The organism is Streptomyces deccanensis (assembly GCF_022385335.1).
Classification (GTDB): domain Bacteria; phylum Actinomycetota; class Actinomycetes; order Streptomycetales; family Streptomycetaceae; genus Streptomyces; species Streptomyces deccanensis.
This window is the reverse complement of sequence record NZ_CP092431.1, coordinates 6,634,920-7,096,292: the sequence shown is the minus strand read 5'-3', so window position 1 is coordinate 7,096,292 and position 461,373 is coordinate 6,634,920. Positions and strand designations below refer to the sequence as shown.

General features: G+C 70.8%; 397 protein-coding genes, 3 tRNA genes, 6 pseudogenes and 1 riboswitch (2 of these 407 running past the window's edge). Of the genes and pseudogenes, 188 read left to right on the top strand and 218 right to left on the bottom strand.

All coding sequences use genetic code 11. The annotated features are described in order from the left end of the window. The 3 genes from L3078_RS31650 to L3078_RS31640 all read left to right on the top strand — a co-directional run. On the top strand, positions 1-1,756 hold the 3' portion of the coding sequence (locus L3078_RS31650) for a M4 family metallopeptidase (protein WP_239757361.1). It extends 311 nt beyond the left edge of the window; 1,756 of the gene's 2,067 nt are visible here — the last part of the coding sequence; its start codon lies beyond the left edge, outside the window; the stop codon is at positions 1,754-1,756. A 239-nt stretch (positions 1,757-1,995) separates the two neighbouring features. Then, positions 1,996-3,666, top strand: coding sequence for a M4 family metallopeptidase (locus tag L3078_RS31645; protein WP_239757360.1), 1,671 nt, complete (start codon positions 1,996-1,998; stop codon positions 3,664-3,666). Positions 3,667-3,734: 68 nt separating this feature from the next. Continuing rightward, complete coding sequence (locus tag L3078_RS31640) at positions 3,735-4,271, top strand: DUF1990 family protein (RefSeq protein ID WP_239757359.1); 537 nt, start codon at positions 3,735-3,737, stop codon at positions 4,269-4,271. Positions 4,272-4,314: 43 nt separating this feature from the next. On the opposite strand, the gene L3078_RS31635 is transcribed toward L3078_RS31640, so the two are convergent. Together L3078_RS31635 and L3078_RS31630 are read right to left on the bottom strand one after the other, a co-directional pair. After that, the gene (locus tag L3078_RS31635) at positions 4,315-4,896 is read right to left on the bottom strand and encodes a dihydrofolate reductase family protein (RefSeq protein ID WP_239757358.1); all 582 of its coding nucleotides are present in this window, start codon (positions 4,894-4,896) and stop codon (positions 4,315-4,317) included. A 166-nt stretch (positions 4,897-5,062) separates the two neighbouring features. Further along, positions 5,063-7,699, bottom strand: coding sequence for a glycosyltransferase family 1 protein (locus L3078_RS31630; RefSeq protein ID WP_239757357.1), 2,637 nt, complete (start codon positions 7,697-7,699; stop codon positions 5,063-5,065). A gap of 345 nt (positions 7,700-8,044) precedes the next feature. Between L3078_RS31630 and L3078_RS31625 the strand changes: the two genes are divergently transcribed. From L3078_RS31625 to glgB, 5 genes are all read left to right on the top strand, one after another. Further along, the gene (locus L3078_RS31625; RefSeq protein ID WP_239757356.1) at positions 8,045-9,256 is read left to right on the top strand and encodes a S8 family peptidase; all 1,212 of its coding nucleotides are present in this window, start codon (positions 8,045-8,047) and stop codon (positions 9,254-9,256) included. Positions 9,257-9,485: 229 nt separating this feature from the next. After that, positions 9,486-11,624, top strand: a complete 2,139-nt coding sequence (locus L3078_RS31620) for an alpha-1,4-glucan--maltose-1-phosphate maltosyltransferase (RefSeq protein ID WP_239757355.1) — start codon at positions 9,486-9,488, stop codon at positions 11,622-11,624. After that, the gene (treS, locus tag L3078_RS31615; RefSeq protein WP_239757354.1) at positions 11,621-13,321 is read left to right on the top strand and encodes a maltose alpha-D-glucosyltransferase; all 1,701 of its coding nucleotides are present in this window, start codon (positions 11,621-11,623) and stop codon (positions 13,319-13,321) included. Before L3078_RS31620 ends, treS begins: the two co-directional genes overlap by 4 nt. A gap of 96 nt (positions 13,322-13,417) precedes the next feature. Beyond that, a complete protein-coding gene (locus L3078_RS31610) occupies positions 13,418-14,905 on the top strand; it encodes a maltokinase N-terminal cap-like domain-containing protein (RefSeq protein ID WP_239757353.1) in 1,488 nt (495 codons plus the stop codon). A 28-nt stretch (positions 14,906-14,933) separates the two neighbouring features. Further along, on the top strand, positions 14,934-18,134 hold the full coding sequence (gene glgB, locus L3078_RS31605; RefSeq protein WP_239757352.1) for a 1,4-alpha-glucan branching enzyme: 3,201 nt from the start codon (positions 14,934-14,936) through the stop codon (positions 18,132-18,134). Positions 18,135-18,427: 293 nt separating this feature from the next. Here glgB and L3078_RS31600 read toward each other — a convergent pair whose 3' ends face one another. The 5 genes from L3078_RS31600 to L3078_RS31580 form a co-directional block, all read right to left on the bottom strand. Further along, positions 18,428-19,849, bottom strand: a complete 1,422-nt coding sequence (locus L3078_RS31600) for a cytochrome P450 (RefSeq protein ID WP_239757351.1) — start codon at positions 19,847-19,849, stop codon at positions 18,428-18,430. Positions 19,850-19,992: 143 nt separating this feature from the next. Further along, positions 19,993-22,236 (bottom strand): HelD family protein, encoded by a 2,244-nt coding sequence (locus L3078_RS31595; RefSeq protein ID WP_239757350.1) that lies wholly within the window; start codon positions 22,234-22,236, stop codon positions 19,993-19,995. Positions 22,237-22,427: 191 nt separating this feature from the next. Beyond that, positions 22,428-22,742: a thioredoxin family protein gene (locus L3078_RS31590; RefSeq protein WP_239757349.1), complete on the bottom strand. Its 315-nt coding sequence runs from the start codon at positions 22,740-22,742 to the stop codon at positions 22,428-22,430. 14 nt (positions 22,743-22,756) lie between these two features. Further along, positions 22,757-23,185, bottom strand: a complete 429-nt coding sequence (locus L3078_RS31585; RefSeq protein WP_239757348.1) for a MerR family transcriptional regulator — start codon at positions 23,183-23,185, stop codon at positions 22,757-22,759. A 245-nt stretch (positions 23,186-23,430) separates the two neighbouring features. After that, entirely contained in the window at positions 23,431-24,813 is a 1,383-nt protein-coding gene (locus tag L3078_RS31580; RefSeq protein ID WP_239757347.1) for a cation:dicarboxylate symporter family transporter, read from the bottom strand. A 436-nt stretch (positions 24,814-25,249) separates the two neighbouring features. Here L3078_RS31580 and L3078_RS31575 point away from each other — a divergent pair, with 436 nt between their 5' ends. From L3078_RS31575 to L3078_RS31555, 5 genes are all read left to right on the top strand, one after another. Further along, the gene (locus L3078_RS31575; protein WP_239757346.1) at positions 25,250-26,971 is read left to right on the top strand and encodes a sensor histidine kinase; all 1,722 of its coding nucleotides are present in this window, start codon (positions 25,250-25,252) and stop codon (positions 26,969-26,971) included. Next, entirely contained in the window at positions 26,968-27,657 is a 690-nt protein-coding gene (locus L3078_RS31570; protein WP_239757345.1) for a response regulator, read from the top strand. Before L3078_RS31575 ends, L3078_RS31570 begins: the two co-directional genes overlap by 4 nt. A 111-nt stretch (positions 27,658-27,768) precedes the next feature. Then, complete coding sequence (locus L3078_RS31565) at positions 27,769-29,178, top strand: extracellular solute-binding protein (RefSeq protein ID WP_420864124.1); 1,410 nt, start codon at positions 27,769-27,771, stop codon at positions 29,176-29,178. A gap of 10 nt (positions 29,179-29,188) precedes the next feature. After that, a complete protein-coding gene (locus tag L3078_RS31560; protein ID WP_239757343.1) occupies positions 29,189-30,130 on the top strand; it encodes a carbohydrate ABC transporter permease in 942 nt (313 codons plus the stop codon). 5 nt (positions 30,131-30,135) lie between these two features. After that, positions 30,136-30,960 carry a carbohydrate ABC transporter permease gene (locus L3078_RS31555; protein WP_239757342.1) on the top strand — a complete coding sequence of 275 codons (825 nt, stop codon included), beginning with the start codon at positions 30,136-30,138 and terminating at the stop codon, positions 30,958-30,960. Here L3078_RS31555 and L3078_RS31550 read toward each other — a convergent pair. Next, positions 30,950-31,366 (bottom strand): Rid family hydrolase, encoded by a 417-nt coding sequence (locus tag L3078_RS31550; RefSeq protein ID WP_239757341.1) that lies wholly within the window; start codon positions 31,364-31,366, stop codon positions 30,950-30,952. The genes L3078_RS31555 and L3078_RS31550 overlap by 11 nt on opposite strands. 145 nt (positions 31,367-31,511) lie before the next feature. Further along, complete coding sequence (locus tag L3078_RS31545) at positions 31,512-31,961, bottom strand: PPOX class F420-dependent oxidoreductase (protein WP_239757340.1); 450 nt, start codon at positions 31,959-31,961, stop codon at positions 31,512-31,514. A 155-nt stretch (positions 31,962-32,116) separates the two neighbouring features. Here L3078_RS31545 and L3078_RS31540 point away from each other — a divergent pair, with 155 nt between their 5' ends. After that, a complete protein-coding gene (locus L3078_RS31540; protein WP_239757339.1) occupies positions 32,117-32,893 on the top strand; it encodes a helix-turn-helix domain-containing protein in 777 nt (258 codons plus the stop codon). A gap of 23 nt (positions 32,894-32,916) precedes the next feature. On the opposite strand, the gene L3078_RS31535 is transcribed toward L3078_RS31540, so the two are convergent. Then, complete coding sequence (locus L3078_RS31535; protein ID WP_239757338.1) at positions 32,917-33,942, bottom strand: ATP-dependent 6-phosphofructokinase; 1,026 nt, start codon at positions 33,940-33,942, stop codon at positions 32,917-32,919. A 273-nt stretch (positions 33,943-34,215) separates the two neighbouring features. On the opposite strand from L3078_RS31535, the gene pta reads away from it, so the two are divergent. The 3 genes from pta (at position 34,216) to pyk (ending at position 39,116) form a co-directional block, all read left to right on the top strand. Next, positions 34,216-36,309 carry a phosphate acetyltransferase gene (gene pta, locus L3078_RS31530; protein ID WP_239757337.1) on the top strand — a complete coding sequence of 698 codons (2,094 nt, stop codon included), beginning with the start codon at positions 34,216-34,218 and terminating at the stop codon, positions 36,307-36,309. Positions 36,310-36,338: 29 nt separating this feature from the next. Continuing rightward, complete coding sequence (locus L3078_RS31525) at positions 36,339-37,550, top strand: acetate kinase (RefSeq protein ID WP_239757336.1); 1,212 nt, start codon at positions 36,339-36,341, stop codon at positions 37,548-37,550. 135 nt (positions 37,551-37,685) lie between these two features. Then, positions 37,686-39,116, top strand: coding sequence for a pyruvate kinase (gene pyk / locus L3078_RS31520; RefSeq protein WP_239757335.1), 1,431 nt, complete (start codon positions 37,686-37,688; stop codon positions 39,114-39,116). A 127-nt stretch (positions 39,117-39,243) separates the two neighbouring features. Here pyk and L3078_RS31515 read toward each other — a convergent pair whose 3' ends face one another. The 4 genes from L3078_RS31515 to L3078_RS31500 all read right to left on the bottom strand — a co-directional run bounded on the left by L3078_RS31515 (position 39,244) and on the right by L3078_RS31500 (position 43,698). After that, positions 39,244-40,668, bottom strand: a complete 1,425-nt coding sequence (locus L3078_RS31515) for a hypothetical protein (protein ID WP_239757334.1) — start codon at positions 40,666-40,668, stop codon at positions 39,244-39,246. Then, on the bottom strand, positions 40,658-41,281 hold the full coding sequence (locus tag L3078_RS31510) for a DUF6114 domain-containing protein (protein ID WP_239757333.1): 624 nt from the start codon (positions 41,279-41,281) through the stop codon (positions 40,658-40,660). The genes L3078_RS31515 and L3078_RS31510 overlap by 11 nt, the downstream gene beginning before the upstream one ends. 166 nt (positions 41,282-41,447) lie before the next feature. Continuing rightward, positions 41,448-42,083, bottom strand: a complete 636-nt coding sequence (locus L3078_RS31505; protein ID WP_239757332.1) for a DUF6230 family protein — start codon at positions 42,081-42,083, stop codon at positions 41,448-41,450. A gap of 637 nt (positions 42,084-42,720) precedes the next feature. Continuing rightward, positions 42,721-43,698, bottom strand: coding sequence for a tetratricopeptide repeat protein (locus L3078_RS31500; RefSeq protein ID WP_239757331.1), 978 nt, complete (start codon positions 43,696-43,698; stop codon positions 42,721-42,723). Between the two features lie 188 nt (positions 43,699-43,886). Here L3078_RS31500 and L3078_RS31495 point away from each other — a divergent pair, with 188 nt between their 5' ends. Then, positions 43,887-44,510 (top strand): TetR/AcrR family transcriptional regulator, encoded by a 624-nt coding sequence (locus L3078_RS31495; protein WP_239757330.1) that lies wholly within the window; start codon positions 43,887-43,889, stop codon positions 44,508-44,510. A 96-nt stretch (positions 44,511-44,606) separates the two neighbouring features. On the opposite strand, the gene L3078_RS31490 is transcribed toward L3078_RS31495, so the two are convergent. The 8 genes from L3078_RS31490 to L3078_RS31455 all read right to left on the bottom strand — a co-directional run bounded on the left by L3078_RS31490 (position 44,607) and on the right by L3078_RS31455 (position 50,360). Beyond that, entirely contained in the window at positions 44,607-46,307 is a 1,701-nt protein-coding gene (locus L3078_RS31490; RefSeq protein WP_239757329.1) for a coenzyme B12-dependent isobutyryl-CoA mutase large subunit, read from the bottom strand. 72 nt (positions 46,308-46,379) lie between these two features. Beyond that, entirely contained in the window at positions 46,380-46,718 is a 339-nt protein-coding gene (locus L3078_RS31485; protein ID WP_239757328.1) for a DUF3817 domain-containing protein, read from the bottom strand. Positions 46,719-46,773: 55 nt separating this feature from the next. Next, positions 46,774-47,283: a MarR family winged helix-turn-helix transcriptional regulator gene (locus L3078_RS31480; RefSeq protein WP_055713502.1), complete on the bottom strand. Its 510-nt coding sequence runs from the start codon at positions 47,281-47,283 to the stop codon at positions 46,774-46,776. A gap of 136 nt (positions 47,284-47,419) precedes the next feature. Beyond that, entirely contained in the window at positions 47,420-48,052 is a 633-nt protein-coding gene (locus L3078_RS31475) for a TetR/AcrR family transcriptional regulator (protein WP_239757327.1), read from the bottom strand. After that, positions 48,049-48,705 carry a DUF4166 domain-containing protein gene (locus tag L3078_RS31470; RefSeq protein ID WP_239760536.1) on the bottom strand — a complete coding sequence of 219 codons (657 nt, stop codon included), beginning with the start codon at positions 48,703-48,705 and terminating at the stop codon, positions 48,049-48,051. The genes L3078_RS31475 and L3078_RS31470 overlap by 4 nt, the downstream gene beginning before the upstream one ends. 98 nt (positions 48,706-48,803) lie before the next feature. Beyond that, complete coding sequence (locus tag L3078_RS31465; protein ID WP_239757326.1) at positions 48,804-49,559, bottom strand: hypothetical protein; 756 nt, start codon at positions 49,557-49,559, stop codon at positions 48,804-48,806. A 166-nt stretch (positions 49,560-49,725) separates the two neighbouring features. Continuing rightward, complete coding sequence (locus L3078_RS31460) at positions 49,726-50,019, bottom strand: MTH1187 family thiamine-binding protein (protein WP_239757325.1); 294 nt, start codon at positions 50,017-50,019, stop codon at positions 49,726-49,728. Continuing rightward, a complete protein-coding gene (locus tag L3078_RS31455) occupies positions 50,016-50,360 on the bottom strand; it encodes a DUF3817 domain-containing protein (protein WP_239757324.1) in 345 nt (114 codons plus the stop codon). Before L3078_RS31455 ends, L3078_RS31460 begins: the two co-directional genes overlap by 4 nt. Positions 50,361-50,538: 178 nt before the next feature. On the opposite strand from L3078_RS31455, the gene L3078_RS31450 reads away from it, so the two are divergent. The 4 genes from L3078_RS31450 (at position 50,539) to L3078_RS31435 (ending at position 53,236) form a co-directional block, all read left to right on the top strand. Continuing rightward, a complete protein-coding gene (locus L3078_RS31450) occupies positions 50,539-51,171 on the top strand; it encodes an AIM24 family protein (RefSeq protein WP_239760535.1) in 633 nt (210 codons plus the stop codon). Position 51,172: 1 nt separating this feature from the next. Then, the gene (locus tag L3078_RS31445; protein ID WP_033529327.1) at positions 51,173-51,823 is read left to right on the top strand and encodes an AIM24 family protein; all 651 of its coding nucleotides are present in this window, start codon (positions 51,173-51,175) and stop codon (positions 51,821-51,823) included. Positions 51,824-51,825: 2 nt separating this feature from the next. Continuing rightward, positions 51,826-52,623: an AIM24 family protein gene (locus tag L3078_RS31440; RefSeq protein ID WP_239760534.1), complete on the top strand. Its 798-nt coding sequence runs from the start codon at positions 51,826-51,828 to the stop codon at positions 52,621-52,623. Between the two features lie 136 nt (positions 52,624-52,759). Beyond that, entirely contained in the window at positions 52,760-53,236 is a 477-nt protein-coding gene (locus tag L3078_RS31435; protein WP_045558902.1) for a MarR family winged helix-turn-helix transcriptional regulator, read from the top strand. Between the two features lie 120 nt (positions 53,237-53,356). Here the strand turns inward: L3078_RS31435 and L3078_RS31430 are convergent, their stop codons facing one another. Together L3078_RS31430 and L3078_RS31425 are read right to left on the bottom strand one after the other, a co-directional pair. Beyond that, positions 53,357-54,784, bottom strand: coding sequence for a sensor histidine kinase (locus tag L3078_RS31430; protein ID WP_239757323.1), 1,428 nt, complete (start codon positions 54,782-54,784; stop codon positions 53,357-53,359). Continuing rightward, positions 54,781-55,449: a response regulator transcription factor gene (locus L3078_RS31425; protein WP_239757322.1), complete on the bottom strand. Its 669-nt coding sequence runs from the start codon at positions 55,447-55,449 to the stop codon at positions 54,781-54,783. Before L3078_RS31425 ends, L3078_RS31430 begins: the two co-directional genes overlap by 4 nt. 182 nt (positions 55,450-55,631) lie before the next feature. Between L3078_RS31425 and L3078_RS31420 the strand changes: the two genes are divergently transcribed. Continuing rightward, a complete protein-coding gene (locus tag L3078_RS31420) occupies positions 55,632-56,348 on the top strand; it encodes a PepSY domain-containing protein (RefSeq protein WP_239757321.1) in 717 nt (238 codons plus the stop codon). Between the two features lie 206 nt (positions 56,349-56,554). Here the strand turns inward: L3078_RS31420 and L3078_RS31415 are convergent, their stop codons facing one another. From L3078_RS31415 to L3078_RS31405, 3 genes are all read right to left on the bottom strand, one after another. After that, a complete protein-coding gene (locus L3078_RS31415; protein ID WP_239757320.1) occupies positions 56,555-57,832 on the bottom strand; it encodes an MFS transporter in 1,278 nt (425 codons plus the stop codon). Positions 57,833-58,119: 287 nt separating this feature from the next. Continuing rightward, positions 58,120-59,076: a methylmalonyl Co-A mutase-associated GTPase MeaB gene (gene meaB / locus L3078_RS31410; protein WP_239757319.1), complete on the bottom strand. Its 957-nt coding sequence runs from the start codon at positions 59,074-59,076 to the stop codon at positions 58,120-58,122. Positions 59,077-59,138: 62 nt separating this feature from the next. Beyond that, positions 59,139-60,341: an acetyl-CoA C-acetyltransferase gene (locus tag L3078_RS31405; RefSeq protein ID WP_239757318.1), complete on the bottom strand. Its 1,203-nt coding sequence runs from the start codon at positions 60,339-60,341 to the stop codon at positions 59,139-59,141. Positions 60,342-60,489: 148 nt separating this feature from the next. On the opposite strand from L3078_RS31405, the gene mce reads away from it, so the two are divergent. The 7 genes from mce (at position 60,490) to L3078_RS31370 (ending at position 70,496) form a co-directional block, all read left to right on the top strand. Further along, positions 60,490-60,930: a methylmalonyl-CoA epimerase gene (mce, locus tag L3078_RS31400; RefSeq protein ID WP_239757317.1), complete on the top strand. Its 441-nt coding sequence runs from the start codon at positions 60,490-60,492 to the stop codon at positions 60,928-60,930. A gap of 275 nt (positions 60,931-61,205) precedes the next feature. Next, the gene (scy, locus tag L3078_RS31395) at positions 61,206-65,057 is read left to right on the top strand and encodes a polarized growth protein Scy (protein WP_239757316.1); all 3,852 of its coding nucleotides are present in this window, start codon (positions 61,206-61,208) and stop codon (positions 65,055-65,057) included. A gap of 257 nt (positions 65,058-65,314) precedes the next feature. Further along, positions 65,315-66,253 (top strand): coiled-coil domain-containing protein, encoded by a 939-nt coding sequence (locus tag L3078_RS31390; protein WP_013000631.1) that lies wholly within the window; start codon positions 65,315-65,317, stop codon positions 66,251-66,253. A 180-nt stretch (positions 66,254-66,433) separates the two neighbouring features. Continuing rightward, entirely contained in the window at positions 66,434-67,408 is a 975-nt protein-coding gene (locus L3078_RS31385) for an ATP-binding cassette domain-containing protein (protein WP_239757315.1), read from the top strand. Beyond that, positions 67,405-68,175, top strand: coding sequence for an ABC transporter permease (locus L3078_RS31380; RefSeq protein WP_239757314.1), 771 nt, complete (start codon positions 67,405-67,407; stop codon positions 68,173-68,175). Before L3078_RS31385 ends, L3078_RS31380 begins: the two co-directional genes overlap by 4 nt. A gap of 180 nt (positions 68,176-68,355) precedes the next feature. Further along, on the top strand, positions 68,356-69,633 hold the full coding sequence (locus L3078_RS31375; protein ID WP_239757313.1) for an ABC transporter ATP-binding protein: 1,278 nt from the start codon (positions 68,356-68,358) through the stop codon (positions 69,631-69,633). After that, positions 69,630-70,496: an ABC transporter permease subunit gene (locus tag L3078_RS31370; protein WP_239757312.1), complete on the top strand. Its 867-nt coding sequence runs from the start codon at positions 69,630-69,632 to the stop codon at positions 70,494-70,496. Before L3078_RS31375 ends, L3078_RS31370 begins: the two co-directional genes overlap by 4 nt. 31 nt (positions 70,497-70,527) lie before the next feature. On the opposite strand, the gene L3078_RS31365 is transcribed toward L3078_RS31370, so the two are convergent. Beyond that, positions 70,528-70,878 (bottom strand): ATP/GTP-binding protein, encoded by a 351-nt coding sequence (locus L3078_RS31365; RefSeq protein ID WP_239757311.1) that lies wholly within the window; start codon positions 70,876-70,878, stop codon positions 70,528-70,530. 221 nt (positions 70,879-71,099) lie between these two features. Between L3078_RS31365 and L3078_RS31360 the strand changes: the two genes are divergently transcribed. Further along, positions 71,100-72,128 carry an LLM class flavin-dependent oxidoreductase gene (locus tag L3078_RS31360; RefSeq protein WP_239757310.1) on the top strand — a complete coding sequence of 343 codons (1,029 nt, stop codon included), beginning with the start codon at positions 71,100-71,102 and terminating at the stop codon, positions 72,126-72,128. Between the two features lie 97 nt (positions 72,129-72,225). Here the strand turns inward: L3078_RS31360 and L3078_RS31355 are convergent, their stop codons facing one another. Further along, positions 72,226-72,618 (bottom strand): SCO5389 family protein, encoded by a 393-nt coding sequence (locus L3078_RS31355; protein ID WP_005480204.1) that lies wholly within the window; start codon positions 72,616-72,618, stop codon positions 72,226-72,228. 395 nt (positions 72,619-73,013) lie between these two features. Between L3078_RS31355 and nucS the strand changes: the two genes are divergently transcribed. Then, positions 73,014-73,685, top strand: coding sequence for an endonuclease NucS (gene nucS / locus L3078_RS31350; RefSeq protein ID WP_239757309.1), 672 nt, complete (start codon positions 73,014-73,016; stop codon positions 73,683-73,685). Between the two features lie 195 nt (positions 73,686-73,880). On the opposite strand, the gene L3078_RS31345 is transcribed toward nucS, so the two are convergent. Next, entirely contained in the window at positions 73,881-74,504 is a 624-nt protein-coding gene (locus L3078_RS31345) for a MerR family transcriptional regulator (protein WP_239757308.1), read from the bottom strand. A gap of 90 nt (positions 74,505-74,594) precedes the next feature. On the opposite strand from L3078_RS31345, the gene L3078_RS31340 reads away from it, so the two are divergent. Together L3078_RS31340 and L3078_RS31335 are read left to right on the top strand one after the other, a co-directional pair. Next, positions 74,595-74,996 (top strand): DUF3291 domain-containing protein, encoded by a 402-nt coding sequence (locus tag L3078_RS31340; RefSeq protein WP_239757307.1) that lies wholly within the window; start codon positions 74,595-74,597, stop codon positions 74,994-74,996. Between the two features lie 56 nt (positions 74,997-75,052). Further along, a complete protein-coding gene (locus L3078_RS31335; RefSeq protein WP_239757306.1) occupies positions 75,053-76,510 on the top strand; it encodes an MFS transporter in 1,458 nt (485 codons plus the stop codon). Between the two features lie 71 nt (positions 76,511-76,581). Here the strand turns inward: L3078_RS31335 and L3078_RS31330 are convergent, their stop codons facing one another. The 4 genes from L3078_RS31330 to L3078_RS31315 all read right to left on the bottom strand — a co-directional run bounded on the left by L3078_RS31330 (position 76,582) and on the right by L3078_RS31315 (position 81,650). Next, positions 76,582-79,233 carry a PT domain-containing protein gene (locus L3078_RS31330; protein WP_239757305.1) on the bottom strand — a complete coding sequence of 884 codons (2,652 nt, stop codon included), beginning with the start codon at positions 79,231-79,233 and terminating at the stop codon, positions 76,582-76,584. Positions 79,234-79,508: 275 nt separating this feature from the next. Beyond that, positions 79,509-79,832 (bottom strand): STAS domain-containing protein, encoded by a 324-nt coding sequence (locus tag L3078_RS31325; protein WP_005480213.1) that lies wholly within the window; start codon positions 79,830-79,832, stop codon positions 79,509-79,511. 198 nt (positions 79,833-80,030) lie between these two features. Then, positions 80,031-80,879: a 3-hydroxyacyl-CoA dehydrogenase family protein gene (locus L3078_RS31320; RefSeq protein ID WP_239757304.1), complete on the bottom strand. Its 849-nt coding sequence runs from the start codon at positions 80,877-80,879 to the stop codon at positions 80,031-80,033. Between the two features lie 129 nt (positions 80,880-81,008). Beyond that, positions 81,009-81,650, bottom strand: a complete 642-nt coding sequence (locus L3078_RS31315; protein WP_239757303.1) for a TetR/AcrR family transcriptional regulator — start codon at positions 81,648-81,650, stop codon at positions 81,009-81,011. 101 nt (positions 81,651-81,751) lie between these two features. Between L3078_RS31315 and L3078_RS31310 the strand changes: the two genes are divergently transcribed. Genes L3078_RS31310 through L3078_RS31300 form a run of 3 tightly spaced genes read left to right on the top strand, consistent with a single transcriptional unit; the run spans position 81,752 to position 83,889 of the window. Continuing rightward, a complete protein-coding gene (locus L3078_RS31310) occupies positions 81,752-82,534 on the top strand; it encodes an ABC transporter ATP-binding protein (RefSeq protein WP_239757302.1) in 783 nt (260 codons plus the stop codon). A 19-nt stretch (positions 82,535-82,553) separates the two neighbouring features. Then, positions 82,554-83,303 (top strand): ABC transporter permease, encoded by a 750-nt coding sequence (locus L3078_RS31305; RefSeq protein WP_239757301.1) that lies wholly within the window; start codon positions 82,554-82,556, stop codon positions 83,301-83,303. A 13-nt stretch (positions 83,304-83,316) separates the two neighbouring features. Then, positions 83,317-83,889 (top strand): cob(I)yrinic acid a,c-diamide adenosyltransferase, encoded by a 573-nt coding sequence (locus tag L3078_RS31300; RefSeq protein WP_239757300.1) that lies wholly within the window; start codon positions 83,317-83,319, stop codon positions 83,887-83,889. Between the two features lie 16 nt (positions 83,890-83,905). Here L3078_RS31300 and L3078_RS31295 read toward each other — a convergent pair whose 3' ends face one another. Together L3078_RS31295 and L3078_RS31290 are read right to left on the bottom strand one after the other, a co-directional pair. Further along, positions 83,906-84,121, bottom strand: coding sequence for a DUF5708 family protein (locus tag L3078_RS31295; protein ID WP_239757299.1), 216 nt, complete (start codon positions 84,119-84,121; stop codon positions 83,906-83,908). Beyond that, complete coding sequence (locus tag L3078_RS31290; RefSeq protein ID WP_239757298.1) at positions 84,118-84,708, bottom strand: hypothetical protein; 591 nt, start codon at positions 84,706-84,708, stop codon at positions 84,118-84,120. The genes L3078_RS31295 and L3078_RS31290 overlap by 4 nt, the downstream gene beginning before the upstream one ends. 153 nt (positions 84,709-84,861) lie before the next feature. Here L3078_RS31290 and L3078_RS31285 point away from each other — a divergent pair, with 153 nt between their 5' ends. The 3 genes from L3078_RS31285 (at position 84,862) to L3078_RS31275 (ending at position 88,661) form a co-directional block, all read left to right on the top strand. Then, positions 84,862-86,049: a sensor histidine kinase gene (locus L3078_RS31285; protein WP_239757297.1), complete on the top strand. Its 1,188-nt coding sequence runs from the start codon at positions 84,862-84,864 to the stop codon at positions 86,047-86,049. Beyond that, positions 86,046-86,687 carry a response regulator gene (locus L3078_RS31280; protein ID WP_239757296.1) on the top strand — a complete coding sequence of 214 codons (642 nt, stop codon included), beginning with the start codon at positions 86,046-86,048 and terminating at the stop codon, positions 86,685-86,687. Before L3078_RS31285 ends, L3078_RS31280 begins: the two co-directional genes overlap by 4 nt. A 150-nt stretch (positions 86,688-86,837) precedes the next feature. After that, positions 86,838-88,661, top strand: a complete 1,824-nt coding sequence (locus tag L3078_RS31275; protein WP_239757295.1) for a glycoside hydrolase family 18 chitinase — start codon at positions 86,838-86,840, stop codon at positions 88,659-88,661. A 77-nt stretch (positions 88,662-88,738) separates the two neighbouring features. On the opposite strand, the gene L3078_RS31270 is transcribed toward L3078_RS31275, so the two are convergent. The 26 genes from L3078_RS31270 to L3078_RS31145 all read right to left on the bottom strand — a co-directional run bounded on the left by L3078_RS31270 (position 88,739) and on the right by L3078_RS31145 (position 117,762). Further along, positions 88,739-89,191, bottom strand: coding sequence for a DUF2550 domain-containing protein (locus L3078_RS31270; protein WP_239757294.1), 453 nt, complete (start codon positions 89,189-89,191; stop codon positions 88,739-88,741). A 133-nt stretch (positions 89,192-89,324) separates the two neighbouring features. Next, positions 89,325-89,699 (bottom strand): F0F1 ATP synthase subunit epsilon, encoded by a 375-nt coding sequence (locus L3078_RS31265; protein WP_239757293.1) that lies wholly within the window; start codon positions 89,697-89,699, stop codon positions 89,325-89,327. A gap of 130 nt (positions 89,700-89,829) precedes the next feature. Next, positions 89,830-91,266, bottom strand: a complete 1,437-nt coding sequence (gene atpD / locus L3078_RS31260; RefSeq protein ID WP_239757292.1) for a F0F1 ATP synthase subunit beta — start codon at positions 91,264-91,266, stop codon at positions 89,830-89,832. Beyond that, positions 91,266-92,180 carry a F0F1 ATP synthase subunit gamma gene (locus L3078_RS31255; protein WP_239757291.1) on the bottom strand — a complete coding sequence of 305 codons (915 nt, stop codon included), beginning with the start codon at positions 92,178-92,180 and terminating at the stop codon, positions 91,266-91,268. The genes atpD and L3078_RS31255 overlap by 1 nt, the downstream gene beginning before the upstream one ends. Positions 92,181-92,201: 21 nt before the next feature. After that, positions 92,202-93,797, bottom strand: coding sequence for a F0F1 ATP synthase subunit alpha (gene atpA, locus L3078_RS31250; RefSeq protein WP_215449029.1), 1,596 nt, complete (start codon positions 93,795-93,797; stop codon positions 92,202-92,204). 134 nt (positions 93,798-93,931) lie between these two features. Then, positions 93,932-94,747, bottom strand: a complete 816-nt coding sequence (locus L3078_RS31245; RefSeq protein ID WP_239757290.1) for a F0F1 ATP synthase subunit delta — start codon at positions 94,745-94,747, stop codon at positions 93,932-93,934. Then, positions 94,744-95,292 carry a F0F1 ATP synthase subunit B gene (locus L3078_RS31240; protein WP_239757289.1) on the bottom strand — a complete coding sequence of 183 codons (549 nt, stop codon included), beginning with the start codon at positions 95,290-95,292 and terminating at the stop codon, positions 94,744-94,746. The genes L3078_RS31245 and L3078_RS31240 overlap by 4 nt, the downstream gene beginning before the upstream one ends. A gap of 40 nt (positions 95,293-95,332) precedes the next feature. Continuing rightward, the gene (gene atpE, locus L3078_RS31235; RefSeq protein ID WP_143636214.1) at positions 95,333-95,566 is read right to left on the bottom strand and encodes an ATP synthase F0 subunit C; all 234 of its coding nucleotides are present in this window, start codon (positions 95,564-95,566) and stop codon (positions 95,333-95,335) included. 76 nt (positions 95,567-95,642) lie between these two features. Further along, positions 95,643-96,413 carry a F0F1 ATP synthase subunit A gene (atpB, locus tag L3078_RS31230; RefSeq protein WP_184903689.1) on the bottom strand — a complete coding sequence of 257 codons (771 nt, stop codon included), beginning with the start codon at positions 96,411-96,413 and terminating at the stop codon, positions 95,643-95,645. Positions 96,414-96,686: 273 nt separating this feature from the next. Beyond that, on the bottom strand, positions 96,687-97,124 hold the full coding sequence (locus L3078_RS31225; protein WP_239757288.1) for a Cg1360 family ATP-synthase-associated protein: 438 nt from the start codon (positions 97,122-97,124) through the stop codon (positions 96,687-96,689). A 433-nt stretch (positions 97,125-97,557) separates the two neighbouring features. After that, a complete protein-coding gene (locus L3078_RS31220; RefSeq protein WP_239757287.1) occupies positions 97,558-98,841 on the bottom strand; it encodes an MraY family glycosyltransferase in 1,284 nt (427 codons plus the stop codon). A 141-nt stretch (positions 98,842-98,982) separates the two neighbouring features. Continuing rightward, a complete protein-coding gene (locus L3078_RS31215) occupies positions 98,983-100,221 on the bottom strand; it encodes a serine hydroxymethyltransferase (protein WP_239757286.1) in 1,239 nt (412 codons plus the stop codon). Positions 100,222-100,412: 191 nt separating this feature from the next. Then, entirely contained in the window at positions 100,413-101,084 is a 672-nt protein-coding gene (locus tag L3078_RS31210) for an arsenate reductase/protein-tyrosine-phosphatase family protein (RefSeq protein ID WP_033526518.1), read from the bottom strand. Further along, positions 101,081-101,728, bottom strand: coding sequence for an L-threonylcarbamoyladenylate synthase (locus L3078_RS31205; protein ID WP_033526519.1), 648 nt, complete (start codon positions 101,726-101,728; stop codon positions 101,081-101,083). The genes L3078_RS31210 and L3078_RS31205 overlap by 4 nt, the downstream gene beginning before the upstream one ends. Before the next feature lie 68 nt (positions 101,729-101,796). Further along, a complete protein-coding gene (gene prmC, locus L3078_RS31200; RefSeq protein WP_045558937.1) occupies positions 101,797-102,642 on the bottom strand; it encodes a peptide chain release factor N(5)-glutamine methyltransferase in 846 nt (281 codons plus the stop codon). 40 nt (positions 102,643-102,682) lie between these two features. Continuing rightward, complete coding sequence (gene prfA, locus L3078_RS31195) at positions 102,683-103,759, bottom strand: peptide chain release factor 1 (RefSeq protein ID WP_239757285.1); 1,077 nt, start codon at positions 103,757-103,759, stop codon at positions 102,683-102,685. A 102-nt stretch (positions 103,760-103,861) separates the two neighbouring features. After that, positions 103,862-104,083 carry a 50S ribosomal protein L31 gene (gene rpmE, locus L3078_RS31190; RefSeq protein ID WP_028804216.1) on the bottom strand — a complete coding sequence of 74 codons (222 nt, stop codon included), beginning with the start codon at positions 104,081-104,083 and terminating at the stop codon, positions 103,862-103,864. Positions 104,084-104,439: 356 nt separating this feature from the next. After that, on the bottom strand, positions 104,440-105,603 hold the full coding sequence (locus L3078_RS31185) for an LCP family protein (protein ID WP_239757284.1): 1,164 nt from the start codon (positions 105,601-105,603) through the stop codon (positions 104,440-104,442). Positions 105,604-105,825: 222 nt separating this feature from the next. After that, positions 105,826-107,595 (bottom strand): trypsin-like serine protease, encoded by a 1,770-nt coding sequence (locus L3078_RS31180; RefSeq protein WP_239757283.1) that lies wholly within the window; start codon positions 107,593-107,595, stop codon positions 105,826-105,828. Positions 107,596-107,749: 154 nt separating this feature from the next. Beyond that, positions 107,750-109,792 carry a transcription termination factor Rho gene (rho, locus tag L3078_RS31175; RefSeq protein ID WP_239757282.1) on the bottom strand — a complete coding sequence of 681 codons (2,043 nt, stop codon included), beginning with the start codon at positions 109,790-109,792 and terminating at the stop codon, positions 107,750-107,752. 407 nt (positions 109,793-110,199) lie between these two features. Further along, a complete protein-coding gene (gene thrB / locus L3078_RS31170; RefSeq protein ID WP_239757281.1) occupies positions 110,200-111,153 on the bottom strand; it encodes a homoserine kinase in 954 nt (317 codons plus the stop codon). A 335-nt stretch (positions 111,154-111,488) separates the two neighbouring features. Continuing rightward, positions 111,489-112,547, bottom strand: coding sequence for a threonine synthase (gene thrC / locus L3078_RS31165; protein ID WP_239757280.1), 1,059 nt, complete (start codon positions 112,545-112,547; stop codon positions 111,489-111,491). 6 nt (positions 112,548-112,553) lie between these two features. Continuing rightward, positions 112,554-113,846: a homoserine dehydrogenase gene (locus tag L3078_RS31160; protein WP_033526526.1), complete on the bottom strand. Its 1,293-nt coding sequence runs from the start codon at positions 113,844-113,846 to the stop codon at positions 112,554-112,556. A 163-nt stretch (positions 113,847-114,009) separates the two neighbouring features. Beyond that, positions 114,010-115,401, bottom strand: coding sequence for a diaminopimelate decarboxylase (lysA, locus tag L3078_RS31155; protein ID WP_239757279.1), 1,392 nt, complete (start codon positions 115,399-115,401; stop codon positions 114,010-114,012). 363 nt (positions 115,402-115,764) lie between these two features. Then, complete coding sequence (gene nrtL / locus L3078_RS31150; protein WP_239757278.1) at positions 115,765-117,018, bottom strand: ArgS-related anticodon-binding protein NrtL; 1,254 nt, start codon at positions 117,016-117,018, stop codon at positions 115,765-115,767. A gap of 207 nt (positions 117,019-117,225) precedes the next feature. Continuing rightward, positions 117,226-117,762 carry a response regulator gene (locus tag L3078_RS31145; protein WP_239757277.1) on the bottom strand — a complete coding sequence of 179 codons (537 nt, stop codon included), beginning with the start codon at positions 117,760-117,762 and terminating at the stop codon, positions 117,226-117,228. A gap of 172 nt (positions 117,763-117,934) precedes the next feature. Between L3078_RS31145 and L3078_RS31140 the strand changes: the two genes are divergently transcribed. Continuing rightward, positions 117,935-118,006: transfer RNA gene (locus tag L3078_RS31140), tRNA-Arg, on the top strand. A 151-nt stretch (positions 118,007-118,157) separates the two neighbouring features. Here the strand turns inward: L3078_RS31140 and L3078_RS31135 are convergent. Further along, positions 118,158-121,067 (bottom strand): N-6 DNA methylase, encoded by a 2,910-nt coding sequence (locus L3078_RS31135; RefSeq protein WP_239757276.1) that lies wholly within the window; start codon positions 121,065-121,067, stop codon positions 118,158-118,160. A gap of 147 nt (positions 121,068-121,214) precedes the next feature. On the opposite strand from L3078_RS31135, the gene L3078_RS31130 reads away from it, so the two are divergent. Beyond that, positions 121,215-122,579 carry a hypothetical protein gene (locus L3078_RS31130; RefSeq protein WP_239757275.1) on the top strand — a complete coding sequence of 455 codons (1,365 nt, stop codon included), beginning with the start codon at positions 121,215-121,217 and terminating at the stop codon, positions 122,577-122,579. Between the two features lie 40 nt (positions 122,580-122,619). Here the strand turns inward: L3078_RS31130 and L3078_RS31125 are convergent, their stop codons facing one another. Beyond that, positions 122,620-122,967 carry a hypothetical protein gene (locus L3078_RS31125; protein WP_239757274.1) on the bottom strand — a complete coding sequence of 116 codons (348 nt, stop codon included), beginning with the start codon at positions 122,965-122,967 and terminating at the stop codon, positions 122,620-122,622. A 625-nt stretch (positions 122,968-123,592) separates the two neighbouring features. Then, positions 123,593-124,258, bottom strand: coding sequence for a TetR/AcrR family transcriptional regulator (locus L3078_RS31120; protein ID WP_239757273.1), 666 nt, complete (start codon positions 124,256-124,258; stop codon positions 123,593-123,595). A gap of 128 nt (positions 124,259-124,386) precedes the next feature. On the opposite strand from L3078_RS31120, the pseudogene L3078_RS44800 reads away from it, so the two are divergent. The 3 genes and pseudogenes from L3078_RS44800 to L3078_RS31095 all read left to right on the top strand — a co-directional run bounded on the left by L3078_RS44800 (position 124,387) and on the right by L3078_RS31095 (position 127,981). After that, positions 124,387-126,048 (top strand): annotated as a pseudogene (locus L3078_RS44800) (bifunctional 3-(3-hydroxy-phenyl)propionate/3-hydroxycinnamic acid hydroxylase). 8 nt (positions 126,049-126,056) lie between these two features. After that, a complete protein-coding gene (locus tag L3078_RS31100) occupies positions 126,057-126,935 on the top strand; it encodes an alpha/beta fold hydrolase (protein ID WP_239757271.1) in 879 nt (292 codons plus the stop codon). Next, positions 126,932-127,981 carry a VOC family protein gene (locus tag L3078_RS31095; protein WP_239757270.1) on the top strand — a complete coding sequence of 350 codons (1,050 nt, stop codon included), beginning with the start codon at positions 126,932-126,934 and terminating at the stop codon, positions 127,979-127,981. Before L3078_RS31100 ends, L3078_RS31095 begins: the two co-directional genes overlap by 4 nt. A gap of 51 nt (positions 127,982-128,032) precedes the next feature. On the opposite strand, the gene L3078_RS31090 is transcribed toward L3078_RS31095, so the two are convergent. After that, a complete protein-coding gene (locus L3078_RS31090) occupies positions 128,033-131,134 on the bottom strand; it encodes a SpoIIE family protein phosphatase (RefSeq protein WP_239757269.1) in 3,102 nt (1,033 codons plus the stop codon). Positions 131,135-131,764: 630 nt separating this feature from the next. Here L3078_RS31090 and L3078_RS31085 point away from each other — a divergent pair. Continuing rightward, positions 131,765-132,928, top strand: a complete 1,164-nt coding sequence (locus tag L3078_RS31085; protein ID WP_420864123.1) for a lysylphosphatidylglycerol synthase transmembrane domain-containing protein — start codon at positions 131,765-131,767, stop codon at positions 132,926-132,928. A gap of 975 nt (positions 132,929-133,903) precedes the next feature. Next, positions 133,904-135,169: a beta-ketoacyl-[acyl-carrier-protein] synthase family protein gene (locus tag L3078_RS31075; RefSeq protein ID WP_239757267.1), complete on the top strand. Its 1,266-nt coding sequence runs from the start codon at positions 133,904-133,906 to the stop codon at positions 135,167-135,169. A 586-nt stretch (positions 135,170-135,755) separates the two neighbouring features. On the opposite strand, the gene ku is transcribed toward L3078_RS31075, so the two are convergent. After that, complete coding sequence (gene ku / locus L3078_RS31070; protein WP_468163123.1) at positions 135,756-136,835, bottom strand: non-homologous end joining protein Ku; 1,080 nt, start codon at positions 136,833-136,835, stop codon at positions 135,756-135,758. A 200-nt stretch (positions 136,836-137,035) separates the two neighbouring features. Here ku and L3078_RS31065 point away from each other — a divergent pair, with 200 nt between their 5' ends. From L3078_RS31065 to ligD, 3 genes are all read left to right on the top strand, one after another. Beyond that, positions 137,036-137,443 carry a VOC family protein gene (locus L3078_RS31065; protein WP_239757265.1) on the top strand — a complete coding sequence of 136 codons (408 nt, stop codon included), beginning with the start codon at positions 137,036-137,038 and terminating at the stop codon, positions 137,441-137,443. Between the two features lie 155 nt (positions 137,444-137,598). Further along, positions 137,599-140,004 carry an ATP-binding cassette domain-containing protein gene (locus L3078_RS31060; protein ID WP_239757264.1) on the top strand — a complete coding sequence of 802 codons (2,406 nt, stop codon included), beginning with the start codon at positions 137,599-137,601 and terminating at the stop codon, positions 140,002-140,004. A 153-nt stretch (positions 140,005-140,157) separates the two neighbouring features. Then, on the top strand, positions 140,158-141,039 hold the full coding sequence (ligD, locus tag L3078_RS31055; protein ID WP_239757263.1) for a non-homologous end-joining DNA ligase: 882 nt from the start codon (positions 140,158-140,160) through the stop codon (positions 141,037-141,039). Positions 141,040-141,123: 84 nt separating this feature from the next. On the opposite strand, the gene L3078_RS31050 is transcribed toward ligD, so the two are convergent. Then, positions 141,124-141,927: a nuclease-related domain-containing protein gene (locus tag L3078_RS31050; protein WP_239757262.1), complete on the bottom strand. Its 804-nt coding sequence runs from the start codon at positions 141,925-141,927 to the stop codon at positions 141,124-141,126. Between the two features lie 140 nt (positions 141,928-142,067). Here L3078_RS31050 and L3078_RS31045 point away from each other — a divergent pair, with 140 nt between their 5' ends. From L3078_RS31045 to L3078_RS31015, 7 genes are all read left to right on the top strand, one after another. Beyond that, a complete protein-coding gene (locus tag L3078_RS31045; RefSeq protein WP_239757261.1) occupies positions 142,068-142,586 on the top strand; it encodes a protein-tyrosine phosphatase family protein in 519 nt (172 codons plus the stop codon). Between the two features lie 95 nt (positions 142,587-142,681). Then, the gene (locus L3078_RS31040) at positions 142,682-143,524 is read left to right on the top strand and encodes a hypothetical protein (protein WP_239757260.1); all 843 of its coding nucleotides are present in this window, start codon (positions 142,682-142,684) and stop codon (positions 143,522-143,524) included. 131 nt (positions 143,525-143,655) lie between these two features. Continuing rightward, positions 143,656-144,834, top strand: coding sequence for a sensor histidine kinase (locus tag L3078_RS31035; protein ID WP_239757259.1), 1,179 nt, complete (start codon positions 143,656-143,658; stop codon positions 144,832-144,834). A gap of 156 nt (positions 144,835-144,990) precedes the next feature. Next, positions 144,991-145,350 carry an SH3 domain-containing protein gene (locus tag L3078_RS31030; protein WP_239757258.1) on the top strand — a complete coding sequence of 120 codons (360 nt, stop codon included), beginning with the start codon at positions 144,991-144,993 and terminating at the stop codon, positions 145,348-145,350. Positions 145,351-145,404: 54 nt separating this feature from the next. Beyond that, positions 145,405-146,832, top strand: a complete 1,428-nt coding sequence (locus L3078_RS31025) for an FtsW/RodA/SpoVE family cell cycle protein (protein WP_239757257.1) — start codon at positions 145,405-145,407, stop codon at positions 146,830-146,832. Continuing rightward, positions 146,829-148,298 (top strand): penicillin-binding transpeptidase domain-containing protein, encoded by a 1,470-nt coding sequence (locus tag L3078_RS31020; protein WP_239757256.1) that lies wholly within the window; start codon positions 146,829-146,831, stop codon positions 148,296-148,298. Before L3078_RS31025 ends, L3078_RS31020 begins: the two co-directional genes overlap by 4 nt. Positions 148,299-148,407: 109 nt before the next feature. Continuing rightward, positions 148,408-148,941 carry a DUF3291 domain-containing protein gene (locus tag L3078_RS31015; protein ID WP_239757255.1) on the top strand — a complete coding sequence of 178 codons (534 nt, stop codon included), beginning with the start codon at positions 148,408-148,410 and terminating at the stop codon, positions 148,939-148,941. Here L3078_RS31015 and L3078_RS31010 read toward each other — a convergent pair. Further along, positions 148,934-149,650 carry a hypothetical protein gene (locus L3078_RS31010; protein WP_239757254.1) on the bottom strand — a complete coding sequence of 239 codons (717 nt, stop codon included), beginning with the start codon at positions 149,648-149,650 and terminating at the stop codon, positions 148,934-148,936. The two genes, L3078_RS31015 and L3078_RS31010, sit on opposite strands and share 8 nt — an antisense overlap. Before the next feature lie 263 nt (positions 149,651-149,913). On the opposite strand from L3078_RS31010, the gene L3078_RS31005 reads away from it, so the two are divergent. The 4 genes from L3078_RS31005 (at position 149,914) to L3078_RS30990 (ending at position 153,132) form a co-directional block, all read left to right on the top strand. Beyond that, positions 149,914-150,870, top strand: a complete 957-nt coding sequence (locus tag L3078_RS31005; protein ID WP_239757253.1) for an AurF N-oxygenase family protein — start codon at positions 149,914-149,916, stop codon at positions 150,868-150,870. A 282-nt stretch (positions 150,871-151,152) separates the two neighbouring features. Further along, positions 151,153-151,878, top strand: a complete 726-nt coding sequence (locus L3078_RS31000) for a TetR/AcrR family transcriptional regulator (RefSeq protein WP_239757252.1) — start codon at positions 151,153-151,155, stop codon at positions 151,876-151,878. Positions 151,879-151,902: 24 nt separating this feature from the next. After that, positions 151,903-152,244, top strand: a complete 342-nt coding sequence (locus L3078_RS30995; protein WP_239757251.1) for a hypothetical protein — start codon at positions 151,903-151,905, stop codon at positions 152,242-152,244. Positions 152,245-152,346: 102 nt separating this feature from the next. Next, positions 152,347-153,132, top strand: coding sequence for a hypothetical protein (locus L3078_RS30990; protein WP_338059537.1), 786 nt, complete (start codon positions 152,347-152,349; stop codon positions 153,130-153,132). Positions 153,133-153,142: 10 nt separating this feature from the next. Here L3078_RS30990 and L3078_RS30985 read toward each other — a convergent pair whose 3' ends face one another. The 5 genes from L3078_RS30985 to L3078_RS30965 all read right to left on the bottom strand — a co-directional run bounded on the left by L3078_RS30985 (position 153,143) and on the right by L3078_RS30965 (position 159,097). Further along, positions 153,143-154,378 carry a styrene monooxygenase/indole monooxygenase family protein gene (locus tag L3078_RS30985; protein ID WP_239757250.1) on the bottom strand — a complete coding sequence of 412 codons (1,236 nt, stop codon included), beginning with the start codon at positions 154,376-154,378 and terminating at the stop codon, positions 153,143-153,145. Between the two features lie 52 nt (positions 154,379-154,430). Further along, on the bottom strand, positions 154,431-155,045 hold the full coding sequence (locus L3078_RS30980) for a GTP-binding protein (RefSeq protein WP_239760532.1): 615 nt from the start codon (positions 155,043-155,045) through the stop codon (positions 154,431-154,433). 127 nt (positions 155,046-155,172) lie between these two features. Further along, positions 155,173-155,667, bottom strand: coding sequence for a DUF742 domain-containing protein (locus L3078_RS30975; RefSeq protein WP_239757249.1), 495 nt, complete (start codon positions 155,665-155,667; stop codon positions 155,173-155,175). Beyond that, on the bottom strand, positions 155,664-156,185 hold the full coding sequence (locus tag L3078_RS30970) for a roadblock/LC7 domain-containing protein (protein WP_239757248.1): 522 nt from the start codon (positions 156,183-156,185) through the stop codon (positions 155,664-155,666). Before L3078_RS30970 ends, L3078_RS30975 begins: the two co-directional genes overlap by 4 nt. Continuing rightward, positions 156,182-159,097, bottom strand: coding sequence for a sensor histidine kinase (locus L3078_RS30965; RefSeq protein WP_420864122.1), 2,916 nt, complete (start codon positions 159,095-159,097; stop codon positions 156,182-156,184). Before L3078_RS30965 ends, L3078_RS30970 begins: the two co-directional genes overlap by 4 nt. Before the next feature lie 365 nt (positions 159,098-159,462). On the opposite strand from L3078_RS30965, the gene L3078_RS30960 reads away from it, so the two are divergent. After that, the gene (locus L3078_RS30960; protein ID WP_239757246.1) at positions 159,463-160,248 is read left to right on the top strand and encodes a protein phosphatase 2C domain-containing protein; all 786 of its coding nucleotides are present in this window, start codon (positions 159,463-159,465) and stop codon (positions 160,246-160,248) included. 17 nt (positions 160,249-160,265) lie between these two features. On the opposite strand, the gene L3078_RS30955 is transcribed toward L3078_RS30960, so the two are convergent. Next, complete coding sequence (locus L3078_RS30955; RefSeq protein ID WP_239757245.1) at positions 160,266-160,742, bottom strand: MarR family winged helix-turn-helix transcriptional regulator; 477 nt, start codon at positions 160,740-160,742, stop codon at positions 160,266-160,268. Positions 160,743-161,039: 297 nt separating this feature from the next. Continuing rightward, positions 161,040-163,442: an endopeptidase La gene (gene lon, locus L3078_RS30950; protein ID WP_239757243.1), complete on the bottom strand. Its 2,403-nt coding sequence runs from the start codon at positions 163,440-163,442 to the stop codon at positions 161,040-161,042. Positions 163,443-163,641: 199 nt separating this feature from the next. On the opposite strand from lon, the gene L3078_RS30945 reads away from it, so the two are divergent. From L3078_RS30945 to L3078_RS30920, 6 genes are all read left to right on the top strand, one after another. After that, complete coding sequence (locus L3078_RS30945) at positions 163,642-164,403, top strand: TnsA-like heteromeric transposase endonuclease subunit (protein WP_239757242.1); 762 nt, start codon at positions 163,642-163,644, stop codon at positions 164,401-164,403. Next, positions 164,400-166,427 carry a Mu transposase C-terminal domain-containing protein gene (locus L3078_RS30940; protein ID WP_338059536.1) on the top strand — a complete coding sequence of 676 codons (2,028 nt, stop codon included), beginning with the start codon at positions 164,400-164,402 and terminating at the stop codon, positions 166,425-166,427. The genes L3078_RS30945 and L3078_RS30940 overlap by 4 nt, the downstream gene beginning before the upstream one ends. After that, entirely contained in the window at positions 166,424-167,512 is a 1,089-nt protein-coding gene (locus L3078_RS30935; RefSeq protein ID WP_239757241.1) for a TniB family NTP-binding protein, read from the top strand. The genes L3078_RS30940 and L3078_RS30935 overlap by 4 nt, the downstream gene beginning before the upstream one ends. Continuing rightward, complete coding sequence (locus tag L3078_RS30930) at positions 167,512-168,579, top strand: hypothetical protein (protein ID WP_239757239.1); 1,068 nt, start codon at positions 167,512-167,514, stop codon at positions 168,577-168,579. Before L3078_RS30935 ends, L3078_RS30930 begins: the two co-directional genes overlap by 1 nt. A 238-nt stretch (positions 168,580-168,817) precedes the next feature. Next, on the top strand, positions 168,818-169,726 hold the full coding sequence (locus L3078_RS30925) for an aminoglycoside phosphotransferase family protein (protein ID WP_239757238.1): 909 nt from the start codon (positions 168,818-168,820) through the stop codon (positions 169,724-169,726). Positions 169,727-169,951: 225 nt separating this feature from the next. Continuing rightward, complete coding sequence (locus tag L3078_RS30920; protein WP_239757237.1) at positions 169,952-170,602, top strand: GNAT family N-acetyltransferase; 651 nt, start codon at positions 169,952-169,954, stop codon at positions 170,600-170,602. On the opposite strand, the gene L3078_RS30915 is transcribed toward L3078_RS30920, so the two are convergent. Then, positions 170,543-171,412 (bottom strand): rhomboid-like protein, encoded by an 870-nt coding sequence (locus L3078_RS30915; RefSeq protein ID WP_338059535.1) that lies wholly within the window; start codon positions 171,410-171,412, stop codon positions 170,543-170,545. The genes L3078_RS30920 and L3078_RS30915 overlap by 60 nt on opposite strands. Positions 171,413-171,927: 515 nt before the next feature. Here L3078_RS30915 and L3078_RS30910 point away from each other — a divergent pair. The 6 genes from L3078_RS30910 to L3078_RS30885 all read left to right on the top strand — a co-directional run bounded on the left by L3078_RS30910 (position 171,928) and on the right by L3078_RS30885 (position 181,368). Further along, complete coding sequence (locus L3078_RS30910; protein WP_239757236.1) at positions 171,928-173,514, top strand: glycoside hydrolase family 3 protein; 1,587 nt, start codon at positions 171,928-171,930, stop codon at positions 173,512-173,514. A gap of 159 nt (positions 173,515-173,673) precedes the next feature. Beyond that, positions 173,674-174,366 (top strand): spermine/spermidine synthase domain-containing protein, encoded by a 693-nt coding sequence (locus L3078_RS30905; RefSeq protein WP_239757234.1) that lies wholly within the window; start codon positions 173,674-173,676, stop codon positions 174,364-174,366. 131 nt (positions 174,367-174,497) lie between these two features. Beyond that, positions 174,498-175,235 carry a response regulator transcription factor gene (locus L3078_RS30900; RefSeq protein ID WP_239757232.1) on the top strand — a complete coding sequence of 246 codons (738 nt, stop codon included), beginning with the start codon at positions 174,498-174,500 and terminating at the stop codon, positions 175,233-175,235. 84 nt (positions 175,236-175,319) lie between these two features. Further along, positions 175,320-176,474, top strand: a complete 1,155-nt coding sequence (locus L3078_RS30895) for a HAMP domain-containing sensor histidine kinase (protein WP_239757231.1) — start codon at positions 175,320-175,322, stop codon at positions 176,472-176,474. Between the two features lie 827 nt (positions 176,475-177,301). Next, positions 177,302-181,099 carry a multifunctional oxoglutarate decarboxylase/oxoglutarate dehydrogenase thiamine pyrophosphate-binding subunit/dihydrolipoyllysine-residue succinyltransferase subunit gene (locus tag L3078_RS30890; protein WP_239757229.1) on the top strand — a complete coding sequence of 1,266 codons (3,798 nt, stop codon included), beginning with the start codon at positions 177,302-177,304 and terminating at the stop codon, positions 181,097-181,099. Between the two features lie 86 nt (positions 181,100-181,185). Further along, positions 181,186-181,368 (top strand): DUF6104 family protein, encoded by a 183-nt coding sequence (locus L3078_RS30885; protein WP_003961784.1) that lies wholly within the window; start codon positions 181,186-181,188, stop codon positions 181,366-181,368. Positions 181,369-181,418: 50 nt separating this feature from the next. Here L3078_RS30885 and L3078_RS30880 read toward each other — a convergent pair whose 3' ends face one another. Then, positions 181,419-182,270, bottom strand: coding sequence for a hypothetical protein (locus L3078_RS30880; RefSeq protein ID WP_239757227.1), 852 nt, complete (start codon positions 182,268-182,270; stop codon positions 181,419-181,421). Between the two features lie 170 nt (positions 182,271-182,440). On the opposite strand from L3078_RS30880, the pseudogene L3078_RS30875 reads away from it, so the two are divergent. Together L3078_RS30875 and L3078_RS30865 are read left to right on the top strand one after the other, a co-directional pair. Then, a pseudogene (locus L3078_RS30875) lies at positions 182,441-183,447 on the top strand (DUF4097 family beta strand repeat-containing protein). After that, complete coding sequence (locus tag L3078_RS30865) at positions 183,447-184,490, top strand: PadR family transcriptional regulator (RefSeq protein ID WP_239757224.1); 1,044 nt, start codon at positions 183,447-183,449, stop codon at positions 184,488-184,490. Before L3078_RS30875 ends, L3078_RS30865 begins: the two are co-directional and overlap by 1 nt. A 29-nt stretch (positions 184,491-184,519) precedes the next feature. Here L3078_RS30865 and L3078_RS30860 read toward each other — a convergent pair whose 3' ends face one another. The 4 genes from L3078_RS30860 to L3078_RS30845 all read right to left on the bottom strand — a co-directional run bounded on the left by L3078_RS30860 (position 184,520) and on the right by L3078_RS30845 (position 187,914). Beyond that, entirely contained in the window at positions 184,520-185,092 is a 573-nt protein-coding gene (locus L3078_RS30860) for a Clp protease N-terminal domain-containing protein (RefSeq protein ID WP_239757222.1), read from the bottom strand. Continuing rightward, positions 185,092-185,301, bottom strand: coding sequence for a helix-turn-helix domain-containing protein (locus L3078_RS30855; protein ID WP_239757221.1), 210 nt, complete (start codon positions 185,299-185,301; stop codon positions 185,092-185,094). The genes L3078_RS30860 and L3078_RS30855 overlap by 1 nt, the downstream gene beginning before the upstream one ends. Positions 185,302-185,410: 109 nt before the next feature. Then, complete coding sequence (locus tag L3078_RS30850; protein WP_239757219.1) at positions 185,411-186,376, bottom strand: zinc-binding dehydrogenase; 966 nt, start codon at positions 186,374-186,376, stop codon at positions 185,411-185,413. A 296-nt stretch (positions 186,377-186,672) separates the two neighbouring features. After that, complete coding sequence (locus tag L3078_RS30845; protein ID WP_184899317.1) at positions 186,673-187,914, bottom strand: NAD(P)-dependent malic enzyme; 1,242 nt, start codon at positions 187,912-187,914, stop codon at positions 186,673-186,675. 609 nt (positions 187,915-188,523) lie between these two features. Between L3078_RS30845 and L3078_RS30840 the strand changes: the two genes are divergently transcribed. The 3 genes from L3078_RS30840 to L3078_RS30830 are packed head-to-tail and all read left to right on the top strand — an operon-like array spanning position 188,524 to position 191,232. After that, positions 188,524-189,486, top strand: coding sequence for an ABC transporter substrate-binding protein (locus L3078_RS30840; RefSeq protein WP_239757217.1), 963 nt, complete (start codon positions 188,524-188,526; stop codon positions 189,484-189,486). Between the two features lie 46 nt (positions 189,487-189,532). After that, positions 189,533-190,474 (top strand): amino acid ABC transporter permease, encoded by a 942-nt coding sequence (locus L3078_RS30835; protein WP_239757215.1) that lies wholly within the window; start codon positions 189,533-189,535, stop codon positions 190,472-190,474. Further along, entirely contained in the window at positions 190,471-191,232 is a 762-nt protein-coding gene (locus L3078_RS30830; protein WP_275593181.1) for an amino acid ABC transporter ATP-binding protein, read from the top strand. The genes L3078_RS30835 and L3078_RS30830 overlap by 4 nt, the downstream gene beginning before the upstream one ends. A gap of 128 nt (positions 191,233-191,360) precedes the next feature. Here the strand turns inward: L3078_RS30830 and L3078_RS30825 are convergent, their stop codons facing one another. Continuing rightward, positions 191,361-192,119: a class I SAM-dependent methyltransferase gene (locus L3078_RS30825; RefSeq protein ID WP_239757212.1), complete on the bottom strand. Its 759-nt coding sequence runs from the start codon at positions 192,117-192,119 to the stop codon at positions 191,361-191,363. Between the two features lie 125 nt (positions 192,120-192,244). Here L3078_RS30825 and L3078_RS30820 point away from each other — a divergent pair, with 125 nt between their 5' ends. Next, positions 192,245-192,874, top strand: coding sequence for a CGNR zinc finger domain-containing protein (locus tag L3078_RS30820; RefSeq protein WP_239757211.1), 630 nt, complete (start codon positions 192,245-192,247; stop codon positions 192,872-192,874). On the opposite strand, the gene sodX is transcribed toward L3078_RS30820, so the two are convergent. Further along, positions 192,778-193,212, bottom strand: coding sequence for a nickel-type superoxide dismutase maturation protease (sodX, locus tag L3078_RS30815; protein WP_239757209.1), 435 nt, complete (start codon positions 193,210-193,212; stop codon positions 192,778-192,780). The two genes, L3078_RS30820 and sodX, sit on opposite strands and share 97 nt — an antisense overlap. A 156-nt stretch (positions 193,213-193,368) precedes the next feature. Here sodX and sodN point away from each other — a divergent pair, with 156 nt between their 5' ends. Continuing rightward, on the top strand, positions 193,369-193,764 hold the full coding sequence (gene sodN / locus L3078_RS30810) for a superoxide dismutase, Ni (RefSeq protein WP_031140564.1): 396 nt from the start codon (positions 193,369-193,371) through the stop codon (positions 193,762-193,764). A gap of 112 nt (positions 193,765-193,876) precedes the next feature. Here sodN and L3078_RS30805 read toward each other — a convergent pair whose 3' ends face one another. Further along, on the bottom strand, positions 193,877-195,250 hold the full coding sequence (locus L3078_RS30805) for a glycoside hydrolase family protein (RefSeq protein WP_239757207.1): 1,374 nt from the start codon (positions 195,248-195,250) through the stop codon (positions 193,877-193,879). A 183-nt stretch (positions 195,251-195,433) separates the two neighbouring features. Here L3078_RS30805 and L3078_RS30800 point away from each other — a divergent pair, with 183 nt between their 5' ends. From L3078_RS30800 to L3078_RS30770, 7 genes are all read left to right on the top strand, one after another. After that, positions 195,434-196,456 carry a LacI family DNA-binding transcriptional regulator gene (locus tag L3078_RS30800; protein ID WP_239757205.1) on the top strand — a complete coding sequence of 341 codons (1,023 nt, stop codon included), beginning with the start codon at positions 195,434-195,436 and terminating at the stop codon, positions 196,454-196,456. A 68-nt stretch (positions 196,457-196,524) separates the two neighbouring features. Beyond that, on the top strand, positions 196,525-197,880 hold the full coding sequence (locus L3078_RS30795) for an ABC transporter substrate-binding protein (protein ID WP_239757203.1): 1,356 nt from the start codon (positions 196,525-196,527) through the stop codon (positions 197,878-197,880). Between the two features lie 124 nt (positions 197,881-198,004). After that, the gene (locus tag L3078_RS30790) at positions 198,005-198,991 is read left to right on the top strand and encodes a carbohydrate ABC transporter permease (protein WP_192333028.1); all 987 of its coding nucleotides are present in this window, start codon (positions 198,005-198,007) and stop codon (positions 198,989-198,991) included. Between the two features lie 2 nt (positions 198,992-198,993). Next, entirely contained in the window at positions 198,994-199,884 is an 891-nt protein-coding gene (locus tag L3078_RS30785; protein WP_239757201.1) for a carbohydrate ABC transporter permease, read from the top strand. A 34-nt stretch (positions 199,885-199,918) separates the two neighbouring features. Beyond that, on the top strand, positions 199,919-200,344 hold the full coding sequence (locus L3078_RS30780; RefSeq protein WP_239757199.1) for a helix-turn-helix transcriptional regulator: 426 nt from the start codon (positions 199,919-199,921) through the stop codon (positions 200,342-200,344). A 44-nt stretch (positions 200,345-200,388) separates the two neighbouring features. Then, positions 200,389-200,844 carry a VOC family protein gene (locus tag L3078_RS30775; protein WP_239757197.1) on the top strand — a complete coding sequence of 152 codons (456 nt, stop codon included), beginning with the start codon at positions 200,389-200,391 and terminating at the stop codon, positions 200,842-200,844. 159 nt (positions 200,845-201,003) lie between these two features. Then, positions 201,004-201,798, top strand: a complete 795-nt coding sequence (locus L3078_RS30770) for a VOC family protein (protein ID WP_239760528.1) — start codon at positions 201,004-201,006, stop codon at positions 201,796-201,798. An 86-nt stretch (positions 201,799-201,884) separates the two neighbouring features. Here L3078_RS30770 and L3078_RS30765 read toward each other — a convergent pair whose 3' ends face one another. The 3 genes from L3078_RS30765 to L3078_RS30755 all read right to left on the bottom strand — a co-directional run bounded on the left by L3078_RS30765 (position 201,885) and on the right by L3078_RS30755 (position 203,461). Next, entirely contained in the window at positions 201,885-202,298 is a 414-nt protein-coding gene (locus L3078_RS30765; protein ID WP_239757195.1) for a YciI family protein, read from the bottom strand. Positions 202,299-202,366: 68 nt separating this feature from the next. Next, positions 202,367-202,753: a hypothetical protein gene (locus L3078_RS44660; protein WP_275593242.1), complete on the bottom strand. Its 387-nt coding sequence runs from the start codon at positions 202,751-202,753 to the stop codon at positions 202,367-202,369. 123 nt (positions 202,754-202,876) lie between these two features. Further along, a complete protein-coding gene (locus L3078_RS30755) occupies positions 202,877-203,461 on the bottom strand; it encodes a dihydrofolate reductase family protein (RefSeq protein ID WP_239757193.1) in 585 nt (194 codons plus the stop codon). Positions 203,462-203,600: 139 nt separating this feature from the next. Between L3078_RS30755 and L3078_RS30750 the strand changes: the two genes are divergently transcribed. Beyond that, positions 203,601-204,185: a TetR/AcrR family transcriptional regulator gene (locus L3078_RS30750; RefSeq protein ID WP_239757191.1), complete on the top strand. Its 585-nt coding sequence runs from the start codon at positions 203,601-203,603 to the stop codon at positions 204,183-204,185. A gap of 205 nt (positions 204,186-204,390) precedes the next feature. Here the strand turns inward: L3078_RS30750 and L3078_RS30745 are convergent, their stop codons facing one another. Continuing rightward, positions 204,391-205,644, bottom strand: a complete 1,254-nt coding sequence (locus L3078_RS30745; protein ID WP_239757190.1) for a family 2 encapsulin nanocompartment cargo protein polyprenyl transferase — start codon at positions 205,642-205,644, stop codon at positions 204,391-204,393. Between the two features lie 111 nt (positions 205,645-205,755). Next, positions 205,756-207,162 carry a family 2B encapsulin nanocompartment shell protein gene (locus L3078_RS30740; RefSeq protein ID WP_239757188.1) on the bottom strand — a complete coding sequence of 469 codons (1,407 nt, stop codon included), beginning with the start codon at positions 207,160-207,162 and terminating at the stop codon, positions 205,756-205,758. A 300-nt stretch (positions 207,163-207,462) separates the two neighbouring features. On the opposite strand from L3078_RS30740, the gene L3078_RS30735 reads away from it, so the two are divergent. Both L3078_RS30735 and L3078_RS30730 read left to right on the top strand, forming a co-directional pair. After that, the gene (locus L3078_RS30735; RefSeq protein WP_239757186.1) at positions 207,463-208,065 is read left to right on the top strand and encodes an N-acetylmuramoyl-L-alanine amidase; all 603 of its coding nucleotides are present in this window, start codon (positions 207,463-207,465) and stop codon (positions 208,063-208,065) included. Between the two features lie 90 nt (positions 208,066-208,155). Next, the gene (locus L3078_RS30730) at positions 208,156-209,151 is read left to right on the top strand and encodes a 1-aminocyclopropane-1-carboxylate deaminase/D-cysteine desulfhydrase (RefSeq protein ID WP_420864121.1); all 996 of its coding nucleotides are present in this window, start codon (positions 208,156-208,158) and stop codon (positions 209,149-209,151) included. Here L3078_RS30730 and L3078_RS30725 read toward each other — a convergent pair. Beyond that, entirely contained in the window at positions 209,148-210,743 is a 1,596-nt protein-coding gene (locus L3078_RS30725) for a Na+/H+ antiporter (RefSeq protein WP_239757184.1), read from the bottom strand. The genes L3078_RS30730 and L3078_RS30725 overlap by 4 nt on opposite strands. A gap of 59 nt (positions 210,744-210,802) precedes the next feature. Between L3078_RS30725 and L3078_RS30720 the strand changes: the two genes are divergently transcribed. From L3078_RS30720 to L3078_RS30710, 3 genes are all read left to right on the top strand, one after another. Continuing rightward, the gene (locus L3078_RS30720) at positions 210,803-211,063 is read left to right on the top strand and encodes a UBP-type zinc finger domain-containing protein (RefSeq protein ID WP_045559016.1); all 261 of its coding nucleotides are present in this window, start codon (positions 210,803-210,805) and stop codon (positions 211,061-211,063) included. A gap of 316 nt (positions 211,064-211,379) precedes the next feature. Then, complete coding sequence (locus L3078_RS30715) at positions 211,380-211,793, top strand: ATP-binding protein (RefSeq protein ID WP_033525425.1); 414 nt, start codon at positions 211,380-211,382, stop codon at positions 211,791-211,793. Further along, entirely contained in the window at positions 211,790-212,935 is a 1,146-nt protein-coding gene (locus tag L3078_RS30710; protein ID WP_239757182.1) for a SigB/SigF/SigG family RNA polymerase sigma factor, read from the top strand. The genes L3078_RS30715 and L3078_RS30710 overlap by 4 nt, the downstream gene beginning before the upstream one ends. Before the next feature lie 267 nt (positions 212,936-213,202). Here the strand turns inward: L3078_RS30710 and L3078_RS30705 are convergent, their stop codons facing one another. Then, a complete protein-coding gene (locus L3078_RS30705) occupies positions 213,203-213,655 on the bottom strand; it encodes a hypothetical protein (protein ID WP_239757180.1) in 453 nt (150 codons plus the stop codon). Between the two features lie 197 nt (positions 213,656-213,852). Here L3078_RS30705 and L3078_RS30700 point away from each other — a divergent pair, with 197 nt between their 5' ends. After that, complete coding sequence (locus tag L3078_RS30700) at positions 213,853-214,824, top strand: diacylglycerol/lipid kinase family protein (protein WP_239760526.1); 972 nt, start codon at positions 213,853-213,855, stop codon at positions 214,822-214,824. Between the two features lie 319 nt (positions 214,825-215,143). Continuing rightward, positions 215,144-215,401 carry a WhiB family transcriptional regulator gene (locus L3078_RS30695; protein ID WP_003992873.1) on the top strand — a complete coding sequence of 86 codons (258 nt, stop codon included), beginning with the start codon at positions 215,144-215,146 and terminating at the stop codon, positions 215,399-215,401. 162 nt (positions 215,402-215,563) lie between these two features. On the opposite strand, the gene L3078_RS30690 is transcribed toward L3078_RS30695, so the two are convergent. Continuing rightward, positions 215,564-217,030, bottom strand: coding sequence for a sensor histidine kinase (locus tag L3078_RS30690; RefSeq protein ID WP_239760525.1), 1,467 nt, complete (start codon positions 217,028-217,030; stop codon positions 215,564-215,566). 569 nt (positions 217,031-217,599) lie between these two features. On the opposite strand from L3078_RS30690, the gene nagB reads away from it, so the two are divergent. Further along, entirely contained in the window at positions 217,600-218,385 is a 786-nt protein-coding gene (nagB, locus tag L3078_RS30685) for a glucosamine-6-phosphate deaminase (protein WP_239757178.1), read from the top strand. A 160-nt stretch (positions 218,386-218,545) separates the two neighbouring features. Here the strand turns inward: nagB and L3078_RS30680 are convergent, their stop codons facing one another. The 4 genes from L3078_RS30680 to L3078_RS30665 all read right to left on the bottom strand — a co-directional run bounded on the left by L3078_RS30680 (position 218,546) and on the right by L3078_RS30665 (position 223,461). Beyond that, positions 218,546-220,099 (bottom strand): glycoside hydrolase family 3 protein, encoded by a 1,554-nt coding sequence (locus L3078_RS30680; RefSeq protein WP_239757176.1) that lies wholly within the window; start codon positions 220,097-220,099, stop codon positions 218,546-218,548. An 8-nt stretch (positions 220,100-220,107) separates the two neighbouring features. Next, positions 220,108-220,950 carry a carbohydrate ABC transporter permease gene (locus L3078_RS30675; protein ID WP_239757174.1) on the bottom strand — a complete coding sequence of 281 codons (843 nt, stop codon included), beginning with the start codon at positions 220,948-220,950 and terminating at the stop codon, positions 220,108-220,110. Continuing rightward, on the bottom strand, positions 220,947-221,939 hold the full coding sequence (locus L3078_RS30670) for a carbohydrate ABC transporter permease (RefSeq protein WP_239757172.1): 993 nt from the start codon (positions 221,937-221,939) through the stop codon (positions 220,947-220,949). The genes L3078_RS30675 and L3078_RS30670 overlap by 4 nt, the downstream gene beginning before the upstream one ends. Before the next feature lie 241 nt (positions 221,940-222,180). Then, positions 222,181-223,461, bottom strand: coding sequence for an extracellular solute-binding protein (locus L3078_RS30665; protein ID WP_239757170.1), 1,281 nt, complete (start codon positions 223,459-223,461; stop codon positions 222,181-222,183). 368 nt (positions 223,462-223,829) lie between these two features. Between L3078_RS30665 and L3078_RS30660 the strand changes: the two genes are divergently transcribed. From L3078_RS30660 to L3078_RS30630, 7 genes are all read left to right on the top strand, one after another. Beyond that, positions 223,830-224,594 carry a GntR family transcriptional regulator gene (locus tag L3078_RS30660; protein WP_033525434.1) on the top strand — a complete coding sequence of 255 codons (765 nt, stop codon included), beginning with the start codon at positions 223,830-223,832 and terminating at the stop codon, positions 224,592-224,594. A gap of 146 nt (positions 224,595-224,740) precedes the next feature. Then, positions 224,741-225,019 carry a DUF3311 domain-containing protein gene (locus L3078_RS30655; protein ID WP_239757168.1) on the top strand — a complete coding sequence of 93 codons (279 nt, stop codon included), beginning with the start codon at positions 224,741-224,743 and terminating at the stop codon, positions 225,017-225,019. Continuing rightward, positions 225,016-226,644, top strand: a complete 1,629-nt coding sequence (gene mctP / locus L3078_RS30650) for a monocarboxylate uptake permease MctP (RefSeq protein ID WP_239757166.1) — start codon at positions 225,016-225,018, stop codon at positions 226,642-226,644. Before L3078_RS30655 ends, mctP begins: the two co-directional genes overlap by 4 nt. Positions 226,645-226,909: 265 nt before the next feature. After that, entirely contained in the window at positions 226,910-227,896 is a 987-nt protein-coding gene (locus L3078_RS30645; RefSeq protein ID WP_239757164.1) for a nucleoside hydrolase, read from the top strand. A gap of 82 nt (positions 227,897-227,978) precedes the next feature. Next, positions 227,979-228,485, top strand: a complete 507-nt coding sequence (locus tag L3078_RS30640; protein ID WP_239757162.1) for a GNAT family N-acetyltransferase — start codon at positions 227,979-227,981, stop codon at positions 228,483-228,485. 63 nt (positions 228,486-228,548) lie between these two features. Continuing rightward, positions 228,549-228,684, top strand: a riboswitch (cobalamin riboswitch). Between the two features lie 124 nt (positions 228,685-228,808). Further along, the gene (locus tag L3078_RS30635; RefSeq protein ID WP_239757160.1) at positions 228,809-231,292 is read left to right on the top strand and encodes a ribonucleoside-diphosphate reductase subunit alpha; all 2,484 of its coding nucleotides are present in this window, start codon (positions 228,809-228,811) and stop codon (positions 231,290-231,292) included. Then, positions 231,292-232,302, top strand: coding sequence for a ribonucleotide-diphosphate reductase subunit beta (locus tag L3078_RS30630; protein ID WP_239757157.1), 1,011 nt, complete (start codon positions 231,292-231,294; stop codon positions 232,300-232,302). The genes L3078_RS30635 and L3078_RS30630 overlap by 1 nt, the downstream gene beginning before the upstream one ends. Positions 232,303-232,326: 24 nt before the next feature. On the opposite strand, the gene L3078_RS30625 is transcribed toward L3078_RS30630, so the two are convergent. Then, positions 232,327-232,500, bottom strand: a complete 174-nt coding sequence (locus tag L3078_RS30625; RefSeq protein ID WP_239757156.1) for a hypothetical protein — start codon at positions 232,498-232,500, stop codon at positions 232,327-232,329. Positions 232,501-232,593: 93 nt separating this feature from the next. Here L3078_RS30625 and L3078_RS30620 point away from each other — a divergent pair, with 93 nt between their 5' ends. Next, a complete protein-coding gene (locus tag L3078_RS30620; RefSeq protein WP_239757154.1) occupies positions 232,594-233,556 on the top strand; it encodes a GlxA family transcriptional regulator in 963 nt (320 codons plus the stop codon). 18 nt (positions 233,557-233,574) lie between these two features. Here L3078_RS30620 and def read toward each other — a convergent pair whose 3' ends face one another. From def to L3078_RS30580, 8 genes and pseudogenes are all read right to left on the bottom strand, one after another. Continuing rightward, positions 233,575-234,225, bottom strand: coding sequence for a peptide deformylase (gene def / locus L3078_RS30615; RefSeq protein ID WP_239757153.1), 651 nt, complete (start codon positions 234,223-234,225; stop codon positions 233,575-233,577). Positions 234,226-234,364: 139 nt separating this feature from the next. Next, positions 234,365-235,372 (bottom strand): tetratricopeptide repeat protein, encoded by a 1,008-nt coding sequence (locus L3078_RS30610; protein WP_239757151.1) that lies wholly within the window; start codon positions 235,370-235,372, stop codon positions 234,365-234,367. A gap of 127 nt (positions 235,373-235,499) precedes the next feature. Then, positions 235,500-236,624: pseudogene (locus L3078_RS30605) on the bottom strand (HD-GYP domain-containing protein); the annotation flags it as partial. Positions 236,625-236,903: 279 nt separating this feature from the next. After that, positions 236,904-238,133, bottom strand: coding sequence for an HD-GYP domain-containing protein (locus L3078_RS30600; RefSeq protein WP_239757149.1), 1,230 nt, complete (start codon positions 238,131-238,133; stop codon positions 236,904-236,906). A 224-nt stretch (positions 238,134-238,357) separates the two neighbouring features. Further along, positions 238,358-238,747: a roadblock/LC7 domain-containing protein gene (locus tag L3078_RS30595; protein WP_239757147.1), complete on the bottom strand. Its 390-nt coding sequence runs from the start codon at positions 238,745-238,747 to the stop codon at positions 238,358-238,360. 84 nt (positions 238,748-238,831) lie between these two features. Beyond that, positions 238,832-239,389 (bottom strand): hypothetical protein, encoded by a 558-nt coding sequence (locus tag L3078_RS30590; RefSeq protein WP_239757146.1) that lies wholly within the window; start codon positions 239,387-239,389, stop codon positions 238,832-238,834. Then, positions 239,389-240,225, bottom strand: coding sequence for a hypothetical protein (locus L3078_RS30585; RefSeq protein ID WP_239757144.1), 837 nt, complete (start codon positions 240,223-240,225; stop codon positions 239,389-239,391). Before L3078_RS30585 ends, L3078_RS30590 begins: the two co-directional genes overlap by 1 nt. Continuing rightward, entirely contained in the window at positions 240,222-240,563 is a 342-nt protein-coding gene (locus tag L3078_RS30580) for a hypothetical protein (RefSeq protein ID WP_239760524.1), read from the bottom strand. Before L3078_RS30580 ends, L3078_RS30585 begins: the two co-directional genes overlap by 4 nt. A gap of 194 nt (positions 240,564-240,757) precedes the next feature. On the opposite strand from L3078_RS30580, the gene L3078_RS30575 reads away from it, so the two are divergent. Continuing rightward, entirely contained in the window at positions 240,758-241,123 is a 366-nt protein-coding gene (locus L3078_RS30575) for a hypothetical protein (protein WP_239757142.1), read from the top strand. Between the two features lie 98 nt (positions 241,124-241,221). On the opposite strand, the gene rsrA is transcribed toward L3078_RS30575, so the two are convergent. The 4 genes from rsrA to L3078_RS30555 all read right to left on the bottom strand — a co-directional run bounded on the left by rsrA (position 241,222) and on the right by L3078_RS30555 (position 243,934). Then, the gene (gene rsrA / locus L3078_RS30570; RefSeq protein ID WP_033525449.1) at positions 241,222-241,533 is read right to left on the bottom strand and encodes a mycothiol system anti-sigma-R factor; all 312 of its coding nucleotides are present in this window, start codon (positions 241,531-241,533) and stop codon (positions 241,222-241,224) included. Further along, a complete protein-coding gene (gene sigR / locus L3078_RS30565; protein ID WP_045559042.1) occupies positions 241,530-242,201 on the bottom strand; it encodes an RNA polymerase sigma factor SigR in 672 nt (223 codons plus the stop codon). The genes rsrA and sigR overlap by 4 nt, the downstream gene beginning before the upstream one ends. Positions 242,202-242,469: 268 nt before the next feature. Beyond that, entirely contained in the window at positions 242,470-243,117 is a 648-nt protein-coding gene (locus L3078_RS30560) for an alpha/beta hydrolase family protein (RefSeq protein ID WP_239757139.1), read from the bottom strand. Position 243,118: 1 nt separating this feature from the next. Beyond that, positions 243,119-243,934, bottom strand: a complete 816-nt coding sequence (locus L3078_RS30555; RefSeq protein ID WP_239757137.1) for an SOS response-associated peptidase — start codon at positions 243,932-243,934, stop codon at positions 243,119-243,121. A 103-nt stretch (positions 243,935-244,037) separates the two neighbouring features. Between L3078_RS30555 and L3078_RS30550 the strand changes: the two genes are divergently transcribed. The 4 genes from L3078_RS30550 to L3078_RS30535 all read left to right on the top strand — a co-directional run bounded on the left by L3078_RS30550 (position 244,038) and on the right by L3078_RS30535 (position 247,725). Next, complete coding sequence (locus L3078_RS30550) at positions 244,038-244,760, top strand: M50 family metallopeptidase (RefSeq protein ID WP_239757135.1); 723 nt, start codon at positions 244,038-244,040, stop codon at positions 244,758-244,760. Between the two features lie 130 nt (positions 244,761-244,890). Beyond that, positions 244,891-246,231 carry a 3-phosphoshikimate 1-carboxyvinyltransferase gene (aroA, locus tag L3078_RS30545; protein WP_239757133.1) on the top strand — a complete coding sequence of 447 codons (1,341 nt, stop codon included), beginning with the start codon at positions 244,891-244,893 and terminating at the stop codon, positions 246,229-246,231. A 16-nt stretch (positions 246,232-246,247) separates the two neighbouring features. After that, positions 246,248-247,261 (top strand): ribosome small subunit-dependent GTPase A, encoded by a 1,014-nt coding sequence (gene rsgA / locus L3078_RS30540; protein ID WP_239757132.1) that lies wholly within the window; start codon positions 246,248-246,250, stop codon positions 247,259-247,261. Between the two features lie 140 nt (positions 247,262-247,401). Further along, positions 247,402-247,725, top strand: a complete 324-nt coding sequence (locus tag L3078_RS30535; RefSeq protein ID WP_239757131.1) for a DMT family transporter — start codon at positions 247,402-247,404, stop codon at positions 247,723-247,725. Between the two features lie 31 nt (positions 247,726-247,756). On the opposite strand, the gene L3078_RS30530 is transcribed toward L3078_RS30535, so the two are convergent. After that, positions 247,757-248,374, bottom strand: a complete 618-nt coding sequence (locus tag L3078_RS30530; RefSeq protein WP_239760523.1) for a TetR/AcrR family transcriptional regulator — start codon at positions 248,372-248,374, stop codon at positions 247,757-247,759. Positions 248,375-248,682: 308 nt separating this feature from the next. Between L3078_RS30530 and hisN the strand changes: the two genes are divergently transcribed. The 3 genes from hisN to L3078_RS30515 all read left to right on the top strand — a co-directional run bounded on the left by hisN (position 248,683) and on the right by L3078_RS30515 (position 250,605). Then, positions 248,683-249,483: a histidinol-phosphatase gene (gene hisN, locus L3078_RS30525; RefSeq protein WP_239757130.1), complete on the top strand. Its 801-nt coding sequence runs from the start codon at positions 248,683-248,685 to the stop codon at positions 249,481-249,483. A gap of 152 nt (positions 249,484-249,635) precedes the next feature. Continuing rightward, positions 249,636-250,028 (top strand): CBS domain-containing protein, encoded by a 393-nt coding sequence (locus tag L3078_RS30520; protein ID WP_239757128.1) that lies wholly within the window; start codon positions 249,636-249,638, stop codon positions 250,026-250,028. A 160-nt stretch (positions 250,029-250,188) separates the two neighbouring features. Continuing rightward, complete coding sequence (locus L3078_RS30515; protein ID WP_239757127.1) at positions 250,189-250,605, top strand: Fur family transcriptional regulator; 417 nt, start codon at positions 250,189-250,191, stop codon at positions 250,603-250,605. 115 nt (positions 250,606-250,720) lie between these two features. Here the strand turns inward: L3078_RS30515 and L3078_RS30510 are convergent. From L3078_RS30510 to L3078_RS30495, 4 genes are all read right to left on the bottom strand, one after another. Further along, positions 250,721-250,794: transfer RNA gene (locus L3078_RS30510), tRNA-Met, on the bottom strand. A 233-nt stretch (positions 250,795-251,027) separates the two neighbouring features. Continuing rightward, positions 251,028-253,061: a tetratricopeptide repeat protein gene (locus tag L3078_RS30505; RefSeq protein ID WP_239757126.1), complete on the bottom strand. Its 2,034-nt coding sequence runs from the start codon at positions 253,059-253,061 to the stop codon at positions 251,028-251,030. Between the two features lie 171 nt (positions 253,062-253,232). Then, positions 253,233-253,306, bottom strand: a tRNA-Met gene (locus L3078_RS30500). 44 nt (positions 253,307-253,350) lie between these two features. Beyond that, positions 253,351-256,284, bottom strand: coding sequence for a UPF0182 family membrane protein (locus L3078_RS30495; RefSeq protein WP_239760522.1), 2,934 nt, complete (start codon positions 256,282-256,284; stop codon positions 253,351-253,353). Positions 256,285-256,447: 163 nt separating this feature from the next. Between L3078_RS30495 and L3078_RS30490 the strand changes: the two genes are divergently transcribed. Then, entirely contained in the window at positions 256,448-256,990 is a 543-nt protein-coding gene (locus tag L3078_RS30490) for a PPA1309 family protein (protein ID WP_239757124.1), read from the top strand. Between the two features lie 108 nt (positions 256,991-257,098). On the opposite strand, the gene L3078_RS30485 is transcribed toward L3078_RS30490, so the two are convergent. The 4 genes from L3078_RS30485 to L3078_RS30470 form a co-directional block, all read right to left on the bottom strand. After that, positions 257,099-258,196: a YlbL family protein gene (locus L3078_RS30485; RefSeq protein ID WP_239757123.1), complete on the bottom strand. Its 1,098-nt coding sequence runs from the start codon at positions 258,194-258,196 to the stop codon at positions 257,099-257,101. A gap of 70 nt (positions 258,197-258,266) precedes the next feature. Then, positions 258,267-258,431 carry a hypothetical protein gene (locus tag L3078_RS30480; protein WP_220646633.1) on the bottom strand — a complete coding sequence of 55 codons (165 nt, stop codon included), beginning with the start codon at positions 258,429-258,431 and terminating at the stop codon, positions 258,267-258,269. A gap of 130 nt (positions 258,432-258,561) precedes the next feature. Continuing rightward, entirely contained in the window at positions 258,562-259,023 is a 462-nt protein-coding gene (locus L3078_RS30475) for a molybdenum cofactor biosynthesis protein MoaE (protein WP_239757122.1), read from the bottom strand. Positions 259,024-259,069: 46 nt separating this feature from the next. Continuing rightward, entirely contained in the window at positions 259,070-260,182 is a 1,113-nt protein-coding gene (locus tag L3078_RS30470) for an SDR family oxidoreductase (protein ID WP_239757121.1), read from the bottom strand. Positions 260,183-260,372: 190 nt separating this feature from the next. Here L3078_RS30470 and L3078_RS30465 point away from each other — a divergent pair, with 190 nt between their 5' ends. Further along, positions 260,373-261,818, top strand: a complete 1,446-nt coding sequence (locus L3078_RS30465) for a zinc-dependent metalloprotease (protein ID WP_239757119.1) — start codon at positions 260,373-260,375, stop codon at positions 261,816-261,818. Beyond that, a complete protein-coding gene (locus tag L3078_RS30460) occupies positions 261,815-262,330 on the top strand; it encodes an NUDIX hydrolase (RefSeq protein WP_239757117.1) in 516 nt (171 codons plus the stop codon). The genes L3078_RS30465 and L3078_RS30460 overlap by 4 nt, the downstream gene beginning before the upstream one ends. Before the next feature lie 175 nt (positions 262,331-262,505). On the opposite strand, the gene L3078_RS30455 is transcribed toward L3078_RS30460, so the two are convergent. The 4 genes from L3078_RS30455 to L3078_RS30440 form a co-directional block, all read right to left on the bottom strand. Continuing rightward, complete coding sequence (locus L3078_RS30455; protein WP_239757116.1) at positions 262,506-263,258, bottom strand: AIM24 family protein; 753 nt, start codon at positions 263,256-263,258, stop codon at positions 262,506-262,508. A gap of 27 nt (positions 263,259-263,285) precedes the next feature. Beyond that, complete coding sequence (locus tag L3078_RS30450; RefSeq protein WP_239757115.1) at positions 263,286-263,963, bottom strand: AIM24 family protein; 678 nt, start codon at positions 263,961-263,963, stop codon at positions 263,286-263,288. Between the two features lie 8 nt (positions 263,964-263,971). After that, entirely contained in the window at positions 263,972-265,579 is a 1,608-nt protein-coding gene (locus L3078_RS30445; RefSeq protein WP_239757113.1) for a TerD family protein, read from the bottom strand. A 253-nt stretch (positions 265,580-265,832) separates the two neighbouring features. After that, a complete protein-coding gene (locus L3078_RS30440) occupies positions 265,833-266,429 on the bottom strand; it encodes a M48 metallopeptidase family protein (protein WP_239757111.1) in 597 nt (198 codons plus the stop codon). A gap of 218 nt (positions 266,430-266,647) precedes the next feature. Between L3078_RS30440 and L3078_RS30435 the strand changes: the two genes are divergently transcribed. Together L3078_RS30435 and L3078_RS30430 are read left to right on the top strand one after the other, a co-directional pair. Next, complete coding sequence (locus tag L3078_RS30435; protein ID WP_239757110.1) at positions 266,648-267,913, top strand: TOMM precursor leader peptide-binding protein; 1,266 nt, start codon at positions 266,648-266,650, stop codon at positions 267,911-267,913. Next, entirely contained in the window at positions 267,906-269,261 is a 1,356-nt protein-coding gene (locus L3078_RS30430) for an ABC1 kinase family protein (protein WP_239757108.1), read from the top strand. The genes L3078_RS30435 and L3078_RS30430 overlap by 8 nt, the downstream gene beginning before the upstream one ends. Positions 269,262-269,308: 47 nt before the next feature. Here the strand turns inward: L3078_RS30430 and L3078_RS30425 are convergent, their stop codons facing one another. The 5 genes from L3078_RS30425 to L3078_RS30405 all read right to left on the bottom strand — a co-directional run bounded on the left by L3078_RS30425 (position 269,309) and on the right by L3078_RS30405 (position 273,236). After that, on the bottom strand, positions 269,309-269,518 hold the full coding sequence (locus L3078_RS30425; RefSeq protein ID WP_239757106.1) for a hypothetical protein: 210 nt from the start codon (positions 269,516-269,518) through the stop codon (positions 269,309-269,311). A gap of 145 nt (positions 269,519-269,663) precedes the next feature. Further along, positions 269,664-269,987 carry a hypothetical protein gene (locus L3078_RS30420; protein WP_045559068.1) on the bottom strand — a complete coding sequence of 108 codons (324 nt, stop codon included), beginning with the start codon at positions 269,985-269,987 and terminating at the stop codon, positions 269,664-269,666. Beyond that, positions 269,984-270,352, bottom strand: a complete 369-nt coding sequence (locus L3078_RS30415) for a WhiB family transcriptional regulator (protein ID WP_005480495.1) — start codon at positions 270,350-270,352, stop codon at positions 269,984-269,986. The genes L3078_RS30420 and L3078_RS30415 overlap by 4 nt, the downstream gene beginning before the upstream one ends. A gap of 173 nt (positions 270,353-270,525) precedes the next feature. Further along, entirely contained in the window at positions 270,526-270,849 is a 324-nt protein-coding gene (locus L3078_RS30410; protein ID WP_239757104.1) for a hypothetical protein, read from the bottom strand. A gap of 164 nt (positions 270,850-271,013) precedes the next feature. Further along, positions 271,014-273,236 carry an ATP-dependent DNA helicase UvrD2 gene (locus L3078_RS30405; RefSeq protein WP_239757103.1) on the bottom strand — a complete coding sequence of 741 codons (2,223 nt, stop codon included), beginning with the start codon at positions 273,234-273,236 and terminating at the stop codon, positions 271,014-271,016. 215 nt (positions 273,237-273,451) lie between these two features. Between L3078_RS30405 and L3078_RS30400 the strand changes: the two genes are divergently transcribed. Continuing rightward, a complete protein-coding gene (locus L3078_RS30400; protein ID WP_045559070.1) occupies positions 273,452-273,694 on the top strand; it encodes a mycoredoxin in 243 nt (80 codons plus the stop codon). 13 nt (positions 273,695-273,707) lie between these two features. On the opposite strand, the gene nudC is transcribed toward L3078_RS30400, so the two are convergent. The 5 genes from nudC to L3078_RS30375 form a co-directional block, all read right to left on the bottom strand. Continuing rightward, positions 273,708-274,655, bottom strand: a complete 948-nt coding sequence (nudC, locus tag L3078_RS30395) for an NAD(+) diphosphatase (protein WP_239757102.1) — start codon at positions 274,653-274,655, stop codon at positions 273,708-273,710. Between the two features lie 95 nt (positions 274,656-274,750). Further along, the gene (locus L3078_RS30390; protein ID WP_239757101.1) at positions 274,751-276,163 is read right to left on the bottom strand and encodes a dipeptidase; all 1,413 of its coding nucleotides are present in this window, start codon (positions 276,161-276,163) and stop codon (positions 274,751-274,753) included. A 10-nt stretch (positions 276,164-276,173) separates the two neighbouring features. Further along, positions 276,174-279,647, bottom strand: a complete 3,474-nt coding sequence (locus L3078_RS30385; protein ID WP_239757099.1) for an ATP-dependent DNA helicase — start codon at positions 279,645-279,647, stop codon at positions 276,174-276,176. Positions 279,648-279,705: 58 nt separating this feature from the next. Next, positions 279,706-283,044, bottom strand: coding sequence for an ATP-dependent helicase (locus L3078_RS30380; RefSeq protein WP_239757097.1), 3,339 nt, complete (start codon positions 283,042-283,044; stop codon positions 279,706-279,708). Positions 283,045-283,355: 311 nt separating this feature from the next. Continuing rightward, positions 283,356-283,721, bottom strand: a complete 366-nt coding sequence (locus L3078_RS30375; RefSeq protein WP_338059534.1) for an MGMT family protein — start codon at positions 283,719-283,721, stop codon at positions 283,356-283,358. A gap of 185 nt (positions 283,722-283,906) precedes the next feature. Between L3078_RS30375 and L3078_RS30370 the strand changes: the two genes are divergently transcribed. The 3 genes from L3078_RS30370 to L3078_RS30360 all read left to right on the top strand — a co-directional run bounded on the left by L3078_RS30370 (position 283,907) and on the right by L3078_RS30360 (position 290,070). Beyond that, on the top strand, positions 283,907-286,744 hold the full coding sequence (locus L3078_RS30370; protein ID WP_239757094.1) for a lysylphosphatidylglycerol synthase transmembrane domain-containing protein: 2,838 nt from the start codon (positions 283,907-283,909) through the stop codon (positions 286,742-286,744). Positions 286,745-286,872: 128 nt separating this feature from the next. Continuing rightward, a complete protein-coding gene (locus tag L3078_RS30365; RefSeq protein ID WP_239757092.1) occupies positions 286,873-288,423 on the top strand; it encodes an alpha/beta hydrolase in 1,551 nt (516 codons plus the stop codon). Between the two features lie 120 nt (positions 288,424-288,543). After that, positions 288,544-290,070, top strand: a complete 1,527-nt coding sequence (locus L3078_RS30360) for an alpha/beta hydrolase (protein WP_239757090.1) — start codon at positions 288,544-288,546, stop codon at positions 290,068-290,070. 113 nt (positions 290,071-290,183) lie between these two features. On the opposite strand, the gene moeZ is transcribed toward L3078_RS30360, so the two are convergent. The 7 genes from moeZ to L3078_RS30325 all read right to left on the bottom strand — a co-directional run bounded on the left by moeZ (position 290,184) and on the right by L3078_RS30325 (position 299,981). After that, the gene (gene moeZ / locus L3078_RS30355; protein WP_239757089.1) at positions 290,184-291,362 is read right to left on the bottom strand and encodes an adenylyltransferase/sulfurtransferase MoeZ; all 1,179 of its coding nucleotides are present in this window, start codon (positions 291,360-291,362) and stop codon (positions 290,184-290,186) included. 63 nt (positions 291,363-291,425) lie between these two features. Then, entirely contained in the window at positions 291,426-292,175 is a 750-nt protein-coding gene (locus L3078_RS30350) for a spherulation-specific family 4 protein (RefSeq protein WP_239757088.1), read from the bottom strand. Then, positions 292,163-293,122 carry an NAD-dependent epimerase/dehydratase family protein gene (locus L3078_RS30345; RefSeq protein ID WP_215448875.1) on the bottom strand — a complete coding sequence of 320 codons (960 nt, stop codon included), beginning with the start codon at positions 293,120-293,122 and terminating at the stop codon, positions 292,163-292,165. The genes L3078_RS30350 and L3078_RS30345 overlap by 13 nt, the downstream gene beginning before the upstream one ends. 198 nt (positions 293,123-293,320) lie before the next feature. After that, positions 293,321-294,568, bottom strand: coding sequence for a hypothetical protein (locus tag L3078_RS30340; protein WP_239757087.1), 1,248 nt, complete (start codon positions 294,566-294,568; stop codon positions 293,321-293,323). Further along, a complete protein-coding gene (locus L3078_RS30335; RefSeq protein WP_239757086.1) occupies positions 294,565-296,820 on the bottom strand; it encodes a DUF3492 domain-containing protein in 2,256 nt (751 codons plus the stop codon). Before L3078_RS30335 ends, L3078_RS30340 begins: the two co-directional genes overlap by 4 nt. Positions 296,821-297,033: 213 nt before the next feature. Further along, on the bottom strand, positions 297,034-298,797 hold the full coding sequence (locus L3078_RS30330) for a DUF3152 domain-containing protein (RefSeq protein WP_239757085.1): 1,764 nt from the start codon (positions 298,795-298,797) through the stop codon (positions 297,034-297,036). 8 nt (positions 298,798-298,805) lie between these two features. After that, on the bottom strand, positions 298,806-299,981 hold the full coding sequence (locus L3078_RS30325) for an alpha/beta fold hydrolase (protein ID WP_239757084.1): 1,176 nt from the start codon (positions 299,979-299,981) through the stop codon (positions 298,806-298,808). Between the two features lie 324 nt (positions 299,982-300,305). Here L3078_RS30325 and L3078_RS30320 point away from each other — a divergent pair, with 324 nt between their 5' ends. The 4 genes from L3078_RS30320 to L3078_RS30305 all read left to right on the top strand — a co-directional run bounded on the left by L3078_RS30320 (position 300,306) and on the right by L3078_RS30305 (position 302,242). Next, entirely contained in the window at positions 300,306-300,524 is a 219-nt protein-coding gene (locus L3078_RS30320; protein WP_239757083.1) for a hypothetical protein, read from the top strand. Between the two features lie 201 nt (positions 300,525-300,725). After that, positions 300,726-301,367, top strand: coding sequence for a TetR/AcrR family transcriptional regulator (locus L3078_RS30315; protein WP_045559253.1), 642 nt, complete (start codon positions 300,726-300,728; stop codon positions 301,365-301,367). A 165-nt stretch (positions 301,368-301,532) separates the two neighbouring features. Beyond that, positions 301,533-301,760 (top strand): DUF3107 domain-containing protein, encoded by a 228-nt coding sequence (locus tag L3078_RS30310; RefSeq protein WP_200305861.1) that lies wholly within the window; start codon positions 301,533-301,535, stop codon positions 301,758-301,760. A 209-nt stretch (positions 301,761-301,969) separates the two neighbouring features. After that, positions 301,970-302,242, top strand: a complete 273-nt coding sequence (locus L3078_RS30305) for a hypothetical protein (RefSeq protein WP_239757082.1) — start codon at positions 301,970-301,972, stop codon at positions 302,240-302,242. A 128-nt stretch (positions 302,243-302,370) separates the two neighbouring features. Here the strand turns inward: L3078_RS30305 and L3078_RS30300 are convergent, their stop codons facing one another. Beyond that, the gene (locus tag L3078_RS30300) at positions 302,371-303,147 is read right to left on the bottom strand and encodes a ferritin-like fold-containing protein (protein ID WP_391805067.1); all 777 of its coding nucleotides are present in this window, start codon (positions 303,145-303,147) and stop codon (positions 302,371-302,373) included. A gap of 318 nt (positions 303,148-303,465) precedes the next feature. Here L3078_RS30300 and L3078_RS30295 point away from each other — a divergent pair, with 318 nt between their 5' ends. Then, the gene (locus tag L3078_RS30295; RefSeq protein WP_239757080.1) at positions 303,466-306,108 is read left to right on the top strand and encodes a DEAD/DEAH box helicase; all 2,643 of its coding nucleotides are present in this window, start codon (positions 303,466-303,468) and stop codon (positions 306,106-306,108) included. 337 nt (positions 306,109-306,445) lie between these two features. After that, entirely contained in the window at positions 306,446-307,321 is an 876-nt protein-coding gene (locus tag L3078_RS30290) for an alpha/beta fold hydrolase (protein WP_239757079.1), read from the top strand. Between the two features lie 32 nt (positions 307,322-307,353). Here the strand turns inward: L3078_RS30290 and L3078_RS30285 are convergent, their stop codons facing one another. Further along, positions 307,354-308,259, bottom strand: coding sequence for an NYN domain-containing protein (locus L3078_RS30285; protein WP_239757078.1), 906 nt, complete (start codon positions 308,257-308,259; stop codon positions 307,354-307,356). 236 nt (positions 308,260-308,495) lie between these two features. Here L3078_RS30285 and L3078_RS30280 point away from each other — a divergent pair, with 236 nt between their 5' ends. Beyond that, positions 308,496-308,648, top strand: a complete 153-nt coding sequence (locus L3078_RS30280; protein ID WP_086755393.1) for a hypothetical protein — start codon at positions 308,496-308,498, stop codon at positions 308,646-308,648. Positions 308,649-308,743: 95 nt separating this feature from the next. Here the strand turns inward: L3078_RS30280 and L3078_RS30275 are convergent, their stop codons facing one another. The 4 genes from L3078_RS30275 to L3078_RS30260 all read right to left on the bottom strand — a co-directional run bounded on the left by L3078_RS30275 (position 308,744) and on the right by L3078_RS30260 (position 312,036). Further along, positions 308,744-309,349, bottom strand: a complete 606-nt coding sequence (locus L3078_RS30275) for a MarC family protein (protein ID WP_239757077.1) — start codon at positions 309,347-309,349, stop codon at positions 308,744-308,746. 175 nt (positions 309,350-309,524) lie between these two features. Further along, entirely contained in the window at positions 309,525-310,382 is an 858-nt protein-coding gene (locus L3078_RS30270; RefSeq protein WP_239757076.1) for a PHP domain-containing protein, read from the bottom strand. Positions 310,383-310,557: 175 nt separating this feature from the next. Further along, a complete protein-coding gene (locus L3078_RS30265) occupies positions 310,558-311,199 on the bottom strand; it encodes a DUF6758 family protein (protein WP_033525501.1) in 642 nt (213 codons plus the stop codon). A gap of 252 nt (positions 311,200-311,451) precedes the next feature. Beyond that, positions 311,452-312,036 (bottom strand): suppressor of fused domain protein, encoded by a 585-nt coding sequence (locus L3078_RS30260; protein ID WP_239757075.1) that lies wholly within the window; start codon positions 312,034-312,036, stop codon positions 311,452-311,454. A 534-nt stretch (positions 312,037-312,570) separates the two neighbouring features. Between L3078_RS30260 and L3078_RS30255 the strand changes: the two genes are divergently transcribed. Together L3078_RS30255 and L3078_RS30250 are read left to right on the top strand one after the other, a co-directional pair. Continuing rightward, positions 312,571-313,695 (top strand): magnesium and cobalt transport protein CorA, encoded by a 1,125-nt coding sequence (locus tag L3078_RS30255; protein ID WP_239757073.1) that lies wholly within the window; start codon positions 312,571-312,573, stop codon positions 313,693-313,695. 13 nt (positions 313,696-313,708) lie between these two features. Beyond that, positions 313,709-314,266, top strand: a complete 558-nt coding sequence (locus L3078_RS30250; RefSeq protein ID WP_239757072.1) for a hypothetical protein — start codon at positions 313,709-313,711, stop codon at positions 314,264-314,266. 48 nt (positions 314,267-314,314) lie between these two features. Here L3078_RS30250 and L3078_RS30245 read toward each other — a convergent pair whose 3' ends face one another. Further along, positions 314,315-315,070: a hypothetical protein gene (locus L3078_RS30245; protein ID WP_239757070.1), complete on the bottom strand. Its 756-nt coding sequence runs from the start codon at positions 315,068-315,070 to the stop codon at positions 314,315-314,317. Between the two features lie 176 nt (positions 315,071-315,246). On the opposite strand from L3078_RS30245, the gene L3078_RS30240 reads away from it, so the two are divergent. From L3078_RS30240 to L3078_RS30230, 3 genes are all read left to right on the top strand, one after another. Then, entirely contained in the window at positions 315,247-316,554 is a 1,308-nt protein-coding gene (locus L3078_RS30240) for a magnesium transporter MgtE N-terminal domain-containing protein (RefSeq protein ID WP_239757068.1), read from the top strand. 142 nt (positions 316,555-316,696) lie between these two features. After that, on the top strand, positions 316,697-317,308 hold the full coding sequence (locus L3078_RS30235; protein WP_239760521.1) for a DUF1003 domain-containing protein: 612 nt from the start codon (positions 316,697-316,699) through the stop codon (positions 317,306-317,308). 43 nt (positions 317,309-317,351) lie between these two features. After that, a complete protein-coding gene (locus L3078_RS30230; protein WP_239757066.1) occupies positions 317,352-318,485 on the top strand; it encodes an Mrp/NBP35 family ATP-binding protein in 1,134 nt (377 codons plus the stop codon). A 144-nt stretch (positions 318,486-318,629) separates the two neighbouring features. On the opposite strand, the gene L3078_RS30225 is transcribed toward L3078_RS30230, so the two are convergent. The 5 genes from L3078_RS30225 to sigE all read right to left on the bottom strand — a co-directional run bounded on the left by L3078_RS30225 (position 318,630) and on the right by sigE (position 324,682). Beyond that, a complete protein-coding gene (locus L3078_RS30225) occupies positions 318,630-319,301 on the bottom strand; it encodes a hypothetical protein (protein ID WP_239757065.1) in 672 nt (223 codons plus the stop codon). A gap of 237 nt (positions 319,302-319,538) precedes the next feature. Beyond that, positions 319,539-319,973, bottom strand: coding sequence for a sec-independent translocase (locus L3078_RS30220; protein WP_239757064.1), 435 nt, complete (start codon positions 319,971-319,973; stop codon positions 319,539-319,541). 234 nt (positions 319,974-320,207) lie between these two features. Then, positions 320,208-322,610: a S1C family serine protease gene (locus L3078_RS30215; RefSeq protein WP_239757063.1), complete on the bottom strand. Its 2,403-nt coding sequence runs from the start codon at positions 322,608-322,610 to the stop codon at positions 320,208-320,210. A 147-nt stretch (positions 322,611-322,757) separates the two neighbouring features. After that, a complete protein-coding gene (locus L3078_RS30210) occupies positions 322,758-323,969 on the bottom strand; it encodes an anti-sigma factor family protein (RefSeq protein WP_239757062.1) in 1,212 nt (403 codons plus the stop codon). After that, a complete protein-coding gene (sigE, locus tag L3078_RS30205; protein ID WP_239757061.1) occupies positions 323,966-324,682 on the bottom strand; it encodes an RNA polymerase sigma factor SigE in 717 nt (238 codons plus the stop codon). Before sigE ends, L3078_RS30210 begins: the two co-directional genes overlap by 4 nt. A 270-nt stretch (positions 324,683-324,952) precedes the next feature. On the opposite strand from sigE, the gene L3078_RS30200 reads away from it, so the two are divergent. Further along, positions 324,953-325,654, top strand: a complete 702-nt coding sequence (locus L3078_RS30200; protein WP_275593229.1) for an O-methyltransferase — start codon at positions 324,953-324,955, stop codon at positions 325,652-325,654. A gap of 129 nt (positions 325,655-325,783) precedes the next feature. Here L3078_RS30200 and L3078_RS30195 read toward each other — a convergent pair whose 3' ends face one another. Further along, positions 325,784-325,951 (bottom strand): DUF3117 domain-containing protein, encoded by a 168-nt coding sequence (locus L3078_RS30195; protein WP_003966491.1) that lies wholly within the window; start codon positions 325,949-325,951, stop codon positions 325,784-325,786. Between the two features lie 378 nt (positions 325,952-326,329). Here L3078_RS30195 and chcB point away from each other — a divergent pair, with 378 nt between their 5' ends. Then, positions 326,330-327,121 carry a 2-cyclohexenylcarbonyl CoA isomerase gene (gene chcB / locus L3078_RS30190; protein WP_239757060.1) on the top strand — a complete coding sequence of 264 codons (792 nt, stop codon included), beginning with the start codon at positions 326,330-326,332 and terminating at the stop codon, positions 327,119-327,121. A 172-nt stretch (positions 327,122-327,293) separates the two neighbouring features. Here the strand turns inward: chcB and L3078_RS30185 are convergent, their stop codons facing one another. Together L3078_RS30185 and L3078_RS30180 are read right to left on the bottom strand one after the other, a co-directional pair. Then, a complete protein-coding gene (locus L3078_RS30185) occupies positions 327,294-327,884 on the bottom strand; it encodes a DNA-3-methyladenine glycosylase I (protein ID WP_239757059.1) in 591 nt (196 codons plus the stop codon). Continuing rightward, a complete protein-coding gene (locus tag L3078_RS30180) occupies positions 327,881-328,231 on the bottom strand; it encodes a DivIVA domain-containing protein (RefSeq protein ID WP_239757058.1) in 351 nt (116 codons plus the stop codon). The genes L3078_RS30185 and L3078_RS30180 overlap by 4 nt, the downstream gene beginning before the upstream one ends. A 119-nt stretch (positions 328,232-328,350) precedes the next feature. On the opposite strand from L3078_RS30180, the gene folP reads away from it, so the two are divergent. Next, the gene (gene folP / locus L3078_RS30175; RefSeq protein WP_239757057.1) at positions 328,351-329,211 is read left to right on the top strand and encodes a dihydropteroate synthase; all 861 of its coding nucleotides are present in this window, start codon (positions 328,351-328,353) and stop codon (positions 329,209-329,211) included. Positions 329,212-329,359: 148 nt separating this feature from the next. Here folP and L3078_RS30170 read toward each other — a convergent pair whose 3' ends face one another. Beyond that, positions 329,360-330,118: an LOG family protein gene (locus L3078_RS30170; protein WP_239757056.1), complete on the bottom strand. Its 759-nt coding sequence runs from the start codon at positions 330,116-330,118 to the stop codon at positions 329,360-329,362. A gap of 104 nt (positions 330,119-330,222) precedes the next feature. Next, a complete protein-coding gene (gene dapE, locus L3078_RS30165; RefSeq protein WP_239757055.1) occupies positions 330,223-331,302 on the bottom strand; it encodes a succinyl-diaminopimelate desuccinylase in 1,080 nt (359 codons plus the stop codon). 130 nt (positions 331,303-331,432) lie between these two features. Between dapE and L3078_RS30160 the strand changes: the two genes are divergently transcribed. Together L3078_RS30160 and L3078_RS30155 are read left to right on the top strand one after the other, a co-directional pair. Then, the gene (locus L3078_RS30160; protein WP_420864119.1) at positions 331,433-332,443 is read left to right on the top strand and encodes a heavy metal transporter; all 1,011 of its coding nucleotides are present in this window, start codon (positions 331,433-331,435) and stop codon (positions 332,441-332,443) included. A 326-nt stretch (positions 332,444-332,769) separates the two neighbouring features. Beyond that, complete coding sequence (locus tag L3078_RS30155; protein WP_239757053.1) at positions 332,770-333,183, top strand: ATP-binding protein; 414 nt, start codon at positions 332,770-332,772, stop codon at positions 333,181-333,183. A 75-nt stretch (positions 333,184-333,258) separates the two neighbouring features. Here L3078_RS30155 and L3078_RS30150 read toward each other — a convergent pair whose 3' ends face one another. Both L3078_RS30150 and fdxA read right to left on the bottom strand, forming a co-directional pair. Next, positions 333,259-334,359, bottom strand: coding sequence for a bifunctional succinyldiaminopimelate transaminase/glutamate-prephenate aminotransferase (locus L3078_RS30150; protein ID WP_239757052.1), 1,101 nt, complete (start codon positions 334,357-334,359; stop codon positions 333,259-333,261). A gap of 132 nt (positions 334,360-334,491) precedes the next feature. Next, positions 334,492-334,809, bottom strand: coding sequence for a ferredoxin (fdxA, locus tag L3078_RS30145; protein ID WP_005480604.1), 318 nt, complete (start codon positions 334,807-334,809; stop codon positions 334,492-334,494). A 140-nt stretch (positions 334,810-334,949) separates the two neighbouring features. On the opposite strand from fdxA, the gene L3078_RS30140 reads away from it, so the two are divergent. Together L3078_RS30140 and L3078_RS30135 are read left to right on the top strand one after the other, a co-directional pair. Further along, positions 334,950-335,990: a GNAT family N-acetyltransferase gene (locus L3078_RS30140; RefSeq protein WP_239757051.1), complete on the top strand. Its 1,041-nt coding sequence runs from the start codon at positions 334,950-334,952 to the stop codon at positions 335,988-335,990. 17 nt (positions 335,991-336,007) lie between these two features. Beyond that, on the top strand, positions 336,008-336,859 hold the full coding sequence (locus tag L3078_RS30135; RefSeq protein ID WP_239757050.1) for a transglutaminase-like and tetratricopeptide repeat-containing protein: 852 nt from the start codon (positions 336,008-336,010) through the stop codon (positions 336,857-336,859). Between the two features lie 150 nt (positions 336,860-337,009). Here L3078_RS30135 and L3078_RS30130 read toward each other — a convergent pair whose 3' ends face one another. From L3078_RS30130 to L3078_RS30095, 8 genes are all read right to left on the bottom strand, one after another. Continuing rightward, a complete protein-coding gene (locus tag L3078_RS30130; RefSeq protein WP_239757049.1) occupies positions 337,010-337,624 on the bottom strand; it encodes a response regulator transcription factor in 615 nt (204 codons plus the stop codon). Beyond that, positions 337,621-338,790, bottom strand: coding sequence for a sensor histidine kinase (locus tag L3078_RS30125; protein ID WP_239757048.1), 1,170 nt, complete (start codon positions 338,788-338,790; stop codon positions 337,621-337,623). Before L3078_RS30125 ends, L3078_RS30130 begins: the two co-directional genes overlap by 4 nt. Further along, positions 338,787-339,527 (bottom strand): ABC transporter permease, encoded by a 741-nt coding sequence (locus L3078_RS30120; protein WP_239757047.1) that lies wholly within the window; start codon positions 339,525-339,527, stop codon positions 338,787-338,789. Before L3078_RS30120 ends, L3078_RS30125 begins: the two co-directional genes overlap by 4 nt. After that, the gene (locus L3078_RS30115; RefSeq protein ID WP_239757046.1) at positions 339,524-340,468 is read right to left on the bottom strand and encodes an ABC transporter ATP-binding protein; all 945 of its coding nucleotides are present in this window, start codon (positions 340,466-340,468) and stop codon (positions 339,524-339,526) included. Before L3078_RS30115 ends, L3078_RS30120 begins: the two co-directional genes overlap by 4 nt. A 165-nt stretch (positions 340,469-340,633) precedes the next feature. Continuing rightward, a complete protein-coding gene (locus tag L3078_RS30110; protein ID WP_420864118.1) occupies positions 340,634-342,832 on the bottom strand; it encodes a hypothetical protein in 2,199 nt (732 codons plus the stop codon). A gap of 160 nt (positions 342,833-342,992) precedes the next feature. After that, the gene (locus L3078_RS30105; RefSeq protein ID WP_239757044.1) at positions 342,993-343,424 is read right to left on the bottom strand and encodes a DUF6113 family protein; all 432 of its coding nucleotides are present in this window, start codon (positions 343,422-343,424) and stop codon (positions 342,993-342,995) included. Positions 343,425-343,488: 64 nt separating this feature from the next. Continuing rightward, entirely contained in the window at positions 343,489-344,421 is a 933-nt protein-coding gene (gene mshB / locus L3078_RS30100) for an N-acetyl-1-D-myo-inositol-2-amino-2-deoxy-alpha-D-glucopyranoside deacetylase (RefSeq protein ID WP_239757043.1), read from the bottom strand. 127 nt (positions 344,422-344,548) lie between these two features. After that, positions 344,549-344,743, bottom strand: a complete 195-nt coding sequence (locus tag L3078_RS30095; protein WP_005480627.1) for a hypothetical protein — start codon at positions 344,741-344,743, stop codon at positions 344,549-344,551. A gap of 225 nt (positions 344,744-344,968) precedes the next feature. Here L3078_RS30095 and L3078_RS30090 point away from each other — a divergent pair, with 225 nt between their 5' ends. Then, positions 344,969-347,086, top strand: a complete 2,118-nt coding sequence (locus L3078_RS30090; RefSeq protein WP_239757042.1) for a S9 family peptidase — start codon at positions 344,969-344,971, stop codon at positions 347,084-347,086. A gap of 159 nt (positions 347,087-347,245) precedes the next feature. Here L3078_RS30090 and L3078_RS30085 read toward each other — a convergent pair whose 3' ends face one another. From L3078_RS30085 to L3078_RS30065, 5 genes are read right to left on the bottom strand one after another with little or no spacing between them, the layout of a single operon-like run. After that, positions 347,246-348,367 (bottom strand): ABC transporter ATP-binding protein, encoded by a 1,122-nt coding sequence (locus L3078_RS30085; RefSeq protein ID WP_239757041.1) that lies wholly within the window; start codon positions 348,365-348,367, stop codon positions 347,246-347,248. Then, a complete protein-coding gene (locus L3078_RS30080; RefSeq protein ID WP_239757040.1) occupies positions 348,324-349,343 on the bottom strand; it encodes an ABC transporter ATP-binding protein in 1,020 nt (339 codons plus the stop codon). The genes L3078_RS30085 and L3078_RS30080 overlap by 44 nt, the downstream gene beginning before the upstream one ends. A 9-nt stretch (positions 349,344-349,352) precedes the next feature. After that, positions 349,353-350,366 carry an ABC transporter permease gene (locus L3078_RS30075; RefSeq protein WP_239757039.1) on the bottom strand — a complete coding sequence of 338 codons (1,014 nt, stop codon included), beginning with the start codon at positions 350,364-350,366 and terminating at the stop codon, positions 349,353-349,355. After that, entirely contained in the window at positions 350,359-351,282 is a 924-nt protein-coding gene (locus tag L3078_RS30070) for an ABC transporter permease (protein WP_239757038.1), read from the bottom strand. Before L3078_RS30070 ends, L3078_RS30075 begins: the two co-directional genes overlap by 8 nt. 6 nt (positions 351,283-351,288) lie before the next feature. Next, positions 351,289-352,932 carry a peptide ABC transporter substrate-binding protein gene (locus tag L3078_RS30065; protein ID WP_239757037.1) on the bottom strand — a complete coding sequence of 548 codons (1,644 nt, stop codon included), beginning with the start codon at positions 352,930-352,932 and terminating at the stop codon, positions 351,289-351,291. Positions 352,933-353,295: 363 nt separating this feature from the next. On the opposite strand from L3078_RS30065, the gene L3078_RS30060 reads away from it, so the two are divergent. The 3 genes from L3078_RS30060 (at position 353,296) to L3078_RS30050 (ending at position 357,159) form a co-directional block, all read left to right on the top strand. Next, positions 353,296-354,300: an ABC transporter permease gene (locus L3078_RS30060; protein WP_239757036.1), complete on the top strand. Its 1,005-nt coding sequence runs from the start codon at positions 353,296-353,298 to the stop codon at positions 354,298-354,300. 61 nt (positions 354,301-354,361) lie between these two features. Beyond that, entirely contained in the window at positions 354,362-356,152 is a 1,791-nt protein-coding gene (locus tag L3078_RS30055) for an ABC transporter substrate-binding protein (RefSeq protein WP_239757035.1), read from the top strand. Between the two features lie 23 nt (positions 356,153-356,175). Further along, positions 356,176-357,159 carry an ABC transporter permease gene (locus L3078_RS30050; protein ID WP_239757034.1) on the top strand — a complete coding sequence of 328 codons (984 nt, stop codon included), beginning with the start codon at positions 356,176-356,178 and terminating at the stop codon, positions 357,157-357,159. 231 nt (positions 357,160-357,390) lie between these two features. Here the strand turns inward: L3078_RS30050 and L3078_RS44980 are convergent, their stop codons facing one another. Next, a complete protein-coding gene (locus L3078_RS44980) occupies positions 357,391-357,579 on the bottom strand; it encodes a VOC family protein (protein ID WP_420864193.1) in 189 nt (62 codons plus the stop codon). 72 nt (positions 357,580-357,651) lie between these two features. Then, a pseudogene (locus tag L3078_RS44975) lies at positions 357,652-357,757 on the bottom strand (VOC family protein); the annotation flags it as partial. 348 nt (positions 357,758-358,105) lie between these two features. Between L3078_RS44975 and L3078_RS30040 the strand changes: the two are divergent. Continuing rightward, a complete protein-coding gene (locus L3078_RS30040; protein WP_239757033.1) occupies positions 358,106-358,495 on the top strand; it encodes a hypothetical protein in 390 nt (129 codons plus the stop codon). A 607-nt stretch (positions 358,496-359,102) separates the two neighbouring features. After that, positions 359,103-359,657 (top strand): hypothetical protein, encoded by a 555-nt coding sequence (locus tag L3078_RS30035; RefSeq protein WP_239757032.1) that lies wholly within the window; start codon positions 359,103-359,105, stop codon positions 359,655-359,657. 198 nt (positions 359,658-359,855) lie between these two features. On the opposite strand, the gene L3078_RS30030 is transcribed toward L3078_RS30035, so the two are convergent. The 7 genes from L3078_RS30030 to L3078_RS30000 all read right to left on the bottom strand — a co-directional run bounded on the left by L3078_RS30030 (position 359,856) and on the right by L3078_RS30000 (position 370,958). Continuing rightward, positions 359,856-360,992: an ABC transporter ATP-binding protein gene (locus tag L3078_RS30030; protein WP_239757031.1), complete on the bottom strand. Its 1,137-nt coding sequence runs from the start codon at positions 360,990-360,992 to the stop codon at positions 359,856-359,858. 14 nt (positions 360,993-361,006) lie between these two features. After that, positions 361,007-362,068 (bottom strand): ABC transporter ATP-binding protein, encoded by a 1,062-nt coding sequence (locus tag L3078_RS30025; RefSeq protein ID WP_239757030.1) that lies wholly within the window; start codon positions 362,066-362,068, stop codon positions 361,007-361,009. A 15-nt stretch (positions 362,069-362,083) separates the two neighbouring features. Continuing rightward, on the bottom strand, positions 362,084-363,061 hold the full coding sequence (locus L3078_RS30020) for an ABC transporter permease (protein ID WP_239757029.1): 978 nt from the start codon (positions 363,059-363,061) through the stop codon (positions 362,084-362,086). A 98-nt stretch (positions 363,062-363,159) separates the two neighbouring features. Further along, entirely contained in the window at positions 363,160-364,965 is a 1,806-nt protein-coding gene (locus L3078_RS30015) for an ABC transporter substrate-binding protein (protein ID WP_239757028.1), read from the bottom strand. Positions 364,966-365,067: 102 nt separating this feature from the next. Beyond that, positions 365,068-366,111, bottom strand: a complete 1,044-nt coding sequence (locus L3078_RS30010) for an ABC transporter permease (protein ID WP_239757027.1) — start codon at positions 366,109-366,111, stop codon at positions 365,068-365,070. A gap of 464 nt (positions 366,112-366,575) precedes the next feature. Beyond that, positions 366,576-368,483, bottom strand: a complete 1,908-nt coding sequence (gene typA, locus L3078_RS30005; protein ID WP_239757026.1) for a translational GTPase TypA — start codon at positions 368,481-368,483, stop codon at positions 366,576-366,578. A 264-nt stretch (positions 368,484-368,747) separates the two neighbouring features. Then, positions 368,748-370,958 (bottom strand): ABC transporter family substrate-binding protein, encoded by a 2,211-nt coding sequence (locus L3078_RS30000; protein ID WP_239757025.1) that lies wholly within the window; start codon positions 370,956-370,958, stop codon positions 368,748-368,750. Between the two features lie 488 nt (positions 370,959-371,446). Here L3078_RS30000 and L3078_RS29995 point away from each other — a divergent pair, with 488 nt between their 5' ends. The 5 genes from L3078_RS29995 (at position 371,447) to L3078_RS29975 (ending at position 377,506) form a co-directional block, all read left to right on the top strand. Next, the gene (locus L3078_RS29995) at positions 371,447-371,737 is read left to right on the top strand and encodes a hypothetical protein (protein ID WP_239757024.1); all 291 of its coding nucleotides are present in this window, start codon (positions 371,447-371,449) and stop codon (positions 371,735-371,737) included. Between the two features lie 50 nt (positions 371,738-371,787). Further along, entirely contained in the window at positions 371,788-372,624 is an 837-nt protein-coding gene (locus L3078_RS29990; RefSeq protein WP_239757023.1) for a hypothetical protein, read from the top strand. Further along, positions 372,624-374,564, top strand: coding sequence for a fumarate reductase/succinate dehydrogenase flavoprotein subunit (locus tag L3078_RS29985; RefSeq protein WP_239757022.1), 1,941 nt, complete (start codon positions 372,624-372,626; stop codon positions 374,562-374,564). Before L3078_RS29990 ends, L3078_RS29985 begins: the two co-directional genes overlap by 1 nt. A gap of 22 nt (positions 374,565-374,586) precedes the next feature. Further along, positions 374,587-375,363, top strand: coding sequence for a succinate dehydrogenase/fumarate reductase iron-sulfur subunit (locus L3078_RS29980; protein WP_239757021.1), 777 nt, complete (start codon positions 374,587-374,589; stop codon positions 375,361-375,363). A gap of 163 nt (positions 375,364-375,526) precedes the next feature. Then, a complete protein-coding gene (locus tag L3078_RS29975; protein WP_239757020.1) occupies positions 375,527-377,506 on the top strand; it encodes a hypothetical protein in 1,980 nt (659 codons plus the stop codon). Between the two features lie 24 nt (positions 377,507-377,530). Here the strand turns inward: L3078_RS29975 and L3078_RS29970 are convergent, their stop codons facing one another. From L3078_RS29970 to L3078_RS29945, 6 genes are all read right to left on the bottom strand, one after another. Next, a complete protein-coding gene (locus L3078_RS29970) occupies positions 377,531-380,344 on the bottom strand; it encodes a SpoIIE family protein phosphatase (RefSeq protein ID WP_420864117.1) in 2,814 nt (937 codons plus the stop codon). 274 nt (positions 380,345-380,618) lie between these two features. Next, on the bottom strand, positions 380,619-381,026 hold the full coding sequence (locus tag L3078_RS29965) for an ATP-binding protein (RefSeq protein WP_239757018.1): 408 nt from the start codon (positions 381,024-381,026) through the stop codon (positions 380,619-380,621). A gap of 298 nt (positions 381,027-381,324) precedes the next feature. Then, the gene (locus L3078_RS29960; RefSeq protein WP_239757017.1) at positions 381,325-381,732 is read right to left on the bottom strand and encodes a (deoxy)nucleoside triphosphate pyrophosphohydrolase; all 408 of its coding nucleotides are present in this window, start codon (positions 381,730-381,732) and stop codon (positions 381,325-381,327) included. Between the two features lie 45 nt (positions 381,733-381,777). Further along, positions 381,778-381,978 (bottom strand): SPOR domain-containing protein, encoded by a 201-nt coding sequence (locus L3078_RS29955; RefSeq protein WP_239757016.1) that lies wholly within the window; start codon positions 381,976-381,978, stop codon positions 381,778-381,780. 454 nt (positions 381,979-382,432) lie between these two features. Beyond that, a complete protein-coding gene (locus L3078_RS29950; RefSeq protein ID WP_239757015.1) occupies positions 382,433-383,185 on the bottom strand; it encodes a GntR family transcriptional regulator in 753 nt (250 codons plus the stop codon). A 146-nt stretch (positions 383,186-383,331) separates the two neighbouring features. Beyond that, positions 383,332-384,573, bottom strand: a complete 1,242-nt coding sequence (locus L3078_RS29945; protein ID WP_239757014.1) for a DUF4190 domain-containing protein — start codon at positions 384,571-384,573, stop codon at positions 383,332-383,334. Positions 384,574-384,854: 281 nt separating this feature from the next. On the opposite strand from L3078_RS29945, the gene L3078_RS29940 reads away from it, so the two are divergent. Then, a complete protein-coding gene (locus L3078_RS29940) occupies positions 384,855-385,961 on the top strand; it encodes a threonine synthase (RefSeq protein WP_239757013.1) in 1,107 nt (368 codons plus the stop codon). Between the two features lie 36 nt (positions 385,962-385,997). On the opposite strand, the gene L3078_RS29935 is transcribed toward L3078_RS29940, so the two are convergent. Then, positions 385,998-386,171: a hypothetical protein gene (locus L3078_RS29935; protein ID WP_239757012.1), complete on the bottom strand. Its 174-nt coding sequence runs from the start codon at positions 386,169-386,171 to the stop codon at positions 385,998-386,000. 267 nt (positions 386,172-386,438) lie between these two features. Here L3078_RS29935 and fxsA point away from each other — a divergent pair, with 267 nt between their 5' ends. The 6 genes and pseudogenes from fxsA to L3078_RS29900 all read left to right on the top strand — a co-directional run bounded on the left by fxsA (position 386,439) and on the right by L3078_RS29900 (position 395,749). Continuing rightward, positions 386,439-386,609, top strand: a complete 171-nt coding sequence (gene fxsA / locus L3078_RS29930; protein ID WP_063774451.1) for an FxSxx-COOH cyclophane-containing RiPP peptide — start codon at positions 386,439-386,441, stop codon at positions 386,607-386,609. 160 nt (positions 386,610-386,769) lie between these two features. Then, entirely contained in the window at positions 386,770-388,071 is a 1,302-nt protein-coding gene (locus tag L3078_RS29925; RefSeq protein WP_275593180.1) for a TIR-like protein FxsC, read from the top strand. Further along, on the top strand, positions 388,061-392,032 hold the full coding sequence (gene fxsT / locus L3078_RS29920) for an FxSxx-COOH system tetratricopeptide repeat protein (RefSeq protein ID WP_239757010.1): 3,972 nt from the start codon (positions 388,061-388,063) through the stop codon (positions 392,030-392,032). The genes L3078_RS29925 and fxsT overlap by 11 nt, the downstream gene beginning before the upstream one ends. 91 nt (positions 392,033-392,123) lie before the next feature. After that, entirely contained in the window at positions 392,124-393,386 is a 1,263-nt protein-coding gene (locus L3078_RS29915; protein ID WP_239757009.1) for an FxsB family cyclophane-forming radical SAM/SPASM peptide maturase, read from the top strand. After that, positions 393,383-395,158 carry an AAC(3) family N-acetyltransferase gene (locus L3078_RS44795; protein WP_338059532.1) on the top strand — a complete coding sequence of 592 codons (1,776 nt, stop codon included), beginning with the start codon at positions 393,383-393,385 and terminating at the stop codon, positions 395,156-395,158. Before L3078_RS29915 ends, L3078_RS44795 begins: the two co-directional genes overlap by 4 nt. A 9-nt stretch (positions 395,159-395,167) precedes the next feature. After that, positions 395,168-395,749 (top strand): annotated as a pseudogene (locus tag L3078_RS29900) (Uma2 family endonuclease). A gap of 112 nt (positions 395,750-395,861) precedes the next feature. On the opposite strand, the gene ychF reads toward L3078_RS29900, so the two are convergent. After that, positions 395,862-396,950 carry a redox-regulated ATPase YchF gene (ychF, locus tag L3078_RS29895; protein ID WP_093791646.1) on the bottom strand — a complete coding sequence of 363 codons (1,089 nt, stop codon included), beginning with the start codon at positions 396,948-396,950 and terminating at the stop codon, positions 395,862-395,864. Positions 396,951-397,353: 403 nt separating this feature from the next. On the opposite strand from ychF, the gene L3078_RS29890 reads away from it, so the two are divergent. Continuing rightward, positions 397,354-397,953 (top strand): DUF6542 domain-containing protein, encoded by a 600-nt coding sequence (locus L3078_RS29890; protein ID WP_239757008.1) that lies wholly within the window; start codon positions 397,354-397,356, stop codon positions 397,951-397,953. Positions 397,954-398,166: 213 nt separating this feature from the next. Here L3078_RS29890 and ppgK read toward each other — a convergent pair whose 3' ends face one another. Then, positions 398,167-398,913 (bottom strand): polyphosphate--glucose phosphotransferase, encoded by a 747-nt coding sequence (gene ppgK / locus L3078_RS29885; RefSeq protein WP_239757007.1) that lies wholly within the window; start codon positions 398,911-398,913, stop codon positions 398,167-398,169. A 140-nt stretch (positions 398,914-399,053) separates the two neighbouring features. Beyond that, positions 399,054-400,064, bottom strand: a complete 1,011-nt coding sequence (locus L3078_RS29880; RefSeq protein ID WP_239757006.1) for a 4-hydroxy-3-methylbut-2-enyl diphosphate reductase — start codon at positions 400,062-400,064, stop codon at positions 399,054-399,056. Between the two features lie 305 nt (positions 400,065-400,369). On the opposite strand from L3078_RS29880, the gene xseA reads away from it, so the two are divergent. The 3 genes from xseA (at position 400,370) to L3078_RS29865 (ending at position 402,668) form a co-directional block, all read left to right on the top strand. Then, on the top strand, positions 400,370-401,620 hold the full coding sequence (gene xseA, locus L3078_RS29875) for an exodeoxyribonuclease VII large subunit (protein ID WP_239757005.1): 1,251 nt from the start codon (positions 400,370-400,372) through the stop codon (positions 401,618-401,620). Between the two features lie 10 nt (positions 401,621-401,630). Then, positions 401,631-401,906: an exodeoxyribonuclease VII small subunit gene (locus tag L3078_RS29870; protein WP_239757004.1), complete on the top strand. Its 276-nt coding sequence runs from the start codon at positions 401,631-401,633 to the stop codon at positions 401,904-401,906. A 171-nt stretch (positions 401,907-402,077) separates the two neighbouring features. Continuing rightward, complete coding sequence (locus L3078_RS29865) at positions 402,078-402,668, top strand: malonic semialdehyde reductase (RefSeq protein ID WP_239757003.1); 591 nt, start codon at positions 402,078-402,080, stop codon at positions 402,666-402,668. Between the two features lie 73 nt (positions 402,669-402,741). On the opposite strand, the gene L3078_RS29860 is transcribed toward L3078_RS29865, so the two are convergent. Continuing rightward, positions 402,742-403,260, bottom strand: a complete 519-nt coding sequence (locus L3078_RS29860; protein ID WP_239757002.1) for a DUF4245 domain-containing protein — start codon at positions 403,258-403,260, stop codon at positions 402,742-402,744. Positions 403,261-403,385: 125 nt separating this feature from the next. On the opposite strand from L3078_RS29860, the gene glpX reads away from it, so the two are divergent. Next, a complete protein-coding gene (gene glpX / locus L3078_RS29855) occupies positions 403,386-404,420 on the top strand; it encodes a class II fructose-bisphosphatase (RefSeq protein ID WP_239757001.1) in 1,035 nt (344 codons plus the stop codon). 106 nt (positions 404,421-404,526) lie between these two features. Here the strand turns inward: glpX and L3078_RS29850 are convergent, their stop codons facing one another. Next, positions 404,527-404,904, bottom strand: coding sequence for a WhiB family transcriptional regulator (locus L3078_RS29850; protein ID WP_086758788.1), 378 nt, complete (start codon positions 404,902-404,904; stop codon positions 404,527-404,529). A gap of 174 nt (positions 404,905-405,078) precedes the next feature. After that, positions 405,079-405,801: a DUF1707 SHOCT-like domain-containing protein gene (locus L3078_RS29845; RefSeq protein WP_239757000.1), complete on the bottom strand. Its 723-nt coding sequence runs from the start codon at positions 405,799-405,801 to the stop codon at positions 405,079-405,081. Between the two features lie 189 nt (positions 405,802-405,990). On the opposite strand from L3078_RS29845, the gene L3078_RS29840 reads away from it, so the two are divergent. From L3078_RS29840 to L3078_RS29825, 4 genes are all read left to right on the top strand, one after another. Further along, positions 405,991-407,658 (top strand): fumarate hydratase, encoded by a 1,668-nt coding sequence (locus L3078_RS29840; protein ID WP_239756999.1) that lies wholly within the window; start codon positions 405,991-405,993, stop codon positions 407,656-407,658. Between the two features lie 127 nt (positions 407,659-407,785). Next, the gene (locus tag L3078_RS29835; protein ID WP_239756998.1) at positions 407,786-409,171 is read left to right on the top strand and encodes a class II fumarate hydratase; all 1,386 of its coding nucleotides are present in this window, start codon (positions 407,786-407,788) and stop codon (positions 409,169-409,171) included. A gap of 114 nt (positions 409,172-409,285) precedes the next feature. Beyond that, entirely contained in the window at positions 409,286-409,978 is a 693-nt protein-coding gene (gene fomD / locus L3078_RS29830) for a cytidylyl-2-hydroxypropylphosphonate hydrolase (protein WP_239756997.1), read from the top strand. A gap of 343 nt (positions 409,979-410,321) precedes the next feature. Continuing rightward, entirely contained in the window at positions 410,322-412,478 is a 2,157-nt protein-coding gene (locus tag L3078_RS29825) for an ATP-binding SpoIIE family protein phosphatase (protein ID WP_239756996.1), read from the top strand. Between the two features lie 175 nt (positions 412,479-412,653). Here L3078_RS29825 and L3078_RS29820 read toward each other — a convergent pair whose 3' ends face one another. Next, complete coding sequence (locus L3078_RS29820) at positions 412,654-415,035, bottom strand: transglycosylase domain-containing protein (protein ID WP_239760518.1); 2,382 nt, start codon at positions 415,033-415,035, stop codon at positions 412,654-412,656. 334 nt (positions 415,036-415,369) lie between these two features. On the opposite strand from L3078_RS29820, the gene L3078_RS29815 reads away from it, so the two are divergent. The 9 genes from L3078_RS29815 to L3078_RS29775 all read left to right on the top strand — a co-directional run bounded on the left by L3078_RS29815 (position 415,370) and on the right by L3078_RS29775 (position 426,237). After that, entirely contained in the window at positions 415,370-415,894 is a 525-nt protein-coding gene (locus tag L3078_RS29815) for a PadR family transcriptional regulator (protein ID WP_033531809.1), read from the top strand. A 5-nt stretch (positions 415,895-415,899) separates the two neighbouring features. After that, positions 415,900-416,604 carry an ABC transporter ATP-binding protein gene (locus tag L3078_RS29810; protein ID WP_239760517.1) on the top strand — a complete coding sequence of 235 codons (705 nt, stop codon included), beginning with the start codon at positions 415,900-415,902 and terminating at the stop codon, positions 416,602-416,604. Further along, complete coding sequence (locus tag L3078_RS29805; protein WP_239756995.1) at positions 416,601-418,961, top strand: ABC transporter permease; 2,361 nt, start codon at positions 416,601-416,603, stop codon at positions 418,959-418,961. The genes L3078_RS29810 and L3078_RS29805 overlap by 4 nt, the downstream gene beginning before the upstream one ends. A gap of 74 nt (positions 418,962-419,035) precedes the next feature. Beyond that, positions 419,036-419,569 carry an alkylhydroperoxidase, AhpD family gene (gene ahpD / locus L3078_RS29800; protein WP_239756994.1) on the top strand — a complete coding sequence of 178 codons (534 nt, stop codon included), beginning with the start codon at positions 419,036-419,038 and terminating at the stop codon, positions 419,567-419,569. Positions 419,570-419,737: 168 nt separating this feature from the next. Further along, the gene (locus tag L3078_RS29795; protein WP_239756993.1) at positions 419,738-420,532 is read left to right on the top strand and encodes a class I SAM-dependent methyltransferase; all 795 of its coding nucleotides are present in this window, start codon (positions 419,738-419,740) and stop codon (positions 420,530-420,532) included. 614 nt (positions 420,533-421,146) lie between these two features. After that, positions 421,147-421,920: an isoprenyl transferase gene (locus tag L3078_RS29790; protein ID WP_239756992.1), complete on the top strand. Its 774-nt coding sequence runs from the start codon at positions 421,147-421,149 to the stop codon at positions 421,918-421,920. 326 nt (positions 421,921-422,246) lie between these two features. Beyond that, positions 422,247-423,572 carry a PhoH family protein gene (locus L3078_RS29785; protein ID WP_239756991.1) on the top strand — a complete coding sequence of 442 codons (1,326 nt, stop codon included), beginning with the start codon at positions 422,247-422,249 and terminating at the stop codon, positions 423,570-423,572. Positions 423,573-423,987: 415 nt separating this feature from the next. Further along, complete coding sequence (locus tag L3078_RS29780; protein WP_420864116.1) at positions 423,988-424,692, top strand: aggregation-promoting factor C-terminal-like domain-containing protein; 705 nt, start codon at positions 423,988-423,990, stop codon at positions 424,690-424,692. Between the two features lie 165 nt (positions 424,693-424,857). Then, positions 424,858-426,237, top strand: a complete 1,380-nt coding sequence (locus tag L3078_RS29775) for an AI-2E family transporter (protein ID WP_239756989.1) — start codon at positions 424,858-424,860, stop codon at positions 426,235-426,237. On the opposite strand, the gene L3078_RS29770 is transcribed toward L3078_RS29775, so the two are convergent. After that, positions 426,234-426,815 (bottom strand): dihydrofolate reductase family protein, encoded by a 582-nt coding sequence (locus L3078_RS29770; RefSeq protein WP_239760516.1) that lies wholly within the window; start codon positions 426,813-426,815, stop codon positions 426,234-426,236. The genes L3078_RS29775 and L3078_RS29770 overlap by 4 nt on opposite strands. Before the next feature lie 198 nt (positions 426,816-427,013). Here L3078_RS29770 and L3078_RS29765 point away from each other — a divergent pair, with 198 nt between their 5' ends. After that, positions 427,014-428,117, top strand: coding sequence for a HEAT repeat domain-containing protein (locus tag L3078_RS29765; protein WP_239756988.1), 1,104 nt, complete (start codon positions 427,014-427,016; stop codon positions 428,115-428,117). An 18-nt stretch (positions 428,118-428,135) separates the two neighbouring features. Here the strand turns inward: L3078_RS29765 and L3078_RS29760 are convergent, their stop codons facing one another. From L3078_RS29760 to L3078_RS29700, 13 genes are all read right to left on the bottom strand, one after another. Then, positions 428,136-428,798, bottom strand: coding sequence for an OmpA family protein (locus L3078_RS29760; RefSeq protein ID WP_239756987.1), 663 nt, complete (start codon positions 428,796-428,798; stop codon positions 428,136-428,138). A 2-nt stretch (positions 428,799-428,800) separates the two neighbouring features. After that, positions 428,801-429,394, bottom strand: a complete 594-nt coding sequence (locus L3078_RS29755) for a hypothetical protein (protein WP_239756986.1) — start codon at positions 429,392-429,394, stop codon at positions 428,801-428,803. A gap of 15 nt (positions 429,395-429,409) precedes the next feature. After that, entirely contained in the window at positions 429,410-430,027 is a 618-nt protein-coding gene (locus L3078_RS29750; protein ID WP_275593228.1) for a pilus assembly protein TadG-related protein, read from the bottom strand. Continuing rightward, on the bottom strand, positions 430,024-430,233 hold the full coding sequence (locus L3078_RS29745) for a hypothetical protein (protein WP_239756984.1): 210 nt from the start codon (positions 430,231-430,233) through the stop codon (positions 430,024-430,026). Before L3078_RS29745 ends, L3078_RS29750 begins: the two co-directional genes overlap by 4 nt. Positions 430,234-430,338: 105 nt before the next feature. Then, positions 430,339-431,109 carry a response regulator transcription factor gene (locus L3078_RS29740; RefSeq protein WP_239756983.1) on the bottom strand — a complete coding sequence of 257 codons (771 nt, stop codon included), beginning with the start codon at positions 431,107-431,109 and terminating at the stop codon, positions 430,339-430,341. Further along, entirely contained in the window at positions 431,102-432,421 is a 1,320-nt protein-coding gene (locus L3078_RS29735) for a sensor histidine kinase (RefSeq protein ID WP_239756982.1), read from the bottom strand. The genes L3078_RS29740 and L3078_RS29735 overlap by 8 nt, the downstream gene beginning before the upstream one ends. Continuing rightward, complete coding sequence (locus L3078_RS29730; protein ID WP_239756981.1) at positions 432,421-433,467, bottom strand: DUF5936 domain-containing protein; 1,047 nt, start codon at positions 433,465-433,467, stop codon at positions 432,421-432,423. Before L3078_RS29730 ends, L3078_RS29735 begins: the two co-directional genes overlap by 1 nt. A 10-nt stretch (positions 433,468-433,477) precedes the next feature. Then, complete coding sequence (locus L3078_RS29725; RefSeq protein ID WP_239756980.1) at positions 433,478-434,434, bottom strand: type II secretion system F family protein; 957 nt, start codon at positions 434,432-434,434, stop codon at positions 433,478-433,480. A gap of 29 nt (positions 434,435-434,463) precedes the next feature. Continuing rightward, a complete protein-coding gene (locus tag L3078_RS29720; protein WP_239756979.1) occupies positions 434,464-435,804 on the bottom strand; it encodes a TadA family conjugal transfer-associated ATPase in 1,341 nt (446 codons plus the stop codon). A gap of 98 nt (positions 435,805-435,902) precedes the next feature. After that, a complete protein-coding gene (locus tag L3078_RS29715) occupies positions 435,903-436,181 on the bottom strand; it encodes a hypothetical protein (protein ID WP_239756978.1) in 279 nt (92 codons plus the stop codon). Positions 436,182-436,605: 424 nt separating this feature from the next. Further along, the gene (locus tag L3078_RS29710) at positions 436,606-438,222 is read right to left on the bottom strand and encodes a CpaE/TadZ family protein (RefSeq protein WP_239756977.1); all 1,617 of its coding nucleotides are present in this window, start codon (positions 438,220-438,222) and stop codon (positions 436,606-436,608) included. 130 nt (positions 438,223-438,352) lie between these two features. Continuing rightward, a complete protein-coding gene (cpaB, locus tag L3078_RS29705) occupies positions 438,353-439,069 on the bottom strand; it encodes a Flp pilus assembly protein CpaB (protein WP_239756976.1) in 717 nt (238 codons plus the stop codon). Next, a complete protein-coding gene (locus L3078_RS29700) occupies positions 439,069-439,980 on the bottom strand; it encodes a hypothetical protein (RefSeq protein ID WP_239760515.1) in 912 nt (303 codons plus the stop codon). Before L3078_RS29700 ends, cpaB begins: the two co-directional genes overlap by 1 nt. A gap of 323 nt (positions 439,981-440,303) precedes the next feature. Here L3078_RS29700 and L3078_RS29695 point away from each other — a divergent pair, with 323 nt between their 5' ends. From L3078_RS29695 to L3078_RS29680, 4 genes are all read left to right on the top strand, one after another. Beyond that, a complete protein-coding gene (locus L3078_RS29695; protein WP_239756975.1) occupies positions 440,304-442,025 on the top strand; it encodes a chitinase in 1,722 nt (573 codons plus the stop codon). Between the two features lie 90 nt (positions 442,026-442,115). Continuing rightward, entirely contained in the window at positions 442,116-442,820 is a 705-nt protein-coding gene (locus L3078_RS29690) for an RNA polymerase sigma factor (RefSeq protein WP_239756974.1), read from the top strand. Continuing rightward, positions 442,817-443,839 carry a CU044_5270 family protein gene (locus L3078_RS29685; protein ID WP_239756973.1) on the top strand — a complete coding sequence of 341 codons (1,023 nt, stop codon included), beginning with the start codon at positions 442,817-442,819 and terminating at the stop codon, positions 443,837-443,839. Before L3078_RS29690 ends, L3078_RS29685 begins: the two co-directional genes overlap by 4 nt. Before the next feature lie 293 nt (positions 443,840-444,132). Then, the gene (locus L3078_RS29680; protein WP_239756972.1) at positions 444,133-445,272 is read left to right on the top strand and encodes an epoxide hydrolase family protein; all 1,140 of its coding nucleotides are present in this window, start codon (positions 444,133-444,135) and stop codon (positions 445,270-445,272) included. Here the strand turns inward: L3078_RS29680 and L3078_RS29675 are convergent. Then, positions 445,269-445,778, bottom strand: coding sequence for a hypothetical protein (locus tag L3078_RS29675; protein WP_239756971.1), 510 nt, complete (start codon positions 445,776-445,778; stop codon positions 445,269-445,271). The two genes, L3078_RS29680 and L3078_RS29675, sit on opposite strands and share 4 nt — an antisense overlap. Before the next feature lie 135 nt (positions 445,779-445,913). Between L3078_RS29675 and L3078_RS29670 the strand changes: the two genes are divergently transcribed. Both L3078_RS29670 and L3078_RS29665 read left to right on the top strand, forming a co-directional pair. Beyond that, positions 445,914-446,423: a SigE family RNA polymerase sigma factor gene (locus tag L3078_RS29670; protein ID WP_239756970.1), complete on the top strand. Its 510-nt coding sequence runs from the start codon at positions 445,914-445,916 to the stop codon at positions 446,421-446,423. A 54-nt stretch (positions 446,424-446,477) separates the two neighbouring features. Beyond that, on the top strand, positions 446,478-447,794 hold the full coding sequence (locus L3078_RS29665; protein ID WP_239756969.1) for a hypothetical protein: 1,317 nt from the start codon (positions 446,478-446,480) through the stop codon (positions 447,792-447,794). Positions 447,795-447,804: 10 nt separating this feature from the next. On the opposite strand, the gene L3078_RS29660 is transcribed toward L3078_RS29665, so the two are convergent. Then, the gene (locus tag L3078_RS29660; RefSeq protein WP_239756968.1) at positions 447,805-449,127 is read right to left on the bottom strand and encodes an Nramp family divalent metal transporter; all 1,323 of its coding nucleotides are present in this window, start codon (positions 449,125-449,127) and stop codon (positions 447,805-447,807) included. Between the two features lie 196 nt (positions 449,128-449,323). Further along, complete coding sequence (locus L3078_RS29655) at positions 449,324-449,788, bottom strand: ATP-binding protein (RefSeq protein WP_239756967.1); 465 nt, start codon at positions 449,786-449,788, stop codon at positions 449,324-449,326. Between the two features lie 384 nt (positions 449,789-450,172). Here L3078_RS29655 and L3078_RS29650 point away from each other — a divergent pair, with 384 nt between their 5' ends. Beyond that, positions 450,173-451,546, top strand: coding sequence for a M14 family metallopeptidase (locus tag L3078_RS29650; protein ID WP_239756966.1), 1,374 nt, complete (start codon positions 450,173-450,175; stop codon positions 451,544-451,546). A gap of 100 nt (positions 451,547-451,646) precedes the next feature. Here the strand turns inward: L3078_RS29650 and L3078_RS29645 are convergent, their stop codons facing one another. The 4 genes and pseudogenes from L3078_RS29645 to L3078_RS29630 all read right to left on the bottom strand — a co-directional run. Further along, a complete protein-coding gene (locus L3078_RS29645) occupies positions 451,647-452,261 on the bottom strand; it encodes a hypothetical protein (protein ID WP_239756965.1) in 615 nt (204 codons plus the stop codon). A 147-nt stretch (positions 452,262-452,408) separates the two neighbouring features. Further along, a complete protein-coding gene (locus L3078_RS29640; RefSeq protein ID WP_239756964.1) occupies positions 452,409-452,819 on the bottom strand; it encodes a RidA family protein in 411 nt (136 codons plus the stop codon). Between the two features lie 16 nt (positions 452,820-452,835). Next, entirely contained in the window at positions 452,836-453,597 is a 762-nt protein-coding gene (locus L3078_RS29635; protein ID WP_239756963.1) for an IclR family transcriptional regulator, read from the bottom strand. Beyond that, positions 453,597-454,863, bottom strand: a pseudogene (locus tag L3078_RS29630) (sugar kinase); the annotation flags it as partial. The gene L3078_RS29635 and the pseudogene L3078_RS29630, both read right to left, overlap by 1 nt. A 142-nt stretch (positions 454,864-455,005) precedes the next feature. Here L3078_RS29630 and L3078_RS29625 point away from each other — a divergent pair. Together L3078_RS29625 and L3078_RS29620 are read left to right on the top strand one after the other, a co-directional pair. Next, the gene (locus L3078_RS29625; RefSeq protein WP_239756962.1) at positions 455,006-456,295 is read left to right on the top strand and encodes an amino acid deaminase; all 1,290 of its coding nucleotides are present in this window, start codon (positions 455,006-455,008) and stop codon (positions 456,293-456,295) included. Between the two features lie 53 nt (positions 456,296-456,348). Beyond that, entirely contained in the window at positions 456,349-457,974 is a 1,626-nt protein-coding gene (locus L3078_RS29620; RefSeq protein ID WP_239760514.1) for an N-acyl-D-amino-acid deacylase family protein, read from the top strand. Positions 457,975-458,091: 117 nt separating this feature from the next. On the opposite strand, the gene L3078_RS29615 is transcribed toward L3078_RS29620, so the two are convergent. After that, positions 458,092-459,015, bottom strand: a complete 924-nt coding sequence (locus tag L3078_RS29615; RefSeq protein WP_239756961.1) for a trypsin-like serine peptidase — start codon at positions 459,013-459,015, stop codon at positions 458,092-458,094. 350 nt (positions 459,016-459,365) lie between these two features. Then, positions 459,366-460,268 (bottom strand): hypothetical protein, encoded by a 903-nt coding sequence (locus L3078_RS29610; protein WP_239756960.1) that lies wholly within the window; start codon positions 460,266-460,268, stop codon positions 459,366-459,368. Between the two features lie 247 nt (positions 460,269-460,515). Between L3078_RS29610 and L3078_RS29605 the strand changes: the two genes are divergently transcribed. Next, positions 460,516-461,373, top strand: partial view of a pyridoxal phosphate-dependent aminotransferase gene (locus L3078_RS29605; protein WP_239756959.1) — the 5' portion only. Its footprint extends 354 nt past the window's final position; the window shows 858 of its 1,212 coding nt (coding positions 1-858); the start codon lies at positions 460,516-460,518; the stop codon falls past the right edge of the window.

Below are 461,373 nucleotides of genomic sequence, written 5' to 3'. Positions count from 1 at the left end.
GGTCAAGGACCGCGACGGCACCGTGCACACCCGGTACGAGCGGACGTACGACGGCCTCCCGGTCCTCGGCGGCGACCTGGTCGTCGAGACCACGAAGGCGGGCGAGACCGAGGACGTCGTCAAGGCCACCAAGGCGAAGATCGCCGTCCCGTCGCTGACGCCGACCGTCAGCAGGGCCAAGGCCGAGAAGCAGGCGCTCGGCGCCGCGAAGGCCGAGGATGCCAAGAGCCCGGACATCAACCGGGCGCCCCGCAAGGTCGTCTGGGCCGCGAGCGGCAAGCCCGTCCTCGCCTACGAGACGGTCGTCGGCGGCTTCCAGCACGACGGCACCCCGCAGGAGCTGCACGTCATCACGGACGCCACCAGCGGCGCCAAGCTGTACGAGTGGGAGGCCGTCGAGACCGGCACCGGCAACACGGTCTACAGCGGCCAGGTGACCCTCGGCACCACGCAGTCCGGTTCGACGTACAACCTGACCGACGGCGCGCGCGGCAACCACAAGACGAACAACCTCAACCGCGGCACGTCCGGCGCCGGGACCCTGTTCTCCGGCCCCGACGACGTGTGGGGCAACGGCACCCCGTCGAACCTGGAGTCGGCCGCCGCCGACGCCCACTACGGCGCGGCGCTGACCTGGGACTACTACAAGAACGTGCACGGCCGCAGCGGCATCCGGGGTGACGGCGTCGGCGCCTACTCGCGTGTGCACTACGGCAACAACTACGTCAACGCGTTCTGGCAGGACACCTGCTTCTGCATGACGTACGGCGACGGCTCGGGCAACGCCAACCCGCTGACCTCGATCGACGTGGCCGCGCACGAGATGACCCACGGCCTCACCTCCAACACCGCCGGTCTGAACTACAGCGGCGAGTCCGGCGGTCTGAACGAGGCCACCTCGGACATCTTCGGCTCCACGGTCGAGTTCTTCGCGGCGAACTCCTCCGACGTCGGTGACTACCTCATCGGCGAGGAGATCAACATCAACGGCGACGGCACGCCGCTGCGTTACATGGACCGGCCGAGCAAGGACGGCTCGTCGAAGGACGCCTGGTACTCGGGCATCGGCTCGATCGACGTGCACTACTCCTCGGGCCCCGCGAACCACTTCTTCTACCTGCTCTCCGAGGGCAGCGGCGCCAAGACCATCAACGGCGTCAGCTACAACTCGCCCACCTCGGACAACCTGCCGGTGACCGGCATCGGCCGGGACAAGGCGGAGAAGATCTGGTTCCGCGCGCTGACCACCAAGTTCACCTCGACCACCAACTACGCGGGCGCCCGCACCGGGACCCTGGCTGCGGCCGGTGAGCTGTACGGCACCACGTCCGCGGAGTACACGGCCGTGGCCAACGCGTGGGCGGGCGTCAACGTGGGCACCCGGCCCGGCGGTGGCGGGGGCGGCGGTACGTCGTTCGAGTCCACGACCGACGTATCGATTCCGGACAACGGGGCGGCGGTCACCTCGCCGGTCACCGTCTCCGGCCGGACCGGAAACGCACCCTCCAACCTCGCGGTCGCCGTGGACATCGTCCACACCTACATCGGTGACCTCCAGGTCCAGCTGGTCGCCCCCGACGGCACGGCGTACACGCTGAAGGCGTACGGCACCGGCGGCAGCACGGACAACATCAACACCACGTACACCGTGAACGCCTCCTCCGAAGTCGCCAACGGGGTCTGGCAGTTGAGGGTCCAGGACAACGCGGCCCGGGACACCGGGTACATCAACAGCTGGAAGCTGACGTTCCCGTAGGTCGGACCGGGCGCACGGGCGGGTCACCCCCGCGCACGCGCCTGTCGTTCCTCGTAGGCGCCGCCCCGGTGGGTCGATTCCCGCCGGGGCGGCGCCCGTTCACGTTCCCGCAACATTCACCGGACAGTTGACTTTCGGCCAACATCATCACCCCCTCCTGACATGAACACGACTCAGGTGTCACTCTTCCTCCACCCGCCGCACCAGCACCCCAGCACTCCCCCACATAAGGAGCTCGTGTGACTCCCCGACGTCCTCTCTACGCGCGTCACAAGCGCACCACGCTCGCCATCGCGACCGCCGTCGCCGCCGGCGCGCTCCTCACCACCGGCCTGACCTCCGGTGCCACCGCCCAGCCCGCGCCGGTCGCCGACAAGGCCAAGCCGGCCGGAGCCCCGGTCCTGCTGACCCCCGCCGCGCGCACCGCCCTGATCAAGAAGGCGGACGCGGCCACGGCCGAGACCGCCGACGAGATAGGCCTGGGCGCCAAGGAGGAACTGGTCGTCCGTGACGTCCTCAAGGACGCGGACGGCACGGTCCACACGCGCTACGAGCGCACCTACGGCGGCCTCCCGGTCCTCGGCGGCGACCTCGTCGTCCACGAGTCCAAGGCCGGCGACATCAAGAGCGTCAGCAAGGCGACCACCGCCTCCGTCAAGGTCGCCGACCTGACCGCGGACGTCACCAAGGCCACCGCCGAGAAGCAGGCGCTGAAGGCCGCCAAGGCCGAGGGCTCCACCAAGACGGCGGCCGACAAGGCCCCGCGCAAGGTCGTCTGGGCCGCGAGCGGCAAGCCCGCCCTCGCCTACGAGACGGTCGTCGGCGGCTTCCAGCACGACGGCACCCCGCAGGAGCTGCACGTCGTCACCGACGCGGAGACCGGCAAGAAGCTGTACGAGTGGGAGGCCGTCCAGACCGGCAGCGGCAACAGCCAGTACAACGGCCAGGTCACCATCGGCACCTCGCTGTCCGGCTCGACGTACCAGCTGAACGACGCCTCGCGCGGCGCCCACAAGACGTACAACAAGGCCCGCGCCACGTCCTCCTCGGCCGGCACGCTCTTCACCGACGCGGACGACGTCTGGGGCACCGGCACCGCCACCAGCTCCTCCACCGACCAGAACGCCGCCGTGGACGCCCACTACGGCGCCCAGGTCACCTGGGACTTCTACAAGAACGTCCTCGGCCGCAACGGCATCAGGAACAACGGCGTCGCCGCGTACTCCCGGGTCCACTACGGCAACGCGTACGTCAACGCCTTCTGGTCCGACAGCTGCTTCTGCATGACGTACGGCGACGGCGCGGGCAACACCAAGCCGCTCACCTCGCTGGACGTGGCCGGGCACGAGATGACCCACGGCCTCACCTCGAACACCGCCGGTCTGAACTACAGCGGTGAGTCCGGCGGCCTGAACGAGGCCACCTCGGACATCCTCGGCACTGCGGTCGAGTTCTACGCCGCCAACGCCAAGGACCCGGGCGACTACCTGATCGGCGAGAAGGTCGACATCCGCGGCAACGGCACCCCGCTGCGCTACATGGACCAGCCGAGCAAGGACGGCTCGTCGGCCAACTACTGGTCGTCGTCGCTCGGCAGCCTGGACGTGCACTACTCGTCGGGCCCGGCGAACCACTTCTTCTACCTCCTCTCGGAGGGCAGCGGCGCCAAGACGATCAACGGGGTCTCGTACAACTCCCCGACCTCCAACGGCGCCACGATCACCGGCATCGGCCGCGCCAAGGCCGTCCAGATCTGGTACAAGGCCCTCACGACGTACATGACGTCGACGACCAACTACAAGGGCGCCCGCACGGCGACCCTGAACGCGGCGTCCTCGCTCTACGGCGCGAGCAGCGCGGAGTACGCGGCGGTGAACGCGGCGTGGGCCGCGGTCAACGTCACCGCGTGACACACGGCTGACCCAGGGGCGGTACCCGGCGAGAAGGCGACTCCGGGTGCCGCCCTAGTCTGTGCGCCATGCCCGAAACCACCGGCCCGCTCCCCGAGGGCCCCTTCACCTACGAGGCCGTCGGCGCGACCCGCGAGGGCCACTGCCCGCCCGACTTCAGCCCTCTCCACGTCCGCTCGCGCATAGGCGAGGGCACGGACGTGTTCGAGCGCGCCGCGCACGCCGTCCGCACGTGGGAGATGCACCGCGCGCTGGGCGTCGGCATACGCGCCTCGGCCCCGGAGGCGGCCCCCGGCGTCGACGTGACGGTCACCCTGGGCGGCGTGATCAAGGCCCCCTGCCGCGTGGTGTGGACGGTCGACGAGCCCCGCCGCAAGGGCTGGGCCTACGGCACGCTCCCGGGCCACCCCGAATGCGGCGAGGAGTCCTTCGTGGTCGACCGCACGGGCGACGGCACGGTCTGGCTCACGGTCACGGCCTTCAGCCGCGGCGCGAAGTGGTACGCCCGCGCGGGCGGCGCGGCGACGAGGGGATTGCAGCACGCGTACGCCCGCCGGTGCGGGGTGGTGCTGCGGAGGCTGGCGGGGGACCCGAAGGGAGCGTGACCCGGTACGGCGGTCCGTGCGTCACCGCCGACGCCCGGACCGGTCAACGGCGCACCCGGTAGCGCAGGTGCAGCACCCGGTCGCCCTGGATCACCTCGTCCGGGTCCTCCAGCAGGTGCTGCGCGTGGACCGACCCGAAGTAGCGCTTGCCTGAGCCGAGGACCACGGGGACGACGTCCATGCGCACCTCGTCGACCAGGCCCGCGGCGAGCACCTGGCCACCGACGTCGCCGGCGGCGACCTCGACCACGCGGTCGCCCGCGAGCTCCTGTGCCTTGGCCACGGCCGCCTCGACGCCGTCGACGAAGTGGAACGGCGCTCCGGGGTCCCAGCCCTCGGGTTCCGGCCGGTGTGTCACGACGACCACGTGGTCGATCCCGCCCGGAGGCTTCCCGTCCCAGCCGTCCGTCAGGTCGAAGACGTGGCGGCCGACGACGGTCACCCCGATCTGGTCCCAGTACGGCCGGGTGTAGTCGTAGGACGTCCGCGACACCTTCAGCGCGCCGCTCTCGTCCAGGGGGACGTCACCGCTGGACAACCAGTCGAACAGCGGTCCGGGCTGGTCGTTCTCGTCCGCGACGAAGCCGTCCACCGACACCGAGCTGTACATGACCACCTTGCCCACGGGGCGCTCCTCTGCTGTGCGGTGCGGTGCCCCCCAAATTAGCGTCTCGTGCCCTGTCGCCGTCGACGGCGCGTCTCAGTCGCGTGGCCGCTGGGCAGCGGGCGAGGTGGGCCGTGCACCCCGCCCCGCAGCGGGCGGAGTGGGCCGTGCACCCCGCCCGCCCACGTCACCGCATCAACACCCCCGCCCCCTCCCCCAGCTCCTCCGAAGGCACCACCACCAGGCCCAGTTCGGCGGAGGAGGCGAGGAGGCGGTGGGTGGGGAGGATGCGGACCGTGTAGCCGAAGGAGCCCGTGCGGTCCAGGGAGAGCGGGCCCTCGTAGATCCAGCGGCCCTCGTCGTCGGGACCGCTCGCCGGCTTCAGCGGGACGCAGGTCGCGTCCGTGATGCGGTCCTCGCCGTCCACCCGGCCGGAGACGGCCTGGACCTCGACGTCGTCCGGGACCAGCTCGCCCAGGCCGACCCGGACGCGCAGCACCAGCGTCGCGCCCAGCTCGGCGGCCGTGCTGAGCGGGGCCGCCGAGGTCTCCACATGGTCCACGCTCACCCGGTGCCAGGCGCCCCGCACCCGTGCCTTCCACTCGGCCAGTTCGCGCGCCGTGTCCGGGGCGAGGGCGCGGTGGGCGCGGGCGGCCGGCGTGTAGAGGCGGTCGACGTACTCCCGCACCATGCGGCCCGCCAGCACCTTCGGCCCCAGATGCGTGAGCGTCTCGCGGACCATCTCGATCCAGCGGTCGGGCAGACCGCCCTGCCCGCGCTCGTAGAAGCGGGGGGCCACCCGGCGCTCCAGCAGGTCGTAGAGCGCCGCCGCCTCCACGTCGTCCCGGCGGTCCTGGTCCTCGTCGGACGCCGTGCCGTCCGCCGTCGGGATCGCCCAGCCGAAGTCGGGCCGGAACCATTCGTCCCACCAGCCGTCCAGGACGGACAGATTGAGACAGCCGTTCAGCGCCGCCTTCATCCCGCTCGTCCCGCACGCCTCCAGCGGGCGCAGCGGGTTGTTCAGCCACACGTCGCAGCCCGGGTACAGCTTCTGCGCCATCGCCATGCCGTAGTCGGGCAGGAACACGATCCGGTGGCGGACGCGTGGGTCGTCCGCGAACCGCACCAGCTCCTGGATCAGGCGCTTCCCGCCGTCGTCCGCCGGGTGCGCCTTGCCCGCGATCACGATCTGGATCGGGCGCTCCGGGTGGAGCAGCAGGTCCATCAGGCGGTCCTGGTCGCGCAGCATCAGCGTCAGACGCTTGTACGAGGGGACGCGGCGGGCGAAGCCGATCGTCAGGACGTCCGGGTCCAGCACGCCCTCGATCCAGCCCAGTTCGGCCGTGCCGGCGCCGCGCTGCCGCCAGGAGGCGTACAGGCGTTCCCGTACCTCGACGACGAGTTGTTCCCGCAGGTCGCGGCGCAGGTCCCAGATGTCCTGGTCGGGGATGTCGCCGACGGCGTCCCAGCGTTCGGAGCCGCCGACCGACATGGCGTCCTCGGTCCGTTCGGCGCCGATCTGCCGGGCGCCGAGCCGGAAGACCTCCGGGGCCACCCAGGTCGGTGCGTGCACCCCGTTGGTCACCGAGGTGATCGGGACCTCGTCCGGGTCGAAGCCCGGCCACAGGCCGGAGAACATCTCCCGGCTGACCTGCCCATGCAGCAGCGAGACCCCGTTGGCGCGCTGGGCGAGCCTGAGCCCCATCACCGCCATGTTGAAGACGTTCGGGTCGCCGCCCGGGTAGGTCTCCATGCCGAGCCCCAGGATGCGGCCCACGTCGATGCGCGGGAGTTCGGCGTCGGGCCCGAAGTGGCGGGCGACCAGCTCACGGTCGAATCGGTCGATGCCGGCCGGGACGGGTGTGTGCGTGGTGAAGACCGTGCCGGAGCGGACCGCCTCCAGACCGGCGTCGAAGTCGAGCCCCTCGTCGCCGAGTTCCGCGATGCGTTCCAGGCCGAGGAACCCGGCGTGGCCCTCGTTGGTGTGGAAGACCTCGGGCCCGGCGTGGCCGGTGAGCCGGCAGTACGTGCGTACGGCCCGGACACCCCCTATGCCGAGCAGCATCTCCTGGAGGAGCCGGTGTTCGCTGCCGCCGCCGTACAGCCGGTCGGTCACCCCGCGTTCGCCGAGGTCGTTCTCCTCGACGTCCGAGTCGAGCAGCAGGAGCGGCACCCGGCCCACCTGGGCCTGCCAGATCCGGGCGTGCAGCCGGCGGCCGCCGGGGAGCGCCAGGCCGACCTGCGCCTGGCTGCCGTCGGCCTCCAGGAGCGGCACCAGCGGCAGTTCGTTGGGGTCGAGCACGGGATAGTGCTCCTGCTGCCAGCCGTCCCGGGACAGGGACTGCCGGAAGTAGCCGTGCCGGTAGAGCAGGCCGACGCCGATCAGCGGGACCCCGAGGTCGCTGGCGGCCTTCAGATGGTCGCCGGCGAGGATGCCGAGGCCGCCGGAGTACTGCGGCAGCGCGGCCGTGATGCCGAACTCGGGCGAGAAGTAGGCGATGGCGGCAGGGAGTTCGGAGTTCTGCGCCTGCCCCTGGTACCAGCGGTCGCCGGTGACGTAGTCGCGCAGGTCGTCGGCGGCGGCGGTCAGCCGGCGCAGGAAGCGGCGGTCCTCGGCGAGTTCGGCCAGGCGCCGGACGGAGACGGAGCCGAGGAGCCGGACGGGGTCGCCGCCGGACGCCGCCCAGCGCTCGGGGTCGACCGACTGGAAGAGGTCACGGGTCTCCGGGTGCCAGGACCAGCGCAGATTGCGCGCCAGTTCGCTGAGCGGGTGGAGGGCTTCGGGCAGGACGGGTCGGACGGTGAATCTGCGGATGGCCTTCACAGAGGATTCCACCTTCGCGCAAGGACGTACGGGCCGGGGGACGCACTCCGCTGTGCGCCGTTCGTCACCCCCCGACGGTAGCGGCGCGGGGGCCGTGGCAACTACGGCGCGTCCCTCCGTATGCAATTACGGCGCATCCGTACCCCGGCCGCCCGGCGGGGCAGTCCGCTCCAGGCCGTTCAGTCCTGAATTCGCCGCAACCCGGCACCGACGTTCACCTGTACCCCACGGGTGATATTGGCCGATTCCACCCCTCTGCGCGGCCTTGTGGTGCTTCACCCCGCACGAGAGGCTTCCGGTGAACCCCGGTGTGGGAGCGCCGGGTCGAGGAGGGGGTTCTCAGACATGCACCAGCTGTCAGAGGCGAGAAACATGCGTGCGCGCCGGGCGGGCGGGTTCACGGCGGTGATGACGGCCGCGGTGCTTTCGGCCATCGCCCTGCCCGCGCACGCCGCACCGGAGGGGTTCGTCCACGGAGCCGGTGGCCCCGGTTCCGTCAACGGCAGTTACATCGTCACCCTCAAACCGGGAACGAAGGCCCCGTCGACGGCGGGACGGGGCATAGCGTCGAAGTACGGGGCGAAAATACGCCACATGTACGACGCCGCCCTGAACGGCTACTCCGTGACGGTCGGTGAGAAACAGGCCAGGCGGCTCGCGGCGGACTCCCGCGTGGCGTCGGTCGTCCAGGACACGAAGGTCACCCACGACGGCCGCCGGACCGACCCGCCCTCCTGGGGCCTGGACCGCGTCGACCAGCCCGCCCTGCCGCTCGACAGGAGCTACACCTGGCCGGCGTCGGCGGGCCGGGGCGTCACCGTCTACGTGATCGACACCGGGATCCGGATCACCCACAAGGACTTCGGCGGACGGGCGGCCAACGGCTGGGACTTCGTGCAGAACGACCGGACCGCGCAGGACGGCAACGGCCACGGCACCCATGTCGCGGGCATCGTCGCCGGCACCGCGTACGGGGTCGCCAAGAAGGCGAAGGTCGTCGCCGTACGGGTGCTCGACGACGCGGGCGCGGGAACGACGGCCCAGGTCATCGCGGGTGTCGACTGGGTCACCGAGCACGCGCGGAAACCGGCCGTGGCCAATATGAGCCTCAGCGGGCTCGGCAACGCGCAACTCGACGCGGCCGTCCGCAACTCCATAGCCTCCGGGGTCACCTACACGGTGGCCGCGGGCAACGACGGGCGCGCCGCGGGTCTCTCCTCGCCCGCCCGCGTCAAGCAGGCGATCACGGTCGGCGCCACCGACCGCAAGGACGTCCGCGCCGACTTCTCCAACTGGGGCCCGAGCCTGGACCTGTTCGCCCCCGGGAAGTCCATCACCTCGGCCTCCCACCGGAGCGACACCGCGAAGGCGACCCACTCCGGTACGTCCATGGCGGCACCGCACGCCGCGGGCGCGGCGGCCCTGTATCTGGCCGACCGTCCACGGGCCGCTCCGGCGGAGGTGGCCGGGGCGTTGGTCAAGCGTGCGGTTTCGGGCAAGGTCAAGGACAGATATCCGGGTTCCCCGAACAGGCTTCTGCTCGTCGACCATCCGTAGCGGCCCGTAACACCACAGGTGAACGGCTCTTTACCCAGAGCGACTACAGTGACCGGCCTCGACCCCTACGGACGAGGCCGGTCTTGTGTGTAGACATACGCGTGAGTAGTTAACAAAGTGCCGGAATGCCCACCCGCACTGTGTGGGAAGGCTCCACCGGTACGTCCCGCTGGCCCCACCTCCCCACACCCTCATCCGCCCACCCACGTTGACGCGGACAGGAGCGGTCATGCCCGCCACGCACCACTCGTCACCACCCCCGACGACCAGCACCACCCCCGCACCACCCGACAGCACCGCCGCACGCCCCGCACGCCGGGCGCACACCGGCCCGCCCGCGCCGACCTCGGCGCCCCCGACACCCCCGAAGGCTCCGGGCGCTCCCACGATCGGACGGATACCGGTCCTCGATGTGCGGCCGACCGTCCATCACGGCCGCCGACCGGCGAAGGCCGTCGTGGGCGAGGCCTTCGAGGTCTCGGCCGTCGTCATCCGGGAGGGCCACGACGCGGTCGCCGCCAATGTCGTGCTCCGGGATCCGGAGGGCCGCCCGGCCAAGTGGACCCCGATGCGCGAACTCGCCCCCGGCACCGACCGCTGGGGCGCCACCGTCTCCGTACCGAGCGAGGGCCTGTGGTCCTACGCCGTGGAGGGCTGGGACGACCCGGTCACCACCTGGCGGCACCACGCCCGGATCAAGGTCCCGGCCGGTATCGACACCGAGCTGGTGCTGGAGGAGGGCGCTCGTCTCCACGAACGCGCCGCCGCCGGGGTGCCCGAGGGCAAGAGCGGGCGAGGCACGCTCCTCGCCGCCGTGGACGCCCTCCGGGACACCGCCCGCCCCGTCTCGGCCCGCCTCGCGGCGGCGTTGGCGCCGGAGGTCGAGGAGGTCCTGACCCGCCATCCCCTGCGGGAGCTGGTCACCTCCTCCGAGCCGCTGCCCCTGCTGGTGGAACGCGAACGGGCCCTGTTCGGCTCCTGGTACGAGTTCTTCCCCCGCTCCGAGGGCACCCCCGAGCAGCCCCACGGAACCTTCCGCACCGCCGCCCGCCGCCTGCCGGCCATCGCCGCCATGGGCTTCGACGTCGTCTACCTCCCCCCGATCCACCCCATCGGGACCACCTTCCGCAAGGGCCGCAACAACACGCTCTCCCCGACACCGGACGACGTGGGCGTGCCCTGGGCGATCGGCTCCCCCGAGGGCGGCCACGACACCGTCCACCCGGATCTGGGCACGATCGACGACTTCGACTTCTTCGTCGCCGAGGCCCGCGCCCACGGCCTGGAGATCGCCCTCGACTTCGCCCTGCAGTGCTCCCCCGACCACCCCTGGGTGCACAAACACCCCGAGTGGTTCCACCACCGCCCCGACGGCACCATCGCCTACGCCGAGAACCCGCCCAAGAAGTACCAGGACATCTACCCCATCGCCTTCGACGCCGACCTGCCCGGCCTGATCGCCGAGACCACCCGCGTCCTGCGCCACTGGATGGACCACGGGGTACGGATCTTCCGCGTCGACAACCCCCACACCAAACCGGTGTTCTTCTGGGAACAGGTCATCGCCGACATCAACGCGACCGACCCCGACGTCATCTTCCTCGCCGAGGCCTTCACCCGCCCCGCGATGATGCACACCCTGGCCGCCACCGGCTTCCAGCAGTCCTACACCTACTTCACCTGGCGCACCACCAAAGCCGAACTCACCGACTACGCCACCGAACTCGCCGGTGAGGCAGCCGCCTACATGCGGCCCAACTTCTTCGTCAACACCCCCGACATCCTCCACGCCTTCCTCCAGGAAGGCGGCCGCCCCGCCTTCGAACTCCGCGCCGTCCTCGCCGCCACCCTCTCCCCCACCTGGGGCGTCTACTCCGGCTACGAACTCTGCGAGAACACCCCCCTCAAACCCGGCAGCGAGGAATACCTCGACTCCGAGAAGTACCAACTCCGCCCCCGCGACTGGGACGCCGCCGAACGCGACGGCCGCACCATCGCCCCCCTGCTCGGCAAGCTCAACGAGATCAGGCGTCGGAGCCCGGCGTTGCGTCAGTTGCGGGATCTGCACTTCCACGACGCCGACCAGGAAGCGGTGATCATCTACTCGAAGCACGCGGGCTCGAACACGGTTCTGGTGGTGGTCAACCTCGACCCCCACCACACCCAGGAGGCCACGGTCTCGTTGGACATGCCGCGACTCGGCCTGGACTGGCATGAGTCCGTGCTGGTGCGCGACGAGCTCACCGGCGAGGTCTACACCTGGGGCAGGAACAACTACGTACGCCTGGAACCGGGCCGCACGCCCGCCCACGTACTGACCGTCCTGCGACCGTCCAACCCGCAGATCGGGGGGTCACCCACACAATGATCGTCAACGAGCCCGTTCCGGACACCTTCGAGGACACGCCGCAGAAGGACCGGGACCCGGACTGGTTCAAACGCGCCGTCTTCTACGAGGTCCTCGTCCGCTCCTTCCAGGACAGCAACGGCGACGGCATCGGCGACCTCAAGGGCCTGACCGCCAAACTCGACTACCTGCAGTGGCTCGGCATCGACTGCATCTGGCTCCCGCCCTTCTTCAAATCGCCCCTCCGCGACGGCGGATACGACGTCTCCGACTACACCGCCGTCCTCCCCGAATTCGGCGACCTCGCCGACTTCGTCGAATTCGTCGACGCCGCCCACCAACGCGGCATGCGCGTCATCATCGACTTCGTCATGAACCACACCAGCGACCAGCACCCGTGGTTCCAGGAATCGAGGAAAGACCCCGACGGACCCTACGGCGACTACTACGTCTGGGCCGACGACGACAAGCAGTTCCAGGACGCGCGGATCATCTTCGTCGACACCGAAGCCTCCAACTGGACCTTCGACCCCGTCCGCAAGCAGTACTTCTGGCACCGCTTCTTCTCCCACCAGCCCGACCTCAACTACGAGAACCCGGCCGTGCAGGAGGAGATGATCTCGGCGCTGCGGTTCTGGCTGGACCTGGGCATCGACGGGTTCCGGCTGGACGCGGTGCCGTACCTGTACCAGCAGGAGGGCACCAACTGCGAAAACCTTCCCGCAACCCATGACTTCCTCAAGCGGGTTCGGAAGGAGATCGACGCGCACTACCCCGACACGGTCATCCTCGCGGAGGCCAATCAGTGGCCGGAGGACGTCGTCGACTACTTCGGCGACTTCGCCAGCGGCGGCGACGAATGCCACATGGCGTTCCACTTCCCGGTGATGCCGAGGATCTTCATGGCCGTCCGGCGGGAATCCCGTTACCCGGTCTCGGAAATCCTCGCGAAGACCCCGGCCATCCCCGCGAACTGCCAGTGGGGCATCTTCCTGCGGAACCACGACGAGCTCACCCTCGAAATGGTCACCGACGAAGAACGCGACTACATGTACGCGGAGTACGCCAAGGACCCGCGCATGCGCGCCAACATCGGCATCCGCCGGCGCCTGGCCCCGCTCCTGGACAACGACCGCAACCAGATCGAGCTGTTCACCGCTCTGCTGCTGTCCCTGCCGGGCTCGCCGATCCTCTACTACGGCGACGAGATCGGCATGGGCGACAACATCTGGCTCGGCGACCGCGACGCCGTCCGCACCCCGATGCAGTGGACCCCCGACCGCAACGCCGGCTTCTCGTCCTGCGATCCGGGGCGGCTGTCGCTGCCGACGATCATGGACCCGGTCTACGGCTACCAGGTCACCAACGTCGAGGCGTCGATGTCGTCGCCGGCCTCGCTGCTGCACTGGACCCGCCGGATGATCGAGATCCGCAAGCAGAACCCGGCGTTCGGCCTCGGCACCTACACCGAACTCCCCTCGTCCAACCCGTCCGTGCTCGCCTACCTGCGCGAACACGGGGACGACCTGGTGCTGTGCGTGAACAACTTCTCCCGTTTCGCCCAGCCCACGGAGCTCGATCTGCGCGCCTACGAGGGACGCCACCCCGTCGAGCTCATCGGCGGCGTCCGTTTCCCGGCCATCGGCGAACTTCCCTACCTTCTCACCCTCGCGGGCCACGGCTTCTACTGGTTCCGCCTACGGAAGGACGCCGTGTAAGCCCGACCGGAACCCTGGGGCGGGCCGGTTTCCCCCGGCCCGCCCGGGGCACGCAGACAGGAACACCCCCGCCTCCCGGGGAAAGGACGCGATTCCATGTCGGAAGCCGCTTCGCACTCCACCGCGACAAGTCCTGCACCACCGCCCGTCGCACCACCGACAGCCGGGCTGCTCACCTCGCTGGAGCCGCTGCTGCGCGAGTGGCTGCCACGGCAGCGCTGGTTCGCGGGGAAAGGGCGGCCCGTCACCGGGTTCAGCCTGGTGGCGGCGACGGAACTGCTGCCGGTGGGCACCACCACGGCCGGAGGGCCACAGGGGGCCGGCGGGTCCAAGGCCGGGCTGCTGCACCTCCTCGTCCGCGCGCATCAGCCGCTGGTGCCGTCCCAGGGGGCCCCGGCCCACCCCGGCGACTGCTACCAACTGCTGCTCGGCGTGCGCGAGACACTGCCGCCCCGGCTGGCGCCCGCGCTGATCGGGCACGTCGAGGAAGGACCACTGGCCGGGCGGACGGTGTACGAGGGGCTGCACGACCCGCGTCTCGCCGATGTCCTCCTGGAGGCGCTGCGCTCGCAGGCACGTGTCGGGGAGCTGCGCTGCGAGCGGGACATGCGGTGCGACATTCCCGAGGGTCTGGTGCCGCGCCTGGCCACCGCCGAGCAGTCCAACTCCTCGCTCGTCTACGGCGATACGTTCATCCTCAAGCTGTTCCGCAGGGTCGTACCCGGGGCCAACCCCGATCTCGAACTGCCCCTGACGCTGTCCCGCGAGAACTGCCCCCGGGTGCCGGCGCCGGTGGCCTGGATGGTGGCGGACCTTGGCCGCGCCGGTGACCCCGACGGCCATCACGTCCTCGGCGTCCTGCAACCGTTCCTGCACGGCGCGGCGGACGGCTGGGAACTGGCGCTGAGCATGCTGGCCAAGGGCGAGGACTTCACCGCCGAGGCGCGGGCGCTGGGGCGGGCGACCGCCGAGGTGCACACCGCGCTGACCCGCGCCCTGCCCACGGCCACCCTGGGCCGGCCCCAACTGGAGGCGCTGGTCGAGGGGATGACCGAGCGCCTGGAGGCCGCCGCGCAGGCCGTACCCGCGCTGCGGCCGTACGCACCCGGACTGCACACCGCCTTCGAGGCGCTGTCCGACCTGGCGGGCGAGGGGCGCACCTGGACGGCCCAGCGCATCCACGGCGACCTGCACCTCGGGCAGTGTCTGCGCTCGCCCTCCGGGGAGTGGTCGCTCATAGATTTCGAGGGCGAGCCGTCGAAGCCGCTGGCCGAGCGGCGGATGCCGCAGCCCGTCGCCCGTGACATCGCCGGCATGCTCCGCTCCTTCGACTACGCCGCGCACTCCCTCCAGCCCCCGGCCGCCGACTGGGCGACCGCCTGCCGGGCCGCGTACTGCTCCGGGTACGCGGACGTGGCGGGGGTCGATCCACGGACCGATCCCGTGCTGCTGCGCGCGTACGAGACCGACAAGGCCGTGTACGAGGTCCTCTACGAGGCCCGTCACCGACCCGACTGGCTCCCGGTACCCCTGGCCGCCGTCCGTCGGCTGGCCACGGACCCCTGCACCGACACCACCCCCTGACACCACCCCTCCCGAGGAGACCGTCCCTGTGACTCCCCGCCCGCCGTCCGACGACAGCACGCAGCCCCCCGACACCGGGGCCGAGGTACCGGCCCCGGTGAAGAAGACGGCCACGACCACGAAGAAGCCGGCCGCGAAGAAGACGACGGCCACGAAGGAGGCCGTCGCGAAGAAGGCGACGGCGAAGAAGACGGCGACGAGGAAGACGACGGCGAAGAGCACGACCGGGGCGGTCACGGCCGAGGCGGCGACGGGGGCGGCGGAGCCCGTGGCGAAGAAAGCCGTGGCGAAGAAAGCCGCGGTGAAGAAGGCGACGGCGAAGACGACCGTGGCGAAGAAGGCCGTGGCCAAGAAGGCTGACGCGGCGAAGAGCGTCGCGGAAAAGGCCGTCGCGAAGAAGGCCGTCGCGAAGAAGGCCGCCAGCAAGACGGCGGTCGGGGAGAAGGCACCGGCCGGGGAGAAGGCGGCGGCCAAGAAGACAACGACCAAGAAGGCCGCGCCCAAGAAATCCACGGCCGGGCGAGCCGTGGCCGCCGAACCCGTCGCGACGGGACCCGTGGCCGCCGAAGCGGGCAGCGCGCGAGCCGCGACCGCCGAAGGTGTCGCCGAGACGGCCGCCGTCAAGAAAGCCGTGGCCAAGAAAGCGGTCACGAAGAAGACGGTCGCGAAGAAGGCTGTTGCGAAGACAGCTGTCGCGAAGACCACCGTCGCGAAGAAGGCCGGCGCGAAGACCGCTGTCGCGAAGACGGCCGCAGCCAAGAAGGGCTCCGCCGGGAAAGCGCCCGCGCGGAAGGCCGTGGCGGCGCCCGAGACGGCCAGGTCCGAGACGGCCAGGTCCGAGTCGGGCGGGTCCGAGGCGGCCGTCGCCGTGTCGGTGCTGGCCGGATCGTCCACCGCTCCCGAGCCGACCGTCCCCCACCAGGCCACCCCGGAGGCGTCCGGACCCGACCCGGTGGTCCCCAGGCAGTCCACGTCCGAGCCGGTGCCCGGCGAACCCCCGGCTGCCGCACCGGGCGACCCCCAGCCCGCCCAGCCCGCCTTCTCCCCCGCGATGGACGGCGGTGACCGGGAGCGGTTGGTGGCCGGTACGCATCACGAGCCGCACGCGGTGCTCGGAGCGCATCCGGCGCCCGGTGGTGTGGTGTTCCGGGCGTTCCGGCCGTACGCGCTCGCGGTGAGCGTGGTGGTGGGATCGCTGCGGGCGGAGCTGCACGACGACGGGGGCGGCTTCTTCTCGGCGCTGCTGCCGCTGCGGGACGTTCCGGAGGGCTACCGGCTGCTGGTGTCGTACGAGGGGACGGAGCAGGAGACCGAGGACGCGTACCGTTTCCTGCCCGCGATCGGTGAGCTGGACCTGTATCTCATCGGTGAGGGGCGGCACGAGCAGCTGTGGCGTGCGCTCGGCGCCGAGCCGATGACCCACCAGGGCGTCACCGGCACCCGCTTCACGGTGTGGGCCCCGAACGCGCGCGGCGTGCGCGTCGCCGGGACCTTCAACTTCTGGGACGGCACGGGCTTCCCGATGCGTGCGCTGGGCTCCTCGGGTGTGTGGGAGCTGTTCGTGCCCGGGATCGGCGAGGGCGAGCTGTACAAGTTCGAGATCACTCGGCCGGACGGTTCGAGGACGTTCCGGGCCGACCCGATGGCCCGTCGTACGGAGGTCCCGCCCGCCACCTCGTCCGTCGTGCACACGTCGCACTACGAGTGGGGCGACGAGGAGTGGCTCGCGAAGCGCGCCGAGACCCCGGCGCACGAGGCGCCGTTCTCGGTCTACGAGGTCCATCTGCCGTCCTGGCGACCGGGACTGACGTACCGCCAACTCGCCGACCAGCTACCGGCGTACGTCTCCGACCTCGGCTTCACACACGTCGAACTGCTGCCGGTCGCCGAGCATCCCTTCGGCGGCTCGTGGGGCTACCAGGTCACCGGGTTCTACGCGCCGACGGCCCGCCTCGGCACCCCGGACGACTTCAAGTACCTGATCGACGCCCTGCACCGGGCGGGCATCGGGGTGCTGATGGACTGGGTGCCGGCGCACTTCCCGCGTGACGACTGGGCGTTGGCGGAGTTCGACGGGCGTCCGCTGTACGAGCACCAGGACCCGGCGCGGGCGGCGCACCCCGACTGGGGGACGCTGGAGTTCGACTACGGGCGGCGCGAGGTGCGCAACTTCCTGGTGGCGAACGCCGTCCACTGGTGCGAGGAGTACCACATCGACGGGCTGCGGGTGGATGCCGTCGCGTCGATGCTGTACCTCGACTACTCGCGCGAGCCGGGCCAGTGGACGCCGAACGAGCACGGCGGCCGGGAGAACCTGGACGCGGTCGCCTTCCTCCAGGAGATGAACGCCACCGTGTACCGGCGGGTGCCGGGTGTCGTGACGATCGCGGAGGAGTCCACGGCCTGGGACGGTGTCACGCGGGCCACCCACCACACCGGGCCGGGCGGCTTCGGCGGGCTCGGCTTCGGCCTGAAGTGGAACATGGGCTGGATGCACGACTCCCTGGGCTACATGTCCAAGGACCCGATCCACCGCAAGCACCACCACCACGAGATGACGTTCTCGATGGTGTACGCGTACAGCGAGAACTACGTCCTGCCGATCTCGCACGACGAGGTCGTGCACGGCAAGGGGTCGCTGGTGTCGAAGATGCCGGGCGACTGGTGGCAGCAGCGGGCCAACCACCGCGCGTACCTGGGCTTCATGTGGGCCCATCCGGGCAAGCAACTCCTCTTCATGGGGCAGGAGTTCGCCCAGGGCGCGGAGTGGTCGGAGGCGCACGGGCCGGACTGGTGGCTGCTCGACCCCGCGTACGGCGCGGAGGCGGACCACCGGGGGGTGCGGGACCTCGTCCGCGACCTCAACACGGTCTACCGCGACACGCCGGCCCTCTGGGAGCAGGACACGCGGCCGGCGGGCTTCTCCTGGATCACGGGGGACTCGGCGGACGACAACGTCCTGGCGTTCCTGCGGTTCGCGGACGACGGCAGTCCGCTGCTGGCGGTCTCCAACTTCTCACCGGTGGTACGGCAGGACTACCGGCTGGGGGTTCCCGAGGATGTGCCGGCGTGGCGGGAGGTGCTGAACACGGATGCGGGGGTGTACGGCGGGACGGATGTGACGGCGTCCGACCCGGTGAAGCCGGAGCCCCACCCCTGGCACGGCCGACCGGCCAGCATCCGCGTCACACTCCCCCCACTGACCACCCTCTGGCTCCGCCCAGCCTGACTTTCCTCGCCCCCGCCGCCCCTACCCGTCCCATCCCCAAGGGGCTGCGCCCCTTTGACCCCCTGGGGTGTGTTGTCGGGTGCGGGCCGGTGGGGCTTCTCGCGCAGTTCCCCGCGCCCCTGAAAGGCCTCCGGCCTTTCGGGCCTGAAAAGCACGGGGCGCAGCCCCTGCTTTTCAGGGGCGCGGGGAACTGCGCGACCAGCCCCCACCGGACGGACGTTTGGGGGTCGAAGGGGCGCAGCCCCTGGGGATGGGACGGGTAGGGGCGGCGGGGGCGAGAGAACTGTCCGGGCTCAGCCGGGCCTTCTGCGGTTCGACATCATCCGTCGCAGGAGCCCCATCAGCCCATGGCTCTCACCCCGCCGCACCTCCACCTCGACATCCTCACCCCGCGGCGCGACAGGCACCCCCACCGACCGCCCCCGCACCGAACTGTGCCCCGCCAACTCATAACGCACCGGCAGCAGCTTCAACCCCCGCACCACCGGGCCCGACCGCCAGGGCAACTGGTCCGGCGGCAGGGTGAGTTCCGCCCGGCTGAAGTGGTCGAAGATCCGCCCCACCGCGGTCGTGACGATCGTCCCCGCCAGTTCCCGCGCGGCACTGGGACACTGATGCGGCCCGGCCCCCCACGCCAGATGCGCCCGCGTGCTGACGGTGGAGTCGACGAGGTGCGAGGACCCGATCTTCAGCAGATCCTGGTGCGCGGCGGCGACGGACGGCGACACGATGTCCCCGGCCCGGACCAGGAAGTTCCCGAGCCGCACATCACGCGCCGCGAACCGGAAGCACAGGTTGGCCGTCGGCGGATTCGCCAGCGCGGCCCGGTTCACGGTCTCCCCGAGCTGCCCGTCGGACAGGCTCCGCCGCACGGTCGCGTTCCCCCGCAGCACCTCGAGGAGCGTGTTGCAGACCATGTTCCCGGTGATGTCGTTGAGATAGACCGCGTTCATGAACAGCTCGCGGCCGAGCTGCTCGTCGCTGAGCGACGGGTCGGCCAGCAGCATGTAGGAGGTGAGGTCCTCCCCGGGCCGGGACCGCCGGTGCGCGGCGAGCCGCGTCATCGCCCCCAGCGCCCGCCCGGTCGCCGGCCCCGCGTCCGGCCCGCCGTCCAGCATCCGCCACAAGTCCATGACCATCTCGTCGCCGAGTTCGACGGGGCACCCGAACAGCTTGGTCGTCACCATCAGCAGCAGCGGCCGCGTGTACTGCGCCGCGAGGTCGGCGAACCCGGTGGTCCCGGACTCGGCGGCGAGCAGGGCGATCAGTTCGTCGGCGTACTGCGCGACGGCCGCCCGCAGCTCCCAGCCCTCGGGCGAGTGCCCGTCCTGGAAGGGCCGCATCGCCGAGTGGTAGCTCAGCCGTGCGTGCCGGTGCTCCTCGTCGTCGAAGAACATGGTCTGGCGGACCTCGTAACCGGCGAGCAGCGGCCAGTCCTTCGGCAGCCGCCCCTGCGCCCGCGCCCGCCAGTGCCGTACGTCGCGCCGCCACACACTCTCGTTGCGCAGGACCTCCAGCACCTCGCGGTAGTCGAGAACCAGCCAGGCCGGCACTCCCATCAGCCCCACCGGTGCCACCGGCCCGTACGTGGTCCGCAGTCGCTCGTAGACGCTGCCCGGGTCCCGGTCGAACTCCGAGGTCAGCAGGGGCTCCACGGGGAGCGATTCCAGGCCGGGGCCGCCGGTCGGAGCGGCCGCGAACGGATGTGTTTCCATGCCGACACGCATACCGTATGAACCGTGCACAAGCAGTGACGATGACGGGAACTGTTACGGCTTGGTGATCCCTGATGCACGGGTGGTGACGGTGGCGGGGGTGCGGCCTGGTGGGTACCCGGCAGGCCGCACCCCGTCCCACTTCAGGCCGGGTCCGACAACTCCCGCAGCGCCGAGGGCAGTTCCTCCGCGTGGACGACACCGAGTGCCTGCGTCGCCCGGGTCAGCGCCACGTACAGATCGCTCGTGCCGAACCTCCCGGGCTCCACGACGAGGACGGAGTCGAACTCCAGGCCCTTGGCCTGCCGCGGGTCGAGGAGGACGACGGCGCGGGTCAGGTCGGGCTCCGCGCCCGCCGTGACGCCGTCCAGCCGGGCCGCCAGCGCCCGGTGCAGCTCGCGCGGCGCGACGACCGCGAGGCGCCCCTCGGCGGGGGTGAGTTCGGCGACGGCCTTGGCCACCTCGGCGGGCAGTTCGCCCGCCGCCGCGCGGCGCGCCCAGGGCCGTACACCCGTGGACCGTACGGAGCTCGGCGGTTCGAAGTCCGGCCGCTCGGCGCGGACGACACCGGCCGCGACCGCCATGATCTCGGCGGGCGTGCGGTAGTTGACGCCGAGCCGGGTGTGCTCCCAGCGGTCCTGGACGTACGGGGCGAGGATGTCGGCCCAGGAGCCGACGCCCGCGGCCTCGGCCGTCTGGGCCGGGTCGCCGACCAGGGTCATGGAGCGGGTCGGCGAGCGGCGCATCAGCAGCCGCCAGGCCATCGGCGACAGCTCCTGCGCCTCGTCGACGATGATGTGCCCGAACGCCCAGGTCCGGTCGGCCGCAGCCCGCTCGGCCGCGCTGCGGTGGTCGTCCTCCTCGTGCCGCTCGGCGAACCGTTCGGCGTCGATGATGTCGTGCGCGGACAGCACCTCCGAGCCGTCGGGGTCGCTGTCCTCCTTGTCCTCGAACTCGTACGTCCGGGACGCGTAGGACACCTCCAGCACGCCCTGCGCGTACGCGATCTGGGACTCCCGCTCGCGCTCGGCGCGGGCCCGCGCGAGCCGGTCGTCCTCGCCCAGCAGTTCGGCGGCCTCGTCGAGCAGCGGCACGTCGGCGACGGTCCACGCGCGTGTGACGGGACGGCGTACGGCGTCGGCGTCCTCCTTCGGCAGATACGCGTCCGGCTCGGCGAGGAAGTCGGCGATCAGCCGGCGCGGGGTGATGCGGGGCCACAGCCGGCCGATGGCGGACCAGACCTCGGGGTTCTCGGCCAGCTCGTCGCGGATCTGGGTGATGTCACTGGCGTCGAGGAGGTTGGAGCCGTCGTACGGGTCGGTGCCGATGCGTTCGGCGACCATCTCGGTGAGGGTGTTGAGGATGTAGCCCTCGAAGTGCTCACGGGCCACGTTGTGCGGAAGCTTCGCCTCTCGGGTGCGCTCGCGGGCGACCCGTACGAGGTCGTCGTCGAGCATGAGGATCTCGCGGTCGTGCTCGATGGCGATCACCGGGTCGGGCAGCGCCTGCCGGTCCCGTACGACGGCCGCGAGGACGTCGGCCATGGCGGCGCTCCCCTTGACCCGGGCGGCCGCCGGGGTGTCGGTGGCGGTGGCCCGTACGCCGGGGAACAGTTCGCCGACGGTGGCCAGCAGCACGCCCGTCTCGCCCAGCGACGGCAGCACCTCGCCGATGTAGCCGAGGAAGGCCGGGTTGGGGCCGACGACGAGGACGGCGCGTTTGGCGAGGAGTTCGCGCTGCTCGTAGAGGAGGTAGGCGGCCCGGTGCAGGGCGACGGCGGTCTTGCCGGTGCCGGGGCCGCCCTCCACGACCATCACGCCCTGGTGCGGGGCGCGGATGACGCGGTCCTGCTCGGCCTGGATGGTCTGCACGATGTCGCCCATGCGGCCGGTGCGGGCGGAGTTGAGGGCGGCCAGCAGGACGGCGTCGCCGGTCGGGTCCTCGTAGCCGGTGCGGGTCTCGTCGCCGAGGTCGAGGATCTCGTCGTGCAGGGCGGTCACCTTGCGGCCCTCGGTGGTGAGGTGCCTGCGGCGGCGCAGCCCCATCGGGGTGTGGCCGGTGGCGAGGTAGAAGGGCCGGGCGACGTCGGCGCGCCAGTCGATCAGGATCGGGGTGCGCTCGGTGTCGTCCTCGCGCAGCCCGATGCGGCCGATGTGGTGGACGGTGCCGTCGGCGAGGTCGAGCCGGCCGAAGCAGAGCGAACCGTCGACGGCGTTCAGCGCGGCCAGCAGCCCCGAGCGCTCGGCGACCAGGATGTCCCGCTCCAGACGGGCCTGCATGGGGGTGTTGCCCTGGGCGAGCGCGTCCGTGACGGATCCCTCGGTCTCACCGCGCAGGGCGTCCACCCGGGCGTACAGCCCGTCGATGAATTCCTGCTCACGCCGCAATTCATCGTGTGAATCATGCGAAAAGCCGGTGTTTGACAATTCCACTCCCGCCCGGATATACTGTGCTCACTGAGCTTCTTTGCGACATCATCCCGTTGAAGTCGCGAACCATTAAATATACGCAGGAAAAACCCCCGAGCGCAATTGCTCGGGGGTTTTTCCTATTCGCGATCCCTTCGACGCCCCTGAGATCAGAGCACGTCGTCCAGTTCCTCCAGCAGCCGCCGCTTCGGCCGCGCGCCGACCATGGCCTTCAGCGGCTCACCGCCCTTGAACACCATGAACGTCGGCATCGAGAGCACCTTGTACGCGTTCGTGGTCTCCGGATTGGTGTCCACGTCCAGCTGCACCACCTTCAGCCGCTCGCCCTCCTCCGCCGCGAGCGCGCTCAGCACCGGCCCCATCTGCCGGCACGGCGGACACCAGTCGGCCGTGAACTCCACCAGCACCGGCAGCTCCGCCCCGATCACCTCCGCCGCGAAGTCCGCGTCCGTCACCTCTGCCACCCCGGCCGCCCTGATCACAGCTCTCCGCCTCCCAGTTCGCACACGGGCTCCGGACCCCCCGGAACCTCCGCCTCGGTTGCCAGCCGCTCCCGGGCCCGCTCGGCCCGCGCCAACTGCTCACCGACCGATGCCCGCACCGCCGCCAACTCACCGATCAGCGCGTCGAGTTCGTCGAGCTTCCGCCGGTAGACCGCCAGCGACGCCGGGCACGAGTCGCCCTCCGGGTGCCCCGCCCGCAGACACTCCACGAACGGCCGGGTCTCCTCCAGGTCGAACCCGAAGTCCTGCAAGGTCCGGATCTGCCGCAGCAGCCGCAGATCCGCCTCGTCGTACGTCCGGTACCCGTTGCCCGTCCGCCGCGCGGGCAACAGCCCCCGCGCCTCGTAGTACCGCAACGCCCGTGTCGTCGTCCCGGCCCGTTCCGCCAGCTCCCCGATGCGCATGAGAAGACGGTATTCCTTGACGCCGACGTCAACGCCAACGCGCCCCCTCAGGGGGCGCGGGGAACTGCGCGAGAAGCCCCACCGGCGGAGAGCGGACAGCGACGCGAAAAGCCGAGTGGCCAGGTCTATAGGGGGAGGACCTGGCCACTCGGTGTTCTTGGAGTTGTTCAGTTGTTCCGCCTGGTGACCGTACGACCGGGTCTACGGGGGAGGACCCGGCCGTACGGAGCTGTGGGGGCGGAGCCTCACGCCTTGGCGAGTTCCTTCTCACCCTCCGGCTCGGCGGGGGTGGCCGCCGGCGCAGACCCGTGGCCGTCGTCCAGCAGCGTCGCCTCGTCGAACGGCGCCTGCCCGGCGAGGACCTCGTTCACGCGCTCCTTGTCGATCTCCTTGGTCCAGGTGCCGATGAGGACCGTGGCGACCGCGTTGCCCGCGAAGTTCGTCAGGGCGCGGGCCTCGCTCATGAAGCGGTCGATACCGACGATGAGGCCGATGCCGTCCACCAGGGCCGGCTTGTGCGACTGCAGACCACCCGCGAGGGTCGCCAGACCCGCACCGGTGACACCCGCCGCGCCCTTGGAGGCGACCAGCAGGAAGAGCAGCAGCGGGATCTGCTCGCCGACCGACATCGGCGTACCCATGGCGTCGGCGATGAACAGGGACGCCATGGTCATGTAGATCATGGTGCCGTCGAGGTTGAAGGAGTAGCCGGTCGGGACGGTGATGCCGACGACGGGCTTGCTGACACCCAGGTGCTCCATCTTCGCGATGAGGCGCGGCAGCGCGGACTCGGAGGAGGAGGTGGACAGGATCAGCAGGAACTCACGGCCCAGGTACTTGAAGAGCGTGAAGATGTTCATGCCCGCGACGGCCTTCAGCAGCAAGCCGAGCACGATGAAGACGAAGAGGAAGCAGGTGATGTAGAAGCCGATCATCAGCACGGCGAGGCTCTTGAGGGCGTCGAGGCCCGCGGAACCGGTCACGGCCGCGATGGCGCCGAAGGCACCGATCGGGGCGGCCCACATCACCATGGCGAGAATGCGGAAGACGAGGCGCTGGATGTGCTCGACACCGCGCAGGATCGGCTGACCGGCGTCACCCATGGCCTGGAGCGCGAAGCCCGCGAAGAGGGCGACGAGCAGCGTCTGGAGGACCTCGCCGCCGGTGAAGGCGGAGACGATCGTGGTCGGGATGATGCCGAGCAGGAACTCGGTGGTGTCCTTGGCCTCGGCCGACACCTGCGCCTGACCGGTCTCCTTGATCGCGTCGGTGACCGCGAGGCCGGTGCCCGGCTCGACGATGTTGCCGACGACGAGACCGATACCGAGGGCGACGAGCGACATCACCGTGAAGTAGGCGAGGGCGATACCGCCGACGGCGCCGACCTTCGCGGCCTTCCGTACGGAGCCGATGCCCAGCACGATCGTGCAGAAGATGATCGGCGAGATCATCATCTTGATCAGGTTCACGAAGCCGGTGCCGATGGGCTTCAGCTCGACGGCGAAGTCGGGGGCGATGAGACCCACGGCGATGCCGAGGGCCACGGCCACGATCACGGCGATGTACAGGTAGTGGGTGCGGTCCCGCTTGGCGGGTGCGCTAGGTGCCGTATGGGTGGTGCTGGCCACGGCTGCCCTCCTCGTCGACGACGTCGTCGGCTCGCTGTTCCGGCGTGCGGCTCACGTCCGGGGGAATGCGGGAGACGGTCTCCCTGGGTGGGAACCGGCGGGTTCCCGGGTGGGAGACCGGCTCCCTGGTGTCGGGAGCCGGCGGGCTCCCGGAACCGGTAGCTGGGGGACTGCCGGTGGTGCGGGAGCGGGGCTCCCGGGGGGTGTGGGAGCCGGGGCTCCCGGCGGTGGAAGCCGGCGGGCTTCCGGCGCCGGGGGCTTGGGGGCCTCCGGCGGTGGGAGCTGGGGGGCTCCCGGGGCGGGGAGACTGGCTCCCGGCGGCTCTGTCGCGTCCATGTGCTGGACGAGTCGATGCAGTGACTATCTCCCTCCCTGTGAGGGCGGTCACCCTTCCGTTCATTTAGTTCACGCCTACACGTCGATGCAGACTGTTGGCATGCGCGTCCCGTCCCGTCTCCGTCCCCGTAGCCTGGCCGGTCAGCTCTTCGCCGTTCAGGCGGTGCTGATCGCGGCCGTCGTGGCCGGATACGCGCTGTTCACGTACGTCAGCGACCGCTCCCAGGCGGAGGAGGCGGGGCGCCGTCAGGCCATGGCCGTGGCGGCCACGGTGGCCGACGCCCCCTCGGTACGGGCGGCGATCCACACGTCCGATCCGACCGAGCGGCTCCAGCCGTACGCGACGCAGGTGCAGCGGCACGCGGGCGTCGACTTCGTCACGATCATGACCCGGGACGGCATCCGCTGGACGCACCCCGACCCCGACCGGATAGGCGAGCACTTCCTCGGCCACATAGAGAAGGCGCAGAACGGCGAGTCGTTCACCGAGACCTACACCGGCACCCTCGGCCCGTCGGTCCGCGCGGTCGTCCCGATCATGGAGGACGACGAGGTCATCGGCCTGGTCAGCGCCGGCATCCGGGTCCAGGCGATCAGCGACCGCGTGCAGGAGCAGGTGACGGCCCTCGTCGGTGTGGCCGCAGGCGCCCTGGCCCTCGGCGGCCTCGGCACCTATGTCGTCAACGCCCGTCTGCGCCGCCACACGCACAACATGAACGCGGCCGAGCTGAGCAACATGCACGACTACCACCAGGCCGCCCTGCACGCCGTGCGCGAGGGTCTGCTGATGCTCGACGGGCAGTACCGGGTGGCCCTCATCAACGACGGGGCGCGGGAGCTGCTGGGGGTGACGGACGACGTGGTCGGCCGCTCGGTGGCGGACCTGGGGCTGCCGGCCCCGCTGACGGGCGCCCTGCTCTCCTCCGAGCCCCGGGTCGACGAGGTGCTCCTCACCGACGAACGGGTGCTGGTCGTGAACACCTCGCCGGTGTCGGGCGGGCAGCGCCGGGGCGCGGTGGTCACCCTGCGGGACGTGACCGAACTGCAGTCCCTGACGGGCGAGCTGGACTCCGAGCGCGGCTTCACCCAGGCGCTGCGTTCCCAGGCGCACGAGGCCGCCAACCGCCTCCACACGGTCGTCTCGCTCATCGAGCTGGGCCGCTCGGACGAGGCGATCGACTTCGCGACGGCGGAACTGGAGCTGGCGCAGGCGCTGACGGACCAGGTGGTGGCGGCGGTCAGCGAACCGGTGCTCGCCGCCCTGCTGCTGGGCAAGGCGGCCCAGGCGAACGAACGGGGCGTGGAGCTGGTGGTCTCCGAGGACAGCCGCATCGACGACGGTCTCCTCCCGGAGTCGCTCCCCGCGCGTGACCTGGTCACGGTCCTGGGCAACCTCATCGACAACGCGGTGGACGCGGCACAGGGGTCGGTGGGGGCCAGGGTGACGGTGACGGCGTACACGGACGACGAGGCCGACGCGGAAGGGCCGACGGACGGGTCCGTGCTGGTGCTGAGGGTGTCGGACACCGGTGCCGGCGTCGACCCCGCCCTCGCGGAGGCCGTCTTCGAGCGCGGCTTCTCCACGAAACCCTCCGGCCCCGGCGGCCGCGGCCTCGGTCTGGCCCTCGTACGGCAGACCGCGCGTCGTCACGAGGGCACGCTGACGGTGTCGGAGGCGGCCGGCGGCGGGGCCCAGTTCGAGGTACGGCTGCCGCTGGGCACGAGCGGTACCCACAGGCCGGGGCGAGCCGCGCAGGCCGCACCGACCGCACAGGCTGTCCGGGCCCCTCGGGCCACTGTGGCTGGAGGCGACGACGTATGACGAAGGCCGGGTCCGACCCCATCAGAGTCCTGGTCGTCGAGGACGACCCCGTGGCGGCCGACGCGCACATGATGTACGTCGGCCGCGTGCCCGGCTTCACGGCGGTCGGCAAGGCCCACACGGGCGCGGAGGCGCGGCGCGCGCTGGACCGTACGCCGGTGGACCTGCTGCTGCTGGACCTCCACCTGCCGGACGTGCACGGTCTGCAGCTGGCCCGTTCGCTCCGTGCGGCCGGCTATCACGCGGACGTGATAGCGGTGACGTCGGCGAGGGACCTGACGGTGGTCAGGGAGGGCGTCTCGCTGGGCGTGGTCCAGTACGTCCTGAAACCCTTCACGTTCGCGACCCTCCGGGACCGTCTCGTCCGCTACGCCGAGTTCCACGCGGCGGCGGGCGAGGCGAGCGGCCAGGACGAGGTGGACCGGGCGCTCGCGACCCTGCGGGCCCCGGGCCCGGCGGCGCTCCCGAAGGGGCTGAGCGCCCCGACCCTGGAGCGGGTGACGGTGGCCCTGCGGGACGCGGGCGAGGGCCTGACGGCGGCCGGGGTGGCGGAGGCGGTCGGCATCTCACGCATCACGGCCCGGCGATACCTGGAGCACCTCGTGGACGCGGGCCGGGCAGCACGAAGCCCGCAGTACGGTCAGGTGGGGCGGCCGGAGCTGCAGTACCGGTGGGTGAAGGGGTAGCCGCGGATGCCTTGCGGCGAACCGGTGCAGACGCATTGACCTGACTAGACCACTCCCCTTACCGTCACCGGGCACCACCCAAGGCCACAGCGACGTAGCCAGCAGGAGGTCGTGCCCGTGCGCCCCACCGCACCCAGTTCCCGCCGATCCCCCCTCCGCCTCCTCCTCACCGCCGCCCTGGCGGTCACCGCGCCGGGCGCCCTCGCCGCCTGCGGCAGCGGCTCCGGCAGCGACCCGGACACGGTGGAGGTCTCCTACAAACAGTCCACGGACAACCAGGTCCGGGTGATGGACACCTTCCTCGCCGACGTCAAGAAGCAGTTCGAGAAGGCGCATCCGGGCAAGAAGGTGAAGCTCGTCCCGATCAAGGCCCCGGATTCGGAGTACTACACCAAGGTGCAGCAGATGCTGCGCTCGCCGAAGACGGCACCGGATCTGGTCTACGAGGACACCTTCCTCATCAACTCGGACATCACCAGCGGCTATCTGAAGCCCCTGGACGACTACCTGGCCGGCTGGAAGGACTGGGACCAGTTCATCGACACGGCCAAGACGGCGGCGAAGGCCGAGGACGGGAAGACGTACGGCGTTCCGGACGGCACCGACACGCGGGGCCTGTGGTTCGACAAGGCGATCTTCGAGAAGGCGGGTCTGCCGGCGGACTGGCAGCCGAAGACGTGGGCCGACGTGCTCGACGCGGCCCGCACCATCAAGCGGAAGGTCCCGGACGTCATTCCGCTGAACGTCTACACGGGCAAACCGGCCGGCGAGGCCGCGACCATGCAGGGCTTCGAAATGCTGCTCTACGGCACGGAGGGCGCCACGCGTGGGGGCGCCGACCCGCTGTACGACGAGAAGTCGAAGAAATGGAAGGCGGGAACGCAGGGTTTCAAGGACGCCCTCGCCTTCGTGGAGACCGTCTACAAGGAGAAACTCGGCCCGGAGGTCTCCGACGCCCTCGACCCCAACATCTCGACCCGCGTACGCGGCGAACTCCTCCCCGAAGGCAGACTGGGCATCAACCTGGACGGCTCCTGGCTCCCCCAGGACTGGCTGCCCGGCAGCGGACACGCTTGGCCGGAATGGTCGGAGAAACTCGGCCTCGCCCACATGCCCACCCAGAACGGCCAGGCCCCCGGAAAGGTGAGCATGTCCGGCGGCTGGACGTGGGCCATTCCCGACAAGGCCGGCAACCCCGATCTCGCTTTCGAGTTCATCAAGACGATGCAGTCGAAGGCGAACGCGCAGAAGTGGTACATCGCCAATTCCGGCATCGCCGTCCGCGAGGACGTGGCCGCCGACCCCGCCTACGCGGAGGCGCAGCCCGGCATCAAGTTCTTCACCGACCTGGTGTCCAGCACGCACTACCGCCCGGCGTACCCGGCGTATCCGAAGGTCTCCACGGCCATCCAGGAGGCGATGGAGTCGGTGACGACGGGCGACGCGTCGGTGGCGGAGGCGGCGAAGAACTACGACGAGGAGCTGAGGACGGCGACGGACGATCAGGTGATCGAAGAGTGAGCGGCCTCGCATGACGGGGCCGGCAGGTACGAGGGCGACGGCTACGGCCCCGAAGCCGGCGGCAGCGAAGGCGGCGCCCGGACCGCCCCACCCCACCGTCCGCGCCCTCACCCGAGCCCTCCCCCTCACCCCCGCCACCGTCCTCCTGCTCCTCTTCCTCGCCGGCCCGATCGCCTACTGCGCCTACATCGCCTTCACCGACCTCCAACTCACCGGCCAGGCCGAGGACTCCTTCATCGGCTTCGAGAACTTCCGTACGGCGTTCGGGGACGAGGCGTTCCTCAACGCGGTCTGGCTGACCCTGGTCTTCACGGTCGTCTCGGCGCTGCTGGGCCAGAACACGCTGGGCCTCGCGCTGGCGGCGCTGATGCGGCGTGCGTCGAAACCCGTCCGCACGCTGGTCGGGGGAATCGTCGTCACGGCGTGGGTCCTCCCGGAGGTCGTGGCCGGGTTCCTCCTCTACGCCTTCTTCCGCCGCGAAGGCACGCTGAACGCCGTCCTGGACTGGCTCCATCTCCCCACCCAGAACTGGCTGTACACGCTCCCGATCCTGGCGGTGTCGTTCGCGAACGTCTGGCGGGGGACGGCGTTCTCCATGCTGGTGTACTCGGCGGCCCTGAACGAGATCCCGAAGGAGATCACGGAGGCGGCGGAGATGGACGGCGCGGGTGGCTGGCGCCGTATGTGGCACATCACGCTCCCGATGATCCGCCGCTCGATCGGCACGAACCTGATGCTGATCACCCTCCAGACCCTGTCGGTCTTCGGCCTGATCTGGGTGATGACGCGAGGCGGCCCGGGCGGCAAGAGCCAGACGCTCCCCCTCTTCATGTACGAGGAGGCGTTCCAGAAGAGCATGATCGGCTACGGCACGGCGGTGGCGCTGTTGTTGCTGGTGGTGGGTTCGCTGTTCTCGGTGATCTATCTGCGGCTGCTGCGGACGGAGGTGTGAGTGCCGTGCCCGCTGTGAACACCCGACGACTGGCGGCCGACGCGGGACTGCTCGTCATCGCGGCGGCCTTCGTCCTCCCGCTGGCGTGGGTGATCCTCTCCTCGGTGGACCCGAAGGCGGACCTGACGGTGAAGGTCCCGGACGGGGTGACGCTGGATAACTTCGACGCGGTCCTGACCCCGGAGATCACGTTCACCCCTCTGCTGAACAGCCTGCTGCTGTGCGGCGGAGGGACAGCGCTCACCGTGGTGTGCGCGGCCCTGGCGGCGTACCCGCTCTCCCGCTTCCGCTCCCGCCTGAACCGCCCGTTCCTCCTGACGATCCTGTTCGCGACGAGCCTCCCGATCACGGCGATCATGGTCCCCGTCTACGCACTCTTCGTGCAGGTGAATCTGATCGACACCGTGCAGGGCACGATCTTCTTCTTCGCGGCCTCCCAACTCCCCTTCGCCATCTGGCTGATGAAGAACTTCATGGACGGCGTACCGAAGGAGCTGGAGGAGGCGGCGTGGACGGACGGCGCGTCGTCGCTCCAGTCCCTGCTGCGGGTCGTACTGCCGCTCATGGGACCGGGCGTCGCGGTGGTGACCGTCTTCTCGTTCGTGATGATGTGGGGCAACTTCTTCGTCCCGTTCATGCTGCTGCTCACCCCGGAGCAGATGCCGGCCGCGGTGAGCATCAACGAGTTCTTCGGGAACCGGGGGACGGTCGTCTACGGGCAACTGGCGGCGTTCTCGGTGATCTATTCCACGCCGGTGATCTTGTTGTATGTGGGGGTGGCCAGGCGGTTGGGCGGGGGGTTCGCTCTGGGTGGGGCGGTCAAGGGGTGAGGCCGGGCCGCACGTCGAGACGTACGAGCGCGCCTATCTCCACGAGTTGGTCGGGCAGGGCCAGGTCCGAGACACCCATGACCGTGCTGGTGGGCCGGTGCTCCCCGAAGTACTCGGCGTGGAGGCGTGCCGTCGTGTCGAAGTTCTCCCGCAGGTTCCTCACCAGGACCGTGGTCTCCACGATCTGGCCGCGCTCGGCCCCGAACTCCTTCAGCACCAGGTCCAGGTTCTCCAGTGTGGTGCGGACCTGCAGTTCGAAGTCGCCCGCGCCCACGAAGGTGCCGTCACGGTCATGCGAGAGCTGTCCTGACACATGAACCGTGTCACCGACCTGGACGGCCTGGCTGTACCCGTAGATCGACTCCCACGGCACACCGAAGCCGTATGCCTTCGCCTGCGAACCCATGACTCACTCCTTGCGACAGTGCGAGCCCGTCGGTCGTGGACAGGCCCCTTGCACGCAGAAGTTACGGGTCCACAGGGACGGCGCTGGTCCGGGAGCGACATGAAAGTGTTCTCCGCGTGCAGAGTTCGCGCGCACGCGGCGGGTCTCACCCCTCGGGCAACACCCCGGCCCGGAACGGCTCCACCCCCACCACCCGCCGTACCCGCACCGGCTCGATCAGGATCATCAGGCGGCGCTCCCCGGGCAGGAGCCACGGATAGCGGTCCTCCCCGATGTACTTCCGCGTCAGGCGGTCCATCGCGCGCTCCGCCTCCTCGCCCTCCACGAAGCGGACGACGCGGCCGCGGATCTCGGCGCGGTCGTAGGGGTTCTCCGGGTCGATGTGGGACAGGGAAACGCCCGGGTTGCGGCGCAGGTTCTCCTCCTTCACCCGGCCCACCGAGGTGTTGACCATGACGTACTCGACCCCGCCGTCCTCCTCGATGTCCACCCACATGGGTGACACCTGAGGCGCGCCGTCCGGTCCCACCGTCGCCAAGTGCCAGAAGTTCGGCGCCAGTAGGCGCTCGCGTATGTGCCCGTCCAGCTTCGTCATGGCGTCATCCCTACCCACGCCCGTCCGGACATCCGCCCGCACGCCCCTCTGATCCCAGGAGTCACAGGCCTCTCACCAACCGTAGTTTCCTACAATCCGTGTTTGTGGCCGAACAGCCCGTAGTCACCGCAGCCCGAGGCCCCTACGTTGTGCGCGTGCACCGACGCTCAGCCCATGAACGGCAGCCCCAGCACCCGTACCCACAGCCGCACGCACAGGCGCGCCCGGCCCCCCAGGCCACCGCCCCCGCCCCGCCCTTCAACGCCCCCGCAGCCCGGAGACTCCGCGCGGCGCTGGGCATGGAGCCCGTCCACGTCGCCCACGGGCTGCGCTCCTCGTACGGCCTCCCGTACGTCACCCCGGACCTGGTCGCCGCCTGGGAGCGCGGCGCCGTCTCCCCCACCGGCCCCGAACTCACCGCGCTCGCGGGGGTGTTGTGGTGCTCGGCCGGTGAACTCATCAGCTCCCCCAGGACCTTGCGTGAGCACCGCATGGCCCGGGGCGTCGCTCCCGAGGACGTCGCCCGCGCGGTCGGCCTCGAACTCTCCTCGTACCTGCGGATGGAGGAGACCGGGGAGTGGCGCGGCACCGACCGTCAGGCGGCCGCCCTCGCCACCCTGCTCGATCTGACGCTGCCCGAACTCACCACCGTGACCGGGCGCGAGACCAAGCTCGGGGAACTGCTCCGGGGCGCGGTCACCACCCGCTGGCAGGCCCACGTACGACCGGTCGCGAAACTGCTCGCCCTCGATCGGCAGCTTCTGGAGGACGTCCTCCAGGAGCTGCACACCGACTACCGGGGTCTGATGACCGCCACCCTCACCTGGGCCAACGGCACAGCCGCGACCGACTCGGGCGACGCCGGCCGTGACTTCCTGGACGGGATCGTCGACCACTTCTGGTCACTGGTCGGGCGAACGGCCCCCTACTGACCCACCCCCGACCGACAGGAGCCCTAGAACACCGACTCCGCCTCGTCCATCCGGTCCTTCGGCACCGTCTTGAGCTCGGTCACCGCCTCCGCCAGCGGCACCATCACCACCTCGGTGCCGCGCAGGGCGGTCATCCGGCCGTAGTCGGCCCGGTGCGCGGCCTCCACCGCGTGCCAGCCGAAGCGCGTGGCGAGCACCCTGTCGTACGCGGTCGGGGTGCCGCCGCGCTGGACATGGCCGAGAATGACCGGCTTGGCCTCCTTGCCGAGGCGGCGCTCCAGCTCGTACGCCAGGGCCGTGCCGATGCCCTGGAAGCGCTCGTGGCCGAACTGGTCGATCTCGCCGTGGCCGTAGTCCATGGAGCCCTCGGCCGGGTGCGCGCCCTCGGCGACGCAGATGACGGCGAACTTCTTGCCGCGCGAGAAGCGCTCCTCCACCATCTTCACCAGGTCGGCGGGGTCGAAGGCCCGCTCCGGCAGACAGATGCCGTGCGCGCCCGCCGCCATGCCGGACTCCAGCGCGATCCAGCCCGCGTGCCGGCCCATGACCTCGACGACCATCACCCGCTGATGGGACTCGGCGGTCGTCTTGAGGCGGTCCATCGCCTCCGTGGCGACCCCGACGGCCGTGTCGAAGCCGAAGGTGCGGTCGGTCGAGGAGATGTCGTTGTCGATGGTCTTCGGGACGCCGACCACCGGCAGACCCGCGTCCGACAGCATCCGGGCCGCCGTCAGCGTGCCCTCGCCGCCGATCGGGATCAGTACGTCGATTCCGAACTGGTGAGCCATGTCCTGCGCGTTCTCGCAGGCCTCGCGGAGGCGGTCGCGCTGGAGGCGGGAGGAGCCGAGAATGGTGCCGCCACGGGCCAGGATGCCGCTGACGGACTCCAGGTCGAGGGTGCGGTAGCGGCCGTCCAGGAGGCCCGCGTAGCCGTCCTCGAAGCCGATGACCTCGTCGCCGTACTGGGCGACCGCTCGGTGCACGACCGACCGGATCACTGCGTTCAGGCCCGGACAGTCGCCGCCTGCGGTGAGAACTCCGATACGCATCGTGCTGTGTCTCCTGATCGTCCTGATCGTCCTGCTCGTGCCGGTGATTATGGGTGATTGCTGGTACTTGTGAGCCAGTCCGATTGTTTCACGGCCGACCGGGGGTCGCCGCGCCCGTCCGGCCCCACCCGGCACCCCTCCCCGCTGATGGGCGCCTTATCCATGGTCAGGGGTATTGTCAAGAGGGTTTCCGTCCGCCGTGACGGTGATTCCGCCCCTCCCCTGCCGAATCAGTCGAACCACATGAAGTCGAACCAGAAACGGAGTGCACACGTGACGCGCAGCGTGTACGTGACCGGGATCGATCGCGGCGACGGCCGCCAGGTCGTGGAGCTGGGGGTGATGGAGCTCCTGACCCGCCAGGTCGACCGGGTGGGGGTGTTCCGGCCGCTGCTGCACCACGGACCGGACCGGCTGTTCGACCTGCTGCGCGCCCGCTACCGGCTCACCCAGGACCCGGCGACCGTGTACGGCATGGACTACCACGAGGCGTCCACCCTCCAGGCCGAGCACGGCACGGACGAGCTGGTCTCCGCGCTCGTCGACCGGTTCCACACGGTCGCCCGGGAGTACGACGTCGTCCTCGTCCTGGGGACCGACTTCGCCGACACCCAGTTCCCGGACGAGCTGTCGCTCAACGCCCGGCTCGCCAACGAGTTCGGCGCGTCCGTCATCCCGGTGGTCGGCGGGCGGAAGCAGACCGCCGAGTCGGTCGCCGCCGAGACGCACAACGCCTACCGCGCGTACGAGGGCCTCGGCTGTGACGTGCTCGCCATGGTCGTCAACCGGGTCGCGCCCGCCGACCGTACGGAGATAGCCGAACGGCTCGGCGACTCCCGGCTGCCGCTGCCCGTGCCCTGCTACGTCCTGCCCGACGAGCCCGCGCTCTCCGCGCCGACAGTCGCCCAGATCACCCACGCGCTCGGCGGCAAGGTCCTCCTCGGCGACGACTCGGGTCTCGCGCGCGACGCGCTGAACTTCGTCTTCGGCGGGGCCATGCTGCCGAACTTCCTCAACGCCCTGACGCCGGGCTGTCTGGTCGTCACCCCCGGCGACCGCGCGGACCTCGTCATCGGCTCCCTCGCCGCGCACAGCGCCGGCACCCCGCCGATCGCGGGCCTGCTGCTCACCCTCGACGAGCGGCCCAGCGACGAGATCCTCACCCTCGCGGCCCGGCTCGCCCCCGGCACTCCGGTCGTCGCCGTGGAGTCCGGCTCCTTCCTCACCGCCTCCGAACTGTTCTCCATGGAGGGCAAGTTGAGCGCGGTGACCCCGCGCAAGGCGGAGACCGCGCTCGGGCTGTTCGAGCGGCACGTCGACACCGCCGAGCTGCGGAGCCGGGTCTCGGCGCCGAGCAGCGACCGGGTCACGCCGATGATGTTCGAGCACACCCTCCTCGAACAGGCCCGCTCCGAGCGGCGCCGGGTCGTGCTCCCCGAGGGCACGGAGGAGCGCGTCCTGCACGCGGCCGAGGTGATCCTCCGCCGCAACGTCTGCGACCTCACCCTCCTCGGCCCCGTCGAGCAGATCCGCAAGAAGGCCGCCGACCTGGGCATCGACCTCGGCGACAGCATGCTGGTGGACCCGGCGACCTCCACGTGGCGGGACTCCTTCGCGGAGAAGTACGCCCAGTTCCGCGCCCACAAGAACGTCAGCATGGAGCTGGCGTACGACGTGGTGTCCGACGTGAACTACTTCGGCACCCTCATGGTCCAGGAGGGGCTGGCGGACGGGATGGTCTCGGGGTCGGTGCACTCCACCGCCGCCACCATCCGCCCCGCCTTCGAGATCATCAAGACCAAGCCGGACGCCGACATCGTCTCGTCCGTCTTCTTCATGTGCCTCGCCGACAAGGTGCTGGTGTACGGCGACTGCGCGGTCAACCCCGACCCGAACGCCGAGCAGCTCGCCGACATCGCGATCCAGTCCGCCGCCACCGCGCAGCGGTTCGGGGTGGAGCCGCGGATCGCGATGCTGTCGTACTCGACGGGGACGTCCGGGTCGGGCGCCGACGTCGACAAGGTGCGGGAGGCGACGGAGATCGTGCGCTCGCGGCGGCCCGATCTGCTGATCGAGGGCCCGATCCAGTACGACGCGGCGGTGGAGCCGAGTGTCGCGGCGACCAAGCTGCCGGACTCCGAAGTCGCGGGCCAGGCAACGGTGTTGATCTTCCCTGACCTCAACACCGGCAACAACACCTACAAGGCCGTGCAGCGGTCGGCGGGCGCGCTCGCGGTCGGGCCGGTCCTCCAGGGGCTGCGCAAGCCGGTCAACGACCTGTCCCGGGGCGCGCTGGTCCAGGACATCGTCACCACGGTCGCCATCACGGCGATCCAGGCCCAGACCCCCGCGACTCCGGCCCAGTGACCCTCACCGACGACAGAAAGCGCAGCCCCGTGACCGCCACCCGCGTCCTCGTCCTCAACTCCGGCTCCTCCTCGGTGAAGTACCAACTGCTCGACATGCGCGACAGCAGCCGTCTCGCCATGGGCCTGGTGGAGCGCATCGGTGAGGAGACCTCCCGGCTGAAGCACAGCCCGCTCGTCGCAGGGGGAGCCGCCCGCGAGCGCACCGAGCCGATCGCCGACCACGAGGCCGCCCTGAAGGCCGTCGCCGAGGAGCTGGCCGAGGACGGCCTCGGCCTCGACTCCCCCGAACTGGCCGCCATCGGGCACCGCGTGGTGCACGGCGGGCAGAGCTTCACCGAGCCCACCGTGATCGACAGCGCCGTGCTCGCGGAGATCGAGCGCCTGATCCCCGTGGCACCGCTGCACAACCCGGCCAACCTGACCGGGATCCGGACCGCCCAGGCGCTGCGCCCCGATCTGCCGCAGGTGGCGGTGTTCGACACGGCGTTCCACACCACCATGCCGGAGTCGGCCGCCCGCTACGCCATCGACGTCGAGACGGCCGACGCGCACCGCGTCCGCCGCTACGGCTTCCACGGCACCTCGCACGCGTACGTGTCCCGGGCGACGGCCGAACTGCTGGGCAAGGACCCGTCCGAGGTGAACGTCATCGTGCTGCACCTCGGCAACGGGGCGTCGGCCTCGGCGGTCGAGGGCGGCCGGTGCGTGGACACCTCCATGGGGCTGACGCCTTTGGAGGGGCTCGTGATGGGTACGCGGTCCGGAGACCTGGACCCGGCTGTCATCTTTCATTTGATGCGCGTTGGCGGAATGTCCACGGACGAGATCGACACTCTCCTCAACAAGAAGAGCGGTCTGATCGGGCTGTGCGGCGACAACGACATGCGGGAAATCCGCCGGCGAATCGACGAGGGCGACGAACGGGCGAAGCTGGCCTTCGACATCTACATTCACCGGTTGAAGAAGTACATCGGCGCTTACTACGCGGTGCTCGGCCGGGTGGACGCGGTCGCGTTCACCGCGGGTGTCGGCGAGAACGCGGCGCCGGTGCGGGAGGCCGCCGTGGCGGGCCTGGAGGGGCTGGGCCTGGCCGTGGACGGCGACCTCAACGCCGTACGGGGCGACGCGCCGCGGCTGATCTCGCCGGCCGGTACGCGGGTCGCGGTCGCGGTGGTCCCGACGGACGAGGAACTGGAGATCGCGGCACAGACGTACGCCCTGGTCGGAAAGAACATCTGAGCTTCGAAAAGAACAACTGAGCGCCACCGAGCAATACACGCCGGTAACACGACTGAGCGCATAGCCGCCCACATGAATTGCAGCATTCCGCCAGACGGAATATTCCGGAGCGAAACAAACCGATAGGATCGTCCCATGCGCCGTTCGAAAATCGTCTGTACTCTCGGCCCCGCGGTCGACTCCCACGAGCAACTGGTCGCCCTCATCGAGGCCGGCATGAACGTGGCCCGTTTCAATTTCAGCCACGGCAGTCACGCCGAGCACCAGGGCCGCTACGACCGGGTCCGGGCCGCCGCCGCCGAGACCGGTGTGGCCATCGGTGTGCTCGCCGACCTCCAGGGCCCGAAGATCCGTCTGGAGACCTTCGCCGAGGGTCCGGTGGAGCTGGTGCGCGGTGACGAGTTCACCATCACCGCCGAGGACGTGCCGGGCGACAAGCAGATCTGCGGTACGACGTACAAGGGGCTGCCCGGGGACGTCTCCCCCGGCGACCAGGTCCTCATCAACGACGGCAACGTCGAGCTGAAGGTCATCGAGGTCGACGGCCCGCGCGTGCGGACCGAGGTCGTCGAGGGCGGTGTCATCTCCGACCACAAGGGCATCAACCTGCCCGGCGCGGCCGTCAACGTGCCCGCGCTGTCCGAGAAGGACGTCGAGGACCTGCGGTTCGCGCTGCGGATGGGCTGCGACCTGGTGGCGCTGTCGTTCGTGCGGGACGCGAGCGACGTGCGGGACGTCCACAAGGTGATGGACGAGGTGGGCCGCCGGGTCCCCGTCATCGCCAAGGTGGAGAAGCCGCAGGCGGTGGAGAACATGGAGGACGTCGTGATGGCGTTCGACGGCGTGATGGTCGCCCGTGGCGACCTGGCCGTCGAGTACCCGCTCGAGAAGGTCCCCATGGTGCAGAAGCGGCTCATCGAGCTGTGCCGCCGCAACGCCAAGCCGGTGATCGTGGCGACCCAGATGATGGAGTCGATGATCACCAACTCCCGCCCCACGCGCGCCGAGGCCTCCGACGTGGCCAACGCGATCCTGGACGGCGCGGACGCGGTCATGCTGTCGGCGGAGTCCAGCGTGGGCGCGTACCCGCTGGAGACGGTCCGGACGATGTCGAAGATCGTCACGGCGGCCGAGGAGGAGCTGCTCTCCAAGGGCCTCCAGCCGCTGGTGCCGGGCAAGAAGCCGCGCACGCAGGGTGGTTCGATCGCCCGTGCCGCCTGCGAGATCGCCGACTTCCTCGGCGGCCGGGCCCTGGTGGCGTTCACGCAGTCGGGTGACACCGCCCGCCGGCTCTCGCGCTATCGCGCCTCGCAGCCGATCATCGCGTACACCACCGACGAGTCCACCCGTAACCAGCTGGCGCTCAGCTGGGGTGTCGAGTCGCACGTCGTGCCGTTCGTGAACAGCACCGACGAGATGGTCGACCTGGTCGACCACGAGATGGTCAAGCTCAACCGTTTCAACGAGGGTGACATCGCGGTCATCACCGCCGGCTCTCCCCCCGGTGTCCCGGGCACCACCAACATGGTCCGGGTCCACCACCTGGGCGGCGGCGCCCGCGACTGACGCGGCCGTCACCGTCGTACGACATCACTGAGGGCGCCTCCTGGGAACAGGGGGCGCCCTCAGTGCTGTGCGGCTCCCGGACGGGTCCTGGGGGCCCGGTTTCCCGGGCCACGAAGTGACCGGCTGCTCAGTCGGTCGTGAACTGGTGCATGCCGGGCACGGTGAGCGTTCCGCCGAACTGGCCCGCCTGGACGACCTTCACCTTGGTGAAGTAGATCAGCGGGATGTTCAGCGGCGGCGGGTGCTTGGGGTCGAAGGTCACCGGGATCAGACCGAGCAGGTTGCCGGAGATGCTCTCGGTGTACATGATCGTCTTGCCCTCGCGGATCGTGGACGTCGTGCCCTTGCCGGCCTGCACGTGGTAGGTCACGCCTGCCTGCTTGTCCTCGACCGTCTGGTGGAGGTCGCCGATGTCGGTGCCGTCGGAGATGACGTACTTCAGCACCTCCTTGACCGAGCCGTCGGCGGTCTTCACCTTGACGATGCCCTTGTAGTCGGCGCCCTTCAGCAGCAGCGAGCTGGCGTTCAGGTACCAGGGGTCGTTCGGCAGCGGCGGGATGCCCTTCTCGACGCCGCTCTCGTCGTCCGTGGCGACCGGGCAGCCCTCCGCGTCCGTGCTCTCGCTCGGCGAGGGGCTCGGCGTGGCGGTCGCGTCGTCCGTGGCGTCGTCGGTGGCGTCCTCGGCCTTCTTGTCGGCGTCGTCCGCGCTGTCCGTGACGTCCTTCGCCGCGTCCTCGACCTTGTCGGAGGCGTTGTCGGCGGTGTCCTGGGCGTCCTTGCCGGCGTCCGAGCCCGTGTCGTCCTTCTCGCCCTCGTCGGAGCCGGAGGCGTCGTCCGAGGGGGAGGGCGAGGGGGACGGGCTGGTGGACGTGGACGGAGTGGTGGTCTCCGTCTCCTTGTCGTCCGGCGTGAACAGGTCCTCGATCGCGGTGCCGATGTCCTCCAGCACGTTGCCGCCGCTGTCGGTCTCGGAGGTGTCGGCCGAGGGAGCCTCGCCGGAACCGGCCGTGTCGGTCGCGGACTTGTCGCTGTCGTCCGTCGACGACTCGTCCGAAGCGGAGCCGTCCTTGTCGTCGGAACCTGAATCCGACGACGCGGAGTCGTCCGTGGTCGTGTCGTCGGCGGCCGAGTCGCCGGAGGAGTTGCTGTCGTCGGCGGAGTCGTCGCCCGCGGACGTGTCGTCGCCCTCGTCCGTCGACGTGCCCTCGTCCGTGGAGTCGGTGCTCTCCTCGGCGGACGGCGTCGGCGTCGGGGTCGGCGTGGCGGAGGCGTCGGTGCCTTCCTCGGCGGCCTCCAGGGCCTCCACGCAGTCCTTGTACTCGTCGGCCGTCAGAGACAGCTTCGTCGGGTCGTCGGCGCGGGCGAGCGTCAGCGTGGGCGTGAAGCCCATGCCCATGAGGACCGCCGTCGGCATCGCCGCCAGGGCTATCGCCTTGCCCGCCGGCACGTTCAGCCGGGTGAGAAGGGGCTTCTTGGGCGCCGCGTGCCGCGGTCCGGATCTCGCACGGGACTCTCCCACCGAAGTCCCGTGGGTCACCTCGTCAGCCGGCACTGTGCCTCCCGTTCGTCCCGTTCGTGGGGGTGGTACCTGTCAGGTCGTCGCCCTCGCCGTTCGGCGCCCCGCTCACCGAACCCGCACCCGCGGGCTCCGGGGCGTCGCCCTTGTGCAGGGGGACCGCACCTTGCTGTGCCGTGTTCTCGGGGGCCGTGTCCTGCGGCACCGGCGTCCGCGACGGGGTCTTGTAGGTGGACGGCACCGCCGCCTCCTCGTGACCGGGGGCCCAGGCGATGGCCAGCGCACCGCCGATCAGGGAGAGCAGGAAGCCGACACCGAAGCCACCGAGGTTGGAGACCGGGATGGACACGAGCGCCAGGAGGATCGCCGCCGTACCGGCGAAGGTGCGTACGTGCCGCTGGAACCAGAGGCTGACCCCCAGCACCACCAGCAGCACGCCGATGATGAGGGAACCCGCGCCGCCCGTCGTCGACATGGCGAGCGTGAGGTGACCGATCTGGAGGTTCGCGTACGGCAGGTACATGATCGGGAAACCGCCGAGCAGGACCAACAGGCCCGCCCAGAAGGGACGAGAGCCCCTCCAGTCGCTAAAGCGCCGCCGAAAGGCGCGGAGATAGTCTTCGTTCTGCCCCGTTGACTCGGCGCTCATGGACAACAGCTCCCTGGAACGGTGTTGCTGTGAGAAGTTCACGTACGACACGTACGAAGCGGCCGTACGGAAATTCAGGTACGGAGGTCGCGTGCGCGGTGGAGCGCACGACGGGAGGGACGGGCGGGCGAAGAAGCGGACGCCCCCTCACCCGCCCAGGGAGTGCCTAGTAGCACTCCACGACGCCCTTGTGGAGGGACATCTTGAGGTTGCTCAGCTTGAAGGTTCCGGCAGTGGTCGCCCACGCCGTCTGCTTCACGTCGCTCAGCGAGGCCGAGTCGGCCTGCTGGGCGAACCCGTAGGGGTTGGCCTGCTCCTTGCCGCCCTTCATGCCCGGACCCTTGGTGGCGTCCTTGGCGGCCACACCGATGTCGATGCCACGGAAGGTGGCGTCACCCTCGAGTTCTTCGACGTCGATGTAGAGGTTCTCGGCCTCGACCTTCTTGCCACCGGTGCCGGCGGTCAGCTTGAGGCTGACGCTACCGAGAATCGGGACACCGGGGGTGACGACCGACTGGCACATGTTGGTGATGGTCGCGGACTTGAACGCCGAAACGGCGACGGGGTGAACCGTCTTCTCGCCCTTGAGGGTGTAACCCTCGTCGAGCGCTCCGTACTGCGAGAAGCCCGTGCCGTCGAGCTGGCCCGCCGTCACCTTGAACGACTGACCCGACACACTGAACGACGCGGCGAGAGCACCCTGCGCGAGGGCGACACCTATCGCTGCCGTGGCGGCGACGCTGGGCACCATGACCACAGCGAACCGCTTCCATCTGGTCCCGCCACGCACCTGGGACTCCATATTTCCTCCTTCTCGGACGTACATCTCCTGACACCGGCTCGCCCCTTGGCGGCGGCTCGGCCGGACAGGGATGGGAGAAGTGCTACGTCCTCGGGAAGGAGAGCGCCCGCGCTCGGTGGCGCGAAAAGCGCCCGAATCACCGGCGATCACCCCCGAGCGACAACCACTGGTCGCGCCTGACACGCATCACGCACAACCTGCTGGACAGGCTCCGCGGTTGGCGGAGACCCCCCTGCCCAAGAGCCGGCGCCACTGTCGCCCGCTCTACTCGGTGGGGACCCAGAAAACCCGATGACCCGACTGGCTGGCGGGGTAGGGGACAGGACCGAGCGTCGCCGATCGTGGTGCATTCTCGCCGCCCCCGCAAGGGGGGTCGTTACTGGCTAGTAACGGACGGATAACCGAACAACGACCCATCGGCATCGGCCAGCGACCCTGGGTGGCGCCCAGTGAGGCGACACATGGGGGAACAGTCGGACAGAGTCCGACAGAACGACGACTTTCTCTTACTGCCAGTAACAGCGGCCGCGATTACCAAGATTTGGTAAAACGCGGCCGCGGTGTCGCTGTGTCGCCAAATCTCTCACTCGCGCACCACCCGTCCCGGCACTCCGGGACGGGTGCGCTCACGAACCCGTCAGAACAGGGCCCGCGCCAGCGAACGACGCGCCGCGGCCACCCGCGGGTCGTCGCCGCCGACCACCTCGAAGAGCTCCAGCAGCCGCAGCCGTACGGCGTCCCGGTCGTCACCGGCCGTGCGCCGCACCGTGTCGATGAGTCGCCCGAACGCGTCCTCCACATGTCCGCCGACGAGGTCGAGGTCCGCCGCCGCGATCTGCGCCTGCGCGTCGCCCGGGTTCTCGGCGGCCGCCTTGCGCACGTCCTGCGGGTCGACGCCCTGCACCCGCTGGAGCAACTCGGCCTGGGCGAGGCCCAGTTTGGCCTCGGTGTTGCCCGGGTCGTCGCTCAGCACGTTCTTGTAGGCCTGCACCGCGCCGCCGAAGTCGCCCGCGTCCAGGGCCCGTACGGCGGCTTCGAGCAGGTGGTCGTAGGGGCCGGCCGGGATCTGCGGGGCCGCCTCGACGGGGGCGCCGGGTGCGGCGTCCGGGTCCACCACCAGGCCGGTGAGCCCGAAGCGCTCCTCGGCGACCTGGACGAGCTGGTCGAGGGTCGCGCGGATCTGCTGCTCGGGGGCGGCGCCCTGGAAGAGGGGCAGGGCCTGACCGGCGACGACGGCGAACACGGCCGGGATCCCCTGGATCCCGAACTGCTGCATCAACATCTGGTTGGCGTCGACATCGATCTTCGCGAGGACGAACTTGCCGTTGTACTCGACGGCGAGGCGCTCCAGCACCGGGCTGAGCTGCTTGCAGGGCTGGCACCACTCGGCCCAGAAGTCGATGACGACGGGGACTTCGGTGGACCGCTGCAGGACCTCACTCTCGAACCCGGCCTCATCGACGTCGATGACCAGGTCGGCCGGGGAGACCGCCCCTCCGCCGCCCTGCCGGGCCGCTTCGGCGCGCGCCTGCTCCGCCTTCGCCTTGGCCTCCTGGGCCGCCTTCACCGCGGCGAGGTCGACGACTCCGCTCATGGACATGTTCCGTGGCTGCATGAGTACATCCTCCCCCTTCCGAGCACGCAGGTGAAAAGCGTCCCGAGGCCGGCGTCCGCCCCGGCTTACGCTACGACTCGTAGCGTAACGGCCCCGGCGACTCTCCTGCACCCCTCATTACCCACTCCGCAGTGATCTGCCTCACGACGGCGGGGAGTACTTCGACAACGGCCGGATATGGTCGGCGGATGCAGAGCCGCAGCCCCGCCGCCCGCGCCACGGGCGGCCGTCCGCGCAGCGCCGCCGCGGACGCCGCGATCCTGGCCGCGACCCGTGCGGCGCTGGTCGAGCTGGGCTGGTCGAAGCTGACCCTGGGCGACGTGGCCGGCCGGGCCGGTGTCGCGAAGACGACCCTGTACCGCCGCTGGGCGGGCAAGAACGAACTCGTCGTGGACGCGGTGGCGGAACTCTTCGACGAGCTCCGCCTCCCGGACCGGGGCAGCCTGGCGGCCGACATCGAGGGCGTGGTGCTCCAGTTCGCGGCGATCCTGGCCCGCCCGGAGGCCAAGAGCGGCCTCATGGCCGTCGTCGCCGAGTCGACCCACGACGACGCCCTGCGCGAACGCATCCGCGACTCCATCGTCGACCGCCAGAAACGCCTGGTCCTGGAGGGCCGCGCCCGCGCCCAGGCCCGCGGCGAACTCCCCCCGGAACCCGACCCCACCACGGCGACCCGCACCGTCGACCTCATCTTCGACGTGGTCGCGGGCGCGGTGGTCCACCGCACCCTGGTCAGCGCGGAACCGGCGGACGAAACCTGGGCCAAGGCCTTCACGACCCTCTTGCTGCACGGCCTGAGGGGCGTTTCATGAACCGCGCCCCGTAAGGGACGCGGGGAACCGCGCGAGAAGCCCCCGCCCACCCGCACTCGACGACGGCCTCCCCCGCCCCGCCGGAGGCAACCGCGCCTAGAACCCCGCCGGCTCCGTATACACCCCCCACTCCTCCCGCAGCACCCCGCAGATCTCCCCGAGCGTCGCCTCGGCCCGCACCGCGTCGAGCATCGGCCCGATCATGTTGGCCCCACCCCGCGCCGCCGCGAGCATCGCGTCGAGCGCGGTCCGCACCGCCGCGTCGTCCCGCGCCCCCTTCCGCCCCGCGAGCACCCGCACCTGCTCCCGCTCCACCTCGTGGCTGACCCGCAGGATCTCCAGGTCCCCGGTCACCGACCCATGGTGGACGTTGACCCCGACGACTCGCTTCTCCCCCTTCTCCAGGGCCTGTTGGTACCGGAAGGCGGACTCCGCGATCTCCCCGGTGAACCACCCGTCCTCGATCCCCCGCAGGATCCCGGACGTGATCGGCCCGATCGGATGCACCCCGTCCGGATGCGCCCGCAGCCCCCGCTCCTTGATCTGGTCGAAGATCTTCTCGGCGTCGGCCTCGATACGGTCCGTCAGCTGCTCGACGTACCACGAACCGCCCAGCGGATCGGCGACGTTGGCGACCCCGGTCTCCTCCATCAGCACCTGCTGCGTCCGCAGCGCGATCTCCGCCGCCTGCTCGGACGGCAGCGCCAGCGTCTCGTCCAACGCGTTGGTGTGCAGCGAGTTGGTCCCGCCGAGCACCGCCGACAGCGCCTCCACCGCCGTACGCACCACGTTGTTGTACGGCTGCTGCGCGGTCAGCGAGACCCCGGCGGTCTGGGTGTGGAACCGCAGCCACTGGGCCTTCTCCGTCCGCGCCCCGTACACGTCGCGCATCCACCGCGCCCAGATCCGGCGCGCCGCGCGGAACTTGGCGATCTCCTCGAAGAAGTCGACGTGCGCGTCGAAGAAGAAGGACAGCCCGGGCGCGAACACGTCGACGTCCAGCCCCCGGCTGAGCCCCAGCTCCACGTACCCGAACCCGTCCGCGAGCGTGTACGCCAGCTCCTGCGCGGCCGTGGCCCCGGCCTCACGGATGTGGTAGCCGGAGACGGACAGCGGCTTGTACGCCGGGATCTCGGCGGCGCAGTGCTCCATCAGGTCCCCGATGAGCCGCAGATGCGGCTCGGGCTGGAAGAGCCACTCCTTCTGCGCGATGTACTCCTTGAAGATGTCGGTCTGGAGCGTGCCGTTGAGCACCCCCGGGTCGACGCCCTGCCGCTCGGCGGCGACGAGGTACATACAGAAGACGGGGACGGCGGGCCCGCTGATCGTCATGGACGTGGTGACGTCGCCCAGCGGGATGTCCTGGAACAACACCTCCATGTCGGCGGCGGAGTCGATCGCGACCCCGCAGTGCCCCACCTCACCGAGCGAGCGCGGGTCGTCGGAGTCCCGCCCCATCAGGGTCGGCATGTCGAACGCGACGGACAGTCCTCCGCCCCCGTTGGCGAGGATCGTCTTGTAGCGCTCGTTCGTCTGCTCGGCGTTCCCGAAGCCCGCGAACTGGCGGATCGTCCATGTCCGCCCCCGGTAGCCGGTCGGATACAGCCCGCGGGTGAAGGGGTACTCCCCCGGCCAGCCGATCCGCTCGAAGCCCTCGTACACGTCGCCCGGCCGGGGCCCGTACACGGGCTCCACCGGATCCCCGGAGAGCGTCGTGAAGTCGGCCTCCCGCTTCCGCGCGGAGTCGTAACGGTCCTGCCAGCGGCGGCGGCCCTCTTCGATGGCGTCAGCGTCCATACCACCAATTTACTAGGACGTCCTAGTAAATGTCGACGACAGACCGCCGTAGGCGTCCGCACGGCGGTGAAATTACGCCTTGGCGGTCGCGACCGAGCTGTCCTCGATCTTCGCTTCCAGCTCGCGGCTGACCTTGCGCTCCACGAAGAAGGCGGCCGTCGGGATCGTGCCCGCCAGCAGCACCCAGATCTGCTTCTTGACCGGCCACTTCGCCTTGGAGCCGAGATCGAAGGCGAAGACCAGGTACAGGACGTACAGCCAGCCGTGCGCGAGGCTGACGACGTACGTGAAGTCCGCGGCCCCGTCCAGTTCGAGCACGTACTTGCCGATCATGCCCAGGGTCAGCAGTACCAGCAGCACACCGGTGACATAGGCCAGGACGCGGTAGCGGGTCAGCACGCTCTTTTTCATAGCACGAGCGTAGCCACAGGTCGGGCACGATCTTCGAGCACCCCCGGCCGCCGGCTCAGCTCTCCTCGAAGTCCCCCGCCGCCACCCGCAGCGGCCTGAGCATCGCGAAGATCTCCGCGCACTCCTCGGCGTCGTAGGCGCCGAGGCCGAAGTCCATGGCCATGAGGTCACGGGTGGCGGCGTCGCAGACCTCGCGGCCCTTGTCGGTGATGGAGGCGAGGGTGCCGCGGCCGTCGTTGGGGTTGGGGCGCTTGTCGACCAGACCGGACTTCACCAGACGGTCGACGGTGTTCGTCACGGAGGTGGGGTGCACCATGAGCCGCTCACCGATCTTGGACATCGGCAGCTCGCCCTTCTGCGAGAAGGTGAGCAGCACGAGGGCCTCGTAGCGCGCGAACGTCAGCCCGTACGGTTTGACCACCGCGTCGACCTCCGCCAGCAGGATCTGCTGGGCACGCATGATCGACGTGATCGCGGCCATGGACGGCACGTTCCCCCAGCGCTGCTTCCAGTGCTCGTCGGCGCGCGAGATGGGATCGAAGGAGAGGCTGAGCGGCTTCGGCACGCCCCAGACCTTACCGGCCGGTCACATGCCGGTCAGCCCCGTCTCGCCTTTCGGTCGCCGTCCACCACCACAGGGGCGCGGGGAACTGCGCGAACGGGGTTCGGGGCGGAGCCCCGCCCCGCACCCGAACCCGACCTCACCGCCCCGCCGCCTTCCGCAACTGATGCCGCACCGCCCGCTGTGCCACAGCCCCGAGCCCGTCCAACGCGGCGACAAGCCCCGCCAACTGCTCCAGCGCCCCGAGCGCCTCCCCCGCCCCCTCCGGATCCACCCCCTCGTACAGCTCCAGCCCCACGAACGAAGCCGCCACGGCCCGAGCCAGCCCCCCCGCGTCGACGAACTCCCCGAGCGGCGAGCCCGCGAGGACCCGCCGCAACACCCCCTCCACCTCCGCGATCCACAGGTCCAGCCCCGCCGCCGTCGCCGGCGCCAGCCGCGCCTGGGTCTGCGCCCCCGCCAGCAACTGGCCCAGCACGGCCACATGCCCCGCCGCCCGCTCCTCCACATGCATCTCCCGCCCGAAGGCCAGCAGTTCGGAGAGCGACCCGATCGCCGCCATCCGCTCCCGATGGCGGGCGACCCGCTGCTCCGCCCCGTACCGGCAGGCGGCCGCGAGGAGTTCGTCCACGGACCCGAAGTGGTAGAAGACGAGCGCCTGGTTCACCCCGGCGGTCGCGGCGATCGAACGGGCGGACGTCTTGGCGATCCCCTGCTCGACGAGCGTCCGCAGCGCGCCCTCCAGCAGCTTCGTCCGGGTCTCCGCGCTCACGCCCGCGCCTCCTCACGGACCGGCCGCAGCCCGGGCCGCACCCCGCACACCCGGACGTCCTGGTAGGTCGCGGTGAAGGAGCCCTCGTAACCGAAGAGCGGCCCGACGTACCGGTTCACCACCCGCACCTGGATCCGGAAACGCCCGGTCCGCTCGTCGAACCGCTCCCGCACCTCCGCGTCACCGCCGATGAGCCCGGGGACACGGACGTCGACCGGCCCCTCACGGAAGCGGTGCTCGCCGGAGCGGATCAGCAGCGACCCGTCGGGCTCCGCACGGAAGTGCAGGTCGCTGGCGAGGTGCTGGTGGGTGCCGAGGTAGTCGAGGACGCGGTCGCCCTTGGGGCTCAGCACCATCTGGGCGTCGAACCGGCGGGACCGGCCGGGCAGGTCGAAGGTACGCACGAACGTCACCGTCTCACGGCCGAAACCGTCGGCGTACGGCACGTTCTCGATGGTGAAGGGGACATCGCGCCCCTCACGCGGGACGAGGATGTTCCGGGTGCCCCCGAGCGCGAGGAACGGTTTCACCAGGCCCCGCCCGTGCCAGACGCGGTCCATCACACCCCGGCCCGTGCACGCCTGCCCACTCGCCAGTCCGACCGAGAAGCGCCGGCGCAGCTCGGGATGGAGCCGGTCGAAGTCCGCGCCCATGACCGTACGGAAGATCGAGGCCGGGGAGGGCGGCGCGGGAGAGGGGGACGGCGCGGAAGGGGACGGGCCGGGCCCCGGAGTCGTGGCATCCATGCCGGTCATCCCTTCAGGGTCGCGAGCAGCCGGGGCGCACGCGCGCGTGCGGGCGCGGTCCGCAGGCAGCGGCGGGCGGACGGGGTGCCGGGCAGGGGCGGTACGAGCAGGGCGGCCAGGACCGCCGACACGGCCAGGACCGGCGTCGCGAACAGCGCGAGCGGCGCGAGCTGCGCCGGCACGCCCGCCGGGTCCGCGAGCGCCCCGCACACGAGCCCGGCGCAGGCGGCCACGATCGTCAGCCCGCGCACGCCCGCCTCGGCGAGCCAGCGCCGCAGGGCCCGTTCGGGAGTGATGTCCCGCTCCAACCACAGGCGGAGGCGGTCGAAGGACCAGGCGGTGGCCCAGCCCATGAGCGGGCGGAACAGCGCCCGGTCGGCGAGGGTGCCCGGGCGGCCCCAGCGGGGGCGGTAGTCGTAGCCGGTGAGGAAGCGGACGCCCTCGCCGTCCGGGACGTAGCGCCAGTAGCCGCTGCCCTCGGCGATCAGGGAGAGCGGGTGCGGCGAGGCGAACCGCAGCGCCGAGGTGCGGGTGCCGTCCGGGCGCTCCTTCTCCCCTGCCGAGACGCCGGTCCCGGCGACCGTCAGGCCCGGGAGCACGCGGGTGGCGTACCGGAAGCGCTGCGGCTCGCCCTCCGCGTGCGGGAGGTAGTCGATCTCGGTGAAGCGCAGGTCCCAGCGCTGATGGAGGGCGGGGTCCTGGGTGCGGGCCCACACCTCCTCCAGATCCGCCCGTACGCGTGTCTCGATGTAGAGCCCCATCCTCGTTCCCCCAGGTCATGCGGTCCGTCAGCAATTTTTGAGCGACTGCTCAATGCGCTGGGCACGACCGTACTCCGATTTGAGCGATCGCTCAAACAGCTCGGCATGAGAAAACCCCGGCCCACAAAGGACCGGGGTTCTCCGTCGTCGACCGTACGACCGACGACTACTCGGACAGGTGACGCTCCACCGTCTCCACCTTGGACGTGAGACCGTCCGTGACGCCGGGGCGGATGTCGGCCTTGAGGACGAGGGAGACACGGGGCGCGCGCTCCTCGACGGCGGCGACGGCGCGGCGTACGACCTCCATGACCTCGGCCCACTCCCCCTCGATCGAGGTGAACATGGCGTCGGTCCGGTTCGGCAGCCCCGATTCACGGACGACCCGTACGGCGTCGGCGACGTACTCCCCCACGTCCTCGCCGACGCCGAGGGGGGTCACGGAGAAGGCGACGATCACGCGTTCACGACCCCTTCCTTGCGGGCGCGGCCGGCGATGACCGCGTCCTCGGCCTCGCGGCGCAGCTTGCGCTCGGCGAAGAAGCCGCCGGCGGGCAGGACGGCCAGGGCGAAGTAGAGCGCGGCGGTCTTCAGCGACCACTTCGTACGGTTCCAGGCGTCGGCCCAGAAGATCAGGTACAGGATGAAGAGGATGGCGTGGACCCAGCCCATGACGGGCACCGCGTTGAACTCCGTGGTCCGCTTCAGCACCGAGCAGACGAGCAGCAGCAGGAAGGAGACGGCCTCGGGGGCGGAGACGAGGCGCAGGCGGCGGAGGGCGGAGACGGTCTTTATGTCCACGGGTCACCTTCGGTGGGGTCTGTTTTTCGGTGGGGTCTGTTTGTGAACAGATGCACAAGCGCGGTCCCATTCTGACATCCGTCGCTCCCGGGACGTCCCCTAGGGTCCCTTCGGGTCGAGATCCCCCTCTGGGCCCTGTCCTGTCCGGCCATCGGCCGGTTAACGTCACCCCGTGGCAATGTTCCGACTTCAAGGCAGCAAAGTGCTGGCCGTCGACATGACCGGGGACGCCGTGAAGGCGAAGAACGGCTCGATGGTCGCCTACGACGGTCAGATGTCGTTCAAGAAACTGAGCGGCGGTGGTGAGGGCCTGCGGGGGATGGTGACGCGGCGGCTCACGGGTGAGCAGATGACGTTGATGGAGGTGACCGGGCAAGGGACCTGCTGGTTCGCGGACCGGGCCTCCGAGATCAACCTCGTGAATCTTCAGGGGGACAAGCTGTTCGTGGAGTCGAGCAATCTGCTCGCGACGGACTCCGGGCTGCGGACGGGCACGAGCTTCACGGGGCTGCGCGGCGCCTCGCAGGGCAACGGCCTGTTCACCACGACGATCGAGGGCCACGGTCAGGCGGCGATCATGTCCGACGGTCCGGCGGTGGTGCTGCGGGTGAGCCACCAGTACCCGCTGACGGTGGACCCGGGGGCGTACATCGCGCACCAGGGCAACCTCCAGCAGTCCTTCCAGTCCGGTGTGACGTTCCGCACGTTCATGGGCGAGGGCGGCGGCGAGGCCTTCCAGATCCGCTTCGAGGGCGACGGACTGGTCTACGTCCAGCCCAGCGAGCGCAACACGGTGGCGGGGGATGTCTGACATGGCCTTCCGTGAGATCAACTCGAAGATGATCGAGGCGACGGTGATGCCGGGCCAGCGGCTGTTCAGCCAGCGCGGCGCGATGCTCGCCTACAAGGGCGAGGTGTCGTTCACCCCCAACATGCAGGGCGGTCAGGGCGGTATCGCCTCGATGATCGGCCGTCGGGTGGCGGGCGAGGCGACGCCGCTGATGACCGTCGAGGGCAGCGGCACCGTCCTGTTCGGGCACGGCGGTCACCACATCCAGGTGATCAACCTGACCGGCGAGACGCTCTACGTCGAGGCCGACCGGCTGCTGGCCTTCGACGGCACCCTCCAGCAGGGCACGATGTTCATGGGCTCGCAGGGCGGCGTCATGGGCATGGTCCGGGGCCAGGTGACGGGCCAGGGCCTGTTCACCACCACCCTCAAGGGCCACGGCGCCGTCGCCGTCATGGCGCACGGCGGAGTGATCGAGGTCCCGATCACCCCCCAGCGCCCGGTCCATGTCGACCCGCAGGCGTACGTGGCGCACCACGGCGACGTACGCAACAAGCTCTCCACCGCGCTCGGCTGGCGCGACATGGTGGGCCGGGGCTCCGGCGAGGCGTTCCAGCTGGAGCTGAGCGGCAGTGGTGCGGTGTACGTCCAGGCCTCGGAGGAGAAGCTGTGAGCATGTACGGGGCCCCGGTCGCCGGTCCGACCGTCCACGACCCGATGACGCTGCCGTCCGACGACAACGTCAACAACTACACCTTCTGCGTGGAGCTCAAGGGGAGCCAGTGGTTCCTGCAGAAGGGCAAGATGATCGCCTACTACGGGCAGATGGAGTTCAACGGCATCGGGCACGGCGGACTCGACCGTCTCGTCCGCTCCTCGTTCCATTCGCCTCTGCACGCGAGCGACTGGGTGGTGGCCCAGGGCTCGGGCAAGATGCTCCTCGCCGACCGGGCCTTCGACGTCAATTCGTATGACTTGGAGGACGGCAACCTCACCATTCGCTCGGGCAACCTCCTCGCTTTTCAGCCAAGTCTCGCGCTGAAGCAGTCGATCGTCCCGGGCTTCCTGACCCTCATCGGCACGGGCAAGTTCGTGGCGGCCTCCAACGGCCCGGTGGTGTTCATGGAGCCCCCCATCCGGGTCGACCCGCAGGCCCTGGTCGGGTGGGCCGACTGCCCCTCGCCGTGCCACCACTACGACCACGGCTACATGACCGGTCTCATGGGCGGTCTACGTGCGATGACGGGGCTCGGCGGGGCCTCCGGCGAGGAGCACCAGTTCGAGTTCGTCGGGGCGGGCACGGTGCTGCTCCAGTCCTCCGAGACGCTGATGGCCGAGCAGGCCACGGGGATGGTCCCGCACGAGCCGGGCGTACCCGGCGGCGGTGGGGTACCCGGGCATCACGGACAGCCGGCGGGGGCACCGCGCCTTCCCGGACAGCTGGGGGACCTCCAGCGTCGCTTCGGGCTGTGAGCGGTAGTCTGCGGAGTGTGACATCGAACGTGTGCGCGTTGTCATGCTCCAACCCGTAAGACCCGACCTGTCCGTACGAGTGACACCACCGAACCCTCACTAGTTCGCCTTTCAACATTTTAGGTAGACTTCATTCATGGAGACCGAAACGGCCACGCGCTGGCTGACCGATGCGGAGCAGTGCGCCTGGCGCACCCATCTGGACGTCAACAGGCTGCTGACGCACCAGCTCGAAAGGGATCTGCAGCCGTTCGGCCTGACAATGAACGACTACGAGATCCTGGTGAACCTCTCCGAGTCGGAGGGGCGGCGGATGCGGATGAGCGACCTCGCCGCCGCCACGCTCCAGTCCAAGAGCCGTCTCTCGCACCAGATCACCCGGATGGAGAACGCCGACCTGGTGCGCCGGGAGAACTGCGAGTCCGACCGGCGCGGGCTGTTCGCCGTGCTCACGGAGCACGGCATGGCGACGATGCAGCGGGTGGCGCCGCATCATGTCGCGTCCGTGCGGCGGCACTTCATCGATCTGCTGTCGGAGGAGGCGATGGAGGAGCTGCACAAGTCGCTGGTGCCGATCGCGGAGCACCTCCGGAGCCACCGGGGTAAGCCGTAGCGCTCCGCTCGGGGGCCCGTTGAGCGCCGGGGGGCTGCGGGTCGAGTGTCGGCCGCGGGTTCGTCGTGGCTGGTCGCGCAGTTCCCCGCGCCCCTGGGTGACCGGCGGCCCCGAGGCGCCCTAGCTCTCCCGGGGCAGCCGGAGTTCGAAAAGGGCTCCGCCGCCCGGGGCGTCTGCCACTGTCAGGGTGCCGCCGTGGCGGGTCGCGATGTCTCTGGCGATCGCGAGGCCCAGGCCGGCGCCGCCGTCGTCCCTCGCGCGGGACTCGTCCAGGCGGACGAAGCGTTCGAAGACGCGTTCGCGATCGGCCGGCGGGACGCCCGCGCCGTCGTCCACGACCTGGAGGACCGCCCAGTCGGGCGTGGTGCGCAGCGTGACGGCGACACGGTCCCGGGCGTGGCGGGCGGCGTTGTCCAGGAGGTTGCCGAGGACGCGGCAGATCTGGTTGCGCGAGCCGCGCAGCTCCACGGAGTCCACGCCGTCCAGCGTCACGCCCTCCCGGGACGCCACCTCCTCCCGTACCACCCTCGCCAGGTCGAAGCGCGCGTCCGGCGGCGGCCGCTCCCCCGCGTCCAGCCGGGCGAGCAGCAGCAGGTCGGCGGCGAGGCTCTGCAGCCGCACGGTGTCCTCGACCGCCCCGTCCAGGTCCAGCAACTCCGGGTGCGCGGCGCCCACTTCCAGCTGGGTGCGCAGCGAGGCGATGGGGCTGCGCAGTTCGTGCGAGGCGTCCGCGACGAACGCGCGCTGCCGCTCCACCGAGGCCTCCAGCGCGGCCAGCGTCTCGTTGGTGGTGCGCGCGAGCCGGGCGACCTCGTCGTGCGTGTCCGGCTCGGGGACGCGTCGGGAGAGGTCCTCGGACGCGGTGATCGCCGCCATCTCCGAACGGATGCCCTCGACGGGGCGCAGTGCTCGGCGGGTGACGACGTACGTCACCCCACTCACCGTCAGCAGCAGCAACGGCAGCCCGATGAGCATCGTCGTCAGCGCGGTGCCGACGGCATCCTCCTCGGTGGAGAGCGGGGCACCCGCGTAGACGGTGAGGGGCACGCCCGCCGGCGTGACCACGTCGACCCCGGCGAACCGGTAGTCCGCCGTGACCCCTTCGACGGTCGCGGAACCCTCGCCGTACCAGGTCTCGTCGGCGACCTCGCCCGCCTTGAGGCTGCCCCCGTCCTCGGCGTCCTGGTCGCCTTCCGCCCGGTCGTCGGCGTCGTCGTTGGTCTCGGAGTTCAGCCGGTCCGAGTCGATGGCGGTCACGTCCATGCCCTCGACGTCCTCGCCGACCGCGACGGGCTTCTCGTTCCGGTCCAGGACCTCGACCGGGTTCTCGTCGCCGTCCGGCAGCCTCAACTCGGCGTAGGCGAACCCGTTCGCCAGCGCGGAGGCCGCGTTGCGGGCCACGGAGTCGGCCTCCGCGTCCGCCTTGTCGGTGAGGGTGAACCGCAGTGACAGCAGCACGGCGGCCCCGGCGGCGACCAGCGCCACGGCGACGACGACGGTCGCGGCGAGGGTCGCCCGGGCCCGTACCGAGCCGAGACGGCGCTTCATGAGCGGCCCTCCAGTCTGTAGCCGGCCCCGCGGACGGTCTTGATGAGCGGGGAGCCGAGCTTGCGGCGCAGCGCGCTGATGTAGACCTCGACGATGTTCGGGTCGCCGTCGTAGGCGAAGTCCCAGACGTGCTCCAGGATGTCGGCCTTGGAGACGACCTCACCGGCTCTCAGGACGAGTTGCTCCAGGACGGAGAACTCCTTGGTGGTGAGAGTGATCTCGTCGTCGGCGAGGAACACGCGCCGGGCGGCCGTGTCGACCTTCAGCTCGCCGACCTCGTGCACGGGCGAGGCGCCGCCCGAGGGGCCGCGCCGCCGCAGCAGCGCCTTCACCCGGGCGACGAGGACGACGTACGAGAACGGCTTGGTCAGATAGTCGTCGGCGCCCGTGTCGAGGCCCTCGGCCTCGTCGTACTCGCCGTCCTTGGCCGTGAGCATCAGGATCGGCACGTCGTGGCCGGCGGCCCGCAGGGCGGCGCAGACGCGGTAGCCGTTCATGCCGGGCAGCATGATGTCGAGGATCACGAGGTCGTACGACCCCTCGCTCGCCCGGTGCAGTCCGTCGATCCCGTCGTGGACGACGTCCACGGCGTACCCCTCGGCCGTCAGGCCCTTGGCCAGCGACACCGCGAGCCGCTTCTCATCTTCCACGATCAACAGGCGCATGCGTTCAGCTTGGCAAACCGAACCTGAAGCGGTCTTCAGGGGGCTTCAGGTCCGCTTCAGCGTCGGTCGGCCAGATTGGTCCACGTCGAAAGCAGACGAGGCGGATAAGCCGGACAAGCCCCGCTGCGACCGGCGACAACATCCGTTACTGGTCGCAGCCAGTCGCATTCTGGAGGAACCTCATGAAGCGCAACATCGTCATCGCCACCATCACGGCCGTCGCCCTGATCGGCGGCGGCACCGCGACCGCCATCGCGGTCTCGGGTGACGACGAGGCGCCGGCGAAGAAGACCGTGTCGGTGTCGAACGACGACAACGACCGCGACGACGCCAACGACGTGAACGACGACTCCGACGACACCGCCCAGGACAAGGCGGACGACAAGGCCGAGGACCAGGCCGCCCGCGACACGGACCAGGACGCCGACGACAAGGCCGAGAACGCGGCCGAGGCGAAGGCCGGTCAGGTCACGGCCGCCGACGCGATCGCCACCGCGCTGAAGGCCAAGGCCGGTACGGCCGTCTCCGCCGACCTCGACGACGAGGGCACGAACCTGGTGTGGGACGTCGACGTCCTGACCGCCGGTGACAAGTGGTTCAGCGTCCAGGTCGACCCGAGCACCGGCAAGGTCCTCGGCACGCACGCCGACCGCGACGACGACGGTGACGACGCCGCCGAGACCGCGCAGATCCGGGCCGCGCTGAAGGGCAGCTCCGTGACCGCCGCCGAGGCCGCCGAGGCCGCCGCCGGCAAGGGCACCGTGACCTCCGTGGACCTCGACGAGGAGAGCGCCGACCAGGCCTGGGAGGTCGACACCACCGCTGCCGACGGCACCGGCAGCGACTGGAGGGTGAACCCCGACTCCGGCAAGCTGACCGCCGACCGCACGGAGGACTGACCTCCCGCGGTCTCCGCGAACCACCGGGAGGACGGACCCGGCCGACCCCCTCGGCCGGCAGCCACCTCCAGGAGGACCGGCGCTCTCCCCCCACACCACGGGAGCCCGACCCCCTCCTTCCACACCGGGAAGCCCGCCACCTCGCTCCCCCCAGAGGCACGCGGCCTTCCTCACCCCCAGGTAGGGGCACCCGGCACCGGGTGCCCCTACCGCCGTTCGCGCGGTCGGCTCACCTCACGGCCTGCCTCCCCTCCGGCTGCTGCCTCCGGGGCCGCCGCACGGCCCCGTCGGCTCCCCAGCCCCACGACGACCGCCGCGAGCAGCGCCGCGCCCCCCGCCAGGGCGAAACCGAGGGCGGGGGAGAACCTGGTGACCAACAGCCCCGAGGCGGCCGCTCCCGTCGAGATCCCCGCGTTGACGGCCGTGTTGACCCAGGCGCCGGACCGGGTGCGGGCGGTGGGCGGGGCGGAGGCGTCGGCGACGAGGTACGCGGTGGTGAGGGCCGGGGCGACGAAGGCACCGGCGCAGACCACCACGCCGGTGAGGACGGCGAGGTCCGGGGCGAGCCCGGCACCGGCGAGGGCGAGGCCCAGCCCCGCCGTCAGCAGCGCCAGCCGGACGCGGGCGCCGGAGCGCCAGCCGACCGCGCCGTACAGCAGCCCGCCCACCGCGCTCCCGGCGGACAGCGCGGCGAAGATCCAGGCCACCACGTCGTCCCCGTGGCCCCGCTGTTCGGCGAAGGCCAGCACCAGCAGGTCGAGCGCGCCGAGCGACAGCCCGACGCCACCGGCCGCGACGACCGGCGGCACGATCCCGGCGACGCCCCACGAACCCCGTCGGCCCCCGGGCTCCTTCTGGACCGTGCTCCGCCCCGGCACGCGCGCCACGGCCGGGGAGGCGACGAACCCGAAGGTCCCGGCCACCACCAGCACGGCACCCAGGGCCACGGCGGCGGCCGGAGCGGCGATCTGCACGACCCCGCCCACCAGCAACGGCCCCGACACGAACAGCAGTTCCTCCGCGACCCCGTCGAGGCTGTACGCGCGCGGCAGCAGCCCCCGGTCCGCGGCGAGGTCGCTCCACACCGTGCGCATCGTCGGCCCGAGCGGAGGCGTACAGGCACCGGCCGCCACCGCGACCGCGCCCAGCAGGAGGGGCGGGGCGCCCGGCCGCCAGGTCGACACCGCCAACAGCCCGAGCAGCACGGCGTAGAGCGAGGCCATCGGTGGCAGCGCCCGGCGGGGGCCGTACCGGTCGACGAGCGCCGCCCTCGCGGGCGACAGGAGGACACTGGTGGCCCCGAACAGGGCCATGACCGTGCCGGCGACGGCGTACGAGCCCGTCGCCCGGGTCACGGCGAGCAGCACGGCGACCGGCACCATGCCGTAGGAGAGCCGGCCGACGAGTGCGGCGGCGAAGGTGCGGCGGGCGTACGGGAGGCGGAGCACCGCCGTGTACGACGGCCGCGGGGAGGTCGCGGACATGCGAAAGGTTCCTCACCGGGAGGCGTGAAAGGGACACCGATGCCCGCACGACGACGGCACGTCGCCTGCGGGGGGCGTCTCTACGCAAGGTGAGTGAACACGCGGCCAAGCTAGCAGCTCGGGGGTGTGGGGGCGCCCCTGGAAGGCCTGCGGCCATTCCATAGGGGCGCGGGGAACTGAGCGAACGGGGTCCGGGGCGGAGCCCCGAGTCTTTGACGCGGGGGTCGTAGGGGCGCGCAGCCCCTGGGATGGGACGGGTAGGGGCGGCGGGGGCGAAAAACCCTTGGTCAGCCCTCCGTCAGGCCGGCCACCAGTTCATCCGCCGCCCGATACGGATCCAGCTCGCCCGTCACGATGCGCTCGGCCAGGGCATCCAGCCGACGGTCACCGTGCAGGTCCCCGATCCGCTCCCGCAGCGCGGTCATCGCGATCGCTTCCACCTCACGCGCCGCACGCGACCGGCGTCGCTCCGCGAGAACCCCCCGCTCCTCCATCCACGCCCGGTGCTTCTCCAGCGCCTCCACGACCTCGTCGACCCCCTCGGCCCGCGCCGCGACCGTCTTGACGATCGGCGGGCGCCAGTCGCCGGGTCCCCGGGACTCGCCCAGCCCGAGCATGTGGTTCAGCTCGCGCGCGGTCGCGTCCGCGCCGTCCCGGTCGGCCTTGTTGACGACGTAGACGTCGCCGATCTCCAGGATCCCGGCCTTGGCCGCCTGGATGCCGTCCCCCATGCCGGGGGCGAGGAGCACCACGGACGTGTCGGCCTGGGAGGCGATCTCCACCTCGGACTGGCCGACCCCGACCGTCTCGACGAGGATCACGTCGCAGCCCGCCGCGTCCAGGACCCGGATCGCCTGTGGGGCGGCCCAGGCGAGGCCGCCCAGATGACCACGGGTCGCCATCGAACGGATGTACACGCCGGGGTCGGAGGCGTGGTCCGACATCCGCACCCGGTCGCCGAGCAGCGCGCCACCGCTGAAGGGCGAGGACGGGTCGACCGCCAGCACCCCGACCCGCTTCCCGGCTCTGCGGTACGCGGTCACCAGCGCCGACGTGGACGTGGACTTGCCCACGCCGGGCGAGCCGGTGAGACCCACGACGTACGCCCCGCCCGTGAGCGATGCCAGCGCGGCCATGACCTCGCGCAGCTGCGGGGACGCCCCCTCCACCAGGGAGATCAGCCGGGCGACGGCCCGGGGCCGCCCTTCCCTGGCCTGTGCCACCAGCGTGGGGACGTCCTGCATCACAGCTCCGATCCGAATGCCGGGAAGACGGGTGACCTCGTACGCGAGGACACCGACGGGCCTCAGGCCTTGGGTACCCGCACGATCAGCGCGTCACCCTGACCACCGCCACCGCACAGCGCGGCCGCGCCGACACCGCCGCCGCGCCGCTTCAGTTCCAGGGCGAGGTGGAGGACGAGCCGGGCGCCGGACATGCCGATGGGGTGCCCGAGAGCGATCGCACCACCGTTGACGTTCACCTTTTCCGGGGACACGCCGAGGTCCTTCATTGACTGCACGGCGACCGCGGCGAAGGCCTCGTTGATCTCGATGAGGTCCAGGTCCGCCACCTCCAGCCCGTCCTTCTTCAGGGCGTGCTGGATCGCGTTCGACGGCTGGGACTGGAGCGAGTTGTCCGGCCCGGCCACGTTCCCGTGGGCGCCGATCTCGGCGAGCCAGGTGAGGCCCAGCTCCTGCGCCTTGGCCTTGCTCATGACGACCACGGCCGCGGCGCCGTCGGAGATCTGCGAGGCGGACCCGGCCGTGATGGTGCCGTCCTTGGCGAAGGCCGGGCGCAGCTTGCCCAGCGACTCGGCGGTCGTCTCGCCCCGGATGCCCTCGTCCTGGCTGAAGACGACCGGCTCGCCCTTGCGCTGCGGGATCTCCACCGGGGTGATCTCGGCGTCGAAGAGGCCGTTCTTCTGCGCGGCGGCGGCGCGCTGGTGGGACAGCGCGGCGATCTCGTCCTGCTCGGGGCGGAGGATGCCGAGGCGGGTGTTGTGCTTCTCCGTCGACTCGCCCATGGCGATGTTCTCGAAGGAGTCCGTGAGCCCGTCGTGCGCCATCGCGTCGAGCATCTGGATCGCCCCGTACTTGTAGCCCTCGCGGGACTTCGGGAGCAGGTGGGGGGCGTTGGTCATGGACTCCTGGCCGCCCGCCACGATCACGTCGAACTCGCCGGCGCGGATCAGCTGGTCGGCGAGCGCGATGGCGTCGAGGCCGGACAGACACACCTTGTTGATCGTGAGCGCGGGCACGTTCATGGGGATGCCGGCCTTCACCGCGGCCTGGCGTGCCGGGATCTGCCCCGCCCCGGCCTGGAGCACCTGACCCATGATCACGTACTGGACCTGGTCGCCACCGATCCCCGCACGGTCGAGGGCGGCCTTGATCGCGAAGCCGCCGAGGTCGGCTCCGGAGAAGGACTTGAGCGAACCGAGCAACCGTCCCATGGGCGTCCGGGCGCCCGCGACGATCACCGATGTATTGCCGTTCGAACCAGACATGAGGTGCGATCCCCTTCCAGCTTTGCAAGCCGAGGAGTGAACGAGGGTTTACTTCGAATGTACTGAGTGGCACTCCGTGCCGTCATCGGGCTGTCGGTGTGATCGCGCGCACGTTGCGTAACCGTCGCGGGAGCGCTGCACTGACACCATGCTGACGCGAATCGACCACATCGGAATCGCCTGTTTCGATCTCGACGCCACCGTCGAGTTCTACCGGGCCACGTACGGCTTCGAGGTGTTCCACTCCGAGGTCAACGAGGAGCAGGGCGTGCGTGAGGCCATGCTCAAGATCAACAGCACGGACGACGGCGGCGCCTCCTACCTGCAGCTTCTGGAGCCGACCCGGGAGGACTCCACCGTCGCGAAGTGGCTGGCCAAGAACGGCGAGGGGGTCCACCACATCGCCTTCGGTACGGCGGACGTCGACGGCGAGGCGGCCGCGATCAAGGACAAGGGCGTACGCGTCCTGTACGAGGAGCCGCGAGTCGGTTCCATGGGGTCACGGATCACGTTCCTGCACCCCAAGGATTGTCATGGCGTACTGACAGAACTGGTCACTTCGGCGCCAGTTGAGTCACCTGAGCACTGACCCCCGTACATATGGGCCGGTAGGGTTGGGGTCGGCCGTCGCCTTCGCGGGGACGGCCCGGGTCCTGCCGCCTTCCGAGGAGCGGGATCCAAGGGCGCCGCGGAGATCCATCAGCGGCCGCCCGAGGGCCGGGGTCCAGGTTTCGGGGGACGAGGGTGAGGGCGGCAGCCCGTGCTCCGCCGTTGATCTGACACCATTCCCCGGGGGCACCGTTCGGCGGTTGGACGGAGCTCGTTTGCCAGAGGTTGCGACCAGGGGACGGATGGGACCGCGCAGTGCGGGGCTACGAACGCCAGGAGCGAGAGCCGGCGGCTGACGTCGACCACCTCTCTCGGTTCGAGGCCGAGATGGAGCGGCTGAAGACCGAGCGGGAAAAGGCGATCCAGCACGCCGAGGACCTCGGCTACCAGGTCGAGGTGCTGCGCGCCAAGCTGCACGAGGCGCGCCGCACCCTCATGTCCCGGCCCGCCTACGACAGCGGCGGCGACCTCGGGTACCAGGCCGAGCAGATGCTCCGCCAGGCACAGATGCAGGCCGACCAGCTGCGCGCGGACGCCGAGCGGGAGCTGAGCCAGGCCCGGGCGCAGACACAGCGGATCCTCCAGGAGCACGCCGAGCAGGCCGCGCGGCTCCAGGCGGAGCTGCACCAGGAGGCGGTCACCCGCCGCCAGCAGCTCGACCAGGAACTCTCCGAGCGCCGCCAGACGGTCGAGTCGCACGTCAACGAGAACGTGGCGTGGGCCGAGCAGCTGCGCGCCCGCAGCGAGTCCCAGGCCCGCCGACTCGTCGACGAGTCGCGCGCGGAGGCCGAGCAGGCGCTGGCCGCCGCCCGCGCCGAGGCCGAGCGGCTCGCCACCGAGGCCCGCCAGCGGCTCCAGAGCGACTCGGAGGCCGCTCGCAGCGAGGCCGACCAGATCCTGCGCCGGGCCCGCGCCGAGGCCGAGCGGCTGCTGAACGCGGCGTCCACGCAGGCCCAGGAGGCCACCGAGCACGCCGAGCAGCTGCGCACCTCCACCGCCACCGAGTCGGACTCCGCGCGCCGCCAGGCCGCCGAGCTGAGCCGGACCGCCGAGCAGCGCATGGCGGAGGCGGAGGCGGCGCTGCGCGAGGCGCGCGCCGAGGCCGAGAAACTGGTCACGGAGGCCAAGGAGAACGCGGCCAAGGTCGTCACCGCCGCCGAGACGACCAACGAGCAGCGCACCCGTACGGCCAAGGAGCAGGTCGCCCGGCTGGTCGAGGAGGCCACCAAGGAGGCCGAGGCCACCAAGGCATCCGCCGAAGAGGTCGTCGCGGACGCCAGGGCCGAGGCGGAGAAGCTGCTCGCCGAGGCCGCCGAGAAGGCCCGCTCGATCACCGCGGAGGAGTCCGCCTCCCAGCTCGCCAAGACGGCCAAGACCGCCGAGGACGTGCTGAACAAGGCGTCCGAGGAGGCCCGCAACACCACCAAGGCCGCCGCCGAGGAGGCCGAGCGCATCCGCGCCGAGGCCGAGGCGGAGGCGGACCGGCTGCGCGCCGAGGCCCACGACCTCGCCGAACAGCTCAAGGGTTCGGCGAAGGACGACACCAAGGAGTACCGCGCCAAGACCGTCGAGCTGCAGGAGGAGGCGCGCCGGCTGCGCGGCGAGGCCGAGCAGCTGCGCTCCGACGCGGTCGCCGAGGGCGAGCGGATCCGCTCCGAGGCCCGGCGTGAGGCCGTCCAGCAGATCGAGGAGGCGGCCAAGACCGCCGAGGAGCTGCTCGCCAAGGCCCGCACGGACGCCGACGAGCTGCGGCAGACGGCCACCGCGGACAGCGAGAAGGTCCGTACCGAGGCCATCGAACGTGCTTCGACGCTGCGCCGTCAGGCCGAGGAGACGCTGGAGCGGACCCGCAAGGAGGCCGAGCGGCTGCGCGCCGAGGCCGAGGAGCAGTCCGAGGAGCTGAAGGCCGAGGCCGAGCGGGCCGCCCGTGAGCTGCGCGAGGAGACCGAGCGCGGCGTCGAGACCCGCAAGGCGGAGGCGGCCGAGGAGCTGACCCGGCTGCAGGGCGAGGCCGAGGCGCGGCTGGCCTCCGCCGAGGAGGCGCTCACCGACGCCCGCGCCGATGCCGAGCGGATCCGCCGCGAGGCCGGCGAGGAGAGCGACCGGCTGCGCTCCGAGGCCGCCGAGCGCATCCGTACGCTCCAGGCGCAGGCCGAGGCCGAGATCGAGCGGCTGCGCGACGAGGCCGCGTCCGACGCGTCCGCGTCCCGCGCCGAGGGCGAGGCCGTCGCCGTACGGCTGCGGTCGGAGGCCGCGTCCGAGGCCGAGCGGCTGAAGTCCGAGGCGCAGGACACCGCCGACCGGGTACGGGCGGAGGCGCAGGCCGCGGCCGAGCGGCTCGCCACGGAGGCCTCGGAGACGCTGGCCGCCGCGCAGGAGGAAGCCGCCCGGCGCCGCCGCGAGGCCGAGGAACTGCTCGGCGCGGCCCGGCAGGAGGCCGACCAGGAGCGGCTGCGGGCCCGCGAGCAGAGCGAGGAACTGCTGGCCTCGGCGCGCAAACGCGTCGAGGAGGCCCAGGCCGAGGCCGTACGGCTGGTCGAGGAGGCCGAGCGGCGCGCCATGGAGATGGTGTCTGCCGCCGAACAGCACGCCCAGCAGGTGCGGGACTCCGTCGCCGGGCTGCACGAGCAGGCCCAGGAGGAGATCGCCGGGCTGCGCAACACGGCCGAGCACGTGGCGGACCGGATGCGCCGCGAGGCCGAGGAGGAGTCGGACCGGGTCCGCGCCGACGCCTACGCGGAGCGGGAGCGGGCCACCGAGGACGCCAACCGGGTGCGCCGCGAGGCTCGGGAGGAGTCGGAGGCCGCCAAGTCGCTCGCCGAGCGCACGGTCGCGGAGGCCATCGCCGAGGCCGAGCGGGTGCGTTCGGATGCCTCCGAGCACGCCCAGCGGGTCCGTACGGAGGCCTCCGACACCGTCGCGCGGGCCGACCAGGACGCCTCGCGCACCCGTGCCGAGGCCCGTGAGGACGCCAACCGCATCCGTTCGGACGCGGCGACCCAGGCCGACACCCTGATCACCGAGGTGACGGCCGAGGCGGAGCGGCTGACCCGGGAGACCAACGAGGAGGCCGAGCGGGTCCGGGCAGAGTCCGTCGCCAAGGCCGACCGGCTGATCGGCGAGGCCACCGACGAGGCCGAGCGGCTGCGGGCCGAGGCCGCCGAGACGGTGGGCTCCGCACAACAGCACGCCGAGCGGGTCCGGGCCGACGCCGAGCGCGCGCGGGCCGAGGCGGAGGCCGAGGCCGACCGGCTCATGGCGCACGCCCGCGAGGAGGCCGACAACACCCTCGACCAGGCCCGCAAGGACGCCAACAAGCGGCGTTCCGAGGCCGCCGAGCAGGTCGACAAGCTCATCTCGGAGACGGCGGCCGAGGCCGACAAGCTGCTCACCGAGGCGCAGACGCAGGCCCTGCAGACCACCGCGGACGCCGAGGGGCAGGCCGACTCCATGGTCGGCGCGGCCCGCAAGGAGGCCGAGCGGCTGGTCGCCGAGGCGACCGTCGAGGGCAACTCCACGGTGGAGAAGGCCCGTACGGACGCCGACGAGCTGCTCATCGGCGCGCGCCGCGACGCGACCGCCATAAGGGAGCGGGCCGAGGAGCTGCGTGACCGGATCACGGCCGAGATCGAGGCGCTGCACACGCGGGCCCGCCGCGAGGCCGCCGAGACGATGAAATCCACCGGTGACCGCTGCGACGCGCTCATCAAGGCCGCCGAGGAGCAGTTGGAGAAGGCGACGGCGAAGGCCAAGGAGATCGTTTCCGAGGCGAACTCCGAGGCCGGCAAGGTGCGTATCGCCGCGGTGAAGAAGGCCGAGGGTCTGCTGAAGGAGGCCGAGCAGAAGAAGTCCACGCTCGTCCGCGAGGCCGAGGAGCTGAAGGCCGAGGCGATCCGTGAGGCCCGCCGCACGGTCGAGGAGGGCAAGCGCGAGCTGGAGGTGCTGGTCCGCCGCCGCGAGGACATCAATGCGGAGATCTCCCGTGTCCAGGACGTCCTGGTCGCGTTGGAGTCTTTTGAGGCCCCGTCGAGCGGCAAGGACGGTGGAGTCAAGACGGGCGCCGCGGCGGGTGCGACCCGTTCGGGTGGCAAGTCGTCAGACGGCTAGCGGTGCCGGGGTGTTGCGGGTATCTTCCCGCCCCGCCCTGGCTCTACGGACATCAATTTGTGCTCGTTCTGTGCTTGCCATCTGTGCCGTCTGTGCTTTCAGGGCCTTTACGCAAAGTTTCTGGCAAGTATTCCGATGGTCGGCCACTCAAAAGGGGTGTCATTCTCCAGATCAAACGTGCATCTGCTCGATGACACGCCGCTTCGCCCCCTAGGATTCCACCTATCACCTCACCGGTCTCATTCGACAGGAACCCCATGAGCGACACTTCCCCCTACGGCTTCGAGCTTGTGCGGCGTGGATACGACCGCGCTCAGGTGGACGAACGTATCTCCAAGCTCGTCTCCGACCGTGACTCCGCTCTCGCCCGCATCACCGCCCTGGAGAAGCGCATCGAGGAGCTCCACCTCGAGACGCAGAACGCCCAGGCCGCGGTGACCGACGCCGAGCCGTCCTACGCCGGTCTCGGCGCGCGCGTCGAGAAGATCCTCCGCCTCGCCGAGGAGGAGGCGAAGGACCTGCGCGAGGAGGCCCGCCGCGCCGCCGAGCAGCACCGTGAGCTCGCCGAGTCGGCGGCCCAGCAGGTGCGCAACGACGCGGAGTCCTTCTCCGCGGAGCGCAAGGCCAAGGCCGAGGACGAGGGCGTCCGGATCGTCGAGAAGGCCAAGAGCGACGCGTCGCAGCTGCGTGCCGAGGCGCAGAAGGACGCGCAGTCCAAGCGCGAGGAGGCGGACGCCCTCTTCGAGGAGACCCGTGCGAAGGCCGCGCAGGCCGCCGCCGACTTCGAGACGAACCTCGCCAAGCGTCGCGAGCAGTCCGAGCGCGACCTGGCCTCGCGTCAGCAGAAGGCGGAGAAGCGTCTCGCGGAGATCGAGCACCGCGCGGAGCAGCTCCGCCTGGAGGCCGAGAAGCTGCGCACCGACGCCGAGCGCCGCGCCCGCCAGACGGTGGAGACCGCGCAGCGTCAGGCCGAGGACATCGTCGCGGACGCGAACGCCAAGGCGGACCGGATCCGTTCGGAATCCGAGCGCGAGCTGGCGGCGCTCACCAACCGTCGCGACTCGATCAACGCCCAGCTGACGAACGTGCGCGAGATGCTGGCGACCCTCACGGGTGCGGCGGTCGCCGCCGCGGGCACGCCGGTCACCGACGACGAGCCGATCTCCCGCGGGGTTCCGGCGCAGCAGTCCCGGTAACACGGTCACCTGCCGTCCCACCGGCCGAGGCACCACGGGCCCGCGTCTCCCCTCCGGGGGGCGCGGGCTTCGGCGTTCCGGTGTAGCTGCGGTCGCGCAGTTCCCGCGCCCCTGAAAAGCGGGGCGGCGGTCACCAGTGCTCCGGTGGCAGGGCCCCCGGCACCGTTTTAGCGTGGCCGCATGATCGAGCTCGACGGGCTGACCAAGCGGTATGGCGAGAAGGTCGCGGTGAACAATCTGACTTTCGCCGTGCGGCCCGGGATCGTGACCGGTTTTCTCGGACCCAACGGAGCCGGGAAATCGACGACGATGCGCATGATCCTGGGGCTGGACCGCCCGACGGCGGGGGACGTCCGGATCGACGGCACGCACTACGACCGCCTGAGGGACCCGCTGACGTACATCGGCGCGCTGCTGGACGCCAAGGCGATGCACGGCGGCCGCAGCGCCTTCAATCACCTGCTGTGCCTCGCGCAGAGCAACGGCATCCCCCGGGCCCGGGTGCACGAGGTGCTGGACACGGTCGGACTGACGTCGGTCGCGCGGAAGAAGGCGAAGGGGTTCTCGCTCGGCATGGGTCAGCGGCTCGGCATCGCCGGCGCGCTGCTCGGCGATCCGCGGATCCTGATGTTCGACGAGCCCGTCAACGGCCTCGACCCCGAGGGCATCCACTGGATCCGGAACCTGATGAAGTCCCTCGCCGCCCAGGGCAGGACCGTGTTCGTGTCGTCGCACCTGATGAGCGAGATGGCGCTGACCGCCGACCACCTCGTGGTGATCGGACAGGGACGGCTCCTCGCCGACACCTCGATGGCACAGTTCATCCAGCGGAACTCACGGTCGTACGTACGGATCCGCACCCCCCAGCGGGAACAGCTGCTCGACGCGCTGCACGCCGTCGGGGTGCTGGTCGAGGAGGCGGGTGACGGGGCGCTGGAGGTGGACGGCGGGAAACCGGAGCAGATCGGCGAGCTGGCCGCCGAGCACCGGATCGTGCTGCACGAGCTGAGTCCCCAACAGGCGTCGCTGGAGGAGGCGTTCATGCGGCTGACCGCCGAGTCGGTGGAGTACCACGCGCACGACGGCACCCCGGTGGTGAGCCCGCCCCCGGCGCCCGCCTGGGGCGCCGGCTGGAAGCGGGAGGGCCGGCCGTGACCGCGGCCCAGGTCGTCCGCTCGGAGTGGACCAAGATCCGTTCGGTGGCGTCCACGGTGTGGACGCTGTCGCTGGCCGGGATCGTCACGATCGCGCTCGGCGTGCTGATCTCGCTGCTGTCGAAGAACGAGTTCGACAGTCTGAGCCGCGACGACCGGCTCTCGTTCGACCCGACGTTCATCAGTTTCGCGGGGATGACCCTCGGCCAGCTGGCGATGATCGTGTTCGGGGTGCTGGTGGTGTCGAACGAGTACAGCACCGGCATGATCCGGACCTCGCTGGCCGCCGTGCCGCAGCGCGGCACGTTCCTCTTCAGCAAGATCGCGGTGGCCACCGCCCTCTCCTTCGCGGTGGGGCTCGTGACCAGCTTCGTGACGTTCTTCCTGGGGCAGGCGATGCTCGGCTCGCACCGGGCCGAGATCGGCGATCCGGGTGTGCTGCGGGCGGTCTTCGGCGGCGGGCTCTACATGACCCTGATCGCGATGTTCTCGATGGGCGTCGCGGCGATGCTGCGCAGCCCGATGCTGTCGCTGGGCATCCTGATGCCGTTCTTCTTCCTGATCTCCAACATCCTGGGCAACGTCGCCGCCACCGAGAAGGTCGGCCGCTACCTCCCCGACCAGGCCGGCAGCAAGATCATGCAGGTGGTCACCCCGGTCGACGACGACACGCCGTACGGGCCCTGGGGCGGTCTCGGCATCATGGCGCTGTGGGTGGCGGCGGCCCTGCTCGTCGGCTATGTGTCGCTCAAGAGGCGCGACGCGTGAGCAGGTCCTGACCAGCGGTTACGTACATGCCAAAACAACCGGCCGGTGACCTGCGCGGTTTTACTTCCTCTTGGCCGGAACCGTCAGCGCCCCGATAAGCTCCTAATCCTTACGGGGGCGTGCGCCCCGACGTCCTGAGACGATTCCGAGACGTCACGAACCGTTCGATGGGTGCGGAGCATGATCGAGGCAGTCGGCCTGACGAAGCGCTATGGCGCCAAGACGGCCGTGTACAACCTTTCCTTCCAGGTGCGGCCGGGGGCCGTCACCGGCTTCCTGGGCCCCAACGGCTCGGGCAAGTCGACGACGATGCGCATGATCCTGGGCCTGGACAATCCCACCTCCGGGCAGGTGACGATCGGCGGCTATCCGTACCGCAAGCTGCCGAACGCGGCCCGTCAGGTCGGTGCGCTGCTCGACGCCAAGGCGGTGCACGGCGGCCGGCACGCCCGCAACCACCTGCTGTCCCTGGCCCAGCTGTCGGGCATCCCAGCCCGCCGAGTGGATGAGGTGCTCGGGGTCGTCGGCCTCCAGGACGTCGCCAAGAAACGCTCCAAGGGCTTCTCGCTCGGCATGGGCCAGCGGCTCGGCATCGCCGCCGCCCTGCTCGGCGACCCCCAGGTGCTGCTCTTCGACGAGCCGGTCAACGGCCTCGACCCCGAGGGCATCCTCTGGGTCCGCAACCTGATGAAGGCGCTGGCCGCCGAGGGCCGTACCGTCTTCGTCTCCTCGCACCTGATGAGCGAGATGGCGGTGACCGCCGACCACCTCATCGTGATCGGTCGCGGGCAGCTGCTCTCCGACATGAGCATCAAGGACTTCATCTCGGCGAACTCCGCCGACTTCGCGCGCGTACGGACGCCGGACAGCGAGCCGCAGCAGCGCGAGAAGCTGTCGGCGGCGCTGACCGAGGCGGGGGGCCAGGTGCTGCCCGAGCAGGACGGGGCACTGCGTGTCATGGGTCTGCCGCTCCCCCGGATCAGCGACCTCGCGCACGGCGCCGACGTACGGCTGTGGGAACTGTCGCCGCACCAGGCCTCGTTGGAGGAGGCGTACATGCGGATGACGCAGGGCGCCGTCGACTACCGCTCGACGACCGACCAGAAGGCCGGTCTCCAGCAGCCCCTGCCGCCCGGCGCGCAGCCGCCGATGCCGGTGCCCGGACAGGGGCAGCCGGGCTGGTACGCCCCGCCGGCACCGCAGCAGGGCGGCCAGCCGTACGCACCGCAGGGCCACCCGGCACCGCAGGGCCAGCCGTCGGCCGGTCCGTACGGCGCTCCGGCTCCCACGGCGCCCGCTCCGGCGCCCGCGCAGCCCCAGGCGAACCCGTACGCCCAGTCCGCGCCCCCGTCCGCGCCCCCGGCGCCCGCGCAGCCCGCCGCCGCGCCGGCCCCCTCCCCCGCACCCGCGGCCCCCGCGCCCGCCGCCGACCTGACGAAGTCCGAGGACGCCCGATGAGCACGCCCCAGCCGCCCGTCACGCAGCAGCCGCCCGCCCCCAACTGGCAGGGCGCGCCGGGCACTTCGTACACCTCGCCGATCCCGGTCGTGCGCACCCACCTCGGGCACGCGCTCTCGTCCGAGTGGACGAAGATCAAGTCGGTCCGTTCGACGATGTGGACGCTGGGTGTCTTCGTCGTCCTGGTGATCGGCCTCGGTCTGCTCTTCGCCCTGATCGCCTCCTCCACGGACATGAACCTGGAGGGCGAGTCCCCGCTCGGTCTCGGCCTGTTCGGACTGATGATCGGCAGCGTCTGCGTCATCACGCTCGGGGTGCTGACCACCGCGTCCGAGTACGGCACGGGAATGATCCGGACCACGATGACGGCCTGCCCGAGCCGTGGCCGGGTGCTGCTCGCGAAGGCCATCGTGTTCTTCGCCCTCACCTTCACGGTCACCCTGGTCACCACCGCGTTCGTCGGCTTCGCCCAGGTGGCGATCCTGGAGGGCAACGGCGTGCTGAACCCCGACGGCGAGGAGTGGTTCAAGGCCACCGTCGGCGTGAGCCTCTTCCTCGCGCTCTTCGGGCTGCTGTCGCTGCTGATGGGCTCACTGATCCGGCACTCCGCCGGTGCGATCACCATCATGCTCGGCGTCTTCCTCGCGCCGCTGGTCATCGCGATCTTCATGTTCTCGGAGTCGCTGAAGGACGTGCAGGAGTTCCTGCTGGAGTACTCGATCCCGAGTCAGCTGAGCGTCTTCTACGGCGCGGAGCTCAGCCAGACCGGCCCGTCGGGCTGGGACCCGCTGTGGATCATGCTCGGTCTGGTGGCGGCCGCGTTCGTCGGCGCGTACGCCCTGCTGGAGAAGCGGGACGTCTGACCGGGGACTACGACCGAGGGTCCGCGAGGTGTCAGAACCTCGGCGCGTTACGGGACCGCTGCACCCGCGAGGTGCGGCGGTCCTTCGCGTTCCAGCAGGCCTTGTGCCAGTGCCGGCGCTCGTCGACGCCCGAGTGCTCGGGCCAGGCGACGACGTGCGGCACCCCGGAGGGGATCATCTGGTCGCAGCCGGGGCAGCGGTAGGTCTTGCCGGCCGCGCTCGCGCCCGCCACATGGCGCACGCTCCACTCCTCGCCCCGCCAGGGCTCGCTGGTCTGCCAGCCGCCGTACCGGTCCGACCGGTCCTCGTCCGCGCTGCGGCCTGACGGACCCGACGGGCCCGACGCACCAGAGTCCTTGGGGCGGTTGCGACGCGGGGACACGGAACACCTCACGGGGCTATACAGGGAGCAGGGTTGGCATCCAGCCTACGCGGGCCCGGTGGGGGTATGCGTACGTGACCAATCCCCTCAGAACGCCCTCCGCCCGGCCCATTCTGCAGACAATCCGCAAATCTCGTCGCCAGGCCGTGTCTTCGGCACGTGTCACGGGGTTATGCCGGTGGGGGAGCTCCCGAGTCGGAGCCGAGGAAGCAGGAAGAGCGATGCACGTAGGAACATTTGTACTGGGCGCCCAGTTCCCCGGCCAGGGCCAGGGGGAGGCGCTCCATCGGGCGGTGCGGACCGCCGAAGTGGCGGACGAGGCAGGGCTGGACGCGGTCTGGCTGGCCGAGCACCACTTCGTGCCGTACGGCACCTGCCCGTCGGCGATCACCCTCGCCGCGTTACTGCTGGGCCGCACCCGGCGTATCCGGGTCGGCACGGCGGTCAGCGTGCTGCCCACCGTCCACCCCGTGGCCCTGGGCGAACAGGCCGCGCTGCTGCATGTGACCTCCGGCGGACGCTTCTCCCTGGGCGTCGGGCGCGGCGGGCCGTGGGTCGATCTGGAGGTCTTCGGCTCCGGGCTGGAGGCGTACGAGAAGGGCTTCCCGGAATCACTCGATCTGCTCATGCGCTGGCTGCGGGAGCCCACGGTCTCGGCGTCGGGGGAACGATTCAGCTTCCGTGAGGTGCCCGTCGTCCCGAGGCCCGCGGAGGACCTGGACGAGACACCGGGTCCGGAGGTCGTCGTCGCCTGCACCTCGCCGACGAGTGTGAAGCTGGCCGCCGAGCGCGGGCTCTCGATGCTCCTCGGCATGCATGTGGGCGACGAGGAGAAGGCCGAGATGGTCGCGCTGTGGCGCACCTGCGCCCGGGCGGCGGGCCGTTCGCCGGAGGAGATCTCCGGCGCGGCCCATGTCTCGGCCGGCGTCTGCCAGATCGCGGACCGGCGCACCGACGCCGTGGAGGCGCTCACCAAGGCGATGCCGGGCTGGCTGAAGCAGGGGCTCGACGCGCATGTGACCGTCGACGGCCGCGCCCGCGCCATGCGGGACCCGTTGGCCTACACCGAACTGCTCTGCGGGCTGCACCCGGTGGGGACGCCGCGGCTGTGCGCCGACCGGCTCGCGGCGACCAGCGAACGGACGGGCATCTCCCGGTTCGCCCTGCTCGTCGAGGGCTCCGGCGATCTGGCGGCGACGGAGGAGAACGTACGGCGACTCGGTGCCGAGGTGCTGCCTCACCTCGGCTGAGCCACTGCGACTGCGCTTACGACTGCGGGGAGCTTGCCGCCCCGGTTACCGATGCACCTCCCGCGATGGGAGCGGCAAGCTGTGGCGCTTCATGCCCTCAGCAGTCCCGGAGTTCCGGGGACTGGTTGAGGAGTTGACCGCGGATCGAGGTGAAGCGGGCCAGCCTGTCGTCCACGGACGGGTCCAGTGGGAACACCGCCACCCGGTGGCAGTTCTGGAAGGCCAGCCGTACACCGAAGTGCCGCTGAAGCGCGCCGCGAATCGCGTCACTGGCGAGCGCGCGGAGCAGTTGCCCGCGCGCCTGCTCGTCCGGCGGGGGCGTCTGGTTGTCGGCGAACTCTCCGCCGTCGACCTTCAGCTGGGCCACCAGAGAGCTGATCATCTCCCACGCGTAAGGCAGGGAGGTCCGGACGCAGTCGACGAAGGCGGCTTCGTCGACCTCGCCTCGCTCGGCCTGTTCGAGTAGGGCCGGTGAGACGTCGAGCGACATGGGTTCTCCTCTCGCACCCCCACAACAACAGGGGTTGACGGACAGGGGCGGAGATCGGGTCGGCGAACACGCAGAGTGCACGCTTCGCGACCTCCAGTTTCTACCGTAAGCAACCGAAGGTGACCGCACCAGGAGATTGCGCGCACCGACAGGGCCTGTGACGCACACAATCAGCCAATGCCGAACAGGAGTTGACAGCGGCACATGCCGGGGGACGACGAAGGCCCACGTGAGGGGCGGGAGAGCGTGACGGAGGGCGACAGTCGGCGGGCGGGTTCGGCGGTGTCGTCGAACGGTGCCCGGGGAGGAGCGACGGCGGCGGAGCGGGCTCCGGTGAAGGCTGTCGCGGCGGTCGAATCGCGCGCACCCGTCGGCGTCGAGTAGCGTTGCCGACCATGCGTCTCGTCATTGCCCGCTGCTCCGTCGACTACGCGGGCCGGCTCACCGCCCATCTCCCCTCGGCCCCTCGCCTGATCCTGGTGAAGGCGGACGGCAGCGTCTCGATCCACGCGGACGACCGGGCCTACAAGCCCCTCAACTGGATGTCGCCGCCCTGCACGCTGAAGGAGGGTTCCGGGGACGAGGAGGGCGTCTGGACCGTCATCAACAAGGCGGGCGAGAAGCTCATCATCACGATGGAGGAGGTCCTCCACGACTCCTCGCACGAGCTGGGTGTCGACCCGGGGCTGATCAAGGACGGCGTGGAGGCGCACCTGCAGGAGCTGCTCGCCGACCGCATCGAGACCCTGGGCGAGGGCTACACCCTCATCCGCCGCGAGTACATGACCGCGATCGGCCCCGTCGACATCCTGTGCCGGGACGCCGACGGCGCGACCGTCGCGGTGGAGATCAAGCGGCGGGGCGAGATCGACGGCGTCGAGCAACTCACGCGCTATCTGGAGCTGTTGAACCGCGACCCGCATCTCGCGCCGGTCCGCGGCATCTTCGCCGCCCAGGAGATCAAGCCCCAGGCCCGGGTCCTCGCCACCGACCGCGGCATCGGCTGCGCGGTCCTCGACTACGACGCCCTGCGCGGCATCGAGGACGACAAGCTGCGCCTGTTCTAGCCGCACCCCCTCCCGTGCCCGCGAATCGACCCGCGGGCGCGGGAGTGGCCCCTGCCGCATGGCCTCACTCGGATGAAATCGCCGGGTCCCACGGGGCACCGATCGCCGGGCGATCCCCGCCGCCGCACCGGAACCGGATCCCAGGTCGACCGGTTCACGAACTGCCGCAGGTTCTGCTCGCCGCCTAACGGAGTCCTACTGGTCCCCGGCGTACCGGCGTGCCGACTCGTTCTCCTGGGCCATGCGCCTGAGCGCCAGCAGCGCGGGCTCCAGGAGGACGGTCAGCAGGAGGGCGCGCTCGGCGGCCTCCAACGAGTCCTCGATCCCCTCCAGTTGGTCGAGGTCGAGGGTCGCGGTGCGCTCCGCGAGGCGGGCGTACGGCAGCAGCACCTGCCAGTCGAGCGGGGCGCCGAGGGTCCGCAGCGTGGTCAGGGTCTCGGCCAGCGCCACGCGCGCGGGTGCCGACTCGTGCACGTTCCACCCCAGCTCCTCGACCAGGGCGTCCACCTTCCCCGTCTCCGAGGGCGCCTCGGCGGCCTCCTCGGTGAGCCGGATGGCCCCCAGGGCGAGGCCCAGCTGCAGATGGGTGTCGCCGGCGTGCTCCGCCAGCGCGCCCAGCAGCTCCCGGGTGGTGCTGACGGACAGCCCTCGGACGCCGATCAGCGCACGGATCAGCCGGAGCCTGCGCACATGGCTCTCGTCGTACTCGGCCTGCGTCGCCGAGATCTGCCGTCCGGCCGGGAGCAGCCCCTCGCGGAGGTAGTACTTGATCGTCGCGACGGAGACATCGCTGCGGCGGCTCAGCTCGGAGATGCGCATCGGTCGCCCCCAGCACTAGAAGTTGGATACCTTCACTGTCTAACATAGATAGTGAAGGTATCCAACATCTCCTCGGAGAGGGCCACAGTCATGCCCACCCTGCGCTGGACCACGGTCAGCACCCCCGCACCGGACACCGAGGCGTTCGTCATGGCCTCGCGCTTGGAGGTCCGCTCGCTCAAGGACGTACCGCGGTTCTTCCTCCAGTCCCTGTCCGCGTGGAAGCAGGTCTCCGGCGCGCCCGGGGCCTACGGCGCCTCACTGATCGCCGAGCCCCTGAAGCGCACCTTCTGGACCCTGTCGGCGTGGGAGGACAAGGAGGCGCTGTACACGTACGCGAGGACCGAACCGCACCGGTCGATCATGAACGGCCTGCGGCCCACGATGAAGGACTCGGTCTTCACCTTCTGGCAGGTCCCCTCGGCCGATCTGCCCATCGCCTGGCCTGACGCCCGGCGCCGCCTCGCCGAGCAGGCGCAGAGCACCTCCTGATCCCCCGGCCGCGCCTTCCGCGCCTTCCGCCGCCTTCCGCCAGAGGAGACCCCACCATGACGTTGTCCGGAGAGAACGCCGTTCTCGACAGTCCCGCCCCGGAGCCGGCCGCCCCCGGCGAGCGGCGCGTCCCCCTGTGGCTCGCCGTCGTCGCGTGCAGCCTGCCCATGTTCATGGTCGCGCTCGACAACCTCGTCGTCTCCACGGCCCTGCACACCCTGGCCGTCGACCTGGAGGCGAACACCCAGCAGCTCCAGTGGTTCGTCAACGCCTACGTCCTCAGCTTCGCCTGTCTGTTGATGACCGGCGCGGCACTCGGGGACCGCTTCGGGCGCCGCATGGTCTTCGTCGTCGGCGTCGTCGTGTTCACGCTGGCCTCCATAGGCTGCGGCCTGTCCGACACCAGCGCCCAGCTGATCACCTTCCGCACGCTCCAGGGCTTCGGCGCGGCCGCCGTCATGCCGCTGTCGCTGACCCTGTTGTCCCAGGCGGTCCCCGAGCGCCTGCGCGGAATGGCGCTCGGCATCTGGTCCGGGGTGAGCGGCCTGGCCGTGGCCATGGGCCCCGTGGTGGGCGGCGCGGTGGTCGACGGCCTCGACTGGCGGTGGATCTTCTGGATCAACGTGCCGGTGTGCGTGATCGCCGTCCCCCTGGTCCTGATGGCCCTGCGGGAGAGCTCCCTGCCCGGCGCGCGCCTCGACCTGGTCGGCATGCTGCTGGCGGCGGCCGGGCTGTGCGCCGCGGTGTGGGCGATCGTGCACGGCGAACCCGACGGCTGGGCCTCGGCGAAGGTCCTGGGCGCGTTCCTCGGCGGCACCGTGCTGCTGGTCGCCTTCGTCGCCTGGGAGGCCCGGTCCCCCGAACCCATGCTGCCGCTGTCCTTCTACCGGGTACGCGCCTTCACGCTCACCAACGTCGTCTCGGCGACCATGTACTTCGGCGTGTTCGGCTCCCTGTTCCTGCTGGCCCAATACCTCCAGCTCGTGCCGCCGCGCACCCCGCTGGAGGCCGGCGTCCGCACCCTCGCCTGGACCCTGATGCCGATGTTCGTCGCCCCCGTCGCCGGGCTCCTCACCGACAAGGTCGGCGGCGGCCGTCTGATGGCGCTCGGCCTGTTCCTCCAGGGCGTGGGGCTCGGCTGGATCAACCTGGTCGCCGGCACCGACACGCCCTACTCCGCCCTCGTCGGCCCGATGATCGTGGCGGGCATCGGCATGGGCTTCGTCTTCGCCCCCACGGCCGCGGTGGTCCTGGGGTCGGTCGCCAAGGAGCACGCGGGCAAGGCGTCCGGCGCCAACACCACCGTCCGCGAGATCGGCGGCGCGCTCGGCATCGCCGTGCTCAGCACCGTGTTCGTGGCCTACGGCAGCACGCGGAGCCCTCAGGAGTTCGTCGACGGTCTGCGGCCTGCGGTGTGGGTCGGCGTCGCGGTGGTGCTCGCCGGCGCCCTGTGCGCGCTCGCCATTCCCCGCCACCCGCGCCCGGCGACGACGACCGCGCCCGACGGCGACTGAACCGGCCCCGCGAGGCGCGGTGGCCGCCTCCATGGGCGGCCACCGTACGCGGGACCCGCGGCCCGCCGCCGTCAGGCCACGGCGTCGGCCGGAGGCTCGGGCTCGGTCGCCGAGGCGGTCGTCGCCGTCGGGGCGGTGGCGGTGTCGGTGGTGCCGGGGGGCGGCGGGTCGTCGGTCGGATCGCCGGTCGGGTCGTCGGTCGGATCGCCGGTCGGGTCGTCCGTCGGATCGCCGGTCGGGTCGTCCGTCGGATCGCCGGTCGGGTCGTCCGTCGGATCACCGGTCGGGTCGTCCGTCGGCGTCGGCTTCGGGGACGTCTTCGACGGCGACGGCGACGGCTTGTCCGACGCCCCCGTCGTACCGCTGGGGTCGTCCGACGGCTCCGCCGTGTCGGTCGGCGTCGGGTCGTCCGATGTGCCGTAGGTGCCGTCGGGGCCCGGGTCGGTCGGTTCGGGCAGGGTGCCCGGGGTGTCGTTCTCGTCGCCCGCCTTGGGGCGGTCCGCGACGAGGCCGCCGTCGTCGACGCCCTCGCTGGCGGAGGGGTTGACGCCGACCCGCTCGGCCGGGGTGTCGCCGTTGCGGTCGGAGGTGGCGCCGAGGGTGACGACGGTGCCCAGGACGGCGGCGAGGAGCGCACCCGCCCCCGCCGCGACCAGGTTGCGCCGGGCGCCGCCGACCAGGCTCTTGAGGCTGCTCAGCCGGTGCGCGGGCGACCTGGAGCCGACCCGCTGGGTGACGAGCGTCGTCTCCTTGGCCGCCGGCGTCGGGGAGACCCCGCCGCTTCCGGCCACCCCCCACGCCCCCGAGCCGGTCACCGCTCCGAAGCCGGTCCCGTTCGAACCCGTCGCCCCGGATCCGGCACCGCCGAGGCCCGTCGCCCCGAGGCCGACGCCGGCCGAGGTGGCCGACGGGTACGCGGACGGCACGCCTCCGGGCGGCGAGGCCGACTCCTCGTGACGGGCGTCCGGCACCTCCTCCCCCGCCGCCGTGCGCCCGCCGGGCGGAGTCGCCCCGGAGCGGTCGGCGACCAGGGCGAGGGCCCGGCGTCCGGCGACGGTGCCGCGCTTGTCGGCGAGGACGTTGCGCAGGCCGATGGAGGCCTCCAGCTCCGCCCGGGCCCGCTCCAACTGCCCGGAGCAGAGCGCGAGGACGCCCAGCTCATGGTGGAAGTAGGCCTGTTCGCCGGTCTCGCCGGCGAGACCGGCCGCCTCGGCACCGGCCCGCAGCGCACGCTCCCACGCGTTCCAGCGCAGCCCGGCGGCGAACGCGGGCGCCGCCTGCCGGGCCAGCACCACGGCGGCGCTCTCCTCGTCCTCGCCGGGCGGTGTCGTCGCGGGCACGAGCGCGGTGAGGGCGGCCAGGACGGCGTCCGCCTCGGCCGAGACCCGCTCGGGGGTGACCGAGGGGTGCCCGGCCCACCAGGCGTAGTGCTGGGCGGCGGTGTGGGCGCGCGCCTCGGTGTCGTCGGCGTACCCGGCGGCCTCCAGCTGGGTCCGCACCCCGGCGGCGAGCCGGTAGCGGGAGCCGACAGGTGTCACCAGGGCGCAGCCGACCAGCTCGCCGAGGGCGGCGTCGGCGTGGGTGTCTCCCACCAGGGCGGGCAGGTGCGCCTGGTGCGGGATCTCCCCGCCGAGCGCGACGGCGAACCTGAGGGTCTCGCGGGCGGAGGCGCTCAGCCGGGAGGCGAGCAGCGCGGCGGGCGCGGCCCCCTCGGCGAGCGACGGCAGGGGCAGGTCGGGACCGTCCGGGACGGCGTCGAAGGGCGCGTCGACGGGCGGCGCCTCCTGGAAGACCCCGAACTCGTCGACGGCCTCCGCGCCCGCCCGCAGCCGGTCCCGCTGCCTGAGCAGCGCACCGGCCTGGGTGAAGCGCAGCGGCAGTCCCTCGGACTCGAACCAGAGGTCACCGGCCCAGTTCGCCTCGTCCTCGGTGAGCGGCCGCCCGACGACACGCTCCAGGAGCTCCTCGCTGCCGGCCCGGTCGAAGCCGCCGAGGACGATCTCCTCCAGGGGTGCGTCGGCGGACGGCAGGGGGGTGTCGTGGGTGGCGCCGATCAGGAAGGCGCACTCGGGGGTGGCGTCGAGCAGTTCGTCGAGCGCGATCCCGCCGAACTCCAGGTCGTCCAGGACGACGACCGCGCCGATGTCCCGCACGATGTCGAGGATCTGCTGCCGGGCGGGCCGGAACAGCGGTGTGCTGTACACGGCTGCGAACAGTTCGTACAGCAGGTCGTCGACCGTGCGCCGGAAGCCGCTCAGCCGGACGACGCCGTCGGGGGCGAGATCCGCGCAGTCCTCGGCGACCGCGTCGAGGAGGGTGGTGCGACCGGAACCGGGTGCTCCGGTGAGGCGCACGGAGCGGCCGCGCGCGAGCAGCCGTACGAGGCGTGCTCTCTCCTCGTCGCGCTGGAGCAGCGGCAGTCGGGGCAGCGAGGGGCCCGGGGGCACCGGCGGCCGGGCGGCGCGGTCGATGGCGTCGCGCTCGGCGGGTGTGTGCTTGACGGGCTGACCAGGCGCTTCGTGCGGTGGGCAGTTCTCTATCTCGCTGCCGTCGACGGGGTTGACGGTGAGCAGGAAGTCGCCCGAGACGAGCTGGACGGTGCGGGCGAGCGCCGGGGCGTGCCGGTCGAAGTCCTGCGTCAGCGCGTCCCGTGGCGGACGCTTGCTCTGCGCCTGTGCGTCGTCATGGCCGTACTCTTCGGGTCCCCGGTTGTTCGGGTCCATCGGTCCTAGCCCCCCAAAAGCGTCTCGTGTGCTGGAGCCCCTCCCGGCCGTGTCGCACACCGCGCTGTCGCTTCTGGTCCGGAACCCGCTCGAGGGTAGCTGGCAGCGGGCAGCCGAACCCTAAACCTTCGCACAGTATCTCCGACAGTCCGGGGTCCCGCGCCGTCCGAGACATCACAGTCTCGTGAGGATTGCGAACGTGGTGCGTTTCGCCCACATGGTCCCCACGGGTGCCCCGCACACACAGAGCCATACGTACGGGCCCGTACACGCGTTCACACTCTGGGCAATGACTCCAGACCGATTCCGCCCTCGATCGCGAGGATCCGGTGCAGCCGGGTGGCCACGAGCAGCCGCTGCATCTGCGGTGGCACCTCGCGCAGCACCAGCCGCCGTCCGCACCGTCCCGCCCGCCGGTGGGCTCCCATGATCACCCCGAGTCCGGTGGCGTCCCAGGAGTCCAGCTCTGACAGGTCGAGCACCAGGTCGCCGGCTCCGTCGTCGACGGCCGAGTGCAGGACCGTACGGGCGTCCGCCGCGCTGCGTACGTCGAGGCGGCCCCCGACGACCAGCTCGGCGTGGTCGCCCCTGATGTACATAAGCGCTCCCGTGAGTGCGTCTCGTACTCCGTGATCTGAGTGATGCAACGTCTGACGGTGTTCGACACCGCCAGGTTGCCGTCTGTGAGCGAACCGATACCGAATTCACCTCAAGGGGTGAGGCCGGAGAGGCTCATGCGTTCACATGCGTGGGAGGGGCCGCCCGTGACACGCGCGCCGGCGTCAGCCGGGTCCGCGTCAGTAGGTGTAGAAGCCCTGCCCGCTCTTGCGGCCGATGTCACCGGCGTCCACCATCCGGCGCATCAGCTCCGGAGGGGCGAACTTCTCGTCCTGCGACTCGGTGTAGATGTTGCTCGTGGCGTGCAGCAGGATGTCGACGCCCGTCAGATCGGCCGTGGCCAGCGGCCCCATCGCGTGGCCGAAGCCCAACTTGCAGGCGAGGTCGATGTCCTCGGCGGTGGCGACGCCCGACTCGTACAGCTTCGCCGCCTCGACGACGAGGGCGGAGATGAGACGGGTCGTCACGAAGCCGGCGACGTCCCGGTTGACGACGATGCAGGTCTTGCCGACCGACTCGGCGAACTCCCGTGCGGCGGCGAGCGTCTCGTCGCTCGTCTTGTAGCCGCGCACCAGTTCGCAGAGCTGCATCATCGGCACCGGCGAGAAGAAGTGGACGCCTACGACCCGCTCGGGACGCTCGGTGGCCGCCGCGATCTTGGTGATCGGGATGGCGGAGGTGTTGGAGGCGAGCACGGCGTCCTCGCGGACGATCTTGTCGAGCGCCCGGAAGATCTCGTGCTTGACCTCCAGCTTCTCGAAGACGGCCTCGACGACGATGTCCGCGTCGGCGGCGGCGTCGAGGTCGGTGGTGGCGGTGATCCGCCCCAGCGCCGCCTCGGCGTCCTCGGCCGCCAGCTTGCCCTTGCTCACGAACTTGTCGTACGACGCCCTGATGCCGCCGATGCCACGGTCGAGCGCCTCGTCGGTGACGTCACGCAGGACGACGTCCCAGCCCGCCTGAGCGGACACCTGGGCGATCCCGGACCCCATGAGTCCGGCTCCGATCACGGCGAGCTTCCGTGCCACTGTGCGACTCCCCTGGTACGCGCTGTCGATGACTGACCTCTCGGCCGGACACTAGCGCTCGTGAGGGGCTGTGTGACCGCTTAGTAACGCGAGTCACGTCTCAAAGGACGGACATCACACCGGCAGCACTCACTCGAAGGGTCGTACGGCGTAGTTGAGCACCTTCTCGCTCAACAGCCCCTCCATGCCGTCCAGAAGAAGAAGCACCTCTCGTGACACTTCGCCCGGATTGCGCCCGTCGAGCATCTCGCGCCCGATGACGGCCATCACCGTCTGGTGGACCCAGTTGATCTGACCCGCGATCAGGGTGGGCAGCGGGTCGTCGGGGGCCGCGCCGGTCTCCTCCCGGAGGGCCGCCTCCAGGTTGTCCTGGACCTCCTGCTGGATGCTCCACAGCCGGGACCGCAGCGCGGGCGCCTCGTGGATGGCCTTCATGAAGCGGTCGTAGCCCTCCATCAGACCGACACGCGGCGAGACCGCCTCGACCTCGGCACGCAACTCGCGCAGCACCGCGGCGACCGCCGACTCACCCCGATCGCGACGACGCACCCAGCGGGCGAGCCGGTCGACGATGCCCGCGCTGCGGTCGAAGAAGAGGTCCTCCTTCGCGGGGAAGTAGTTGTAGACCGTGTTCACGGAGACGTCGGCGGCCTCTGCCACCTCCGCGATGGTGACGGTCACGAAGCCGTGCTCCAGGAACAGCCCGGTGGCGATGTCCGAGATCCGCTGCCTCGTCTCGCGCTTCTTGCGCTCCCTGAGCCCCTCTGCCATGGGCACATCGTAGGTCGCCCCGCCGGGCGACGACGTTTCCCTGGTGCCACTGAAAACTTGGTGGCATTGCAAATTTTCAGTGACTCTGTTTTTGTGGGGTCATGCCCATCATCAGTGCGGCCGGACTGAGCCGTACCTTCCAGACGAAACGCGGCCCCGTCGAAGCCGTGCGCGGAATCGACCTGACCGTGCGCCCCGGCGAGATCCTCGGCCTCCTCGGCCCGAACGGCGCGGGCAAGACGACGACCCTGCGCATGCTCACCACCCTGCTGCCCCCGACCGGCGGCGCGGCCACGGTCGCGGGCCACGACCTGGCGACCGACCCCTCCGGAGTGCGCCGGGCCTGCGGCTATGTGGCGCAGTCGGGCGGGGTGGACCCACAGGTCACCGTGCGGGAGGAACTGGTCACCCAGGGACGGCTCTACCGCCTGACGAAGAGCCAGGCCACCGAGCGAGCCGAGGAGTTGGCGCGAGAGCTGGACCTCACCGAGCTGCTGGAGCGCAAGTGCGCCACGCTCTCCGGCGGTCAGCGGCGCCGTCTCGACATCGCGATGGCGCTCACCCACCGGCCCCGAGTCCTCTTCCTGGACGAGCCGACGACCGGACTCGACCCGGCGAGCCGCGCCGACCTATGGGAGTTGGTCCGCCGGCTCCGCGACGAGCACGGCACCACGGTCTTCCTGACGACGCACTACCTCGACGAGGCGGACGCCCTCGCCGACCGGATCGTCGTCGTCGACCAGGGCCGGGTCGTGGCGGACGACACCCCGAGCGCGCTCAAGCTGAAGCACGGCGGCTCGATCGACGCCACGCTCCAGGACACCTTCCTGGCCATCACCGGGCGCGGCCCCTCCCCCGCCGACACCACCCCCGTAGCCGTCTAGAACCGGTCCGAGGACTCCCATGCTTCTTCACGACACCGCGCTGATCTTCGGGCGGTACGCCCGCCAGACCCTGCGCTCCCGCTTCGCGATGCTGTTCGGCGTACTGATGCCGCTGCTGTATCTGCTCTTCTTCGGCCCGCTGCTCACCGAGGTGCCGCTCGGCTCACGGGGCAGCTCCTGGCAGGTGCTGGTGCCCGGCCTGCTGCTGCAACTGGGCCTGTTCGGGGCCTCGTTCGCGGGCTTCATGGTCATCCTGGAGAAGCAGACCGGGGTGATCGAACGCATGCGCGTCACCCCGGTGAGCCGGCTCGCCCTGCTGCTGGGCCGGGTGCTGCGCGACGCGGCGGTCTTCGTCTTCCAGGCGGTGTTGCTGGTCCTCGTCGCTCTCGTCATGGGACTACGGGCACCCCTCGCCGGCGTCCTGATCGGCTTCGCCTTCGTGGCCGCGCTGACCGTCTCGCTCGCCTCGCTGTCGTACGCGCTCGCCATGAAGGCGCGTTCCCAGCACGAGTTCGGCCCGGCGGTCAACGCGCTGACCATGCCGTCGATGCTCCTGTCGGGTCTGATGCTCCCGATGTCGCTGGCCCCCGGCTGGCTGGACGTCCTGTCCCACTTCGTACCGTTCCGCTATCTGGTGGACGCGATGCGGGACGCGTACGTCGGCGCGTACGCCACCTCGGCCATGCTGTACGGCGTTCTGGTGGCCGTCGGGCTCACGGCCGTCTCCGTGACGGTGGGCACACGGGTCTTCCGGACGGCCGGGGCGTAACTACGCTGGTCGCATGGTCAATCTGACGCGCATCTACACCAGGACCGGCGACCAGGGCACCACCAACCTCGGCGACATGAGCCGGGTGCCCAAGACCGATCCGCGGATCTCGGCGTACGCGGACGCCAACGAGGCCAACGCGGCGATCGGCACGGCGATCGCGCTGGGCGGACTGGACGAGGAGATCGTCAAGGTCCTCGTGCGGGTGCAGAACGATCTGTTCGACGTGGGCGCCGACCTCTCCACCCCCGTCGTCGAGAACCCCGAGTTCCCGCCCCTGCGGGTCGAGCAGTTCTACATCGACAAGCTGGAGGCCGACTGCGACCGCTTCAACGGGGAGCTGGAGAAGCTGCGCTCCTTCATCCTGCCCGGCGGCACCCCCGGCGCGGCCCTGCTGCACCAGGCCTGCACGGTGGTCCGGCGGGCCGAGCGCTCGACCTGGGCCGCCCTGGAGACCCACGCCGACGGGATGAACCCCCTCACCGCGACCTACCTCAACCGCCTCTCCGACCTCCTGTTCATCCTCGCGAGGACGGCGAACAAGGAGGTCGGAGACGTGCTGTGGGTGCCGGGCGGGGAGCGGTAGCCGCCCCCTCCACGGTCTAGGACCGCGTCCCGCGAGCCCGCTGGTAGAGGCCCGTGGCGATGAGGACGCCCCCCACGCACATCATCACCACGCCGACCTTGGTCAAGGTGACGACCGGGACCTCCACCCCCTCGGTGAAGAGCCACAGCACCAGGCCGATCACGAGGGTGGCGGCCCCTTCCACCAGGTTCCGTGTCGCCCGGCCGACCGTCCCGTCCATCGCGGCGCTCATCGTCCGATCCTCTCCTTCGCGTACCCGGAGTCCCGGTCCCCGCCCTTCGGGGCCTCCGGCTCCTTCTTCGGCCAGATCGTGTAGGCGAGGGCGACCAGACCGTGGATGCCGGCGGCCCGGAGGGCCACCCACTGGAACGACCTCAGCGAATCGACGTTCCCGTCGTCGCCGACGTACCAGACGGCCAGCTGGAGCAGGGCCAGGGCGATCCCCATCGCCACCAGCGTCCGCGTCCACAGCCTGCCCTCGTGGCGGGCCCGGGCCAGGCCGTACTTCGGCGGGCCCTGCGGCTTGGGCCCGCCGGCCAGGCGGTGGGCCGCGTGACCGTCCAGCCACGTGATCATGTAGTGGCCGTAGCCGACGGTGAAGCCGATGTAGAGCGCGGCCACCCCGTGCTCCCAGCTCGGCTCGGCGCCGTTCTTCAGGTCGATCGCGGTCACGACGAACAGCACCAGCTCCAGCACGGGCTCGCAGAGCAGCAGCACGACACTGGCCCGGCGCTTGTTCAGTAGGTAGCGGACGGCCAGGGCCAGTGCCAGCAGGACCCAGAAACCGACTTCGCAGGCGATGATCAACGCGACGATCACGACTCGCTCCTCTCGTTCACCCTTCCAGGCTCCCGGCGAGCGACCCCCGATACGTCGTCGGCGGTGACGAAGTGCCGGTACATCGAAAGATGCAGTCCAGGACCGTTCCCGGGCACCAGGCGCCGGACCCCCGTCCCGTGTTGGATGGAGGGCATGGCCGTCACACCGCCCCGCCCGCACCGGATGGACCTGTGCATCGCCGCCGCCGGACTCCTCGGCGGCCTGCTGCTGTGGGTCTTGGGCCTCGACACCCGCACACCCCGCGACGGCATCGTGGTGTTCGAGAGCCACTGGTGGGTCCTGCCGCCCCTGGTCGTGACGGCGGGCTGCGAGGCGCTGCGCCGCGTCATGCCCCGCACGGCCCTGATCGTCGGATGGGCCGCGCTGACCCTGGACACCATGACCCAGGGCAGCCTGATCACGGTCCTGATGTTCACCGACCTGGTCTACGCGGCCGTCCTGTACGGCCCGCCCGCCACGGCCCGCCGGGTGCCCTGGATCGCCGGGCTGGTGACCGTCGCCTTCACCGTGGTCCCGCTGACGGCCTTCCGGGATCCGGAGGCGCTGCTGATCGGCGTGGTGGTCGGCCTGGTCTCCCTGATGCCCGCCGGCACCGGCTGGATCGTGCGCAACCACCGTGACGCCGCCGAGGCGGCCCGGCTGCGCGCGGAACAGACGGCCCTGCTGGCGGAGATGGACCGGGCCCAGGCCGTCGTGTCCGAACGGGCGCGCATGGCGCGGGAGTTGCACGACATGGTCGCCAACCACCTCTCGGCGATCGCGATCCACTCCACGGCCGCGCTGTCCCTCGACGACCCGGACACCTCCAAGGAGGCCCTCGGGGTCATCCGCGAGAACAGCGTGGCGGGGCTGGCGGAGATGCGCCGGCTGATCGGCATCCTGCGGGATTCGAGCGACGACACCGAACCGTCCGTCGCACCCACACTCGACGGCCTCGAATCCCTCGTCGCGGGCGCCCGCACCAACGGTCTCGACGTCACCCTGGACGCCGACCACGCCGAGACCCTCCCCGCCCCCGTCGAGCTGGCGGCCTACCGCATCGTCCAGGAGTCGCTCACCAACGCGCTCAAGCACGCCGCCCCCGGCCGGGTCACCGTCGCGCTGCGCCGGGCGAACGGCTCCCTCGACATCGCCGTGACCAGCCCGTACGGCGATCGCGACGGCCCGAGCGCCCCCGGTTCCGGCGCCGGTCTGGTCGGGATGCGGGAGCGGGTGGCCCTGCTGGGCGGCACCTTCGAGGCGGGTCCCGAGAGCGCGCGGCACGGCAAGATCTGGAGCGTACGCGCCGCGCTCCCCGTCACCGAAGGAGAACCCGCATGATCCGTGTGCTCGTCGCCGAGGACCAGTCCGCCGTACGGGCCGGGCTGGTGCTCATCCTGCGCAGCGCGCCGGACATCGAGGTGGTCGGGGAGGCGGCGGACGGCGAGCGGGCGGTCGCGCTGGCGCGGGAGCTGCGGCCGGACCTGGTGCTGATGGACGTGCAGATGCCACGCCTGGACGGGGTGTCGGCGACCCGGCAGGTGGTCGCCGAAGGGCTGGCCGACGTCCTCGTCCTCACCACCTTCGACCTCGACGAGTACGTGTTCGGGGCACTGCGGGCCGGCGCCTCCGGGTTCCTGCTGAAGAACACGGAGGCGAGGGACCTCATCGAGGCGGTACGGACGGTGGGGCGCGGCGAGGGTCTGATCGCCCCGGCCGTCACCCGACGGCTGATCGCGGAGTTCGCCGCCAAGCCCGTACGGGAGCCCGCGGTCGATCCGTCCGTCCTCGACTCCCTCACCCGGCGGGAGCGGGAAGTCCTCTCCTGTCTGGGCGAGGGCCTGTCGAACGCGGAGATCGCCGGTCGCCTGGACATGGCGGAGGCGACGGTGAAGACGCACGTCAGCCGTCTGCTGGGGAAGCTCGACCTGCGCAGCAGGGTGCAAGCGGCCGTGCTGGCACAGGAGTTGCGGGTCTGACCTCGACACGGCCCGCCAGGAGACCCGGCCGGGGTGCCAGGCGTGAGCGCACTGGTCCAGACCCATTGACCTATGGTCCAGACCTTTCTATTCTCAGCCACACTGCGCCACGTCATGCTCATGATCAAGACACCCCACAAGGAGGCGCACATGCGCTTCAGGCACAGAGCCATAGCGGGTCTCGCGACCCTCCTCCTCCCCCTCGCCGGCCTGGTCGGTCTCGCCACCCCCGCGCAGGCGGCCACGGAAGCGACCGCCACCTACGCCAAGCCCCAGGACTGGGGTTCCGGTTTCGAAGGCAAGTGGACGGTGAAGAACACCGGCACCACGACCATCAGCTCCTGGACCGTCGAGTGGGACTTCCCCTCCGGCACGACGGTCACCTCCGCCTGGGACGCGGACGTCACCTCCTCCGGCACCCACTGGACCGCCAAGAACAAGTCCTGGAACGGCACCCTCGCCCCCGGCGCCTCCGTCTCCTTCGGTTTCAACGGGAGCGGCTCAGGCTCCCCGGCCAACTGCAAGCTCAACGGCGCGAGTTGCGACGGCGGCCCCAGCGTCCCCGGCGACGCGGCACCCTCCGCCCCCGGCACCCCGACCACCTCGGACGTCACCGACACCTCGGTGAAGCTGAGCTGGCGCGCCGCCACCGACGACAAGGGCGTCAAGAACTACGACGTCCTGCGCGGCGGCACCAAGGTCGCCACCGTCACCGGCACCACCTACACCGACACCGGCCTGAGCGCCGGCACCGACTACTCGTACACCGTCCAGGCCCGTGACACCGCCGACCAGACCGGCCCGGTCAGCGGCGCGGCGGCCGTCCGGACCACCGGCGGCGGCACGAACCCGAACCCGGGCTCGAAGATCAACCTCGGCTACTTCACCGAGTGGGGCGTCTACGGCCGCAACTACCACGTGAAGAACCTGGTCACCTCGGGCTCCGCCGCCAAGATCACCCACATCAACTACGCGTTCGGCAACGTCAAGAACGGCCAGTGCACGGTCGACGACACCTACGCCGCCTACGACAAGGCGTACACCGCCGACCAGTCCGTCAGCGGCACCGCCGACACCTGGGACCAGCCGCTGCGCGGCAACTTCAACCAGCTCCGCCAGCTCAAGGCCAAGTACCCGCACATCAAGGTGCTGTACTCCTTCGGCGGCTGGACCTACTCCGGCGGCTTCGGCCAGGCCGCGCAGAACCCGGCCGCGTTCGCCAAGTCCTGCAAGGCCGTGGTCGAGGACCCGCGCTGGGCGGACGTCTTCGACGGCATCGACATCGACTGGGAGTACCCGAACGCCTGCGGGCTGACCTGCGACACCTCGGGCCCGGCGGCCTTCAGGAACCTCTCCCAGGCACTGCGTGCCGAGTTCGGCGCGAACTACCTGGTCACCGCCGCCATCACCGCCGACGGCTCCTCCGGCGGCAAGATCGACGCGGCCGACTACGGCGGCGCCGCCCAGTACCTCGACTGGTACAACGTGATGACGTACGACTACTTCGGCGCCTTCGACAAGGACGGCCCGACCGCCCCGCACTCCCCACTGACCTCGTACTCGGGGATCCCGCAGGCCGGCTTCAACTCCGCCGACGCCATCGCCAAGCTGAAGTCGAAGGGCGTCCCGTCCGCCAAGCTGCTGCTCGGCATCGGCTTCTACGGCCGCGGCTGGACCGGTGTCACCCAGTCCGCCCCCGGCGGCACGGCGACCGGCGCGGCCCCCGGCACCTACGAGGCGGGCATCGAGGACTACAAGATCCTGAAGAACTCCTGCCCGGCCACCGGCACGATCGCCGGCACGGCCTACGCCCACTGCGGCAGCAACTGGTGGAGCTACGACACCCCGTCCACCATCGCCGGAAAGATGACCTGGGCGAAGAACCAGGGCCTGGGCGGCGCCTTCTTCTGGGAGTTCAGCGGAGACACGACCAACGGAGAGCTGGTGAACGCGATCAGCAACGGGCTCAAGTAGTACCGAGCAGTACTAGGCCACATTGACGCTCCCCCAGACTTCGTCCGGGGGGACCCCCACCCAGCGAGTGAAAGTGGCTACGCCACATTCACTCGCTGTCCGGGCGGGGCTGCCTCCAGCCACGCGAGGAAACCGGTCAGCGCGTCCTCGCTCATCGCCAGCTCCAGCCGGGTCCCGCGGTGCAGACACGCGAGGATCACGGCGTCGGAGAGGAGCGCCAGCTCCTCCTCGCCCTCGGGGGTGCGACGCCCGGCCACCTCGATCGAGGCACGCTCCAGGACGCGGCGGGGGCGGGGCGAGTACGAGAAGACGCGGTACCACTCGATGCGGTCGCCGTTGTAGCGGGCGACGCCGTACCCCCAGCCCTTGCCGCTCTCGTCGCTGCCGGGTTTCTCCGGCGCGTCCCAGCGGAGGCTGCAGTCGAAGGTGCCCCCGGAGCGCTGGATGAGGCGTCGGCGCAGTCCGAAGACGAAGAGCCCGACCACCACGAGCGCGATCACCGAACCGCACACAGTCAGAGCGAGGACCATCGACACCGACCTCCTCGTCTCCTAGGTAACGAAACGTAAAAAACACCCATATTCGCCTCAGCCGCGGCTGGGTCGGGATGAGGACATCCAGACCCAGCCGCGGCTGAGGTACAGCATCACACGGCGTCTGCGCTCAGCGCGCACCCGCCGTACGCAGTCGTACATCCGCGCGGCGCTCGGCGGCGGCATCGCCCTCCGCCTTCGCGCGCTCCAGCTCCTGCTGGGCGCCCTGGACGTCGATCTCGTCGGCCAGCTCGGCGACCTCGGCCAGCAGGGACAGCTTGTTGTCCGCGAACGAGATGAAACCGCCGTGCACAGCGACGACGACGGTGCCGCCCTCACTCGTACGGATGGTCACCGGGCCCGACTCCAGCACACCGAGCAGCGGCTGGTGACCGGGCATGACGCCGATGTCGCCGGACGTGGTCCGCGCGACGACCAGGGTGGCCTGGCCCGACCAGACCTCTCGGTCGGCCGCGACCAGCGCGACGTGCAGCTCAGCAGCCAAGGTGGCTCCTCGGGTCACCACCCGGCGCCTCGGCCGGGTGTTGGGTCAATTCTAGAGGGAGTACAGAGGGGGGCGGGACGCACCCCATGAGGTGTGGCCTCGCCCCCCACTGATCACGATGTGCCTGACGTCAGCTGACGCCGAGCTCCTTCGCGTTCTTCTTCAGGTCCTCGATACCACCGCACATGAAGAACGCCTGCTCCGGGAAGTGGTCGTACTCACCGTCGATGATCGCGTTGAACGCGGCGATCGACTCGTCCAGCGGCACGTCCGACCCGTCGACGCCGGTGAACTGCTTGGCGACGTGGGTGTTCTGGGACAGGAAGCGCTCCACGCGACGGGCACGGTGGACGACGAGCTTGTCCTCCTCGCCGAGCTCGTCGATACCGAGGATCGCGATGATGTCCTGGAGGTCCTTGTACTTCTGCAGGACCGACTTCACGCGCATCGCGGCGTTGTAGTGGTCCGCCGCGATGTAGCGCGGGTCCAGGATGCGGGACGTGGAGTCCAGCGGGTCCACGGCCGGGTAGATGCCCTTCTCCGAGATCGGACGGGAGAGAACCGTCGTCGCGTCGAGGTGGGCGAAGGTGGTGGCCGGGGCCGGGTCGGTCAGGTCGTCCGCGGGGACGTAGATCGCCTGCATCGAGGTGATCGAGTGACCACGGGTCGAGGTGATGCGCTCCTGGAGGAGACCCATCTCGTCGGCCAGGTTCGGCTGGTAACCCACCGCGGAGGGCATACGGCCGAGCAGGGTCGACACCTCGGAACCGGCCTGGGTGAAGCGGAAGATGTTGTCGATGAAGAACAGCACGTCCTGCTTCTGCACATCGCGGAAGTACTCCGCCATGGTCAGACCGGCGAGGGCCACGCGCAGACGGGTGCCCGGCGGCTCGTCCATCTGGCCGAAGACCAGCGCGGTCTTGTCGATGACGCCGGACTCCGACATCTCCTCGATGAGGTCGTTGCCCTCACGGGTGCGCTCACCGACACCGGCGAACACGGAGACACCGTCGTGGTTGTTGGCGACGCGGTAGATCATCTCCTGGATGAGCACCGTCTTGCCGACACCGGCACCACCGAACAGACCGATCTTTCCACCCTTGACGTACGGGGTGAGAAGGTCGATGACCTTGACGCCGGTCTCGAACATCTCGGTCTTCGACTCGAGCTCGTCGAAGTTCGGGGCCTGGCGGTGGATGCCCCAGCGCTCGCCCGTGTACTGCTCGTCGACGTTCAGCACCTCACCGAGGGTGTTGAACACCTTGCCCTTGGTGAAGTCGCCGACCGGCACGGTGATGGAGGCACCGGTGTCGGTGACCGGGGCCTGGCGGACCAGACCGTCGGTGGGCTGCATGGAGATGGTGCGGACCAGGCCGTCACCCAGGTGCTGGGCGACCTCCAGGGTCAGCGTCTTCAGCTCGCCGGCGTTGGCCGGGTCGGCCACCTCGACGTGAAGGGCGTTGTAGATCTCCGGCATCGCGTCGACGGGGAACTCCACGTCGACGACCGGGCCGATGACCCGGGCGACGCGGCCCGTGGCAACGGCCGTCTCAGAAGTCGTCGTCATTACTTGTCACTCCCCGCGGTCGCGTCGGAAAGGGCTGCGGAGCCACCGACGATCTCGCTGATTTCCTGGGTGATTTCGGCCTGGCGGGCCGCGTTGGCAAGGCGGGAGAGCGTGTTGATCAGCTCGCCCGCGTTGTCGGTCGCCGACTTCATCGCGCGGCGGGTGGCGGCGTGCTTGGAGGCAGCCGACTGCAGCAGCGCGTTGTAGATGCGGCTCTCGACGTAGCGCGGCAGCAGGGCGTCGAGGACGTCCTCCGCCGACGGCTCGAAGTCGTACAGCGGGAGGATCTCGCCCTTGGGCGCCTCCTCCGCGACCTCTTCGAGGCTGAGCGGCAGCAGACGCGCGTCGAGCGCCTGCTGCGTCATCATCGAGACGAACTCGGTGTAGACGATGTGGAGCTCGTCCACGCCGCCGTCCGCCGTCTCCTTCTCGATGGCCTCGATCAGCGGGCCCGCGACCTTCTTGGCGTCCGCGTACGTGGGCTCGTCGGTGAAGCCGGTCCACTGCTCCACGACCTTGCGCTCGCGGAAGTTGTAGTGGGCGACACCGCGGCGGCCGACGATGTACGTGTCGACCTGCTTGCCCTCGGCCTCGAGGCGTGCCGTCAACTTCTCCGCCGCCTTGATGGCGTTGGAGTTGAAGGCACCGGCGAGACCGCGGTCACTCGTCAGCAGCAGCACTGCGGAACGCGTGACCTGCTCGGCCTGCGTGGTCAGCGGGTGCTTGGTGTTCGAACCAGTGCCCACCGCCGTGACCGCGCGGGTGAGCTCGGTCGCGTAGGGCGTGGAGGCCGCCACCTTGCGCTGCGCCTTGACGACGCGCGAGGCGGCGATCATCTCCATCGCCTTGGTGATCTTCTTGGTCGCGGTGACGGATCGGATGCGACGCTTGTAGACCCGGAGCTGAGCTCCCATGAGTCAGGTCCCTTCCTTACGTCACTTGGAGACGTTGACGGCCGGAGCGTCCTCGCCGAGCAGCTTGCCGTCCGCGGTCTCGAACTGCTTCTTGAAGTCGGCGATCGCGTCCGCGACAGCGGTCAGCGTGTCGTCCGAGAGCTTGCCGCCCTCCTTGATGGAGGTCATGAGGCCCTGCTCCTTGCGGTGCAGGTACTCCAGCAGCTCCTTCTCGAAGCGGCGGATGTCGGCGACCGGCACGTCGTCCATCTTGCCGGTGGTGCCGGCCCACACGGAGACGACCTGGTCCTCGGTGGACATCGGCTCGTACTGGGCCTGCTTCAGCAGCTCGACCATGCGCTGACCGCGCTCCAGCTGCGCCTTGGACGCGGCGTCCAGGTCGGAACCGAAGGCGGCGAACGCCTCCAGCTCACGGAACTGGGCGAGGTCCACGCGCAGACGGCCGGAGACCTGCTTCATCGCCTTGTGCTGGGCGGAGCCACCGACACGGGAGACGGAGATACCCACGTTCAGCGCGGGGCGCTGACCGGCGTTGAAGAGGTCCGACTCCAGGAAGCACTGGCCGTCGGTGATGGAGATGACGTTGGTCGGGATGAACGCCGAGACGTCGTTGGCCTTCGTCTCGACGATCGGCAGACCGGTCATCGAGCCCGCGCCCAGCTCGTCGGAGAGCTTCGCGCAGCGCTCCAGCAGACGGGAGTGCAGGTAGAAGACGTCACCCGGGTAGGCCTCACGGCCCGGCGGGCGGCGCAGCAGCAGGGACACGGCGCGGTAGGCGTCGGCCTGCTTCGAGAGGTCGTCGAAGATGATGAGGACGTGCTTGCCCTCGTACATCCACTGCTGACCGATGGCCGAACCGGTGTAGGGCGCCAGGTACTTGAAGCCGGCCGGGTCGGACGCCGGGGCGGCGACGATGGTCGTGTACTCCAGCGCGCCGTTCTCCTCCAGCGCGCGGCGGACCGACGCGATGGTCGAGCCCTTCTGGCCGATGGCGACGTAGACGCAGCGGACCTGCTTCTTCGGGTCGCCCGAGCGCCAGTTGTCGCGCTGGTTGATGATCGTGTCGACGGCCAGGGCGGTCTTGCCGGTCTGGCGGTCACCGATGATCAGCTGACGCTGACCACGGCCGATCGGGGTCATCGCGTCGACGGCCTTGTAGCCGGTCTCCATCGGCTCATGCACCGACTTACGGGCCATGACGCCCGGGGCCTGCAGCTCCAGGGCACGACGACCGCTGGTCTCGATCTCGCCGAGGCCGTCGATCGGGTTGCCGAGCGGGTCGACGACGCGGCCGAGGTAGCCCTCGCCCACCGCGACCGACAGGACCTCGCCGGTACGGGTAACCGGCTGACCCTCCTCGATGCCGCTGAACTCACCGAGGACGATGGCGCCGATCTCGCGCTCTTCCAGGTTGAGCGCGAGGCCGAGGGTGCCGTCCTCGAACTTCAGCAGTTCGTTGGCCATGGCCGAGGGAAGACCCTCGACCTTCGCGATGCCGTCGCCGGCAAGGGTGACCGTACCGACCTCCTCGCGCGAGGCCGCGTCCGGCTTGTACGACTGGACGAAGTTCTCCAGCGCGTCCCGGATCTCCTCCGGCCGGATCGTGAGCTCCGCCATCTGGGTTCCCTGCTCTCCTTGTTGGGCCCGAAGTTTCACTTGGGGGGATGGGGACTCCCCCCTGAAAGAGGTGAATCCTCTGCACGGCCCAACCGGGCCGCAGACATACGTACGTACTGCTATGAAGTTGGGTACTAGCTCGCCAGGCGGCGGGCGGCGTCCTCGAGTCGGTCCGCGATCGAACCGTTGATGATCTCGTCACCGACCTGCACCCGGATCCCGCCGAGGACACCGGGGTCCACGTCGAGGTTGAGGTGCATCGGGCGGCCGTAGAGCTTCGCCAGGGCGGCGCCGAGGCGTCGCTTCTGCGGGTCGCTCAGCGGGACCGCCGAGGTGACGACGGCGACCATGCGGTCCCGGCGCTCGGCGGCGAGCTTGGACAGGGACTCGAGTCCCCCCTCCAGGCTACGTCCACGCGGTGCGGTCACGAGGCGCGTCACCAGACGCTCGGTGGTGGCCTTGGCGCGGCCGCCGAGCAGGCTGCTCAGCAGCGCGCCCTTGGCCTGGCCACCCGCGGCACGGTCGGTCAGCGCGGACCGCAGCTCGGTGTTCGAGGCGACGATCCGGCCGAAGCGGAACAGCTCGTCCTCGACGTCGTCGAGCGTGGCCGACTGCTGCGCGGCCGTGAGGTCGGCGACGTCGGCCAGCTGCTCCAGCGCGTCCACCAGGTCGCGGGGCTGCGACCACCGGGAGCGCACCAGACCGGACACCAGGTCGACGGTGGTCGTACCGACCTGACCGCCGAGGATGCGGCCCACCAGCTCGGCCTTGGCCTCGCCGGACTGCGCCGGGTCGGTGAGGACCCGACGCAGCGACACCTCGCGGTGGAGCAGAGCGGTGACGGCGGCCAGCTCGTCGGCGAGCCGCGCCGCGTCCACGGACGTGGAGTCCGTCAGCGCGTCGAGGCGCTCACGTGCGGCTGCCAGGGCCTCGCGGCTCGCTCCGTTCATCGCGTGGCCTCGGCCTTCTCCTCGAGGTCGTCGAGGAAGCGGTCGATCACACGGCTCTGCCGGGCGTGGTCCTCCAGGGACTCACCGACGAGCTTGCCGGCCAGGTCGGTGGCGAGCTTGCCCACGTCCTGGCGCAGCGCCGAAGCGGCGGCCTTGCGGTCGGCCTCGAGCTGCGAGTGACCGGCGGCGATGATCTCCTCGCGCTGCCGCTGGCCCTCGGCCCGCATTTCGGCGATGAGCTCGGCGCCCTGCTCCTGCGCCTCCTGGCGCAGCCGCGCGGCCTCGTGCCGAGCCTCGGCGAGCTGGGCCTTGTACTGCTCCAGCACGCTCTGGGCCTCGACCTTCATGCGGTCGGCCTCTTCGATACCGCCCTCGATCGCGTCGCGGCGCTCTTCCAGAACCTTGTTGATGTTCGGAAGCGCCTTCTTCCAGAAGAAGAAGAACACGATGGCGAAGGCGATGGCGCCCACGAGCAGCTCGGGGCCCGGCGGGACGAGCGGGTTCTGCTCTTCCCCGGCCGCCAGCTGTACCAGGTTGGCGATCACATCAGTGCCTTTCGTTGAAAGGTTTGCTCGTCAGGGTTCGTCAGTTGTAGACGAACGGCATGACGATGCCGATGAGGGCGAGCGCCTCACAGAAGGCGAAGCCGAGGATCTGGTTGGCACGGATCAGGCCGGCGGCCTCGGGCTGGCGGGCCAGGGCCTGGGTGCCGTTGCCGAAGATGATGCCGACGCCGACGCCGGGGCCGATGGCGGCGAGGCCGTAGCCGATGGAACCGATGTTGCCTTCGACAGCGGCGAGGGTCTCAAGGGCAGCCATGCTGATTCTTCCTTCTCTTTCATGGACCGGCGGTGGTTGGCCACCGGACGTTCTGGGGGCGGGTGGAGCGCGTGACTCAGTGGTGCTCGGCGAGCGCGCCCTGGATGTAGGAGCAGGCGAGGAGCACGAAGACGTACGCCTGGACAGCCTGCACGAAGAGCTCGAAGAGGATCATGACGATGGTCATGATGAAGGAGACACCGGCCGCCGGGATCATCCAGCTGTTCAGCAGGTACCAGGAGGCGACGGTGAACATGACCAGCATCAGGTGGCCGGCGAACATGTTGGCGAACAGTCGCACCGCGTGCGTGAACGGGCGGACCAGCAGGTTCGAGAAGAACTCGATGATCACGACGAGCGGCAGCACCGGGCCGAGCGACTTGTCGTAGCCGGTGACGTTCTTGAAGAAGCCGACGAAGCCGTGCTTCTTGAAGGTCAGCGAGACCCAGACCACGTAGACGACCAGGGCGAGGACCATCGGGTAGGCGATGATCGACGACACCGGGAACTGGGCCAGCGGGATCACGGACCAGATGTTCATGATCCAGATGAAGAAGAACAGCGAGACCATCAGCGGGACGTACTTCTCGCCCTCCTTCCGGCCCAGCGTCTCGTAGACGATGCCGCGGCGTACGAAGTCGTAGCCCGCCTCGCCGATCATCTGCAGCTTGCCCGGGACGACCTTCGCCTTGCCGAAGGCGAGGGTGAAGAACGTGATCACCAGGAGAGTGGTGACGAGGGCGAGCAGCATCACCTTGTTGAACTCGAACCCGCCGACCGTGGCGATCGGCTTGAAGAGGAACGAGTGCAGGCCCGGAGCCGGGAAGCCACAGCCGTTGTCGGACATGATCCGACAGCTCCAGTCAAAGGCGAGCTGGGTCTGGTCAGCACTCACCACGGGCTCCTTCGGCGTGACGCATGGGTACGGCAACCTCGTTGTGTCGGCGCGGCGCGCAGCCGCGGGTCGGCACTGGACTGGTGTTACGGATGTGGGGGCGGCTGGGGGGCATCAAGCCTCGCGATTGAGCAGGCGTCAGCTCAGATGCCCGCGCCCGCGATGCCGCAGTTGGCACCGGACGATAGCAGGAGTTCGCACACGCCCTTATCCCGGCCCTACTCCTCACGACGAGTGCCCCGATTTTTCGGGCTTGTTGCCCGCCGGCGCATCGGGTTCGACATAGAGGATCTTGGCCTTCATGTGAGCACGTGTCTGTGCGGCGATCCACACGAGCGTGGTGCCGACCAGCGTGAACGCGAAGGCCCGAGGGTGGAACAGCGTGGTGTCCTTGAACGCGGACAGAAAGATGAACAACAGCAGAATCTGCGCCGCGTAAAGCATCAGGCCCATCATCTGGAACAGATGAGGAAGCGATTTGGCAGTGCGCTGCAGAACGTAGAGCCCGATTCCCATGAAGAGGATCGTGATCACCGCCGCCACGACGGCGCCGAGAGCCCCCTTGCCTCCGACGACGACACCGCTGACGACAGCGGCGATCGCGCCGGCGGCTGCCGTGGGTACGGCGGCCTGAAGGAGGGTCCGGACGTCATTGGACGGCATGGCGGCAACTCCGCTTGCTAAGGGGGCAGGGTGTCGTCATGGACGAGCGTAGACCCCGGGGGCGAGCGAGAATCTCGCGCCAACGGACCGTCGCAGTGCGGTCCTTCGACTCTGTCCCGGGTTCTCGTGAACCGTATCACAAACTATTTGATGAGGTCTTTACCTGAATGCTGTGCCAGGTGTCACACATGAGAGTGAAGCCGCCCGTCTGTGCAAAATCCTCGCCGACTTGTCTGGTATAAGGCCGGTTTGCTCCGTCACGCACTCGCATGGCATCGGCAAAGTGTTAGTCAGATTCTTACCTTGCCGTCAGCGCGACGCCCGCGCCCTCCGCCCGCACGACGGACGGCCGGAGGCCGTGTGCGAGGTACCGCACACGGCCTCCGGCCGGTTCTGCGAGCAGGGCGACGAGGGCCCGGCGCCGGGCCCTCCCTCAGCGGCGCGCGCCCGCCGGGCTGCGTTCCGCTTCGTGCGTACGGCCACCGATCGCCGTGGCCCCGTTGAGGGACGGCGTCCAGTCCGGGACCGGGTCCGGCGCGGCCGCCGGGACCGGGCGCCGGCGGTAGCGGGGCGGGACGAAGCTCTGCGCCCAGCGCGGCGCGCGGGGGGTGAAGCGCGGCAGCAGCAGGAGGAAGAGCCCGACCCCGCTGAGCATGGCGATGGCGAGGACGATCCACATGGACGCCGAGTTCACCGTGTAGGCGAGGGTGCCGAAGGCGATCACCGCGGACCAGAAATACATGATCAGCACGGCCCGGCTGTGCGAGTGCCCGACCTCCAGCAGCCGGTGGTGCAGATGCCCCCGGTCCGCGGCGAACGGCGACTGGCCCCGCCAGGTGCGGCGCACGATCGCGAGGATCAGGTCGGCCGCCGGGATCGCGAGAATGCTCAGCGGCATCAACAGCGGGATGTAGACCGGCACCATCGAGTAGACCGTGCTGCGTTCCGAGCCGTACAGGTTCATCACGTCCGGGTCGACCTGCCCGGTGATGGAGATCGCGCCGGCCGCCAGCACCAGGCCGATCATCATCGACCCGGAGTCGCCCATGAAGATCCGCGCGGGGTGCATGTTGTGCGGCAGGAAGCCCAGGCACATGCCCATCAGGACGGCCGCGAAGAGGGTGGCGGGGGCCGCGGCCTCGATGCCGTAGCTGTACCAGAGGCGGTAGGCGTACATGAAGAACGCGGCGGAGGCGATGCAGACCATGCCGGCCGCGAGACCGTCGAGGCCGTCGACGAAGTTGACCGCGTTGATGGTGATGACGACCAGGGCGACCGTCAGCAGGGTGCCCTGCCACTGGGTCAGTGCGACGATCCCCACACTGGGGATGGGCAGCCACAGGATCGTCAGACCCTGCATGACCATCACGCCGGCGGCGATCATCTGGCCGCCGAGCTTGATCAGGGCGTCGATCTCGAACTTGTCGTCCAGGACGCCGATCAGCCAGATCAGCGCGGCGCCGGAGAGCAGGGCTCGCGGTTCGTTGGACTCGGCGAAGACCTGGCTGAGGTTGGTCAGATGGTCGGCGACCAGCAGACCGGCGCACAGCCCGAAGAACATCGCGATGCCGCCGAGCCGGGGCGTCGGTTCACGGTGGACGTCGCGCGCACGAACCGCCGGCATGGCTCCGGCCACGATCGCGAACTTCCGTACCGGCCCTGTCAGCAGGTACGTCACCGCGGCCGTGATGCAGAGCGTCAGGAGGTATTCACGCACGGGCTTCCCCACAGGTCTCGCTGGCCATCACAGCCTCACACCCTAGCGATGCGCGCGACGGTGCACGCATACGGTGGAGGACATCCGGGTAGCGACGATGGTTGCACGTGATGCTGTGCCTGGTGGTGCGTCTACCCCACCTCAGCGCGGATACGGCGGAAATCTTCCGGCCAGGTCCCGTACTTCTTCACGCGTCCGCTTGCCGTCGCCGCCGTCCCTGAGGGCCCCCGCGAACAGCACCGCGAGCCGCGCCATCTCCGCCTCGCCCATGCCCTGGGTGGTGAGCGCGGCCGTGCCGAGCCGCAGGCCACGGGCGTCCGAGTGCGGGAGCGCGCAGCAGTCCAGGACCACCCCGGCCGCCGCGAGCCGCCCCCTGGCCGTACGGCCGTCGACGCCCAGTGGCGCGGGATCGACGGTCAGCAGGTGGGTGTCGGTGCCGCCGGTGACGACCACCAGCCCCTCCTCGGCCAGCCCCCGGGCCAGGACGCGGGCGTTCGCGACCACCTGATGGGCGTACGCGGTGAACGCCGGGGTTGCCGCCTCCCCGAACGCGACGGCCTTCGCGGCGATGGTGTGCATCTGCGCGCCGCCCTGGGTGAACGGGAACACCGCCCGGTCCACCCGCTCGGCCAGCTCGCTCCCGCACAGCAGCATCCCGCCGCGCGGCCCCCGCAGCACCTTGTGCGTGGTGGCGCACACGATGTCGGCGTACGGCACCGGATTGGGCGCCGCTCCCCCGGCGACCAGCCCGATCGGATGGGCCGCGTCGGCGATGAGATAGGCGCCCACCTCGTCGGCGACCTCGCGGAAGAAGGCGTAGTCGATGTGGCGGGGATAGGAGATCGACCCGCACACGATGGCCTTGGGGCGGTGCGTACGGGCCAGGGTGCGCACCTGCTCGCGGTCGATCAGCCCCGACTCGGCCTCGACCCCGTATCCGACGAAGTCGAACCAGCGGCCGGAGAAGTTGGCGGGTGAGCCGTGCGTGAGGTGCCCTCCGAAGTGCAGGCCCATGGCGAGGACGGTGTCGCCGGGGCGCAGCAGGGCGGCGTACGCGGCCAGCACGGCCGAAGAGCCGGAGTGCGACTGCACGTTGGCGTGTTCGGCCCCGAAGAGCGCCTTGGCCCGCTCCACGGCGAGCCGCTCGGCGACGTCCACCATCTCGCAGCCGCCGTGGTACCGGGCGCCGGGGTAGCCCTCCGCGTACTTGTTGGCGAGCGGCGACCCCAGCGCGGCCAGCACGGCGGGCGAGGTGAAGTTCTCGGCGGCGACGAGCTGCAGCGTCGTCGCCTGCCGATCGAACTCACCGAGCAGGATGTCGGCCAGCTCAGGGTCCTGCCGCCGCAGGACATCGGCCTCTAGAACAGGGGTGACCGACATGATGGACTCCGGGGCGACGTGTTGTGGAGCGGCTCGCCTCCGGGGCACCTCAGTCGGTGTCGACAGCTCGACCGTGCTCAGCCCTTCGGGCCTCCGCGCGCTCGACCTCTCGACACCGACGCGCCCCTTCGGCTCACTCGCTGTGATGACGTACGGCCAATGTAGACCCACGGGTCCGCACGCGCCCGGTGTCAGGCCCTCGCGGGCACCCCGGTCAGCGCCGTCACCACCGGATCGAGCGCCTGGTGTATCTCGTCGCCCACCGACCGGAAGAAGGGCAGCGGGGCGCCGTACGGGTCGTAGACCTCGTCGGCCTCGGCGGTCGGGGCCAGGAGCCACCCGCGTAGAGCCGCGGCGGCGCGGACCAGGGCTCTCGCGCGGACGACCATGCCCTCCTCCAGAGGAGGCAGCGTGGTGGGGTCGATCGCGCGGACGAGCCGGGTGAACTCCTTCAGCGTGAAGGTGCGCAGCCCCGCGGAGTGCCCCATGGAGATGACCTGCGCCCGGTGGTCACGCGTGGCCGTCAGCACCAGGTCGGCCCTGATGACGTGCTCGTCCAGCAGCTCACGCCCGGTGAAGCCGGAGGCGTCCGCGCCGAAGTCCGCGAGGACCGCCTCCGCGTTCGCCTCCATCGGCGCCCCCTCGTGCCCCCACGTCCCCGCGCTCTCGACGATCAGCCCGCCCCACAGCGGGTCCCCGAGCCGGTCCGCCAGGGCGTGCCGGGTCAGCCGCTCGGTGATCGGCGAGCGGCACACGTTGCCGGTGCTGACGTGGAGGATGCGGAAGGTGTCCCGCGGCAGTCCCGTGAAGGTCCGCGTCTCTTCCCCGTCCCATATGCCACGCCCCGCGTCAGGGGCCGTCAATTCGCCACCTCAAGGTCGGGTACGACCTTGCGGAGTTCCTCTGCCGACAGGGCCCCGGCGCGCAGCAGCACCGGCACCTTGCCCGTGACGTCGACGATGGAGGACGGCTCGTTGCCGGGGGTGGGGCCGCCGTCGAGGTAGACGGAGACGGAGTCGCCGAGCATCGCCTCGGCGGCGTCGCAGTTCTCCGGCGCCGGGTGCCCGGTCAGGTTGGCCGAGGAGACCGCCATGGGGCCGACCTCGGTGAGCAGCTCGATGGCGACCGGGTGCAGCGGCATGCGCACGGCGACGGTGCCCCGGGTGTCGCCGAGGTCCCACTGCAGCGACGGCTGGTGCTTGGCGACGAGCGTGAGCGCGCCCGGCCAGAACGCGTCGACGAGCTCCCAGGCCATCTCGGAGAAGTCCGTGACCAGGCCGTGCAGGGTGTTCGGGGAGCCGATGAGCACGGGCGTGGGCATGTTGCGGCCCCGACCCTTGGCCTCCAGCAGGTCGGCCACGGCCTCCGACGTGAACGCGTCCGCGCCGATGCCGTACACGGTGTCCGTCGGCAGCACCACGAGCTCGCCCCGGCGAATGGCGGACGCGGCCTCGCGCAGACCGGTGGCGCGGTCGGTCGCGTCGTTGGTGTCGTATCGCCGTGCCATTTAGCGGGCCTCCTCGTACACGTACTGCTGGGGGGTTGTCGTCGGGCGCGTGCTCAGGTCCGTGCTCATCAGGGCAGCGCCTTGCGGGCGGTCGCGAACCGCGGCCGGTTGTTGAGGTCCGGGTGGTCGGCCGCGTCGGCCCAGCCCCGTTCCTCGGTGAAGATCCAGGGCACCTGGCCGCCCTGGGTGTCGGCGTGCTCGATGACGACGACACCCCCCGGGCGCAGGAGCCGGTGTGCGGTGCGTTCCAGGCCGCGGATCAGATCCAGGCCGTCCTCCCCTGAGAACAGGGCGAGTTGGGGATCGTAGTCGCGGGCCTCGGGCGCCACGTACTCCCACTCGGTGAGCGGGATGTACGGCGGGTTGGAGACGACCAGGTCGACCTGGCCGTCGAGGTCGCGGAAGGCGTCCAGGGCGTTGCCCTGGCGCAGGTCGACGCGGGAGCCCGCCATGTTCTTGCGGGTCCATGTCAGGGCGTCCTCGGACAGCTCCACGGCGTGCACGCGCGAACGCGGCACCTCCTGGGCGAGGGCGAGGGCGATGGCTCCGGAGCCGGTGCACAGGTCGACGATGAGCGGCTCGACGACGTCCATCGCGCGGACGGCGTCTATGGCCCACCCGACGACGGACTCGGTCTCGGGCCGGGGCACGAACACCCCGGGGCCGACCTGAAGTTCGAGGTAGCGGAAGTAGGCCCGCCCGGTGATGTGCTGCAGCGGCTCACGCTGCTCGCGCCGGGCGATGACCTCCCAGTATCGGGCGTCGAAGTCGGAGTCCTTGACGGTGTGCAGCTCGCCCCGCTTGACGCCGTGCACGAACGCGGCGAGCTCCTCCGCGTCGTTGCGCGGCGAGGGCACGCCGGCGTCGGCCAGGCGCTGGGTGGCCTGGGCCACTTCCGCGAGCAGCAGGTTCACGCAAGTCCTCCGGTCGTACTCGTCGTACCTCGTACGTGCCTTACGCGGCTGCCAGCTTCGCGGCCGAGTCCGCGTCGACGCAGGCCTGGATCACCGCGTCGAGTTCTCCGTCCAGGACCTGGTCCAGGTTGTAGGCCTTGAAGCCGACGCGGTGGTCCGAGATGCGGTTCTCCGGGAAGTTGTACGTTCGGATCTTCTCGGAGCGGTCGACGGTACGGACCTGGCTGCGGCGGGCGTCGGCGGCTTCCTTCTCCGCCTCCTCCTGTGCCGCGGCGAGCAGCCTGGAGCGCAGGATACGCATCGCCTGCTCCTTGTTCTGCAGCTGGCTCTTCTCGTTCTGGCAGGAGGCGACGACTCCGGTGGGAATGTGCGTGATGCGCACGGCGGAGTCGGTGGTGTTGACGGACTGGCCGCCGGGTCCGGAGGAGCGGTAGACGTCGATCCGCAGGTCGTTCATGTTGATCTCGACGTCGACCTCCTCGGCCTCGGGCGTGACCAGCACACCGGCGGCGGAGGTGTGGATACGGCCCTGCGACTCGGTGGCCGGCACGCGCTGGACGCGGTGCACCCCGCCCTCGTACTTCAGCCGGGCCCAGACGCCCTGGCCGGGCTCGGTGGCGCCCTGGCCGCCCTTGGTCTTCACGGCGACCTGGACGTCCTTGTAGCCGCCGAGCTCGGACTCGGTGGAGTCGATGATCTCGGTCTTCCAGCCGACGCGCTCGGCGTACCTGAGGTACATCCGGAGCAGGTCGCCGGCGAAGAGGGCGGACTCGTCGCCGCCCGCGCCGGCCTTGATCTCCAGGATGACGTCCTTGTCGTCGGAGGGGTCCCGGGGCACGAGCAGCAGCCGCAGCTTCTCGGTCAGCTCCTCGCGCTGCTTCTCCAGCTCCTTGACCTCGGCGGCGAAGTCCGGGTCGTCGGCGGCGAATTCGCGGGCCGTGTCGATGTCGTCGCCGGTCTGCTTCCAGGAGCGGTACGTGCCGACGATCGGGGTCAGCTCCGCGTAGCGCTTGTTCAGCTTGCGCGCGTTGGCCTGGTCCGCGTGGACCGACGGGTCGGCGAGCTTCTTCTCCAGGTCGGCGTGTTCCCCGACCAGTTCCTCGACCGCCTCGAACATCTCTCCGGCTCCCTGTACGACGTTGTGAATGGGCTGCACCACCGCAAAGCGCCGGTCCCGACGCCCCCGATGGGGGCGCCGCGGACCGGCGCTGGGGGCTCGCTACTTCTTGGCAGCGGCAGCCTTGCCGAAGCGGGCCTCGAAGCGGGCCACACGGCCACCGGTGTCGAGGATCTTCTGCTTGCCCGTGTAGAACGGGTGGCACTCGGAGCAGACCTCGGCACGGATGGTGCCGCTCTCGATCGTGCTGCGGGTGGTGAACGACGCGCCACAGGTGCAGCTGACCTGCGTCTCGACGTACTCGGGGTGGATGTCGCGCTTCAAGGTGTCTCCTAGTTTCGGGAGGGCGCCGGGTCGCTGCCGCGGGATGCGAGAGCGTGAACCGGAGCCGACGTACCAGTCTGCCATTCACTGGCGTCATCTCCCAAAACCAGAGACCCCCGCCAGCTATTCCCCCACCCCACCCAGGGCTCCCAGCTGCGGGCAGTCGTGCCGCTGGGGCGATGGGGGTACCTCCCGCTCGAGCGAAGCCGAGAGTGGGGGAGGGTGGGCGCAGGCGGCGCCCTGTCAGCGCCGGTAAGCGCGTCCCACGCGGGTCGGCACGCGCCACGGGGTGCCACGTCGTCGCCGTACGCGGCCGCTCCGCCGTCGGGGCCGGTCGCGCAGTTCCCCGCGCCCCTTCAGGTGCCGGCGGTCACAACGCCCCCTGCGGCCCCCGTCGCCGTCCCCTTCGTCGCCGACTTCGGGATCGGCTTGTCGGCCTTCAGCGCCGCCCACACCCGCTTCGACTTCGCCTCGTCCACCAGCACCCGGTTCGGGTCGGCGGAGTCGTACTGCACCGGCATCGTGACCATGGTCATGTTCTTGGAGCCGATGCCCTTGAGTCCGTTCGCGAAGGACGCGAGGTCCTTGACCGTCTTCAGCTCGGAGTCCGTGGTGACGGCGTCGGTCGCGGACTCGGCGAGGTCGTAGATCTTCTTGGGGTTGCTGAAGATCCCGACCGACTCGACCTGCTCGATCAGCGCCTTGATGAACGCCTGCTGGAGCTGGATGCGCCCGAGATCGGACCCGTCCCCCACCCCGTGCCGCGTCCGGACCAGCCCGAGCGCCTGCTTGCCCGTGAGCGTGTGCTCCCCGGCCTTCAGGTCCAGATGGCTGTCGGGGTCCTTGATGTCCTTCGTGGTGGTGATGGGCACCCCACCGAGGACGTTGATCAGCTTCTCGAAGCCCGCGAAGTCGACCTCGATGTAGTGGTCCATCCGGATCCCGGTCATGGACTCGACGGTCTTCACCGCACACGCGGCACCCCCCGTGGAGTACGCCGAGTTGAACATCGCGTACGAGGCCGCCCGGTGCGTCTCGCCCTTCGCGTCGGTGCACTCGGGCCGCTCGACGAGGGTGTCCCGGGGTATGGAGACCACGCTGGCCCGCTTGTGGCCCTCGTAGACGTGCACGACCATCGCCGTGTCGGAGCGGGCGCTGCCGTCGTCGACACCGCCGCCGAGCTTCTTGTTGCTGCCCGCGCGGGTGTCGGAGCCGAGGACCAGGATGTCCTGGGAGCCGTTGTCGACGTCGAGGGGCCGGTCGGTGCCGAGGGCCTGGTTGATGTCGACGCTCTTGAGGTTGCCGTTGAGCTTGAAGTACAGGTAGCCGATCCCGGTGCCGCCGAGCACCAGGACACCCGCGGCGGTCCACACGACGGCGAGCGCCGCTCTGCTGTGCCCGTCGCGGGGCTTGCGGCGGCGGCCCTTGGCGCCGCGGTGACGCGGGCCGGTGGTGCCGGTGGTGCCCGTGGTGCCGGTCTTCCCCGGTATGCCGGCGTCCGGCGTGCTCTCGGCGGACATCTGCTCCTCTTCTCTCTCCGGTCGGTTACCCCCTGCGCTCAGGAGCAGGCCTGTCGGGTCGGACGCGGCCATGACGCTTTTCTCGGCGCTCCGTGGCCGCTCCGCCCGGTCAGACGGGATATGCCGGGAAAGGGTTGCACAACGAACGGTGCCCATCGCGCAAAGCGCGATGGGCACCGTGTGTGACGGATGAGTCCGGCGGGACCGGGCTCACCTGGTGTTTCAGCCGAGCAGGTCGTACTGGGCGTAGCTGGTCCCGACCGAGACCCGTGTGCTGAAGATCTCGCTCGTGGCCTTGCCGGTGCCCTTGTAGAGGTACAGCGTGCCGGCCGGCGTACGGGCCAGCAGGTCCGCCTTGCCGTCGCCGCTCACGTCACCGGGAGTGATGAGCGTGTTGTAGGCGCTCCAGTCCGAGCGGACCTTGATCCGGGTGGCGAACGCGCCCGTGCCCGACTTGCCGGTGCCCTTGTAGAGGTACACGTCCGAGCCGGTCTTGGTGCGCGCGATCAGGTCGGCCTTGCCGTCGCCGGTGAAGTCGCCGTGACCGAGGACCGCGTTGTACGTGTTCCAGCCCGTGCCGACCTTGACGCGGGTCGAGAACGTCCCGTTGCCCTTGCCCGGGTAGATCCACAGGGCGCCCGCCGAGTCGACCGAGAGCAGGTCGGGCAGGGCGTCGCCGGTGACGTCGCCGGGAGTGATGATCCGGGTGCGGGTGGCCCAGTTGTCGAAGATCTGCGTGGTCGTCCAGCTGCTGGACGAGGGCACGTACCGCCGCCAGAAGACGTCACCGTCGGAGGAGCGGCGCAGGACGAAGTCCTGGTAGCCGTCCCGGTTCAGGTCGGTCTGCTGGAGCAGGTTGTAGCCCTTCCAGCTGCCCTCGGCGGTCAGGGCCTTGCGGTCGCCGAGCGCGGAGCCCGTGGAGGCGCGGACGTAACCCGTGCCGGTCTCCTTGTTGCGCAGGAAGACGTCGGCCTTGCCGTCCCGGGTGATGGCGGCGTCGTCGACCCGCGGCTGGGTCGCGCCGACGTAGGTGCTGACCTTGGCGAAGACCGGGTAGGCGTCAGGCCACACGCAGTCCTCGACGCCCCATGAGACGACGCCGACGACCTTGCCGCCCACGACGAGCGGGCCACCGGAGTCACCGTTGCAGGTGGCGGTGGTCGTGGCGTCGGTGCCGCCGGACGGCTTGCCGGCGCAGACCATGTGCCCCTTGACGAAGTAGGGGCTCCAGGTGTTCGCGCAGGTCGTGTCGCTGACGATCGGCAGCGTGGCCGTCTTCAGCGTCTGCGAGATGTCCTGGGTCTTGGAGCTGGTGCGGCCCCAGCCATAGGCCCTCGCGCTGGTGCCCGCCGTGTACGAGGCCGTGTCGGTCGACGTCGTCATCTTGATCGGCGAGGCCTTGACGGGCTCCCTCAGTGTGAGTACCGCGATGTCATTGTCGATCTTGGCCTCGTTGTACGAGGTGTGGTTCCACTGGCGCGACAGCTTGGTGACCGTGCCGCCGTGGTAGTCCATGTGGCTCAGGCTGCCGTCATCGTTGTAGACGGCTGTGCGCAGTTGATCGGTGCCCGTGACGACCTCGCCGTACTTGGCCCAGTCGTAGTAGTTCTTGTCGACGCAGTGCGCCGCGGTGAGGATCTTCGTCGGTGAGACGACCGAACCTCCGCAGAAGAAGCCGAAGTCCTGGACGGTGTCGTAGTACCAGAGCTGGGCCATGTACGGCGCCGAGGCGATCGTGGTCTCGGAACCGCCGATGATCTGAGCCTCCCGGTTCGGTGTCTCCGATCTCCCGCTCGCGTCCGAACCGGCACTCGCCGACGGCCCCGGCTCCGGCGTCCTGCCGACGGTGTCGTCCGCCGCCATGGCCTTCGCGATCCGTACATCCACCGCGTCCGCCGTGGACGAGTCGGCGCCGCTGGCCGCACTCGCGGACGACACCAGCAGCGCCCCGGTTATCGCCGCAGCAACGGCTCCGGACAAGGGTCTAGCCACTCAATTCCCCCCTGGGAGTGCAATGGTTGAGCATGCTTGATCAGAACGTGAAGAACCTGATCGTGGAAGACCGTGATCGTACACGTGTCGCCTACAGAAAACTGGGGCCACCCTCACCAAGAGGGTGGCCCCAGCGCTGTCAGAGGTACGAGACCTAGTCGCCGTTACCGGGCATCGGCGTCGTCTTCTGGATCTGCAGCAGGAACTCGCCGTTCGACTTCGTCTGCTTCATCTTGTCGAGGAGCAGTTCGATCGCCTGCTGGGAGTCGAGCGCGTGCAGCACCCGGCGCAGCTTCCAGGTGATGGCGAGCTCGTCGCTGCCGAGCAGGATCTCTTCCTTACGGGTACCGGACGCGTCCACGTCCACCGCCGGGAAGATGCGCTTGTCGGCGAGCTTCCGGTCGAGCTTCAGCTCGGCGTTGCCCGTGCCCTTGAACTCCTCGAAGATCACCTCGTCCATGCGGGACCCGGTGTCCACCAGGGCGGTGGCGAGGATGGTCAGCGAGCCGCCGTCCTCGATGTTGCGGGCCGCACCGAAGAAGCGCTTCGGCGGGTACAGGGCGGTCGAGTCGACACCACCGGACAGGATGCGGCCGGAGGCCGGCGCCGCCAGGTTGTAGGCACGGCCCAGACGCGTGATGGAGTCCAGCAGGACGACCACGTCGTGGCCCAGCTCGACGAGGCGCTTGGCACGCTCGATGGCGAGCTCGGCGACCGTCGTGTGGTCCTCGGCCGGGCGGTCGAAGGTCGAGGAGATGACCTCGCCCTTCACCGACCGCTGCATGTCGGTGACCTCTTCCGGACGCTCGTCTACGAGGACGACCATCAGGTGGCACTCGGGGTTGTTGTGCGTGATCGCGTTGGCGATCGCCTGCATGATCATGGTCTTGCCGGTCTTCGGCGGGGCCACGATCAGACCGCGCTGGCCCTTACCGATCGGCGCGACGAGGTCGATGATGCGGGTGGTGAGCACGCCCGGGTCGGTCTCCAGACGGAGCCGGTCCTGCGGGTACAGCGGCGTCAGCTTGTTGAACTCCGGGCGGCCACGGCCGTGTTCGGGCGCCATGCCGTTGGTGGAGTCGAGGCGGACGAGCGCGTTGAACTTCTCGCGGCGCTCGCCGTCCTTGGGCTGACGCACGGCACCGGTGACGTGGTCGCCCTTGCGCAGGCCGTTCTTGCGGACCTGGGCGAGCGACACGTACACGTCGTTCGGACCGGGCAGGTAGCCCGAGGTACGGATGAACGCGTAGTTGTCGAGGATGTCCAGGATGCCCGCGACGGGGATCAGGACGTCGTCGTCGGCGAGCTGCGGCTCGGGGGCGCCGATCTCGTCACGGCCGCGACGGCCACGACGGTCGCGGTAGCGGCCGCGACGGCCACGGCGTCCGCCGTCGAAGTCGTCGTCGTCCTGCGGGCCGTTGTCACGCTGACGGTCCTGGCGACCGCCGCCCTGCTGCTGGCCCTGCTGGCCGCGGTCGCGCTGCGGCTGGCCGCCGCCGCCCTGCTGCTCGTCGCCCTTGCCGCGGCGGCCGCGGTCGCCGCGCTCACCGCGGTCCCCACGCTCGCCCCGGTCACGGCCGCGCTCACGGCGGCCCTGACGGCCCTCGCCGCCCTGGTCACCGGCGTCGGCCCTGGTCTCGGCCTGCGCGGCCGGGGTCTCGGCCTGCGGCTCGCTCTTGGCCTCGGCGGCGACCGTCTCGGGGCTGCCCGCGTCTGCGGTGGCCCGGCGCCGACGGCGCTCGGTGGGCGCCTCGTCGCCACCGGCCGGCTGGCCGGGGATCTCGATCTGCTGCTGGGCCACGGCCTTCTCGGCCTTCTCGGCGGGCGCCGCGGCCTTCTTGGCGGTGGCCTTCTCGGCGGTGGCCTTCTCGGCCGGGGCGGCGTCGTCGCCCGTGCGCGCCTTCGAGGTGGCGCGGCGCTTCGGCTTGGTCTCGGCGGCGGCCTCGGCCTTCGCCGGGGCACCCCCTCCCGCCTGCGCCTCCTTGATGACCTCGATCAGCTGGCTCTTGCGCATCCGCGCGGTGCCCCTGATGCCGAGGCCGGATGCGACCTGCTGCAGCTCGGCCAGCACCATGCCCTCGAGGCCGGTGCCACGGCGCCGCCGGGAGCCGGCACCGCTGGCAGGCGCGGCGTCCGTGGCGGGCGCGGCAGCGGTGTCCTCGACACGTGCGCCCATCAGATCGGTGGTGTCGCTCACGAAGGGTCCTTCCCTGGAGCGGACGTCGGCCTTCTGGCTCGGCGACCGTTTGTGCTGTCCGGCTTCGGTCCTGTTCGTGTGGACCGTGCCGGGGCGGTGGTCCGCCAAAGGCGGCGGAGGGGAATTTCTGGTGATTCGGCGCTTTCCGGGCCGTGGCACTGAGTGTCTGTGTCACGCGGCTCGGCGATGCGCCGGTTCCGGAGCCTGCTCGGCAGACCGCTCAGTGCCTGCGTACGGCGTACAGCTTGACGTACGAAGCACAGTGCGGCTTGGGAGACTCCCGGAAGAATGGTTGTCCCGGACGGGGACGATAAGCACCTCGCCATGGCTGGGGCAGGTGCAGACTTGAGGTTAACACTACCGGATCCAACAAACATTCCCCCTCTCGAAATCCGGCAACCGAACGCCTAGTCGTCGCCGCTGTCGGCGCCGGGTTCGGCGACGGTGGTGGTGAGCGGCAGGACGCACGCCCCTCGGGCGTCGAGGTCCAGCCGGTTGGCGGCCCATCCCGCACCCGCGAGATCGGCCACCTTGTCGGCGCTGGCCTCGTCGGCCAGGGCCAGGACCGTGGGTCCGGCGCCGGAGATGACCGCCGGGACGCCGTCGGCCCGCAGTCGCTCGACCAGGGCCGCGCTCTCCGGCATGGCGGGCGCCCGGTACTCCTGGTGCAGCCGGTCCTCGGTGGCGGGCAGCAGCAGCTCGGGGCGCCTGGTCAGGGCTTCCACGAGGAGGGCGGCCCGGCCCGCGTTGGTGGCTGCGTCGACGTGCGGGACGTTGCGCGGGAGCAGTCCGCGCGCCGTCTCCGTCAGAACCGGCTTCCCGGGGACGAAAACCACCGGAACGATGGAATCCGCGGGGTCCATCCTGATCGCCCGCGCGGCGCCGCCCTCCATCCAGGAGAGCGTGAAACCACCGAGGAGGCAGGCCGCGACGTTGTCGGGGTGGCCCTCGATCTCCGTGGCCAGTTCGAGCAGCGCGGCGTCGTCGAGCCGGTTGTCGCCGCCTATGGTCACGGCGCGGGCGGCGACGATGCCGGCACAGATGGCGGCGGAGGAGGAGCCGAGGCCGCGGCCGTGCGGGATGCGGTTGGCGCAGACGATCTCCAGGCCCCGGGGCTGGCCGCCCAGCAGGTCGAAGGCGGTGCGCAGGGAGCGGACGAGCAGATGCCGCTCGTCGCGCGGGAGCGTCTCGCTGCCTTCCCCCGCGATGTCGACGTGCAGGCCGGAGTCGGCCACCCGGACGACCACGTCGTCGTAGAGCCCCAGCGACAGTCCGAGGGCGTCGAAGCCCGGACCGAGATTGGCGCTGGTGGCGGGGACGCGCACCCGTACGGCGGCGGCGCGGAACGCTGGACCGGCCATCGCTCGATGACTCTCCTTGAGCTGCGAGATTGACGATTGTCGAATGACATTCGATTGACGTTCGACAGGTACCTGAAACCCGGCGGCCGCCGACGACGGCACGGCGCCGCGCCCTTGCGGGGCATATGCAGCGGGCGGGTTCACCACAGCCTATCGAAGGAAGGTTCTGTGGCGACATAGGGCGCACAGGAGGCGCACGATGCGTGTCGTAAGCCCCCTGTGCACCCCCTGTCGGGTCCTGTCAGGGTTATCCCCCGAGAATCCCCGTCTACGCGCGGCTCTCAGGTCTTTTCGAACGGCTGGGCGAGAGGATACGCGAGCGCCCGTGGCTGTGGTTACGCGAGACCGAGGCGCTCGGCCGCCGTCGCCGCGTCCACCGGGACCGTGACGGGCTGCGGGGCGCCCGCGACGGCCCAGTCCGGGTCCTTGAGGCCGTTGCCGGTGACCGTGCAGACGATGGTCTGGCCCGGATCGACCTTGCCGGCCTCGGCGGCCTTCAGCAGACCGGCCACGGAGGCGGCGGAGGCGGGCTCCACGAAGACACCCTCCTGAGCCGCCAACAGCCGGTAGGCGCGCAGGATCTCACGGTCCGTCACCTCGTCGATGGCACCGCCCGACTCGTCCCGCGCGGCCAGGGCGTACTGCCAGGAGGCGGGGTTGCCGATGCGGATCGCGGTGGCGATCGTCGACGGGTCCTTGACGACCTCGCCGCGCACGATCGGCGCGGAGCCGGAGGCCTGGAAGCCCCACATACGGGGCGTCCTGGCGGCGATCCCGTCGGCGGCATACTCCTTGTAGCCCTTCCAGTAGGCCGTGATGTTGCCCGCGTTGCCGACCGGCAGGACGTGGATGTCGGGCGCGTCGCCGAGCATGTCCACGATCTCGAACGCGGCGGTCTTCTGGCCCTCGATGCGCACCGGGTTCACCGAATTGACCAGCGCCACCGGGTAGTTGTCGCTCAGTTCACGCGCGAGGGTGAGGCAGTCGTCGAAGTTGCCGTCGACCTGGAGGATCTTCGCGCCGTGCACCAGGGCCTGGCCCATCTTGCCCAGCGCGATCTTGCCCTGCGGGACGAGCACGGCCGAGACCATGCCCGCGCGGACGGCGTAGGCGGCCGCGGAGGCAGAGGTGTTGCCCGTGGAGGCACAGATGACGGCCTTCGCGCCCTCTTCCTTCGCCCGGGTGATGGCCATGGTCATCCCGCGGTCCTTGAAGGACCCGGTGGGGTTCGCGCCCTCCACCTTGAGGTGGACCTCGCAGCCCGTGCGCTCGGAGAGCACCTGCGCGGGGACGAGGGGCGTGCCGCCCTCCCGGAGCGTCACGACCGGCGTGCTGTCGGAGACGGGCAGCCGGTCCCGGTACTCCTCGATGATTCCGCGCCACTGGTGGGTCATTGCTGGTTACTCTCCTTCAACCCGCATGATGCTGGCGACACCCCGCACGGTGTCGAGGTTGCGCAGCGCCTCGACGGTCCCGGTGAGGGAGGCGTCGGAGGCGCGGTGGGTGACGACGACGAGAGAGGCCTCGCCGTCCTTGCCCTGCTGCCGAACCGTATCGATCGACACTCCGTGCTCCGCGAACACGGTCGCCACCTGGGCGAGAACACCCGGTTTGTCGGCGACGTCGAGGCTGATGTGGTAGCGCGTGACGACCTCGCCCATGGGCGAGACCGGCAGGGCGGCGTAGGCGGACTCACCGGGTCCGGTGGACCCCGCGAGCCGGTTGCGGCACACGGCCACGAGGTCCCCGAGCACGGCGGAGGCGGTGGGGGCACCGCCCGCGCCCGGCCCGTAGAACATCAGCTGACCGGCGGCGTCCGACTCCACGAACACGGCGTTGTAGGCGCCGCGCACCGAGGCGAGGGGGTGGGTCAGCGGGATCATCGCGGGGTGCACGCGCGCGGTGACGGACCCGCCGTCCGCGGCCCGCTCGCAGATGGCGAGGAGCTTGATGGTGCAGCCCATGTTCTTGGCGGAGGCGAAGTCGGCCGCCGTCACCTCGGTCATTCCCTCGCGGTACACGTCGTCGAGGCGTACGCGCGAGTGGAAGGCGATACCGGCGAGGATCGCGGCCTTGGCGGCGGCGTCGAACCCCTCGACGTCGGCGGTCGGGTCGGCCTCCGCGTACCCGAGAGCGGTTGCCTCGTCGAGGGCCTCCTGATAACCCGCCCCCGTGGTGTCCATCTTGTCGAGGATGAAGTTGGTCGTCCCGTTGACGATGCCCATCACCCGGTTGATCTTGTCGCCGGCGAGGGACTCGCGCAGCGGCCGGATCAGCGGGATGGCACCGGCCACGGCGGCCTCGTAGTAGAGGTCCGCGTCGTGGTCCCCGGCGGCGGCGTGCAGGGCGGCGCCGTCCTGGGCGAGGAGGGCCTTGTTGGCGGAGACGACGGACGCGCCGTACTCGAACGCGGTGGTGATGAGGGAGCGTGCGGGCTCGATACCGCCGATGACCTCGACGACGACGTCGATGTCCCCGCGTTTGACGAGCGCGGTGGCGTCGGTGGTGACGAGGGCGGGGTCGATGCCCTCACGGACCCGGGAGGGCCGCCGTACGGCCACCCCCGCGAGCTCGACCGGGGCGCCGATGCGCGCGGCGAGGTCGTCGGCGTGCGTCGTCATGATGCGCGCCACCTCTGAGCCGACAACCCCACAGCCCAGCAGCGCCACCTTCAGCGGACGCGTACGCATCATCCGACCTCGTTTCCTCACATACCGACATACCGAACACGGTGGGACCAGTCTCACTCACCGGACGGGAGTTTCTATCCCCGGTCCGGATCGTGAGACATCTATTTCATTTTCACCGGGCCGAAAGACGAAGATCTTCCGGCCCGTGATTCCGGGAGCCGCAGCCTCAGCCGACGTCGAGCCGGAGAAGATCATCCTCCGTCTCACGGCGGACGATGACGCGGGCCTCTCCATCATTGACGGCGACGACCGGCGGGCGCAGGACGTGGTTGTAATTGCTCGCCATGGAACGGCAGTACGCACCGGTGGCCGGTACGGCGATCAGGTCACCCGGTGCCAGGTCCGCCGGCAGGAACGCGTCCTTCACCACGATGTCACCGCTCTCGCAGTGCTTGCCGACCACACGAGCGAGCATGGGCTCGGCGTCGGAGGTACGGGACACCAGCGCGACGCTGTACTCGGCGTCGTACAACGCGGTCCTGATGTTGTCCGACATGCCCCCGTCGACGGAGACGTACGTCCGCAGCCCGTCCAGCGGCTTGATGGTGCCGACCTCGTAGAGCGTGAAGGCGGTCGGGCCGACGATGGCGCGCCCGGGCTCGACGGAGATCCGGGGCGCGCGCAGCTTCGCGGCCTCGCACTCCCGGTTGACGATCTCGGTGAGCGCCTTGGCGATCTCGTGCGGCTCGCGGGGGTCGTCGTCGCTGGTGTAGGCGATGCCGAGACCGCCACCGAGGTCGATCTCGGGCAGTTCGACGCCGTGCTCGTCACGGATGTCCTTGAGCAGCCCGACGACGCGGTGGGCGGCGACCTCGAACCCGGAGGTGTCGAAGATCTGCGATCCGATGTGGCTGTGGATCCCGATCAGTTCGAGCCCGTCGAGCTTGAGCGCCCGCCGTACGGCCTCGGCGGCCTGCCCCCCGGCCAGCGGGATCCCGAACTTCTGGTCCTCGTGGGCGGTGGCGATGAACTCGTGGGTGTGGGCCTCGACGCCGACGGTGACACGGATCTGCACCCGCTGCCGCGTGCCGAGGGACTGGGCGATGTGCGCGACCCGCACGATCTCCTGGAACGAGTCGAGCACGATCCGCCCGACGCCGGCCTCGACGGCCCGGCGGATCTCGTCCTCGGACTTGTTGTTGCCGTGGAAGGCGATGCGGTCGGCGGGCATACCGGCGGAGAGCGCGGTCGCGAGTTCGCCGCCGGAGCAGACGTCGAGGTTGAGCCCCTCCTCGTGCAGCCAGCGCACGATGGCACGGGACAGGAACGCCTTGCCTGCGTAGAACACGTCGGCGTCCTGCCCGAACGCGGTGCGCCAGGCGCGCGCCCGCGCGCGGAAGTCGGCCTCGTCGACGAAGTACGCGGGCGTGCCGAACTCCTCCGCGAGCGCCTTCACATCGATCCCACCGACGCTGACGACCCCGTCGGCGCCACGGGTGACGGTCTGCGCCCACACCTTCGGGTCCAGCGTGTTCAGGTCGGCGGGCGGAGCGGAGTAGTGCCCCTCGGGCAACACGTCGGCGTGACGGGGCCCGGCGGGGTGTGCGGAACGGCTCATGTCTGTAGGGCTTTCTGTGTGCTCTCTGGGCGGGGGCGCGGGGGCTTCGGCGGGTGGGGCGGGGCGGGGCGGAACGGGGGGCGGGGGCAGGCGCTGGGCTGGAGGTTGGAGGTTGGAGGTTGGGGGCTGGAGGTTGGGGGCAGGGGCGGGGCTTCGGCTGAGCTTCTGGTGGGCTTCGGCTTCTGGTCGGCTTCGGCTTCGGCCCGGCTGCGGCTCGGCTTCTGGTGACCGTGGCTGAGGGCTGGGCTTCGGCTATGTGCTGCCGACTGACTGTCTGCTCAAGGCCTTGTTGCTCTCGCTTGCTGCTCCGTGCTTCCTGCTTCCTGCATCTCCGCTCTGGGGGCTTGGGCTCCGCGGGGTTGCTCAGAGGTATTCGGGTGCGTCGATGCCGAGCAGGGACAGGCCGCCGGCCAGCACCGTCCCGGCGGCTTCGGCAAGAGCCAGCCGGGCCCGGTGGGCGGCCGAGGGTTTCTCGTCGCCGCGCGGCAGCACCGTGTGCTGGAAGGCGAGCAGGGCGTCGGCGAGGACGACCAGGTGCCGGGCGAGGCGATCGGGAGCGTGGTGCGTGGCCGCTCGGGCGAGGGCGGAGGGGTACTCGGTGAGGGCGCTGACGAGGGGGGTGGTCACGTCGGGGGTGGCGACGGCGGTGGGGGGCGCGGGCGTGGCGTCGGGGGTGGTGACGGCGACGGCCGGGCGAGAGGTGGGCAGCGTGTCGGGGGTGTCGAGGTCGCCCGGGGTGCCGGTGAAACCGAGGGCCGCGGCGTTACGGGTGAGTGCGCGGGCTCGGGCGTGGGCGTAACGGACACGGAAGAGGGGGTTGGCCGCCCGCTGCACGAGGAGGTCCGCCGTGATCCGGGGCCGGTCGTGAGCGGCCGGGTGCAGCAGGGCCCAGCGGAGGGCGTCGGGGCCGAGGGGGGTGGGGTCCTCGGGGGCGGGGACGGGGCGGAGGTCGATGGGGGTGGTCGCCGGTTCGTCGGGAGAGACGTGCTCGCAGACCTCCTCCGACTCTGCCCGAGTCGCCGTCCCCGCCCTTGCTCCCGCCGTTGCCCCTGCCTCTTCGTCTGGCTCTGGGGTGACATGGGGCCGGACGTGGTGGACCTCGACTCGACCGCCTTGGCTGCCGACGATCCGTGTGAGCGCGTCGGCGACGACCTCGGCGCGGATGTCGTACGGGATACGCAGCCGGACGACGTGCCCGGCGAGGGCGTCGCTGTGGCCGTAAGGGAGCGGGGCGAGACCTTGACCGGGTTGGCTGACATGGCCGGATTGGCTGACATGGCCGGGTTGGGTGCCGTGGTCTCGCTGGATCCGGCGGACCAGGGCGGTGACGGCGGCCCGGTCGAGGTGGATGTTGAGGAAGCCGGGGCCGGTGATCTCGACGGCGGCGACGCCCTCGGTGCGGCTGAGGTGGGGGCGCAGTATCTCGGCGACCTGCAGCGGGGGGCGACCGGCGGGCCGGGCCAGCTGCAGGGCGATGTTCGTCGCGTAGTCCCCGCGTCCGCCGGGCCCGGGCGGGGTGACGACGGCGCGTGCGGGCACGGCCACACTCAGCTCCCCCTCGTCCACAGCACGACGCACCGCGCGCAGCACGGTACGGGAGAGCTCGACGGGGGTCACGGGGACAAGCGTATGGGAGGAGGGGGGTGGGTATGCGAGCCGGTTTACCTCGGGGTCCGCGATGTGGACGGGGTGGCGGGGGCGGGACGGCAGGCCGCCGGGCCCGGAGGCCGAGAGATCCCCGAACCACTCCCCCTCTCATCCCCGCGCCCTAGAACCTTCGAATCCCCGAACCCTCGAACCCTCGAACCCTCGAACCCTCGAAGGTCAACTTGCGGGTCGGCCGGCACGCTCCGCGTGCTCGGGGTGATCGCTGCCGCTGGCCGGGGCACCGCCGGAGGCAGCAGTGCCGTTGCTGCCATGGGCGGCGGTGGCGATGGGACTGTCGCCGCCGATCCCGTCAGGCGAGGTCTCCCCGCTCCCCGAACGCGATCGCTCGACCAACTGCCGTACCAGAGAAACGAGTTCGCTCGGCTCGAAGGGCTTGGCAAGAAACGCGTCGACGCCGACATCGAGCCCGGCCTCGACCTCGTACTGGGTACAGGCACTGACGATGGCGAGCGGAAGACGCCGTGTGCGCGGGTCGTCGCGGAGCTGGGCGGCGGTACGGAGACCATCGAGCCGAGGCATCGCGACGTCGAGGGTGATGAGGTCGGGCCGCACCTGATGAACGACGTCCAGGCACTCGGCACCATCGGCCGCGGTCACCACCTCGAAGCCCTCCAGCTCGAGGTTGACCCTGATCAGCTGCCGGATGACCTTGTTGTCGTCCACAACAAGCACCCGGCCGGACGCGCCTGGCACAACTCGAGAGTAGGTCGGCGCCCACCGCCGCGTCCGGGTTTTCCCGACTTCCACCCCCTGCGGGGGTCTCCGGCTGCTCAACCCCGCCCCCACCCCCGCAAAACCCGTTCATGATCTCCCTCGGAGAGCTGGTAGGGTTCTACCCGTCGCCGCCACACAAGGCGCCCGACACGCCCCCGTAGCTCAGGGGATAGAGCAACGGCCTCCGGAGCCGTGTGCGCAGGTTCGAATCCTGCCGGGGGCACCTTGCACGAGGTGTCCGAAGACCCCGTCGTCAGCGAGATCGCTGAGGTCGGGGTCTTTTTGTGTGGCGCTTGGGTCTTGTGTGCAGCTGATGCCGGGGGCGAGCGCGGGTCGTCGATTGGTTTTGGTGTTCGCCGGTGCGGTCGCGTACTTCAGGCTTCGGTCCATGGGCGTAGCGATGCATAGACGCTGTCGCTGTCGAGTTCGTGTCCTCGGTCGAGGCTCTTCAGCAGGGCGGTCGAGGCGGTGAGGCGGTCCGGGTAGTAGAGCTCGGGGGTCAGGCAGGTGGGGCAGTCTTCGAGAAGACAAAAGGGCGAGAGCTGTATTGGTTCGTCCTGCTGGGTCAGCATGTAGAGGCTGCCGTCGGCCAGCGGGACGTCGGTCTGGAATGAGATCGGTTCGAAGTCAGGGTGATCACCGGTCAGCACAAGTCCAGAGACCTCGAACCTTCCCAGTTCAGGCAGCCAGCGAAGCCTGTCCGTGTGCACCCACCGGGAACGCGCCAAAAAGGTGCACCAGGAGAGGCCGCTGAACATGAGCCGCTCGATCTCTTCCAGGCTCCTCTCGAACTCAGCCCGAGTACGAGGGCCCGACCCATGCCTTATCTTGTTCCGCAGGGCCACGAGTTTGTCGAGGTCTGCCATCAGCCCCTTCTTCCCCTTCTTCAGGGCAGTGGCCTCGGCCAGCCCTGAAGCTGGATCACCTGTTTCCCTGGAATCCGCGCCTACGGCTCGGATTACCGCTACCCAGTGCCCCAGCGAAACGCCACCGCCTGCCACCGCCTTCCTCCACTGAACGATCTCGGGAAGTTCCTGGCGCCCTCGGTTCGCCGCGATGGCGTGGGCGATGATTCCGAGAGAAAGGATCAGAGATTCCACACATTGGAGGGCGGCCTCATGCTTCTCCGCAGGTGATGTACTGTGCTGGAACTTCCGTACAGCACGGGCGATACCGTAGGGGTAGTCTTGGAACAACCGGTACCGCTCATTCTGTTTACGCAAGTTCTGTGCGATGAGCGAACTCAGGTCGGCTGCTTCACTCAGCCTGGTGCGGCGTGCGCTACTCGTTCCCTTTTCGAAGATTGCTAGGCGCGCATCCCGAAGCCGTTTCTGGATCTTCTGTGCTTCAGCTTCCCCCTCGGCAAGCCTGGATAGGAAGGTACGGATCTCCTCTGCGTCACCCTCGCATTTAGGAATCCGTACATTCCCGAGATCAAGGCGCCTAATGCGTGGCATGACATCGTACAAGCGAAATTGCTGCTCCGCTTGCGGGCTTGCCAGGTAGGCGGTCAGGTACTCGGAAGGGACTGGGTTCTGAATCGGCCTGATGACAATCAGGCCCTGGCCTGGCTGTACGCCGTCGTATGCTGATGGGAGCAGTGACCAGTGACGTGTGCCGGCCAGGTCACGGCCGACGATGTCCCCCTCCCGCAGCCGGATTCGGGGCTCACGTTGGTTGCCGCGCACCGGCAGCATGTCGACGGGGAGCAGTTGTACGTCTAGCAGGGAAGGTGGCAGTACTCGTCGGTCGGCAGTCGCATCACTCGGGTGCTCCGCCGGTTCGATCTCCTTGCGCGGAACCGATCCTCCGTAGATCTCAGTGAAGTCCCCGAGTCGCACCCATTCCTGAGCCACTGTCTTGGCCTCATGGACTTTTCGATAGTGGGTCAGGGAGAGGTTGTATCCCTCCTTTGCAATCTCGGCCTTCGAGATCAGAAAACTCTGTTCACTGCGCTTGCGTGCACGTTCGCTCGTACCACGTGACAGCCAGCGCTTCACCACATCGGGCAGATTGTTCTTGGCGTGATCAGCCTGATGGAGCCGCGCGCTCGGCAAGGCCCCCAATTTTTCGGGCGGGAGGAGCGGAGCGCGCCGGTCGTCAAGGCTCCATCCATCTGCCGTGACGTCGTAGAACCAAACGCTGTCCGCGCTTCGGTCGTTCGCCTTCGTCAAGAAAAGGATGGACGTGGAGATTCCCGCATATGGCTTGAAAACACCGGCGGGAAGCTTCACCACTCCATCCAGTCTGTTGTCCTCGACCAGGGTTCTGCGCAGTTCTTTGTGCGCGTTGGTCGAGCCGAAGAGGACACCATCGGGGACGATGACGGCGGCTCGGCCCCCGTGCTTCATCAGCTTCAGCGTCAGGGCGACGAACAGCAGCTCCGACTTCTTCGTGTGGATCACGCGCCGCAGGTCATCGGCTGTGGATTCGTAATCAAGGCTGCCGGCGAATGGCGGATTGGTGAGCACCAACGAATAGCGCTCCGCTTCCGCACCCAGGTCTTGTCCCAGTGAATCGCGGTACCGGATATCCGGGCTGCTGACTCCATGGAGCCACATGTTCATCGATCCGATCCGCAGCATCGTGCTGTCGAAGTCGAATCCGTGGAACGTAGTGCCGGCACCGGGGTCGTGTCGTGCTTGCTCCCGCACTTCCACGAGCGCGGAAGATGACCGACCAATGTAGTCGGCGGCCGCGACAAGGAATCCGGCTGTCCCGCAGGCCGGGTCGCAGATGTTCTCCCCGGCTTCGGGTGCCGTCATCTCAATGATCAGCTGGATGACGTGCCTAGGGGTTCGGAACTGCCCATTGTGGGCCGCCGTCGCCACCTTGCTCAGCAGGTGCTCGTAGAAGTCACCACCGAGGACCGCACCGTCGACCGGAACGTCCTCCAGCAGGTCCACCACCTTTGCGAGCAGCCCCGGCGTCGTGATGGTGAAGCGCGCGTCGGTGAAGTGCGCGCCGAGACCGGACTTCGGGCCGTCGAACGAACGGAGCAGAGGGAAGATCTCGTCACGCACCGCGGCGAACATGTGTTGCGGTGGCTGGGTCACCAGATACGACCAGCGCAGTCGCTCATCGAGTAGTGCGGCGGTCACGGGATTCGACTGAACCTCGTCGGCAGTTGGTTGGCGTGGTGGAGAGGCGTATCGGGCGTCGAGTATCCGAAGGAACAGCAGATACGTGAGTTGTTCGACTATCTCCAGCGGGTTCGACACGCCTCCGGACCAGAAGGCGTCCCACAACCGGGCGGTCTTGCTTTGGAGTTCGCTCTGCAGCACGGTGTGAGGCTATCCGAACGGGTCGTCGGAGCAAGGCAGTCCGCCGTGCGCGGCTGCCGCCCAACCGGCCACGATAGCCTGCGCCGTGGCTGTGTCACCTCGGCTGTCAGGTGTGGCAGATGACGACCCAGCGCTGGAAGGGGAAACGTGGGACACCGCAACGCTCCGGAACACCGCGAAGGGGCCACGGTCCGTCATGCCGAGCACATCACTACCGGCACACCACCGGTCGACGAAGTAACCGGAGCGCGTCAGGAACTCACCGTCGTCCTGCCCATACGGCTACTGCGCGTCCCTGAGTGGCCGCAGGGTCCCATCCCGTTCGAGGTGGGTGGCCGCCGTACCGATACCCGGACCCGCTCCAGCTACTTCGCGCCCGCCTCCGCACGCGCGCTCTACGGGGCGCCCGGGCGGCCCTGCCGTTGGCATCTGGCGCTCGATGTCAAGCACGATGGAATGCATCTGCTCGGCGTGGAGGTGCTCCGGGCAGCCACCGTCCGCAATCCTCAACACGCCCTCGCTGTACTGCACTTCACCGTGGACCGCCCCCTTATGCCCGTGCTGCGTGCCATCGCCGGGCGCTTGTCGGACGACGCCGACGGGCCCCTTTCCGGTCCCTTCGACCCAACCCGGCTGCTTACCGGGGTCGCCGAGACACGCGACCCCGGCGCGTCGCCGGCCACGGTCCGGCCGTACACCGTCGCCTTCCTGAGCCCTGCTGCCCACCACTCCCCCGCCCTGCGGGACGGTCTCGAAGGGGAGCTACCGGCCACCGCTGATCGCTGGCTCTGGCAACTGGCTTCACGCTCCACCCCGGAGGATTTCCCGCTACCCCCCGAGACCGTGGGCAACCTCCTCCAGGACACGGTCAGGATCTCCGCAGACTGGAGCGCCCTCGTGCTCCGTGAAGGCACTGCCTTTCTCGGCCACCGGGCGGACACAGGAGACACTGACTTCTTCGCTTTCGGTGCGCTGCACTGCCGGACCGTCTACCTCGACGCGCTCCTTCTGGGCGCGCTGCAACGTGATCACATCGATGAACTCACCGACGAGCTCTCCGAGACCTTCACCGCCCCGCGGCTGGCCCGCCGTGTCTCCACGCTGGAGAGGAGCATCGCTGTCTTTCGCAGCACCTATTGGCGCCAGCACCTCACCGCCCACGGCACGGCCAACGATCTGCTCCTCGCCTTTCAGAACCAGTACCGGCTGCCTGCCCGTTTCGACCAGATCCTCGCTGAAGCTGCTGACTACAGCAGGCTGATCCAGACACAGGAGAGTCAGCAGATCAGCGGGGCTCTCGGCGTTCTCACGATTCTCGGCCTGCCCCTCGGGACGGCTCTCGGCATCCTTCAGGTCCTCGGCGACGATTCCGTCGCGCACCTCTGTATCGCGCTGGCCATGTCCATCGCCGTCACGGGGGCCATACTCACCACGAGATACGGGCGCCTGGTGCTGTCGTCGTTGCGCGGCGGGCGGGGTGGACGCGGCGGGCGCGGCAGGGTGGAGCGCTAGGTCGGTATGTCCTGGGAAGTGGCAGACGGCTTCGCCCAGATCAGGTCGGGTCGGGTCGGGTCAGGTCGGGCCTGCGGGCCGGTGGGGTGATGACGTAGAGATCGAGGATGGGAGGCATGGGGGTGATGCCTGGGCCGCCGGACTGGACCCAGGTGACTATGTCTTCGGTGGCGTCGGGGTCGTTGACCAGGCCCAGCCAGACGGGGCGGGCGCCTGCGGCTCGGCCGGCTGCGGAGGGTTGGACCACGATCACGTTGGCCTGGTCGCAGGCGTCCAGGCAGGTGGAGATGCGGGTGGGGACGAGGGACTGGAGGCGGGTGGTCTGGGCCTCGTGGTCTACGCCGGGAAGTTTGGGGGTGCCGCAGCAGCAGTCTCTGCAGACTGTCACTCGGCAGGGGGTGGGGCCCGAGTTCAGCCGGTCTGTGGTCACCGTGGTGTCGGGTGAATGGTGGGGGGCGTCGTCATCCGGTGCCTCATGTGCTTCGTGCGGTTGGGTCTGCTCGTCGGCTGGGTGAACTGGGCTATTCCCCGGCGAGTTTACTCAACCCCGCCGCCCCTACCCGTCCCGCCACCAGGGGCTCCGCCCCTTCGGCGTTCGGCCATCGGGCCCGGCCACCGCCGCCCGCCACCGGCCCCGGTTGTAGCGTTCGCCCGGGGTGGGACGGGTGGTTCGCGGAGGGCGGGCTCGTCGTGGTTTGTCGCACAATTCCCCGCGCCCCTGGGGCGGGCTCGTGCCTCGCCTCTCCCGCAGGCTTCCAGTCTCGGATGCGGTTCTCGACGATCTGCAAGGCCGGGGCCGCCGCCTCCGTGGCCGCGAGGATCTCAGGGACCGTCACGCCTGGGCCGTGCCGGGGGTGGGAGAGGCGGAAGAGGATCTCAGGTTCCATGTGCGGGGCGCAGTAGCGGGCAGCTCGGACCCGGGGTGCCGTCCTCGTGGAGTATGTCGTTGAGGAGGTGGCCGTAGTCCCTCTCGTCCACACATAAAAGCCTCCGCATCGCGGCTGCCGTCAGGCCTACCTTGTGCCGGGCCCTGCCTCGCCGCTCCCGCCGACCACCGCCCCATCCCTCATGCTCAGCGCCGCCTCGTAGAGCAAGCGGGCGTGTAGTTCGAACAGGGCGGTGAGGTCTACCTCGGGGCCGTGGATCTCTCGTTGGATGAAGAGGCCGTCGGCGCCGGCTACGGCGTATGTGGTGAGGGTGCGGACCGCATCGTCGTGCAGGGTCGGGAAGAGGTCGTGGATGACGGCCGTGATTCTGCGGCTCGCGATGTCGCGGACCTGGAGGAAGACCGTGCGGCCGCGCGGCTCCGTGGGGCGGTGTTCCAGGGCGAGCATGAGGCCGAGGCGGAGGAAGTCCGGGGCGTCCATGAGGGACTTGGCCACGGCGTCCGCCATCAGGGTGGCGCGCTCCAGCGGGGTGCCCGCCTCCTCGCCCGGCAGTTCCACGGCGGCGAGCCAGCTTTCGAAGCTGCGCTCGATCACCGCGGCGATCAGGTCGTCCTTGTCCTTGAAGTGCCAGTAGATGGAGCTGGCGGGCAGCCCGCACTTGGCGCTGACCGCCGCGATCGACGTGCCCTCGTACCCGCGTTCACCGGCGATCTCCACGGTGGCGTCGAGGATGCGCTGGCGTGACTCCACCCCGTTGGCTCGCTTCTTGCGTGCGGGCTGCGGCCTGGTCATCGGGTGCGGCCTTCCTGTCGCGCTCATCACTTGCCCCACTTCTACACCCACCTTACCGTAGCGATTATTCCAATTGTAGTGATCGATACAGCAAGAGCCGCAGCACCGGACTGACAGTGAGGTGACCCGTGAGTGCGATCAGCGCCGAGGGTGGAGTCCAGGACAGGGCGGACAGCTCGTACGACGTCGCCGTCATCGGGTACGGGCCCACCGGGGTGACCGCCGCCAACCTGCTCGGGTCTATGGGGCTGCGCGTGGTCGTCGTGGAGCGGGACGCCGAGGTCTACGCGCGGGCCCGGGCGATCTCCACGGACGAGGAGGTCATGCGGATCTGGCAGCGGATCGGGCTGGCCGAGCGGCTGAAGCGGGACATGCTCGCCGAGCGGCCGTTGGACTTCGTGGACGCGCGCGGCCGTACCTTCTTCAGCGCCTCCCCTGTGCCGCGCGGTCACGGTCATCCGCCGCAGATGTTCCTCTACCAGCCGGCGCTGGAGCAGGTTCTGAGGGAGGGCGTGGACCGGTACCCCCATGTCGAGGTCCTGTTGCGGCACGAGTGCCTGCGGCTGCGTCAGGACGCGGACGGGGTCGAGTTGACGGTGGTCGGCACCGCCGACGACTCCGTGCGCCGGGTGCGTGCCTCGTACGTGATCGCCGCCGACGGGGGGGTCCAGCCTCAGTCGGGCCCAGCTGAACATCGGCTACGAGGGGCGGACGTACGAGGACCGCTGGGTGGTCATCGACACCAGGATGCTGAAGCCGTGGCCGGACCACGACAGACTGCGGTTCCGCTGCGATCCGGCCCGGCCGGCCGTGGACTGTCCGACGCCGCTCGGGCACCACCGCTGGGAGTTCCCGATCCTGCCGGGCGACGACGAGACGTACCTGGTCACCGATGAGGCGATCCGGTCCATGGTGGGCGCGTACAGGATCGGGCCCGACCAGATCGAGATCCTCCGGGCGACCGTCTACAGCCACCATGTGCGCTTCGCCGCCCGGTTCCGGTCCGGGCGGGTGTTCCTCGCCGGGGACGCCGCCCACGCCATGCCGCCGTGGATCGGGCAGGGCATGGCCGCGGGCGTGCGGGACGCGGCCAACCTCTGCTGGAAACTCGACGCCGTACTGCGGGGCGAACTGCCCGACTCGGTGCTCGACTCGTACGAGACCGAGCGCAAGCCGCACGTCGAGGAGGTCACCGGGCGGGCGGTGTTCGTCGGGCGGATCATCACCGAGCGCCGGTCGGCCGTCACCCGCGTCCGGAACACTGCCGCGCGCGCCCTCGGCCGTGTACCGGGGTTCGCCGACTGGCTGCAGGGCTCCCACTGGATCCCCGTCGCCCACTACGCCGACGGACTGCGAGCCCGGCCGCGCGCCAAGGCGTCCGGGCACCAGATACCCAGCCGTGGGTGACCGGGCCGGACGGCACGCGCGTACGACTGGACGATCTGCTCGGCGGGCGCTGGCTGGTGCTGCACGCCGGGGCGGCCCGGCCGCAGCCCGCGTGGGAGCGGGCCGGGGTCCCCTCGCTCGTCGTCACACCCGCCGGGTCCGCGCCGGCCGAGGGCACGGTCGTCGACAGCGACGGTGTGTTGCGGGCCTGGCTGGCCCGGCACCGGGCAACGAGTGTCGCGCTGCGGCCGGACGCGTACGTCTACGCCGCCGCCGCGACGGGGCGTCGACTCCCGCCGCCGCCCACCAGGTTCGTTCTGCGACCCCGGCCAGGGCCAGGGCCAGGGCCCGGGGTGAGCGAGGTCGCCGCCGGATCTTCCGCCGTCCCTCTGAAGCACGCGTGAGGAGCGTCATGACTTTATCGACCCGACTGCCCGGGATGCGCGAGTCGTTGTTCGACGTCGCCGGGAAGCCGATCTTCGTCTCGGAGGCGGGTGCTCCCGACGCGACGCCCGTCCTGTTGCTGCACGGGGGCGGGCCCGGTGCCTCCGGGGTCTCCAACTACACCCGAAATATCGGGGAGTTGGCCCAGGAGTACCGGGTCATCGTGCCCGACCTGCCCGGTTACGGCCGGAGCGGCAAGGGCATCGACGCGGCCGACCCGTTCGGGCATCTGGCCGACCACATCTGCGGGGCCATGGACGTCCTCGGGCTCGAACGCGCCCACCTGGTCGGCAACTCCTACGGCGGTGCCTGCGCCCTGCGCCTCGCCCTCGACACCCCGGACCGTGTGGACCGCATGGTCCTGATGGGGCCCGGCGGCGACGGCACGACCCGCGCGCTGCCGACGCCGGGCCTCAACAGCCTGCTGAACTACTACGGCGGCGACGGGCCCTCCCGGCTGAAGCTGGAGAGGTTCATCCGCGACCATCTGGTCTTCAACGCGGCCGAGGTGCCGGACTCGGTGATCGACGCCCGGTACGAGGCGAGCATCGACCCCGAGGTTCTGGCGGCCCCGCCGCTGCGCCGCCCGTCGGGGCCGAACGCGCTGCGCACGCTGTGGCGGATGGACTTCACCCGTGACGACCGGCTGCGTCGGCTGCCCGTGCCCACGCTGGTGCTCTGGGGCGCCGCCGACAAGGTCAACCGGCCGTCCGGCGGGCGGATGCTGGCCGAGCGCATGCCCAACTGCGATCTGTACCTGGTGGCCAACACCGGGCACTGGGTGCAGTGGGAGCGCGCCGAGCTGTTCAACGCGCTGTGCGCGGACTTCCTGGCGGGCCGACGATGAGCGTCGCGGCGCCGAACGGCGGATCACCAGGGAGCGGGGCGCCGTACGCCGCTTCGGTCTTCGGGGCCGTGCACCTCGGGTACCTGGTCGTCGAGACCGAGCGGTTCGCCGACTGGCGGCGGTTCGGCACCGACACGATCGGGATGCACCGGGACGAGCTCGACAGCGGGCTGATGCGGTTCCGGCTGGACGACCACGCCTGCCGGTTCCTGCTGCGGCGGGGCCCGGCGGAGGACGTCGTCGCCATCGGCTGGCACCTCGACGACCACGCCACGTTCGAGCGGATCGAGGCGCGGGTGCGCGCGCACGGCGTACCCGTCCGGGTGGGGACCGCCGAGGAGGCGGCGCTGCGCGGGGTGGAACGGCTGCTGCGGTTCCCCGGTCCCAAGAGGATCACCCAGGAGATCTACACGACGCCGGTCATCTCCGACGAGCCGTTGCGAATGCTCGCCTCCGGGTTCGTCACGGGTGAGTCGGGAATGGGGCACGTGGCGATCACGTCCGCCAGGCCGGCGCGGCTGCGGGGCTACTTCGACACGGTCTTCGACGCGCGGCTGACCGACTACATCGACGAGACCATCAGCGGCGTCAAGTTCAAGATTCGCTTCCTGCGGGTGAACGAACGCCACCACTCGATCGCGATCGCCGCCGTGCGCGGGCTGCCCGTCGACCCCGTCCGCACCCGGGTCCAGCACCTCAACGTGCAGGTGGAGAGCCTCGACGACGTCGCCCGCAGCTATCAGCGGGTGTGTGAACTCGGCTTCGACATGGCCCTGTCGGTCGGCCGGCACACCAACGACAGGGAGCTGTCGTACTACGCCCGTACACCGTCGGGCTTCGAGTGGGAGGTGGGCTGGAACCCGATCGTCGTCGACGAGTCCACCTGGGAGCCCAGCACCCACCAGGGCATCAGTGTCTGGGGGCACCGGCCGGTCGGGCGGACGATCGTCGACAAGCTCGAACAGTTCCGGCTGGGCGCGCGGTCGCTGGCGCGGGTGGAGAGCACCGTGCCCGCGCTGAGCGGGGCGGGCGTCCCGGACGACTGAGTCGCCGCGTCGGATCGCCGCGTCGAGTCGAGTCGCCGCGTCGAGTCGCCGTCACGGTCGGGGCAGGGGCTGTTCGGTCCAGATGGTCTTGCCGTCGGGGGTGTAGCGCGTGCCCCAGCGTTCGGTGAGCTGGGCCACGAGGAAGAGGCCCCGGCCGCCCTCGTCCTCGGTGCGGGCGCGGCGCAGCCGGGGTGAGGTGCCGCTGCCGTCGTAGACCTCGCAGATCAGCGCGCGGTCGCGCAGCAGCCGGAGCTGGACCGGGCCGGTGGCGTGGCGGATGGCGTTGGTGACGAGTTCGCTGGCCACCAGCTCGGTGGTGAAGGCCAGGTCGTCCAGGCCCCAGGCGGCGAGCTGCCCGGTGACGGCCTCCCGGGCGCGGGAGACGACCGCCGGGTCGCTGGGCAGGTCCCACTGGGCGACCCGCTCCGGGCCCAGCGTGTTCGTGCGGGCGACGAGGAGGGCCACGTCGTCGCAGGGCCGGGCCGGGAGCAGGGCGTCGAGAACCGCCTCGCAGGTGTCCTCGGGGGCGCGGTCGGGGCGGGCCAGGACGGTACGGAGCCGGTCGAGGCCGGTGTCGATGTCGCGGTGCCGGTCCTCGACCAGGCCGTCGGTGTAGAGGACCAGCTGACTGCCCTCGGCCAGTTCGAGTTCGGCGGTCTCGAAGGGCATGCCGCCGAGGCCCAGCGGGGGCCCCGAGGGCAGGTCGACGAAGTCCACCGTCCCGTCCGGGGCGACGACCGCCGGCAGCGGGTGCCCGGCGCGGGCGAGCGTGCAGCGCCGGGACACCGGGTCGTAGACGGCGTACAGACAGGTCGCGCCGACGATGCCGGAGTCCTCGTGGGTGTTCTCCACCGCCCAGCCCTCGCCCCGGTCGAGGCGGCCGACGAGGTCGTCGAGGTGGGTGAGCAGTTCGTCCGGGGGCAGATCGAGGGCGCAGAAGTTGTGGACGGCGGTGCGCAGTCGGCCCATGGTCGCGGCGGCGTGCAGGCCGTGGCCGACGACGTCCCCGACGACGAGGGCGACGCGGGCGCCGGAGAGCGGGACGACGTCGAACCAGTCGCCGCCGACGCCCGCCTGGGCGGGGAGGTAGCGGTAGGCGACCTCGACCGCGCTCTGGTCGGGGCGGCCGCGCGGCAGCAGGCTGCGTTGCAGGGCGAGGGCGGTGTTGTGCTCGCGGGTGTAGCGGCGGGCGTTGTCGATGCAGATCGCCGCGCGGCCGACCAGTTCCTGGGCCAGGGACAAGTCGTCGTCCTCGAACGGGGCGGGCTGCTCGGAGCGGTAGAAGCTGACGACGCCGAGGGTCGCGCCGCGTGCGCGCAGCGGCACGGTGATCAGGGAGTGGATGCCTGCGGCGAGGGCGCGCTCCAGCCGGGCCGGGTCCTGGGCGAGCCAGCCGCCCGCCTCCGCGAGGACGGGTTCCAGCACCGAGCGGCCGGTCTCCCAGCTGCGGGCCTGCGGGGTGGAGGGGACGTAGCGCACCGGGTCGCCGACCCCGTACAGGTGCGACTCCTCGTGTACGGCGCTCAGCGCGACCCTGCGCAGCCGGGTGCCGGGGCCGAGGGGCTCCGGCTCGTCGCCGAGCAGGACGGAGACGGGGAGGTCCACGGCCGCGAAGTCGGCGAAGCGGGGGACGGCCACGTCGGCCAGTTCCTCCGCCGTGCGGGTGACGTCGAGCGTGGTGCCGATGCGGACTCCGGCGTCGTGCAGCAGCTCCAGCCGGCGGCGCGCGAGTACGGCGAGCCGGCCGACCCCGGGTTCGCCGATGAGCAGCAGCCGGGAGTCGGGGGCGGGGTCGAGGGAGGAAACAGGGGTGGGGGTGGAGGTGGGGGTGGGGGTGAGGCGCGAGGGGGCTTGTGGGGTCGGCGTCGGGGTCGTTTGTGGGGTCGTTTGTGGTGTGGGTGGTGGCGTGCGTGTCGGGCGGGGGCGGAGGGGTGTGGGGGCGCGGGGGCGAAGGAGGACGGTCGGGGGTGGAGGGGCGGTGGTGGGTCGGGGGGTGGGGCGAGGGGACGGCTGTTGTCCGGTGGGAGGGCCCGGGGGTGAGGGGGGCGCGGGTGCCGTCCCGGTCGCGACTCGGAGTGGACGCGGTGGCGTCGGGGGCTGCGCCGGCGGGGCTTCGGGGGGCGTGGTCAGTCGCGTGTGGCGGAGCTGGGGGCCGCCCAGGACGCGGGCCTCGACGACGACGCCGGTCTCGCCCGACTCGCTCATGATCGGGCGGCGCAGGAGGGTGGCGACGCGGTTGCCGGAGAGGGTGACCTCGTCGAGGGTGCGGTGGGGCGAGGCGATGAGTTCCTCGGCCTTCTCCCGGAGGAGGGCCAGGTCGACGCGCCCGAGGGTCTCGGCGTACCGGCCGTCGTCGCCCCACGCCGAGGGTGGGCGCCCGGGTTGGCGGGGCCAGATGTCCGTTCCTGTGACCGCTGCTCCACCGGAAACCGCACCCGCGCCCGCACCCGGCACTGGGCCTGGGCCTGGGCCTGCGGCGGCGCGGGCGGCCCGGCGGTAGGCGGCCAGGAGTGCCCGTTCGCGTTCCGTGGCCTGTTCCAGGAGAGCGGCCTCGATGTCGTGGGCGGCCTCTCGGACGAGCCGCAGCATGGCGGGGTCGCCGTCGTCGCGCAGACAGGTGAGGTCGAGGACGGCCTCGACGCGGCCGCTGAGCGGGTTGCGGACGGGGGCACCCGCGCAGGCGAACGGGGAGAGGCAGTCGGCGAAGTGTTCCCGGCCGAGGACGAGGACGGGTTGCCGCTCGGCGAGCGCGGTGCCCACGCCGTTGGTGCCCGCGGCGGCCTCGGAGGCGCAGAAGCCGGGGGCGAAGTTCACCTCGTCGAGACGGGTGAGGAGCTGTCGGTCGCCGCCGTGCCGCTGGACCATGCGGGCCTGTCCGTCGCAGAGCACGACGGTCATGCTGACGTTCGCGAGGGAGGTGGTGAGCTGGGTGAGCACCGGGTCGGCGGCGCGCAGGAAGGGGTCCTCCATGGCGAGGTCGGGCACGAAGGGGATCAGCAGCCGGTGGGGTTCGAGGCCGGCGGAACGGCAGCGCTTCCAGGAGTCGAGCACCGGGTCGCGGACGTCGGAGTCGACGTGCGCCCCCGCGAGGAAACGTTCATGGGCATCGACGAGACCGCCGATGTCGTCCCAGGAGACGGACAACGGGCTCACTTCCCTCACCCGCGCACGACCCGCCGCACCCCACCACCGGACGCACCCACGGGCCGCCTGCCAGGCGCTACAACCCTAGACCTTGGGTGACGCATATCACAATGGAGGCCGGTTGGGTAGGCCGCGGTCGGAGCGACGGAGCGCGTCCGGCTGGGGATGAAGCCGCGCGGGAGGTGGGGTGAGGGCGGCGCCCGGTGAGGGTGGGGACGCCGGGCCTTGAGTCGTGGGGGCCGGTGCGTTGGTTTTCTCGGTCTGCGGGCGGTTGCCGAAGGCGAGCGCGGGGCCCTGCGACGGGGGGTCTGGGAGTGACTTGTGTCTCATGTGGGGTGGTGGGGTTCGGGCCGGTCCGGACGGCGGAGTCGCTGTTGGGAAGCGGTGTCGTCGTTCTGGCGGTGGCAGGAGTTCGGGCGGTGCATACCGGGGAGTCATTTGGGGTGGGAACGGTCCTGGGGTTCCCTTCGTTCTTGACTTGCCCTGCCTCCGTCGGTGCGGTCCCCCGCCGTACCGACGCGACGCGGAAGGACGACGTGCCCTTTGTTCCCGCTCCCGCTCGACGCGCCGCCCCCCTCGGGGCCCACCCCGTCCCCGGTCCCCGACCCCCTCAACCTGATACCCAGCCCGGCTCGCCCCGTGGACCTCACCCGGGTCCCGAGTCACGCCACGCCCACGGCTGACGACCGCACGGTTCCCACGAACTCCACGAACCCCACAACCCCCACGAACGCGACGGCGCCCACCGCCCCGCCGTGCGATGCCCCCTGCGACCCCTCCCCCGCCCAGCCCACCGCCTGCCGACCGACCGGGATCGTCGCGCTGCTCCCCGGCAGGGTCCGGGCGCTGCTACCCGCCCGGTCCGCCGCCAATGGCCGACGGCTGCGGTTGGCCCTCACGCTGATGCCGTTGGTGCTGCTCGGCGCCTGGGCGGCGTTCGACTGGCGGACCGTGCACGGCGGGGCGGTCCGGCTGGCCTCGGCCGATCCGCGGTGGCTGCTGGCCGGGGTGTTCTTCACCGCCCTGTGCTCGGTGGCCTCCGCTTGCGTACGGCAGGGGGCGGTGCCGGAACGGCTGCCGCCGGGCCAGTTGCTGGCGACGCAGTTCGCGGCCGGGGCCGCGGGGCACGCGCTGCCGGGCAACATAGGCGCCCACGCCGTCGTCCTGCGCTTCCTGCGCCGCCGGGGCATCCCGCTCGCCCGGGCCACGTCGTCCCTCGCGCTGTACTCCGCGGTCAAACCCGTGGCCAAGACCCTGGTGATCGTCGCCTTCGTCGTCGCCTTCCCGGGCACGCTCCGCCTGACCGAACTCCTTCCGAAGGGCGAGACGCTCGCCCTGGTCGGTGCGATCACCGGCGTCAGCCTCGCGGCCGTGGTCACACTGATCACGACCGTACGGCCGTTGCGGCGTCCGTTGATCGGAGGGCTGCGTTCCGCTCTCACGGACACGCGGATCGTGCACAGCCGTCCCGTTCGCGCGCTCGCCCTGTGGGGCGGGGCCGCGGCCTTCCCGCTGTGCCAGGGGGCCGTGCTCGCCTCGGTCGGTTCCTCGCTCGGGCTGCCCGTCTCCTGGCCGCAGATGCTCTTCGCCTACCTCGTCGCCAGTACGGCCGCCGGGGCCGTGCCCGCGCCGGGGGGCCTCGGTCCGATGGACGCGGCGCTCGTCTTCACCCTGGTCGCGTTCGGCGCGCCGGCGACCCTCGCCACCACCACGGTCATCGGCTACCGCGTCCTCACCGTCTGGCTGCCCCTGCTGCCGGGCACGCTTGTCCTGTCGGCGTTGGTACGGGCGAAGGTGCTCTGAGGGCAGCGCGGGGGGCGCGCAGCGGGGGGCGGCGGGGGCTGGGCGCTCGTCGGGTGGGTAGTGGGCGGCTGGCGTGCGCGTACGAGGGCCGGGTGGTCGTCGGGTTGCGGGGCCCCCGGCGGCGGTGGCGGTGGCGGTGGCGGTGGCGGTGGCCATGACGGGATGCCGACAATCAGCCGCCGCTGCAGGGTGGCGCCGGGCGGTGGGGCACGGGGTGGAGTCGTGGGCCTCGGGGTCGTGGGTCCGGGAGGCCCGGGAGGCCGGGAGGCCCGGGAGGCCAGCAGACCGGGTGCCTGGACCCTGGGGGCCGGCAGGCCGGGTGCCGGGTGCCTGGAGCCTGGGGGCCGGGGGCCTGGGGGCCGTGAGCCGGGGGCTGTGAAGCTGAGGCCTGGGGGCCGTGAGCCGGCGCGGCCATGAGCCGGGGCTGGGGCCTGGCGGCCATGAGCCGTGGGCCTGGGGGCCGTGGGCCTGGGGGCCGGGGCCCGGGGACCGTGGGCCCGGGGGTGCTGCGCGGGATGAGTTGGCGGGATGGGCTTGTGGGGCACCCTCCGCGCCGCGCCCCTCCTCGCGCCTCCTGCGACGCCCCTCACGTACCGCCACGTGACGCCTCACCGCAGTCCTCGTGCGATGCCTCGCGCGCCGCCTTCGTGGACGCCCCGCGCGCCGCCCCCCGTGCGTGCCTCACGCGCCGCGCCCCGTGCGTGCCTCACGCGCCGCCCCCCCGTGCGTGCCTCACGCGCCGCCCCCCCGTGGGTGCCCCGCGCGCCGCCCCCGTGAGTGCCCCGCGCGCAGTCCCTCGTGGGTGCCCCGCCGCCGCCCCTCGTGGGTGCCCCGCCGCCCCCCTCGTGCGTGCTTCGCGCGAACGCTCATGTGGCGGCTCGCGTGTCGCGGTTGTGGGGGGTGCAGTGAGCAGTTGAAGGGGGAACTATCTCTGGGCAGGAGGATCGGGCGGGGTTGGCAGGTCGGGGAGGGCGTGTGTCGTATTCGGTGGGGCGTCGGGTGGTTGTCACGGGGCTGGGGGCCGTCACCCCGCTCGGGGTGGGCGTCGGTGAGCTGTGGCAGGGGCTGTTGGACGGGCGTTGCGGGATACGGGAGTTGGACGGGGAGGAGTTCGCGGAGTTACCCGTGCGGGTCGCGGGGACGGTGCCGGTGGACCCCGCCGAGCTGCTCCCCCGGCCCCGGGCCCGGCGCATGAACCGGGCCGCGCGGTTCGCCGTACTCGCGGCGCGGGAGGCGTGGCGGGACGGGGGCTTCCCGCCCGGCGGTACCGCGGACAGCGGCCTCGACGCGGGGCGGGTCGGTGTGTCCGCCGGGGCGATCCTCGGTGACGCCTCGGTGCTCGTCGCCGGCGACCGGCAGTTACGGGACCGGGGGCCGCGCGGTGTCTCCCCGCTCACGACGCCGATGTGCGTGCCCTCGCAGGCAGCCTCGCAGATCTCGCTGGACCTCGGTATCACCGGGGAGGCGCGGACCGTCACCAGTGCGTGTGCCTCCGGGACCGAGGCGATCGGGCAGGCGGTCGACCGGATCCGGTACGGGCGGGTGGACGTGGCGCTCGCGGGCGGGGCCGAGGCGGTGGTGACCCCGGCGATCATGGCGTCCTTCGCGGCGATGCGGGCGCTGTCGCGGCACGGGCTGGACGAGGGTGGCACGAGTCCGTCCCGGCCGTTCGCGAAGGACCGGGACGGGTTCGTGAACGGCGAAGGGGCGGGGTTCCTGCTGCTGGAGGCGGAGGACCACGCCCGGGCTCGTGGGGCCCGGGTCTACTGCGAGGCGGCGGGGTGGGGGCTGTCCGCCGACGCGCATCACATGGCGGCGCCCGATCCGTCGGGCTCGGGGGTGGCGCTCGCGCTGCGGCGGGCGCTCGCGGACGCGGCGGCGTCCCCCACGGACGTGGTCCACGTCAACGCGCACGCCACGGCCACGGTCGACGGTGACCTCGCGGAGGCGAACGCGCTGACGGCGGTGCTGTCGGGGCGGCGGGTGCCGGTGACGGCGCTCAAGGGGCACCTCGGGCATCTTCAGGGGGCGGCCGGGGCGGTGGAGGCCCTTGCCACCGCGCTCACGCTCCATCACGGGCTCATCCCGCCGACCATCGGCTGCGCCGACCAGGACCGCGCCATCACCCTCGACCTCGTCACCGCCGCGCCGCGCCCCCTCCCACCCGACGGCGACCTCGCCCTCACCAACTCCTTCGGCTTCGGCGGCCACAACGCGGTCCTGGCCCTACGCCGCACGTGACCCTCCGGGCCGGCCAGCCGAAAAGGCGCCGTTGCGGCGGAGTTGGGGATCGGCAGAGTACGGGCTCCGCAGGGTACGAGCCGACAGAGGGAGGGGTGGGCTGGGCTGGGTACGGGCTCGGCAGAGGGACAGCGCGGCGGGGTATGGGCTCGACGAGTGCGGGACCGGCAGTGCGCAGGCTCTGCGGAGAGAGGGCTTGGCGGAGACAGAGCGCGGCGGGAACAGGGCTCGGAGGAGTCCAGGCTTGGCCAGAGGCAGGACTCGGCGAGGGCGGAGGAGGGGGCGCGGCGGAGGGCGGGCTCGGCAGAGGCAGGGCTCGGCAGAGGGCGGACTCAGCAGAGGGCGGGGTCGTCAGAGAGAGCTCGGCGGGGGTCAGGGCTCGACAGCGGGCGGGCTCGACAGAGGCAGCAGCGGAACCGAGGGCCGACGGGCGGCAGCCGAACCGACGGCCAGAGCCAGGGGCAGCGGAACCGAAGGCCGACAGGCGGCAACCGAACCGACGGCCAGAGCCAAGAGCAGCCCTACCCCTGGCGGAGTCCGGGAATTGGTGGTGGCCCGCTGTGGTGTGGGGCGGCCTTCGTGGTGGTCACGCCGAGCGTTTGCGGGTGGTTGTTTTCTTTGCCGGGGTTTTCTTCGCCGGGGTCTTCGCCGTCGACGACTTCGCCGACGCCGTGGATTTCGTGGTCGTCGATTTCGTCGTCGTCGCCGTCTTTCTGGGCGGCGTCTGCTTCTTCGTCGCCGCCTTCTTCGCCGGCTGTGCCGAGGTCGTGGACGTCGACTTCTTGGGCGCGGCGGCCGTCTTCCTGGTTGAGGCGGTGGACTTCTTGCCGGGCGCCCCTTTGGGCGTGGGCCGGGACGCGAGGTGGGTGACGTCGGCGTCGGCGTCCTCGCCCCGCGACTCCTTGGCCTCGCGCACGCTCTTCTCCAGCGCGGCCATGAGGTCGAGCACCTTGCCCTCCGCGGCCGGCATCGGAACGCTCGGCGGCTCCTCGCCGGAGGCCTTCGCCGCGATCATTTCCTCGACCGCCTCGCGGTAGTCGTCGTGGAGGGACTCCAGGTCGACCTCCCCGAGCGTGTCCATGAGGGCGTCCGCCAGGTCGAGTTCCTTGTCGCGGACGGTGACGCTCGCATCGGGGGCGACCCCCTCGGTCGTACGGATCTCGTCGGGCCAGAGCAGACCGTGCATGGCCAGCACGTCGTCCACCACCCGGAGCATCCCCAGCCGCTCGCGCCCCCGGAGCGCGAACTTGCAGATGGCGACCTTTCCGCTGCGCTTGAGCGCCTCGCGGAGGAGGGTGTACGGCTTGGCCGCGGGGACCCCGTTCGCCGCGAGGTAGTACGCGGCGTCCACCTGGAGCGGGTCGACGTTCTCGGCCGGTACGAAGCCCTCGATCTCGATCGTCTTGGCCGTGGGGATGGGCAGCGACGCGAGGTCCTCGTCCGTGATCGGGATCATCGTGCCGTCCGCGTCCTCGTACGCCTTGCCGATCTCCCCCTGCGTCACCTCCCGGTCCTCCAGCTCGCAGACCTTGCGGTAACGGATGCGGCCGCCGTCCTCCAGGTGGACCTGGCGGAAGGAGACGGAGTGGCTCTCGGTCGCGTTCACCAGCTTGATCGGGATGCTGACCAGGCCGAAGGAGATGGCGCCGTTCCAGATGGATCGCACGGGCAGCACGCACCTTTCGGGTCCCTGCTTCCGGTTTGTCCACACCGTAACGCCGACCCGCCGCCCTTGCCCGTCGACCGCCGGGGCACCCCCTCCGCCCCGGCCCACCACCGGCACGGCGGGCCCGGCCACCGATGAGGTCCCGCACCGGTCAGGATTCGAGAAGCGCGGGCGGGTGGGGCGCGCCTAGCGTGAAGGCCATGGACCTCACCATCAACGCGAGCTTCCTCCCGCACGACGACCCGGACGCCTCCCTCGCCTTCTACCGCGACGTCCTCGGCTTCGAGGTGCGCAACGACGGCGGGTACGACGGCATGCGCTGGATCACGGTCGGACCGGTCGGTCAGCCCGACACGTCCATCGTCCTGGAGCCCCCGGCGGTCGACCCGTCCGTCGACGAGGACGAGCGGCGCATGATCGTCGAGATGATGGCCAAGGGGACGTACGCGCGGGTCCTCCTCGCCACCGCCGACCTCGACGGCACCTTCGAGCGGTTGGAGGCGGGCGGCGCCGAGATCGTCCAGGAGCCGATGAAGCAGCCGTACGGTGTCCGCGACTTCGCCGTCCGCGATCCTGCGGGCAACCTGATCCGTGTCCACGAGGTCTGAGATCCGAGGACGGCCGTGCGACCTCGTCCCGTAGTCGTAGTCGTAGTCGTAGTCGTACGAAGAGGCAGCCGTTTCCGGCGGAGCGGAACCGGACGGGCGATTCCGGCGAGGACCGTGACCTTGGATGCGGCCCCGCCCGAACAGATGGAGGAACGATGACGAAGGCCACGAGGGCGCGGACGCAGGCGCAGGCGCAGGCTCCCGGGCCGCACGCCGCCGACAGCCATGATCTGATCCGTGTGCACGGGGCGCGGGAGAACAATCTCAAGGACGTCAGCATCGAGATCCCGAAGCGCCGGCTGACGGTGTTCACGGGGGTCTCCGGCTCGGGGAAGAGCTCCCTGGTGTTCGACACGATCGCCGCCGAGTCGCAGCGGCTGATCAACGAGACGTACAGCGCCTTCCTCCAGGGCTTCATGCCGAACCTGGCCCGGCCCGAGGTGGACGTGCTGGACGGGCTGACCACCGCGATCACCGTGGACCAGCAGCGGATGGGGTCCGATCCGCGCTCCACCGTCGGCACCGCCACCGACGCCAACGCGATGCTGCGCATCCTCTTCAGCCGGCTCGGCAGCCCGCACATCGGCCCACCCGGCGCGTTCTCCTTCAATGTCGCCTCGGTCTCGGCGAGCGGCGGTCTCACGGTCGACCGGGGCGCCGACAAGACCAAGACCGAGAAGGTGACGTTCAGCCGCACCGGCGGGATGTGCACGCACTGCGAGGGCCGGGGCACGGTCTCCGACATCGACCTCACCCAGCTGTTCGACGACACGAAGTCGCTGTCCGAGGACCCGTTCACCATCCCCACCTACACGGGGGACGGGTGGGTCGTGCGGGTCATCGCCGAGTCGGGGTTCTTCGACAAGGAGAAGCCGATCCGGGAGTACACCAAGAAGGAGCGGCACGACTTCCTGTACCGCGAGCCGACCAAGGTGAAGGTCAACGGCGTCAACCTCACCTACGAGGGCCTGATCCCGAAGATCCAGAAGTCGTTCCTCTCCAAGGACCGCGAGTCGATGCAGCCGCACATCCGCGCCTTCGTGGACCGGGCGGTCACCTTCGCCGTGTGTCCCGACTGCGACGGCACGCGGCTGAGCGAGCTGGCCCGCTCCTCACGGATCAAGGGGCTCAACATCGCGGAAGCCTGCGCGATGGAGATCCGCGACCTCGCCGAATGGGCGCGTGGGATCGAGGACGCGTCGGTGGCGCCGCTGCTCGCCAAGCTCCACTACACGCTCGACTCGTTCGTCGAGATCGGCCTCGGCTATCTGTCGCTCGACCGGGCCTCCGGCACGCTCTCCGGCGGTGAGGCACAGCGGACGAAGATGATCCGCCATCTCGGTTCCTCGCTCACCGACGTGACGTACGTCTTCGACGAGCCGACCATCGGTCTGCACCCGCACGACATCGAGCGCATGAACAACCTGCTGCTGCGGCTGCGCGACAAGGGGAACACGGTGCTCGTCGTGGAGCACAAGCCGGAGACGATCGCCATCGCCGACCATGTCGTGGACCTCGGCCCCGGCGCCGGTACGGCGGGCGGCACGGTCTGCTTCGAGGGCACCCTGGAGGGGCTGCGGGCGAGCGACACCGTCACCGGACGTCACCTCGGCGACCGGGCCGCGCTGAAGGAGTCGGTGCGCAAGCCCACGGGCGCGCTGGAGATCCGCGGCGCCTCGGCGAACAACCTCCAGAACGTGGACGTCGACATCCCGCTCGGTGTGCTCACCGTCGTCACCGGGGTCGCCGGTTCCGGGAAGAGCTCGCTCGTGCACGGTTCGATCCCGGCCGAGGAGGGCGTGGTGTCGGTCGACCAGACCCCGATCCGCGGCTCCCGGCGCAGCAACCCGGCGACGTACACCGGACTCGCCGACCCGATCCGCAAGGCCTTCGCCAAGGCCAACGGGGTCAAGCCGGCGCTGTTCAGCGCCAACTCCGAAGGTGCCTGCCCGACCTGCAACGGCGCCGGTGTCATCTACACCGACCTGGCGATCATGCAGAGCGTCGCCACCACGTGCGAGGAGTGCGAGGGGAAGCGGTTCGAGGCGTCGGTGCTGGAGTACCGCTTCGGCGGCCGGGACATCAGCGAGGTGCTCGCGATGTCGGTGACCGAGGCGGAGGCGTTCTTCGGCGAGGGTGAGGCGCGTACTCCGGCCGCCCACCGGATCGTCGAACGGATGGCGGACGTCGGGCTCGGCTACCTCACCCTCGGCCAGCCGCTCACCACGCTCTCCGGCGGTGAGCGCCAGCGGCTGAAGCTGGCCACCCACATGGGCGACAAGGGCGGGGTCTACGTCCTCGACGAGCCGACCACCGGCCTCCACCTCGCCGATGTGGAGCAACTGCTCGGGCTGCTCGACCGGCTGGTCGACGCCGGCAAGTCGGTGATCGTCATCGAGCACCACCAGGCGGTCATGGCGCACGCCGACTGGATCATCGACCTCGGCCCCGGCGCCGGTCACGACGGCGGCCGGATCGTCTTCGAGGGCACCCCGGCCGACCTGGTCGCGGCCCGCTCCACCCTCACGGGCGAGCACCTGGCGGCGTACGTGGGGGCGTGACCGCGCGGTTCCCCGCGCCCCACGGGGCGCAGCCCCTGAAAAGCAGGGGCTGCGCCCCTTGCTTTTCCGGCCCGCGGGGACTGCCGCGCACCCCCATCACCCCTTTCGCACCTTTCGCCCCCTTCGCCAATGAATCATGGGATTCTGGGTCCCATGACACCCATCACCGAGGTGGAGGGCCACAGGGTCGCCCTCTCCAATCTGGAGAAGGTCCTCCACCCGGCGACGGGCTTCACCAAGGGTGAGTTGCTGCACTACTACGCCACGACGGCGGACGCCCTGCTGCCGCACCTGCGTGACCGCCCGATCTCCTTCCTCCGCTACCCGGACGGGCCGGGCGGCCAGGTCTTCTTCACCAAGAACGTGCCGCCGGGCACCCCGGACTGGGTCGCCACGGCCGAGGTGCGGCGGATGGAAGGGCCGGCCCGGATGGTGCTGGTGCAGGACCTGGCGAGCCTGATGTGGGCCTCGAACCTCGTCGCCGAGTTCCACACACCGCAGTGGACCGTCCGCACCTCCGACGAGGCCGACCGGCTGGTGTTCGACCTGGACCCGGGGTCGCCCGCGACCGTCGTCGAGTGCTGCGAGGTGGCGTGCTGGCTGCGGGAGCGGCTCGCGGCGGACGGGATCGAGGTGTACGCGAAGACGTCCGGGTCGAAGGGGCTGCATCTGCTGGCGGCGGTGCGCGGGGCGTCCTCGGAGCGGGTGTCGGAGTACGCCAAGGACATCGCGGTCGAGGCGGAGCGGGCGATGCCCCGCCGGGTCGTGCACCGGATGACCCGCAGCCTGCGTCCCGGCAAGGTCTTCGTCGACTGGAGCCAGAACGCCGCCCGCAAGACCACGGCCGCGCCGTACACCCTGCGGGCCCGCCCCGAGCCGACCGTCTCCGCGCCGGTGACCTGGACCGAGGTCGAGGAGTGCGGCGCCCCCGAGCTGCTGTCCTTCCGCGCCCCGGACATGGCCCCCCGGCTGCAGGACTACGGCGACCTGCTGGCACCCCTCCTGGACCCGAAGGCCGCGCACGCCCTGCCCTGACGAGGCCGCACCCGCACCCGCACCCCGCCGACGGCCTACACCCGCGGTGGCCTACACCCCGCCGACGGTCACACCCTCGGCCGTCTACACCCGCGCCCACGTCCGCCGGTCGCGGGCCATCGCGTGCAGTCCCTCCACGTCCGCCGGTTTCAGGACCCCACCGGCGCGGGCGAGTTCCGGCAGGTCCGTGTCGCGCAGGACGCGTACCTCCCGCAGCGGGGTGGTGACCGCGACGGCGGACGGTTCGGCGAGGGCGAGGACCGGGCGGACCTCGGCGGTGAGGGCGTAGGAGGCGCGGTCGGCGTCGGCGCGCAGTCCGCGCAGCAGCGCGCGGGGCTCGTGCCGGCCCACGGCGACCATCGGGTCCGTGACGACGACGCGCTGCCTGCGGGCGTGGACGGAGCGGACGCAGAACACGCCCCCGGGGCCGACGACGAGGTGGTGGATGCGGTCGCCGCCGGGCAGCGGCACGGAGTGCAGGGTGTGCCAGCCGGCGCCCTCCAGCCGGTCCAGCGCGTCGCCGACCGTCCGCTCGGCGGCCAGGGCCCGGCGGCGCGGGTCGGGCCGCAGCCGGTGCGTCGGGCCGGGGACACGGTCGAGGGAGATCAGCAGGGCCTCGCCGGGCCGGTTCGGGGCGAGGTCGTCGTCCGGGGGGAGGCTCAGCCGGGCCAGTTCGGCGGGGGTCGGCACGGGCGGCGGTCCCACGGTGAGCGGGCCGGTGACGAAGGGGCCGAGGACGGCCAGCACGTCCTCTCTCAGCTCCTCGCTGAGGAGGTTCACCCGGCCCGTCTCACGGTCGTACCAGGCGACGTTCCTCCCGTCGGTCCGGCACACGTACAGGCGACGCTGTCCGTGACGCCAGGTCGGTATGACGCGCAGTCCGCTCATGCACCATCACCCCACGTCCATGGGAACAGGCGGGGTGCTCCATCGGCAAGAACCCGGCTACCTTTGAGGTGACGACCCGTCGTCGAGGGCCTGGTCGCGGAGACCCGTCGGAAGGGCCCTGAGGCCCGGGGGAGGCGCTGTTGCGGACGCGCAAGCAACCCGATGTCCCGGCTCCGCGGGAACCGTGGAGCGAGATCGTGCCCGGGCTGTGGATGGGCGGGCACGAGTTCGCGGGGCCGGCCGGTACCGGGGGCGTCGAATTCGCGGTCGTGCGCGACGAGTTCGACCTGGTGCTGACCCTGCTGCGGCTGCCCGGGCACGGACCGGACGACGGCGTCGAGCACCACGTGTGGCCGATCCCGGACGGGCCGCTGGACGGTACGCAGTTGGCCGGTGTGATGCGGCTGGCGCAGGCGGCGTGCGACGCGCTGGAGGACGGCAAACGGGTCCTCGTCCGCTGCTACAGCGGCTACAACCGCTCCGGTCTGGTCGTGGCGCACGCGCTGATCCGCGACGGGCACTCCGCCGAGGAGGCGATCCGGCTGATCCGCACCCGCCGCTCGCCGTGGGCACTGCACAACGAGCTGTTCGTGGAGTACCTGCGCACGGGGTTGGCGACGGTCCGGCTGCTGGAGGAACTGGAGGAGCCGGCCGAGTAGCACGACGTACGCGACCGAGCCGTCACGAAAAAGTACTTCCGCACGAATTAGGGTGTACGGGACCACACCCCCCTCACCCGTGCACCAGGAGTCCCGTGTCCCCCAGCCGCCCCGCGCGCGCTGCCGCCGGTGCCGTCGCCGCCGTGGCCGCCGTCCTGCTGCTGGGCGGCTGCGGCGACTCCGGGGGCCTGGTGAGCGCGGGCACGACCCCCACCGCGAGCGGCCCGACCCGGCTGTGGCCCGGGGAGCCGCCCGCCTCCTCCCCCGCCTACGACTACGGCGAGGCCGAGACGGAGGTGGTCAGGGGCGTCGAGGCCCCCGGCGAGGACATCCACGAGGTGGACCCGCTGGCCGTCGTCCGCGCCGAGATCGCCGCGCACCCCGAGGTGTACTCCGGGCCAGGGGCCGTCTACGGGGGAACGACCGCGCGCATGGCCGACTGCGGACAGGGCGACAACGGCGAGAAGGGCGGCAAGGGCGAGAAGGGCGGAACGGACGCCGGCCGAGCCGGGTGTCCCGTCCTCAAGGCGTACTACCGGGACCTCACCGGCGACGGGCGCGACGACATGGTGCTCGGCTTCCGGCTGCTGCCCGGCAACCAGACGGCGGTGCGGATGTACACCTTCCGGGCGGACCGGCTGGTGCAGGTGCTGGCCAGCGACGACGCCGTGCTCGCGGTCGAGCTGGCCGGCCGTACCGTGATCATCCGCTCCCCCGCGGGCATCGTCGGCTACGAGTACCGCACCCAGTGGACCTGGGACCAGGACCAGTTGGCGATGCTGCTCACGCGGGACGAGATCCTGCGCGTGGGCGGATCGGCGAAGCCGTCCCGGTCCCCGTCGGCCTCGCCCTCCCTCTCAGCCTCGCCCTCGGTATCGCCCTCCCGCTCCTCCTCGTCCGTCCCGCCCTCCGCCTCGTCGTCGGTGAGGCCGGGGTGAGCGCCACGAGACCCGCGGGGCCCGCGAGAACGACGAGACCCGCGGGACCCGCGAGGCCCGGGCGGAAACGGTTCGGCCCGCCGCGTTGGACCTCCTCGCTCACCTGGAAGGCGCTGGCCTTCATCACGGTCATGTGCTGTGGGCTGGCCGCGCTGCTCGGCGCCCTCGTGCATGTCTCCGTCACCAACCGGACCGTGAGCGACGCCCGTTCCCGCGCCCTCGTCCGGCTCGACGAGGCGGCCGAGGCGTACGAGGCCGGGAACCGCCTCCCGCCCGATTCCGGGGTCGATCCGCGCGGCCTGCCGAGGGAGCTGCGTGAGCTGGCGGTGAGCGGGCGGCGCGGCACGATGGTCGGGGTCGTCTCCGGGGTGCCCTCGATGTGGGCCGCCGCCCCCGCCGACGGCCGCGCCCTCGCCGTACGGATCGACTACGCGCAGAGCGCGGCCACCATCGAGAACCTGGACCGGGCCATCCTGGGCTCCTCGGCGCTGGCGATCGGGGTGACCCTGGCCATCGGCGCGCTGGGCGTCAGCGGGGTCACCCGACGGCTGCGCACGACGTCCCAGGTGGCCCGGCGGATCAGCGCGGGCGACCTGGACGCGCGGGTCGGCGATCCCCGTACGACGGACCCGGCGCGGTACCGCGACGAGGTGGCCGCGGTGGCCGCCGCGCTCGACACCATGGCGTCCACGCTGCAGCGGAAGCTGGTCGGCGAGCAGCGGTTCACGGCGGACGTCGCGCACGAGCTGCGTACGCCGTTGACCGGACTGCACGCGGCGGCGGAACTGCTGCCGGAGGGGCGGCCGACGGAGCTGGTGCGGGACCGGGTCGCCGCGCTGCGGACGCTGACCGAGGATCTGCTGGAGATCTCGCGGCTGGACGCGGGGAGCGAGCGGCTGGACCTGGACGCGATCCGGCTCGGGCTGCTGGCGGAGCGGGTGGCCGCGCACGCGAGCGGCGACACGGAGGTGCGGATCGTCGAGGACGCGTGGGTGGAGACGGACCGGCGGCGGCTGGAGCGGGTGGTGGGGAACCTGGTGGCCAACGCGCACAAGCACGGGGCGCCGCCGGTGGTGGTGACCGTGGAAGGTGCCGTGGTGAGCGTGCGGGATCACGGGAACGGGTTCCCGGAGTACCTGTTGACCGAGGGGCCGCAGCGGTTTCGTACGGAGGGTTCCAGCAAGGGGCACGGGCTGGGGTTGACCATCGCCGTGGGGCAGGCGGAGGTGTTGGGGGCTCGGTTGGGATTTGAAAACGCTCCCGACGGGGGTGCGTTGGTCGTTCTGCGACTGCCTGTCAGTGGGGGTTGATCGCGCCCACGCGTCGGAGCCGCACATCAGACGCAGCCCCGCGCCCCTGACGGGGCGCGCTGCTCTGATGGCCCATTGGAGAAGGCGCCCCGTCCTCCCTCCTCCTAGCGTGGCGAATAGTCAGACTCGCCCCCTTTTCTTCTGGAGGAGCTTCAGATGTCCCTGCGGATTCTGCTCATGCGGTTCGGTATAGCGGCTGCCGGTGGCGCCCTCGTGGCGTTCGCGGCCACGACTCCCGCTCTCGGTGCCGGCGCGGAGGACCCCCGGGAGAGCAAGCAGATCGTCAACGGTGAGGTCGTCGCCCGCACCGGTCTCGTGCTGCGCAGCGCGCCGACCCGTGGAGGTTCGGTCATCCGGGTCGCGCACTACGGCGAGATCGTCAAGATCTACTGCCGGGCCGAGGGCCAGAGCGTCGACGGCAACCGGCAGTGGTACCTGCTCGTCGACGGCACCTGGGCCTGGGGCTCGGCCCGCTTCATCGCCCCCTTCAAGGCGCCCCGCTGGTGCGACGCCTGAGCGACAAACCGCGCAAGTCATCCCTGAAGGGTCCCATTTAGGTAAGTTCCGGGCATGACCACCAAGGCCGGAAGGACCCTGGCGGCGGATCCCCCGGATCCGTCCCCGCCGCCCGCCGTACGCCTGCTCCGGCGCCGAGGCGTCGAGTTCACCCTCACCGTCGTGGCCGTCCTGCTCTCCGTGTACGGCTACTGCGCTGTGGGTCTGGCCAAGAACGGCACCGTCCCGCCCGGCGCCGCCGACTACGGCGCCGGGCTCGGCGTGCTCGCGCTGCTGGCCCATCTGGTGGTCAGGCTGCGGGCGCCGTACGCCGATCCGCTGCTGCTGCCGATCGCGGTGCTCCTCAACGGGCTGGGTCTGGTGCTGATCCACCGGCTCGATCTGGAGACCCCGGCCGACCAGGCGGCGCCCGCGCAGCTGAACTGGTCGACGCTCGGGGTGGCGCTGTTCATCACCGTCGTGGCACTGCTGCGCGACCACCGGGTGCTCCAGCGGTACGCGTACGTCTCGGTGGTGGCCGCGCTCGCGCTGCTGGCGCTGCCGATCCTCTTCCCGCCGGTCAACGGGGCCCGGATCTGGGTACGGATCGCCGGGTTCTCCATCCAGCCGGGCGAGTTCGCCAAGGTGCTGCTCGCGCTGTTCTTCGCCAGCTACCTCGCGGCGAACCGTAACGCGCTGGCGTACGCCGGACGTCAGATCTGGCGCTTCAAGCGCCTGCAACTGCCCACCGGGCGGGTCCTCGGCCCGATCGTCACCATCTGGCTGCTGAGCGTCGGCGTCCTGGTCCTGGAACGGGACCTGGGCACCTCCCTGCTGTTCTTCGGTCTGTTCGTGATCATGCTGTACGTCGCCACGGGCCGCACCGGCTGGATCGCGGTGGGGCTGCTGCTGGCGTGCGTGGGCGCGGTCGCCGTCGGCTGGCTGGAACCGCACGTCCACAGCCGCGTCGAGGACTGGCTGCACCCGTTCGCGTCGATCGAGGCGGGGCAGGGTGCCAACCAACTCGCCCAGTCCCTCTTCGCGTTCGCCGCCGGCGGGCTGCTCGGCACCGGGCTCGGCCTCGGCCACTCCATCCTGATCGGCTTCGCCGCCAAGTCCGACTTCATCCTGGCCACGGCGGGCGAGGAGCTGGGCCTGGCCGGACTCTCCGCGATCTTCCTGCTCTACGCCCTGCTGGTGGAGCGCGGCTACCGGGCCGGTCTCGCCCTGCGGGACCCCTTCGGGCGGCTCCTGGCCACCGGCCTCGCCTCGATCGTCGCCCTCCAGGTCTTCGTCATCGCCGGCGGAGTCATGGGCCTCATCCCGCTGACCGGCATGGCGATGCCCTTCCTCGCCCAGGGCGGCTCGTCCGTCGTCACCAACTGGGTCATCGTGGCGCTGCTGATCCGGCTCAGCGACTCCTCCCGGAGGCAGTACGCCCCCGGACCGCCGCCCGAGAGCCCGCAGGGCCGGGGGGCGCGTGGGGAGGGCCGGGGCGCATGACCACATACATCCGCCGGGCCGCCGCCCTGTGCGCCCTGCTGCTGCTCGCCCTCCTCGCCAACGCCACCCGCGTCCAGGTCCTGCAGTCCCGGGCCTACGACGACAACCCCGCCAACCGCCGCCCGGAGATCGCCCGTTGGGGCCAGCCGCGCGGGGACATCGTGGTCGGGGGGCGCCCGGTCACCGGCTCGAAGGACACCGGGGAGCAGCTGCGCTACGAACGGACGTACCGGGACGGCCCGTTGTACGCGCCGGTCACGGGCTTCGCCTCGCAGGTGTACGGGACGACGTTCCTGGAGCACGCGGAGGACTCCCTGCTCGACGGCAGCGACCCGATGCTGTCCTTCCTCCCGCTGTGGAACGACATCACCCGCGACCGGAACGCGGGCGGCGCGGTCGTCACCACGATCCAGGAGGCGGCGCAGCGGGCGGCGTACCTGGGGCTCGGCACCCGCCGGGGCGCGGTCGTCGCGCTCGAACCGGCCACCGGACGCGTCCTGGCACTGGTCTCCCGGCCGTCGTACGACCCCGGAGCGCTCTCCGGCAACGGGCGCGAGGCGGCCGAGGCGTGGGCGCGGCTGAACGGGGACGCGAGCAGGCCGATGCTCAACCGGGCGGTGCGGCAGACCTATCCGCCGGGCTCGACGTTCAAGGTGGTGACGGCGGCCGCCGCGCTGGACACCGGGGTGGTCGAGGACCTCGACGCCCCGACCCGCTCCCCCGACCCGTACACCCTGCCGGGCACCACGACGTCCCTCGCCAACGAGGTCGAGGGCTGTGAGAACGCCTCGCTGCGCTATGCCTTCGAGTGGTCCTGCAACACGGTCTTCGCGAAGCTGGGCGTGGACGTCGGGCTCGACGCCATGACGGACACCGCCCGCGCCTTCGGTTTCAACGACTCCGGTCTGCGGATCCCCTTCTCGGTCGCCCCCAGCACCTTCGACACCGAGATGGACCGGGCCCAGCTCGCCCTCTCCTCCATCGGCCAGTACGACACCCGGGCCACGCCCCTGCAGATGGCGCTCGTCACGGCGGCCGTCGCGGGCGGCGGCTCGGTGCGGTCGCCGTACCTGGTCGAACGCACCACCACGGCGAGCGGCCGCACGGTCACCGGCTCGGGCACGCGCACCCTGCGCCAGGCCATGGCCCCCACCACCGCGCGCCGGCTGCGCGACCTCATGCGCGGCGTCGTCGAGGACGGCACCGGCGCCAACGCCGCCCTACGCCACGCCACCGTCGGCGGCAAGACCGGCACCGCCCAGCACGGCATGGGCAACTCCGGCACGCCCTTCGCCTGGTTCATCGGCTGGGCCCAGGCCGACGACGCGATCGAACCGCAGGTGGCCGTCGCGGTGGTGGTGGAGGACGCGGAGGCGGTACGGGGCGACATCAGCGGGGGTGGGGACGCGGCACCGATCGCGCGGGAGGTGATGCGGGCGGTGCTCAAGGCCTCCGACGCCCCGTGAGGGGTGCGGGGGACCGCGCGAGAAGTCACCGGCGCGCGCGGCCCGCACCACGCCCACCATCCGAGATAAGCGATGTCGTCCCGGCCCCCACCCGGCCTACCGTTCGCCCATGACGACCGCCGCGTACGAACTCGCCCAGGTGAACATCGCCCGCCTCCAAGCCCCGCTGGATTCGCCCCAGTTGAAGGACTTCGTCGACGCCCTCGACCCGGTGAACGCGGTCGCGGACCGCTCCCCCGGTTTCGTCTGGCGCCTGCAGAGCGACTCCGGCAACGCGACCGACATCCCCGTCCTCGGCGACGAGTGGCTGATCATCAACATGTCGGTGTGGCGGGACACCGACGCCCTGACCGCCTTCATGTACCAGGGGCAGCACCGGGAGTTGCTGTCCCGCAGGCGGGAGTGGTTCGAGCGGCTGAGCGAGGCGGCGACCGCCCTGTGGTGGGTCCCGGCCGGCCACCACCCCACCGTGGCCGAGGCGGAGGAACGGATCCACCACCTCCGCGCCCACGGCCCGACCCCGTACGCCTTCACCTTGCGCACGTCGTTCCCGGCTGCACCGGCTGCACCGGAGGGGCCGACGGAACCGGCTGGGCCGGAGGGGCCGGCGGAGCCCGCCGCGCCGGACGCGGTCCTCAGCTGATCGGCTGCCGGAGTTCGGAGCGGACCTGGAGGGTGCGCTCCGCGAAGGCCTCCACGTCCACCTCCGAGGCGTCCTGTCCGACGCTCTCCACGCTGAGCTCCGCGACGGACGCCCCGGTGTTGCCGTCGGCCCAGGCGCACATCGGGTACGTGATCTCGCTGCCCGCCTGGTTCTGGGTGACGACCTGGCAGCTGATGGTGAGCTCGGAGTCGCCCGGGGTGTAGTCCTCGGGCGGCACGACCACCTTGATGGAGCTGACCCCGGCCGCGCCCTTCAGCATGTTGTCGCGGGCCGCGTCGGTGTTCTTGAACCGGCCGTACATGCCCGACACGATCAGGGCGCCCTCGGTCCCCTCTTTCGCGGGCGCGTACTGCGCGACGGCGGCCGTGACGTCACGGGCGTCGAAGGCACCGTCCGCCTCTTCCTCCACCTGGCGCCCCTCGGAGTCGGAGAGGTCCTGGGCCAGCTTGTACTCACCGTCGAGGACGGTCTCGGGCAGGGCCAGCTTGTACTCGGCCTCCGGGAAACCGCCGGTGCTCTGCGTCCCGACGACCCACAGGCCCACGGACCCCAGCACCACGAGCCCGACGACCCCGCCGACGATCCCGAGTATCAGCCCCACCCGGCTCTTCGGCGGCGGTGGGGGCTGCCACCCGGCGGGGTGGGGCGCGCCGTACGGCTGCGCCTGCGGCGGGTACTGCTGCGGCATGTGCGGCTGCTGACCGTACGGCTGCGGCTGGGGCTGTGGTTGCGGATGCGGCGGGTACGGCTGCTGGCCGTACGGCCCCTGGTGCGGCGGCTGCTGACCGTAGGGCCCTTGGGGTGATGGAGGCATGGACACGCCAGCACGCTACTGCACAAGTCGTGCGCGAAGGATTGACGGCCTTGCTGACAAGTAGTCTCATAAGCGGTGACCGTGGGTAACTCACACCGGTGACGCCCTGCAATCCCGTACGAGGAGCTGCGACAGCCATGACTACGGTGACCTCGCTGGATTCGACGAACCCCGAGTCGGAGGCGGAGGCGCTGCGCGACGCGCTCGGTCTCCTGAAGGACCGGGAACAGGTGGCCGAGCGGCTGCTCGTCTCCTCCGCGAAGCACTCCTTCGACCCGGACAAGGAGCTGGACTGGGACGCCCCGTTCGAGGACGGGAAGTGGTTCTGGCCGCCGGAGCTGGTGTCCCTGTACGGGACGCCGATGTGGCGGAGGATGTCGGAGGAGCAGCGCATCGCGCTGTCCCGGCACGAGGCCGCGGCGCTGGCCTCCCTCGGCATCTGGTTCGAGATCATCCTCATGCAGCTGCTCGTCCGGCACATCTACGACCGGGCCGCGACCAGCGCGCACGTGCGCTACGCGCTCACCGAGATCGAGGACGAGTGCCGGCACTCGAAGATGTTCGCCCGGCTGATCAGCAAGAGCGGCACCCCGCACTATCCGGTGAGCCGGCTGCACCAGAACCTGGGCCGCGTCTTCAAGACGATCTCGACGACGCCGGGCTCCTTCACGGCGACGCTGCTCGGTGAGGAGATCCTCGACTGGATGCAGCGGCTGACCTTCCCCGACGAGCGGGTCCAGCCGCTGGTGCGGGGCGTGACCCGGATCCATGTGGTCGAGGAGGCGCGGCACGTCCGCTACGCCCGGGAGGAACTGCGCCGCCAGATGGTGACCGCTCCGCGGCTGTCCCGGAGCTTCACCCGCGTCACGTCCGGCGAGTTCGCCCGCGTCTTCTCCGTCGCCTTCATCAACCCCGAGGTCTACGCGAACGTCGGCCTCGATCAGCGGGCGGCTGTCGCCCAGGTGCGGGCGAGTGAGCACCGTCGCGACATCATGCAGACCGGGGCGAACCGCCTGACGGACTTCCTGGACGACATCGGGGTGCTGCGGGGTGTGGGGCGGCGGATGTGGCGGTCTTCGGGGCTGCTTCGGTAGGGGTTGGGCGCCTCATGACTCGGGGGTTCGGGTGCGTGGGCGAGTGCGGCTCCGGTGGGGCGTCTCGCGCAGTTCCCCGCGCCCCTAAAAGCATCAGGCCCCTGCGGGCCTGAAAGGCGACGGGGCCGCGGGATGAAAAGCAGGGGGCGCAGCCCCTGCTTTTCAGGGGCGCGGGGAACTGCGCGAGCAACCACGAACCACCCGCACCCGCCGACGAACCCGCACCCCCACCCCCTGACGCGATCTCGGCACCCGCCACCCACCCCCGACTACTCTGCGGGTATGACGTCCGACGCCCCCACCCGCGCATACCGTCGGCTCAGTGTCGAAGAGCGGCGCAGCCAGTTGCTGGACGCGGCCCTGGAGCTGTTCGCGCACAACACCCCCGAGGACGTCTCCCTCGACGACGTCGCCGAGGCGGCCGGCGTCTCCCGCCCCCTCGTCTACCGCTACTTCCCCGGCGGCAAGCAGCAGCTCTACGAGGCCGCCCTGCGCACCGCCGCCGAGGAGCTGGAGCACTGCTTCGACGAGCCCGCCGAGGGCCCCCTCACCCGCCGCCTGGCCCGCGCCCTCGACCGGTACCTGGCCTTCGTGGACACCCACGACACCGGCTTCAGCGCCCTGCTCCAGGGCGGCAGCGTCGTGGAGACCTCGCGGGCGACGGCCATCGTGGACGGGGTCCGGCGGGCCGCCGCCGACCACATCCTGCGGCACTTGGAGGTGGCCGAGCCGAGCCTGAGGCTGCGGATGACCGTCCGTATGTGGATCACCTCCGTCGAGGCCGCCTCCCTCATCTGGCTCGACGAGGGCAAGCGGCCCGACGTCGGCGAGCTGCGGGACTGGCTCGTCGAGCAGTTCGTCGCCTGTCTCACCGCCACCGCCGGCCGCGACCCGCAGACCGCCGCCGTCGTACGGCACGCCCTCACCGTGGAGACCTCCGACGGCGCCGTGGGCGCCCTCGCCCGCCGCGTCCTGCCCCTCGTCGGCGACGCCGGTCACCTGCTGTGACGCCGGTCCTGTGACACTGGTCCCGTGAAGAGCCAAGACACCCCCTTCGTGGGCGGCCCCCTCGACGGACGCGTCCTGCCCGTGCTGCTCGGGATCACCGGGCACCCCCCGAAGACGTACCGGGTCCCGGTGCCCGACGCCGCCGGCGGCCCGCCGACGGTGCTGGTCTACCGCCGGGTCGACGCCGGCCGGGGCGGCTTGCTGCACCAGCTGTGGAAGTACGAGTACGCCCCGGACGCGGACCCCCGGCGCCGCCTGAAGTGGCCCTGGTCCAAGCCGGACGCCCCGGCGGGTTCCGGTGCCCCGGACACCGGGGACGGGCAACCCGCCACGCCGCCCGCGCGGCCGCGCCCCACCGACGAGTGACACCCCGGCACCGAACGGTCCACCCGGCGCGCGCCCGTCTTTCCCTCCCCCGATCCTGCCGGTGCGAGGTGGACGGCCCACCTGAGCACCGGAGGTGATGACGTGTCAGCAAGGCTTCTCCGCCTGGTCGGTACGGCGACGGTCACGGCTCTCACGGCCGGCGCCCTGCTCACCACCGCCCCCACGCCGGTCATGGCCGCGCCCGAACCCCCCGCCACCGGCTCAGCCGCCGAGGCCCCCTCCCCCGAGGACCGCTCGGTCGCCGATCTCCTCACCGACCTGCGACGGCTCCACCGCGAGGCCGAGAAGGCCGCCGAGGCCTACGGCAGGACCGGCCAGGAACTGAGGCGGCAGCGCGCCGAGGTGGCGCTGCTCGACCATCGTCTCGCGGTGGCCCGCCTCTCCCTCCACGACAGCCGGGGCGCGGCCGGCCGGCTGGCCCGGCAGCAGTACCAGAACAGCAGCACCGCGCTCTCCCCCTACGTACGGCTGCTGATGAGCCGGGACCCGCACCGGGCGCTGGAGCAGAACCATGTGATCGGGCAGGTGGCCCGGGAGCGGGCCGAGACGGTCGAGCGCCTGGTAGGCAGCGAACAGGACACCGACGCCCTGGCCCGCAGGGCCCGTGTGGCCCTGGACCGCCAACTCACCCTCGCCGAACAGCACAGGAGAAACCACGACACCGCCTCCGACCGCCTGGCCGAGATCGCGGAACTCCTCGCCTCCCTGACCCCGGACCAACTCGCCGCCGTCAAGGAATCGGAGGACACCGCCAAGGCCGCATCGTCGAAGCTGCCGGGCCCGCAAGCCTTTCAGGGGCGCGGGGAACCGCGCGAGAAGCCCCCCACACCCGCACCCGCCGACGAACCCCGCGCCCCCACCCAGTAGGCGCCCGGCCCTAACCCCCCGCGACTTCCGCAAGATACGCCCGGGTCTTCTCCGCGTCGTAGAAGTACCCCTCGAAATCCGCCGGATCGTCAAACCCGTTGGCGAATCGATCCGCCACCACCGGCAACCCCTCGGCCGCCCCCACCAGCTCCAGCACATGCTCGGCCGGCGGAGCCAACATCGTGTTGGTCCACTTGGTGACCGGCCCCGCGATCCGCCAGAACCGCTCGAACGTCCGCCGCATCCACGCCTCGTCGAACTCCCCGTCCCCGTGGTCGAGGATCGCCGCGAGGTACACGGCCGCGCACTTGGTCGCCGAGTTCGCCCCCTGCCCGGTGAGCGGGTCGTTGGCCACGACGACGTCCCCGGCGCCCAGCACCAGGCCACCGCTCGGGAGTTGCCCGACGGGGTGCCGTACGACCGGGGTGTAGCGGCCGGTCAGCGCGGCCCCCGGGTCCGTCACCTCGACGTCCGTGGCGCGCGCGTACTCCCAGGGCGTGTACCGCTGCATGAGGTCCAGGGTCAGCGCGAGCTGCTCCTCCGCGTCCCGGACGCCCCCGAAGACGTCGAGCGGCCCGCCGGGCAGGCCCAGCCAGAAGAGGGCGTCGGCGCGGCCCGAGGTGGTGAGGACGGGCTGGACGATGAGTTCGCCGACGCCGGGCACGAGGTTGCAGCGGGCCGCGTCGAACTCCGGGTGTTCGGGGCGCGGGCCCAGTCCGTGCACGTACACCGCGGCGAGCGCGCGCTGCGGTTCGGTGTAGGGCGAGCGGGCGGCGTCGCGGCGGAACATCCGCACCAGTTCGCCCTTGCCCGCGGTGACGAGCACCAGGTCGTACACGCGGGAGAAGTAGTCCAGGTCGGAGACCGCGGCGCCGTGGATGACCAGCTGGCCGCCCCGCCGGGAGAACGTCTCCAGCCAGCCGGCCATCTTCACCCGCTGGTCCACGGCCTGTGCGTATCCGCGCAGCCGGCCGACCCAGTCGACGGCGCGCTCCCCGTCCGGGCCGGCGACGGAGACTCCGACGCCCTCGATCCTCGGGGCCTGGGACTCCCAGAAGTTGAGGTCGAGGTCGCGCTCGTGGCGCAGGGCCGAGTCGAACATGCACTGGGTGGACATGATCCGGCCGGCGCGTATCTCGTCCGGGGTGCGATTGGACATCAGTGTGACCTCGTACCCGTGCGACTGGAGCCCGAGGGCCAGTTGCAGCCCGGACTGGCCGGCTCCGACGACGAGAATCTTCCGCATCCGGACAGGTCTCCTGGTTCGTCCGTGGCGTCCCGTGGCGTCCCGCCGGGGACTATTCGGGGCTGAGGGATATCGCGTGGGCGCACAGCGCCAGCAGGGTCTCCATCGCGGAGGCCCGCTTGCGCGCGTCCATGATCATGACAGGTACATGGTCGGGCACGGTCAGCGCGTCCCGTACGTCCTCGGGCTCGTACCGCACACTGCCGTCGAACGCGTTGACCGCGACGATGTACGGCAGGCCGCAGCTCTCGAAGTAGTCGAGCGCGGGGAAGCAGTCGCCGAGGCGGCGGGTGTCGGCGAGGACCACCGCGCCGATCGCGCCGCGCACCATGTCGTCCCACATGAACCAGAACCGCTCCTGCCCGGGTGTGCCGAACAGGTAGAGGACGAGGTCGTCGTCGAGGGTGATGCGGCCGTAGTCCATGGCCACGGTGGTGGTCAGCTTGTCGGGCGTCGCGGAGAGGTCGTCCGTGCCGGCGCTGGCCTCGGTCATCAGCGCCTCGGTCCTGAGCGGGGTGATCTCGGAGACCGCGCCGACGAAGGTGGTCTTGCCGACGCCGAAGCCGCCCGCCACCACGATCTTCGTGGCGATGGGGGCCCGGCTCAGATCGGACTGCCAGGGTTTCAGCTCCTCGTCGGTCTCCGCGCCGGGCGGCGCGGGATCCACGTCGGCGCCGGGCGCGGTGACGTCGAGACGAGGGGCGTGCGCGTCGACATGGACGCGGGGGGCGTCGTCCTTGACGCCCGGGGTGACGCCGGCCGAGGCGTCGGGGTCGACGCCGGCCGAGGCGGCGTCAGAGACGGCGGAGTCCACTCAGCACCCTTTCCAGCAGAGCGCGGTCCGGCTGTCCCGGTCCGTGACCTGTTCCGTACACACGGATCTTTCCCTGGTCCGCGAGATCGCTGAGGAGGACGCGGACCACACCGAGCGGCATCTTCAGCAGCGCGGCGATCTCCGCCACCGTCCGCATACGGCGGCAGAGTTCGACGATGGCCCGCATCTCGGGCATCACCTTGGTGTTGAGTGAACCATTCGGCAACTCGCGCCGCTCGGCCGGGGCTTCGAGTACGGCGACGAAGGTCTCCACGTGCAGGACGTGGCCGAAGCGGGTGCGGCCGCCGGTGAGCGAGTAGGGGCGTACGCGGGCGGGTTTGCGGTCGCCGCCGCGCACGGGGAGCTTCTTGGCCCCCTTCGTGCTCCTGGTGCCCGTCGCGCCCTTCGTCGCGGGCGGCCGCTTCGCCCGGCCGGGCTCGTGGGCCCGCGCCCTGTTCTGCCTGGGGCCGCTCATCGACGGCTCCCGGCCGCCTCGGTCTCCCTCGGGGACTCGGCCTCCAGGGACTTGCGCAGCTCGCTGCGGAGTTCCGGGGTGAGCACATGGCCGGCGCGGCCGACGAAGAGCGCCATGTGGTACGCCACCACGCTCATGTCGCAGTCCGGGGAGCCGTGCACCCCGAGCAGCGAGCCGTCGCTGATCGACATGACGAAGAGGCTGCCCTCGTCCATCGCGACCATCGTCTGCTTGACCCCGCCGAACTCCATCAGCTTGGCGGCGCCGATGGTGAGGCTGCCGATGCCGGAGACGATGGTGGCCAGGTCGGCGGCGGAGCCCCGGGGGCCCTGCGCGCGCTCTACACGGGCCTCGCGGGCCGCGGCGTTCCTGCCGGGGTCGGAGGAGAGCAGCAGCAGTCCGTCGGAGGAGACCACCGCGACCGACAGCAGCCCCGGCACCTCCTCCACCAGGTTGGTCAGGAGCCAGTGCAGGTTGCGGGCTTCACTGCTCAGTCCGAAGGTCATGGGCGCGGTCAACTGCTTTCCTCCTCGGAAGTGCCCCCCGTGGTGTCAACTGCCTCTGTCCGGTACTCGTGCGGCACGGGCATCCGTGTCTCACCCGACTGCTCGGCGATCTCCGCCTCGACGTCGCGCCGCCCCTCCCTGGCCCCCTGGTGGAACCCGCCGAGCCGACGGCGCAGTTCCTCGGCGTTCACGCCGCCGACCCTCGGCCGGGGCGTCGTGGGCGCCGGCGCGGTGATCCTGGGCGTGCGCTTGGGCAGGCCCTTGTCGGTGAGGCGCGGGGTCGCGTCGCCCCGTGGCCCCTCCGTCCCGGCCCGTGCCCCCTCGGTCGCGCGCGCCGAGTTCCCCTCGTCGGCGGCCCGCTCGTGGGTGTCGGGTTCGCCCGTGTACCGGGCGTCCCCGTCCGGGTCCGCGTCGGTGTCGGGACCCGCGTCGTGGGCGACGTCCTCGTCGCTCTCCTCGTCGGCGCCCTTCCCCGGGGCCACCGGAGCGAAGAGCTCCATCGTCGTCTCGGACACGGACTCGGCCCGGGACGCGGGTCCGGTTCCGGTGTCGGGACCGGGTTCGGCCTCGGGTGCGTCGTCTTCCGGTACGACGCTCCCGGCGGCCTCCGCGGCGTCGGCGGCCGTCCCCACGGCCTCCCTCGCCCGGAGTGCCCGCTCGGCCGCCTCGATGAGCGGGTCGCCGTCGCCCTCGGGCTCGCGTACGGCGACGGATCGGCCGGGCAGGACGTTGGAGTTGGCCTCGGCGTCGGCGCCCGGCAGCGAGAACTGGGGCGTGACGGAGACCGGTGTGCCCACGGGCACGGCGGGCGTGGGGGCCAGCAGCGCCTGGGGCAGGACGACCACGGCGGCGGTGCCGCCCGAGCCGTGCGGCTGGAGCCGGACGGGGGTGCCGAGCCGGTGGGCGAGGCGGGCCACGACGTACAGGCCGAGGCCGAGGCCCTCGCCGTCCTCCTGCTCGTAGGGCGCCTCGGGGTCGAAGTCGGTGAGGCGGGAGTTGAGCCGGGCGAGCCGCTCGGGGGCGACGCCGATCCCGCCGTCCTGGACGGAGAGGGTGATCTCGCCGTTCTCCATCAGCCAGCCGGTGACCTCGACGGACATCTCCGGCGGCGAGAACGACGTGCCGTTCTCCAGGAGTTCGGCGAGGAGGTGGCTGAGGTCGTCGGCGGCGAACCCGGCGACGTGCGCGCCGGGCGGCAGCGCGGCGATGCGGACGCGTTCGTAGCGCTCGATCTCGCTGACCGCGGCGCGGACGACGTCGACGAGCGGCACGGGCCCGGCGTGGTGCTGGACGTGCTCGTGGCCGGCCAGGACGAGGAGGTTCTCGCTGTGGCGGCGCATGACGGTGGCGAAGTGGTCGAGCTTGAAGAGGGTGGCGAGCCGGTCGGGGTCCTGCTCGCGCTCCTCCAGCGACTCGATGACGGCGAGCTGCCGCTCGACGAGGCCGAGGGTGCGCAGCGCGAGGTTGACGAAGGTGGCGTGGACGCTGTGCTGGACCTTCGTCAGATGGGCCGTCGCCTCGGCGAGTTCGGCACGCAGCCGGTCGCGGTCGTCGGCCATGGTCTGGCGCTGGCCGATGAGGTGCTTGCGGTCGCCCTCCAGGGGCGCGAGCCGCTCGTGCAGCGCGAGGGCGTGCGCGTGGAGCGCGTTGACCGAGCGCACGACCTGGGCGAACTCGTCGTTGCGGCCGGTGAACTTGACCGGTTCCTCGTTCGCCGGGTCGCCGGCGACCCGGGCGGAGCCGATGCGCACCACCGCGAGCGGGCGGGTGAGGGAGCGGGCCATGCCGGTGGCGACACCGACGGCCAGGAGCATCAGGGCGCCGAGGACGGCGACGCGGATCTCCAGCGCGGTGACGTCCTCGTCGCGCAGCTGGGCGAGGTCCTTGGTGCGCCGGTCGTAGAGGGAGGACTCGGCGCCCCGCATCAGGTCCACGCGGGCGGAGAGGGCCGCGCCGACCTTCTCGGCGCTGGTGCCGGCCTCGCTGTCGGAGAGCGTGGGCTGGTCGGTGAGGTCGGCCAGGTACTTGTCGGCGGTGTCGGCCTCGGGGCCGGTGACCGTGGCGTCGTAGGAGGAGCGTCCGGCGGCGGGCGCGGTCTCGCGGAAGTGGGCGAGGGCGGCGTCGGAACGGACGCGGGCCTGCTGGGCGACGGCGGTGAGGGCGTCGCGCTGCTTCGCGTCGGCGGCCGAGGCGCCGGTCCTGGTGGTGGGCAGCCCGGTGGTGGGGTCGATGACCGTCTGGGTGGTCGTCGGGACGCTGAGCGCGGCGACGAGCAGCCCTCGGGCGGCGGCGGCCTGCTGGACGGCGGTGTCGAGTTCGGCGAGCGCGTAGGCGCCGCCGCCCGCGCGCGGCGGCAGTTCGGCGGCCAGTTCCTCGGCGAGGGCGTGGAGCTCGGTGACGACGGCGGTGTACGCCGTGTGCGCCTCCAGAGCGGTGCTCTTCCCGGAGAGCGCGGATTCCCGTACGCCGGCGATGGACTCGATGTCCTCGCGCAGAGCGGCGGAGATGTCGGAGTCGGCGCTCAGCTCCTCGGCCTGGGTGTCGACGCGGTCACCGCGCTGCTCGCTGGGCGCGGCCGACTTGGGGCGCCCGGCGGCGATGTACGCGGTGACCTCGTCCCGCTCGTCCGCGAGGGCGTGCGCGAGGGTGAGCGCCTCCTGGGTCTGCTCGGCGAGCGTGACCAGGCGCTGGGTGTCGTGCAGTTGCTCCGAGGCGGCGAGGATCGAGGGCGCCCCGGCGCCCGCTATGGCGGCGGCCACGACGGCCACGGCGACGATGAGCCGGTTGCGTACGTGCGCCTTCCGCCCGGTGCCGACGGCGGGGGCCTGCGCCGTCCCCTGCTGGTTCGGGGAGGCCGCGGAGGCCTTCGAAGCTGCCTGCTTGCCTGCGCGCCGAGGCCGCGTCTTCTGCACCGGTGCTCGCATTCCTGACTCGTGTACCCATTAGCCCGGGTGACGATCCGTCAACTCGTCAAATACGGCCGTCCCCCCGGTACGGCTCCCGACCCTCCCAGTGCCGGTGGGCAGTGGTCCCGCATCATCAGTCCCGCCACCCGAAGGAGTGAACATCCCCGGGGAGTTGGCGGGCAAGTTCCTCCGGCCCGTGCCGATGCCCCCTGTGACGGGCCGGTTGGACGTCGGCGACGTGCTTTGACAGTATTCGCCGCCGCGCTTCACCGCTCACGATCATTCCATGCCATACCCGGCGGCCCGTCTGGAGGGTCCGGGTCGTACGGCGACCGTTGTCGGTCTTTCACGGATCTTGTGGCGGGCTCGTGCAGACTGGCCGAATGCGCACGGAACTCGTCTCGGAACCCGGCGATCCCCTTCGCCCCAACGAGGACTTCGCGTCCGTGGCCCTGCCCGCGGGGGGACAGGGCGGCGCCCTCGTCGTCCTCGACGGCGTGACTCCGCCGCCCGACGGCTACGGCTGTCGACATTCGGTCGCATGGTTCACCTCCCGCCTCGGCGGCACCCTGACCGAACTGTCCGTTTCGGAGCGGGATTCACCGTTGCCCGACGTGCTCTCACAGGCCATTTCCCGTACCGCCCGGGCCCACGTCCAAACCTGTGACCTTTCTCACCCACGGACCCCACAGGCCACAGTGGCCCTCGCCCGCTGGTCGCAAGCGGCCGTGGAGTACCTGGTGTTGTCGGACTCGGCCCTGCTGTTCGAGCGGCCGGACGGCGCGGTGGAGGCCGTCCTCGACGACCGTCTCTCCCTGCTGCCCCGGGAGTCCTTGGCGTCGGCCGCGATCGTCGACTCGACGGTGCGGAACAAGGAGGGCGGATTCTGGACGGCCGCCGCGGATCCCGCCGTGGCCGCGCGGGCGGTCACGGGAACGGTCCCCCGCGAGGAGGTCCGCTCGCTGGTCGCGTTGACGGACGGGGCGGGCCGCTGGGTGGAGACGTTCCGCGAGGGCGACTGGGCGGACTGCCTCACCCTCGTCCGGAAGACGGGGGCACGGGGGCTGGTGCAGCGCGTGCGGGAACTGGAAGCCACCGATGTGGAGCGGGAGTTCCTGGGCCGCGCCAAGACGCACGACGACGCGAGCGTGGTGTTCGTGGAGTGGTGAGCGGCCCCGGTCGGGTCTCAGCCCTCGACGCCCCGGTTCAGCTGGTGCAGCAGGCGCGCGAGTTGGGCCACCTCGTCCCGGTCCCAGTCGGCTAGCTGCCGCACGTAGGCGACGCGGCGGGCGTCCCGGACCGCCCGGAAACGCGCCCGGCCCTCCTCCGTGAGGTGCACGAGCCAGGCACGCCCGTCGGCGGGGTCGGGTTCGCGGGCGATGAGACCGAGGTGCTCCAGGGCGCGGAGCTGACGGGACATGGTGGCCTTGCCGACGCCGATGTAGGCGGCGAGTTCGGTGGCACGCAGCCGGCCGGTCTCGTCGAGGCGGGCGAGGAGGCCGTAGGCGGCGGACTCCAGGTCGGGGTGGACGGCCCTGGCCATCTCCCCGGACTTGGCCCGGGCGCGCCGCAACAGGACCGTCAACTCGCGCTCCAGCGCCAGGAACGCCTGGTCCATGCCGGCCGCGACGCCGCCGTCGCCGTTTCCGCCCTCGTCGTGCACGTCAGCGCTCCTGCTTTCCGATTCCGGTACCCGCCGGTCAGTATTTCGCAGGCGGAAGCGGTCGGTGACCGCCACGTGGGGAAAAGGGCCGGGTCGGGTGCGTTGTCGGGTGCGGGTGGGTGGGGGCTGGTCGCGCAGTTCCCCGCGCCCCTGAAAAGCAGGGGCTGCGCCCCGTGCTTTTCATCGAAGGGCCGAAGGCTCCTTCAGGGGCGCGGGGAACTGCGCGAGAAGCCCCACCCACCGGCACCCGACCACTCACTCGCACGCGCCCCCACCCGCGGCCCCCAAGTGGAACGCTCACGCAGCCACGGGCACCCCGACCTCCGCCGGCGCCAGCGCCAGCTCCAGCACCTGCCGGACATCGGTGACCGCGTGGACGTCCAGCTTCTCCAGCACCTCCGCCGGCACATCGTCGAGGTCCGCCTCGTTCCGCTTGGGAATGACGACGGTGGTGACACCGGCCCGGTGCGCGGCGAGCAGCTTCTGCTTCACCCCGCCGATCGGCAGCACCCGCCCGGTCAGCGAGACCTCACCCGTCATCGCCACGTCCGTACGGACCAGCCGCCCGGACAGCAGCGAGGCGAGGGCCGTCGTCATGGTGACGCCGGCGCTGGGGCCGTCCTTGGGGACCGCGCCCGCCGGGAAGTGGATGTGCACGCCCCGGTCCTTCAGGTCGGCGACGGGCAGCTCCAGCTCCGCGCCGTGCGAGCGCAGGAAGGAGAGCGCGATCTGCGCGGACTCCTTCATCACGTCACCGAGCTGACCGGTGAGGGTCAGCCCCGCCGCGCCCGTCTCCGGGTCGGCCAGCGACGCCTCGACGTACAGCACGTCGCCGCCCGCGCCGGTGACCGCGAGCCCGGTGGCGACACCGGGCACCGCCGTACGCCGCTCCGCCGGGTCCTGGGCGGACTCGGGCACGTGGTGCGGCCGGCCGATGAGCCCGCGCAGCTCCCCGTCGGTGACGGTGAACGGCAGCTCCCGCTGACCCAGTTCGTGCTGGGCGGCGACCTTGCGCAGCAGCCGCGCCACGGACCGCTCCAGGTTCCGTACGCCCGCCTCGCGCGTGTACTCACCGGCGAGCTTGCGCAGCGCGCTCTCGTCGAGGACGACCTCGTCGGCGTCGAGTCCGGCCCGCTCCAGCTGGCGGGGCAGCAGGTGGTCCCGGGCGATGACGACCTTCTCGTCCTCCGTGTACCCGTCGAGCCGGACGAGTTCCATCCGGTCGAGCAGGGCCTCGGGGATCGACTCCAGCACGTTGGCGGTGGCGAGGAAGACGACGTCGCTCAGGTCCAGCTCGACCTCCAGGTAGTGGTCCCGGAAGGTGTGGTTCTGCGCGGGGTCGAGGACTTCGAGCAGCGCGGCCGCCGGGTCGCCCCGGAAGTCGGAGCCCACCTTGTCGATCTCGTCGAGCAGGACGACCGGGTTCATGGACCCGGCTTCCTTGATGGCGCGGACGATCCGTCCGGGGAGCGCGCCGACGTACGTACGCCGGTGCCCGCGGATCTCCGCCTCGTCCCGCACACCGCCGAGCGCGACCCGGACGAACTTGCGCCCCATGGCGTGCGCGACGGACTCGCCGAGGCTGGTCTTGCCGACGCCGGGCGGCCCGACGAGCGCGAGCACGGCACCGCCGCGCCGCCCGCCGACGACACCGAGGCCCCGGTCGGCCCGACGCTTGCGCACCGCGAGGTACTCGGTGATGCGTTCCTTGACGTCCTCCAGCCCGGCGTGCTCGGCGTCGAGGACGCCCTTCGCGCCCTGGATGTCGTACGCGTCCTCGGTCCGCTCGTTCCACGGCAGTTCGAGGACGGTGTCGAGCCAGGTGCGGATCCAGCCGCCCTCGGGCGACTGGTCGCTGGACCGCTCCAGCTTGTCGACCTCCTTGAGCGCGGCCTCCCGGACCGCCTCCGGCAGGTCGGCGGCCTCGACGCGCGCCCGGTAGTCGTCGGACTCCTCGCCGTCCTTCTCGCCGTTGAGCTCGCGCAGTTCCTTGCGGACGGCTTCGAGCTGACGCCGCAGCAGGAACTCGCGCTGCTGCTTGTCGACGCCCTCCTGGACGTCCTTGGCGATGGTCTCGGCCACGTCCTGCTCGGCGAGGTGGTCGCGCAGCAGCTGGGTGGCGAGCTTCAGCCGGGCGACGGCGTCGGCGGTCTCCAGGAGCTGAATCTTCTGTTCGGTGGTGAGGAAGGGCGAGTAGCCGGAGTTGTCGGCGAGCGCGGAGACGTCGTCGATGGCCTGCACCCGGTCCACGACCTGCCAGGCGCCGCGCTTGCGCAGCCAGCTGGTGGCAAGGGCCTTGTACTCCTTGACGAGTTCGACGACCTGCCCGGGCAGCGGCTCCGGCACGCTGTCGTCGACGCGGGTCCCCTCGACCCACAGGGCGGCACCGGGCCCGGTGGTCCCGGCGCCGATCCGCACGCGCCCTATGGCGCGGATCAGCGCTCCCGGATCCCCGTCCGCCAGCCGTCCGACCTGCTCGACGGTCCCGAGCACGCCGGTGCTCGCGTAGGCCCCGTCGATCCGCGGCACCAGCAGCACCTTCGGCTTCCCGGGTTCGGCGCGCGCGGCCGCCTGCGCGGCCTCCACCGCGGCGCGTACGTCGGTGTCGTTGAGGTCCAGCGGCACCACCATCCCCGGCAGCACGACCTCCTCGTCGAGCGGCAGCACGGGCAGGGTGAGCGGTGCGGACGTCGATGCCATGATCTCTCCCTCGGCAGTCAAGTTGAGCTATGCCGACTCAATGCACATGAGCCGACGAATGTTCCCCGAGGCGGCATCCGTTCGCTGTGGGCGATCACGATGTCCTGTGACGTGGATCTCTTCGTTTTGCAGCTTCAGGTTTCGTCCGGTCTTTCGCTTTGCAGAGTGACCTTTCGTCGCGGGCTCGGGTTAGTGAGTCGTGGCAGGTTCGTTAGGGGTACTGCCGGGCGGGGTCTCCGGGCCGCCGGCGGAGGGGTTCGAGGTCGCGTACGCCGAGCGGGACGGGTCTGAGTTCCGTCGCCCGCTGGTGGATGCCTGGGCGGTGCGGTTCGAGGATGTCGTGCCGGTACGCGCGTTCAAGTCGTACAAGGGTCAGCGGCATCTGCCGGGCCTGTGGTGGTCGTCCACGGTGGGCGGGCACATCGGGTACGAGTCCTGGCTGGAGCGCGATCATGTGATGCTGCTGGACTTCGACCCGTCGGTGGTGGGGATCTCGTCTCAGCCGTTCTGGCTGTTCTGGCGTTCGGACGCGGGGAAAAGCGTCTCGCATGCGCCGGACTATTTCGCCCGCCGCGAGAGCGGCACGGCGGTGGTGGTCGACTGCCGTCCGGCGGATCGGCGCAAGCCGCGGGATGTGGCGAAGTTCGAGGCGACGCAGACGGCCTGCGCTCAGCTGGGGTGGGAGTTCCGGCTAGTGGGGGCGCCGGACGTGATCGTGGTGCGCAATGTGCGCTGGCTGGCGGGCTACCGCCACCCTCGGCACCGGCTGGAGCCCGTGGCCTCCGAGCTGCTGACGGCCTTCGCCGAGCCACAGCCGCTGCTGGAAGGGGCCCTAGCGGTGGGGGATCCGATCCGGGTTCTCCCCGTGCTGTTCCACCTGCTGTGGTCGCACGAGCTGACGGCGGATGTGTCGGTGCCGCTGCATGCCCTCTCGCTGGTGTCAGCGGGGGTGCGGCGGTGACGGCCGGGCCGGGCAAGCCGGTGCTGCGGCCTGGCGACTGGGTCACCTACGACGACGGGGATCACCAGGTGGTGGCGCTCGCCGGCACGTCGGTGCGGCTGCGGTCTGCGACGGGGGCGGAATCGGTGGTGCTGGCGTCGCACCTGATGGCGGCGCCGGACTTCACCGTCACCGGCACGGAGCCGCTGCCCGCGGTGGAGCCGTCCGCGTTGCTTGCAACGCTGCCGGAGCCGGTGCGGGAGGCGGCACGCGAGTGGGAACGGCACATGGTGGAGGTCGAGACCGGGCTGCTGCCCGGCACCGTGCCGGGCACGCCGCCGCGCCCCGGCTATGACCCGGCTGCCTTCTCGCTGATGGAGCGGATGGCCGCGAAGGCGCGAGAGCTGGGGGTGACCGTTCGAACCGTGCAGAGCCGACGGTCGCGCTACGTCCGGCAGGGGGTCTGGGGGCTGGTGGACCAGCGGGCGACGCAGACCTGGGAGGCGACGGGGCGGGCGGACGCCCGGCTGGTCGCGGCCGTCCAAGAGGCCCTGGAAGCGGAGACGCACGCCTCGACAGGGACCCGGTCGCGGCTGATCCGCCGGGTGGTCAAGCTGGTGGAGGCCACCCACGGCGAAGGGGTGGTGCCACTGCCGAGTCAGCGGACCTTCTACAAGCTGATCGACGTTCTCTCCGCGGGGAGGCACACCTTTGGTTCGGCCGTCACGCGGCGGCAGACGGCGAACCGACCCGAAGGCCCGTTCACCCCGACGTTCGCGGACCGTCCCGGGGAACAAGTACAGATCGACTCCACCCCCTTGGATGTGATGGTGGTGCTCGATTCAGGGCTGACAGCCCGCGCGGATCTGACGATCGCGGTCGACGTCGCGACGCGGACGATCTGCGCCGCGGTACTGCGGCCGGTGGGCACCAAGGCGGTGGACGCCTCGCTGTTGCTGGCCCGGATGCTGGTGCCCGAGCCCATGCGGCCCGGCTGGCCCGCCTCGCTGCGGATGGCGGCATCGCGGATGCCGCACCTGCGGCTGCTCGACGTGGACGCGCGGATGGAACAGGCCGCGGCGAAACCGGTGATCGTGCCGGACACCGTCGTCATCGACGGCGGCAAGGTGTTCATCTCCGACACCTTCGTACGGGCCTGCGACCGGCTCGGCATCTCGGTGCAGAGAGCACGTCCGCGCACGCCCACCGACAAGGCCATCGTGGAGGCGACGTTCTCCGCGATCAACACGCTGTTCGTCCAGCACCTTCCCGCCTACACCGGGCGGGAGGTTTCTCGCCGCGGCGAACGGATCGAGGACCGGGCCGTCTGGACGGTCCCCGAACTCCAGGACCTGCTGGACGAGTGGCTGCTGGCCGGGTGGCAAGCCAGAGCGCACGATGCTCTGCGCGACCCGTTCCGCCCGAAGAAGGCGATGTCGCCGAACGACAAGTACACCTCCCTGGTCGCGGCCTGCGGCTACCTGCCGCTGGTCCTGCGCGGTGAGGACTACCTGGAACTGCTGCCGGTGACCTGGCGGGCCGTCAACGGCTACGGCATCCGGATCAACTACCGCACCTACGACAGCGCCGAGTTGGGGCCTCTGCGGCGCCAGCACTCCGGGCATGCGGCCAAGCGCGGTCTCTGGGAGATCCACTACGACCCCTACGACCTGTCCCAGGTATTCGTACGCACCCAGCGGGGCTGGGTCACCGTCCCCTGGGTGCATCTTCCGCTGGTGAACGCGCCGTTCGCGGACTTCACCTGGCAGCACGCCCGTCGGCTGGCCGCCGAGGCCGGACTGGACGACACCAATGAAGCGGCGGTCGCCCGGGTCCTGGACGAGTTGCTGACCCGCGCCGAGGACGGCCCGGACACCCGCACTGCGAAGGTCGTCGGCCGCACACGCGTCGCAGCCGCCTCTCACCGGCCGCCCTCACCACGCGCCGCCCCGGAACCAGCCCCGCCCGACTCCAGCACCGAACCGGACGAGGTGATCCCGTTCGGTGTCTTCGACGCCCACGCAGAAGCCGAAAGGTGGCTATGACCAGGCCCTCCCGCACCTCGTTCGTCCCGCAGCAGGCCACGGGGCAGGAGCCACCGCCGGACAGCCCGCTGACCACGAAGGAGGGATGGCGTCGCTTCGTCGAGCACGAACCGTCCCCGCCCCCGCTGCTGACCGCAGCCCAACAGGCCGCCCTGTCCCAGAAGGAGAACCTGCACCACGACGACGTGCGCCGGAACTACCACGGCGACCTGCCGCTGGTGAACACCCCGACCATCCAGAAGGTCATCGCCACCTCACGGCTCCTGGTCCAGCTCAACCGGCAGCAGATCTCCGCCCGTCGGGGCGTCATCATCAGCGGCGCCTCCGGCACAGGGAAGACCACCGCCCTCTCCCAACTCGGGCGGGCCCACGAGATCGCGGTCCGCAAGCGCCACCCACGCGACCGAGCCCGGCTCCCGGTCGTCTATGTCACCGTCCCGCCGGCCGCCACACCGAAGATGCTCGCCATGGAGTTCGCCCGGTTCTTCGGCCTGGACTTCCCCACCCGCTTCAACATCACCGACGTCGTCAACGCGGTCTGCGCGACCGGCGCTCACGTCCATGTCGACCTGGTCCTGGTCGACGAGCTGCACAACCTGAACCTCGCCACCCGCACCGGCGCCGAAGCCTCCGACCAGCTGAAGTACTTCGCCGAACGGCTGCCCGCGACCTTCGCCTACGCGGGCATCGACGTCGAGGACCAGGGCCTGTTCGCCGGCACCCGCGGCCGCCAGATCGCCGGACGGTTCACCGTCATCCCCGCCGCCCCGTTCTCCTATGCCTCCAGGACGGACCAGGAAGCATGGCAGTCCCTGGTCGGCACCCTGGAGTCCATGCTCCGGCTGCACCACCACCAGCCCGGAACGCTGACCGGTCTGGGCGAGTACCTCTACCACCGCTCCGGCGGCATGATCGGCAGCCTGTCGCAGCTCGTCCGGGGCGCCGCCGTACTCGCCATCGAGGACGGCAGCGAACGCATCACAGAAGAGCTTCTGGAGACAGTCCCGGTGGACTACGCCGCCGAACGCTCCCAAGCCCTCACAGCCCCGGAGAAACCCCGCTCCCGCCGGAGGCGCATCGCCTGATGCTCCTTCCCCGACTGCCCGACCCCGTCCCGCCCGCACAGCACGAGATCGCCGCCTCCTACATCGGCCGTCTGGCCCGCCTCCACGGTCTCGACATCAACGCCCTCTGGCGGTGCGTCACCGAACGCGAAGCCTCCGGCGGCATGCGCCGCGTCGTCGTCCCCGAACGCCTCGCCGCCATCACCGGCCGGACCGTCCATTCCCTCGCCGGAGCTCTGCCCGAACTACGAACCCCACAGCCCGACTGGGCCATGTTCCGCCACCAGCCGCAACCCGGCTGCCACCACTGCAACGCCAAACACCCCGGCGGCGATGTCACCAGGATCCTGCCGCACCACCGCTACGTCTGCACTCGACACCGGCTATGGCTCTGCCCGTCCGACGCCGACGGACACACCACCCCCCTCGACGCCCTCCCGGAAATCGTCCAGGCACAACGCAGACACCTGCGCATCCTCCAGCGCCGCGGCTGGTCCGTCACCTATGACGCCGTCCTCACCGCCATACTCATCTGCGGCCAGCTCTGGTCCCTCCCGGAAAACGAGAACGGCGAAGCGTGGCACGACTGGATCCGCCGGGCCAACATCCTCATCCCGCCCGGCACAGCCGAAGCGACTTTCTCCGTCGCACGCCTCTGCGCCGCGGTCTATCCCGAAGCCGTCGCACTGGCCTCGCTCTTCGCATCGCCCTACTGGAGACAACAAGCACAGCGAACGGTCTGGGACCGCCGCCCTTTCAACGCCGAGATCGCCCGACGGCTACGACACCCCCTCTACGGCCAACACGAAAACGACCCCATCAGCCACTGGGCCAACATGACGGCCAAGCGCCCACCACTTGCTCCGATCCGTGTCCACGACCAGAGACATCACCTCCGGAAACCAGCCCAGCGCACGGCAACCCAACGCGCACAGCAACGCCATGCCCACGCCTTCAATCCATCCCACCGAGCCGGAGAGGCACTCGTCGCGCACCGCCACCTCGCCACCGTGTTCCGGCGCGCGTGGCACCCCTTCCGAACCCACACCCTTCTCCCGAACGGAGACAGCTACTACAAGCTCTCCTGATGACCGTCCCAGCAGTGATGTCGAGTTGCGGATACGCGCTGTCGCACGAACTCAATCGGAGGGCGTGACCGGGGACCGCATGCCGAGCCACTGCTCGGCATCCCCGGCCTGGTTCGAATCCGGCTCGTCCGCGACAGTCCTGTCGTTTGCCACCTTCGGCGTCCTTGTTTCGGCGAACCTCCTGCCTTGCTCAGAAAGTCACTGGCCTCCCGTTGCCTCTTGCGGTGAGATTTCCGACGTGACACTTCACGAAGATGAGATCCCAGTCGACGAGACGCTAGTCCGGGCACTACTGAAGGCAGAACGCCCAGAGTGGGCTGACCTGCCGTTGTCGCCCGCAGGCGCGGGCACGGACAACACCATGTATCGGCTGGGCGATGACCTGCTCGTGCGACTGCCACGAACTGTCGAGAAGGGGCAGTCTTTGCGAAAAGAGCAGGAATGGCTTCCTCGCTTAGCACCCTTCCTGGCATGTCCGATTCCCGAGCCCATCCACGCTGGGACGCCCACCGACGTCTTCCCGCTCGTCTGGTCGGTCTACCGCTGGATTGACGGTGACGAGGCTGGCCAGGACACCGTCCAGGACTGGGCCGCCTTCGGAGTCGACCTAGCGGCGGTCGTGAGGGCACTCCACAGCATCGACCTCATGGGAGCAACTCGCGCAGATGACCTCAGCTGGTACCGCGGAGGCAGCTTGGGGCCGTGCAGCCAGTGGATCGCCAAGTGTCTCGATGATTGCCGAACCACAGTGGGTTCTGAACTCGACATCGACTCCCTAGAACAGATGTGGCGAGCCGCGCTCACACTGCCCGAGCCTTCCAGACCTCACGTGTGGCTCCACGGCGACCTCAAGCCGACCAACCTTTTGGTCCGGGAAGGCAAGCTCCACGCAGTCATCGACTTCGGCGGACTCTCGATCGGCTTTCCCGACGCCGAGCACTCCACACTCTGGGATCTGCCGCCACAAGCACGACAGGCCTACCGGGACACCTTGAACCTTGACGATGCGACCTGGGCCCGCGCCCGCGCCTGGGCGATCGCGGTGGGCGTCAGCGGCATCTCCTACTACTGGCGCACCTTCCCCACCTTCGTCGCCGAGTGCCGAGCACGTCTTCGGGCAATCATCATCGACGCCGCAGCGAGTTGAGCGGCTTCCCATCTCAAAAACGCAAGGTTGATCTGCACAACTCCTGCGTCGGCCGCGCAGACAAAACCTTCATCCCGCTGGCCACGGCCACCTCCACATGCAGCCTCTTGCGGCACCGGACAACGGCCGTCCGCAGGCGGCCGAACGGGAGGCCCCGCCGCACACCCACCCTTACGTAATACCCTTATCGCTATCTCAGCCATTACAAGGATCGCGGGGGTCGGCGTGGACGGAATCGTGCGGGCGTGGGTCGACGGATGGGTCGTCTCGCGGGGAGCCGCGCCTCCGGTGGTCGAGCCGTGGGGCTTCACCATCGACATGGGCCTGGCCCATCACGTCACCCGTCACGTCTTCGCGGCGACGAACGACGACGTGGAGGAGAGGGCGGTACGGAAGGTGGCGGACTCTGTCACAGGCGTCGGCACCTGGCTCAAGGTCTTCGCGGACCCGTCGGTGGTGACCTCATGGCTCGGCGAGGGCTGGTGGATCGACCCCGACCCCGGCTACCTCATGTCCGTACGCCTGGGCCCCCACGAGCCCCCGGCCGCCGTGCCCGACGGCTACCGGCTGCGCACCTGGTCGCGCGGTGGCGTGACCCGGGTGATGGTCGCGGCGCCGGACGGTTCCCTGGCGGCCCGCGGCCAGATCACCCCGACCGGCGCGACAGCGGTCGTCGACCAGATAGAGACCTCCCCGGACCACCGCCGCCGCGGCCTCGGCACCCTCGTCATGCGCACCCTCGCCCGGGCCGCCCTCGAACAGGGCGCGGAGACCGGCGTCCTGGCCGGCACCCCGGACGGCCGGGCCCTGTACGAGTCACTGGGCTGGACGGTGCGGGCCCCACTGACCAGCGCGAAGTTCACCGGCCGGCCCTGAGTCACGGCACTCGAGCCGCCACCGCCGCACCACCGGCCACATCGCCACCCCGATCGCCAGGGACAGCAGATGCCCCCAGTTGGTCATCGGGTCCGCGAAGGTGAGCAGGTCGTCCACCAGCATCCCGCCGAAGCCCAGCAGCAGCGGCCACCGCGACCACGGCGGCAAGAGGCCCGCCAACGCGCCCGCGCTCGCGGCCACTCCGAAGCTGATGCCGTAGTCGAGGCGGTGGAGAGAGCTGTCGGGGAGGTGGCCGGCCAGGACGGCGAAGCCCACCGGGACCTCCGTGGCGAGGGTGGCGAGGACATGGCCCAGCAGGAACACACCGGCCGTGCGCCATCCGCCGATCCGGCGTTCCAGCGCGGTCAGCACCAGCAGGAAGGCGAGGGCGTACAGCGAGCCGACCCCGCCGGCGACCCACAGCGCGCTCGCGAGCAGCACCGCCACCGGCATCCGGACCAGATGCGCCACATCCGTACTGGAGCCCTGGTGCAGGGCGTGCACCAGGGCCGGGTCGGCGTACTCGGCGACGAGGGAAGTCACCACGAGGACGGTGGCGTAGAAGAAGGTGAAGGGCGTGCCGACGGGGGTGGGGAGCAGCCGCCAGGCGCGGGGGAACGGCGTGCGCGCCCGGGGTTCCGCCGCGCACGCCCCAGGGCCCACCAGGTCCGCCCCGAGATCCGTGGCCTCCGCCGGCGCCCGCTCCGGCGCCCCGCCGAGTGCCGCGCCAGGCTGCCGCGGGATGCCGTCGAGGACGGGCCTCGCGGCCTCCACAGTCTCGGCGGCGTCCACAGTCTCGGCGGCATCCAAGGTGAGGCGCTCCTTCCGTTTCCCCTCACCCTCGACGCCCCGGAACGCCCTTGTCTGTGACCCCCGCCACCCGGAGCGCGATTCACAGCAAGCCGACAGCTCCGGCTCCCGGACCTTCCGTCGGTCGGGGCGCCCACCACCTCGGCGTACCGCTCGACGAAGTACGCGTGGGCGGCGATCTGTGCCAACGAGGAGGCGTGGAAGCCCCGCTGGGCGAAGTGCTCGACAGCCGTGGCGAGAACGCGCAGCCGCCGCTCGTCCCCGGCGACGTACGCACCCCGCACGCCTGAGCCCCCCGGCTCACGCCCACACCACGCGACCTCAAGAGCCCTGCGCGAACCGGCGGTTACACGAGTCAACCGCCCCTTCTTTCAAGCCATGTGCCGCGTGAGAGTGGCCACTTGTCCAAAACCTGGTACCCACTCGGCTTTGCTGCTTCCCTGAACTGGCCGCTCCCTGAACGGGCCCGCACGGCAACGCCGCCGCCCTCGTCCCCCTCCCCCAGGAACTGCCGGATGCCCACAGCCCCGTACCGCGACCCGAGCCGCCCCGTCGACGAACGGGTGGAGGACCTCCTGGCCCGGATGACCCTCGCGGAGAAGGCGGGTCAGCTCTTCCACACGAGGGTGACGATGAACGGCGACGGGACGCTCGCCGAGACGACCGACGGGCCGTTCCCCCGGCAGGGCACCACGGAACTGGTCGTGGACGGCCGTCTGACCCACTTCGACCTCGTGGGCCGGTACGGGATTCGGGAGACGGCGGAATGGGTCAACCGGCTCCAGGCCCTCGCGGCCGACACCCGACTGGGCATCCCGGTCACCCTCTCCACCGACCCGCGCCACTCGTACACCGACAACCCGGGCACCGCGTTCGGCTCCGGCGCATCCTTCACCTCCGGCGCCTCCTTCGGCTCCGGCGTCTTCTCGGCCTGGCCCGAGCCCCTGGGCCTGGCCGCGATCGGCGACCCGGACCTGGTGGAGAAGTTCGGCGACACCGTCCGCCGCGAGTACCTCGCCGTCGGCTTCCGCGTCGCCCTGCACCCGCAGATCGACCTCAGCGCCGAGCCGGGCCAAGCCCGCCGGGCCGGCACCTTCGGTTCGTCCGCCGAGGTCGCGAGCACGCTGGTCAGGGCGTACGTACGCGGCCTCCAGGGGCCCCGGCTCGGCCCGCGTTCGGTCGCCGCCATGGTCAAGCACTCCCCCGGCGGCACCACGCACGACCACCGTCCCGCGCCCTTACGGGCGGCCGTCGAGGCCGGATGCGCGCAACTGATGCCGCCCACCGACATGCCGCGCGAACGCCTCGGCTTCGACGGCGTCGTCCGCACCGACTGGGGCCTGCTCACCGACACGCCCACCAACGGCGAACCGCACGTGACCCACGCCACCGTCACCGCACGCGCCGCGAAGGCCCTGGACGCGGGTGCCGACCAGTTCGGCGGCGAACAGTGCCCGGAGGTGATCGTCGAACTGGTCCGCTCCGGCCGGATCACTCAGGAGCGCGTCGACGCCTCCGTCCGCCGCCTCCTGCGCGAGAAGTTCGTCCTCGGCCTCTTCGAGCGGCGGTACGTCGACCCGGACCGCGCCGAGGAGACCGTCGGCGCCGCTGAGTTCACCGCCCTCGGCGAGGCCGCCCAGCGCCGCTCGCTCACCGTCCTGACGAACCACTCCCTCCTCCCGCTCACCGACCGCCCGAACCTGTACGTCGAGGGAGTGGCCGCGCAGACGGCGTCCCTGTACGGCAATGTCGTGGCCGACCCGGCCCACGCGGACGTGGCCGTACTGCGGCTGCGCACGCCCCACGCGGCGCGGCTGACGGAGATCCTGGCGCTGCTGACGGCCGTGCCCACCCTGGTCTGCGTCAACCTGGAACGGCCCGCCGTACTCCCGGAGATCGCCGCGAAGGCCGCCGCACTCGTCGTCGACTACGGGGCCTCGGACACGGCCCTGCTCGACGTGGCCTTCGGCCGGGCCCGCGCGGAGGGCCGACTGCCCCTCGCCCTCCCGCGTTCCACGCCCGCGTCCGAGGCGTCCCGCCCGGACGCCCCCAACGACCCCGAGGCCCCGGTCTTCCCGTACGGCCACGGCCTGTCGCTCTGAAGTCCGCGCGGCACTCCGAAGTCCACGCAGCACTATGAAATGCGCCCGACGCTTTGAAGTCCGCCCGGTGCTCTGGCGTCCCGCCCACCACGTCCGAAGTCCCGCCCGACGCGCCGAAATTCGGCCGCCCGCGCGCCACGGACACGTAAGGATGGGTGGATGCCCATCACCGACGAACCCGAAGTCATCGACCGGCGCGAGGGCCCCTACGGCGAAGTGGTGCTGCGGCGGCACGGAGAGCTGTTGCAGATCATCGCCAACGGGTGCTTCCTGATGGACACCTCGGACGGCCGCTCGGAACGGCGGCTGGTCGACGCCGCCCTGGACATCCTGGACGCCCTGCATCCCGTGGACGGCCGTTCTCGGCCAAGTGTGCTCATCGGGGGTCTGGGCGTCGGCTTCTCCCTCGCCCACGCCGCCGCGGACCCGCGCTGGGGTCCGATCACAGTTGTCGAACGCGAACCCTCCGTCATCGCCTGGCACCGCGCCGGACCGTTGGCCGAGGTGTCCGCCGGGGCCCTCGCCGACCCCCGTACGGAGATCGTGGAAGCCGATCTCGTCGAGTACGTCAATGAGACTTCCGCCACGTTCGACGCGCTCTGCCTGGACATCGACAACGGCCCTGACTGGACCGTCTCCGAGAGCAACGACAGCCTCTACTCGCCGACCGGACTGGCAAGCTGCGCAAGGGTGTTGAGGCCAGGTGGGGTGCTTGCCGTGTGGTCGGCCCAACCATCTGCGGAATTCGAGGAAACCTTGGGGAATGCCGGGTTCCAACAGGTGCGTACCGAAGAGATCCCGGTTGCCCGAGGAGTTCCGGACGTGGTGCACCTCGCGGTCCGACCTGGATAGCCCTGGTGCGGTGACTGCCCGTACCCTGCTTGCCTGACGCCGATCATTCAAGCGTCAATCGCAGTCATGCGCAGCCATGCGTAGTCAAGGGATCACCCCACGGATTCCGGAAAGCAACACAGGGGCGGGCGATGGAGCAGACACACACCACCCACAACAGCGCCACGGCGACGCCGGGCGCACAGCGCCGCGTGCTCGTGGTCGAGGACGACCCGACGATCGTCGACGCCATCGCGGCCCGCCTGCGCGCCGAGGGTTTCGTCGTGCAGACCGCGTCCGACGGACCGGCCGCGGTGGACACGGCGGAGGCCTGGCAGCCCGACCTGCTGATCCTCGACATCATGCTGCCCGGCTTCGACGGCCTGGAGGTGTGCAGGCGCGTCCAGGCCCAGCGGCCCGTCCCGGTGCTGATGCTCACCGCCCGGGACGACGAGACGGACATGCTGGTCGGGCTCGGCGTCGGCGCCGACGACTACATGACCAAGCCGTTCTCCATGCGTGAGCTGGCCGCGCGCGTGCACGTCCTGCTGCGCCGCGTCGAGCGGGCCGCGCTGGCCGCCACGACGCCCCGCTCGGGCATCCTGCGCCTCGGCGAACTGGAGATCGACCACGCGCAGCGCCGTGTTCGGGTGCGCAGCGAGGACGTGCACCTCACGCCCACCGAGTTCGACCTGCTCGTATGTCTCGCGAACACCCCGCGTGCCGTACTCTCGCGCGAGCAGCTGCTCGCCGAGGTGTGGGACTGGGCGGACGCGTCCGGGACGCGGACCGTGGACAGCCACATCAAGGCGCTGCGGCGGAAGATCGGCGCGGAGCGGATCCGCACGGTGCACGGTGTGGGGTACGCCCTGGAGACCCCGAATCCCTGACCCCGTGCCCGCACCGCGTGCGCGACAGGATCCACACAGGCACGCAGGTACGTCGGTACGTAGGCACAGGGGGCTGGTGGCGTGATGAGCGGAGTCGGTGACCCGAGGTCCCGGGACCGGGGTATCGGTGGCGCGCAGTCGCGGAAGGGCGCGGGCCCGCTCGGCGGGGTGCGCCCCTTCTCGATCAAGACGAAGCTGGGCGCGCTCGTCGTCATCTCGGTCCTGATCACCACCGGTCTGTCGATGATCGCGGTGCACACCAAGACGGAGCTGCGCTTCATCACGGTGTTCTCGATGATCGCCACACTCCTGATAACGCAGTTCGTGGCGCATTCACTCACCGCGCCCCTGGACGAGATGAACGCGGTCGCCCGCTCCATCTCGCGCGGCGACTACACCCGCCGGGTCAGCGAGAACCGCCGGGACGAGCTGGGCGACCTCGCCCACACGATCAATCTCATGGCGGACGAGCTGGAGGCCCAGGACCGCCAGCGCAAGGAGCTCGTGGCGAACGTCTCCCACGAGCTGCGTACGCCCATCGCGGGCCTGCGCGCGGTCCTGGAGAACATCGTCGACGGCGTCACCCAGGCCGATCCCGAGACGATGCGTACGGCCTTGAAGCAGACCGAGCGCCTGGGGCGTCTGGTGGAGACCCTCCTCGACCTCTCCCGCCTGGACAACGGCGTCGTCCCGCTGCGCCGGCGCCGCTTCGAGGTCTGGCCGTACCTCTCGGGCGTCCTCAAGGAGGCCCAGATGGTCTCCTCGGCCCGCGGCGGCGTCGCCTCGGACTCGGGCAAGCACACGCGGACGGACGTGCACCTGCACCTGGACGTGCACCCGCCGGAGCTGACGGCGAACGCCGACCCGGAACGCATCCACCAGGTCGTCGCCAACCTCATCGACAACGCGGTCAAGCACAGCCCGGCGCACGGCCGCGTCACGGTGAAGGCCCGGCGGGGGCCCGCCCCGGAGTCACTGGAGCTGGAGGTCCTGGACGAGGGCCCCGGCATCCCCGAATCCGAGTGGCACCGCGTCTTCGAACGCTTCAACCGGGGCGCGGTGAGCTCCCCCCACGGCCCAGGCAGCGACGGCGGCACGGGCCTTGGCCTCGCCATCGCCCGCTGGGCGGTCGACCTCCACGGCGGCCGCATCGGAGTGGCCGAATCCCCCAAGGGCTGCCGAATCCAGGTAGCCCTCCCAGGCATCCCCCCCAAACCCCAGGGCCCAGCCACCACCTAGCCCCCCGGGCCGGGACCCCGCGTTCACCAGGGCCACAACGGCCCCACAGCCACCCCAGGCCACGTCGAGCCGCCCCCTCCCAGAGCCCGAAAGCCCCGCTCACCAGAGGCACGCCCCCGCCCTGCACGCTTCCCAGCGCCGACTGACCGCCCGCTTCCAGGCGCCGGGTGCCCGCAGGCTTTCAGGGCCGGCTGACTGATGCTTCCATGCGCCGGCTGACCGCAGACTTTCAGGCGCCGGCTGACCGCCCGCTTTCAGGCGCCGGGTGCCCGCAGGCTTTTAGGGGCGCGGGGAACTGCGCGAGCAACCCCCACCCACCCGCACCCGACCACTCACCTCACCCACCCCCACACCCAGGGGGGTCTGGGGGCGCAGCCCCCAGGGACAGGATGGGACGGGTAGGGGCGGCGGGGGCGGAAAAATCCCCCGATACCCACATCCCACCTGGCTGAATCCCCCCACCATTGCTAGATATCGCTCATCCTCCCGGGGCTTACATCTTCCCCAAGTTGACGTAAAGTTCGAACCGGAGCCACAAGATCCATGGCAGATCCGCCCAGCCGGACACGTGTGATCAGGTGCGTTCGAGCAGAGGGCCGCGTACACATCCCCGCAGGCCCCACCCGACGCATGCCCGGCCCCCACCCCCCACCCCCGTTCCAGACCGGAACCACGCTTGTTTCCCGCCATTTCCACCCCCGAAACACGCATTCCGATGTGACTTACGCGACGAAGAGCGGACTCGGCCTGACCTTCCCGGCCACGGGGGCGTAGCCTTGATTCCCGCTGTCCATCACCTTGTGAAGCGGAAGAGGGCGGTTGCCGCCGTGTCGCCACAGTCCCCCAGTAACTCGAGCATCTCGACCGACGCAGACCAAGCGGGTAAGAACCCCGCCGCGGCCTTCGGTCCGAACGAGTGGCTCGTCGACGAGATCTATCAGCAGTACCTCCAGGACCCGAATTCGGTAGACCGAGCCTGGTGGGACTTCTTCGCCGACTACAAGCCAGGCGCAGCTGCCGCCTCGGCTCCGGCGAGCTCTGCGGCCACGGGGCCCGCAGCGACCACCACACCCGCGGCCCCCGCCGCCCCGGCCCAGGCCGCACCCGCCGCCCCGGCCGCCCCCGCCCCGGCTGCCCCGAAGCCCGCCGCCGCCCAGGCCCCGGCCCCCGCGAAGCCCGCGGCCGCCGCGCCCGCGCCGGCCAAGCCGAAGGCCGCCGCCCCCGCGAAGCAGGCCGCGCCCGCCGCTGCCGCCGCCGAGGGCCCGGAGCTGATCACCCTGCGCGGCCCGGCCGCCGCGGTCGCGAAGAACATGAACGCCTCCCTGGAGCTGCCCACGGCCACGTCCGTGCGCGCCGTCCCGGTGAAGCTGCTGTTCGACAACCGCATCGTCATCAACAACCACCTGAAGCGCGCTCGGGGCGGGAAGATCTCCTTCACGCACCTGATCGGCTACGCGATGGTGCAGGCCATCAAGACGATGCCGTCGATGAACTGGCACTACGCGGAGAAGGACGGGAAGCCCACCCTCGTCAAGCCGCCGCACGTCAACTTCGGCCTCGCCATCGACCTGGTGAAGCCCAACGGCGACCGCCAGCTGGTCGTCGCGGGCATCAAGAAGGCCGAGACGCTGAACTTCTTCGAGTTCTGGCAGGCCTACGAGGACATCGTCCGCCGCGCCCGTGACGGCAAGCTGACGATGGACGACTTCACCGGTGTCACGGTCTCCCTGACCAACCCCGGCGGCCTCGGCACCGTCCACTCGGTCCCGCGTCTGATGCCCGGTCAGTCGGTCATCATGGGCGTCGGCTCCATGGACTACCCGGCCGAGTTCCAGGGCACGTCCCAGGACACCCTCAACAAGCTCGGTATCTCGAAGGTCATGACCCTGACCTCGACGTACGACCACCGGGTCATCCAGGGCGCCGCCTCCGGCGAGTTCCTGCGGATCGTCGCGAACTTCCTCCTCGGCGAGGGCGGTTTCTACGACGACATCTTCGAGGCCCTGCGCATCCCCTACGAGCCGGTCCGCTGGCTCAAGGACATCGACGCGTCGCACGACGACGACGTCACCAAGGCCGCCCGCGTCTTCGAGCTGATCCACTCCTACCGGGTCCGCGGCCACGTCATGGCCGACACCGACCCGCTGGAGTACCGCCAGCGCAAGCACCCCGACCTGGACATCACCGAGCACGGGCTCACCCTGTGGGACCTGGAGCGCGAGTTCGCGGTCGGCGGCTTCTCGGGCAAGTCCCTGATGAAGCTCCGCGACATCCTCGGCGTCCTGCGCGACTCGTACTGCCGCACGACCGGCATCGAGTTCATGCACATCCAGGACCCGAAGCAGCGCCGCTGGATCCAGGACCGCATCGAGCGCCCGCACACCAAGCCGGAGCGCGAGGAGCAGCTGCGCATCCTGCGCCGGCTGAACGCGGCGGAGGCCTTCGAGACCTTCCTGCAGACCAAGTACGTCGGCCAGAAGCGCTTCTCCCTCGAGGGCGGCGAGTCGGTCATCCCGCTGCTCGACGCGGTCATCGACTCGGCGGCGGAGTCCCGGCTCGACGAGGTCGTCATCGGCATGGCCCACCGCGGCCGGCTGAACGTCCTGGCGAACATCGTCGGCAAGTCGTACGCGCAGATCTTCCGCGAGTTCGAGGGCAACCTCGACCCGAAGTCGATGCACGGCTCCGGCGACGTGAAGTACCACCTGGGCGCCGAGGGCACCTTCACGGGCCTCGACGGCGAGCAGATCAAGGTCAGCCTGGTCGCGAACCCCTCGCACCTGGAGGCCGTGGACCCGGTCCTGGAGGGCGTCGCGCGCGCCAAGCAGGACATCATCAACAAGGGCGGCACGGACTTCACGGTCCTGCCGGTGGCCCTCCACGGCGACGCGGCCTTCGCGGGCCAGGGCGTGGTGGCCGAGACCCTGAACATGTCGCAGCTGCGCGGCTACCGCACCGGCGGCACGGTCCACATCGTCATCAACAACCAGGTCGGCTTCACCGCGGCCCCCGAGTCCTCGCGTTCCTCGATGTACGCGACGGACGTGGCCCGCATGATCGAGGCCCCGATCTTCCACGTGAACGGCGACGACCCGGAGGCCGTGGTCCGCGTCGCGCGGCTCGCCTTCGAGTTCCGTCAGGCGTTCAACAAGGACGTGGTGATCGACCTCATCTGCTACCGCCGCCGCGGTCACAACGAGTCGGACAACCCGGCCTTCACCCAGCCGCTGATGTACGACCTGATCGACAAGAAGCGCTCGGTGCGCAAGCTCTACACCGAGTCCCTCATCGGTCGCGGCGACATCACCCTGGAAGAGGCCGAGCAGGCGCTGCAGGACTACCAGGGCCAGCTGGAGAAGGTCTTCACGGAGGTCCGCGAGGCCACCTCGCAGCCGGTGTCGGGCGAGATCCACGACCCGCAGGACGGCTTCCCGGTCGCGGTGAACACCGCGATCACGGCGGAGACCGTCAAGCGCATCGCCGAGTCCCAGGTCAACGTCCCGGACCACATCACCGCCCACCCGCGTCTGCTGCCGCAGTTGCAGCGCCGGGCGGCCATGGTCGAGGACGGCACGATCGACTGGGGCATGGGCGAGACCCTCGCGGTCGGCTCCCTCCTCCTGGAGGGCACCCCGGTCCGGCTCGCCGGCCAGGACTCGCAGCGCGGCACCTTCGGCCAGCGTCACGCGGTCATCATCGACCGCGAGACGGGCGAGGAGTTCACGCCGCTGATGTACCTCTCCGAGGACCAGGCGCGGCTGAACGTCTACAACTCCCTGCTCTCCGAGTACGCGGCGATGGGCTTCGAGTACGGCTACTCGCTCGCCCGTCCCGAGTCCCTGGTGATGTGGGAGGCCCAGTTCGGCGACTTCGTCAACGGCGCCCAGACGGTCGTGGACGAGTTCATCTCCTCGGCGGAGCAGAAGTGGGGCCAGACGTCCGGCGTCACCCTGCTGCTCCCGCACGGCTACGAGGGCCAGGGCCCGGACCACTCGTCCGCCCGCCCGGAGCGCTTCCTCCAGATGTGCGCGCAGAACAACATGACGGTCGCCATGCCGACCCTGCCGTCGAACTACTTCCACCTCCTGCGGTGGCAGGTGCACAACCCGCACCACAAGCCGCTGGTCGTCTTCACCCCGAAGTCGATGCTGCGCCTGAAGGCCGCCGCGTCGAAGGCGGAGGAGTTCACGAGCGGCGAGTTCCGCCCGGTCATCGGCGACAGCTCGGTCGACCCGAACGCGGTCAAGAAGGTCGTCTTCTGCGCCGGCAAGGTCTACTACGACCTGGAGGCCGAGCGGCAGAAGCGCGGCGTCACGGACACGGCGATCATCCGCATCGAGCGCCTCTACCCCCTCCCCGGGGCCGAGGTCCAGGCGGAGGTCAACAAGTACCCGAACGCCGAGAAGTACCTGTGGGCCCAGGAGGAGCCGGCGAACCAGGGTGCCTGGCCGTTCATCGCCCTCAACCTGATCGACCACCTCGACCTCGCGGTCGGCGCGGACGTCCCCCACGGCGAGCGTCTGCGGCGCATCTCCCGGCCGCACGGGTCCTCCCCGGCGGTCGGCTCGGCCAAGCGCCACCAGGCCGAGCAGGAGCAGTTGGTGCGTGAGGTGTTCGAGGCGTAACAGCGCCCGAAGACCGCACACCACCGGGCCGTACCCCCTCGTCGGGGGGTGCGGCCCGGCCGTTTTCCCGCACTTATCCTTGACCCATGTACTTCACGGACCGTGGCATCGAGGAACTGGAGAAGCGGCGTGGCGAGGAGGAGGTCACGTTCGAGTGGCTCGCCGAGCAGCTGCGGACCTTCGTGGACCTGAATCCGGACTTCGAGGTGCCGGTGGAGCGCCTCGCCACGTGGCTGGCGCGGCTGGACGACGAGGACGAGGACGAGTAGCCGTTCCTCCGACGGGCGCGGCGCGACCGGCATCCGTCGCGTGGCCTGGCTCAGTCGCGCGGGTGGGCCAGGTCGTAGAGCAGGCCGAGGGTGCCGTGGGCGATCAGGAGGCCGCCGGCGACGAGCCAGCCGGGGCTGCGGCGGTGCAGGCCCCAGCCGGTGAGCGGGAGGCCCGCGAGGAGTTGGGCGGTGGCCAGGGCGCGTGCCCTGGGCGTGCCCGCCCAGGGCAGCCACGGGCCCAGGCGGCCGCGTTCGAGGGCGTCGAGCTCCGTGCGGACGGCCCCGCGCCAGCCGGTCCACTCGATGCGCTGGACACCGGGCTGGACACGGGCGACCTCACGGAGCCGGTCGGCCGGTTCGCCCGGGGTGAGGCCCGCGGGGAGTGAGACTCCCGCGCGGGCGAGGACGGCGAGCAGACCCAGCAGGCGGGCACGGACGTCGGCGGCCGGGTCGGGCTTGGTGAGGTCGTCCAGGGACTCCGCGTCCAGGACCGGGTCGAGCCCCAGCCGGGCGGCGAAGGTGCGCATCGCCTCGTCCTCACCGGCCGGGGTGCCGTTCGCGAGCCATACGTAGCCGACGGTGCGGCGGAATCCGGCGGCGAGGGTGTACCCGCCGCGGTCGGCGTCCCACCACAGGGCGAGGACGGGCCACGGGACGCCCACGGCCAGGGCCGTCGCCCAGCCGGTGAGGACCCGGTCGACCAGCTCCCCGCCGTGCGACCAGGGCTTTCCCTCCGGTACGAGCGCCGTCCACTCCGGGCCGGCGGGGACGAGCAGCATGCGTTCGCGCAGCAGCTGGGCGACGGGGGCGACGGAGTCGGGATCCGCCCGGCAGAGCAGGAGCGCGCCGGGTGCGGGGGCGGGCCGGGGGTCACGGGATCCCGGGGAGCGTTCCGTCGACATGCCTCCACGCTAGGCCGATTTGCCCAGGAACATCCCTGCGGGATCACCAGAACGGGTGTCTTGACTTTCCGACACCGCGATATATCGTGAATTACGTGAGACGCGATAGTGCGCGTCTGGCGTGTTCTGATGTGTTCTGTTGTGTCGGGTCTGTCGAGGAGGTCAGCACCATGTCCGAGTGGTCCGTCGCCGAGCCGCGAAAGCTCACGTTCGACGAGCCGGTGACGGCACTGCACGTGCGCGTCGTCAACGGAACGGTGAACGTCGTGGGCACCGACGAGGGTTCCGCCCGTCTGGAGGTGGCGGACGTCGAGGGCCCACCGCTGACGGTGACGCAGAAGGACGGCACCCTGACCGTGGCCTACGACGACCTGCCGTGGAAGGGCTTCCTGAAGTGGCTCGACCGCAAGGGCTGGCGGCGCAACGTCCTGGTGTCGCTCGCCGTGCCCACGGGCACCCGGGTCGAGGTGGGCGTGGTGGGTGCCACGGCCGTCGTGTCCGGGCTGGGCGGGCGTACGGAGGTGAAGGGCGTCTCGGGCGACACCACGCTGGTGGGCCTGTCGGGCCCCGTGCGCGCCACGACGGTCTCGGGCAGCGTGGAGGCGCAGGCCCTCACGGGTGATCTACGGCTCAGCTCCGTCTCCGGCGACCTGACGGTCATAGAGGGCTCCTGCCCCACCGTGAAGGCCGACTCGGTGAGCGGCGCCATCATCCTCGACCTCGACCCCACGGGCGGCCCCACCGACATCGGCCTCAGCAGTGTCTCCGGCGAGATCGCCATCCGCCTCCCCCACCCCGCCGACGCCGAGGTCGAGGCCAACACGGCCAGCGGCACCATCTCCAACGCCTTCGACGATCTCCGTGTCAGCGGCCCCTGGGGTGCCCACAAGGTCACCGGCCGCCTCGGCCCGGGCAACGGCCGCCTCAAGGCCACGACGATCTCCGGCTCCATCGCCCTCCTGCGCAGGCCACCGTCGGAGGACGAGCCGTGGGACGATCTCGACTCCCCCGACGCGGCCGGAACGACCCCCACCCGACCCCTGCCCCGAACCCTGACCCGCCCGCCGACACGACCGACGACTCGACCGCCGACGCGACCGACGGCACGACCGCCGAGAGGACCGCTGACGCGACCGACGGCACGACCTCACGCACGACCGACAAGAAGGTGCTCTAATGCCTCCCGTCTTCGCCCACGGACGCCTGCGGCTGTATCTGCTGAAGCTGCTGGACGAGGCGCCGCGCCACGGCTACGAGGTGATCCGACTGCTGGAGGAGCGCTTCCAGGGCCTGTACGCGCCCTCGGCCGGCACCGTCTACCCCCGCCTGGCCAAGCTGGAGGCCGAGGGCCTGGTCACCCACACCACCGAGGGCGGCCGCAAGGTCTACGCGATCACCGACGCGGGCCGCGCCGAACTGGCCGATCGCAGCGGAGAGTTGGCCGATCTGGAGCTGGAGATCCGGGAGTCGGTCGCGGAGCTGGCCGCCGAGATCCGGGCCGACGTCCGGGGCGCGGCGGGCGACCTGCGCCGTGAGATGCGGGCGGCGGCCTCCGAGGCCCGCAGGGGCGGCGGGGAGGGGCCCCCGCCCGGGGCGTCCGGGGAGTACGCCGACAACGAGTCCTGGCGGGCCGCGAAGGAGGAGATGCGCCGCGTCAAGCAGGAGTGGAAGGAGCAGGCCCGGCGCGCGAAGGACGAGAGCCGACGGGCCCGAGAGGAGGCCCAGCGCGCCCGCCGCCAGGCCAAGGAGGCCCAGGAGCACGCCCGCACCCAGGCCCAGGAGGAGTTGCAGCGCATCGCCAAGCGGGTCCAGGACCACGTCCAGGACCACTTCACCCGGGGCGACTGGCCGACAGGCGTGCGTGAGGGCCTGACCGAGCTGGCCAAGGAGTTCGGCGAGTTCGGGAAGGACTTCGGAAAGGAGTTCGGCAAGGACTTCGGCTTCGGACGGACGGCGACCACCCCCGCCGGCGGCGGAGAGCCCGAGTACTCGACCACCCCCGAGGACTTCCCGGCCGACTACGAGCCCGCCTGGGTGCACGAGACGCCCACCGGCGATCCGTCCCGCGACCTCGACCGTCTCCTGGACCGCTTCCGCGACGACATCCGCGACGCGGCCCGCGACCACGGCGTGACGGAGGACCAACTCCGTGACGCCCGCCGCCACCTGTCGACGGCGGCGGCACACATCGGGGCGATACTGCGAGCACCCCGGGGGTGAACCGGTGAGCCGCGAGCGGGCGCAGGCCCTCAGCCCGCTTTGGCCTCCCCCACCCCATAGAGAACCCGCTCCAGCGCCTCGTACGTCACCCCATGGTCCGCGAGGACCTCGGCCGGGACCCCAGGGCGGGTGGTCAGCGCGAGCAGTAGGTGTTCGTCGCCTATGCGGCGGTCGCGGTGGGCGTGGGCGGTGCGGAGGGAGCGGGTGAGGACGTCCTTGGCCTCGCGGGTGAAGGGACGATGCCCCGACGACCGACGCCGCCGACCCGCCCCGCCCGACTCCAACGCTCCCACCCCGTGGGCCCCTTCGACGCGGGAGAGGATCTGCGAGAGGTCGATGCCGAGGTCGGCGAGGGCGTCCGTGTCCGCACGGGAGAGGCCGCCCCGGCGGCGGGCCTCGGCCAGGGCACGCGCGACGGAGTCACGGCGTTCACCCTCAGGGAGCCCGAGCGCGCCCAGGGCGAACGAGGCACGACTGGCCTTCCTGTCCAGCAGGGAGAGCAGCAGATGCTCCTCGGTCACCTCCCCCGCACGGGCACGTTCGGCCTGCTCGACCGCGCCCAGGACCACAGCCCGCGCATCCTTCGTGAACCGCTCGAACATCAATGCCTCCCGTGCTTCTTGTGGACGGCCTGCCTGCTGACACCGAGTTCCGCGGCGATCTCCTGCCACGACCAGCCCTGATTGCGCGCGCTGCGCACCTGTACCGACTCCAACTGCTCCAGCAGCCTCCGCAGCGCGGCGACGGCCCGCAGTCCGATCCGGGGGTCACGGTCGCCCGCGCGCTCGGCGAGATCCGTTGCTTCGGTCATGCTGTCAACTTACGTTGACATGACCGGCCGTGTCAACCCTGGTTGACATGGCGACGGCCGGCCCGGGGATCCGGGCCGGCCGTCGCCACACCGAGAGAAAGGGAAGCCGTCAGGGGCTGGTGAGCACGATCTTGCCGAACTGGTCGCCTGCCGCGAGGCGTTCGAAGCCCTCGCGGGCACGGTCCAGGGGCAGCACCTCGTCGATGACGGGGCGGACACCGGTCGTGGCGCAGAAGGACAGGAGGTCCTCCAACTCGTCCTTGGTCCCCATGGTGGAGCCGACGACCTTGAGTTCGAGGAAGAAGATGCGGGTCAGTTCGGCGTGGGAGGGCCGGTCGCCGCTGGTGGCGCCCGAGATGACGAGACTGCCGCCGGGACGCAGGGACTTCACCGAGTGGGACCAGGTGGCGGCTCCGACGGTCTCGATGACCGCGTCCACGCGCTGCGGGAGCCGGGCCCCGGACTCCAGCGCCTCCACGGCACCGAGTTCCAGGGCCCGCTTGCGCTTGGCCTCGTCCCGGCTGGTGGCGAAGACCCGCAGGCCCGCCGCCTTGCCGAGCACGATCGCGGCGGTGGCGACACCGCCGCCGGCGCCCTGGACGAGAACGGAGTCGCCGGGTCGCACCCCGGCGTTGGTGAAGAGCATGCGGTAGGCCGTCAGCCAGGCGGTGGGCAGGCAGGCGGCCTCTTCGAAGGAGAGTTCGGCGGGCTTGGGGAGGACGTTCCAGGTGGGGACGGAGACGAGTTCGGCGAAGGTGCCCTGGTAGCGCTCGGTGAGGATCGAGCGGGGCTCGTCCGGGCCGACGCCGTGGCCGGACTGGCCGATCACCGAGTGCAGGACGACCTCGTTGCCGTCCTCGTCGACACCGGCGGCGTCACAGCCGAGGATCATGGGCAGCTTGTCCTCCGCGAGGCCGACCCCGCGCAGGGACCACAGGTCGTGGTGGTTCAGCGAGGCGGCCTTCACCTTGACGGTCGTCCAGCCGGGCCTCGATTCCGGCGCGGGCCGGTCGCCCAACTCCAGTCCGTTCAGCGGTTGGTCACGGTCGATGCGGGCGGCATAGGCAGCGAACATGCGCCTGACCATAGGACGATGCCGGACCCGATGGAACCGAGGACCACTGTGACACGCGTCCCGTCCCACGTCGGCCTCAGCGCCGTCGGCGAGTGCGGGTGGGTGGGGGCTTCTCGCGCCGCCCCTGCTTTTTTCGCCCTGAAATGGCCGTAGGCCTTTCAGGGGCGCGGGGAACTGCGCGACCAGCCCCCACCGGACGGACGCTGGGGGTCAAAGGGGCGCAGCCCCTTGAGGATGGGACGGGTAGGGGCGGCGGGGGCGAACCCCTCCCGGGCGCACCCCCACCACCCCACACCTCACCGCCGAGCCACACCCTCCGCCCGAGCCGCCGCAGCAACCGCCGCAGTAACAGCAGGCGCAACCCGCTCATCGAACGGCGACGGAATCACATAGTCCGCCGCAAGATCGTCACCCACGACCGAAGCCAACGCCTCCGCCGCCGCGATCTTCATCCCCTCGGTGATCCGCGAGGCCCGCACCTGAAGCGCCCCCGCGAAGATCCCCGGGAAGGCGAGAACGTTGTTGATCTGGTTCGGGTAGTCGGAGCGCCCGGTGGCGACGACCGCCGCGTACTTGTGGGCGACGTCCGGATGCACCTCGGGGTTGGGGTTGGCCATGGCGAACACGAACGCGTTCTCCGCCATGGAGGCCACCGCCTCCTCCGGGACCGTACCGCCGGAGACGCCGATGAAGACGTCCGCGCCCGCGAGGGCGTCCTCCAGAGAGCCCGACAGCCCGGCCCGGTTGGTGAGTTCGGCGAGCTCCCGCTTGACCGGCGTGAGGTCCTCGCGGTCCACGGAGACGATGCCCTTGCGGTCGGCGACCGCGACGTCGCCGAGCCCGGCCTCCAGCAGCATCTTGGCGATGGCGACACCCGCCGCACCCGCACCGGAGATGACGGCGCGCAGGTCGCCGAGCCCACGGCCGGTCAGCCGGGCGGCGTTCCGCAGCGCCGCCAGCGTCACGACCGCCGTGCCGTGCTGGTCGTCGTGGAAGACCGGGATGTCCAGGCGCTCCTGGAGCCGCTTCTCGATCTCGAAGCAGCGGGGCGCGGAGATGTCCTCCAGGTTCACGCCGCCGAAGGAGGGCGCGAGGCGGACCACGGTCTCGATGATCTCGTCGACGTCCGTGCAGGCGAGCGCGATCGGCACCGCGTCGACGCCGCCGAACTGCTTGAACAGGATCGCCTTGCCCTCCATCACGGGGAGGGAGGCCTCGGGGCCGATGTCGCCGAGGCCGAGGACCGCCGTACCGTCCGTCACGACGGCGACGACCGACGACTTCCAGGTGTAGTCGTTGACCAGGTCGGGCTGCTCGGCGATGGCGGTGCACACCCGCGCGACGCCGGGCGTGTAGGCGAGGGACAGGTCGTCCTTGTCCCGGATCGGCACGGTGGCCTGCACGGCCATCTTGCCGCCACGGTGCAGGGCGAACGCGGGGTCGAAGGAGTCGAGGGAATTGAGGGGCTCCCCGCCGCCTTCCTGGCCCGTACTGCCGTCGCCGTTGTCGGTGCGAGGATTGACAATCTCCGCTGCCACTTTGTGTACCCCTTAGGTCTGCATGGTTTGAGGGTGACCGCTCCCGGTTCGGAGGCGGGCGGGCACCGCGTAAGGCCCAGGTCACCGGTACGTACGGCGACGCCTGCGGGCTCAGACGCGACGGGCGCGCCGCACACGCGCCCTGGGCCCCGGATGAGGGGTGTAAGGAACCTTCTTACCGGACGGACGGCGCCGACGACGAGTCCATACGTCTTCATACCTCGAAGGTCACAACTCGAAGGTCATTTGAAGACGATCATGGTTGGTTCGACTCATCGACGGATGACAGGACAAGTCGGGCCACATCACGACAAGTCCTGTACAGCCACGTGTGCGGAGTTCGCAGCCGACCGCATCCTGAGATGCACCGAAGATCTTCCGGTCGGAAGAGGGGAATCCCGCACATGGTCCGGTGTGATCACCAGGTCCGCAGCGGTTCGTAGGTCATTCGGGGGTCACCCGTTATCCGATTTTGACATGGCTGGTCATCTGATTGCACATGCCCGAATGGCAAGATGCCGTAATCACACGAGGTCGCCACACTCGAAGACGCGTGTTAATCGTCGACCTGTCGGCAACTCCACACCACCCCCGCCGGAGGAACCCACCATGACCGCAAGCACCACCCGTCGTACGACCGGCCTGCGTTCCCGTACAGCCGCGGTCGGAGCGATCGCGGTCGCGGGCGCCCTGCTGCTCACCGCCTGCGGTGACCAGACCAAGAAGGAGGGCGGCTCGGAGAGCGCCTCCACCAGCGCGGCGCCGCTGGCGGACAAGCTCCCCGCCGCCGTACGGGACAAGGGCGTCATCAACGTCGGTTCCGACATCGCGTACGCCCCGGTCGAGTACAAGGACGAGTCCGGCAAGGTCGTCGGCATCGACCTCGACATCGCCGCGGCGATGGGCAAGCAGCTCGGTGTGGACTTCAAGTTCCAGAACGCCACCTTCGACACCCTCATCGGTGGTCTGGCCGCCAAGCGGTACGACATCGCGATGTCGGCGATGACCGACACCAAGGACCGCCAGGAGGGCATCGACGCCGACACCGGCAAGAAGGTCGGCGCCGGCGTGGACTTCGTCGACTACTTCACCGCGGGTGTCTCGCTCTACACCAACAAGGGCGACGACCAGGGCATCAAGACCTGGGACGACCTCTGTGGCAAGACGATCGCCGTGCAGCGCAACACGTTCTCGCACGACCTCGCCAAGGACCAGGCGAAGAAGTGCAAGGACGACAAGAAGAAGGCCCTCAAGATCGAGGACTTCGCCACCAACCCCGAGGCCGAGACCCGGATGCGCTCCAAGGGCGCGGACGTCGTCTCCGCCGACTACCCGGTGGCCGCGTACTCGGTGAAGACCTCGGGCGGCGGCGACTACTTCCAGATCGTCGGCGACCAGGTCGAGGCCGGCCCCTACGGCATCGCCGTCGCCAAGGACAACACCGAGCTGCGTGACGCGCTGCAGGCCGCCGTCCAGGCCATCATCGACAACGGCGAGTACGAGAAGATCATCAAGAAGTGGGGCGTCGAGGACGGCGCCGTCACCGAGGCCAAGATCAACGGCGGCTCCTGATCACAGCGGCTCCTGATTCTCGGCTCGGTTCTGAAAGGCTCCACCCGTGACTGTTGACGTCAGCAAGACGGACGGTCCCTCGGACACGCCCCCCGCCGGCCCGGAGGCCCTCAAGGCCGTTCCGGTCCGGCACCCGGGGCGCTATGTGTCCGCGGCCATCGCACTCGCCCTCCTCGGTTCGATCGTCTACGCGTTCGCGCAGGCCAAGAAGATCAACTGGGGTGCGGTCCCCGACTACTTCTTCGACGACCGCATCATCGAAGGCGTCCTGAACACCCTGCTGCTCACCGTGCTGTCCATGGTGATCGGCATCGTCGGCGGCATCCTGCTCGCCGTGATGCGGCTGTCCAAGAACCCGGTGACCTCGTCGGTGGCGTGGTTCTACATCTGGTTCTTCCGCGGCACGCCGGTCCTGGTCCAGCTCTTCGTCTGGTTCAACCTGGGCCTGGTCTTCGAGTACATCAACCTCGGGCCGATCTACAAGGACTACTGGTCGTCCTTCATGACGCCGCTGCTGACGGCGCTGCTCGGCCTCGGCCTCAACGAGGCCGCGTACATGGCGGAGATCTGCCGCGCCGGTCTGCTCTCGGTGGACGAGGGCCAGACCGAGGCGTCGCACGCGCTCGGCATGAGCCACGCCAAGACGCTGCGGCGGATCGTGATCCCGCAGGCGATGCGCGTGATCGTGCCGCCCACGGGCAACGAGGTCATCAACATGCTGAAGACCACGTCGCTCGTCTCGACGGTGCAGTACGTGGATCTGCTCAAGGCGGCCCAGGACATCGGCCAGGGCTCCGGTTCCACGGTGGAGATGCTGTTCCTCGCCGCCGCCTGGTACCTGATCCTGACCAGCATCTTCAGCGTCGGGCAGTACTACCTGGAGCGGTACTACGCGAAGGGGTCCTCCCGGTCCCTGCCGCCGACACCGATCCAGCGTTTCAAGACGGCCGTGCTGCCGGTGCGCCGTCCGAAGGGAGTCTCGGCATGACCGCCATGGTGAAGGCCGAGGGCATCCACAAGTCGTTCGGCCCCGTCGAGGTCCTCAAGGGCATCGATCTGGAGGTGCAGACGGGCGAGGTGTTCTGCCTCATCGGTCCGTCCGGCTCCGGCAAGTCGACCTTCCTCAGGTGCATCAACCACCTCGAGAAGATCAACGCCGGCCGGCTGTACGTCGACGGCGAGCTGGTCGGCTACCGCCAGAAGGGCGACAAGCTGTACGAGCTCAAGGACAGCGAGGTCGCCCTCAAGCGCCGTGACATCGGCATGGTGTTCCAGCGCTTCAACCTGTTCCCGCACATGACGGCCGCGGAGAACGTCATGGAGGCGCCGATCCAGGTCAAGGGCGTCAGCAGGGCCCAGGCCCGTGAGCGCGCCCATGAACTGCTGGAGCGTGTCGGCCTCGGCGACAAGGCGGGCAACTACCCCTCGCAGCTCTCCGGCGGTCAGCAGCAGCGGGTGGCCATCGCCCGTGCCCTGGCCATGGAGCCGAAGCTGATGCTCTTCGACGAGCCGACCTCGGCGCTCGACCCGGAGCTGGTGGGCGACGTCCTCGACGTCATGCGCGACCTGGCCGAGTCCGGGATGACGATGGTCGTCGTCACCCACGAGATGGGCTTCGCCCGTGAGGTCGGCGACAGCCTGGTCTTCATGGACGGCGGTGTGGTGGTCGAGTCCGGCAACCCCCGTGACGTGCTGACGAACCCGCAGGAAGAGCGGACGCAGTCGTTCCTGTCCAAGGTCCTCTGACCGACCGGACACACGAGCGGACGAGGGGCGGTACGGGCATCCCGTACCGCCCCTCACTCGTGTCACGGGCCGCCCTTCACTCGTGTCGCGGGCCGGCCCTCACTCATGTCACGGGCCGGCCGGCTCCGTCACTTCACCGCCAGCACCATCGAGTCCGAGGGCGAGCACCACACCGCGCGCGCCTCGGCGAAGCCCTGCTCGCGCAGGACCCGGGCGTGCCAGTCGACGCTCTGGAAGTCGCCGTCGGCGTGCTCGCCGTAGATCTCGAAACGGCGGGCCGTCGGCGCGGCGAGCACGGGGTCCTGGGCGGCCAGCTGCCACCATGCGGCCCAGTCGACGACACCGTCCGCCTTGGCTTGTTCCATACCCGCGTGCCGGTGCGCGCGCTCCGCCGCGTTGATCCGGGGCGTCGACTCGTCGATCATGTGGTCCGCGTTCATGAAGACACCGCCGTCGCGGAGGAGTTCCGCGACCTGACCGTAGAGGGCGGCGAGGGGTTCGCTGTGCAGCCAGTGCAGGGCCGTGGCCGTCAGGACGGCGTCGTACGAGTCGTACGGCAGCCGGGTCGGCCAGTCGGGGTCGGTGAGGTCGGCGGTGACGAAGGTGACCCGCCGGTCGCCCTCGAACGTGCCCTCGGCGATGGCGAGGAGGGCCGGGTCGAGGTCCACGCCGGTGCTGACGGCCTTCGGGAACCGCGCGAAGAGCCTGGACGTGATGGAACCCGTACCGCAGGCGAGGTCGAGGACGCGGGGCTCGGGGCCGGTGAAGGCCTCGACCATGTCGAGCATCACCCGGAACCGCTCCTCACGGTCCGGCAGATACAGCTCCTGCTGCCGGTCCCAGCTCTCCTGCCAGGCCTGCCAGTCGGTTCCGGCCGTGGTGGTCATGAGGTCCCCTTCCTCGGTGTACCGCTTGTACCGCTTCTTCCGGCCACTACGTAATACCCTGTAAGTACGAGCAGCCATTACTTGACCCGCACGACGACATTAGAGCGCCCCCGTAAGGACTACAAGTGGAACTGGCCCATTACTCGGATTACGCCGTACGCCTCGTCAACACCGAGGAGCCGGCCCGGGGCAAGGACACGCTCACCTCGGTCGAGGCCGTCCGCGATCTCTTCGGGCCCAGCCGGCAGGCGGCGCGGCGGGCGACGGACGCCGACGTCACCCGGTTCCGGTCGGTGCGGGCCCGGCTGCGCTCGGTCTTCGAGGCGGCGAACGACGGCGACGAGACCCTCGCGGTGGACCTGCTGAACTCGTTGCTGCTCGAGTTCCCGGTGAGCCCGCAGATCTCGGGGCACGACTTCCGGGCCGACGACGGGAGCCCGCTGTGGCACATGCACCTGGCGGACCACCCGTCCAACGCGACGGCGGGCTACGCCGCCATCGCCGCGATGGGCCTGGCCTTCCACCTCACCGAGTACGGCGTGGACCGGCTCGGCCTGTGCGAGGCCGCACCCTGCCGCAACGCCTACCTCGACACCTCCACCAACCGCTCCCGGCGCTACTGCTCGGACCGCTGCGCGACCCGCGCCAACGTGGCGGCCTACCGGGCCCGCAAACGCCTGGAGGCGGACCGGTCGCCGAACACGGGCCGGGCCGCCGAGAACGCCCAGCGGGCGAGCGCGAACGGCGAACGCTGACCGTCGGGCCTGGGCCGGTACCGGAACCGCACCTTCCCCAGCACCAGTTCGTCGGGGACGACCCCGTAGTCCGTGCTGTCCCCGCCCGCGTACGCGTTGTCCCCGAGCACCCACCAACCGTCGTCGCGCCGCTCGGCGATCCGTTTCACGACGAGCAGGTCCTGCTGGAAGGGGTGGCGCAGCACGAGCACGTCACCGACCCCCAGGCGTGCCCCGTAGTGAACGAGCAGCTGGTCCCCGTGGCGCAGGGTGGGAACCATGGACGGCCCCGTGACCTCGGCCACCCCGAAGGGCAGGAGGGCCCTGCCCCGCTCGCTCTCCTGCGACGGCTCCTGCATCACCCGGCACCTCCCCGGTCCGTTCCTCTCCAGTGCTCCACCAGTCCCAGTCAGACCCCGGACTTTTGTCCTAAGCCCATGGGGGCACTCGCGAAAACCTCTCTCGCAGGGAGTAATCTCCCATCTGAGAAGACGATCACGAGGAAGGAATGCTCCATGCTTTCCCGCCTGTTTGCCCCCAAGGTCAAGGTCAGCGCCCACTGCGACCTGCCCTGCGGTGTGTACGACCCGGCCCAGGCCCGCATCGAGGCGGAGTCGGTGAAGGCCGTGCAGGAGAAGATGGCCGCCAACGACGACCCGCACTTCCAGGCTCGCGCGACCGTCATCAAGGAGCAGCGCGCCGAGCTCGCCAAGCACCATGTGTCGGTCCTCTGGAGCGACTACTTCAAGCCCCCGCACTTCGAGAAGTACCCGGAGCTGCACCAGCTGGTCAACGACACCCTCAAGGCCCTCTCGGCCGCCAAGGGCTCGACCGACCCGGCGACGGGCCAGAAGGCTCTGGACTACATCGCCCAGATCGACAAGATCTTCTGGGAGACCAAGAAGGCCTGACCCCGGCCTCTCTCGTCCGCACCCGGTCCGCATACCGCCGTCACGAACGACGGTGTGACGGGCCGGGTGCGGTCGTGTTCGGGGCCTGTACGGGGCGTTCTCCCGGCCGGGGTCAGGGAGTCGGGTCGGGGCCGGGCCAGATCGCCGAGGCGTCGTCGCGGTCCGGGTTCGGGAGGCGGAGGGGGCGGACGGGGACGGGGGCGGTGTGGTCGTCGGTGGTGACCGTCCAGGGGGCGGGGCGGCCGGAGTAGCAGAGCGTGGTCAGGACGAAGACGCCGTCCGCGTAGACCTCGACGTACTCGCCGACCGTCAGGATGCGCAGTGACGTGGGGGGTTCACGCAGGACCGTCTCGGCGAGCGGGGCGCCGGCCGGGCCCGTGACGCGGACGTTCTTGCCGTCGCAGGTGACCGTGAGGGCGGGGCGGGAGGGGTCGGCCGCCTCGGTCCGGTCGGCCGCCTCGGTGCGCAGGGTGACTTCGACGGGGCGGTCGCCGAGGGCGATGTCGCCGACCGCGTGGAGCGCGGGGGCCGTCGTCGGGTCGCCGAGCCAGGCGTCGAGGCCGGGCCACCAGGCCAGGTGGGGGGCCGCATCCGCCCCCACGACCAGGGACTTGGGCTGGGCGAGCATGCCCCGGCAGGGGTCGCCGGCGTCGGTGAGGCCGACCCGGCGGGGGGTCGTGTGCAGGACGACTCGGGCGCCGTCGGGGTCGGCTATGACGCGGGGGGCGTACGCCCCCGTGGGCCCGAGTTGGCCGTGCCGCGTCCAGGGGCCGCGCAGGCGGGGGGCCGTCCACGCGTCGAAGCCGCGCGTCGCGCCGATGGAGCCGAGGAGGAGCCAGGTGCCGTCGTCGAGGCGTTCCAGGACCGGGCACTCCAACTCGTTCACGTCGCCCGGGGAGATCAACGGCGGGTGGACCGTCCAGTGTTCGAGGTCCGGGGAGGTGGCCCAGGCCACGCAGCCGCTGGCCTCCACGGGGAGCGAGGCGTCGCTCGCGCAGATCACCATGACCCAGCCCTCGCCCTCGTCGTCGGGGACGACGAACGGGTCGCGCCAGCCCATGCGGTCGGCCGTGCGGTACCAGCGGGCGTCGGCCTCGACGACCGGTCCGGTGCCGTGGCGCCGCCAGCCCGTGCCGTCCGTACGGTCGGAGAGCGCGAGGCCGACGGACTGGAGGGGCCAGCCCTCGGGCGTCAGCCCGCTCACCCCCGTGTAGAACATCGCGCTTCCGGTGCCGTGGCGGACGGGATGCATCGTCCACACCGCCTGCTGGTCGAAGCGGCCGGGCAGACCGTTGCCGAAGGCGGTGCCCTCGGGTCGCCAGCCGACCAGGTCGACCGAGGTGGCCCGACCGTAGGAGGTCTCCATCCGCAGATGGTCGAACTCGGCGGTCCAGGGCCCCTGGAGATGCAGCACCGTGTAGGTGCCGTCGTCCTCGCGGAGCAGGGCGAAGTCGTTCACGCAGAGGCCGGGCGGGGCGTATCGCATGCGCAGCAGTCCTGTCGGCTCGTAGCGCCCAAACGCGTGCGCTGACCATGGATCGGATCGGTATCGCTTGAGAATCAGCGCAAGTAAAACTGAACGCAAACGCTTGCGCAACAGGGAGGCCGGGTTTACGGTCACGTCACCCCCAGACACACACCGACGTGAATCCGACGGGAGAAATCCGCCGTGACGGTCAGCATCACCGATGTCGCCCGCGCCGCCGGCGTCTCGGCGTCCACCGTGTCCCGCGCGCTGCGGGGCAGGCCGGGCGTCTCGGACGAGGTACGCACCCAGATCGCGGCCGTCGCCGCACAACTCGGCTACACCGCGTCCCGTTCGGCGTCCAGCCTCGCCAGTGGCCGCACGTACACGATCGGGGTCGTCGCCCCGTACATCGGCCGCTGGTTCTTCGGGACCGTGCTGGACGCCGCCGAGCAGGTGTTCAGCGCCGCCGGGTACGACGTGCTGCTCTACAACCTGGGCTCGGCGGAGGCGCGCAAGCGGTTCTTCACCAAGCTCCCGGTGCGCAAGCGGGTCGACGCGGTGCTGTCGCTGCTCATCCCCGACGAGGACGAGTCCGCCGCGCTGCGCTCCCTCGGGGTACCGCTGGCCTCCACGGTCGGCGGCGCCCGGCCCGGCTTCACGGTGGTCGGCATCGACGACCGGGCGGGCGCGGAGAGCGCCGTACGGCATCTGGTGAACCTCGGCCACCGCCGGATCGGCATGATCTCCGGGGCCAGCGGGCCGCTGCACTGGACCACCCCCGTCGACCGTCGCGCCGCCTATCTGCACGTCCTCGCCGAGGCCGGGATCGAGCACGATCCGGCACTGGTGGCGGACGGCGACTACACGGTGGACGGCGGCGAGCGGGCGATGACCGAGTTGCTGGCGGCGTCCCGGCCGCCGACCGCCGTGTTCGCCCAGTCCGACGAGATGGCGATGGGCGCGTTGCGCGCGCTCAGACGGCATCGGCTCCGGGTGCCGGAGGACGTGTCCGTGGTCGGCTTCGACGATCACGAACTCGCCGATGTGGTCGGGCTGACCACTGTCGCCCAGCCGGTCGCCGGGCAGGGCGCGGAGGCCGCCCGGCTGCTGCTGCGGCAACTGGACGAGCCCGACACCGAACAGCCGCCCGGCCGGGTGGAGATGCCCATCCGGCTCGTCCTGCGCGAGACGACGGCGCCGCCGCGCCCGCGCGGGCCCCAGTGACTTCCCCTACGCCCCCACCTCCCGAATTCCCCGCCCTCGCACCCTCATCCCGCACGGAGGCACACACCATGAACCCGACCACCAGCTCGACCAGCAGAAGGTTCCGCCGCACCGCCCGCACGGGACTGGCCCTGGTCCTCCCCCTGGCGGCGCTGGCCGCCTGCGGCGGGGGCGGTGGGGGCGACACGTCCGCCGAGGCCGGCAGCGGTGAGGGGACGATCAGCGTCTGGGCCCACCAGGGTCAGAAGAGCGAGTCCGAGGCGCTGCAGAACGCGGTGAAGTCGTTCAACTCCTCGCAGAAGAAGGTCAAGGTCGAGCTGAAGCTGATACCGGAGACCGACTACACCAAGACGATCACCGCGACGGACGCCGGCGAACTGCCGGACGTCATGGAGTTCGACGGCCCGACGATGGCGAACTTCGTCTACAACAAGAAGCTCGCCCCGATCGACGACCACGTCTCCGCCAAGACGCTCGCCAACGCCACCGACGCGAGCAAGGCGCAGGGCGAGATCGACGGCAAGCACTACGGCCTCGGCATGTTCGACTCCGGGCTCGGCATGTACGGCAGCAAGAAGCTGCTGGACGCGGCCGGGGTGACGTACCCGAAGAGCCTGGACGAAGCCTGGACCGCGAAGGAGTTCGACGCCGCGCTCAAGGCGCTCAAGGCGAAGGACTCCGACGGCAAGGTCATCGACCTCCAGGAGGGCAACGGCTACGCCAACGAGTGGGGGACCTACGGCTTCGCCCCGATCGTCTGGTCGGCCGGCGGCTCCCTGCTCAAGGACGGCAAGGCGGAGGGCGCCCTCGACACCCCTGAGGTGGTGTCGGCCATGAAGACCTTCCAGTCCTGGAAGGCCGTGACGGACGCCAACACCGACGGCAACGCCTTCGCCAAGGGCCGGGTCGCCCTGAGCTGGGTCGGGCACTGGATGTACCCCGCCTACAGCGAGGCGCTCGGTGACGACCTGGTCGTGCTGCCGCTGCCCGACTTCGGCGACGGCCCGAAGACCGGCCAGGGCTCCTGGGCCTGGGGTGTCGGCGCGAACAGCAAGAACGCCAAGGCCGCCGGCACCTTCCTGGACTTCCTGCTCGACGACACCAACGTCGGCGCCATGACGCAGGCCAACGGCGCTCCGCCGGCCACCAAGTCCGCGCTCGCCGCGAGCCCCCTCTACCAGCAGGGCGGCCCGCTCCAGCTCTTCGCCGACCAGCTCGCCAAGCCCTGCGGCGACAGTGAGATCAGCGCGTCGTGCGTCGCCGTCACCCGTCCGGTGACCGCCGGATACCCCGTGGTGACCGCGAAGTTCAGCGAGGCCGTCAACTCGATCTACGGCGGCGCCGACCCCAAGGAGGCCCTGGCGAAGGCCGCCCGCGCCATCGACCGGGACTTCTCGGACAACGCCGGCTACGAGATCCCGTAGCCACGCGCCCCGTCGGCCGCATCGCACCCATCGGTCCAGTCGAACTCAACGGGTTCAGCCGAACCCATCGGCCGGGGCGGGCGCACTCCGTGTCCGTCCGCCCCTCCGGGAAGAGGACCCCTCCGTGAAAACCGTGGAACCCGCGCCCGCGGCGGCCCCAGGCCGGCAGCAGGCCTCACCCCCCGGCACACCGGCACGACGGCCGTCACGCCGCGACCGCGCATGGCTGCACGGACTGCTCATGTCCGCCCCCGCCGTCGCCGGACTGATCGCCTTCGTCGGCATCCCCTTCTGCTACGCCGTGGTGCTCTCCTTCTACAACGTGCGCCTCGGCTCCCCGCTGGAGCCCACCTTCTTCGGGGTCGAGCAGTACCGGCGGCTGTTCACCGACCCCGACCTCTCCGGCCCGTTCCTGCGGGCGCTGCTCAACAACCTGACCTTCGCCGTGGTCGTCGTCCCCCTCCAGACCGGCCTCGCGCTGGGCCTGGCGATCCTGCTGAACCGCAAGCTGAAGGCGATCGGGATCTTCCGGTCGGTGTTCTTCATGCCGGTCGTCTTCCCGATGGCCCTGGTCGCGGTGATCTGGCGGCTGATCCTCGCCCGCAGCGACCAGGGCATGCTCAACTCGGCGCTGGACGCGGTGAGCCTCGGCAACTGGGGCGCGTTCGACTGGCTCGGCGACGGCCTGACCGCGATGGCCTCGATCATCGTCCTGTCCGTCTGGCAGGGCGTGGGTTTCCAGATGGTCATCCTGCTCGCCGGGCTCCAGCAGATCCCGGGCGAGCTCTACGAGGCCGCCCAGCTCGACCGGGCCACGCCCTGGCAGCAGTTCCGGCACGTCACCCTGCCCGGCATCCGCTCCACGCTCGTCTTCGTCGTGATGCTCACCTCGGTGCTGTCCTTCCGCGTCTTCGACCAGGTGTACGTCCTGGTCAAGGGCGGTGGGCTCGACGAGGACGCGGCCCGCACGGTGATGTACCAGGCCGTCACCACCGCCTTCGACCAGAACAACATCGGCCAGGCGTCCGCGATCACCGTCGTGTTCTTCCTGATCGTCGTCGCCCTGACCCTGATCCAGCGCCGCGTCGTCCGGCCCGACAACGAGGACTGAGCATGACCACGACCACGAGTACGCACCCGGGTGTGGGCGGGAGCGCGGGTGGCGGCCTGTCCCGGGGACCACTGCGCCGCTTCCTCGACTACGCCGTCCTCTCGGTCCTGGCGTTCGTCTTCGCGCTGCCCGTCCTCTATCTCCTCCTCGGCAGCCTCAAGCCGTCCGACGAGGTCCTGAACGGGCTGTCCGGCTTCCTCCCCACCCATCTGTCCTTCGACAACTACGCCGCCGTCCTCGACAGCCTGAACTCCGACAGCACGGGCCACTTCTGGCAGTTCATGGGCGTCTCGCTGCTGCTCGCCTTCGTGGTGGTGACGGGCGGCCTGTTCGTCAACTCGATGGCGGCGTACGGGCTCTCGCGACTGAGGTGGCGGGGCCGGGAGGCCGTCTTCACCCTGGTCCTGCTGCTGATGCTGGTGCCGTTCGAGTCGGTGGCCGTGCCGCTGTTCTACATGTTCAACGACCAGCGGAACACGCTCTTCATCCAGGCGCTCCCCTTCGTCGCCAACGCCTTCTCGGTCTACCAGTTCCACACGTTCTTCCGCTCGATCCCGCCGAGCATCGAGGAGGCGGCCCGGCTCGACGGCGCCGGCCCCTGGCGCACCTTCTTCGCGATCATCGTCCCGATGTCGAAGCCGGCCTTCGCCTCGGTCGCCATCCTGACCTTCCTCACCCAGTGGGGATCGTTCCTCTGGCCGGTGCTGATGGTCTCCGACCCGTCGGTGCGTCCGCTGCCGCTGGAGATGAGCGTCTTCCAGGGGCAGCAGCCCCCGGACTGGGGCCAGATCCTCGCCTTCGGCGTCCTCCTCGTCCTGCCCGTGCTGATCGTCTTCGCCTTCTTCCAGCGATGGTTCGTCCAGGGGGTGGCCAGCTCGGCGGTGAAGGGGTGACGCGGTTGTCAGTGGCGGGTGCGATGCTGTGGGAATGAACCGGGACGATCTGGTGCGGCTGCGGCGGGCGCGGGACCGCATGGACCGCGAGTACGCCGAGCCGCTGGACGTGACCGCGCTCGCCCGCACCGCGCTGATGTCCCCCGGACACTTCCAGCGCAGCTTCCGCGCGGCCTTCGGCGAGACCCCGTACGGCTATCTCATGACCCGCCGGATAGAGCGCGCCAAGGCGTTGCTGCGCCGCGGCGACCTCACGGTGACCGAGGTGTGCATGGCCGTGGGGTGTACGTCGCTGGGCTCCTTCAGCTCCCGCTTCACAGAGCTGGTCGGCGAGACCCCGAGCGCCTACCGGGCCCGCTCGCACGAGGAGGGCGCGGCCATCCCCGCGTGCGTGGCGAAGCGCCTGACCCGACCGACCCGACACCGCATACGCACGGCGGAACCGGGCGAACCGTCCTAGGCCGCGCCCGGACGGGACCGTGCGGAGCGACCTAGTGTGAGGACATGGCTACGAACGATCCGAACACCGCGCACGGCCTCCCCGCCCCGGACGTGAAGCTCGCCCAGTGCTTCCTCGCCGTGGACGACCATGACAAGGCGCTCGCCTTCTACCGCGACGTCCTGGGCATGGAGGTCCGCGGTGACGTGGGCTTCGAGGGCATGCGCTGGGTCACCGTGGGCTCCCCGCTCCAGCCGGACGTGGAGATCGTCCTGGAGCCGCCCGCCGCCGATCCCGACATCTCCCCCGCCGACCGCGAGACCATCGCCACCCTTCTCGCCAAGGGCGTCCTGCGGGGCGTCAACTTCGCCACCAGCGACTGCGACGCCCTCTACGCCCGCGTCGAAGCCTCCGGTGCCGACGTCCTCCAAGCCCCCACGGACCAGCCGTACGGCGTCCGCGACTGCGCGTTCCGCGACCCGGCGGGCAACATGCTGCGCTTCATGCAGCGCCGGGACTGATCATCCGGGTGCCGCGGCGGCGGCCCGGCCCACGGAAACGGCGTTGCGCGGAACGGGACGGCAAGGGACCGTACGAGTCGTTCAGCCGTGGGGCTGGACCGTACGACGAGGAGCGGCGCTGTGGGTGGAGCGGGCGGTAACGGCGGCGGGGGCGAAGGCCTGGACGGCGGCGCGGAGGGCGGGGCGGGCGAGACGGGTGGGCCGATTTCCGGTGGGCCGATTCGGTGGACGTACGCCTTCGTCGACCGGCCGGCGGCCGAGTTCGCGCGGGCCTGCGCCTTCTGGACGGCGGTCACGGCGACGCGGCTGTCCGCGCCGCGCGGCGATCAGGGCGAGTTCGTCACCTTGCTGCCGGAGAACGGCGACGCGTGCGTGAAGGCGCAGGGCGTCAGGTCGGGTGACGGCGGCGCTCACCTGGATCTCGTGGTGGAGGACGTCCACGCGCTCGTCGACCGGGCGGTCCGGCTCGGCGCGGAGGTCGTCGCCCCGCACGACGGCTGGGCGGTGCTGCGCTCACCCGCCGGGCAGCTCTTCTGCGCGGTGCCGTGGCAGGGAGAGGCCGAGCGGCCGCCGGTGGTCGACGGGAGCCGGCTGGACCAGGTGTGCCTCGACGTGCCACCGGCCGCCTTCGAAGGGGAGGTCACCTTCTGGGCGACCCTGACGGGGTGGGACTCCCGTCCGGGTTCCCGCCCGGAGTTCCACGTACTGCGGCCGCCGGCCGGTCTCCCCCTCCGCATCCTCCTCCAGCGCCTCGACACCCCGCGCCCGGCATCCGCCCACCTCGACTTCGCCTGCGCCGACATCGACGCCACGCGAACAAACCACGAATCGTCCGGCGCCACCTGCGTGTCCCACCAGCCGCACTGGACCGTGATGCGCGACCCGGCGGGCGGCCTGTACTGCCTGACGGGCCGGTCCCCGGAGACAGGCGGGCTGCCTCCGACGGCGGGCTGAGGCCGGGGCCCCGGGAGGAGGACGGGTGAGCCCGCGACGGGCCAGCCGTCCAAGACACGCGCCGGCCGTCCGCGTAACCCACCGGCTCAGATGTCCTCGGCCCCTTCCAGCACCGGGCGGATGACCACCGGGTACTCCTTGAGCCCTTCGGGGCCGGGGCACTGGGCGACGCGGGCCGCGATCTCGGTGACCCGGTCCAGGTCGGCACAGTCCAGGAGCCAGTAGCCGGCGAGCAGTTCAGCGGTGTCCGGGTAGGGCCCGTCCTTGATCACCGGTTTGCCGTCGGCGTCCGCCGTGACGAACCGGGTGCTCGCCGGCTCGGCCAGCCCCTGCCCGTCGAGCATCTCCCCGGTCTCGGTGAGGTCGTCGTTGATGGCGCTCATATAGGCGTACATGGCCCGCAACTGCTCCTGCGTCCAGGCCGGAGAGTCCTCGGAGGCCTTGCCCCGCATGCCCTCGTAGTCCGCCTGCGTGCCCTGGACCATCATCAGGAACTTCATGAGTCCGCTCCTTCGTCTGCCGCGGGTCCGAGCCGCGGGCCGAGCCGGTGCGACCCCGGCAGGCCCGGTCAGGCCTTCTCCTCGGTCCTCGCCTCGGCCGGAGCCGGCTCCGTCACCTCGGGAGACGCGACCACCGCCTCGGCCTCGCCCGGGGGCGCCTCATGACCGGAGCGACCGCCGTGACCAGCAGGGGCGGTATGGGCGGCAGGGGCGGTACGACTGCCGTGACCGCCGTGCGCACCATGGCTCCCGTGCGTCCGCCGGGCCACCGCCCGGGGCTTCTCCGCGGCGGCCTCCGCGGCCTCGTCGGCCTCGTCGACGTACGCCGCACACTCGTGATTCCTGCACGGACCCGGACTCCATACGGGTACCCACGCGCCCAGCGTCTTGTGTCGCCGTACGACCGTGGCCACAGGCTGTCCGCAGACCGGGCAGACATGCTCGTCGATGCCCATGCCCTCAGGGTAGAACCGACTCCGTCGGTGCGCTCCCCGCCGTACACCGACAATCTCCGACGCTCGAACGGCGCCCGGCACGGGCCCTTGGCACTCTCGGCACGGGCGCTCGGCGCTCGGCGCTCAGCGCTTCCTGCTGTACTTCCGCACGACGACCCCGTTGTCGAAGCCGCGCACCTCGTCGAGCGTGAACTCGGTGAGGGCGAATCCGGAGCCGAACATCGGCATGCCGCTGCCCTGCACGACCGGGTACGTCTTGATGATCAGCTCGTCGATCTCGTCGACCAGCTCTCCCGCGATCACCGAGCCGCCGCACAGGTAGATGCCGAGATCGCTGTCCTCCGCCTTGAGTTCGCGGACCTTGCCGACCAGGTCGTCGGAGATGATCTCGACGCTCGGGTCGGGCGACTCCTTCAGCGTGCGCGAGGCGACGTACTGGCGCAGATGGGTGTACGGGCTGGTGATGCCCTCCTTCAGCGCCACGTCGTAGCTGGCACGGCCCTGGATGATCGTGTCGTAGTCCTTGTTGGGCAGACCATCGGTGCCGATGAGCCGACGGACATGGACCGGGTTGGTGTCCGGGAACTCCGCGATGGCGTACTCGGCGTACTCACCCACGACGTAGGGATACATGTACGACGCGTCACCGTTCGGATCTCCGATGAACCCGTCGATCGAACACGCGATGAGGTACGTGAGCTTGCGCAAAACAGTCTCTTTTCGTCGTCGGTCAGGCAAGTCGCGTCAGAGCCGACGGCAGCCATTCGACGCCGCATCCCCCGCAACCACGTCAGTTATAGTACTTCACCTGTAGTGGTTGCAAGGGATTAAGCACTGAGGAGCCCGGATGGTCAGGAACTCCGAGCGCAGAGGCGCTCTGTTGGACGCGGCGGTGGCGGTGCTGGCGCGGGAGGGGGCACGCGGACTGACGTTCCGCGCGGTGGACGCCGAGGCCGGCGTCCCGGTGGGCACCGCGTCGAACTACTTCGCCGACCGCGACGCCCTGCTCCACCAGATCGACGCGCGGCTGAAGGAACGCCTGGCCCCCGACCCGGCCGTGGTCGAGGAGCTGCTCGCCTCGCCGAAGGACCGGACCCTGGTCGAGGCCTTCATGCGCGATCTGCTGGCCCGCGTCACCGGGGACCGCACCGGCTACCTCGCCCACCTCGAACTACGCCTCGAGGCCACCCGCCGCCCGGCCCTGTACGCCTCGTACACCGAGTCGGTGCGCGGCGAGCTGGACTTCGGCATGCGGTTCCACCGCGAGGCGGGCCTCCCCGGCGGCGACGAGACCGTCATGGTGCTCTACCTGGCCATGCAGGGCCTCCTGCTCGAGCACCTGACCTTGCCGGACGTCCTCGACGGCGCCCTTCCCGGCGTCACCGCCCCCGAGGGCCTGATGGAACGCGTCGTGCGGACGATCGTCCCGTAAAGAAGAACGGGACGGGCGAGGGCAGCAGTCTGCGGACGGCAGACGGCAGACGGCTGGGGCGACGAACCGGCGGGCCCCGCACACCGTGGGGATGTGCGGGACCCGCCGACCACCCGAAGGCGGCGGCACCGCGCGGGGTCAGGTCCGCACGGCACGACACCTCCGGAGCATCAACCACCCCTCGAATCCCACCTCGCACCCCACCTCAGCTGCTGCGGCGCGTCACGAACTCGGCGAGCGCGAGGAGCCCGCCGGCCGACTCCGGGTCCGGGACCGCGCGAGAGAGTGCGTGCATGGCCCTGGCCATGCGATCGGCGGCCTGGATCTGCGCCCAGTCCCGCCCCCCGGCCCGCTCGACGGCCGAGGCCGTGCGCTCCAGGTCCCCCTCCGCGTACGGCAGTCCGTACAGCTCGGCGAGTTCGTCGGCCTCGGGGGTGCCGGAGGCGAGCGCGGCGACCACCGGGAGGGACTTCTTGCGCACCATGAGGTCCGCTCCGGCCGGCTTGCCGGTGTGGCTCGGGTCGCCCCAGATCCCGATCACGTCGTCGATGAGCTGGAAGGCCAGCCCCGCCTCCCGCCCGAACGCGTCGAGAGCCTCGACGTCCTCGTCACCGGCGCCCGCGTACAACGCGCCCACCGCGCAGGCGCAGCCGAGCAGCGCACCGGTCTTGGCCTCGGCCATGACGAGCACCTCGTCGAGAGTGACCTCCTCCGGCCGGCGGCCCTCCATCTCTGTGTCGGTGTGCTGGCCCGCGCACAGTTCGACGACACAGGCCGCGAGGCGGGCGGAAGCGGCGGCCGACGCCGGATGCGGGTCCTCGGCCAGCAGTCGTTGGGCCAGGGCCTGGAGCGCGTCCCCGGCCAGGATCGCGTCGGGAATCCCGAACACCGTCCACGCGGTGGCCCGGTGTCTGCGTGTGGTGTCCCGGTCCATCACGTCGTCGTGCAGCAGTGTGAAGTTGTGCACCAGCTCCACCGCCGCGGCGGCCCGCACGGCGGTGGACTCGCGCCCGCCGAGCGCGGAGACGGCGGCCAGGACCAGCGCCGGGCGTATCGCCTTGCCGGCGTTCCCCGTGACCGGGGTGCCGCCCGCGTCCTCCCAGCCGAAGTGGTACCGCGCGACACGGCGCATCGAACCGGGTAACGACCCGACGGCCCGGCGCAGTTCGGGATCGACCGACCTCCGCGCCTGTTCCAGAATCCCCGCCGCCTCGTGTCCTTCGAGGCCGCTCACCGAACCGGCCCGGCCGACCGACCCACCGACATCGGCGCTCAAGTCCAAGCCCAAGTCCAGGCCCAAACCCGCACCCGCACCCGCACCGGACTCGGTCTTCTCCGGTTCCGGTTTCGCGTCCCCGTCCGGCTCCAGAACTCCCCTCCGATTCCGCTCGACGACCCCCGCCGGCCTCGGGACCCCGCCGACGGGGCTCCGCTCGGTCTCCGTCACGAACTCACCCATGGGGTCGCCTCGTCGACGCCGCGGACGGTGGCGGTTCCTCGGTGGGTGGGCGCGTGCCCGCGAGGTGTCCCCGCCCCGTCGGGCAGGGACACGGCGTCCGGTCGGACAGGGTCACCGCCAGCGGCCGATCTCGACGTTCTCCAGCACGCCGAGCGCGTCGGGGACCAGGACCGCGGCCGAGTAGTAGGCCGTCACGAGGTACTTGATGATCGCCTGTTCGTTGATGCCCATGAACCGCACGGACAGGCTGGGCTCGATCTCGTCGGGGATGCTCGCGGCCCGCAGGCCGATGACACCCTGGTCCTCCTCGCCGGTACGCATGGCGATGATCGACGTGGTCCTGGCCTCGGTCACCGGGATCTTGTTGCACGGGTAGATCGGCACACCGCGCCAGGTGGGGATGCGGTTGCCCGCGATGTCGACGGTCTCGGGTACCAGTCCGCGCTTGTTCAGCTCGCGGCCGAACGCGGAGATCGCGCGCGGGTGGGCGAGCAGCAGCTTGGTGCCCCGGCGCCGGCAGAGCAGCTCGTCCAGGTCGTCCGGGCTGGGCACGCCGTCGTGCGGCTGGAGGCGCTGGTCGTACTCGCAGTTGTGGAGGAGGCCGAACTCCCGGTTGTTGATGAGCTCGTGCTCCTGGCGCTCCTTCAACGCCTCGACCGTCAGCCTGATCTGCTGCTCGGTCTGGTTCATCGGCTGGTTGTAGAGGTCGGCCACGCGCGTGTGGATGCGCAGGACGGTCTGGGCGACGCTGAGTTCGTACTCGCGCGGCGCGGCCTCGTAGTCGACGAAGGTGTGCGGGATGTCCGGCTCACCGCTGTGGCCGGCGGCGAGGTCGATCTCCTTCTCGCCGTACTTGTTGGTGCGCTGCGACGGGATCGAGCGCTGTTCCTGCAGGTGCTCGCTCAGGGTCTCGGCGCGCTCTGCGAGTTGCTCGACGGCCTGACGCGGCAGGACGAGCACCGTGCACGCGGTGACCGCGCGGGCCGTGTACTCCCAGATCGCGTCGGGGTCGAGCAGGGCCTGCTCGCCGAAGTAGGCGCCGTCGGCCAGTACGCCGAGGACCGCGTCGTCGCCGTAGGGGCCGGTGCCGATCTTCTCGACCTTGCCGTGCGCGAGCAGGAACACCTCTTCCGCCTGGCTGCCGAACTCGGCCAGCACGTCACCGGGGGCGAACTCCCGCTGCTCGCACCGCTGGGCCAGCTCGCCCAGGACGTCGATGTCCTCGTAGGTCCGCAGGGCGGGCAGTTCGCCCAGTTCCGCGGGGATGACGGCGACCCGGTCGCCGGTCTTCACAAAGGTGACGCGGCCGTCCCCGACCGCGTAGGTGAGCCGCCTGTTCACCCGGTACGTACCGCCCTGCACGTTCACCCAGGGCAGGGTGCGCAGCAGCCAGCGCGAGCTGATCTCCTGCATCTGGGGCGTGGACTTGGTGGTGGTGGCCAGGTTCCGGGCAGCGGCCGTGCCGAGACTCTGCTGCGGCCTGTCCTGCTGCGAGCGAACCTCTTCGCCTACCGACATGCGGATTCCCCTCCGGGTATGCACTGACAGCACTGATCGCGGTCACCGATCTCGCGACCCACCCTTGCATCACGGAGCGTGCTGGTGCTATTACCCGAAAGAGCGGGAATGGATCTTCGCAGACTGGGCATGTCCGCTGTTTCTGTCGACCCCTCGCATCCCCGTACGAGCCCCGGCTGAATCTGTCCGGATCCATCCGCGCGCCCCCTCGTCCGCCTCGCCCGCACCGCGAGTTGGGGTACACACCGCGTACGAGGCGGTCACGACCAGCGGCCGTCGCACGGCACGAAGGAGTCGGCCATGGCCCCACCCATGTCCGCGAGCAGGTTTCTCACCGTCCTGAAGAACGAGGGCGTCCGGGTCGTCGAGGTCGGCGACTGGGAACATCACAACCGCAACCATGTGGGCCCCTGGGGGCCCGTCCACGGTGTGATGATCCACCACACCGTCACCTCCGGGAGCGAACGCACCGTGCGTATCTGCCGCAACGGGTACGAGGGGCTGCCGGGCCCGTTGTGCCACGGCGTGATCACCAAAGACGGCCGGGTGCACCTCGTCGGCTACGGCCGGGCCAACCACGCCGGCCTGGGCGACGACGACGTGCTGCGGGCCGTGATCGCCGAGCGGTCGCTGCCCGCGGACAACGAGGCCAACACGGACGGCAACCGCCATTTCTACGGCTTCGAGTGCGAGAACCTCGGCGACGGCGAGGATCCCTGGCCGACGGCGCAGCTCGAGGCCATCGAGCGGGTCTCCGCCGCCGTCTGCCGTCATCACGGCTGGAACCAGCGGTCCGTCATCGGGCACCTCGAATGGCAGCCCGGGAAGGTCGACCCCCGGGGCTTCACCATGGCCGGCATGAGAGAACGCGTCCGGGACCGCCTGAAATCCCGGACCGCCTGAACCGGGACCGCCTGAAACAGGACCGCCACAAACAGGACCCGGCGGCGGGCGCGTCCGACACCCACCGGTCATGTGTCCGACAATGGGCACGTGACCGGCCAGCCCTCCGCCCCGGACGACCCCACCGTCCGGGACAGCTTCTCCGCCCCCGACGACCCCACCTCCGCCCTGAACCCCCGGCTGCCGTCCCCTCTCCAGGAGGTCGCGGACGAGCGCTTCGCGCGCCACGGCCTCCGGCTGTTGCTCAAGCGCGACGACCTGATCCACCCGCGGCTCGTCGGCAACAAGTGGCGCAAACTGGTCCCGAACCTGCGCGCGGCGGCGGGCCGCCCGCTGCTCACCTTCGGCGGCGCCTACTCGAACCATCTGCGCGCCACGGCCGCCGCGGGCCACCTCCTGGGCCTGCCCACCATCGGCGTGGTGCGCGGTCAGGAACTGGCCGACCGCCCCCTCAACCCGTCGCTGGCCCGTTGCACGGCGGACGGCATGCGGCTCCACTTCGTCGACAGGTCGACGTATCGCCACAAGTCCGACCCGGCCACCCTCGCAGCCGTCCTCGGCGCGGCCGACGCGGAGGACGCGTTCGTGGTCCCCGAGGGAGGCAGCAACTACCTCGCCGTGCGCGGCTGCCAGGACCTCGGCGCCGAAATGCGCGGCCGCGCCGACGTGGTGGCCCTCGCCTGCGGCACCGGCGGCACCCTCGCCGGACTCGCCGCCGGGCTGGCCCCCGACCAGCGCGCCCTCGGCATTCCGGTTCTCAAGGGCGGCTTCCTCGAAGAGGAGCTACGCCAGCTTCAGGACAAGGCCTTCGGCGGCCCTCGCGGCAACTGGAGTCTCGACGACCGCTTCCACTTCGGGGGTTACGCCCGGACCACACCCGAACTGGACGCCTTCGCGGACGACTTCGAGATCCGCCACTCCCTCCCGGTGGAACGTCTCTATGTCGCCAAGTTGCTCTACGGACTTGTCACCCTCGCCGCGGAGGGCGCCTTCCCGCGCGGAACGACGGTCGCCGCGGTGATCACCGGCCGCCCGTTCCCGGAGCGCGCGGCGCAAAGCGATCCAGGCCGGGCCGACCCGGTCTAGGAGGCCTCCCGGTAGACCGCCGCCTCCTCCAGGTCCAGCCTCCGCAGCAGTGTGCGCAGCATCTCGTCGTCGATGTACCTGCCGTCCCGGAGCTTGACGAAGACCGCGCGTTCGGCGCCGATCATCTCGCGGGAGAGGCGGCTGTAGGTGTCGTCGGCGCTCTCCCCGGTCACCGGGTTCACGGCGCCGAGCCGCTCCCAGACGGCGTTGCGGCGCCGCTCCAGGACCGTGCGGAGGCGGTCGACGAGCGGGGGCGGCAGCTCGTTGCTCTCGTTCGCGAGGAGTTCGTCCAGCCGGGCCTCGGCCGCTCGGGACGCCTGGGCCTGGGCGTTGGCCTCGGCGAGGGTCTCGGCCTGCTGGTCGCGCCCCGGCAGCTTCAGGAAGCGGATCAGCGGCGGCAGGGTGAGCCCCTGGATGACGAGCGTCCCGATGACCGTCGTGAAGGTCAGGAAGAGGATCAGGTTCCGCTCGGGGAAGTCCTCCCCGCCGTGCACGGTGAGCGGGATCGAGAAGGCGATGGCCAGCGAGACGACGCCGCGCATGCCGGCCCAGGCGACGACGAACGGGCCCCTCCAGGTGGGGTCGGGTTCCCGTTCCCGGATGCGTCGCGACAGTATCCGCGGCAGAAAAGTCGCCGGGTAGACCCAGACGAACCGGGACACCACCACCACGAGGAAGACGACCACGGCGTACCAGGTGGCGCGGACCCCCTCGTACTCGCCGAGTCCTTCGAGGACGACCGGGAGCTGGAGTCCGATGAGAGCGAACACGGCGGATTCCAGCAGGAAGGCGACCATCTTCCAGACGGCCTCCTCCTGGAGGCGGGTGGCGAAGTCGACCTGCCAGTTGCGGTGGCCGAGATAGAGGCCGACGACGACCACGGCGAGCACACCGGAGGCGTGCACCCACTCGGCGAGCCCGTAGGCGACGAACGGGATCAGCAGCGAGAGGGTGTTCTGCAGCAGCGCCTCCTTGAGGTGCGTGCGCAGCCAGTGGATGGGCACCATCAGCAGCAGGCCCACCGCGACGCCGCCGACCGCCGCCACCAGGAACTCCACGATTCCGCCGGTCCAGCTCGCGCCCTCGCCGACGGTGGCGGCGAGGGCCACCCGGTAGGCGGTGATCGCGGTCGCGTCGTTCACCAGGGACTCGCCCTGCAGGATCGTGGTGATCCGCGACGGCAACCCAACCCGCCGGGCGACCGCCGTGGCCGCGACCGCGTCCGGCGGTGCCACCACCGCGCCGAGCACCAGCGCGGCGGTCAACGGCATCCCCGGCACGATCACGTACGCGGCCCAGCCCACGGCCAGGGTCGCGAAGAGGACATAACCGACGGACAGCAGCGCCACGGGCCGCAGTTGGGCCCGCAGGTCGAGGTAGGAGCTGTCGCTTGCGGCGGTGTAGAGCAGCGGGGGCAGGATCAGCGGCAGGACGATCTCGGGGTCGAGTTCGTAGTGCGGCACGCCGGGCAGGTACGACACCGCGAGCCCCGCCGCGACCAGTAGCAGCGGGGCGGGCACCGGCGTACGCCGGGCGGCCCCGGCGACCGTCGCACTCCCTGCGACCAGCAACAGCAAGGGCAAAAAGTGCATCGCTTCCGCCGCCTTCGTTTCCGCGCGATGTTCCGCGCGCCCGTCGTAACCTGGCAATCATGAAACAGTGCACGCACACGGACGCGCTGCCGCACCCCGAGCCCGAACCGCTGAGCGACACCTGCCCGGAGTGCCTGGCCGCCGGGAGCCACCCGGTGCAGTTGCGGATGTGCCTGGAGTGCGGGCACGTGGGGTGCTGCGACTCCTCGCCGATGCGCCACGCCACCGAGCACCACAAGGAGAGCGGCCATCCCATCATGCGAACGTTCGAGGCCGGCGAGACCTGGCGCTGGTGCTTCGTGGACCATGTACTCGTTTGACGAACACGGCCGAGACGTCGTACGACGGAACCATGTCACCCCGTGACACGTCGACGTACTCGTGTGACACGGTTCGGCGGTCCGGCGCCTGGGTACGTCAATCCGGCGCGCGCTCTTCCTATTTGAGGCCCGCAGACCTCTAGCCACCGAGCGTATTCATAGGCTTACTATGAGTGACAGCATGGGGTGGGGTCCTCAGGACCCCGAGGACACGGCGCTCGGTAGCGCGATAGCGTCACCGCTGAACCACGTAGCGCGTTACCCCGGGGGGCGACCCTCGGCCCCCGAAAAAGCTTGTACCACCTTGGAGGTGAGGGTGTCCCAGATCGCAGGCGAGCCCGGGACCCAGGACTTCGTGGAAGTCCGGCTGCCGGCCGCGGGTGCCTACCTGTCGGTGCTGCGTACGGCGACGGCCGGCCTCGCGGCCCGTTTGGACTTCACCCTCGACGAGATCGAGGACCTGCGCATCGCGGTCGACGAGGCCTGCGCGATCCTGCTTCAGCAGGCCGTGCCCGGCTCGGTGCTCAGCTGTGTCTTCCGTCTGGTCGACGATTCGCTGGAGGTCACGGTCTCGGCCCCCACCACGGACGGCCACGCCCCCTCGCGCGACACCTTCGCCTGGACCGTGCTGTCGGCCCTGGCGGGCAAGGTCTCCTCCGCGGTGGCCGACGACAAAACCGTTTCGATCAGCCTCTACAAACAGCGCGGCGCGGGACCCGGGCCGGCGTGAGGAACGGGGACGGGCCGGTGCGGGACGAAGAACGCGGCACACGGGAACTGCCCGCGGAGGATGACGGCGGTCCGAGTGGGCCGGCGCATCTGGCGGACGGCGTCGACGGCATCCCCGAGCAGGCCCGGCCGCACCCGGAGGACGAGTCCTCGGCGGCCGGAGCGTCTCGGTGGACGGAGCCGTCCGACGACGAGGCGCCCTCCGACGGGCAACGGGATCCGGAGGGTGCCCCACGGAGCACCACGTCCTCACGAGGGCGGACTGGGGCCTCCCCCGCCCGAGCACAGTCGAGGGCTGGGGGAACGGTGACGGCGGGCGGGACTATGAGCGAGCACGAGCGACACGACGAGGCGAGCGCGCAGAGCGTGCGAAGCGCACAGCACGACCCTCACGACCGCAGCGGGGCGCGCGCGCTGTTCGTCGAGCTGCGCGCCCTGCCGGACGGCAGTGCCGAGTACGCGGAGCTGCGCAACCGGCTCGTCCGGATGCACCTGCCGCTCGTGGAGCACCTCGCGCGCCGGTTCCGCAACCGCGGCGAGCCGCTGGACGACCTGACCCAGGTCGCCACCATCGGCCTGATCAAGTCGGTGGACCGCTTCGACCCGGACCGCGGCGTGGAGTTCTCCACGTACGCGACACCGACGGTCGTCGGCGAGATCAAGCGGCACTTCCGCGACAAGGGCTGGGCGGTGCGGGTGCCGCGTCGGCTGCAGGAGCTGCGGCTCTCGCTGACCACGGCGACGGCCGAGCTGTCGCAGCAGCACGGGCGCTCCCCGACGGTGCACGAGCTGGCCGAGAAGCTGGCCATCTCCGAGGAGGAGGTCCTGGAGGGCCTGGAGTCGGCCAACGCGTACTCCACGCTGTCCCTGGACGTCCCCGACACCGACGACGAGTCCCCGGCCGTGGCGGACACGCTCGGCGCGGAGGACGAGGCGCTGGAGGGGGTCGAGTACCGGGAGTCCCTGAAGCCGCTGCTGGAGGATCTGCCGCCGCGCGAGAAGCGCATCCTGTTGCTGCGGTTCTTCGGCAACATGACCCAGTCGCAGATCGCCCAGGAGGTCGGCATCTCCCAGATGCACGTCTCCCGGCTCCTGGCGAGGACCCTGGCTCAGCTGCGGGAGAAGCTGCTGGTCGAGGAGTAGCGGCGAGCGGCCGGGAGCGACGGAGAAGACGGCAAGGGCCGAGCACGGGCACGCACGAGCGAGGACCGCACCGACACCCGACCGTGCCTCCGCCCGACCGTGCCGCCGCCTCGACCGCACCGGACGAACCGCTCCCGCCCCGCGAACAGCGCGCACCTCGGCGGCACGCATGATCGGATACACCCCGAGGTGCTGTCGGCCTCACCGGCCACGCCGCCACGGGCGGGAGACGGCTTCAGGAAGGCACGACCCGTCCAGCGACCCCCGTTACGCCTTCGGCTCCTGCGTGCGGCCCGGGCCCTGGATGCCGAGGGCCTGAGTCGTGGCGGGGTTGATCAGCAGGATCAGGGCGGTCGCCGCGACCACGGCGAGCGCGATGCCCGCCGGGATCGCCACGCTGTCGGCGCGCAGTAGGTTGTAGGCCACCGGCAGCGCCATGATCTGGGTGATGACGGCGGGCCCCCGGCTCCAGCTCCGCCGCAGCAGGAGCCCGCGCGCGGCGATCAGCGGCAGCAGGGCCAGCGCGATCAGGGTGATGCCGCCGGTGACGCCGGTGCTCAGGTCGTCCGAGTCGCCGGTGAGGCCGACGACCAGCATGGCGCCGCCGCCCACCAGCAGGGCCACCCCCTCCAGCGCGGCCAGCGCGGCGGCGGCGGTCAGCCGTCCGGGGCGGGGCTCGGCGTCGGGGGTGTCCGGCGTGGGGGTCTGCTCAGGGCTCACCCCTGAAGGGTAGCCCTCGCCCCGTCGCCCGCTCCGCCCCTGGTGTCCGGCACGTACCCGGCCGTCACCGCGCCCCCGTCGTCCGGCACGTACCCCGGGTACGCGCGCCCCCACGTGCTCATCGTCACTACCCGATCTCCCCCTTGATCCGCACCTCGGTATGGGCCGGGTACCACCCAGTAGGTACCCTGCAACTCATGCGTGCACTTCTCGTGGTCAACCCGGCGGCAACCACCACAAGCGCACGTACGCGCGATGTGCTCATCCACGCTCTCGCGAGCGAGATGAAGCTGGAGGCGGTGACCACCGAGTACCGGGGTCACGCCCGGGACCTCGCCCGCCAGGCCGCGGAGGGCAAGGGCGACATCGAACTGGTCGTCGCGCTCGGCGGCGACGGCACGGTCAACGAGGTCGTCAACGGCCTGCTGCACCACGGCCCCGACCCCGACCGTCTTCCCCGTCTCGCCGTGGTCCCCGGCGGCTCCACCAATGTCTTCGCCCGCGCCCTGGGCCTGCCCAACGACGCCGTGGAGGCGACCGGCGTCCTGCTCGACGCCCTGCGCGAGAGCCGCGAGCGCACGGTCGGCCTGGGCATGGCCTCGGGCACCCCGGGCACGGAGGACGAGGCGGTGCCGTCGCGCTGGTTCACGTTCTGCGCCGGCCTCGGATTCGACGCGGGCGTGATCGGCCGGGTCGAGCAACAGCGGGAACGCGGGCGGAAATCCACACACGCCCTTTACCTGCGTCAGGCTTTCCGGCAGTTTTTGGAAGAGCCTCACCGCAGACTCGGCACGATCACTTTGGAGCGGGCCGGCGAGGACCCGATTTCCGATCTTGTGCTGTCCATAGTCTGCAACACGTCGCCGTGGACGTTTCTGGGTAATCGCCCGGTGTACGCGTCACCTAAGGCCTCGTTCGATACGGGTCTCGACGTGCTCGGTCTCAGCCGTATGTCGACGCCCGCGCTCGCCCGATATGGCACACAGTTGCTCACTTCGTCCCCCGAGCGGGGACCCCAGGGCAAGCACGCCACCACCCTGCACGATCTGACCGACTTCACCTTGCATTCGAAGGCCCCCCTCCCCCTCCAGATGGACGGCGACCACCTCGGACTGCGAACGAGCGTGACGTTCACAGGCGTACGCCGTGCACTGCGTGTGATTGTGTGAGCGGAACGGGCAAAAGTCCTTCCACTCGAACGTTTAGGCCAGGGTCCACCCCATGGAAGTACGGCTGTGACACAGTCGACACCGAGGAATCAAAAAAAACTTTCCGGAAGGGGTTGTATCCGCCGCTGAGGTTTGCGAGTCTCTACGTGGCGCTCGGGACAGCCCGCAACACCGGCTCAAGCAAGCGCCAGAACCCCTCCTCAATCCACAGGACCACACCAGTCCGTCTGGTGATCGGCCCTTCACTTGTTGAGGGATTCGTGAAAGCGTTCACATTCACAAGCTAACGTGCATGTAATACCAAGGAGAGGTAGCAGCCATGGACTGGCGTCACAACGCCGTTTGCCGCGAGGAAGACCCCGAGCTCTTCTTCCCCATCGGCAACACCGGTCCTGCGCTGCTGCAGATCGAGGAAGCCAAGGCTGTCTGCCGTCGCTGCCCGGTTATCGAGCAGTGTCTGCAGTGGGCGCTTGAGTCCGGCCAGGACTCCGGCGTCTGGGGTGGTCTCAGCGAGGACGAGCGCCGCGCCATGAAGCGCCGCGCCGCCCGCAACCGGGCCCGTCAGGCATCCGCCTGACATCCCACCCAGCAATAGCCTGAGCTTGGCGGCGCGCACAGCGAGTGCGCTTCTCCCGCCCCCGAGCCGCAGCGCGCAGTATCCCCGGTGCGCTTAATCAGCCACTTGCCCGAGCCCCGGACCACTCGATGGTCCGGGGATCGGTGCTGTTTGCGGTACGACCTACTTCTGGGCGCGCACCGGGATGTCCAGGATCACCTGGGTGCCCTGCTCCGGTGCCGGGACCATGTCGAAGGTGCCGCCCAACTCCCCCTCCACCAGCGTCCGTACGATCTGCAGGCCGAGGTTGCCGGAGCGGTGCGGGTCGAAGCCCTCGGGGAGGCCGACGCCGTCGTCCTGGACGGTGACGAGCAGCCGGGTGTCCTTGGAGCTGCCACCGCGGACCGCCGAGACCTCGACCGTGCCGGTGTCACCCTCGCGGAAGCCGTGTTCGAGAGCGTTCTGCAGGATCTCGGTCAGGACCATGGACAGCGGGGTGGCGACCTCCGCGTCCAGGATGCCGAAGCGCCCGGTGCGCCGGCCCGTGACCTTGCCCGGTGAGATCTCGGCGACCATCGCGAGCACCCGGTCGGCGATCTCGTCGAACTCCACCCGCTCGTCCAGATTCTGGGACAGCGTCTCATGCACGATGGCGATCGACCCGACCCGTCGTACGGCCTCTTCGAGGGCCTCCCGGCCGCGCTCGGACTCGATGCGCCGGGCCTGGAGACGCAACAGGGCGGCCACGGTCTGGAGGTTGTTCTTCACCCGGTGGTGGATCTCCCGGATGGTCGCGTCCTTGGTGATCAACTCGCGCTCGCGGCGCCGCAGTTCGGTCACGTCCCGCAGCAGCACCAGCGAACCGATGCGCGGGCCCTTGGGCTTGAGGGGGATCGCGCGGAACTGGATGACCCCCTCGCTGGACTCGATCTCGAACTCGCGCGGCGCCCACCCGCTCGCCACCTTGGCGAGCGCCTCGTCCACCGGGCCCCGGGAGGGGGCGAGTTCGGCGGTCGTCCGGCCGAGGTGGCAGCCGACCAGGTCGGCGGCGAGGCCGAGGCGGTGGTAGGCGGAGAGGGCGTTCGGGGAGGCGTACTGGACGATGCCGTCGGCGTCGAGCCTGATCAGCCCGTCGCCGACGCGCGGTGAGGCGTCCATGTCGACCTGCTGGTCGGGGAACGGGAACGCGCCCGCGGCGATCATCTGGGCCAGGTCGGACGCGCTCTGGAGATACGTCAGCTCCAGCCGGCTCGGGGTCCGCACGGTCAGCAGATTGGTGTTGCGCGCGATGACACCGAGGACGCGCCCCTCCCTGCGCACGGGGATGGACTCGACCCGTACGGGCACCTCCTCGCGCCACTCCGGATCGCCCTCGCGCACGATCCGGCCCTCGTCGTGCGCGGCGTCGAGCAGGGGTCGGCGGCCGCGCGGAACCAGGTGGCCGACCATGTCGTCCTGGTACGAGGTGGGGCCGGTGTTGGGGCGCATCTGGGCCACGGAGACATACCGGGTGCCGTCGCGGGTGGGGACCCAGAGGACCAGGTCGGCGAAGGAGAGGTCGGACAGCAACTGCCACTCCGACACCAGCAGATGCAGCCACTCCAGATCGGAGTCGCTGAGGGCGGTGTGCTGGCGGACGAGTTCGTTCATGGAGGGCACATGTGCGAGCGTACCTGGCGGTACGGACATGACTGGAAACAGCTGCTCGGGCGGCCGGTACGGGCCCGGAAACACCCGCGGGCCGCGGCGCCTGAGAGGGACCCTCAACCCTCCCGGCACCGCAGCCCGGAGCAACATCGGCCGCGGGGTGTGCGGTCCCGTTCGGCCGAAGGATGAGGATCCGGAGCAGTCAGGGCAGAGAGCCCGGGTCCTCGGTCCGCCTTCCTGTGCGGGGAAGACGGAGGCTTGTCGTCGCAGGCGATCTCCGGCGGTGGGCCGCTGATCGATCGCATGCTCTACCACGCATTGTTGACTAGACCACTGCGTGTGTCCATGCGTTGGCGGATGTTTGTTGTTGTTCCCTTGTCCGTCACTTCCGGACGGTCCACTCGCAGCGTAGCCCTCTTCGGCCCGGGGCGGGGCGGAACGCCGGTCGATCGGCCCCTGTGGAGAAGGAGCCACCCCTGCTAGATTGGTCTACACCACATGAAGGAACTTGACCCCGCGGGTTCCGGTCGAGTCCTCTTGAGTCCTTACTTTCCAGATCGGCAGGCCCAAGCGTGGAAGTTGTCATCGTTCCGGATGCCAAGGCGGGTGGCGAGCTCATAGCCGAGGCGATGGCGGAGTTGCTCCGACGGAAGCCCGAGGCGTTGCTCGGGGTGGCCACGGGGTCGACCCCGCTGCCCATCTACGAGGCGCTGGCGCGGAAGGTGCGCTCGGGCTCCGTGGACGTCTCCCGGGCGCGCGTCGCCCAGCTCGACGAGTACGTGGGGCTGCCGGCCGACCATCCCGAGTCGTACCGCTCGGTGCTGCGGCGGGAGGTGCTGGAGCCGCTGGGGCTCGGGATGGACGCGTTCATGGGGCCCGACGGCACCGCCGAGGACGTGGCGGGGGCGAGCGAGGCGTACGACAGGGCGCTGGCCGAGGCGGGGGGTGTGGATCTGCAGGTGCTCGGCATAGGCACCGACGGGCACATCGGGTTCAACGAACCGTGCTCGTCGCTCGCCTCCCGGACGCGGATCAAGACCCTCACCGAGCAGACCCGGATCGACAACGCGCGGTTCTTCGACGGCGACATCGACCAGGTCCCGCACCACGTCATCACCCAGGGCATCGGGACGATCCTGGAGGCCCGTCACCTGGTGCTGCTCGCCACGGGCGAGGGCAAGGCGGACGCCGTCGCGGCGACCGTGGAGGGGCCGGTGGCGGCGGTGTGCCCCGCGTCGGCGTTGCAGCTCCACCGCCACGCGACCGTCGTGGTGGACGAGGGCGCCGCGTCGAAGCTGAAGCTGGCGGACTACTTCCGGCACACGTACGACAACAAGCCTGACTGGCAGGGGATCTAGGTTAGGGAAACCAGCCAGTGGATCCGGCAGGGGATCCGGCAGGCGGAAGATGTGCGTAGGCGCCACGGCCCGGTGAGGAGGGCTGTGGCGCCTACGTGCGTGCGGGGGTGGGTGCTCGTCGCCGTACCCGTGGCTTCGGGGTTTCCGCCGAGGCCCGCCGCTAACGTACGCCCGCGATGATCTCCGCCGCCGCTCTGCCGCAGACCCTCGCCGCGCCGTGGGTGGCGATGTGGAGGGCGGCTCGGGGCGGGGACTGGGGGACGCCCATCTCGACGACGACGGTGTCGGGGCGGGTGCTGAGGAGGACGTCGAGGGCGGCGGTCATCCACGGGTGGCGGTGTTCGTCGCGGACGACGGCGACGATACGGCGGGTGCCGGCGACCGCCAGGGCGGAGGCACCGGCGCTGTCACCCGCGAAGGTGCCGGTCTCGGTGCCGGGCAGGAGGCGGGCCAGTTCCGCGCCGACTCCCCAGGGGGTCTCGTCGCCCACCGCGATGTTCGCCACCGGGGTGAAGGCCGCGACGTAGACGGGTTGGGTGGGCGGGTCGTAGGACTCCGTGAAGGTCGTCGTCAGGGCGCGGCGGGCCGCCACGAGCCCGATGTCCCCGCCGGTTCCACCGCTGCCGGTTTCCCCGAGAGGCCCGTGCGTGGTCCCGTCGACGCCTTCCGCTCCCCCCGCTGCCGAGCGGGTCCACCGTGCCAGTGCCCGGACCCGGTTCGCGGCGTCCGCCAGGCGTTCCTCGGGGAGCTCGCCGGTGCGGACGGCGGCGACGAGGGCGTCGCGGAGGCGGCGGACGGTGTCGTCGTCGGCGAGGCCGCCTCCGACACAGATCGCGTCGGCGCCGGCGGCGAGGGCGAGGACGCTGCCGTGTTCGATGCCGTAGGTGCCGGCGATGGCCTGCATCTCCATGCCGTCGGTGACGATGAGGCCGTCGTAGCCCAGGTCGTCGCGGAGGAGGCCGGTGAGGATGCCGCGGGACAACGTTGCCGGGAGGTCGGGGTCCAGGGCCGGGACCAGGATGTGGGCGCTCATCATGGCGCGCGACCCGGCGGCGATGGCGGCCCGGAAGGGGGCCAGGTCCCGGGTGTCCACGAGCGAGCGGTCCGCGTCGATACGGGGCAGGGAGAGGTGGGAGTCGACGGCGGTGTCGCCGTGGCCCGGGAAGTGCTTGGTGCAGGCGGCGACCCCGGCGGCCTGGAGGCCGGTGACGTAGGCGGCCGTGTGGCGGGCGACCAGTTCGGGGTCGGCGCCGAAGGAGCGGACCCCGATGACGGGGTTGGACGGGTTGGCGTTCACGTCGGCCGACGGGGCCCAGTTGAAGGTGACGCCGCACTCCGCCAGGCGGCGGCCCAGGGCGAACGCGACCTGCCGGGTGAGGTCCACGTCGTCGACCGCGCCCAGGGCGTGGTTGCCCGGGAAGGAGGAGCCGGTGCGGACCTCCAGGCGGGTGACGTCGCCGCCCTCCTCGTCGATCGCGACCAGGACGTCCTCGTGCTCGGCGCGCAGCTGGGCGGTGAGAGCGGCCAGCTGATCGGGAGAGGCGATGTTGCGGCCGAAGAGGCCGACGGAGGCGAGTCCCTCGCCGAGGCGGCGGAGCAGCCAGTCGGGGGCGGTGGTGCCCGTGAAGCCGGGCTGGAGGACCGTCAGGGCGTCCCGCGTGAGGCTGTCCTGGCCGGACGGGGAACCGGGCGAGCCGGTGGCGAATGTCGTCATCAGGGTGGTTATCCCTTCACGGCGCCCGCGGTGAGGCCCGCGGCCATCTTGCGCTGGACGAGGAGGAAGAGGACGACGATCGGCACGGCCATCATGGTGGAACCGGCCATCATCGGGGCGTATTCGGTGCCGTGCTTGGTGGTGAAGTTGCCGAGCCAGACGGTCGCGGTCTGGTTCTGCTGGCTCATCAGCATCAGGGCGTACAGGTACTCGTTCCAGGCCTGGATGAAGCCGTAGACCGAGGTCGCCACCATGCCCGGGGCGAGGAGCGGGAACACCACGCGGAGGAAGGCGGTGGTGCGGGAGCAGCCGTCGACCATCGCCGCCTCCTCCAGTTCGCGCGGGATGTTGACGATGAAGCCGCGCAGGGTCCACACGGTGAACGGGAGGATGAAGGTCAGATACGTGATGATCAGGCCGGTCAGACGGTCGTACTGACCGAGGTCGTTCAGGAGCAGGAAGACCGGGATGATCATGGCGACCAGCGGGACCATCTGCACCGCCAGGATGCCGACGATGACGATCTTCCGGCCGCGGAAGGCGAAGCGGGAGATGGCCAGGGCGGCCAGCATGCCGACGACGACGCCGATCAGGACGACCGTGAGGGACACGACGAAGCTGCGGCCGACCGGGCCCCAGAAGTCGGCGATGTCCAGCGCGCGGCCGAAGTTGGAGAAGGTGATCGACGTCGGCAGCAGGCTCGGGTCCGGGTCGATGGCGTCCTTCGCCGGTTTGAACGCCGTGTTCAGCATCCAGTAGACGGGGAAGCCGGCCGTGACGAAGACGAACAGACCGAGGAGGTTCCAGCCGAGCTTGGACTTCCGGGGGCCCGGGACGGTGGCGGTACTCATTCGACCTCTCCGATCTTCAGCATCTGACGCATGTAGACGCCGATCACGCCGAGCAGCAGCAGCACGGTGAGCAGGGCGATCGCCGAGCCCTGCGCGTAGTCGTTGACCACGAACGCCTTGTCGTACGAGTAGGTCGTGAGCAGCTGGAACTCGGCCTCCGGGTGGCCGTTGCGCATCACGAAGACCTGAGGGAAGACGCCCATGTCCCAGATGACGGAGAGGGTCGTGAGCATCACGATGATGGGCTTGAGGATGGGGAGGGTGACATAGCGGAAGACGCCCCAGGCGCCGGCGCCGTCGAGGCGGGCGGCTTCCTCCAACTCCTTGGGGACCTGGGTGAGTCCGGCGCTGAGGGTGATGACGACGAACGGCACCGCGCCCCAGACGACCAGCAGCGTGATGACGGCCAGTCCCTCGGGTCCGCTGGCGAACCAGTTGTGGCCGATCATGTCGACGCCGGGGAGTTTGCTGAGGAGCGCGTTGAAGATGCCGTAGTCGGAGTCGAAGAGCCACTTGAAGACGGTGGTGGCCACGATGATCGGCATGCCCCAACTCGCCACGAGCGCGATGTTGACGAGTGTCTTCACCCAGCCGGAGACCCGCTGGAGCAGCAGGGCGATCGCCATGCCGATGACCATCGTGAAGACGACGCAGGCGGCGGCGAAGACGACGGTCCGGACGACGACCGCCCAGAACTCGCTGTCGCCCAGCACCTTGGCGAAGTTGTCGAAGCCGACCGACTCCGCCGGCTTGAACCCCCACAGCTGGGACTGGCCGAACTCCTGGAAGGAGAGGGTGCCGAGACGGACGAGCGGGTAGCCGAGGACGACGGCGAGGATCAGCAGACAGGGGGCCAGCAGGGCCCAGGGCACGGCGGCTCCGCCGGACGTCCGCTTCCTGGCGGGACGTTCCGGCGCCGCCGACGGTGGCGGAGGCCCGGGCCGCGCGGGCGGCACCTTCGCGGGGGCTGTCGTGTCTGCGGCACTCATCGCGCGCTCCTAAGCAGATGAAGGAGGGGCCGGCAGCAGCGCCCCCGAAGGGGCGCGGGAACTGCGCGACCAGCCACGACGCACCGGCACCGAACCCGACACCTCATCGCGGCACTTACGTCAATCGACCACCGGCCGGCCCTCCGGCACCGCCGGCCGGACCCGGGGCCCCACCGGTCGAGCCGATGCGGCACCCCGGTCGGGCCCGGCCACCACGGCCGGGCCCGACCGGCAGGTCACCTCACTCGTTGTTGATGACCTTGTCGATCTCGGCGTCAGCCGTCTTCGCGGCCTCCTCGACCGACTGCTTGCCGGTGCCGATGGACTGCAGCATCGTCTGGAGGATCTGCGCCTTCTCGACCTGGCCCCAGCCCGGTGCCATCGGCACGAACCAGTTGGACTCGGCCGCGGTGGCCGGGACCGCTGTCGCCGGGTCGTCCTTCAGCGTGGCGAGGTCGGTCTTGTTGTTGGGCAGGTTGCCCTTCTCCATCAGCCCCTTCTGTCCGGCGGGCCCGGTGAAGGCGTTGATCCACTCGGCTGCGACGGTCTGCGCGTCGGACTTCACCGGGACGGCGAGGTCGCTGCCGCCGAGGAAGACGGGCAGGTTCTTGCCGGACGGGCCGGGCATCACGAAGTTCTCGACGTTGCCCGCGAGTTTGCCGGTCTTGTCGTTCTCCTTGGCGGCGGCGGTCGCGCCCTCCCAGGCGGGGGCGAAGATCATGCCGGACTTGCCCTGGCCGTAGACGATGTAGCGGTCGGACTCGTCCTTGGTCTTGTCGCCGTGCATGTACGTGTCGACGACGTTCTTGAACTCGTTCAGGCCCTTGATGGACTCCGGGGAGGAGAGGTTGGCCTTCCACTTTCCGCCGGACTCGACGGCTATGGAGCCGCCGGCGTCGTAGACGAAGGACATGGCCGCGTACCAGTCGCGGGTGGGCTGGTACCAGGCGCTGAACTTGTCGCCCTGCTTCTTCTGGACCTTGTCGAGGGCGGCGGTGAGCTCGTCGTACGTCTTCGGCGGGGTCTTGACGCCCGCGGCGGCGAAGACGTCCTTGCGCCAGTTGGCGACGCGGCCACCGGCGTAGTACGGGACGCCGTAGGTCTTGCCCTCGTAGGTGACGGAGGCCTTCAGGCCGTCCAGCCAGGCGTCCGCGTTGTCGAACTTCGCCTGGTCGAGGGGGGCGAAGGCACCCTTGACCATGTAGGCGAGCATCTCCGTGTTGCCCATCTCGACCACGTCGGGGGCCTTGTCGGTGGCGAGGACGGCGTCGAGCTTGGCGTTCTTGTCGGGCCAGCCGTAGTACTCGTGCGTGATCGTGATGCCGGGGTGCTTCTTCTCGATCGCCGCGTCGGCGGCCTTGACCAGTTCCGGCCAGTTGTTCTGCGCGTCGACCGTGAGCCAGACGGTCAGCTCCTTGGTGTCCGCCCCCGTGTCCGAGCTCTTGTCCTCGCCGCCCCCGCACGCCGCGATGGAGACCATCATGCCCGCGACACAGATCGCGGTCGTCAGCTTCCTCTTCACGCCACCCTCCTCAGGGATGCCATTGCTCAGGGATGCCACAAACCCCCCTGCTCCCCGCGGTGACAGACGTACCGCCCATGGGGCCAGGACCTGGACCAATGGTGTAGACCAGTACGCCGGAGCTTGGCTCAGACCATTCGCCGTGTCAAGGGTGCTCGAACCCCCTCCCACCAGCCGTTATGCGACCTACATATGCAGGAACCTTTATGTAATAAGCCAGCGAAAACCGCGCGACTGAGCCACACTCTTCGGGTAGACCACTGCGCCGTTCCCAGGTGGACCACCGGAGACCCCTCCGTGGACTAGACCAGCGGGGCCTGTGCGGGTATACAGAGGGATCACGCCACGAGGAGCCGGGAAGGCGGAGCATGAGCACCGACGTCAGCAGTGCGGAGAACGAGAACGGGGCGACGGTCCGTACCGCACGCGTGCCCAAGTACTACCGCCTGAAGAAGCACCTGCTCGACATGACCGAGACGCTTCCGCCCGGCACCCCGGTACCGCCCGAGCGCACCCTCGCCGCCGAGTTCGACACCTCACGGACCACCGTGCGCCAGGCGCTGCAGGAGCTGGTGGTCGAGGGGCGGCTGGAGCGGATCCAGGGCAAGGGCACGTTCGTGGCCAAGCCGAAGGTCTCCCAGGCGCTGCAACTCACCTCGTACACCGAGGACATGCGCGCCCAGGGGCTGGAACCCACGTCCCAGCTGCTGGACATCGGCTACATCACGGCCGACGACACGCTCGCGGGCCAGCTCGACATCACCGCCGGCGGCCGGGTGCTGCGCATCGAGCGCCTCCGCATGGCGAACGGCGAGCCGATGGCGATCGAGACGACCCATCTGAGCGCCAAGCGCTTCCCGGCCCTGCGCAGGTCGTTGGTGAAGTACACCTCCCTCTACACGGCGCTCGCCGAGGTGTACGACGTCCGGCTCGCCGAGGCCGAGGAGACCATCGAGACCTCGCTGGCCACTCCGCGCGAGGCCGGTCTGCTGGGCACGGACGTGGGCCTGCCGATGCTGATGCTCTCCCGCCACTCGCTGGACAAGGACGGTCAGCCGGTGGAGTGGGTGCGGTCCGTGTACCGGGGCGACCGGTACAAGTTCGTGGCCCGGCTCAAGCGGCCACAGGACTGAGCCACCTGGCGCCAGGTGCGCTCATACCCGCCACTCCACACAACCTCCGCATCCGATATCCGGACTGGGGGTTCCGTACGACGGAACGCGTCCCTTAGATTTCCTGCGCGCTCAGCAGGTGACCAGGCGAGGGGACGGAGTCGGACATGTCAGAAGCACCCGAAGTGAGACCACCGGGGGCCCCGGTGGTGACACCTGTCAGGGTGGTCATCGCCGTGTGTCTGATCGCCCCGTTCGTGGCGATGCTCTGGGTCGGCTCGTACGCCAAGACGGACCCGGCGTTCATCGGCATCCCCTTCTTCTACTGGTACCAGATGGCCTGGGTGCTCATCTCCACCGCGCTGACCGGCACCGCGTACGTCCTGTGGCGGCGTGACCAGCGCGCCCGCAGGTCCGAGACACAGGGCGGGGGTGCCGCGAAGTGAAGGACGGCGTGAACGGCGTGGCACTCGCCGTCTTCATCTTCTTCTTCCTGGCCGTCACGGTCATGGGCTTCCTGGCCGCGCGCTGGCGCAAGGCCGAGAACGAGCACAGCCTCGACGAATGGGGCCTCGGCGGCCGGTCGTTCGGCACCTGGATCACCTGGTTCCTGCTGGGCGGCGACCTCTACACGGCGTACACCTTCGTGGCGGTCCCGGCGGCGATCTACGCGGCGGGCGCGGCGGGCTTCTTCGCGGTGCCGTACACGATCCTCGTGTACCCGCTGATCTTCACGTTCCTGCCCCGCCTGTGGTCGGTCTCCCACAAGCACGGCTACGTGACGACCTCGGACTTCGTCCGCGGCCGCTTCGGCTCGAAGGGCCTGTCGCTGGCGGTCGCGCTGACCGGCATCCTCGCGACGATGCCGTACATCGCCCTGCAACTCGTGGGCATCCAGGCCGTCCTGGACGTGATGGGCGTCGGCGGCGGTGAGGACACCAACTGGTTCATCAAGGACCTGCCGCTGCTGATCGCGTTCGGTGTCCTGGCGGCCTACACCTACTCCTCCGGCCTGCGGGCCCCCGCGCTGATCGCGTTCGTGAAGGACACCCTGATCTACATCGTCATCGCGGTGGCGATCATCTACATCCCGATCAAGCTCGGCGGCTTCGACGACATCTTCGCCAAGGCGGGCGAGGCCTACAGCCAGACCAACCCGGCGACGGACAAGCCGCGCGGCGCGCTCGTCCCGGGCGACGCCAACCAGTGGACGTACGCGACACTGGCCCTCGGCTCGGCGCTGGCGCTCTTCATGTACCCGCACTCGATCACGGCGACGCTGTCGTCCAAGAGCCGTGAGGTCATCCGCCGCAACACCACGATCCTGCCGCTGTACTCCCTGATGCTGGGCCTGCTGGCCCTGCTGGGGTTCATGGCGATCGCGGCCGGGGTCCAGGTGCAGAACGGCCAACTCGCGATCCCGCAGCTGTTCGAGACGATGTTCCCGGACTGGTTCGCGGGTGTGGCCTTCGCGGCCATCGGCATCGGCGCCCTGGTCCCGGCGGCGATCATGTCCATCGCGGCGGCGAACCTCTTCACCCGCAACATCTACAAGGACTTCATCAAGCCGGACGCCACGCCCGCGCAGGAGACCAAGGTCTCCAAGCTGGTGTCCCTGCTGGTGAAGGTGGGTGCGCTGGCCTTCGTGCTCACCATGGACAAGACGGTCGCCATCAACTTCCAGCTCCTGGGCGGCATCTGGATCCTCCAGACCTTCCCGGCCCTGGTCGGCGGCCTGTTCACCCGCTGGTTCCACCGCTGGGCCCTCATCGCGGGCTGGGCGGTCGGCATGCTGTACGGGACGATCGCCGCGTACGGGGTGGCCTCGCCGACCCAGAAGCACTTCGGCGGCTCGTCCGCCGAGATCCCCGGCATCGGCGAGATCGGCTACATCGGCCTGACGGCCTTCGTCCTCAACGTCGTGGTCACGGTGATCCTCACCTTCGTCCTACGGGCCGCGAAGGCTCCCGACGGCATCGACGAGACCAGGCCCCAGGACTACACGGCGGACGCGGGCGACCCGGGCGTCCAGGTCGAACTGCCTCCGGCGACGGCGGGCTCGAGCCACTAGGCGTGGCCTCCGGCCGACCCCGCGTCCGGTGCGTTGTCGGGTGCGGGTGGGTGGGGGCTGGTCGCGCAGTTCCCCGCGCCCCTGAAAGGCCTACGGCCTTTCGGCCCGAAAAAGCACGGGGCGCAGCCCCTGCTTTTTCAGGGGCGCGGGGAACTGCGCGAGAAGCCCCACCGGACGGACGCATGGGGGTCAAAGGGGCGCAGCCCCTGGAGGATGGGACGGGTAGGGGCGGCGGGGGCGCAAAACACCCGGCTACGCTGAAGCGGTGACCCGCCCCCCGATCGTCCTGGACAGCGACCCCGGCATCGACGACGCCGTAGCCCTCCAGTACCTCCTGGGCACCGACCTGTGGGATTTCAAGGCATACACCTCCGTCGGCGGCAACCTCCCCGCCGAGGCGACCTACACCAACGCCCGAGCCCTGGCCAGAGCCCTCCGCATCGACCCCCACGTCCCGGTCCACAGAGGCGCCGGCCGCCCCCTCTCCCGCCTCCCCTACCGCGAGGCATCCGCCTTCCACGGCCCCGCGGGCCTCGGCGGCGAAACCCTCCCCGACTCGACGGCCCCCCACCCCACGGAGTCGTCCGCCCAGGCCCTGCTCCGCCTGTCGAGGGAGTACGAGGGCGAGCTGACGGTCTGCGCCACCGGCCCCCTCACCAACGTGGCCATCGCCCTGCTGGAGGACCCGCACTTCGCCCACCGCGTCCGCAGGTTCGTGTTCATGGGCGGCGCCGCCCAGGTCCCTGGCAACTTCACCCCCGTCGCCGAGTTCAACATCTGGGCAGACCCGGACGCCGCCGAGATCGTCCTCTCCTCCGGCATCCCGTTCACCATGGTCGACCTGGACGCCTCGCACCGCTGGCTCTTCCGCCCCGAGGACCTCGCCGCGCTGGAGGCCGCGGGCCCCGGCACCGCCCTCGCCGCGCGGCTGATGCGGACCTACATGGACGCCTACACCCGCCACGGCGGGGACGGCACCTGTCCGCTGCACGATCCGCTGGCCGTGGGCGTGTGCGGTGACGAGGCGTTCGTCGAGGTGGCCGAGGGTGCCGTCGTCGTGGAGTGCGCGAGCGAACTCACGCGCGGCCAGACCGTGTTCGTGCCGGCCGCCGCCCGGCGCGTCTACTACTCCGAGTCCCCTGCCCTGACCGCCCGTCTGCGCGCCACCGGCCGCGTCGCGCTCGGGCCGGGCACCCGCGACTTCAGCTCGGACTTCGTGACGACGCTGCCCAGGTGGCCTGCGACGGCCTGACAAAATCCGATAGTCCGACGGACGGCGGCCCCTGTGGAAAACCGCCGACCCGCGCAGCCGCCCCTCGTGCACACTGCGACGCATGGACATCACGATCAGGCCGGCGGCTCCCGACGAGTACGCCGCGCTCGGCGAGATCACCGCCCAGGCCTACCTCGGAGACGGACTGCTGGACTTCGGGGAGAGCGACCGGTACCTCGACGAGCTGCGGGACGTGGCGAAGCGGGCGGCCGAGGCCGAGGTGCTCGTCGCGGTCGCGGACGGGCAGGTGCTGGGCGGGGTGACCTTCGTCCCCGCGGGCGGGCCCATGGCCGACATCGCCCGCGCGGGGGAGGCCGAGATACGGATGCTCGCGGTGTCCCCGGAAGCCCGAGGGCGGGGTGTCGGCGAGGCACTCGTGCGGGCCTGCCTGGAGCGTGCCCGCGCCGTCGAGGGCTGTGTGCGCGTCGTTCTGTCGACCCAGCGGAGCATGCACGCGGCCCATCGCATCTACGGACGGCTGGGCTTCACTCGCACACCTGAGCGCGACTGGAACCCCCTCCCCGACCTTCTCGACATCACGCTGATCACCTATGAGTTGACGCTCTGACACCCTGCGAAACCGAACGCGACACAACATGTGGGGGTGACACCGCGCCCCGGCACTAGATGTATGCTCATGCTCGCTGTCGCCGCAGGGGAATCCGGTGTGAATCCGGAGCTGTCCCGCAACGGTGTACTCGCGTGCATTCATCGCCATATGTGCACGCCTGTTCAGTCCGAACACCTGCCGACAGTGCGCCCGGCCGTCCGGTCCGGGTGCCGTGACGTCCGGGCCTCGTGGAATGGGCCGGTGGACGCGACGCTCCCGTGCGCTCGTGTGCTGCCGCCTGCCCTCCGCAGGGCCCCCAGCCGAGCGAGGGAGAGCCCCACGTGACCATCGCGCCAGCCGATCCGGTGTCGGCCGATCCGGTTTCAGCCGACCTGGCTTCAGCCGAGCCGGTGCCCGTCGACCCGGTGTCAGCCGACCCGGCGTCGGAGACCGACGGTCCCGGTACCGCGTTGCTGCGGACCCTGACCGAGCTGACCGCCGACCTCCCCGACGCCGATCCCGGCCGGGTCGCCGCCGCCGCGCTGCGCGGCCGGTCGGTGCGCGCGTCCTCCGCCGAGATGGTCGCGGAGCTGCGTGAGCTGGCCACGGAGGCCGCCGCGGGCCTCATCGCCGAGGACCCCGCCTATTCGAGACTGGCCGCCCGGCTGCTGGCCGTCGACATCCGTGCCGAGGCGGCCTCGCAGGGTGTCACGACGTTCACCGAGTCCATCGCCGTCGGCCACCGGGAGGGCCTCGTCGCCGACCGTACGGCCGCGTTCGTCCGCGCCCACGCCGAGCGTCTCGACGCCCTGATCGACCCGGCCGGAGACGACCGCTTCGGCTACTTCGGTCTGCGCACCCTGCACAGCCGCTACCTGCTCCGGCACCCCCTCACCCGCAAGGTCGTCGAGACCCCCCAGCACTTCATGCTGCGGGTCGCCGCCGGCCTGGCCGAGGACACGGGAGCCGACACGGAGGCGGGCCTGCGCGCCCTCGACGAAGTCGCCGCGCTCTACGGGCTCATGAGCCGCCTCGACTACCTCCCTTCCTCCCCCACGCTCTTCAACTCCGGTACGCGACACCCCCAGATGTCGTCCTGCTACCTCCTCGACTCCCCGCTGGACGAGCTCGACTCCCTCTACGACCGCTACCACCAGGTGGCCCGCCTCTCGAAGCACGCCGGTGGCATCGGTCTGTCGTACTCCCGCATCCGTTCGCGCGGTTCGCTGATCCGGGGCACCAACGGCCACTCCAACGGCATCGTGCCGTTCCTGAAGACGCTGGACGCCTCGGTCGCCGCCGTGAACCAGGGCGGCCGGCGCAAGGGCGCGGCCGCGGTCTACCTGGAGACCTGGCACTCCGACATCGAGGAGTTCCTGGAGCTGCGCGACAACACCGGCGAGGATGCCCGGCGTACGCACAACCTGAACCTGGCGCACTGGATCCCGGACGAGTTCATGCGCCGGGTCGCCGCCGACGAGCAGTGGTCGCTGTTCTCCCCGTCCGACGTGCCCGAGCTGGTCGACCTGTGGGGCGCGGAGTTCGAGGCCGCGTACCGCAAGGCGGAGGCGGACGGCCTGGCGAGGAAGACGATCGCGGCCCGTGACCTGTACGGCCGGATGATGCGCACCCTCGCACAGACCGGCAACGGCTGGATGACCTTCAAGGACGCCGCCAACCGCACGGCGAACCAGACGGCCGAGCCGGGCCATGTGGTCCACTCCTCCAACCTCTGCACGGAGATCCTGGAGGTCACGAACGACGGGGAGACGGCCGTCTGCAACCTGGGCTCGGTGAACCTGGGCGCGTTCGTCGACCGGGCGACGGGCGACATGGACTGGGCGCGGCTGGACGCGACCGTCCGCACCGCCGTCACCTTCCTCGACCGCGTGGTCGACATCAACTTCTACCCGACCGAGCAGGCGGGCCGCTCCAACGCCAAGTGGCGTCCGGTCGGGCTCGGCGCGATGGGTCTCCAGGACGTCTTCTTCCAGCTGCGGCTGCCCTTCGACTCCCCCGAGGCGAAGGCGCTCTCCACCCGGATCGCCGAGCGGATCATGCTCGCCGCGTACGAGGCATCCGCCGATCTCGCCGAGCGGTCCGGCCCGCTGCCGGCCTGGGAGAAGACCCGTACGGCACGCGGGGTGCTGCACCCCGACCACTACGACGTCGAGACCACCTGGCCGGAGCGCTGGGCGGCCCTGCGTGAGCGCGTCGCGACGACGGGCCTGCGCAACTCCCTGCTCCTCGCCATCGCGCCGACGGCCACCATCGCCTCGATCGCCGGGGTGTACGAGTGCATCGAGCCGCAGGTGTCGAACCTGTTCAAGCGCGAGACGCTGTCCGGTGAGTTCCTCCAGGTCAACTCGTACCTGGTGAAGGACCTGAAGGAGCTGGGCGTCTGGGACGCGCGCACCCGTGAGGCGCTGCGCGAGTCGAACGGCTCGGTGCAGGACTTCGCGTGGATCCCGGCCGACGTCCGGGCGCTGTACCGCACGGCCTGGGAGATCCCGCAGCGCGGTCTGATCGACATGGCCGCCGCCCGCACGCCGTATCTGGACCAGTCGCAGTCGCTCAACCTCTTCCTGGAGACGCCGACCATCGGCAAGCTCTCCTCGATGTACGCGTACGCCTGGAAGTCGGGCCTGAAGACCACGTACTACCTGCGCTCCCGCCCGGCGACCCGCATCGCCCGCGCGGCACAGGGCCAGACGCAGGCCCAGGCGCAGCAGCCCGAGAAGACCATCCCCGTCCAGCAGTCGGCCGACCCGGACGCCGTCGCCTGCTCTCTTGAGAACCCCGAGTCCTGCGAGGCCTGCCAGTGATGTCCAGCAACCAGAATCTCCTCGACCCCGGCTTCGAGCTGACGCTCCGCCCGATGCGCTACCCGGACTTCTACGAGCGCTACCGGGACGCGATCAAGAACACCTGGACCGTCGAGGAGGTCGACCTCCACTCGGACGTCTCCGACCTCGCGAAGCTCTCCCCGGCCGAGCAGCACCTGATCGGCCGTCTGGTCGCGTTCTTCGCGACGGGCGACTCGATCGTGGCGAACAACCTCGTGCTGACCCTCTACAAGCACATCAACTCCCCGGAGGCCCGGCTCTATCTGAGCCGCCAGCTCTTCGAGGAGGCCGTGCACGTCCAGTTCTATCTGACGCTCCTGGACACCTACCTCCCCGACCCGGAGGACCGGTCGGCGGCCTTCGCGGCCGTGGAGAACATCCCCTCCATCCGGGAGAAGGCGGAGTTCTGCTTCCGATGGATGGACTCGGTCGAGAAGCTGGACCGGCTGGAGTCCCGGGCGGACCGCCGCCGATTCCTGCTCAACCTGATCTGCTTCGCGGCGTGCATCGAGGGCCTCTTCTTCTACGGCGCCTTCGCGTACGTCTACTGGTTCCGCAGCCGGGGCCTGCTGCACGGCCTGGCGACCGGCACCAACTGGGTGTTCCGCGACGAGACGATGCACATGTCCTTCGCCTTCGAGGTCGTGGACACCGTCCGCAAGGAGGAGCCGGAGCTCTTCGACGACGAGCTCCAGCAGCAGGTCACGGACATGCTGAGGGAGGCGGTCGAGGCCGAGCTGCAGTTCGGGCGCGACCTGTGCGGTGACGGTCTGCCGGGCATGAACACCGAGTCGATGCGGCAGTACCTGGAGTGCGTGGCCGACCAGCGGCTCACGCGCCTCGGCTTCGCGCCGGTGTACGGCTCGGAGAACCCCTTCTCCTTCATGGAGTTGCAGGGCGTGCAGGAGCTGACCAACTTCTTCGAGCGGCGTCCGTCCGCGTACCAGGTCGCGGTGGAGGGCACCGTCGACCTGGACGAGGACTTCTAGGGGGTCCTCGGAACTCCTGGGCGGTCAGGCGGGGCGGGCGACGTGGTGCGACGCCCGCCGCGCCTCCGCCGCCCGCTGGAGCTGCCGGTCGACGCGCCGGTCGTGCACGGCGCCGATGATCGCGGGCAGTACCACCAGGGCGAGGAGTCCGAGGACGGCCAGTGTTCCGATGAGTCCTTGCAGCTGTGTCGTATCCATGGACACCACTGTCGCGCCGAACACTCCTGACAAACAGTGGCAGGACTGCCGCACCCCCTCGAATTCCTGCCACTCCCGAGGCACACTGGCAGCATGCTGAAGAACGTGGCCGCCATCCTCATGGAGGGCGTGCATCCTTTCGAACTGGGCGTCGTCTGCGAGGTCTTCGGCCTCGACCGCAGCGACGAGGGCCTGCCGGTGTACGACTTCGCGGTCGCGTCGGCGGAGGGCCCGACCCTGCGGACGCACGCGGGCTTCACCGTCTCCACGGAGCACGGCCTGGACCGGCTGGAAGAGGCCGACCTGGTGGTCGTACCGGCGGGCGACAGCTATGTGCACCGGATCTACCCGGCCGAGCTGCTGGACGCGCTCCGCCGGGCCGCCGACCGGGGCGCCCGGGTGCTGAGCGTGTGCTCGGGCGTCTTCGTGCTCGGCGCGGCCGGACTGCTGGACGGCCGGCCCTGCACGGTCCACTGGCGGCACGCCGAGGAGCTGGCCCGGCAGTATCCGCGCGCGGTGGTCGAGCCGGACATGCTGTACGTGGACGCGGACCCGGTGATCACCTCGGCGGGCACGGCGGCCGGTATCGACGCCTGTCTGCACATCGTCCGCAAGGAGCAGGGGCCGGAGGTGGCGAACAGGATCGCCCGGCGCATGGTGGTACCACCGCACCGCGACGGCGGCCAGGCCCAGTTCATCGAGCGGCCGCTGCCGCGCTCACAGTGCGACACGGTCGGCGAGGTGCTCGTGTGGATGGAGCGGCATCTCGACGAGGAGGTCACCGTCGAACAGCTCGCCGCCCGCGCGCACATGTCCCCGCGCACCTTCGCGCGCCGCTTCCAGCAGGAGACCGGGACCACCCCGTACCGCTGGATCCTGCGCCAACGGGTGCTGCTGGCCCAGCGGTTGCTGGAGGCGACGGACGAGACGGTGGACGCCATCGCCTGGCGCACCGGCTTCGGCACCGCCGCCGCCCTGCGTCATCAGTTCGTCCGGTCCCTGGGCACGACGCCGCAGGCCTACCGCCGCACGTTCCGAGGCCCGGAGGCCGCCTGAGGGCGACGCCGGACCGGCTCAGTCGTTGGCGACCACGGGGTAGCGGGGCTCGTTCTCGGCCATCTGCCGCAGCGCGTCCTTGCGGTCACGCTTGGAGAGCCGGTCGATGTAGAGGTAGCCGTACAGGTGGTCGGTCTCGTGCTGCAGGCAGCGCGCGAAGTAGCCGGTGCCGCGCACCTTGATCGGGTTGCCCTTCTCGTCCTGCCCGGTGACCTCGGCGTAGTCGGGGCGGGCGAGCGGCATGTACGCCGTCGGCACGGACAGGCAGCCCTCGTTGCTGTCGTCCAACCGGCGCTTCTCGGCGGGCAGTTCGACCAGCTTCGGGTTGCAGACGACACCGGTGTGGCGCTTGCCCTCGTCGTCCGGGCAGTCGTACACGAACACCTTCAGATCGACGCCGACCTGGTTCGCGGCCAGGCCCACGCCCTCCGCCGTGCGCTGGCTGGCGAACATGTCGTCCACCAGCTTGGCCAGCTCGTCGCCGAACTCCGTGACGTCCTTGCACTCCTTGTGCAGCACCGGGTTCCCGACCACGGTGATCGGCAACGACGTGCCGCGCTCGCGGTAGGCCTGCTCGCGCTCCTCGCAGTCCTCCGTGTCGATGACGAACCCCTCGTCATCGACGGGGAGCACGCCCACGTGCTGCTGATCGGTGTCCTGCTGGGCCATGACAGACGTACGCCTTCCTCAAAACAACAAGCGATGAAGTTGCTGATACAGGGTACGGGGACCGCGCCCCGTCAGGGGCGCGGGGAACCGCGCGAGCAACCACCCCGAGCCCGCGGCCGAGAGCCGGACCACACGCCCCCTAGCAAACCTCTTCCAGATCCCGCCAGTCACGAGAATCCGGACTGTCGGCGACCCACCCGTCCAGCAACCCCCGCACCAGCGAGGCCGGCGCGGCGATGCCGCACTCCCGCTCCGGCGCCCACAACTGCCCGTCCGTCACGTGCTGCAACGGCCCGGGATGCCCCGGCTCGCTGTGATCGTGCGGGTCGAGATGCTCCCCGTCCCCCTCGTCGGACGGCATACGCGACTCCGAGCACAGCCGGCACAGCAAGCGCACCGAGGACGACCAGTCCTCCGCCGCGAACCCCGCGTCCGCCGCGAGCCGCTCCAGCGCGTCCCGGTCCGCCTCGGTCGCGGCCTCCAGCAGCACCACCCAGGTCGGGACGGGGGACGGCGCCCACAACTCGATCTCGTCGAACACCGGATACGCGTGCCCCGCAGCCGTGGTCCGCTCCCCGTGCGGCACCCCGTCGTGCAGGACGACCTCGCCCCAGCGCCGCCCGGAGGACGGCAGCGGGATGGAGAGCACCTCGATGCGGGCGGGGTCGAGCCGCCGCCCCCACACGACCTCGGCCTCACCCTCGGGCGAGAGCCGTACGGCCGCGCTGCCGAGGTCCATGCCCACCGGCTCCCCGGAGTCTCCGGGTCCGCTTCCGGGTTTCGGCCGGGACGCGCCCCCGGGCACCCGCAGCCCGTACGCCTGCCAGGCCCGGCGGGCCAGCGGCCAGTCCTGGAGGGCCGTGGCGGCGATGCCCACGTTCCACCAGTCGGGCGCGCCGGTCTCGCGGTCGAGCAGCGCGACGGCCCGCAGACCGGCCGCTCTCGCCTGTTCCCAGTCGTGCCGGAACTTGTGGAGCAGGGCCAGGTTGAACCAGGACTCGGACAGCCACGGCTCCAGGTCCGCGGCACGTGTCAGCAGCGCCCCCGCGTCCTCGTACCGACCGTCGCCGATCAGCGTGAACGCACGATCGGTGGCCTGCCGCCAAGAGGCGGAGGGCCGATGCCGTCCCTTGCCGAAGATCCTCACGATTCCCGCCTGCCAGTTACGGTTCCCGCCTGCCAGTTCCGTCGGAGTGGGCTGGCCGTCGCCCCCGGTACACCCTCTCCCTCGCATCCAACCACGACCGGATGGAGAGGCGCTCATTACCCATGGGTTACCCCACCGCGGGCAAGGTCAGACAGTCTCTCGACAGTACCCGCGCGAGCGACTCCACCACCTCCGGGTGATAGTCCCGAGCCGTGCCCAGCCGTAGTTCCTCCAGCGCCCTGAGCGTTCCTTCGGGCCCTGCTTCCCTGACCTTCTCCTCGTATGCGTTCACAGTCCGCACGATTCGCGCGCCGACCGGCTGTTCACGGTACGGATCCGCCTGCCGCTCCACCAGCACAGCGACGTCGGCGTCCACTCCGGTCTGCCGTACGACGGCGCCGCCCAGCAGCGCGATACGGCGCTGCTCGGCCACCGGGAGCCCGGCGGTGGCCCCGGCGGGGACGGGGTCGACGAGGCTGAGCTGCCCGATGTCGTGCATCAGGGCCGCGTACTCGACGACGGTCAGCTGGGATTCGCGGAGCCCCAGCTCACGGCCCACCTCGCGGCTCAACAGGGCCACCCTCCGGGCATGCCCGGCCGGGGTGTGGCCGGCGATCTCCGTGGCGCGGGCGAGCGAGGCGATGGTCTGCCGGTAGGTGGTCCGGACGAGGGCGTATCGCCGGAACGACAGCTGGGTGAGGAGCAGCGGCAGCGAGAAGACCGGCAGCGCCCACAGTCCGGCGACACCGACCGCGAGGGCCATGACGGCTCCCGTCGCGCACACCGCCGACCCTATTCCGGCCAGCGCCCGCAGCTCGTCCCCGAGGAGCGGGCCGAACGGCCACCGGGTCCGTGCGTGCGCCATGGCCGCCGCCAGCACCGCGTCGCACAGCGCGGTCAGGACGAGCAGCGCGACGAGCAGCAGGGCGTACGAGGGGCCGCTCCACTCCGTCGGCAGGCCCCGGTGGCGCAGCGATTGGAAGCAGAGGGCGGCGAAGGCGACGGTGAGGACGCGTCGGGTGAGGTGATCGACGGTCGAACCGCGCCCCTTGGCCACATGCGGCACACATCCCAGCAGCGCGGCCCCGACGACGACGGCGACGACCTGGAGCACCCCGTGCCCCGTCGGCACCCCGCCGTTCTCCCCCAGCAGCGCGTAGGCCAGCGCCCCGGCCGCGCCGAGCGGTGCCACGTCACGCCCTTCCGCCCCACGCCACCGCGACAGCTCCCCCACGCTCACGAGCACCCCGAACGGCGACGGGGCGGGCCCGGCGGTAGGAGCGGGTGGAGGTCATGGCGCCGAAGGCGACCGCGACGATCCGGGCGAACTCGGGGATCTGCCCGCCGACCAGCCCGTAGGGGTTGCCAACTGCTCGCCGAGGAGCGTACGCGAAGGCGTTTAGCTCGATCGTGTGATGGTCGGCTTGCGGGCTTGCGGCGTCCTGGGCCGTTCAGGCTACGGTGACCGTGCGATCTGGGACGCCGGGTGTGGTGTCAGCGTGCGGGGCCCCTGCTCCACCGGAGAGATGGTTCAGGGCCTCCTCGTCGCCTCTGGCTGCACCCATATGGCCAGGTCGTGAGGGAACTGGCCTCCCGGGATCGGACCACGTACAGGATGCGTGTCGCTGCCCCGGGGTCGAGTACGCCGGGGACCAGCTCGCCCAAGACCGTTCGGGGCGCGCGGCTGAGTAGGCTCACTCCTACGCAGTCCACAGGAACGGTACCCGCTGCCGTCCAGCCGCTCGTGGTGGTGCAGCACCGCCGCCCGGGCCTCCCCGAGGAAGGAGATCCCGCGCACCATCTCGTGGCCGTACTCGGGATGCAGTTCGACGACCCGTCGCTCCTCGGGCGTCAGCGGCCCGTCCTTGCGCAGCAGCCGCGTGGGCACCCCCAGCTTCCCCACGTCGTGCAGGATCCCGGCGAAGCGGAGGGCCTCGGCCCGTTCGTCGTCCATGCCCAGTTCCCGCGCGATCAGCAGGGACGCCTGCCCGACCCGCTCGCTGTGCCCGCGCGTGTACCCGTCCTTGATGTCGACGGCCTGGACGAGCGCGCGGATCGTCGCCCGGTGCGCCGCCCGCTCCCGGTGGTACTGCGCGAACACCCAGCAGGACACGTACATCGGCAGCAGCACGAGCAGCGCGGCGACGGGCCCGTGCGGGCTGCGCCACAGCACGGCCATCATCAGCCCGGCGAGCCCGTGCACGATGACGGGCGCCAGCGACCGCCAGAAGAGCCCGCGCCAGGCGGCACGTGCGGGCACCCGTTCGGCGAGCGCCAGGATCCCGCCGTCGAGCAGCGTGAGCACCGCGCAGAACACCACCGCCGCGGCCCCGGCGGGCAGCAGCGCGTACGGGAAGTCGGGGCCGGCGACCGCGTCCCGGCCGCCGAGCGCCGCGTGCGCGTGCGCCGCGGCCCACACCGCGAGCATCAGCCGGCCCGCCCGCCAGATCCGCCGCAGCCCTCGCGGCCGCTGCTCGACCCGGGAGACCAACGCGCCCGGCACCGCCACGAGCGCGGCGGCGGGCACCGGCAGCAGAAAGGCCCCGGCGAGGAGGACGGGGAAGAAGGTGCCCATGCCCTGGGGCGCGCGGTGGCCCATGAAGGGGCAGCGGGTGATCTGCTCGCACGCGGCGTACAGCCCGGCGAGCAGGGCCACCGCACCCCACGGGACGTGGCTGCCCGGCAGGGCCGCGAGACAGGCCAGGGCGCCGAGGACGACACAGGCGACGTACACACGTGCCCCTGTCGGCACCGACCCCATGGCACCCTCCCGAGTTCAGGCTCCGGAGCCTAGGACGGGCCGGAACGGGAGGGGACGGCTACGGACGAATCCATCGCGCCACGACGGCCGGATTAACCCCTTCGAGTGAAGTGACACTCTCGGGTCGACCCGGCCCGAGCGGGGAACCGTCGGAGCCTCGACCGACCCACAGAGCCTCCCTCAGCCCCGGGGGCGACGGCCTGTGCCGTCACCGAGCCTCCCCGTCAGTGCGCCACATCCGCCGCGAGCACCTTGTTGAGCTGCTCCACGGTCGCCGGGGACTCACGTTGGAAGGCGGCGAGGTCGAGGCCGTCGTCGCCCATGACCGTCAACAGCGTGCGCTCGCCCACGGCGACGACGATGACGTGCCCCGCACCGCACCGGACGACGACCTCGCGGAGTGCTCCGGCCCCGGACTGGTCGGCCATGCGACGGCTGACGCCGAGGGTGGCCGCGGCGAGGGCGGCGACGGACTCGGGGTGGACCTTGTCGACGTCGGCGACGACGAGGAGCCCGTCCACGGTGGACAGGACGCTCTCGGCGACGCCCATCACCCTGTCACGCAGCGAGGCCAGGATCCCGGTCAGCGATTCGGTCGATGCGTGTGCGGTCATGGGCACGTGCTCCTTGGTCCATACGTCTGCGGTGGGTGTGCGGTCCGAGCGGCAGGGGGTGCCTGCGGGACGTCCCGACGCCCGCTACTCGGGCAGGTGCCGGTCGGACTCGGGGAGAGCCCGCAGCCCGCGGCGGACACGCCGCAGCATTTCGACGGAGGGTTGGTCGGCGAGCAGTTCCTCGGCCGACAGCAGGGACATGGGCGGGAACGGGGACGGCACGGGCGGGTTGTCCGACGTGTCGTCACCGGCGTCTGCGGGAGGACGCGACGCGCCCCGCACGGGTAACGGTGGCGGCTTCGCGGCGACCTCACCGGGCTCGGCGCGCGACGGCCGTTCCACGGCCGGGGCATCGTTCTCGGCGAGCGGTGCCGATCCGTCCGCCGTCCCCCCGGACGGTGGCGCTTCGGCGGATGTGCCGTCACCGGGCTCGGTGGACGGCGGTCGGGCGGTGTTCGTGGGGACGGGCGCGGCGGACGGCGGTCGGGCGGTGTTCGTGGGGACGGGCGCGGCGGACGGCGGGGCTTCGGCGGGCGGGACCGGGTGGTCGTCCGCGGGCGCTCTGGGCCCCGGACGCCGTCGGAGGCGGGCGACCTTGCTGCGTATACGGCGTTTGCGGGCCGGGTCCTTGTGGGGGCTCACTACCCGCCCTTCGCTCCGAGGTCTCCGGTGGGAGAGCCTCCACCGGGCCTGCGTCTCGGCAGGGGACCGGCTCTCGGTGACGGTTCGTCCGGTGCCGGCTGCCCCTGGGGGACGCGGGGCGCCGTGCTGGGCCGGCTGTCGGGGGCCGGCCTGGTCTCCCAGTGGACGGCCCGGCGCGCTTCCAGCCGGACGAGGTCCAGCATCACCGCGTACAGGCCGCGCCCCCGGGCGAAGGCGATGTCCCGTGGGGTACGGCGGCCGTTGGCGCTCTCGACGACGTCCCGGTGACGTCGGGTCAGCCGCCCGTCGGACTCCGGGGTGTCACGATCGCCGACCGGTCGGGGCCGGACCCGGGCCAGTTCGCCCGCGGGACCCCAGAGCCGGGTCAGCAGCGCCATGCGGCGGGTGGTCTCCTCGGCCAGCGGTCGCGGCTCGACTCCCGGCCGGGCCAGCAGGGTGGGCCGGCGTTCGGTCAGTTCCCAGCCGCCGGGCGGGCTGAGCGCCATCGCGAAGGCCCCGTCGAACACGGCCGCCGTGCAGACGACCTCCAGTTCGGCGGCGCCGATCAGTCCGGCGCCGATCAGGTGCGGAGCGAGCCGGTCCGCGTCGGGTTCCGCCGCGCAGGCCGCCAGCCAGGCGTCGTCGTCGATCCGGCCGGAGGCGAGCAGCGTGGACGTCGCGGTCGGCGCGCCCGGTGTCTCGATCGCGCCGATCAGCCCGTCCCGCAGGTGAATCGTGCCACCGGGGGACCCGGAGACCCGTACCGTGCCGGTGTAGCCCTCCTGGTGCAGTGCCTGCAGCAGGGCGGGGACGTTGCGTGCCGAGGGAGTCTTCACGCCAGCACCTCGCGTGCCCGGTCGCCGAGGCTGCGCAGGGCCAGCGCCACGTTAGCCCGGTCACGGTCGAGCCCGGCCGCGAGCAGCAGCGGGTCACCGGCCGACCGGTCCACCGAGAGCAGCACATGATGGCGTCGTCTGCTGGTCATGACCACGCTCTCCAACTCGCCCTCGGCCCCGGCCGCGCCGAGCCGATCGGAGATGAGCGTGGCGAGATCCGAGCCCTCCGCCCCGGTCCCCGCCTGGGCGGCGTCGCCGGCGACGGCGTAGGTGAGGCCCGTGACCGCGTCGATCAGGGCGAGGCCGGTGACGCCGGGAGAGTCGAGAAGCCGGTCCAGGGAGGCCTGGAGCGCGGGCTTCCTTTCCTCAAGTCCCCCCATTCGCCCTCCACGTTGACGCGCCGCACAGTACTTTGAACGCCAACTTCCGTAACACACAGAAAAGTTGATGTTTGTGACCGGTGGGTCACTCGCGTCGATCGTAGTTGGCCGGACAGTGACCGGTCAGCAGCACTGAGGAATTGGGGCAGCGAATGAACATCGAGACGGCGCTCAAGGAAGCCATGGCCCTCGACGGCGCGGTCGGTGTCGCGCTCGTCGACTACGAGAGCGGTATGTCACTCGGCACCCTCGGTGGCGGGCAGCACCTCGACCTCGAACTCGCGGCGGCCGGCAACACCGAGGTGGTGCGCTCCAAGATGCGCACCCTGGCCTCGCTGGACATGGACGACGTGATCGAGGACATCCTGATCACCCTGGGCCGGCAGTACCACCTGATCCGCCCGCTGAGCAGCAGCAAGGGATCGCTCTTCCTCTACCTGGCGCTGGACCGCTCGCGCAGCAACCTGGCGCTCGCGCGGCACGGCCTGAAGCGCATCGAGAACGGCCTGGAGGTCTGAGCCCGTTCCACCCCGTTCCACCACCGCGCGCCGCACATGACTGAGCCCGTTCCGAGGGCGGCCGGACGGCCACTGCCGGAACGGGCTCAGAAGAAGGTTCAGCTCTCCTGCGGTGTGACCGGCGAGGCCGTCACATCATGCTCGGGAACGGTCTGTCCCGATCGGATCAGATCGATCCTGCCCATCACCTTGGCGCGCAGATCCGTGGGCACGTCGTCCTGCCCGCAGCACCGCTTCACCAGCTTCTTGACGGCCTGTTCGAGCCCGTACTTCTCCAGACAGGGCGAGCACTCCTCGAAGTGGTGCTCGAACTTGGTGCAGTCGGAGTCGGGCATCTCCCGGTCGAGGAACTCGTAGAGATGATCGAGGATCTCGCTGCAATCCGTCTCATGCGGCTCTCCGCAGCTCATGAGCCCGAGCCTTTCGCTTCGTTCGACTCCCCGGCCCCGGCCGGAACCAGCCCACGGTCACGGGCGTAGTCCTCGAGCATGCCGCGCAGTTGACGGCGACCCCGGTGCAGCCGGGACATCACCGTGCCGATGGGTGTCCCCATGATGTCGGCGATCTCCTTGTACGCAAAGCCCTCGACATCGGCGAGATAGACCGCGATGCGGAACTCCTCGGGGATCGCCTGCAGCGCCGCCTTCACGTCCGAGTCGGGCAGGTGGTCGAGCGCCTGCGACTCGGCGGAGCGCAGCCCGGTCGACATGTGCGACTCGGCGCGCGCCAGCTGCCAGTCCTCGATCTCCTCGGCCGCGCTGCGCTGGGGTTCGCGCTGCTTCTTGCGGTACGAGTTGATGAAGGTGTTCGTGAGGATGCGGTACAGCCAGGCCTTCAGGTTGGTGCCCTCACGGAACTGGTGGAAGGACGCGTACGCCTTCGCGTACGTCTCCTGCACCAGGTCCTCGGCATCGGCCGGGTTGCGCGTCATGCGCAGCGCGGCCGAGTACATCTGGTCGAGGAATTCCAGAGCGTCCCGCTCGAACCGGGCGCTGCGCTCCGCGGCGGTCTCGGTGCCCTCGGGCTGCTCCGCCTGGCCCCGTTCGGTCCCTGCGTCGGTCCCAGTGACCGGACCCACCTCCTCCAGCGTCTGTGCGATACCGAAACCGGTACCACCAGAATCGGAGGATAGACGACGATCCATGCCCGCCGCCGCCCGAACAGGGCCGCTCTTGGCCGCGTGCAGCACCGTCCAGTCCAGGTCAGCGCGGCTGCTGCGGCTCGGGCAATAGGTCGAACCCATGCGGCGGACTTCCTCTCCTACGGCGGTCAGCACGGTCTTTCGCGCTGTCTGATCCGCACAACCAAGGCCCGTCGCTCCGCATTCCCGGACACCGCCGGACGGGTCAGCGAAGTGACGCGATCCACTCCACGACACCGTCGGTGATCACGGTCAGCGCCTCGTCCTGCCCGAGGGGCGCCCGCTTCGGCACGGCGAACCCGTGATCGCCGTAGGGCACCTCCACGAGCCCGTACGTCCCCTCCGGGAACTCCTCCGGCCTCCCGAACGGATCGTTGCCGCCCTGGACGACGAGGGTGGGCACCCCGGCCCCGAGCAGTTCGTCGGCCCGGGACTTGTCCGGCTTCCCCGGCGGATGCAACGGGAAGCTCAGCGCCAGCACGGCCGCCGCGCCCAGCTCCGCCGCCGTACGACAGGCGACCCGGGCACCGGCGCTGCGGCCGCCCGCGATCACCGGCGGTCCCGGCTTCGCCAGCGCGGGCCACAGGCCCCGCCAGCCCACGTCCAGCGTCTTCGGCGCGGGCGCGAGCTTCTTCCCGGCCACCCGCCACGGCTGCTCCACCAGGGCGACGGTCACACCGTGCGCAGAAAGCACGGCGGCGAGGGCCCGCAGATCACGGGCCTCGATGCCGCCGCCGGCCCCATGGCTGACGGCGAGGACGAATTCCGGCGCCTCGGCCTCGTACCAGCTGACGCGGCCCGTGCCGGCCTCGGTGTCGATCTCTTCCGTCGCTGCTGCCTCGATCTCGGTCACGTCAGAAGAGTGTGCCCTCCTCGGGCCCCTCCAGCTCCTTCAGCAGCTCCGGACCGTTGTTGCGGACGTTGCTGACGGCCGTGGTGACGGGGTAGGCGCGCATCAGCCCGGCGGGCGGCGGTGCGAGCAGCCCGCGCAGGTCGTCGAGGTCCGTACGCGCCGGATCGAGCCAGCTGTCCCAGCGGTCCGGCGTCAGCATCAGCGGCATCCGGGGATGGATCTCGGCCAAGGCGTGCGGGCCGTCCTCCGGCGCGACCGCCAGCGGGGTGGTCTCGGCCTCCGTCGTGATCACCGAGCAGGTCGCCCACCAGGCTCCCGGATGGTCGTCCGGCAGCGTCCGGTCCCGCCAGAACTCGTACAGCCCGGCCATCGCGAAGACGGAGCCGTCGGCCGGGAGCACGAAGTAGGGCTGCTTGCGCGGCCGCTTCTTCTTCCCCTCGACCTCCAGCTCCCGCTCCCCCGTGCCGGTGACCCACTCGAAATAGCCGTCGGCGGGCAGGATGCACCGCCGGGTGGCGAAGGCACGGCGGTACGACGGCTTCTCGTGCACGGTCTCCGCGCGGGCGTTGATCATCCGCGCCGCGCCCTCGGGGTTCTTGGACCAGGAGGGGACCAGCCCCCACTTCAGCTTCCGCAGCTGGCGAACCGGCCGCTTGTCGTCGGCGTCCTTCAAAGGACGGTCGAGGACCGCGTAGACCTCCTTGGTGGGAGCCACGTTGTAATCCGGCTCAAGGGTTTCCTCCGGCTCCCACTTCTCGATCTCAAAGATTCCTGCGAGATCCTCGGGCCCACGACTCGACGCATACCGTCCGCACATAAGTGCCACACTGCCAGGCCCACCCGTCACCCGACCACCGCCCCCAACGACGGCGCTCCGCGCCGGCCCTGTGGATCGCCACCCCGAGGAGCCACCGCAGAACATGGAAAGCACCGCAGCCACCTCGCTGGCCAGCCTGTGGGACGAAGTCTTCGGCACCCAGCCCGACCCCGACCTGTGGGTCGTCATAGCCACCGCGGTCGCCGCGCTCGCCGCGATCGTCCCGCACGGCGTCTGGCGGCTCTCGCGCAACGCCATCACCATCGCGCACGAGGGCGGGCACGGACTGATCGCGCTGCTCACCGGCCGCACCCTCACCGGCATCCGACTGCACTCCGACACCAGCGGCCTCACGGTCAGCCGCGGCAAGCCCACCGGCATCGGCATGATCCTCACCGCCGCCGCCGGCTACACGGCTCCCCCGCTGCTCGGCCTCGGCGGCGCCGCCCTCCTCGGCTCCGGCCGCATCACTCTGCTCCTCTGGCTCGCCACGATCCTGCTGATCGCCATGCTGGTCATGATCCGCAACGCCTACGGCGCCCTGACGGTCCTCGTCACCGGCGGCACCTTCGTCGTCGTCTCCTGGCTGGCGGGCCCCCAGGTCCAGGCCGCCTTCGCCTACGCGGTCGTCTGGTTCCTGCTGCTGGGGGGCGTCCGCCCGGCCTTCGAACTCCAGGCGAAGCGCCGCCGAGGAGGCGCCGGCGACTCCGACGCCGACCAGCTCTCCCGGCTGACCCACCTCCCGGCGACGGTCTGGCTGGTGATGTTCCACGTGGTGTCGCTGTGCGCGTTGATGGGCGGTGGCCGCTGGCTGCTGAACCTCTGAGCACCTGGGAGCCGAGGTCGGGGCGTTCCCAGGAGGCGCCGGGGAACCGCGCGAGAACCCCCGCCGGACCGCCGCCGCCCACGGCGATCACGAGGCACCCCCGCGGGCGAACCCCTACTAAAGTGGCCGCATGGCCCTGAACGCACAGCCCGCCCTCTGGCCCGCCCCCACCGCGAGCGGAGCCGTCGACGCGACGGTCCACGTCCCGGGGTCCAAATCGGTCACCAACCGCGCCCTCGTCCTCGCCGCCCTCGCGAGCGAGCCGGGCTGGCTGCGCCGCCCCCTCCGCTCCCGCGACACCCTCCTGATGGCGGGCGCCCTGCGCGCGATGGGCGTCGGCATCGAGGAGACCGTCTCCTCCAGCTCCGCCGCCACGGACGCCTCCGCCGGCTCCGGCGAGGCCTGGCGCGTCCTGCCCACCGGGCTGCACGGCCCGGCCACGGTCGACGTCGGCAACGCGGGCACGGTCATGCGCTTCCTCCCCCCGGTGGCGGCGCTGGCTGACGGCCCCGTCCGCTTCGACGGCGACCCCCGCTCCTACGAGCGCCCCCTGAACGGCGTGATCGACGCCCTGCGCGTCCTCGGCGCCCGCATCGACGACGACGGCCGGGGGGCGCTCCCCCTGACCGTCCACGGCGGCGGCGCCCTGGACGGCGGCCCGGTGGCGATCGACGCGTCCTCGTCCTCGCAGTTCGTGAGCGCCCTTCTGCTCTCGGCCCCCCGCTTCAACCAGGGCGTCGAGGTCCGCCACACGGGTGCGACCCTGCCCTCGCTCCCCCACATCCGGATGACCGTGGACATGCTGCGCTCGGTGGGCGCGCAGGTGGACACCCCGGAGTCGGGGGGCGAGCCGAACGTCTGGCGGGTCACACCGGGCGCTCTGCTGGGCCGCGACCTGACGATCGAGCCGGACCTCTCCAACGCGCAGCCGTTCCTGGCGGCGGCCCTGGTGACCGGCGGCAAGGTCGTCGTCCCCGACTGGCCCGCGCGCACCACGCAGCCCGGTGACCAGCTCCGCGAGATCTTCACGGAGATGGGCGGCATCTGCGAACTGACCGAGTACGGACTGGTGTTCACCGGTTCAGGCGCGATCCACGGCATCGACGTGGACCTGAGCGAGGTGGGCGAACTGACCCCGGGCATCGCGGCGGTCGCCGCCCTCGCCGACTCCCCCTCCACACTGCGCGGCGTCGCCCACCTCCGCCTCCACGAGACGGACCGCCTGGCCGCGCTCACCAAGGAGATCAACGAACTCGGCGGTGACGTCACCGAGACCGCCGACGGCCTCCACATCCGCCCGCGCCCGCTGCACGGCGGCGTCTTCCACACCTACGACGACCACCGCATGGCCACCGCCGGTGCGATCATCGGCCTGGCCGTGGAGGGTGTGCGGATCGAGAACGTGGCGACGACGGCCAAGACGCTGCCGGACTTCCCCGACATGTGGGCCGGGATGCTGGGGAAGAACTGACGGGCGGACCGGGATCATGCGCCGTTACGGCAAGCACACCGACGAGGACGACATCCGCAGCCGCCCGAACCGCAAGGGCAACCGTCCCCGTACGCACATCCGCCCGAAGCACGAGGACGCCGCCGAGGGCATGGTCCTCACCGTCGACCGCGGCCGGCTGACCTGTCTGGTCGAGGACCGTGTGGTGATGGCGATGAAGGCCCGTGAACTGGGCCGGAAGGCGGCCGTCGTCGGCGACACCGTGGCCCTCGTGGGCGACCTCTCCGGCAAGAAGGACACCCTCGCGCGGATCGTCCGCATCGCCGACCGTACGTCGGTGCTGCGCCGCACCGCCGACGACGACGACCCGTACGAACGCGTCGTCGTCGCCAACGCCGACCAACTCGCCATCGTCACCGCCCTCGCCGACCCCGAACCCCGCCCCCGCCTGATCGACCGCTGCCTCGTTGCGGCCTACGACGGCGGCCTGGAGCCCCTCCTCGTCCTCACGAAGTCGGACCTGGCCTCCGCCGACAAGCTCCTGGAGCTCTACGGCGACATCGACATCCCGTACGTCGTGACGAGCCGCGAGGAGCTGGAGACGGGAGGCGCCGCCGACCGCGTCCGCGCACACCTGGCCGGCAAGGTCACGGCGTTCGTGGGCCACTCGGGCGTCGGCAAGACGACCTTGGTGAACGCCCTGGTCCCCGAGGACCGCCGCCGCACGACGGGCCATGTCAACGCGGTGACGGGCCGGGGCAGGCACACCACGACCTCCGCGCTCGCCCTCCCCCTCGCGGACTCGGACGGCGGCTGGGTCGTGGACACCCCCGGCGTGCGCTCCTTCGGCCTCGCGCACATCGATCCGTCCCGGGTGATCAACGCCTTCCCGGACCTGGTCCCGGGCACGGAGGGCTGCCCCCGCGCGTGCGGCCACGACGAGCAGGACTGCGCCCTGGACCAGTGGGTGGCGGACGGGCACGCGGACCCGGCCCGGCTCTACTCCCTGCGCAGGCTCCTCGCGACACGCGAACGGCGGGAAGGCGACTGACCTCCGCACTGACCTCCGCGTTGTTTGCGCCCCCGCCCACCCGGTAAGTGCATAATCGCACCGAGTCGGACCCAGACCAGACGAGATCAGCCGAGAACAGACGAAGCGGTCACGGAACGTGGGACACGGGAGGACGAGACATGGCGTGGCTGCTGGTGGTCGTGGCGGGGCTTCTGGAGACCGGATTCGCCGTCTGTCTGAAACTCTCGCACGGCTTCACCAGACTCTGGCCCACGGTCGCCTTCTGCGTCTTCGCCCTCGGCAGCTTCGGCCTGCTGACCCTCTCCCTGAAGAAGCTCGACGTCGGCCCCGCCTACGCCGTCTGGACGGGCATCGGCGCGGCCGGCACCGCGATCTACGGGATGATCTTCCTCGGCGACATCGTGTCGACCTTGAAGATCGTCTCGATCACCCTGGTGATCGTGGGCGTCGTGGGACTCCAACTGTCGGGCTCGGCCCACTAGTTCGGTCCGCGTGTCGCTTCCGGCGCGGCGGCTAGCCGAGGGTCCGGCTGAGCTGACGGGGCAGCGCCGTCCGTACGAGATCCGTGACCCCGCCCTCGGCCGGGGGCGCCGCCACGCACGAGAGGGCGAGCCGTACCGCGAGTTCGCAGGAGCGGGCGAGTTCCGCCGTGTCCGACTTGGGGGTGCCGGGCGCGGACAGCACGGCCACGGCCCGCTCGCGCACCAGGGCCACGAAGTCGGCGGGCGCGGGCAGCGGTCCGTCCGCGCGGCGCTGTGCGGGCACCGCGGAGGAGGAGCGCACGGCGGCGAGCGGCGGTGCCGGCAGACGCTCGCTCCAGCAGCCGGTGAGCATGGCGCGAATCAGCGCGTTGTTGCGGGAGGCCGCCACGGTCCACTCGGCGGTCGCGGCCAACCGGTCCCGGGAGTCCACGGGGGTGGCCAGCGCCCGCTCGACGCCCGCCAGATAGCCGTCCGCTTCCCTGCGGACCAGGGCTCTGGCGAGCCCGTCCTTGCTGCCGAACTCGTTGTACAGCGTCTGACGTGACACTCCGGCCACCGCCGCCACGTCCACCATGCGCACGGCGGACCACGGCCGACGCACCAACGCCTTGTAAGCGGCGTCCAACAAGTTTTCCCGCGCTGCAGGCATCATCGCCTCCCTAAAAGCGAGCGGGCGGCTCTGGCCCTCAGATTTGACGCGCATCAGGTCACTGTCAAGGGTTCACGGCGCTCCCCAGGGGCGCACACCGGCCAACGTGCGCGGCCCCTCGCCGGGCACGTGGTGACAGCCCCAACTCGTGTGCCCAGCACCACGATCCCCATACGTACCGCCCGGCGCGGCTGGGGGCGTCCGTACCGTCGCCCCGCCCCTCCACCCGGCCTGCGGCGCCCTGGGCACCCCGCCTACCCCCGGCCCCCTATGGCAACGCACCGACCTCGGCGGATACCGTTCGCCACATGGCCGATTACCTCGACGACCTCCGCCTCGCCCACGTCCTCGCGGACGCCGCCGACGCGACCACCATGTCCCGCTTCAAGGCCCTGGACCTGAAGGTCGAGACGAAGCCCGACATGACCCCGGTGAGCGAGGCCGACAGGGCCGCCGAGGAACTCATCCGCGGTCAACTCCAGCGCGCCCGCCCCCGGGACGCCATCCTCGGCGAGGAGTACGGAGTCGAGGGCACCGGCCCCCGCCGCTGGGTCGTCGACCCCATCGACGGCACCAAGAACTACGTCCGGGGCGTCCCCGTCTGGGCCACCCTGATCTCCCTCATGGAGGCGGCGGAGGGCGGCTATCAGCCCGTCGTCGGCGTGGTCTCCGCCCCCGCGCTCGGCCGCCGCTGGTGGGCCGCGAAGGGCCACGGCGCCTTCACCGGCCGCAGCCTCAGCTCGGCCTCCCGCCTGCACGTCTCCCGCGTCGCCGATCTGTCGGACGCCTCCTTCGCGTACTCCTCCCTCAGTGGCTGGGAGGAGCGCGGGCACCTGGGCGGCTTCCTGGACCTGACCCGCGAGGTGTGGCGCACCCGCGCGTACGGCGATTTCTGGCCGTACATGATGGTCGCCGAGGGCTCCGTGGACATCTGCGCCGAACCCGAGCTGTCCCTCTGGGACATGGCCGCCAACGCGATCATCGTCACGGAGGCGGGCGGCAGCTTCACCGGCCTCGACGGCCGCCCCGGCCCGCACAGCGGCAACGCGGCAGCCTCGAACGGCCTGCTCCACGACGAGCTCCTGGGCTATCTGAGCCAGCGCTACTGAGCCCTGGAGTGATCCGGAGCGCCCCGAACTGACCACGCACGCCCTCTTGTTGACCTCCGCTTTGCCTGCCACATTGAGAGTCCCCCCACTTGTGAACTTGTGAATCCTTGAACAATCGGTTCAGCGGATTCCCTAGGAGGTGGCTGAACTCCATGCTCGTCCGCGACGCCATGAGCACAGTGGTCCTCACCATCGGCCCCGATCACACCCTCCGCCAGGCCGCCGCCCTGATGGCGGCTCGCCGGATCGGCGCGGCCGTGGTCCTCGACCCGGACGCCGGCGGACTCGGCATCCTGACCGAACGAGACGTCCTCATCTCCGTCGGCCTGGGCCAGAGCCCCGACGCCGAGCGCGCCCACGCCCACACCACCACCGACGTCGTGTTCGCCACGCCGTCCTGGACCCTGGAGGAGGCGGCCCGCGCCATGGCGCACGGGGGCTTCCGCCATCTGATCGTCCTCGAGCAGGGCGCCCCCATCGGCATCGTCTCGGTCCGCGACATCATCCGCTGCTGGGCACCCGCCCGACAGCACGCACCGGCATAGTCCACGGCCCCGGACGCACGACCGGGCCGGGAGTCTCCCCGGAGACCCCGGCCCGCCCCCACGGCAGCGGCGAGCCACCTTGGACACAATCCAAGTCAAGTCACGATCCAAAGTCACACCCGTTCGGAATCTGTTTCCGCCTGCTGTTACGCTGACCGGTATGAGTGACCTTCTGGAGCGGCTGCGCGGACGCGGATGGCGTATGACCGCGCAGCGGCGCGTCGTGGCCGAGGTCCTCGACGGCGAACACGTCCATCTGACGGCCGACGAGGTGCACGCACGCGCTGTCGCCAAGCTGCCCGAGATCTCCCGGGCGACCGTCTACAACACCCTGGGTGAGCTGGTCTCCCTCGGTGAGGTGCTGGAGGTCGCCACGGACCGGCGCGCCAAGCGGTACGACCCGAACGCGCACCGTCCGCACCACCACCTGGTCTGCGCCCGGTGCGGCACGATCCGCGACGTCCACCCGACCGGCAACCCGCTGGCCGACCTCCCCACCTCCGAGCGCTTCGGCTTCACCGTCTCGGACGTGGAGGTCACCTACCGGGGCGTCTGCCCGACCTGCACCAAGGCGTAGCCCCACCACCGCACGACGAAGCCCCCGGCTGTACGACGCCGGGGGCTCTTCTGCACGCGTGCACGAAAACACCGATGGCCCGGAACCCAACTGGTTCCGAGCCATCGGCCTTCAGTAGCGGGGACAGGATTTGAACCTGCGACCTCTGGGTTATGAGCCCAGCGAGCTACCGAGCTGCTCCACCCCGCGTCGATGAACAGAACACTACGTCACCCCGACCGACCAGAGCAAATCCATTACCCCGGCCCTCTGACCAGCACCGCTGCCCATCCACAGCCTGCGGGCAGTCGTGCCGCGGGGCGGCACGGGTGGGCGCAGCGGCACCCCGCAAGCGCGGGCGAGCGAAACCCCGCCTGCCCGGCACCCACCCCCGGGCACCCTCGCAGCCCCGGGCCCACGCACCCACTCCGACGTCACACGCCCTACGCCGACAGCTCGTCCCGCAACGCGTCCCGCAACCGCGCCGCCCGCTCGGCCACCTCCGCCGGCCCGAGCGCCACGGCCCGGTCGGCCCACCGCTTCCCCTCCACCAGCTCGCCCCGACGCGCGTAGACGAGGGCGAGCCGCAACGCCGCCCGCCCATGCCCCGCGTCGGCGGCACGAGCCCACCACACCGCGGCCTCCGGCTCGCTGCCCTCCCGAGCCAGCAGCAGCCCCAGATTGAACGCCCCGTTCCGCGACCCGGACTCCGCCGCGACCCGGTACCACCGCGCGGCCTCGACCACGTCACCCCGCCCGGCCGCGAGCATGCCGACCCGCACCTGCGCCCGCCGGTGCCCCTGCGACGCGGCCCGCTCGTACCACTCCTCGCACTCGTTCTTCTCCCGCACCGGCTCCCCCAGCTCATGCGCGGGCGCGGGCGGACGGCGCGCGTCGAGCACGGCGGCCAGCCGGTACGCGGCCTCCGCGCTGCCCCCGCCGGCGGCGCACCGCAGATGCCGCTCGGCGGCCCGCTCGTCGCCGTCCCGCAGCCGCGCTATGGCGACCTGGAGCGCCGCCTCGGTGTGCCCGGCGGCAGCCGCCCGCTCGTACCAGACCAGCGCCGTCGCGTCGTCGCCCCGCCCGGCGAACAGGATGCCCAGGTTGAAGGCGGCGTCGACGCTCCCGGCCTCCGCGGCCTTGGAGAACCACGGCTCCGCACCGGACGCGTCGCCGACCTGGAGCAGCAGGATGGCCAGCGCGTTCGCCGCCTCCCGGTGCCCGGCGTACGCGGCGCGCCGGTACCACTGCTCGGCCTGCGCGGTCCGCCCCTGCTCGGCGCAGAGCAGCCCGAGGTTGTACGCGCCGTTGACGTCCCCGGCGTCCATCGCGGCCCGGTACCAGCGCTCGGCGGTCTGCGTCTCGCCGCGCTCGGCGTGCAGCGCGCCCAGCGCGTTCGCCGCGTTGCCGTCGCCGTCCTGGGCGGCCCGCAGCCACCACACGGCCGCGCTCTCCGTGTCGCCCGCGTCCCGCAGGAGGAACCCGAGCGCGCACGCGGCGCGCGGCTCGCCGTCCTTGGCGGAGGTCAGGTACCAGCGGCCGGCCTCCTTGAGCTCCCCGCGTCGCTCCAGGATCGCCCCGAGGTGCAGCGCGGCCCGCCGGTGCCCGCGCGCGGCGGCCTGCCGGTACCACTGCTCGGCCTCTTCGGCGGCACCCGCCCCGACACCGTTGTCAGCACCACGCTCCCCCGCGCCCACGGCGGAGACGTTGTCCCGCACGGCAGAGCGCCCGTCACGCGCGACGGCCCGCCCGTCCCGCACGGGAGCTCGGCCCTCGCGGCCGCCGCTCCCGATCTCGAGCGCTGCGCGCGCGATCCTCCGCCCCTCGCGCACGGCGACGCGCTCCTCCTGCTCCGCGCGCTGGTCGAGCGTCCGTGCGAGCCGGTACGCGGCCTCGCGGTGCCCGCGCTCGGCGGCCACTCTCATCCACCGCTCGGCGGCGGCGTCGCTGCGGTGCTCCAGCAGGTCCGCGAGGGCGTACGCGCCCAGGGCGTGCCCCTGCTCGGCGGACTGGCGCAGCCAGTACTCGGCGGCCGGCTCGTCCCCGCGCTCGCGGTGGTGCCGGCCGAGCGCGTGCGCGGCCGCGGCGGAACCGGCGACGGCCGCGACCCGCCACCAGCCGGCGGCCTCGTCGGCGTACCCACGCTGGTGCAGCAGGACACCCAGGTTGTTGGCGGCCGCGCGGTCCCCGGCCGCGGTGGCAGCCCGCAGACAGGGCTCGGCTCCGTCGAGGTCGCCGCGGCGCAGCAGCATGGCGCCGAGCACGCTCATCGCCTCGGTGTCGCCGGCCTCTGCGGCGAGCCGCTGACGCGCCTCCTCGACGGCGTCCGCCGTCTCGTCCTCGTCCGCCGCGCGCACGGACTCGACCGACGAGGCGGACTCGGCGGGCACCACGAAGTCGGCAGGCAGCGCAATGTCGGCAGGCTGCGCAAACCGCCCTGTCTCCAACAGAGTTGCCTTGTCCCCCATAACGTCCATCGTCGCACCACCTGCAACCTGGGTACACCTGGTATACCGCAGCCATTGAGGTCACTACAGCGTTTTGTCGACATGCCCACAGAGCGACAAGTCAAACACAGATGTGTCGACCCTCCCAGGCAACACGTCGAAGGCCCGGATCCTTTGGAGGATCCGGGCCTTCAACTTCAGTAGCGGGGACAGGATTTGAACCTGCGACCTCTGGGTTATGAGCCCAGCGAGCTACCGAGCTGCTCCACCCCGCGCCGTTGCGTTGCAACCGTACCACGGCGCGGGACGGAGCCTTGCATCAGCCGCTTCCGGAGCCTCCGTCGCCGCTCTGGTCGCTCTCCTCACTGCCGCTGCCGCCGGTCCCGTCGGCCTTGGACTGCGCGTCCTCGGCCCGCTTCAGCGCGTCCTCCAGGTCCTGTTGGGCCCGGCCGTACGCCTCCCAGTCGCCGTCCTTGAGTGCCTGCTGGCCCTCGTCGAACGCCTTCTGGGCTTCCTGCAGGGCCTGTTGGACCGTCGGATCACCGGACGTCGGTGGCTCGTCGGTGCCCTCGTCGGGGTCGTCCGGCGGTGGCTCGGTTGGCGCGCCCTCGGTCTCGAACACCTTGTTGAGCGCCTCGTCGAGGGTGTCCTCGAACGCCGTGTTGCCGCCGTAGGTGACCAAAACCTTGCGCAGCAGCGGGTACTTGAGCCCGCCGCCTCGCACATAGACGGGTTCCACATAGAGCAGGCCGCCGTCGAGCGGGACCGTCAGGAGGTTGCCGTACTCGACCTGTGAGTCACCTCTCTTGAGGAGGCTGATCGTCTCGGCGATGTCCTGTTCGGAGTTGAACTGGCTCTGGACCTGTTTCGGTCCGTCGATCGGTTCGCTGGTCGGCAGTTTCAGAATTCTGATCTTGCCGTAGTCCTTGGTGCCCGCTTCGGCGTTGACCGCCACGAAGGCACTGAGGTTGTCCCGGCCGTTCGGCGTGAGTGTCGTCGTCAGCGAGAACGCCTGTTCCGACTGGCCCGGCAGCTTCATGCTCAGGTAGTACGGCGGCACCGCGTTGCCCGAGGTGTTGGTCGGGTCGTCCGGGACCTGCCACACCTCGCTGCCGCTGAGGAACGTCTCGGCGTCCTTCACGTGGTAGCGGGTCAGCAGTTCGCGCTGCACCTTGAACAGGTCCTGCGGGTACCGCAGATGGGCCAGCAGCGAGTCGGAGATGTCGTCCTTCGGCTCGACCGTGCCCGGGAACGCCTTCATCCAGGTCTTCAGGACCGGGTCCTGGGTGTCCCACTGGTAGAGCTTGACCTGACCCGTGTACGCGTCGACGGTCGCCTTCACCGAGTTGCGGATGTAGTTGACCTGGTTCTGCTGGGCCACCACCGCGCGCTGGCTGTTGTCCGCGGTCAACGAGTCGGCCGTGGTGTCGCCCAGGGTTGTGCGGGAGGCGTACGGGTAGCCGTTGGTGGTGGTGTACGCGTCGACGATCCACTGGATCTTGCCGTCGACGACGGCCGGGTAGGCGTCGCCGTCGATGGTCAGCCACGGGGCGACCGCCTCGACGCGCTCCTTGGGCGTGCGGTTGTACAGGATCCGCGAACCCTCGCCGATGGCGCCGGAGTAGAGGATCTGCGGCTCGTTGAACGCCACCGCGTACGCGGCCCGGTTGACCGGGCTGGAGAGGTTGACCCCGCTGTTGCCCTTGTAGCTGGTGGTCTTCTCACCGCTGTCGTCGGAGTAGTCGATCTCGTCCTGGGGACCGCCGACGATCGAGTACTGGGTGGTCTTCTCGCCGTAGTAGACCCGCTGCTGGTACTCGCCCAGGTCGCCCTTGGACGGCAGGTCCGACTCGGTGAACACCGGACGGCCGCCGGAGGTGGCCTCGGTGCCCTTGGCGGCGACCACGCCGTAGCCGTGGGTGTAGCGGAAGTGGTCGTTGATCCAGTTGTTCTTCGGGATACCGGCGAGGTTCAGCTCGCGCAGACCGATGACCGTGTCCTGCTCCGCGCCGTCCTCATTGCTGTACCGGTCGACGTCCAGGTTCGTGGGGAACGCGTAGTAGTTCCGCATCTGCTGGAGCTGCTGGAACGTCGGCGAGACGATGTTCGGGTCGAGCATGCGGATGCTGGCCGTGGTGTCGGCGTCCTTGCGGAGCTTGGCCTTGTCCGTGGTGTCGCTCACACCCGAGTACTCCTCGACGTCGGTCCCGTCGATGCCGTAGGCCTGCCGGGTCGCCGCCAGGTTCTTCTCGACGTACGGCGCTTCCTTGGCCTGCTCGTTCGGCTGGACCTGGAACTTCTGCACGATGGCCGGGTACAGCCCGCCGATGAGGATGGCGGAGAGGACCATCAGACCGAAGCCGATGACCGGCAGCTGCCAGGTGCGCCGCCAGATGGTGGCGAAGAAGAGCAGCGCGCAGATCACGGCGATGCAGAACAGGATCGTCTTGGCCGGCAGGTACGCGTTCGCGTCGACGTACCTCAGGCCCGTCCAGTTGCCCGTCGCCTTGAAGTCGCTGGACTTCACGGCGAGCCCGTACCGGTCGAGCCAGTAGGCGACCGCCTTCAGGGCGACGAAGATGCCGAGGAGCACCGACAGGTGCCCGGTGGCCGCGGCGGTGGCGCGCGCGCCCGGGGAGGTGACCCTGAGGCCGCCGTACAGGTAGTGCGTGAGCGCGGCGGCGATCACCGAGAGCACGGCCGCGGCGAAGCCGAAGCCGAGCAGGAAGCGGTACCAGGGCAGGTCGAAGGCGTAGAAGGAGACGTCCAGGTGGAACTGGGGGTCCTTCTGCCCGAACGACACCCCGTTCACCCACATCAGCCAGGTGCGCCACTGCCCGGAGGCGGAGGCGCCGGCGATGAGGCCCACCAGGGAGGTGATCCCGAGGAGCAGCCACTTCTTGTAGGGCGCGATGCCCATGCGGTACCTGTCGAGGCTCTGCTGCTCCATCGACATCGCGCTCAGCGGCGGCCGCAGCCGGTGCGCCAGCCAGATGTTGAAGCCGACCGAGGCCGACATCAGCAGACCGAAGACGAAGAAGAGCCCGATCTTCGTCCACAGCGTGGTGGTGAAGACGGACGAGTACTTCACCGACCGGTACCAGAGCCAGTCCGTCCAGAACCCCGCGAACATGACGAACGCCATGCCGAGGACGGCAAGGACGCCCAGCGTCATGAGCAGGGTCCGGACCCGTCGGGACGGTCGGCCCACTCTGATCCGCGGCCCCGTCGGGCCTCCGCCGCGGTCCGGCATCTGGAAAGCCAAGGTGCGCACCTCGAAGTTCGCTGTCGATACGTCAGGCCCGCGTCTACGGACCCTCCAGCGGGCCCCGTGATCGTAGGGGCCTCACCTATGCAACTTACTCACGCTTTACTCGGTTCCCGCTTCCGGGAACGAACGAGGCAGGATTGTGACCATGTCCAACACTCCCATGGCAGCGAACCCCCTCACCCGGGCGGTGCTCGAGATCGACGAGTACGCCTCGGGCCTCGGCTGGGACCAGCCCGCTCGCCTCTTCGCCCTCGTGGATACCGCGCGTCTGCGGGCCCAGGAACCCGCGCTCGCGGACCAGCTCGGTCTTCAGGACGCGCCCGAGGCCGCCGGTCTCACCCCGATCGAGCAGGACGAGATCCCCGCCGGCAAGGCGCTGGACGAGTTCCTCGGCACCATCGCCTGGCCCGACGCGGTGGTCGGGTGCGCGTTGACCGTGGAGCGGCTGATGCTGCCGCCGTCCGCCGAGGCGTCCGTCCCGGAGAACCTCGACGGGGCCCGTCTCACCAAGTGGGTCGCCTCCCACCCGGACCGCCAGGAGGTCCGGATGACGGTCGCGGTGCTGCGCGACGGCTCCCGCGACGCTGCCCTGCGGCTGCGCGAGAAGGACACCCCGACGGAGGTCCTCACCGGCCCCGAACTGGTCCCGGGCCTGGCGGAAGCCCTCTCCGCGACCTTCGTGGACTGACCACCGTGGACTGACCTTCGGATCCACGACGATCCGATCTACGACTCTGGGGGCGCTCTCCGACCAGGAGGGCGCCCCCACGCGCGCGTGCGCCGTCCCTCGCTCCTGTCAGCCCTTGGTGGTGCACTCCGGCAGGTCGGCCGTGTCGCCGGAGCGGATGTCCTTCAGGGCCCCGAGCGCGTCCTCGATGGTGTCGACCTTGACGAGGGTGAGGCCGTCGGGGGTGTCCTTGGCGGCCGCGGCACAGTTGTCCTTGGGCGTCAGGAAGTACTCGGCGCCCTTGTCCCGCGCGCCGACCGTCTTCATCTCGATCCCGCCGATGGGGCCGACCTTGCCCTCGTCGTCGATCGTGCCGGTGCCGGCCACGAACGTGCCGCCCGTCAGATTGCCCGGCGTCAGCTTGTCGTAGATACCGAGGGCGAACATCAGTCCGGCGCTCGGGCCGCCGACGTCGGCGAGCTTGATGTCGATGGTGAACGGGAAGGTGTGGTCGGTCCCGGCGGAGATCCCGACGATCGCCCGCTCCTCGCCCGTGTCGTCGGACTTGGCCGTGGTGATCGTGACCTTCTCGGTCTCGGTCGCCGTCCGGTTCGCCTTCTCCGCGGCGGCCTGCGCCTTGGCGGGCACGATGACGAACTCGACGTCCTCGCCCGGCTTGTGCTTGGTGACCAGCTTCGCGACGTCCTCGGGCGCCTTGACCGCCGCGCCGTCGACGGACTTGATCACGTCACCGGCGTGCAGCTTTCCCTCGGCCGGCGAGTCCTTGAGGACGGTGGAGACGATCACCCAGGACTTCACCGGGATGTCCAGTTCCTTGAGGGCGGCGACCTTGGCGCTCTCCTGGGACTGGCTGAACTCCTCGGCGTTCTCCTGGGTCGACTGCTCCTCCGTCTTGCCGTCCGGGTAGAGCGTGTCGTGCGGGACGACCTTGTTGTCGTGGGCCAGCCAGCCGTACACGGCCTCGACGAGGTTCATCCTGTAGTCGGCGCTGGTCACCCGGACCGTGGTCATGTTCAGGTGACCGGTCGTCGCGTACGTCTTGCGTCCCGAGATCTGCAGCACCGGCTCGCCGTCGTGCTCCCCGAGCGTGTTCACCGTCGGCCCCGGTGACATCTCCGAATAGGGCACGGGAATGATCACTCCCGCGCACAGGAGCGCGATGAGCATCAGGGTGGAGGCGAGCATCGTCGCGGTGCGGCGTGGCATGGAACGACAGTACGGGACAGGCCTGTCACTGCACCGTCGGGGCCGTCCGTCCGGGGCGACGGCGGGGGCGTCAGCCGCCTGTGTGGGACCGCTCCATGGCCTCGCGGAAACGCGAGTATCCCGCGAGTTCGGAGCCGTCCTCGATGCTCCTGCGGTTCCGGCTGGCCCAGCCACCCCACAGTCCGGCACCGATCGCGGCCACCAGTGGAATCAGCAACCAGGCGAGCGCCGCCATTCCGGCCTCCCAACCCCTATGAAGTAACCACAACTGACTGATCAGCAGATTATCCGTCCGTCCCGTCAACGCTCTCGCCGGGGGGCGGGTTACGCAACCGGAACGCGCACGGGCGCATTCCGGTCACGACCTAGCAGGCGCCGACCCATTCCTCCGTACCGTCGGAGAACCTCTGGTGCTTCCAGATGGGCACCTCGTGCTTGAGATCGTCGATCAGTTTCCGGCACGCCTCGAAGGCCTCGCCCCGGTGCGGACAGGAGACGGCCACGACCACGGCCAGGTCCCCGACCTTCAGATTGCCCACCCGGTGCACGGCCGCGAGCGCCCGGACCGGGTAGTCGGCGACCACCTTCTCCGCGATTCGCCGCATCTCGGCCTCGGCCGTGGGGTGACACGAATAGCCGAGCTCGTCGACATCGGCTCCCCCGTCGTGGTTCCGCACAGTCCCGACGAACAGCGCGGTCCCCCCGGCCGCGTCGTCCCCGACGGCCCGGAACACCTCGTCGAGGGAGAGCGCCGTCTCCCGGATCCCGATCAGCTTGATGGGCTCCGCGGCCCCCCGCTCACCAGGGTGATCATCATTCACAGCCATACCCCCATCGTGCCTCACCGGCGCCCCGCACCAGCCGGGGCACCCGTCACCGTCTGCCCCGAGCCTTCCGCGCCCGCCGCACCAGCGCCGCCGTACCCAGCAGCGCGACCGTCGCGCCGGCGGCGCCCGCGGCCGTCGCGTCCTTGCGACCCAGCCGACGTCCGGCCACGGTGTGCCGTCCGGCGACCTCCTCCAGCAGCTCCGCGAGCACTTCCTCGTTCGTCCACAGCGGCCGCCACCCGGCGTCGTGCAACCGGCTGCCGCTCACGACCCACGGGTACATCGTGTACGCCAGGTCCCCCGCCGGGGACGGCGTGAGCCCGATCCGGTGCAGCCGGGCGGCGGCGCCGAGCGCGACCGCGGAGGGCAGCTCCATGCGCCGGATCCCGCTGAGCTCCTCGACCTCCTCCTGCTCCAGCCACCCCTCGCATCCGACGGCCAGCTCCCCGTCGACCTTCTCCAGCACGGCGTACTCCAGCGCCCCGCAGAGATCCTCGACGTGACAGAACTGCCAGGCGGGCCGCGAACCGGCCACCACCAGCAGCCGAGGCGACTCGAAGTACCTGGTCAGCGCAGTGTCCGTGCCCCCGACGAGCGTCGCGGGGCGGACGACGGTGACATTGAGGCCCGGATGGGCGCGCGGCGCGCGGCGCGCGAGCCGCTCGATCTCCAGCAGGTCGCCGACCCCCGTCGCCTCGGCGGTCGCCCGCAGCTCGGCGTCCTCCGAGAGCGGCAGCTCGTTGTCGGGCAGCGCCCCGTAGACCATCGCCGACGTGCACAGCACGACCCGGTGCACCCCGGCGGCGGCGGCGGCCGTGAGCACGGTCTGCGTCCCGCGCACGTTGTACGCGCTGCGGGCCGCCGAGTCCGTGCCCAGGTCGAGGTCGACGGCGAGGTGCACCACCACGTCGGCCCCGCGCAGCTTCTCGGCGATCGCCGGGTCACGCACGTCCAGGATGTGCCACTGCGCGGCCGCGCACTCGCCGCGCCGCTCGTCGATGGCGATGACCTGCCGGATCTCGTCGGACTCGGCGAGCCGCTCGGTGAGCAGCGCTCCTACGCCGGACGCGGCACCGGTGACCGCGACGACGGGCCCGCGCACGGCGGGACTGGTTGAGTGGTTTCGCGCTGCGCGAACCTGCGGATCTGGGGAACTCACCGGGCGTCTCCAGCGGTTGTCTTCAGTACGAACGCGGGTGACGCGTACGTACCAGGTGGCATCCATCCTGCCGCAGGCCTTCGGTCGGCGGAGCACCGAGGCCTTAACCCGCCGTGGTGTCTACGCTGGGTGGTGTTCGGGCAGCCGTGCCGTCGGAGAAAACCGATGGCCCTATCAGCCGAGGAATCCCGTGAGTGACACCCCATTCGGATTCGGCCTTCCGCCGGAGGAGCCGGACGACGGCGACGAGGGCAAGAAGAAGGACCAGCAGAGCGGTGGTGGTCAGGGCCCGGCCAACCCGTTCGGTTTCGGGTTCCCCGGGGCCGGGGGCCCCGGCGGCGACAATCCGTTCGCCGCGATGTTCGGTTCCATGAACCCCACCGACCTGGGCGCCGCCTTCCAGCAGCTGGGCCAGATGCTCTCGTACGAGGGCGGCCCAGTGAACTGGGACATGGCCAAGCAGATCGCCCGCCAGACGGTCGCCCAGGGGACCGCCGACGGCACGAAGGACGAGAGCGTCGGCCCCGCCGAGCGCACCGCCGTCCAGGAGGCCGTCCGCCTGGCCGACCTGTGGCTGGACGACGCGACGTCCCTGCCGTCCGGCGCGGGCTCCGCCGTGGCGTGGAGCCGCGCGGAGTGGGTGGAGGCCACCCTGCCCGCCTGGAAGGAACTGGTCGATCCGGTGGCCGAGCGGGTCGGCGGCGCCATGGGCGACATCCTGCCGGAGGAGATGCAGGCCATGGCCGGCCCGCTGATCGGCATGATGAAGTCGATGGGCGGCGCCATGTTCGGTCAGCAGATCGGGCAGGCCGTGGGCGTGCTCGCGGGCGAGGTCGTCGGATCCACCGACGTCGGCCTGCCGCTCGGACCGGCCGGCAAGGCCGCGCTGCTGCCGCTGAACGTGGACGCGTTCGGCAAGGACCTCGGCGTCGGCAAGGACGAGGTGCGGCTCTACCTGGCCTTGCGCGAGGCCGCCCACCAGCGCCTCTTCGCGCATGTGCCGTGGCTGCGCTCGCACCTGTTCGGCGCTGTCGAGGGCTACGCGCGCGGGATCAAGGTCGACACGGCCAAGCTGGAGGACGTGGTCGGCCAGTTCGACCCGCAGAACCCCGAGGAACTGCAGCAGGCGCTCCAGCAGGGCATGTTCCAGCCGGAGGACACCCCGGCGCAGAAGGCTGCCCTGGCCCGGCTGGAGACCGCTCTGGCGCTGGTGGAGGGCTGGGTGGACGCGGTGGTGCACGCGGCCGCGAAGCCGCGCCTGTCGTCGGCGGACGCCCTCCGGGAGACCCTGCGCCGCCGCCGTGCCACCGGCGGCCCGGCCGAGCAGACCTTCGCCACGCTGATCGGTCTGGAACTGCGCCCCCGCCGTCTGCGCGACGCCTCCCGCCTGTGGGCGTCCCTCACGGACGCACGCGGGGTCGACGGCCGCGACGCCCTGTGGGCCCACCCCGACATGCTGCCCACCGCCTCCGACCTGGACGACCCGGACGGCTTCGTCCACCGCGAGCAGCTGGACTTCTCCGAGCTGGACAAGATGCTCGGCGAGGCCGCGGGCGGATCCACCGAGAAGCCGGACCTCAAGAAGCCGGACCTGGACAAGCCCGACCTGGACAAGAAGGACGACGACACCGAGTGAGCCTGCACGACGACGCGGTCCTCGTACTGAAGAGCTACGAGGACCAGGCCGAGCTGCGCCAGGCGTACCTCGAGCATCTCGCGGCCCACCCGGACGGCATGTGGAAGGCGTGCGGCGCCGGGCACATCACGGCGAGCGGCCTCGTGATCGACCCCGAGCGTGGCCGGGTGCTGCTCACCCTCCACAGGAAGTTGCGCATGTGGCTGCAGATGGGCGGCCACTGCGAGCCCGGGGACAGCACCCTCGCGGACTCCGCGCTGCGTGAGGCCACGGAGGAGTCCGGCATCGCGGGCCTGTCGCTCCTGCCGGGCGGCCCGGTCCGCCTCGACCGCCACCACACCCCGTGCGCCTGGCACCTGGACGTCCAGTACGCGGCCCTCGCCCCGGCCGACGCGGTGGAAGCGATCAGCGACGAGTCCCTCGACCTGCGCTGGTTCGCCTACGACGAGGTGCCGACCGTGGCCGACGAGTCGGTCGTGCGCCTGCTGGAGGCCACCCGGGCGCGGCTCTGACCTCGCTCTTTCGCATGGCGTGGGCGGCCCGTCGGCATGAGACCGCCGGGCGGTGGGCATGCCCCCGCCGGGGGCACGAACGCGGTAAGGGGCGTCCGCAAGGCGGAACGCCCCTTACATATGGGCCCACTCACCGATGAGCACAGGTCACCGCTCGCTCATCGGGAACCCGTGATCAGTTGCGGCTGCCCCCGAGGGAGTTCCCGCTCAGTCCGCCCGCGCCCATGCCGAACTGTCCGAGCACCCCGGACGTACGCAGGTGCTGCGGCGGAAGCAGCTCGCTCGGCTGCACCAGAACATGCCCCTGGCCACCGAAGTGCATCTCCCAGCCCTCGCCGGTCGATCCCCTGCGGCGCCACACAGCGGACGTGGAGGTCGGCGCCTGGAGCTGTGTACGCAGCGAGGTCGACCAGGCGATGACGGCGTCCGAGTCGACACAGATGTTCTTCTCGGGCGTCACCTCCAGGGCGAGCGGCTCACCCGAGGTCATCAGGACGACCTTGCCGCCACCGGACAGCTCCAGGTTGTACGCCCCCGCCGAGGCCACCTCGACGGCGCTGTCCACGGCGACGATGCCGACGTTCAGCGAGCCGTCGAAGGCGAGGACGGCGGAGGAGTCGACGGTGATGCCCCTGCCGACCTCCATGATGTGCAGGTACTGCGCGAAGTTGGCGAGATACACGATCCCGTTGCCCTTGCAGCGCATGAGTTCGAGCCGCTCACCGGTCATCCGCTCGGCGTTGCGCCAGCTGCGGTTGCGGTACTGGCTGTCGAACTCGATCTGCCCCTCGAAGGCGACCATGGCGCCCTGACGGGCCAGGACGGGGCTGCTGCCCATGGTGACGTCTGTCTTGAGCAGCTGCGGGTTCTGCAGTGTGTAGCGCTCGGTGTGGTTCACCGGGATGTGCGCGAAGAGTGTGCTGTGCATGATGTGGTGTTCTCCCCTCAGCCCCGGTCAGCCACGGATCTTGAAACGGTCGCCGGTGTCCTCGCTGGGCTGGACGACCACGAAGCCCTGCCCCTTGAACCCGATCTGGAAGGCCTCGCCGCTGCCCCGGCCGATGAGCGCGCCGGCCTTGATGGTGCGACGGGCTTTCATGTCGAGGCCGTCGGTCCAGGCGATCAGCGCGTCCGGGTCGACGTAGGTCTCCCGTTCGGCGCAGTCGAGGGAGATCGGCACGCCCCGGCTGACCAGGGCGACCCATCCGGTGCCCCGGATCACGAGGTTGGTGAGGCCGGAGCCGGAGAGCTTGGCGAGGCCCTTGACCGGCTCGATGGAGAGCTGGAGGGAGGCGTCGCAGGCCAGCAGGGTCGGGCCGTTGACCGACAGCGCCTCGTTGTTCAGGTGGAGGATGAGGACGTCGCCGCCGTAGTCGGCGAGGTACAGGTCCCCGTCGCCCCGGCAGAGCATCAGCTTGCCGCCCTCTCCGGTGACCATCTCCTCCGCGCTGCGCCGCAGCGTGGCGGGCGGGCCGTCGAACTGTACGTAGCCGTCGTACGCGATCATCGAGCCGGCCTTGGCCAGGAGGTCCTGGCCGGTGACCATGGTGACCTTGAGCGTCTTGGAGCTGTGCACGCTCATACGGACGCCGGTGGAGGCGGAGCGGTGCGCGTTGAGTGTCTGGAGGTCCATGCTCTGCCTCACACCTCGAAGGGCTGGACGACGACGAAGTTGCCGGGGGCGCCGCGGAACTGGAGGTTGATGGCCTCCTGGGTCTGCCGGGCGTATCCGGAGCGGCGCAGCCTGAGCGAGGTCGTGGTGACGGCCTGTGCGCCGGCGGACCAGGCGATGACGGCGTTGCCGTCGACGTAGGTGGCCGGGCCGACGGGCAGCACGACGGGAACCCCGCGCGTCTTGACGACGACCGCTCCCGTACCGGAGAAGAGCATGCTGAACAGGCCGCCACCGGGCAGGCCGGCGCCCTCGATACGGCGGATCTCGGTGTCCAGGGACTCGTCGAAGGCGAGGACGCCGCGTGCGCTGGTGTAGAGCTGCTCGTTCTCCAGACGGATGACGAAGAGACGGCTGCCCTCGTCGGCGAGGAACACCTCACCGTCTCCGGAACACCGCATCAGGGCCATGCCCTGGCCGGTGAGCTGGCCCGTCAACTTGCCGAGCAGTCCGGAACCCTTGTGGGCGAAGTCGATGTCGCCCTGGTAGGCGACCATGCTGCCCTGCTTGGCGAGGATGTTGGCGCCCTTGGTGAGCGTCGCCCGCACCATCTGCGGGTTCTGCTCGGTCCAGCGGTCCCCGACGGGGGCCTCGGAGTACTTCGTCAGGACGACCCGCAGCCCTGCCTCCGGCGGCACCGGCGCGAGCTGTGTGCCGCCGCCGAAGGGCTGCGCCTGGCCGGGGAAGGCACCGGGGGCGCCCGGAGGCGTGAACGGGCCGCCTTGCGGAGCCGCACCCGGAGGGGTGAAGGGACCGCCCTGCGGCGGGGCACCGGGAGGAGTGAAGGGTCCGCCCTGCGGCGGAGCGCCGGGCGGGGTGAAGGGCCCGCCCTGAGGTGCGGGGGCGGCCGGGGGCGGCACGGTGCCGCCGGGCGGCGTGTTCAGGGGCGCGGCGATCGTGGGAGCGGCGTGCACGGAGGGCGAGGGCGCCGGGGGCGCGAACGGCTGAGCGGGCGCCGGGGCGGCGGGAGCCGCGGGGGCCCCGAACGCGGGCGGGGCGAAGCCGGGCGCGGCGTCGGCCTGCGGCTGCTGCGGGGCCGCCGGCTGCTCCTCGGCGACCTCGCCGCCGAAGTTCTTCAGCAGCGCGTCGAGGCCTCCGTCGAAGCCCTGTCCGACGGCCGCGAACCGCCATACGTCCTTCAGGTAGAAGTCGCCCAGCATCACGGCGCGCTCGGTGGAGAACTCCGAGCCGTCGAACGGATACCTGGCCACCTCCTCGCCGCCCGCGACGATACGGACGTAACCGGGGGCGATCTGCGACATCTGCCCGTTGCCGTCGATCGTCGCCGTGAAGGACAGCTTCTGGATCTGCGGCGGGATCTTGTCGAGGGTGACGCGGAAGGACTCGGTGTCACCCGACTGGGCGCCCAGGAGCTGGATCGACTCCTCGGGGGTCTTCGGCTGGTTGAAGAAGACGAAGTAGCGGTCGTCCGAGAGCCGTTCGTCGGCGTCCAGTCCGAAGCAACTGATGTCGAAGGTCAGCCCGGGGCCGGAGATCTGTACGCCTACGTACAGATCCGTACCCGCGGTGAGGTCACTGATCTTGGCCTTGTGGCCGCGTTGGAATTCCCTGGCCATGCGTAACGACCGTCCCCCATCCCGAAAGTGCGTGCGCCTGCGAGTGCGTCGCGCCAGGCTAACCGCAAAGTCCTGAGGCGTACGAGGCTGGTACAGAGACGGTACAAAAGCGCGACTTCGGTCACCGTTCCCACAAACGCACACGCGCGCGTGAAGCGCCCGTTTCTCGGCACTCACGCCCGGGGCACCGGCCGGGCGGCGCCTTCCGGTCGCAGGTCGCGGGCCGTTTCCCGGCGACCGGCCACGCGAGGTGTCACTCGTCCCGCGCGATGGGCAGGTGGGGCAGCCGGTCGGCGGCGACCACCCCTTCGAGGTAGCCGCGAGCACGCTCGGTGCGCGGATAGGCGTCCAGCAGCTGCCAGAAGCGGGGACCGTGACCGGGTACGAGCAGGTGTGCGAGTTCGTGGAGGAGGACGTAGTCGACGACGTACTCGGGCATGCCCTGCAGCCGGTGCGAGAGGCGGATGCTGCCCTCGGCCGGGGTGCACGAGCCCCAGCGGGTGTTCTGATTGGTGACCCAGCGCACGGAGGTGGGCCGGGCGCGACCACCGAAGTACTGGTCCGAGAGCCGGGCGGCCCGCTCTGCCAGCTCGGTGTCGCCGAGGCGGCGTTTGCTCTCCTGCGCGGCCAGCTTGTCGAGCATGACGGTCACCCAGCGCTGCTCCTCCGCCTCGGACATCCGAGCGGGAATGAGCACGACGGTGCGATCGCCCTCGCGGTACGCGGAGACCGTTCTGCGCCGTCGCGCGCTCCTGCGGACCTCGATCGCGCTCGCCCCCGAGCCGCTCGGCGGCTGGCTCGTCGTGCTGCGCGGTGGCTTTGCGGCGCGGTGCAGTGGGTCGGCGGGCACGCCCCGACGTTACCCGCTGCACACGGGGGAAGTCCCGCCTCCGGGACGGTTCGATATCGATCCGCACTCCGAGCGCCTGATTTGTACGACGAATGCCGCCGCCTGTGGACAACTCTCGACAGAGTTCGTCGCTGTCCGTGCATGCTGGCACTCGTCGGCGGACCAGGCACTCGCACCGTCGGCGGACGAGACCGATCTCTGGCTACGGGGGGCCGAGCATGCATCCGATGGTGAAGCCCGCGCTACGGCGCGGCTGGCGGGATCTCAACACCGTGCAGTTCGGTCTGGCACCGGCGCACGCCATGGTGCTGGGCCCGATGGACATGGCGACAGGCAGTTTTCTCGCCCTGCTCGACGGCACGCGCGGGTTGCCGCTCCTGCGCGAGGAGGGGCGCCGGATGGGCCTGCCGGACGGTCATGTGGACGGGCTGGTGGACCGTCTGTCCCGGTCCGGCCTGCTGGACGACGCCACGGGCGGCGGTCCGGCCGCCGACGAGCTGCGCGCCAAATCGGCGGTCCTGGACCGGCTGCGTCCCGACGCCGCCACGCTCTCACTGATCGCCCCCGAGCCCGGGGACGCCATGAGTCGTCTGGCCGCGCGCCGGTCACTGAGAGTGCAGGTGCGCGGCGCGGGGCGCGTGGGGTCGGTGCTCGCGTCCCTGTTGTCGGGCGCAGGGGTCGGCGAGGTCGACGTCCGCGATGTCGGCCGGGTCGCGCCGGGCGACGTGGCGCCGGGTGGGCTGCCGGCCGAAGCGATCGGTGAGCGCAGGGACTCGGCGGCCCGGCGTGCGGCTCGCCACGCGGCACCCGATCGCCCGCCCCGACGTCGCCGCGGCTCCCGGCCACCGGCGGCTCCGCCCGGGGATCTGTCGGTGGACCGTCTCCGCGAGGAGGCCGGCTTCTCGCTGGTGATCCTCGCCTCTCGCGACGGGGCCGACGTCCACGCTCCACGGCCTCTGGCCGCCGAGCCGCTCATCGCTTCGGGCACGCCCCACCTCTATGCGGGCGTGGTCGAGGGGACGGGCGTGGTCGGCCCTCTGGTCCTGCCGGGTGAGACGGGTTGCGCGGGCTGCCTGGAACAGAGCCGTACCGACCGCGACGAGACGTGGCCCCGGCTGGTCGCACAGTGGAGGTCCGGACGCCCGCACCAGGTGGAGGCGTGCGACCTGGCCCTGGCCACGACCGTCGCCGGACTGGCCGCGGCGCACGCGCTCGCCTTCCTCGACGGGCGGACGCCGTCCAGCGCGGGCGCCCGCTGGGAGGTCTCGGTACCGGGGCTCGACTGGCACTCGCGTCCGGTGTGGCCCCACCCTGCGTGTTCCTGCTTGGCCGCTGAAAAAGGGGCCGCCGGGAAAGGTAACGGGGAACACACCCCAAAGGAGGGGGAGGCGCACGAGACAATGGCGGGGCATCAGCGGTCAACGAGGTTGTCCCGCAAGGCACACGCGGCACGGCCTGCTGAGAGTTGGAGGGCGCATGTCTGATCTTCCCCGGAAGGCGGTCACCCGGACCGCCAAGCTCGCCGCGCTTCCGCTCGGCATCGCAGGCCGGGCCACCTGGGGACTCGGCAAGCGGATCGTCGGCGAATCGGCGGAGCTCGTGGGCCGTGAACTCCAGCAGCGCACGGCGGAGCAGCTGTTCAAGGTCCTGGGCGAGCTGAAGGGTGGCGCGATGAAGTTCGGGCAAGCCCTGTCCGTCTTCGAGTCGGCGCTTCCCGAGGAGGTCGCGGGCCCCTACCGCGCGGCTCTGACGAAGCTCCAGGACGCGGCACCCCCGATGCCGACGCGCACGGTGCACGCCGTGCTGGAGGAGCGCATCGGAGCGGACTGGCAGGAGCTGTTCCTCGAGTTCGAGGACAAGCCGGCGGCTGCTGCCTCGATCGGCCAGGTGCACCGGGCGGTGTGGCACGACGGCCGAGAGGTCGCGGTCAAGGTGCAGTATCCGGGGGCGGGCGAGGCCCTCCTCTCCGACCTCGGTCAACTCAGCCGGTTCGCCCGTCTGTTGGGCCCGCTGATCCCGGGGATGGACATCAAGCCGCTCATCGCGGAGCTGCGGGACCGTGTCTCCGAGGAGCTCGACTACGGGCTGGAGGCTCAGGCCCAGCAGGCGCACGCGGAGGAGTTCGCGGGCGACCCGGACGTGGTGGTCCCGGCCGTGGTGCACCAGTGCGAGCAGGTGCTGGTGACCGAGTGGATGGAGGGCACCCCTCTCTCCGAGGTGATCACCGACGGCTCACAGGAGCAGCGCGACCGGGCGGGCCAGCTGCTGACCCGGTTCCTGTTCTCGGGTCCGGCCCGCACCGGCCTCCTGCACGCCGACCCGCATCCGGGGAACTTCCGCCTCCTGCCCGACGAGAAGAGCGGTTGGCGCCTCGGCGTCCTCGACTTCGGCACGGTGGACCGACTGCCGGGCGGCCTGCCGACCCCGATCGGCGAGGCCCTGCGGCTGACCATCGAGGGCGAGGCCGAGGCGGTCTACGAAATGCTTCGTACGGAGGGTTTCGTGAAGGAGTCGATAGACCTGGACCCGGACGCCGTCCTCGACTACCTGCACCCCATCATCGAGCCGGTCCGGGCGGACGAGTTCACCTTCGCCCGCGGTTGGATGCGCAGCCAGGCCGCCAGGATCGCCGACCCGCGTTCCCCCGCCCACCAGTTGGGCAAGCAGCTCAACCTGCCCCCGTCCTACCTCCTCATCCACCGGGTGACCCTGAGCACCATCGGCGTCCTGTGCCAACTCGGCGCGACGGTCCGTATGCGCGACGAGCTGGAGGAGTGGCTACCGGGTTTCCTGTACGAAGAGGAGGAGGGCGAGTCGGCCGCGGAGGCGTAGCGGGTTCGGCCGGGGCGGGTTCGGTGAGGGGGTTCGGCGAGGGTGGTTCACCACCAGGCCGAGTCCAACCTGCCCTCGATCGCGCGCAGATTCTGCCTGGCGCAGGTCTCGCAGAAGTAGTGCCGAGCGCCGTTCTCCACGGAACAGATCCACAGAGGTCGAGGGGCCTCGGCGGTGATGCCGCAGCGGGCGCACACGAGGGTCTGGGGTTCCGCGGCGGGGCCGCCCTGGTCATTGTCCCCGGAAAGACTCGTCACCCGGCGACGATATCGCCGCCCTCGGCGGATCCGTGGGCACAACGCACCGCGGGGGCCGGTCCCTTCGGACCGGCCCCCGCGGGAGCCACTGCTGGTGATGGTGACAGCCTGTCAAGGCCGGATCATGCCGGTCGCCGCGTGGCGGCTACTGCATGACCGCCATGGCGAGCGCACGGCGGGCGCGCAGCGAGGCGCGCTCGGCCCTGCGCTGCATCCGCTGAGCGACCGCCAGGCGCATGGCCCGGCGTTCCTGCTCAGCCTGGTGCAGGCGCTCGTGCATATGCGCACGAGCCAGGGCTTCTGGCATGAGATGCATTTCTCGGGTCCTGTTCTGACGCGAGGCGTTCGCGCCGGTGGTGGTGAAATCAGGTGTCGCGGAGCCTGCGGGCTCGCTCGTGGACGGCTTCATCGGGGCCTGCTTCTTGGGGTCGTGCGTGAGAGGGCGGTCGATCGTTCCGGTGATGTTCATGCCGTGACCGGGTTCTTGCGCGGGCGACCACGAGGCCGCTTGCGGGCCACGACAACACCCTGGACGAAGAGCTCGCCACCCCAGACGCCCCAGGGCTCACGCCGCTCCTTGGCGCCGGCGAGGCAGGCCTCCATCAGCGGGCAGGTGCGGCAGAGGGACTTGGCGTACTCGACATCGGCCGGCGACTCGGCGAAGAAGACCTCCGGGTCGTAGGAGCGGCAGGGGACGGGTACGCCGAGGTTCTCGATGGCGTCGTCGAGCGCGGTGAGCGCGGTGAGCGGGGTCAAGGTGGAGTCCTCCGTGAGGCCGGGCGGGGGGATCGTTTCGGAAGGCGGTACGGACGGGGCGTGCGCTTCGAGTTGCACGGTTCGTCTTCCTCGTCTGGTCGTTCCGGCCTGTTGGCCGGTGGCGGCTGGTACCGGGTTCTTTTCTTGTCCCGAGGCCCCTTCGCTCTGTAGTCCCCGGTCGGGGACAAACAGAAGGGCCGCGGATCCCGGATGGGGTTCCGCGGCCCTGAAGGCGCCGGCCTGATCGTCGATCAGGCTGGATCACTCCAGGGTTCAGGCCCACGGAAGGCCCACATCCAGTGGTGCTGCGTCGTCTGCTTCCGGAATCCGGCACCGGCCGCCGCGAAGACATAGGCCTGGGCCTGTGCCTCTACTGCTGCTTCCAGTGCCTTGGTCGGTCGCTCATTGCGCTCACGGACGGGGAGACCCGTCAGAGACACGGAGGACGCCGGACGGCCGCCACTGATGGCGGACAGACCGGTGCCCAGGTTCGAGACGCCGAGCATGCACAGGGAGACGGCCGAGCGATCGGTCATTTTGACCGTGCTGATGTAGCTGGTGTTGATGCTGATCACTGGACTCGCCTCCTCTCGGCGTCTTGGGGGACCGGCGCGAACCAATCCGACGGATATGAAGTACATCACGAAACCAGGGCCTTCGAGAAGGCCGCTGCTCTCGTGCCTAAGAACCTATGGGGATTGCTGGGGCATGCGCAAACTATTTTTTCGACGAGTTCGCATCAGTCGTTCCCGTCCTTGAGCTCAGGCTCCCGACCTGCGCAGATGTCGAGAACATCGGCGCCGTACCGCTGCAGCTTGCGGGCTCGGACGCCCGGGATGCGACCCAGTTCAACCGGAGTGCTCGGCCCCGCTTCCGCGATCGCCATCAGGGTCCGGTCCGTGAAGACACAGAAGTCGGGTTGGCCACTGCGCTGCGCCTGGACCGCGCGCCACTCCCGCAAACGCTCGTAGAGGCCCTCGTCCATGTCGGAGGGGCAGTCCTCGCAGCGCATCAGCTTCATCTCGCCGGCGTCCCGCAGGGTGCGCCCGCAGACACGACAGCGCGCCGGGGTGCGGCTGGTGCGGCGTGGTGCCCCCTCTGTGCCGCTGCCCGCGAGGTCGCCCGTCCGACGGCCCGGGGAGCCCGGTTCGACGCCTCCCGAGCCACCTGTGCCGGTGCGGCCCACGGTGGCGGTGGATCCTGGACGCAGGCCGTTGAGGAATCTGCTGGGGCGGCGGTTGGGGCGGCTGCCGGGTGAGCGGGACAGGGACCAGGAGACGGAGAGCTGTTCGCGCGCGCGGGTCACGCCCACGTAGAGGAGGCGTCGCTCCTCCTCGATCTGTTCGTCCGTTCTCGCGTAGGTGATCGGCATCATGCCCTCGGCGACCCCGACGAGGAAGACGACGTCCCACTCCAGGCCCTTCGCGGAGTGCAGCGAGGCGAGGGTGACGCCCTGCACGGTCGGGGCGTGCTGGGCGCCTGCCCGTTCGTCGAGTTCCGCGACCAGGTCGCCGAGCGTGGCGTCGGGCTTGGCGGCGGCGAAGTCGTGGGCCAGGTTCACCAGGGCCGCCAGCGACTCCCAGCGTTCCCTGACCGCTCCGGAGCCGGCCGGTGGCTCGCCGGTCCAGCCCTCGCCGGACAGCACGGCCCGTACCTGTGAGGGCAGGTCGACGGCCTCCTCGAGGAGGGTGTCGTTGCCCCCGAACCGCGCGGCCGCCCTCAGCGCGGCCCCCGCCTTGCGCACCTCGGGCCGGTCGAAGAACCGTTCCGCGCCGCGCAGCTGGTACGGCACTCCGGCGTCCGCGAGGGCCTGCTCGTAGGTCTCGGACTGGGAGTTGGTGCGGAACAGGATGGCGATCTCGCTCGCGGGAACTCCGGAGGCGATGAGGTCGCGGATGCGGCGGGCGGCCCCCTCGGCCTCGGCGGGCTCGTCCGCGTACTCGGTGTACCGGGGTTCGGGGCCCGGGGGGCGCTGGGAGATCAGTTCCAGGCGGTGATCGGCGGCGCGGCCGCGGGCCTGGGAGAGCAGGCCGTTGGCGAGGTGGACCACCTGCGGGGTGGAGCGGTAGTCGCGGACGAGCTTGACGACGGTGGCCCCGGGGTGGCGGTGGCGGAAGTCGAGCAGATGGTCGGGAGTTGCGCCGGTGAACGAATAGATCGTCTGGCTGGCGTCGCCCACGACGCACAGGTCGTCACGGTCGCCGAGCCACAGTTCCAGCAGGCGCTGCTGGAGGGGGCTGACGTCCTGGTACTCGTCGACCACGAAGTGCTGGTACTGGGAGCGGACCTGTTCGGCGATGTCGTGGCGGTCCTGGAGGATACCGACCGTGAGCAGGAGGACGTCCTCGAAGTCGATGACGACCCGCTCACGCTTCAGGTCCTCGTACGTGGCGTAGATCTTGGCGATCTCCGCGGGGTCACGGGGGGCCTCGCGGCCGTGCTTGGCCGTCGCGGCAGCGTAGTCGGCGGGGACGGTGCGGGTGACCTTGGACCACTCGATCTCGGCGGCCGCGTCGCGCAGTTCGTTGCGATCGAGACGGATGCGGCAGGCCGCGGCGGCGTCCGCGACGAGCTGGATCTTGCGGTCGACGATGCGAGGCATGCCACCGCCGACGGCTTTCGGCCAGAAGTACTGCAGTTGCCGCAGTGCGGCCGAGTGGAAGGTCCGGGCCTGGACTCCGGCGGCGCCGAGCTGGCGGAGGCGGCCCCGCATCTCTCCGGCGGCGCGATTGGTGAAGGTGACGGCCAGCACGCTGGCGGGCTGGAGCATTCCGGCCCGCACTCCGTAGGCGATGCGGTGGGTGATCGCCCGGGTCTTGCCCGTACCGGCGCCGGCCAGCACGCACACCGGGCCGTGCAGGGCGGTGGCGACCGCGCGCTGCTCGGGGTCGAGCCCTTCGAGCACCGCGTCGGCCGAGTCGGGGACCCGCGGGAAGAGGGTGGAATGCGTTGCTGCTGTCACACGGCCATGCTGCCAGGTCGCCGGAGACTGCCGAGCAAGTTGTCCACAGGCAGGCCCTCGCAGTCGTACTAATGCGGCAGGCGCCCTAAGTTCCGTGCGTCGGCGCGGGGGCAGCGGTGGTGTCCGCCACCCGTATAGGGGAATGGCGGGCCCGTCGCGTACGTTCCACTCACTGCGACCACGCACCCCTCAGACCGTGAAGGAGCGCCAGGGACATGCCGGGCACTGTGACGATGTACAGCACTACGTGGTGTGGCTACTGCCGTCGGCTGAAGAGCCAGATGGACCGCGAGGGCATCACGTACAACGAGATCAACATCGAGCAGGACCCGGAGTCCGCCGCGTTCGTGGAGAAGGCGAACGGTGGGAACCAGACGGTCCCCACCGTTCTCTTCCCGGACGGTTCGACGCTCACGAACCCTTCGCTGGCGCAGGTCAAGCAGAAGATCGGCGCGTGACCTCGGACAGGCGCTAGCCGATGTGACCTCGTGTCGGCAGGGGCTTGCCGTACCAGAGTTCGATCAGTCGGGCCGCGATCGAGATGCCGTAGGGAGGCAGCACCTCCCCGGACTCGAACGCGGCCCGCAGTTCTTCGCGGGAGAACCAGCGGGCCTCGTGTATCTCGTCACCGTCGACGTCCACGGTGGTGGAGGTGGCCCGGGCCATGAATCCCAGCATCAGGCTGGAGGGAAAGGGCCAGGGCTGGCTGGCGATGTACTCGACCTGGCCGACGGTGATGCCGACCTCTTCCTGGACCTCGCGCCGCACGGACTGCTCGATGGACTCGCCGGGCTCGACGAAGCCCGCGAGGGTGGAGAACCGCCCCTCGGGCCAGTGCACCTGGCGGCCGAGCAGGATGCGGTCCTCGTCGTCCGTGACCGCCATGATCACCGCCGGGTCGGTGCGCGGGTAGTGCTCGGCACCGCAGGCCGGGCAGCGCCGGATGTGACCGGCCGCCGCGATGACGGTGCGCTCGCCGCAACGGGAGCAGAAGCGGTGGGTCCGCTGCCAGTTCTCCAGGCCGACCGCGTGCACCATGAGGCCCGTGTCACGCGGCGAGAGCAGCATGCCTGCCTCACGCAGCCCGGCCGGGCGGGCCGACTGGTCCATGCGGCCGGGCAGCGCGTCCTTCTGGAGTGCGAAATAGCTCACACCGTCGGCGTCGGTGCCCAGGAAGTAGCGGTGTGCCTCGGTCAGCGGGGCCTCGAAGGAGGGCGTCATGACGAGTTCGGTGGTGCCGTCCGGGGTCTCGTCGATGAGGACCTGACCGCCGGAGACCACGAAGCAGCGGGTCGTGGGGTGGCTCCAGGCCGCCGCGAGCCAGGCCTCGTCGAGCCGGTGGTGGGCGGCCCGGTCGATGCCGCTGGGAGCGGTGAGCGCGATGGGGCGGTCGGCGGTGTGGGCGGTCCAGGTGGTCACGGGTGCTTCCAACTCCCCCGGTGAAACGGTTGATTGGGCGGGCGGTTCGGCGGGGCGTGCGGCGGGCGGGCGCGCTGGGGCGGGCGGGGCCTTCTTCAGTGTGCCTCGTGGGTGCTTTCGGCCAGTTCGCCCCAGAGGTACGCGCTGGTCTCGACGCCCTTGAGGAGGAGATCGAGTTCGACCTTCTCGTTGGGGGCGTGCCAGCCGTCGGAGGGGACGGAGATGCCCAGGAAGAGCACGGGGGCGTCGAGCACTTCCTGCAGGTCGGCGGCGGGACCGGAGCCGCCCTCGCGCGTGTGGCGGATCGGCTGCTGGAAGGCGCGGCCCATGGCCCGTACGACCGCCCGCAGGGCCGGGTGGTCCAGGGGGGTCAGGCAGGGGCGGGTGGAGCCGCTGAACGTGATCTCGTGGCGGATCCCGGCGGGGATCCGCTCGGTCGCCCAGGCGGTGACGGCCTTCTGGATGTGCTCCGGGTCCTGTCCGGCGACCAGGCGGAAGGAGAGCTTCACCATGGCCGAGGACGGGATGATCGTCTTGCTTCCGGCGCCCTGATATCCGCCGCCGATGCCGTTGACCTCGGCGGTCGGTCGGGCCCAGATGCGCTCCAGGGTGGTGTGACCGGCTTCACCGTGCGCCGCGGTCGACCTGGCCGTCCGCAGCCATCGCTCCTCGTCGAAGGGCAGTTCGGCGAAGAGTTCGCGCTCGCGGTCGGTGAGTTCGACGACGCCGTCGTAGAAGCCGGGGATCGCCACGCGCGCGTGCTCGTCGTGCAGGGCGGCGACGAGACGGGCGATCTCGGTGGCCGGGTTCGGTACGGCGCCGCCGAAGGAGCCGGAGTGGATGTCCTGGTCGGGGCCGTACAGCCGGATCTCGCACTCGGCGAGGCCGCGCATGCCGGTGCAGACGGTGGGGGTGTCCTCGGCCCACATCCCGGTGTCGGAGACGACCACCGCGTCGGCGGCGAGCCGTGCGGCGTGCTCCTCGACGAGGGCGCGGAAGTGGGGGGAACCGGACTCCTCCTCGCCCTCGATCAGCATCTTGAGGTGGACGGCTGGGGCGGTGCGGCCGGTGGCGGCGAGGTGGGCGCGGACACCGAGTGTGTGGAAGAACACCTGCCCCTTGTCGTCGGCCGCCCCGCGCGCGTGGAGCCGGTTCCCGCGGATCACCGGGTCGAAGGGCTCGGTGTCCCAGCCGTCCTCGCGCGCCGCGGGCTGCACGTCGTGGTGTCCGTAGATCAGGACCGTGGGGGCGTCGGCGTCCGTGGAGGGCCATTCCGCGAAGACTGCGGGGGCTCCCGGCGTCTCCCAGACCTCGGCGGTCGGGAAGCCGGTCTCCCGGAGCTTGGCGGCCAGCCAGTCGGCGCTGCGGCGTACGTCCGTCGCATGCTCGGGCTGGGCCGAGACCGACGGGATGCGCAGCCATTCCACGAGGTCGTCGAGGAAGGCGGCACGGTGGTTCTCGATGTACGTACGGACGACGCTGACGTCGCTGTCAACGGGCTGGCTCATGCTCACGAGCCTATCGGCCCGCGCCGACATGCTCGTCCGGCGGTTCGTCCACGACCGTCTCCGGCCCCTCTTCGGTACCGGGTTCCTCCAGGAGCAGTCGCTCCAGTGCGTCCCTGCCGGGGAGGTTCCGGGGCCGTACGACGTCCCCCGTGCGGACGTACAGGAAGGCCGCGTCGACGGATTCCAGGGGCACGCCCTGCTGCTCGGCCCAGGCCAGCCGGTAGACGGCGAGCTGGAGCGGGTCGGCGGCGCGGGTGCGGCTGGTCTTCCAGTCGACGATCTCGTACGTCGTCGTCCCGTCGCCGTCGCCCCTGCCGTCGTCGGCCCGGTAGACGGCGTCGATGCGGCCGCGCACGACACGGCCGGCGATGTCGATCTGGAAGGGGGCCTCGACCCGGTGCGGGGTGCGGTGGGCGTACGGCGTGCGTTCGAAGGCCTCCTTGAGGGTCTCCAGGTCCAGTTCGTCGGCGATCTCGGCCTCGCCGCCGGGCAGCTCCTCGGGCTCCAGCATGGGCAGCCGCAGCTCTTCGAAACGGGCCTCGAGCCAGGCGTGGAAGCGGGTGCCGCGGCGCGCCGCGGGCTGCGGGGGGCGTGGCATGGGGCGGGCGAGCTCCTGCGCGAAGCCGTCCGGATCGGCGGCCATACGCATCAGCTGCGAGGTGGTCAGCGACGCCGGCAGGGGTACGTCGGTGACCTTCGCGCGGGCCCGCATGAGCTCCCCGGTGAGTGCGTCCAGGTCGCGGTCCCAGGAGGCGACGGTGCGGGCCTCCTCGGGGGTGAGGCCGGAGGCGGCGGGGTGTCTGCGGGCGTGCGGCACGGACGGCGGGCGCTCGTCCGCTGCGGGGTGATCCACGCGCGCGTGGGGGCGTTGCGCGGGGCGGTCCGACGACCAGGAGTCCCAGTCGTCGGTGTCCTCCTCGGCGGACGGGTCCTCCGAGAAGTCCTCGTCGGCGGGACCCGCGTCCATGTCGTCGGGGGAGGCTGCCGCGTCCAGGTGGGCCAGTACGGTCCGGGCGGCCGCGCGGCGGCGCGCCAGAGCCGTGTCGTCGAGCGGGAGCGGCCAGGCGTGGTCGGCCGCCGTCTCGTGGAGGGCGGGGTTCTCGGCGTCCTCCTCCGGCTCGTCGGCCCATGCCTCGATCTCGCCGTGCCCGGCGACGCAGTGGTCGTACAGGGCCGTGAGGAAGTCGGACGGCCCGCGCGGGCGTTTCTGGGAGGGACCCCACCAGTGGCCGGAGCCGAGGAGCAGGGAGCGGGGGCGGGTGAACGTGACGTAGCCGAGGCGGAGTTCCTCGGTGTGCTGGTGGTCCTTCATGGCCTCCTGGAAGGCCTTCAGGCCGCGCGAGTCCCAGGCCTCCACGTCGGGGAGGGTGTCGGCGTCACCGCGCAGCTCGTGCGGCAGGACCTTGCCCTGGGCGGTCCACTTCTCGCGGCCCTGGGTGCTGGGGAAGGTGCCGGTGACCAGGCCGGGGACGGCGACGACGTCCCACTCCAGGCCCTTGGACTTGTGGGCGGTGAGCACCTTGACGGTGTTTTCTCCGCCCGGCAGGGCGTTGTCGAGGCCCTTCTCGTACTGCGCGGCCGTACGCAGGAAGCCGAGGAAGGCGAGCAGGGTGGCCTCTCCGGCGCTGTTGGCCGCGAAGGAGGCTGCGATGTCCAGAAAGTTGGACAGGGTCTCGCGGCGACGGGCGGCGAGCGCGTGGGGGGACGCGGAGAGTTCCACCTCCAGGCCGGTGACGGCGAGGACCCGGTGGAGGACGTCCATGAGCGGGTCGGCGAGCGAGCGGCGCAGGTCTCGCAGTTCGGCGGCGAGCCGGGCGAACCGGATGCGCGCGTCCGGCGAGAACGGCAGCCCGTCGTCCTCCGCTGCGGCTTCGAGGGGGAGTTCCAGGAAGGTGTCCAGCGCGTCGGCCAGCGAGATCACCTCGGAGGGGTCGACGCCCTCGACGGCCGCGGCGAGCCGGCGGTCCGGGTCGGCGTCGGCGTCCACGCGCGCGTGGGACACGAGCAGCCTGGCCCGGCGGCCCAGCAGGGCGAGGTCGCGGGGTCCGATGCGCCACCGCGGGCCGGTGAGGAGGCGGACGAGTGAGGCGTTGGCGCCGGGGTCCTGGAGGACCTCGCAGACGGCGACGAGGTCGGCGACCTCGGGGAGGTGGATCAGACCGGACAGGCCGACGACCTCGACCGGGATGTCCCGGGCGACGAGCGCGCCCTGGATCTCGGCGAAGTCCGTGGCGGTGCGGCACAGGACGGCGATCTCGCCAGGTTCCTTGCCGGTGCGCACCAGGTGGGCGATCGAGTCGGCGAGCCAGTCCAGTTCCTCGGCGTGCGTGTTCAGCAGGGCGCAGCGGACCACTCCGTCGCGTTCGGCGCCGGGCGCGGGCCGGAGGGCCTCCACGCCCGCGTGCATGGCCCGCAGGGGCTCCGCGAGACCGTTGGCGAGGTCGAGGAGCCGACCGCCGCTGCGGCGGTTCTCACTGAGCGCCTGCCGGGTCGCGGGCCGGCCGTCGGGGTGGGCGAAGTGCTCGGGGAAGTCGTCGAGGTTGGCGACGGAGGCACCGCGCCAGCCGTAGATGGCCTGGCAGGGGTCGCCGACGGCGGTCACGGGGTGGCCGGTGCCGCCACCGAACAGGCCGGCCAGCAGGACGCGTTGGGCGACGGAGGTGTCCTGGTACTCGTCGAGCAGGACCACTCGGAACTCCTCCCGCAGGACGCGCCCCACCTCGGGGAGTCCGGCGAGCCCGGCGGACAGGGCGATCTGGTCGCCGAAGTCGAGGAGGTCCCGCTCGCGTTTCGCCGCGCGGTAGCGGCCGACCAGTTCGGTGAGTTCACGCCGGGCCGCGGCGGCCTCGGGGACCTTGCGGAGGTCCGCGTTGGTGAGTTTGGCGCCCTCCAGTTCGCGCAGCAGTTCGGCGTCGTAGGCGCGCAGGTCCTCGGGGCGTACGAGGTGCTCGGCGAGTTCGGAGTCGAGGGTCAGGAGGTCGCTGACCAGGTCGGGGAAGGAGCGGGTCAGCGCCGGGTACGGGCCGGGGGACTCCCGCAGGACGCGTGCGGCGAGCTGGTAGCGGGTGGCGTCGGCGAGGAGCCGGGAGGTGGGCTCCAGGCCGATGCGCAGGCCGTGGTCGGTCAGCAGGCGGCCCGCGAAGGCGTGGTACGTGGAGATGACCGGTTCGCCCGGCGGGTTGTCCGGGTCGATCACGTCCGGGTCGGTGATGCCCGCTTTGACCAGGGCCTTGCGGACGCGCTCGGCGAGTTCGCCCGCCGCCTTGTTGGTGAAGGTCAGGCCGAGCACCTGTTCGGGGGCGACCTGTCCGGTGCCGACCAGCCACACCACGCGCGCGGCCATCACGGTGGTCTTGCCCGAGCCCGCTCCGGCCACGATCACCTGCGGAGCGGGCGGCGCGACGATGCAGGCCGTCTGCTCCGGGGTGAACGGGATGCCGAGGAGCTCCTTGAGCTGCTCGGGATCGCTGATACGGGCGGACATTCCAGAGAGGCTAACGCCGGCCACTGACAGCGGCTGCGGGGCCGCCGGGCGGGCGTTGTCACTCGACCACGTGGCGGCCCTCGGGGCGGGCACTGCACGACGCCCGGAATGCGCAGTGTGCGCAGTGTTGTCCGGCGGTGGGGGAGAAACGTTCGTCCAGGACCTTGCCCGCGGCGGTGGCCAGAAGGTCGCCCACCCACTCCCCCTCCGCTCCCTCGAGGGGGCCCTGCGCCTGCACCTTGGGGACGGTCTCGCCGCCGTTCTTCTTGGCGGCGCCCTGCCGCAGCTGGACGAGTTCGGCGCCGCCCGGCTCCGGGCGCACGCCGCCGAAGGGCTCGTCGACGGCCCCCTCGCGGACCGCGAGCTGGTACACCGCGAGCTGGGGGTGGCGGGTCACCTCGGCGGAACTCACGGACTGCTTGCCCGTCTTGAAGTCGACGACGTAGGCACGGCCCTCGGTGTCGGTCTCGACGCGGTCCATGGAGCCCCGGATGCGCACCTCGTAGTCGCCCGCTTCGAGGGTGACGTCGAAGTCGTGCTCGCTGGCCACCGGGGCCCGCCCCGCACGGTCCATCACATGCCACTTCAGGAAGCGTTCGAGCGCCACGCGCGCGTGCTGCTTCTCCTGCTCCGACTTCCAGGGCGCGTCGAAGGCGAGCGCGTTCCACACGGAGTCGAGGCGCTCCATGAGGACATCGAGGTCGGCCGGGGTGCGTCCGGAGGCGACCTCGTCGGCGAGAACGTGCACCACGTTGCCGAAACCCTGGGCGGCGGTCGCGGGTGCGTCGGCCTTCACCTCACGCCCCAGGAACCACTGCAGGGCACAGGTGTTGGCGAGCTGGTCGAGGGCGCTGCCCGACAGCACGACGGGCTGGTCCCGGTTCCTGAGCGGCACCTTGCTCTCGGTGGGCTCGAACATGCCCCACCAGCGGTAGGGGTGCGCCGACGGCACGAGCGGACGGCCGTCCTCGTCGCTCAGCGCGGCCAGGCGGGCCAGCCGCAGGGCGGCCGCCTCGCGGAGGGTCTCCGACACGCGCGGGTCCACCGTGGTGGCGCGCAGTTCGGCGACGAGGGCGGCCACGGACAGCGGGCGGCGGGGACGGCCGGTGACGTCCTTGGGCTCGACCCCCAGCTCGGTGAGGAATCGGGAGGGCTGGTCGCCGTCGTCGGCGGGGGCCTTCACCGCGGTGACGACGAGGCGTTCACGCGCGCGCGTGGCGGCCACGTAGAACAGTCGGCGTTCCTCGGCGAGGAGCGCACCCGGCGTGAGCGGCTCGGCGAGACCGTCGCGGCCGATGCGGTCGGCCTCCAGGAGGGAGCCACGACGGCGGAGGTCCGGCCACAGGCCCTCCTGGACACCCGCGACGACGACCAGGCGCCACTGGAGGCCCTTGGCGCGGTGCGCGGTCATCAGGCGTACGGCGTCGGGGCGGACGGTGCGCCCGGTCAGTGTGTCGGCGGCGATGTCCTCGGCCTCGATCTCCGCCAGGAAGTTGAGGGCGCCCAGGCCGCCGGTGCGCTCCTCCGCGCGCGCCGCCGTGGCGAACAGCGCGCACACGGCGTCGAGGTCACGGTCCGCGTTGCGTCCGGCCGCGCCACCGCGCCGGGCTGCCCGCTCCAGGCGCCTGGGCCACGGTGTGCCGTCCCACAGCGCCCACAGCGCCTCCTCGGCCGTACCGCCGCCCGCGAGGCCTTCGCGGGCCTTCCGCAGCAGCGCGCCGAGGCGTTGCGCGCCCCGCGCGTACACCGGGTCGTGCGCCACCAGCCGCTCCGGCTCCGCCAGCGCCCGTGCCAGCAGTTCGTCCGAGGGCGGCGGTACGGGGTTGCCGCCGGCCCGCTCCTCCTCGCGCAACGCGCGGCCGAGGCGCCGCAGATCGGCGGTGTCCATGCCCGCCAGGGGGGACGCGAGCAGGTCGAGCGCGGTCTCGGTGTCGAGCCAGCAGGGCCGCGGGTCGAGTGACTCGTCGGGTTCCTCTGCCGAGGCCCCCGAAGTCGTCTCGCCGAGCTCCGCCCGCGCCACCGCCCGTAGTGCCGTCAGCAGGGGCTGTACGGCCGGTTCGTGGCGCAGCGGCAGGTCGTCGCCGTCGATCTCCAGGGGAACGCCGGCGGCGGTGAGGGTGCGCCGGATGGAGGGGATCGTGCGTGCGCCGGCGCGCACCAGGACGGCCATCTCGCTCCAGGGGACGCCGTCCTCCAGATGGGCCCGGCGGAGGACGTCCGCGAGGTTGTCCAGTTCGGTGCCCGGCGTCGGGTACGTGTAGACCTCGACGCGCCCTCCGTCCCGTACGGGCCGCAGCTCGCGGTGGGCGCGTACCTTCTCGGCGGGGAGGCGGGTGAGGGGCATGCGCTGGGTGAGCAGACGGGTGGCGCTGAGGAGGTTCGCTCCCGAGCGTCGGGAGTTCCTGAGGACCGCGACCGGAGCCGGGCGGCCGTCCGCGCGCGGGAAGGTCTGCGGGAACTCCAGGATGCCGTTCACGTCGGCACCCCGGAAGGTGTAGATCGACTGGTCGGGATCACCGAAGGCGACCAGGGTGCGGCCACCGCCGGCGAGGGTCCTCAGCAGCCGTACCTGCGCGGGGTCCGTGTCCTGGTACTCGTCGACGTAGACCGCGTCGTACTGCGCGGACAACCGCTCGGCGACGTCGGGGCGGCCGGCCAGGAGCACCGCACGGTGGACCAGCTCCGCGTAGTCGAGGACGCCCTGCAGGTCGAGGACGTCGAGGTACTCGGCGAGGAAGGCGGAGGCCGCGAGCCAGTCCGGGCGACCGATGCGCGCGGCGAAGGCGCGCAGGTCCTCGGGTGCCAGGCCCAGTTCGCGGCTGCGGGCGAGGACGGCGCGGACCTCGTCGGCGAAACCGCGGGTGGTCAGGCAGGCGCGCAGTTCGTCCGGCCAGCGCACGTGCGCGAGACCCAGGCGCTCGAGGTCGGGCTGGCCCGCGAGCAGTTCACGGACCGCCACGTCCTGCTCCGGGCCGGACAGCAGACGCAGCGGCTCGACGAACAGGTCGCTGTCCTGGTGAGCGCGGACCAGGGCGTAGCAGAACGAGTGGAAGGTGGTGGCCTGGGGGGCCCGTGCGGCACCCAGGCGCAGCGCCATGCGGTCGCGCAGTTCCACGGCCGCCTTGCGGCTGAAGGTCAGGACCAGCACGCGCGGCGGGTCGGCCCCGCGGGCGACGCGGGCCCCCACCGACTCGACGAGCGTGGTCGTCTTGCCGGTGCCCGGACCTGCGAGGACGAGCAGGGGCCCCTTCTCGTGGTCAACCACGCCGCGCTGCTCGGCGTCCAGACGAGGGGGGTCCGTCCGGGCCGGTGGGGTACGCACCAGTCGGTAAGCGCCACGGCTCCCCTGTCGCACCTGGGTGTGCGACAGGCGCCTGGTGGAGAAAGAGGAGCTCACGTGGTTCGCCGGTCCTGGTGGGTGTGCGAGGTGTCACTGTCGACGCGGTGCGCCGATGTCGAGGGGTGGTGGTCGGGAAAGGGGTGCGCGGCGCGCCGCTCGTCGAGGAGGGTGGCCGGGGGGTGAGGGGGACACGCGCAGCCGACGCTACGCCGACGGGTGGTACGGAAGCAGGGCTTCCCGTGATCGCCTCCCGACTCGCGCGGCACGTGCGTCCCTCGCCCCACGAACGTACGGCATGGCACCGACGTGCCCTGCGTCCCCCGTACGGGCCAGGGGTCGCACCGAGGTCCGTCGGATGCCGGAAGCTGTCAGGTGTGACCCTCCGAACCCCCGCCGCCGTCCCAGCGCGCCCGTCTCATGTCGAGGCGCGGCACATGGCCCTCGGTGGCCCGGCTCGCTGCGCGCAAGGGGGTCGCCTCCGCGCGGTAGTGGTCCAGGGCTCTCAGTTCGTGGCCGGGCAGCAGGACGCCGTCGGCACGGACGACCCGCCACCAGGGAACCGCGCCCCCGTAGAGGGCCATGACGCGGCCCACCTGGCGCGGACCGCTCTCCCCCAGCCATTCGGCGACGTCCCCGTATGTCATGACCCGCCCCGGCGGGATCAGGTCGGCGACCTCGAGGACCCGCTCCGCGTACTCCGGCAGGGCGTCCGCCGGAAGGCTCTCCTCGCTCATCCGCCCCATCCTGCCCCACCCCACCGACAATGGGACGTGGTGGCCCACGCGTGCGTGCCTCGCTCCGGGGGCGGTCTTCGGGCAGACTGTGCGACCCCGCATTGCACCCTGATGCCCCTGTGTGCCCACCCGGCATGCCACCATCGTGCGGGCGGTGACTGGTGATACGAGACCAAGAAGAGACGATGAAGCAGCAGAGCGTGCACCCCGATGACCCGGCGGGCACCTCTGACGCCTCGTCGCGCCCGCACGCCTCCGAGGGGGGCGACGAGGGCACGGACGACGTCCCGAAGAAGGCCTCCGGCACCACCGCTCCCTCCGCCGAAGAAGAATCCCCCACGACGCACGAGCACGAGAAGCGGCAGGACCAGCAGGGGGGTCAGAACCAGCGGGACGAACAGGACCAACGGGACGATGACGACCTCGAGGAAGCCCACGCCGAGGAGGTCGAGGGCGATGAACCATTGCTCCCCGCGCGCGTGCACCGTCCCTCCGACCTCATGCGGCTGTCGGTCGGCATCCTCGGGATCATCGTCCTGCTGGCGATCGCCGCGTTCGCCCACGGCACCACCTCCGGACTCGAACAGGACATCAGCAAGGGCACGGGACAGGCCCCCGATCTTCTGATCAAGCTCGCAGGCCTGGGCTCGAGCATCGCGATTCTGCTCGTACCGGTCGCCTTCGCGATCGAACGGCTGATCAAGCGGGACGGTCTGCGCATCGCCGACGGTGTGCTCGCGGCGGTCCTGGCGCACGGAGTGACGCTGGCGACCGACCTGTGGGTGGCCAGGGCCGCTCCGGACTCGATCCAGGAGGCGCTCACCCAGCCCTCCCCCGGCGACATCCACGCCCTCACGGACCCCGTGCACGGCTACCTCGCGCCGGTCATCGCGTACATGACCGCCGTCGGCATGTCGCGCCGACCTCGCTGGCGGGCCGTGCTGTGGATCGTGCTCCTGCTGGACGCCTTCTCGATGCTGGTCACGGGCTACACGACACCGTTCTCGATCATCCTGACGGTGCTGATCGGCTGGACCGTCGCCTACGGAACGCTGTACGCGGTCGGCTCCCCGAACGTACGTCCGACCGGCCGGACCCTGATGGCCGGCCTCCGGCGGGTCGGCTTCAAGCCGGTCAGCGCCGCCCGGGAGGAGATCCCGGAGACGGCGGAAGGCGGGGACCGGGGCCGCCGGTACTTCGTGACGCTGGAGGACGGCCCACCGCTGGACGTCACCGTCGTGGACCGGGAGCAGCAGGCTCAGGGCTTCTTCTACCGCGTCTGGCGGCGGCTGACGCTGCGCGGCATCACCACGCGCCGCAGCCTCCAGTCGCTGCGCCAGGCGCTGGAGCAGGAGGCCCTCCTCGCGTACGCGGCCATCGCGGCAGGCGCCAACGCGCCGAAACTGATCGCCACCTCCGAACTCGGACCGGACGCCGTGATGCTCGTCTACGAGCACACCGGCGGCCGCACCCTCGACTCCCTGGCGGACGACGAGGTCACCGACGAGCTGATGGCGGACACCTGGCACCAGGTGAAGGCGCTGCAGTCCCGGCGCATCGCGCACCGCAGGCTCGTGGGTGACGCGATTCTGGTGGATCGTTCCGGCACGGTGATCCTCACCGATCTGCGCGTGGGCGAGATCGCGGCGGGCGATCTGGTGCTGCGCATGGACGTCTCCCAGCTGCTGACGACTCTGGGGCTGCGCGTGGGCGCGGAACGCGCGGTGGCCTCGGCGGTCGCCGTGCTCGGCCCCGACGCGGTGGCCGACTGTCTGCCGATGCTCCAGCCCATCGCCCTGTCCCGCTCCACCAGGGCGACCTTGCGCAGACTCGCCCGGGAGCGCGCCGAACGTGAGCGCGAGGCGGTCCTGGAGGCGTCCCACCTGGCCAAGCAGGCCCGCGCGGAGGAGCACAGCAGGGCCACCGAGCCGGGCAAGGCCGACAAGAAGGCCGTACGTGCCGAGCAGCGGGCCGAGAAACGGGCGATCGACGAGGCCCTGGAGGAGGCCCGCGAGGAGGACCTGCTCACCCAGATCCGCCACCAGGTGCTGCTGATCAGGCCCCAGGCACCGGTCGAACCGGCGCGGCTGGAGCGGGTCAAGCCGCGCACGTTGATCAGTCTCATCGCCGGTGCGATCGGCGCCTACTTCCTGCTGACCCAGCTCACGCACATCGAGTTCGGGCCGCTCATCGAGAACGCCGAGTGGGGCTGGGTCGCCGCGGCCGTGTTCTTCTCCGCTCTGAGCTATGTCGCGGCGGCGATGAGCCTGCTGGGCTTCGTGCCGGAGCGGGTGCCGTTCCTGCGGACGATCGCGGCGCAGGTCGCCGGATCGTTCGTGAAGATCGTGGCACCGGCCGCGGTGGGCGGTGTCGCTCTCAACACCCGCTTCCTGCAGCGTGCGGGCGTGCGGCCGGGGCTCGCGGTGGCGAGTGTCGGCGCGTCGCAGCTCTTCGGGCTCGGCTGCCACATCCTGATGCTGTTGGCCTTCGGCTATCTGACCGGTACGGAGAAGACCCCCTCCCTGTCGCCGTCCCGCACCGTCATCGCGGGCCTGTTGACGGTCGCGGTGCTCGTGCTGGTGGTGACGTCGATCCCGTTCCTGCGGAAGTTCGTCGTCACGCGCGTGCGGTCGCTCTTCGCCGGCGTCGTGCCCCGCATGCTCGACGTGCTGCAGCGGCCACAGAAACTGGTCACGGGCATCGGCGGGATGCTGCTCCTCACGGGCTGCTTCGTGATGTGCCTGGACGCCTCGATCCGCGCGTTCGGCAACGAGGACGTGTCGATCAGCATCGCCAGCGTCGCGGTCGTCTTCCTCGCGGGCAACGCCCTCGGTTCGGCCGCCCCGACCCCGGGCGGTGTCGGGGCCGTCGAGGCCACCCTGACGGTCGGTCTGATCGCCGTCGGCCTCCCCAAGGAGGTCGCCGCGCCCGCAGTGCTGCTGTTCCGTCTGCTCACCCTCTGGCTGCCCGTACTGCCGGGATGGCTGGCCTTCAATCAACTGTCACGCAAGGGCGCTCTGTAGGGGATCACGCGCGCGTGGGCCCCCTTTCCGGCTCACGCCGTCCACGCGCGCGTGGCGCGACCTTGGGGGCTCACCCGCACGGCCCGCGCCCCGAGCGCATCGCTCCGGGCGCCTCCAGGATGGGTGGCATGCCCCTCTCGCCCCGATCGCGTGCCGTCGTCGTGACCGCCGTCGCCGTCCTGCTGTCCCTGACGGTGGCGGGCTGCGGCGACGACGGCCCGGGGGACGACGGGGACCTGACGACGCAGAAGCTGAGCTGGAAGACCTGCGAGGCACCGTCGGAGGCCCAGGGCGGTGGGCCCGCACCCCCACCGCTGCCGGACGGCGAGGTCTGGCAGTGCGCCACCATGAAGGCACCTCTCGACTGGGACGAGCCCGACGGCGACACGATCGGTGTCGCACTGATCCGGGCCCGGTCCAGTGGCTCCGCGAGTCAGCGCATCGGCTCGCTCGTCTTCAACTTCGGCGGCCCCGGCCTCTCGGGCGTCAAGACGCTCCCCTCGTTCGGCGAGGACTACGCGAGACTGCGTACCCGCTACGACCTGGTGAGCTTCGACCCGCGTGGCGTCGGACGCAGCGCCGGCATCCGGTGCGAGGACGACGAGGCACTCGACGCGTACTTCCAGCAGGACATGACACCGGACGACGCGTCCGAGCGGACGGAGTTCCTCGACAGCACCAAGACGTTCAACTCCGCCTGCGAGGAGAACTCCGGCAAGACCCTGCCGCACGTGCCCACCACGGACGCGGCGCGCGACATGGATCTCATGCGCCGCCTCCTCGGCGACGACAGACTCCATTACTTCGGCTTCTCGTACGGCACCGAACTCGGCGGTGTCTACGCCCATCTGTTCCCCGAGAACGTCGGACGCGCCGTGTTCGACGCGGTCGTCGACCCGACCCAGACCGCGGAGCAGGGCTCGCTCGGACAGGCCAAGGGCTTCCAGCGGGCGCTCGACAACTACGCCCGGGACTGTGTCTCGCAGGTGGCGGACTGCCCGGTGGGCGACACCGAGCAGGACGTCGAGGACCGGATCGTCCAGCTGCTCGAAGACCTCGACAGAAAGCCGATCACCGGGGTGTTCCCCCGCGAACTGACCGAGTCCGAGGCAAGGAACGGGATCGCCCAGGCCCTCTACTCCCAGGATCTCTGGCAGTACCTCACCGAGGGCCTGGCGCAGGCGTACGACGGTGACGGCCAGGTACTGATGCTGTTGTCCGACTCCTTGAACGGGCGCAGCGGGAACGGCGAGTACAGCAACATCACCGCGGCGAACGTCTCCATCAACTGCGCGGACGACAAGCCGCGCTACACCACCGAGGACGTGGAGAGGAGGCTGGCCGAGTTCCGGGCGACCTCACCCGTCTTCGGTGAGTGGCTCGCCTGGTCCATGCTCAGTTGCACCGACTGGGCGGTCGCCGGCGCGGCCGACCATCCCGATGTGCGGGCCCCGGGCTCGGCGCCGATCCTCGTGATCGGCACCACGGGCGACCCGGCCACACCGTACGAGGGCGCGCGAAGGATGGTCGAGGCGCTCGGGCCGGGCGTCGGCGTGGGAGTGACGTACAAGGGGGAGGGCCACGGCGCGTACGGCAGCGGCAACGCGTGCGTCCAGAGTGCCGTGGACGGCTACCTGCTGTCGGGGAAGGTACCGAAAGCGGGCACTGTCTGCTCGTGAATACGCAGGTCAGAACGTTATCCACAGGCCATCTCGGCATTCCCCGCAGTCCGCATACCATGGCATGACCGTCATTCGGGACAACCGTCGGGCGGTATCGCGAGAGGGGGGAAGTGTTTCATGGCGCGTTTTCCACGGGGGGCGGCACTGGCCGCTGCCGTGCTGCTGGTCGCCGGCTGTAGCGGCGGCACGGACGACCGTGCCGACGACGAGAGGGACGACGGGAAGGCCTCCGCAGCCGCTCCGACGCCGTCGTCCGCGTCCCAGAAACTGGACTGGGGGCGCTGCAAAGCGACATCGGAGGGCCCTGCGCCGGGCGACGACTGGCAGTGCGCGACGCTGAAGGTGCCGCTGGACTACGCCGAACCGGACGGCACGACGATCGGGCTCGCGCTGATCCGCAGCAAGGCGACAGGCGACGCCGACGAACGCGTCGGCTCCCTCCTGTTCAACTTCGGCGGACCGGGCGGCTCCGGTGTCTCCATGCTGCCGTCGTACGCGGGCCTGACGAGCGAACTGCACAAGCGGTACGACCTGGTGAGCTGGGACCCGCGCGGGGTGGCCCAGAGCGAGGGGGTCCGCTGCCGCGGCGACAAGGAGATCCAGGCGGGCGAGTCGGTGGACGCCACACCGGACGACAGGGCCGAGGAGACGGCCTTCTTCGAGGACGCGGCCGACTTCGGCGCGGGCTGCGAGAAGGCCGCGGGCAAGCTGCTGTCCCACGTCTCGACCGCTGAGACCGCCCGCGACATGGACCTCATGCGCCAGGTCCTCGGCGACGAGAAGATGCACTACTTCGGCATCTCCTACGGCACGGAACTCGGCGGTGTCTACGCCCATCTGTTCCCCGAGAAGGTGGGACGCCTGGTCCTGGACGCGGTGGTCGACCCGACCGCCGACACGGTGGGCCACGCGAAGAACCAGGCCCTGGGCTTCCAGCGCGCCCTCGACAACTATCTGGAGTCCACGGGCCAGGACCCCGAGGAAGGCACCCGGAAGATCGGGAAGCTGCTGGAGCGCATCGACGCCGAGCCGCTGAAGACGACATCCGGCCGCGAGCTCACCCAGACCCTGGCGACCACCGGGATCGTCCTGCCGCTCTACAGCGAGCAGAGCTGGCCCACACTGACCAGCGCACTCGACGCGGCCGAGGACGGCGACGGCACCGAGCTGCTCGCGCTGGCCGACGGGTACAACGAGCGTGACCCGTCGGGCCACTACGGCACGACGACCCACTCCCAACGGGTCATATCGTGCTTGGACCAGAAGCAACGGCCGACTCCGGAGGAGACGAAGAAGCTGCTGCCCGAGTTCCGAAAGATCTCGCCCGTGTTCGGCGAGTTCCTGGGCTGGGACACGGCGGGCTGGTGCCACGAGTGGCCGGTGCCCGGTCTCACGGACTCACCGGAGGTGAGCGCCCCCGGCGCGGAACCCGTCCTGGTGGTGGGCAACACCGGGGATCCTGCGACGCCCTACGAGGGCGCGCGGAAGATGGCCGGGGAGCTGGGCGAGGGCGTCGGTGTGATGCTCACCTGGAAGGGCGAGGGCCATGGCGCGTACGGCAGCGGCAGCAGCTGTGTCGACTCGACGGTGAACGCGTATCTGCTGGACGGGAAGGTGCCCGAGGACGGCAAGGTCTGCGCGTAGGCCGGTGCGGTCACCGGCTCGCGCCTGTCCGGCGGGCGACGCAGAGGGGCCCGGCACCCGTGGTGCCGAGCCCCGTCCGGAAGGACGCTCGTCCGGTGAACGTGCCCGTTCGGCTAGTAGACCGGCTTGCTGGGCTCGATCTGGTTGACCCAGCCGATCACGCCACCGCCGACGTGGACGGCGTCGGAGAAGCCGGCCGACTTCAGGACCGCGAGGACTTCCGCACTGCGGACACCCGTCTTGCAGTGCAGGACGATCTTCTTGTCCTGCGGGAGGGCCTCCAGGGCGGTGCCCATGAGGAACTCGTTCTTCGGAATCAGCTTGGCGCCCGGGATGGAGACGATCTCGTACTCGTTGACCTCACGGACGTCGATGATCTCGATGTTCTCGCCGTCGTCGATCCACTCCTTGAGCTGCTTGGGAGTGATCGTCGAGCCGGCGGCCGCCTCCTGGGCCTCCTCGGAGACGACGCCGCAGAAGGCCTCGTAGTCGATGAGCTCGGTGACGGTGGGGTTCTCGCCGCAGACGGCGCAGTTGGGGTCCTTGCGGACCTTGACCTGGCGGTACTGCATCTCCAGGGCGTCGTAGATCATCAGACGGCCGACCAGCGGCTCGCCCGTGCCGGTGAGGACCTTGATGGCCTCGGTGACCTGGATGGAGCCGATGGAGGCGCACAGCACACCGAGGACGCCGCCCTCGGCGCAGGAGGGGACCATGCCCGGCGGCGGGGGCTCCGGGTAGAGGCAGCGGTAGCAAGGACCGTGCTCGGACCAGAAGACGGAGGCCTGGCCGTCGAAGCGGTAGATCGAACCCCAGACGTACGGCTTGTTCAGCAGCACGGCCGCGTCGTTGACCAGGTAGCGCGTCGCGAAGTTGTCCGTGCCGTCGACGATCAGGTCGTACTGGCTGAAGATGTCCATCACGTTCTCGGCCTCGAGCCGCTCTTCGTGGAGGATCACGTTCACGTACGGGTTGATGCCGAGGACGGAGTCACGCGCGGACTCGGCCTTGGAGCGGCCGATGTCGGCCTGGCTGTGGATGATCTGGCGCTGCAGGTTCGACTCGTCGACCTCGTCGAACTCCACGATGCCGAGCGTCCCGACGCCCGCCGCGGCCAGGTACATCAGCGCCGGCGAGCCCAGGCCGCCGGCGCCCACACAGAGCACCTTGGCGTTCTTCAGCCGCTTCTGCCCGTCCATCCCGACGTCGGGGATGATCAGGTGGCGGGAGTACCTGCGGACCTCGTCTACGGTGAGCTCGGAAGCGGGCTCGACCAGGGGTGGCAGCGACACGGGGACTCCGTTGGTCGGTCAATCACTACAGTTGTTCTCCCCGTAACACTGCCACGCCCTTTTTCATTCCGAGACACCCGTCCCAACCATCGAGACGATGTCGTCCCAGTAGCCGGGCATCGTCTCCCAGGGGTCGATCCTGCCGTCGCGGTCCGTGCGGTCGGTGAAGTAGATCGTGGCGGCGCCCTGCCAGCGGGCGATGCGCAGCGCCTCGTCGAGGTGCCCGCGCGGGACACCGTGGACGAAGTGGCAGAAGCGCTCGGGTGGATGGTCGGCGGTCCATTCGGCGACCTGCGACCACCGGTAGTCGCTCCAGGGGCCGGAGAAGGTCACCAGTTGATCCGCGGTCTCGACATATCCGGGGTGCGGATGGGTGCCGTGGCCGAGGACGATGTGGCCGCCGCCGAGGAGGGCACGGAGTGTGGTGACCGTGCGGCCGGTCTCGCCGAGCGCGCCGGGTTCGGTGGGACAGCGGTCCAGGAGAAAGCCGTCGACCAGGTACCAGTCGAGATAGCGGCGGGCGTCGGCGGTGATCTCGGCGAAGGCGCGCGCCCCATAGGTCATGTTCAGACGGCCGAGTACCTGGACGCCCGCGTTCCGCAACCGTCCGGAGGCCTCCAGGCAGTGCCGGTCGGGGCGGGTGCCGGGGCCGTCGGAGACGTCGAGGGCGACCCAGTGCAGAGGGGTACCGGGGCGGGTGAGCTCGCTCCATTCCAGTGGAGCGACGAGGGGGTGGGCATAACCGGGGACGCCGATGCCCAGGCTTAAGCCGGTGCGGGCGATGCCGGAAGGGGCGGGGGTCAGATACGGCATGCCGCCTCCATCCAGATGTCGGCCAGGGACTCCTCCAGGTTGATGCGGGGCCGCCAGCCGAGCCGGTCGCGGGCGGTGCGCACATCGGCCTGCTGCCAGCTGCCGCAGCCGTCCGGGTAGGGGTAGGAGACGGGGGCGGCGTGGTCGGGTTCGGGGCGGGGGTGGCCGATGGTGGACCGGAGGGGGTTGGGTGGTGCGTCCAGTTCGTGGAGGGCACCGCCGTAACCGGCGACGCGGGCGAGGACGGCCGCGGCGTCACGGAGGCGCACGGCTCGGCCCGAACCGATGTTGATCACACCCTGGGCCGCGGAGAGCGAGGCGGCGTGGACGGCGCGGGCGACGTCGCGGACGTCGACGAAGTCGCGCTGGACGCCGAGGCCGCCGAGTTTGAGCTCGCCGTCGCCCGACTGCATGGCGCGGCGCATCGCCTCGGCGAGGCGGCCGAGCGGGGAGCCGGCGGGTGTGCCGGGCCCGGCGGGCGAGAAGACCCGCAGGACCACGGCGTCCAGGCCGGAGCCGAGGACGAGTTCGGTGGCGGCGAGCTTGCTCACACCGTACGGACCACCGGGGCGGGGCACGGCGTCCTCGGCGGTGGAGGAGCCGGGTTGGCTGGGCCCGTACTCGGCGCCGCAGCCGAGCTGCACCAGGCGAGCCCCGCAGCCGCTGCGGCGCAGGGCCTCGCAGACGGTGGCGACGGCGACGGTGTTGTGCCGGGTGAGTTCGCGGGCGCCGCCCCGGGTGGCGCCGGCGCAGTTGACGACGACTCCGGGGTGGACGGCGTCCAGGAAGCGGGTGAGCGCGCCGGGGCTGCCGGTGGCGAGGTCGAACCGTACGTCGGCGTCGTCGCCGCGGCCGAGCGCGGTGAGCTGGACGGCGGGGTCGGCGAGCAGACGTTCGGCGACGAAGCGGCCGAGATATCCGTTGGCTCCGATCAGCAGGACCCTCATCGGGCGGCTCCCGGGGCGGGCTCTCCGGTTCGGGAGGTGATCATCTGGCGTTCTCCTTATGGGGTGGTGCCGTGGGTGACGAGGTGTGCCCGCGGTGTCGGCCTCGCGGGAGGGGACGCCCGGGACGGAAGCCCCGTGCATCGATCGGGCTCGGGCTTCGCGCGGCGGTACGAGGCCGGCGTGCGAAGCCGGAGAAGGTCAGGTCGCCCCGGAGGGCAGAGCGTGGGCCGAGGCCCGGGTCAGCGTGCGGTTGGTGTGGACGAGCAGGGTGAGCGCGGCGCTGCCGCACACGAGGGTGGGCACGGCCTCGGCCCCCCAGGCGTGCGTGACCGTCTCGACGGGGAGGGCCAGGAAGGAGCAGCCGGGCAGGCGGCTCGCGAAGACGGTGCCCAGCGCGAGCGCCTCGGCCAGGGCGGCCGCGCGGAGGGCGATCACCGGGGCCTGGGTGAAACCGTGGGCGGTGAGGAGACGGGCGAGCATGAGGAGCGCTCCGAGGGCCACGGCGCCCGTCTGTCCGGTGGGCTCGTCCAGGAGCGTGCCGCACAGCGTGAGCAAGGCGGCCAGGGCACCGAGGTGGAGCGCGAACACACCGAGGATCAGGGGCTTCATGGACTCGGCGAACTCCGCGAGGCCCCGGCTGGCGGTGAGTTTGCGGCGGGCCCGGGCGGAAAGGAGGTGGGCGCACCAGACGGCGGGGGCGCAGGACAGGGCGAGCGCGAGCACGGGTGCGACGGCCAAGGGCCAGAGACCGTGGGGCCCGCCTTGGAGTCCGGCGGCGAGAAGGCCGTCGCCGAGCAGGGCGTACGCGATCAGCCAGCAGGTCCAGGTGCGGGTCCGGCGCGCCGCGCCGGACGGGGCACGCAATGGACCCCGGTCGAGTGCCGCGCGAAGGCCGAGCGTCACCGCGAGGGCGCCGAGAGCCGCGGCCATGAGACGGGGTTGGCCGTCGCTGAGCCGCACCCCGACGACACCCGCCGCGCACAGGGTGCCCGGCAGCAGGGCGAACACGGCCCATCCTCTGCGCGCGCCGGGCGCGCTCGGCACCGGCTCGCGCTCGGTGGATTCGTCCCCGTCACGCGACACACGCGCGTACATCTCCTCGGCGAGCGAGAACACGTCGCGGTGCCGGAAGCGGGCGGCCGTTCGGTCGGTCACCCCGTGTGCCTCCAGCCCGGCGGCGATCTCCAAGGGGTCCACCGCCCGCTCGCACAGGTCCCGGTGCCGGTGCATCAGGGCCTTCACGGGGTCCACGGCACGGCGCCGGGGAGCGGACTTGGGCTCGGCCTCGGGTAGGTCGAGGCCGTCGCCGGCCGCCCGTGGGACAGGGTCGGGCGGATCGACGAGGTCCCGCGAGGCCAGGGGGTCGGCCGAAGTCATGGCATCGGGCAGAAGTTTCGCGTCGAACCCGTCCCACTCGTCCAGCCCGTCCAACCGCAGCTCGCTCATCGCGCCCCCTCCTTCGCGGGGACCGGCTTGCTGATGGCGATGCTTGAGGGCTTTTCCGCAGCCGGGGTCGGAGAGGGAGCCGCTGCAGAAGCGGTAGCCGCAGGCGTGACCGCCGCCGAGGCCGAGACCGAGCCCAGAGCGGCACCCGACTCATGCGCCGAGGCCGGGCCTAGGGCAGCACCCGACGCGTGCGCCGAGGTCGGGCGGACGGCATCACCCGACACACCCCGGACCGGCGCCCCGTCCCACCCAGCCACCGCATCCCGAACCGGCTCCGTAAGCCGCACCTGCGCCCCATCCCGAACCGGCGCAGTAGCCCGCGCAGCTGTCGCCGTCCGTGCGGGGGAGCCGACCGCCCAGCGCGGCCTCCCGGCGCCGCCACCCGGGCCCGCCGCACCGGTGCCCGCGGCAGCCCCAGCCGTCCCCGCCACTCCGGCGGCCCCCATGCCCCCCGCGACTCCCACGACTCCGGCGACCCCGGCGACCCCCGCGACGCCGAGGCCGGCCGCCGCCTGCCGGGGCTCGGTCCAGCGGCCGGGGACGTGGGACTCGGCGGGGGCTCCGAAAGGCAGTGGTGCACCGGCGTCGTCGAGGACGATCTTGTGTACCGGGGCGTGGGAGACGATCTCCAGGTAGATGCCACGAAATGCCGCGACGTTCTGCTCCACCGTGAAGAGTTCGAGAGCGCGGGCGCGGGCGGCAGCGCCCAGGCGCGCACGGCGCTCGGGCTCCCGCAGGAGCGCCACGCACGCTTCGGCGAGCGCCCGCGGATTGCGCGGCGGGACGACCAGCCCGGTGCCGCCGATGACCTCCACGACCGCTCCCACATCGGTGGAGACCGTGGGCCGGCCGCAGAACATGGCCTCGACCAGACTGATCGGGAAGCCCTCGACGACACTCGACAGCACGACGACCGCACCGGCGGCGTAGGCCTCGGCGAGGTCGGGGACGGCCGGGTCGCCGATCTCCTCGAAGGAGACGGGGTTGTCGCCGACCGCGTGGACGCCGTCCGCCTCGTCGGGGAAGAGCTGTGCGGCGAGGGCCTTGCAGTGGCCCAGGTATGCCGTGGCCTCGGCCCCCGCAGCCGCTCCGACGATCCTGAGCCTCGCTTTGGGCTCCGCCCGACGGATCTCGGCGAAGGCGTGCAACAGCGAGATGAGGTCCTTGGCGGGCTCGATGCGGCCCACCCACACCAGCGTGTGCGGATCCGCGCACTCGGGCGACTCACCCACCTCCGCGAAACGGGCGGCGTCCATGCCGGGGTAGACCGTGCGGATTCGGGTCCGGTCGGCGCCGCAGCGCTCCTGCCAGCGCCGGGCATGGGTGTTACCGGGGGTGAGGCAGGCGGCCTGCCGGTACACCTCTGCGGTCAGCCGCCGGTGGAAGGCCGCGAGGAGCGCGCGCACCGGCGCCTCTCCCGAGGCCCCCAGGTAGTGCGCCCGCAGCGGCACTCCGTACTCGGTGACCAGGAGCGGCACTCCGTGGAAGTGGCGGGCCAGCAGTCCGGGCAGCGCGGCCGAGCCGCCGGCCGCAGCATGGCACAGGTCGACCGAGCCGAGCCCGTCGTCCTCGTACCAGTCGAGTGAGAGAGGGCGCAGGGCGCGTTCGAGATGGGAGGCGACGGTCAGTAGATCCGGCACGCGAGCCTCGCGCGCCCCTCGCAATGCGCCGGGCGCACGACAGGCGCGCTCCAGTGTGCGGACAGCGGCCTCGGAGCGCAGCGCGCCGACCAGTCCGCCCTCGTCCCGGGCCAGCTCGGCAAGCCCGTACAACGCGTTGCCGAAACGGTCCGCCTCAGCACCGGCCGAGCCCTCGAGAACCTCCCCGCCCGAGCCCTCGCAGGCCCCGACCGAGCCCTGGAATGCCTTCCCGGCCGAGCCTTCGACGCCGGTCCCGGCCAGCCCCTCGAACACCTGCCCAGCCGCAGCCTGCCCAGCCGCAACCTCACCCCCGCCCGTTCCCCCCGAACAGACAGCCGCGACCAGCTCGCCGTACGCCTCCGCGAAGCGCCTTCGCGCGCGGCGCCCATGGACGACCCCGTCGTCCTCGGCCGTCCACAGCGGTGCCGTGCGGACTCGCCTGACCTGCGGCGGCAACGGGATCCAGCCCTCGTCCTCCTGCCGCTCGCTCCGGCTGAGCGCGTAAATGTCGAACTCGTGTCGCTCCAGCCCACGTACGAGTCGGTCGCACCAGAGCCTGGCGTCACCGCTCACATACGGATAGCCACCCTCCGTAAGCAGTCCGATGCGCACGCGTGCACCCCCGATCTCCCGTTTGAGGAGCCGCCGTTCGCCCGGCGGCCCGCAGCGGGACGAACGTATGCGGACAAGGCAGTGGCGCGACGGACGGTTGTCCATCGCGCCACCAAAAGGGGTGAACGGTCGTAACTTTCACTAGCGGGACGCGTTTCGTCGCGCTAAGGGATCACCTGATCACGCCGAGTCGGTCGACAGCGTGGGCTGCCGTCAACTATTGGGGTAGGGCCAGGGATTGGCCTTGCAGGTGATCCCGCGGTAGGTCAGGAACTTGCTCTGCTGCTGCATGACGGGCGCGAGTTCGCCGTCCTTGTCGCAGGTCACGTGGGGGTACTTGAGGCGGTGGCCGATCTCGTGGTTGATCAGCATCTGCCGATACGCGTGGATCTCGTCGCCGTACGTCTCCGAACCCTGGGCCCAGCGGTATGCGTTGATCATCACGCGCTCGGTGGCTGCCGAGTCGCACGAGACGTTGTCCACGGTGGTGTCGAGCCCCGACTTGGCACACCAGAACGCGGTGGTCCCCGGACTGGCCAGCGTGATCACGAAGTCGGGGGTGCCCGAGGAGATCCGCTCGAACGTACGGCCACCGGCGTGGGCCCAGCTCCGGTCGTCGTTCAGGGTCTTCTGCACAGCGTCCGCGAACAGCTCCGCGTCCAGCCCGAGCCCCGTCTCGACATCGACCCGGTAGCGGTACTTCTGCCCCGTCCCCGGCGCCTTGTCGAAGCCCGCGACCGCCTCGAACTCCCCGTCGCCCTCCAGATCCGCGGCGAGCGCGTACTTCTTGTCCATCTTCTGCTCGTACGTCAGCGGGGTCGCGCTCGGGCTGGGCGGGACGGACGGTGTGGGCCGGTTGTCGCTGCGTGAGGTGTCGCGCACAGCACGCTCGCCGGCCTCGGCGGCCTGCGGCCGAGTGGCGTTCTCGTCCTCCCCGACGGCCATCTGTCCGCCCACGACGACCACGAGCACGGTCGTGACGGCGGCGGCCGCGATACCGACGAACGCCCGTCCCTTGCCGCCCTTCGCCGTCCCGGCGGACTCGGTCTCGTCGCCCGGCGGCTGTTCGTGCGGCTCCTGTCGCGGCGACCGCCCGCGCAGCGGTTTCTCTGCGAGGGCCGTCTCGACCCGGCCGTCGTCGTCGGCACCCGGCGCGCCGCGTTGTGTCCGGCCGGGTGCGAAGACGTCGTCGACCTCGTCGAAGGCGTCCAGATAGGCCTGGCGGGGGCCACCGGGGGGCATGGTCTCCTGCCGCTGCCGGGGAATGGGGATACGGCGGCCCGAACTCTCCGGAGGCACGCCGTGCGGGGCGCCATGGGGTGACGCCTCGCCCGGCCCACCATACGGAGCCCCCGCGGGACCCCCTTGCGCCACGCCGTGTCCGGCGCCCTGCCGACGCCCACCACCACCCAGGTGGCCCCAACCCCCGCCCGCTTCGCGCTGCTCGGGGTGTTCACCACGACTCGGCGGATAACCGCCCACCTGGGCGCCGTCCGGAAGACGCGGGAAGCCATGCGCGGGCGTGCCCTCGGGCGGACGCGGCATCCCGTGCGCGGGCGTGCCGTCAGGCAGGCGGGGGAAGCCGTGCGCCGGAGTGCCGTCCGCGAAGCGCGCCCCCTGCTGCCCGGCCGCACCACCGCCGAACCCCGGCCTGCCCTGCCCGGGGGCCCCTTGCCCCGGCCTCCTGTCGTACCCAGGCGCCCCGGCGTATCCGCGAGGCTGCGGCCCACCACCCGGCGGCTGCGCTCGCGTCTGCGCCGCCGAGGCGCTCACGGCGCTCGCCGCACCCCCGGAACCCGGTCCACCCGGGCCACCCGGGCCCATGGTCCTCGCACCCTCGGCACCCTCAGCGCCCCACGCTCGCGGCGCCGGCGCACGGTCACCCGCCCCCGCCCCCGTGGACGTGACCGTCCGGGCTGTCCCTATATCGCTTGTGTCGCCTTTCGGCGCCCGCCCCTTGCGGCTGTGCCGTCCCACGCCGCGCCTCAGCTCCCCACGCCGGGCGAGCCCTTGGGCGGCCCCTCGGCGACCGAGTCACCCTCGTCGGCGCCGACCGAGCCACCGCCACTCACCGAACCACCCTCACCCGAAACATCGACCGACACCGACTCCGAACCGACCGACCCCGAACCGACCGGTTCCGAACCCACCGGCCTCGAACCGCCCGGCTCCGAACCCACCGGCATCTCATCCACCCCGCTCCTCGCCCTCCCCGCATCCGCGAGCAGGTCACGGAACGCGGCGGCGACCGCCTCCGGGTACTCCATCATCGCCACGTGCCCCGCGTCCGGCAGGGAGACGAGGCGGGAGTCCCGGAAGGAACGGGCGGCGCGCTGGGCCATGCGGTAGCCGACGAGTTGGTCGCGTCGGCCGTAGACGAGGAGGGTCGGGGCGAGGACCCGCTCGGCCTGGCGCCAGAGCGAGTGCTGCCCACCCAAAGTGTAGGCGTCCACGAGCCCTCGGGCCGAACGCGTCAACGCGTCCCACATGTACGGCAGTTGCAGGCGCCGCTCCATCTCCTCCACAGCGTTGCGGAAGCCCTCCTCCGTGACGCGGCCGGGGTCGCCGTAACAGAGCGCCGTGACGCCCCGTACGCGCTGCTCGGCGGTCCAGCCCTTGGTGAAGCGGTTGAAGAGCGCCGACATGCCCGGCAGGGCGAGCATCGCGGTCGGCACGGCGGTCCGCTGCACGCGGAGCTCCGGCAGAGCGGGCGACACCAGGGTCAGGGTGCAGACGAGGTCCGGGCGCAGGGCGGCGACGCGGGTCGCGATCGCGCCGCCGAGGGAGTTGCCGAAGAGGTGCACCGGGCCGCGCCCCGCGGAGTCGAGGTAGCGGATGACCGCGCGGGCGTGTCCCGTGACGGAGTAGTTGCCGTCGTCCGGCGGCGGCGAGTCGCCGAAGCCGGGCAGATCGAGCGCCTCGCTGTCGACGAGCCCGTCGAGCAGCGGCATCAGCGCGGACCAGTTCTGCGAGGAGCCGCCCAAGCCGTGCACGTACAGAGCGGGCGGCAGTCCTTCGCGGGCCGGCGGTCTCGACCGTACCGACAACGTGATCCCCGGCAACCGGACCGACCTCAGCCGCTCACCGGGTGCCACGCGCACGGCACTCGCCTTCGGCGACGCGGTGGCGGTCAGCAGGGACGGCAGCTCGGTCGAAGACATGCGGGCAATGTTACGAGACGATCACGCAGTGACTCATGTGTTCGCCGTCACAGACCACACCACAAATCAGCCACCTTTGCCGGGGTACCGGGCGTCGAGTACGCGCCGCCGGGCGCCGAGCACTCACCGCACGGCGGCGCGCACGCACCGCCGGGACCAGTCGCACCGGACCGACCGCATAGCGCCACGATGACCTGTCTCCTAGGCTCGGAAACGTGCTCTCGGGCAGCGCATCCGGGCCCACGAAGAGGGCACCCGTACGTGGCCCCCGCCGCCGTCGACGTTCCGGCGACACCAGGGCAGCACCAGGAAGGGGAACCCACGATGGCCATTGATCCGACCGATCCCGACACCTTCGCCGAGGAGGACTCCGTGGAGTTGGACGATGTCGAGGCCCCCGAGGCCGATGCCGCCGAGCAGCACGCGGACGTCGCCCCGCACCGGGACGATCCGCTGACCGACGTCGATCCGGGCATGGCCAACGAGGCCGATCTGGCGGAACAGGCCCGCGTGGTCTCCCTGGACGAGGACGACTATCGGTAACCCGACCCTCACCAGGGACGACGACCGGTGACGAGAAAGGGCTTCCCTCTGCCCGCCCTGCCCCTGTTTGACGTGATTGGCGGCACTTTCCCAGCCGTCCGGTCCGTGAAATTCTGCGCTCGCACCGCGCACACCAGGGTTACCGAAAAGTACGATGGCGGCGCGGCGCACACCCGCATGTGGACGATCTTGGGAGGCGGCGTGACAGCCATCGAGCAGACAGAGGCGGCGCGCCCGCGAGGCACACGGCTGCCCCGCCGAGCCCGACGGAACCAGTTGCTGGGCGCCGCCCAGGAAGTCTTCGTGGCCCAGGGCTACCACTCGGCCGCGATGGACGACATCGCCGAGCGCGCCGGAGTCAGCAAGCCGGTGCTCTACCAGCACTTCCCCGGCAAGCTCGACCTCTATCTGGCCCTGCTGGACCAGCACTGCGAGGCCCTGATCCAGGCGGTGCGCGGCGCGCTGGCGTCGACGACCGACAACAAGCAGCGGGTCCGGGCGACGATGGACGCCTATTTCGCGTACGTCGAGGACGAGGGCGGCGCCTTCCGGCTGGTCTTCGAGTCCGACCTGACGAACGAGCCCGCCGTGCGCGAGCGCGTGGACAAGGTCACCAACGAGTGCGCCGAGGCCATCTGCGACGTCATCGAGGAGGACACCGGTCTCTCCCGCGCGGAGTCGATGCTCCTCGCCTCGGGGCTGGGCGGCCTCTCCCAGGTGGTGGCGCGGTCGTGGCTGCACAGCGACCGCAGTGTCCCGCGCGAGCAGGCGGTCCAGTTGCTGGCCTCGCTCGCCTGGCGCGGTATCGCGGGCTTCCCCCTGCACGGCCTCGACCAGCACTGACCCCACCGACCGGTACGCCGCACCCCGGGTTCGGGGATTTGTTCCCGCCCCCTGTTCGCTGTTGGCGTTCTCAGGCGGAGCGTGCAGGTCCCCTCACCGGGCTAATGTGTGCTGCGTACGGCGCGGAAGCCCGCGCATCTCATTGACCGTCGGAGGGACATAGCCGTGGAGGTCAAGATCGGCGTGCAGCACGCGCCCCGCGAGATCGTTCTGGAGAGCGGTCAGAGTGCCGAGGAGGTCGAGCGTGCGGTTGCCGAGGCGCTGGCCGGCAAGTCGGCGCTGCTGAGCCTCACGGACGAGCACGGCCGCAAGGTGCTGATCCCGGCCGACCGTCTCGCCTACATCGACATCGGCGAGCCGACCGTCCGCAAGGTGGGCTTCAGCGCGCTGTAGTCGAGGGGCACAGGAGACGTACGGAGGGGGCCCGGTGGTGTGAAACCACCGGGCCCCCTCCGTACGCCCCCGTCTCAGGGCCGCCACGGGGCGCGGCCCCCGGAACGCCCACATCTCGTGCACGGACGATGATTGCGTCCCACGCCTCGCGGGTAGTACCGGCTACGACCGATTTGCCCAGGCCAGGCCGTGCGGGAGGGAACCCGATCATGTTCTTGGAAGCACTCGGATCCGCACTCCTCGGTTTCGCCCTCGCCTGCGCCGCCGCCTACCGTCTGCCGCACCGTCTGCCGGCCCGCGCCCTCGTCCTGCCGACCGGCACCGCCGGCGGTCTCTTCGGCGCCTTCCTCACCCACACGGCGCTCGGCTCCGCCAATTACCTGCTGGTCCTCACCGGCGCCCTGGTGGTCGCGGCGGCGTCCCTCTCCCTGCTCCTGCGCCCGACGGAACGCTTTCGACGCAGCAGCTCGGCGACAGCGTGAGGATCCCCGGATACGTCAGGATCCACGGATAGGGGCGAAGCCCCCTCCAGGGGCGCGGGGAACTGCGCGACCAGCCACGAAGCACCCGCACCCGCCGGACGACGGCTCACCCCACGGCGACTAGGCGCTCACGCGGCCAAGCCGAGCGCGGCCATCCGCTTGGTGTGCGCCTCGGTGATCCGCGAGAACATCCGCCCCACCTCGGCGAGGTCGAACCCGTCGGCCACGCCGCCCACGAGCATCGTGGACAGGGCGTCCCGGTCGGCCACCACCCGCTGCGACTGCGACAGCGCCTCCCCCATCAACCTCCGTGCCCACAGCGCCAGTCGACCGCCCACCCGCGGGTCCTCGTCGATCGCGGCACGCACCTTCTCCACGGCGAACCCGGCGTGCCCGGTGTCGTCGAGCACGGCGAGCACGAGCGAGCGCGTGTCCGAGTCGAGGTGCGCCGCGACCTCCCGGTAGAAGTCGCTGGCGATCGAGTCGCCGACGTAGGCCTTGACGAGCCCCTCCAGCCAGTCCGAGGGCGCGGTCTGCTTGTGGAAGCCGTCGAGCGCGTCGACGAAGGGCTCCATGGCGCGCGTCGGCTCCTCGCCGATCTCGGTGAGCCGGCCGGCGAGCCTCTCGAAGTGGTGGAACTCGGCCGCCGCCATCTTCGCCAGCTCCGCCTTGTCTACGAGGGTGGGCGCCAGCTTCGCGTCCTCCGCGAGCCGTTCGAACGCCGCCAGCTCCCCGTACGCCAGCGCTCCCAGCAGGTCCACCACGGCGGCGCGGTACTGCGGGTCGGCGGAGGCCCGCTCCCAGTCCTGGGCGGCGATCCCGGTGACCTCCGTGGTGTCGGCGGCGTCGGCGGACTCGCCGCCGGTGGCGTTCTCAGGCTTGTCAGACGTGGTCATGCAGCGCACAATAACCCGCTCCGCGCAAGGCGGAAGGGCCCGGTCATTCGGTGCGCCATTCAGTGTGACGACGACTACGTGACCAAATCGGCCATCGCATATGCGCGATTCCGGGGTATGGTGGTAATGCGCCTGCTGGTACCGCGAGTAGTTCGACGGTGTCTCGACAGGCCGCACGCATGAGGATGCCCGGTCGGTGGCCCGATCGGCTCCGACCCGACAGCCCTCCTGTTCCGTACGGCACTTCGCGTACGGCGTCCGGAGGGAACCCCTCAGCGGTATGAGCGCTAGAGCGTCGGCAGTGGTCCCGTGCCACACGGCCCGCCCGTGCGGTGGCCGACGTCCCCGGCACGGTCCGACACGACCCCCGCGCTCGCCTCACACCGCGTACACAGAAGAGGCAGCACCCTGACTACGACTTTCCGCGATCTCGGCATCTTTCCCGAGACGGCCGAGGCCCTCGAGGCCGTCGGCATCATCACCCCCTTCCCCATCCAGGAGATGACGCTCCCGGTCGCCCTGTCCGGCACCGACGTCATCGGCCAGGCCAAGACCGGCACCGGCAAGACGCTGGGCTTCGGTCTCCCGCTCCTCGAGCGGGTCGTCGTCCCCGCCGACGTCGAGGCCGGCCGCGCCAAGCCCGAGGACCTCGTCGACTCGCCGCAGGCGCTCGTCGTCGTCCCGACGCGCGAGCTGTGCACCCAGGTCACCAATGACCTGCTGACCGCCGGCAAGGTGCGCAACGTCCGCGTCACCGCGATCTACGGCGGCCGCGCGTACGAGCCCCAGGTCGAGGCCCTCAAGAAGGGCGTCGACGTCGTCATCGGCACCCCGGGGCGACTCCTCGACCTCGCCGGCCAGAAGAAGCTGAACCTCAAGCACGTCAAGTGCCTGGTCCTCGACGAGGCCGACGAGATGCTCGACCTGGGCTTCCTGCCCGACGTCGAGAAGATCATCAACATGCTTCCGGCCCGCCGCCAGACGATGCTGTTCTCGGCGACCATGCCGGGCGCGGTCATCGGCCTCGCCCGCCGGTACATGTCCCAGCCGACCCACATCCGCGCCACGTCTCCGGACGACGAGGGCGCGACGGTCCGCAACACCGCGCAGCACATCTACCGCGCGCACAACATGGACAAGCCCGAGCTGGTCGCGCGCATACTGCAGGCCGAGGGCCGGGGACTGGTCATGGTCTTCTGCCGTACGAAGCGGACGGCCGCCGACCTCGCCGACCAGCTCAAGCAGCGGGGCTTCGCCTCCGGCGCGGTCCACGGCGACCTCGGCCAGGGCGCCCGCGAGCAGGCCCTGCGCGCCTTCCGCAACGGCAAGGTGGACGTCCTCGTCTGCACCGACGTCGCCGCGCGCGGCATCGACGTCGAGGGTGTCACCCACGTCATCAACTACCAGTCCCCCGAGGACGAGAAGACGTACCTGCACCGCATCGGCCGTACGGGCCGCGCGGGCGCCAAGGGCATCGCGATCACCCTCGTCGACTGGGACGACATCCCGCGCTGGCAGCTCATCAACAAAGCGCTGGACCTCGGGTTCAACGACCCGCCGGAGACGTACTCCACGTCCCCGCACCTCTTCGAGGAACTGAACATCCCCGCGGGCACCAAGGGTGTCCTGCCGCGTTCCGAGCGCACCCGGGCCGGGCTGGACGCGGAGGAGCTGGAGGACCTCGGCGAGCCGGGCGGGCGTGGTCCGCGCGGTCGCGGTGGCCGTTCCTCCGGCCCGGCGTCCGCCGAGCGCGAGCGGGAGCGTCCGGCGCGTACGCCGCGCCGTCGCCGCCGTACGCGTGGTGGCGCCGGCGTCGACGGGGCGTCCCCGGAGGCCGCCGCGGTCACGGAGCCGTCGGAGTCCACGCCGACTCCCGGCACCGACGCCGGCGTGTCCGAGCCTCGTACGCCGCGCCGTCGCCGCCGCACGCGGGCCGGGGCGAACCCCGCCACCGAGGCCGTGACCGAGACCGAGACCGTCGAGAGTGCGCCGGTCGAGTCGGCGGAGGCCGTGGTCGACACGGTCGCGGGCGTGCCCGCCGAGTCGGTGGAGGAGGCCCCCAAGCCGCGTCGCCGCCGGACCCGTAAGTCGGTGGAGGCCGCTGCCGCCGCCGCTGTGGCCGAGGCCGCGCCGGGCGCGGATGCCGCGCTGGACACGGCGGAGGGCACGGCTGCCGCCGAGCCGGCCGCCGAGGTCGAGGCCGAGGCCAAGCCGCGTCGTCGTACGCGCAAGATCGCCGCGCCCGCCGAGGTCGTGAGCGAGGAGGCCGCCACCGAGGAGGCACCGGCCAAGCCCCGCCGCCGCACGCGTAAGGCCGCCGAGCCCGTCGTCGAGGCGACGGACACCGCCGCCGAGGCCGCCGTGGACACCGCCGAGGCGCCCAAGCCGCGCCGCCGGACCCGCAAGGCCGTGGCGGAGGCCGCCGAGACCGTGGTGGAGGCTGTCGCCGAGGAGGCGGTGGTCGAGGCTCCGGCCCCGCGTCGTCGGACCCGTAAGGCCGCGGCGACCGTCGTGGCGCCTGCCGCCGAGGACGCCGTCGACACGGCTGAGGGGACGACCGGCGCCGAGGTCGAGGCCGAGGCCAAGCCGCGTCGTCGTACGCGCAAGGTCGCCGCACCCGCCGAGGTCGTGAGCGAGGAGGCCGCCGCCGAGGAGGCACCGGCCAAGCCCCGCCGCCGGACCCGCAAGGCCGCCGAGCCCGTCGTCGAGGCGACGGACACCGCCGCCGAGGCCGCCGTGGACACCGCCGAGGCGCCCAAGCCGCGCCGCCGGACCCGCAAGGCCGTGGCCGCTACGGCTGAGGGGGCGGTGCCCGCGCAGCCGACGGAGGAGCAGGCCACGAAGCCGCGTCGTACGCGGAAGGCGGCGGCGTCTGTCGCTGTTGAGGAGGCGGGGGCTGCTGAGGCTCCGGCTCCTCGGCGGCGTGCGCGGAAGGCGGCTGTGGCTGCGGTGGAGGGTACGGAGGGCTGAGGTCCACCTGTCCTGTCTCGCGTGGAGGTCCGGTTCCCCTGGCGGGGGCCGGGCCTTCGGCGTTCTCCGGGCTTTTCTCGCCCCCGCCGCCCCTACCCGTCCCATCCTCAAGGGGCTGCGCCCCTTCGACCCCCAAGCGTCCGTCCGGTGGGGGCTGGTCGCGCAGTTCCCCGCGCCCCTGAAAGGCCTACGGCCATTTCGGGCCGAAAAGCACGGGGCGCAGCCCCTGCTTTTCAGGGGCGCGGGGAACTGCGCGAGAAGCCCCACGGACCCGGCACCCGACCAACGCACCCGTCCCCACCCCGCACGGGCCTCGGTGGCCGGTTACTCTCGCCCCATGAGCCGTCCCCCCTCGTTCACCCCGCCTCCCGGCGCTCGCGCCCATCGTCTGCGCACCCCTCGTGGGGAGTTCGCCGTGATCGAGGCGGGGGTGGCGGTGAAGGGCAGCGTGTTGCTCGTGCCGGGGTTCACGGGGAGCAAGGAGGACTTCATCGCGCTGCACGAGCCGTTGGCGGCGGCGGGGTACCGGACGGTGGCCGTGGACGGGCGTGGCCAGTACGAGAGCCCGGGGGCCGAGGACGACGAAGCGCCGTACGCGCAGCCGGAGTTGGCGAAGGACCTGCTCGCCCAGGCGCGGGCCGTGAGCGACGGCGGTCCACTGCACCTCGTCGGTCACTCCCTCGGCGGCCAGATCTCCCGCGCCGCCGTGCTGATGGACGCCTCCCCCTTCGCCTCCCTCACTCTCATGGCCTCGGGCCCCGCCCAGATCTCGGCCGGCCAGCAGGAGCGCGTGAAGCTGTTGCGGGACGCCCTGGCCGTGATGGACATGGAGCAGGTGTGGGACGCCATCCAGGCGATGGAGGCACCGGAGCCCGAGGAGGCCGACACGGGTGCCCTCGACGCGGGGCTGGACGACCGCGCCGACCTGCGCCGCCGCTGGCTCGCCACCAAGCCCGCCCAGCTCATCGCCACGGGCCGCCAGCTCTGCGCGGAACCCGACCGCGTCGCCGAACTCGCCGCCGTGGACCTGCCCAAGCACGTGCTCTCCGGTGAACGCGACGACACCTGGCCGATCCCGATCCTCGACGACATGGCCGTACGGCTGCGCGCCCACCGCACCGTCGTCCGTGACGCCGAGCACTCCCCCAACACCGATCAGCCGAAGGCGACGGCCGACGCCCTCATCGGCTTCTGGGACCGGATCGCCCCCTGAGCCCCCGCGGCACGACCACCGGTACCGGGCGACTAGTACTGCGCCCGCAGGTGTTCCCAGAAGCCGTCCCGCAGCGCCCGTCTCAGGTCCGCCTGTCCCCGCAGCGAGTACTGGAGCAGGCCCTCCGCCTCGACGAGCAGGTCCTGGTCGACGGAGCCGGGCAGGTACGGATGGCCGTGGAGCAGTTCCTGCAAGGTCTCCCGACCGCGTGAGGCGAGCCACTTGGCCGCGATCTGGGCGCCGACGAAGCGGACGTCCTCACGGGTGGGGCGGGCTCCGGTGGGGGCGTCGTAGGTGGCGGCGGCCCTTCGTGACACGTACGGCTTGAAGAAGTCGAGGTCGAAGGTCCGCTGGCTGTCGACCTCCCACAGCAGCGGCTCGGCCTGGTTGCGGCCCTCGGGTGCCTCGATCCCCCACAGATGGACCCGCGCCCCGTAGCCCTGCGCGGCCTCGACCGCCGAGACCAGGTCCTCGTCGCCTCCGATGAGGGCCGCGTCGCTGATCGCGCGGTGCCGGGCCAGTGACTCCAGATCGGTGCGGATCAGGGAGTCGACGCCCTTCTGCTGGTTGTTCGCGTTGAGGTTGCCGAGGCGGACCTTCACGTCCGGCAGCTCGGCGATCGTCTGCTGTTCCGCCGTATGGATGCGCCGGCGCGCCCCGTCGTACCAGTAGACCCGCAGCAGCCGGCTGTCCGCGAAGATCGTGCGTGCCTTGTCGATCAGCGCGTCGATGAGCCCTTCCGCGTCGAGATCGAAGGACCGCCGGTCCTCCGTCCCCGCGACGAGCCGTCCCACGGCCGCGTACAGATACCCGGCATCGACGAAGATCGCATGTGTCGAGGGTGTCTTCGCCACCTCGGCGAGCATGCGGTGCAGCAGCTCGTTCGTTCGGTCGATGCGGGCGCCCAGCGCCGTGAGGTCGTCGTTCATTACTGCCATTGTCCCGGCGGTCACGCTGCGAACACAACCGGTCCCAGTCAGTCTTCCTGCCTCCCGGTAGACATACCACCACACCGCTTACCCGCTAGTAATTAGCTTCTCGAAAAATTTCCTTAGCGTAGGGAATGTTCGTAACACGCATGCCGTTGGCTACTGATGGAACACGGGCACTGACGACCCGTGAACCATCACCAGTAGTTCTCCTCAGGAGGATGACCAGACGAAGGGAGAAGCCCTTGCGCTTCGAAATTCTGCGACTCGACGATGTCAGCGGCACGCCCGTCGACAGCACCGTCGTGGACGCCGCCTCCGTCAACCGGATCGTGCAGCAGGCCGCCGCCATCGGGCAGCGCCTCTGGATCCGCCCGGCAGACGTGACCGCCTCGTAAGCACGCGGGTCCGTTCACACTTCAGAGCCCCGTACGGCACGACGCCGTACGGGGCTCTGCGACTTCCGGGGGCCAGAAGCGGCTCGGGGCGTGGGCTAGGCGCCCTGGACGACCTGGGTCACGCCGTTGATGATCTGCTGCACGGCGATGGCGGAGAGCATCATGCCCGCGAGCCGGGTCACCAGGACCACTCCGCCGTCCTTGATGACGCGGATGATCAGCAGTGAGTACCGCATCGTCAGCCACAGCACGACATGGATCGCGAGGATCGCGGCCCACACGGAGACATGACCGGCCACGCCGTCCGCCTTCTGCACGGCGAGGATCACCGACACGATCGCGCCGGGACCGGCCAGCAGCGGCATCCCCAGCGGGACGAGCGCGACGTTGACGTCCTTCGTCTGCTTCGGCTCGTCCGTCTTGCCGGTCAGCAGATCCAGCGCGATCAGCAGGAGCAGCAACCCGCCCGCGATCATGAGCGCCGGCACGGAGACATGCAGATAGGCCAGGATCTGGTGCCCCAGCAGCCCGAAGACGGTGATCACACCACCGGCCACGCAGACGGCCTGGAAGGCCATCCGCTTCTGGGTGCGCGCGGGTCGCCCCGCGGTGAGGCCGAGGAAGATCGGGGTGATCCCCGGGGGATCCATGATCACGAAGAGGGTGAGGAAGAGCGAACCGAATATGGCGAGATCGAACACGGGAGTGCCTTGCGGGAGTGGAGAGCGGGAGAAGAGGGGCAGCCCACAGCCGCGTACCGCTGTGAGCGATCGTTCCGCGAGGCGATGGGGGAAGCGCCCGCGCGAACGGAGTCGGGAGTGGTGGGGACGGTGAGGACAGCCGCCGGCGGCCAGGTCCCGTACGGCCAGGGGGCGGCTACTTCCCGCCGGTCCCCGGGACGGGAAACGCTCCGGTGGCCCGCCGAGTGATCTCGCCGTACACCTCGGGGTCGGTGGTGTACTCGCCGAGCACGCAGGTCTTGCGGCTGCCGTGGTAGTCGGAGGAGCCCGTGGTGAGCAGCCCCAGTTCCTTCGCGAGGCCGCGCAGCCGCGCCCGGGTCGCCGGGTCGTGCTCCATGTGGTCGACCTCGATGCCGTCGAGTCCGGCGGCGGCCAGCTCGGCGATCGCGGACTCCGGCACGGTCCGGCCGCGCTTGACGGCGGCGGGGTGGGCGAAGACGGCGACACCGCCGGCGCCCTTGATCAGGCGGATCGCCTCGAAGGGGTCGGTCTCGTGCTTCGCGACGTAGGCGCGGCCGCCGTCGGCGAGCCACTGCTCCGTGAACGCGTCGCTCACGGTGGGCACGACGCCGAGTTCGACGAGCGCGGTGGCCACGTGCGGCCGTCCCACGGAGCCGCCGGCGGCGATCCGCGCGACCTGGTCCCAGGTCACCGGCACACCCAGCTCGTTCAGCTTGGCGATCATCCCGCGGGCCCGGGGGACGCGGTCGTCCCGGACCAGCTCGCGCTCGGCGAGCAGATCGGGCTCCTCGGGGTCGAACAGATAGGCCAGCATGTGCATGCTGACGCCGTCCAGTCGGCACGACAGCTCGGCGCCCGTGACCAGGGTGAGCCCCTCCGGCAGCGCGGCGATCGCCTCGGCGTGCCCACGCGTGGTGTCGTGGTCGGTCAGCGCGACGACGTCCAGACCGGCCGCCCCCGCCTTCCGCACCAGCTCCGACGGGGTGTCCGTACCGTCGGAGGCCGTGGAGTGGCAGTGCAGATCGATACGCACGACTCGGACTCCAGGCACGGGGGAAGGGAAGCGGACGCTCAAGGATAGCGCCCTTTCGGGCCACCCCTGTCACACCCTAAACCTGGGAGCGCCCCCTACAGCGGTGGAGACAGGGGCGGGCGGATCGGGCGCCTCATGGCCGGAACGGGTGCCGCGTGGGTCGGGTGTGGTGCCCCTACGGCTCCAGGATGCGGGGCGAGAGGGCTCCGCACGGGAGGAGTTCCACCTCCGCACCCGCGTCCCGCAGGTCCGTCAGCACGAGTTCGTCGTACATCAGCAGCCCGGTCTGTTCGGGCCACACGATCGCCCACAGCCACAGCCCGAGCGCCTCGCCCGCGAAGACGGCGCGATCGTCCGGCGTGCCGGTGACGTGCCACAGCGGTGTGGGCCGTCCGGCGGCCAGGACCTTCGCCTGGGGCGGCTTCTCGACGCTCAGATAGGGGCCGGGGTCGGGCCCGTCGATGCCCGCGTACCGCGCGCCGAGGCCGACGCCGAGCTCCTCCGCGATGAGGACGAGCTCCCCGACGCCGCCGAGCGGGCCGGGACCGGAGCAGGCCACGGCGGTGGCACGGCCGCCGCTGCGGTCGTCCCCGGCGAAGGCGGCACCCGTGAAGAGCCAGCCCACGGGCAGCGGCCAGGGCATCCAGACCGGCACCTTGGCACGATGCACCACGACGCTGAGAGCCTCGACGCTGGGCGGGATCACGGGCTGCAGCGGGTGCACCGTCCCGTGGGCGGCGCACTGCCAGGAGTCGGCAAAGAGGCCGGGAGCCCTGACCCGGCCACCACACTTCGGGCAACTGGGTTCGCCCCTCATAGGGCCCAACGGTCCTCCCCGTGCTTCCTCGCGTCAAGGACGATCACCCGTCCGGCGTGTGCGCGTCACGTTCCGCGCACGTTCCACGCACGAACGCCGGTCTTCGGCGGGTGGTCGGCCGATCGGGCCGACCAACGGAATCAACTACCCACATCGCCAAGGGGAACGGCGGTTTTCGGCCACCTGTCGAGCCTGCTCCGGTCACGTATGGCGTGCCGTCCGTCACACCGGGAAGTCGCGCCGCGCGGTCGGTCAGGCGAGGGAGGCCGACGCGCGGGTGGGATCGCGGAGGTCGGTCCCCTGCGTGAGCCAGCGCTCCTGGAGGGCCTGCGCTCCGTGCACCCGCTTCCAGGCCGCCTCGTTGGGCGTCATCGGCAGGAGGGGCAGGAACCGTACGGGGTCGGCGGGGGCCTCGAGTTCCAGATCCTCGACCAGGCCGCCGGACTCGGCGACGAGGACGGAGGTGAAGGGGGCGCCGGGCCAGAGCGGTCCGCCCACGTCGAGAGAGGCACCGGGGGCCACGATCACGCCCTCCACCTGCGGCGACGCGGCGAGCACGGCGAGCGGACGCAACACCTTGTCGGTGTCGGCGACACCGCGCCGCACGGACAGGAGGAGCTCGGCGCGCGGGCCCTTGACGGGGTCGGCGAGGACCGCGGTGGGGTCGGCCATCGGCTGGGCGGACATGCCGAGCGTGGCGTAGCGGACGACGTCGCCGTCGGTGAAACGGAGCACCTCGATGCGGTCCGTGCCGAGGAAGGTGACCGCGGCGCGCGCGTCCGGTTCGCCCAGCGCGGTGCGCAAACGGGCCTCCACCAACGGAAGAACATCAGCCATGAGCCGAGCATAGAACTCGTCAGGAACCGGCAAACGGGCGCCTTGACACTTCAGCCGACTGTTAGTCTGGGGCGCCGGTCGGGACAGCACGCGGGCAGCACGCAGAAGCCACGCTCTCAAGGCTTCTCACGCCTTCACGTCCCGTACCGAGAAGACTGACTCCCCTACGGGGAACCCCGGATGGGGTATGGAACGTCCCTTACGAGGGACCGGCCGGAGGAGGTGGGGCTGCGATGGACCGAAGTCGACCTGGCAGTACCACCCGCTCTTCCGCTGTTCGAGTTCCGTAGCGCCGGTCGTAGCCGTAGTACTCGCTCGCTGGCTACCACCCTCACTCGCGTCGTGCCGCTCGCCGGTCGTCGCGCATCGGAAGAGCACTTCTTTCCCGTCTTGATCTGAATCAAGCGAAGCTGTCACCGCGACGGTGCGGTGCTCCCCGCTTTGTGGACGTGCCAAACATCCGCAGTCAAAACGTCCCCATTCCGGGTAGTTCCAACCGTCGTCGGCGGCCTTTCGTTGCGAAGGAGCCAGCTCATGTCGATGATCCACAACCTGCGTGCCGCGGTTCGCCCGTCCCGTCCCGCGCGGCTGTCGCTGCGCAAGGACGGCGGGGTGTACGACGCCACGCGTCCGGCGGAGGCGGCCACGGCCGTCGTGGACTGCGCCGTGTACCGCGACGGCGCGCGTGTGTCGTTCGAGCGCAACCTGACCCCGCACGAGGCGATCCGTCAGGTGCGCCGTGACGGCGGCTTCGTCTGGATCGGCCTGCACGAGCCGTCGGAGGCCGAATTCTCCGGTATCGCGGCCGAGTTCGGGCTGCACCCGCTGGCCGTGGAGGACGCGGTGCACGCGCACCAGCGGCCGAAGCTGGAGCGGTACGACGAAACCCTCTTCACCGTCTTCAAGACCATCCACTACGTCGAGCACGACGAACTCACCGCCACCAGCGAGGTCGTGGAGTCCGGCGAGGTCATGTGCTTCACCGGGCGGGACTTCTTCATCACCGTCCGGCACGGCGGGCAGGGCTCGCTCCGGGCGCTGCGTCACCGGCTGCAGGACGACCCGGAGTTGCTGGCGAAGGGCCCGTCGGCCGTGCTGCACGCCATCGCCGACCATGTCGTCGACGGGTACGTGGCGGTCGCGGACGCCGTGCAGGACGACATCGACGAGGTGGAGACGGAGGTGTTCTCCCCCGGGCGCAAGGGCACGCCCCGGGGTACCGACGCCGGCCGGATCTACCAACTCAAGCGCGAGGTCATGGAGTTCAAGCGCGCGGTGCTGCCGCTGGTGCGGCCCATGCAGTTGCTGAGCGAGCGGCCGATGCGGCTGATCGACCCGGACATCCAGAAGTACTTCCGTGACGTGGCCGACCACCTCGCCCGGGTCCAGGAGCAGGTCGTCGGCTTCGACGAGCTCCTCAACTCGATCCTCCAGGCGAACCTGGCGCAGGCCTCCGTCGCGCAGAACGAGGACATGCGCAAGATCACGTCCTGGGCGGCCATCATCGCCGTACCGACGATGGTGTGCGGTGTCTACGGCATGAACTTCGACTACATGCCGGAGCTGCGGTGGAAGTTCGGCTATCCCCTGGTCCTCGGGGTCACGGTCGCGCTCTGCCTCGGCATCCACCGGACGCTGAAGCGCAATGGGTGGCTGTAGCTAGGCTGCCCCCATGAACGCCGACTCGCCGACCGCTGACGCGTTGCTCGATCGTGCCCTCGTCGAAGAGGCCACCAAGAAGTCCGGACTCATCTGGGTACGGGGCGGGACCGCGCCGACGCCCGGGGACACGGGCTCGAGTGCGCCGTCGCGCGCGTTGTGGCACGTCTGGCACGAGGGCGCGGCGTGCGTGGTGGGCGACGGGCCGGGTGAGCAGCCGCTGCCCGGCCTGGTCGACGGGGGCCCGGCGGTGGTGACCGTCCGCAGCAAGGACAAGGGCGGGCGGCTGGTCAGCTGGGCCGCGGGCGTCGTCGAACTGGCCCCGGACTCCCCCGAGTGGGAGTCCGCCGTGGCCGAGCTCAAGGGCAAACGCCTCAACGCGTCCGACGGTGAGGCCATGCCGGCCCGGTGGGCCCGCGAGTGCCGGGTGCTCCGCCTGGAGCCGACGGGGGTGACCCTGCCGCTGCCCGACGGCGACCTGGCGGAGGCCCCGGTCGCCACGTCGGCCACCACCCGCCGGCCGATTCCGGCAGCGGTCCCACGCCTGCTCTTCTCCCGCCGCAAGCGCTGAGCGCCTGGCCCGCTCCGGCAAGAGGCCTCGCGTCGCTGCTCAGGCCCGTCAAGAGGTCGGCAACTGCTTGCCGTAGTCCACCACCGACTTCTCGTCCGGCTCCTCCAGGGTGAAGTCCTTGCCCCAGTCGGTGAGGAGGATGGTGCCGGCGTCGCCGGCGCGGACGAGGCGGAGGGGGTACGGGGTGCCTTCGAGGGAGACGTCGAGCGTGCCGCCGGAGCCCTTGTCGCCGGTGATGCGGATGGTGCGGGTGCCGGACTGCTCGTGATGGCCCTCGGTGGACAACGTGCCGTGCAGGGTGAGCAGGCTGTTGAGGAGGACGTCCTTGTCGGTGAAGCCGCTGAACCGCTTGTAGGCCGGGTCACCGGTCGGCACCTTCACATACATGCCGTCCAGCTTGTCCGCCGCGGCCGCCTCGGAGTCCTCGTCGCCGCCGTCCTTCCCCGAGTCCTGGTGGTCCCAGAAGTCCTTGTCGGCCTTGAGGAAGAGGTGCTCCCCCACCTTCAACAGCCGGAACGTGGAGCCCTCCGACGTCACCGAACCGGTACCGCCGTCCTCCTTCAGGCGCATGTCCAGCTTGTAGGTCCTGCCGTTGCTCACCACGGCCCCGGACAGCCGGACCGCGTCCGCCGCCGTGGCCGCCGCCCTGGTCGTGCTCTGGATCTTCGCCGGCTCCAGCTTGCCGACCCCGTTGGTGCCCTCGTTGGGGTCCTCGCCGCATCCGGTGAGCCCCAGCCCGCCGACCACCAGGGTGCAGACGGCGCTCACCAGTGCGGCCCTTCGGGTACGGGGAATCACAGTCACAGGCGATGCACCTCTTCGTGGGGAGTCCAGGCGTACCGCAGAGTACCGGGGCTCCCGACCCACCACGGAGCCAGTCCGTCCGCACCGCTCACCAGGGCATATCCGATCGGGACGGGCTAGCCTGAAGCCGTCCTCGGCGGACATTCCCCTCGCGACGGGAAGGAAAGGGGCGGCTCATGGCGGCGGTGGCGCCCCGGATCTTCGTCTCCCACCTCTCCGGCGTCGCCGTCTTCGACCCGAACGGCGACCAGGTGGGCCGCGTCCGGGACCTGGTGGCGATCCTGCGGGTGGGCCGCAAGCCCCCGCGTCTGCTCGGTCTGGTCGTCGAACTGTCCACCCGGCGCCGGATCTTCCTGCCCATGACCCGGGTCACCGGCATCGAGTCGGGCCAGGTCATCACCACCGGCGTGCTGAACGTGCGCCGCTTCGAGCAGCGCCCCACCGAGCGCCTCGTCATCGGAGAGCTGCTGGACCGGCGGGTGACGCTCGTCGAGACCGGCGAGGAGGTGACGGTCCTCGACATCTCGGTCCAGCAGCTGCCGGCCCGCCGGGACTGGGAGATCGACCGGGTGTTCGTCCGCAAGGGCAAGGGCGGGGCGTTCCGGCGGCACAAGGGCGAGACGGTGACCGTGGAGTGGTCGGCGGTCACCGGCTTCTCGCTGGAGGAGCACGGGCAGGGCGCCGAGAACCTCCTCGCGACCTTCGAGCAGCTCCGCCCGGCCGACCTGGCCAATGTGCTGCACCACCTCTCCCCCAAACGCCGGGCCGAGGTCGCCGCCGCCCTCGACGACGACCGGCTCGCCGACGTCCTGGAGGAGCTGCCCGAGGACGACCAGATCGAGATCCTCGGCAAGCTCAAGGAGGAGCGGGCCGCCGACGTCCTGGAGGCCATGGACCCGGACGACGCCGCCGACCTCCTCGCCGAGCTGCCGGAGGAGGAACAGGAACGGCTGCTGACGCTGATGCAGCCGGACGACGCGGCCGACGTACGGCGGCTGATGGCGTACGAGGAGAAGACCGCCGGCGGTCTGATGACCACCGAGCCGATCGTGCTGCGCCCGGACGCGACCGTCGCCGACGCGCTCGCGCGGGTCCGCAACGCCGACCTGTCCCCCGCGCTCGCCGCCCAGGTGTACGTGTGTCGGCCCCCGGACGAGACCCCGACCGGCAAGTACCTCGGCACCGTCCACTTCCAGCGGCTGCTGCGGGACCCGCCGTACACCCTGGTCAGTTCGCTCCTCGACGACGATCTCCAGCCGCTGGACCCGGAGGCCGCGCTGCGCGCCGTCGCCGGGTTCTTCGCGACGTACGACATGGTCGCGGCGCCCGTGGTCGACGAGAGCGGCTCGCTGCTGGGCGCGGTGACCGTCGATGACGTACTGGACCACATGCTTCCCGAGGACTGGCGGGAGACGGAGTTCCATCTGGACGAGGACGAGGACGAGGACGTCGCGGACGGGCAGGAGGTCGGCGATGGCTCCTGACCGGGACGGGCGGGAGGCCCGTGAAGGGCGGGAGGGGCGCCCCGGCGGACGCGAGGGGCGGGACGGACGGCTGCACATCGGGCGCGAGGGGCGTGAGGGGCGGGAAGGGCGTCACGCGGGGCGGGAGCGGGCGCACTCCGGCGTGGGAGCGCGGGAGCGCACAGCGCCCTCCGGAGCGCCCCTGAGGGAGCGCACGCCCTCCGGGGCCACCGCCCGCCCGCGTACGCGTCTCGACCAGCCGCTGCCGCGCCGGGCCAGGTTCCTACCCGAATGGGACCCGGAGGCCTTCGGACGGCTGTCGGAGCGGATCGCGCGGTTCCTGGGCACCGGGCGGTTCATCGTCTGGATGACGTTCGTCATCATCCTGTGGGTGGTGTGGAACGTCTCCGCCCCCAGCGACCTGCGCTTCGACAACTACCCCTTCATTTTCCTCACCCTGATGCTCTCGCTCCAGGCCTCCTACGCCGCCCCGCTGATCCTGCTCGCGCAGAACCGCCAGGACGACCGCGACCGCGTCAACCTCGAACAGGACCGCAAGCAGAACGAACGCTCGATCGCCGACACCGAGTACCTGACCAGGGAGATCGCCGCGCTGCGGATCGGTCTCGGCGAGGTCGCCACCCGCGACTGGCTGCGCTCGGAACTCCATGACCTGGTCAGGGAGCTGCACGAGCACGACGGGGACGGGGCGCGCGGGACCCGGACCGTATTCCCGCCGGACCACGCGCGCGGACGTGACATGGGCGACCGCTGACAGGGCTCCCAGGGGCCCCGCGCAGCGCCGTACCATCGTCCTTATGGCTACGGAAGACGCGGTGCGCGAAGCACTGTCGACGGTGAACGACCCCGAGATCAACCGCCCCATCACCGAACTCGGGATGGTCAAGTCGGTGGAGATCGGCGCGGACGGAACGGTCGCGGTCGCCGTGTACCTGACGGTCTCCGGCTGCCCCATGCGCGACACGATCACCCAGCGCGTGACCGACGCGGTCGCGGCCGTCGAGGGTGTCACCCGCGTCGACGTCGAGCTGGACGTGATGAGCGACGAGCAGCGCAAGGAGCTGGCGGGCGCCCTGCGCGGCGGCCAGGCCGAGCGCGAGGTCCCGTTCGCCAAGCCTGGCTCCCTCACGCGCGTGTACGCCGTGGCCTCCGGCAAGGGCGGCGTCGGCAAGTCCTCGGTGACGGTGAACCTGGCGGCGGCGATGGCCGCAGACGGCCTCAAGGTGGGCGTCGTCGACGCCGACATCTACGGCCACTCCGTGCCCCGCATGCTGGGCGCCGACGGCCTTCCCACCCAGGTCGAGAACATGATCATGCCGCCGTCCGCGAACGGCGTGAAGGTCATCTCGATCGGTATGTTCACCCCGGGCAACTCCCCGGTGGTCTGGCGCGGCCCGATGCTGCACCGGGCGTTGCAGCAGTTCCTCTCCGACGTCTACTGGGGCGACCTGGACGTCCTGCTCCTGGATCTCCCGCCGGGCACCGGCGACATCGCCATCTCCGTCGCCCAGCTGGTCCCGAACGCCGAGATCCTCGTCGTGACGACCCCTCAGCAGGCGGCGGCCGAGGTCGCCGAGCGCGCCGGCTCCATCGCCGTGCAGACCCACCAGAAGATCGTCGGCGTCGTCGAGAACATGGCGGGGCTGCCCTGCCCGCACTGCGACGAGATGGTCGACGTGTTCGGCACGGGCGGTGGCCAGACGGTCGCCGACGGCCTGACCCGCACCACCGGCGCCACGGTCCCGGTCCTCGGCTCCATCCCCATCGACGTCCGCCTCCGCGAGGGCGGCGACGACGGCAGGCCGGTGGTCCTGAGCGACCCCGACTCCCCCGCCGGCGCGGCCCTGCGAGCCATCGCGGGCAAGCTGGGCGGCCGCCAGAGGGGCCTGTCGGGCATGAGCCTGGGAATCACCCCGAGGAACAAGTTCTAGGGCGCCTGTCGCAGCCGCGGGCACGCTCTCAGGGGCGCGGGGAACCGCGCGACGAGCCACGACGAACCCGCGGTCCCCGAACCACCGAAGTCCCTACGGCGATGAAGGGCACCGCGGCACACCACAGCGCGGTGCCCTTCCCCGTTACGCGTACGCCTCGACGTCCTTGACCACGGCGAACCCCAGACCGTACGCGCTCATGCCACGCCCGTACGCCCCCACATGCACCCCTTGCGAGGTCGACCCCGCGAGCACCCACCCGAACTCGGACTCGCGGTAGTGGAACGGCGTCGGCACGCCGTCCACCGGCAGGGACAGGGTCGTCCAGTCGGCCCCGGCGAGATCGTCGGCCAGCACCCACGCGGCCTCGGTCTGCTGGTCCAGCCAGTCGTCCCGCAGGGAGTGGTCCAACTGACCGGGCCAGGTGAAGGACAGGAGCCCCACGCCCGCGAGCCACGCCGCCGAGGACACCGAGGTGGCCTCCAGCAGCCCCGTACCGTCGGCGCTCCTCCGGGACGGATTCGCCGCGACGGTCACCACGACCGCGAACCGCTCCTTGGCCTCGTCGTCCGACCCGGCGGTGTACTCGTTGCGCACCGAGGGCTCGTCACCGTGGCCGATCGAACCGTGCTCGACGGCTCCTTCCGCCGACGTACCGACCTGCATCAGCCAGCGCGGTCCCGTGAAGGCCTCGTCGAGGCCGTACCAAGGGAAGGGCGCCAGCAGGTAGCCGTCGACCGTGCGGCGGGCGGAGGAGAGCTGTTGTCCACCCTCCGCGGCCGACGCCTGCGCGCCTACCCGACTCGTCGTCTCCATGTGCCCGGACGCCTCCTCGCTCTAGACGGACCGGAGCGGCCCGCCCCCCTCGGGCGTCGTCGCTCGCTCTTCTTACGGTCCGCACAACAACTGGGCAGCATAGCCACAGCTCTCCGAGCAGCAGGGAAAGCGCCCGGCGCGTAGGACGGCGTACTGGCGGGTTCGGGCCGTACGAGGGTGCGTGACGGTATGAATCGCATCACGTCAGGGGGCACGGGCGGCGCACCGGCGTACGGCTCAGGTGGCGTCCATGTCGTACGGCGGGCGCTCCTCGATCTCGCGCTTCTTCGTCATGTCGACGGAGCCGGCGGAGGAGGCCGAGGAGGAGTCCGACGAGGCGGACGCGGAGTCACGGCCGTGGACGGCGTCCGTGAGCTCGGCCATCTCCTTCTTCAGGTCCAGGTTGCTGCGGATCTCCTTCAGCCCCAGTTCGTCGTTGTCCAGCTGCTTGCGGATGAACGTCTTGGGGTTGAGGTCCTCGAACTCGAAGTCCTTGAACTCCGGTCCGAGCTCGTTGCGGATGTCCGCCTTGGCGCTGTCCGAGAACTCGCGGATCTTGCGGATGGTCCGCGTGATGTCCTGGATCACCTTCGGGAGCTTGTCCGGACCGAAGACGAGCACGGCGAGGACGACGAGCGTCACCACCTCGAGCGCACCTATGTCATTGAACACCTGAAGCTCCTTGCGATGTCCTCGGTCCCGATCCGCGGGCCTCGGCAGGTCTTCCGTGGTCCGGGCCGGATCCACGGTACCCGGCGATGCCGTCGATCCGGTACCTTCGGGCGGCTTCGGTCCCCGCGCGACCGACGGGTTTTCCCAGCCGTTTGCCTGGCAGGAGGGGGTGCGGCGCCCCTTCTGTGAAGTTGCTGTCAGTGGACGCCGGCCGTCATGGCCGCCGGATCGCGGTCAGTCGCCGCCGGACGAGCCGAGGGTGAGGGTGACCGTCCGCTCCCTGCCGTTGCGCAGGAGGGTGAGCTCCAGGCGGTCGCCGGGCCGGTGGGCGCGGACCTTGACGATCAGTTCGTCGCCGGAGTGGACCCGCTGGCCGTCGACCTCGGTGATGACGTCGCCCGAGCGCATGCCCGCCCGGTCGGCGGGGCCGCCCGACGTCACCCCGGAGCCGCCGCCGTCTCCCTGGTCACCGATGCGGGCGCCGTCACCCGAGTAGTCCATGTCGAGGGTGACCCCGATCACCGGGTGGGTGGCCTTGCCGGTGTTGATCAGCTCCTCGGCGACGCGCTTTCCCTGGTTGATGGGTATCGCGAAGCCGAGCCCGATGGAACCGGCCTGCCCGCCGTCCGACTCGGAGCCGCTGCCGGCGGAGCGGATGGCGCTGTTGATGCCGATCACCCGGGCCTTGCCGTCGAGGAGCGGACCTCCGGAGTTGCCGGGGTTTATCGGCGCGTCGGTCTGCAGCGCGTCCACGTAGGACACGTCACTCACGTCGCCGCTCTCGCCGCCGGCCGTGATGGGCCGCTCCTTGGCGCTGATGATGCCGGAGGTGACGGTGTTGGCCAGGTCGAAGGGGGCGCCGATGGCGACGACCGGGTCGCCGACCTGGACCTCCTCGGAGTTGCCCAGCGGCAGCGGCTTGAGTCCGCTGACACCGGACACCTTGACCACGGCCAGGTCGTAGCCGGTGTCCCGGCCGACCATGGTGGCCTTGGCGGTCTCACCGCCGCTGAAGGTCACCGATATCTCGCCGCCGCTGCCGGCGGGGTCCACGACGTGGTTGTTGGTGAGGATGTGGCCGCGCTCGTCGAGCACGAAGCCGGTGCCGGTGCCCTGCGCGCTGTCCCCGCTCACGTGCAGGGTCACGACGCTGGGCAGCGCGCTGGCGGCGATCCCGGCCACGCTGTCGGGCGCCCGGCCCGTCACCCCGTCGCTGGTCTGGGGCAGTTCGATGGCCCCGACGCCGCCGTTGCGCTCCAGGTACGCGCCGACGGCTCCGCCGATGCCGCCGGCCACGACGGCGATCAGCAGGGCGCCGATCAGCAGCGTCCTGCCCCTGCGCCGAGGCCGCCTGGCCGCGTCGTGCACCGCGGCCCCGTTCTGCTGCAGCGACCCCGACCCGGCCCACGGGTCGTAGTTCTGCCAGGGCCCCCGCGAGCCGTGCGGCGACTGCCCGGGATCGGCATAGGCCCCGGAGGGGTGCGGGCCTCCGGCTCCCTGCGAGGGCTGCGGGGGCTGGGCGGCCGGTACTCCGCCCGCGTACGGGGGTGGGACCGACCGCGCCGGGTCCCCGAAGGGCGGAGGGCCCGGCTGGGACGGATACGCGTAGGAGGCCCCGGGAGGCTGCGAGGCGTCGGGGTAGGGGGTGGCGGCGGACTGGGCCGTGTCCAAGAACGGGGCCGTACCGGGTCGAGGTGCGGCCGGGTGCTGGTCCGACATCGCGGGCTGCGGGGTGGCCGTCGCTACGGCGGTGCCGTGGGCCGGGGTCACCGCTGCGGCCGCGTCTGGGTGTGCGGGAGCGGCCGCCGCGGGCGTTCCCGCGCGCGTCGAGGAGACCGCCGAAGCCGAGGCCTCCCCACCGCCACTTCCGGCTCCCGGCACGGTCGCGCCGTCGAGTGCGGGTTGCCCTGTCACCGCGTGCACGTCGTGTGCCGGTGTCGTCGGCTGAACGCCCGTGCCGGGGGCGGGAGTCGTCGCCGGATGCTGGACCGGCGGAGCGGGCGCCCAGGGGCCGGGCTCGCCGTACGGCGGGGTGCCGTAGGGATCGGGGTCGTGCAGCGGCTTGAGGCGCTCAGAGGGCGCCTCAGGGGCGCTCAGGGCACCTTGCGCCCCCGCCGGCCGAGCATCGCCGACATCGGCAGCGCCGACGACCGTGGTGACGGGGGTGACTGCGGCAGGGGCCACGGCAGTGGCGGAGCCGGTGGCCGCGGCAGAAGCCGTGGTCGCCGCGGAGCCGGTCGTCGCCGCGTTCCTCACGGCCGGTCGCTCCAGTTCGAAGTCACCGTCCGTTTCGGCTGATTCGACGGTCGGCGTGGAGGTGTGGCCGGGCGGGGCCTCGGCGGCCGGGCGGGCCAGCTCGTAGTCGGAGTCGGAGTCGGCCTCACCGGAGGCCGATGCCAGCGTCGGCGGCGTCGTCGTCGCCGCCGGGCGCTCCAACTCGAAGTCACCCTCGGGGTTTTCCGCACGGGCCGCGTCAGCAGGCGACCCGAAGGGCTCCACAGCTCCGACAGGCCCTCCGGAACCGGCGGTTCCTGCGGGCCCGGCCCCGGGCGACTCGGCGCCCGCCGTCTCGGCCCCCGCGCCGTGCGCTCGGGGGCGGCTCCACCACTTCGCCTTCGTGGGCTTCCCCTCGTTCATGTTCTCCCCGCCCCACACCTGGGGCCTGTCCCAAGGACCGGCCCGCCGCCCACCGTTCGCCGAGTGCCGCGGGCCGGAACCGGCCCGAGCGGACACGGCCCACTCTGGATTCAACCAGGTTCGCGGGCCGGCGCGCAGAACTCGGGGTCAGCGGAGGACGGGCGAGGTGGGTGTGGGGGACGAGGTGGTGTCGGGGGCCGTCAGCAGGCCCGGTCCCGCGAGGTCGGGGGCCGGGGACCAGTCGGTCAGCTGCAGAGGCGGCGCGGCGGTGAGCGGACGTATGAGCGGCGACATGACGGCGGCACCGGCCAACACGGGGGCGGTCAGCGGGTGTACGGACTCACGGTCCTGGCCGGCCGGAGCGGGGATGCCGGGCAGCAGGGGTGCGGCGATCTCCGTCGGGGCGACGGGCACCTGCCCCAGGGACTGCTGGCCCTGTCCGAGCAGGGGTCCGACGGCTCCCCGGCGGCGCTGTGCCTCGGGCGTCGGAACCGTGCCCGAGGCCTGGGTCCGCAGCGGGGTGACGTTGCTGCCGGCACCGGAACCGCCGCGGGCGTCCGCCGTCTCGGCGGGCATGCCGTTGGTCACGCCGCCGAGGGCGATCGCGGCCAGAGACACGGCGCCCGCCGCCACGAAGGCGAACCGCATGCCGCGCGAGGCCGAACGCTCGGCCTCCTGTCGGCTCACGTCGTGGATCCGAAAGCCCCGGTCGCCCGTGACCCCTCGGCCGTCTCTGTCGTCGGCGGATCTCTCCCTCCGGTCCGGACGGTCGTCTCCGCCGCCGGAGAGGCCGCGTCCGCCACCGAGGAAGCCACGGTCGCCGAGCGCGCCCCGGTCGCCGAGGAAGCCACGGCCGCTCAGGAAGCCACGGTCACCGAGGAACCCACGGCCGCCGGACGCTCCTCGGCCGCCGCCGAGCAGCCCGCGGCCCTCCGACGGCGTCAGCGCGCCGCCGTGTGGTCCCGACGGGATGTATCCGAAGGAGTCGCCGGAGCCGAAGACACCGAAGTCGGCGAAGTCCCGGGAGGCGGAGGGGTCACCGGGCAGGCCCGGTCCACCGGCCGTACCCCCGAGTCTTCCGCCGAAGCCGCCGGGCAGCGGTGAGCCGCCGTCGCTGTCGCCGCCCGCCGGGAGCATCTGGAGACGGGCCAGGAAGCTCTCGGAGGGAGGTGGAGGAGCGGCCTCCGCGAAGACGTTCTTCAGGCGGCGCTGCTCGTCCGCCTCGGACTTGCACTTCGCGCAGGTGGCGAGATGTGCCAGGACGCGGTCACGCGCCTCATGACCGAGTTCTCCGTCGACGAGGGCGGAGAGACGGTCTCCCAAGTGCTGCTCGGCAGGCGTAGGACGGGATCCACTCACGCGGTCGCGCCCCCTCCTCCCAGCACGGCCACCCGGGGCACCGTGAACCCGCGGCGCTGCTCGGCCCGGGCCTCCGGGGAGCGGTGTGCGAGGGCCTTGCGGAGCTGGGAGCGGCCGCGGTGGATACGGGAGCGGACCGTGCCGAGCTTGACGCCCAGGGTCGCGGCGATCTCCTCGTACGACAGTCCTTCGATGTCGCACAGGACGACGGCGGCGCGGAACTCGGGCGCCAGGGTGTCGAGGGCCTGCTGGACGTCGGCGTCGAAGTGGGCGTCATTGAAGATCTGCTGCGGGGTGGGCTCGCGGCTGGGCAGGCGCTCGGCCGCGTCGTCCCCGAGGGCGTCGAAGCGGATGCGCTGCTTGCGCCGGACCATGTCCAGGAAGAGGTTGGTCGTGATGCGGTGCAGCCAGCCCTCGAAGGTGCCGGGGGTGTAGGTCGACAGGGAACGGAAGACGCGGACGAAGACCTCCTGGGTGAGGTCCTCGGCGTCGTGCTGGTTGCCGGTCAGACGGTAGGCGAGGCGGTAGACGCGGCCGCTGTGGGTGCTGACGATCTCCTCCCAGGTGGGCGGAGTCCACGCCTGTGCGTGCGCGTCCGTGGTGAAGGTCGCGGTCTGTACTCCGCCCGTGGCGGGAGCGTCGGCGTGGCTGTGGTCAGCGGTGTCGTTCACGGATTTCGGCCTGCTTGCCGATCCGAGAAAGCGCCGCAGCACTCCTCCCCGATCCGCGGGCGCGGCCGCACCTCCCCTGTCGGCTCTGGTGGTGTCCAGTGGAGCCCCTACCATAGCCACCTCGCCCGTTAGCTCCGGATAAGCGGTTTTATAAGAAATTGATGCGGGCCGACGGGGCTCGTCAGGCTGATGCGGCCCCTGTGGCTTGGTCAGCAGCCGCGTCGATGCGCGCTCCTGCTCGTCGGACCGATCCATCCCGTGCCCCCCGTCGCGGCCCCCGTCACTCACTCATCCCTTTAAACGACCGGTCCCATCAGCAGGTTCCCGACGGCAACGGATACAGTCACGCCCAGGCAACCACGGGGACATAAGGAGAGGGTCATTACCGGCAACCGGCTGACGAGCTGGGCGTTCGCCGACGCCTTTGTCGCCGAGGACGACGCGCTGCGCTGGGCCCGGGAACGGGCCCGGGAGGCAGGGCTGCGCTCGGTGTCGCCCGGCACGGGCGCCGCGCTGCGGGTGCTCGCCGCCACCGTGGACGCGAAGGCGGTGGCGGAGATCGGGACCGGGACCGGTGTCTCCGGGATCCATCTGCTGCACGGCATGCGGCCCGACGGGGTGCTGACCACCGTGGATCCGGAGCCGGAGCACCAGCAGTTCGCCCGGCAGGCGTTCCGCGCGGCCGGCTTCGCCAGCAACCGCGCGCGCTTCATCCCGGGCCATGCCCTGGACGTGCTGCCGCGGCTCGCGGACGCCGGGTACGACCTGGTCTTCTGCGACGGCGACCGGCTGGAGTGCCTGGACTACCTCGCTGAATCGTTGCGCCTGCTCAGGCCCGGTGGCCTCGTGGCCTTCGAGGGTGTCTTCGCCAGTGGCCGGACGGTGGACTCCAACCCCCAGCCCACCGAGGTCATACGCCTGCGGGAGCTGCTGCGCACGGTCCGGGAGAGCCCCGAGCTGGTGCCGTCACTGCTCCCGGTGGGCGACGGCCTGCTGTGCGCGGTCAAGCGCTGAGCGGCCACCCGCGATCCGAGCGCCCGGCGCGGCCGTCGTCGCCCGATCACGCCCCTGGTACCACAGCGCCCCGGCACCGCCGGGTGCGGCGGTGCCGGGGCAACTGAAAGGGTATGGTCGCTACGCGCGTCAGCCGACGACCTTCTTGAGGGCATCTCCGAGGGCGTCGGCCTCGTCAGGGGTCAGCTCGACGACGAGCCGACCGCCGCCTTCGAGCGGAACGCGCATGACGATGCCCCGCCCCTCCTTGGTCACCTCGAGCGGGCCATCGCCCGTCCGCGGCTTCATGGCCGCCATGCTCGTACCCCTTCCTGAAACCAGCTCATCGCCAAGCCGACGGCCCGGGAGGGCAGGCGCGGGCCCACCTGGGGACACGCGACACCGGCATCGAACACATTGCTTCCAGGCCATTATCCCGCATCTCATGACCCGATGACCAACATCGGTCGGCATCGCTTGGGCAACGCGCGCGAGCAAAACCACCCAATTCGGCGGTGTGACTGCGATACTGCGCCACCGCACGGTCCCGGGTGGGCGCTCGCCCATTGGTGATTCTTTGACGCAGGTCACACGTCCGGGCCCGGCCGTCGCCCGGGAACTCCGCCATGCTGTGCTGTGACGAGGGCGTACTGACCAGTACGTCTCCTGCCGAAGCGACACCGGAGGGGAACCGCCATGGCCGACACCGTGCTCTACGAGGTGCGCGACGGACTCGCGACGATCACGCTGAACCGCCCCGAGGCGATGAACGCGCTGAACATCGCGACGAAGGTCGCGCTGCGGGAGGCCGTGGAGGAGGCCGCCGGGGACGACGCGGTGCGGGCGGTGCTGCTGACGGCAGCGGGAGACCGGGCGTTCTGTGTGGGCCAGGACCTCAAGGAGCACATCGGGCTGCTGGTCGAGGGCTCGGGGCAGGTCATGAGCACGGTCAAGGAGCACTACAACCCCGTGGTGCGGGCCCTCACGAGCATGGCGAAGCCCGTGGTGGCCGGGGTGAACGGGGTCGCGGCCGGTGCCGGCCTGGGCTTCGCGCTCGCGGCGGACTACCGGGTGGTCGCCGACACGGCCTCCTTCAACACCTCGTTCGCCGGGGTGGCGCTCACAGCCGATTCCGGGGTGTCGTGGACCCTGCCGCGGGTGATCGGCCCCGGCCGGGCCGCCGATCTGCTGCTGTTCCCGCGCAGCATCAAGGCGCAGGAGGCGTACGACCTGGGGATCGCGAACCGGATCGTTCCGGCGGCCTCGCTGCACACCGCCGCCGAGGAGGTGGCACGGATGCTGGCCTCGGGGCCGACCGTGGCGTACGCGGCGATCAAGGAGGCCGTCGCGTACGGGTTCACCCACTCGCTGGCCGAGACGCTGGAGAAGGAGGACGAGCTCCAGACCCGGGCGGGGGCCTCGGAGGACCACCAGATCGCCGTGCGGGCCTTCGTGAACAAGGAGACCCCGGAGTACTTGGGCCGGTGACGCTTCGCCGGATGCGGCGGTCGGAGGTCGTGGGGTAGCCGACGGTCGGGTCGTGGCGGGTCCTGTCGTGGCCCGTCGCGTCGTGGCCCGTCGCGTCGTGGCCCGTCGCGTCGTGGCCCGTCGCGTCGTGGCCGGTCGCGCGGGCCCCCGCGCTCCTTGGAGGCGGAGGCTCCTACGCGGACGCCGTTCTCGCGACGCATGTCTCCAGGTGGTCGTTCACCAGGCCGCACGCCTGCATCAGGGCGTACGCCGTCGTGGGGCCGACGAAGCGGATGCCTCGCTTCTTCAGGGCCTTGGACAGGGCCGTGGACTCGGGGGTGACCGCCGGGACGTCCGCGAGGGTGGCGGGGGCCGGGCGCGTCGTCGGGTCCGGGGCGTGGGACCAGATCAGCTCGTCCAGCTCGCCGGGGGACCAGGTCGACAGCTCGCGGGCGTTGGCGATCGTCGCCTCGATCTTGGCGCGGTTGCGGATGATGCCGGGGTCGGCGAGGAGACGCTCCTGGTCGGCCTCGGTGAACAGGGCGACCGAGGCGATCTTGAAGTCGGCGAAGGCGGCGCGGAAGCCCTCGCGGCGACGCAGGATGGTGATCCAGGAGAGGCCGGACTGGAAGGCCTCCAGGCAGAGCCGCTCGTACAGCGCGTCGTCGCCGTGGACCGGGCGGCCCCACTCCTCGTCGTGGTACGCGACGTAGTCCTCCGTGGACAGGGCCCAGGGGCAGCGCGGCGCGCCGTCGGAGCCGGGCAGGGCGGTGCCGTCGCTCATCGGTGCTCGCCCTCCTCCGGCTTGTGCAGCGAGGTCGTGGCCGCCGCGCGGGCGCCCGCGAGCGCGGACTCCAGGTCGGCGATCCGGGCGTCCCGCTCGGCGATCTCGGCGCTGAGGCGGCCGAGGACGTCGTCGACGTCGACCATGCGGTAGCCGCGGACGGCGACCGGGAAGCGGAGCGCCTCGACGTCCGCGCGGTTGACCGGGCGGTGCGCCGGCAGCGGGTCCTGGAGCCGCTCGCCGTCGGCCTCCGGCAGCACCGCGTGGTCGCCGCCGCCGACCACCGCGAGCGTCACCGCGGCGACCACGACGGCGAGCGCGACGACCAGGAACAAGAACATGAACATCGCTGGGTCCCCTCGAGTGTGTTCGGCTCCGATCGTGCCATGCGAGTCTGACAGTTAAGGTCGCAGGCGGTCGGGCAGGCCCGGCGATCGACGGCACGTACTGGGAGAGGTCACAGCGGATGCTCAGGCTGGGCAAGCGGGAATTCGGCCCGCACGAGCAGGTGATCATGGCGATCGTGAACCGGACGCCGGACTCCTTCTACGACCAGGGGGCCACCTTCCGTGACGAGCCGGCGCTCGCGCGCGTGGAGCAGGCGGTCGCCGACGGCGCGGCCATCATCGACATCGGCGGGGTGAAGGCCGGGCCCGGTGAGGAGGTGACCGCGGCGGAGGAGGCGCGGCGGACCGTGGGGTTCGTCGCGGAGGTGCGGCGGCGGTTCCCCGACGTGATCATCAGCGTCGACACCTGGCGGCACGAGGTCGGTGAGGCCGTGTGCGAGGCGGGGGCGGATCTGCTGAACGACGCGTGGGGCGGGGTCGATCCCCGGCTCGCGGAGGTCGCGGCGCGGTATCGGGTGGGGCTGGTGTGCACGCACGCGGGTGGGGCTCAGCCGCGTACTCGGCCGCATCGGGTCGAGTACGACGACGTGATGGCCGACGTGCTGCGGGTGACCGTGGGGCTGGCGGAGCGGGCGGTGGCGTTGGGGGTGCCCCGGGAGTCCGTGCTGATCGATCCGGGGCACGACTTCGGGAAGAACACGCGGCACAGTCTGGAGGCGACTCGGCGGCTCGGGGAGATGGTCGCCACGGGGTGGCCGGTGTTGGTGTCGCTGTCCAACAAGGACTTCGTGGGGGAGACGTTGGACAGGCCCGTGAAGGAGCGGGTGGTGGGGACGCTGGCGACGACCGCGGTTTCCGCCTGGTTGGGGGCTCAGGTGTATCGGGTGCATGAGGTGGCTGAGACTCGGCAGGTGGTGGAGATGGTGGGGGCGATCGCGGGGTGGCGGGGGCCTGCCGTTGCCCGGCGGGGGCTCGCCTAGTTTTTTCGCCCCCGCCGCCCCTACCCGTCCCATCCAGCAGGGGCTGCGCGCCCCTTCGACCCCCGCGTCAAAGACTTCGGGGCTCCGCCCCGGACCCCGTTCGCGCAGTTCCCCGCGCCCCTTTTCGGGGCGCGGGAACAGCCCGGTCCTACCTGCCCGCCTCCTTCGAGACCAACGCCACCGCCTCGTCGACGTCGTCCGTGACGTGGAAGAGGGTGAGGTCCTTTTCCGCCGCCTTGCCCTGGGCGATGAGGGTGTTGGTGAGCCAGTCGACCAGGCCGCTCCAGTAGGACTCGCCGAAGAGGACGATGGGGAAGCGGGTGACCTTCTGGGTCTGGACGAGCGTGAGGGCTTCGAAGAGTTCGTCGAGGGTGCCGAGGCCGCCGGGGAGGACCACGAAGCCCTGGGCGTACTTGACGAACATCATCTTCCGGACGAAGAAGTAGCGGAAGTTGAGGCCGATGTCGACGTAGGGGTTGAGGCCCTGTTCGAAGGGGAGCTCGATGCCGAGGCCGACGGAGGTGCCGCCCGCTTCGAGGGCGCCCTTGTTGGCCGCCTCCATCGCGCCCGGGCCGCCGCCGGTGATGACGGCGAAGCCGGCCTCCACCAGGCCGCGGCCGAGCCGGACGCCCGCCTCGTACTCCGGTGAGTCGGTGGGAGTGCGGGCGGAGCCGAAGACACTGATCGCGGGCGGGAGTTCGGCGAGGGTGCCGAAGCCCTCGATGAACTCCGACTGGATGCGCAGGACCCGCCAGGGATCCGTGTGGACCCAGTCGGAGGGGCCGCCGGCGTCCAGCAGCCGCTGGTCCGTCGTGCTCGCCTGGACCTGACCGCGTCTGCGCAGCACCGGCCCCAGCCGCTGCTCCTCGGGTGGCTGCTTCTTGCCCTCGGGGTTGCCGGTCGCCATGTCCGCTCCCTCCGCCGTGCTGGTGGTTCACCTCAGCGTAGATCCATACGGGTTACGGACGGGGGACCTCAGCGTGTCCGGCGCGATCCGCCGCGCCGGACACTTCACGCCGTCAGCCAGGACCTCAGGCGCTCCTCGCCCGCCAGGATCTTCGCCGTCTCCACCCGCTCGTCGCGTCGGTGCGCCAAGTGCGGGTTGCCGGGGCCGTAGTTGACGGCCGGGACGCCGAGCGCGCTGAAGCGGGAGACGTCCGTCCAGCCGTACTTGGGCTGGGCGGTGCCGCCGACGGCCTCGATGAACGCCGCGGCCGCCGGGTGGGACAGACCGGGCAGCGCGCCGGGGCTGTGGTCGTCGACGGTGAAGCTCTCGACCCCGCAGTCGGCGAAGACCTCGCGGACGTGGGCGATGGCCTCCTCCTCGCTGCGGTCGGGCGCGTAGCGGAAGTTGACCGACACGACGCACGCGTCGGGGATGACGTTGCCGGCGACGCCGCCGGAGATGCCGACCGCGTTGAGGCCCTCGCGGTACTCCAGGCCGTCGATCACCGGGTAGCGCGGCTCGTACGACGCCAGCCTGGCCAGGATGGGGGCGGCCGCGTGGATGGCGTTGGAGCCCATCCAGCCGCGGGCGGAGTGGGCGCGCTCGCCCTTGGTCGTCAGCAGGACCCGCAGGGTGCCCTGGCAGCCGCCCTCGACCTCGCCGTCGGTGGGCTCCAGGAGGACCGCGAAGTCGCCCTCCAGCCACTCGGGGTGGGCCTCGGAGATGTGCTTCAGGCCGTTCAGGTCGGCGGCGACCTCCTCGTTGTCGTAGAAGACGAAGGTCAGGTCGCGGTTGGGGGCCGGGACCGTGGCCGCGACGCGCAGCTGGACCGCGACGCCGGACTTCATGTCACAGGTGCCGCAGCCCCACAGGACGCCGTCCTCGTCGAGGCGGGAGGGGACGTTGTCGGCGATGGGCACGGTGTCGATGTGGCCGGCCAGGATCACGCGCTCCGCGCGGCCCAGGTTCGTGCGGGCGACGATGTTGTTGCCGTACCGGTCGACCGTCAGGTGCGGCAGGGCGCGCAGGGCGGTCTCGATCGCGTCCGCGAGGGGCTTCTCGGTGCCGCTCTCGGAGGGGAAGTCGACGAGCTGCGCGGTCAGCCGCGCGGCGTCCAGCGTGAGGTCAATCGGGGTCTCGGCCATGTCCACGACCCTAACGCGCGGTCGGCGTCGGGCCGCGCGGCGAGTGGATCCGGTCACTTCCGCACCCCTGTTCACATCACTCTTCACAACACCTGCACGGGGGCCATTACTCTCCAGTACCTTGGACCGCGTGTCGGAGCCGTACCCCTTCCCCCCAGGTCCCCGTCCCCGCCGTCGCGGCCGTCGCGTGCTGCAGTGCATGGCGGCCTTCGTCGTGCTCGCCGCGATCGGGGCGTATCTCACCGTGCAGTATCTGACCGGGGGGAACGGCACCCCGCGGTGTGTGGTCGTGTCCGCGGCCGACGACGGGGCGTCGTACGAGTTCACGCCCGAGCAGGCCGCCAACGCGGCGACGATCTCGGCGGTCGGCACCTCGCGCGAGCTGCCCGAGCGGGCCGTGACGATCGCGCTGGCGACCGCGCTGCAGGAGTCGAGCCTGCGCAACATCGCGCACGGCGACCGGGACTCGCTCGGCCTCTTCCAGCAGCGGCCCTCGCAGGGCTGGGGCACCGAGCAGCAGATCCAGGACCCGGTGTACGCGGCGGGCGAGTTCTACGAGCACCTCGTCAAGGTCGAGGGCTACGAGCGACTGCCGCTGACCGTGGCCGCCCAGCGCGTGCAGCGCAGCGGCTACCCGGAGGCGTACGCCAAGCACGAGCCCGACGCCACGCTGCTGGCCGCCGCGCTGACCGGGCGGTCGGCGGCCACGCTGACGTGCGAGGGGCGCCGGGACACGACCGGCACCGGCACCGCCTACACGGGCGGCCCGGAGGCCGTGCGCAGCGCGCTCGCGCGGGACTTCGGGGACGACGCGTTCGAGTCGGCCGCGGCGGTGGTGAGCTCCGAGGGCGGCGCCTCCGCCGAGGCGAAGGCGGCGCCGAGTCCGAGCGTCTCCCCCGCCGCCGGGACCGTGACCATCCCGCTGACGGACATCGAGGACGAGGACCGGGCCCGCCAGCGCGGCTGGGAGCTGGCGCACTGGGCGGTGGCCAACTCCTCCCGGCTCGGTGTCGAGCGCGTCTCCTACGCGGGCCGCGAGTGGGTCGCCGAGGGCCGGGCCGGCGCGTGGCGCAAGGCGCGGGGCGTGGCGGGCGGTGCGGCAGGCACGGCCACCGAGGTCCGAATCGTCACTGGACAGTAGGCCGCACGGCTCACCCGTGCGGGGTAGGCACGGCGCGTCGGGTGGACGGGGTGGGCGGGGTTCGTCCTGCTCACCCCGGGTGCGCGGAATCCGTTGGGAACACAGAGCCGTAAGGATTCAGCAGACCATCACAGCGGGTGGCGTTTGTCCGACTGAATCCGTATTTGATGATGCGACGCATTGCCAACTCTTTATGTCGGGGCGCCGCAACCTCCGGGGACTTCGAGTCGGTAGTCACTGCGTCCGAGCCCGGAACGATCACATCCACTGGTCAACTCCCGGGCGCGGTCGGACACTTCACCGTTCTCTTCCGTCTAAGGAGCACCATGTCCCTCCCCCTGACCCGCCGGATCGCCCGTGCCGCGCTGCTGACCGCAGCGGGAGCGGCCTCCGTGGTCGGTGCGGCCGGCTCCGCGAGCGCGGCGCCCGAACTTCCGGCCACCCCGAACCTCGGCGGCCTGTCCGCCGTGGACGGGGCGAACGCGGGTAGCACCGTGGACGGCGCGACGCAGAACGTCACCGGGGTCGCGAGCGACGCCGGCACCAAGGCGTCCAAGCAGACCCTGCCGACCGTGAGCAAGACCGGCGGGAAGACCGTCAAGACGACGACGCCCGTCGCGCAGAAGGCCGCCGGAGAGGCCGCCGGGTCCGCCGGCACCGTTCTGGGTGACACGACCAAGACGGCGACGAAGGGTGGGCTCCCGACGGGGAAGCTGCCGGCCCAGAGCCCGCTCGGCTGACCTGCCGTACGTCGAAGGGGCCCGGGGACGATCCCCGGGCCCCTTCGACGTCGGGTGCGGCACGCGTCTTGCGCGCTACGCCCGGAAGAGGCGTTCCACCGCTGCCGCCACACGCTCGTCCGTCGCCGTGAAGGCCACGCGGATGTGGTGGTCGCCCGCGGTGCCGTAGAAGTCGCCGGGGGCCACCAGGATGCCGAGGTCGGCGAGGTGGGCGACGGTGGTCCAGCAGGACTCGCCCCGGGTGGCCCAGAGGTAGAGGCTGGCCTCGCTGTGCTCGATGCGGAAGCCGTGGGCGACGAGGGCGTCACGGAGGGCCGTGCGGCGGGCCGCGTAGCGGGCGCGCTGCTCGTGGACGTGCGCGTCGTCCCCGAGGGCGGCCACGACGGCCGCCTGGGTGGGGGCCGAGGTCATCATCCCGCCGTGCTTGCGGATCTGCAGGAGCGGGCCGAGGACGTCCGGGTCGCCGGCGAGGAAGGCCGCGCGGTAACCCGCCAGGTTGGAGCGCTTGGAGAGGGAGTGGACGGCGACGATGCCCTCGTACGAGCCGCCGTTGACGTCCGGGTGGAGGACCGAGACCGGGTCGGCCTCCCAGCCCAGCTCCAGGTAGCACTCGTCGGAGAAGATCAGGACGCCGTGCGAGCGGGCCCACGCCACGATCCGGGTCAGCTCGGCCTTGGAGAGCACCTTGCCGGTGGGGTTGGACGGCGAGTTCAGCCAGAGGAGCTTCAGACCGGCCGGGTCCAGGTCCGTCGGGTCGTCGTAGACCTCGTGCTCCGCGCGGGCCAGCCGGGCGCCCACCTCGTACGTCGGGTAGGCCAGGCGCGGGTACGCGACCCGGTCGCCCGGGCCGAGGCCCAGCTGGGTGGGGAGCCAGGCCACCAGTTCCTTGGAGCCGACGATCGGCAGGACGTGGTGGTGGGTGACGTCCCGGGCGCCGAGGCGGCGCTCCAGCCAGCCCGTGATCGCGTCGCGCAGACCGACGGTGCCCCAGACGGTGGGATAGCCGGGCGAGTCCGCCGCGGCGACCAGCGCTTTCTGGATCAGGTCGGGCACCGGGTCGACGGGGGTGCCGACGGAGAGGTCGACGATCCCACCGGGGTGCGCGGCGGCCGTCGCCTTGTACGGCTCCAGCTTGTCCCAGGGGAAGGTGGGAAGGCGGTCGCTGACTGCGGACACGGGATCTGGCTCACTTTCTCACTGGCGAACGCCTCGGTCCCGTACGGCGATCATGGTGATCGGGCCGTACGGGACCGGGGCGGCGCGGATGCGGGCCGCCGGGGCGTCACCCCGGGGCCTGCGGTGTCGCTCTCAGGCCTGCGGCGGGAGTGCGGCGACGAAGGGGTGGTCACGCTCGATCAGACCGAGCTTGCTGGCACCACCGGGCGAGCCGAGCTCGTCGAAGAACTCGACGTTCGCCTTGTAGTAGTCCTTCCACTCCTCCGGGGTGTCGTCCTCGTAGAAGATCGCCTCGACCGGGCACACCGGCTCGCAGGCACCGCAGTCGACGCATTCATCCGGGTGGATGTAGAGGGACCGCTGACCCTCGTAGATGCAGTCGACCGGGCACTCCTCGATGCACGCCTTGTCCTTGACGTCGACACAAGGCTGCGCGATGACGTAGGTCACGCTGTCGTTCCTCCTCGATAGGGCGCTGGCGGGCCTCCTCAGGCTCCGCCGCCTGGCGCGCGGGAGCGCGGCGTCGTCGATGCCCGCACCTAGTATCTCCGTTCCGGGGCATGATCCGAACAGGAGGGGTGGACAGACCTGTGGAAATCTCTGCCGGTGGACGGCTCGAGATCCGTGTCTCTGCTGCTGACGTGGGCAAACGCGTGTCCGTGCGGTGCCTCGACGAGCCTGCCGCCGGGGGTGGGAAATTCACTGACACGGTTGGTGTTCTCACATCATGGGACGGCGGTGTCCTGTCGATCACCCGCCGGAACGGGGAGCGGGTCAGCATCGCGGAGTCGACGCTGGTCGCGGGGAAGGTCGTGCCCGCCGCCCCGGCCCGTCGACGTGGGCCCGCCGCCTCGTACGCGGAGCTGGCGCGGGTCTCTGCGCGGGCCTGGCAGCCCGTCGAGAGCGAGCGGCTCGGCGAGTGGGAGCTGCGGGCCGCCTCCGGCTTCACCCGGCGCGCCAACTCGGTGCTGCCCTTGGGGGACCCCGGCATGCCCCTGGACGACGCGCTGACGGCCGTACGCGGCTGGTACGCGGCCCGGGGGCTGCCCGCCTACCTCCAGCTGGCCACGGGCGCCGAGGGCACTCAGGAGCTGCTGTGCGCGGAGGTGGCGGACCGCGGCTGGGTCCGCGAGGTGACCGCCGAGCTGTGGATCGGCGCGCTCGCGCCGGTCGCGGACCGGGAGTACGCCGGGGTCGAGCTGTCGCGCACGGCGGACGAGGCGTGGCTCGGCCGCTACCAGCGCAAGGGGCTCGGCGCGGTCGCGCTGAAGGTGCTCGGGAGCGGGCCGTCGGTGTGGTTCGCGACCGTGCCGGGGGCGGAGGGCTCGGGGCCCGCCGCCATCGGGCGGTGCGTGGTGGACGGGCGGTGGGCCGGTTTCGCGGCCGTCGAGGTCGATCCCGCCCAGCGGCGGCGGGGGCTCGCGACGACCGTGATGGCGGCGCTGGCCCGGCGGGCGCTGGACGAAGGGGCCTCGGCCGGGTGGCTCCAGGTGGAGACGGACAACGCGGGAGCGCGGGCGCTGTACGGGGGGATGGGGTTCGCGGCGCATCACGCGTACCACCACTACCGGGAGCCCGGGGGCGCCGGCCGCGCCGGTGACGCCGGTTCCGTGTCGGGCCGGTCGTCGTGAGCGGGCATCACCCCGCCGTGCCGGCGCCGTTCCCTCCCGAGCCGGAGCGGGCGGCCGAGGTACGGCGGCGGTTCGCGGAGGAGGCGCGCGCCGAGCGGCCCGACCTGGCCCTGCTGTGCCTGCTGGTGGGCGCGGCGGGCGACGGGACACTGGACGACGCGGGCGTCGACGCCGCCGAGATCGAGCTGGACCGGCTGGCCGGGCTGATGCCGTACCGGCCGGCCACGCCGCGTGCGTGGGCGGTCGCGGCGGCCGAACTGCTCGGCGAGCGGTGCGGTTTCCGGGGAGCCGCCGGGGACTACCAGCGGCTGGAGTCGTCGCTGCTGCACCAGGTGCTCGTACGGCGGCGGGGGTTGCCGATCCTGCTGTCCGTGGTGTGGATGGAGGTGGCCCGGCGGGCGGGTGCGCCCGTGTACGGGGTCGCGCTGCCGGGGCACTTCGTGGTCGGGTTCGGGCCCCGTGAGGAGCAGGTCCTCGCCGACCCGTTCGACGGGGGGCGGGTGCTGAGCGGGAGCGACGCGGAGCTGCTGGTGGCCGGGGCGACGGGGGCTCCGCTGGACCCGTCGGTGCTGAGTCCCGCCGATCCGCTCGACGTGGTGGTGCGGGTCCTCAACAACGTGCGGGCGTGGGCGGCGGCGCGGCCCGAGCGGACGGATGTGGCGTTGTGGGCGCTGGAGTTGTCGCTGGCGATGCCCTCGCATCCCGGGCGACTGCGGTACGAGTGGGCGCGATTGCTGGTGCAGCGGGGGGAGTTCGTGCGGGGCGCTGCCGCGTTGGAGGAGTACGCGGAGGTCGTGGCCGGGGTGGATGCCGGGGCCGCGGAGAAGATGCGGCGGCAGGCGGAGGCGGCTCGGGCTCGGCTGAACTGAGGGCGCCTCTTCGCCGTGGGACACCTCCAGTCGGGCGAGTGCGGGTGCGTCGTGGCTGGTCGCGCCCGCGCGGCGGAGCCGCATATGTCTCAGGCCCGCGCCCCTGGCGGTGGCTGCCCCTGGACTCGGTCACCAGCACAGCCCTGCGACCTACAACCAGCCCTTCTCCCTCGCGGTGCGCACCGCCTCCGTTCTGTTTCTCACCGCCAGTTTGTGGATCGCCGTCGACAGGTAGTTGCGGACCGTGCCCTGGGAGAGGTGGAGGGTCTCGGCCAGTTCCGCGTTCGTCGAGCCGTCGGCCGCCGCGCGCAGGACCTCGCGTTCGCGGTCGGTCAGGGGGTTCGCGCCCTCCGCCAGGGCCGCTGCCGCGAGCGTCGGGTCGATGACCCGCTCACCCGCGAGGACTCTGCGGACCGCGTCCGCGAGCTGGGCGGCGGGGGCATCCTTGACCAGGAAGGCGTCGGCGCCGGCCTCCATGGCGCTGCGGAGGTAGCCGGGGCGGCCGAAGGTGGTGAGGACGACCAGCTTCACCGCCGGGAGCGCCCGGTGGACCTCGGCGGCCGCCTCGATGCCCGTCGCGCCCGGCATCTCGATGTCGAGGAGGGCCACGTCGACGGCGTGGGCGCGGGCGGCGGCCAGGACCTCGTCGCCGCGGGCGACCTGGGCCACGACCTCGATGTCGTCCTCCAGGCCGAGCAGGGCGGCCAGTGCCTCGCGGACCATGGACTGGTCCTCGGCGAGCAGGACCTTGATCGTGCGGGTCATGCGCCGGATCCTACGTCCGGGTCGCAGGGCCTGGCGGGGGCCCGGGCCACCAGGCGGAAACCGTGGGGGGAGCGGCCCGCCTCGAGGGTTCCGCCCACCTTCGCCAGCCGCTCGGTGAGGCCCGCCAGGCCGCTGCCCGTGCCCACGCCGCCGGCCGGAGTGCCCCGTCCGTCGTCGTCCACTGTCAGTTCGAGCACCGGGCCGTCGAGGGTCTGGCGGCGGACGAGGTCCACCGTGCAGCGGTGGGCGCCGCTGTGCCGTACGACGTTGGTGACGGACTCGCGCAGGGCCCAGGCGAGGGCGGACTCGCTCTCCTCGGGTACGTCGGTGAGGTCGGGGTCGGCGGGCAGTTCGGGGGTGATGCCGGCCGCGGTCAACGCGTCGCGGGCGCCCGCGAGTTCGGCGCCGAGGCGGGGGCGCCGGTAGCCGGTGACGGCCTCGCGGACGTCGACCAGGGCCTGGCGGCTGACCTGTTCGATGTCGGCGACCTGCTGGGCGGCCCGGTCGGGGTGGTCGGGGAGCATCCGGCCCGCCAGCTCGCTCTTCAGCGTGATCAGGGAGAGCGAGTGGCCGAGGAGGTCGTGCAGGTCACGGGCGAGACGCAGGCGCTCCTCGTTCGCGGCGAGCTGGGCGACCGTGGCCCTGGCCTCGCGGAGTTCCCGGGTCGTGCGGATGAGTTCGCGGACGCCGGTCATGGCGAAGCCGCCGAGGAGGGCCGGGAGGAGCAGGGAGGCGAGGTAGGCCTCGCCGCGCGGTACGGCGAGGGCGACGATCGTGAGCAGGGCCGACACCGCCGGGATCGTGAAGCGGGCGAGCCGCGGCGGGAGGGCCGCGCCGGAGGCGACCGAGACGTAGACGAAGAGGACGAGCCACTCCCGGCCGAGGGAGAGGGCGAGCACGACGGACTGGGCGGCGAGGACGGCGAGCGCGCCGAGCACCAGGGGGGTGGTGTCGCGGCGGCCGGCGCGGAAGATCAGCACGAAGTACCAGGCGACGAACGCCACCAGGCCGGTCCAGCCGAGGACGACGACGCCGTCGCTGTGGCCCCCGTGCAGCAGGTCGCTGACGGGGGCGCTCAGATAGGCGAGCCAGATCCCGGTCCAGAGGAACTTGATCGCCCGCTGTCTGCGGTTCCGCGGGCGCTGCCCGATGCCGACGCCGCTCACGCCTTCAGCGTGTCCTTCCGGTAGAGCCAGGCCGCGCCGCCCGCGAACAGGGCGAAGGAGACGGCCAGGATGACGAGGTCCCGGGTGTGCGGGGCCTGACTCTGCTCGATGGCCTGCCCCAGCGAGGCGTACGCGTGCGTGGGCACCCACTCGGCGATGTCCCGCAGCCACTCGGGGAACGTCGTCGTCGGCATCCACAGGCCGCCGAGCATCGACAGACCGAAGTAGGTGATCATCGTGATCGGGCGGACCGCGTCCCCGGAGGCGAGGTAGCCGATGGCGACGCCGAGCGCGGCGAAGACGAGGCTGCCGGCCCAGATCGCGCCGGTCAGGGCGAGCCACTGCCAGGCGTCCAGGCGTACGTCCTTCACGACGGCGGCCACCACGAAGACGACCACGATGGCCGGCAGGCTGACCACGGCCGCGCTCGCGGTCTTCGCGAGGACGTAGCCGCGCCCCGGCAGCGTGGTGAGCCGCAGCTGCCGTACCCAGCCGCTCTCGCGTTCCTTGGCGATGCGTTCGCTGTTGCCCATCAGGACGGCCGTCAGGGCGCCGAAGGAGGCCATGGAGACCATCATGTACGTCGGCAGGGTCAGACCGGTGTCGCCGAGTTCCTCGGTGGTGCTCGCGCTGCCCGCGATGAGCAGGAACAGCAGCGCGGGGTAGAGCACCGTGAAGAACATGGCCTTGCGGCTGCGCAGGGCACGGACGAGTTCCAGCTTGATCAGGCTGTTCACTTCGACCTCGCCTCCTCGGCGGCGGTGATCGCGACGAAGGCCTGCTCCAGACCGAGGCCGGTGACCTCCAGGTTGCGGGGGTACACACCGAGGCCGTAGAGGGCGTGGACGGTCGCGTCGGCGTCGGTGGACTGGATGCGGACGGTACGGCCGGACACGTCGAGCGTGGTCAGGAAGGGGAGGTTCCGCAGCCGTGGCTCGTCGAGCGGGCCGTCGGGCAGGTCGAAGGTGACGCGGCGGGCGCCCGCCCTGGCCTTGATCTCGGCCGCCGTGCCGTCGGCCAGCAGCCGACCCCGGTGCAGGACGAGCACGCGGTCGGCGATGGCGTCGGCCTCTTCGAGGTAGTGGGTGGCGAAGAGGACGGTGCGGCCCCGGTCGGCCTGTTCGCGCATGGTGGACCAGAAGGCCTGGCGGGCGGTGACGTCCATGCCGGTGGTGGGCTCGTCCAGGACGATCAGGTCGCTGTCGCCGGCCGTGGCGAGGGCGAAGCGGACCCGCTGGACCTGGCCTCCGGAGAGCTTGTGGACCTTGCGGTCGGCGATCTGGGTGACTCCGGCGCGGGCGAGGACCTCGGAGACCGGGTACGGCCTGGGGTGCAGGGCGCAGGCGAGCCGGACGAGTTCGGCGACCGTGACCTCGTCCATCAGGCCGCCGCTCTGCAGCATGGCGCCCACGCGTCCGGCGGTGATCGCCTCGCGCGGGCCGGTGCCGAAGATGTCGATCGTGCCGCTGTCGGGGTTCCTGAGGCCGAGCAGCAGGTCGAGGGTGGTCGACTTGCCGGCGCCGTTCGGGCCCAGCAGGGCCACGGTCTCCCCCGGGTGCAGGGCGAGCGTCAGGCCGTCCACGGCCCGGACGTCGCCGTACGCCTTCGTCACGTTGTCGAACGCCACCACCGCGGACCGGGTGGCGGCCTCGGTGGGCGTCGTCGTGGTCGTCGTCATGGGCACCATCGTGGGCGCGCGGGGGGTGCGGACGGCAGTGTCGGAGGTCCTCACCCCGGAATGACAGAAGTCATACCCGCGACAGTGACGAGGGGGCACCCGGGATGTCCCGGGTGCCCCCTCGTCGTGCCGTGCGATCCGCCCACCGGCGTCCGCCGTGTGCCGCTAGCTGGGGTCCGTCTCGATGACCGCCGTGCGGTCGGTCGTGCTCTTCAGGGCGAGGCGGAGGGCGCCGTAGACGTCCTGGACGGTGACGGGGGTCTTCTCGCCGTTGCCGCGGGTGATGAGGACGCCGTCGAAGGTGCCGCCGTAGAGCTCCTTGAGGGCCTTCTCGTCGTAGGAGTCGACGAGCTTGCCGTCGACGGCCTTCACCTTCAGGAACTTCCAGAGGGAGTTCTCCGGGCTCAGCGGGATGCTGTGCGCGGCGTCGGTCTGGACGGTCACGGTGCCCGACATGGCCGGCTCGGCGAACTCCTTCATGAACCGGTCGACCTCGGCCTTGTCGACCGACGGCTCCTTGGTGGTCGTCGGCAGCTGCACCGTCGCGGGCTCGCCGGTCTCGACCTGGGTGCGGTACGCCTCCTCGACGGCCTCGGTGGACTCGTCGACCGCGATGCCCTTGCCCGCCTTGCCGTAGACGGCGACGGCCTTGCCGGCCTCGTACTTGACGGTGCCGTCGCTGGCCGAGCCGGAGCTGCCGGCGGCGCGCCGGAGGGCGGCGTGCAGCTTCTCCTCGTCGACGGGCATGACGGGCTCGACGACGCGCTCCTGGCCGAAGAGCGCGCCGATCACCGAGACCGGGTTGTAGTCGCTGACGGCGGCGGCGCTGACCGTGGCCTGCTTGTCGAACTGGAGGCCGGCCTGGTCGGGCTTGAGGGAGACGGTCTCGCCGTCGACCGAGAGCTTCAGCGCCTCGTTCGTGCTCTTGCCGAAGGCCGCGTCGAGCTTGTTGACGGCCTCGTCGCGGGTGCCGCCGCCGATGTCGACGCCGAGGACGGTGGTGCCCTTGGGGACGTCGGAGTGGTTCATCAGCAGCCCGGCGCCGTAGACACCGCCGCCGAGGACGATCACTCCGCCGACGAGCAGGCCGAGCTTGCTGCGGCCCTTCTTCTTGGCCGGCTTGGCGGACTTGGTGTTCTTCGCCGGGGCTGACTTCTGCTGCGGGCCGGGGTCGGGCAGCTTCGGCGGGGTGTGCTGCACCGCGCCGTCGGGGCCGCCCGCGCCGAACGGCGCCCCCTGGGTGCCGGGGGGCACGACGGGGATACCGCTGGTCAGGGTGTGTCCGGAGGGGTTGTCGACGAGGGCGCCGGAGCCGCCGTAGCCCGGGGTGCCCGGTTCGGGGGCGGGCCGCTGCGGGGTGAGGACCGCGGTGTCGTCGCTGATGCCGCCGCCGGGGCGGGCGTAGCCGCCGGAGGCGGCGGGCGCGGAGAAGTCGGCGTCGGGGCCGCCGAAGGGGTTGCCCTGGTAGCCGGGGCCTCCGGGGCCGCCCTGGCCGGGCGGCGGGCCGAGCGGGCTGTCGCCGGTGACGGGGCCGCCGGTGGGGCCCGCGGGGCCGGAGCGGCCGTCCGGGCCGCCGGGGCGGCCGCCGTTGTCCGAGAAGTACGGCAGGTCGTCGCGCTCGGGCTTGGTGCCCGCCAGCGCGGCCGAGACGTCGAAGGAGCCGGTGCCGCCGCCGTGGCCGGGCGCGACCGGCTGGCCGCCGGTGGCGCCGGGCAGTCCGGCACCGTTCGTGCCGCCGGGCCTGGAGCCCGCGCTCGCGCCCGGGCGAGGGCCGCCGGGCTGTGCGCCGGGGCCGCCGGCCATCGGGCCGGGGCCGCCCGTACCGCCGGGGCGGGCACCCGTGGCGGGACCGCCGACCGGGCCGGTACCGGGCGCACCGGTGCCGGGGCCGCCGATCGGGCCGGTGGGGAACCCGGCGCCGTTGCTGCCGCCGGTGTTCGTGCCCTTGGCGGGGGTGGCGCCCTTGCGGGGCGCGAACCAGTCGCTGGCCGGCTTGTCGTCGGCGGGCGCGGCCGGCTCCGGCGCGGGCGCCGGGGTGTCCGTGAACACGGGCATGGCCGTGGTGCCGGTGGTCTCCGACACGGACCCGGATCCGGTGTCGTCCGCGGCGCCGTCGCCGTCGCCGACCGGCTTGCGGACCACGACCGGCGGGATGGGGCGCGAGCCGGGGATGTTGATCCGGACCCGCGTGGTCAGCGTGGTCTCGGTCTTCGGCCCGTCCGGCCGCTCGCCGGCGGCCGACCGGGCCGCGTCGGCACCGGCCTCGGTGGCCATGGGCGTGCCGTACGGCGGTGTCCCCGACGGGTACGCGGTGCTGCCGCGCCCATTGGCCCCGGAGGACGAAGTGTCAGTTTCACGACTCAAGGCAGGTTCTCCCGGTTTGCTCCGCCGCCCGTCACGACCTCAACTCAGCGGGCAGCTCGGCGGCGCGCACCACCATACTGGCCACTTCCGGCGCGTATCCCACGACCGCGTGGGAAACCCACACGGGACCCGCACCTGCCCGCTGCGGCGAAGTGGTACGTCACTTCCCAAGTCGGGCGTCGGACCCGGTCGGTTGCCGCCCCCACCCAAGGGTGGCGCACATCACAGCCACAGCCATGCCGCCGAGCAGGAAAAGGTACGAGCCCGCCCCCGCGCCGAACAGGAAGTCCCCCTCCGGCCGGGTGGACGTCAGCAGGACGACGGAGATCATCCAGCCGGCGGCCGGCGCAACGGCCCCGGCCCGGCCGCCCATCGCCCGGGCGCCGCCCAGGAACAGCCCGGCCGCGCCGAGCAGCGCGAGCAGCAACCCCCCGGGGAACCAGGCCGCTTGGAGCAGCCCGCCGGCCACCCCGACCACGGCTCCCAGCACGAGGAGTCCCAGGTGCGCGGCGGCCCGCCCCAGCGGGGGGAACGTCAACGGCTGTGCGAGCGCGGGGCCTTGCCCGCTCGTCGGCCGGTCCTTCGCGGTCATCGCCGGCCCGCCTCTCGGCGGCCGTGCGCGCGCACCACTCGTGTGTCATACCCATGCGTACGCATCACAGGGCCGTTCCGTTCTGCTGTTCCTCGAAAGAGATGCCGGGAATCCCCTCGAACAAGTCGCTCTCCCGGCTCCCGCCTTCGCGTCTGCCCCGGACCAACTCGTAGTACTCGGTGGTCAGCAGCGGCTGGGCCAGCCGGTTGGAGAGGACGAAGTACGGCTCGGCGACCTCGATCTGGGTGGCGTGCGCGCGCATCGCGGCGGCCTTCGCTGCCGCGAAGTCGGTGCCGTCGATCTCGGTGGTGACGATGTGGTCGTCCACCACTCCGGGCACATCGGTCACGCTCGCGGCCCGTTCGAACGGCAGCCGTCCGGGCTCGGCGAGATCGCGGCGGAGCCGGCCGAAGCCCTCCAGGAGCACCCCGCGCGGCACCCGGTTCCAGTAGACCTTGGCGATCTCCCAGGGCTCGCCCAGATCGGGGCGGAAGCCGGGGTCGGCGGTCAGGTCGGCGGCGCGCATGGCGACACGGTGGGCCTGGATGTGGTCGGGGTGGCCGTAGCCGCCGTCGGGGTCGTAGGTGACGAGGACCTGGGGGTGTACCTCGCGGATCACCTCGACCAGGTGGGCCGCGGCCTCGTCGACGTCGGCGGACCAGAAGGCGCCGGGCCGGTCGTTCTGTGCGACGCCCATCATCCCGGAGTCGCGGTAGCGGCCGGGGCCGCCGAGGAAGCGGTGGTCGGTGACGCCGAGCTTCTTCATGGCCTCGGCCAGCTCGTCCACGCGGTGCGGGCCGAGCTTGTCGTCGCGGTCGGGCGCGAGGTGGGCGAGGTGGGGCGGGATGACCTCGCCCTCCTCGCCGAGGGTGCAGGTCACCAGCGTCACCCGCGCTCCCTCGGCCGCGTACCTGGCCATGGTCGCGCCGTTGTTGATCGACTCGTCGTCCGGGTGCGCGTGCACCAGGAGCAGTCGGCGGGTGGACAGATCCGTCATGGGGCCACCCTACGAGGCCCCCGGTGCGCGTCCGTGCCGGGCGCGGTCCTTCACGGGGACGGTCGGCCGCGGGGGTCGCGGGCCCGGTGGGACGGGTCCTGGGAGAGGCCCCCGGCGGCCGGGGGTGTCAGAACTTGATACTGCCGATCATGCCCGCGATGTTGGTCGTCAGCTCGCTGATCGTCGGCGCGATGGTCGAGGAGGCGAGATAGAACCCGAGCAGGATGCAGATGATCGCGTGTGGTGCCTTCAGCCCTGACTTCTTGATCAGGATGAAGACGATGATCGCCAGCAGCACCACCGCCGAAATCGAGAGTGCCACGGCGGCTCACCTCCAAAAGTTCCCTGGGACCTGGGGAGCGAAGCAGTTGTCGAAGGCTGACGGCGGAGCCGTAGTCAACCGGTGACGTGGGTGACGCAGTTGTAAATCCATACAGCGGCCAGCAGGTTCATACCCACCCAGCGGTAGTGATCATAACTATCCATACGCGCGCATCGGTCGGCGCACGGCCGCACAAGGGGGCGCATGGCCAATATGGTCGGACCCATGACGACCCAGCCCGAGTCCTTCCCTCGCCGACACGCCCGGACCCAACGTTTCTCCCTCGGCGCGCCGAGGGCTTTCTCCGTCGCGCCGGACGGTTCCCGCGTGGCGTTCCTGCGGTCCTCGTCCGGCACCGACCGGGCCAACAAGCTGTGGGTGATGGACCTCCCGGACGGCGGGGAGCGCGTGGCGGCCGACCCGGGGGCGCTGCTCGCGGGCTCCGCGGAGGAGTTGTCGGCCGAGGAGCGCGCGCGCCGGGAGCGCCTGCGTGAGGGTGGCGCCGGGATCGTCGGCTACGCCACCGACGCGGCCGTGGAGTTGGCCTCTTTCGCCTTGTCAGGGCGGCTTTTCGTGGCCGAGCTGCGGGCCGGGACGGCACGTGAACTGGACGTTCCCGGGCCGGTGATCGACCCCCGCCCCTCGCCCGACGGCCGCCGCGTCGCGTATGTCGCCCGCGGCGCGCTGCGGGTGGTCGCGGTGGAGGGCGGTGCCGACCTGGCGCTCGCCGAGGAGGAGGCGGAGAACGTCACCCTCGGTCTGGCGGAGTTCATCGCGGCCGAGGAGATGGGCCGTTCACGTGGTTTCTGGTGGTCGCCGGAGTCGGACCGGCTGCTGGTGGCGCGGGTGGACGACACGCCGGTGCGCCGCTGGTGGATCTCGGACCCGGCACAGCCGGAAAGGGACCCACGGCAGGTGGCGTACCCGGTGGCCGGGAGCGCGAACGCGGAGGTGCGGCTCTTCGTGATCGACCTCGCCGGGGCGCGCACGGAGGTCGTGTGGGACCGGGCCCGTTACCCGTATCTGGCGCATGTGCACTGGTCAGCGGCGGGTGCGCCGTTGATCCTGGTGCAGGCGCGGGACCAGCGCAGCCAGTTGTTCCTGGCCGTGGACCCGGACTCGGGGGCGACCCGGATGGTGCACGCCGACGAAGATCCACATTGGCTTGATCTTTTCCCCGGGGTGCCCGCGTGGAGTCCGTCGGGCCGGCTCGTGCGTGTCGCGGACGAGGGCGGCGCGCGGGTGCTGGCGGTCGGCGAACGGCCTTTGACGGGACCGCAGTTGCACGTCCGCGCGGTGCTCGACGTCGCGGACGCCGATGTGCTGGTCTCGGCCTCGGCCGGCGAGGCGGCGGCCGACCCGGAGATCGGGGAGATCCACGTCTACCGCGTGAACGAGCTGGGCGTGGAGCGCGTCTCCCAGGAACCCGGCGTGCACTCGGCGGTGCGCGCCGGGGGTGTGACCGTACTCGTCTCGGCCGTTCCGGGGCAGGCCGGCGCCCGGGTTCAGGTGCTGCGCGACGGCAAGCAGGTGGCGACCGTGGCATCTCATGCCGAAAATCCCGGTATGTCACCGCGCGTGCGGTTCACACAGGGGGGCGCACGCCGCGTACCGTGCGCCCTGCTTATGCCGAGCGACTACGACGGGGTCACACCCCTGCCGGTCCTCATGGACCCCTACGGCGGTCCGCACGGCCCCCGGGTGCTCGCCGCGCACAACGCGCACCTCACCTCGCAGTGGTTCGCCGACCAGGGTTTCGCGGTGGTGGTCGCCGACGGGCGCGGCACCCCCGGCCGCTCCCCCGCCTGGGAGAAGGAGATCGACGGGGACTTCACGCTCTCCCTGGACGACCAGGTGGAGGCGCTGCACGACCTGGCGACGTCGCATCCGCTGGACCTGTCCCGGGTGGCGATCCGCGGCTGGTCGTACGGCGGCTGGCTGGCGGCCCTCGCGGTGCTGCGCCGCCCGGACGTCTTCCACGCCGGTATCGCGGGCGCCCCGGTCACCGACTGGCGGCTGTACGACACGCACTACACCGAGCGCTATCTCGGCGATCCGGCGAAGAACACGGCGGCGTACGCGAAGAGTTCACTGATCACGGACGAGGGGCTGTCCTCGCCCGCCGAGCCGCACCGCCCGCTGATGATCGTGCACGGCACCGCCGACGACAACGTGGTCTTCGCGCACGCGCTGCGCCTGTCCTCCGCGCTGCTCGCGGCCGGCCGGCCCCACGAGGTGCTGCCGCTGTCCGGCGTCACCCACATCACCCCGCAGGAACAGGTCGCGGAGAACCTGCTGCTGCTCCAGGTCGACTTCCTGAAGCGTTCGCTCGGCCTGGTCTAGCGGAAGCGGGTACGGCAACGGGCCGGGGCTACATGGCGAGCCCCGGCCCGTTTACGGCACCCGCACGGCCGTACGCGTTGTAGATTCGCGCGTCCGTATATCGGAACCGCGTCAGCCAAGTTGCCTGCGTGTTAACACATTTGGTGCCGATTTGTAGGCTTATTCTGGCTCATCCACATGATCGTCCACGGGTTTTCCCACCGGCCCCTCCGTCGGCTCGTCAGGCGGCACCACCTGTTTCTCCTCCGCGAAATGGCAGGCCGAGTCGTGGGCGGCCGGACCGGTGGTGAGCCGGAACTCCGCGGGAACCGCCAGCAGCGGCACCTCCAGCGCACAGCGTTCCTGAGCCTTCCAGCACCGCGTGCGGAAACGGCACCCGGAGGGGATGTTCGTCGGGGAGGGCACGTCGCCGAAGAGGATGATCCGCTCCCGGTGCTCGCGGGCCTCGGGGTCCGGGACGGGCACGGCGGACAGCAGCGCCTGGGTGTAGGGGTGCGTCGGGTGGTCGTAGATCTCGGCGTCGCGGCCGATCTCCACGATCCGCCCCAGGTACATCACACCCACCCGGTCGGAGATGTGCCGCACGATGGACAGGTCGTGGGCGATGAAGACGTACGACAGCCCGAACTCGCCCTGGAGGCGGTCCAGCAGGTTGATCACCTGGGCCTGGACGGAGACGTCCAGCGCGGAGACTGGTTCGTCGGCGACGATGATCTCGGGACGGAGCGCCAACCCCCGGGCGATGCCGATGCGTTGGCGCTGGCCGCCGGAGAACTGGTGCGGATAGCGGTTGATGTACTCGGGGTTGAGGCCGACCACGTCGAGGAGTTCCTGCACCCGGCGCCTGCGGTCCCCCTTGGGCGCGACCTCGGGGTGGATGTCGTACGGCTCCCCGATGATGTCGCCCACCGTCATCCGGGGGTTGAGGGAGGTGTACGGGTCCTGGAAAACCATCTGGATGTTGCGGCGGACGGTCTTGAGGGCCCGGCCGGAGAGCTTGGTGACGTCCTCGCCCTTGTAGCGGATGGATCCGGCGGTCGGCCGTTCCAGGTGGACCAGCATCTTGGCGACCGTGGACTTGCCGCAGCCGGACTCGCCGACGATGCCGAGGGTCTCGCCCCGGCCGAGGGCGAAGTCGACGCCGTCGACCGCCTTCACGGCGCCCACCTGCTTCTTGAAGAGGATGCCCTCGGTCAGCGGGTAGTGCTTGACCAGGCCGCTGACCTCCAGGATCGGCTCAGCCGGTACGGCGGTCGTGGCTGTCGTGGATGTCGCGGTCATCGAGGCACTCCCTCCAGAAGTGGCAGGCGCTCAGCCGGATCCCGTCCGCCGGCTCCACGTCGTACAGCGGGGGTACGTCGGTCCGGCACACGTCACGGGCCATCGGGCAACGGGGGTTGAAGGCGCAGCCGGGCGGGATGTTCATCAGGTTGGGCGGCAGACCCTTGATCGCGTACAGCTCCTGGCCCTTCTGGTCCAGGCGCGGAATCGAGTCGAGCAGGCCGCGGGTGTACGGGTGGGCCGGGGCCTTGTAGATGTCGTGGACGGGCGCGGACTCGACGATCCGGCCCGCGTACATCACGGCGATGCGGTCGGCGACGTCCGCGACGACGCCGAGGTCGTGCGTGATCAGGACGAGGCCCATGCGCAGTTCCCGCTGGAGCTCGGCGAGGAGGTCCATGACCTGGGCCTGCACGGTGACGTCCAGCGCGGTCGTCGGTTCGTCGGCGATGATCAGCGCGGGTTCTAGGGCCAGCGCCATGGCGATCATGATGCGCTGGCGCATACCGCCGGAGAACTGGTGCGGGTAGTCCCGTACGCGCTCCTTGGCGGCGGGGATGCGGACCCGGTCCATCAGCTCGACGGCCCTGGCGCGGGCGTCCTTCTTCGACATGCCCCGGTGCACGACGAACATCTCGCCGAGCTGGTCGCCGACGGACAGGACCGGGTTGAGGGACGACAGCGCGTCCTGGAAGATCATCGCCATCTCGGCCCCGCGGATCTTCCGTCTCTGCTCCTCCTTGAGCTTCAGCAGGTCCTGGCCCTTGAAGAGGATCTCGCCGCCGGTGATCCTGCCGGGCGGCATGTCGAGGATGCCCATGATCGCCTGCGCGGTGACCGACTTCCCGGAGCCGGACTCGCCCAGCACGGCCAGCGTCTGCCCCTCGTCCACCCCGTAGTCGACCCCGTTGACGGCCTTGGCGACCCCGTCCCGGGTGCGGAACTCCACGTGCAGATCACGCACTTCGAGCAACATGACGACGCCTCACCTCAGCTTCGGGTCGAGGGCGTCGCGGACCGCGTCGCCCAGCATGATGAAGGCCAGGACGGTGATCGCCAGGGCTCCGGAGGGCCACAGCAGGGCGTGGGGGGCGTTGCGGATGTACGGGGAGGCGGCGGAGATGTCGATGCCCCAGGAGACGCTGGGCGGTTTCAGGCCGACGCCGAGGTAGGACAGGGTCGCCTCCAGGGCGATGTAGGTGCCGAGGGCGATGGTGGCCACGACGATGACCGGCGCGACGGCGTTGGGCGCGATGTGGCGCAGCAGCATGCGGGAGTTGGAGGCGCCGAGGGCGCGGGCGGCCTGGACGTAGTCGTTCTGTTTGGCGGTGATGACCGAGCCCCGGGCGATGCGGGAGATCTGCGGCCAGCCCAGCAGCACCATGAAACCGATCACGGGCCAGATGGAGTTGTTGGTGACCACCGAGAGCAGCACCAGACCGCCGAGCACCACCGGGATCGCGAAGAAGACGTCGGTGATCCGGGACAGGATCGAGTCCGGGAACCCGCCGAAGAACCCGGCGAGCCCGCCCAGCACCGACCCCAGGATCGCGACGCCGAGCGTGGCGCAGACGCCGACGGCGATGGAGACCCGCGCCCCGTAGACGGTACGGGTGTAGACGTCGCAGCCCTGCCCGTCGTACCCGAACGGGTGGCCGGGCTGCGCGCCCTCCTGGGCCTTGGCGAGGTCGCACTTGAGGGGGTTGCCGGAGGCGATCAGCGACGGCCACAGGGAGATGACGACCAGGAAGAGGATCACCAGGGCCGAGATGATGAAGACGGGGTTGCGCCGCAGGTCGCGCCAGGCGTCGGACCAGAGGCTGCGGGCCTTGTCGGCCGGGCCGCCCGCGTCGGCGTTGCCGAGCCCCTTCTCCAAGGTCTCCCCCTCGGTGGTGGCCAGGTCCATCGTGCCGTCCAGTCCCGTCGCGGCGATCGCACCGTCCTCGGCGGCGCGCTGGCCGCCCGAGACGTGCGGCTCCTCGGGGGGTGGCTCAGGCATAGCGGATCCTCGGGTCGAGTACGGCGTAGAGGAGGTCGACGAGCAGGTTGGCGACGAGGAACACCAGTACGAGGACGGTCACGAAGCCGACGACGGTCTGGGTGTTCTGGCGGAGGATGCCCTGGTAGAGCTGGTATCCGACGCCGTGGATGTTGAAGATCCGCTCGGTGACGATGGCGCCGCCCATCAGCGCGCCGATGTCGGTGCCGATGAAGGTGACCACGGGGATCAGGGAGTTCCGCAGCAGGTGCTTGCGGATCACCCGGTGCCGGGGCAGCCCTTTGGCGACGGCGGTGCGGACGTAGTCGGCGCGGGTGTTCTCGGCGATGGACGTCCGGGTCAGGCGGGTGACGTACGCGAGGGAGACGGAGGCGAGGACGAGCCCGGGGACGATCAGCTCGTCGAAGGGTGCCTCGGAGGAGACGGACGGCCGGATCCAGCCCCACTCCACGCCCAGCAGCAGTTGCAGCAGCAGCCCGGTGACGAAGGTGGGGACGGAGATGACGACCAGGGTGACCACCAGCGCCCCGGTGTCGACGGGCCGCCCGCGCCGCAGACCGGTGACGACCCCCAGCGTGATGCCGATGACGATCTCGAACAGGATCGCGACGATCGTCAGCCGGATGGTGACGGGGAAGGCGGAGGCCATCAGCTCGGTGACCTCCTGCCCGTTGAACGCGGTGCCGAAGTCGCCGGTGAAGACGTTCCCCATGTAGGTCAGGTACTGCTGCCCCACCGGCTTGTCGAGGCCGAACTCCCGTCTGAGCTGGGCGGCCGTCGCCGGATCGCACTCCCGGTCGCCGCAGAGGCCCGCGATGGGGTCGCCCATCACGTTCACCATCAGGAAGATCAGGAGAGTGGCGCCCACGAAGACCGGGATCATCTGGAGCAGGCGCCGGGCGACGTACCGTCCCATGGGGGGTCAGCCGACCTTGATCTGGTCGTACACCGGCACGCTGAACGGGTTCAGGGCGACGTCGGAGAGCCGCTCCGAGTAGCCGGCGCTGCCGTTCTGGTACCAGAGCGGGATCGCGGCCATGTTGTCCCGGACGACCTCCTCGGCCTGCTGGAACGTCTCCACGGCCTTGGCGGTGTCGGACTCGGCGTTGGCCTGGTCGACGAGCTTGTCGAACTCGGCGTTGGACCACTTGCCGTCGTTGGAGGAGGCGTTGGTGTAGTACAGCGGCTGCAGGAAGTTCTGGATGAGCGGGTAGTCCATCTGCCAGCCGGCGCGGAACGGGCCGCTCATCTTCCGGTCGGTGATCTGGTTACGGAAGTCGGCGAAGGTGCCGACGGGGTTGCCGACGCACGCCTTGTCGTTGTCGAGGGCGTTGTTGATGGAGTTGCAGACGGCGTCGACCCACTGCTTGTGGGAGCCGGTGTCCGCGTTGTACGTGATCTTGACCTGGCCGCCGGGGAGGCCGCCGCCCTCCTGGATGAGCTTCTTGGCCGCGTCCGCGTCGTACTCGCAGGCGTCACCGCACAGGCCCTCCTTGAAGCCGCCCTCCTCGCCGAGGACGGGGGAGGTCCAGTCGGTGGCGGGGGTGCGGGTCTTCTGGAAGATGGTGTCGGTGATCTGGTCGCGGTCGATCGCCCGGGAGAGCCCCTCACGGACCTTCTCCATGCCGTCCTTGTTCCACTGCTCGTCGTAGAACGGGAAGGCGAGGGTCTGGATGATGCCAGCGGGGGTGTTGATGTACCGGTCGCCGAGGTCGGCCTGGACGTTCTTCAGCTGGGCGGCGGGGACGTCGTCGACGAGGTCGAGGTTGCCGGCCATCAGGTCGGTGTAGGCGGTGTTGTTGTCGGTGTAGACCTTCAGGTCCACCCCGCCGTTCTGCGCCTTGTCCTCGCCGGGGTAGTCGTCCCACTTCCGCACGGACAGCTGGGAGCCCTTGGTGTAGGACTCGACGGCGTACGGGCCGTTGCCGACGGGCTTGGCCAGCCAGGCGTCGTGGTCGGTGAAGAAGGACTGCGGCAGCGGGGCGAAGGCGTTGTAGCCGAGGGTGTCGGGGAAGGTCGAGAACTTCTGGGTGAGCTTGACGGTGAAGGTGTTCTCGCCGGTGACCTTCAGCCCGGAGAGCGTGTCGGCGGTCTGCTCGCCCTCGGCGGGGTGCGTCTTGTCGTAGCCCTCGATGTACTCGAAGAAGTAAGCGTTCCGCTGGTTGTTCTTCAGGCTCGCCCCGTAGTTCCAGGCGTCCACGAAGGACTTGGCGGTGACCTTCTCGCCGTTCTGGAAGGTCCAGCCGTCCTTGACCGTGATGGTGAAGTTCTGCGAGTCGGTCGTCTCGATGCTTTCGGCGAGCATGTCCTTCGCCTCGCCGGTCTTGGCGTCGTACCGCTTCAGCCCGCGGAAGATCATGTCCAGCACCTTGCCGCCCTGCACCTCGTTGGTGTTGGCCGGCTCCAGCGGGTTCTGCGGGTCGCCCCAGGAGGAGCTGAGCACGGCCCCGGCGTCACCGCTGCCGCTGCCGCCGTCGCCGTCGTCGTCCCCGCCTCCGCAGGCGGTCGCGGCGAGAGCCACCGCCACCGCGCCGGCGATCCATCGGGCGTGCGTGGCTCCACGCATGGGTGCCTCCTCGTGCTGCGTACGCGATCTTCTTGTTACCGGACAATATCGACGCGTTTCGCCTATACCGCACATTTGGGGGGCCGTATGGGGCGGGTTGTCGGGTGCGGCCGGGCGGGGCTGAAAAGCACGGGGCGCGGCCCCGGCTTTTCAGGGACGCGGGGAACTGCGCGAGAAGCCCCACGCACCCGCACCCGACAACGCACCCACCCGGCCCACTCCCTGCGCGTCTGAAAAAATCACGAAGAGCCGGTAAGAGAAGGGTTCGCCCCCGTAAGAGCCCGTTCGGCAATCCCCCTCCCCTTGGTCAAAGCCCCCACAACCGCATTGACCCGACACCGACCACGGTTGAAGGGTCACGTCATGGGGACCACGCCACCACTCACCGCCGCCCCCTTCGAGACGGCACCCACCACCCCGCCCCGCACCGGCGGCACCCGCTCACCCGGCCGTATCGCCTGGCGGCGCTTCCGCCGCGACCGCGCCGGGGTCATGTCGGCGTACGTCGTCGTCCTGTTCTTCGCCGCCGCGATCGCCGCCCCCCTGATCGCGAAGCTCTACGGCAAGAACCCGTACACGACGTACGGCCAGAACCAGCCGGGCCTGCTCAACCAGTTCGGCTTCCCCGTGGCCCCGAACGGCGGCGTGAGCGGCGACTTCTGGTTCGGCGTCGAACCGCAGCTCGGCCGCGACGTCCTCACCCTCCTCCTCTACGGCATCCGCAACTCCCTGCTGATCGCCACGGCGACGACGCTGCTGGTCATGGCGCTCGGCATCGTGGTCGGGGTGACGGCGGGCTATCTCGGCGGCCGCGTCGACAACCTCGTGGGCCGGATCGTCGACATCCTGCTGGCCTTCCCCTCCACGCTGTTCTTCATCGCCATGTGGCCGGTGCTGATCTCGATCCTGGTGCCGCCCGACGCGAACACTCCGACCTGGCTGACGGTGGTCAGCCTGATCTCGGTGATGACCGCCTTCGGCTGGGCCCCCATCGCCCGGCTGCTGCGCGGCGAGGTACTGGCCCTGCGCGAGCGGGAGTTCGTGGAGGCGGCCAAGGTCACCGGCGCCTCCCCCGCGCGGATCGTCTTCCGGGAGCTGCTGCCCAACCTGTGGACGCCGGTCCTCATCCAGGCGACCCTCGCGCTGCCGATGTACGTCACGACCGAGGCGGCCCTCGCCTTCCTCGGCGTCGGACTCAGTGATCCCACCCCGGACTGGGGCGTGATGATCCAGCGCGGCGCGCAGGTCTACCAGAGCGACATCACGTACATGCTCTTCCCCGGCCTCTCGATGGTGATCTTCGTGATCGCCTTCAACCTCCTCGGCGACTCGGTCCGCGACGCGCTGGACCCGAAGGCCGGGCGATGAACCCCCTCCCCGGGGCCCTCTTCCCGACAAGCTCCCTCTTTCTGATTCAGGCAGGACACCCATGTCGATCTCCCGCAGGAACTTCGTCATAGCCGGCTCGGTCGCGACGGCCGGCGGCTCCCTGGTCCTCAGCGCGTGCAGCAGCGGCGGCGGGGGCGGTACGACGGGGAGCGGCGCGGCCTCCGGCTCCGCCGCCACGTACTCCAAGGTCGCGGTGGGCACCGCGACGGACTCCACCGGCCCCGCGCCGGAGATCCCGGGCGCACGCAAGGGCGGCACGATCCACGCCATCGGCCCGGACGACTTCTCCCACCTGGACCCGCAGCGGATCTACTTCGCGTGGAACTCCACGGTCGCGAACCTCTACGTCCGCTGTCTCACCGGCTACAAGATCGCTTCCGACGGCTCCATGAAGCTCGTCGGCGACCTCGCCACGGACACCGGGACCATGTCCGACGGCGGCGCCACCTGGACGTTCACCCTCAAGGACGGCCTGAAGTGGGAGGACGGCAGCGAGCTGACCGTCGAGGACGTACGGCACGGCATCGAGCGGGGCTTCGCGAGCTTCACCACCGAGGGCGCCACGTACGTCCAGACCTGGCTGACCGGCTCGCACGACTTCCGGTCCGTCTACAAGGGCCCGTACGGCGGCAAGCACCTCTCCTCGGTCGTCACGGACGCAGCGAAGAAGACCGTCACCTTCCACCTGAAGACGGCGCGCCCCGACCTCAACTGGGCGCTGGCGATGCACTCCTACGGTGCCGTGCCGGTCGCGCACGACAGCAAGGAGAAGTACGACAAGGACCCGGTCTCCTGCGGCCCGTACAGGATCAGGCAGCACTCGGTCGACAAGTCCCTGACGCTGGTGCGCAACACCCACTGGGACCCGAAGACCGACGCGATCCGCAACGCCTACCCGGACTCCGTCGTCTTCGAGTTCGGCCCCGAGGCGCTGCCGGCCACCGACCGGCTGATCGCCGACTCGGGGACCGACCGGTACGCGGTGATGGCCTACAGCGGTGTGCCGGCCGAACGCATCCAGAAGGTGATCAGCGACAGCACGCTGGAGTCCCGCACGATCGACGGCCTGTTGACCGGCCTGTACTACTACGCCATCAACTGCCGCCGCATCAAGGACGTCCGGGTCCGCCAGGCCCTCAACCACGCCTGGCCGCTGGAGCAGATCCGCTCCATCTACGGCGGTCCGTCGGCCGGTGACTACGCGACGACCATCCTCAGCCCGGACATCGCGGGCCGGGTGAAGTTCGACGTCTACGGCAAGCTGAAGAACCCGCGCGGCGACACGGCGAAGGCGAAGGCGCTACTGAAGGAGGCCGGCAAGCTCGGCCAGAAGATCGTCTACACCTATCCGCAGGGCGGCAACGACGCCTACGAGAAGACCAAGGTCGTCATCGCCAACGCCCTGAAGGAGGCGGGCTTCGACCCGGTCGTGAAGCCGGTCGAGTCGACGAGCTACTACGACCAGGTGGGCCAGATCGACAACCAGTTCGACGTCATGTGGTACGGCTGGTCGCCCGACTGGCCCGCCGCCTACACCCTCATCCAGCCGCTCTTCGACGGCACCACGATCGCCGACAACGCCCCCAACGTCTCCCAGCTGAACGTGGGCTGGGTCAACGCGGCGATCAAGAAGGACGCGGCCATCAGCGACACCGCGAAGGAGAACGCGGCCTGGGCGGCGCTGGACAAGGAGATCATGGCCAAGGAGGCGCCGATCATCCCGGAGACCTACCAGCGGCGCTACTACCTGTACGGCTCCAAGGTGGGCGGCGCCCAGTTCGACCCACTGTTCTCGGCGTTCATCGTCTACAAGCTGTACGCCAAGGCCTGAGCCGGCCCGGGACCCGCGCAGCCATGCTCCGCTTCCTCGCACGCAGGACCCTGAGCGCGCTGCTGATCCTGCTGATCATCAGCGCCATCACGTTCCTCCTCTTCTACGTCGCCCCGCGCGACCCCGCCCGCGCCGCCTGCGGCAAGCTCTGCACCCCGCAGACGCTCGCGCTGGTCCGGCACAACCTCGGCATCGCCGATCCGCTGCCCGTGCAGTACTGGCACTGGCTGGTCGGGGTCTTCGCGGGCCGGGACTACGCCGGGCTCGGCCACTGCCCCGCCCCCTGCCTCGGCTACTCCTTCACCAACCACGAACCGGTCCTCGGCCTGATCACCGACCGCTTCCCGACCACACTCTCCCTCGCCCTCGGCAGCACGGTCGTCTTCGTGGTGTTCGGCGTCGGCACCGGCATGATCGCGGCGGTCAAGCAGGGCAAGGCACTGGACAAGATCGCCTCGTCGGCGTCCCTGGTCGGCTCGTCGCTCCAGATCTACATCGTGGGCGTGGTGGCGATGTACTACCTCTCCGACCAGTGGGGACTGCTCCCCCGCCCCTCGGACGCCGTGGGCGTCACCCAGGACCCGTTCGCCTGGTTCAAGGGCCTGCTCCTGCCCTGGCTGGTCCTCGCGATCATCTTCACCGCCAACTACACCCGGATGACCCGGTCCCAGCTCGTGGAGAGCCTCGCCGAGGACTACGTCCGCACGGCCCGCGCCAAGGGCATGTCCCGGCCCACGGTCTTCTTCCGCCACGCCTGGCGCGGCGCCATGGGCCCCGTCGTCACCATTCTGGGCCTCGACATCGGCTACCTCCTGGGCGGCGCCATCATCACCGAGGAGACCTTCGGTCTGCACGGCATCGGCGCCCTCTCCATCAAGGCCGTCCGCGACAACGACCTGCCCCTGCTCCTCGGCGTCGTCCTCGTCGCGGCCACGGCGATCGTCCTCGCGAACATCGTGGTCGACGCGGTGTACGCGCTGATCGATCCACGGGTGCGGCTGGCATAGGGGCCGGGAGGCGGCCGCACTGTGAAGGGTCCGGGACCGTGGAGACGGACCCGGGCCCTGCCGCGGCGCGCGTCCTGGCGGATCCCCCGTCGACCCACCCATGAACACACGCCGCGAGCCTCACGCTGAATCGCCGCCGGAAGAGGGGCTGTGAGGAGCACCGACTCGAAGAAGTACTTGTCTATCAGCGGCTTCAGCCGATGCGCACACCTCTTGAGGAACTCCAGAGCTTCAGTCCAACTCCCCTCGCTCCACGCAGAATTCGTTTCCCTCGGGGTCGGCCATGAGGACCCAGCCGCCCGTCGTCGGGGCGGGTATGGTCGGCGATGACGCAGGCGCCCAACGCGAGAGCCCGCTCGACCTCCTCGGCACGGGTGCGGCCCGGGGCCTGAGGCCGAAGTGGAGCCGGTTCTTGACCACCTTGGGCCTCGGGCACCGGACGAACAGCAGCCTCGGCCCACCGTCCGGATCCGCGATCAGCCGCCTCCGGATCACCGGGTTTGTCGTCCTCGGCCAGCGGCCGCCGCCCGAGCAGTTCGCTCCAGAAGAGGGCGACGTCGTACGGGTCGCCGGTGCAGTCGAAGGTGAGGCTGTGGATAGCCGGGGGGTGTGAGGCTCAACTGGGTCTCCGTCGTGGGGCGATAGTCATCAGCACCCTCAGGGTGTGGCCACAGACCATAGGCTCGCCACCGAGTTCTCCCTTGGTCCCGTCTCGCGAGGCTCAATTGATCCTCAAGAAACTGTGGAGACGGTTGTAGGCTGCAGTGCATCGTGGGACGGTAATTGCGCGTTGAAGGTCCATCACCTTCCGTAAGCAGGGGGAATGTAGCGCATGAAAAAGGACACGTGCTCCAAGTGGCCTTTAGACCGGTGCGCTTGGTCAAGAGCGGGAGAAAAAAGTATGCGCCTCACCAAGAAGAGCAGACTCACGGGAGTTATCGCTCTGATGACCGCAGCCTCGGCGCTCGTTATCGCCGTACCGGGGACGGCTCAGGCGGCGGCGTGGTCCACGAGCTGCGACAAGGGGGCTGCCGACAACGACGCCGGCGCCAACGACATGGTCGCCACCGTCTGGCGGAAGAGCGACGCCACCAAGGGTGCCCGCGCTTCCTTCAAGGGCAGCGGAGAGACTCTGTCCGCGCGCAACTGGTCGGGAGCCGCGATGACGGTCAGGGTCGAATGGGCGAACGGCTCGCAGCTCGAGCGAACTTGGGACTACGCCCTCTGGACCGGTGACTCTGTGGAGAAGAACTTCACCATCCCCGAAGGGCGAACGGTGTGGGTGAGCATCGGAACGCCAGGCGGATCCACGGCTGTCTGCAAGGGCAAGGCATAAGAATGTAGCCGTGTCGAAGTTTTGAACGGGCCGGACAGGATCTCTGTCCGGCCCGCTGCTTCCCGGTGGGCCACTCCGCTGGTGTGAAGCGTCTGCCGGTCAGCCTTTGCCCTCCTTCGCCTGTCCGTGTCGCCTCCAGTGCCTTCAGAGCCGATTCCAGCACCACGTCCCTCCGAGCGCGCCTCGATCGTCGGCCCCTCCGGGCAGTGGCAGGCCACAGAGGACCTTCGAGATTGCCGGAGATCGCGACCTGGCCTCGTGAAACCGGCTCAGCAGCCGCCAGGTGCGCTTGGCGTCATCCTGGGTGGTGTCGAACCATATGTACGTCGAGCCGCCGGCCGACTGCGTCTTCGATCGCGGTCTCCCCTACCGCCCGCGCAGCATGATGCGTAGAGAAGCTGGCCATTGTGTCCCATCGACTGGATCGCCCAGCTCGGGACCATCTCTCGAACCGCCGCATCGCGAGGCTGCGAGTAAACCTCAGATGTTCCTCAGAACTCAGGACGACGCCGTACCCGCAGCCAGCTAGCTGGCATGCTCAGAACACCTGAGCTGAGCATTGGACAGCCAGTCGAACAACCTTCGCCACCAGTCAAGGAGCTTCACTGTGCGCGCTACCAGAGCCGCATCGCTGCTAATCGTCTCCACCCTCGCTGCCGGAGTGCTGGGCGGGGCCGGGCCCGCCGCGGCACATGGCCATGGCCCTTTCGGTAAGCCGTGCGAACCGGGCTACGAGTACGTAGCCACCTCGACAAAGAAGTCCGTGAAAGCGCAAGGACGTGGCATCCAGAAGGGGATCGGTGTCACGTTGGCCAACTACAACGGCGGCTCGAAGACCATGACTTCGGTTTTCACGTCTGAAACTGAAGGCGAAGTCGGCATCTCCGTGAGCGGCAAATTGAAGGCCAAGAGCTCCGTGGTACTGGCCGAGGTGGAGCACGAATACGGCGTGGAGGTTTCCGCCAAGCTAAGGGTCAAGATTGGCAACCAGATCAGGGTGAAGACCCCACCCAAGAAGACCAGTTATGCACGCTACGGCGTCTTCCGACTGAAGGTCACCGGCTACAGTCGATACATCAACGCGAACTGCACCAAGGGGACAAAGATCAAGTCAACCATCCTGACACCCCACCTCGTCGGCTGGTACACCTACAACCGCTGAGCCGAGCTGCAACAGCTTTCGCCTTCTGCCCCACGAATGTCGACCGCCCCAGCATCAATCATGTGGCATGCCAACACCCTCGACGCCAGAAGAATTAATAGCTCTTCAGGCGTCGAGGGCCAGGACATTATCTCGACGGTGTGATTCGGGGCAGAGTCCCTCTGCTTCACCGCCAAGATCACCCATCATCCTGCTCAGTCAGTCCGTACGGACCTTTGCCGCCGTCTCCGCGTCCTTCTCCAGGGCCTTCAAAGCGGGGTCCAGCACCACATCCCCTCCACGGGCCTCCGTCGTCGGGTCCTCAGGGAAGTGACAGGCTGTCAGGTGGCCTTCACGATTGCCGGAGATCTGGAGCAGCGGGGGCTCCTCGCTGGCGCACTTGTCCTGAGCCTTCCAGCAGCGCGTACGGAAGCGGCAGCCCGACGGAGGCGAGATCGGCGAAGGCACGTCACCGTAGAGCCGGATGCGCTCCTTGTCCTGGGCCGAATCATCGATCTCGACCTCCGGGACAGCGGAGAGGAGCGCGTGGGTGTACGGGTGGCGGGGCCGGTTGTAGATCGAGTCCCGGTCGCCGACCTCCACCACCTTGCCGAGGTACATCACGGCGACGCGCTGCGAGAAGTGCCGGACGATGGCGAGGTCGTGGGCGATGAACAGGAACGCGATGCCGAGTTCGTCCTGGACCTTCTGGAGCAGGTTGACGACCTGCGCCTGGATCGACACGTCCAGCGCCGAGACCGGCTCGTCCGCGACGATCAGCTTCGGGTTCAGGGCGAGCGCGCGGGCGACCCCGATGCGCTGGCGCTGACCGCCGGAGAACTCGTGCGGGAAGCGGTTGTAGTGCTCGGGGTTGAGGCCGACCAGCTCCAGCAGCTCGCGGACCTTGTTCTCCCGGCCGCCCTCGGGGTTGATCCCGTTGACCTCCATCGGCGACTTGATGATCGTGCCGACCGTCTGCCGGGGGTTGAGGGAGGAGTACGGGTCCTGGAAGATCATCTGAATCTCGGACCGCACCGGCGCCAGCTGCCTGCGCGAGGCGTGCGAAATATCCTTGCCCTGATACTTGATCGTGCCCGCCGTCGGCTCCAGCAGCCGGGTGATCAGTCGACCCGTGGTCGACTTGCCGCAACCCGACTCGCCCACCAAACCGACGCTCTCGCCGACGCCTACAGTCAGATCGACGCCGTCGACCGCCTGCACTGCACCGACCTTACGTTTGATCGGGAATCCGCCGTAGATGGGGAAGTGTTTCGTCAACCCCTGCACTTCGAGGAGTGTTTCCCTCGAAGTGCCGACGGAGCCCTGCTGTGCGGGGAGGGTGAGGTTGTCGCTCATGGTCTCGGTTCTCCCTAGCGCAGCCGGGGCTGAATCTTGTCGATGAAGATGGTCTGCTTCTGTTCTGCGGTCAGGTGGCACGCAGAGGCGCGGCCCTCACCCAGCGGGGGCCGGGTATCGGTGCACAGAGTGCCCGTGACCTCGCTGGTGAACGCGCACCGCGGGTGGAAGGGGCAGCCCGAGGGCGGGTTGAGCAGCGAGGGCGGGGAGCCCGGGATCGGCATCAGCATCTCGTGGATGTCGCCATCCAGGCGCGGCATCGAGCTCAGCAGGCCCCAGGTGTAGGGGTGCTTGGGGGTGCGCAGCACCTCCTTGACGCTGCCGCGCTCCACAGCCCGGCCGGCGTACATCACCAGCAGGTCGTCGGCCATGTTGGAGATGACGCCGAGGTCGTGGGTGATGAAGATGATCGCGGAGCCGAACTCCTGCTGGAGGTCCTTGAGGAGGTCGAGGATCTGCGCCTGCACGGTCACGTCGAGCGCAGTCGTCGGCTCATCGGCGATCAGCAGATCAGGGTCGCACATCAGCGCCATGGCGATCATCGCCCGCTGGCGCATACCCCCTGAGAACTGGTGCGGGTAGTCGTCGAAGCGCACCTTGGGCTGCGGGATGCCGACCTTCTCCAGCATCTGGATGGCCCGCTCCTTGGCCTCCTTCTTGGAGGCGCCGCGGTGCTTCATGAACGGCTCGGACAGCTGCCGGCCGACCGTGTAGTACGGGGAGAGGGCGGTCAGGGGGTCCTGGAAGATCATCGCCATCTTGTTGCCGCGGAGCTGCTCCAGCTCCTTCTCCGTGGCAGTGACGAGTTCCTTACCATCGAGCAGGATCTCGCCGTCGATGGTGCTGGTCCGGGGGTTGTGCAGCCCCAGGATCGTCAGGTTGGTGACGGACTTGCCGGATCCCGACTCGCCGACGATGCCCAGGGTCTTACCGCGCTCGACATCGAAGGAGAGCCCGTCGACGGCCTTGACGATGCCGTCCTCGGTGGAGAACTGCACCCGCAGGTCACGGACTGAGAGGAAGCTCTCGGGCCCGGTCGGGGCCGGTGCGTCCTCGGTCTTGGTCAGTGTGGTCACGGTGGTTCGTTCTTCCTAAGAGAGCCGTACGCGCGGGTCGATATAGGCATACGCGATGTCGGTAAGAATGTTCACGATGAGGATGAAGAAGGCTCCGAACATCATTACTCCCATCGTCAGCGGGAGATCCTTGGACCCGGCACCCTCCACGGCCAGGCGTCCGATGCCCTGGAGCGAGAAGGTGATCTCCGTGACGACGGCACCACCGAGCATGGAGCTGATGTCGATGCCCAGGACGGTGACGATCGGGATGAGCGAGCCACGCCAGGCGTAGCGGAAGAAGACGTACTTCTTCGGCATGCCCTTGGCCCGGGCCGTGCGAACGTGTTCCTCGGCGAGCTGCTCGATCATGGAAGCGCGTGCCATACGGGTGTACTGCGCGGTGAAGATGGTGGCCATCACGACCACGGGGATGGACATCCCGATGAACCAACCGGCCGGATCCTCGGTGATGGGGACGTACTTCGGGTCCTCCATCCAGCCCGTGCTGTAGACGAGGATGATCAGGACGATCGGGCCGAGGAAGTAGATCTGGAAGGAGCTGAGCACCATGGACGCGCCCGTGGCCACCTTGTCGAGCACGGAACCACGCCGGTAGGCAGCCAGCATTCCCGCACCCACCCCGATGACGAGGAAGCAGATCGCGCCACCTGCGGTGAGCGTGAGGGTCGTCGGGAACCGGTCCATGATCGTGTCCCAGACGAAGTCACCCGAGTGGAACGACTGGCCGAGGCACGGTGCGGCGCAGTGGCCGTCCGGGAAGTCACGGCCCATCACGATTCCGGACATGAACTGCCAGAACTGGGTCGCGATGGGGAGATTGAGGCCGAGTGCCTCGCGAATGTCCTCCAGTCTCGAGGCGGAGCAGTCCCTGCCACAGGCCAGCGAGGCATAGTCGGACGGCGCGGCGACGAACAGGAAGAACGTGGCGGCGCCGATGAGGAACAGGGTGACGACGGCACCGGCCAAGCGCCGGATGATGAACTGAAGCATGGCGGGGAGGCTGCTCTCTTCAGAGAGGGTGGACGGTTTCACGGAACCGCGGGGGTGCGCTCCGCCTGGTGCACACCCCCGCGATCAGCCGTAGCGAGTTACGACTTCAGGAACAGGTTGTTGACGTCGATGTAGCTCGACTCGGTGCTGTACCGAGCACCGCCGATGTTCGAACCGTAGAGCTGGAACTGCTTCGTGTACCACAGCGGAGCGGCCGGGTTGACCTTCTCCAGGATGTACTTGTGCGCTTCCTTCCAGGTCGCGGCAGCCTCGGTCGGCTCTTGGCCCAGGGCCTTGTCGATGAGCTTCTGGACCTCGGGGTCCTTGATGTGCGAGTAGTTCGACTGACCGTCACCGACCAGCGAGGGGTCGTATACCGGCGTCACGACCGTGGCCGGGGACGGCCAGTCCTGGCCCCAGCCCGTGATGTAGATGTCGTACGGGTTCTTGACCTTGCCGATCTGCTCGTAGTAGCTGGCGGCGTCGACCTCCTTGGAGACCACGTCGATACCGACCTTGCCCAGCGCGTCCTCGATGGCGACCTTGCGCTTCTGGCCCTGCTCGGTGTTGCCGTAGGCGAAGACGAGCTTCTTCTCGGCGGCCGGAACGTCCTTCAGGAGCTCCTTGGCCTTCTCGATGTTGCCCTGCGGCGTCTTCAGACGACCGTACGGGTCGTAATCCTTCTCGTAGCCCGGCAGCGTTGGAGCGAACAGGTTCGGAGCGACGTCACCGCCGTATGCACCGCCCTCACCGGCGATGAGGGACTTGGAGTTCACCGCGTAAGTGACGGCGTCGCGAACGGCCTTGTTCTTGACTCGGTCGAGGTTGAACGTCAACTGCATGACGTAGGGCTGGTAACCCTTGATCGTGCGCTTGTTGATTGCGGCGTTGCTGATGACGTCCTGGATCTGGGTGGACTCGACACTGCCGGTGAACTGGATGGCGTTCTTGGAGACACCTTGGTCCGCGATCAGACGCTTGGTCTGGGTGGACTCGGTGACGCCGAAGTCGATGCTCCAGCCGTCCACGTACTGGTGACGCACGGAGTCGCTGTCCGCGTTCCACTGGTCGTTCTTGACGAGCTTGAGGGACTTGCCGACCTTGTACTCGGAGATCTTGTACGGGCCGAGGGAGACCGGGGCCTTGTCGTACTTCTCCTTGGTGTCGGTCTTCTCCGGGACGATCGAGTAGCCCGGCATGGCCAGTGTCTGGGGGAAGTCCGGACGCGCGGTGTCGAAGTGGAAGACGACCGTCTTGTCGTCCGGCGTCTCCAGCACGGAGTCCGGCAGGTGCTTCTTACCGAAGCCGCCGTCCGGCAGCAGCTTGCGCGGGTCGTCCTTGTACTGGTTGCCGGCGAGCCAAGATCGGACGTAGGGCGGACCGTCGAAGATGAACTTCGCGAACTGACGCTCGAAGGTGTGACGGACGTCGGCCGAGGTGATCTCGTTGCCGTTCTGGTCCTTGATGCCGTCCTTGAGCTTGTACGTCCAGGTCTTGCCGCCGTCGGACGACTGGCCGGAGTCAGTGGCGATGTCACCGACTACGGAGACGCCACCCTTGCCGTCTTCCTTGAAGTTGGTCAGCCCGCGGAAGATCAGGTTGGAGATCTGCCCCGCGTCGGAGACGTAGATCTGGCCCGGGTCCAGGTGGGACAGGCCCGCCTCCTGGTAGACCTGGATCGTGCCGCCCTCCTTGGCCCCAGCAACAGCAGCGGCCGGGCCCTGGGAGGCCGCAGCGTTCCCGTAGGTGACGGGCTTGGACTGGGCCGACGCTTCCTTCTGGTCCTTCTTCGAGTCCTTGTTGGAGCTCGTTCCCTTGTTCTCGGAGCAGCCGGTGAGCGCGAGGGAGCCAGCCGCGATCGCGACCACTATGGCACGCGCTCTGCGCGAGGTGAGCGACTTCATGACGGTTTATGCACCTACCTGTCGGTTGTTATCCATGAGTACTGCCTGACGCGGCTGGTAGGCCGACGCGGGGGCGGCAGTCACCCCCCACCAATGGACGGTTCAGCGCCCGGACTTGGGGTCGAAGGCATCCCGTACGGAGTCTCCGAGGAGGTTGAAGCACAGGATGAAGATCACCAACGCCACGCCCGGGAAGAACATGAACGCCGGGTCCTGCTCGGCGTACCTCGCGCCGACAGCGAACAGCCGGCCCCAGTCCGGGGTCGGCTCGACGAAGCCGACACCCGCGAAGGAGAGGAACGCGATGGTGAGAATCGTGCTGGGCAGCTGATACGTGAACTGCACCAGGATCGGCGAGACGACGTTCGGCAGGATCTCCTTACGAACGATCCGCCAGGGTGAGGCTCCGGACACCTTCGCGGCCTCCACGAACTCGCGCTCACGCAAGGAGAGCACGGTGGAGCGCACGAGTCGGGCCATTCCCATCCAGCCCAGAACCCAGAGCACGATCAGGATCGCCACCGCCCGGAAGTAGGTGGGCGTCTCCTCACGCGGATCCACGAAGAACGCGGTCACGACGGGCATGAAGGCGATGAAGAACAGCTGCTGCGGGAAGGACAGGAAGAAGTCGGTGACGCGACCGATCCAGTAGTCGGTACGCCCGCCGAAGTATCCACCGATCAGACCGAGGATGACGCCGGTCAGCATCACCAGCACGGTCACACCGAGAGCCATGTAGAGCGAGGTACGCATACCGAACACCAACATGGCGAAGACATCGCGACCGTACTGCGGTTCGACACCGAACCAGTGCACTCCGGAAACCCCTCCGAAGTAACCGAGCGGGAGACCGAAGTCGTCCAGCACGGGGGTGTCGGCGTAGGTCGGATCCTGACCGTAGAGGGTGTACGGGTCGGTGCCGCTGATCGCGGTGAGCAGTGGCGCCAACAGGGCGATGACGAAGTAGAAAATCACCACCCCGGCGCAGAACATGCCGGTACGGTCGCGCCGGAAGCGCTGCCACATCAGCTGGCCGGGGGAGCGGCCTTCGAGCTTCTTGGGCTCGACCTTCTCGCTGGTGGATGCCAGCTCGGGGTCCAAGGCGACCGCGGACCCTGAGCCCTCGGCCTTGGTTGGACTGGTCATGTCTGTTCTTCCCCCGGGGGGTTGGAGAGTTGAGCGCAGCACAGATACCGGCAGGTTCTGTGGTTTGGGGGAACTTTCGCCAAACGGGTCAACGCGCGTCAAGGGCGGAAGGCATAGGGATCTCCCTACCGTCCATATTTTGAGCAAAAATTGCAAAGATTGACACCTGGTCGCGCTTGACAGGTGAGACGAGAAACCGGCGAATCGGACATACGCGGAACGATTTTTGTTTACATGTCCGAAACTTGATCGCTGCAACACCGATATCCGAACAGCGCCGCACAGCTCTCAGACAGTCAACCGAAAGATCGTGTGCGGAAGTCCAGCCTCCCCCGCGGCCTCTTCACACCCTCCCCCGAATCCCCTGTATCCCCACCGCATCTTCCCCGTATGCGGGCAGGCCGGAAGCCCGGTCCTCCAGAAGGTGGAGAACCGGGGCTTCGCAAAGGGCAATTGACGGAACGTCAGCCGTGCTTGGCGCGGCTCGCGGCACGCGCGCGCTCGCGGGCGTCCAGGTTGACCTTGCGGATGCGCACGGCCTCCGGGGTCACCTCGACACACTCGTCGTCGCGGCAGAACTCCAGCGACTGCTCCAGCGACAGCTTGCGCGGCGGGACGATCGCCTCGAACGAGTCGGCCGAGGAGGACCGCATGTTCGTGAGCTTCTTCTCCTTGGTGATGTTCACGTCCATGTCGTCGGAGCGCGAGTTCTCACCGACGATCATGCCCTCGTACACCTCGGTGCCGGGCTCCGTGAACAGCACACCGCGCTCCTGGAGGTTCGTCATCGCGAACGCGGTGACGGCGCCGGCGCGGTCGGCGACGAGCGAGCCGTTGTTACGGGTCGTCAGCGTGCCGAACCACGGCTCGTGGCCCTCGTGGATGGAGTGGGCGATGCCCGTGCCGCGCGTGCCGGTCAGGAACTCCGTACGGAAGCCGATGAGGCCGCGGGACGGGACGACGAACTCCATGCGGACCCAGCCGGAGCCATGGTTCGACATGTTGTCCATCCGGCCCTTGCGGACACCCATGAGCTGCGTGACCGCGCCCATGTGCTCCTCGGGGACGTCGATCGTCATGCGCTCGACCGGCTCGTAGACCTTGCCGTCGACGATCTTGGTGACCACCTGGGGCTTGCCGATGGTCAGCTCGAAGCCCTCACGGCGCATCTGCTCGACCAGGATGGCCAGCGCCAGCTCACCGCGGCCCTGCACCTCCCAGGCGTCGGGCCGCTCGGTGTCGAGGACCCGGAGGCTGACGTTACCGACCAGCTCGCGGTCGAGGCGGTCCTTGACCTGGCGGGCGGTGACCTTGCGGTCCTTGACCGCGGCCTTGTTGTCCGCGCCCTTGCCCGTGCCACCGCGGCCGACCAGCGGCGAGGTGTTCGTGCCGATGGTCATCGAGATCGCCGGCTCGTCGACCGTGATCAGCGGCAGCGCGATCGGGTTCTCGGTGTCGGCGAGGGTCTCGCCGATCATGATGTCCGGGATACCGGCGACGGCACAGATGTCACCGGGGCCCGCCACCTCGGCCGGCTTGCGGGTGAGCGCCTCGGTCATCATCAGCTCGGTGATGCGGACGTTGGACATCGTGCCGTCACGCTTGATCCAGGTGACGGTCTGGCCCTTGCGCAGCTCACCCTGCTCGACGCGGAGCAGCGCGATACGGCCGAGGAAGTTGTCGGCGTCCAGGTTGGTGACGTGCGCCTGGAGCGGGGCCGACTCGTCGTAGGACGGGGCCGGGACGTGCGACAGGATCGTGGAGAAGAACGGCTCCAGGCTGTTGCTGTCGGCCGGGACGGTGCCGTCCTCCGGCTTGGTCAGCGAGGCGACACCGTCACGCGCACACGCGTAGACGATGGGGAACTCGATCTGGTCCTCGTCGGCGTCGAGGTCGAGGAAGAGGTCGTAGGTCTCGTTGACGACCTCGTCGATGCGCGAGTCCGCGCGGTCCGTCTTGTTGATGCACAGGATGACCGGCAGGCGCTGCTGGAGCGCCTTGCGCAGCACGAAGCGGGTCTGCGGCAGCGGCCCCTCGGAGGCGTCGACGAGCAGGACGACCGCGTCCACCATCGACAGACCGCGCTCGACCTCACCACCGAAGTCGGCGTGGCCGGGGGTGTCGATGATGTTGATGGTGATGACGTCGCCGCCATCCTTCGGGTGGTACTTCACCGCCGTGTTCTTGGCGAGGATCGTGATGCCCTTCTCACGCTCCAGGTCGTTCGAGTCCATCATGCGGTCGTCGAGCGACTCGGCGGCGTGCGCGGCGAAGGCACCGGCCTGCTTGAGCATGGCGTCGACCAGAGTGGTCTTGCCGTGGTCTACGTGAGCGACGATGGCGACATTGCGAATGTCGTGGCGCGTGGCCATAGTGCGGCGATCTCCCGGGGTGTGTGGACGGCCCTCGCGTATGTCTCTCGTCACGCGGACCCTGCCGGGCTGGACACGCCACGGCCTCACCCCATGGTACGGGGCCGACGCGGCAAGGGCTCCCCGGGCTGCTCCGGCCCAGCTCGGCCCGGCCCAGGCCCAGCTCAGACAGGCTCCGCCGCGACTCGGGCGCCCCACACGCCGGCCGCCGCCCCTACGACTCGGGGCGGCGGCCGGGGCCCTCTCGATCGAGGGGGTGATTGCCTACGTCCCCGTGGGCCGCGCCGGACCCTGCGCGCCCTTCTTCAGGAAGCCCATGTCCTCGTAGAACGGGGTCTGGAAGCCGAAGGCACCCGCGTTCGCGAGGTCGGTGCGGGCGGCGACGAGCTGGGGCCGCTGGTAGAGGGGGATGGACCCGGCGGCGGCCCAGATACGGGCGTCCGCCTTGCGGATCAGGGCGCGCGTCTTCGCCTCGTCGAGGGTGGAGACGGCCTGGTCGAAGAGCTGGTCGACCCGGTCGGTGCCGACCCGCGTGTAGTTCTGCTCGACGCTCAGCGAGCCGTCGGCCGCGGGCACCGGCTTGGCGTAGATCGGCCGGGCGTCGGTCGCGGGGTACGCGGAGGCGGGCCAGGAGTACAGCGCGAGGTCGTACTGCCCGTTCGCGATGTGGTCCTTGAAGTAGCTCTCGTCCGCGACCTTGGAGATCTCCGTACGGATCCCGACGCGCTCCAGCATCGCGGCGATCCGCGCACCGACGGCCCGCAGCGACTCCGTGCCCGGCCCCGACGGCAGCACGAACCGCAGCGTCAGCAGCTTGCCGTTCTTGGCGAGCGGGCCCCTGGCGGCATCGGCGGGCGCCCGCGTCCCGCGCGGGGCGTACGCGCCGGGCGCGCCGCCCGGCTTGAACTGCTTGCCGTCCTGGGCGAGGTTCCCGTCGGCGTCGTTCGGCTTGTCGTCCTGACCGACGATGTACGTGCTCTCGTCCTCGGAGTTCCGGGAGTCCTCGGCGTTCCGGGAGTCCTCGGAGTTCCGGGAGTCCTCGGAGTCCTTGTTCTTCCGTTCGGTCCGCTGCTCCTTCTCGCCCTCCGCGCCGGCCGCCTTCCTGCCGGGTGCGAGGGGGCCGCCCGGTTCCCAGCCAGCGTCGGCGAGGAGGGCGCGTGCCTCATCGGTGTCCTGGCCACCGAGAGCGCCGCTGTTGTCGGCGTAGGCGGCCTGCCCGGCGAGGGCGAGGTGGCTGCCGACGGGGACGGCGGGCAGGCCGAGCGGCTCCAGGACGAGGGCGGCGAGCTTCTCACGGTCGATCGCGCGGGCGACGGCGCGGCGGACCCGCTCGTCGGCGAGGGGGCCGTCGGAGCCGTTCAGGGCGAGCTGGGTGTAGGCGGGCTCCAGGGAGCGGCGGACGGTGAAGCCGCGCAGGGCGGACTGCTGGGCGGTGTACGCGGCGATCGCCTGGCGCCGCTTCTTCCGGGCGCTGATCTCGTCGTCGGCGGCCTTCTCGTCCGAGCCGTGCGCGATCGCCCAGGAACGCAGCGCCTTCGCGGAATCGCCCTGCGCGAGGGGCCCCGCGGCCCCCGACTCCTTCTTGTCCCGGGAGGCGAGCATGATCCTCTCGGCCTGGACCGAGTCGATCTCGGCGATGTCGACCTTGTCCTCGGCCAGCGCCTCGACCCGCTCGGTACGCGGCACGGCACGCAGCACCAGGGTCGAGACCTTGGCGGTGCGGCCCCACCAGCGGGGATTGCGGGTGAGCGTGACCGCGCCGCCCTTGCGGTCGATGTCCTTCAGCGCGAACGGACCGGCGGTGACCTTGAGCTTCTTGCGGGCGCCGTCGTTGAAGGAGTCCGGGGTGCCCATCACCTGCTTCGGGTACAGCGGCGAGAACAGCGACTTCCAGTCGGCGTACGGGCGGGCGAAGGTGACCCGGACCTCCAGGTCGTTGTCGCCGCGTTCGATCTTCTCGATGCGTTCGTAGCCGGCGTTGCGGGCCGTCCAGTACGCGGAGTCCTTGCCGGACAGGGCCCGCCACTGCGCGGCGAAGTCGGCGGCGCCGATCTCCCGGCCGTCGCTCCACACCGCCTGCTGGTTGAGCTTGTAGAGCACGACCTGCCGGGGCTCGCGCTCGACGACCTTCGCGGACTCCACGTAGTCGGAGTTGATCTCGGGGCGTCCGCTGGCGTCGAGGCGGTACATCGACGGCAGTACGGCCCCGGCGATCCGCGTGGTGGCCGGGTCGGCGTCCGCCTGGAACGTGTTCAACGTCTCCGGTACGGCGTCCACGGCCCAGCGCAGGGTGCCGCCGTCGGCGACCAGGTTTCGCGCGGCGGGCGCGATGTCCTGCTCGGCGACGGGTCTGCCCGCCGGGTCCTCCTCACCGCATCCGCTCAGCACGGGCATCGTGAGCACGCCTGCGGCGAGGAACACCAGGGAGCGGCGCGGGGCGCGCGGTCGAACGCGGTCGTGGGGAATCGGCGTCATGGCGACCTCCTCGCTCCGCGGTGGGAGTACGGGGACGGGGGTGGCTCTGATCACGTTCGGCGGTATATGGAGCTGATCAGACGGATGCGGCCCACTGAAGAGGACGCGGTTGTCGTGGGGCCGCCGACACGACGGGGGCGCGCCGGAACCCACCCGTTTGGCCGCGTCGCCCTCCGGGGGTGCGGCCGGATGGGTGCGTGGCGGCTGCGGCCCGGTGGGGCTTCTCGCGCAGTTCCCCGCGCCCCTGAAAAGCTGGGGCTGCGCTCCTTGCTTTTCAGGCCCGCAGGGCCTGGGTCTTTAGGGGCGCGGGGAACTGCGCGAGACGCCCAACGCACCCGCACCCGACAACGCACCCACCCGGCCGACCCCCACCCGCGCAAAAGAAAACCGCAAACCGCTTCCCACCGGCAGGTGTGACGCGCGACACTCGCAGGCGCATGAACGTTGCCGCCTTGGGGCCCACCACCCCCTGAAAGCGAGGGCAAGTCATGTCCGTGCACGACGATTTGACGTCGGTCCGGCGCTGCCTGGACGAACTGACCCGGTCCGTACGTCGCCTGGAACAGCAACTCGGCGGCAGCGGCCTGGAGATACGCCGCGTCCGCACCGACGCGGACCACCTGCGCGAGAGCATCGCGCTGCTGGGCGAGGCCGCCTCCGCGCAGACGAAGCCGCGTCGCCCCGACCTCGTCCCCATCCCCGACACCCCGTACGACAGCTCCCTGTGGACGGACTCGGACGACGAGGGCCTCGGCTCCCGCGACCGCCGCGCCCCCTGACCGCCGTCGTCCGTCCACCCCCGACAACCAACCCGACCGGGAGTCCCCCGTTGGCCACTGGTACGGAACCACCGGCAACAGAACCCCTTCCACAGCGCGGCGGCGTGCGGACCCGTACGCGCGCCGCGATCTCCGCCCCGCACCTGCGCACCGACCGCTGGTGGCTGGCCCCCGCCGCCACGGCCGCCGGACTGCTCGCCTTCATCGTGTACTCGACCTGGCGGGCCTTCGCCGACGAGCACTACTACGCCGCCCCGTACGTCTCGCCGTTCTACTCGCCCTGTCTGGCGGAACGCTGCGAACCCATGCACGGCGGCCCCAACTGGGAGATCTTCGGCGCCTGGTGGGGCATCTCACCGGCGATCATCATCCTGATCTTCCCGCTCGGCTTCCGCCTGACCTGCTACTACTACCGCAAGGCCTACTACCGCGGCTTCTGGGCGTCCCCGCCCGCCTGCGCGGTGGCCGAGCCGCACCGGACGTACTCGGGCGAGACCCGCTTCCCGCTGATCCTGCAGAACCTGCACCGGTACTTCTTCTACGCCGCCCTGCTGGTCGCCGGCATCCTCACCTACGACACGGTCCTCACCTTCCGCGACGAGACCTACGCGTGGGGCCACATGGGCCTCGGCACCCTCGTGTTCCTCGTCAACATCGTGCTGATCTGGGCGTACACCCTCTCCTGCCACTCCTGTCGGCACATCGTCGGCGGCAAGCTCAAGCACTTCTCCAAGCATCCCGTGCGCTACCGGATGTGGCAGTGGGTCGGCAAGCTGAACGCCCGTCACATGCAGCTCGCCTGGGCCTCGTTGGTGAGCGTGGCGCTCGCCGACTTCTACGTGTACCTGGTCGCGTCCGGCGCCTTCGACGATCCGAGGTTGTTCTGATGTCCGTGGTCGAACGACAGGAGTGGGACGTCGTCGTGATCGGCGCCGGCGGCGCCGGACTGCGCGCCGCGATCGAGGCCCGCGAGCGGGGCGCCCGTACGGCCGTGATCTGCAAGTCCCTGTTCGGCAAGGCCCACACGGTGATGGCCGAGGGCGGCATCGCGGCCGCCATGGGCAACGTCAACTCCGGTGACAACTGGCAGGTCCACTTCCGCGACACCATGCGCGGCGGCAAGTTCCTCAACCAGTGGCGGATGGCCGAGCTGCACGCCAAGGAGGCTCCCGACCGGGTCTGGGAGCTGGAGACCTGGGGCGCCCTCTTCGACCGTACGAAGGACGGCCGCATCTCGCAGCGCAACTTCGGCGGCCACGAGTACCCGCGCCTCGCCCACGTCGGCGACCGTACGGGCCTGGAGCTGATCCGCACCCTCCAGCAGAAGATCGTCGCGCTCCAGCAGGAGGACCACAAGGAGACCGGTGACTACGAGTCCCGGCTGAAGGTCTTCCAGGAGTGCACGGTCACCCGGGTGCTGAAGGACGGCGACCGGGTGTCCGGGGCGTTCGCGTACGAGCGCGAGTCGGGCCGGTTCTTCGTCCTGGAAGCTCCCGCCGTCGTCATCGCGACCGGCGGCATCGGCAAGTCGTTCAAGGTGACCTCGAACTCGTGGGAGTACACGGGTGACGGGCACGCGCTGGCGCTGCTCGCCGGTGCGCCGCTGCTGAACATGGAGTTCGTGCAGTTCCATCCGACGGGCATGGTCTGGCCGCCGTCGGTGAAGGGCATCCTCGTCACGGAGTCGGTGCGCGGCGACGGCGGGGTGCTCAGGAACTCCGAGAACAAGCGGTTCATGTTCGACTACATCCCGGATGTCTTCAAGGAGAAGTACGCGGAGTCCGAGGAGGAGGGCGACCGCTGGTACGAGGACCCGGACCACAACCGGCGCCCGCCCGAGCTGCTGCCGCGCGACGAGGTGGCGCGGGCCATCAACGCCGAGGTGAAGGCGGGCCGGGGCTCGCCGCACGGCGGGGTCTTCCTGGACGTGTCGACCCGCATGCCGGCGGAGACCATCCGGCGCCGACTGCCGTCCATGTACCACCAGTTCAAGGAGCTGGCGGACGTCGACATCACGGCGGAGGCGATGGAGGTCGGGCCGACCTGCCACTACGTGATGGGCGGGATCGCGGTCGAGTCGGACACGGCCGCCGCACGCGGGGTGCCGGGCCTGTTCGCGGCCGGTGAGGTGGCCGGCGGGATGCACGGCTCCAACCGGCTGGGCGGCAACTCCCTCTCCGACCTGCTGGTCTTCGGCCGCCGGGCGGGCCTGCACGCGGCCGAGTACGCGGCGGGCCTGGCCGGTGCACGCCCTCCGGTGGACGACATCGAGGTCGACACGGCCGCCGCCGAGGCGCTGCGTCCGTTCTCCGCCGAGGGCCCGGCGCCCGGGGAGGCCGCGGCGGCGGGGAGCCGGCCGCCGGAGAACCCGTACACCCTCCACCAGGAACTCCAGCAGGCCATGAACGACCTGGTCGGCATCATCCGCCGCGAGGGCGAGATGGAACAGGCGCTGGAGAGGCTCGCCGATCTGCGGGTGCGGGCGCGCCGGGCGGGGGTCGAGGGGCACCGGCAGTTCAACCCCGGCTGGCACCTCGCCCTGGACCTGCGGAACATGCTGCTGGTCAGCGAGTGTGTGGCGAGGGCGGCGCTGGAGCGCACGGAGTCCCGTGGCGGCCACACCCGCGAGGACCATCCGACGATGGACCGCGACTGGCGCCGGATCAACCTGCTCTGCCGGCTCACCGATCCGGCGGCCGGCGACAGCGTGGTCGGCCCGATCGCCCTCACCCGGGAGACCACCGAAGCCATCCGTCCCGACCTGCTCGCCCTCTTCGACAAGGAGGAGCTGGTCAAGTACCTCGCCGAAGAGGAGCTGTACGAGTGAGCAGCTACGAGGAGCCGCGATCATGAGCGGTTACGAGGCCCGCTTCAAGGTGTGGCGCGGCGATGTCGAGGGCGGTGACCTGAAGGACTTCAGGGTCGAGGTGAACGAGGGCGAGGTGGTCCTCGACATCATCCACCGCCTCCAGGCGACCCAGGCCCCCGACCTCGCCGTCCGCTGGAACTGCAAGGCGGGCAAATGCGGTTCGTGTTCGGCGGAGATCAACGGCCGCCCCCGGCTGATGTGCATGACTCGCATGTCGGTGTTCGAGCGCGACGAGACGATCACCGTGACGCCGCTGCGTGCCTTCCCGGTGGTCCGTGACCTGGTCACGGACGTGGGGTTCAACTACACCAAGGCGCGTGAGGTCCCGGCCTTCGTACCGCCGGAGAAGCTCGCCCCGGGCGAGTACCGGATGATGCAGGAGGACGTGGACCGGCCGCAGGAGTTCCGGAAGTGCATCGAGTGCTTCCTGTGCCAGGACACCTGCCACGTCGTCCGCGACCACGAGGAGAACAAGCCGGCCTTCGCGGGTCCCCGCTTCCTGATGCGCGTCGCGGAACTGGACATGCACCCGCTGGACGCGGCCGAGGCCACCGGCCTGGACCGCAAGAAAACCGCCCAGGACGAACACGGTCTCGGCTACTGCAACATCACCAAGTGCTGCACCGAGGTGTGCCCCGAGGGCATCAAGATCACGGACAACGCCCTGATCCCCCTCAAGGAGCGGGCCGTCGACCGCAAGTACGACCCGCTGGTGTGGCTGGGCTCGAAGATCAGGAGGCGTTCCTCGACGGGGTGAGGTCCCGGGCGGGCGGTCGGCACCCGCCCGCCGCACCGGGCGGCTCCCCCACTCCGGCCCACCCCGCTCGCGGGCGCCCGGAACCGGTCATACGCTCCCGAATGTGACGTCGCGTCTGAGAAGGAGCCGAGCGCGCGGGGCCACGTCCCACATAGCCGTGCGCGTGTCCCACACCGCGTTCGGGGGGCTCGTGGCCCTGGCGTGGCTCCTGCTGCCCACGACGACGCACACAGCCGCCGAGGGCCGCCCGACGGACCCCCACACCGCCGAGCGCGCCATGGGCGAGGTCGTGGGGCCACCCGTCGGCGCTGGGGCCGCCCTCAGGGTCGAGGGACCGCCCGACGGTGACCGGCCTGCGGCTGCCGCCCCCGGGCGGCTTGTCCTGGCGCCGGGCGGCGACGGGATCGCGGCCCCGGCCGACGACAGCGCCGGCTCGGATCTGATCCTGCCAGTGGCCGCCGCGGGCACGGCCGTCGCCGTCGCCGCGTACTCCCTCGTACGACGCAGACGCCGCGCCCGGCTGCGTACGACCCCGACCGGCGTCTTCGAAGCCCCCACCACCCCCCTCACGGACCTGCACCACCGCGCCCGGCGCCTGCTCGTCGAGACCGACGACAGCGTCCGCACCAGCACCGAGGAACTCGGCTTCGCGGCGACCCGCCCCGGCCACCCCGCCCCCACGCCACCCGCGGGTGAGGCACCGGGCCCCGCAGAGGCCGAGCCGTCCCCGGAGACCGCCCCGGATCGCCGCCACCCGCGCCCGGACGCGGACCGGCCGGGTACGGACGAGTCAGGCGTGGACCGCCAGGCTCGTCAGAAGCCCGACACGGACCAGTCGACCGCGGACCAGCCGCCCACGGACCGACCGATCGCGGACCAGCCGACCTCAGACCGGCCAACCACAGACCAGCCGACCACTGACCGCCCGACCGCGAGCGAGTCAGACATCGCGAAGTCCGGCCTCGACCGACCTGACGTCGGCGAGCCCCGCCTCGACCGGCCCGATGTCGACCGGCCCGACGCCGAGAAGCCTGACGCGGACGGGCCTGGCGCGGCGGAACCCCCGAAGGCCGGCCCCCTCGGCTCGCGCGCGGCGCAGCCGTTCGTGCTCGACCCGGCGCAGCCCTTCGCGGAGACGCCCGCGATGCGGGACGCGGTGCGGCCGTTCGTGGAGGCGTTGGCGGACGCCAGGGGTGAACTGGTCGCCGCGTTCGGGGCGGGCCAGCGGCTGGACGAGGAGAGCGATTCGCTGTCGCCCGACGAGGAGCGCGCGCTGCTGGAAAAGATCCTCACCCGGTGCACGACGGCACAGCGGCGGCTCGACACGGCGACCCCCGCCTTCGATCAACTCCGGGCCCTGGAACGGGACATCACCCCCGCCCTGGAGTACGCCGAGGCCCGCTTCCGTGAGCTGACCGGCCGTACGGCGACCGCGGCCACCACCCTCGCCGCCCTCCGCGACACCTACGCCCCCGCCGCCTCCCTCCCCGTCGCCGGACACGTCGAGCAGGCCAAGGACCGCCTGGTCTTCGCCACCACCGAACTGAACCGGGCCCGGCAGTCCGCCTACCCCGGCGACCTGGACACCGCGGCCGTGCACCTACGGGCCGCCGAGGGCGCGATCGACCAGGCGGACCTGTTCGTGTCCGGAGTGGAGCGGCTCGCCGCCGAGCTGGCCGACGCCACCGAGCTCGCGCAGCAGGGCGCCCCCCACACGGGCCCGTACGACGATCCCCACGACGTCCTGCGCCGCCAGGGCCGCTGGCTGCTGCCGTCCCGCAGCACCGTCGCGGCCGCGGCCGACTTCGTCACCACCCACCGGGCGGCGGTGGGCGTACGGGCGAGGACCCGACTGTCGGAGGCGGAACGGCACCTGGGGCTGGCCGGCGACGCCGAGACCGCCGACCACGCCCGACGCGCGGACACCCTCGCCCTGGAGGCCCGCGACCTGGCCGAGCAGGACGTAAGGGCGTACGGCAACCCGTACGGCGGCCCGGTCGGCGACGGCCTCGCCGGAGCCCTCCTGGGCGGCATCATCCTCGGCGAGCCCGCCGAGGACACCGGCCGGACGAACCCACGAGGCCCCGCCTGCTACGGCGGTACGGCCACGCGGGCCCGCAGAGCGACGAGCGGCCGCTACTGAACGACGGGCCGCCCCCAGCCGGCCCTAGAACAGGCTCAGCAACGCCTCCGCCGGATCCGTCAGGCCGTGCTCACCACCCGGCAACGGCAGCTCGAACCACACCGTCTTGCCGCGAGGCGTCCGGCGCGAGCCCCACGCGGCGGAGAGCAGCCCGACCAGTTGCAGCCCCCGTCCGCCCTCGTCCGTGTCCCGGGCGCGACGCCGGCGCGGTTGCACGAGCCCGGCGTCCCACACCTCGCACACCAGCGTTCTGTCCAGCAGCAGCCGCAGCCGTATCTCGCCCTCGCCGTACCGCAGCGCGTTGGTGACCAGCTCGCTGACCAGCAGTTCCGCCGTGTCGACGAGCGGCTCCAGATCCCACGCCAGCAGTCGTCCGCGCGCGTACTCCCGGGCGCGCCCCACGCTGCGCGGCTCACGCGGCAGGGTCCAGTCGCCGACGGAGTCCTCCGGCAGCCCCTGCACCCGGGCCATCAGCAGCGCGATGTCGTCCTCGCCGTGGTGGGTGTCGAGGGTGTTGAGGACGTGGTCGCAGACGTCCTCCAGGGACCTGGGCGTGTCCGCGCGGAGCGTGGTCGGCGGCTGGCCGGGGTCGGTGAGCGCGCCGACGAACGCCTGGAGGCCCTCGTCGAGGGGGTGGTCGCGCGATTCGACCAGTCCATCCGTGTAGAGCGCCAACAGTGCCCCTTCGGGCAGTTCGACCTCCACCTCCTCGAACGGCTCGCCGCCGACGCCGAGCGGCATACCGGGCGGCACGTCGAGCATCAGCGCGCTCTCGCCCGGCTCGACCAGCACCGGCGGCAGATGGCCGGCGTTGGCGAAGGTGCAGCGGCGGGTCACCGAGTCGTAGACGGCGTAGACGCAGGTCGCGAGGTAGACCTCGGAGAGGTCCTTGTCGCTGGGCCGGCTGGCGGCGGTGCGGGAGGTCGACTGGACGCCGCCGGGGGTGCCGAGGCCACGGGCGATCTCGTCGAGCGCCGAGAGGACCTCGGCGGGCTCCAGGTCCAGCAGGGCCAACGTACGTACCGCCGTACGCAGTTCACCCATCGCCACCGCTGCCCGCAGCCCTCGGCCCATCACGTCGCCGACGACGAGTGCCGTGCGGTGCCCGGGGAGTTCGATGACGTCGAACCAGTCGCCGCCGACCTCGGTGGCCGCGTTGCCCGGCAGATAGCGGCAGGCGATGTCCAGCCCGGAGGCCTCGGGGTCGCCCGGCGGCAGCAGGGAGCGCTGCAGGATGAGGGCGCGTTCGTGTTCGCGGCGGTAGAGGCGCGCGTTGTCGATGCAGACGGCGGCGCGCGCGGCCAGCTCGACGGCGAGCCCCCGGTCGCGCTCGCCGAACGGCTCGCTGCCCTTGGTCCGGGAGAACTGCACGAGCCCGACGACGGTGTCGTGCGCGACCATCGGCACGGCGAGCGTCGACTGGATCAGGTTGCCCTCCTCGGGCACCTCCTGGGGGCGGGCGGTGCGCAGGGCGTCCGAGCAGGCCGAGTTGAACGGGTAGTGGTGGACGGCCCCGACGCGTACGGGGGCGGGGCCGCCGACGAACGGCGCGTCGGAGACGGCGCTGGCGAAGGCGACCCGGCGCAGTTCGGCGCTTCCGTCGGCGAGTCCGGGCGGGGTCTCGTCCCCCACCAGCAGGCCTTGGTAGAGGTCGACGGTGGCCAGGTCGCAGAAGCCGGGGACGACGACGTCGAGGAGTTCGCGGGCGGTGGTCTCCAGATCGAGGGAGTTGCCGATGCGCGAACCCGCCTCGTTGAGGAGGGCGAGATTCCGCCGGGCCGCGGCGGCCTCGCGGGCGGCGGCGCGGCGGGCGGTGATGTCGATGGCGAGCCAGGCGATGCCGATGGGGCGGCCGGTGCCGCTGTGCACGCGGTAGAGGTTGACGGACCAGTGGCGGCGCTCTTCGGAGCCGGGCACGAACCCGGTGATGTGCATGTCCGTGATCGAGTCGCCGGTCTCCAGGACCCGGCGCAGGGTCGCCTCGACCCGTTCGGCCTCCGGGGACCGGAGATAGTCGTGCACGCCCCGGCCGCGGTGGTCGTCGACCTCGCCCCCGTAGATGGTGGCGAAGCGCTGGTTGGCGCGCCGCACCCGGAGATCGGTGTCTATCAGAAGGAAACCGAACGGGGATTGGCCGAAAATGGCCTGCGAAGCGGCAAGGTCGGTCTCTATCCGACGCAGGGTCCGCACGTCCACGACGATGCACAGGGCGGCCCGCTCGCCGCCCTCCACGGTGGTGGGCATCACATAGACCTCGGCGAGCCCCTCCTCCCCGCCGGGGACCGGCACCCGGAAGGGGACCACCCCGGTCCACTCCCGGCCGTCGAGGACCTCGGCCATCTTCCGCTGGCCCTCGGCACGCCGATCGGGGTCGACGAACGCCTCGATGGGGTCCATTCCCATGGCCCGCTCCGCCGAGATACCGAACAACTGCTCGGCCCGCAGACTCCACTGGTCGACGAGTCCGTCAGGACCGATCGAGAACGAAGCGACCTTGATGTAGTCGTACATGGACCCGGGCGGGCTGGTCTGCCACATCGGGTCAACGACCCCATGACCACCCATGACACCCGCGTCCTCAGCGGATTCGCCTCCACGACCGGCGGGTTCGACCGCCGCACGACCGGCGGATCCGCCCGCCCCACGGGCGGTTTCGCCCGCCGTACTGTCGCGTGCGGCGCCGCTGTCGCGCGTGGCTCCGCCCAGGCCGGAATCGTCTGCGGCCTCGGGCCTCGCGCGGTCCGACGGGCCACCCGCACCCGTGGACTTCGTGGCCTTCGCTGGTATCTCGCTCACGCGAACCGTCCCCTCCAGCTCACCGCGTCCGGCTTCGGTCACCAGGGGCGGCTGCCCGCAGTATCCAGCACTACGGCGCCGCGCAACACGGTGTTCACGATCACAGCACGGTCCCGATCGTTTTTGGACCGGCTGCGACATACTCCCAAGTCTTCTAACCAGGCGTTGCCCCCTCGAATCAAAGACTCCAGCCAGCGCTACTGGCTTGAACCAGTCGGTCGCACGCGCGCCCCCGGGAGCCGCCCCCTCCCCCTGCTGTACGCCGTGAACCCCCGCCGTGCACCCGGACCTTCGCCCCGTACGTCGACGGGGGCGCTCAGCCGGGAACCGCCAGCTCGAACCAGACGGTCTTGCCCGCCTCCCCGGGGCGGGTACCCCAGGCTCGCGAGGAACAGGCCACCAACTGAAGCCCCCGGCCGCTCTCGTCGTCGACATCGGCCGCGCGTTCACGCGGTGGATCGGGCAACGGGTCGGAGACCTCGACCAGGAGAGTCCCGGAGGGGTCGGTGGGACGCACGAGCCGCACTCCGATGGGCCCCGTCGCGTGCCGCAGCGCGTTGGTCACCAGCTCGCTCACCAACAGGGCGGTGATGTCCGCGAGCACCTCGAGCCCCCACTCGCGCAGCTGCCCTCGCACCACCGCGCGAGCGTCGCGCACCGCCCCCGGCTGCGCCGGAAAGGTCCACTCGGCGCAGTCGTCTCCGCTGTCGATCACGCCGATCACTTCCCAGTCCAGAAGCAGACCCTGTCCGGTTTCATGGGGTTAATGGGCACATACCCGATATCCCGCACGAAGTACCGCGCACGAGGGCGCACTGTGGCACGAACGGCGTAGGACCGACAACCCTTGACCCCCGACCCAGCCGAAAGGGGGCGCGAGAACTGCGCGAACGGGCCGGTGACGGAGCCCCTCATCCCTGAGGGGAAGCGAGGGGCCCCATCACGGGACAGGCAGGGCCACGGGACGGCGGGGCGGCGGGGCGGCGGGGCGGCGGGGGCGAGACGTGGCCCCCGGTGCGGCATCACATGCCGCCGTCCCCCCAAGCCAGGCGCGCCGCCTCCATCACCGCCGGCACGTCCTGATCGAGCCAGTCGACATCCCACACCTCGTCGACGGTCAGCCAACGCAGCTCGTCGTGGTCCTCCAACGCGCGAGGCTCGCCGGAGAGCAGGTGCGCGATCCACACCCGCAGCACATAGCCCGGCCGCACCTCCCACTCGCCGGGCACCCGCTCCGCGGACTTCGCCTCGACGCCCAACTCCTCCCGCAGCTCGCGCACGAGCGCCTGCTCGGGGGACTCGTCGGGTTCCACCTTGCCGCCCGGCAACTCCCACCGTCCGGCCAGCTCAGGCGGTGCGCTGCGGCGCGCGGCGAGCAGTCGGCCACCGCTCAGCAGAGCGGCTCCCACCACCACGATCGGTTCGGTCATGCGCGGGAGCCTACGGGAGCGGCCATGAGCGCCGGGCGGGGTGAGTCACTTGCTCCCATTCATCCCGCTCTGCCCGTTCTGCCCGATGCGTTCGACCCAGTAGAGCTGCTTGTGCCCCCGGGCGTCGAGACTGTCCGCGATCTTCTGCGCCTCGGCGCGCGTCGCGTACCGGCCCACCCGGTAGCGATTGCCGTTGTCGTCCTGCCTTATGACGAGCCAGGGAAGAGTGATCGTGCCGTCGTTCATCGACCCCCACCGCTCCTTCCCGCCCCGACCCCTCCAGGTCCCGCCCCCGGATGCCGCCGCGCCCCGCCGCCTAAGGAAACCGCAATCCGCATATGCCCGAGCGTACGCCCAACCTTCACGCAGCGAATCTGACTTCTCACAAAGAGGTACGCAACCAGCCAAGACGAGGGGGGCGCACCCCGTCGAACGCGCCGTCGATCACCACCCGCGCGCCCCCCTGCGCTCCGACGAGCAGCGGTCCCGTGCCCTGCGCACGAAACGGGCACCTACCGGGCGCCAGGACGAACCGCTGCCAAGAACGACCGAATTCGAACTACGTTCGGACGGTTCCCCCAGGCTGTGACGGTTTCAACTTCCCCCCGGCAAGGGCCACTTGACCCATGCCCGCGTCACCGTCCGATACACGCGAAACACGCGAATTCCGCCCGATGCGCCAACGGGCCGCGCCTCGGCCTCACTTGACCGGCAAGTGGTACGCCACCTGGTAGCGGTCCGCCGGCACCACCACGTCCGCCGTCTCCACCGGACGCCCGGAGGCGAAGTAGGTGCGGTGGACGACCAGGACGACATGCCCGGGCACACCGCCGAGGGCGAGCAACTCCTCGGCCAGTCCGGGACGGGCCCCCACCTCCTCGGTGACGTTGTCGACGACGACGTCGATGGCCGCCATGCGCTCGACGACGCCCATACCGCCGAGGGGGCCCTCCTCGGGGAGCATCACGGGTGTGCGGCCGGTGAGGGCGAGGGGCTCCCAGGAGGTGGAGAGCATCATCGCCTCCCCCGCGTCCCGGAAGGTGTACCTGGTGCACATCACGCGGTCGCCGGGCTGGATCGCGAGCCGCTCGGCGATCGTCCGGCCCGCCTCGACCTGCTCGCTGCGCGACTCCCAGGTGCCGCGCGCCCCGGCGTCGGCCTGCTCCTGCCGGAAGGGGGTGGCGCCCCCGGCGGGCCGGAACCCGGAGCGGGCGACGCGACGCGGCACCGGCCGCTCTCGCACATACGTGCCGGACCCGGAGCGACCTTCCACCAGGCCCTCGGCCATGAGCACCTTGCGGGCCTCCAGCGCGACCGTGTCCGACACGCCGTACTCCTCGCGGATGCGGGCCTGGGAGGGGAGGCGGGTGTGCGGCGGCAGCGATCCGTTCACGATCTTCCTGCGGAGATCACCCGCGACACGCAAGTACGCCGGCTGCTCACCGAAAGTCACTGGCCGCTCCCATCTGGATGTACAGACAGCAACAGCGTGGCAACCGTGGGTTGGCCATGCAAGCAAAGGCCAGAGAATCACTCGATGTGATGACATGTGCCCGGGGAGGGCTTTACGCAGGCACTTTCTCCCCACTATGGACGCCGTCACACCTCCGCGCCGGGCCCCTCCTCGCCGTCGCCCTCGCCGTCGCCCCGGCCGGTGTCCTCGTCGTCGTACGTCGGCGGTTCGGTGGCCAGCCCCAGAGCCTCGCGCGCGGTGATGGCCTTGGAGCCGTCCGTCAGCCGGTACGCCGCGTCCCAGTGGTCGGTGAAGTCGTCGGCGTCGCTCGCCTCGTGCGCCGACTCCCACTCCTCGCGCGCCAGGTCCAGGACCTCGGCGTAATCGGCGACGGCCTGTTCGACGGCGGGCCCCCAGTCGTGGGCGCGCAGGGCGGACGACTGCCGCTCCAGGGCGTCGACCACCTGTGACGCCCATTCCTTGTGCCCTGCCAGGTCGTCCTCGACGTATTCCGTCTCGGGCATCCCGTCGAAGGCGCCGTTCAGGATCGCGTCGGCCTCCAGGAAGGCGAGCTGGTCGTCGTCGAGGGTCGTCTCGTCCTGCCGCAGCGAGCCCGTCAGGTGGGCCCGCGGGTCCACGTTGCCGAACATGCAGGTGATCTCGCGGTCGCCGTAGCGCCAGCTCTCCCGTGTGGGGGTGAAGTAGTAGACGTCGACGTCGGCGGGGAGCGCCCAGGTGTCCATGGCGTACGCCTCCGAGAGCTCGTAGCACCGGTCGTCGGCGGCTTCGGCGACCGCGTCGTCGCCGGGGTAGCCGCCGTCGGCCCGATCGGCGTCCGGCATCGGGAAGTTGGCGAAGACCTCGGCGTCGTGCTCACCGTCGCACGGGACGATGTCGACGTCGTACGCGTACCCCTCCAGGGAGTCGGTGCGCGAGTCGAAGCACTCGCCCTTCGCCACCGAGAACGTGCCGCCCGCGTCGCTCGCCGCGCTGCGGAAGCCGTCCCACGCGTCGCGCGCGCCGCCCGTGGTGAGGGCGAGGGTCATCAGCAGCGCGCCGACCGTCGACAGCGCGATTCCGGCCACCGCCATGCCCTTGCCGCGCTCCCCCTTCTTCCTGATCTGCGCCAGCGCGACGATGCCCAGCACGAGCCCGATCCCCGGCAGGAAACAGAGCACCCCGAGCACGAGCGCGGCGATCGCGAGCCCGTTGACGGGCGGGGCGGCGGCCCAGGCCGGATACGGCTGCCCCCAGGCCCGGCCCCAGGGCTCGGCGGCCGCCCCGTACGGATGCGGCTGCCCGCCACCGCCCGCCTGCGGCTGCCCCGACGGCGGGAACGGGCCACCTCCGTGAGGCGGCTGGGGCCCGGAGGGCGGGGGTGTGACCACGGGTACGGACACTCCTTGCACCGAACAGAGGGGAACTGACGTACGACTGGGCGCATGGTAAGCGGGGTCCGGCCACGGGCGATACGCCGGGCGCCCCGGAACCGGCGCCGGGGGGCCTCGGGCGCTCCCCGCGACCCGGGATGCTCCCCGTGGCACGGGCTTCGGAGCGTGCCTCGGCCACCGTGGCGGCCGGCTTCTGGACGCGGCTGGGTCACCCGGGTCCCTGGGCCACCAGCCCGCCGTCCCTGCCGACGTGCTCCTCCGCAACTAATCTTCGGTGCATGACCCCTCTGCCGGATCGCTTCTGCCCGACGGACGGTACGCGCGTCCCCGCCGCCTCCCTCGCCTGGTGCTGTCCGGCCTGCCGGGGCCCCCTGGACCTGGACTTCGCGCCCACGCCGGCATCGCTGAAGTCGCTCTCCGGCCGGGTGAACTCGCTCTGGCGGTACGCGGAATGCCTCCCCCTGGCCTCGCCCACGGTGTCGCTGGGCGAGGGCCGGACCCCGCTCGTCGAACTGCGGGAGGGCATCCAGGCCAAGCTCGACTTCCTGATGCCGACGCTGTCCTTCAAGGACCGGGGCGCGGTCCTCCTCGCCGAGCTGGCCCTGCGGCTCGGCCCCCGGCAGGTGATCGCCGACAGCAGCGGCAACGCGGGCACGGCGGTCGCCGCGTACTGCGCACGGGCCGCGCTGCCCTGCACGGTGTACGTCCCGGCCGGCACGTCGGACAAGAAGCTGGAGCAGATCGGGGCGCACGGCGCGCAGCTCCACCTCGTCGACGGCGACCGCGAGGCCACGGCCCGGGTGGCCCGCGCGGCGGCGGACGAGGACGGCGTCTTCTACGCCTCGCACGTCTACAACCCGTACTTCCTGCACGGCACCAAGACGTACGTCCACGAACTGTGGGAGGACCTGGGCGGCCGCCTCCCCGAGGTGATCGTCGTACCGGTAGGCAACGGCACACTGCTGCTGGGCGCGGCCCTCGCCGTCGCCGAACTGCACGCGGCGGGCCTCATCGACCGCCGTCCCGCGCTCTACGCCGTCCAGTCCGCCGCCGTGGCGCCGCTCGCCCACGCCTGGACCGAGGGCGCCGACGACCTCGTCGGAACGACTCCCGCGGCACCCACCTTCGCCGAGGGCATCGCCATCCCCCGCCCGCCCCGGGCCCGCCAGATCCTCCGCGCCGTCCGCGACTCGGGCGGCGCCTTCCTCACGGTGACGGAGGATCAGATCCGCCATGCCCAGCGCGACCTGGCCTCCCGCGGCCTGTACGTCGAGTCCACGGGCGTGGCCTGCTGGGCGGCGGTTCGGGAGGGAGCGCTGGGATCGCGGACCGCGGTGGTGCCGTTGTGCGGCGCGGGCGTGAAGACGGGGTTGGCGGGGGCCTGAGCCACGAAGGGCCTCAGCGGCCCGCCGGCGCCGGGATCAGTACACCGCGTACAGCATCAGCGCGAGGAACCCCGCCCCGGCCGCCGTCAGCAGCATGCTGCCGCGCTTGTGTCCGGCCCACAACAGGAGCGCTCCGGCGGCGACCGCCAGCACCCGGAACTCACCGTTGAACACGACGAGCACGCCAAGAATCGCCCATGCCACCCACATGTGGTCCCCCTCCCCCGGCCCGATGTGCCGACCTGCTCGGAAGCTGCCCAGCGCAGGAGATCGACACCCCGAACCGGCACGTTTCCGACAGGGAACTCACCGAACACCGGTGGCAGAGGGTGGGAATTTCCCTCTTGCGAGCCTTCCGGCTGCGTAACAGAGCCGCTCTGCGACTAGGCTCTGTCCCGTCGCCCGGTCCCCGGCGTGGCACCGGACCACAAGAAGCACACGCCCCATCGGCGCGCGCGAGGTAGAAAGGCACTTCAGGTGCTGAGAGAGACGAGCGGCCCCGAGTACGTCTCGGACCTGGTGGACATCACCGACCTGCCCATGGAAGCGCTCGAGGACCTGCCGGACACGGTTCTCGCGTCGGTGCTCCATGATGTGCGATTCCCGTCGGGCGAGAGCTTCGCCGCGTTCGCGTCGGCACTTCTCTGACCCGTCCACAGCCTTCCTCACCGCCTTTCGGCCAACTACGATCCGTCCCTCCTCGGTGAGTTGAGCCCCGGTCCAGCGGGGTATCACGTTGCCACGCACGTATCCCGGCTCATAGGCGCGGTGAAACGCCTGCGGCCGGATACGCCGGCCGGGGGGTGCTTTGGAGCGAGAGCCGTACTTTTTCCTCAGTTATGCGCGCCGGGACGACCGGGGTAGCGCCTTCGTGCGTCGTTTCTACGACGACCTGTTGGCAGAGCTGAGCCGCCTGGGCGCGGACTGCGGCGGACAACAGCCGTTCCTCGACATCGAGCGGATCGGCCTGGGCATGGACTGGGAGAGCGCGCTCGGCAACGAGATCGGGCACTGCCGGGCGCTGGTGGCCCTCTGCTCACCCGCCTATGTCAACAGTCCCTACTGCGGCAAGGAATGGGCCGCCTTCGAATCCCGGCTGCTGAAATACCGCGAGCAGACCGACATCGAGGTACCGGCGCTCATACCGGTCCTCTGGGTCCCCCTGCACCATGCGATGCCGCCGGAGATCAGCAAGTACCAGTACTTCGAACCGGCGATGGGTCAGGAGTACCTGGAGCAGGGGCTGATGGGGCTGCTGCGGTCCGCTCCGGGGGGCCGCGCCTACCGCGCCGTGCTGGAACTCGTCGCGAAGCGGGTGCACCACGTCGCCGATCTCTTCCGGCTGCCCCGTGCGCAGGGCCTCGACCTGGGGACCGTGCGCAGCCCCTTCGAGGGGCGGGAACCCGCGGGCCCGGGGAGACGCACCACGGGTCACGTCCGGGTGTTCATCGCCGCGGGCGTCACCGACCCCCTGCCCACGGGCCGCCAGCGCCCCGAGTACTACGGGCCCTCACCGCTCGACTGGACGCCGTACCACCCGCCGATCCACCCCACCGTGGCCTACCGGGCGCAGCGCGTGATCATCGACGAGGGGTGCACGAGCAGCCTGGAGGTCGTCGACCGGGGCCTCGGCGAGAAGCTCGACGAGGCCATGCACAACAACCAGACCTCCGTGCTGCTGGTCGACGCGTGGGCCGCCCGGGAAGGCCAGTACCGCGCTCCGCTGTCCGACTACGACCGGCAGAACCACCCTGTCACCGGCGTCCTCGTGCCGTGTCACGAGACGGACGAGGAATCCGTCGACGAGAAGCTGTGGACCGACCTTCAGCAGGTCTTCAGACGCAACTGGATGCGGCGCAACGACCCCTACGATCCGCTGTTCCAGGTCCAGGTCGAAAGACAACGGTTCGAGAGCAGGCTGGCCCGCATGGTGGTGGTCGCCCAGAACCGCCTCATGGAGCAGGCCGTGCCGCGCCGGCTGCCCGCCGGGCCGTCGGCACCGCCCATGCCGGGACTCAACGTCCCGTACACGCCGCCCTCCGGCACCGACGATCCGACCGAGCCGCCGGGTCGTACGCCCCTGCGGAAGGATCAGGACGATGAGCTCTGAGACCGAGGCTCAGGAGACCGGCCGGATAGTCACCTTTTATAGCTATAAGGGTGGAACGGGCCGCACGATGGCCCTGGTCAACGTCGGCTGGATCATGGCCAGCAACGGCAAGCGGGTGCTGCTGGTCGACTGGGACCTCGAGGCCCCCGGGCTGCACCGGTATCTGCGCCCTTTCCTCCTCGACCCGAAGCTGCGGGACACCGACGGCCTGATCAACATGGTGAACTCCTTCGTCGGACAGGTGATACGCCCCGGGGAACCGCCGGCCCCCGGCGCCGGGACCACCGTGATGAGTGAGGACGAACTGCGTTCCCACGCCCGGCTCGGCCCTCGCACCACCGGCCTGGACCTGCGCTTCCCCGGGGGCGGCCGGCTCGACTTCCTGCCCGCCGGGCGCATGTCCCCCTCGTACTCCGCGGACGTCACCAGCTTCAACTGGCGCGCGTTCTACGAACGTCTGGGCGGCGGCTCCTTCCTCCAGGTGCTGCGGGAGGAGATGAAAGCCTCGTACGACTACGTGCTCATCGACAGCCGCACCGGTGTCAGCGACATCTCGGGGATCTGCACCACCGTCATGCCGGACGTCCTCGTCGACGGGTTCGTGCTGAACCACCAGAGCATCGAAGGCGGCCTGGACGTCGCGCAGTCGGTGGCCTCGGAGGTGCGCCACCCCGTGCGCATCCTCCCCGTCCCCATGCGTGTCGAGGACGGCGAACAGGAACTGCTCGAATGGGGCCGCGACCTGGCCCGGGCCGAGTTCGGACCGTTCCTCTCCTGGCTGGGCGAATCGGAGCAGGACCAGTACTGGGGAGAGGTCGAGGTCCCCTACAAGAAGTACTACGCCTACGCCGAGATACCGGCCACGGTCCGGGACCGGCCCTCCCAGCCGGGAAACCTGCTCGCGGCGTTCGAGCGGCTCACCTCGTGGATCACCGACGGCCGGGTGCGATCCCTCGCCCCTCATCCGGAGGACGAGCGGCAGCGGATGCGTGCCGCCTACCTCGACCCCAGGACGTCGTGGCCGCGCATCCACGTCAGCTACGCCTCGGCCGACCGGATGTGGGCGGAATGGATCGCGGCCAGGCTGGAGGTCATCGGATACCAGGTCTCGCTGCACAGCACCGCCGAACCCGACGCCGGGACACTGCCCGAGGTCGCCCCCGTCCTGAAGGGGCGTGGACGGCTGCTCGCCCTGCTCTCCCCCGAGTACATGGCGCAGCGGCGTGCCCAGGAGGTCTGGAAGCAGTTGCGAGGTCTGGAGAGCGCCGACAGAGCTCTGCTCGCGGTACGCGTCCAGGAGTTCGAGACCACCGCTCGGGCCCCCTTCCGGGGACGGTTCGCCGCCGACCTCACCCACTGCACCCCCGAGGAGGCGGAGGCCCAACTGCTGTCGGTCGTCGGCCCGGTCCGCCGCGCCCGCGTCCCGGGCAGCGTCGCGCCGGCTCCCGACGCACCCGCCCCGCCGTTTCCCGGCACCTCCCCCTCGGTACAGCGAGTTCCATCCAGGAACGTGTCCTTCACCGGCCGGGGCTTCTTGCTCGAGCGGCTGCGCAACGGCTTCACCTCCGGCAACACGACACAGGTCCTCTACGGGCTCGGAGGAGTGGGAAAGACGCAGATCGCCCAAGAGTACGCACACCGGTTCAAAGCGGCCTATGACGTGGTCTGGTGGGTCCCCGCCGCGCAACCTGGTCTGATCCGCCCAGCCCTCGCCGATCTCGCGCCCCGCCTCGGCCTGGAGGTCGGCGAGGACGTGGGGAGCACAGCGGAGTCGGTGCTGCGGGCGTTACGACGGGGAGAGCCTTTCGACCGCTGGCTTCTGGTCTACGACAACGCCGGACGCCCCGAACAACTCGCGGCGTTCCTCCCTACGGGGCCGCCCGGTGGGCATGTCCTTCTCACGTCCCGCGACCGGACCTGGGTGAACGACGCGGGACTGGTCGAGGTCGAGGTGTTCCAGCGTCAGGAGAGCACCGACCTGTTGCACCGCCTCAACACCGGACTCACGGCCTCCGACGCCGAGGAGGTGGCCAGGGAACTGGGCGACCTGCCGCTGGCCGTCGCCCAGGCCGCGGTCTGGCTGAGCGAGAGCAGTATGCCGGTGGCCACCTATCTGGCACTGCTCAAGGACCGCCTCACCGAGGTGCTGCAGACGACCCAGCTACCGGAGCGGGACTACCCCCACTCGGCCGCGGCGACCTGGAACCTGGCGGTGGACGAACTGCGTCGGGTCAATCAGGCCGCGGCCGAGATGCTGGAGATCTGCTCCTTCTTCGGGCCCGATCCCATTCCGTTGCGGCTCCTCTACAGCAAAGCCGTCACCAAGGCGTTGACCCTGCCGTCGGGTGAGCCGCGCGACGAGATGGCCGTCGCCCAACTGGTGCGTGCGATCAATCGTTTCGGTCTGGCCAAGAGCGATCAGAGCAGCGCGACGCTCACGGTGCACCGGCTGGTGCAGGCGGTCATCCGCGACCAGGTCGACGACGCACGCAAACCGCAGGCACGCGGGGTGGTGCACGCCGCGCTGGTGGACGCCGACCCGGGTGACCCCGACGTCCCCGCGGACTGGGACCGTTACGCGGAACTGCTGCCCCATCTGCGGCCCAGCCTGGCCGCCGAGAGCCCGGATCCCGAAGTGCGCAAGTGGGTCACCGATTCCGTGCGTTACCTGTGGAAACGCGGCCTGCGGGCAGACGGTCAGGAGCTCGCGGAACGCACACTGGCCCGCTGGAAGACGTGCGGCATCGGGCACCCCGACGACCCACAGACCCTGATGCTCCGCATCCAGCTCGGCAACGTGCTGCGCTCCAGGGGGCGGCTGGAGAAGGCGTACGAGATCGACCGGGACACCTTCGAGCGGTTCCACCGCACCAAGGGCCCGGACTACGCGCACACGCTCGCGGCCGCCGGGAACGTCGCCGCCGACCTGCGCGCGCTGGGCCGGTACGTGGAGGCCCGGGAACTCGACCGCAAGACCCTCGACGGAGCCCTGCGGACGCTGGGGGACGACCACCCGCGCACCCTCATGTACACCAGCAACCTCGGTATGTCGGAGTACCTCGCGGGTGATCGCCGGGCGGCCCTCGATCTCCACGAACTCGCCTACCGGCAGCAGAGCGAGGCGCGCGGCCGGGACAACTTCTACTCCCTGCTGTTCGCCAGCAACTACGCTCGGGATCTGCGTGAGACGGGGAGTCTGAGGGAGGCCCTGGACCTGCTGCGCACCACCGTCCAGTGGTACGAGCAGACCCTCGGGGACAGTCACCCGGAGACGCTGAGGACCCGCCGCAACCTCGCCGTCGCCCTGCGCCGGGCCGGTGACTACGAGCAGGCGAAGAAGATCGACGAGGACATCCACTCCCGGTACGTCGAGGCGCACGGCACGGAGCACACGGACACGCTCGCCGCGGCCTGCGGTCTCGCCTGCGACCTGGCGGCGCTCGGGGAGCCACAACGAGCACGGCAGCTGGCAGAACGGGCCATGGACCGCTACGGCGCCTACCTGGGTGCGGAACATCCCGTCACGCTGGCCTGCGCCACCAACCTCTCGGTGTACCAGCGGTTGACGGGCAGTACGGACTCCGCCCGCGAGCTGTCCCACAAGGCCCTGCACCAGATGTCACGGATCGTCGGGGAGAGTCACCCGTACAGCCTCAGCTGCATGATCAATCACGCCAACGACCTCGCTCTGGCCGGCGACCTGGAAGCGGCCGTCGAGTGGGACCGGCGCGCCCGACGGTACTTCCTCGACATCCTGGGGCCCGACCACTACGACTCCATCAGCATCACCTCCAACCTGGGCCTGAGCCTGCGGGCGATCGGCCGTGTCGAGGAGGCGGCGCGGCTGGCGGCGGAGGCGGCGCGAAGGGCCCAGGACAAGCTGGGCGAGACACACCCCACGACGCGGACGATACTGGCCGGAAAACGACTCGACTCGGACATCGAACCACCGACTACCTGATCCAGTTGACCTCATCCGCCCCAAGAGCCACACGGCGCCCACGGGGTACCTATGATGGCCTCTTTCCTCCGCCGCCGTACCAGAGCGATCGATGCCGATGTCCGCCACCCACGCCCCGCCCGCCGCACCGGACAGCGGGACGGAGTCCGTGCCCTTCCGGCAGTTCCTGCTGAAGATCCACAGCCGGTGCAACCTGGCCTGTACGTACTGCTACATGTACGAGGCGGCCGACCAGAGTTGGCGGGAACGGCCCCGGAGCATGGCTCCGGCGACGGTGCGGCGGGCGGCGCGACTGATGGCCGAACACGCCGCGGAGCACGGGCTGTCCGAGGTGCATGTGGTGCTGCACGGCGGCGAGCCCCTGCTCGTCGGGGCGGAATACCTGGAAACGCTCCTCGGGACGGTCGCGGACGCCCTGGCCGGGATCGCCACGCCGCGCTTCGCCCTGCAGACCAACGGCATCCGGCTGGCCGAGGACCCGCGGCTGCTCCCCGTTCTCGACCGGCACGGGGTCCGGATCGGGGTGAGCCTGGACGGCACCCCGGCCGGGCACGACCGGCACCGGCGGCGGGCCGACGGACGAGGCAGCCACTCCGCCACCGCCCGCGCCCTAGAACTGCTGACGAGCCCGCCCCACCGACACCTGTTCGCCGGCCTGCTGTGCGTGATCGACCCCACCGCCGACCCGCTGGAGACGTACGACGCGCTCCTGCGGTTCGCTCCGCCCCGGCTGGACCTGTTACTTCCGCACGGGACCTGGCAGGCTCCGCCGCCCGGGCTCGCCGCACGGACCTCGCCGCCGTCGGCCCCTCCCGCACCGGGCGCGCCCCTGCGGGGCACCCCGTACGCCGACTGGCTGTGCGCGGTCTTCGACCGCTGGTACGGCGCCCCCAGCCGGGAGACCGGCATCCGGCTGTTCGAGGAGATCATGGTGCTGCTGCTCGGCGGTGCCGCCCGCAGCGAGGTCGTCGGGCTCACCCCCATCGACCTCGTCGTCGTGGAGACCGACGGGGCGATCGAGCAGGCCGACTCGCTGAAGGTGAGCTATCCCGGGGCACCCGAGACCGGGTTGCACGTGTTCCGCGACACCTTCGCCGACGCCGCCGCGCATCCCGCCTTCCGCGCCCGGCAGCGCGGGTTGGGCGGGCTCGGCCCCGTCTGCCGCTCCTGCGTCCGCTCCCGTGTGTGCGGCGGCGGCCTGTACGCCCACAGATACTCTCCCGACGCCACCCCCGTCTTCTCGGCTCCCTCCGTGTACTGCGACGACCTGGCGGTGCTGGTCGACCACATCGGTGCCCGGCTGCGCCGGGACGTCGCCGCACTGACCGTGCCCCGGCGGAAGGCGTCCCGATGACAGCAGCGACAGGGCAGGGCGCCGGTGTCGCACCACGCCCCCGCCAGGATCTCGTCCCGCACACCGTCCCCGCCCCCGTCTTCCGCGCCCTCGCCCGCGCCCGCGGCGGCGCGACCGCCGTGGACCTGCTGCGGAACGGGCAACTGAGCAAACGCATGCTGATGGTGCGGGCCCTGCGCCAAACAGCGCACGGACATCCGGAGGAGCGCGCGGCGGAAGCGGTGTACCGCCGCCTGGTGGAACTGAACCGGCGGGACCGCGCGGCCTGGCGCGAGGTCATGCTGCACCCCTACCTGGACGAGGGCCTGACTCGGGCCCTCACGGCGCTGGAACGCGGACTGCCCACCGATCTGCGGTGGTTGGAGCAACTCGCGGCGGGTCCGGGCCGGCGGGCGTGGCACCGCGTCGACGCCGTCAGCGACGGCATGGCACTCGCACTGCGGCTCGCCGACCGCGGCCCGTTCCGTGAGGCGCACGGTCACGAACTCACCGAACCGCTCACCGCCGGACAGGCGCAAGAGTGGACACGGGCGCTGCGTGCCGCTTGGGCCGTGCTCGTGCGGCGGCATCCCTGGCACGCGCAGACCATCGCCGCCGGCCTGACCACCGTGGTCCCGCTGCGTCCCGAACCCGACGGCACCGAGGTGAGTTCGGCGGCCCGGCGCGCCTTCGGTGCCGTCGCCGCCTCCCTGCCCGAGGACCCGGTGCTGCTCGCACTGACCCTCGTGCACGAGTTCCTGCACGTCCAACTCGGCGCGCTGCTGGACCTGTTGCCGCTGCACGGCCCTCCGACGGAGGCCCGCTACCACGCTCCGTGGCGGCCGGACCCGCGGCCCGCCGGGGCGCTGCTCCAGGGGACGTACGCGCATCTGGGTGTGACGGACTTCTGGCGCGCCGAACTCGCCTCCGGGGCGGGAGGCGAGCGTGCGCGACGCGAGTACGACACCTGGCGCGAACACACCGACGCCGCCGCCCACACGCTGCTCGACTGCGGCGAACTGCTGCCCGCGGGCGAGCGGTTCGTGACGGAGCTGCGTGAGGCCGTGCGGCGTCGGCCCGTACCCGCGGGGGCGCTGCGCGGCAGAGCGGACCTCGTCCAGGACCTTCGCGGACTGGGGCTCCGGGCCGGGGACACCGTCCTCGTGCACTCCGCCCTGAGTACCGTCGGGCCCGTCTCCAGCGGCGCGGAGACCATGGTGAGCGCGCTGTCGGACGTCCTCGGACCCAGCGGGACGCTCGTGGTCTACACCCCGGCACCTGAGGAGGCCCCCGGCCGGACGCCCGCGTCCGGCCCGTACACCGCGCCGGGCTCCGGCGTCGGCGTCCTGGCCGAGACGGTACGGGCCCGGCCCGCCGCCTTGCGCAGCGCTCATCCGTGGAGTGCCTTCACCGCCTTGGGCGCGCGGGCTGACCACGTCACCTCCGGCCACTCCCCCGACTGCGCCCTGGGCGAGGAGTCACCGCTGGGCAGACTGGAAGAGCTCGGCGCCCGGGTGCTGTTGATGGGCGTCGGTTTCGAGGCGTGCACCGCGTTCCACCTGGCGGAGTACCGCGTTCCGAGCCGCTCCGCGAGCCCGCACGCGGACACCGACGCGCGCCTGGACTCCTCGCCGTTCGCGGCGGTGGGGGCCGCCTACGAGGCGACCGGAGCGGTGCGCTCCGGCCAGGTCGGTCACGCCCACTGCCGCCTCTTCGACCTCGCCGACGCGGTCGCGTTCGCCACGGGGCGGCCGACGACCACGGCAGGGAAGGACCAGGGGCCCGATCGCTAGGGTTGGCTCATGACCGCTCGGCCCGGCTGGATGCGCCCTCCGCGCGCGGAGGGCTGGTTCGCGGAGGACCTGGACCGCCTCCCCGAGGCGCCCCGCCACACCGAGCTCATCGACGGAGCACTCGTCTTCAGGCTGTCGCCCCAGCGGTCCTGGCACGGCCGCCTCGTCACCGCCCTGACGACCACGCTCATGGCGCAGGCTCCGCCAGGCTTCGAGGTCGAGCGTGAGATGACGATCCGCCTCGATGCCCGCAACCGCCCGGAGCCGGACCTCCTGCTGACGGACCTGTCCTACGACCCCGACCGCACCTGGTAGGCCCCGGAGAACGTGAAGCTCGTCGTCGAGGCCGTGTCACCGGAATCCGCCCACCGTGACCGCACCGTGAAGCTTCGCGAGTACGCGGAGGCCGGGATCCCGCACTACTGGTGCGTCGAAGACGAGGACGGGGCACCTGTCGTCCATGTCTACGAGCTCGACGGACCGACCGGCGCATACGCGCCCGCCGGCATCTTCCGGGGCACCCTCCAGCGCCCGGTGCCCTTCGACATCAGCCTCGACCTGGACAGGCTCACGCCGCCGCGAAGCCGATGAGACGTCTGCACGCCGTCCGCACGGGAATGGGGAAGGGGTCGGACTCGTCCGAGTCCGACCCCTTCCGACCTGCGCGTCTGCCGAAACTATCTGACGTGCGGCAACGAACTGGTCACACGTTGAACCGGAACTCGACGACGTCCCCGTCCTGCATGACGTAGTCCTTGCCCTCCATGCGGGCCTTGCCCTTGGCGCGGGCCTCGGCCACCGAGCCGGTTTCCACCAGGTCGGCGAAGGAGATGACCTCGGCCTTGATGAAGCCCTTCTGGAAGTCGGTGTGGATCACGCCGGCCGCCTCGGGGGCCGTCGCGCCCTTCTTGATGGTCCAGGCGCGGGATTCCTTGGGGCCGGCCGTGAGGTAGGTCTGCAGGCCCAGGGTGTCGAAGCCGACCCGGGCGAGGGTGGCGAGGCCCGGCTCCTCCGCGCCGACCGACTCCAGCAACTCCATCGCGTCCGCCTCGTCCAGCTCGGCGAGGTCCGCCTCCAGCTTGGCGTTGAGGAAGATCGCCTCGGCGGGGGCGACCAGGGCGCGCTGCTCGTTCTTGAAGTCCTCGTCGGTCAGCTCGTCCTCGTCGACGTTGAAGACGTACAGGAACGGCTTGGTGGTGAGCAGGTGCAGGTCGTGGAGGAGCTCCTCGTTGCCGGAGCCCTGCACGATGCCCTGCGAGAACAGGGTGTCGCCCTTCTCCAGGATCTCCTTGGCGGCCTCGACGGCGGCGACCTTCGGCGCGATGTCCTTCTTGATCCGCGACTCCTTCTGGAGGCGCGGCAGGACCTTCTCGATGGTCTGCAGGTCGGCGAGGATCAGCTCGGTGTTGATCGTCTCGATGTCGTCCTTGGGCGAGACCTTGCCGTCGACGTGGACGACGTTCTCGTCCTGGAAGGCACGGATGACCTGGCAGATCGCGTCCGACTCGCGGATGTTCGCGAGGAACTTGTTACCGAGGCCCTCGCCCTCGCTGGCGCCGCGCACGATGCCCGCGATGTCGACGAAGTCGACCGTCGCCGGGAGGATCTTCTGCGAACTGAAGATCTCGGCCAGCTTCGTCAGGCGCTCGTCCGGGACGCCCACGACGCCGACGTTCGGCTCGATCGTGGCGAACGGGTAGTTGGCCGCCAGCACGTCGTTCTTGGTCAGGGCGTTGAACAGGGTCGACTTGCCGACGTTGGGCAGACCGACGATTCCGATCGTGAGCGACACGTTTGCGACTTCCCGTACGTAGGAGGGCCAGGCGGCCGGGGCTGGAGCGGCTGGGCCTGGGGCCGGCCCAAAGCCTGTCCGGCGGATCGTGCCCCAGCGGCCGGAAGGCCGGCCGATCCCCCAGTTTACGGCGTACCGGCACCCGCCCCGGCGAGGTATCGAACGCTTGGCCAAGGTCCACTCGACGGCGTGTCTGTGAACCCATTCGGCACATTAACCGACCTAAGTTGGACGAGTGGAGCAGCAGCAAAGGACGTACCCCCCGCATCCCGCTCGTACCGGGCCGCAGCGCGGCACCTCGTCCCTTCCGCCGCAGGCGGGCAGAGGGGGGCGGGTTCCCGGCGCGGGTGTGCCGCGTCGTGCTCCGGTCGCGCGCGGGCCCGTACCGCCTCCGGTCCGAGCCGTGCGGAGCATCGCGCGGGCCGTGCGCCGGATGCCGGATCCGCGCCTCACCGGCCTTGGCTGCGGGGTCTTCTGCGGGGCGTCGATGTTCGTGCTCGCCGGCCTCGACCGGCTGCTGTTCGGCGCCTCCCCCTCCCTGTACGGGGTGCTGTTCCTGCTGGTCAGCGCGTTGAGTGCGGTGTGGGTGCGCAGCGGTGACCTGGCGAGCGCGCCCGTCGTCGTACCGATCGCCTTCGCGGTCGGGCTGCCGCTGCTCGCCGAGGGCGAGGGCGGACTCGGCGGGCATCTGATGGCCCTGGTCACCGCCCTCGCCATGCAGGCCGGCTGGCTCTACGGCGGCACCCTCGTCGCCGGCATCATCGTGACCGTCCGCAAGCTGCGGCTGATGGCCCGCCGGGCCGCCGAACGGGAGCGCGAGAGGGACCGGGTGGGCGAGGGGGAGCGAGGCGGCTCGGGCCGGGCGGGGCGGGCTCGGGTCGGCGGGCAGGGGCGGGGAGCGGCGCCTGGCACGCGCGGACCGGGATCGTACGACCACCGGCCCGTCGGGCCCCGGTCACCACGACCCCCGGCCCAGCCGCGCCGTACCGTGCCGCGGGGGTAGGGGGCGCTCGTGTGCCGGGGCGCGAGAGGCCGTCGTACGGGTGCGGGTGCGTGGGGCTTCTCGCGCAGTTCCCCGCGCCCCTAAAGACCCAGGCCCTGCGGGCCTGAAAAGCAAGGGGCGCAGCCCCTGCTTTTCAGGGGCGCGGGGAACTGCGCGACCAGCCCCCACCGGAGCCGCACCCGACAGCGCACCCGACAGCGCACCCGCACCCGCCTAGCCGGCCTTCGCCGCTCTCATCGCCGCGCCCACGATGCCCGCGTTGTTCTGCAGCTGGGCCGGGACGATCTCCGCTCTGATGCCCTCGATGAGGTGGAGGAACTTCGCGGACTTGCGGCTGACGCCGCCGCCGATGATGAAGAGCTCGGGCGAGAAGAGCATCTCGACGTGGGCCAGGTACTTGGTGACGCGCTTGGCCCAGTGCTCGTAGGTCAGCTCGTGGTCCTCCTTGGCCTTGGTGGAGGCGCGCGTCTCGGCGTCGTGGCCGTTCAGCTCCAGGTGGCCCAGCTCCGTGTTGGGGACGAGGACGCCGTCGGAGAAGACCGCGCTGCCGATGCCCGTGCCGAAGGTGAGCAGGATGACCGTGCCCCGCCGGCCGCGCCCGGCGCCGAACTGGACCTCGGCGACACCCGCCGCGTCCGCGTCGTTCACCACGGTCACCGGCAGGCCGCCGAGCCGGTCGCCGAGCAGGGCGCGCGCGTCGGTGTCGATCCAGCTCTTGTCGACATTGGCCGCCGTACGGATCGTGGCACCGCCCGTGACCACGCCGGGGAAGGTGATGCCGACCGGGCCGGTCCAGCCGAAGTGGTCGACGACCTCCTTGACCCCGTCGGCCACCGCGTCGGGCGTCGCCGGGTGCGGGGTCAGCACCTTGTACCGCTCGTCCGCCAGGTCGCCCAGCTCCAGGTCCACGGGAGCGCCCTTGATCCCGGAACCGCCGATGTCCACGCCGAAGATGTGCATGGCCCTACGTTACGTCGTACGACTGACAGTCACGTCGGCGAGGGGGGCGACCGCCGACGGGGGCCGGAATCCTCACGTCACCGAACGGGGACGGCCCCGGAACCTTCACGTTCCGGGGCCGTACGCGCGGGTCCGGAGGGTCAGGCGCCCTGGCCGGTGCGCTCGGCGACCAGGGAGGCCGCCTCCTCGCGCAGGTCTCGGCGGAGTTCCTTGGGCAGGGAGAAGGTGATCGACTCCTCGGCCGCCTTCACCAGTTCGACGTCCTCGAAGCCGTGCTGGGACAGCCACTCCAGGACCTCCTCGACGAGGACCTCCGGCACCGAGGCGCCCGAGGTGACGCCGACGGTCTCCACGCCCTCCAGCCAGGCCTCGTCGATCTCGCTGGCGAAGTCCACGAGGTACGCCTCGCGGGAGCCGGCGAGCTTGGCGACCTCGACGAGGCGGACCGAGTTGGAGGAGTTGCGGGAGCCGACCACGATGACCAGCTCCGCCTGGGCGCCCATCTGCTTCACGGCGAGCTGACGGTTCTGCGTGGCGTAGCAGATGTCGTCGCTGGGCGGCGAGACGAGCAGCGGGAACTTCTCCTTGAGCGCGCCGACGGTCTCCATCGTCTCGTCGACGGAGAGGGTGGTCTGGGAGAGCCACACGATCTTGGACGGGTCGCGGACCTCGACCTTGGCGACGTCCTCGGGGCCGTCGACCAGCTGGATGTGGTCCGGTGCCTCGCCCGAGGTGCCGATGACCTCTTCGTGTCCCTCGTGTCCGATCAGGAGGATGTCGAAGTCCTCGTTGGCGTACCGGATCGCTTCCTTGTGGACCTTGGTGACCAGCGGGCAGGTCGCGTCGATGGTGGCGAGCTTGCCGCGGGCGGCCTCTTCGTGGACGGTCGGGGCGACGCCGTGCGCCGAGAACATGACGATGTTGCCCTCGGGGACCTCCTCCGTCTGCTCGACGAAGATGGCGCCCTTCTTCTCCAGGGTCTGCACAACGTACTTGTTGTGGACGATCTCGTGGCGGACGTAGATCGGGGCCCCGTACTGCTCCAGGGCCTTCTCGACGGCGATCACCGCGCGGTCGACACCCGCGCAGTAGCCGCGCGGGGCGGCGAGGAGGACACGGCGGCGGCCAGGCGAAGCGGTCATGTCTTCCATCGTAGGGGGTTCCCTGCGGGGGGCTTGGCCGACGGGGGCGCCTCATGGCTCGGGGGTTCGGGTTTCGTCGGCGGGTGCGGGTGCGTGGGGGCTGGTCGCGCAGTTCCCCGCGCCCCTAAAAGACCAGGCCCTGCGGGCCTGAAAGACCACGGCCCTGCGGGCCTGAAAAGCACGGGGCGCAGCCCCTGCTTTTCAGGGGCGCGGGGAACTGCGCGAGAAGCCCCACCGGAGCGCACCCGCCGACGAAACCCGAACCCCCGAGCCATGAGGCGGCCTTGTCCGCGCCCCCCACTACGCTCGGCCGCATGGCTCTGAACACATCCGCCGAATCCCCCCTCCCCGTCGGCGAGGTCTCCCGCCTCATCGGCGGCTGGATCGACCGGCTCGGCGCGGTATGGGTCGAGGGGCAGATCACCCAGCTGTCGCGGCGCCCCGGCGCGGGCGTCGTGTTCCTCACGCTGCGGGACCCGTCGCACGACATCTCCGTGGGCGTGACCTGCTACCGCCAGGTGTTCGACTCGGTGGCCGACGTGGTGAGCGAGGGCGCCCGGGTCGTCGTCCTGGCGAAGCCCGAGTGGTACGCGCCGCGCGGGCAGCTGTCGCTGCGGGCCACCGAGATAAAGCCGGTCGGGGTGGGTGAACTGCTCGCCCGGCTGGAACAGTTGAAGAAGTCGCTGGCGAGCGAGGGGCTGTTCGCGCCCGAGCGGAAGAAGCCGCTGCCCTTCCTGCCGCAGCTGATCGGGCTCGTCTGCGGCCGGGCCTCCGCGGCCGAGCGGGACGTGCTGGAGAACGCGCGGCACCGCTGGCCGGCCGTCCGCTTCGAGGTGCGCAACGTCGCCGTGCAGGGCGTGCACGCCGTGCCGCAGGTCGTGCAGGCGGTGAAGGAGCTGGACGCGCTGGCGGGCGTGGACGTCATCGTGGTGGCGCGCGGCGGCGGCAGCGTGGAGGACCTGCTGCCGTTCTCCGACGAGCAGCTCGTCCGGGCGGTCGCGGCCTGTCGTACGCCGGTGGTGTCGGCGATCGGGCACGAGCCGGACACCCCGTTGCTGGACTACGTGGCCGACCTGCGCGCGTCCACGCCGACCGACGCGGCCAAGAAGGTCGTACCGGACGTGGGCGAGGAGTACGAGCGGGTGCGGTGGTTGCGGGACCGGGCGCGACGGTGTGTGGGGGCGTTCGTGGAGCGGGAGGAGCGGGGGCTGGCGCACGCGTTGGCGCGCCCCTCGATGGAGGACCCGCATCGCATGATCGACGAGCGTGCCGACCACGTGGCCTCGCTGCTCGACCGGGGGCGCCGCTGCCTCGGGCACCATCTGGACCGCGCCTCCTCGGAGTTGACGCACACGCACGCGCGCGTGGTGGCCCTCTCCCCCGCCGCGACGCTCCAGCGGGGGTACGCGGTGCTGCAGAAGGCGGACGGGCATGTGGTGCGCGCCCCCGGCGAGGTCGGGCCGGAGGAGCCGTTGCGGGCGCGGGTGGCCGAGGGCGAGTTCGTCGTCCGGGTCGACGGAGCAGGGGCCGTGGACGGGACCGGGACTGTCGGAGGGGACGCATAAGGTGGGCCGCATGACCAGCAACGTGAGTGAGGCCGAGGGGACGAGCGAGGCCGCCGGGGCTTCGGAGGCCGACCGCGCCCTCGGGTACGAGCAAGCGCGGGACGAGCTGATCGAGGTCGTCCGACGCCTGGAGGCGGGCGGTACGACGCTGGAGGAGTCCCTCGCCCTCTGGGAGCGCGGCGAGGAGCTCGCCAGGGTCTGCCGACGCTGGCTGGAGGGGGCCCGGGCGCGGCTGGACGCGGCGCTGGCGGAGGACGAGGAGGGGGAGGGCGGGGCCGAGTCCTGACCCGCTCGGGCGCGGCCCTGCTCGGCCACGCCACCCGCAGCCACGGTCCCGCCGACGCGCTCAGGCGCTGTGAAGCGGATCACTGCGCCCCGCTCTTTGTTGAATGTTGAACTTCATCGGCGTATCGTCGGGGACGTACACCCCACATCGCCCTCGCACGAAGGTTGTTCCATGTCGCTCGCTCTCGACCCCGCCGCCCAGGACCTGCTGTTCCGCGAGGCCCACACCGCGAACACGTTCACCGACGAGCCGGTGACCGACGAGCAGGTGCAGGCGATCTACGACCTGGTCAAGTACGGCCCGACGGCCTTCAACCAGACCCCGCTGCGCATCGTCCTGGTCCGCTCCGCCGAGGCCCGTGAGCGCCTGGTGCCGCACATGGCCGAGGGCAACCAGGCCAAGACGGCCGCCGCCCCGCTGGTCGCGATCCTCGCCGCGGACAACGAGTTCCACGAGGAACTGCCGACCCTGTTCCCCGCGTTCCCGCAGGCCAAGGACGTCTTCTTCGCCGAGCGCGCGGCCCGTGAGTCCGCCGCCGGGATGAACGCCGCCCTCCAGGCCGCTTACTTCATCATCGGTGTCCGCGCTGCGGGCCTGGCCGCCGGTCCGATGACCGGCTTCGACTTCGCCGGTGTCCAGAAGGAGTTCCTGGACGACGACCACACCCCGCTGATGGTCGTCAACATCGGCCGGCCGGGCGAGGGCGCGTCCCACCCGCGCTCCCCGCGCCTGGACTTCGACCACGTCGTCACCACGGTCTGAGCCCCACCGCACCCACGACGAAGGGCCCCGGCGCACCGCCGGGGCCCTTCGTGCGTCTCGTCCCGCCGCTCGGTCACTCCGTCCGGAGCGCCTCGGCCATCTTCGTCAGCTGCGCGAAGGAGGCGGAGCCGGTGACCACGGTGGTGGAGTTCTCTCCCTGGAGGACGAGGGCGTCGTAGCGGTCGCCCTCGTAGCGGTCCCAGGTCTGGTCGCCGATCTCCTGCGTGGCCCCGGTCTTCTTCGCGTCCTGGGTGGCGTCCGGGATGAACCGGGACGGCTTCTCGGCGGACTGCTCGATGCCCACGTACTGCCCGTCGGGGGCGTGGAACCCGAGGTGCCAGTGGTCGGACTCGTCGCCCTGGAAGCGGACGGAGGTCGCCTTCCAGGCGGCGGGCAGGCCCTCGGGCGCGGCCACCGGGTAGGAGGCCGCGCGACGTGCCGTCAGCAGTTCGACGCGGTAGTCGACGCGCTTGGGCTCCTGCTCGGTCTCGTCGTGCGGGATGAAGAGATAGATGACCCACGCCGCCAGCATGATGAGCCCCAGGGAGAGGACCATGTCGCGAACGGTCTGCTTGCCTTTCGTACCTGCCACGCCCTCATCGTCGCAGGTGCCCCGGTCTGCTCATCCGTGGGGTCCCCTGCTCATTCTGTCGAACTGACGATAGAGTCGAGCGGAACCCTCATCCGGCCGTCGTCGTATCAGAAAGGTGCGCTCCGATGACCGAGAACCATCATCTGCCGTCCGAGCTCGAAGTCCCCTCCGAGGCCCCCGACCGCAACCTCGCCCTGGAGCTCGTACGGGTGACCGAGGCGGCCGCGATGGCCGCCGGCCGCTGGGTCGGCCGCGGGGACAAGAACGGGGCGGACGGAGCGGCCGTGCGCGCCATGCGGACCCTCGTCTCCACCGTGTCGATGAACGGTGTCGTCGTGATCGGGGAGGGCGAGAAGGACGAGGCCCCGATGCTCTTCAACGGCGAGCGCGTCGGTGACGGCACCGGCCCGGAGTGCGACATCGCCGTGGACCCGATCGACGGTACGACGCTGACGGCGAAGGGCATGACGAACGCCATCGCCGTGCTGGCGGCGGCCGACCGGGGCACGATGTTCGACCCGTCGGCCGTCTTCTACATGGACAAGCTGGTCACCGGGCCCGAGGCGGCCGACTTCGTGGACATCGACGCGCCGATCTCGGTGAACATCCGCCGGGTCGCCAAGGCCAAGCGGTCCGCGCCGGACGATGTGACCGTGGTCATCCTCGACCGGCCGCGTCACGCGGGCATCATCAAGGAGATCCGGGAGGCCGGGGCGCGGATCAAGCTGATCTCCGACGGCGATGTCGCCGGCTCGATCCTGGCGCTGCGCGAGGGCACCGGCGTCGATCTGCTGCTCGGGGTGGGCGGTACGCCCGAGGGCATCATCTCGGCCTGTGCGGTGAAGTGTCTCGGCGGCACGATCCAGGGCAAGTTGTGGCCCAAGGACGACGCGGAGCGGCAGCGGGCGATCGACGCGGGGCACGACCTCGACCGGGTGCTGACGACCGACGACCTGGTCTCCGGGGAGAACGTGTTCTTCGTGGCCACCGGCATCACCGACGGCGAGTTGCTGCGGGGGGTGCGGTACCGGTCGGAGACCGCGACCACCGACTCGATCGTGATGCGGTCGAAGTCCGGGACGGTGCGGCGGATCGACTCGACGCATCGGTTGAGCAAGCTGCGGGCCTACAGCTCCATCGACTTCGAGAAGGCCAAGTAGCTCCGCCGGGCTGGGCACGCCCCCCGGCATCGGCAGGGCGCCCTCTTGTGCGGAGAGGGCGCCCTGTCCGATGGGTGCGCGAGGCCGAGTCGGCGCCGGGTGCGGGCTAACCGGCCGCCGCTATCGTCCCGTTGGCCCGCGCGGCCTTCTTCAGTTCGAGGTCCCGGCGGCGCCTGCGGGCCAGCACCACGCGGCGTTCGGCGGCGGTGAGGCCACCCCAGACGCCGTAGGGCTCGGGTTGCAGGAGTGCGTGTTCCCGGCACTCGACCATGACGGGACAGCGGGCGCAGACGCGCTTGGCGGCCTCCTCGCGGGAGAGCCGGGACGCGGTGGGCTCCTTGGAGGGGGCGAAGAACAGGCCGGCCTCGTCACGCCGGCACACGGCCTCCGTGTGCCACGGGGCGTCCTGGTCCCTGTCGCGCACTGGCACCCGCTGGGGCGGAACAGCAGCGACCTGCAGGGACGAATGCGGCGGATGCAGCACGGTCTACTCCTGACGACGGCTTCGCGAGCGAGAGACGATGCAGCAAGGCCTACCCGCTGTGCGCGGGCCTATGCACTGAGTCCCGAACCGCTGGAATTCGTTGTCAACACCGTGTGGTCACAAGCGGATCAGATCCCTTCGGGAGCCGTCCGGGAGTGGTCGAATTCACAACCGTCAACGGTCCAGGTGTTTGCGCAAATGATCGTCCACCTTGCGGGCGACATGGTCGGAGACCCGGCCGAGGAGATCGGCGATCACCTTGCCCCGCTTCGGTTTCGCCTCGACGCTCCCGAGGACGGCCAGGCCGTCCACATAGACCACGGGGGCGTCGGTCTCGGCCGAGTCCAGCGCGTCCACGGCGAAGTCACCGAGGACACCGCCGCCGCTGCCGCGCAGCGAGACGTTCTCCGGGACCCGGATCTCGACGCTGCCGAAGACCGCGAACACCTTGATCATCACCTGGCGGTGCTCGAAGAGCGCCTCGCTCAGGTCCAGCTCGACGCTGCCGAATATCGCGTAGGCGTGGATACGGCGGCCGGGCCGCCAACGACCCTTGCGCGTCGAGGCGCTGAAGACGGCGACCAGCCGGTCGTCGGGGTCGATCGGGATGGCGCCGGGCGTCGGCCGGTTGGGCACGGAGGAGACGGGCGGCACATACACCGGCCCCGCCTTGCGGGCCTGGCCGGCCGGCAGATCCCGTACGAAGACGTCCAGCTCGCCCACCGTCTTCGCGGCGAGCACGCCCTCGACGCGCTCGGCGTGCTCCTCCGCGGTGAGACGGCCCTCGGCGAGGGCGTCGCGCAGGAGGTCGGCGATCCGGTCGCGGTCGGCGTCGGAGGCGCGCAGCTCGGCGGCGGACAACGGCGGTTCCTGGGTGGGGCGCTTCTGAAGGTCCACGGCAGCAGCGTACCCACTCGCGATAGATCGCGACCAGGGGTGTGGACAACTCGGGGCCGACGAACTGAGCCTTACCTCACAAGCCCGGCCTCCGAGCCAGGTTCTACGCTGGTGGACGCTGCCGATGGAGGCCAGCCGCGCCGTTGTGTCGAGCGCCGAGCGCCGAGTGCCGAGTGAGGAATGGGCGACATGCCTGAGTTCGAGTACACCGATCTGCTCCCCATGGGAGAGGACACCACCCCGTACCGGCTGGTGACCTCCGAGGGTGTCTCCACCTTCGAGGCCGACGGGCGGACGTTCCTCAAGGTGGAGCCGGAGGCGCTGCGCAAGCTGGCCGCCGAGGCGATCCACGACATCCAGCACTATCTGCGTCCGGCGCACCTCGCGCAGCTCCGCCGGATCATCGACGACCCCGAGGCGTCGAGCAACGACAAGTTCGTGGCGCTGGACCTGCTGAAGAACGCGAACATCGCGGCCGCCGGTGTGCTGCCCATGTGCCAGGACACGGGCACGGCCATCGTGATGGGCAAGCGCGGGCAGAACGTGCTCACGGAGGGCGGCGACGAGCGGGCCCTCTCCCAGGGCATCTACGACGCGTACCTGAACCTGAACCTGCGCTACTCGCAGATGGCTCCGCTCACCATGTGGGAGGAGAAGAACACCGGGTCGAACCTGCCGGCGCAGATCGAGCTGTACGCCACCGACGGCGGCGCCTACAAGTTCCTGTTCATGGCCAAGGGCGGCGGCAGCGCCAACAAGAGCTTCCTCTACCAGGAGACGAAGGCCGTCCTCAACGAGGCGTCCATGATGAAGTTCCTGGAGGAGAAGATCCGTTCGCTGGGCACGGCCGCCTGTCCGCCGTACCACCTCGCGATCGTGGTCGGCGGTACGAGCGCCGAGTACGCGCTGAAGACCGCGAAGTACGCCTCCGCGCACTACCTGGACGAGATCCCGGCCGAGGGGTCGCCGCTCGGGCACGGGTTCCGGGACAAGGAGCTGGAGGAGAAGGTCTTCGAGCTGACGCAGAAGATCGGGATCGGCGCGCAGTTCGGCGGCAAGTACTTCTGCCACGACGTGCGGGTCGTCCGCCTGCCGCGGCACGGTGCCTCCTGCCCCGTCGCGATCGCCGTGTCCTGCTCGGCCGACCGCCAGGCCGTCGCGAAGATCACCGCCGAGGGCGTGTTCCTGGAGCAGCTGGAGACGGACCCGGCGCGGTTCCTGCCGGAGACCACGGACGAGCACCTCGACGAGGCCGGCGATGTCGTGAAGATCGACCTCAACCAGCCGATGGACGCCATCCTCGCCGAGCTGACCAAGTACCCGGTCAAGACGCGGCTCTCGCTCTCCGGGCCGTTGGTCGTGGCGCGCGACATCGCGCACGCCAAGATCAAGGAGCGGCTCGACGCGGGCGAGGAGATGCCGCAGTACCTGAAGGACCACCCCGTGTACTACGCGGGACCTGCGAAGACCCCCGAGGGGTACGCGTCGGGCTCGTTCGGGCCGACCACGGCCGGCCGGATGGACTCCTACGTGGAGCAGTTCCAGGCGGCGGGCGGCTCCAAGGTGATGCTGGCGAAGGGCAACCGGTCGCAGCAGGTCACGGACGCGTGCGGGTCGCACGGCGGGTTCTACCTCGGCTCCATCGGCGGTCCCGCCGCCCGCCTCGCGCAGGACTGCATCAAGAAGGTCGAGGTCGTCGAGTACGAGGAGCTCGGCATGGAGGCCGTCTGGAAGATCGAGGTCGAGGACTTCCCGGCGTTCATCGTGGTCGACGACAAGGGCAACGACTTCTTCAAGGACCCGGCCCCGGCGCCCACGTTCACGTCGATCCCGGTGCGGGGCCCCGGGCTGGCGTAGCGCACCCGGCGCCCGAGGAGGCGTTACGGCGGCCGGGCCCGGTGTCGGGCCCGGCCGCCGTACGTCGTGCTCACCCTCACGGGGGACGGCCGGGAACATCACGGACGGCCGGGACGCTGTACCGGACATGAGTGACTACCGCGTCGAACACGACTCCATGGGCGAGGTCCGCGTGCCGGCGGACGCCAAGTGGCGGGCCCAGACCCAGCGGGCGGTCGAGAACTTCCCGGTCTCCGGGCAGCACATCGAGCGCGCCCACATCGAGGCCCTGGCCCGGATCAAGGGCGCCGCCGCGAAGGTCAACGCCGAACTGGGCGTGCTCGACAAGGACATCGCCGAGGCGATCCGGGAGGCGGCCGAGGAGGTCGCGGAGGGCCGCTGGGACGCGCACTTCCCGGTGGACGTGTTCCAGACCGGGTCCGGGACGTCGTCGAACATGAACACCAACGAGGTCCTCGCCACCCTGGCGACCGAGCGGCTCGGTCGGGACGTCCATCCGAACGACCACGTCAACGCGTCCCAGTCGTCCAACGACGTCTTCCCGTCCTCGATCCACATCGCCGCCACGGCCGCCGTGACGCGTGATCTGATCCCGGCCCTGGAGTACCTGGCCGAGGCGCTGGAGCGGAAGGCGGCGGAGTTCGCGGACGTCGTGAAGTCCGGTCGTACACATCTCATGGACGCCACACCGGTCACTCTCGGCCAGGAGTTCGGCGGCTACGCGGCCCAGGTGCGCTACGGCGTCGAGCGGCTCACCGCCTCGCTCCCCCGCCTCGCCGAACTCCCCCTGGGCGGCACGGCGGTGGGCACCGGCATCAACACGCCGCCCGGGTTCTCCGCCGCCGTCATCGCGGAGGTCGCGCGGGCCACCGGGCTGCCGCTGACCGAGGCACGGGACCACTTCGAGGCGCAGGGCGCGCGGGACGGCATCGTCGAGACGTCCGGCCAGCTCCGTACGATCGCCGTCTCCCTCACCAAGATCGCCAATGATCTGCGATGGATGGCCTCGGGCCCGCGGACCGGTCTCGCGGAGATCTCCCTGCCCGACCTCCAGCCCGGCTCCTCGATCATGCCCGGCAAGGTCAACCCGGTGATCCCGGAGGCCGTTCTCATGGTGGCCGCGCAGGTCACGGGCAACGACGTCACGGTCACCACGGCGGGCGCCTCCGGCAACTTCGAGCTCAACGTCATGCTGCCGGTCATCGCCAAGAACGTGCTGGAGTCCGTCCGGCTGCTGGCGAACGTGTCGCGACTGCTCGCCGACCGGACGGTGGACGGGATCGTCGCGAACCGGGAACGGGCCCGTGAGTACGCGGAGTCGTCCCCGTCCGTGGTCACCCCGCTCAACAAGTACATCGGGTACGAGGAGGCCGCGAAGGTCGCCAAGAAGGCGCTCGCGGAGCGGAGGACCATCCGGGAGGTCGTCCTCGACGGCGGTTACGTGGAGCGCGGCGATCTGACGCTGGAACAGCTCGACGAGGCGCTGGATGTCCTGCGGATGACACGGCCGTGACCGAAGGGCGAGTTCCGGCCTTCGCGGGTGTCCCCCGGGTAACCGATTCCCGCCAAGGCGTGAACCGTGACCGGTACCGCAGCGTCATATGCGCATGACACCTAATATCTGCGCATGGGAGACGACGGAGTGGTGAGACGAGTGGAAGCGGGCGGGGCGACGGCGTTCTGGGAGCCGGGGAGTCAGATCCTGTGGCGTTACCGGGAGAACGGCGGCGAACGCTTCCATATCGCGCGTCCCGTCACGGTGGTGCGCGACGACGCGGAGCTGCTGGCCGTGTGGTTGGCGCCCGGCACCGAGTGCGTACGACCCGCGCTGGCGGACGGCGCCTCGCTCAACTCGGTACCGCTGGCCTCCCGCTACAAGGAGCCGCGGAGCATGCGGCTCGGCCGCTGGTCCGGCACCGGAGTGCTGAAGCTGGCACGGCCGGGCGAGCCGTGGTCGGTGTGGCTGTTCTGGGAGCAGGGTTGGCGTTTCAAGAACTGGTACGTCAACCTGGAGACGCCGCTGGCCCGTTGGGACGGCGGTGTGGACTCCGAGGACCACTTCCTGGACATCTGCGTGTATCCGGACCGATCGTGGAACTGGCTCGACGAGGACGAGTTCGCACAGGCCCAGCAGGACGGTCTGATGGACGCGGCGGCGGCCGGGCGGGTCCGGGAAGCGGGCCGGTCGGCGGTGGAGGTGATCCGCGCGTGGGGCCCGCCGTTCTCGGACGGCTGGCAGCACTGGCGCCCGAATCCGGCGTGGGGAGTACCGTCTCTCCCGGACGACTGGGACCGTACGCCCGCGCACTTGTCCTCATGAGACCCTTGATGCGCCCCCGGTCCGCAACCGTAGGATCGTCCTCCGCAATGGTTCACAGGGGCAACTCCCGCAGTTCGGGCAGGGCTTGACCGTACGTCACCGAGGGGCGGCAAGACGTGATCAAGGGGTACGAGGGTTACACCGGGGCGAGCCGGAGACGGCCCGACGGACGGGCAGTGCTGTCGTTCGGCGAGCCCGCCGGTACCGTGTGTGCCACAGGAACTGCCTCTGACCACGCGGGAATTCCGTTCCCAGGACACGTAATCCGGGTATCGGCCTTTCTGCGGGACGAAGTATCGGGTTTGCGGGACGCACTGCGCTCACGACGCGCAGTCCCGGACGGATGGATTCGACACGCGTGACGGAGCACCCCACCTCCCACGAGCGCCCTCAGGGTGGCGCAGGCCCCACGGACCCCCGCGGGGCGCTTCTGCGTACCCAGGAGCCGACGCGCACCGCGCCCGCCACGGCCTTACCCGCTCAGGCACGCATGGGTGACGCACATGTCGAGCCGGGCACCACGGCCTCGTGCCCGACGAGCGAGGCGCCCTCGGAGCACGCCCAGCCGGCGCTCTCCGAGCACTCGCAGCCCGCGGCCACCGAGCCCGACCCGCACCGCCCGAGGCCCGCGCCGGAGACCATCCCGGCGCAGCCCGGCGGTGAACCGGACCGGTCGGGCGGCGGCAGCGGCAGCGGCGGCGGCATTGGCGGCGGTACCGGCAGCGGCAATGGCGGTGGTCCGGAACGGCGCGGCGGGCAGGGAGTGCCGCCCGGCGCCCCCATGCCCATGCGGCGCGACGGCGACCGGCTGCGCTTCGTGGGCGCAGCGACCCGGCGGATCGCCCGCGGCATCGACCTGGACGAGATCGTGATGGGTCTGTGCCGGGCCACCGTGCCGACGTTCTCGGACGCGATCCTCGTGTATCTGCGCGAGCCGCTGCCGGTCGGTGACGAGCGGCCCACCGGGCCCATGGTGCTGCGGCTGCGCCGCACCGACCGGATCCCCGAGGAGCGGGACACCGAGGGCGGTTTCATGCCGTCCGCGCTCCAGCAGCCGGAACCGGTCGACCTCGCGGTCGTCACCGCCGAGCAGTGCGAGGTACGCCCCGGCGGGGCGCTCGCCGAGGTGCTGCGGGGGGTGCGCCCGGTCTTCGCGGACGCGCCCGCCGCGCACGACGCGCTGCCCGAACTGCTCGGCCCGGACGCCGAACTGACCGTGCCGACCGGCCAGCGGGCGATCCTCGCGCCGCTGCGCGGGCGGCGCCGCGTGATCGGCGCGGCGGTCTTCCTGCGCCGCCCGGAGCGGATGGCGTTCGAGCAGGACGACCTGCTGGTCGCCGCCCAGCTCGCCACGCACAGCGCGCTCGGCATCGACAAGGCGGTGCTCTACGGCCGCGAGGCGTACATCGCCGACGAGTTGCAGCGCACGATGCTGCCGGAGGCGCTGCCGAAGTGCACCGGCGTGCGGCTCGCGCACCGGTATCTGCCGGCCGCCGAGACCGCGCGGGTCGGCGGTGACTGGTACGACGCGATTCCCCTGCCGGGGAGCCGGGTCGCGCTGGTCGTGGGCGATGTGATGGGTCATTCGATGACCTCGGCCGCGATCATGGGGCAGCTGCGGACCACCGCGCAGACCCTGGCGGGGCTGGATCTGCCGCCGCAGGAAGTGCTGCACCACCTCGACGAGCAGGCCCAGCGGCTCGGTACGGACCGCATGGCGACCTGTCTGTACGCGGTGTACGACCCGGTCTCACACCGGATCACCATCGCCAACGCCGGGCATCCGCCGCCGGTGCTGCTGCATCTCGGCGGGCGTGCCGAGGTGCTGCGGGTGCCGCCGGGCGCGCCGATCGGTGTGGGCGGGGTGGACTTCGAGGCGGTCGAGCTGGACGCGCCGGCCGGTGGCACGCTGCTGCTCTACACCGACGGGCTCGTGGAGTCCCGGCTGCGGGACGTGTGGACCGGGATAGAGCAGTTGCGGGAGAAGCTGGCCGCGACCGCGCAGTTGACCGGGCCGGACCATCCGCCGCCGCTGGAAGCGCTGTGCGACGAGGTGCTCGACATGCTCGGCCCGGGGGACCGTGACGACGACATCGCGCTTCTTGCCGCGCGCTTCGATGGGATCGCTCCCAGCGACGTCGCGTACTGGTTCCTGGAGCCGGAGGAGATGGCTCCGGGGCGGGCACGTCGGCTGGCCCGGCACGCCCTGTCCCGCTGGGGTCTGGAGGAACTGACCGACTCGGTCGAGCTGTTGATCAGCGAGGTGGTCACCAACGCGGTGCGGTACGCGACGCGGCCGGTGACCCTGCGGTTGCTGCGGACCGACGTGCTGCGGTGCGAGGTGACCGACGACGTGCCGCAGCTGCCGCGGCTTCGGCAGGCTCGGGCGACGGACGAGGGGGGCCGTGGGCTCTACCTGGTCAATCGGCTGGCCAAGCGGTGGGGGGCGACTCGGTTGAGCGCGGGGAAGGTCGTCTGGTTCGAGCTCAACCAGGCGTGAGCGCTCCGCTGGGCCACGCCGCTCAGAGCTCGGGACCGACCGTGCTCTGAGCAGCAGCCGGCTCGTCGTGGCTGGTCGCGCAGTTCCCCGCGCCCCTCAAGGGCCTACGGCCCTTGAACGCGCGAAGGGGGCGCCCGGTGCATCACCGGGCGCCCCCTTCGCTGTGTCAGGTGCGTCAGTCGTCCACCTGGGGATCGTTGGGGTTCGTCGGGAAGTCGATGCCGCCGTCGTCGTCGCCCGACGGGGTCTCCTCCGGGGTGGTCGAGGGGGTTTCCTCCGGGGTGGTCTCCGGGGTGGTCTCCGGGGTCGTCGCGGGTTCGCTCGACGGCTCGTCCGTGGTGGGCGTCTCCGAGGGGGTCTCCGAGGGGGTCTCGGACGGCTTAACGGACGGGGTCGGGGAGAGCGTGGGCGCGACCGCGGCACCCTGCTTGGTCTCCAGGTCGAACTTGGTGGTCTTGCCCATCACGCCGAAGGTGTACGTGGCCCAGATCTGGGCGGGGAAGCCACCGCCGTTGACCCGGGGGACGCCGAGGGCGTTGTACATCGAGACGTGCTTGCCGTTCTTGCTCATGTCCTCGCCGAACAGGCCGACGGAGGTCACGAGGTTCGGGGTGTAGCCGGTGAACCAGGCGGAGCGGTTCTCGTCGGAGGTACCCGTCTTGCCGGCGACCTGCTGGCCGTCGCGGGCCGGGTTGTCGCGGACGGACTTCTGGGCCGTACCGTCGTCGACCACGCCGGTGAGAACCGAGGTGACCGTGTCGGCCGCCTCGCGGGTGATGACCTGCTCGCCGATCGGGTCGTCGAACTTGACTTCCTCGTCCCGGCGCTTGGCCTCGGCGATGATGGTCGGGGTGACCTTCTTGCCGTGGTTGTCGAGGGTGGCGTAGATGCCGGCCATCTCCAGCGGGCTGGCGCCCATGGAGCCCAGGGTCTGGGCGGGCACGGCCTCCATGCCCTCGGTGTCCATGCCGAGCTTCCCGGCGACCTCCATGACCTTCTCCATGCCCACGTCGACACCCATCTGGGCGAAGACGGAGTTGATGGACTTGTTCATGGCGGTCTGCACGGTGACGTCGTCGTAGTCGACGTTGTCCTCGTTGGGCGGGGCGAAGCCGACCGCGGTGCCGTCGTCCGTGACCTTGTGCCGGCTGTCACCGTCGTAGATCGTGTTGGCGGTGATCGGGTCGCCGTCCTGCGTCTCGGCGTCCTCGTCGACGGCAGCGGCGAGGATCACGGGCTTGAAGGTGGAGGCGGGCTGATAGTCCCGACGGGTGGCGTTGTTGGTGAAGTGCTCCACGTAGTTGACGCCGCCGTACATGGCGACGACCTTGCCCGTCTTCGGGTCGACGGAGACGGCGCCGGCCTGGATGTGCTTGTCGACCTTGCGCTTCTTCGGGTCGAGCTTGCTGGTGAGGCGTTCCTTGACGGCCTTCTCCAGCGCGGCCTGCTTCTTCGGGTCGATGTTCAGCGTGATCGTCCAGCCGCGCAGGTCGATGAGCGCCTTGGCGTCCTCGGTGTCGTCCGCCTTGCCCGAGGCCACGAGCTGCTTGGCCAGTTGGTTGTTGGCGGCCTCGACCAGGTAACCGTTCTGGCCGGCCATGCCGGCGGCGGCCTGGGGCGCCTTGGGCTTGGGGAGCGTCATTTCCGCCCGCTCCGAGGCGGTCAGCTCCTTCATCTCGACCATGTTGTCCAGCACGTAGTTCCAGCGCGCCGTGACCAGCTTCTTGCCGGTCGGGGTGGCGGTGGCCAGGTCGTACTGGCTGGGGGCCTGGAGCAGCGCGGCGAGGTAGGCGCCCTCCTCGACGTCGAGGTCCTTGGCGTCCTTGCGGTAGTACGCCTGGGCGGCGGCCTGGATGCCCCACGCGCCACGACCGTAGTAGCTGGTGTTGATGTAGCCGGCGAGGATGTAGTCCTTGGACTCCTCGCGCTCCAGCTTCAGGGAGATGACCAGTTCGTTGAGCTTGCGGGTCACCGTCTGGTCGGACGTCAGGTAGTAGTTCTTGACGTACTGCTGGGTGATCGTCGAACCACCCTGCTTGCCCTTGCCGGAGAGGGTGTTGATGACACCGCGCGCCATGCCCTTGAAGTCGACGCCGGGGTCGTTGAAGAAGGTCTTGTTCTCGGCGGCGACGAAGGCCATCTGGACATCTTTGGGGACCTTGTCGAGCTCGACGATCTCCCGGTTGGTGTCACCGGTGCGGGCGAAGATCTTGCCGTTGGAGAACTTGTAGACGTTGCTCTCCTGGGTCGCCTCGGGGTTCCCCTTGGGGATGTCGATCATCAGGTAGAGCACGATGAAGGCGCCCATGCCGAGCAGACAGACACCGAAGAACCCGCCGAGGATCTTCTTCCAGGTGAAGAGGCGGCGCAGGAAGCTCTTCTGACTCTTCTGCTGCTTCTTGTTGCCGGCCTTGGCCGCGGCCCTGGCAGCCGCCCGGCCGCCGCCCTCGGGCGGGGCTATGACGGCCGTCGCCCCCGCGTCGCTGCCGGAGGAGCGCTGGGGCGCCGCGCGGCGACCGCCGCGCTGCCGCGCTCGTCTTTCTTCCGCTCGTCCCATGGCTCCGGTCCGCTCCGACTTCTGCTCGGTCTCATACGTCACTCGGGTCTTGTCAGCTCAGCAAGCTAACACCGAGGACTACGACAAGAGGGAGTCGGTCCGCTCTGTGGCGACGTGACAAAGCGCACGCGCGAGGCGCGCTCACAGACCTCATCCCACCGGAACGGACGTTCCAGCAGGGGCGATGGTTGCCCCGTCCGACTCATGGGTTTCTGACGGTCTCGGTGACAGAACCGTGACAATCGGCCCTGACCTGCGCCCCCTTCGCATCCGTAGAGGGCCTATACACGGTAGGTATACGTGCGGTGTATACCTCGTGTGTACAGTCGTGCTCATGTCCATCGGTCACACCCTCCTGGGACTCCTGGAGTCCGGGCCCCGACACGGTTACGACCTGAAGCGGGCCTTCGACGAGAAGTTCGGTCACGACCGGCCGCTGCACTACGGCCAGGTCTACTCGACGATGTCGCGCCTGCTGAAGAACGGCCTCGTCGAGGTCGACGGCATCGAGCCCGGCGGCGGACCCGAGCGCAAGCGGTACGCGATCACCGAGGCCGGCATCACGGATGTCCAGCGGTGGCTCGCGACGCCCGAGAAGCCCGAGCCGTATCTGCAGTCGACCCTCTACACGAAGGTCGTCCTCGCCCTGCTCACCGACCGGAACGCGGCCGACATCCTCGACACCCAGCGTTCCGAACACCTGCGCATGATGCGCATCCTCACCGACCGCAAGCGCAAGGGCGACCTGGCCGACCAGCTGATCTGCGACCACGCCCTGTTCCATCTGGAGGCCGATCTGCGATGGCTGGAGCTGACCGCCGCCCGACTGGGCAAGCTGGCCGAGGCGGTGACCCGGTGAACCCCGTGAACGCGGCCTTCTCCCCGGCCCCCGCCGGTTCCCTGCTCGTCGCGACCGATCTGCGCAAGGCCTACGGGCCGACCACCGCGCTGGACGGCGCCGAGTTCTCCATCCACCCCGGCGAGGTCGTGGCCGTGATGGGCCCCTCCGGCTCCGGCAAGTCGACCCTGCTGCACTGCCTCGCCGGGATCGTGCCGCCCGACTCGGGCTCGATCACGTACAACGGCCGCGAGATGGCCTCCATGAACGACTCCCAGCGCAGCGCGCTCAGGCGCAGCGAGTTCGGGTTCGTCTTCCAGTTCGGCCAGCTCGTGCCGGAGCTGACGTGTGTGGAGAACGTGGCCCTGCCGCTGCGGCTGAACGGCGCCTCCCGCAAGGAGTCGGAGCGGACCGCCCTCGGCTGGATGGAACGCCTGGAGGTCGACGACCTCGCCCGCAAGCGTCCCGGTGAGGTCTCCGGCGGCCAGGGCCAGCGGGTCGCCGTATCGCGGGCGCTGGTCACCGGCCCCCGGGTGCTGTTCGCGGACGAGCCCACCGGCGCGCTCGACTCCCTCAACGGCGAGCGGGTGATGGAGCTGCTCACCGAGGCCGCCCGGTCCACCAACGCCGCCGTCGTCCTGGTCACGCACGAGGCACGGGTGGCCGCGTACTCCGACCGCGAGATCGTCGTACGGGACGGGAAGTCCCGGGACATGGAGCGCGTCGTATGAGTCCCGCCGTGTTCCGCCAGTGGTACCAGGACCTGGCGATGGGGGTGCGGTTCGCCTTCACCGGGGGCCGCGAGGGGTGGGTGCGGGCCCTGCTCACCGCCGTCGGGGTGGGCCTCGGGGTGGCGCTGCTGCTGCTCACCGCGGCGGTGCCGAACGTGCTGTCCGCGCGGGAGACCCGCGAGGAGGCCCGGCAGGACCGGGGAATCGGCTACCTCGAGCCCCAGTCCAAGCGGACCGACAAGAGTCTGGTCATCGCCGACACCGACACCGAGTACCGGCAGGAGGAGATCCGGGGACGGCTCCTCGAACCCGAGGGCGCGGGCGCGCCGCTGCCGCCCGGCGTCGCCGAGTTCCCCGCGCCGGGCGAGATGGTCGTCTCCCCCGCCCTGTCCGACCTGCTGAAGTCCGACGCCGGGAAGCTGCTGCGCGAGCGCCTTCCGTACGAAACGGTGGGCACCGTCGGGCAGGACGGACTCATCGGTTCGACCGACCTCGTCTACTACGCGGGCGCCAAGGGGATCGCCGACCGGGTCGACGGCTCGGTGGTGGCGCGGATCGACGCGTTCGGGACGGACACCACCGGGACTCCCGAGGAGGAGGTCGACCCGATCCTGCTGCTGCTCACCCTGGTCGTCTTCGTGGTGCTGCTGATGCCGGTCGCCGTCTTCATCGCCACGGCCGTACGGTTCGGCGGCGAGCGGCGCGACCGCAGGCTGGCCGCGCTGCGGCTGGTCGGCTCCGACGGGCGCATGACCCGTCGGATCGCGGCGGGCGAGGCGCTCGCGGGCTCCCTGCTGGGGCTGGTCTTCGGTGCGGGCTTCTTCCTGCTCGGCAGGGAGGTGGCCGGCTCCGTCGAGGTGTTCGACATCAGTGTGTTCCCGAGCGACCTCAACCCCTCCCCCGGCCTGGCCCTCCTGGTCGCGCTCGCGGTGCCGGCCGCCGCCGTCCTCGTCACCCTGTTCGCGCTGCGCGGCGTCGTCATCGAGCCCCTCGGCGTGGTCCGCACGGCCAAACCGCCGCGCCGCAGGCTCTGGTGGCGGCTGCTGCCGCCGCTCGCCGGTCTCGCCCTGCTCTACCCGATGATCGGCCAGGGCGGGGAGAACGGGACGTTCAACGAGTACATGGTGATCGGCGGTGTCGTCCTGCTCCTGGTCGGCATCACCGCGCTGCTGCCCTGGGCCGTCGAGGCGTTCGTCGCCCGGCTGGGCTCGGGCGCCGTCTCCTGGCAACTGGCCGTCCGCAGACTGCAGTTGAGCAGTGGAATGGCGGCCCGCATGGTCAACGGCGTCGCGGTGGCGGTGGCCGGTGCGATCGCCCTGCAGATGCTGTTCTCCGGCATCCAGTCCCGGTACGAGGCACCGACCGGGCAGGACACCGCGCGGGCGCAGCTGGAGCTCGTGCTGCCGGACGACGTCCGGGGGGACGTCGTCGGCGAGAAACTGAAGCGGGCCAGGGGGGCGCAGACGACAGCGACGCTCTCCACCGCGACGGTCTCCGCCACGGCCAAGGACCCGGAGGTCTCGACGGAGCTGACCCTCGGCGACTGCGCCGCGCTGCGCGAACTGGCGAAGATCTCCTCCTGCCGCGACGGCGACGTCTTCCGGATGGAGTCCCGGGACAACCTCGAGGAGCCGGCCGCGGCGGCGCTGGCCGCCCCCGGGAACACGGTCTACTTCGACCCGACCTACACCGGCGACGTGCGGGGCGCCGAGATCGCCTGGAAGCTGCCGGCCGAGATACGCGGGGTGCCGGAGCGCGCCGACCCCCTGCGGAGCGGGACGTACGGGCTGCTGGTCACCCCGGGCGCCCTACCGGCGAAGACCGAGAAGTCGTTCTACGGCACGGTCTATGTGCGGACCGACCCCCGGGTGCCGGACGCGCTCGACGAGGTGCGCAACGCGGCCGTGGCGATCGATCCGCTGATCAGGACGTGGGAGTGGGAGACGACGAGGCGGGTGGACCAGTTCGCGGACATCCGCACCGGTCTGCTGGTCGGCGCCACCGCCGTGCTCGCCCTCATCGGCGCGAGCCTGCTCGTCTCCCAGCTGGAGCAGTTGCGCGAACGCAGGAAGCTGCTGTCGGCGCTGGTCGCCTTCGGCACCCGGCGTCGCACACTGGGCCTGTCCGTGCTGTGGCAGACGGCGATCCCGATCGTCCTCGGCCTGTTCCTCGCCTCGTCGGTCGGCGTGACCCTGGGCGCGGTCCTGCTGCGGATGACGAACGTGGAGGTGTCCCTCGACTGGTCCAGTGTGCTGTCCATGGTGGGCATCGGCGCGGGCGTCGTCGTCCTGGTCACGGCGCTGAGCATGCCGCCGCTGATGCGGATGATGCGGCCGGAGGGGCTGCGTACGGAGTAGACCGGTGCCGCCGCGTCCGCGCGGCGGCGTCACACTGGACCCCCGCCCACCGCTCGCCCCGGAGTGAGGACGCCATGTCGCTCGACACCCTGAGGTCCCTGATTCCGGACTACGCCAAGGACCTCCGCCGGAATTTCGACGCCGTCCTCGGTGACTCGGAGCTGTCGGCGCAGCGGTTGTGGGGCACGGTGCTGGCCACGGCGATCGCCTCGCGTTCGGCGATCGTGCTGCGCGAGCTGGCGCCGGAGGCGAGGGCGCGGCTGTCGCCCGAGGCGTACACCGCGGCGAAGTCCGCGGCCGCGGCGATGGCGTTGAGCAACGTGTTCTTCCGTACGAGGCATCTGCTGTCCGACCACGAGTACGGCGCTCTGCGGACGGGGCTGCGGATGAACGTCATCGGCGATCCGGGCGTGGCCAAGGTCGACTACGAGGTGTGGGCGCTGGCCGTGTCCGCGATCAATGGGTGCGGGGCGTGTCTGGACTCGCACGAGCGGGTGCTGCGCGGGGCCGGTGTGAGCCGGGAGACCGTGCAGGAGGCGTTCCGGGTCGCTTCGGTGGTGCAGGCGGTGGGGGTCACGGTGGAGGCGGAGGCGGTTCTCTCCGAGTAAGGCGTGGGGTGGCCTGGAATCGCCGGACAGCTCGTGGGGCGGCTGCGGGTCGGAGGGGGCTGGTCGCGCAGTTCCCCGCGCCCCTGACGGGCAGGGGCTTCGCCCACTGCCCGTCAGCGCCGGAAAACCGGTCGCCGATCGCTTCGTCGCTGGGGAAAATCGGGGCCCATGACCTCCCTCCCCTCCCCCGCCTTCGCACGCCGCACCTTCGAAGAACTCGTCGCCGAGGGCGATGCCGTACCCACCGAGGGGTGGGACTTCTCGTGGTTCGAGGGGCGGGCCACGGAGGCCCGGCCCTCGTGGGGGTACGCGCGAGGGATGGCCGAGCGGCTCGGGCGGGCCTCGGCGGCGCTGGACATCCAGACCGGGGGCGGTGAGGTGCTCGCTTCCGCTCCCCGGTTTCCGCCGGTGACCGTGGCCACGGAGGGGTGGCCGCCGAACGTCGCGAAGGCGACCGCGCTGCTGCACCCCCGAGGAGCGGTGGTGGTGGCCTGTGACCAGGACGCGCCGCTGCCGTTCGCCGACGGGGCGTTCGACCTTGTCACCAGCAGGCACCCGGTACGTGCGCACTGGTCGGAGATCGCCCGGGTGCTGCGGCCCGGCGGCACGTACTTCGCGCAGCACGTGGGGCCCAGCAGCGTCTTCGAACTGGTCGAGCACTTCACCGGCCCGCTGCCGGAGGAGAACCGCAACGCCCGCCACCCGGACGGGGAACGGGCCGACGCGGAGGCGGCCGGCCTGGAGATCGTGGATCTGCGGGCCGAGCGGCTGCGGATGGAGTTCCACGACATCGGGGCGGTCGTGCACTTCCTGAAGAAGGTCGTCTGGATGGTGCCCGGCTTCACCGTCGAGGCGTACCTCCCCCAGCTCCGCTCGCTGCACGAGCGGATCGAGGCCGAGGGCCGCTTCGTCGCGTACAGCGCCCGCCATCTGTTCGAGGCCCGCAGGCCGGTGGCCGGCTGAGTCGGTTGTCCACATCGTTATCGCCCGCGGCTTGGCTTATCCGGGTCTACTCGCGTAGGTTCAGACCAAGGTAATTCGCGTGAGCAAAGCTGCGCGGCACGGCCTCGCGCAGTGGAGGGGGCTGCGCGAAGCCGGGCACCTCGCCACCGGCGTCAAGCGCGCGTTCCACCGGCGCTTCACCCGTACGGGGGCCTCGGGGCACTTCTCCCCGGAAGTCGCACAACGGTGCGCAAACCCCACATTCCTGTCGGGATTCCTTCATTCTCCCTTGGAATCCGCCGGGATTCAGCCATGATCACCCCTCGATCACACCCTGAATGAACGGTTCCGCACTCACCGCCGCGCTGTCGTTCGACTCCGGAGAGTAGTTGTGGCACGCCGATGCACGCAGCATCACTCACGAAGGGTTATGGTGGAAACCCCCCTCGGGCCGGTCCGTCTCCCCCCCACGGACCGGCCCGTTTTTTCTGCCCGGAAGGCGGCCCTCCATCGAGGCCGCCGCCAGGGCCCCGGGCGGGGCCCAACCCCGCACACCCCTTGGCGTAGTTGGCCTCCAGCCCCGGTAGGCTCTGCCAACCTAGGGGACTGCCACCGCACCGGAGGGGCTGGAAGACGTGAACCTGCGCGACACACTGCGCGGCCTGCTGGTCAGGGTCTACGCACGCAGGGTCGAGGGCCACCTCGACCACGCCCAGGTGCCCGAGCACATCGGCGTGATCGTGGACGGCAGCCGCCGCTGGGCGAAGGCCGCGGGCTCCACCACGGTGCAGGGCCACCAGGCGGGGGCCGACAAGATCGAGGAATTCCTCGGCTGGTGCACCGAGACGGATGTGAAGGTCGTCACTCTCTGGCTGCTCTCCACCGACAACTTCAACCGGCCGAAGGAAGAGCTCGTCCCGCTGCTCGGGATCATCGAGGACACCGTCCGCTCCCTCGCCGCCGACGGCCGCTGGCGCGTGCACCACGTCGGGGCACTGGACCTGCTCTCCCCCGGGATGCAGCGCGCGCTCAAGGAGGCCGAGGAGGCCACCGCGGACGTCGACGGGATACTGGTCAACGTGGCCATCGGGTACGGCGGCCGCCAGGAGATCGCCGACGCCGTCCGGTCGATGATCCAGGACGCGCAGGACCGGGGCACCTCGATGGAGGAGCTCGCCGAGAACGTCTCCGTGGACCTGATCGGCAGCCACCTCTACACCGTCGACCAGCCCGACCCCGATCTGGTGATCCGTACGAGCGGCGAGCAGCGGCTGTCCGGATTCATGCTCTGGCAGACCGCCCACTCCGAGTACTACTTCTGCGACGTCTTCTGGCCAGCCTTCCGGAAGGTGGACTTCCTGCGTGCCCTGCGGGACTACGCGGCGCGCCACCGGCGCTACGGAGGCTGAGGCTCCGCCGTTCGGGTGAGGTGCGTACCACCCTCACCGGGACAGAAGTAACGAGGAGTTCATCGGGACGCCGTCGTACCGCTTGGCATGGCGGCGCATGTTCGAGGGCATAAGCCAGTCAGGTCGACACCCGAACCACGGGTGTCGGATCTCAGCGGGCGGCTCGGGGCCGTCCGCCCGGGAGGCCCTTTGCACCAGCCCGATCGTGCGGTCACAGCACGGACGAAGCAGCGGAGGGCCGGTCACCGGCCCGTGCAACGGGGCCAACGACCGGCCCAGTTCGTTCTCGTCGCTCCCCGACCTCATCCGAGGGGGTACGTCCTTCCGTGGTGACCAGCACAAAGCGCCGTATGCCAGACCGGCGCACCTACGTTCTCGACACCAGCGTCCTGCTGGCCGACCCGAATGCTTTGAACCGCTTCGACGAGCACGAAGTCGTGCTGCCGATCGTGGTGGTCACGGAGCTGGAGGCGAAGAGGCACCATCCCGAACTCGGCTACTTCGCCCGGCAGGCCCTGCGGCTGCTCGACGAGTTCCGGGTCCGGTTCGGCCGCCTGGACGCCCCCATCCCGATCGGGGACCTCGGCGGCACCGTACGGGTCGAGCTCAACCACTCGGATCCCAGCGTGCTGCCGAGCGGCTACCGCCTGGGGGACAACGACTCCCGGATCCTCGCGGTCGCCCGCAACCTGCAGGCCGAGGGCTTCGACGTCACGGTGGTGTCGAAGGACCTCCCCCTCAGGATCAAGGCGTCCTCCGTGGGCCTCCTCGCCGAGGAGTACCGCGCGGAGCTGGCCATCACGGACGCCTCCGGCTGGACCGGGATGTCCGAGCTGACCCTGTCGGGCGAACAGGTCGACATCCTCTTCGAGGAAGGCTCGATCCACGTCCCCGAGGCGAGCACACTCCCCGTCCACACCGGTCTGACGATCCAGTCGGAGCGCGGCAAGGCGCTCGGCCGGGTGACGCCCGACGGCAACATCCGTCTGGTGCGCGGCGACCGGGAGGCGTTCGGCATCAAGGGGCGCAGCGCCGAGCAGCGCATCGCGCTGGATCTGCTGCTCGACCCGGACGTGGGCATCCTGTCCATGGGCGGCCGGGCCGGCACCGGCAAGTCGGCGCTCGCGCTGTGCGCGGGTCTGGAGGCCGTGCTCGAACGGCGCCAGCACCAGAAGGTGATGGTCTTCCGGCCGCTGTACGCGGTGGGCGGGCAGGAGCTCGGCTATCTGCCCGGTTCCGAGTCCGAGAAGATGAGCCCCTGGGCGCAGGCGGTCTTCGACACCCTCTCCGCGGTCACCAGCCGCGAGGTCATCGAGGAGGTCACCGCGCGCGGCATGCTGGAGGTTCTGCCGCTCACCCACATCCGCGGCCGTTCCCTGCACGACGCGTTCGTGATCGTGGACGAGGCACAGTCCCTGGAGCGGAACGTCCTGTTGACCGTTCTGTCCCGGATCGGGGCGAATTCACGGGTCGTTCTGACCCATGATGTCGCCCAGCGCGACAACCTGCGCGTCGGTCGCTACGACGGTGTCGTCGCCGTGGTGGAGAAGCTGAAGGGTCATCCCCTCTTCGCCCACGTCACGTTGACGAGGTCCGAACGGTCCCAGATCGCGGCCCTTGTGACCGAAATGCTGGAGGACGGGCAGATTTAACCCCGACACCACGGGTTCGGCCCCAATTCCCGGGCGCCGTCCGGCAAAAGGCTCAGCAGCCTAGCCGGGCGGCGCCTCGGCGTGTGGGCGTTTCCTGGAATCTCCAGCGTCAAACGAGGTGTGAGCTTTCACACTCACCACTGAATTGCCTCCCGGTGTCGGGTTACGGCAGAGTCTCATTCCTGTCAGGCCCCGCATACGACACACCTGTACCCCCAGCGGTACGGAACAACAGCACCACCAGGTCAACTCCACAGCGTCGTCGTATGCCGCCCGAGCACCACACGGGGCTCCCCGCAAGGGAGTTGCCCCATCGGGCCCGCGCCTCCGTGACCCCGCAGTTGGGAGGCCAGCGTCAGGGGCACGATTGCGTCCGCCAGGGTCACCGAGGCGGGCGATGCTGGAAGGAACCCGTGTGAGCCGGATTTCGGTCCGGGGATTCGCAGTGGCCTCGGCCACCGCGGTCACCGCAGTCGGCAGTGTCGTCGGAGTTGCCTCGGGCAGCACCGCCCAGACCACTGACGACGCCGAGGCGGTCGCGAACGACACCACGTTGCTCGCCGACATACCCGTGGGCCAGCAGGCCCAGGTGCAGACCGCGTCCCTGACTGCTCAGGCCGACGCCCAGGCCATCGCCGCCGACGCGAGCGCCCGCAAGGACGCCGAGGAGACCGCCCGTAAGAAGGCGGCCCGGGACGCGATCGACAAGCAGAAGGCGGCGGAGAAGGCCGAGCAGGAGCGCAAGGCGAAGGAAGCGGCGGAGGCCGAGGCCAAGTCGAAGTCCGCCGCCGCCGGCTCGCTCGGTGACATCCCCGTGCAGAGCTCGTACACCATCGCCGAGATCCAGGCGATGGCGAAGGCGGTCGTGGCCGGCGACCAGTGGACGTGCTTCAGCAACATCGTGGACCACGAGTCCAGCTGGAACTACAAGGCGGTCAACCCCTCCTCGGGTGCCTACGGTCTCTTCCAGGCGCTGCCCGCCGGCAAGTACTCCTCCGCCGGTTCCGACTGGCAGACCAACCCCGCCACACAGATCAAGTGGGGCCTGAACTACATGGAATCGCGCTACGGCAGCCCGTGCGAGGCCTGGGCGTTCTGGCAGGCCAACAAGTGGTACTAGGCCGTTCGGCGACGGGGTGACGACCACGCGCCGCTCAACCCTGCGAAGCCCTCCACCGTCCTTTGGTGGGGGGCTTCGGGCATGTACGGTCGAAGCCCCGGAGAGGAATCGCGGCCTCCGGGAGGAGTGGTGACCCACAGGAGCGACGGGGGAAGAGGACGGATGATGTCGCGAGTTCCAGGGTGGCTCGGCCGGCTCGGCGCCGGACTCAGCGGGTGGGGCGAGCGGTTGGAGCGACGCCGGGCGGAGATGGAGGCGGAGTCGGAGGCGGATTCCGAGTCGGGGGCGCGGTCGGAGTCGGGGACGAAGGGGCCGGCCGGCCCGGGTGCCTCCGGTTCGCCTTCGCCTGCTGAGGCGGGCGGCTCCACGGGTTCCGAGGGATCTGCGGGGTCTGCGGGGTCCAAGAAATCTGCGGGGTCTGCCGGGTCTCAGGGTCGGGCGACCGCTCCCGTTCTCTACAGTCGTCCGGATCCCGCGTCGGCGGTGCCCTGGGGTATGCGGGTGGCCGCCGAGGCCGGATGGCGGCTGCTCGTGCTCGCGGGCACCGTCTGGGTGTTGATGCGGGTCATCAGCTCGGTACGGCTGCTGGTGCTGTCGTTCACCGCCGCGCTGCTCGTCACCGCCGTGCTCCAGCCGACCGTGGCACGGCTGACCCGGCTCGGCGTACCGCGCGGCCTCGCCACGGCGCTGACCGCCGCCCTCGGCTTCATCGTCATGGGGCTGATCGGCTGGTTCGTCACGTGGCAGGTCATGGAGAACATCGACGATCTCTCCGACCAGATCCAGGACGGCATCGACGAGTTGCAGCGCTGGCTGCTCGACAGCCCGTTCCATGTCACCGAGAACCAGATCAACGACATCGCCAAGAACCTCCGCGAGGCGGTCAGCAACAACACGGACACGATCACCTCGGCGGGGCTGGAGGGCGTGACCGTCATCGTCGAGGCGCTCACCGGCATCCTCCTGACGATGTTCTCCACGCTGTTCCTCCTGTACGACGGCAAGAGGATCTGGCAGTGGGCCCTGAAACTGGTGCCCACGGCGGCCCGGCCGGGGGTCGCCGACGCGGGGCCGCGCGCCTGGCGGACGTTGACCGCGTACGTGCGCGGCACGGTGGTCGTGGCGCTGATCGACGCGATCTTCATCGGTCTGGGGATCTACTTCCTGGACGTGCCGATGGCGGTCCCGCTGGCCGTGTTCATCTTCCTGTTCTCCTTCATCCCGTTGGTGGGTGCGGTCGTCTCGGGCGCGCTGGCGGTGGTCGTGGCCCTGGTGACCCAGGGCGTGTTCACGGCCGTCATGACCTTGGTCGTGGTGCTCGCCGTGCAGCAGATCGAGGGGCACATCCTCCAGCCGTTCATCCTCGGCCGGGCCGTCCGGGTGCATCCCCTGGCCGTGGTGCTGGCGGTCGCCGCCGGTGGCATGGTCGCGGGGATCGGCGGCGCGGTGGTGGCCGTGCCCCTGGTCGCGGTCACCAACACGGTGGTGGTGTCGCTACGGGCGTACGCGGACGAGCACGGGCGGGACGTGCGCGACAGCGCCTAGGGCCTGTCGTGGCGGGGGCGTTCGTGGCGGAGGAGGACCACTCCGTTGCCGAAGGTGCGGGTCTCGACCAGGCGCAGGGCGGTCGGGGCCGCGGTGTCGGCCGCCGGGAAGAGTCGCTTGCCGGCTCCCAGGAGCACGGGGTGGACGTAGACGCGGTACTCGTCGACCAGGTCGTGGCGCATGAACTCGGCCGCCAGTTCGGCGCCGCCCACGACCAGGTCACCGCCGCCCTGTGCCTTGAGCGCCTCGATGTCCCGCGCGACGACCTCCCGGACGATCGTCGTGTGCCGGTCCCCGTGGCGCAGGGTGCGGGAGTAGACCAGCTTCGGCTTGTTCCGCCAGATCTCGGCGAAGTCGGCGACGGGGCGCGGGGTGTCGGGGTCCCGGTCGGCCGTGGGCCAGTAGGCGTCCATCAGCTCGTAGGTGACGCGGCCTTCGAGGAAGACGCCCATGTCCCTGAGGACGTCGTTGAAGTGCGTGTGCAGTTCGTCGTCGACCAGGTGCCAGTCGATCTCGCGGTTCGGGCCCTCCATGTAGCCGTCGAGGGACACGGACATCATCAGGACGAGCTTGCGCATGGGGGCCTCGCGGGTGTCGGGGTGTCGGGGTGTCTCGGGTGTCTCGGGTGTCTCGGCTGTGAGGGAGAGGATCGCTCGTGCGGGGGTCGGGCGCACGGACGTGGGTCCCCGGCGGGGAAATCGGTCGCCCGTGTCGGCGTACCCGCCTAGGGTGCTCCGGACGGGCGTTCGAGCAAGGCGAGGGTGGGTGGATCGGGCTTGGAGCCGCTGGGACGGGCCGCGCGGGACGACGACGAGGCGGCGGTCAGGGCCCTTCTCGACGGCGGTGCCGATGTCAACGGGCGGTCGCCCGGCGGCCTGACCGCGTTGATGCTGGCGGCGGGAGCCGGTGCCCACCACGCGGCGGACGCTCTGCGGGAGAACGGGGCGTACGTGGCGCTGCGGGACGAACACGGCCGCAGCGCGCTCGACTTCGCGCAGGAGGGTGCCGAGCGGCACCCGGACGAGCCCGGATATCTGATGATCGTCACCGATCTGGAGAAGTACTTCGGCAGACGGGCCGACTTCGCGACGACAATGGAACGGGCGATCCGGTTCGGTGACCCGCAGAACGACATCTGGTTCCGGGCCACCTGGACCCTGGACGGCTGGGCGGACGACGAGACGGTGGCGGGGGCGGAGACGGCACTGAACAGTGCCCAGGCGCCCGAACGGTACTTCGCGGCCGACCTGCTGAGCTTCTTCTGCCTCTACAACGCCTCCCTGCGCAACGGCGTCCACCGGACGCGGCAGGCGGCGGCTCTGCTGCGGGCGCGGATGGCGGTCGAGGAGCATCCGGCCGTCCTCGGGCTCGTCATCCGGGGGCTGGTGCGGCAGGCCGGTTTCGCCGACGACGCCCCGGGCATCCTGCGGTACGCCGGTCATCCGCACCCCGAGGTCCGCGCGGCGGTCGCCTACGCGGTGGAGGCGTCCTCGGATCCGAAGGACCGCGAGGCCTCCCGTACGGCCCTGGAGGTGCTGCTCGCCCTGGCTCGCGATCCGTGCGCCGAGGTACGCGGCCACGCGGTGGCGACCCTGTCCCACCTCTTCGACCCCGCCGTGCCGGTTCCCGCCGTGCACACGGCCCTGCGTCGCGCTCTGTACGACCCAGACCCGTCCGTGGTCCATGACGCGGCCTGCGCGCTGGGCAAGCTCGGCGGCGGGCGTCCGCTGCCCTTCCGCGCCGAGCAGATCCTCGTACGGCGGTATCTCGACGAGCCGCGTGAGACCCGGTCTTACGAGCGTGCGTACCGGGTCATCGAGCGGTGGCCCCGGGAGCGGTTGTGGGACGTGCGGGATTCGTTGCCGGATGAGCCGGAGTGAGGTGACGGGTCGCGTCGGTCAGCTCTCCTCGCCGTTGCCACCGGTGTCGGAGGCGGTCTCCGGGGCCGTCGTGGTGCGGGGGAAGGACACCTCGACGCGGCGGTTCTTCTTGCGGCCCTCCTCCGAGGAGTTGTCGGCGATCGGGTAGTCCTCGCTGTAGCCGCGTACCTCGAAGGTGATGTTGCCGCCCAGGTCGGCGGCGAGGAGGTCGTGGACGGCCTCGGCGCGCTTCTTGGAGAGGGTCAGGCCGTGGGCGTACGAGCCGAGGTTGTCGGTGAAGCCGAAGACGCGGACCGTGCCCGCGCTCTGCTTCTTGATCTCCTCCGCGATCGTCTGGATGCGGGAGCGGGCCTGCGGGTTGAGCTTCGCGCTGTCCTTCGGGAAGAGGACCTCCGCCTGGAGTGCGAACGTCACGTTCTCGTTGGTGTCCTCGCGGCGCTCCTCGCCGCCGAGGTCCTCCACGACCGACTTGATGTCCAGGACCTTGGCGGGGGCGAGCGTGGCTCCCTGCGCGAGCTTGAGGCCCGGGCTGTTCGCGTCGACCTCCGGGGGTGGGGATGTGGTGACTGTGCCGGGGGGTTCGCTGGGGTCGTCGGCGGCGGCGGTCTGGGAGGGCACCGCGAGGGTGAGGGCGGCGAGGACGGCCAGGGCCGCGGTGAGCCGTGGGGTGAGGACGGTCATGGTCACTCGTCCTCGGAGAGCTCGATGGTGGCGGGGGGCATGGAGCCGACCTGGAAGTCCACGGAGGTGGTGCCTTCGGGGGGTGCGGGGAATTGGGCGAACCAGTCGGTGGTCGCGCCGGTCCCGACGCCGCCGGTGAACCTCGTGCACAGGCAACGCCCTTCCGTGTCACGGAGGACGAGGTACTTCTTCTTGCCTGTCTGGTCGACCAGGCTCGCGCCCGCGATCGAGCCGCCGTTCTTGACCAGTTCGCTCTCGTCGCCGCGCCAGTCCGCGCCGACCCACGGCTTGCCGGTGCCGTTGGTGACTGTGCCCTCGACCGTGACGAACCCACCACCGTCACGCGCGGCCGAGGTGACCTTGAGCGTGAGGCCACCGGCCTTGACCTCGGCCAGGACCGACTCCGTGGTGGGGGCGTCGGAGTTCTTCTCGTCGTCCTGCCCACTGTCCTTGGACGGCGTCGACGATGACTTCGTGTCGGACGCCTTGTCGTCGTCCCCTCCTCCACCGCAGCCGGCCACCGTGAGAACCAGCCCGGCGGCGATCGTCACCGTGGACAGAGCCGTGCGGCCCTTCGTGGTGTACCGGAACTTCATGAACACAGCTTCCTCTCACTGGGCCAGACGCACAGAGAACATCACAGACGCGTCGGGAAGGTCGTCCGGATCGAAATCTCCGGGGTCGATGTCCACCGGTACACCGTCGCAGTCCAGGGTGACGGGCTTGGCGGGGTTGGCGCTCACGTCGAAGTCGCAGCGCGGCTGGATGACGGCGACCGCCCGAGCCGTGGCTGTCATGTCCTCGGTACCGGGAATGATCGAATCGCCCACGGTGTAGTCCGTCACCACGTCGACCTGGAATCCCGGGTCGCCGCCCACTTCAGTGGGCTGGGCCCCGCCTTGGAGGGTCGAGTCGTTCTGTGCGGCCAGCTCAGCCGCCGCGGTGGTGGCGTCGCCCCCGTCGGGGAGGCCTCCGGACAGGTCGATCCAGTCCAGCCAGTCGACATCGCCCGCGCCGATGGCGTCCCCCAGGTCCAGCAACAGTTCGTCTCGCGCCTGCTGTGCCGCTGCCAACGCCGCAGCGTCCGCCGCAGACTGGGCACCGCTGCGGGCGGACGCGGCTTGAGCGAACGCGAAGAAGGCCAACGCCGTGAAGAGCAGGATCGCCGTCAGCCAGATGTAGAGGGGAAGGGTGGACCCACGATCGTCGAACCGCCGTGGGCCTTTCAGCCGCCGATGACGTTGCTCACGGCCGTCAGGATGGCGCCTGAGATCAAGCCGTCCAGCCCCAGGCCGTCGATCATCACGAAGATGCCCGCGACGATGATCATGATGCCCGCGTACTCGACGAAGCCCGCGCCCGCGTCCCGGTCCTTGCCTCGCATGCGGGTGGTGACCGTGGTCCACCAGGTCTCGAAACGGTGTTTCACCTTCATGGCGGTTGCCTTCCCGCGCGATACCGACACCAACCGGATCACCGTACGTGAGACGGCACGTACGGGGGGTGGGTCCGGGGGCCCAACTTTTGTCGGGGGGTGGGGTCATCGGGGCCACCCGCCCAGGGTGGTGCCCAGCCAGTGGGCTATCGCTTCGCTGCGGGTCGAGCTGTGCAGTTTCGCGAAGATGCGGTTGATGTGGTTCTTGACCGTCTTCTCGCTGATGAAGCAGGCGGCGGCGATCTGACGGTTGTTCATGCCGGACGCGATGAGGTCCATCACCTCCACCTCCCTTGAACTCAAGCCGAAGGACGGGCGGTTGACGCGGTCGAAGGCGCGGCGGTGCGGAGTTGACGCGCGAGTGGGGCCGGGCTTTGACGACTGTGCCATAAATGGTTGCAGGTGCGAAGTGTGATCGTGACTTTCGTGTGAAGGTTCGTAGGAAACGCCGAGTGAAGTTGAGACAGTCGCGGAGATGGTCGGGCGCCCCTCCCGCATGTTCCGTACCGCCGTGATGAGTTCGGGGGCCGTGAACTCGCCGTGGACCAGGTAGCCGGAGGCGCCGCGGCGCAGGGCCTCGGTCACCACCTCGGGCTCCGTGCTGTAGGTCAGCATCATCACGGGGCAGAGGGCGGCCAGTTCGGGGAGCGCGGTCAGGCCGTCCGTGCCCGGCATGCGGACGTCGAGGAGGGCGACGTCCGGGCGGTGCCGGCGCGCTTCGCGCACCGCCTCCTCGCCGTTCGTGGACTGGGCCACCACCGTGATGTCGGGGTGGGCGCCCAGCAGGGCCGTGAGCCCGGCGCGGACCACGGGGTTGTCGTCCGCGACGAGGACGCGGAGGGGTGGGCCGGGGCGTGCCTGCGGCTGGTCAGGCATGAGCGGCCTCCTGTCGGGGGGTGAGGGGCGGGGGGTCGCAGGCGGGCAGCGGGAGGGTCAGGGTGACCTCCGTGCCCGGGGTCGTCGTACGGAGGTGGAGCCTCGCGTTCGTGCGGGCCGCTCGTTCCGCCATGCCCAGGAGACCGAAGTGGCCGGATCTTTGCGCTTCTTCGAGGGTGAACGTCGGCGGCAGACCCACGCCGTCGTCCTTGATCGTGAGGCGGAGCGTGTCCGGTGTTGCCGTCAGGGAGACCTCCGCCGTGGTCGCGCGGGCGTGGCGGTGGATGTTCTCCAGGGCCTCCGAGGTGATCGCGAGGAGGTGGTGGGTCGTGTCCGGTGGGAGGGGCGGGAGCTCCTCGCCGGTGTGGGTCACGTGGGTGGGGAGGGATGTACGGGACTCGAAGTCCTTCGCCCTCGCCGTCAGTTCGGCCGCGAGGTCGGTCGGTGGGGCGGGTCTCGTCAGGTCGGTGTGGCGGCGTAGGTCCGTGAGGAGGTCCCGGGATTCGGCGGCGGCCCGGCGGGCCGCCGACGCGACGAGGCCGGCCTGTTGTCTGAGGTGGGCCGGGTCCGGGGTGGGGTGGTCCGCCGAGGTCGCCAGGGCGTCGGCGGCGAGGGCGAGGCCGTGGAGGGTCTTGGCCACCGAGTCGTGGAGGTCGCGGGCCAGGCGGGCGCGCTCGGACTCCACGGCCTCCGCGACGGCCAGGCGGGAGGTGGCTTCGGAGAGCGCCTGGGTGGCCGTGCCGAAGCGGAACATCAGGTTGCGGAGGGTGACGCCGATGATGCCGGCGGCTACGCAGAAGCCGGCGATGAGGAGGGTGTTGGCACCCGCGCCGGGGCGGTGTTCCCAGGCGCGGTGGACGGCGAGGAGGACGGCGAGTTGGAGGCCGGTGAGGACGCCGGCGCCGCGCCAGCCGTAGAGGAGGCCGGACAGGAGGGGGGTGCAGACCGTGGCGTAGGCGAGGGGGGAGGCCGGGGAGGCGGTGAGGAGGAGGACCGCGCCGAAGAGGAGGTCCAGGGCCATGAGGGCGGGGTGGGCGAGGAGGCGGGGGGCGAAGCGGTACCAGTCCCTGAGCATGGCGTACGAGACGGTGATGCCGAGGACGGCGGCGATGAGTACGGCATGGGTCGGGGGGCCGTCCGTGGTGTTGGCCATGGCGAACGGGGTGCCGATGGCGAGGGTGGTGAGCCGGACGGCGAAGGTTTGGCGGGCGAGGGCCTGGAGGGCGTTGAGCTGGAGGCGGAGGGTGGCGGGAGGTGTGGCGTCGTCGGCGAGGTAGCCGGAGGGCGGGTTTCGCGGGCTCAGGGGGTTCATCAGCGGCCCAGGATGTCGCCGAAGTTGGTGCCCGAGCCCAGGAACATGCCCGTGGCGATGAGGATCATCGTGGCCGGGAGCATGAAGACGAGGGTGACGAGGGTGGCCTTGGGGATGGTGCGGGCGGCTCGGCGGCGGGCGTTCTGCGCGTCGGTGCGGCGCATGTCGGCGGCCAGTTGGATCAGGGTCTCGGCGATGGGAGAGCCGAGTTCCTCGCCCTGTTGGAGCGCCGAGACGAACTGGGCGACCTGTTCGGAGGAGTTGCGCCTGCGGAGTTCGTCGAAGGCCTGGCGGCGGCTGACGCCCATGTCCATCTGGCGGAGCGTGATGCGCAGTTCGTCGGCCCAGGGGCCCTCGTACTTCTCCGCCACCCGGTCGAGGGCCTGGCGGAACCCCAGGCCCGCCGAGACGACCACGGCCAGGACGTCCAGGAAGTCCGGCAGCGTGCGGTCGATGACGTCCTTACGCTCGCGGATGGCCTGCCAGATCGCCGCGTCGGCGGCGAGGAGACCGAAGGCGAAGGTGAACGCGGCGAACAGGGGGCGCCCGCTGGTGAGGAAGACGAGGCCCATGAAGGCGCCGAAGAAGCCGTAGACGGCCCGGCGGGCGGCGTAGCGGTTGAGGGTGAGGCCGCCGGGGTTGCCCGCCATGTCGATGCGGTGGCGTTTGGCCTCGACCCGGCGCGGGCCCATGAGGCGCAGGACCAGCGGGGCGAAGCGCATGCCCAGGCGGTCGACGGCCGAGCCGGTCTTGGAGACGCGGGTGGCGCCGACCTCCAGGGCGAGGGCCAGGTCGCTCGGGAGTTTCGCGTCGGCGCGGATCATACGGATGCCGAGGAGCACACCCGCCACGGAGATCGCCGTCAGGAGGGCCAGGAGGAGGGGGAGGAAGGGGGGGGTCGCGGTCGTCGTCGCCGCCGAGGTCGTGAACGTCGACGTCGACGCCGCTCCCGCCGAGGTCGTGAGCGTCGAGGTCGTGAGCGTCGAGGTCGTGAGCGTCGGCGTCGTGAGCGATGTCGTCAGCATCGAGATCGTCATGTCGGTCATCAGGGCCTTCTCATACTTCGATCTTGCCGAGGCGGCGGATGACGAAGAAGCCGACCGTGTAGAGGCCGATCGAGATCAGGACCAGGAGCTGGCCGAGGGGCGAGCCGGTCACGCGGGCCAGGGCCCCGTCGTTCGAGGAGTTGATCAGGAGGAGGGAGCCCAGGCCGAGGAGGGGGACGGTGAAGGCCGTCGCGTTGACCTCGGAGAGCATCGTGCGGACCTCGCGGCGGGTCTCCTTCCGGTCCTCCAGGGTCTGGGTGAGGTTGCGGAGGGAACTGACCACCGTGCCGCCCGCCTTGTTGGACAGGACGAGGGTGGTGACGAGGACGATCAGTTCGCGGGAGGGTAGGCGTTCGGCGAGCTCGCCGAGGGCGTCGTCCACCGAGCGGCCGAGCGCCAACTGGTCGGCGACGCGCGCCAGTTCCTCCCCGGCGGGGGCCTCCAGTTCCTCCGCCGCCATCGCCAGTGCCGTACGCAGGGCCAGGCCCGCGGCGGTGGCGTTGGCCAGGAGGCGGGCCACGTCGGGGAGTTGGTTGATGAAGGCCTCGATGCGTTTCTGGCGCTGCCAGTTGAGGAAGATGGCGGCCGCCCACACGCCCACGGCGCCCGCGATCGGGCCGAAGAAGGGGGCCAGGGTGGCGGCGGCGATCAGCCACAGCGCCACGACGACCAGGGCGACGTAGGTGGCGAACTCCCCCGCCGTGAGGTCCAGTCCGGTCGTGGTCAGCCGGAGGTGGATGGCGCGGCCCAGTCGGGTGCGGCGCAGACGGCGGTCGACGGCCGTGAAGCGCCGTACCCGGCCCGCCGCCGTGCGCAGGGGGCCGCCCTGGTGGCCCGCGAGACGGTCGACGAGGGCCTGCCGCTGGGCGCGGCCGGAGGCGTACGCGTGCGCGCCCGCGACGGCGAGGGTGCCGCCCAGGACGGTGGCGCCGAGGGCCAGCAGGGTGGTGGTGTCGGTGGTCGCCATGGTCGGTCCTACCTCCTCGGGGCTCTCGGCTATCCGATGGCCTGGCGGGTGTTGAGCGGGTCGATGGCCTCCGACACGACGTACGCGGGAGGCAGCGGCTCATTGGCCCCGTACAGCTTCTCCGCGACGGGGCGCGGTATCGGCAGATGCTCGAAGCGGCCGTGGACGACCCGGTCGGCGCCGAGGGGGTCCGGCGCGAAGCGGGAGACGGTGGCGATCCTGAACTGTTCGCGGCCGTGCGAGACGAGCAGGGCGATCTCGGTGACCTTGCGGGAGCCGTCGGCGAAGCGGGTGAGCTGGACGACCACGTCCACCGCCGAGTTGATCTGGTCCTTCAGGGCCTCGAAGGGGATGAGGACCTCGGACATCGAGCCGAGGGTCTGGAGCCTCATCAGGGCGTCCTCGGCGGAGTTGGCGTGGACGGTGGCGAGCGAGCCGTCGTGGCCCGTCGACATGGCCTGGAGCATGTCGAGGGTCTCACCGCCGCGGACCTCACCGACGATGATGCGGTCGGGCCGCATGCGCAGGGAGTTGCGGACCAGGTCGCGGATGGTGATCTGGCCCTTGCCCTCGATGTTGGGGGGCCTCGACTCCAGGCGGATGACGTGCTCCTGCTGGAGCTGGAGTTCGGCGGAGTCCTCGATGGTGATGATGCGTTCGCGGCGTGGGATCAGGCCGGAGAGGGCGTTGAGGAGGGTCGTCTTGCCGGTGCCGGTACCGCCGCTGACGATCACGTTGAAGCGGGCCCGGACGAAGGCGGCCAGCAGCATCAGCATCTGCTCGTCGAGGGAGCCCAGGTCGATGAGTTCCGGGAGGGTGTACGCCCTCGGGAAGCGGCGGATCGTGAGGGTCGGGCCGGTGAGGGCGAGCGGGGGGAGGATCACGTTGACGCGCTCGCCGGTGGGGAGGCGGGCGTCCACCATGGGGTTCGACTCGTCGACGCGGCGGTTGACCGTGGAGACGATGCGTTCGATGGTCTGCATCAGTTGGTCGGTCGAGGCGAAGCGGAGGGGAAGCTGTTCGACGCGGCCGGCTCGTTCCACGAAGATCGCGTCGGGGCCGTTGACCATGATCTCCGTGATCGAGGCGTCGGCGAGGAGGGGTTCGAGGACGCCGAGGCCCAGGGCCTCGTCGACGACCCTGCGGATGAGCCCGGAGCGTTCGCCCGAGGAGAGGACCGGGCCTTCTCGGCTGATGATGTGGCCGAGTACGCGTTCCAGGCGGGCCCTGCGGTCGGCTGCGGTCAGGGCCGACATCTCGGCGAGGTCGATCTCTTCGAGGAGCTTGGCGCGGTAGACGGCCACGAGGTGTCCGTCCTCGCGTCCGGCTCCCCCCTCGTCGGGGGCGGCGATACGGGATCGCAGGCTCATCTTCTCGTCAACTCCTCTCGGGGGGCGGGGGGTGTGTCTTGGGGCGGGGCAGGTGGGTGGGTGGGGGTGGGGGTGGGGGTGCGGGTGGGGGTGCGTTGTCAGGGGTCCTGGTCGTTCGGCATGGTGGCCGAGCGTTCCACCGAGACCGGGTCGAAGAGGGGGATCACGGAGGGGACGGTGACGACGACCGTGGCGGTGGTGGTGTCCGTGCCGCCTCCTCCGGGGTCGATCGAGGGGTTCAGCCACGCGCTCGCCGCGGCCGCGCCCGCGGCGGCGCCGGTTCCGGGGTTCAGTGACTCGGCGCGGGCGGCGGCGCGGGCGGCCGAGCCTGCCTGGCTGATGCCGTAGCCGACCAGGCCGAGTTGGATCGCCGCCATGCCGACCAGGAGCAGGATCGGGAGGAAGCCGGCGAACTCCAGGATGGAGGAGCCTCGGTCGTTCCAGCGGTGGGCGGGGCGTCGTTCCGGGGGTGGGGGGTTCGCCCTGGCGCGGTGGGTGGGTCGGGGGCGCGCCGGGGGTGTCCGTCCTCGGAACGGCGCGGAATCGGGCGGCTGTGAAGTCGGACCTGTTGACGCGCCAACCGCTGCGGGCGGACACCCCCCGACACGCCCCCTTCTCGCCGTACGCGGCTCACCCGCCGTCGGGGCTGCGCCGCAGGGGGTGAGGTGGGGGGCGGGGTGGGTGAGGGTGCAACCGCCGTCCCGGTGGCCTCGCATACGGCCGCCGGGGGCGCTGTGGGCGCCTGTACGGCCGCGCGGGACGCGTCGGTCTTTTCGTGTGGGCGGGTTTTCGTGGTCGGGGTCATGGCGTGTCCCCCTCCAGTGCCGCGCCTGCCTCGCCGTTGACCGTCCAGCCTGTGTCGAAGCCGGGGAAGAAGAGGGGGACGTTGGCCTGGACCTCGGCTCGCATGACGGGGCCGGCGGGGGCGCAGTCGATGGAGGTGTCGTTCCAGGCGCCCGGGAGGTTCGCGCTGCCCGCGGTCTCGCAGGCGCCGGCGATGTCGCCGTCGACCGCGTACGCGGCGGTCGCGGCGCGGGCGGCCTCGTCGGCGGCGTTGCCGGCGAGGGAGTAGGTGTAGCCGTAGAGGGCCGCCTGCCAGAGGATCGTCATGGTGATCAGGATCAGCGGGAGCATGCCGGCGAACTCGAGGGTCGCCGAGCCCCGGTCGCCGCCCTTGCGGCGCAGGACGAGGGCGCCCCGGTCGGAGGACCTGCGGCGTCGGCCGCCATGGTGGTTGTGGTCCGGTGCGGTGACCAGGTCCAGTTCGCCGGCGAGGGCCCAGAGGGCCTGTTTGACGGATGAGCGGGCGTCGAGGTCCTGGAGGCGGCCCGCGTCGACGACGGACTGGAGTTCCTTGAAGGCGGCGGGGACGGCGGCGCGGGCCACCTTCGTGCCGGTGACCTTCTCGACCAGCGGCGGCTGGATCTCCGTGGCGCGCGACAGTCGGTTGACGACCGTCAGCGTCTCCTCCGCCTTGCGGATCTGGAGGCGGTCCCAGAGGCGGACCATGCGTTTGGCGGCGCGGACGGCGACGACGTCGGGGGTGACGAGGAGCAGGGCCTGGTCGGCCATCTCGACGGCGGCCGCCGTGGCCGCGTTCATCTGGGAGCCGCAGTCGACGATCACCACGTCGTGCCGGGAGCGGAGGGTGGCCACCACCTGGCGGGCCACCCGGTCCGTCACCTCCTCGCCGCGTTCGCCCTCGGCGGGGGCGAGGAGGAGGGAGATCCCGGTGTCGTGGGCGTAGACGGCCTCCTGGAGGACCCGCGGGTTGAGGTCGGTGATGGCGGCCAGGTCGGCGACCGAGCGGCGGAACTGCACGTCGAGGTACGAGGCCACGTCCCCCGACTGGAGGTCGAGGTCGAGGAGGGCGACCGTACGGCCGGACGCGCGGGCCGCGAGCGCGAGCTGCACGGCGGCGACGGTGGCGCCGACGCCGCCCTTGGCCCCGCTGACCGTGACGACGGTGCCGCCGGGGCCCGCGTACAGCTCGGGTGTCCCGCTGCCGAGGTGGCGTCGCATGCCGGCCGACCAGGCGGCGGCGGCCTGGACGCGTTCGGCGAGGGCCTCGTAGGAGAGGGGCAGCTGGACGATGCCCCGGGCGCCGGAGTCCATGGCGGCGGTGAGGACGCCGGTGCTGGTGTCGGAGGTGACGAGCACGACGCCGACCGCCGGGAAACGCAGGACGAGGTCGCGGACCAGGTCCAGCGCCGGTACCGGGCCGATCCGTTCGTGGACCAGCACCACTTCGGGCAGCTCGTCCAGCGAGTCGGCGGCCATCCGCGCCAGGGTGTCCAGCAGCGCGGTGGAGTCGGAGACGGGCGGTGCCGGTTCCGCGTCGGCGAGCTGGCCGAGCAGCGTGGTGAGGGCGCGGGCCGAGTCGACGTCGCCGGCGGCGGGGAGGATGCGGATGGTCATCGGCGGGTCCCCGTTCGTGGAGCGGCGGGCGAGGGGGTCTCGTGCGCGCCGATCCGTAGCGGCGTTCGGCGCACCCCCGTTCGAGGGGCCCTCGTGCGGACGTTCCGGACCGACCTCATCGCGGGGCCTCCTACTTGTCCTCGTCGAGGGTGTACGAACGGTCGTCCGGTACGACGACGGTGGCCTCGCCGCCTCCGACGAGGGCGAGACGGACGTGCTCGGCGAACGACTCGGCGAAGGCGACGCGCTGGGCGTCGGCGGTGTCGAGCGCGAAGGTGATCGGGACGGCCTCGGTCGCCGTGCGCCGGCGGTCGCTGCTGGACTGGCCCGATTCGAGGGGGGTCAGTTTGCCGACGTCGATGACGCGGGCGTCGGCGACCATCAGCTTGGAGGTGTCCTTGCCGGAGTCGCTGTCCTTCTCCTCGAAGGTGGCGTAGATGTTGACCAGCGAACCCGGGTTGATCTTGCCCGCCACACCGGTGGAGGCGTCGATCAGGATGGCGATCTCCTGTTGTCCCGCTTCGAGTTCGGGCCGGTCGACGATCATGTCGGACTGGAGCAGGGAGCCCTTGCTCAGCTGGGTGACGGCGATCTTCCCGCGGATCTCGGCCAGGTCGGTGACGGCCGTGCCGGACAGCCACCGCTCCGGCATCGAGATCTTCTCGAACTGGCCCGCCGTCAGCTCCTTGTAGGGCGCGATGTCGCTCTTCAGCCGGTACGCGGTCACCTCGGGCCCGACCTTCGCGTTCACGTCACGGATCACCGAGAGCACCCCGGCGAAGGCGACCAGGGCGCACAGGGCCGAGAGGACCAGCAGGATGACGCCGCGGCGCTGGCGTGAGTTCACTACTTCTCACCTCGTGGGGACGTGCCGAGCACATGGGCGGGCCCACTGCTCGACCGGGGCAGCGCGCGCACGGGCGGCGGTTCGGGTTCTCGTAACGGGGCCGCGCAGAATCCGCAGCGGTCGCCGATGAGTTCGAGGCCGCACCAGTGGCAGGTCTCGCGGCGTACGGACGACACGAGTTGGTAGAGCACGGAGACGTCACAGAGGCCGGCGGCGAACTCGACGAGCTTGCCGGTCCCCCACCAGCGCGTGGACCCCTCGGGCAGCGACACCGGCAGGGACCCCTGCACCTGCCAGGCCTGGGCGAGGGATCCGGTGACCCAGTCGGAGGGCGGCTGCGGTCCCTGCGCGACGAGCAGCCGGGTGCCGAACTCGGGTCCCGCGAGGGGTTCCTCGTCCGCGGTGTGGAGGCGGACCAGCTGGGGCCGCGGATTGGCGAGGACGGCGAACTGGGCGCCCGGCAGCCAGGACTTGGCGTGCGACTTCAGCGGGACCGGCACCCGGTCGAGCTTGGCGACGGAGCCGAGGAGCGCGCCGGCGTAGATGTAGTGCGCGAGGAGGCGTACGGAGGAGGCGAGCACTCCGGGGCTGAAGTCGCACACGGAGAGCTGCCGCAGTTGCTGGGCGAGCAGGGCGAGGCCGAGCGGGGGCAGGTCCACGCCGAGCAGGGCGATGCGGTCGCTCTCCAGCACGGAACGGACGGTGTGCAGCCGCCGGGTGAGGGCCGACGCGTCGGAGGACGAGTGGAGGGCGATGACGTAGCCGTGCTGCTCGATGAGCGCGTGCATGCCGTACAGGGAGGCTTCGAGGGTTTCCTGCGGCTGTACGACAGCGGGCGGGATCTGCCGGTCGTGCGGTGGGAGCACCAGGTCGGAACTGGTGACGGCTATCGCGGTCGGCACGCTGCACATCACCCCGTTCACTTCGGCGGAGTGGTCGACCACCGCCTCAGACGGCCCCTGTGCGGAGCGACGCCGTCTGGACGTCCCTCCTGCATCGTCTTGCATCAGCACCATATCCACGGCATGGCCCGATCAACACCGAATCTCCTTGATCAACTCACGGGGGGTGGGGGCCGTATCCACACAGAGTGAGACGCATATGCCTCAACTCGGCAGGTGGGCGGGGAGGTTGGACTCCACGAACGAGTGAACGGGCTTCGGGCGGGAGTATTGACAACCTGATTGGTCTGGACCAACTTACGACTATGTTCAGACACAGAAGACGCATACACATGCGGACGAACGCGCGGAAATGTGAGGGTGCGCGCATACGGGGACGGACCCGGCTCCGGTCGGGCGTCGTCGCCCTCTCCCTCGCCCTCGGTCTCTCGCTCGCCGGCGCCGGGCAGGCGTCGGCCGCGGACATCAACAACGCCAGGAACGCCGGATTCGAGTCGGGGCTCAGCGACTGGAACTGCTCGGCGGGCAGCGGCGCGACCGTCTCCTCCCCGGTGCACGGCGGCGCGGCCGCGCTGCGGGCCACCCCGGCCGGGCAGGACAACGCCCGCTGCGTCCAGACGGTGGCGGTGAAGCCCGGCTCGACGTACACGCTCAGCGCCTGGGTGCGGGGCGGGTACGCGTACCTGGGCGCGACCGGGACCGGAACGACGGACGTGTCCACGTGGACGCCGGACTCGGCGAGCTGGAAGCAGCTGTCGACCACCTTCAGGACGGGCGCCTCGACGACCTCGGTGAGGGTGTACACGCACGGCTGGTACGGGCAGGCCGCGTACTTCGCCGACGACGTGTCCGTGTTCGGCCCCGACGGCGGCGGTGGCGGCGACCAGCCGCCCACGGTCCCGTCCGCCCCGGCCGGGCTGACGGTGTCGGGCTCGACGTCCTCCTCGGTCTTCCTGGCCTGGAACCCGGTCTCGGGCGCCACCGGCTACCACGTCTACCGGGGCGGCACCAAGGTCCAGTCGGTGACCGGCACTTCGGCGACGGTGACCGGGCTCGCGGCCTCCACCTCGTACGCGTTCCAGGTCACGGCGGCGAACGCGGCCGGTGAGTCGGCGCGTTCGGCGACGGTGACGGGGACGACGACGGCGACCCCGGGCGGCGGCACCGGCGTCCCGAAGCACGCGGTGACCGGGTACTGGCAGAACTTCGACAACGGGGCCACGGTGCAGCGCCTCGCCGACGTCCCCTCGCAGTACGACATCATCGCCGTGGCCTTCGCGGACGCCACCGCCACACCGGGCGCCGTCGCCTTCACCCTCGACTCGGCGGGCCTCGGCGGCTACACCGTCGACCAGTTCAAGGCCGACGTCCGGGCCAAGCAGGCGGCCGGCAAGAAGGTCATCGTGTCGGTCGGCGGTGAGCGCGGCACGGTCGCGGTCAACAGCGCGGCCTCCGCGACGAACTTCGCCGACTCGGTGTACGCCGTGATGCGGACGTACGGCTTCGACGGCGTCGACATCGACCTGGAGAACGGGCTCGACGCGACCTATATGACGCAGGCGCTGCGGTCGTTGTCGGCGAAGGCCGGGCCCTCGCTGGTCATCACGATGGCGCCGCAGACCATCGACATGCAGTCGACGTCGAACGCGTACTTCCGGACGGCGCTGAACATCAAGGACATCCTGACCGTCGTCAACATGCAGTACTACAACAGCGGTTCCATGCTGGGCTGCGACGGCAAGGTCTACAGCCAGGGGTCGGTGGACTTCCTCACCGCCCTCGCGTGCATCCAGTTGGAGAACGGGCTCGCCCCCTCCCAGGTGGGGCTCGGGCTGCCGGCCTCGACACGGGGCGCGGGCAGCGGGTACGTGGCGCCGAGCGTGGTGAACAACGCGCTCGACTGTCTGGCCCGGGGCACGCACTGCGGCTCCTTCAAGCCGCCGCGGACGTATCCCGACCTGCGGGGCGCGATGACCTGGTCGACCAACTGGGACGCCACGGCGGGCAACGCCTGGTCGAACGCGGTGGGGCCGCATGTGCACGGGCTGCCGTAGACGACGCCCGTAGGACTGTGGCGCGGGTCACCGGAACCTCTCCCACCTCACGGAGAGAGCAGAGTGTGAGGTGGGAGAGGTGCGTGAGAGATGAGTGACCCCGAAAGGGCGCGGGCGGACGCCGAGGCGTCGGCGGAGGCGGTGGTGCGGGCGCGGATACGGGCCGGGGACCGGGACGCGTTCGCCGAGGTCTACGACGCCTACGCGCGGGCCGTCTACAACCACGCCTACCGGCTGACCGGCGACTGGTCGACGGCCGAGGAGGTGATGGCCGACACCTTCCTGGACGCCTGGCGCACCCGGGAGCGGCTGGAGCCGGACGGCGGCTCGTTGAAGCCGTGGCTGCTGGGCATGGCGACCAACAAGGCCCGCAACGCCGCCCGTGGCCGTGGCCGCCGGCTGGCGTTCCTGGCCCGCCGCCCCGCCCCGGAGCCGGTGGCCGACTTCGCCGACGAGACCGCCGGGCGCCTCGACGACGCGCGCCGGCTGGCCGCCGTACGGCAGGTGTACGGGCGGCTGCGGCGCGCGGAGCGTGAGGTGTTGGCGCTGTGCGTGTGGTCCGGCCTCGACTACGGGCAGGCGGCCGAGGCGCTGGGCGTCCCGGTGGGGACCGTACGGTCCCGGCTCTCCCGGGCCCGGGCGCGGCTCGGGCGGCTGACGGACGAGCGGCTGCGTGAGGAACGTACGCGAAACATGACGAACGGTGGGGAACCGGGGCGTCGTCGCGGAGAGGTAGGGGGCGAGGCCGCGTTCGCGGCCCTTCCGCTCAAGGAGATTCAGGAGGGATCCCGATGAACGAGGAGCTGGCCCGACTGCTGCCGCCCCCGCCCGAACGGGACGTCCCGCCTGGTCGCCTCGCCCACCACAAGGACCGACTGATGCGACTCATCGACGACGACCTGGCCACGCCCCCGGTCGCCCCCGCGCCGCCCGCTGTTCCCGCCGCGCCCCGGAGGGCGCGCCTGCGGCTGTCCCGCCCGGCCCTGTGGCTGCCCGCCGCCGCGCTGACGCTGGCCGGGGCGCTGACCGTCGGCCTGGTCACGGCCTCGGACTCCGGCCTCGGCGTGCGGACGTCCGACGCCGAGAGTGCCGTCGTCCTGCTCGACCGGATCGCCGATGTCGCCGCGCGGACGGAGGTCGAACCGGTCCGCGACGACCAGTTGGTCTACGTGCGGAGCCTGACGGCCGGGGCGGAGGCGCAGGGCGAGGACGGCGTGTACGTCCCGGGGCGGCCGCACGAGCGGGAGGAGTGGGTGTCCCAGGAGCCGGGGCCGGTGAAGCAGTTGGCCCTGCACCACGAGAACGGCGCCTACTACCCGGTGCGGGAGTTGCTGCCGCCGGGGTCGCCGGGTGTCCCGGCCGGTGTCGACCGCCCGACGTACCGCTGGCTGGCCGCGCTGCCCACCGACCCGGACGAACTGCTCGCCGAACTCCGCGGTCTCATCAAGCCGTTCGAGGACCAGGAGCCGTCGCAGGCGGTCTTCGACAAGATCGGTGAACTGCTCAACGCGTCGGTGATGCCGCCCGAGACCGCCGCCGCGCTGTACGGGGCCGCCGCGCGGATCCCCGGGGTGACCCGGATCGAGAAGGCGACCGACCCGGCCGGGCGGCACGGGGTCGGCATCCGCCGTGTCGACAGGCGGTCGGGGTGGGCCACCGAGTGGATCTTCGACCGGGAGAGCCTGGTCTACCTCGGTGAACGCACCTGGCTGACGAAGGACGGCGCCGACGGGGCGAAGGGGACGGTGCTGTCGGAGAACGCGGTGCTGGAACGGGCGGTGGTGGACGAGTACCGGGAACGGCCGGGGTCGTAGCCAGTCCGGCCGGGGTCGTAGCCCGTGCGGCCGGGTCCTAGCCCGTGCGGCCGGGGTCGTGGCACGCCCGGCCAGGGGCGTGGCTCGCTCGGCTCCGCACGGTCGTGAGGGTCCGTCGGTCAACCCCTTTCGAGCGGGTTCGAAAGGCTTGTCCGGCGGGCGGGCGTGCGTGAGCATCGGTGCCCCGGCGGCGGCCGGCCGGTTCGTCCGCCGACCGGGGACCGGCACATGTGAGAGCAATCCGCCCGCCCTCGCGGACACATGCTGTCCGCAGGCCTTCCCACCCTGGACTCATGACGGACAACAGCGTGCGCAGCCACCGGATCGACATCCCTCAGGCCCAGCTGGACGATCTGCACACCCGCCTGGACCTCACCCGCTGGCCCGACGAACTCCCGGACGCGGGCTGGGCGTACGGCACTTCACTGCCGTACCTCCGTGACCTCGCCGCGTACTGGCGCGGCACCTACGACTGGCGCGCGCACGAGGCCGCCCTCAACCGGATCCCGCAGTACGTCACGGAGATCGACGGCGCGCGGGTGCACTTCCTGCACGTCCGCTCCTCCCGGCCGGACGCGCTGCCGCTGATCCTCACGCACGGCTGGCCGGGCTCGATCGTGGAGTTCCTCGGTGTGATCGACCTGCTGAGCGACTTCCACCTGGTGATCCCCTCCATCCCCGGCTTCGGGTTCTCCGGGCCCACCCGGGAGAAGGGCTGGAACGTCTCCCGGGTCGCCCGCGCCTGGGCGGAGCTGATGCGCCGGCTCGGCTACGAGCGCTACGGCGCGCAGGGCGGCGACCTGGGCGCGCTGGTCTCCCCCGCGCTGGCCCGCACCGCCCCGGAGTCGGTGGTCGGCGTCCATGTGAACGCCGCGTCGGTCGGCTTCATCCCGCTCGGCCCGGTGGACGAGGCGGAGCGCAAGGACCTCGACGAGCGGGAGCTGCGGAGCCTCGCGAGCATCGGCGAGTTCACCACGGACGGCTTCGGCTACAACGCCCTCCAGTCGACCCGCCCGCAGACCCTGTCGTACGGCCTCACGGACTCCCCCGTCGGTCAGCTCGCCTGGATCATGGAGAAGTTCCAGGCGTGGACGCACTCCTCGGCCGCGCTGCCGGAGGACGCGATCGGCCGGGACACCCTGCTCACCAACGTGATGCTGTACTGGCTGACCGGCACGGCCGGTTCGGCGGCCCGGATGTACTACGAGAACAGCCATGTCCCGGACTGGTTCCCGACGGCGACCTCCGGGGTGCCGACCGCGGTGGCGAACTTCGGCGAGGACGTGGCGATCCGCCGCTGGGCCGAGCAGGTCAACACCGTCGTCCGGTGGACGGAGTTCGACCGCGGCGGCCACTTCGCGGCCCTGGAGGTGCCGGACCTGCTGGCGACGGACGTACGGGAGTTCTTCGACTCCGTGCGCCGGACCGGCTAGCCCATCGGGCGGTAGTGGCCCAGCACGTGGGCGAGGTGCGCGAACCACTGGTGGAGGCGTTCCCGGGGCTTGGCCTCCACCGTGCACTCGAAGAAGCCGCCGTCGAGGTGGATGACGGCGACCATGAGGGCCTTGCCGTTGCCGCTCGCCTTGTAGTGGACGCTGCGTATCTCGGGCCACGAGAAGTCGACGGAGACGCCGTGGTCCTCGAAGGCGACCCCGCCCGCGTCGATGACGACGGAGTTGTGCCGGTCGACGGCCAGGAACTCCGGGCCCTGGTGGGGTGACTGGGCGTACGGCTGGGGTGGCTGCGCGTACGGCTGCTGGGGCTGGGCGTACTGCCGCTGGGGCTGGGGCGCGTACGGCGGGCCGGGCGGCGCGGGCGGGGGCGCGTGTGGGGGCGCGTACGGCGGGGGCGGGGGCCCGAAGCCCTGGTGGCCGGCCGGCGGCGTCCACGGCTGCTGCGGCGGCGGTGGCGGCTGGTGGCCCTGTGCAGGCTGGTCCATGGTGTGTGTCCTCTGCCCCGTCGGTGTGACTCGTACCGCACCGTATCTCTCACCCTTCCGTGAAACATTCCCCGGGTGCCGCCGCATCAATGGAGTGAGAGGCGACAACACGAGTCCGTTCAGGGGGAGCCACAGATGAGACCTGTCCGCGCGGACGGATACCAGGAGTTCGCGGTGGCGCGCGCGGGCCATCTGTACCGGTCCGCGTGTCTGCTCACCGGTGGGGACACCCATCTCGCCGAGGACCTCGTGCAGGAGACGCTCGGCCGGCTGTATGTGAAGTGGGGGCGGGTGCGGCGGGCGGACAACCCCGCCGGCTATGCGCAGACCGTGCTGACCAGGACGTTCCTCGCCCACCAGCGGCGGCGCAGCAGCCGGGAGCGGGCCACCGACGTCATCCCGGACGGGCCCGCCGCGCCGGGCACCGACGCGTCCCTGCGGCTCACCCTCGTCGAGGCGCTGGCCCAACTGCCGCCCAAGGACCGGGCCGTGGTCGTCCTGCGCTACTGGGAGGACCGGTCCGTCGAGGAGACCGCCACGGCGATGAACGCCAGCTCGGCGGCCGTGCGCACCCGGTGCGTCCGTGCCCTCGCCCGGCTGCGCGTCCTGCTCGGCGACGCCATCGGCGAGTACGCCACCCCCTGAGCCCTCCCGCATCCACCGACACCGGCACACCACTCGCAGAAACGGCGGTTCGTCATGCCCCAGGAACAGCACGAAGACCCCTTCGAGGGCAGGCTCGGCGCCGCCCTGCGCCGGGTCGGCGGCTCCTTCGAGACCGATCACCGCACGCTGGTCGGCGGTGGAGCCGCTCGCGGCCGGCGGCTGCTGTTCCGCCGCCGGGCGGCGATGCTGGGCGGGGTCGCCGGGATCGCGCTCGTCGGGGTGGGCGGGGCCCTGCTGCTGCCCGGCACCGGAGAGGGAAGCGGGAAGCAGTCCGTGGCGGCGGGGAGGTCCGCCGAGCCGGACATCGAGCAGGGCGTCAGGGACGACGACGGCGCGGTGTCCGGCGCCGAACTCGTCGCCATGCTCAAGGAGCTGCTGCCGGACGGGAGGATCAGCGGGGAGTCCGCCCGTGGCACGAGCGCGGACGGGCCGCCGTACGCCCAGGTCGTGTTCGACGACGGCGAGGGCGGGGGGGCCGTGCAGCTCGTGCTCGGGCGGATCGACGCCGACAGCGAGCACGCCCGACAGCTCACCGACTGCCCGGACAAGACGTTCGTCGGCTACGACTCCTGCGAGGAGAGCACCCTGCCGGGCGGTGCGCGGCTGATGCTCTTCCAGGGCTACGAGTACCCGGACCGCCGGGTGGACACCAAGCACTGGTACGCGCAGCTGGTCGATCCGGCGGGGTTCGAGGTCAGCGTCATGGAGTGGAACGCCGAGGCGCAGAAGGACGCGCCGGTCACGCGTGCCGAACCGCCGCTGTCCCTCGCGTCGTTGACCACCATCGTCAGGGACCCGGGCTGGCAGCCGGTCGTCGACGCCATCACGGAGGAGCCGGCGGACGGCGGCACGCGGGAGGACCAAGGGGAGAAGGAGGAGTCGTCGACGGTTCGCCCCGGGGACGGGTCCCTCGATGCCCCGGTCATCGGGAGCGAGGGCATCCGGAGGACCCTCGTCAGCCTCCTTCCCGAGGGCGTCGACGTCGTCGGCGAGGACGACGAGGTGTCGGACTTCGCGTACGTCGTCCTCGACGACGGCAAGGGGCGGAGCCTGGTGCAGATCAACGCGCAGCCCGGCATGGCGGACCTCGCGGACTCGCTGTTCGGCGCGGACGCCGAGACCCTGCCGGACGGCACGAAGGTCGTCACCCGGCAGGGACCCGGGGAGAAGGGCGGCGAGGGGGTCGTGATGTGGACCGTGGACACGCTCCGCACCGATGGGCTGCGGGTCGTGGTCAGCGCCTTCAACTCCGGTGCCCAGCACACCGCCGCGACCCGCGAGGCCCCCGCGCTCACCATGGCTCAGCTGCGGGAGATCGCCACCAGCGAGCGCTGGAAGCGGCTCGACTGACGTCCGGGGGTCAGAAGAAGTCGGCCCACGGCTGGTCCCAGATCTGCTTGACGGCCAGCACCAGGAAGAGCAGGCCCGCGATGGCCAGCATGCCGTTGCTGACGATGCCGTTGCGCCATTCCCGGGGTGTGCGGGAGGAGTTGAGGAGCCAGAGGAGGGTGGCGGCGAGGAAGGGCAGGAAGGCCGCGCCGAGGACGCCGTAGAGGATGATCAGACGGAACGGCTGGCCCTGGAAGAGCAGGACGATGGGCGGGAAGGTCAGCCAGAGCAGGTAGGCGCGGAACGGCCAGGACTTCTCGTGGCGGCCGGAGGCGACCTCCTCGCCCGTCACCGCCCCCTTCCGGCGGAAGCGCGCCACGAAGTCCGCGAACATCAGGCTCACGCCGTGCCAGACGCCGATGAGGGAGGTGTACGAGGTGGCGAAGAAGCCGATCAGGAAGAACTTGGCGGTGGCCGTGCCGTACTCCTCCTCCAGGATGTCGCCGAGCTGGATGAGGCCCTTGTCGCCGCTGGCGATGGCGACGTTGGCGGAGTGCAGCAGTTCGGCGCCGACGAAGAGCATCGAGATCACGAAGATGCCGGTCGTGATGTAGGCGACCCGGTTGTCGAGGCGCATGACCTTCATCCAGCCGGTGTTCGTCCAGCCCTTGGCGTTGACCCAGTAGCCGTAGGCGGCCAGCGTGATCGTGCCGCCGACGCCGCCGATGAGGCCGAGGGTGTTGAGGATCGAGTCCTTCTCGTCGGGCAGGACGGGCAGGAGTCCGGCGAAGGCGTCCCCGAGGTTGGGGGTGACGCGGATCGCGAGATAGACCGTGACCACGAACATGACGCCCACCAGGACCGTCATGACCTTCTCGAAGACCTCGTACTTGTTGAACCAGACGAAGACCAGACCGCTCAGGCCGCACAGCACGGCCCACCACTTCAGGTCCATCACGTCCGGGAAGAGTGCCTGGAGGGGCAGGGCGCTGGAGGACATCGCGGCGGCGCCGTAGACGAAGCCCCAGATCACGACGTAGACGACGAAGAACCACGTCGTCCAGCGGCCGAGGCTCGCCCAGCCGTCGAAGAGGGTGCGGCCGGTGGACAGGTGCCAGCGGCCGGCCGCCTCGGCGAGGGAGATCTTGACGAGACAGCCGATGACGGCCGCCCACAGCAGGGTGTAACCGAAGTTGCTGCCCGCGATCAGGGTCGCGACCAGGTCACCGGCGCCGACACCGGTCGCCGCGACGACGATGCCGGGGCCGATGTACTTCCAACTGGACTTGCGGGGTGGGGGGTTGGAGCCGGATGTCGCGGGTGCGTCAGTGGGGTTTCCCGTGGTGTCCGCCATGAGGCTCAAGAAACCCCAAGGGACGCCGTCAGACAAGAGGGCAGGCAGGGCAAGCCCGGGCCCCTCCAGGGGCGCGGGGAACTGCGCGACCGGCCACGACGACGCCGCAGACGACCGACGGCCTCAGCGGCTGGTGGCTTCGGCGCCGGATGCCACCGAAGCCACCGGCCCCGCCGAACCGCTCGACCCGGCGGAGCTACACGCAGCCGTCCGCCCCGCACGTACCGAGCTCGAACCACACGGTCTTGCCCGACCCGTCCTCCTGGCAGCCCCACCGTCCCGCGAGCGCGTCCACCAGGAACATCCCCCGGCCGCTCTCCGATATCTCCGGCACCCGGCGCACCCGGGGCGGGCGACCGTCCGTGTCCGACACCTCGCAGCGCAGTACGCCGTGGGCCGCCGACAGGGTCAGCTTCAGTCGGCTCTCCGCGTGCACCAGCGCGTTGGTGACCAGCTCGCTCACCAGCAGCTCCGCCGTGTCGGTCTGGTCGAGCAGACCCCATCCCTCCAGCTGCCTGCGCACCTGCGCGCGGGCCTGTGCGGCGGCGGTGGGACGGGGGTCGTACTCGACGCTCAAGTGCCCCGCGCCCATGGGCGGTTGCGGGTACGAGGCGAAATGGGGGCCGGAATCCGGAAGGAGACCCCCGGAGAGTTGCAGCATGCTTCCAGGGTTGCCGCCGCGCGTACGCGGCACACGGGGAGGACTACCCGTTTCCGGCCGTGCATATACCTGTTTCCCGCCCGGGTACGTCCGTAATTGGGGGCCTACGCGACCGATGGGCGTGTACGCGGTTGTGTAGGGCTTACGCGCGCTGTGAACTCCCGGCGCGTTCCTCCCCGTTCCGGCCACCTCGGCGCCCGCCCATGCCCACCCACTCTTGACCTGGTCATGCCAGAGCCGCACCATGAGCGCCACACCCGCACCAGGGCCGGCCGGGCACCCCATGGTCGCCGGCCAGGCCCGAGGCACGTCGCAAGGATCCACCCCCCGCTCCACTCCCCACTTCCGGAGACCCCGGAATTCCTGGAGAAACTAGGAGACTTGATGCGACTCCGCATACGCGGCAGGGCGGCGACGCCCGACGGCACCGGCCGGAGATCCGGTCGCCGCACCGCCGCCCTCGCCACCCTGCTGGCGCTGGCCCTCGCCGCCCCGGTCGCCGCGACCACCACGGACGCGACGGCGACCAGCGGCGAGCGGCCGAAGGCCTCCGCCGACGACATCCGTCAGTACGAGGTGCACATGCACTCGGACAGCAAGTCCCGCACGGCGCTGCAGCAGGCCGGTGTGACCGTGGACGACGCCGACGACCACTCGGTGTTCGTCTCCGGACGCGCGGACCAGATCAAGAAGCTGAAGCAGCAGGGGTACGAGGTCACCCCGCTCGGCGCCGCCCCGGACCGGTCGAACGGCGAGGACGACGTACGGCTCTTCGACTTCCCGTCCGCCGACTCCCGGTACCACAACTACGCGGAGATGACGAACGAGATCAACTCCGTCGTCGCGGCCAACGGTTCGATCGCCAGCCAGCGGGTCATCGGCACCACGTACCAGGGCCGGAACATTGTCGCCATCAAGATCAGCGACAACGTCGGCACGGACGAGGCCGAGCCCGAGGTGCTGTTCACCCACCACCAGCACGCCCGTGAGCACCTCACCGTCGAGATGGCGCTCTACTTGCTGGGCGAGCTGACCTCCGACTACGGGACCGACTCCCGCGTCACCAACATGGTGAACAACCGCGAGATCTGGATCATCCCGGACATCAACCCGGACGGCGGCGAGTACGACGTCGCGACGGGCTCGTACCGCTCGTGGCGCAAGAACCGGCAGCCCAACAGCGGCTCGTCGTACGTCGGTACCGACCTCAACCGCAACTGGAACTACCGCTGGGGCTGCTGTGGCGGCTCGTCCGGGTCGACGTCCTCGGACACCTACCGGGGTACGGCCGCCGAGTCGGCGCCCGAGGTGAAGGTCGTCGCGAACTTCGTGCGCAGCCGGGTCGTCGGCGGGGTCCAGCAGATCAAGACCGGGATCGACTTCCACACCTACAGCGAGCTGGTGCTGTGGCCCTTCGGGTACACGACCGCCGACACCGCGACCGGGATGACGGCGGACGACCGCAACGCGTTCGCGACGGTCGGCGGGAAGATGGCCGCGAGCAACGGGTACACCCCCGAGCAGTCCAGCGACCTCTACATCACGGACGGGTCGATCGACGACTGGCTGTGGGGCAACCAGAAGATCTTCGGGTACACGTTCGAGATGTATCCGGGGTCGGCGTCGGGGGGTGGGTTCTACCCGCCCGACGAGGTGATCGCCCGGGAGACCGCGCGGAACCGGGACGCGGTGTTGCAGTTGCTGGAGAACTCGGACTGTATGTACCGGTCGATCGGCAAGGAAGCGCAGTACTGCTAGGCGTGGGGTTCGTACTGTGAGTACGTGAGTCTGAGTCTGTGAGTCCGTGAGTGGGGAACTGCGGGACCGTCGTGGCTGGTCGCGCAGTTCCCCGCGCCCCTTACGGGGCGGTGTCCGAGCCTTCTTCGAAGTACGCGTCCAGGACCTCGTCGATCTGCTTCTCCCAGGCCGCGTGGTCCGACTTGGCCTTGGCCTCGATCTCCAGGTAGTACCAGCGGCGGTCGGGGGTGTGGACCGTGATGGTGAAACGCTTGCCGAAGAGGGGGGACTCCGTCTCGATCGCGCCGATCTCGTCCCAGGTGAACTCGCACTCCTGGTCGTCCAGACGCAGCCGTACCCCGGCGCTGTCCGCGACGATCTTCGCGCGGCGGTCGGAGGCCTCGAAGACGGGGCCGTCCGATGTCGCCTCGCCGGCAGCGTCCTCGGCCTCGTCGCCTTCTTCGGCTTCGGTCTCGGCTGCGGCCTCAGACTCGGCCTCGGCGTCCGCTTCGGCCGAGGGCTTCTCGGCGGTGGACGGCTCGGCCCGGTTCGGGGCAGCCTCGTCCGGCTCCTCGGTCTCCGCCGGTTCGGCGGACTCCGTCGGCTTGGTGTCCTCCGGCTCCTCCTGCTTCTCCTTCTTCACGGACACCGGGGCCGTGAGTCCGGGGATGTGCGACGGGTCGACCGCGGCTGCGGCGGCCAGGGGCTGGTTTTTCGAACCGATACGCTGCTCCACAGCGGGCAGTATGGTCGACGACCCTGTGTCGGGGACAGTCGGGCCGGGCATATGTCCGTATCTGGGTTTCACGGCGTTCAGAGGAACACGCTCAATACCGCCGCTACCGCGAACCCCGCCAGCGACAGCACCGTCCGGGTCGCGTCGTCAGGCGTCCAGGACCGCCAGTGCGTCGATCTCGATCAGGAGGCCTGCGGGGAGGCCGACGTAGACCGTGGTGCGGGCGGCGGGGGCTGTCGTGAAGTGCTTCTCGAAGTACTCGTTGTAGATCGCGTTCATCTCGGCGAAGTGGTCCACGTCGGTGAGGTAGACGCGGATCATCATCACGTCGTCCCAGGTGGCGCCGCCCTCTTCCAGGATCGCCTTGACGTTGGCGAGGGTCTGGAGGGTCTGTTCGCGCAGGGTGGGGCCGACGGGGGTGGGGGGCTCGCCCTCGACGGCGGGGAGGAAGCCGACCTGGCCCGCGACCTGGAGGATGTTGCCCTTCCGGACGCCGTGGGAGAACCTCGCGGGGGGTGCGGTGTGGGTCTTCGGGGTGAGGGCGATCTTGTCGGTCATAGCGGGTCCTTGTCCGTCATACGGGGTCTGACGTGGGGGTTCGGCCGGAGTACTCGGCGCTGATCGCGTCCGCGGTGCGGCGGACCAGCGGGAGCAGGGTGAGGAGTTCGTCGGCGGTGACGACGACGTTGGGGGCGGAGACCGACATCGCGGCGACGACCCGGCCGTCGGCGCCCCGGACGGGCGCGGCCACGCAGTTGATGGACTCCTCGTGGCCACCGAGGTCGGTGGCCCAGCCCTGTTCGCGGACCCGTGCCAGTTCCTTGAGGAAGGCGGCGGCGTTGGGCGTCGAACGGGACGTGTACATGGGGTAGTCGAGCTTCTCCGCGACGGCGCGGCGCTCGGTTTCGGGGAGGTCGGCGAGGCACAGCTTGGCGACGGCGGCGACCGTGATGGCGACCGGTTTGCCGATCCGGGAGTACATGCGGACCGGGTAGCGGCTCTCCACCTTGTCGATGTAGAGGACCTCGTTCTCCTCGTGGACGGCGAGGTGGACGGTGTGGCCGCACTGTTCGTTGAGGCGTACCAGGTGGGGGTGGGCGATCTCGCGGACGTCGAGGTTCTCCACGGCCTCCTGGGCGAGGGCGAAGAGGCGGGCGCCGAGGCGGTAGCGCTGGTCGGACTGGCGGTAGACCAGGCCGTGTTCGTGGAGGGTGCGCAGCAGACGCAGGGCCGTGGACTTGTGGACGCCCAGGCGGTCGGCGACCTGGCCGAGGTCGGCGGGGCCCTCGGCGAGCAGCGGCAGGATGCTGAGCGCGCGGTCGACGGTCTGGCTCATGGGGTGGGTACCTCCTCCTCGGCCCGGTCCGGTACGTCAGTCCAGCCGGGGGCGAGTCGAAGTGTCCCCCACGCGTCGTCGTCCAGGGCGGCGAGGCGGTCGGCGTGGTCGCGGTGGGGTGGGGTGCCGAGGTCGCCGGGGACGGTGAGGGTGGCCGCCGCCATGAGGTGGCCGTGGCGGAGGCGGGCCTTGGCGGGGAGGGCGCGGAGGGTGGCGGAGAGGAAGCCGGCGGCGAAGGCGTCGCCGGCGCCGGTCGCTGCCGCGACCTGGACGGTGGGGGCGGGGACGAACGTCGTCGTGTCCGTGTCCGTGTCCGTGACCGGTTCGGTGCGCGTCGTCTCGGGGTCGCCCGCGGTGGGGGTGGGGTCGGGGGCGTGCCGGGGGTCTCCGTCCTCGGTCCGGCGGGCGCCGTCGGGTGGGGAAGTACCCGGTGGTGGACGCCGGCCGCTGCGGGCGGACACCCCCCGGCACGCCCCTTCCGTCCGTGGGCGGCCGGTCCGCGCGTGGGGGCGTGCGGGTGAACAGGGTGGCTCCGCGCGCTCCTTGTTTCACCACGAGGGTGGTCGGCTCCGGCAGGAGGGTGCGGATCGCCGTGGGTCCGCCGGTGATGCCCCAGGCCTGTTGGGCCTCGTCCTCGCCGACGAAGACGATGTCGGCGCGGCGGGCCAGTTCGAGGAGGACGTGGGGGCCCTCGGTGTCGCTCCAGAGGCCGGGGCGGTGGTTGACGTCGAAGGAGATCAGGGGGTGGTGGTCGGGGCGGGGGGCCGTCAGGTCGTGGAGCAGGCGGAGGCAGTTGTCGGACAGGGCGGCCGTGATGCCGGTCAGGTGCAGGACGCGTCCGGCGCGTACGGCGGTGAGGTCCACGGTTGACGTCGACATCGCCGAGGCGGCCGAACCGGCGCGGTAGTAGGCGACTTCGTGGGTGTCCGTGGCTCGGTCGGCCGCGGTGCGGAAGTACACGCCTGTCGGGCGGGCGGGGTCGCGGCGTACGGAGGTCACGTCGACGCCGTAGGAGCCGATCTCCTCCAGCAGGTGGTCGCCGAAGCCGTCGGCTCCGACCCGGCTGACCCAGCGCGTCGTGTGGCCGGCGGCGGCCAGCGCGCAGGCCACGTTGGACTCCGCGCCGCCGATGGCCCGGTCGAAGGAGGGCACGTCGGCGAGGCGTCCGGGGCGGGTGGGCAGGAAGGTGACCATGGACTCGCCGAGCGCGACCACGTCGACGTCGGCGGGAGCGGCGTCGGGGGAACGGAGTCCGTCGGCGGTCACGATGGTGGAGGCTCCTCGTCGCGTCGGCTGGGGGGGTGGGTCGGCGCCGTTGACCCGGCGCTGGCTGGGATGTTAGACAGCAGTGAGCGGCATACGCAATGAACGTTGCATAGCATGCAACGTTCCTCGTCAGGGAGATCCCATGGGTGTCGAGAGTGTCGAAGCGCTGGCCCGGCTCGCGGAGGAGCGCGTCGACCACCGCTTCAAGGGACTGCCGCCGGACGCCGACGGCCTGACAGTGGCCGAGCTGGCCGCACAGCGGCGGAACCTGTTCACCGGCGGTTTCACCACCCCCGTGCTCGCCCTCTCCGCCGAGCACCTGGAGCACAACCTGGCGCTGATGGAGACCTACTCCGCGCGTCACGGCCTCGCCTTCGCCCCGCACGGCAAGACGTCCATGGCGCCGGAACTGTTCCGGCGGCAGATCGAGCGCGGCGCCTGGGGCATCACCCTCGCCGTGCCCCACCAGGCGCGGGTGGCACGGGAGTTCGGGATAGAGCGGATCTTCCTCGCCAACGAGGTCGTCGACCCGGTGGCCCTGCGCTGGATCGCCGACGAACTGGCGGCCGACCCCGGCTTCCGGTTCGTCTGTTACGTCGACTCGGTGCGTGGCGTGGAGCTGATGGACGCGGCGCTACGGGGTTCCGCGCGTCCGGCGCGTCCGGTGGACGTCGTCGTGGAGCTGGGCGCCGGTGAGGGCGCGCGCACCGGCGTGCGTACGGAGGCCGAGTGCGCGGCGGTCGCGGACGCGGTGGCCGGGGTCGACACGCTGCGCCTGGTCGGGGTCGCCGGGTACGAGGGCGAGGTGCCGGGCGCGGATCCGGAGCGGGTGGGGGCGTGGCTGCGCCGGCTCACCGCGCTGGCCGTCGACTTCGACAAGGCGGGGCGGTTCGCGGGGCTGGACGAGGTGATCGTCAGCGCGGGTGGCAGCGCCTGGTTCGACGCGGTGGCCGAGGTCTTCGCCGAGCTGCCCGAACTGTCCGTGCCGGTACTGAAGTTGCTGCGGTCCGGCGCGTACGTCTCGCACGACGCCGGGCACTACCGCCGGATCACCCCCTTCAACCGGATCCCCGAGGAGGGCGCCCTGGAGCCCGCCTTCCGGCTCTGGGCCCAGGTCGTCTCCCGCCCCTCCCCCGAGCAAGCCTTCGTCAACGCGGGCAAGCGCGACGCGGCGCACGATCTCGATCTGCCGTCGGCGGAGGTGGTGCGGGACGCGGGCACGGGCGCGGTCCGCGACGCCACCGGGATCACGGTGACGGGGCTGTCCGACCAGCACGCGTGGCTGCGCACGGAGGCCGGCGCGGCGGTGGAGGTCGGCGACTGGGTGGGGCTGGGGCTGTCGCATCCGTGCACGTCGTTCGACAAGTGGAAGCTGATTCCGGTGGTGGAGGCGGACGGGACCGTCACGGACTACGTCCGTACGTTCTTCTGATCCCGGCCGCCGAGTCCTGAGAGGTGACCCGCATGGACGAACGGGTGGCGCGCATGGACGAGCTGGTCTTCCGTGACGCCGAGGTCGTGGACGGCTCCGGCGACCCCTCCTACCGCGCCGACGTGGTCGTGGCAGGCGGCAGGATCACGTCGATCGTCAAGGAGGCGGCCGCGGCGGGGTGCCAGCGGCCGAGGGCCCGGCGGGAGGTCGACGCCGAGGGCCTGGTCCTGGCCCCCGGCTTCATCGACATGCACGCCCACAGCGACCTCGCGCTGCTGCGGGACCCCGAGCACACCGCGAAGGCGGCCCAGGGGGTGACCCTGGAGGTCATCGGCCAGGACGGACTGTCGTACGCGCCCGTCGACGACCGCACCCTCGAAGAGGTCCGCCGCGCGATCACCGGCTGGAACGGCTACGGCGAGGACGTCGACTTCACCTGGCGCTCGGTCGGCGAGTACCTGGACCGGCTCGACCACGGCTTCGGCGGCGAGGGCATCGCCGTGAACGCGGCGTACCTCGTGCCGCAGGGGACGGTCCGGATGCTCGCCGTGGGGTGGGAGGACCGGGAGGCGACCCCCGAAGAGCTGGACCGTATGCGGGAGTTGGTGGCAGCGGGGCTGCGGGAGGGGGCGGTCGGGATGTCGTCGGGGCTGACGTACACCCCCGGCATGTACGCGAAGGACGCCGAACTCACCGAGCTGTGCCGGGTGGTGGCGGCGTACGACGGCTACTACTGCCCGCACCACCGCTCGTACGGGGCGGGCGCGCTCCGGGCGTACGAGGAGATGGTCGCGCTGACCCGGGAGGCCGGCTGCGCCCTCCATCTGGCCCACGCCACCATGAACTTCGGGGTGAACGAGGGGCGGGCGCCCGAGCTGCTGGCCCTCCTGGACGACGCGCTCGCCGCCGGAGCGGACATCTCCCTCGACACGTACCCCTACACCCCCGGCTGCACGACGCTCGTCGCGATGCTGCCGAGCTGGGCGAGCGAGGGCGGCCCCGAGGCGATCCTCGCGCGGCTGGCGGACGACGAGACGGCCGGACGTATCCGGCACCACATGGAGGTCGTGGGCGCCGACGGCTGCCACGGCGTGCCCATCGAGTGGGACACCATCGAGATCTCGGGCGTCACCGACCCGGCGCTGTCGTCGTACGTGGGCCGGACGGTCGCGCGGTCGGCGAAGGCGCGCGGCGAGGAGCCCTGGGTGACCGCCCGCCGGCTGCTCGTCGAGGACCGGCTCGGCACGACGATCCTCCAGCACGTCGGGCACGAGGAGAACGTGCGGACCATCATGCGCCACCGCGTGCACACCGGCGGATCCGACGGCATCCTGCGCGGGGACAAGCCGCATCCGCGCGCGTACGGGACGTTCCCCCACTATCTCGGCCGGTACGTGAGGGAGTTGGGCGTGCTCTCCCTGGAGGAGTGCGTCGCCCATCTCACCTCACGTCCCGCCGCGCGGCTGCGCCTCGCGGACCGGGGACTCGTCCGCGAGGGCCACCGCGCCGACCTGGTCCTCTTCGACCCGGCGACCGTGGCAGCCGGGTCGACCTACGAGGCACCGCGCACCCTGCCCATCGGCATCCCGCACGTCCTGGTCGACGGCCGCTTCGTCATCGAGGACGGCCGCCGGACGGACGTGTTGGCGGGCCGGGCGGTGCGTCGGGCACCTGACTGACGCGGGCCCGCCCCTGTCCTTTCAGGGGCGCGGGGAACTGCGCGAGAAGCCCCACCGGTCCGCGGCCGAAGAACGACCGAGGGGCCCGGTAGCCCCCACGCCCCCCCGAGCGGAGCGCTACGGCTTGGGGAGCACGCAGCCGGCCGCCGTCAGGTCGAGCTTGTTGTCCACGCCGAAGCAGGCGGGGACGTGCCAGGTCTGCTGGGCGTAGTTGATGCCCTGACGGACGGTCACGGTGCCGTTCGCGTCGACCTCGCAGGGGTTGTTGACGGTGCAGCGCTCACCGCTCTCGTTGCCCGTGTTGTTGACGCCGACGACCTTGTTGGTCGCGACGTTGACCACCGGGGAGCCCGAGGTGCCGCCGATGGTGTTGCAGGCGGAGGTGTAACGGATGGAGTCCTTCCAGGTCCAGTCACCCTCCTTCAGGCGGTACGCGAACCCGTCGACGTCGCAGCTGTAGATCCGCTTCCAGTACCCGGAGACGACGCTGATGTCGGTGCCGGCGGCCGGGCGGGTGGTGTCGTAGACGAGCGCGTCGATGCCGTACGTGCTCTTGATCTGCGCGTACGTGGTGGTGAGCTGGTACACCGCCATGTCCGTGTCGGTCATCGTGCCGTACGCGATCTTGCTGGCGCGCAGGGTGCCGACGCGGGTGCCTGCGGAGTTCAGCAGGCCGAAGGTGCGGGTGGAGGCACGGTCGACGATGACCTGTCCGGGGGTCGGGAAGCCGGTCTCCAGACAGTGGCCGTTGGTCATGACCAGCGCCGGGTCGTTGTCCTCGGAGTCGGGCATCCGGACGACCGAGCCGGAACAGTTGCTGAGGGAGACGGTGCCGGCGAAGTTGACGGCCTGCACCGCGGGGGTCGTGAGGTCGGCGACGGTCTTGTTCGCGGTGTCGACGACGCCGCCGACCACACTGTTCACGACCGCGTCCGCCGACTTCCCGGGTGCCGCCGCCGGGGCCGGCGCCGCGACCGCCGGTGCCGCGCCGGCCCCGGTGATCACCAGGGCGAACAGCGAGGCAACGAGAGGCTTTCTCATGTGGGGGTCCCCTCACTACAGCTATGTGGCTGCGTGGTGGCAGAAGATCTTCCGGCCACCGCAGTTTGTCATGCGCATTGTGAGGGCGATGTGGAGGACGAGCAAGGAGTTGGTTCCGGCCGCGCGATCTTCGGCCAGGGGGTGGGGGCGGGCGAGGAGGCCGACTCGGGGACGCCGGGGGGGGCGAGGGCAGGCGTCGGTGGGCGAGGACGGTGGTGCGGCCGGACGTCGGCGCCAGGCCGGCGGTGCGAGGACGGATGTGCGGCCGGAGATCGGACGCGACCTCCGGACGCGACCTCCGGGAGCGGCCAGCGGCCAGCGGTCGGCGGCGGACCGGGGGCCGGCCGTGGTTACTTGGGGTCCTTGGTCGCGCCCTGGCCCCTGCCCTGGTTGCCGTTGGAGTTGCCTCGGGACGAGGGGGCCTCGGTGTCGGAGGTGGCGGTGGACGGTGGGGCCGAGGTGGCGGTGGGCGACGCGGAGCGCGACGGCTCGTCGGTGGTGGCGGAGGAGGTCGGGGACGTGGAGGCGTCCGGCGAGCTGTCGCCGGACGATGTCGTGGCACCCGCGTCGGAGGTTTCGTCGGCCGACGGGGTGGCGGTGTCCGTGCCCCCGGCACGGCCGTCGGACGTGGCGGACGGGACGGTTCCCGGGGCGTCGGGCGACCCCTTCTCCGAGGTGCCGAGCCCGGCCAGTCCCGCCGTCACGGCCCCGACCAGCACCGCGGCGCCGATCCCGCCCGCGACCAGCGCGCCACGCCGGCGGGCCCGTCGCCGCCCGAGCGTGCTCCGCCGCCCGTCGACGGCCCGCGCCCGCCGCCCGGCCCCCACGCCGCCGTACGGGGCACGGCCCTCGTGGGGCGCGCCATCGCCAGAGGGCGCGCCGTTTTCGTAAGGCGCGCCCCCGCCGTGCTCGTGCGGTGTGCCGCCGTCGTACGACGCGTCGCCGTCGTACGGCACAGCGCCGCCGTACGACGGGTCCTCCCCGTACGACGGATCCCCGTACGGCAAGCCAGGCCCGCGCGCACCCGCAGACGCACCGGCGGCCGGGGCGTTCTCAGCCGGGCCCGGCGCCGGGGGCACGACCTCGTCGAGTTGGACCGTGTCGTCGTAGGCGTTCTGCCAGCCGTGGGCCGTGGCCGGGTCCGCGAAGATCTCGTAGGCCGGGGTGGAGCGGGGGTCGCCGACGGGGAGGTACACGTTCGGCGGTGTCCCGGTGTCGGCCTCGTTCCGGTCCGGCCCGTGCGCGCTGTCCACGCCGCCCACCCCATTCATCGCGTTCCGCTGCCTTCGTGTCGTGGGCCGTGCGCCCAGGTCTCGGCGGCGTACGGCCAGGTGTCGTGCGGTCGGCGGCCGTGCGGTGGGGGGTCGGCCGGACCCGCACGCGGATTCTAGAGAGGAGGGGGCCTGGGGGACAGCGGCGGGGCATTTCGGGGTAATGCGGCCGTCCCACGTGGTGGAAAACACGGCCCGGAAGGCGTTACCGCGCCGTAAGCTCACGGACATGCAGGTGATCCAGTCGACCAAGCTCGCCAACGTCTGTTACGAGATCCGGGGCCCGGTGCTCGAGGAGGCGATGCGGCTTGAGGCGGCGGGGCATCGGATCCTCAAGCTGAACACGGGCAATCCGGCGGCGTTCGGCTTCGAGTGCCCGCCCGAGATCCTGGAGGACATCCTCCGGAACGTGTCCAGCGCCCACGGGTACGGCGACGCCAAGGGCCTGCTCGCCGCGCGCCGGGCCGTCGTCATGCACAACCAGACCCTCGGCATCGAGACGGACGTCGAGCACGTCTTCATCGGCAACGGGGTCTCCGAGCTGATCGTGATGGCCATGCAGGGCCTGCTCGACGACGGCGACGAGGTGCTCGTACCGTCGCCGGACTATCCGCTGTGGACGGCGGCGGTCTCCCTGTCCGGGGGCACGGCCGTGCACTACCGCTGCGACGAGCAGTCCGACTGGATGCCGGACCTCGCGGACGTCGAGCGGAAGGTCACCGACCGCACCAAGGCGATCGTCATCATCAACCCGAACAACCCGACGGGCGCGGTGTACGACGAGGCGGTCCTGCGCGGGCTGACGGACATCGCGCGCCGCCACAACCTGCTGGTCTGCTCGGACGAGATCTACGACAAGATCCTCTACGACGGCGCCACGCATACGCCGACGGCCTCGGTCGCCCCCGATCTGCTGACCCTCACCTTCAACGGCATGTCGAAGGCGTACCGGGTGGCCGGCTACCGGGTGGGCTGGATGGCGATCTCCGGGCCGCGCGCGCACGCCGACTCCTACATCGAGGGTCTGACGATCCTCGCGAACATGCGGCTGTGCGCGAACATGCCCGGGCAGCACGGGGTGGTCGCC

Bases quoted from the DNA above. Each gene is read 5' to 3' on its own strand.
- L3078_RS30430 (WP_239757108.1), top strand. From the start codon at position 267,906: ATGTCTGATCTTCCCCGGAAGGCGGTCACCCGGACCGCCAAGCTCGCC.
- ppgK (WP_239757007.1), bottom strand. From the start codon at position 398,913: ATGCACATCTTCGGCGTGGACATCGGCGGTTCCGGGATCAAGGGCGCT.
- L3078_RS30520 (WP_239757128.1), top strand. From the start codon at position 249,636: ATGCTCGTCCGCGACGCCATGAGCACAGTGGTCCTCACCATCGGCCCC.
- L3078_RS30505 (WP_239757126.1), bottom strand. From the start codon at position 253,061: ATGGACGTTATGGGGGACAAGGCAACTCTGTTGGAGACAGGGCGGTTT.
- L3078_RS29690 (WP_239756974.1), top strand. From the start codon at position 442,116: ATGAGTGACCCCGAAAGGGCGCGGGCGGACGCCGAGGCGTCGGCGGAG.
- L3078_RS31430 (WP_239757323.1), bottom strand. From the start codon at position 54,784: ATGAAGCGCCGTCTCGGCTCGGTACGGGCCCGGGCGACCCTCGCCGCG.
- L3078_RS30735 (WP_239757186.1), top strand. From the start codon at position 207,463: ATGGCCCCACCCATGTCCGCGAGCAGGTTTCTCACCGTCCTGAAGAAC.
- L3078_RS31270 (WP_239757294.1), bottom strand. From the start codon at position 89,191: ATGGTCCTCGCTCTGACTGTGTGCGGTTCGGTGATCGCGCTCGTGGTG.
- L3078_RS44660 (WP_275593242.1), bottom strand. From the start codon at position 202,753: ATGGGCATCGACGAGCATGTCTGCCCGGTCTGCGGACAGCCTGTGGCC.
- L3078_RS30015 (WP_239757028.1), bottom strand. From the start codon at position 364,965: ATGAAGTCGCTCACCTCGCGCAGAGCGCGTGCCATAGTGGTCGCGATC.
- L3078_RS30575 (WP_239757142.1), top strand. From the start codon at position 240,758: ATGAACATCGAGACGGCGCTCAAGGAAGCCATGGCCCTCGACGGCGCG.
- L3078_RS30090 (WP_239757042.1), top strand. From the start codon at position 344,969: ATGACGACCCAGCCCGAGTCCTTCCCTCGCCGACACGCCCGGACCCAA.
- L3078_RS31545 (WP_239757340.1), bottom strand. From the start codon at position 31,961: ATGACGAAGCTGGACGGGCACATACGCGAGCGCCTACTGGCGCCGAAC.
- L3078_RS29700 (WP_239760515.1), bottom strand. From the start codon at position 439,980: ATGTGCAGCGTGCCGACCGCGATAGCCGTCACCAGTTCCGACCTGGTG.
- rsgA (WP_239757132.1), top strand. From the start codon at position 246,248: ATGCGCCGTTACGGCAAGCACACCGACGAGGACGACATCCGCAGCCGC.
- L3078_RS31625 (WP_239757356.1), top strand. From the start codon at position 8,045: ATGCACCAGCTGTCAGAGGCGAGAAACATGCGTGCGCGCCGGGCGGGC.
- L3078_RS29940 (WP_239757013.1), top strand. From the start codon at position 384,855: ATGACCCCTCTGCCGGATCGCTTCTGCCCGACGGACGGTACGCGCGTC.
- L3078_RS31570 (WP_239757345.1), top strand. From the start codon at position 26,968: ATGACGAAGGCCGGGTCCGACCCCATCAGAGTCCTGGTCGTCGAGGAC.
- L3078_RS30880 (WP_239757227.1), bottom strand. From the start codon at position 182,270: ATGTCGACGGAACGCTCCCCGGGATCCCGTGACCCCCGGCCCGCCCCC.
- L3078_RS29960 (WP_239757017.1), bottom strand. From the start codon at position 381,732: ATGACCGAACCGATCGTGGTGGTGGGAGCCGCTCTGCTGAGCGGTGGC.
- thrC (WP_239757280.1), bottom strand. From the start codon at position 112,547: ATGACCCACCAGTGGCGCGGAATCATCGAGGAGTACCGGGACCGGCTG.
- L3078_RS30700 (WP_239760526.1), top strand. From the start codon at position 213,853: ATGCGTGCACTTCTCGTGGTCAACCCGGCGGCAACCACCACAAGCGCA.
- L3078_RS30865 (WP_239757224.1), top strand. From the start codon at position 183,447: ATGCCTCCCGTCTTCGCCCACGGACGCCTGCGGCTGTATCTGCTGAAG.
- L3078_RS30655 (WP_239757168.1), top strand. From the start codon at position 224,741: ATGTCAGAAGCACCCGAAGTGAGACCACCGGGGGCCCCGGTGGTGACA.
- L3078_RS31435 (WP_045558902.1), top strand. From the start codon at position 52,760: ATGGAGACCGAAACGGCCACGCGCTGGCTGACCGATGCGGAGCAGTGC.
- L3078_RS30000 (WP_239757025.1), bottom strand. From the start codon at position 370,958: ATGACGCCGATTCCCCACGACCGCGTTCGACCGCGCGCCCCGCGCCGC.
- L3078_RS31390 (WP_013000631.1), top strand. From the start codon at position 65,315: ATGAGCGACACTTCCCCCTACGGCTTCGAGCTTGTGCGGCGTGGATAC.
- atpE (WP_143636214.1), bottom strand. From the start codon at position 95,566: ATGGCTGCCCTTGAGACCCTCGCCGCTGTCGAAGGCAACATCGGTTCC.
- L3078_RS31010 (WP_239757254.1), bottom strand. From the start codon at position 149,650: ATGCCGCAGCAGTACCCGCCGCAGGCGCAGCCGTACGGCGCGCCCCAC.
- L3078_RS30905 (WP_239757234.1), top strand. From the start codon at position 173,674: ATGCCCATCACCGACGAACCCGAAGTCATCGACCGGCGCGAGGGCCCC.
- L3078_RS30745 (WP_239757190.1), bottom strand. From the start codon at position 205,644: ATGGGTGAGTTCGTGACGGAGACCGAGCGGAGCCCCGTCGGCGGGGTC.
- L3078_RS31505 (WP_239757332.1), bottom strand. From the start codon at position 42,083: ATGGAGTCCCAGGTGCGTGGCGGGACCAGATGGAAGCGGTTCGCTGTG.
- folP (WP_239757057.1), top strand. From the start codon at position 328,351: ATGCTCAGGCTGGGCAAGCGGGAATTCGGCCCGCACGAGCAGGTGATC.
- L3078_RS31360 (WP_239757310.1), top strand. From the start codon at position 71,100: ATGCACGTAGGAACATTTGTACTGGGCGCCCAGTTCCCCGGCCAGGGC.
- L3078_RS30850 (WP_239757219.1), bottom strand. From the start codon at position 186,376: ATGTTCGCTGCCTATGCCGCCCGCATCGACCGTGACCAACCGCTGAAC.
- L3078_RS29820 (WP_239760518.1), bottom strand. From the start codon at position 415,035: ATGGGACGAGCGGAAGAAAGACGAGCGCGGCAGCGCGGCGGTCGCCGC.
- L3078_RS29870 (WP_239757004.1), top strand. From the start codon at position 401,631: ATGACCAGCAACGTGAGTGAGGCCGAGGGGACGAGCGAGGCCGCCGGG.
- L3078_RS30910 (WP_239757236.1), top strand. From the start codon at position 171,928: ATGCCCACAGCCCCGTACCGCGACCCGAGCCGCCCCGTCGACGAACGG.
- L3078_RS31300 (WP_239757300.1), top strand. From the start codon at position 83,317: ATGGTCAATCTGACGCGCATCTACACCAGGACCGGCGACCAGGGCACC.
- L3078_RS31120 (WP_239757273.1), bottom strand. From the start codon at position 124,258: ATGACCAGGCCGCAGCCCGCACGCAAGAAGCGAGCCAACGGGGTGGAG.
- L3078_RS30930 (WP_239757239.1), top strand. From the start codon at position 167,512: ATGCTCCTTCCCCGACTGCCCGACCCCGTCCCGCCCGCACAGCACGAG.
- L3078_RS31440 (WP_239760534.1), top strand. From the start codon at position 51,826: ATGTACGGGGCCCCGGTCGCCGGTCCGACCGTCCACGACCCGATGACG.
- aroA (WP_239757133.1), top strand. From the start codon at position 244,891: ATGGCCCTGAACGCACAGCCCGCCCTCTGGCCCGCCCCCACCGCGAGC.
- L3078_RS29635 (WP_239756963.1), bottom strand. From the start codon at position 453,597: ATGAGCCAGACCGTCGACCGCGCGCTCAGCATCCTGCCGCTGCTCGCC.
- L3078_RS30400 (WP_045559070.1), top strand. From the start codon at position 273,452: ATGCCGGGCACTGTGACGATGTACAGCACTACGTGGTGTGGCTACTGC.
- L3078_RS29745 (WP_239756984.1), bottom strand. From the start codon at position 430,233: ATGAAGGTGAAACACCGTTTCGAGACCTGGTGGACCACGGTCACCACC.
- L3078_RS29980 (WP_239757021.1), top strand. From the start codon at position 374,587: ATGAGCGGTTACGAGGCCCGCTTCAAGGTGTGGCGCGGCGATGTCGAG.
- L3078_RS30765 (WP_239757195.1), bottom strand. From the start codon at position 202,298: ATGAAGTTCCTGATGATGGTCCAGGGCACGCAGGCGGACTACGAGGGC.
- L3078_RS30115 (WP_239757046.1), bottom strand. From the start codon at position 340,468: ATGACGACGACCACGACGACGCCCACCGAGGCCGCCACCCGGTCCGCG.
- L3078_RS30480 (WP_220646633.1), bottom strand. From the start codon at position 258,431: ATGGCGGCGCTCGCCTGGTTGCTGATTCCACTGGTGGCCGCGATCGGT.
- L3078_RS30060 (WP_239757036.1), top strand. From the start codon at position 353,296: ATGGGGACCACGCCACCACTCACCGCCGCCCCCTTCGAGACGGCACCC.
- L3078_RS29805 (WP_239756995.1), top strand. From the start codon at position 416,601: ATGAGTCCCGCCGTGTTCCGCCAGTGGTACCAGGACCTGGCGATGGGG.
- L3078_RS31640 (WP_239757359.1), top strand. From the start codon at position 3,735: ATGCCCGAAACCACCGGCCCGCTCCCCGAGGGCCCCTTCACCTACGAG.
- ahpD (WP_239756994.1), top strand. From the start codon at position 419,036: ATGTCGCTCGACACCCTGAGGTCCCTGATTCCGGACTACGCCAAGGAC.
- L3078_RS30550 (WP_239757135.1), top strand. From the start codon at position 244,038: ATGGAAAGCACCGCAGCCACCTCGCTGGCCAGCCTGTGGGACGAAGTC.
- fomD (WP_239756997.1), top strand. From the start codon at position 409,286: ATGGGAGACGACGGAGTGGTGAGACGAGTGGAAGCGGGCGGGGCGACG.
- L3078_RS29660 (WP_239756968.1), bottom strand. From the start codon at position 449,127: ATGGCGGACACCACGGGAAACCCCACTGACGCACCCGCGACATCCGGC.
- L3078_RS29620 (WP_239760514.1), top strand. From the start codon at position 456,349: ATGGACGAGCTGGTCTTCCGTGACGCCGAGGTCGTGGACGGCTCCGGC.
- L3078_RS31215 (WP_239757286.1), bottom strand. From the start codon at position 100,221: ATGTCGGTCACCCCTGTTCTAGAGGCCGATGTCCTGCGGCGGCAGGAC.
- L3078_RS29770 (WP_239760516.1), bottom strand. From the start codon at position 426,815: ATGCGCAAGCTCGTCCTGATGATGTCCGTGTCCCTCGACGGCTACATG.
- L3078_RS30670 (WP_239757172.1), bottom strand. From the start codon at position 221,939: ATGAGTGCCGCAGACACGACAGCCCCCGCGAAGGTGCCGCCCGCGCGG.
- xseA (WP_239757005.1), top strand. From the start codon at position 400,370: ATGGCTCTGAACACATCCGCCGAATCCCCCCTCCCCGTCGGCGAGGTC.
- L3078_RS29655 (WP_239756967.1), bottom strand. From the start codon at position 449,788: ATGCTGCAACTCTCCGGGGGTCTCCTTCCGGATTCCGGCCCCCATTTC.
- L3078_RS30780 (WP_239757199.1), top strand. From the start codon at position 199,919: ATGAACCGGGACGATCTGGTGCGGCTGCGGCGGGCGCGGGACCGCATG.
- nucS (WP_239757309.1), top strand. From the start codon at position 73,014: ATGCGTCTCGTCATTGCCCGCTGCTCCGTCGACTACGCGGGCCGGCTC.
- L3078_RS31385 (WP_239757315.1), top strand. From the start codon at position 66,434: ATGATCGAGCTCGACGGGCTGACCAAGCGGTATGGCGAGAAGGTCGCG.
- L3078_RS31335 (WP_239757306.1), top strand. From the start codon at position 75,053: ATGACGTTGTCCGGAGAGAACGCCGTTCTCGACAGTCCCGCCCCGGAG.
- atpA (WP_215449029.1), bottom strand. From the start codon at position 93,797: ATGGCGGAGCTCACGATCCGGCCGGAGGAGATCCGGGACGCGCTGGAG.
- L3078_RS31005 (WP_239757253.1), top strand. From the start codon at position 149,914: ATGACTACGGTGACCTCGCTGGATTCGACGAACCCCGAGTCGGAGGCG.
- L3078_RS29865 (WP_239757003.1), top strand. From the start codon at position 402,078: ATGTCGCTCGCTCTCGACCCCGCCGCCCAGGACCTGCTGTTCCGCGAG.
- L3078_RS29985 (WP_239757022.1), top strand. From the start codon at position 372,624: ATGTCCGTGGTCGAACGACAGGAGTGGGACGTCGTCGTGATCGGCGCC.
- L3078_RS31375 (WP_239757313.1), top strand. From the start codon at position 68,356: ATGATCGAGGCAGTCGGCCTGACGAAGCGCTATGGCGCCAAGACGGCC.
- L3078_RS31600 (WP_239757351.1), bottom strand. From the start codon at position 19,849: ATGGAAACACATCCGTTCGCGGCCGCTCCGACCGGCGGCCCCGGCCTG.
- L3078_RS30020 (WP_239757029.1), bottom strand. From the start codon at position 363,061: ATGCTTCAGTTCATCATCCGGCGCTTGGCCGGTGCCGTCGTCACCCTG.
- L3078_RS31035 (WP_239757259.1), top strand. From the start codon at position 143,656: ATGTGCTGTGGGCTGGCCGCGCTGCTCGGCGCCCTCGTGCATGTCTCC.
- L3078_RS30435 (WP_239757110.1), top strand. From the start codon at position 266,648: ATGCATCCGATGGTGAAGCCCGCGCTACGGCGCGGCTGGCGGGATCTC.
- L3078_RS31310 (WP_239757302.1), top strand. From the start codon at position 81,752: ATGCCCATCATCAGTGCGGCCGGACTGAGCCGTACCTTCCAGACGAAA.
- L3078_RS29675 (WP_239756971.1), bottom strand. From the start codon at position 445,778: ATGGACCAGCCTGCACAGGGCCACCAGCCGCCACCGCCGCCGCAGCAG.
- prfA (WP_239757285.1), bottom strand. From the start codon at position 103,759: ATGTTCGAGGCGGTCGAGGAACTGGTCGGGGAACACGCCGACCTGGAG.
- L3078_RS31535 (WP_239757338.1), bottom strand. From the start codon at position 33,942: ATGCGTATCGGAGTTCTCACCGCAGGCGGCGACTGTCCGGGCCTGAAC.
- L3078_RS30895 (WP_239757231.1), top strand. From the start codon at position 175,320: ATGAGCGGAGTCGGTGACCCGAGGTCCCGGGACCGGGGTATCGGTGGC.
- L3078_RS31030 (WP_239757258.1), top strand. From the start codon at position 144,991: ATGTCCCTGCGGATTCTGCTCATGCGGTTCGGTATAGCGGCTGCCGGT.
- L3078_RS30155 (WP_239757053.1), top strand. From the start codon at position 332,770: ATGTCCCTCCCCCTGACCCGCCGGATCGCCCGTGCCGCGCTGCTGACC.
- L3078_RS30170 (WP_239757056.1), bottom strand. From the start codon at position 330,118: ATGGCGACCGGCAACCCCGAGGGCAAGAAGCAGCCACCCGAGGAGCAG.
- L3078_RS31325 (WP_005480213.1), bottom strand. From the start codon at position 79,832: ATGTACATCAGGGGCGACCACGCCGAGCTGGTCGTCGGGGGCCGCCTC.
- L3078_RS31560 (WP_239757343.1), top strand. From the start codon at position 29,189: ATGACGGGGCCGGCAGGTACGAGGGCGACGGCTACGGCCCCGAAGCCG.
- chcB (WP_239757060.1), top strand. From the start codon at position 326,330: ATGGCCGACACCGTGCTCTACGAGGTGCGCGACGGACTCGCGACGATC.
- L3078_RS31490 (WP_239757329.1), bottom strand. From the start codon at position 46,307: ATGGACGCTGACGCCATCGAAGAGGGCCGCCGCCGCTGGCAGGACCGT.
- L3078_RS30695 (WP_003992873.1), top strand. From the start codon at position 215,144: ATGGACTGGCGTCACAACGCCGTTTGCCGCGAGGAAGACCCCGAGCTC.
- L3078_RS30195 (WP_003966491.1), bottom strand. From the start codon at position 325,951: ATGGCGGCCATGAAGCCGCGGACGGGCGATGGCCCGCTCGAGGTGACC.
- L3078_RS30360 (WP_239757090.1), top strand. From the start codon at position 288,544: ATGGCGCGTTTTCCACGGGGGGCGGCACTGGCCGCTGCCGTGCTGCTG.
- dapE (WP_239757055.1), bottom strand. From the start codon at position 331,302: ATGGCCGAGACCCCGATTGACCTCACGCTGGACGCCGCGCGGCTGACC.
- L3078_RS30535 (WP_239757131.1), top strand. From the start codon at position 247,402: ATGGCGTGGCTGCTGGTGGTCGTGGCGGGGCTTCTGGAGACCGGATTC.
- L3078_RS30855 (WP_239757221.1), bottom strand. From the start codon at position 185,301: ATGACCGAAGCAACGGATCTCGCCGAGCGCGCGGGCGACCGTGACCCC.
- L3078_RS30370 (WP_239757094.1), top strand. From the start codon at position 283,907: ATGAAGCAGCAGAGCGTGCACCCCGATGACCCGGCGGGCACCTCTGAC.
- L3078_RS30740 (WP_239757188.1), bottom strand. From the start codon at position 207,162: ATGTCGGTAGGCGAAGAGGTTCGCTCGCAGCAGGACAGGCCGCAGCAG.
- L3078_RS31025 (WP_239757257.1), top strand. From the start codon at position 145,405: ATGACCACCAAGGCCGGAAGGACCCTGGCGGCGGATCCCCCGGATCCG.
- L3078_RS30065 (WP_239757037.1), bottom strand. From the start codon at position 352,932: ATGCGTGGAGCCACGCACGCCCGATGGATCGCCGGCGCGGTGGCGGTG.
- L3078_RS31225 (WP_239757288.1), bottom strand. From the start codon at position 97,124: ATGCCGTCCAATGACGTCCGGACCCTCCTTCAGGCCGCCGTACCCACG.
- L3078_RS29740 (WP_239756983.1), bottom strand. From the start codon at position 431,109: ATGCCTGACCAGCCGCAGGCACGCCCCGGCCCACCCCTCCGCGTCCTC.
- L3078_RS31355 (WP_005480204.1), bottom strand. From the start codon at position 72,618: ATGTCGCTCGACGTCTCACCGGCCCTACTCGAACAGGCCGAGCGAGGC.
- typA (WP_239757026.1), bottom strand. From the start codon at position 368,483: ATGGCCACGCGCCACGACATTCGCAATGTCGCCATCGTCGCTCACGTA.
- L3078_RS30680 (WP_239757176.1), bottom strand. From the start codon at position 220,099: ATGACGACATTCGCCACCGGCTCGCCCGGTTCCCCGTCCGGCCAGGAC.
- L3078_RS31510 (WP_239757333.1), bottom strand. From the start codon at position 41,281: ATGAGCGCCGAGTCAACGGGGCAGAACGAAGACTATCTCCGCGCCTTT.
- L3078_RS30345 (WP_215448875.1), bottom strand. From the start codon at position 293,122: ATGAGGGTCCTGCTGATCGGAGCCAACGGATATCTCGGCCGCTTCGTC.
- L3078_RS31445 (WP_033529327.1), top strand. From the start codon at position 51,173: ATGGCCTTCCGTGAGATCAACTCGAAGATGATCGAGGCGACGGTGATG.
- L3078_RS30600 (WP_239757149.1), bottom strand. From the start codon at position 238,133: ATGGGGTCGGTGCCGACAGGGGCACGTGTGTACGTCGCCTGTGTCGTC.
- L3078_RS31450 (WP_239760535.1), top strand. From the start codon at position 50,539: ATGTTCCGACTTCAAGGCAGCAAAGTGCTGGCCGTCGACATGACCGGG.
- L3078_RS29625 (WP_239756962.1), top strand. From the start codon at position 455,006: ATGGGTGTCGAGAGTGTCGAAGCGCTGGCCCGGCTCGCGGAGGAGCGC.
- L3078_RS31000 (WP_239757252.1), top strand. From the start codon at position 151,153: ATGACGTCCGACGCCCCCACCCGCGCATACCGTCGGCTCAGTGTCGAA.
- L3078_RS29835 (WP_239756998.1), top strand. From the start codon at position 407,786: ATGAGTGACTACCGCGTCGAACACGACTCCATGGGCGAGGTCCGCGTG.
- L3078_RS30385 (WP_239757099.1), bottom strand. From the start codon at position 279,647: ATGTCCGCCCGTATCAGCGATCCCGAGCAGCTCAAGGAGCTCCTCGGC.
- L3078_RS30285 (WP_239757078.1), bottom strand. From the start codon at position 308,259: ATGGCAGTAATGAACGACGACCTCACGGCGCTGGGCGCCCGCATCGAC.
- glpX (WP_239757001.1), top strand. From the start codon at position 403,386: ATGACCGAGAACCATCATCTGCCGTCCGAGCTCGAAGTCCCCTCCGAG.
- mce (WP_239757317.1), top strand. From the start codon at position 60,490: ATGCTGACGCGAATCGACCACATCGGAATCGCCTGTTTCGATCTCGAC.
- L3078_RS30320 (WP_239757083.1), top strand. From the start codon at position 300,306: ATGGCCATTGATCCGACCGATCCCGACACCTTCGCCGAGGAGGACTCC.
- L3078_RS30690 (WP_239760525.1), bottom strand. From the start codon at position 217,030: ATGAACGAACTCGTCCGCCAGCACACCGCCCTCAGCGACTCCGATCTG.
- L3078_RS31370 (WP_239757312.1), top strand. From the start codon at position 69,630: ATGAGCACGCCCCAGCCGCCCGTCACGCAGCAGCCGCCCGCCCCCAAC.
- L3078_RS31610 (WP_239757353.1), top strand. From the start codon at position 13,418: ATGTCGGAAGCCGCTTCGCACTCCACCGCGACAAGTCCTGCACCACCG.
- L3078_RS30105 (WP_239757044.1), bottom strand. From the start codon at position 343,424: ATGACCGCGAAGGACCGGCCGACGAGCGGGCAAGGCCCCGCGCTCGCA.
- L3078_RS29665 (WP_239756969.1), top strand. From the start codon at position 446,478: ATGCCCCAGGAACAGCACGAAGACCCCTTCGAGGGCAGGCTCGGCGCC.
- L3078_RS30640 (WP_239757162.1), top strand. From the start codon at position 227,979: ATGGACATCACGATCAGGCCGGCGGCTCCCGACGAGTACGCCGCGCTC.
- L3078_RS30055 (WP_239757035.1), top strand. From the start codon at position 354,362: ATGTCGATCTCCCGCAGGAACTTCGTCATAGCCGGCTCGGTCGCGACG.
- L3078_RS29915 (WP_239757009.1), top strand. From the start codon at position 392,124: ATGCCGATGTCCGCCACCCACGCCCCGCCCGCCGCACCGGACAGCGGG.
- lon (WP_239757243.1), bottom strand. From the start codon at position 163,442: ATGGCATCGACGTCCGCACCGCTCACCCTGCCCGTGCTGCCGCTCGAC.
- L3078_RS30900 (WP_239757232.1), top strand. From the start codon at position 174,498: ATGGAGCAGACACACACCACCCACAACAGCGCCACGGCGACGCCGGGC.
- rsrA (WP_033525449.1), bottom strand. From the start codon at position 241,533: ATGAGCTGCGGAGAGCCGCATGAGACGGATTGCAGCGAGATCCTCGAT.
- L3078_RS30085 (WP_239757041.1), bottom strand. From the start codon at position 348,367: ATGACCGCGACATCCACGACAGCCACGACCGCCGTACCGGCTGAGCCG.
- L3078_RS30530 (WP_239760523.1), bottom strand. From the start codon at position 248,374: ATGCCTGCAGCGCGGGAAAACTTGTTGGACGCCGCTTACAAGGCGTTG.
- L3078_RS31415 (WP_239757320.1), bottom strand. From the start codon at position 57,832: ATGTCCGCGACCTCCCCGCGGCCGTCGTACACGGCGGTGCTCCGCCTC.
- L3078_RS29725 (WP_239756980.1), bottom strand. From the start codon at position 434,434: ATGGCGACCACCGACACCACCACCCTGCTGGCCCTCGGCGCCACCGTC.
- L3078_RS31585 (WP_239757348.1), bottom strand. From the start codon at position 23,185: ATGCGCATCGGGGAGCTGGCGGAACGGGCCGGGACGACGACACGGGCG.
- def (WP_239757153.1), bottom strand. From the start codon at position 234,225: ATGGCCCAGCAGGACACCGATCAGCAGCACGTGGGCGTGCTCCCCGTC.
- L3078_RS30620 (WP_239757154.1), top strand. From the start codon at position 232,594: ATGCTGAAGAACGTGGCCGCCATCCTCATGGAGGGCGTGCATCCTTTC.
- L3078_RS29840 (WP_239756999.1), top strand. From the start codon at position 405,991: ATGCCTGAGTTCGAGTACACCGATCTGCTCCCCATGGGAGAGGACACC.
- L3078_RS31575 (WP_239757346.1), top strand. From the start codon at position 25,250: ATGCGCGTCCCGTCCCGTCTCCGTCCCCGTAGCCTGGCCGGTCAGCTC.
- L3078_RS31275 (WP_239757295.1), top strand. From the start codon at position 86,838: ATGCGCTTCAGGCACAGAGCCATAGCGGGTCTCGCGACCCTCCTCCTC.
- L3078_RS29615 (WP_239756961.1), bottom strand. From the start codon at position 459,015: ATGAGAAAGCCTCTCGTTGCCTCGCTGTTCGCCCTGGTGATCACCGGG.
- L3078_RS29755 (WP_239756986.1), bottom strand. From the start codon at position 429,394: ATGAAGTTCCGGTACACCACGAAGGGCCGCACGGCTCTGTCCACGGTG.
- L3078_RS30075 (WP_239757039.1), bottom strand. From the start codon at position 350,366: ATGCCTGAGCCACCCCCCGAGGAGCCGCACGTCTCGGGCGGCCAGCGC.
- L3078_RS30795 (WP_239757203.1), top strand. From the start codon at position 196,525: ATGAACCCGACCACCAGCTCGACCAGCAGAAGGTTCCGCCGCACCGCC.
- L3078_RS29730 (WP_239756981.1), bottom strand. From the start codon at position 433,467: ATGACCGACATGACGATCTCGATGCTGACGACATCGCTCACGACGCCG.
- L3078_RS31420 (WP_239757321.1), top strand. From the start codon at position 55,632: ATGAAGCGCAACATCGTCATCGCCACCATCACGGCCGTCGCCCTGATC.
- L3078_RS30240 (WP_239757068.1), top strand. From the start codon at position 315,247: ATGGCGGCGGTGGCGCCCCGGATCTTCGTCTCCCACCTCTCCGGCGTC.
- L3078_RS30290 (WP_239757079.1), top strand. From the start codon at position 306,446: ATGAGCCGTCCCCCCTCGTTCACCCCGCCTCCCGGCGCTCGCGCCCAT.
- L3078_RS31330 (WP_239757305.1), bottom strand. From the start codon at position 79,233: ATGGACCCGAACAACCGGGGACCCGAAGAGTACGGCCATGACGACGCA.
- L3078_RS29715 (WP_239756978.1), bottom strand. From the start codon at position 436,181: ATGGCGGCGATCCAACTCGGCCTGGTCGGCTACGGCATCAGCCAGGCA.
- L3078_RS30445 (WP_239757113.1), bottom strand. From the start codon at position 265,579: ATGGCCAGGGAATTCCAACGCGGCCACAAGGCCAAGATCAGTGACCTC.
- L3078_RS29670 (WP_239756970.1), top strand. From the start codon at position 445,914: ATGAGACCTGTCCGCGCGGACGGATACCAGGAGTTCGCGGTGGCGCGC.
- L3078_RS29760 (WP_239756987.1), bottom strand. From the start codon at position 428,798: ATGACCGTCCTCACCCCACGGCTCACCGCGGCCCTGGCCGTCCTCGCC.
- L3078_RS30030 (WP_239757031.1), bottom strand. From the start codon at position 360,992: ATGAGCGACAACCTCACCCTCCCCGCACAGCAGGGCTCCGTCGGCACT.
- L3078_RS30070 (WP_239757038.1), bottom strand. From the start codon at position 351,282: ATGGGACGGTACGTCGCCCGGCGCCTGCTCCAGATGATCCCGGTCTTC.
- L3078_RS31060 (WP_239757264.1), top strand. From the start codon at position 137,599: ATGACGAAGGCCACGAGGGCGCGGACGCAGGCGCAGGCGCAGGCTCCC.
- L3078_RS30250 (WP_239757072.1), top strand. From the start codon at position 313,709: ATGAACGCCGACTCGCCGACCGCTGACGCGTTGCTCGATCGTGCCCTC.
- L3078_RS30935 (WP_239757241.1), top strand. From the start codon at position 166,424: ATGACCAGGCCCTCCCGCACCTCGTTCGTCCCGCAGCAGGCCACGGGG.
- thrB (WP_239757281.1), bottom strand. From the start codon at position 111,153: ATGGCCGGTCCAGCGTTCCGCGCCGCCGCCGTACGGGTGCGCGTCCCC.
- L3078_RS30675 (WP_239757174.1), bottom strand. From the start codon at position 220,950: ATGAGTACCGCCACCGTCCCGGGCCCCCGGAAGTCCAAGCTCGGCTGG.
- L3078_RS31305 (WP_239757301.1), top strand. From the start codon at position 82,554: ATGCTTCTTCACGACACCGCGCTGATCTTCGGGCGGTACGCCCGCCAG.
- L3078_RS30555 (WP_239757137.1), bottom strand. From the start codon at position 243,934: ATGTGCGGACGGTATGCGTCGAGTCGTGGGCCCGAGGATCTCGCAGGA.
- mshB (WP_239757043.1), bottom strand. From the start codon at position 344,421: ATGACGGATCTGTCCACCCGCCGACTGCTCCTGGTGCACGCGCACCCG.
- L3078_RS29710 (WP_239756977.1), bottom strand. From the start codon at position 438,222: ATGACCATCCGCATCCTCCCCGCCGCCGGCGACGTCGACTCGGCCCGC.
- L3078_RS31550 (WP_239757341.1), bottom strand. From the start codon at position 31,366: ATGGGTTCGCAGGCGAAGGCATACGGCTTCGGTGTGCCGTGGGAGTCG.
- L3078_RS29685 (WP_239756973.1), top strand. From the start codon at position 442,817: ATGAACGAGGAGCTGGCCCGACTGCTGCCGCCCCCGCCCGAACGGGAC.
- L3078_RS31485 (WP_239757328.1), bottom strand. From the start codon at position 46,718: ATGAAAAAGAGCGTGCTGACCCGCTACCGCGTCCTGGCCTATGTCACC.
- L3078_RS30490 (WP_239757124.1), top strand. From the start codon at position 256,448: ATGTCCAACACTCCCATGGCAGCGAACCCCCTCACCCGGGCGGTGCTC.
- L3078_RS31065 (WP_239757265.1), top strand. From the start codon at position 137,036: ATGGACCTCACCATCAACGCGAGCTTCCTCCCGCACGACGACCCGGAC.
- L3078_RS30625 (WP_239757156.1), bottom strand. From the start codon at position 232,500: ATGGATACGACACAGCTGCAAGGACTCATCGGAACACTGGCCGTCCTC.
- L3078_RS30475 (WP_239757122.1), bottom strand. From the start codon at position 259,023: ATGGCTGTGAATGATGATCACCCTGGTGAGCGGGGGGCCGCGGAGCCC.
- L3078_RS30975 (WP_239757249.1), bottom strand. From the start codon at position 155,667: ATGAGCGGCCCCAGGCAGAACAGGGCGCGGGCCCACGAGCCCGGCCGG.
- L3078_RS30450 (WP_239757115.1), bottom strand. From the start codon at position 263,963: ATGGACCTCCAGACACTCAACGCGCACCGCTCCGCCTCCACCGGCGTC.
- L3078_RS30215 (WP_239757063.1), bottom strand. From the start codon at position 322,610: ATGAACGAGGGGAAGCCCACGAAGGCGAAGTGGTGGAGCCGCCCCCGA.
- L3078_RS29935 (WP_239757012.1), bottom strand. From the start codon at position 386,171: ATGTGGGTGGCATGGGCGATTCTTGGCGTGCTCGTCGTGTTCAACGGT.
- L3078_RS30840 (WP_239757217.1), top strand. From the start codon at position 188,524: ATGACCGCAAGCACCACCCGTCGTACGACCGGCCTGCGTTCCCGTACA.
- sodN (WP_031140564.1), top strand. From the start codon at position 193,369: ATGCTTTCCCGCCTGTTTGCCCCCAAGGTCAAGGTCAGCGCCCACTGC.
- sodX (WP_239757209.1), bottom strand. From the start codon at position 193,212: ATGCAGGAGCCGTCGCAGGAGAGCGAGCGGGGCAGGGCCCTCCTGCCC.
- lysA (WP_239757279.1), bottom strand. From the start codon at position 115,401: ATGAGCCGTTCCGCACACCCCGCCGGGCCCCGTCACGCCGACGTGTTG.
- L3078_RS31280 (WP_239757296.1), top strand. From the start codon at position 86,046: ATGATCCGTGTGCTCGTCGCCGAGGACCAGTCCGCCGTACGGGCCGGG.
- L3078_RS29815 (WP_033531809.1), top strand. From the start codon at position 415,370: ATGTCCATCGGTCACACCCTCCTGGGACTCCTGGAGTCCGGGCCCCGA.
- L3078_RS29880 (WP_239757006.1), bottom strand. From the start codon at position 400,064: ATGGAAGACATGACCGCTTCGCCTGGCCGCCGCCGTGTCCTCCTCGCC.
- L3078_RS31245 (WP_239757290.1), bottom strand. From the start codon at position 94,747: ATGAACGGAGCGAGCCGCGAGGCCCTGGCAGCCGCACGTGAGCGCCTC.
- L3078_RS29695 (WP_239756975.1), top strand. From the start codon at position 440,304: ATGCGGACGAACGCGCGGAAATGTGAGGGTGCGCGCATACGGGGACGG.
- L3078_RS30180 (WP_239757058.1), bottom strand. From the start codon at position 328,231: ATGTTCATGTTCTTGTTCCTGGTCGTCGCGCTCGCCGTCGTGGTCGCC.
- L3078_RS29720 (WP_239756979.1), bottom strand. From the start codon at position 435,804: ATGAGCCTGCGATCCCGTATCGCCGCCCCCGACGAGGGGGGAGCCGGA.
- L3078_RS29680 (WP_239756972.1), top strand. From the start codon at position 444,133: ATGACGGACAACAGCGTGCGCAGCCACCGGATCGACATCCCTCAGGCC.
- L3078_RS30885 (WP_003961784.1), top strand. From the start codon at position 181,186: ATGTACTTCACGGACCGTGGCATCGAGGAACTGGAGAAGCGGCGTGGC.
- L3078_RS30860 (WP_239757222.1), bottom strand. From the start codon at position 185,092: ATGTTCGAGCGGTTCACGAAGGATGCGCGGGCTGTGGTCCTGGGCGCG.
- L3078_RS31205 (WP_033526519.1), bottom strand. From the start codon at position 101,728: ATGGCACGGCGATACGACACCAACGACGCGACCGACCGCGCCACCGGT.
- L3078_RS31500 (WP_239757331.1), bottom strand. From the start codon at position 43,698: ATGCAGCCACGGAACATGTCCATGAGCGGAGTCGTCGACCTCGCCGCG.
- L3078_RS30305 (WP_239757082.1), top strand. From the start codon at position 301,970: ATGTTCTTGGAAGCACTCGGATCCGCACTCCTCGGTTTCGCCCTCGCC.
- L3078_RS30340 (WP_239757087.1), bottom strand. From the start codon at position 294,568: ATGAGCGAGCTGCGGTTGGACGGGCTGGACGAGTGGGACGGGTTCGAC.
- ligD (WP_239757263.1), top strand. From the start codon at position 140,158: ATGACACCCATCACCGAGGTGGAGGGCCACAGGGTCGCCCTCTCCAAT.
- L3078_RS30050 (WP_239757034.1), top strand. From the start codon at position 356,176: ATGCTCCGCTTCCTCGCACGCAGGACCCTGAGCGCGCTGCTGATCCTG.
- hisN (WP_239757130.1), top strand. From the start codon at position 248,683: ATGGCCGATTACCTCGACGACCTCCGCCTCGCCCACGTCCTCGCGGAC.
- L3078_RS30420 (WP_045559068.1), bottom strand. From the start codon at position 269,987: ATGAACATCACCGGAACGATCGACCGCCCTCTCACGCACGACCCCAAG.
- L3078_RS30040 (WP_239757033.1), top strand. From the start codon at position 358,106: ATGACCGCAGCCTCGGCGCTCGTTATCGCCGTACCGGGGACGGCTCAG.
- L3078_RS30630 (WP_239757157.1), top strand. From the start codon at position 231,292: ATGTCCAGCAACCAGAATCTCCTCGACCCCGGCTTCGAGCTGACGCTC.
- L3078_RS30185 (WP_239757059.1), bottom strand. From the start codon at position 327,884: ATGAGCGACGGCACCGCCCTGCCCGGCTCCGACGGCGCGCCGCGCTGC.
- L3078_RS30515 (WP_239757127.1), top strand. From the start codon at position 250,189: ATGAGTGACCTTCTGGAGCGGCTGCGCGGACGCGGATGGCGTATGACC.
- L3078_RS30725 (WP_239757184.1), bottom strand. From the start codon at position 210,743: ATGCACTTTTTGCCCTTGCTGTTGCTGGTCGCAGGGAGTGCGACGGTC.
- L3078_RS30130 (WP_239757049.1), bottom strand. From the start codon at position 337,624: ATGACCCGCACGATCAAGGTCCTGCTCGCCGAGGACCAGTCCATGGTC.
- L3078_RS30960 (WP_239757246.1), top strand. From the start codon at position 159,463: ATGCGCACGGAACTCGTCTCGGAACCCGGCGATCCCCTTCGCCCCAAC.
- L3078_RS29825 (WP_239756996.1), top strand. From the start codon at position 410,322: ATGGATTCGACACGCGTGACGGAGCACCCCACCTCCCACGAGCGCCCT.
- atpD (WP_239757292.1), bottom strand. From the start codon at position 91,266: ATGACGACGACTTCTGAGACGGCCGTTGCCACGGGCCGCGTCGCCCGG.
- L3078_RS30080 (WP_239757040.1), bottom strand. From the start codon at position 349,343: ATGTTGCTCGAAGTGCGTGATCTGCACGTGGAGTTCCGCACCCGGGAC.
- L3078_RS30455 (WP_239757116.1), bottom strand. From the start codon at position 263,258: ATGCACAGCACACTCTTCGCGCACATCCCGGTGAACCACACCGAGCGC.
- L3078_RS30595 (WP_239757147.1), bottom strand. From the start codon at position 238,747: ATGACCGCACACGCATCGACCGAATCGCTGACCGGGATCCTGGCCTCG.
- L3078_RS30010 (WP_239757027.1), bottom strand. From the start codon at position 366,111: ATGACCAGTCCAACCAAGGCCGAGGGCTCAGGGTCCGCGGTCGCCTTG.
- L3078_RS30965 (WP_420864122.1), bottom strand. From the start codon at position 159,097: ATGCGAGCACCGGTGCAGAAGACGCGGCCTCGGCGCGCAGGCAAGCAG.
- L3078_RS31465 (WP_239757326.1), bottom strand. From the start codon at position 49,559: ATGGGGCTCTACATCGAGACACGCGTACGGGCGGATCTGGAGGAGGTG.
- L3078_RS30325 (WP_239757084.1), bottom strand. From the start codon at position 299,981: ATGTCTTCGACCGAGCTGCCGTCCCTGCTGACCGCCACCGCGTCGCCG.
- L3078_RS29995 (WP_239757024.1), top strand. From the start codon at position 371,447: ATGTCCGTGCACGACGATTTGACGTCGGTCCGGCGCTGCCTGGACGAA.
- L3078_RS31295 (WP_239757299.1), bottom strand. From the start codon at position 84,121: ATGAGCGCCGCGATGGACGGGACGGTCGGCCGGGCGACACGGAACCTG.
- L3078_RS30255 (WP_239757073.1), top strand. From the start codon at position 312,571: ATGTCGATGATCCACAACCTGCGTGCCGCGGTTCGCCCGTCCCGTCCC.
- L3078_RS31425 (WP_239757322.1), bottom strand. From the start codon at position 55,449: ATGCGCCTGTTGATCGTGGAAGATGAGAAGCGGCTCGCGGTGTCGCTG.
- L3078_RS29650 (WP_239756966.1), top strand. From the start codon at position 450,173: ATGCGACTCCGCATACGCGGCAGGGCGGCGACGCCCGACGGCACCGGC.
- L3078_RS30230 (WP_239757066.1), top strand. From the start codon at position 317,352: ATGGCTACGGAAGACGCGGTGCGCGAAGCACTGTCGACGGTGAACGAC.
- L3078_RS30350 (WP_239757088.1), bottom strand. From the start codon at position 292,175: ATGCCGTATCTGACCCCCGCCCCTTCCGGCATCGCCCGCACCGGCTTA.
- L3078_RS31340 (WP_239757307.1), top strand. From the start codon at position 74,595: ATGCCCACCCTGCGCTGGACCACGGTCAGCACCCCCGCACCGGACACC.
- L3078_RS30390 (WP_239757101.1), bottom strand. From the start codon at position 276,163: ATGAGCCAGCCCGTTGACAGCGACGTCAGCGTCGTCCGTACGTACATC.
- L3078_RS29955 (WP_239757016.1), bottom strand. From the start codon at position 381,978: ATGAACGACGGCACGATCACTCTTCCCTGGCTCGTCATAAGGCAGGAC.
- L3078_RS31255 (WP_239757291.1), bottom strand. From the start codon at position 92,180: ATGGGAGCTCAGCTCCGGGTCTACAAGCGTCGCATCCGATCCGTCACC.
- L3078_RS31015 (WP_239757255.1), top strand. From the start codon at position 148,408: ATGACGACCGCCGCGTACGAACTCGCCCAGGTGAACATCGCCCGCCTC.
- L3078_RS29735 (WP_239756982.1), bottom strand. From the start codon at position 432,421: ATGAACCCCCTGAGCCCGCGAAACCCGCCCTCCGGCTACCTCGCCGAC.
- L3078_RS30830 (WP_275593181.1), top strand. From the start codon at position 190,471: ATGACCGCCATGGTGAAGGCCGAGGGCATCCACAAGTCGTTCGGCCCC.
- L3078_RS31185 (WP_239757284.1), bottom strand. From the start codon at position 105,603: ATGTCCGCCGAGAGCACGCCGGACGCCGGCATACCGGGGAAGACCGGC.
- L3078_RS29795 (WP_239756993.1), top strand. From the start codon at position 419,738: ATGACCTCCCTCCCCTCCCCCGCCTTCGCACGCCGCACCTTCGAAGAA.
- L3078_RS31095 (WP_239757270.1), top strand. From the start codon at position 126,932: ATGAGCGTCGCGGCGCCGAACGGCGGATCACCAGGGAGCGGGGCGCCG.
- atpB (WP_184903689.1), bottom strand. From the start codon at position 96,413: ATGTCCGACAACGGCTGTGGCTTCCCGGCTCCGGGCCTGCACTCGTTC.
- treS (WP_239757354.1), top strand. From the start codon at position 11,621: ATGATCGTCAACGAGCCCGTTCCGGACACCTTCGAGGACACGCCGCAG.
- pyk (WP_239757335.1), top strand. From the start codon at position 37,686: ATGCGCCGTTCGAAAATCGTCTGTACTCTCGGCCCCGCGGTCGACTCC.
- L3078_RS31020 (WP_239757256.1), top strand. From the start codon at position 146,829: ATGACCACATACATCCGCCGGGCCGCCGCCCTGTGCGCCCTGCTGCTG.
- L3078_RS31315 (WP_239757303.1), bottom strand. From the start codon at position 81,650: ATGGCAGAGGGGCTCAGGGAGCGCAAGAAGCGCGAGACGAGGCAGCGG.
- L3078_RS31470 (WP_239760536.1), bottom strand. From the start codon at position 48,705: ATGGGCGCGGACTTCGACCGGCTCCATCCCGAGCTGCGCCGGCGCTTC.
- L3078_RS30225 (WP_239757065.1), bottom strand. From the start codon at position 319,301: ATGGAGACGACGAGTCGGGTAGGCGCGCAGGCGTCGGCCGCGGAGGGT.
- L3078_RS30375 (WP_338059534.1), bottom strand. From the start codon at position 283,721: ATGAGCGAGGAGAGCCTTCCGGCGGACGCCCTGCCGGAGTACGCGGAG.
- fxsT (WP_239757010.1), top strand. From the start codon at position 388,061: ATGAGCTCTGAGACCGAGGCTCAGGAGACCGGCCGGATAGTCACCTTT.
- L3078_RS31050 (WP_239757262.1), bottom strand. From the start codon at position 141,927: ATGAGCGGACTGCGCGTCATACCGACCTGGCGTCACGGACAGCGTCGC.
- L3078_RS31405 (WP_239757318.1), bottom strand. From the start codon at position 60,341: ATGTCTGGTTCGAACGGCAATACATCGGTGATCGTCGCGGGCGCCCGG.
- L3078_RS30260 (WP_239757075.1), bottom strand. From the start codon at position 312,036: ATGGCTGATGTTCTTCCGTTGGTGGAGGCCCGTTTGCGCACCGCGCTG.
- L3078_RS31100 (WP_239757271.1), top strand. From the start codon at position 126,057: ATGACTTTATCGACCCGACTGCCCGGGATGCGCGAGTCGTTGTTCGAC.
- L3078_RS29640 (WP_239756964.1), bottom strand. From the start codon at position 452,819: ATGACCGACAAGATCGCCCTCACCCCGAAGACCCACACCGCACCCCCC.
- L3078_RS30485 (WP_239757123.1), bottom strand. From the start codon at position 258,196: ATGCCACGCCGCACCGCGACGATGCTCGCCTCCACCCTGATGCTCATC.
- L3078_RS31160 (WP_033526526.1), bottom strand. From the start codon at position 113,846: ATGATGCGTACGCGTCCGCTGAAGGTGGCGCTGCTGGGCTGTGGGGTT.
- L3078_RS31345 (WP_239757308.1), bottom strand. From the start codon at position 74,504: ATGCGCATCTCCGAGCTGAGCCGCCGCAGCGATGTCTCCGTCGCGACG.
- L3078_RS31620 (WP_239757355.1), top strand. From the start codon at position 9,486: ATGCCCGCCACGCACCACTCGTCACCACCCCCGACGACCAGCACCACC.
- L3078_RS31285 (WP_239757297.1), top strand. From the start codon at position 84,862: ATGGCCGTCACACCGCCCCGCCCGCACCGGATGGACCTGTGCATCGCC.
- L3078_RS30785 (WP_239757201.1), top strand. From the start codon at position 198,994: ATGACCACGACCACGAGTACGCACCCGGGTGTGGGCGGGAGCGCGGGT.
- L3078_RS30495 (WP_239760522.1), bottom strand. From the start codon at position 256,284: ATGCCGGACCGCGGCGGAGGCCCGACGGGGCCGCGGATCAGAGTGGGC.
- L3078_RS30985 (WP_239757250.1), bottom strand. From the start codon at position 154,378: ATGCGGAAGATTCTCGTCGTCGGAGCCGGCCAGTCCGGGCTGCAACTG.
- L3078_RS30825 (WP_239757212.1), bottom strand. From the start codon at position 192,119: ATGACCACCACGGCCGGAACCGACTGGCAGGCCTGGCAGGAGAGCTGG.
- meaB (WP_239757319.1), bottom strand. From the start codon at position 59,076: ATGCAGGACGTCCCCACGCTGGTGGCACAGGCCAGGGAAGGGCGGCCC.
- L3078_RS30775 (WP_239757197.1), top strand. From the start codon at position 200,389: ATGGCTACGAACGATCCGAACACCGCGCACGGCCTCCCCGCCCCGGAC.
- L3078_RS30750 (WP_239757191.1), top strand. From the start codon at position 203,601: ATGGTCAGGAACTCCGAGCGCAGAGGCGCTCTGTTGGACGCGGCGGTG.
- L3078_RS30720 (WP_045559016.1), top strand. From the start codon at position 210,803: ATGAAACAGTGCACGCACACGGACGCGCTGCCGCACCCCGAGCCCGAA.
- L3078_RS30265 (WP_033525501.1), bottom strand. From the start codon at position 311,199: ATGAGGGGCGAACCCAGTTGCCCGAAGTGTGGTGGCCGGGTCAGGGCT.
- L3078_RS31495 (WP_239757330.1), top strand. From the start codon at position 43,887: ATGCAGAGCCGCAGCCCCGCCGCCCGCGCCACGGGCGGCCGTCCGCGC.
- L3078_RS44795 (WP_338059532.1), top strand. From the start codon at position 393,383: ATGACAGCAGCGACAGGGCAGGGCGCCGGTGTCGCACCACGCCCCCGC.
- L3078_RS30805 (WP_239757207.1), bottom strand. From the start codon at position 195,250: ATGCGATACGCCCCGCCCGGCCTCTGCGTGAACGACTTCGCCCTGCTC.
- L3078_RS29775 (WP_239756989.1), top strand. From the start codon at position 424,858: ATGTCGCGAGTTCCAGGGTGGCTCGGCCGGCTCGGCGCCGGACTCAGC.
- L3078_RS30660 (WP_033525434.1), top strand. From the start codon at position 223,830: ATGAGCACCGACGTCAGCAGTGCGGAGAACGAGAACGGGGCGACGGTC.
- L3078_RS30365 (WP_239757092.1), top strand. From the start codon at position 286,873: ATGCCCCTCTCGCCCCGATCGCGTGCCGTCGTCGTGACCGCCGTCGCC.